Here is a 461,373-nt window from a genome sequence, read left to right as displayed (position 1 = left end):
GAATCATTTTGCCATTCATCGGGACAGGCTTGCCGATCTTTGCTCAAAGCAATAAGGAAAGCAATAAAAGTTGCCTCATCCTGCACCTCATTCACAAGTTCAAATAATGTCTTCTGCACCGCGTTCTGCACCTTCTTTCATGTTGTACTTGTTAATCGATGTCCGCAATGATCCATTTCGCAGTATCACCATCTGCTTTCCATTTCCAAAACACCATGGTGGAGCTGGACTCGATTTCGTCTTCGTCCACTTCCGTAATCATTACAACACCTTGATAGAGCTTTTTTTGTTCCGTAATCGTAATGTCACCCATGGAAGTGATTTTACGAAAAGTATAATTCGGCATGTCGGAGATCGGAGATTCCGGCGCAAAGAGGCTCATATATCCCTTTTCATCCTGTTCATATAAGTAACGCATATGCGTATTCATTAGTTTGACAATTTCCAGCTCATCACCAGAATACTTGCTCTCATCTACATATTCGGGCGGGGCAACTTCATCTTGTGGCGTAGAGACTGCTGATTCATCTCCATCCACGGTTAATTCGTCATTCGTACTTACCGAGACCTCCGGTTGTTGTGTATCCTCAGGCTCTGTTTTACTCTGACAAGCCGTTACAAGCAACAACATAACACCAAGGATCAAAGCTAACCTACGGATCATTCCACTTCACCCCCAGTTCGTTTTCAACCGACAACTTCCTGTCACTGTCAAATTTTCTCCCAGGTACATCATAACCCATAATGTGGGATTTGCGAACACTATGGAAACACATCAACTTCCAGACCACATCCCTCAATCATAAAAAAACACGCTGCCTGCATGGATATCCATGCTATATGCAAGCGCGCTGGTTCAATTATTTAATTTACAAAACTATTTAATATCGCTGTGCCCCTAACTTGAAGCTCCTTCCCCTCCTCATCTTTCAAAAGATATTGGTAAGTTGATAAAATGCCCAACTTTCGTGAGTGTCCATTAACAAACAGTAGCTCCTTCTCACCATCAACAGTTTGCTCTGTGAACCTTCTACCGTCATTCAGATCATATGAAACAAGAATTCCATACTCACTTTCAAGCCAGGCCTCAAAATCTCTTTCATTTGGATTCGTTAGTGCCAAAATGACAACCACCAGAGCCATTACAGCAACGCCAATCTGTAATCTTCTGCTGCTAGTTCTAGTTTTCCTATGCTGCATTACCATCTTTGCTGGCCTCATTTCGTAACTCTTCATATCATGTTAAATGAAAATCAAATACCTCTTTACCTCTTTCTTATCTATTGAGCAACCCTTCATCAAACCATACGTCCTCATAATCCTCGGCAATCAAGAACCTCCATCCCGGAGCAAGTCCGAGATATCGATTAATCTTCTCGTCCCATTCATCAATATGAGCAACATGTAGCGGTACAAAGAAATCATCAGCTGCCGAATATTCCTCGGCCCAAATGTACCAGCCCGTCGTATCGCCTTCTGGCTGAATTCGCATCCCATGGGTAGGCTCGCGTTTCTCCTTTACGTTCCAGGCAATCCCTACCTTCAGATGGGGTTCACTCGGGACGTAATCTGCATTGTATTTCTCACACAGTTGCTTCTGTACGTGTATAGTGCTCTCCTGCTTCACAATCTCCCTCCATCCTTGGCATCAGATGCCGTAATAGCCTCTGTATCCTGATAACCATTCGTCTTTGGAAAAATCCACAAAATCGTACGGCTCGCACTTCTTGAGATAAAGCACCTGATCATGCGCTTGTTCGCCGCCCTTTTTTTCCAGATACACGATTGTTTCTTCAACACCTGCGCCGCAAAGCAGCTGCACATCAATGTAACTACCTGCGTCCTCATTTTTTCGTTTGGCTTGCCAGATCAGTTCAGTGTCCTCTACGTTCCCGATAGCAAACAACATGATGCACAGCAGTTTCAATACCTCATGATCCTCTGCTTCCCGGTTCTCCATCTCTTGTTGCAGCAGCCTACGAATGAATTCCCGCTGTTTCTTGTCAGGCTCCAGTCCGTATACTTGCAAAAGCTCATCTTCATTCATAGCTGTTCACCTGACTTACTTCAGAATGTCGTTTAATTCTTCCGCTTTTTTCCTGCTATCCATTCTAGCATAAAAATAAAACGCAATAACATGCAACACGATTGATAGAAGCCACATTCCCGGGAACCAAGGCGCAATCAACTCAAACATCTCTCTGGAAAACAACCAAATGATGCCCATGCCTCCGGCAATGTTACCTGTAGAAGAAATAACGATGTTCCATATCGGCTTCAACGTAAAATGGTTCCAAAGCGCGCTATACATCACCCCGAACAGCAACGCTGCAATAAGCGAAATGCCTGCCACATTCCACAGAAACGACATTTGGATCGGCTGATCGCGATAGAACATTGTCAGCAGTAGAATTAACCAGAGTGTAGTGACTGTAAATACTTGAAAAAATGAATGTTTAAGCTGTTGGATCATGATAATTTCCTCCTAAAGTTTTGGATATAAAACCGACTGACGGAGTAGCTGGAGCCGTCGCTCAGATTAACCTGAATTCTGGCATGTTCAGCAGCTGAAAAGTTGCTAATATGTGTGGTGTTGATCATCGTCTGATTGTTGATTCGTACGAATGAAGTATCTTGAAAATCTTTTTCCACATATTTTAGACGTTGGTTAAGCAAATATCTCTCTCCTGTGACGACACGCACCCCGCACATGCGGTCTTCCGATTCAATGGCAATGACACTGCTAAGTCTAATCCTCACCTGACGATTGTTTTTCGCCTGGATCACGACCAGTTCCGTCTCGGATTGACCAATTGCTTCCCGAATACGATCCCACTTTGGCTTCTCTGCAGGATGAGTTACTATTTTGGCCTCGTTAGGCTGCATTTCCTGATCCTCTTCAAATATGACTTTCACACGTTGCCCTCCTCTCACCACTCATATTACATATCTGAAAAGACACTTCCCACTAATTTGCGTTTTGTTGCATGAACCCGTAGTTGTGTTGCATTAAAAATAAAAAAACTACTCTTCAGAGTAGTTTTACGATCTTTTGCTCGTTTTTCTATGCCTCTGCCTTAACCTCTAAAACCAAGTCCTGATGCTGCCGTACCCACTCGTTCATCGTTGTGATCGCTTGCTGTGAAGCCTGCCGATATGCTGCGTATAAACGCTCCGTCTGCTGAAGCAACTGAGGGTCATGTTCCAAATCGGTTGGCGATACTTCGTGCCATGTTTCTCCGGATTTTTTTGCATCCGTTATAAGAGCTTCAATCTCGTCCAGTACATCAATCATCTCATTCAAATCAAAAAATTGCATGCCTTTCCTGATCCCGCTCCAGCTACGCAGATCAATCATATTATACGCTGAGAACCAATAAAACTCAGCCAGACTTGTGGTGTGATTGTGATATGAGTAAAACAGGTATAATGCTTGTTGCCCTTCGTTTAGCCGCATGTATACCTCTTTTTTGGCTTCCATACTCTGTCCGCGGACGGAGAGCAGCATCGGTTCAATACACAGCCAGCTTAGTTTTTGGGAATTTAAATCTTCTTTTCTGATCTCAGCCTTCATTATTTACTCCTCTCTACTCACTCTTTACTTGATTTGAACAACTCGGCCAATTCGCTCATAAGCATCCATAGGGAACTCATAACTCCATCGAGTCTTATATTCCTCTAAACCTAAGTCCTTCAACTTACTGAATTCCCGGTAAAATAATTTCGTTAGCTTAACTAAAGTTAATTCCTCTGATATCAACAAAGTCCCTTCTGTGACCACCTGTGAGCTAAAATTGTCATGCATCTCGTACACCATAAACCGTACCCGTGCCTGAGCGATTTTCTTGATTTTAAAACGGTATTCCCCTGGCTCCGTCTGCATCACCATGACAACTTCTTCCGCACCTCTATGTAGGGCAATGAGTTGCCTAGCCATATCCCCCAAGGCATCCGACAACCAGGAAACTGGAATTTCGATTATTGCCTGTGGTTGAGATTCAATCTCTATATCCAGCCAGCCATGTGGTTCGAGCTTCATCTTGATGTCCATCTATGTTGCCTCCCTACCTCATACTGTAGTGCAATATATGCTGAATACCGTGGTTGCCCATTCGGGTCAATCCAAGGTCAAGAAAACCAGATTTTACATACAACTGATATGCAGCCTTGTTTGCCTCATTCACAGCGAGAATGATTTCGTCAATCTCTGGATGAAACTCACGTACCCAATCAGGCAGTTGCTTCATGGCATCCAGTGCATAACCTTTCCCTTGATATTGCTCCGAGATCGACAGCGCACGAATGAGTATTTTGTGATCCGATTCCGCAGGCTCCACGTATTCTGACCCTTTATGTAAAACAAAGAACCCTACAGGCACAGCCTGCTGTAAAATAACAACCGGATCTTTGTCCGGATTGATCATAGCCTCTTCGATCACCTCGGCAGGCAATGCCGTGAAGTGAACTTGTTCATTTTTCAGCGTAAACCGGGTTAAATCCTGATGATATTGTTCTTCATAATGCACCAAACGAATAACTTGCCCCATCCTGTTTCGCCCACTTCCTGTCTGTCTTGCTACGTTTCCAAATGCTCGTATACGTCCCATTCTTTGAACATCGTACTCAAATCCGAAGCAGTCTTCTGGATAAAAGACGATATAGAGTCCATCGTTACTATATGTAAATCATCCTCAGGCTCGTTGTCCCGATTCCTGAAAAATCTAGCTTTTCTCCCCTATACTCGTGCACCTCCTGTACTGTCAGGCCACCAAACTCATATGCCTTTGCTGTATTCAGTTGATCTAACCATGCCGGAGCACCGACATATTCTCGCAGAATTCTGAACTCCAGCTTTTTCACATCATGGGTGTACACACTTCGTCCATTCGGGTCAGCTTCGTATGGTGGATAAATATGATAAGTCCACTCTCGATCAGTGTATATATGGGCGATGTAACCGCATAGATATTGTGAAAATTGAGGGTCTTGCTTCATGCGTTGTCTGTTAGATTCAATCACCTGCTGAAAATCAACATCTGTAGGAAATTCATGTTCAACAGCCATCAGGTGAGTTTTTGCCTTTTCACTTCGTATGTTCGTTCTCACATGAATGGAATCCGGTGCTAAACTCCCCAGCAATAGAGACGGAGATGGATGCGAACTGATTTCGGCTGCAACTGCAAAATGAACCATTGGCCAAGGCAATTTAAGCCCTCCTTTTATCCAAAAAATGTTATGATTTCAATGACGAAGCAGCGTGGCTTCACCTTGCATCAGGTCGATAAATACAGGCTGCTGAACCTTGTTGATGACTGACAAATCGATCTCATCCAGCTGATGAAACACAAGCTGAAGCGATTCTCTTTGTTCATCTTCAAACAAAAGCGTTCTATGATCCGCGGCCATGCGGCCAGCCAACTCTGCAGTAACATTAAACAGAAACATGACAAATACGACTTCATTTCCGTCAGGATATGTATAGTTCATTCTTTCACCCGTGTATATCGCGGCCAATTCGTAAGAAATCACCTCCAAGCCCGTTTCCTCTTTCACTTCCCTGATCATCGTCTCTTCGATCTGCTCACCGGCCTCCATACCGCCCCCAGGTAATCCCCAATTTCCATAATCCGATCTTTGTTGAAGCAAAATTCTCCCCGCATGGTCTCGAATAATAGCGCCGCCTGTTACGATAATGCGTCTAGTCATCGCTTTCCCCTCTTTCAAAGTTCTGTCTTCTTCATGTCTTTCCGCACAAACAAAGAAACAACAAGCGCAACGGAACTTATAAGCGGTAACCAAGCCATCCAGCCCATAATAATGAGTATAGGTGCCAGCATCAGAATGACTCCGAAAAACACCATCAGACGTAGCTTTTTACTAATGCCTTTGGCCGTCCAGATCAGCCCCGTGCAAGAAAGTACGATCAATAAAGCAATGTAGTATCCATCCATCCTGCTTTTCCCCCTTTGAGAATAAAATTAGCATTTTGATGAACAGTAAACTCCGTTTATAACATTCGTTATCCGATCAAGTAATCGACCACCGGGTACGAGATCACATTGCGATCCCTGTATGTGGAGGATATGGCCTCGGGATGTGTGCTAAGAATGCCGTTCTGTAACATCACGGGTCTGAATCCACGCTCCATGGCACCATTGTATGTGAACAGGACACACTCCTCTGCGGCAAATCCGGACACGATGAGCAGTTCAACGCCCAGATCTTTAAGTGTCTGCTCGAGATCGGTTTGCCAGAATGCATTAGAACTCTCTTTGGTGATCGTAATATCTTCCCCATCCACATCAATCTCGGGAATAACCTGATACTGCTCAGGTTCTGCTCCCTCCATGCCTTCCACATCTTGAACATGGACGACCACATGGTCATTGGAGCGAAGCACGTTCGCGACATGATTAATATATTCGCAGGCATGGTCTATGGCCTTCTGATCCATCTTTTGACGCACAATGCTCTCTTGCATATCCACAATTAACAATCCTGTTTTCATCCAATCTCTCCTTCTAATATCCAATCGTTTAATTCGTAGTTCTGCCTGTCGTTATCCAGTTAATCATCCCTAAACAATTCATGCAGCATTCGATCCCGATTCTCCAGAAAGCTGCGAGTGATCTGATAATGATCTGTATCCTCATACCTAATTTCGTGAATATGTCCGTCGTCAAAACTTAAAATATTGGCCCCCGGATACCCGAGCAGAATGGGCGAATGTGTCGCAATGATAAATTGCGAAGTACTCGACAAGTCATGAATAATCCTCAGCAACGAGAGCTGCCGGGCTGGAGACAAAGCAGCCTCTGGCTCGTCAAGCAGATAAATCCCCTTGGAACTGAAGCGGTTGATGAACAAGTTAAGAAAAGACTCCCCGTGCGATTGCTTATGCAACGAACGCCCTCCATAATATCGAAGCGATTCCGGCATCTGATCGACATGTGATGCAAATTGATAGAACGATTCCGATCGCAAGAAGAAACCGTTTGCCATTTTAGGCAACCAGGCCAGTCTTAGATAGTCCCCTAACGAGGACTCTGATGCATGTGTTTCAAACACATTATTTCGTCCGCCTCCGGCGGTATTAAATTCACATTGATGAGCGATGCCTTCAAGCAATGTTGATTTTCCAGATCCATTTTCACCAACAAAAAACGTAACGTTATTGCTAAACGCCAGTCGCCCCATGGAATGAATCGACGGGATACTGAAGGGATATTCCCCAGGTTGCTCAATCTTGTCTGACATTAATTCAACACTTCGAAGATACATGATCTACCTCCTGCCATAGGTTCATTCACGTTAACCCCTATGTCCATCGTACCCTATAATCCAATATTTTGGAAACCGCATCAATTGAAAAAGAGCGAGCCCGCTCGCTCACTCTTTATGTTCCTTTTCCATGTAGCTGTACACACTTGTTCTCGACAAAGCACCGTATTTAAGAACTAAAACAGATGCACACGATCCTGATCCTTAGGCTAATTAAAATACAAATCTTCGCTGTGCCCAGTAGCTGAACACAAAAATTGAAATTTCCGTCAGAATTTTAGCTGCCAATAGCGGAATGATCAGTTGTTCATTATACAAATATAACAAACCGTAGTTTAGTAGTAGCACAAGCACCACAAGCGAGAAATATTTCGGTAACGACTGCCCGATCTTGGAGCCCCTACCTACGGAAAATACATATTTGCGATTCATGGTGTAGTTGAACATGGAGCTACATAGCCTTGCTGTTACGACGGACAAGAATAGATGGTGTGTGAGATACTGCATGATAAATAATAATCCAAAATCAATCAGAGCAGATAGGACAGAAGACGTACTGAACATCAGAATCGGCATGTATATGCGAACCGAGTCTGCCAAAGGACGGAAATGGGATGACGCATTGTGGTCCAGATAAACCGTATCAATGAATTCTTCTGTAATTTCATAACCTTCCTTATGTGCGGTTAGCAGCATGTTCATCTCATACTCAAACCGTTCTCCGGGAATTAGGCACAGCCAGTCCAGCATGGCATATGGAAAACCACGAAGTCCCGTCTGTGTATCATATACCTTACTGCCTGTTGTCAGCGAAAATACAGTACGGGTAACACGGTTACCGAAACGACTTCGGACAGGCACCTTACCTGTAAAGCGACGACTTCCTAATACAATGCCGGGGCTTGTCTGAGCAAGCAGTGTCTCAAAGATGCTGCGAATATCATGCGGCAGATGTTGCCCGTCACTATCTGCGCATACGACTCCGCCTTGCGGTCCATGCTCTCTAATATATTGGAAGCCGGTCTTCAGCGCCCGGCCTTTGCCCCGATTGACCTCATGTGTCAGCACTGTACAACCGTACGCCTCAGCTGTCTCGAAAATTCCACGGTATTCAGCCCCGCTGCCATCATCCACGATCACAATAGGCCCAAGCTTAAATGTCTGCAACTGCATAACCAGATTCAATAAACGAACGTCCGGTTCATAGGATGGAATAAGGATCGTCATATTATTGTGCCTCCGTCAGATACAGAATGTCACTTACGCCACGCTCCTGATTACGTCCCAAAGGAGTGTTCACGACCCTGCCCATAAAATACATAGTGGATGAACCACCGCCGTCCAGGTTATATGCCTCGGTTGTGCCCAGGTCTTTCATCGTCTGGGCAAGTTCAGCCAGCGTCATCCCCCGGCTGTCATCCTGTCTCCCATCGACCACAACGAACACATAGTGGTTTGGAGCGATCATCCCGATCGCTGTTCGTGGATTCGCATCCTGAATGGAGCGATTGCCAAAGTTATTGTCGATTTTCACGCGACTGAAATCACTTGTAATTTCACCATTCTGTACTAGAATCGGCCCAAAGGATAATGTGTTCGTTACTCCTTCTGCCAGGAGTTCAGTAGAAGAAATATCATTTTCGTTGTACGTTCGGATTGTCCCGTCATTAAACAGGGCTAACGCATCCCTCGTCGGGCTATCACGATACAACACACCATTACGGATAATGACACCATCATCACGGAATCCGTAGTAGTCTCCGTTTATCGCAAAGATCGCGTTGTTTGCTTCGGCAATCTCCGATGTGTCCTCCGTGATATTGGTGCCAAAACTATTGTCCGCCAGCGCAGTTCGCAAACTGCTCGCGTCCTTCGCCTGTACATCAGCTACATAATAGGTAATCTGATCCGAGCTGGAGCCTGTCTGCACCTTCTGAATCTGTATCTTTAGATCATCACTGCTGTAACTCCAGTCATCTGACGTTGCATGTACACCCGTTTCAGTCGTTGTAGAATTGGTAGCCGAAACGCCATCAGATGCAGCATCCACACTTGAACGAGTAACTGCCGCGTTATCATCAGCCACAACTATCTGTACATGCCGAATCAAATATCGGTCAGCCAGGCTGTACAGAATGCTACCTATAACAATGACAGCCACAAGGGTAAAGGTAAGCCACCTGCGTTTTTTTCGGGAAACAGAAATGCTATGTTGGTCTTTCCGATTGTGTTTTTCAAAGAGTTTGCTCATGTAACATTCACCTCTCCAGATTCATTTACGTTCTAATGTCATATTAGGACCGGTAACTTAAATGAATCTGAAACGAAAAAGGCCTCCCGTTTCCATTAAAGGAAAGTAGAAGACCTCAAAGTTGAAGTTAGGTATATCTATTAAAACAATGCATCATACGCCGGACAAGGCCGGTTTTTGAGAAAATCCGTTAGTGCAGCGGGCTGCTGCGTATAAATATCCTTCAACGATGTACCACTATAAATGTTTCCAATCACGACCGGATGACACAGCTCACAAATCAGAATGTCCCCGTTACCATGCAAGTGTAATTGTTTGGTACCATCCACACAGTTCGAAAAATACACACCTGGCTGTTCACGCAGATTCAATTGTTCGGCAAACCGATCCATACATGTAAAATAGAGCGTTGTATCCGGCTTTTTATGTTCGATTAACGCCTTGACGGATTGAACCAACGACTCTTTGGAGACAATCTGGCTCCAGTCGGTGTGTGGCATCTTGATGCTGTTCTGAATCTCATGAATACGCACACCCAGATCATAAACTTTATCGCTAATCGCCAGCATCTGGTCCTGATTGCCTTTGAACAGCAACGTTTCCAGTACGGTTTCCAAACCCAGCTCCGTACACAGACGGATATTACGCTCTAATCTCTCGTACATGCTTGGATGCACACGGTAGTAGGTAGCGTAGGACTCCGCATCAGTGTAATTGAAAGAAATATGAATGTTGGACAAGCCAGCATCCCGTAACGCCATGATTCTGTCCTCTGTCAACAGACTGGCATTGGTGTTCAGTTGTGTATCGATACTATGCGCAGCACAGTACGTTACAATGTCCAGACAATCCTGGTATTTCAGCGTCACCTCGCCGCCGGACAGGCGAACCCGCTTGAGGTGCGGAAGATCACGAATAATGTGGATAACCTCTGTACTGCTAATACACTCGCCATCGTCTCGATTATAGGCGCAGCAGTAGTCGCATTTATAATTGCAATTCGAAGTCACTCCTACCTCTAATCCCTCCAGCTCGTATACGCCGGAAGTCTCCAGTTCAAGTGCTTTGTATTTGTTTTTGATTGTCATAACCCTTCCCCCTACTTATCTTTCAGCATTTCAAATCCACGTCCTGATAACCTGAAAATTATAGTGGAAGATATTCCGCAGGGGCTATGACATTATATACGTTCAGGAAGGGTTAGGCCTAAGAAATCATTCTTATATGTTGCCTCTATGAGCCTGTAAAATCAAGGCCACAGCCTATTCCTTTGCCAATGTCCTTCCTGCCAATTATATTGAACGCGTATATGTTTCCGATCAGTATCCCCCTGCCAAAACTCTACCTCCTGTGCATGTACAGCATATAACCGCCAATGAGTCGCAGCGAAATTAGGGTTCTCCTGAAGCCGTATCTTCTGAATTTCAATGGAATCATTCAACTCTTCCTCACTATCCAATAGCTGACTTTGGCGCTCCGTCATGGCTACTGCTTTGGCTCCAGGATTACGTTTCCGGAAGTCCTCTGCCCCTGCTCCGTCTCCTTCATCTTGAGCAATTCCCCTGATTCGAATCTGTCTTCCTAATGAAGGCCAGTAGAAGGTAAGTGCCACCCGTGGATTATCCTTCAGCTGCTTGCCTTTTCGACTGTCCAAGCTGGATGCAAAATAGAAGGTATCCTGAATCATGTTTTTCAAAATTAACACCCTCGCATCCGGATAACCATGTTGATCTACGGTAGAGAGCGTCATGGCATGGGGCTCTTTTACATTATTTTCGATAGCCAGTCTTAACCATTCCAGAAATAACTCTCCCGGCTGATCCGGTAGTTGTTCCATATTCCAAATGGGGAATGGTCCAGATAAAGATGTTAATTGACACAACAGATCTTCTGCTTTACTGCTCATCTGCCTGTCTCCTTCCTTATCGTATTGTCTAGAATTTAGCTGTTTACGATTTCAAATGATAAATTGTATTTGTGTCTACTATACTCCAGCCATCCTTTGTTTTCTCAATTGTATGAATACTCGTGTTGTCGATCGGATAAAAACTGGACGTATTGCTCCATTCCTTGTTAGCAAGCACATAATACAGAATATTGATTACCCCTCCGTGGGTGACGAGGAGAACATTGGATTTCATCTGCTTCGCCTCAATTTGCATACATAGGTTCTCGAACATGTTTCTAATTCTAGTATAAAAATGACTCGGAGTTTCTCCGCCCGCAAAAGCAGTATCCATCTTGAGCGTATTAAAATACACTCCAGGATACTTTTCATCCGCTTCCGCATGGAGCATACCCGCCAATTCACCATTGTTCATCTCACGCCAGTCGGCTGTATAGAGGCCTTGGATACCCAATGACTCTTCAATCGCGGCGCTTGTTTGCACAGCACGAGGGAGATCACTGCTTATCACCGTTTGAATATCATACTGCTCTGCATGTTCATACAGATACATTCCTAATGCTCTGGACTGAATAACACCTGCTTCAGTAAGTCCCCTTTGGCTCCAACCGCCCCGATAACCTTCTTCATCCGCACCATGTCGAACCAGAAAAATCTTCATTGCCTTCTGTCACCTCTCACTGTCTCATCATTTAACGAACAAATGTGTTCTGCACACGTTCAGACTTCCTAAAATACGGAATCCAAATTGCACAAGCAATGACAGAACGTGCAATGTCCCGAATTGAGCTTCCATCTTCGAGTTCTCTTGCTATCGGAATTTGATAGAGCAGCAGATAATCTACAACTCCAACTGCGAGGCTTAGACTGTAAAAAATAATCATCAGACGTGGAAGGATTGCTTTTTTCCGATAGAAAGCAACAATGACGTACACTGTAAATACCAGAAACAAGAGGTTGAAAACAGTTTCAAAAATAATTACCGGAGCCCAAAACGGATGGTACAAGCCTGAGTCCTTAGCAGTTAGAACCTCCCATGTCTCTTTGTTTAATATGGTTAACGTAGATTGGTTGATCTGTACCAGGAGCATAATTACTGTGAACCACAGCCCAATCTGGATAAGGATCAGCCAGCCTCCGAGCCCAGACACACCAAGTGGGCGGTGTTCTCTCATGGATTCTTGTAATGGTTCTTGCTGCATTTCTAACACTTCCTTCTCTCATGTTGTTATAACCGCTGCAATTCGATTCCATATGTATAAATACGCTATAGATTTCCTTCCTATTTCTCGCTCGAAAGCGATCTATCCCTCCCTATAAAAATTGACACAGCTTCCTTATTGTACTACAGGAGAGAAAAGAGGCATACCCATGATTTTCTCAGCTTCCTTTTTCGGAATCGTTATACTTTCACCATGTTCCGTCCAGTCTGCGCATGTCATAATTCAACATAACAACAGCAGCCTGCGATGCTGCTTAGGATTGTTTATAATAATGAAGGAGGTTTTAGCTATGCCTGAACCAAAATTAACGTTACTGCCTTTTGCCGATATTTCCAGTTATACCGAGGGTTTCGATATCGTCTCCGTACAGTGGGGACATGATGGCCTTGCATATATACTACTTATTAATCAAATCCCTGAACGAAAACAAGGTATGTTTGTGCAAACCAAATTAAAGGAGCCCTACACGTATAAAGTGCTGATCGTATCGGATCAATATATCCAGGAAGTCGTCATCGGGGGACAACAATATTACTATCATTACGTACAGCCCTTACAAGAACATCTGCTGCTCGTTGGTGCGCGCTGTACCTATTACGGAAACAATCAATATGATCTGAATGCCAAAGTATGTGATATGGAAGGCACAACGATTCGTGAATTTTTGCTAGGAGATGGGATTCAGAGTGTACAGGTGACGGAGCGTGGAACGATCTGGACCAGTTACTTCGATGAAGGTATTTTTGGTAACTATGGCTGGGATCAGCCTGTTGGAGAGACTGGATTGCTAGCCTGGGACGCATACGGGAATGTACTCTATAAAAATAACAGTGCCGACATTGCCGACTGTTATGCACTTAATGTGGTGAACGAAGAAGAAGTCTGGTTCTACTACTATACTGAATTTACACTTGGCTGTATTTCGGGAGGAGTCCAACCGGAGTCTACTCGAGTGAACTTCCTGAATCCAAATATATCAGGTTCCTCCGGTTTCTGTACGGATGGATATCACTTCCTGTTTGATGGCGGGTACGGGAAGCATGGAACATTTATATTCAAGAAAATGCAGAAGCCTGGTAGCCTTACCAAGGGAACGAAGTTCCAATTGCTGAACGAAAAAAAGCGACCTTTTCAACAGGCACGACAGGATTTTCGTCAGGATCGCCTGCTACTGAGTGAGGGGAACTTGCTGTATCAAGTAAAGATGGAAGAACTATTATCTGTTATAGGGTAGCTTCCAATCAGCTGAGGAATGAGGAAAACGATTAGAAAAAAGCTTAAGGTCATACTTTAAAAGACAATCCCTCTTCCTCCAGCGATTTACGCAATATGGGCATAGATGAAGGCCCGATCCCATGTAGCTTTAGAATCTCCTTCTCCGTATACTCGGCAAGTTTCGGTAAAGTCGTTATTCCTTCTGCTTCAAGTGCACGTCTTACTGGAGCAGACAGTAGACTCATAAATCCCGCTGTCGGTTTCCTTTCCGCCTCACACTTGGGGCAAGTCGAACAATCACTTTTTTTAACAAAAGTATGGCCCTTCTCACATGTTCGCCGTGTTCCTTTATTGGTTGTCATTTGGACTTTCCTCCTCTGTAACCTCTATATCCATGAACTGTTTTAATCTGGGGAGCGTTTTCTCCAAAAACCTTTCTTTATTCCTAATCTGGATATATAGCACCATGCCATCCGGATCTTCCGGTTCCAAACCATGTTCTTCTGTATAGGACAGATAACTATTGAACTGCTCGGGCACAGTGCCTTTACTAACGATAGCACAACTAAACCAGAAATCCGTTAATTCTAGAGCATTAATGATCTCTTTTTTTGTCTCTAATGCATACCATATAACATTTTTCAAATGCTGAGGTATATCAACATGCTTCAGCCACAACTTATTTTGATACCTCACTCTTGGATGAATGAAGTTCTGTACGGTTTCAGGATACTCTGTCAATTCATACTTCGTACACATCTCATATAACAACTCTTGAATTTCATTTAGCAAGCTAACTTCCATGTCGTCTAGTTCCTGCTTGCGAAACTCTTCTATCCATTGTTCATTGGTTAGATTTGCTTCTTTACTAGAGGATTTACGCTGTAATACTTGGACTACACTTGTTGCTAATTTGTGATCTGGGTCCCATAATACATCCGCATGGAAATGTTCTAGATTCATTTTCGAAAAAAATGCTTTATGCGGCTCTTTTGTTTTGTCGTATTCTATGAAATTAAATAATATCTCTTCATCGTCTTCCTTGAACGCTAAGATGAGTTCAGCGATTTCGGCGTTCGGCCCGTAGCCTAATTCATAGCCGATCTCCAGTCTGATGGAGTTCGATTTTAGAAATAGTTTCACTGCTGCACATCCTTCTTTATCCGTTGACATATGGGCTTTCTCCCGCCTTACCTCACTGGATTCCTGGCAGTACTTTATAATGCCATCCATGATGCTACCTTATGTTCAACCATTGAGGAAACGTTATATAGAGTAGAAACAGTCTATTATTCAACCTGAAGGAAGAACTGCATTCCGAACTCTGCAAAAATGGCCGCATACTTTTTCTCAAAGATTGCCCAGCGATTTTCCGCTCCGTATTTGGCCTGCAACTGCTGTAGATATTTCTGAGCAGTCGTCGTATCCCCATTTTGCAGCAGGAAATGAAAGGTTTCTTCGCTTAAATGCAGTGCGGTCTCCGCCATATAATATTCCACAATCTCTCTTGCGCTGGTTATGTTCTTCATGTATTCAACGGCGTCTTCCAGGTCGGACAGTAGTTCTTTTGAAAAGGTGATCGGGTCGGTGTCAGGTGTCAACGAGTAGCGGTCTGGGGCAGATGGGACAATCTCTTCAATCCTGCAGGTCAGATGAGCCTGCTCCCCCATCGTTTTACCGCCTGATGTCATAGACTGCAACTCCGCCAACTCCTTGGAATGAATCATGCAGTTAACATAGAAGCGAACGTGACTGGCCGTATTGCCTTGGGACTTCTGAATGTTGAATCCGTAAATAAGATCTCCCTCGACTCTTCGAAAATTCAGACCTTTTTTGGTATAACCGTGACGGGAAAACAAAGGTTTTACTTCATTTTTGATGATCTCTTTAAACAGCTCCTGCAAAAGAAATCCCTCCTCTATGCCTCGATTTTGTAAAAATACGGCCCGCACATGGATTCATGCGTATGCACATATGTCCATGTGAATGCCTTGTCAAAAATATAGATATCCTGCTGCTCATCAAAATCGGCTGCGGCGACTGTGCTGGCATTTTCGTAGACCTGTATATATGGTGAATGCTGATACATCACATATAAATCAATTTTCTCCTCCGCATCGAAGGCCGCTCGCGCTGCCTCTCCTTCCAAACACTCCTGCTGTTTGTAACTAAACATATGCCATTTGTACTGGCTGTAATGGATCGCTTCTTTTAAAACATCATCGAGGTTATGGGCAAACACCTCATCCCAGCGTTGAACTATCCCCTCCGATTCCTCGCACAACTCGGTCACTTGAACTCCCTTGTCCGCAATCATTTTCTCATACATATATTTGCGGTACACCATTTCAACTCGTGAGTAGACCATGTTGAGTTGCCTTTCCGGCAACACATCCAGCATACGATTAATCTCTTCTCGAACCATGGGTAAACCCTCCCTTTATGTAGATACTTTAAACTTACTTTATAGAAATCCTTATCGTGTACGGAGAAACATATATCTGCTAAGGCAGCAATTTCATTAGAACCGAACGGGGAATCACTCTACATTGCAAAACTGCAACAACACTCTGTGTCTGCATCAGCCTTTTTCTGCTTGTCGCAGCACATAGGCCAGTTCGTACATCTCGGCAATATCATGCCGATTCTGATCCCGGAAGCGCCGTACGGCTTCTTCGATCTCTACGATCTCAACCGCCACCACCTGCTCCCCATCCTCGGGATTAAGCGGCTCACCAACCAACTCCACATCTCCGTAACCAATCACCCTGACAAAATGCGGATGCGGAATATGCGGACGATATGGCTCAACTGCACTGGACGTACAGTGGAATTGTCCAAAAACCTGATAAGAGCGTAGCTCTGCACCTAGTTCTTCCATCAGTTCACGTTTCAATCCGTCCATGTAATGCTCTCCTGCTTCCAACGTTCCTCCGGGCAGTTCCCACAGTCCGTTATCCAGTTGAAACACGACACACTGTTCTCCGACAAACGGAATAATACTCACATTACTCACCAATGTCTCGTCTATTTGCTCGCCTAGCCTAAACTCCGCCTCAATGATTCCCCAGTGGATCGACGTGCTCAGTGCCGGAAATTGTTGTGCATCTATGCTGTTCATTCGCATCCAATCCTCTCCCAATGAAATTCATGATGTACTGTCATCCATTCGTAGCCTGAATCTTTACCTCAACGAACACGCCATTCCCTTCCAATTATAGTCGAAAACACAAAAAGAAGGCCACCTCCTGGCAGGAGCTGTGACCCTCTCATCGCACTGAAACTCACCGTTCAGCTTTATCTCTCATCAACTTATTTCGCCGAAATGTACATTTACAATCCTTTAACGCGCCACCAGCTTTCCCTTTTCCAAAAAAAGAACCCGGCTACAGAGCGGCAAAATCCGCTCATCATGCGTAACCATCACCGCACTCTTGCCCTGCTCCTTCACGAGCCGAGCAATCGTGCCTACAATATCCAGCCCGCGCTCCGCATCGAGGCTGGCCGTCGGTTCATCCGCCAGTAGCACAGCCGGATCATTCATCAGCGCCCGCGCAATGGCAACGCGCTGGCGTTCCCCGCCGGACAGCTTGTCAGTGTATGCTCTGCGCCGGTGAGAAAGGCCCACCGTCTCCAGTAGTTCACCTGCCCGGCGCTCGGCTTTGCTTTTGTCCATACCCGCAAGCTTCGCTACTACTAGTAACTGTTCCTCCACCTTCAGGTACGGAATCAGATTCGCACTTTGAAAAATAAATCCGAGCTGGCGCAGCCTTACATCCGAGATGTCTGTTTTACTTTTGCCCATAATCGAAGTACCGTCTAACAATACCTTGCCATCCGTGGGTTCGAGCAGTGCCCCTGCAATAGACAGAAATGTACTTTTACCGGAACCCGAAGGTCCCATCACCGCGACAAGTTCCCCTTCTGCAACCTGTAAATCAAGCTGATTCAGAATGGTACGCTGGCTGCCACCGTCATCAAATGTCTGTGTGATTCCTTGTAATTCCAGCCGGTTTCTCATGCTGCCGTCCTCCCAATCGCATCAAGCGCATCAATTTTGGTAACCTTCCACACCGAGAACAACGAACCCGCCATCGACATCAGGATGAATAACACACAGGTTAATGCAAGGGTGGAAAATCCTAATTGAAAAGGCATCGATGCAGGCAAAATGGATTCAAACAGCCGCACGAGCAGCACACTGATCATCAGACTGCCCACAGACAGCAGCAGCACTTGCAGCGAAACACTGCCTGCCAGATAAGCGTTTCGGGTTCCAATTGCTTTTAAAATGCCGAATTGACTGGTCTTCTGAATCGTAATAACGTAGAAAAATACCGCAAGCACAAAGGCCGAGATAACATACAGGAAAGCAATCATCATCAATAATGAGCCCTGCTCCTCCTTGTAACCTGGAATGGCGGATACTGCATCCGATTTGGTGATGATCTCTGTCTTAGGCAATGCAGCGCTCAACTTGCTCACTTGATCATCCGTACCTTTGACCGCGATGGCATTGTATACTGGCGCGCTCAGTGAACCAGATGGAGTCGATGTACCGATTGCCGTTGTATTGCTCGTTGCATTTTCATTGCCAGTAGCACCCGTGTCCGCTTTAGTGCTCATGCTTGTTCCAGCACTAGCTTCAATCGTACCTGTTCCCGATTTCGCTTCTACTCCACCTGTTGTAGGAGATGCCTGCACCGTACGTGATCCAGCTTGCAGCGCAAGCCATTCCTGCTCATTCATAAACACCACCGGAGCGTGACTGAACGATTCATTTTGCACAAAACCACTAACGGTCCACTCCGTTCCCGAGGCTTGATCCACCAGAACCGTACCGATCGTGACGCCGGATTTTGCCAGTTTCTGATCGACCACTACCTGCCCTGCGGACTGATCGTTGATTGCTTTACCTTCGGTAACCGTTGGCGCCAGCCAGCTTCCCGGGTTCACCATGAATAGGGGGACATCGATCTTCTTGGTATCGTCCGCTGGACTAACCGTGGTCATTCGGACCCCAAGCGGTTCCACATTATCCTGCCCAACAACAGCACGTGCCTCATCCAGCTCCTGCTGGCCCACCTGTGAACGAGTAAATCGATGATTCGAATCCTGTTCGAGTATAAAATGGGTTGCTGCCATATTTTTAATCGAAGCCGCGTTATCATACGACAGCCCCTGGGCAAGTCCGGTTACAAACAACACCAGAAACGAAACTAGCACCATGATTGTCGCAATCAAGGCGTATCGTCCTTTTGCAAACCTCATTTCCCGTATAGCCAAGTACATATGCTCTGACCTCCCTCTTGATAACCCAAGTATAGGAGGTGAAAATGAACGGAAAATGAATAACACATTACATCTGCGGAAGCGTTACGGTAAAGAGCGTACCTTCAGCTGAACTGGACACCTCGATAGTACCATGATGGAGACGAATAATTTTCTGCACAATCGCAAGGCCCAGGCCAGTCCCACCAGATGAACGTTCACGTGCATGATCCGCCCGGTAGAAACGGTCAAACAGAAACGGCAGATGTTCGGCTGAGATTCCATCTCCAGTATCCTGAATATACACGACACACGCTTTATCCAACTGCTCTGCCCGAACCTCAATGCTACGGCCCTTCGGCAGATGCTGCACTGCATTACCAAGCAAGTTCATCCAAACCTGCATCAGTAACACTTCATTGCCTGTAATCTTTATGGATTCCGGTACAGACATGCGCAGGGATAACTCTTTCTCCTCCAATTGCCATTGCAACACCTGAACCGCCTGACGGAATTGGCCTCTCAGCGCGAAAGTAGTTTGGGTTTGCGTCATATCATCATGACCCTGTTCCAAGGAAGACAGGAGTAACAATTGTTTACTGAGCAACGAGAGATGCCGGCTCTCTTTTTCAATAATGGATGCATAGTGCGCCCGTTCTTGCTCCGGTAGTTCCCGATCCGCCACCAATTGCGCAAATCCCTGAATGGAAGTTAACGGTGACTGGATTTCATGCGATACGTTCGACACAAACTGTTGCCGCGCCTGATCCACCCGTTCCAATTCACGGCTCATCGTCATAAAATGCTGGGCGAGCTGCCCGATCTCGTCACGTCTTGCTGTATTTAATTTCAGATTATAATTGCCTTGCGCAATGCGTTTTGTCGCTTCGGACAGCCGTTCAATCGGATTCACCAGATAACGCGTACTAAATAGGAAGATCAGTACACTGATACCCACCGTTAATGCCCCAATGAGCGCAAAGAAAATCCGTAACTCCCCAAATTGCAAAATAACATCGGGACGCATGAACATAGCATAGCGAGCATCCCCCACCTGTAGCGGAACCCCCACCGTATTGCTTAATTGGTTGTCAAAAAATCCGGTAATAAACGGTTGGCTCGGAAACTCGGCCACGCCATGATACACATCGCCGCCCAGGACCAGACGAACAGCCTGCCTGTCCAACTCCTTTTCGCGGAATTCACGGCCGTAAAACTGATCATCGCCTTGACCATCGGTGACATAGATTTCGTATCCTAATGCCGCTGCATTGTGAAGATATCGCTCTACCGTATCCGGCTCAGGCTGCTCTTCGGCAAACTTTTTCATCTCCATGGCGATACCGACCAACTTCTCATCGTTAAAGTCTTTGAGTTTAGCGTGATAATAGATGTTGGAGAAAAAGAATCCGAACAAACTACTGAAGATAATCACCGCCACCGTAATGAGAAATATGCGAACGTATAATGATCTCAATGCGATTTCACCTCGATTTTGTATCCAATGCCCCGCACCGTCTGAATCACAAAATCATCTGCATACTCGGCAAAGCGGTCACGCAATCGCTTGATATGTACGTCGACCGTTCGGTCATCTCCTTCATAGTCTACGCCCCACACGAGCCGAATCAGCTCATCCCGGGAGAACAAACGCCCCGGAAACTGTGCAAGCTGGGACAACAGTTCAAACTCCTTCATCGGCAAAAATAAAATCGACTGCCCGTCACTCACCTCTACATTGTTGCGGTCAATCACGATCCGGTTCATGCGAATCATATCGCTGGAAGTCCGATGGTATCTACGAAATAACGCTTTGACTCGATACACCAGTTCCTCAGGATCAAACGGCTTGGTCACATATTCATCCGTGCCCCGTAGGTAGCCTTCCTTCTTGTCCGCAAGCTGATCACGTGCGGTCAGCAACATAATAGGAATGTCGTAATGCTGACGAATGTAATCACACAGCTCTAGTCCGTTCATGCCTGGCATCATGACATCAAGGATCGCGAGATCGATCAGTGTCTCCTGTATGATTTTGACCGCCTCCACACCATCCTGTGCTTCATATACCCGGTATCCCTCCTTGGTCATGACATGGCGCAGCAATGCACGAATATTGGCATCATCGTCTGCCAGCAGCAGATGTTTCATCTCGTTGTCCGCCCTTCTATAGTGATCCTGCCCCGATGGTAGCACAAATGCGAAGCCATTAGCCAGTGCAGCTAAGTGGTGCAGTTGACATTACAACTGTCTGTGTGGATGCATGTTTATATTTTCGCAAATCTGGTTGACACTACTATGAGATCGAATTATAATAAGCTCACAACATATGAGTTATTGCTCATATGTTCATGTAAAGAGAAGTGAATCGGATTACAAACATGCTCAGCAACATAATCAGATGTAGCACGTAACGCGATATAATCACGCAACTTACATAACGGAGCAAGACTCCTAAGGAGAGGATTTACAATGTCAGGAAACCAACACAATCATGGACATGACCATGGACACAATCACACGCACGGCACAAATAACAAAAAGGTTTTGCTCTTTTCCTTCATTATCATTACGTTGTACATGATCGTGGAAGCCTTCGGAGGATTTATCACCAATAGTTTGGCACTCATCTCCGATGCGGGTCATATGCTCTCCGACTCCATTGCACTCGGGATTGCTCTGCTGGCATTTACATATGGAGCCAAAGCCGTCAATACGGGAAAAACCTACGGTTACAGACGCTTTGAAATTCTGGCAGCCACACTTAACGGCATCACGTTAATTGCCATTGCGCTTTATATTTTCTACGAAGCGATTGGCCGCTTTATCCACCCGCCTGAAGTGGCAACTATGGGTATGCTGATCATCAGTACGATCGGATTGCTCGTGAACATTCTCGTTGCCTGGATTATGATGCGTGGCAGCGATACCGAGGGCAACCTGAACATGCGCGGGGCTTATCTGCACGTAATCAGTGACATGCTCGGCTCGATCGGTGCCATTGCTGCAGCCCTGCTTATGATGTTCTTCGGCTGGGGCTGGGCTGATCCACTGGCAAGTGTTATTGTTGCGATATTGGTATTACGCAGTGGATTTTATGTCACCAAATCCTCGCTACATATTCTCATGGAAGGCACACCGACCAACGTGAATGTTAACGATCTGGTGCAGACCATCCAGCAGGTCGATGGCGTCAAAGGTGTGCACGATGTGCACGTCTGGTCGATCACCAGCAACCTGAACGCACTGACTGCCCACATCGTGGTAGATGGAACAATGGATGTATATGCATCCGAGGTGCTGGTACAGAAGATCGAACATCTGCTGGAACACAAAGAGATCAAACACGTCACGTTGCAGGTCGAGTCTGAAAAGCATCTTCACGACACCTCCGTCCTCTGCACCGTCAAAGGTGACGCACCTGATGCACATGCGCATCACCATCATTGATTTTAGTGCAGGCTGACCGACACTTGTGGCGATTCGATGAGACAAAACAGGACGATTCCCGTTAAGGGATCGCCCTGTTTTTTGCTGTTATAACTTTAGCATCAGCGCTACGTTGGCACAGTATGCATAGCGTTGGCATTAGTGTTCACTTTGGCGCTAGCACTGGAACAATCATTAGCATCAGCCTCGGCATCGGCATTGGAACTAAACCTTGCTCTGTGCCGTTCGGTTAATGCTACCGTTTATACTGCAATAAATTCCAGAAACTCCAGCCGATTCCCAAAGGGATCATTTAAATAGAAACGCCTTACTCCCTCATCTGCTCTTGCTTCATCATCTACAACTTGGATACCGTGCTTGTGCAGGTGTTCGCGTAACTGCTCCAGCTTCTGTACATGAAAAGCCGGATGGGCTTTGGAAGCGGGTACAAAATCATGTTGCACACCGATATGAACCTGATGCTCGCCACATTGAAACCATACACCGCCGCGTTTCTGCAACAGTGCGGGCTTTGGGATTTCTGTCCAGCCCAGGATTTGATTAAAAAAATCTCTAGCTTCTTTCTCGCAGCCTTCAGGGGCAGACAGCTGAACATGATCAATGCCGTTGAAATGAAAGTCCATGTTATTCCTCCCCCTATCAAGTTTCATTTAGTGAAACTAAGTTTCGTTTTATACTTCCATTTTATAGATATAATTACAATAAGTCCAGAGTGTTTTTCGGCGAACTACATCGTTATGTATGCAAGCCAGTTGTTACCGCCTAAATATCTATTTCATCCCAATTCAGAATTACATATCCTAATTGACACAGCAGAATAACAATATAACTTATATTAATGATCATACTTCTCTTCAAATTTCTACTCTGCTTCTCATGTTCTTCTGAGTCAATTGCTCCGCGTCCCGCCCTCCATCCTATCCTCTGTCTCTGTCTCTGTTTCCGCAACATCACAAATTCCAGCACCCCGAAGGCTCCCCAGACCATTGTAAATAGTAACGACATGGCATTGACCACCGACAGCAGCATGAGTGAACCCATATCCCAACGTTGTTCTATCCCCCATTTGAACATTAAATTCACCATGATTGTCAGAGCAACCAGCCCAAAACCGATGTAGCTTAAATAAGGCGTAGACCAAGTTTCACGCCTGTCTCGCATTTCTCTTTCCCTCCTTAAGTTTCGATGTAAGTTACCTGTAGTACATCAGCTTTTGCGCTTCCATCGTCAGCCCGAATGAAATGAGCCGATCTTTCATCGCTCGATATACATCAGGATCATCGAACCCTTGTGCCTGACTGTCCCGGATTAAACTAAACAGACCCACCTGATCTGCGCTCGATATATAGGACTTCAACTGCTGCTCCTGATCGTGTGGGATCTCTTTCTCATGCCAAGGATGAGGCACTGCTTTCTTAGGATCACTCACTAAATCTTTCCCTAGCGCAACACCAAGTCCATCAAGTGTATCGATAATGACTTGCCCGCGTCTGATCTGCTGTGCTTCCTGAATGTAAGAGTATCCGTCCGGGATCGGCTGAAGATCAAATCGCTGCATAGCCAAATCTCGAACCTTATTTTTTTCAAGGTCCCAACGTTTCCCGTCAAAGTACTCACTTTGACTCACTTCCTCCGTCTGTTCTTTCACAAAGTTCAGGTACTGTTGTTTCGATTCAAATTCATTGAGTAGGAGATCCTCATGACCTGAAAAACTAAGCGCAAAAAAATCCCGGATATTGCTGGCCACAATCCTCGCATAATGTCCAAAAGCCATCGGGTCTACACAAATTATAGGCGCTAAACTCAAATCAGAAACATGTCCAAAATCCGTCAAAAATGAATAATGAATGCCACCCATGCCTGTATTGGCAAATACGATCGCATCCGCAGGAGAACTCAAATAACCCCCATGATCATTAGAATCGAATTGTAGAAAATAATCCGTCGGTGTCTCCAGATAAGATACTTCATGCTTGATTTCCTGCTCCCAATCCATGATGTCTTGCAACAATTCAGGAATCTTATAAGTGCTCGTCATTACACTTCCTCCTCCGTAATACATCATTTACACTTTAGGTTGTTGAATGGGGCGCTTCATTGTATCCTTACTCAACTTAAACGCTAACGATCACCAGAAGCCTTATTTGGCCTGTTTCGCTGCTTTTTATTTTCTAACGATCACCAGAGACGTTATTTCCTTGATTTTGCTTCAATATAGTGTATTTTTCAAGTTTTTGGATGAAATAAGCTCCATGGTGATCGTTAGAATTCTGGCTCCCTCATTTCAGGGAAAATAAGCTTCCTGGAGATCGTTAGAATTCTGACACTCTCATTTCAGAGCAATTGGAGTACTACTTAAGTCGTAGCGATACCCGGTAAACGTGCCTATAGATTCTTTTCATGAAGTATTAATTAAAATGACAAGAGCCCCGGCTTTAAGCCAGAGCCCTCTTATTACATTCATCGAATTATATTCATCGAAACGTTCCCACGATCCCTTTTATTCCACCAGCAATCCAGCCTCCGAAATCCGATCATTGATCAGGGCTTTCAGGGCTTTCAGGGCTTTCAGGGCTTTCAAAAAAAATCACTCATCTCCCGACGACCTTTGCAACGTAAAATAAAATCTGACCCCATTCGGCGTATTCGCTACACCATAGGACTGCTGATGCAGTTGGGTAATCTCCTTCACGATGGATAACCCCAGCCCGGTTCCACCGGCTTGACGACTGCGCGCATCCTCTTCGCGATAGAACCGATCCCATATCCGTGTCAGCTCATGCTCTGCAATGGAAGGCCCTTCATTTTCTACAACAATACACACTTGTTCATGCTCATGATCATGCTGGATATCTATCCGTATGCTACTTCCTTCATCCCCGTTGCGAATCGCATTGCTCACATAATTCAGCAAGACCTGCTGCATCTTCTCAGCATCGGCCCAGACATGCACATCCCGGTCACCTTGCACCTCGAACTTCATCTGCTTAGCCTTGGCGAGTTGTCTCATCTTCTCTACACATTCAGCTACAAGTTGATCCGCCGTAAACGATCCCATACGCAGCTTCACCGCGCCAGCCTCCAGCCGGGTCAACTCCAGCATATCGAGCACCAGCTTTTCCATCCGGTCGGCTTCTCGCAAAATGGTACGAATATAGCGTTCTCGTTTATTTTCGGCGATCTGATCTAGAAGTCCTTCCGCATATCCCTTCACCACACTGATCGGTGTTTTTAATTCATGCGAAGCATCCGACACAAAACGTTTCTGCAACTGCTCCATCCGGCTTTTATATTCCATCTCCAGCACCAGTTTCTCGTTCGTGAGTTGCAGCTCCTTCAGCGTACGATCCAGATTGGAAGAAAGACTGACGAGACTTTCGGACAGACTGCCCAGCTCATCCTTACTCTGAATCGGGGCCATGGCCGTGAAATCCAGCTTTGCCATGCGAGCCGCATCGCGATTCAACTGTAGCAGCGGACGTGAAACGATTTTGGAGAAGAAAAAGGACAGAACGACCATCAGCAATAGCCCCCCGGCAATACTGAAAAAGGCGTAATACACCTCCAGCGCGCCAAATGCCTCCCCAAGCTGCGTCAAGGGCGTTAGAGCAAACAGATACTCCACGACCTTGCCATCACGAACAATCGGTTGCACAAACACCAGATTATGCACACCGCTCACAGGTTCCTTCCATTCGGTATGAAATGCTTCGCCCCGCTCCAACTGCTCCCGCTCTGCTTCCGGCAAAGGAAACCACACGCGCAGCGCAGCCGCCATAATACCTTCCCTGTTATTCCACTGACCCGGCGCAGGCAACAATACCGAGTTTACGGTGCCACTGACCTCAATGACGCCTTCCCGATCGGCATTGTGAGGAAGCACCCCAACCGCGGGTGACCCCTCTTTACGAATGACATAAGGTGAGAACAAAGCGTGTCCCTGCTCCAGATAATAAGCACCTTGCACCGTCACGCGATCACCAGACTGCAAACCATACGAAGTTAAAGCTGAGATATCCGGGAAAAAGGAAACTGCCACAGGTAGTAATTGTCCCTGATCCGTGTTCAGTTGAATTCGAAACGGGTTATCGTAACGAACCTCACCCTCTTTACTTAGAATCGCCATTTGCACATGATTTTGTGTGATGAAACTGCCCATCACCATGGGTGTTTTCTCCGCAGGCCATTTCTGCCGGGCATAATCCATAGCGAAGGATGTTAGCTTTTTCTCCAAATCACTGGCTCGTTCATGCTGATAGAACCGTTCAAAGAACCAGAAATGTCCTGCCACAACCGTTGCAAAGAAGACGATATAAAATACGAGATTGGCAGCAAAAAGCTTAAATACGATCCCTCTCGTTTTCACGATTCAACCTCAAACTTGTATCCGATGCGAAACACCGTACGAATATATCCGGCATCTTCACCTAATTTTTTACGCAGATTTTTGATATGAGTATCCACCACGCGTGGATCGCCAAAATAGTCCACACCCCACACTTGATTTAACAAATGTTCACGCGTCAAAGGGAAGTTCCGATGCCTGAGCAGGTGTAGCAACACATCATATTCCTTATACGACAGCTCAACGGGTTGACCCCCTGACTCCACTACGCGTTTTCTCTCATATACCTTTATATTGCCAAAAGAAATGATCGGATCTTCCTGTCCCACCGTATTGTCCACACGCTTCATTAATGTCTCCGCTCGGGCAACCAGCACTCGCGGGCTGAACGGTTTCGTCACATAATCGTCGGCACCTAACTCAAAGCCCAGCAGCTTATTCTCTTCTTCCGATTTCGCAGTAAGGATAATGATGGGCACGGTAGACTGAGAGCGAATCTGCCGGCACACATTCCAGCCACTCACTTTGGGAATCATCAGATCTACAATCACCAAGTCTGGAGGACAGACATTATATAGTTCGAGTGCTTCCTCCCCGTTAGCTGCTTCAATAACTTGCCAATTGGATTGCGTAAAATAATCCGTGACCAGTTCACGAATGGATTCCTCATCTTCTATTAATAAAACGGAACGTCTCACAATTTTCCTCCTAAACACACATGAATCACACAACTGTTATGTATTATATCAACAATGATAATCATTTTCATTAAAAACGAAAAGGGGATGAACGTAATCCGGCATGTTTCTTTCAATTCATAATCCATCTCGTTCTTCTGCCGCTCGAAAACATTTTGGCCTGTCAAAGCCCGTCTGGATCGGCCTGATATTACTTATCCTGCTCCTGGCAGGCGGATATCTGGCCATGATCTTTCATCTACAACCCAGTCGCAAGGAACCGATCCTGTTCAACTGGTTTGCCTGGACGGACAACGAATCCCTGATTCGCTCGGTAACCTCGATTAGGCTGCCCCGAATTCTCGCTGCGGTACTTGTTGGTGCCGGACTCGGTATTGCGGGATGTCTGCTTCAGTCTTTAACTTCGAATGATCTGGCAGACCCGGAGGTTATGGGCATTAATCAGGGGGCCAATATGGCCATTGCTGCACTGATGGTGCTGATGCAGTTCCAGACATTCCGTTTCTTCACGGTGACAGCCTCCATGTTGGGAACAGCACTCAGCGGCATTCTCATTTATGTGCTCAGTGTGCGAAGCCGCTTTAGTTCTAGCAGTGTAGTGCTCACGGGACTGGTGAACAGTCTGTTTTTCAGTTCAATGACCACCACGCTGATCATATTTCATGATACCGATCTGTATCAACTGCTGCGCTGGATGGCTGGTGATCTGTCGGGCATGTCCTGGGAAGATGTCATGTTCTCGCTAGTCACTCTCGTTCCCATTAGTATCCTTTGTTGCTTGTTTGCATCCCAGTTAAATGTATTGTCTATGGGTGAGGATACAGCGATCTCTGTCGGACAACGGTTAACCATGGTACGGAGCGGAATCATGGTAGCCATTATTGTGCTCGTTGGCGCAGCAACAGCGGTATGCGGCCCCATCGGGTTCATTGGCTTAATGGCAGTACATATTATTCGTACGTTAACAGGTATTGATTATCGGGTAATTGTACCACTCGCTGCTCTGACAGGCAGTGTGCTTCTCGTGTATGCCGATCTGATCGGACGCCTGCTTTTCTATCCGCTGGAAGCACCGGTTGGACTTATTACTGCGTTTATTGGAGCACCATTCTTCATCGTGCTCATGCTCATGCGCGGGAGGAAACGTTCATGATACGTTTAAAAAATCCGTTCTCCCGATCCAACTTGAGCTTTGCTGCACTGATGACCGCAGTCTTATTCTTGATAGCGCTGGTATTTATCCTGTCGCTTCGTTTCGGGGCAACCCCCGTTACGTTCCATGAAATCATCGCCCAGTTTCAAGCGCAATCGGGCACGATTGTTGAGCTTCGGTTGCCTCGTGTTCTCTGCGCCATGCTTGTAGGCATTGCTGCATCTGTCGCAGGTGCCATCCTACAAACCGTCCTCCGTAATCCTTTGGCTTCACCCGATGTCATCGGGGCAACAGCAGGTGGCGGACTGGTGACCGTAGTCATTATTTTACTTGCGCCGTTAACACCCGCAATCTGGCTGCCTTTCTATTCGATGGCAGGTTCTGCAGCGGCAAGTCTGATCATTTTCCTGCTCGCTTATCGTCGTCAGGGCACGTCCATGATCCGTCTCGCCCTTGTTGGTATCGCGGTTAGTTCTGCATTACAAGCCATTATCAAAATGCTTATCGTTAAATATGCCATGAGTTCCAGTCAGGCACTGGTCTGGCTTAAAGGCAGCTTATATGCACGCAGCTTGCAACATGTGGAGATGTTATGGCCATGGACAGCAGCAGGTTTGTTAGCAGCCATGTTGCTCGTAAGGTACTTAAATGTCTTGAAGCTGGATGAAGCCGTGCTGGTGTCCTTAGGCACCCGGGTTCGCATGGTACGAACGCTGCTACTCCTCGTGGCTCTGGCTTTATCGGCAAGCTCAGCCAGCATATCGGGGAATCTCAGCTTTGTTGGACTTATTATTCCACATCTGTCCCATAAGCTGGTCGGAGAGAACTTCATGCGTTCCCTGCCATTTACCGCGGCGCTCGGCGCGCTGCTTGTCATGCTAGGCGATATGATTGGTCGCATTCTGATTCCTCCAATGGAGATTCCCGTTGGCATCATTACATCATTAATCGGCGCGCCTTATTTTGTATACCTCATTATCAAGCAAGGACAGAAAAAATAATTTTAATCTGGAGGGTTCATCCGAATGAAACGAACATCCCTATTTACTGTACTTATATTAACTCTTGTGCTGGTTCTCACCGCATGTGGCGGAGGCACGGCTGGCAACACCGCTGGTGTTACATCGGACAAGGAGTCAGCAGCGGCTTCTGCCAATGGCACAAATAACACGGACAGTAACAGCGCGTCCCCCTCTTCTTCAACCGCCTCATCATCAGAGCAGGGTTCAAACGAAGCCAATACAACAACGGGTCCGTCCATCACATCCAATTCAGATGGTTCATTTGTTGTAAAGAACGCTTGGGGAGAAACCAAACTCCCTGCATCGCCCAAAAAAATCGTTACCCTGCATTTCTCCTTTACGGATGAACTCGTTTCCCTTGGTGTAACGCCAGCAGGGATTGCAGGCTCTTATAAAGCGGAAGTGCTTGGTTATCTGAAAGATCAGGTGAAGGACTACACCTTTGTTGGAAATCACCAGCAGCCTAATCTGGAAGTGATCTCTTCCCTCAAGCCTGATCTGATTATCGCCAATGCCGATGTGCACGGAGCCATTCGTGAGGATCTGGAGAAAATTGCACCGACCATCGCACTCTACACCAATGGTTACGGAGACATGGAGCAAAACTTCGCTATGCTGGGAACCTTGCTTGGCAAAGAAAAAGAACATGATCAGGTCATGACTGAACTTAACCAGAACATTGAACAGACTCACGCTCAAATCCAGGGTACACCTAAAGTTATCGTCGTAAAAGCATTGGAGAAAAACTTTTACATCTGGATGAAAACATCCTATATTGCAACCCTGCTGGAGAAAATCGGCGCGGAATACAGCTTCGATGAGAACAAGTCCAGTCAGCAACAGACGCCAGGCAAGATTGACGTAGCCGATGTAGATCTGGAAACCCTTGTACAAGAGAACCCGGACTATCTGGTCATCTATGGGGCAAAGGCTGACCTGGATAAATGGATGAATAACAGCACCTTCCAATCGATTAAAGCGGTGAAAGATAAACATGTGCTCGTTGTTAATGATGAAATATGGGCACTGGGTAAGGGGCCTCTGTCGGGTGAAGAAATTCTAAAAGAGGCTATTCCATTCTTCACAAAATAATATGGTTTTCCTTAATGCAAAAGTAAAGCCAACCTTCCAAGCGAAGGTTGGCTTTATGTTATATACCGTTTCCACATATTCCACGCTTCGAGATACTCAGGCAAGTCCTGCGGATGATGTTTGTTGCTTAGCCCAATCCGGCAGTATAGATGAACCAGTGCTTCTTCCATCAATCTGAACTTATCCATAGTCACCTGTTCAAGCTTCTCGAATATTTCCCATAACAATGCCGGGTCGAGGTCATCGGGTGAGGAACAAAAAGCATAGAGAAAGTCATAGAGAACCGGGCCGACCATCGGAGATGGGTCAATGACCCCGATCAGTTCTTTTTCCTTGAACACAACATTATGGACACCTGCATCCCCATGCAAAAGAAACCTCGCCGCCTCATCCTTTTCAAACAGACGATTCACTGTAGATTGAACCAGATTGTAATCTTCCGCTGTAAGCACATCACCAAGATTCACTCTCGCCTCATCTATACTAATCTGATTAAATGCCTTCCATGTCTCGCGTGGATACTCCATTCTTCCCCATGGCTTTGTGTCCGGCAAACGCACATATGTATTCAATAGCTCTTTCACCAGCCGGGTTAACCAGGCTTTCTTCGCTCCCCCATGGTTATGAGTCTCGCCTTCCATAAAGCTGTATGCATAATAAGTGTGGTCCGAACTCGTAAAAAGAACCTTCGGCAGCAGCATCACTTCACGGTATTCATCCAGAAAATTACATGTAATACGAATCCCCTCAGGATCATCCCATTTCAAAATGTACCGTTCGCCCGAGTTCGCAAGCAGCCTGAACACCCGACCAGCCGTCGTTCCTGACAACTGCTTTACTTCCACGATGTGTTCGTGAATGTTGTGCTTTTGAAAAAGCTCGTTGATCTCCTTGGTGCTTGGGCTGATGTTCATCATATCTTTCTCCTTTTTCATTTCTCCTGTGTTTCATCTAATTTTCGCAAGCCACTTCTCTATTAATCCTCAAATGGACTATCTGCACTGGTCACTTCCTGTATAATGACGATCGGATCAGAGATCAAACCAAGCTCTTCATCCTTCGGATACGTCACAGCAATGGTAGGCTTAGGTCCCGCAAATGCCATCATCGACTCCATATCCTCCCACATGGTACATAGAAAAAAGTGTGCATACGCACCCTGATCGACGACCTTTAGATAGGCTCCGCGATTTCCCTTGACGGCAAGTGTATCTTTCACACCTGTTTCGTACTCATATTCCAGAAAAGCTTCCTTGTTCTCCAGCGGTACCGCTCCATGCCATGTTCTTGCGATCATCCCATCACTCCCCTTATACACTGAACATTTACTCATTCAAATTGCCAATAACCCAATGCACTGCCTCCAAAATATCAGCTGCAATATAATCCGGCTCAGTCTGAGCCCACTTATCTCTGAACTTGGTTAATGAGGATTCGCCCCAGCCTGTTTTCACCATGATCTTAGTCGCGCCTACAGCGTGTGCAGCAAGCATGTCTGTTTCGCCTACGTCTCCGATAACGATGCACTTGGTCAAATCCAAATCGTGTTGCTCCGCGGCCTGAAGTAACATGCCGGGTTTAGGCTTTCGACAGCCGCATTCTTCTTCATGTGAGCAGATGTAGGCCTGATCAAATCCATATTCCTGAAACTGCTGTTCAAACTCCTGAACCGTTGCTTGTCCGCGTGAAATTCGGTGTTGATTGGTGAGTGCAAATACCTTCATTCCGTTTTGCTTTAAGAGCATAATCGCTTCCTGCGCATTCGGATATAACTCAAAGTCTCTCGGATGAATAAAATGTCCTGTACCTCCGATTGTGCCATCTCTGTCGATAAAAACAGCCTGAACGTTTGGATTCGCAGTCATAAGGTTTGTTCACTCCCGATTTAAGTTATTGTATTAATCACTATTCACTAACTTAAAAGCCCCACCGCTTCACACAACGATTACACTTTTTCATCGATAATATGTTGGCTGTCCTGGCCTTTCGTATGTTGAAGCCCTCTGACTTCTGCTCGCAGATTACGTACTTCCTTCATCAGTAGATCAAGTTTCCTTGATGTTTTGGATGAATCCACAGCATAACGTACAACCGCTGCAATAATGAGCACAAAAATAATGCATACAAATACGGCAATCAACGCTGTAAATAACTCCATAGTCGTGTACATCTCCTTGGTGTCTATGAACTTATGTGCCTGACAAAACATAATTCAATTCATATTATTAATAAATATTCAATTTAATTGTAACATTTTTCAACTCCACCCGTTGTCTTAAATGAAGGAGGATGAAATCTGAAATGAGGAGTGATTTATATGCCGAACTATTCAAACAGTACCAGTCCTCCCTGCATCTATATCTCTACCGCATGTGTGGATCACAAGAAACGGCTGAGGAGTTAGTTCAAGAGACATTTTACAGAGCTATGGTATCCATGAAAGCGAAACATGCAGACTATGCCAGAGCCTGGTTATACAAAGTAGCCAGACATTTGTTTATCGATTGGTACCGGAAGAACCGCGGGGAAATGGAAATGAGCCGGGAACTGGAGAAACGAAGTGTAGAGAATACATATCGTACTCCTGAGGAAGTGCTCGCTGCTCGTGAACGGATAAAACTGATTCAACAGGTCATGAAAAAACTGCCCGAACAGTATCGGACTGTGCTGCTGCTTCGCGAGATGAATGAGCTGTCTTACAAGGAACTTTGCGAGGTTTTGGATATGAATATGAACCAAGTCAAAGTTACTCTGTTTCGTGCCAGAGCCCGATTTAAAGAAGAGATGTTACAGATGAAAGGAGAGAATGAATGATGTCCAAGCCAACGGAACCCGATGATCTGCCTGTACTCCATGCAGATGATTTCGAACCTCAACGCCCGGAATGGAGTCATAAGCAATTTAGACGAATGGTATGGAAAACACGCTGGAAATTTTTCCTGAACGCAGGGGGAGTTCTATTTTTAATATTTATACTCTATCATGTCTATCTTACGGCTCTGCATATGTATTTCGATCAATCCAAAGTGCGTAATGAATTCATGCGTTCCATTATTTCGGTGGTGGAGATGCATGGTGACGGACTGCGCGTCGAAAAAAGTCCCCATCAGACGTTTGAAGTCACTCCCTTTCTGACACAGAAGGCCAATCTGAAAGTATATCGCCTCGTCGGTTCATCGGAAGTGATCACTGGTGAGGTTCAAGCCGAACGAAGTATTACCGGCAAATTCAGTTACAAGATGAATAGCACAGGTGCTTATTTAAATGGTAACGAGCCCGGTCCATTTTACCTTCCGTATGACTTGGTTGACGGCCAACCTTCCCATGAGGACACGGAGGAAAACAGCAGTTCCAAGCGACTTCGTAAAATAGATGACGGACATGTTGCCGAGATGTCGATCTCATTGAAAAATTTAAAATCGCCCGAGCAATTGATGCAGCTGCTCTCTAAATATGATGTCCGAGTAACCGCGATGCCGATCTATTCAGGAGAAATGCAAGAAAAAAATCTTTCCTATTCGAGAGCAGGAATGTTTGACTATATTGTTCCTCATCTGACGCTTAAACCGCTCTATGAAATGGAAGACGGCGGAGGCCGATGGTTTAATTATTTTCCTAGAGACACTAAAGATCAGAATCTGGCCCAGTCAGAAGGAACGATGGAGGAACAAATCCAAGGCATGATGTCTGATCTGGAATGGATGACCAGCAACCTCAGTTATAACGGTGTTGATTGGGATCAACGAAGACTTAACTATCTGAAAAAGAATGGCATACAAGTATATGGAGCTGTTATAACAGGTCCCGTACGTGAATTGCAGCAGATTACCGAGAATCCGGAATTCAAGCATGTTCATCTGAACCGGGTAGAGATATGGAATTGGGATTAGAAATGCAGGGTTATAGTTAAAAAAAGAGATCATGCCTTTGTGCGAACAGGGATGATCTCTTTTTTTACATGCAAGAGTTACAAATAACGCATCCGAAGCAAGAAAGGTACACACTATGCTGATTACACTTCGGATAACCTGGAGGAACAACTGGTTCGTCTTCATCCTCTTCATCTGAAGAGATCCACTCCAGATATGACTGTTCGTCGATATCCTTTGCTGTAAACGCCTGAATCATCGTTAAAAAATGTTGAAGTGTGGTATGAGACCACTCCTCACCAGGTTCATAATCCAAGAGATGCCACCCGCTCTTGTTCATCGCCCCATGAATTACATTGACCATAAACTGTTTCATAAGGGCCACATCCTTCTTTAACCATGGCATCTCATTTAATTCAAATCCGACCGTTCCCCGCCCCACTCTATTCTGATCTCTCTGTGCTAACCAAATCACAAACTCTTTTTCCCGGTTTGTCTGGGCGATATGAGAGCTACTAAGAACCAATATTTCAATAAAAACCGAGGTAGCTGTGTTGGTCATTCGCAGAGATTCAATAGAATGCTCTGCTGATGACGGCAAAGATATCTCATTCATAACATTCCCCCTTCATTCGGTCTCTGCGATGATATCGGTGCAACGTACGATCAATTCAGGCATCGGTTCTCCGTCCAAAAGAACATGAAGTTCGTACCCCTGATCGATTCGGTACAGCTCCTGGTACAGCCAGTGACTGCCAACGATCTCACCTTCTTGCTTAACAATTTCAGGTGCTATCAACGTGAGTTTATTGATGTCAGTGAAGCCACCCCGGTTGTCAAAACTGATAACCAGATTATCGGCGTGCGATAGCTCAGTCACCTTGCAATCATGAAACTGCACCCGGCGGTAAACATCATCTTCAATATTCTGGTTCAACATCGCTTCTCTGTATTCTTGTCCGATACGTTCCATCTCTTGGGTATTCTCTGCACTCTTTTTCTTGAGTTGCCGCAGGACATCGCTTGTACAATACCCCAGTGCAAACACACGGATGTCAGCAATCTGGTTCAAGATCTCAGCAGGTAATTTCTCCGCATGGTATTGGAAGTTCCACTCCATCGCTTCTTTATACTTGTCTTTACATTGTTTCTCATCAAATGCAGGACGGATATCATATTCGGCAATCAGCTTCTCAATATGTGCTCGCTCTTCCGGCGGCATGTGGTACACCATCTGATCTTCTGCCGTGATCTCTTCCCCGCTAAAAGCTTTGTCTACACGGGTCATCACTTGACCATCACTCTCCAGCATGAAACGTGGATCGAAATCATACATCTCATGCTCTTGCTTTACATACTCTTTTTCCTTCCGTTTGTACAGTCGCTGGAAAAGAACCTCATCTAGCAACGCAGCGCCTTTATGTACTCTCAAGCCAAAATGAAGCCCTGTCTGCTGGCACGTTTCGTACCACTCTTTGGTTAAATATTTCATAGGCATCTCTCCTGTTTGTAGAGCTTTTTAATCTCTGATGCGAATTTGGCTGCGCCGGGAATGCGTGTACGCTTGAAAAACGATGTTAATTGTTTCGGATGATTCTTCACCAGATCATACTCAATGACCGTGTTTGCGATAACCGATCTCGTGAATCCCAACACCTCTACCACTTCCGACCGATCCCCTGCATCCAGTTCTTCGCCATCAGCAAATTCTCCGTCCGGATCATCATCCAGCTCTTCACTGAACGTTAACCGGGCTACCACATAAGACATAATCTCTTCCTTGTCTTCGGCGATTTGCTCCATAATCCACTGCACACATTCTTCTTCAGTCGGAGCAGGACCGTAAAAGCCCTCAAGAACATATTTGCGCTCTCTAAAAGTATCCATCAGCATAGATGCCTCATAACTAGCATGTTCGACAAATTTCACCTGAGGTTTAAGCTGAACAAGTTCAGCCGTAAGTTTTTTATACCAATCGCTGGTTAGAAATTGTTCTATGGTTTTCATCGCTACTCCTCCAGATTCTCCAGCCTCAATGTCCTCGAAAAAACCCAGCCGTGCTAGTCTACACCCAAGTTTGAAAAAATTTATGTTTGATTTCTTTGTCGTTCCGCGCCGCCCACTCACGAACAGCTTCAACACCCGCGGCCTCTTGATCTCTCTTAAAATAAAAGCATAAATCCATCGGCACAATCCGTTTGCCATGGCGTTTAAACCCGATTCGTCTGTAATTCATATAAATACACTCAATCTGAGAGGCATCGTATTTCTGTAATTGGGTAGAGATCACATGATCACTTTTCAATGTAATGCTAGGTTTGGTGAAAAATATACGCCATATTCCAAAAATGATGTAGCCGAGAATAAAGACGAATAAAAATATAGCAATGTATTTCATAACACCATTTTCACCGTAAAAAACATTTCTAGAAAACAAAACTACAATCATGAGCATACAAATGAGTTGAAGTATAGCTCTTGGATAAATCGTCTTATACGTCATGCAATATTCCTCCTAATCATTTTCTATATTAATCTGCAACCACTTGGAAGGTGTTTTTCTAGCAAAATGCTTTTCTACAAAACCCAGAATATCATCAATCCCGGGCAATGCCGCGTTGTGTTTGGCTTCGTCAAACGTCATCCATCGGTAATCGCTATGCTCATGATTCAACTGGACAAACTGATCTTCGTGCACATAACCTACAAATACGGGAGCCATATAGATATAACCCTCTGCCTGTGAATAGAACTGTTCGAACTGATTAGACGTGTATAAACGAATATCCGTGATGCCCGTTTCCTCACGAATCTCTCGAATCGCGGCCTCCCATGCCTTTTCCCCTGGCTCAATACCACCGCCGATATAACACCACTCTCCATGCAGCATTCGACCAGCCCGTTTCAGCATCAGCACATGAAATTCATTCAAATATTTTTTCAGAAGTATCACAGCAACCCCTTCACAGCGGATCGGTACAGTTTGTTTGGGTAGATCAGTTAAATCGGTTGAGTTGGCCGGGGTATTCTTGGTGGACTGCTTAGCTTGTGTAGCCCTATTGGCTTGTGTGTTGTGGTCTGAATGACTTAATTGACCCGTTTGGTTCACTCCGCTTACTCCTTGCGCATCCGTTGTATGTTTCACCGATTCTCTCCCCTGCCCTTCACGTTTCCCTGGAATTAAAAATCCTCCAGCACCTTAGACTTATCCCCGTAAACCTTATCCAGATGCTCTTCTCCCCAGTAACACAGAAGATCCAGCGCAGGCTTAAGTCCCAATCCATAAGCTGTCAGCTCATATTCCACTCGTGGCGGGACCTCGGAGTATACCTTACGCTGCACAATCTCGTCCTTTTCCAGTGCTCGGAGCTGTGTTGTCAGCATTTTCTGCGTAATCTCGGGGATTAACCGCTTCAGCTCCGACGTTCTTTTGCAACCTGTAAACAAATGATAAATAATGAGCGGCTTCCACTTGCCACCCATCACTTCCAGCGCCGCTTCAACGCCAACTCTATATTTCTTGGGAGCCTCGTTATTTGTCTTGCCTTGTTCCATCTTGATCTTCCCTCCGATATCTTTCTGAGCCTCATGTCATGGCCTTCATATCATGGTTCTTTATATCAGGGTTCTTAAATCATGACATTTCCATCAAGGTACATTTAAGTTCACGTTCAAATTTCATGTTCCTAGGGTACTTTCATCTCCCTATAGAACATCAAAGTGCGTACTTCCAGATGTTTTCAACTCTGTTTATAATAGCATCAGCAGAGGAGCTATGGCTACCGAACCAGGCTCCAGAAAGGTTGTGATTGATAATGAACGTATTAGTGGTGGTATCTCATTCGCGCAAAGATTCCCTGACCTTTCAGGTCACAGGTCGTTTCGTTCAAGGTCTAACAGAAGCAGGTCATCAAGCCGAAATCGTAGATTTGCACGAGATTGGTTTTGATCCGATCCTGCGAGCAGAAGATGAACCGGACTATACGCAAGATAATCAGCGCTTCTCCCCTCAGATTGAAACGGAGATTACACGGCTCAAGAAACACGATGCTATTGCTTTTGTCTTCCCTCTATGGTGGTGGCATCTGCCAGCGATGCTGAAAGGGTATATTGACCGTGTGATGAACAACAGTTTTGCCTATGGTTCGAACAAGCTGCATCATGAGCAAATGTTGTGGATCGCTCTTGCCGGTGTGACGGAAGAACAGGTGAATAAGCGTAACTACGGTGAATCCATCCAAACCCTGCTCAATGTAGGTATCGCCGATTACTGTGGTGTCTCTAATTCAAAGGTTGAATTCCTGTATGAAACGGTGGATGCCCCACCGGAACACTATGAGGAACTGCTGAATCAGGCGTACGAGTTGGGCGTTAACTATGCCAGCGCATTTGCTGAACAGTCAACAAAATAAATGGTTTAATGGTTAGGGTACATCTGTGGCTTTCACGATATAAAATAAACACCTTACATTCCGCTCCGCCTTTGGTAAAATAAATCACCCTTAGCCGCTTTTCATAAGCGGTTATGGTAAGTAAAACACCCCGGCATTACACATCAAAAAGGGCCACTCAACTGAGCGGCCCTTCCTGTGTTTCGTGCTATTTTAAGATCTGTAATTATGCTGCGGTACGATGCTGCTTGTTTTGTAATATACCAAAATTGTCCGCTGACTGCGCCTTGGTCTTCACGTTGTAGAATCTAAGCTCCTGATGGCGATGACAGAACATGCAGTATCCCTTCTTGTTCGTGGCGGCAAGGCGTCCCTCAATACCAAGGAACTTCCCCTCGTGCGGATACACGATGAACAAACGGCTGGTCGCAATGTCGATCCATCTCAGATACGTGGTGTGTACATAATCGATAGATTCCAGATCAGGCAGTTTGAGCTTCTTCGCCCGCTCAGTATAGAACAGGATCAGAAGGGGTTATTGGCACAGCTTCGGGTGGAGTATTAGGTCAATGAGGCACACAATATATTGCACACAATTACTCAGAGTATGACTACTACAATATACTAAGCTATTATTACAGTTTTTCTGATAAAAGTAGTGGATACATCTAAACCGGGAATTATTAATCATTTACTTCAGTTTAAAAACATCAAACGTAATGTTTGGCGTTTTTTATGGGAATTTCAGCACATTTTTTCTATAATATAGATTATTCATTGATTTTAAATTATAGAAGGAGGTGATCATTATAACAAAAAAAGCATTCTACCTACTTCTTTTTTTCCTTCTTCTTCTCACTGCATGTACTTCAGAAGACTCTGGAAAAAATCTTGAGACTGAAAATGTTCAAAGAAAAGAGTCTGCTCCTATGATCACAAGTATTAAGACTAACTTTCCTGAAAAAGAAGGTTGGGTCGTAGTTCCTGCAAACAGTTCTGATTTGACGGTCACTGTAGAGGCAACTAACGCGGAAACACTTCTGTTCTGGTCCGTTCCAACTGGGACAGAGACGTGGAAAGAAAGAGAACTAATTGGGTACGATACCAGTGAGAGCGATGGTTGGAAAATAATATGGAATATTGCGGGTAAGTCATTACACAATCGTCTAGTCGTTCAAGCATTAGGAAGTGATGGAAAAACGATCACTGATGAAACGATAAATATTACGAATGAGTAAGTCTCACTAGAGTAAAAAAACAGTTCCTCCTGTGACTGGACTTTCACCCGCTAGAAGATGCGTGCTTAACTGGGCATGCCACATCAAAAAGGGCCGCTCAACTGAGCGGCCCTTCCTGTGTTTTGTTCTATTTTACCATCTGTAATTAGGCTACGTTACGATGCTGCTTGTTTTGTAATATATGCTGCACACAACTCTCCGACCTTATTTCATCGTTGCCAGCAAGAATTTCTCCAACATGCTAATGTCCGTGATGCTCTCGTTGCACGCCTGATCATCCATACAAACATACTGACCCACAGACGCAAAGTTGTCCGCCGACTGTGCCTTGGTCTTCACGTTGTAGAATCCAAGCTCCTGATGGCGATGACAGAACATGCAGTATCCCTTCTTGTTCGTGGCGGCAAGGCGTCCCTCAATCCCGAGGAACTTGCCTTCGTGCGGGTACACGATGAACAAGCGGCTGGTTGCAATGTCGATCCATCTCAGATACGTGGTGTGTGTATAATCGATGGATTCCAGATCAGGCAGTTTGAGCTTTTTGGCCTTCGGGAACAGCTTTTGAATCTGCTTAGCTGTGACCTGAGGGTATGGAATCAGATATGCCTTAAGCTGATTCAAATATTGCTGCACGTCATGCGGCGTATTATACGTGGATAGCTGCTCCAGCAGCTGTTTCTGTTCCGGCGTCAGATCCTCGAAGATGCCTACGGCATTCGTACTGACGGTATAGCGGACCGTATCCAATACTTTGGGGTCCACGACCGAGCGCAGCGTTTTCAACAGAAATTCGGCTTGTTTATAGATATAGTTGAACTGATGATTATGAATAAATGGTGTTTGCATGGCCTTCAGCCCCTTATTTATAGTGGTCGAGCAAATAAGGTGCAAAGCCTGCGGGTCGAACCATGATATTGTTGTTGATTTCAGGGCACACGATCTCATGTTGTCGCGCCCTACACAAAGTCCGCCCCTATTCAGGCTTTGCGTAAGGCTTTCTAGCGAACGAGCAATCCGGCATCATCCCTATTGCCACGTCATAACCCCCAATGCAGTCGATATACGGGAATTATAGCAGGAATATAGGGAGAGAGGCAATTACAACGTTAACACTGCCTGCATCTCACCGCAGGACAACTCCTCACCTGTAAGTTGAAAACCAAGAGAGTCATAGATTTTCTTAGCAGGCACATTTTCCGGTTTATACGTTAGTTCTACCACTTTGCCTTCCCCACGCGGGGCTGAACGTGCATACGCAATCGCTTTCTCTACCATTTCTCTGCCGTAACCCTGGCCTTGGTACCGATGGTCAATCATCATTTTGAAAATGCCATAGCTGCTGTACTCGAAATTTCCATCTCCATCGTCATAATACATCGAAATAAATCCGACCATTCGTTCTTCCTTATATACTGCAAATGTAATAATGCTCTGCCCCTCATCCGAGGCTATGTACGCTTCTGCAAGTGCATGCTGATTCGAAGAGATGAATTGTTGCTGATCCGGAGAAACCTTGAGTTCAATACATTCAATAAAATTATCCCAAGTGATTTTTCTGAATTCCATTTCTTTTCCCCCTGCTCGTAGAGTGAATTGTAGATACTCCCCCATACATGCGCTAATATCTGTTCATCTTGTCTTAGTACTTCATCTTAGTACTTCTCTCTAAATCGTTCGGCCCACCAGTCCTTCTTCATTAGATATTCCGTTCTAATCGGCATAATCAAGTAGTCATCTGCGACTTCAATCGGCTCATGAGGACCGTTATAGATTAATTCCACATTCATATGAAAGGGGTGAATAATCCTGCCCGTTTCCACCTCAAACTCCCGAACATACCTTATAACATCCGGTTTACCTTCCCAGTAATACATCGCAGCCTTTCCACCTGCGGGCATGTTCCACCACTGGATGAAGGAGGGCCATTGTGCGATCAAAGCATCCCTCAGTCCCTGATGTTCGATGGCTTCAAATTGGGGTGGGTTAAACACAAAAGGAGATACATAGTTGTGGTTAAGGTGTTTAAACTTTACTTGGGCCTGTGATCGAAAATTGGATACGGCTGTCTGCCGGATCTTTGCTTCCGCTTTTTGTTGAATGCTGCCCATCCAGAAATCTTGCCACTTTGTCTCAAACTCCTGATGTAGCTCATCTGCTAAAACAACCTGCCTGTCAGGCCATGTACTGTGCTCATGGAAATACGTATTACATATGCCATACGCTCTGGCGACATATACCAGAAAGTTCAACTCAACATCGCTTGATATACACACAGACCAGGAATTCGAATCCGTCATCATAACGAGCTTTTCCTCCTCTCATATGTAATTTTCTATTTTTCCCATCGTACCATTTTATTCAAATAAAGGTAACCGGAGAGATTTTAGTTCAGCATGAGAGAAGCTACTTACATAGAACTGGTAGTACTGGTAAAATAAAAAACGGGTACAGTGCCATTAGTATCAATTGGGTTTCAATAGTTGAAGTACATATAGTTCGCGCCAAAAAAGGATGTGATCATTTGAAAAATAAAAAGATAATCATTAGCATTTTTACGCTATGTATCTTACTCCTATTCGGTTTTATGAGATGGGACCATCTTGAATCTGCGTCCAGCGCAGACTTTAAATATAAGTATGATCGATGGACAGGTCAGATATGGGTTGAATTCTATCCACCTCTAGCCTCCTCTCCCAATAGCATGGAGTTTCCACTCATTTACATTGATGAAATACAACCGAACGATATTAATAACTACTTAGCAAAACAAGCTCTTTCTGGAGAACTGGTGAACAAGTGGATTGAGAGAACTCAATATACGGACGGATACTTAGGTCTGCTATTGTTGAATATCATCGTAACTGTGTATAGTTGCTTAAAGATATGGATGAAGAGACGTAATACAAATCAAAACTTGCAAAAATCGTAGCTTAATATTCATGATGATTGCCGCTTCTGCGTGATCACACCATATGGACTCTGTCTGTTAAAAACCACAAAAAAGAAGCCGCCTCCCTGGCCTTCCCCAGTTTGGCAGCTTTCTTTTCACGTTACATTAACATAACTTGAAAACAAACGTTTACACATATTTCACTTCTCAATCCTTATTAACGCCATTCCAATTACAGCCTTAAGTCCCTACTCCTTCACGGCCCCGACCACAATCCCACTTACAAAGTAACGTTGCAGGAATGGATACACGAGCAAGATCGGCAGTGCGCTGATGAAAATTTGTGATGCCCGGATGGTCCGTTGGGACAGGTTCGCAATCGCTTGCGGGTCCATCTTGGTCATGTCGCCTTGCACGATTATCGTCTGCATGAATGTCGCCAGAGGCAACTTCTCCGAATCACGAATGTAGATGATCCCGTCAAAGTACGCATTCCAGTGCCCCACCATCATGAACAGAGACACGGTAGCAATAACCGGCACGGACACGGGCAGATAGATTTTCACAAACGACTGGAAATGACCTGCGCCATCGATAAAGGCGGCCTCCTCCAGATCCTTCGGCACTGTACGGAAGAAATTCAGCAGCAGAATGATGTTGAACACCGCCACAAGACCTGGCAGGATCAGTGCCCACAGCGTGTTCATCAGGCCCAGTTTCAGAATGAGGATATACCCCGGAATCAGACCCCCACTGAATAGCATCGTGATGACAAAATACCACAGGTAGACATTACGCGCGCGGAACACTCGCGTCTCCTTCGACAGCGCATACGCCGCAAGCGTATTGACGATGAGTGCAAGCCCGGTGCCCAGCACCGTCCGCTCCACCGATACCCAGAGCGAGGACAAGAAGTTGGAGTTATCAAACGTCTTGGCGTACGCCTCGAACGTAAATCCAATCGGCCAGAATGTCACAAGCCCTGCATTCGCAGGGGCGGACGAACTGAGGGATACCATCAGTAAGTGATACAGCGGCAGCAAGCAGAGCACCGAAAGGATGGTCAGAAACACATTGTTGAAGATGCTGAAAATGCGATAAGGTAACGTTTTATGATACATGGTTCGTCATCATCCTTTCTTAGAAAATTCGGTATCCGGCAAAACGATACGCCAGTCGGTACGAGATCACGATGAGGATCAGACTGATGACCGATTTGAACAGATTGACCGCCGTTGCAAAGCTGAACTGTCCGCTCAGCAGACCTTCGCGATACACAAACGTATCGATGATATCCGCTTGCTGATAGATTAATGGGCTGTACAAGTTGAAGATTTGGTCAAAGTTGGCGTTCAGCACGTTGCCCAGCGCCAGCGTCGCAATAACGATTCCGATTGGAATGAGTGCAGGAATCGTGATATACATCGTCTGCTTCCAGCGCCCCGCCCCATCCACTTCAGCGGCTTCATACAGAGACGGGTTGATGCCCGCCAGTGCTGCAAGGAAGATAATCGTGTTAAAACCAAACTCTTTCCACACATCACTGATGATGACGGTGAACCTGAACCAGTTGCCATCTCCAAGGAAGAAGATCGGTTTGATGCCAAACACCGACACCAGAAACTGATTCAATATGCCCGTCTGTGCCAGAATGTCGATCAGAATACCGGACAGTGTCACCCAGGACAAGAAGTGCGGCAGATACACTAATGTCTGGATCGTACGTTTCAGCGCCATCTTCCGTACCTCATTGAGCAATAGCGCAAAGATAAACGGAATGATCAAGTTCATGATAATCTTTGAGCAGGCAAAGAATAGGGTGTTCCACGTAATTTGCAGGAAATAATCATTGGTCCACATATACTCGAAATGCTTCAGCCCCACCCACTCTGAACCCGTAAACCCCCGCGCAGGTTTGTAATCCTGAAAGGCCATTAGAATACCTGACATCGGAATATATGAAAATATAAAGACCATAATGGCCGCTGGCAGCACCATGAAGTGCAACACCCACGGCTGTTTGTAGCGTTTTTTCTTCTTTTTTTCCAGCTTGTTGCCGACATTCGCCTGCGGTAGCCGTTGACCCTCTATTTTAGCCTCCATATGAACCTTCTCCTGTTCCCAAAAAAAGTTTTTGTGTGTCTTGGGCTTCTCTGATATAAATAGTATCAAGCCATTCCGAGGTCTGACTATATAACATTGTTAGGGTGGATAGGGTTTTGTTAGTTTGATCTATATTAATGAACTAATCGTATTATTTACACGAGCCACTCCGAGGACAGAATAACCTTTCAATCGCTGTTATCTCCAGATTTTTTTGATTCCCTTCTTAAAGGGAAAATCCGGGGATAAAGGCGACCGCTTCACTTTTCCAGGTTTTTTCTGTCCTCTCCGTTACATGTGTAAATAAAAACGTTCAATAATATAGTTAGATGTGAATGTAGAGGAGACTTTTTATGCATACATGGGAGCGCTTTAACGTTTTTCAAAAAGGAATCCGATCCCGCTTCAGCCTTTTTGCCAAAATCAATCTGTTAATCATCATTTTGTTCATCCCGATTCTGATCATGTATACCTATTCGAACAACGTCACCTACGACGTCGTCAGCAAAGAACTGCAAGTGTCTAACACCAAGCAGCTCACGTTCCTGTCCAGTCAGATCGACTCGCGTATCAATCAGATGATGGATTTCAGTCTTATTCTCTCGCGTGATCCGAATGTGCGAGCCTTCAACGGTCTGAACCTGTGGCAGGATAAGTACGACCAGATGCAGACGAGATACATCATTCAAGAGAAAATGACGCTCCAGACCGGCGTAACCGATCTCTGGCCTACCCGCTACGCGGTGTACTCCCAGCAGAACAAGGAGGTTATTGCGAACTACACCCGCGATACGGGTTATGATGAGGCGTATTTGAAAAAAAATATGAGCGGACAATGGACCTACGGGGATCATTCCACCGATTTGAAAGACGCCATGCAATCTTTCTATTGGTTCTATACCGATTCATTAGCACAACCGGGCATGCTCACGGGCAGCAATCTGGTCATTGAAGCCAGCTTCAGCTACGAGAATATTCAGAATATGCTAGACACGTACAAAGCAGGCGGCCAGGGCGATCCATTCTTTTATCACAAGGGCAATGCCCCTATTCTAAACCGCACCGCAGACAAGCAGTTATCCGGCGAACTGATCCGTTATCTGGACACTCACTCGCTCGAAGATACAACACAGGATGTCGTGGAGTTGGGCGGCAAAAACTATCTTGTCAGCACCGTCAAATCCACGTATCTGGACTGGCATCTGGTGGATGTCGTGCCGTTATATCAGATTTTGGAGCCGATCTCGCTGAGTCAGAATCTGTTTTATGCCTGCATGATTTTGCTGCTCGTTGTGGGTATTTCGGCGTCAATCTTACTCTATCGTAATGTGCAGTACCCGATCCAGAAACTGATCAAAGGTCTGCGCCGCGTGCAACAAGGTGATTACTCCGTGCGTTTGCACAGCAATAACCAGAATGAGTTTTCGTTCCTGTTCCACCGTTTCAACGACATGTCTCACCAGATTCAGGACCTGATCGAAAATGTCTTTCAGGAAAAAATACGAGCCAGAGAAGCGACGCTCAAGCAGCTTCAGGCACAGATTAACCCGCATTTTCTATATAACTGTCTCGGTTATATCATCAACATGGCGCAGATGAAGGACGAGCAAGCTGTGGTATCCATGGCGCATAATCTGAGTGCATACTATCGCTACACCACCAGGATGGAACGGGAAACCTCTTCATTGCAGGAAGAGATCAAGCTGCTCGTTAACTATCTGGATATTCAGAAGCTGCGCAATGGCCGTATTGAATATCACATCGATATTCCGGAGCACATGCTTGCTCAATCGGTACCGCGTTTAATGCTTCAGCCGATGGTGGAGAATTCGGTGATTCATGGTGTCGGGAAGTCGTATACCTCCGGGGAGATTCGTATCACCGGGGAGAGTGTGAATGGCTTTGGCAAAATCTACATTGACGACGACGGCCCCGGTCTCACGCCGGAGCAGTACGAAGCGTTGAACCAAGAAATGCTGGAGCCGTTGCAAGAGGAAGTCGGATGCGGTCTCTGGAATACGTATCAGCGCATGATCCACACCTTTGGCAGTCATTCCTATCTCCTGTTCGGCCCATCACCGCTTGGCGGATTCCGCACCGAAATCGTTTGGGAAATCCCCAGCGAGGATACTGACAAGGAACATGGGAACGACTCAGGCGGATGATTAAAGACAGATTGACCTGATCATCCCTTAAGGGCCTCGCATAACGATTGCACGTACTAAAAAACGCCTTCCAACCGCTCATTGTAGCGGCGGTAAAGGCGTTTTTCTTTCTTATTGGTATCTTCTTGCTTCGTATCTTCTTCGTACCCTCTTTGCTATCTTCTTGCTTTCTTTTTTCCATTTGTGACTACGTCTATACTTTCTTGCTCATCCGCTCATCCAGCCAATTCACAATATCAGCGGTGACCTCGTCCCGATTGGTTTCGTTCAGCATCTCATGCCGCCCGCCCGGATACAGCTTGTAGGTCACGTTGTCGATGCCCTGCTGCTTATAGGCGTTGTACAGCCGGATAATGCCTTTGCCAAAGCTGCCTACCGGGTCCTTGTCTCCAGCGAAGATATGAATCGGCAGGTTTTTGCGCACCAGATTCAGATTGTTTTTGATCCCGAGCTGCTCGAGTCCAGTGAAAAAGTCTGCAAAAAATCCTGTCGTAAACACCGTTCCGCAGAACGGATCACGAATATATTTGTCGACCTCTTCCTCATCCCGGCTAAGCCAGTCGAACTCAGTGCGGACAGGCTTGAACGCATCGTTGTAGCTGCCGAAGGACAACTTGTTCATCCGATGGCTCGGTACACGTCTGCCACGGCGACGAATCTCTTCTTTGGTTAACAGCGCAGCCGCATGAAGAATAAAGCGCACATGCAGTGTAGAACCCGACAAGATAACCCCGTCTAATTCTTCGCCATAGAGCATCAGATAACGTTGCGTAACAAACGAGCCCATACTATGACCCATCAGAAATAGAGGGAGTTCAGGATACTTCTTCTTAATGATGCCCGTCAGTTTATACAGATCATGCACCATCCACTCGAATCCGTCGCGATCTGCCAGATGACCCAGGTTCTCCACAACTTCTGCCGTCTTGCCATGCCCGCGCTGGTCGTGGATGTACACGATGTATCCATTCCGATTCAGTTCCAGCGCAAAACGCTCATATCGAGCCGCCGTCTCCGCCATGCCGTGGCAGATCTGCACCACTCCTTTGACCTGAGTGTCACTCGCAGGTAGCCAGTTATATACATGGATTCGAGTTCCTTCATCCGATGTAAAATTAAAATGATTTGTCGTACTCACAAAATCCCCCCGTAATGATTCGTTTTCTCTTCTTTCTCTTCTTTCTCTTCTTTTTCTTTTTCTTCGTCTTCTTCGTCGTTGTCATCTTTTTCTTTATGTATTTCTGTAGTTCCTCATATACTGCACGGTTTCCACATGCTGAGTGACCAGCTGTACATATTCATCCTACTTCTATAAGGAGGAGTTCAGCAATTGCAGTTTCAACCCTATATATCGGAATACTATTCATAAATATTCAATATTCATTCCTTTTTTTCAAGGACATATGTGCACGGAACTGTTTCCATAGAGAAGCAGATGGTGGTGTGATATACTGCTTGCAACACATGTCAGCTTAGAAGCGTGTAAACCCTCAAGCAAGGAGACAAAGCAACATGCAAATGATCATCGTAGACGATGAAGCACACTGGGTCGACAACCTGTCCATGACCAAACCCTGGCATACGCTCGGGATCGAACAGGTTCACCGGGCATACTCCGCTCGCGAAGCCCTGCAACTCATCGAAACCCATCCGATTGATATCGTAATCTCGGACATTCAGATGCCGGAAATGACAGGCATAGAGCTGATCGAACGCATCCGCATCCGGGACAAAAAAATAAAATGCATCCTCTTATCCGGCTACTCCGAATTCGATTATGCCAAGAAAGCCATCCAGTACGAAGCCGTGGACTACCTGCTCAAACCGCCAACAGATGACGAACTGATCGGCGCCGTGCAGAAAGCCATCGATCAGCTTAACAATGAATGGGCGCTTGTCAGCTCCCTATCGCGAACGCAGTTTACCCTGCGCGAGAATTTGCCGCATCTGCGTGGACGCCTTCTTTTGGAGACATTACAAGGACATCGGTTCTCCGCCAGCGAATGGGAGCGCAAGCTGAACAATTATGACCTACCCTTCCACACCGGAGATGCCGCGCTGATGCTGGTCCGTATGGAGGAGGAGTTCGGCCACTACGACAGCCATGATCAGACCCTGATCGAATATGCCATCATCAACATGGCGGAGGAGATTATGGGTGAGTTTATGCACGTGTGGGGTGTGAAGGAAGAGCACGGGTATGTCGTGTTTTTACTGCAATTGAAGGAACGAAGCGGCGATATTGGAAAAGAAACCATTCTGGAGAAGCTGTCCATCCAGCTTCAATCCAAAGTAAAACAGTTTCTGAAAGGCTCCCTATCCATTGTCATGACCGAGTGGTTCACCTTCCCGGAACAGATCTACGATCGCTTCCGTCAGGCTTCCGCCTATTTCCGCCAGATCGTCGGGGATGAGCGTGAATTCGTCATGCGGGTGACGGATGTCGAAGCACCTGCGGCACAAGGTCCGCTGGATGTGCTGTACACTCCGCCTACCTTCATTCAACTGCTGGAAAGCGGCCAATGGGATGCCGCCGAAGATAAAATCCGTGCCGTCTGCACCGAACTGGACGAGAAATGGTCGGAATCATGGGAACACTGTATGGAGGCGGGTTTTCTCATCACCGCTGCTTTCACGAACCTGGCTCATCGGAACAAGCTCACCCTGGCAGGCTTAATGGGCAGTGAGATCGAGCAACTACAAAGCGGAGAAGTCTTCTCCACCATCGGCAAGCTGCGCAAATGGTCGCTCGGCGTGCTCGTCAAACTCAAGGAAGGCACGTCCAACGAGGTCAAGGATACCCGATCCGAGTACGTGAAGAAGATTCAGGAGTTTACCGATAAAAACCTGCATCTGGATGTTTCTTTGCGTGTACTCGCAGACCATGTGAATCTGCATCCAACACATCTGTCCAAGATTTATAAGATCGAGACTGGCGAGGGTATCAGTGAATATATCGCCCGTCTGCGGATGGATCGGGCCTGCCACAAGCTGGTTACGACCACCAAAAAAGTATATGAGATCAGCCTGGAGATCGGCTATATGGACCCGGCGTATTTTATCAAAGTGTTCAAACGTCAATTCGGCGTGACACCGCAAGAGTACCGCGACCAGCATTAATATGAATACGGTTGTTAAAACTTGCTTTGGAATTACTGGAATTACGTTACGTTTATATAAGTTGATCTATTCATTTACACGTGAACGGAGAGGACAGAAAAAACCTGAAAAAGCGGAGCTAAAAGCTTTCTGAAAGAAAGCTGCATCGGAAGCATAAGCTTCGCCTTTATCACCGGATTTTCCTCTTTAAAAAGGGAATCAAAAAAATCTGGGGATAACAGCGATTGGAAGGTTGTTCTGTAATCGTAGTGGATTGTGTAAATTTTTTAGTTCAACTTATATAGATTGCGATAACCAAAGTTTTTACACTAAGAGAGTCCTATCGAAACTAACAAACTCATATAGATGCCCTCCCGCTCCACTTGGTACAGTTACAGTGTAAAGATCATACATCGTAGGGGGATTGAACAATGATCAAATTCAAAACATGGTGGTCCTTGCTCATGGTCATCGCACTCATCACCATCACTGCATGCGGCAGTGGCGAGTCAGCCAGTGAGAAAGGCACGAATGATACACAAGAGGCTGTCGGCTCTGCGGAAGCGGAAGCGGCGTTTGCCAAAGGAAAATACGACCCGCCCATCGAATTCAGCTCCGTGCTGATGCCGAAAAAATACGCTCATGGCGATACCAAAGAGAACAACGTACATGACCGTTGGATGCTCGAAACGCTGGGCATGAAGCACAAAGATACGTGGTATCCGGCCACTGACGATCAATACAGACAGAAGCTGCAGCTGGCAATTGCGTCTGGCGAGAAGCTGCCTGATTTCGTAACCGTGCCAACGAACGCGGTACTGACGAATCAGCTGATCGACTCCGGTCAATTCATCGCTATTGATGAGCTGTTCGAGAAGTATGCAAGCCCGATTCTGAAAGAGCACGCGGCAGCACATCCTGAGCTGTGGTACCCGTTCACCAAGGACGGCAAAAAGTACAACATGCCCATCATGGAGTACACGGATAACGACGATACCCTGCTCTGGCTTCGTGAGGACTGGATGGAGAAGCTGAACCTGGAAGCGCCAAAAACCATCGCAGACCTTGAAAACATCATGGACAAATTCAAAAACGAGAACCCGGACGGTCTGTCTCCAGACAAAGTATTCCCGCTGGCGATCTCGCTGAAAAACAACACCAACACCTGGATGGGCCAGCTCGACTGGTTGTTCGGTGCATACGGTACAATTGAAGAGCAATGGAACAAAGACGCAAACGGCAATCTGGAGTACGGCTCCGTGAACCCAGGTGCGAAACAAGCCCTTGCCAAGCTGGCTGAATGGATGGAAAAAGGATATATCCACGCCGACTCCGCGCTATGGGACGAAGGTAAATCCGCTGAGAGCTGGACCGCTGGCAAAGCCGGCATTCTGCCTGGCGCAAACTGGGTACCGGACTGGCCTGCTCCAGACCTACTGAAGAACGTACCGGGCGCGAAATACAAAGCTTACCCTGTTCCAGCTGGTCCAGACGGCAAGATCGGTACGAAATGGCAGAACTCTGGCGTCAACGCAAGTATCATGATCAACAAAGACGCGAAGCACCCGGAAGCGATTTTCCTGTACTACAACTACTTGCTGGATAACCTGGCGAATCCGAAAGCGGGAAGCCCGTACGAGTACGGCTTTGCGAAAGGATACGACTGGGATGTCGTAGACGGTAAACCGACCAGTGACAAAGAGAAGATCAAAGACTTCTCCAACGAATTCCCGTTCCTGACCGGCCCGGCGCGTATTCCAGATCTGTACATGAAAACACTCGTGAAACTCGCGAACGGCGAGAAAGCTGAGACACCTTACGAGAAACAAATGGCCGAATTCCGTAAACCGGAAAACTGGTATGCAGGTAAAGTGGTTATGTCCCAGATCGACATCCGCAAACAAAACTATTTCACAGGCGCAGCCACACCAACCATGGTATCCAAGTGGAATCTGCTCCGTCAGTCCGAGCTCGAAACCTTCAACAAAATCATCTACGGCAAACTGCCAATCGATGCATTCGATCAATTCGTAGCTAACTGGAAATCCAACGGCGGCGACCAAATCACCCAAGAGGTGAATGATTGGTTCAAGTCTGTGAGTGGGAAGTAAGGATTTGTTTTTGTGAAAAGTAGAGCACTAAAACCCGAGCCGAAGCGAGTTATTCACGCTTCGGCTCGGGTTTTTAAGTGTAGATCAGGGTCGCTCCCCCATGACTTATGGGTTCGCGTTAGTGGATCAGGCCTTCGTATCATTCTCCTCCGGCATCGACTGACTCAGCAACGATACAGTGAGTCGAATGCCATCTCGTAGCCCCTGCATGTACAACCGTTCATTCTCTATGCCTTTGCTGACAATGTTACGATTCTCCCATTCAATGTATTCAGGTGTTAGCTCAACCTCCTCGCCAGCAAACAAAGCCTCAAACGCTTCATCTGTTTCCCCACGTACCCGATTAAGTTCAGGATCATGCTCGATCTGGGCAGTCACCTCATCCAGCCTTGCCTGAATCGCTCGCTGCATCCACCGCGGAAAATCCATAGCTTCTCCTCCCCCACGCATTTATGTACTTCGCTCATTAACGTACCACTCGGCTATGCTTCGCTTTCATTTCACTCACTTGTGCCACCAGTTCATCCACCCTTCGGCTCTGTTCCTGAACCGCGGGATTGTCCCACAACGGAATCGCTTGCTTCAAGGATGCCTCACCAAGCTGATTAAGCTTGCGCCGTTCCTCTTCCAATACGTCAAGCAACCGGCTCATACATGCACCTCTCTGATGGGTCTAAACTGCGCCATGTCTTGTTAAGACTAGACATAAGCAATCATTTTAATGCGATTATCGGTTTATTTTATTTTAATTCGATATCCGCATTAAAACAACCATTATTTCTCATACAATGTGGTTGAAATGAGAGGTGTACATAATGAAGCATAGACAAGAACCACCTGGCGACAAAAATATCATCGGCTCCAAAGTAGTAGCTATCCGTAAAAGTAAAGGCATCAAACAACGTGAATTCTTAGCCAGGCTACAAACATTGGGTTTGGATATCAGTCAGACCAGTCTTTCACGTTTGGAGGGTCAATATCGTCTCGTTCAAGATTATGAAGTGTTGGTTATTGCCAAGGCATTGGAGGTTTCTGTGGGGTATTTGCTAGGGGAAGGGACAGGGTAAGTTTTAGAGGGATCAACTAATCGCACAAAATCCACCTACACACTTTGTAAACCCTTATGTTAGTAGTTTTTAAACAAAATAGAGACAGAGAAAAACAAACTTGAGGATAATGTTAGCAATAAGTAGTTTGGGTTCGGGATAAGAGCATAAATATCAATAAATCATAATAAATAATTCTCAAAGAATCGCTTTTATTGCTGAAATTTATGTAAAAATATATAAATTTAACAATTTTTAAATCTGGTGGAATATATATCACAAGTTGAAAGTTCAGACGGGGATAAATTTAATAGAAATGTTTTGCCCAACACGTCTTTATTACAGATGTTCGTCTAGAATAATTTAAATAAGCAAAGTAGTGTGGGGCTTGTTGTATAATTTTTAATGCTAAGCTAAAAATACTTGCGGTTTTACAGTTACCCTAAACTTATTTAGGAAATAATTATTCAAAGTCCTTTCACTTCCTCTAAACAAAACCGGAGACTTTTTTTTGATTTCAGTTCATTTTCTACTCTTAATTTATTTTATATAAAAGGAATGTTTAAAACATGAATTTTAAAGCATTTACTAAATACGATATATACACATTTAATGCTTCCCAGTACTCTTCTGTAGTGAACAATGTAAAGAAATCAAAAGGCTTTTTATGTTATGTAGATAGTAAAAACAAGCAAGGCAAGGTAAATACTCGTTTTGAGAATTATTTAAATGAAAAGCGACAGATGTATTTGTTGTTTTATCCTAAAAAGGATAATGCCAACTACGAACATGTTTATCGTTCAATTTTAAGTAATTCAGCTGTATCAAAAAACAGACTAAAAGCTCTTTATGACCAACATGGAATAAGCAACGATTATGAAATGGAAAAACAAATTTCATACCATGAAGAGGGACTTTCAATATCCACAAATCTAATTTACCTAGAAGAAGAAAAAATGCTGGAAGATGCTAAGGTAGTGAGTGAGAGTTTTGAGAAAATTGATAATGCTTACATGAGTGATTTTTTTAACGAATCAGAAAAAACAAGGTTTTTATTGCTTCCCTTTTTGTCGACTTATAGAGGCGAAAAAGTCACACCCCATGTTATTGCTACTGTTTATAAATCAGGTGTTATTACAGTTCAGACTGTGATAACTATGAATGAGGAGGAGCTTCAAGCACCGCAAGAACCTCCTATTACTTTGTATTTTGAAAATGTTGAATTTTATGAAATAAATAAAGAATATACATTAAAGAACCTCTGGTTGAAGAGAAAAAAAGACATTGCTACTATCTACGATATACATGAGCATTACCATTCTTATTTAAGTACTATAACTCAAGTGATATTAACGACTGACAAAAATCATAGTCGTTATTCTTGGGTTATAGCAGATTTAAATTTCAAAAAAAATAAAGGATTCGAAAATTTTTTGAACGATAATAAGCAAACTTTAGTTGGTTATTTAAAAAATACAGTTCCTGAAGTAACGGAACGATATTCAAAGGACAACCTAGAAAGATTTTTCTCAGATACGTTAATTGAACAGACAAATGCCCATGGTTTTTATTGTGCAAAGCAAGGTGCATTATTAATATATGGTACCAATATGTTACTTTCATCCATTAAAAAGCAGTTAGAACCTTATCGCGAACAATTAAAAAAAGAAGGTTTATATGATCAAGAAGTCTTAGAATACGCTCAAACCATAGTTTTTCACAGTATGTTTGAATATTTGCGCTTTTATGAGCTAACTCTCGTGAAAAAATTTTTTGCTAAAACAATATTAGAAGGTTTGTCGAAATCAGTTTATAAAAAAGTTAAAGATTTTTCAAAAATAAAAAATGACTTAAATATGCTTGAAGTAACTTACAATGATAATTTAATTTTTCAAGCAGAAGGGTCGCCAAAAGAAATGTACAAAACATTGTTAGAAAGATCAGGAGCAAATGAAACTGTAGAAGTAATTGAAAAAATTATAAAAAATACTAAAGAAACGATAAGTGAACAAAGAGACTCAAGTATCAAATCTAGTGATTTATATACTACAATATTGACTTCATTTTTAGCTCTTATATTTGGTTTTGCGGGTTTAAAAAGCTTTGTAGATAATGCAATAGCACGTATTCCTGTTGATTTTATCAGCAAATTTGTATCTAATCATCCTTATCGAACTACATTCGGACTGTGGCTGATTCTTTTAATAGTCTTGGGATGGCTAAATGTTAATAAAATCAAATCTTATCAAAAATAAATTCCTCAAAATTTCTAAGAAGAACAAGGTTTGTTTAACAAGCTGAAAAATTGTCGTAGGCTGGCTATACGTTATGATAAGTTGGCGACTTCATTTTTCGCTTTTTCATCGCTGGCTGCGATTTTTTATGGTTAGCTTGGATTTGAAGACAAGCCTTAGCAAAATTGTATATCGAAATTTTGGGATCATATGCTTCTGATCGAAATTCTTGAATGATTGAATTCAACAAGCCTCTTTCTAAAGTAATTTCGCCTAACGTTCCTTTATTCACGGTCCGACGCATGTCGGATTCCGGCGACTGCCGGACAGAGGATGAATGTCCTAATGCGTGAGCATTTGTTATATGCTACCTGTGTTTTTCAAATTCAACATTTTAATTAATGTTGAATGTAAGTTACAATAATTACAAGCTTTGATTGAATCATTGTGAAACTTTCCACTTAAAAGTATTACTAATTTAAGAATCTTTATTTACGTAATTTTCAAGAAAGTCCTCTAATTGTTTTTCTTCCTTATTACGATCTTCTTCGATTAATCTCCTCCATATATTTGGAGAGTCAGATTCATAATGATCCATAAATTCCATCTTATGAATTAATTCATCTAAGAAAACGTATGAATCTACATCCAACTCTTCGCTTACTTGTGACGAAAAATTATCTAAATCATTAAGTATATATTCATGTCTTTTCACTAAATTTTCTGCCTTTTTAAGTAAGTTTTTTTTATCAATACCGAATGCTGAAACAATTAAATCTTTATCTCTAAATGAATAATTAATAGCTATAGAAAACAAACGCATTTGAAGAAGTATACGAACTACTAAAGTGTAAAAATAAGGTTCTTCTAACTCATCTTGAATAGCTTTAGAAAGTGTTTTCAATTGCTTGTTAAGCTTCAAGTACTGTGACAAGAATACTGAAGATAATTCTATACGACTTCTTACAGAATAAATATTTTTCACTAAAGTTGCTTTTTCCTGACCGTAATTAAACTCCTTCCCGTACTTTTTAGCAATCTCAAAACTCATAATCAGGTTTTGGTCAGCATATGTCAGTTTTCCGCTTATATCTGCCAATATATTATTGAATAGATCATTCGTATTCTCTTTTAGCTGTATATTAAGATGATCTAAAACATATATCTCTAGTTCGTCAATAAATTTATTAGGTGTGATAATGGAATTACTGCATTCAATGTCTATATAATCTACGATTTTATAAATTAATGGCGAGTATAGGTTTTGCAAGCTTTCCTTATTTTGTTTTTCTGTATCACGATTACGTGTCAATTTATGTCCTAAATACTGCCCAGCAAATGCAGCACCAAACGCGCCAGATATGGTCAATAAAGGGGTAATATCAGCCATAAAATACTCCTAATGTATTTTTTAGTTTTAGGAAAAAATCAAACTAGCTTACTCTGTATTTTCCTATTCTTTCAGGTTGCATATAACGTTCTTGTATTCACGACCCGACGAATGTCGGGTATCCGGCGACTGCCGGATCAAGGACGAATGTCCGTAGCGTGAATATTTTGTTATAAGATGTCTCTAGCTTCTTTGAAATCACTCAAGTACGGTTTTTCTCAATGTATTTTTTAATCATCAACTTGGAGATATTTTTGCATTTCTCAAGTTCTTCAACTTCAATGATTTTGTTATTACCTCCATGGGCTACAAATTTATTTCTAGAGTTCACTAGTTTCTTTGCTTCCTTACTATAATCATTCAAGCCTAAATCTATTAAAGCTATAACAATTCTCTTCTTAAGTTCAATAAATCCTAAACTATGTATTGCACTACAGATTTTTTTCAATTTATCGAGATCAATTTCTTTATTTTTCACATACTCTTCTAGTTCTTTTGTTAAGGATTTCAGCTCGGCATCACTAGAAATTTCTTTTTCCTTTTTTCCTGCTTCAAGATATGTGTTTGCAATAACTTCTATTGCTTTGAAAAAGTTCAGAAACGCTTCGTTATGCCATTCTCCTACTTCAATCCCTTTCAAATAAGAATGATAGGCTGTAGTGCCGATATCATTAGAATTATTGATTCCCATAAAAATATCATTAATACTTTCTAACTCTGTTTCTGGAAACGGAACTCTTACTGAAACAGAGCTAGCGAAGCTTGAAACACCAACAAACTTAGAATCTCCATCACCTTTTTCTTGTTGGATATCTATAACGTGAAAACTAATTCTCTCGTTTAAAGTGAATTCCATAGCGCTCAAGACATCTTTCAATTTCATTTCTCCTTGCTTTTCGGCTTCTTGAACACCTTGAGCCTCAACTGTCAGTTCAGCATAATTGACAGCACCATCCCGATAAAAGATTATATTCTTGATTGCGACTCGGTTAAAGAAATTCAAATAAGATTCGATTTTATATCTCAATTTCCAAAAATTCATTTTATATTCTCCTTATTTATTAAATGTTTTTAGGGATTTCTTATAACATCTAATTTATGTACTTCTTAAATACTACACATTCTACCTATATCTGAACTACGTATATGATAACCTATGCAGTGATTTTTGCGAAGAAAAATTTGGTGAAAAAGGGAGATATATTCGATACTCATTCCTTCATGTCTATACGATCCAATGGATTTTGAACACGTCGAGTATTTGTAATGTCGAATCAAAAAGGAAGTCTCTTCTTCATCCCATAGGGAGTCAAGCGACCTTCCGATACCTTCTTAATGGTACTGAACTACTAATTACTATTTTCTGATAGAAAATAGTAAACAATTGAACCAGCTACTATTTCATCCGACGAAATCCCTTTCCCCAAACATATCCCAACATTCTTTTTAACCGCAATCGAATGATTGATCTGAAAAGAAACAACATCATATACCTGCTCTTCCCCATCCACTGTTTTAATCATGATCTGATCACCAATCATCTCTTGTATGGTCGAAGGAAGAAGGTCGTCCAACTCTTCGTTTGCCCCCATCACAATTGTTCCGTATTCAGGTGTATCGAAGACCAAACCTACACCAAACAGCATTTTTGTTTCCATTCTCTGACCTCCTTATCTCTGATCTATGAATAGCTCACCTTTGACATCTCGTACTCGAAGATCGGCTTTATGAAGTCTAACGATGGCATCTCTCAATAAAGCATAACGTTCAATAGAATGGAGTTCAGGTGCAAATCTTGCTACTCGAATGCTTTCTTGAGCTTCATCAAGAGCATAGTTTCTTTTCACAACCTCGGGCTTCAGAAAAATCTGCTTTCGTTAATTACTACTGTCATCGATTATAAAAAAACTACAACTCTTTCAACACTTGATTAAAGTTGTAGCTCCTGGTCCTGATATACTTTCTTCGTTATCATCTTAGTATATTTTAATCTCGTGATTTCGATCAGTTCATCTGGCTGCATCATGTTCAGGATATGACTATCTTTTATTAATATTTTACGATGCCCTCGTCCCAATCCTTTAACGATAATAATATTTGTATCCTTTTTCACATCTACGATTTGTCCAATCGTTACGAATTGTTCTTGGTTCTTGAGATCAAGGTAGGTTAGCAGCCCAAGTATACAAAATATAATAAAACCAGAAATGGATAATCCAGTTGTCCATGCAGGGGGATGATTCACGAAGTAGTTTTTGACAACTAATTGCACACCAATGATAAAAATAAAAAGTATGCTGAAGCCAAATTGCATTTTCAATTTCTTTTCAGCTCTTTCGCTCATAGGCCCTTCCCTTCTAAATCTTTTGCTCCATATCCGTTCAATATCCCACTCTCATTAATGGATCTTTGCGGAGATAAATCACAAAGTCTGGATTTGAAGTATGATATACAACGTTACCAGGCTCTACTCTAAAAAACTCTTTATTCGCATCTTGTTCGGATACACTACGAATTGGTCAGGGAAAAGTTCTCTCTTCCATTTCATGCGCTATACCTCCTATTTTTCTTAATGGATCAACTTTCTATCATTTTAACATATACCCTTACTTCATATATCATTCCTGTATTTATAACATCCGACCTAGTCCAATGTATTCTCACTCGAGTATGTAAAATGTACAAAGAAACCGTCTCCTTGGGTATATGGTCGCTCTCGCTTCCATTTACTACGAAACGGTTTCTTTTGTTTTTCCTCATGAAAAACTGCCTCTCAAGTCTAGGTCTATCCTAACACGCCTTGGTTCCGCATCGCTGGAGCTTCAGTCATACCCATGATGTTCAACCTTTTATACCGCTAAATGTAATACCGCTAATAAACGTCTTTTGAAGAAAAAAGAACAACACAATAATAGGCAATGTCATCAAGGTGGATACGGCCATTAATAGACCCCATTCGGAACCCTTTTGACTCTGGAATTGCTGCAATCCAAGCGAAACCGTGTAAGATGGTTCATTGGTTAAATAGAGCAAGGGGCCCATGAAATCAGTCCAGCTCCCCATAAATTGAAACAAAGCCACGGCTAATACGGCGGATTTGGCTAGTGGAAACATGATCTGTAAATATATGCGGAACTCACTAGCACCGTCTAAGCGGGCCGCTTCGCGCAGGGCATCAGGCAGTCCCATGAAAAACTGCCGCAATAGAAAAATGTAAATAGGCACTCCAAAAAATTGGGGTACAATCAGTGGAAGAGCTGTTCCTACCCAACCTAATTTAGTAAACAACAGGAACAGCGGAATCATCGTCACCTGTCCGGGAATCATCATAACAGCGAGGGTTACAAAGAAAAGTAAACCTCTCCCACGGTACTCTAACTTGGCAAAACTATATGCAACCAAGGGACAGGATATGATCACACCAAGCGTACTAGCGATGGTTATAATGGCTGTGTTTTTCAGATATGTCCAAAATGGGATATACTCCACGGCACGGGAATAATTACTCCACAGAATGGGACTCGGAATCCACTCGGGCGGGAATGTAAAGATTTGTGTGAGTGGTTTAAGAGAAGTCGAAAGCAGCCAAATGAACGGAGTAATGAAAAATGCAGAAGCAACAATTAGACATAAATAGGCTAACGCCCGATTGATTCTTTTGATCGCGATAGGACTCATCCCTTACTTCCCCTCCTTATTTCCCTTGATAATGAACCCAGCGTTTAGACGTAATAAAAATAATTCCGGTTAATGCCATAACGATAATAAATAAGATCCAGGCCATGGCGGAGGCATAACCCATTTTGAAATACCTGAATCCGTTCTCATATAAATACATGACGTAAAAAGTCATGGAATTCGCAGGAGTTCCTTGCCCTTTGGTCAACGTATAGGGAAGAGTAAACTGTTGGAATGCACCGATCATCCCCATGACAAGGTTGTAAAAAATAACGGGAGTGAGCAAAGGCAGGGTTACCTTTCTCGTTTTCTGAAACCAGTTAGCTCCATCGATTTGTGCCGCTTCATAGTACTCATCAGGGATATCTCCTAGTCCAGCAAGGTAGATAACAACCGCTTGTCCAATACCCCAAAGCGACATCAGAATGAGCGAAGGCTTGGACCACGACTCACCACCAAGCCAAGAAGGCCCATCGATACCGATATGCGCCAGCATCCCGTTAACCAATCCGAAGTTTGGGTGTAACAGCCACATCCACAGAACAGCCAGAGCCACTTGTGGCACAAGCGTAGGTAAGAAAAAGATCGTTCTGAATACAGCCATACCCTTGACCTTCATATTCAACATCATAGCGAGTGCCACACCGAAGAATATACTTAATGGAACAAAAAATACGGTAAAATAAATCGTGTTGGATATGGATTTCCAAAACAGAGGATCCTGGAAAAGATCTCGATAATTATTCATCCCGACAAATTCACCCGGCTGCAGAATGCTGTAAGTCGTGAAGCTGAAGTAGATGGACATGAGCATCGGAATTGCATAAAAGCACAGCAGCCCTATAGCCCAAGGGGAAGCAAACAGCCACCCAATCACGTTAGTTCTGTGAAGTGCCCGTTTCCTTGCCGATGGAATTGCGCTTACTTGAACGGAATCGGCTGGTTTCGCCATGTGCATTCTCCTTCCAATTGTCATTCATGAATAGGCAAGGAGAAGATTCGCTCCCTGCCTACCGAGCACCCTATTTGTCGTATTTTTCTAAAGCCTTATTAACCGTCTCTGTTACTCGATCCAGGTTCTCTTTCGGAGTACCGTTGCCGCGGGTAGCCTTTTCCGTAGCAGAAGCTAACTCATTCCACAGCAGCTGTCCTTCAGGAATAACCGGGCGGTTGTGTGAATTGGGCAAAATATTAATAAATTCCTTCATGATCGGATCGTCCTTGTAACCGTATTTGTCGTTAACCGAATCGATAACGGAAATTTGAGAGTCGGCGTTTAATAACGTTTGCCCCTCTTCTTTCCCTAAGAATTCGAGGAATTTCCAAGCAGCAGCGACGTTTTTGGCCCCTTTAGGAATAATAGCGGAGCCGCCTCCTGACCATGTCGTGAAATCCGCTCCCGTTGGAGTCGGTATCGGTGCAACGCCGTAATTGAGATCCGGCTTAAATTTTTCGATCCCCTTAACCGTAAAGTTTCCACTGATCTTCATGCTGACTTGACCGGAAATGAAGGGATCCATTTCCTCCGTGCCAGCTGCGCTTGTGAATCCGGCAATATCCTCGACATTGTATTTTTGGCCGAAGTCAGTCATCCATTGCAGCGCTTCAACGACTTTAGGATCATTTGCAGTAATTTTGCCGGTGGCAGCGTCCTGGAATTCTCCTCCAAATGCCCATCCCCAAGTATAAAGCCAGCCTTGCGAATACCACGGGATGAACCCGATCCGTTTGAAACGTTTACCTTCCTTGATGGTTAACTTATCGGCGGCCGCTTCAAGCTCGGCGATCGTTTGCGGTGGTTTGTTGGGATCCAGCCCTACTTCTTTGAAATGATCCTTATTGTAAAATAGCAGGCGAGAATCCGTATCCATCGGTATGGCATAAAGCTTTCCTTGATAACTGGATTCCTCCCAAGCAAATGGATAATACATTTCCTTACGAATTCCGGATTCTGCTGCCATCGAGGATAAGTCAGTCAGCGAACCTTGCGCAGCCCACGTACCGACCTTAAATCGGTCGAAAAGTGCAACATCAGGCGGATTGCCGCCTGCGACCGCAGTCAGCAGCTTCTGATCGGATCCCTCGCTGGATTCCGTGTAAACCAATTTCATTTTGATGGTAGGGTTTTTCTCCTCAAATGCCTTCACGACTTTATTCATATTATCTAAATCAATGGAGGTAAGGCCATGCCACATCGTAACCGTTGTATTCCCCTCTCCGTCCGGACCGCCAGAGCCTGCCTTTGTTGAGCAAGCAGTTAGAAGTAGTAACATAGCCAGAAAGTAAACAAGAATTGGAAATGCGATTTTTTGGATTTCCTCATTCAAAGTCCCCCTTAAGTTAAATGAATTCGTTTAACTTGAATTCCTATAGCATCCACTTCCTTTTCTGATCAATCCACAATTTATGTAAGCGCTAACAAGATTGGTGATATGAACGATTTGAAATCAGAAAATGATGAACGAAGTGAATTGGTTATAAGAATCCTACTAGTTGTTACACTAGATATACTAAGTATATTAATATGACATTACAAATCCTGTCAATTGCAATATTACGACATGAATAGGTATGACGTATGACTATAATTAGTTATCGAAAACCATTGCAAAGAGCTAGAAAATTAAGGAGTTAATGCTCATGACTACTTTTAAAGATTTATTACATAAAGTTGAATTTGATGAAGTGTGGGATCGATATATTTCTTATTATCCTGATTATATTGACCAAAAGAATTATTTAAGATCAATATTTAATGATTTGTTATTAAAAGATACAAGTACCAACGAAGAGAATATGATCATATATATCGATAAACAAGAATCAGAAGATTTTTCTGAATATTCATTTAATGATGAGGTAGAGATTGAAGAATATCGAGTTCATGGAAAGAATAATTCTACAGAGTGGTTAGGTTACTGGGATTTATCAGCTTCCAGGTGGGATGAATGGCTTGGATATTTTATTGACATGAAAGTATTAAATAGATTTAGAAATGAACAAATAGTAGCGTTATGTCTATATGAAATGACTTGGTTTGGATATTCAGAAGTAGATATTGCAAATAAATTGAACAACCTAGGAAATGAAGAAGAATAATTTATCGGGGATAATTCATAGATGACAATGGCATCCGATAACACTATATTCACGCTTGGGGCCATCCGGCCCTTGGTCCGGCAGAGGCATTTCGGGGAAGCTGGAGCAACCGGACAACCTTGCACTGGCTAAGTCCGTCAGACCCGCGCTGCGCGCTTAAGCCAGTGAGGGTTCGTGAATACAACAACGATATGTGAATCGATGTTTCGAGGTTCATGAATCTCCGGTCTCCCAACCTATTCCCTGATGTGAAAAAAGCTTTACCATAAGAAAAACGGCTATCGACATACTTCACAGAAGATAGAAGATGGACGACATCTAGAAGAAGTTTTTCCTGCGATATCAGGTCCGGAAGGTCCAAGCTTTGAAGTTGTTCATATTTCTAATATCAAAAAAAAGTGCCGATAAGCCCCTGAGGACTTCTCGACACATTGAAAAATATCCTTGATTTTGTTGGGTTGCACTGAGCTTGTATTCACCCTATGTGTTATTTTTCACGACCATACGATGTTCAATAATGTTCAGCTCGGGAACGGCTGCTCCATGCAGCTGAGAGATTAGCATATCCACTGCCAATTCACCCATCCGCTTCTCATCCTGCTTAATATGAGTGAAGATGGGTTGGCCCAAGTAATCATTCAGGGAGTCGAAACAAACAATCTCGAATTCCTCCAGAGATTTCCCCATCGAGTGGATGACTTGAGCCAGCATGGTAGCTATTAGAAATTCCGACGCGACAAATGCCTTTACATCAGGGTATTGTTTCAAAAAATGCTTTATTGTTTCTTTATCGCTTTCAATCGCTGTTCCATTGATGTTCATAGGAAGGGTGCCCTTCAGGTTCGTCAATACATAATCTTTGTTCAAATTCATCCCTTCCTGGGTGAAGGCAAACGTATAACCGAGCAGCCTTTCCTCCAATGTTGAAGTGTTCTCTTCCGGCGGAGATAAAAAGGCAATTTTTTTATGGCCTTTGCTAATCAGATGTCGCGTAAGATCCATGGCTGCTTTCTTATTTTCTGTGTATACCGAACAAACCGGAATTCCTTTTAGATATCTATCGGCCAAAACAATCGGAAACCGATCTAATACAAGCCGAAGCAGTTCCGAATTATAGTGTTGACCATGAATGGGGGTTACGATTAATCCCTTGATGCCTAAACCCATAAATAAGTCGATCGCACGTTTTTCCTCATCCCGATCCCCGCAAGTTCGCTTGATAATGAGTTGATAATTGTGCTCAGCGCTCCGCTTTTCCATCGATCTAAGAAGCCGCAGGCCAAACTCGTCAGAAAAATCCGGTATAATAAAACCGATCAACCGCTTATCATCCTCAGGAACCAAGGTCATTTTTACCTCTGAATAGTGCTTCGGTTCTTGTCCTCCAATTATACTATCGGCCACAAATGAACCTTTTCCTTGTATTCGTTTGATAACCCCGGAATCGGCCAATTTCTCCAGAGCCTTTTTAGATGTAATACGACTGACGCCAAATTGTTCAGCCAACTCTTTTTCAGAAGAGACTCGGTCTCCTTCTTTTAATCGACCTTCTTTGATCTCTTGTACAATATAGACATATATCTGCTCGTATAAATGCAATTCCACAAGACCACCCTGACATCATAATATTAATATACTAAGTATATTACACAAGAAGTCATTCGCAAAGTTAATCAGATTACCGCCGAACTTCTGTGGGCAATCTGCCAGTAACCCACATTCCCATTCAACTGAATGGAGATAATTTCTCCGAACTTTCGTGTATCACTTTATAAATTAACAATTAAATGTAATATAATTGTTAATTTTTATATAATTCACCTTTATAAATTTCGTATAGTGACATTTGTATGTAATGCATATGCATCAAACAATCTCAATTTCAAATAACTTTTAGCATTACATAGTGTGAATAAGGCCTACTCTGCCTTATTCGCGTTTAGTTATTGGAGGCGACTATGCGACAAAAGATATAACACTGCTTTTCTTTTTCATGGGTGGGACGTAAAGTTAGTGAAATCATACTATTATAAATGTACAAAAAAAACCGTCTCCTTTGGTATGTTGCTTCCAAACACTTCCACTTTACCAAGGAACGGTCTCTTTTTGTTTTATCATTTTAGATAATGGGGCAATACCTGATCGTTTACGACTTATGGTACAGCCCCCACGAGTTAGACGTTTCTTATCATCATAAAGCTACTCTCAAGCCAACAACGCCTGCTCAACCTGATCCACAATCCCATTAATCCCCATCGGTCCGTAACAGCCAATCCAGGTTGCCGCATCTAACGAATGTACTCGTTGCTCCTCGCCCCCACCAAGCATTTCCAAAACCCGCTGCTCTGTCGCGGATATCCCATCCTGCATAAGTTCATTACTCAGCAAAAAGTAGTGACTTGCCTGCACTGCGGGTAATCTCTCAACCGAAATATGATAGGCCGTGTCGGAGGTGTCTGCAACAAACAATGGCACAGGCAGACCTAGATCACGGTACAGCACCGCACCTGTGCGATGAGCGGCGGAATGCACACGAACGAGAGAATCCAGCGGACGGATCAGTGCCACACTTTTGCCTTCCAATACCGAGGCCAATTCCTCAGACAGCAAAGCCGTTCTACGAAGATAGTCGGCAATAATCTGCTTGGCTTCTGCTCGCTTACCTGTCAGTTCACCGAACAGACTGAGGATCGTTTGCCAGTTTTCATTACGTTTGAACATCACCACTGGAGCAACCCCGCTTAACCGTTCTAGATACTGCTCATGCACCTCGGTGCAGATAATCAGATCCGGTGCAAGTCGTTCTACCGCAGGCAGATCGGGGTATTCATATGTACCTAGTAACTTAGTATGGTGGAGTCCTGCCCGAAGAGATTGGGGGAAAGATAACACGCTACTTCCTAGTCCGACACTTCCTACCGGTGCCAAGCCCAGCGCCAGCAAATGATCAGCATACTGCACATCAAGGACAGCGATACGCTGCGGTGTTTCGGTGACGGTGTACTCCCCTTGCATATGGCAGATTACCGGGCCTTGGGCTGATTCATAGGATGAAGCTGTGCGGTGTTGCAATAAGGCATTCGCATAGTCTGCATCAGTTCTCGAAGCGGCAGCATACCGATAATGTAGCGGTGGAACGCCGTAATACTTTTTAAATGCTCTGCTGAAATAATACATATCCCGATAGCCCAGCTTGTCGGCAATGTCACCAATCGAAGCATCCGTATGACGCAGTATCCGTGAGGCACTTTCCATGCGCAGCTGAATGACGTACTCCATCGGTCCGAGATGCTTTTCTTGTTTGAAACGGCGCTGCAACTGTCTCACACTACAACCTGCAAGGGCAGCCAGCTCTTTCAGCTCCAGGTTCTGACGATAATGCGACGCAATATAAGAAGCGACCACATCCACCATATCGGACTCCGCGCCCCCCTGACCACGTTCATATGCCATGATCAGCTCGTAGACCATGCCCTGGAGCAAAGCATTGGCATAAAATCGTTCCAGCCCTTCGCCGCGGCGCCATTTGGCCACAATTTTCTCCGCGTTTTCGATCCATTCGGCGTGGGCTGCCGAGTTTTGTACAAAGGATCTGCGCAGCGGATGTTTTCGATACGAAGGCATAACAATAGAGGCTCCCTCCATGGAAGAAGCCTTGTATTTGATCACAATATAATGAATGTCTTCTGATCTGGCCGTCAACGTGTAGGATGATCCCTTCACCGTATGACAGGCAAAAGAAGCTCCAATGTGGCAACCTTCGCCATCCATTGCAAGCTCCCCTTCACCTCCGTATGCCAGCAGCAGCACATTAGAAGTTACATTGGTTTCGTGTAAAACGCTGCCTGTCTGCAAAGTACCGCTATATCCGTCAAGCATCTTGATTGCTGTATCACTCCAACCACTTGTCTGTTCTTGCAGCGGCATTTCTCTCATCTCCTGACAATCGCATCGGTATAATCATTGCTTTTGTCATTGTAGTTGAGATTCTTTCTCATTGTCAATTTTCGGACTCGGCACGGCTCTTCGTCACAGAGATCACCTCAAAGAAATGGTTCAGGCACGATGAGAAAAACGAATATACAGTTGTTAGACGAAACTTAAATAATGTTGATTATAATCTTGTTAATCCATAGAAGTATCCAATCATTTAATAGGTTTCATACATTTTTAACTTGTCTGTATAAGAATCACATGTATAATAGTGGTAATTGTAAGAAAGCTAATACATATGGGAAAATTAGAAATTAAAGAATTGATTTCTAATTCAGAGAAACCGGCTAAATTTAATGAATCTTGGTACTGAAAATGGATATGGTATTTATTGTGGTTTTAAGAGAGGAGGAATTCATGCCATGGTTTTAGATATAAGTGGCTATACGTTAAGAATCAAAAATAATCTCTTGCTTGATCACGCACATTTACATTTTCAACCAGGTGGTGTCAATCATATTGTTGGGAAGAACGGTGTGGGGAAATCCAGACTGGCGAAAGATTTTATTCTAAATAAGAGCGGTTTTTTCCCGAAACACTTGTCCTCAAATCTAACAATAATCTCAAGTTATTCTAATATTCCTGAAGATATTTCCGCCAAATTGCTTTTTAAGATATTAATTAAAAGATATGATCGGATGATGTTGGATCAGCTTAGTGATTTATTGAATATTGAAAATATACCCTCCAACATTCTCATTAAAAATCTAAGTGATGGACAGAAACAGAAGCTTAAGCTGGTATCATTTCTTTTAGAAAATAAGGAAATGATCATACTCGACGAGATCACTAATTCTCTAGATAAAACAACAGTCAATGAGATTCACCAATTTCTTAACATTTATAGCAGACAGCATCCAAACAAAATCATATTGAACATCACTCACAATTTATCAGATCTCAAAAACATCGAGGGAAGATACTTCCTCTTTCAAGACAAAAAGCTAGTGCAATACGAAAACAAAGATCAACTAATAAAAATTTATATTGAGGAATAATGACTATGATTGAATTTGCAAAAAGCCTATTTAATAAAGTATTTATGTTTCTAGCACTTATTTTTGTGTTGTCGTTCTTAATCGGTTGGTTCCTTCCTATTGGTCTTGATAAAGTTACATCGCTAAGTTATCGAGAGTATCTCTTCAGTACCTATACTGTCTTTACTCAATTTGGATTTTTAATGTTCTCGTTTATCATTGCTTTCTTCGTGAATAAGGAATATTCGAATAAAACCATTCTGTTCTATAGGCTGTTATCCTATGACAGTCTTAAATTTTTCTTGAATAAATTCGCCGTACTTTTTATTGAATCTCTTATTTTAATCACAATATTCCTTTCCGTTGTATCTATGGTGTATAAGGATTTTAGTCTGTTTTTTCTAATGTTGTTTTTGTTGACGTCTGTAGTCACACAATACATTCTTATCATTGGAACGATCAGTTTGCTTTCATCTAATATCTTGATGAGTATCGGTTTAAGTATTTTATACTGGATATTGAGTGTCGTTTTAGTAGCCAGTTCGGATAAATTAACATATGTTGCTGTTTTCGACGCTTCGAATTCCCTTTATAGACACGTCAACCAAGTGTTTGCACAAGGAAACAATTTCATTTCTTCAAGCAATGTATTAACGGTTATTGTGTATAATCTTATCTTATTTTTAGTGAGTGTTCTGATCGGTAAACTGATGAACAAACGTTGGTTAAAGCTTGGAATTGACTAAAAAGTTGATGTACACGTTGGAATTTGGGGCAATCTGATAGGAACTTTTTTACACAATTATGTGGATTGTCCCCTCTATAACAGGCAAAAGAAGCTCCAATGTGGCAACCCTCGCCATCCATTGCAAGCTCCCCTTCCCCTACGTATGCCAGCAGCAGCACATTAGAAGTTACATTGGTTTCGTGTAAAACGCTGCCTGTCTGCAAAGTACCGCTATATCCGTCCAGCATCTTGATTGCTGTATCACTCCAACCACTTGTCTGTTCTTGCAGCGGCATTTCTCTCATCTCCTGACAATCGCGTAGGTATAATCATTGCTGTTGTCATTGTAGTTGAGATTCTTTCTCATTGTCAATTTTCGGACATTTGAGGCAATATTCCCCTGACATATGGTACCAGAAACAGCAGGTGAGCCGATCACTTTTGGCAACATGCACATCGTTCTTACACTCGGTAAAACGGGTTAACGGATTCTTCCTCTCACCAAACACTTGCCCAGACGCCACCTGCGTCAGATAGGAGAAGTCCTCTCGAATGATCTTTCGTTCCTGCTCCGTCTCGCCTTCATCAGGAGCGAACAGTCGCCCGATCCGTACCATAATATTCTCCCAAAGAATGCTCATCGAAAGGGGTGCAATCGCAGCCAGTGTCTTTAACAGAGGTGTAAGCTGTACCGCGAACATCTCTTGGACTGCCTTTTCCCGCCAAACGTGTCTGTCTCCCGTCAGCTCTTCAGCCCGAAGCTCGTTCACCGCTAGAAAAGGAAATCGTGTACCCTCCTCATGTTCTTCGAGCTTCGGATGATAGAGAAAGCTGTTCTCCAGCTGAAAGGTTACATGCTGATGATGAAATGTCATCGCAGTCACGAGCGGAGTCGTCCATAGATAGCCAAGTCGCTTGGCTAACATGGAAGCGGCAACCTTCATGTCTGGTGCATCGATATAATGTTGAAACCAGCTGATATACTCTCGGCACGCCTCTTCGTCATGCAGCTCACTCAGCGCAATGCTACGGACACTATGTTCAGGCGGCTCGCCAAGCAAAATCGAATGATCCTCCACCGTCTCTTTCCATGCGTCTGTTGAGAGATATCGGCTCATATTAGTTCGATCCTAGCAGGGCTTCCGATGCCTGATCTACAATCAGGTTAATCGCAAGCGGTCCGTAGTATGCGATCCATAGTGTGGAGTTTACATCATACGTGCGGTTATTTTTCACAGCATCCAGAGACTTCCATACCGGATTGTTTACCATCGCCTCTGCTTCTGCGGCAAACAGTTCATCGGACAGTACAAAGTAACGATCTGCTCCAATCTCTGGCACTTTCTCCATCGAAATCTCTACGGAAGTATCATCCTTGATGCCTTCAACAAGTGCTGGCATTTTCAAGCCCAGGTCATTATACAGAATGCCACCTGTACGGTGCTCGATGCCATGAACACGGATACCTTCTTTACGCGGACGAATCAATGCTACCGTCTCATCACCCAGCTTCTCAGCCAGTTTCGTTTTCATTCCTGCCACTTTCTCTTCATACGCTGTGCGCACTTTCTCTGCTTCGTCTTGCTTGTCCGTAATCTTAGCTACTGTAGCTAACGTATCACGCCAGTCTTCGTAGAAATCGAGTACCAGGGTAGGTGCAATTTTACTTACACTCTCATATTGCTTCTCTTGGAAGTCGGTCATGATGATCAGATCCGGGTCAAGTGCAACAATAGCTTCCAGGTTAGGCTCGTCCCGTGTACCCAGCACTTCAACGCCACTTGCCTGGTCTCCCAAATATTCTGGAAAGTCGGTGTTTCCTCCAGCGATAACACTACCTGCCGGCTTCTCGCCAACCGCTAACATTTGATCCAAAAACTTAACATCCAGCACGGCCACTTTCTTCGGTTTTTCGTTTAGAGTGATATCACCCTTCATACCCTTGATCGTTACTGGAAAAGCACCATCGGTCTTCGTCTCTGTACTCGCAGGTGTATCCGAAGGTGTTGCCGCAGATTGTTTACCGCTATCTGTACCTGTTCCGGCACCGCACGCCGTCAGGACTAGAATCAGGGCCAACATCAAACCCATCAGTAATCGTGATTTGTGAGCAATATAGCCTTTGCTTCCGGCTGCTTGCCCGTTTGTTCCTTGTTTCATTTGTAAATCCCCCTTATGTATACTAGTGATAATGATTTTCATTATCGAAACATAAAGAGAGTATAAACGATCTGTATATCGTGTTACCATGTACTTTTGCGACATTTCAGTCGGACTAATGCGACATCGTGATTGATATTTTACCTATCTACTATGCGCCTTTTAATTTCTCAGCAATGTAAGCCTGTAGACGGTAAATGTCTGCAAGAAGTTCTTCTTCCTCCGGCGTATTGCCATACTCCCCCAACCAGCGCGGTGTGAGGAACTGCCAATCCTCTGTCAGGTATTGCTTTTCATCGCGATACTCCCTAATATGTCCCAGGAAATATTCCAGTGAGCCGAAGGATTGTTTCTGATTATCGTTAATGATGGATTGAGTATTCTCAATGATAGTATGTAACATTTGCTCAATATGCTCTTCTGGATTCATAGTGGATCTCCTCCAAAGGAATATTTTTAAGGATTCATATCCAGATTTCGTTCAAGCATTGCTCCTATTCGTTCAGCCATCACGGAAGGTGGGAGAGGTCTTTCATGCATAAACCACCATTCCACGACCCCAATGATCGCTCCCCCCACAAACTGAACCTCCACAATCTGGTCTTTCATTAATTCGGTGTTTATAACAGCTGGATCGCTCTCGTTCCCGTTCTGTAATTCTTGGATAAAAAAGTCCAGAAACTGCTTCCGAAAAAATGAACTGCCTTTACTCGCCAGCAATGCGGAGAAAAATAAAAAATGCTTCTCAAAGTATTCAAACCACATGAATACCATGTTGTTATAACCCGTGTCCATCTCCGTAGATTCACAGATTTCACGCAAATTCTCGATATGCTCTGTGATGAGTTTGTTCAGAAGATCAAATTTATCCGTGTAATGAAGATAGATCGTTCTGCGGCTGATATCCGCTTTGTCAGAAATGTCCTGGATCGTAATATGATCAAAATCTTTGTTCATCATCAGTTCAGTAACCGCCGTTTTGATCGCTTCTTGCGATTTGCGTATCCTTCTATCCACCTTTACCACCTTATATCACCCTTTTTCTTCATTGTTAATACACATTTTCAAACCATCTGTGCACAATTGCACGCAATCCAGCTTTTTAGCCATTGTAAGATTTTTATTTACATATACCATTATACACAGTTGATAAATAATACATTACTGTGCACTAATGCGCAGTAAGAAATGGAGTTTAACCATATGAAAATCGCAGTCATTGGGGCTACTGGAGGAACGGGAAAAAAAGTGATTGAACGCGCCCTTGCATTGGGGCATGAAGTTATTGCCGTTGCTCGTCGTCCCGAAGCCATTGCTCCAACGGAAGGACTTACCGTTAGAAAAGGGGATGTGTTCGATTTACCTGTTATGATTCAGGCCATTTCAGGGGCAGAAGCTGTCATCAGTTGTATAGGCCCTCCCCTCAATGTATCATCCACCTCCGCCAAGAAGGGCTTGGGTAATCTCAGTGCCGGTTTACGTACAATGAAGGCTAATTTCTCACCAGGCACAGTCATGTCTGAAGGAATCCCAAATATCATAACGGCTTGTCAGCGTACAGGAGTTAAACGTATGGTGATGCAGAGCGGCATTAATTTGAGCGATGGTAGAGAACTTTCTTATGTCAGCAGTCTCGCCGTGCGTCTGATGCGCCGTATTTTTTGGAAGGCCATTCAGGATAAGAGCATCGCGGAACAAGCGCTCATCCAAAGTGATCTCGAATGGGTCATCATGCGTGCATCCGTGCTTCAGTATGCGGAAAGGAACTTGGAGTATACGGCTGGTCCACTCGCTCGCATCAATCCAGTTGCTGCACTTCCTTTTGCAGATTGTGCGGATGGGCTGGTACGTGCGGCAGTCAGCCAGCCCGATTGGACCGGGAAAATTGTGAATATAGGGAGATAGGAAGATAGGTCGTTCGAATTGGAGGTTCGTTTAATTTCTTATATACTCTATGTAGGCCTTTGTTTAAAACCAAAGAATCGATGCCCCAATAATGATGGAGACATCGATTCATATCATCTAACTATGAGGTGAATCATGAGTATGCAACTAAATAGGAAGTATATCACTATAGTTTTCACCGTTGTCATTATTGCTTTTCCTATTATCATTGGATTCTTTATGTTAAACAAGGTTGTCGATCCGGAAGAGATTATGGTTACGAAGACTGAAGTTTCTCCTGAACTTATTACGATACAAGGTGGATTTGGAGACAGTATCCGCAAATATCACGGTTACAACATCACACATCATGATCATTCACTATTCATCCAGATCAAAGGTAGCAAGCTTCCCATTGGAGGTCATAAGGACTTCAACATCTCGTTCCCTAATTCTTATGGTAATATTGCTGAAATCTACTTAGTAGGGAATGACAACGCTAAAAGAAAGATTTGGCCCCAGCCCTGACTTTCATCTGAAGCCAAGTTGAGCTAAGCACCTTCTGGTTACTTCCGGGTCACTTCCTATTCAATTCCAATCCTTATCTATCATAAAATCACAGACTTAACGGACTTAGACATAACGGATGCCTGCCTTCCCGTCGCTCTGACCACCGCATTCCCTATCACTGCACCTGCTTTTAGACCCACTCTTGTTTGATTCTGCGAATCTGGCTGAGATGGTTCTGCACATGAGCGACAAAACCCGGAATGATCGCGGCTAGAGATACCGTCTCGCCTTTGAAGTTAATGCCGGTTTTCTCCCATTCTTCGTCGCTCAGCCGCTCTAGTAGTCCTGAATTGTACCGAACCAGACCATTAGCAATCGTAATCAACTGAGAAATCTGCTCTTCGTTTGCTTTTTGTCCCGCAACCCATGCATCCTGGTTAAAACCAGGCAGCGTCGCCTGTGCTCCCGCTAATATTTCACGGATGCGGAAGGATACAACGATACTGTGGTCCACCAAGTGTGCCAGCACTTCGGTAACACTCCAGGAGGATGGAGAAGACTTCCACCTCAACTGCTGCTCGGTCAGATCTGCAATCTCCTGCTCAATCTCTTCATAAGCGTGCACATATGCCGATATGATTGATTCTGTCTTCACTGTTGTGTTCCCCATGATTACCGCTCTCCGATCTATATAAGTTTAACTACAATACGGATGATAGGATTTGCTGTGCTTACACCAGTTCCCCCGTAAATGCTTCTTTCAGCAATTGAAATGAACGTGTCCGTTGTTCAAAATTAGGAATAATTGTTGTAAATACAAAGCTATTCACGTCATATTCCTCCGACAGCTCAAGCAACCGCTTCCGCACCGTTTCCTTGGTACCGCGTGTAATGTCCGCTTCGCGCTCCACCACCGTATACGTTTCTCCCGCCTGTCTTGCGAATTCCGCTGCCTGCTCCAACGTCTGAACATTCACGGTTTTGCCACTCGCCAGCGTTGCACGCACCGTTTTGTGCTGTCCCGCCAGCGCGTTCGCCTCTTCTTCCGTATCTGCTGCAATGACTGACAAGGCTAGAATGGCTTCGGGCTCTCCGCCATGTTCGGTGTTAAACTGCGTTCGGTACGTATCAAGTGCGGTCCGTGCCGTTTCGGGATCGCTGTTGATAAACAGCGCAAACGCATAAGGTAGCCCCTGCTTGGCTGCCAGTTCCGCACTGGAAACACTCGTGCCCAGCATATAAATACGTGCCGGCTGCCCTGGTAACGGATGAGCTGTCAGTCCTGGCTGTGCATGGGTTTCACCTGCCGGAGCGTTCAGAAAGTTTCTCAGTTCCACCAGTTTGTCATCCAGCGTTTCCGGCTCGGCGATTCCCTTTTGCAACGCCTTTGTGGAACGAGGTAAGCCGCCTGGAGCTCGCCCAATCCCTAGTTCAACTCGTCCCGGAGCTAGTGTCGCGAGCACATTGAAACTTTCAGCCACCTTATATGGGCTATAATGCTGGAGCATCACACCACCGGAGCCGATCCGAATCTTTTGAGTCTGAGCAAGCAAGTACGACACGAGCACTTCCGGCGATGATCCGGCAACACCTTCCGAGTCATGGTGCTCCGCTACCCAAAACCGGTCATATCCAAGTGATTCGCCAAGCTTCGCCAGTTCTACGGTATTTTTCAACGCCTCCGCAGCCGACTGGCCCGGAAACACAATGCTCTGATCCAAAATCCCTAATGTAAATGACATATCTCTTCCCCCTTGGATATTCCTTATCATGTTTCTGATCCCGTTTTCTTATATGGAATATGCAGTATCCGGTGTAATGCGTTTGAGAAACTGCTTCGTACGTTCTTCCTTCGGATAGCGGAACAGCTGCTTCGGCTCTCCTTCTTCCACAATGACCCCGCCATCCATAAATACAACATGGTTCGCCACTTCCTGTGCAAAACCCATTTCGTGAGTCACGATGATCATCGTTATGCCTTCCTCCGCAATCTGGCGAATAACCGCCAGCACCTCGCCTACAAGTTCCGGGTCCAGCGCGGAGGTCGGTTCGTCAAACAGAATAACCTCCGGATTCATCGCCAGCGCCCGTGCAATACCGACACGCTGTTGCTGTCCACCTGAAAGCTGACTGGGGTATGAATCGAGCTTGTTTCCGAGACCTACCTTCTCAAGCAAAGCGACACTCCGCGTACGCGCTTCCTCTTTAGCTACTTTACGAACAGCCACAAGTCCTTCCATCACATTTTGCAACGCTGTTTTGTGGCGGAACAGATTGTATTGCTGGAATACCATAGCTGATTTTTGGCGTAAGGCATGGATGTCCTTTTTGGCGTGTTTGCCGTAATCCAAGGTGAAATCACCGAGTGTGATATGCCCGGAGTCTGGTTTTTCCAAATAGTTAATGCAGCGCAGAAGCGTTGTTTTACCTGATCCACTGGGCCCCAGAATCGCAACGACCTCTCCGCGCGCCACCTTCAGATCAATTCCTGACAGCACCTTATTGTCTCCGAAGCTTTTGTGTATTTGCTTGAGTTCAATCATGACACGCCTCCCCGGTTGTACGACCTGAACCGCTTCTCTGCCACTGCGGTCAGTCTTTCAATCATGACGGTCAGACCCCAGAAGATGAGGGCTGCCGCCACATATGCCTCGAAAAATTTCCAGTTGGTCGATGCAACAATTTGCGCCTTGGCATTAATCTCCACGACCGATACTGCAAATGCCAGTGTAGATCCGTGCAACATGCCAATCAGCATGTTAGAAATGTTGGGTAGACTGGCTGCAAAAGCCTGCGGCAACACAATTCTGCGCAGTGCCTTCGTCGCTGTCATACCCAGTGAATACGCCGCTTCGATCTGACCGCGATCCACCGCGAGCAAGCCGGATCTGACAATCTCTGATGCATAAGCACCAGCCGTAATCGAGAACGCTAGATAAGCAAAACCGATCAATGGAATAGAAGAGGAGTTGAACCCCAGTCCGAGTGATGAAGACACGCTGTCAATAATCATCGGCAGTCCGAAATAGATCAGTAGCAGATGTGTAATCATCGGTGTACCGCGAATAAAGGTGACATAGGCCGTCGCCAGCTGGCTCAGTACAGGAATCCGAAACTGACGGAGAAGGGCAACCGCTGTGCCGATGATAAAACCAAGCACCACCGAGACCACCGTGATGGCCAGTGTAATCGGAATGACACCGAGAAGCTGCACGAAAGCGGTCCATACAAAGGAAAGATCAAAGCTCATATCGGAGCAAACCCCCTCTTCTGCACTCTCCGCTCAAGCACACCGAACACCCGCTCCAGCACAAAACTCAAAACAAAATAAATGAGTGCCAGCGAGATATACGCTTCAATAAAATGACGAGAGATCGTTGCCAGCGTAGACGATTTGCCCGTCATCTCCATGATACCCACACTGAATGCAAGGGATGTGTCCTTCAAGCTGCCAATCACCATGTTGGCGAATATAGGCAATGCCGTCACATAGGCCTGCGGCAAAACAATCCGGAAGAACGCTTGCGGGCCAGACATGCCCATGGCATAAGCTGCTTCGACCTGTCCCCGATCCACGGAAGCGACGGAAGCCCGAATCATCTCCACCATAAACGCTCCACTATTGAGCGAGTAAGTCATAATGACAAAGTAGATGGCAGGTGCACGGTTCGCATTAATCCCGAACAGACCCAAAATTTCCGGCACGCCGTAATAGAACAAAAACAGCTGAATCAAAATCGGAGTTCCGCGAAAAAAGGACACATACAGCTTAGACAGCTGTTTCAGCACCGGAATATTGTACATCTGCGGCAGTGCCGCGATGGAGCTGATGATTAGACCAAGCACCATTGCACTAACTACAATGAGAAGCGTAGTACTGATGGTGGGTAGGAGCTTTACAAAGTAGTCGATGACATAACTGAATTCAAATGGTGCACCCATCGTTGCGACCTGCCTTTCCTGTACGTGTTATTTCGTTTCTGATTGCGTAGCATCAAAGCCAAGCCACTGCTCACTCAGTTTCTTCAACGTACCGTCTGCCTTGATTTCCTTGAGTGCTTCATCGATGCGGTCAGCGAGCTTTTGCTCGTCCGGATCATTCTTGCGAAACATAAACAGGGTATCCGATTCACTGAGTGGTGGACCGACCAGTTTCAGCTCGCCGCTCGGATCAATAAGTGGAAGCGTAAAGTCCGCTGCTACAAATGCTGCAACCCGTCCAGCCTTGAGCTGTGCGATGGAATCGTTGGCCACACCGCTTGAATACACAATATCTAGTGCATTGTTATTCTGCTTGTTGTAGTTTTCCAATAAAATGGCCTGGGCACTTGTTGCTGTCGTTAGCACTTTTTTGCCTTTCAGATCATCAATGGAATGAATGGTATTGTCATCTTTGAGAACCGCGATTTTGTTCTTCCAGTGGGAATATGCTTCTTTATTGAATAAATATTTCTGTTCGCGCTCCGGGTTTTTCTCCATCTGATGCGCAACCATGTCAATTTTGTTCGTTTCGAGGCTGAGCAACAAGTTCGTGAACTCCATCGTCTGCAGATCGAACTCGTAATCATCCAAGCGTTTATCAATTTCTCTGACGAGTTCTACATCATATCCCGTCAGTTTGTTATTTTCGTCAATAAAAGCGACATTCGGAAATTGCGTGCCTGTTCCCACAATAATCTTGGTTGGTTCTTTCGCTCCGCCAGCTCCCGATGCTGTCTTCGTGTCTCCCCCGGTACTGCATCCTGTGAGCGCCAATACGATTGCAGTTGTAAGTGTTAGAACAGACCATTTTTTCATGTTTTTCTCCCCCGTTATGTGTGCGATTATTTTAAACCACTAATTCTTACATGTTAACTAGGAATTAATTGATCTAAAAATAGCATTCCAACAGAAACATCGTCAACGGGTTTACTTATAGAACAATTCTATATATAAATAAAATATTCGATGGGTGCGATTACACCTCACCTTAACATTACCGTGAGTGTCCACTTGCAATGATATAGACGACTTCTACATTAAACCTGATTCATTATCGTCATCTAACGGTGATCTCGGAGAAACAAGCAAAAAACCTAACGAAGAATCGTTAGGTTCAACATGTCTAACACTCTTATGAAACTATAACTACCCCTTCTCCTTCACTTATCTTCTATATAAGTTGAACTAAAGATGTTTACACGGAGCACTCCAACGACAGAATAACCTTCCCATCGCTGTTATCCCCGGATTTTTCTATCCTCTCTGTTTCTGTGTAAATAAATAGTTCAACTTATATAGTTATCTTCGACTTAACTTCTTAAATGCCGAGTACTCTTGCCCGGAGCTTATATAACTTAGTATTTTTTCCGCACATGCAGCTGAACTGAGTTCTTCTGTATTCAATTCCAAATCATACTCATCGTAGGCGTATATGTAATCGAACTGGGAATGAGCAAGCCCGATCTCGCGATCTCCCCGGCTCTGCTCCCTTCTGGTAAGTTCTTCTTTGGAGCAATGAACACCAACAAACAATATCGGATAATCCGCAAGCAAGTCATAAAAATCATTGAAAAACTTGTCATCGCTGATGACCGTATCCACAATTACATTCAGGCCGAGCTCCGAAAACAGTTTAATAGTTGAGTAGTACAATGAGCCAATCGGGCCAAATAGGATATCTGACATCACACCCGGCTCCACTTCTCTTGTTGGCTGCATATCTGGATATGTCGTATCGATGAACTGATCGTAGTTCTGAAAAAATTGATCTACGGACAGATGATGCAGCGGCATTTCCCCCTGCTTTTTCATTTCCAGCGCAATGCTTGTCTTGCCTGAACTTGACGTTCCGTTCAAAAAGATAATAAGTCCTCGTTCCATATGGTTCATCCTTATCTATTAAATTGGTGTTGACTAGCTGAGCCCTTCTCCCTTTAAGATATCCTTTGAAAATTGATCTACAGCGAGCCAGGTAGACACATCTTCTTCTACATACTTCTTCCAAGCGATTACAACATGAATTTCACATATTTCATCCGATTCCATCTGTGACATGGGCACATTAATCCCTTTTCCGGAGCTCAGAATGTACCCTTGTGCTTCAACATCAATACCTTCACCATAGGATTTCGGAATCCGATCCCCTTGGTTTCTCCTCATCATTAACAGCGTTCCGTCTTGTGTACCGAGATGTAACTGAACCGTTTGATTTTTATATTCAATCGCTTCGAGTCCTTCTCCAGTATCCGATCCACAGCTTGTCCAGTTATATCCCTCTTTCCACAAGGCTGTGAAGCTGCACTCATCAATCTGGTGATCATTCTTTGGTTTGATTCTGAACACAGCTCCCCAGCATTCTTCTACTGCCTGATCACACGCAAGTTCTACATCCACTCTACAAATCGCGAGTTCGCAGTCCGATGAGTCGTAGTAATACTTATACAACCATCCACCGCTGTTGAGCTTGGCGCAATCTGTTGCAAGATAGGATTGGTTGGAGACCGAAAGTGAGAATTCCACGGTGCCCATAGGTGTACATATAGACGGCATCGCAGGCATCGCCTGTTGAACGATGGTTTCTTTTCCATGAAAAAGCTTCATGTTCTCTCTCCTTTGAATTGTTGCTTCACAGCCATCATTCATTCCAGAATTCAATGATTTTCTGGTTTACCAGATCCGCTTGCTCGTGGTTAATCGCATGACCTGCATCTCGAATGATCTCAAAATTCAACTGGTTGCGCTGTAGCTTATGTATCGCTTTTGGATAGTTAGAGAGGATGTCATGTTCCCCGATCAGAAACTTGGCCTTTCCTACCAGTGTGGCAAGTTCCACATCATCAACAAATTGTATTCGGTGTTTCATCATAGACTTGTTGTTAAAATACTTCAGCAAATAATACCAGTGTCGCATCAATTCTTCATTCTCGGCAAAGACCGCATAGTTAGGGCCACATAATTTTCGAAGCAGCTTCTCACAATTTTTTTCCGAGGGGAACAATGCTTCAGGCATAAAGGCTTTCATCATTTTGACCATCACTTCAAACGTACTCGATGAAATTCCGCCTGCCAGACACATCGCTTTCCTGATTCTGTCAGGTCTTTTTAGTGTGTAAAAATAGGACAGATATGCACCATAAGACACGCCACAAATATATGAATTGTGGAGCTGAAAAGCGTCCATGATGTCATCCATCCATTTCACCTGATCAAACCGTTTGAAATAGTCGGCGTTCGGCTCACTTTTTCCCGATCCTCCAATCGAATCAACGGCTATGACATAGAACTTCTTGGATAGCTCGTTCATGTTGTACAGCCACATCATTGCCGCATTATCCGCAGTTCCATGGAACAGTAACAAGGAAGGGTTTTGCGGATCTCCGGCAGTAATCACATGTGTCTGTCCAAAGCTCGTTTCAATAAATTCCTCTTCAATATGAACATCATACGATTGCAGTAGCTTGTCATACGACTGGTAGATGAGCTGTCTTCCTTGAGGTGATTTATATCTCTCCATTAGGCACCATTTCCCTTCCCTTTACATGGATGCTTCTCTTTCCTTTTTAACATATTGTCTAAAATAATTCCTAAACACATCATAGATTTCCTGCACTTCAAGGATCTCTTCTTGGAACTTTTCCTGTATTTCTATTCTTTGTTTATATTCCAGCTCGATGTTAAATTCCTCGGCTTCATAATGAGTTAATAATTCAAAAAAGTACTCACAAGGCTCCTTCACTGCTTCACAACCGTCAGCATACTGTCCAGCTTCCATCAGAAAGCTGGCCCAGGATAATTCTCTTCTGTCGTATTTTATGTACAAACAAGCAATATACTGATCAAAATGTGTATGATTATAATAAGTACAAAAAGGTTCGGAGTGGATGTATTTGTTAACGATTTCAATAGCCGCACCTTGATATCTAATCGTTGCTAATTCAATGATCCAATACGGCGGCTCCTCGTATTCCATAATAATGTCATCACAAAACGGGTGGAAGTGTTTGTACCAGATTAATTTACTCTGGAGCATAATCCCGAGCTTACAAGCAAACTCTTTGCTAAGTTCAATCTTCATACATATACTCCTTCTGTAAGCTTGAATAGGATTAACGCTTGCCTATGAATAATTTCGTCTGAGTCCAATGAAGATTATAACCATAACGATACAACTCGAAGTATGGATACAGGCAGTTTTCTGCTTCCTGCAGACCTTCATAACGGGGCCATTGCAAGTAATAGGCTACCCAATAATCACAAGCAATAGAATAATAGGCTTCACTGAGGATTTCAATCGCTTCATCGTAGTCACTGCGAGAGCTAAGGAGATCTCCGAGAGCTTCATAAACCGCCTCGCTATCTTCTTCGTCCGTGCCTTGGATGGCTCTTTGCTCTAACTTGCCAAGTTCACCCTGCGGTAACACAACCACTTCCTGCACACAGGCCAGCTCTTGTAATGCTTCCTTAGCGATATCCGCTGATTCGTCATCTTCTGGCACCATAGAGAACAGACTTTTCAAGCCTACAATGAGCTCCAGACCTAGTCTTCGTAACGTTTCATCGGAAGCAACCTCATATCCACCATTGAAATAACCGGGCACATATTCGCCGGTGAAGTCCTCCGGATTCAACATCGCATAGATCGGACGTATTCTGTTCAAGAAAAACTGGCCCTCTGGAATAGGCTCAAATACTCGTTCAACACCTGCACCTGACGGCATAAACCACTGAAAAAATCCATACAGATGGTCTGCTTCAACCTGTTCGCCATCTTCTGGCATAAACTCTTCTCCACCCATTGCTAAACAATAGCGGCCATAATCTTGTTGATCCATACATACCCTCTCCCCTCTTTTTCGGGCAATCCTACCACTCTCTCCATTCTTCCGTAATATCTTCACCCTCCTTGATGTACAAACCAGCCAATCTAGCTGCCTTGTCGATAAAATCAGCCAGTTCATCTCGTTCCATCGTTTCAATAAAATAATCATGGGCTTAACTCGTTTAAAAAGTGATCCAGCACTTGTTCCGACATTTGTATTCTTTCTTCTGTGAACATATCGTCTCCGTATTCGACCATTCTTTTACTCTGAGTTTCGTCGGTTTGTCCTGAAAGAAGTTGGGCAGTGTCATTCGAGCTATTCCCTCCAACCTCAATATTATCTATATTTTACCTATAACCAAGATGACGTACTAACTCTTCTGTCGAATCACTTTTTCCTTATTCTTGCCAGAGCCTTCTCACTTTCTCTAGGGTTAGCCCGTCGAATTGTAATTGGTAGATATCCGGTTTCGTAGTCTGGTTCATAAAATGCAATCCGTAACTTGGATCGAATTCATTCATTATTAACGTCATGACATGTCCGTGTGTGCCGATCGCTATATTTCCCCCCTCATATTCTTCTAAAATCTGCTTCATGACACTCACAGCCCTATGCTGGCAGACTCTGTTCGATTCGCCTCCCGGTAATGCGTAGTCAGGGTCATCAAACATCTGCTGCTCAGCAGATGCAAAATCTTCATCCGCCACAACCCCATCGGAAAAATGTCTTTCTCGCAGATCCTCCATGATCTGTATATCTGTTTTCAACATGGTTGCCAGCCCCTCCAATGTCAAAACAGCCCGGGCATAAGGACTTGAAATGATGGTATGTATTCCTTCTTCCTTTAATATCTCTGTTACTTTAGCTGCATTCTCCCTGCCCTTCAAGGTAAGTCCTCTCGTCCTTTCTGTTCCTTCGTTGTACGGTGACTCAGCATGTCTGACCATATAAATGATCGTTTTCATAGGTTCCTCCTTACATAATCGATCTGGATAGACATCAATGGCCCAATAGGTCTTAACATTTATATATGTCAAGATGCCTCACCTTGTCTATTACAATAATATATAATAGAGTATCTTTAGAGTTTATTTCCATAAAAGGAGAATTAACACCTATGAGAATGAAATTTTTGGTTCTGACTCTACTTATCTTCTTATCCTTATCAGCAGGCTGTTCTAGTATGTCTACCTCACATAAGCAACGTATTGTAGAAACGGCCGCCCCCATAAGTGTTCAATATATAAAAAAGTATTATAATGCGGACTTTATTGTAACCAGTCACGAGATTGATGCTCCTCACATTCATCCACACCTATATCTGTATGGTTATATCAAGGGACATAAAGATGAGAAAGTTACCGTCTACTACGACTATGATAAACAGGAAGTTATCGATGTCGGAGGACCAGGCTGGTTTATTGATAGTCGAAATCTGTAAGAGGAGATACCTTCTTCCTGAGAAAATTCTACGTGAGAGAAGGATTCCATGTTGTTGTTGCTTAGGTATGGCGACCTGAAGCAAACCTCTGTGTCTATTTTCTGTAGTAGTTAGACGTAGTTGATTTGTGAATAATTTATCTATATTCGTTATGTTCATGATTAATCAATTTCTACATACCTCTCTATGCTATACCAGCGGGTTATCTCATAACGTTAATATTAATTAACGAGATTCAATTAAGGGAGAATGAACAACCATGAAAGTAAAACCTGTGGCTCTAATCCTACTTACTCTTTTGTTCTTCATAGCAGGCTGTTCAAGTATGTCTACCTCAGAAAAGAAACGTATCGTAGAAACGGCTACACCCATTAGTGTTCAATATATAAAAAAATACTATTATGCGGACTTTATTGTAACGGGTCACGATATTGATGCTCCTTACATCCATTCACGCCTATACCTATACGGTTACATCAAGGGACATGAGGATGAACATATTACAGTTGCCTACAATTACGATACACAGGAGGTATTCAGTGTAGAAGGACCAGGATGGTTTATGGATAGTCGAAATCCAAAAAAAGATATGCCTTCATCTTAAAAAAATCTGCATAGAAAGGATAATATGATGTCTCTTTTCCAAAAGAAATACATACTCATCTCCATATTAGGTGTGCTCGTTATCTCTATTGCTATCATCGGAATTATAAAGGTTCAATCCAAACCGGATCAAACCGTCTATACCGTAGTCAATCTTCCTGCCAACTCCATTACCTTTAGCGAAGTGGACAAGCTTCATGCGTTTGCTGAATTAATCGTGATTGGATATGCAACAGACCAGTTTGCGGATCGTGAACATGTCATAACTGCATTTGATGACGGAACCATGCAATCCTTCCACACCAACACCACTATTAAGATCAAGCAAGTCCTAAAGAAACCTGAGGATTTCCCTTCAGATCTAACCGAGTTGACAGTCGTTGAACCTGTCAGCCTGGATGGGAATGTCAAGTACACGGCAAATGATTATGTAGAACTACAGAAGGACGAACCAAGTGTGCTATTTTTGCTGAGAAACTCCTATGGTGACTACGGTTTGATTAATGATAACTTGGGAAAATTCAGCTTGGAAGGCGTAAGTCCATATCGCTTACCCGAATCCTCCACATCACAACAATTATCCGATTACCAAATCTTTCGGGATGTCGTTATGAAAAAATACCACCTGGACTAGGATTCAGCCCCAACGTTGGGGCTTTTTCGTTTGAATTTATACTTAAAAGGCTGTCACGGCAAATTTTACAATCGTTTATCCCGATCATACTCCGTCAATTTCTCTTCAATGAACGCCCATGCGCTGTTCAGATCTCGGTGAACCCAATCAATGTCGTCAATAGGCTCGTCACTATATTCTCCCAAAATCAAAGTTCGTATTGCCTCTTCCGATTGTTTGCCTACAACAAGTGCTTCTGGGAAAGGAATTCTCCCAGACTTGGCTTTACCGATATCAAAAACACGCTCGATCAGATCGCCCCATTCGTAGACCAGCTCACTAAAGTCCAAAATCAAACCGTCTGGTTCCCAGGCTTCCACTGCTGCTTCTCCGATGGCACACATATAAATAGCATCTGAATTCCCAGATGAACCAAAACCATACTCACCCATGAATTTCAAGATCATGATGCTACAGTAATTAACGGCTTGGGAATCTCCCATATGCACTTCATATTTCAAATCACTAAGCTCTTCCAGCTTTAATTGCTTGGTTACAATGTCCATAATATCCTCCACATATAACTTTATATTACTCTTCTATCCGAACCAGAAAATCACGCGTACATCTTGAGGCTCTCCTAACACGGAAAGCTTCGGGATCGTTTCATAAATAAAATCGGAACATATCTGTTTAACCTCTCTATATTCCATAAACGCATCACAATAAAAGCGCTCGTCCCAATTGAACTGCATAAGCTCTTCTAACAAGAGCCAGCTGTGGTCATAGAAGTCATCTTTACTCTCTAATGCCACTTGAAGCAGCTCGGGAGAAAGATCAGCCGGAAGACCTCGCGGGGCAGCTATAAACTTAAGATTACGGTCATTTCTGGTATTGGACAAAATACCAAACAGATCGTAGTTTCTAACTCCGCTGTAAAATTGATATGGATTGATCTGTACGAGTTGAGCAGCACACTCTTCCAGGTAGAGATGGTAGTTGGGATTCACCTTCCAGTGATCCTCGCTAACCCAACGGGCTGTGTCCTTCAATTCTTTTTCACTTTTCGGGATTTCGATCAGACTGCCATTCGCCCATTGATACTCTCTTCGGTAGTGTTTTTTCTCTACATAAAACCAAATATCTGTCCCCATAACTCCTCCTGACTTTACTGCGACTTTTTCGAATCATCGACTTCTACCTCTTTAAATACGTTGGTCCAATGCTATGATTTCACCTTTCCAGTTCAAACTTATGATTTCTTTGTCCTTCATTAAACACCAGTCAATGATCTCCCCTATCAGTCGTGGTGTAACTACGCCATCGTTCCATACGGGTGTTCGAACTCTTCGGTGACCCATATAATCTGCAGTCCACCCTTCAAACTCTTTACCGATAATCACTAATATTGGAGCCAAGAGATGATCTCTACTGCACTGTCCCACCTCATAAGTGACGATAAACATTTTATCTTCAGAAATGATATGTAATTTCATGATGCCTTCATCGTCCAGATCCGGCTTTACATACCAATAAAATAATCGATTCGCACGAATAATGCTGCGTTTATATTTCTTCCTTACGCCCATCCATTCACCTCATAGCACGGCGCATCTGATCACTTTACCCAGTTCATGATGAGCTGCTATTTTTTCATATAATTATAAACATTAAAATCATCATATTTCACATAGAATCCTTCCTTGATAAGCTTCTGTTCTTCCTTCTCAATTCCAAAGGAAAAAGCTGCGCCTGGACCAAGTCCTGTCTGACCTACTGCAATCTCTTTCCCATTCTTATCGTACAATTTCACATTAGTGTCCATAGATGTACTAATCCCCTCATCAGTAAAGTATCCATTATATATAAATACTCCCGATGGATCGTGCATATTAAAGATCGTCCTAAACGAAAAATAAATATCGTTACCTCTATTCACCACATCCAGCAGCAGATTGGAGTTGTGGATCTCGGCTGCTTGGATATCTTTTTTCATGGGTTCATCGACGTTAAACGTGATCCATTCCGGTTTCACAAAAATTTCAACAGGAATATGTTCTGATCTCAGCGTGACGGTATACCCATCTTGGTTCAAAACCTTCTCTGCTATTGCCTCGCTTGTGTATTCTGACTTGTAATACTGATATATAAATATCGCAGCCACAATCACAATAACCGTTGAAAGTAATGCCCTTCTTCTATTGTTCATATCTGTTCCTTTCCATTTCGGTGCTTAACTAAGACTACACGCTCATCTCTTCAGCGATTTGAATTAGAGCTGCTGCGGACTGCTGCTGGCCAATCAGTTCATACTGTAGCGCCTTTCCACTGCTTCCAACCTCAATCCAGATCAACCGATCCGTTCCGTGATTCGAAAAATAAAATGCTTCCGCGCCCCGAACGCGTAGCGGTTTCACCTGAGACAGTTCATCCTCTGACAAATAAATTCGGCTTTTGGTTGTCCCATAAATGTGAAGGGTCAGTTCCCCTTCTCCTTGATAACAAATTCGGACACCTACAAGTGTGTTGTTTGGATGCAAATCGCGGATCACAACCTGTTGTCCAGTGGTTCTGCTCTCTTCAGCCATAGCTTCAATCTCATCCGGTGTCAGATTATTGAATCCATAATAGACCTGAATGCTCTCAACCCCCGCACGGGCCGGAAATTGTGGCTGCCACTCCGTCAACTTTTCCTTCAACTGCTCCAGTCCGTGCTCCCATTCAACGGCAGCATAATTCGTCTGCTGAGTGAACTGGTGCTCTCCAGCATTTGCAATGTAAATGGCCTTTCCATCACCGGGTTTCAGATTGCGTATAATTTGATCTACAACGTAATCACTTTCCTGCGATTCCATCTGAATTCTACCAAGAAAATCACCGCTCTGACTCTTCATATCCATTGGTAATCACTCCTCAGATTTGATATGTATCGATTATTCAGATCAATGTACCTGCCACATGTTGAATTACATATTTAGTACAAATCCTGTCTTCTTACCTCTTTCAAACCCTGCTCTCGCATAAAAACGATGTACTTCTTCTCGCTGGGAACCCGTCATTAACATCAATTTATAACAATGATTTTGCTCGGCGATATCCTTGGCCTTCTCAAGTGCCAGTTGACCCAAACCCTGCCTCCTGTAATCTTTATGCGTTATTACATTTTCGATCAATCCATAGGGTCTGGCATTTCTAGTCAGATTTTTAATAATGACTACAATACAAGAAGCAACAAGTACATTCTCATGTTCCACAACAACAATGTGCATGTTCTTGTCCTGCAGCATTTCAGCCCAATGATCAGCCAAACCTTGATCTCTGTTTAGTTCAGGATCATTCGGTTGAAGAAACGTATACAGCAATAACAAATCCTCTAATTCATCTTCACGAATCAAACGAGCTTGAGTCATGCCACCTCACCTTTCTACAGAATCAATCGATCTTTTATACTAAAACCATGACATTTTCTCTCAATCTTGTCAATTCATCATACTATATTGGTTTTGTGCAAGGGTATCTTGTAAAAGGTGAAGCGGGACGCGACTGTGCAATAGCAACCCGCGTAAGGGTGAGGTGCTACACCGGGCTGTAGCACCTCATGAAGAGAGCCCCGCGACCCATAGTCACGAGGCTCATATTTATTGATTTTAGAATTTCAATCCCAATCCATGTATAATTGTATTTCCAACTTAGCCTCCCCACACGCTGGACAGTCCAGTTCCGAGCTCTCCGCATCATCAATAGGAGGTTTTGTCGGCATTTGCGTGCCACATCCGGGACAATCATGCCGATTCGTATAAACGTCATCTCCCGATTTTAATTCTAGAAATATACCGTTTAACAAGTTCTTACACTCTTCACAGACGTATAACCCATAAAAACACTCAAATGTTGTATCCGGTTTGCTCATAAACTCTCTAATGCGTTGTCGTCCTTCTTCCTGCTCATACCACTGCAAAATACTATTCAAATGCATAAAACTAAAACCAAAACCTAAAGAAACATTTTGGCTATAAGAGCAATGTTTGCAGCTTAATGCACCTGCTACGCCCACATTAATAACCCCCACTTATCTTCTTTCAACGCAAATCTTCACCTTCTTGTTATTTAACAAAGTCTAAAAAGGCTATGCCAGAAGGCAGTCATAGAACGTCTCATTAAAAAGGATCTGGTCTTCAATGTAGTTATCGGTATATTTGTTTAACATTCGCACGGCGACGGCTTTTTGTTCAGGCATAATCACACAATGACACCCTGCTGCACCTGTTGCATAGTACCAATTCTTCTTGTAATACCATCCAAAAATTCGATTTCGGTCTGCTGTATCATTTCTAAGTTGCTCTACTAATTGGAAGACTTCAAGAGGTATAACTTGTTTATGATCAACCAGGCCCTGATGCAGATGCAGATTCCCCCAACATGCCAAATCTCTTGCACTCGAATATAAATTTCTTTCATGACCTTCGCTCGATTCAATTCGAATGGATGCATAACCGTCAGCAGCTTGAAAATCACACACTAATTTCTCATGTGGTATTGCTGCCCATTCTGTATTACACAACTCCACTGGTCTAAACACGCGCTCCGTAATCAGTTGTGCAATGGTACACCCAGTCACTTCTTTGATCCATTTACAAGCCACTTCTTCTCGTTCCATTCGGTCCACACCAAAATATTTAGCACCTGATTTCGTAGCTAAATCTCTGATCGTTATACCTTTCAGTTCGCTTGCCGGCATATCTGTAATGATATCCGAAACCTTCGTATCTATTGATAATTTATTCTCGATAACTGCGATTGCCGTCGCAAGTCCAACATACGTTTTTCTTAACGAGTATAAATTAAACATGGAATCTGCTGTAACTTGCAGAGCTCCACTTTTAGAATGATGCTTTCCTGCATACCACTCTGTCGTTATTTTCCCGTCTTGAATAACGATTACTGAAGCAGCAGAAGCACCGTATTTCTTCGCCGCTTCTTGGGTATATGAAATTAATGGCTCTAACTTGTTATTCATAGTAACAGGCATGTCCATAACGTAACCCCCACTTTTAAGTATTAGACGGAATCATGCTTAATTACTTTTTCCATGATTACATTTCCATCGTTATCCTCAATGACTTGGTAATCCAGTTTTTTATATAAATTGTAGGCTGGTTCATTGAATTTAAATACACTAAGTTTTAGTGTACTCATTCCTCTATCTTTGGCATCCTGCTCAATCCATTTCATCGTTTCGAATCCATAACCCTTATTCCTGTAATTTTGCTTAACCAAGAAATCACAAATGAATCCCGATCTATTCTCTTTCTCATACCAGATAAAGCCAATCTCTTCTAAACTATCATTTATCATTACAAATAAGAAATTGTTCTCTGTTGATAGACCCATTGGGAGTATTTCATTAAATTCTTTTTCAGCAGATGTATAAGCATCTTCTTTATCACTACTCATGTTCGATCTGATTAAATCCTCTGCATAGTCATTAACAGACCATGCTTTAAAATTCTCAAATTCACTTTCTGTCATATTCCGAATAGTTATCATGTTCAATCCCCTTTTCGTTTAATTTCTTTAGTGAAACAATAGGATAATCTATCAAATCCTTTAGATTCATAGAATTCATGCGCTTTTGTACGTTGAAATCCGCAATTCAATATCATGTAAGAAAGCCCGTTCTTTGAAGCAAAATTCTCGGCATGGTTAATTAATTTAGTGCCTATTCCTTTTTGTTGAACATCTTTTTGAACAACCAGGCCATTAATTTGTAAGTATCCGATCCCGTATTCCAATGCCATGATTTGCACCATTGAAATACAACCAACTACCTTATTATCTGATACGGCGACTATTATTTTGTAGTTTTCATCTGAATTCAGTCTTTCGACCCGTGCAGATATATTATCAGAAGTAACAGTCGTACTGCCTAAGTCATTGTTCCATAACATGACTACATCAGCATAATCCGTCTCTTGGATTTCTCGAATCACAACATCCATGATTGACCTCCAGTTATATGTTTTTGTTCTTGCTATGCGGTTGCTACTCTTGATCTATATCGTAAATAATTATTTATTAATTGATGTAGTTATGAAATATAATCACATTATTGAAGCTCATCCTTCGGTCGATAAATTCCTTTGAGAGTATCAAAATATATCTTTTTAGCAAATTGTAATTCAGGTATGAGATCCAACCAGGTTACCGTGGAGCCTATAAGTTCATAATTAAAAGGTATGCCTAGCTCGCTCATATCCATCCCAATCCTGCTCCAAATCACCTCTTTATCATACTTAGTAACCTCAGCCACAATTACAGTGCATATCAAATCTGTGTCATCTGGACACATCAAAATAGGCAAAATCGCTTTCTCTTGGTCAGAATAAAACCGATTCATTAATACATCTAGTTCTTCTTTAAAACTAATCCACTCAGTCACTGTCGGGACTAAACCTAGAAAATGATGATCCGGATAGTACTGATCAAGATAGATATCGAGTGGAGTGCCATTGATAACAATTACAGGATGCTTAACATCGACATATTCACTCGTTTGCTCAAAGACTTCAAGTAGATCCATTTAAATCACTTCGCCTTCCATCATAACTATATTTTTTGATTCATATTGTATTCTCCCCAATCCTTCTGTTGGAAGGATTGTTTTAAACGCAGCTGATAGGTATTACCTATCAATTTTATCAATCCCTATTCCTTGTTTTGAAGATTTGTATAACATCGCTACTGCATTAGCAGCTCAGAGAAGAATACTCCTTATCCAACTTAATCAGCTTCCTCAGTTTTTTGAATTAACTCCTGAAGTCCCTGCTTAAGTAGGTTGCTCGAATCTCTTCGAACAAAAACTCCTGTAAAAAGTCATGAGTTGTTCTGGGAAAATGATACGTTCTATGTTTAAGATCTTGCTGTATCAATGAATGTTTGATTTTTGCAATAGGTAACCATTCTATTCCGATCTGCCCTATATCAGCTTGTAAGCCATTTAGGACCTTATTGGAATCAGGGATACATGTATACATAAAATCGATTGCATGCACTTCTTTCATAATTAACGAATACTCATAATTTTTGGATATGTACTCTCTAATGCACACCAATTTGCTATCTATAATATCCAGTCCAAGCTCCTCCAAGCATTCTCTTTTGAGCGACTGTCCTAACGTTTCATCTGGTTCCTGCGCTCCTCCCGGTAATACATAATAAATCCCTATATCCGGACGTTCTTTCTTAATAAAAAGCAACTTATCATCCTCAACAATTAATGCTCTAACTGCGTTTCTGATCATCTTGACCACCTCACAAGATACATGTTATTAGCTATTAAAACGATATTACTTATGTATTTCGTTTAGCCCCCCCTCCCAATCGTACTGTTAAAGTTCTGTATATGCTCTTGTACTTCCCCTTCATTATGAATTCTCCTGAAAACCTAACTTTTCTTTATACTCAGTAAGCAATCGACCTATAATATAGTTCATCATGTATCTTGAAACGCTTAAATCTCATATTGTCATCATCGATAACATTCGTAGCCTCCTTTGAATGGAAAACAATTAAATTGAAATATTCCAATAAGAAATTGAACGTCAATTGATGCAGCGCTTGGATCATAACTTTCGTACATTCCGAATTGCATTTCATATGCAAGTCATATAACTCTACAATACCAAAGGGAGGCATAACATCCTCATAATCAAAATCATTATTCGCTGTATCCGTTACGTAACTATTTTTGATCCAGGTAATCTTTGGTGAATGCTCCTGATATAAATCAATCACTTTACATTGAAAGTATAAGCTTTCATTATATTGAACATGTATGTCTGCAATACTTTCACGTTCTCCTTCTGTGACATTAATATGATGATCGAACACTAGCGCTTTGATTTCTGGAGACAAATATTCTACGTCTTTAAATCTTAAATCTTTTTCTTCGAGAAATGTCTTTACTCGCATAATCCCCCTCCAAACATATGAGCTAATTGATCACAGTACAGGTTATACTAGATGACGCACATTACTCATCCAAGGTAATTAATAACATAATTAACGGCATCTTCGAAATCTTTTGCAATAAAATCTGCTTCAGTATCTGACCATTTATGTCTATATTTATTCAAAGCTTCATTCCCCGCTCCTGTCAAAACTAATACTTTATGGCATCCGGCATGATAACCTGCCAATAGATCAGACCATCTATCTCCAATTACTACACAATTACTTAGATCTAATTGATTCTTCTTAGCTGCCTCAAGTAGCATTCCTGGGTTCGGTTTCCGGCAATCACATCCATCCGTAGGTTGATGCGGACATACAAACACATCATCGAGGCCGAAATCCATCATTTCTCTTACAAATGCGTCTTTTGTTGCTTCACCTCTTGAAATACCAGGCTGATTTGTAAATCCATACAGTCTAATTCCAAGTGCTTTTAGTTTTTCTAGAGATTTTTTTGTGTATGGAAATAATTCAAATTCCCCGGGGTAAAGGATCTCATCTGAACCACCAATTGTTCCATCACGATCAATAAAGACAGCTTCTATTTTATGTGCTCCCATAATCAACCTCCATATTAAAGGGTTTTCAACTATGACTACTAATTAAGTATTTCACTTTCTATTAACTTATATAGTTCATCAAATTCTTTACCGTTATTTAATCCATCGATTAACTTGAGAAGCCCATCTCTACCCACAACTTTGAACCAACGAGTAACTTCGTAGCATGCCAAGTTATAATTCGTCCAAGCCTCTTTCGTTCCATAATTATTAAATGATTCATGTGAGCCTAGTGTACTATAATCAACAGGATTCTCCCCATTATTCGTATTATCTTTCCACACTTCTTCATTGCCTGAATATCTACCATCAACCATTGTTGCTAGACCTTCATCAAACCAGACAGGTACCTTATTCTTATGATTTAATCGTTCTCTCAATTCTCCATGTGTGAACTCATGCGATATTACATTCTCATTTAACCCCTCTGGTCCTATAACAATATAATTCTTCCATGGATAATAATAAGTTTGACCCGTTAAATTTTCTGCATACTTGTTCAATGCATTCTCACTTAGAGCAACTATTAAATATGGAGATGAAACTCTGCTTCCGAATATATCAATCACTTTATCCTCTGATAACGTGACAAACTCCAGGAGTTGAGTTTTCATGTAACTCTCAGCGTCAGCTTCCATGTATATATTTTTTTCCATTTGATCCATATTTGAATAATCTACTAAAACAGCATTTACAGGTTTTGCATAGACTTTTAGAGAAATAGCAACAGTTGACAAAATCAATAATACGACAATCAAAGTAATAATCTTGCTTCTGCTGTTCAATAGCTTCACATGATCCCCACCCTATAGAATTTTCATTTACTTATATTCATGAATAACCGCTGTTACAAATTCAGTTTTTCCTTTGGTATAGCCCTCACGGTTATCTTTATACCTTTTTGCGAGGTCTTTCTTTAGATTTGAGTACGCTTCAATTAATTGAGGCTGTTGTCTTAAGATATCTCTAAAAATAATATGCTTTAATAACGCGTCACTTTCCTTACTACAAACATATAAATGATGCTCTGCTTTTCGATTCATTGCTTTGGTATAGGGAACTTTCTCATCCCTTCTTGCAAATGCCTCTCTGTTCTCAATTCCTAAATTCCCTTCGTGAGTGTAACCTAAATTGTCCAATTTCTTTATGACCTGTGGAATTAATTCCATTGAATCTATGACGATATCAAGATCTATAATCGGCTTTGCTGCAAGGCCCGGAACAGATGTACTCCCAACATGTTCAATAGATAAAGCCAGATCTCCTAAGTGTTCTTTCAATATTTCCTGCAATTCTAAAAACGTTAATGGCCAATCGTTATTATAATTTTCTATAATTACCGGTTTTGAACTCAATGTAGATACCTCCATAAAAGTATGACTTTACGAAGTTTCCAGGCAACCTATTTACGAAACGACCCAGCCTTAGATAGTTTAATCTTTGACTGGGTCGTGTCTGATCGGAGTTTGAGTTTGCTTCTATACGCTTCGATTCAATATGTTAATTACTTCATCTTTACTCTTATTTAATCTATTCATCATCTCGACGATCAGGTCATCAGAAAAAACCACAGTACTATTAATATTACTCAAATATTCTTTATAAGAGGCTACAGCGTCCTCAACAGGGATTGTTTCAAGTAACTTTACTTGACTGACCTCTATATTTAGAAATGTGGAACAGTACACTTTAACGCATTCCTCAATTACAGATATATCTATTCCCTTATTAGGATGCCACATCTCAAAACTTCTTGGTTTTAACCCATTCGCATTTAAAGGCAAATTAATATAAGGTAACTGATACAGATCTTCATCTGCCGGATCATCATAAAAGTAATGGTAATGAATCTGATCATCATTGATATACTCTGTTATTTTATCTGTGAATTCTATCTCATCAGGATCATCTAGTAAATCCTCTACGGCATGACGAAGATAGTCTTTGGTACAAATGCAAGTCGACCCCAGCTCATTTTCTGCCATTGGATCGTTATATATACAAATGTCTTCCCAACCGGTCAAAGAACATATACCATATATACCCCACCATAAATTATATGAGCTTGTCTTTACATAAACTGTTTTTAAGTTCTCCATAAACACTTCTCCTGATAACTTAAATAGTGACACACATGAATTTAAGATTTTTGATAGATTAGGTTCGTGATGTGATCAGAAATATTGTCTACATCGGTGGTTGAAAGATTATTTAAAACGATAACAGTCACTTGGTCATCAAGGTATCTAGTTATTTTGTTTTTGAACCCTACAATTCCACCTCCGTGGAACACACTTTTACGGGAGCTGTTATTAATCAGTTCATCCTTTATAAACCAACCATAACCATAACCAAATCCATAGTCAGAGAATAGACGCTTCATTCCGTCACTTGTAACTAACTTGTTAAAAGACAACGCGTGATCCCATTTATATAAATCTTCTGTGGTCGACAGCAGGTCACCCCCACCTGTTGCAATAGACATATCAATAAAAGCAGAATTAACAACTCCCCTTGAATTATCCAACTCGTAGCCGGACGCTCGTTGTGAAATGATATCGCTGTAATGATCGGGCCCTGTACTATTCATTAATAATGGAATGAATATATTCTTCGCCAGAAAATTTGCATAAGTCTGCCCTGTCACAACTTCAATCAGTTGAGCTAATAGTAGATAGCCCGAATTGGAGTACTTGAATTGAGAGCCGGGCTGAAAATCTAATGGCAGCTTCATGATTAACTCTGTCGTTAGATGTAGTGGGTTAAATTCCGTCATTAATCTCTTAAAATCTTGAAGTTGAGTAATATTAGGGATTCCCGATGTGTGGGTTAACAGATGATGAATCGTTATATTTTCACCAAAGGTATAGTTCGGGAAGTATTTAATTAATTCATCTCTCTCATTCAGAACCTTTTGCTCAAACAGCATCATTATAGCCATTGAGGTGAATTGCTTTGTTATTGAACCAATTCGGAATCTGGTTTCGGGAGTACATTTAATTAAATGCTCTCTATTGGCTAGCCCTACTCCCGCACTGAATATCTTTTCGTTGTTCTTTACTACCAAGACCGAACCACTAAATTTTTCATTCTGGCATTTATTTTCCAAGTAGTTATGTAATGCAGTCGATAGGCTATTCAATAGATCACCGCTTTCGGAAATTGGTCAATTAGATGATGATTAAACTACCTACAGAAATCCATTTCAATATAAGGAATATCATTCTGGATATTGTTCAAATAAAATTTCAGCGCTTCCTTGTCCCACTCACTCCAGTTGTTATAATTAGTAAAATCATAACTTCTATAAATGGCTGAAACTACTCCAAACTGTCTAAGATTGATAAAATCAGGTATTAATTTTAACCATGCATTATCCATGGTATTTTCTTTTACATATCCATCCATGAAATTATAATAATATCTCTTGGTGATCTCTAACCTTTGTTTTTTATCTACTACCCATGGGATCGGAATTTCATAGAATAAAGGAATAGCAATATCACTTACGAACCAACTGTATTCGGCTTCATCAAAATCAATAAAGACTACATCATCGTTTACATTCAGGTAATTTCCATGATTCAAATCTCCATGGATAATCCCATACGAATCCGTATTCTTCGGAAGCTGGCTGAGCTTATTCTTTAGAATTTCGTATTTGTCCATTACATAAGAAAGTTCCGCTGGTAAATACTCTTCCATATGTATAAGGAACTCTTTTTCCTGCCATTGTCTCCTGTTTAAATCAGTGGCTGCATTTAAATTCTTAGAAACTTTATGCATTTTCCCTGCATAATTCCCGACTCTCTGATAGAACAGATTGCTTTCTTCAGCGATTCTAGCCTTTCGTCCACTAGAAAACTCAAAAGAAGTTGCATAAAATTCTCCATCACCTATTTCCTCTACATATTTTCCATCCATAGAGATCACAGCTTTTGAAACAGATACATTATTGTTAGCCAAGTAATGAATAAAATTAATTTCAGATAAAATCTCTTTTTCAGTTCGATGTGATTTATGGGTTACCCGGAGGACAACACTTGTTTCTTTTGACTTTCCAAAATAAACAAAGTTTTGAAATCCTTCTAAATCTTTAAGACTCGATTCAACAATATTAAACTTTTGTGCCGCCTCATGAAGTACTTTCTTAGTAAAAAGTTCTCTAATATGCTTTTCCATAGAGTTTTTCCCTTTCTCTTCGTGATTTGCGCTTGAAGTTTTTACCTGTGTAATTCAAGCCTGCATCCTTTTTTGTCTTTAAATTTTCCAATTTCAAAAACAAAGTCATTCACTTTTTTGAATCCGTTCTTCTCAAGGACCTTTAGTGAGCCTGTATTGCTCTCCAAACAAGCACTTCTGAGAATTTGAAGATCTAATTCATTCCATGCAAATACAATAGCCTTGTGGGCTGCGATTGTTCCTATGCCTTTATTCCAAGCAATCCAGTAATCCAGTTCTGCTGTTTTCTCTTTTAAATCCACAGCATTCAGAGACATAACTCCCGCAAATTGATTGTCAGATAAAATAGTAAATACATAAGATATTCCTTGTTCGCGTCTAGCAATCACCATTTTTGCCCATGATTCTCCCGCTCCTTCCGGATAAGGATATGGAACATTGCTTGTCTCAGAAATTCGAGGGTCACTCGCATATTGCTGTACGAATCCGGCATCGTTAGGTAATACAAATCGAAGCGTAACTTTTATACGAATCATCTCCTAAAGAATGTCCTCTAAGTAAGTAACAAGAAAATTATGACTGTTCCTTAACCGGCCCTCCAATGTATGGAGTCTTCCCGTTCCAATAATCTATTACATGATTCCACCATCTTTTTGATTCTGGTTTTAAACATTTATCAAATTCACTGTACTCCATATTCTCATCCAGTAATTGGTTCTGAAAGGATTCAAGGATACCGACTGTAGCAAATTCTTTAACATATGAATCTCCATTCGTATGAAGCTGTTCAATAACTTCGAATAATGCATCGAATTCATCCGTCTTTTTTCGTTGATAACACTCAACAACATGTTTGACGAAGTCACTTATATCGACATAGATCAATCTCTCTTCTCCAAGTTCATAGTTCTCTTGGATGTACCGTTCGTATCTACTCTTATAAGAGGGCATAGCTATTAATAACCTGTCCATGATCTCTTCTTTTTCAATCATTGTCGTATTCACCTTCAGATTCGTGATCTTTGTTCCTAGTTTTGACGATTTAATCTGACGATCCTGTATTCACAACTCCCACTAACTTACCAACCACTGGAAGTAAACAAGATACAGTTAGTTTGTATGCATGTGTCTATAAATCAAATGCATCTTTAATTAATCTTGCAACTTCATCTGCACTTAAATCTGTATTATTGATTCTCAAATAGTTCTCTCTAGTAATTTCTCCCTCTTTAGAATTGAGTCTATGTTCTTTCATCGTTTTAATTAAGTCCATTTCAGATTTCTCAATATTTCTTTTTGTTGGCTTCTGATCAAGTCTAAACTCCGTTGTATTTCGTTTTAATCTTTCTTCGATCGTTGACTCTAATTCAACAAAATAAACTTCAGCTCCATTCTTTTCAAAGATGTTACATGTTTGCTGGACGAAATCCCAGTCCCCCTGAAGATCAAACCCCCACACGTAAGTAAAAATAAGTCCGTACTGGTTGCTGCCTGCGAATGATTCAAACAGTTCTCTTCTTACGATACTTGATAACCTCCAGGTTTCACTACCAAAACCAAAAAAGGGATGAAACAACTCAATCGACATATGATTGTGAAACAATTTTAATTCCGTTATTTTCGTTAATTCATGACCAACCGTCATCTTCCCAACGGCCTGTGGGCCAAAGATCAGTATGAACTTCATAGTAATCCCCCTATTCTTAAAATCTGCTGAAATCACTCCACTTATCATTTTAGGTTCGCATCTCTCTAACATAGGGTGTGACTGCAAAACAATCTTCCAGATCGCTCTCATCTTGAGCCCAGTAATTAATGGTATGGATATGTAACTCATAGTCTTTACGTAGGATTTGTTTTATTCTATTCCATAGTTTGAGATCATCCGTTCCTTTTCCTTCGGAAAGGTAGTCATCCAATGAAGAGATCATAATGATCATCAGTGTAAATTTCTCATTGTCACTTAATTGATGATTCTCGTAATACGTAATGAATTCATCTAATCTCGATGCATCCGCCGACGTATACTCCCAGTCCTGTGAAAATGGAGTGAGTGGCGGCAGATTTAACTTTTGTATGAGACTTTCCATGGATGCTTGTTCAACATATCTAGGAGTAGCCTCCTTCATCTGTCCCACCTCACATTCATTTTGATTTTCTGGAGGCAGCCATTGTATTTAAGGCATTCTCGAAATAGCGATATACTTCCTCTGCATTTCTCAGAAACTCTTCTACAGGTACATGACTACTATTCAAGTAACAAACATACAGATATTCAACTAAAGCGGGGTCAATCTCGCAATAGTTTAATATCGCATTTTTCATCTTCGTTATGTCGTCTTCCCATACCCCTGTATCTTCTATAATCAATGAGTATAATGCACGAAGTAATCTCTTCGAGTAACCTTTAGTATATCTAGTTTTCATCGCGTCATCACTAGCATTAGAAAGTGAACGGCGTACGTGTTCCACTTCCTTCTTGGTATCTGTATTTAAGTCTAAAATGAACTCTGGAGAGATGATGATCCGGGGTACTTTTTCACCAATGTCCTCCCCATGTATGCAAACACAAATGATCTTAACCCAAAAACCCCAATCATTCGGTCTACGTAATACATCATCCATCGAGCAAATGATCGTATCCATCTTCGTGACAAATGGGTATTCTTCCAAAAGCTTATCCTTGATATTCGACAATTTTTCGTAATCAATATCTTTGGGATTGGCACATACAATCGTAAAGTCTGCATCTGACTTATAAGGTTGAGCCATTCCTTTGGGAATTGAGCCACACATGTAAATGCTATGAATCTTATCTTTGAATTCGTTCAGGATATGCTCTACATACGTATCAACCAAATCCTTATATTCACTTTGTATATTAATTTGATTTATAACTTTTTCTAATATCATGTAGACTCCTCCTAAACGTAAAAACTTCTTTCAGCTATGTGTCCGGTGAATTCCTTGCTCGAAATGCCTCTACTATGGTTTCTTTAAGAATTGAATCATTCCTGCACCATAACCTTCATTGGGTCTCTCAACGAATCCAAATTTCTTATAAAAACCCTCTTTCCCTTTTGCTGACATGAGTCCCACTGAACTTCCTGACGGATAAGTACTTGTGATATACTCCATCAGTTCCGTCATTATTGTATTACCTAAACCTATCCTCTGATAGGAAGGTATCACGATAATGTCTTGTATGTAAAAAGTAAAACCACCGTCGCCTACGATTCTTCCATATCCTATGGTCTGCTCTTCAACCTCTATACAGACGGAATATAAAGTGTTCTTTAATCCAAGTTTAATGGCCTCTATATTTTCAGGATTACCCCAACCCACGATTTCCCTCAGATTCATATAATCTTCTACACTAATTTGTTTTTTGAGTATGTTCACTTCCATTAATATCACCTACGCTAAATTTATGTTGAGATTCCCTGCAATCCTCTACTGCACTTTGAATGCTTTGGATTCACTCGATAAGTTTATTTTCTTTTGTTTGCCATCATTATTCATCAAAAATTCGACATTTGTTTTAACTTTGTAATTGCCTGGCTGCTGGATAACGAATTGATAATATTCCTTACTTCGTTGATCTTGTCCATTATTTCTATATTCTTCACCTGGTCGAAGCTCAACCTGATAGCCAATAGCGTGTTCTAATAGAACATTTCCGTTTCGAAGGATTCTCTCGCCAGCTTCATTATAAATCTCATAACTGAACATGCCTGATCCATGAGATATCTCCACTGACCTATTTGATAAGTTTTTCAAATACCCTACGATTTGAAAAACTTCGTTAACCTTAACATTTTCAATTTCATCTATTCCAACCTGAAAGATTGAGTTAGAAGGATCTTTTTCATTATTGGGCGAACAGGCAGGCAAAAATAAAAATAAGATCAAGATCATTATTTTTACATTTAATTTTATCATTAGATAAATTCACCTCATACAAAGGTATCAGATAACCATTGGTATTCACGAATCCGAAAGCTTAAATGACGTATGCCCCGGCTGCGATGTAATTAGGTTACCAGGGATGTTCACCCTGTTATAGATTTATAAGGCATTCCTCAAGTATTCGTAATGGTTTCAATGAATCCTCATACATGTCACTAGTTATTGCAACAACCACATCCAAACTAGGTATTATACATATATATTGACCACCAAAGCCCAAAGCAAATATCATTTCTGTCCCACTTACTTCTGTATTGTTCATATTAAGGTGTCTTACCCACCAATGGTAAGCATAATGACCAATCGATTCATAAGTAAAATAATAAGGCTGCGTAGATTTTTCCAACCAGTCTGATGAAACAATACGAGTGTTTTTCCATTTCCCTTGTCGCAAACATAACGTACCAATCTTTAACATATCAACCGTGGTCATCGTCAAGCCATCTCCACCCCGGTTAATCCCTTTACTGTCTTCATACCAATGTACATTCGTGATGCCAAGAGGTTTAAACAGATGGAGGTGTGCGAATTCTATAGCTTTCATTCCTGTAGTTTTCTGCAAGATCGCTGTTAACACATGCGAACAACCAGAATTGTAATTCATTTTCTCTCCTATGTTATGTTCAAGCTTTCGTTCAAACACATACTTTATCATGTCTGAACTAAACTGCATTGGAGTGGAATAATTCCATTCACCGAATTCGGGCCATTCAAACCCCGCAGACATCGTAAGTAAATCTTCAATCGTGATGTCTCCTTTTCTAGGATCATCAAGGATATTCATTAATTCCGGAAAAAAACGAATAACTGGTTCTGTAATACTCTTTATGTATCCCTTATCAAGCGCAATGCCAATAAGTATGGATAAAATGCTTTTAGTGCACGAATTGATTTTTTGAGGATTGTTTTCTATTTTACGATTTTTGTAGTATTCAAACACTAATCGATCTTCTCTCATGATTAGGCAGCTTTTGATTTTTGTCTTTTTTATCGCTCGTGCAAATTCATCAAGCGCCTTCGAATTCATCCTATCATCCTTATCTGCATATTATTTTATCTAATGTTGTGTGTTCATGAACTCCAGAGGGGTTTGATATTTCTAGGAGAAAACGGCCACAACTCTGCTTGAATACGTTTTGATCGGATATTCCCGCCTTCGAGATATTTCTATATCTAACGCTTCTGTTCACCTTCTAACCTAAATGCATACACCGGGTAGCTCTCTTTCACTTCGAATCCCAATTTTAATGCCAGATTATGTGAAGGTACATTCTGGTGAGTTGTCTCCCACAATGGAATCATTCTATTCTTTAATAAATGATCGATTAATCGAATTGCAGCTAGAAGTGCGTACCCTCTACCTCTCTGCTTTTCTGCAAATGTATCCACATCAATAAAATACTCATCAAGAAAAACAAATCCATTATTTCTACAGATTGTAATCAATTCATTTCCGCTTCTAAGCTCTACTGCAGGACACGTTTTTGTTTTGAACTTCTGATCAACATAGGATAAATCATGGAGCTTTCTCGGTAGTATTTCATGCTCGCATAAGCTGATCTTTATATCATCCAATGATGAACTAGTAACATTGTTATTTTCAATGTATTTTTCTAAATTCAAGGTATACACTGACTCATAATGCTTATCTACTTTAAGCAAATGAAGCTCTGCTAGAAAGAGAGCATCCCAAGATTCAACATCGGCAGTATAAATCTCAAACCAACTGGTGTTTAATTGTTTACAATCCGCTACTACCACATCACTAATAAAACTGTTCAACTCTACTTGATCTTTATCACTTTTCGTATTTCCCTCGAGATACATCCATCTGCCTGTCGCCCATACAATTGCTATATTAGGTTCATGAATTTGATTAACAAATACCCTGCCTGGAAAGTTCCCATGAATTACAGACAAGGCAGGAATATATTGCTTCTTTTCTGTAAAAAATGATTCAACAAGATAATATTCATTAAGTTTTAATTCGATCATTATATTTTCCTCTTTCATTAGCTTGCTCCGGCACGCCTATGGTAAACTTCCTTGCTCGGAACAAAAATTCAGCAATTTTGATTCTTTCAGTGTTTTCAGATGCACCCTAGTTTATTTGTTATTTCTAAAATAATCATCTACTCGCTTTATATATTCAGCATACATATTTTTGATTTGAGTATTTACTTTTATAAATTCCGGTGAAGTTTGATCTAACAGTTTTTCTTTTTCGTCATCTTTCATATTAACTATATTTTTAGTGATAAGCATGACGGCGTTATTCATCTCGGATATTAATTCTGAAGCTTCTTCTTTATTTAAAGTATCTTGTTCGAATGATAAATCAGCAAACAACGGATCATAAGCAAGTGTCAGAAGATTTTTTAAGTCTTTGGATAGAAGAGTTGAAAAATTGTGAGTTGTTCGATTGACTAATAATCGATACATATTAGCTTCTCGGAAATCATTTTTAATATAGTATTCGTCTATTATTTTAGATAAACGATAGATTTCATCGTATTCAGTCGTCAAATTTTGTACTGCATCTTTCTTTAATTCATCGATCTGCTTGTATAAAAAAACATTATTCACTCCAAGCACAAGCGCTATAATACTCACGAAAATAAATAAAAATACCCATTTTCTATTCCTCTTTTTTTCCATCCATCCCCCTCCAATTCACATAAAATAATAAAAAGATTAATTTGTTTTCTTCCACTACTTACTCTTATTTATAAAATCTCTATAATCCATGGCATTTTTAATTTTTTGTAAGCAAGAAGAGGATAAATCATTATAAGTCTGTTTAATACTTTCGAGTTGTTGGAAAAAATCAGTTAATTGATTATCATTGAAATCTGTTATAATGACTCGCATCCTTCCTAATCTTATGCTTTCCCGGCCCCGACTCATGTCGGGTGTCCAGCGACTGTCAGACCCCGGGCTCATACCTACAGCATGAATTTCATTTTATCTGATGTTAATCGGCTTTAATGAAACAGTTATACTCATCCATTACTTTTTGTAGTTGTACAAGGTGCCGTTTTACATGCTGACATAAAAAATAAATATATTGATACACATCAATCTTACCTAAATTATTTACCGTCATGGTTGTTTTATAAAGTATTCCTTCTCCGTTTTTCATCTCTTGCAAGATTTCTTTACATTCCTGAATTTGATTATCTAGCAAAGTTTTTACTTGTACTAGTTCTTGATCTCCCTTAGGCTCCATATGTTCTGGTCTAATCCAAGGAAATGAATTATGTTCAGCTATGGCGTCGAGCTCGTTTAGATTGATTTGATAAGATTCTAATAATGATTCCAAATCTTTCTTTTGAGATAATTCAATCGCTTTTCGTCTTCCTTTTCGAATTAAGATCAATAAAAAGTGATTGGTTAACGTGACATGCTCTAATATTTGTTCAATACTCCATCCTATCTCAGGCCTAAAAGTAAGTGCTTCAGCATTTAAGTCAAACCAGCCTTGATAGTCACCCAAAGTTTGAGTCAGTTCTTTGTCTATAAAAAGAATCGTTTCGTTTATATTCATGCTTTCTCCCTCTTTCGAGTTGCTGACGAAAATGTTTGAATCGGCCCTTCCCAAGTATCATCTCTTATTTCCAAGTAGTTTCCATTGGTATATCTTTCAATTGTCTTTCTCCAAAATGCCTGAGCTGGCGTATTTGCTTCCATTTGGGCAACTTTCCAATGACCATTGAAGTTATCAAATAATTCATAGGCAACAAACTGCCCGACTTTCATTCTTCTATATTTCTTCATAACAAAAAACTCTGCCATCCAGTATACAGTTTGATCTGATTCATTTGTCCCAATATCTCTTACAAGAGCAAAACCAGCCAATTTATCATCTACTTTAATGAAAAATGGATATCTTCCGTCTTCTGTCCAATAATGATCTAAGTACTTGTACTCATAAAGCCCATTGGGGTTTAAATCATCATCAGGATCAAACTCACTAAAATCATATTTATATAATTCAAGAATATTCCGTAAAATAGATTTTTGCTCGTATTCAACTTTATGTATTGTAATCATCAACGTTTTCTCCTTTTGTAGTCTTTAACGAACCCGAAGGCTATTATCTGTACTTTGTTCTCATTCATTTATATATTCTAACACTTTTGGCAAATACTCTGCGATCGGTTTTGATGAATCTACTACTATATACTTCTCCTCTTCTGGTTTTTTACTGTTTTTTATGGTTCTATAAAATGCCTCATCAGATGATGGTGCTTCAATTTGACTCAAGAGTCTTTCTCGATTTTTCAATCGATTTTGAATTAATTCTATGTCTTCTGTATAACATTCCACATACTTATAACTCTTCCCGTGTTTTTTCGCTAATTCAACTCCGGTTTCTAATAAATTACTATACAAACAAGGGCTGTCCATGATCACGCTATGTCCATTCGATAAATAATAATCCACTAATGACCAATCTACATCATAAGATAATTGTCCTATTATTTTACGTTCTATCTCATAGCCTTGTGATGATAACGATTTCATAATTGCAGTTTTGGAAATGTCATGATCAACTATGACAGCTCCTGTTGTTCGGCTAATCTCCCTTGCTAATGTTGACTTACCTGACCCAGGGAATCCTGACATCTGTAAAAAGAACATACGTACCCCCTCCTTCATTATAGTATCTGCGATTCTTTCGGATAACATTGTTGTATTCATGACGCACCGACTTAAATCACCGCTATGTGTCTATTACGCTTGTTGAGTAGTCGGTGCGGATATGTCTGGCCGATTCAAATTCTTTCAATGGTCAATATAGCTACAAAAATCATCTTCTTTCACATCCATTTCATTAGTTCTCGATGGAGCATGGTTTTCCAACACTTTCAATATTTCTTGAAATGTAGTTTCTACATCACTACTTGAATTTATTATTCTATATTCATTCGGGAGTTTGTTCCTTCCCCTAATGAGAGAGTTCATTTTTATAGAAGTTTCCCAATCCGTGTAACTGTTCCCGTTATCTCTATTTAGGATTCTATATTTAATCACTTCATCTTGATCACTACAAAGTGTCAAAATAATATAGTTATACCCCTCAAATTCTTTAGGAATATCCAACATTCTAATATCATTAAGATCTGTAATAATAATATTTTTAAACCCATGACGATTATAGTTTTTTACGACCAACATCAAATTCTCAAACGCTAATTGTTCTTCTTCTTTTTGAGTAATTTGAACTGAAGGTGCTAGAGAGCGAAATTCTGGAATCCAACCAAATTCAAAATATGGAGTCCTAAAATGTTCATGTAACCTTTGACACAATGTTGTCTTTCCGTTCCCAGGCGAACCATGGAGAATAATAAAATCGATGTTCACAGTCTTCACCCGCTTACTAAAGAATTTTTGTCTTTATGCTCTAACGCTGATCCATTGAATTACTTGCAAGATTCCATTGTTCAATTATCTTTTCGATATCTTGCAAATCCCTTACAAGACCATCATATTCAAATTGATCTGTATAAAATGTGTCTTCCTTCCAGATTCCCTTCATACCAACATATTTACTAGCAGTAATATCATTAATGGGATGATCTCCAACGTAAACACATTCCTCAGGTTGAACACTCATCAAATCAGCTGCTCTAAGAAATATAGCTGGGTCGGGTTTTCTAAGACCTTCTATCTCAGAGATCAGTATTACATCAAAATACTTCTTTATCCCTAACGCGTGAATATTACTTGATTGAAAGTCACCAAATCCATTGGTAATCATCCCAAGTTTGAGGCCTTGTGCTTTGAGCTTTTCGAGCGTTTCCAATGTGTTTGGAAATGATATAGCATGCTTACAAAATCCACGTTTATAATCATCTAATAAGTCATTCCATTCGAGTGGCAGATCAAATTCCTTTATTAATTCCTTATAGACTTTGTCCTTCCATACATACCCGCGATTATCCAGTTCAATAAATCGGCTTACATACCTTTCCATATCTATATTCCTTGCTCCCTTAATCACCCGTTCATATTGATCGACAACGAATTGATACAGAGAAGAGTTACGATCCAACAATGTCCCATCGAGATCAAAAATAATTGATCGAATCATTGGTATCGCCACCTTTCAATTGGTTTTCACAATTCCCGGAAAGCTCCAAACGGACCGAGGAACGGAAGGTCCAGTGCGTGAATTTCATGTTATGTGGTGCTAACTTCATCATGGATTAAACTCAAAATTATGTTCCATTTGTATTCAACAATCATCCGATATATATAATTACTTCTTCCTCTTGAAATGCAACAGTCATCTCTTCTAATAGTTTGTCGACTCTACTAATTAAATGACTGGATTCATTTTCAGTTAGATTTCTCTTTGCCCATTCCTTTAATACAATTAATTCACTCGTTAGTTCAGGAAATTGATTTTCATCCACATCAATACCTGGAGAATAAAAATAGGAAGTGATCTCTAATTCCAACTCTTTTATTCCAGGAATCCAACATCTTTCGAAAAACGCTTCTGTGGACACCGGTACATAAAATCGTTTATCTTCAGGCTTTATGATGATTGCAGCAATTGACATGATAATCCACCTTGTTTTGTTTCATTTCTTTTATTGGTTTAGCATAACACTTTTTTATTCCTGAACCCCAAAAGGGGTATCTGACGAAATGCCTACTCGAAATCTGTCCGCAGACCAAGGCTCTGAAGGAGACGCAGATTGAATACTATAACTGATGCCAGTCTAATTCCCTCACAATTAATTCCTTGTCCATGTTGCCCGCGTATATCCAATTCTCATACCTACTCTTTCCATGTTTCGATGACTTTGCGAGCCATATGAGCACTGACTAACAACGAGATCACAATTTTTGTAGGCATCATGAATTCGTCTAAGTAATAAATTGGTTTGAAATCCTTTATTTCGATATTTCGGTAGTGTTGTCGCAAATGTTAATGAAGCAACCTTGTCCTCTATATACATTACAGCTACTGCAACTGGATCCCCCTGATCCAACCCCAAATAATAGTGCCATTCCAGGACGAGAAAACAGTACTCGATTATTTGCAGCTACGTGTTCTTTCCCATCAAGGGATAATCCTGTGCCTAAACAATGAATCTCTGCATATGTATCGAACTCATCTTCGAGCAATTCACGAATTTCCAGTTTATGATGATCACACGAATTTAGATTCCCAGGTTCACAAAAAAGCGTTGTATGAAATCCTGATTGATAAAAGCCTTTATTGTGGAGTTTTTTCAAGACTTCTTGATTTATCTTACCTGGGATGATTTGAATCTCAAAATTCCTTTCCCTCTGATTATAAAAGTCTAAGATATCGTCAATGACATCTTCAGAAATCATTCCCTTTACATTATTAAAAAGACCCCATGGCATAGTTTTACTATAAAACGCTGTGCTCTTTCCGAATTGTTTAATTTCAATTCCCTCAGGATTTCCTTCTCGCTCTCTGATTGCAGTCATTCGATCAACCATATAATTAATTTCAGATTTTTCTAAAATATCTGCTACTTCCAAATTCAATATCATTTCATCTCTCCCCTTCCTAGATTCGCATACAATAACTTTTGGGTCGCCTAAAGTTCCTGTGATCATGAACCCCATAGGGATTGTCTGCTGACAATCGTAATTCACCTCGCAGACCAAGGCTCTGAAGGAGACGCATCTAGAATGTTATCTTATATAATCCTTCACTACTTCTCCGAATCCGGCCACGGATCTCCTTCTCTTCTACACACCCAGTCGAAATACATCTCAGAATCAAAAGGTTCCTTTGCTATTTCAATGTCATTTTTCATCAATTTCATTCCATTCAGGTTTATTTCATCATTTAGGTAGACCAAAACGTCATGTATACCACCATCTCGTGATTGTTGAATGATTTGTGCCAGTAATTGTTTTTGTTCTTCAGACAGCGAACCAATGAATTCATTAACATTTATATTTTCTTCTGTCTTTGGCCACCCAGAGGTTAATACCCATCTTGATAATACTCCAGGCCGAATTTTGACTAATCCATCAATAAAATCTTTATAGTTCTGAAGACTGCTTGAATGTTTGTCTTCTTTCATATGCTCCTCCGCACTTTTTGAAATTTAGTATAACTTTCTTGCATCAACGAACCCGAAAGGCTTAGTTGAAGCGAATGTGAAACGGATCGCAGACTTAGCCTTGCAAGGTTGGAATGTGAATCCACTTCTCTGCAACTTCTTATCCGTGACCGAGAAGCTGGCGACGATGCGTGAATGCTGTCTTATACATAGGGGTCTTGAGTTACTTTCAATCCCCTAGATCTTTATTAACTTAAATTAGTTTGAAAAATAGACTAATCCCGTTGACTACAATCAAAATATATATATAAAACTTCACTTTTTTTATTCTCTGAACACTGTCTACTTTGATTTTTCCATTAAGAAAATACAATGCTGTTATTGATGCTATTAAACTTATGATACTAAACACCGTTGATAACATCCCCCACATAATAGAGTTCCCTCCTCATAGATAATGTGAAAATTGTTGTGATAATGAATTTTCGCATTATTTCTTTTTATACACTTCGTCCTTTTGTCTAATCTTCTTGAATTCACGACTTTAGGGTTGCCAAATGCCCGGCGAATGCCGGACCAAGGGCGTATGTCCGCAGCATGAATATTTTGTTAGATTATCTTATTTGAATCTCCTCTCATCAGGTCTCAGCTATAAATGTATAAGTCAAAATCGATCTCTGCCCCTAAATCATAAACGAACTTTATGATGTCTTTGTTTAAATACATGGCAGGCTTTAGATTGTTCTCAATATTAATCACAACTTCGAACTTACATTGAAGATTGTTCCGTTTAATTAACTTTACAACTTGATCTTTTTGATCCTGAAGCAAGGCTTTAACCTTATCAATTTGATCATTGATATCCAAAGACTCTTCGTAGTCTGTGGCTATTTCCCAACACGTTTCTTTATGAACTAGATCTCTTCGTATAAGATCCCCTTTAAGCCAAGTTCTTGTAGGAGTAATTAATAGTGTGTTTGTAATCTTATTGGGGTCAAATTGATCTCCGAATATACTGAACTCAACTTTAACATTTGTTCTTTCCATCTTGAAATTCTCCTCAATTTGTATGTCCGACAGGATTTAACCTAACGTTCCCGCTTTCACGAACCGACGCATGGCGGGTGTCCGGCGTATGCCCGCAGCGTGAATATTATGTTATTGGATGCTGGTGACTTCTTGCGTCTTCTTACAAATTAAATTCTAATTTCAGGCTCTTCTATAGTTACAATATCAACAATGTGATTTAATCCTGCTATTCCATAATGTCTATAAGGTCCTGGGTAATCCTCTGTTGCAAAAGTAGACAACTTTATAAAGTCTAAATATCTTGATTTTTTGAAAATTCTAAATATCTCTCCTTCAAATTCCTCGTATTGATCCCACATTGTATAACTTTCATTTCTAATAGAGAATCCAATATAAGATTCAAATTCCACTTCGATTATCGGAAATCTATCATTATCTTGAACTATTGTTGAACTTCCCTTGATATTAACCAGACCTAAATAAGGCTGTTCATTTGTTTCTCTATGAATTCTAAAACGTAGAATAAGCCTTGTACCCGGAGCTTCTTTATAATCAACTAAATCAACATTTATTAGGTCTCTTAATTGATTGTAAGTCATGGTTTTTTTCAGTCCTTTATTGTGCGCCGTTACTGTCTTCGAAGCATCACCTAAAAACCTTTATTCATGATTCCAACTCTATTTTTTACTTTGGTATACAAACTCAACTTCACCATCTAGCAAATATCGATATTCAAATAATTGCATTGTTCTTTCCCTAATTCTCTCCCGTATAACCGCGCCTAGGCTTACCGATCCTTGTGATCCAAGGTAACCATCATTAATAAATGTCTTCTCTACAAATTTTGTTTCCCTTAAGTGATACTGTAACCATTCTTTCTGCGATTCCATTAATGCTTCTCTTGGTTCTCTATCCAACTTAGAAAGAACCTTTTTATATATTTGATTCAACTCTTTATCCCAAATCTCTGTATATTTGCTTTCCAACGCCCCCCATCTCAAGGTTGTAATAATCTCTTTGGAGTTTTGAAATTCATTAAATTCCACTTCATAATCATGATCTATAGGATTTCGAAGCATTTCATCATAAAATTCTCCAGTCAGATCATAGTTACCAATGCTCATAGATAACGATTCTTTATAAGAAGGATTTGATTGACCTTCAGCTATTTCATTCAATTCTGTTCCATTACCTGTACTAATTACATCAGGAGGCATTTCAGATTTCATTATTGATTTAGTTTCGCTGTTCAAGGTAGTAGACTGACTAATATTTTGACAAGATGAAAACACTATCGTTATAAAAAATAAGAAGAGTATATTACCTTTCATAAATTATCTCCTTAAATATTATCTTTAATATTTACTGGCAATTTCTGATAACGTTCTGATATTCACGACATCCATTCCCCTTAAATAGCTCTTATCTCAGGGAAATGAATGTGTCCAGCTGCTTCCTCTTCTTCGAAAAACCTCTGCAGGACCGAGTGGCGAAGGCCACGAAGCGCGAATATATTGTTATCCGATGTTCATGCCTTCGTGAATAGCTTACAAATACTACTTGTTAGATTTCTTTTCTATAACTTTTAATATATTTCCCACACTTCTATCATCCCAAATAATTACATAACACTTTTCTTTATTTGACTTTTGAAGAGCGCCAAGTCGATGATTACCATCCCTCACACTTAGAGAGCCTTCTCTATTTTCAGCAATTAATGGGGACATGTCCCATCCACTTTCTATACGATTAGTGATTTGATTAATGTTATAATTCCACCAATCTTCATCTTCTACATATTCCATGTTTAATTCGGGACCAAGTGCTCTATCTAAATAACTAATATCAATTTCAATTGGCCCTAACCAAAATCGTCTTTTCATTTTTAGTCCTTCTGATAAGCCAACATTGTTTCCTTCGCCATTTAAAAAAAGATGAATCCATGTTTCTATATCATCATTTGCAGCGTACTCCATTGCAGCATCTAATGTGAATCTCGTCATAGCTACTCCCGCCCCTAACTCAAATATTGTCTTCTTAGTTTTTAAAATACCCTGCATGAATTTCGGATAACGTTCTTGTATCCATGAACCCCAACGGGGTTGTCTGCTGAAATGCTTCCACAAATTCGTCCAGCAGACCAAGGCTCCAGAGGAGCCGCAGCGTGAATATTATGTTAGACGGAGTAAAACTGTAGGCTCAGATACTAAGAGCCTCCCTCATAAATTGGTTCGGGAATTTTTTCAGCTTAACTAATGGAGTGCCGTTATTTATTTTATTCAATTCGATGATATTCATTTCTTGTATTGGTAGATAATCTTCAATCATGAATTCAGTCATTTTAACCATATCTGTCATTGATCCCAGGACGCTTCTATCATACGTCTTGATGAACTTCATACTGTTCGCATTACTAATGTAGTTGTTAATTAAGCGTTCAGAGACTCCTTCCGCCTTTAAGTTCTCTATAAGTGCATTGAGAAATATCTCTTTAAAGTTCTTATAGTGCTCCTTCCTTACTCCAAACAAAATAAAGCAATACCTTGTCTTATTATTCATAATAATCAAGTTATTCTTTCTAGCCATTCGAAATACATTGGCATGCCATTTGTAGAGTTCTTCCTCTAATTCATTGTCCTGTTCTTCAATAAAAGAGCTAGAATCAAATAGCTTCTTAGTACATGAGATTGTTATCATATATATTTCCTTTCACAGTCTATTTCAGATAACGTTCCTGTATTCATGAACCCTCACTGGCTTAAGCGCGCTAGCGTGGGTCCGACGGACTTAGCCAGTGCAGGGTTGTCCGGCTGCTTCAATTCCCCGATATGCCTCTGCCCGGACAGAGGACCGATTGGCCCAATGCGTGAACATATTGTTATCTAATGCATCCGTCTTCTTAATATACTTACATTGATTTCACCTGTATTGTCTAGGATCGTTAGGTTTATCGATGGGGTCAGGATATTTAAATTGCCATTCAATTATTTGATCTGTAATTCTGTCATATAAATCATCTTTTAAATATGGATCTTCAAAATCCCTTAGTCTATTTATATCTCTTCGTATTGATTGAATTGATACTTCTTCAAACACGTCTGTGTCGATTAATTTGGATTCAAGAAAGTCACAAAACATCTCAAATCCTTCATCCCAATTAGTATTTCCATTTCTTTGAGCTTCGTCTCTTAACTTCTCTACTGATCTAATCAATTCTCCTTGGACTGTTCTAGATTGACCTTGTTTAGGAACGTAATTAATCCATATATGTTTTGCTTCTTCAAAATATTTCATCACATTTCGCTCCTTGTACTTAACCTATCACGGATGTTTCAGATAACGTTTCTGTATTCACGAACCCCACAGAGGTTGCTGCTGAAATACATCTTCGGAATCCTTCCCGCAGACCCAGGCTCCGAAGGAGCCGCTACTTGAGTATTATGTTATATGATGGAAAAGCCTCTTCGAGATTGCTTACTAATCTACTTTGCACTTCACTTATCTTTTTTTCTTTGATTCATCTTTTCTCATGTGTTATCATATTCTTAAATAAAGACCAAGTGCGTCAACACTTGGTCAGTACAACTGGCTTGGATGGTCTATCCCTTCTTAAGTCATCGGAATAAAACCCACCTTCGGCGGTCAACCATTGGGTGGGTTTTTTACTTTCTCTTGTTGTTATTATTAATGTAAGTTAAAAGTGCAAGAATAAATGTCCCGAATAGTAACATCAGAGTCATAGCATCTTTTACTTCCATGGTCTCACCCCCTTTCGAAGGGAAACCATGCCCACCCAAGATTCAATTGTATCTATATTTTACCTGTGTTTACATCTCCGTACAAGTGTTCTTATCTGCTTTTTTGTATTATTCCTTTCTATCATATAACGTTCCCGTATTCATGAACCCCAAAGGGTTGTCTGGCGAAATTCCTCTCCGAAATCCTTCCCGCAGACCAAGGTTCCGTAAGGAGCCGCTGCTTGAATATATTGTTATAAGATGGTCGGGCCTTCTTTGAGTTTACTCGCACAAAGATGCTTTATTCTCCCTCAACCAATAAACCATAAAATCAAACAACTCTATCGAATGTCTATGAGTACTCTTACAATTTGGTAATTCACTTTTTATCTTTCTTACGTTGGTCTCAATTTCATCTGACTCAATAAAACAAACTAATCCTGGACAAAAATTATCTAGTGCTTGAAAATATCTCTTTTGTGGCTCAATAAATCTTAAATTCTGTTCAAATCCTCTTCTCAATCTAGTCTCATCATTTGATTTCCTTTGTCTCAGATTAGTTTCCTGTGTGTGTAGAATAAAATATTTGTCAGGAAACCCCAGCTTCCTTTGATTCAATAGTGGTCTATAAAAATTTTCAACAAATTCTAATGACTGCCCATCAAATAACGTAAAATCAAAAGCCCAATTGTACCAAAACGGCTGATATAAATCGATATCAATAATCACTAAACCATCTTTTTCTTTCTCGGTCGCAATCTTCCATCGGTCTACCTGCCTCTCAAAAAACCATTCTGGATAAACTAATTCTGGCTTTTCCCACCATGCTGCTACCTCAGGAATATGAAATGATCCATTTTGATTTGCAAGCGTCGCAGATGTTGTAGTTTTCCCCGCAGCACTTGCTCCCTCGATACTAATAATTGTCATTTGTTTAGATTCTCCTTATTTCCTTTTGTCCGACTTTCTTATAACGTTCCTTTATTCAAGACGTCCGACGAAGTCGGATGTGTCTGCTGAAACGCTTCTACAAAATTCATCCAGCAGACCAAGGCTCTTCTAAGAGCCGCTGCTTGAATATTATGTTATACGACGGAATCGCTTCTTGAGTCTGCCCTCGCTTAACTTTCTCAGATATAGAAATGCAAGCAATACTCTGTATATGATATTAGGCGAAGGTTTTCGACTCCATTGTAAATCCTTCAAGGGTTGTGGGAGCAGGGTATCCGTTACGCCATTCTAGCTGAACTACAGGTATTCGATAGAGTTTTGTGAATTTTAAAACATCAGAAATACTATCTTCAGGGAAGTCTTCTCCCAAAACCACACCACAGATAGCTTCTTCAATAGAGAAGTATTCATAAGTTATCGATGCGCTTATAAGCGCCCATCTATATTCTAGTTCTGATTTCCAATCTACTTGTTTCTCAAAGATCAAAGGTTTCAAGTATTTTCTAGTATGATAGTTAAAAAATTCTTGTGCGCCAAGTTTAAGAATTTTGCTGCAATCCAACGAAAAAGCATCAGATTGTCCGACAAAGTCCTTATATTTAATAGAGCCTTGATAAATATCTCCCAAAAAGTTTAATTGACTTAAAATCGAATCATTCAGTTTTTGTTTATCAAAAACCAAGCAAATACCAGTATGGTTTTCTGCATACTGAGCCCACATTCTAGGGCGACAGTATCCTCTGTGTATAATCAAAGAATGCCCTGTTTTAAATTTCTTTGGATCATCTCTAGTAAAGCAAACAACTTTACAGTGTTGTTGCAGTTTATCTTTAAATAAATCAGCTATTGGCGAAAAATCTGCATCTCGATTATTGGAATCGAGTCTGTAATTGAACTCCCAATCTTTTGATTCTTTAGGATCATTCGTATTATTCAATGGGCTAAACCGCAATTCGGCGTTTGCAAGAATGTATTGAAGTGCAGTATTTGAAGTTGTGTAATGATATAAATATTTATTTGGATCACTTATGTTATTTCTAAATGGGGTATAGATTTTAATCACTCCTTCTTAATCTTTTCACCCAAACTTCTCCACAAAATTGAACCTATCAGGAAATTTCGGACGCTTTTAATACTTCTCAAAGGTTGCCATAAAGTGTGGTGTTAAAGTAGATTTATTTCCAATCAATTATTTAAATGATTCTAAATGCTTGTTAAGAAAATTAATGCAACCTCTTATAATTATGTCCCTCATTTGACTGTAAGTAACGGTTACATCATATATTCTTTCTTCAAATACATCGTCTTTAAATTCCTTCAAAACAATTGAATTCATTATTGTTGTGCTAGAACCCTCGCTTTTAAAGTGGAAATTGGAGTAAGAGCCTTCATGAACAAAATCATTTCGGACAAAATAAAAGATATTCGCAATAATATTCATATGTAAATGCTTTGTATAATTCCATCGATAATCAACAATTGAACGAGTAATATGATCCAAAATAAATAACTGATCTTCTCTTAAAATAGATTCATTAAAGAACTTTCTTATAGTAGTAATCTTATCCTTTTTGGGGTTTAATGGCTTAGATATATTGTAAATGGCTTCTACGCATACCATCCAAAAAAATATCTGAATACCATATCTTCCGCCTCTGATTTTCATTTGATCATCTGCAAGTGTTATTAGCCTTGCTATATTATTAACTATTCTTCTTGGCCTAACATCAACCTCAGTGACTTTATAGCACCTTTTTATCAGAAATAGAGCCTGCTCTTCATCACCCAAAAAGCACGAATAAAATTCCAAATAATCATCATTAATATCAAATTCACATTCTTGAATGATTTCCAAGCCCCCTCACAAACAATTTCTTATAATATTTCTTTAGATACTGTAGACTTTTCTGCTGAATAACTTTCCAATACGTGCAACGGCCCCAACTCCTTTAGAGCCGGAGCATGAATATTATTTTTCAGGAAATTTAATTCTTAAATTCAAAATTATTATCTTTCTCAGGTACGTATTCAATTAAATCTGATAATTTGCAGTTAAATGTATCGCATAGCTTGAATAAAGTTTCCAGCTTTGTTGTTTCTATATTCGTTTCCCTATATAACTTGTTGATTGAGTTCCGACTTAAGCCCGATCTCACCATCAATTCTGTTATATCATCTATTCGATGTTCTGCCATGAGTTCTCGTATATTACACTTGATTACGTTCATTTTTTCCCCTCCATAGTTCTATCTTATCGTTCACATTAGTAATCATCAATGAAAAGCGAAGTTTTAACTCTATAAAGTCAAATATTCACCTTGTATTTAACTTTATGAGGTTATATAATAACTCTATAGAGTTAATCAAAGGAGGAATATTATATGATTAATACATTAGATTCACTAACAGAACCGCTTATAAGAATACGTCTAGAATTACTTTATACTGAGCTACTGGAATGTCATACGGAATACAATCAGCTTTCTTCGGAGGCAGATCAATACTTTAGAACACTTCGTGATGCTTTGCCCGATCCACTTCAACATACGGTTTTTCTTTACGAAGACGCTCAAATTTCTCTTCAATCCATCTTAGAAAGAAGTATCTACATACAAGGTTTCAAAGACGCTCTACAACTCTTCAGTGAATTGCAAAACTCTAGCATTTAGAGGATCATACGATCCTCTTTTCTGTTGTTCTTGATTCTGTCGTATAACGTTCCTGTATTCATAAACCCCGAAGGGGTTGTCTGCTGAGTCCGCTTCCCTGAAATTCATCCAACAGACCAAGGCTCCGTAAGGAGCCGCCGCTTGAATACTATGTTATCGGATGTTCCTGTCCTCTTCGAATTAGCTTAATTACTTGGAGTTCTCTATTTTTTCTAATATGATTTTATTGGTATCTCTGACGATCCATATTTTCGATACCTCGTCATAAGTTGCAATATAATTAGGTAAACCAGATCCTGACAACTGGTTTGTTTCACTGGATAGCGATTGTTTGCTCCGTAGCAAAGACATAATATTATCTAGAGCTTCGCGCATTGCTTCATCCGATGATATTCCATTAAATTTAAAGTTGTAATGATCATCATTGATTTTCACTTCAAACCCAAATGTTATTTGCTTCTCTTCCACGCCATTTTTCGTTATCTTGTTATATTTTTTGTTTTTCACTCTTTTAAAAGTCCGTAATATTACGATTTTTATGCTATCCCATGTTGCACTAGCAATAATACCTGAAACCAATCCCATAGCTAATGGAGAACTAACTAAAAATGAAAAAACATTAGAAAATTCATCAATCGAAGCATTAATTTGCCCACTTTTATCTAACGCTATAAATTGAATTCCATTCTCTTTCAAATCAGAGCTTATCAATAAAAGATCGCTTTCTTCAATAGACCCCGACACGTAAAACAAACCTAATTTATGTTCAGGTATAACTGTTTCTTTCATTTTGAGCCCTCCAAATAATATTTAATTACTTCACATGAATTTCCGATAACGTTCCCGTATTCATGAACCCCAAAGGGGTTGTCTGCCGAATTGCCGCTTCGAAATCCTCCCAGCAGACCAAGACTCCGCAAGGAGACACAGCTTGAATATTATGTTATAAGAAGGTCAGATCTTCTTGAAATACTCCCATGTTATATCAATCGTTTAAACAATGATTTTTTAATATATTGATTTCATTATCAATCAAACAGCGAAAATAACTTTTTGGACTCTTTCCAAAATCTACTTTCACTCTATTTGTTCCAGAATTATTGTGAATGACTTCAAGTATTTTCAGAAAATCCTTTTTTGGATATACTGCTTGAATTAATGCTACTACTCCACCATTGTTATAAGTATTAATGAAAATCCTTTTTAGCTGAGTATCGTGAGTCGCAAACATAAATACTTGATCAAGTGAATCTTCAGCATAATGATAACAACTCCAGTTAGATAAATAATTCAAATCCCACGCTTGGTTTTTACAGCCATTTAATATCTTGTGAATATCGCTACTACCTGAGTTTTTGGGAGCTCTAATTCCCTCTTGATTTGTGAATAGCATTGCTACATAAGTTAAAGTATTTTCAGAAATCCGTAAGTTTTTATAGTTCCATTCAAGAAATTCAATCATCTTCTCTACTGGCGAAAGTTCTTGTCGCCGATGTAGATATACTGTATGAATCATCGTCGCAAAGTGCATAAGTAAATGATCATCTTCCTCATTATAATTACTGCTTGTCATAAACGGATCTGCAGGCAAAGGACAAATTGGGATTTCATTCAATCTTCCTTGGGATAAACGTAGCCAAATCATAACCGGATAAAATTCAAAAATGTTATTAAACTCTTTAAGCTCTTTTTTAGGTTCAATATTACTTTTGATATTTGTTCCGTATTCCAACAAAGCCAGTCCTGCATTTGCAGAAACATTATTCATACTGATCCATGTCATAATAAGCCCAATTAGTTGCATTTCCTTTTTCTCTTTCAATGATCCATTACGAGCTAAGTTTAGTAAACCACTCAAAAGATTTCTATCTAGCAATAGCACTACTTGAGTATTCCTTTTTAGTTCTGAAAACTGTTCATAATTTATTATTCCATCTTGTGAGATTCTAGGATGAAATATTATTTGTAGCTTATTTACTGTTTCCCAAATGAGATCGTACTCTTCGCCGTCCATTACTAATAAATTCATACGTTCCCAATCCTTTTATTTAAATTTATCTGACTTTCTTATAACGTTCCTGTATTCGTGAACCCCGAAGGGGTTGTCTGCTGAAATGCCTCCTTGAAATTCTTCCCGCAGACCAAGGCTCCATCGGAGACGCAGCTTGAATATTATGTTATAAGGTGTCGACCGATGTTATCTTTTCAAAAATATCCAAATTAAAAAGCCATATAATATGGCTTTTTATAAGTATAGCCCTATTCAATACATGGACTTGTACTTTTTCTTATCTTCTTTTAATTTTATTTCTAATATTTTTTCTGATATTGCATCTGTAGATAGGGCTAATGCAAGTGCCATAATACCAAGAACGTTATTTACTTTATCAGAAATTGAGTTGAAATATGAATATAAAATTAAACTTGGTAATAAAATAACTACAAGAATCCAAAAAATAATATAGAAATGTTTAGCATGTTTTTTTCGATCTGTAACTAATATATCTGTCGTCGATAAAGTGACTTTATATAAAACCAAAGTTAACATAATCAAAGTGGCTATTAATGAAAACAAATTCACATAATTTAAAAAAGGCAAAGAGCTTTGATCTTTAGTAGATATAACAATAACACTAACCACAAATGACAGAGTCACAATAAACCATTGTATAGGTTGATATTTATCAGAAAAATTATCTTTCATTTACACAAATTTTCTTCATGTTGCATTAAATACAAACTAATTTTGTCGCAAATAAAACCAGCATAAAGTATATAATCTAGTAGCTCCTCAACAAATAGAGATTCTCTCCCAGCAAGAGACACAGAGTTTGTATAAGTAATAGAATTATCACTTTCGTCAAACCCCATATTTCCATATATAACTCTTTCCAAATTTACTATTGAGAGTTCTCGCAAAATACCTGAAATATTAATCTCGTGTTTTATATCATATATATTGTGACAGTAAATGAATAAGTGTTTAGGTTTTTCTTGGATAACTATGTTTACTTCTGCAATGTATGGATCTTCGTTTTCATCTCTTTGTCTGATTAGATTTACTTGAATTACTTTTTCATCTTGTATTGTTACTTCACTATATTTAATAGGAGTATCATTTAAAAGTTCCATAATATCAGATAAAGATAACGAGTTTTTTGTAATCAAAATATTCCCTCCAAATATGTAGTTATCAACTTACAATAAGAGCCTTACGTTCTTCACTTAGGAGATTACTTAGGTCATTTGGTATTGATATACCATCATCAAAATAAATCCCCTTAATTTCTTCCTTAAATTCTTTGTTTATAAACTGTGAAACTAAATTTTTTTGTTCTGAAGAAGATGGATTTTGGGCTGTCTCATAAATTTCAATTTTAAAAAAATCATTGTGATAAATCAACTTAAGTTTATTATCAGAATTAATTGCATAATAAGTATCTTTTGAGAGTTCTTTAAAACTAATCGAAAAATAGTTTTGCATGGATTTAATTGATGAATCAGAAAGTTTATCAGCAATTACTATCATTGAAATCATAATGCTACTCCTTTCTATAAAAACTCTTCTACTTCGCTTAATAAATTTACAAATCGTAAAACTAGTTTTTTGCAATTTTCGTCATGAAAATTTTCATTATAGATATCATTTATTTCGGTATGTATTTCAAGCAGATCATTTAATTTGATCGTAGCACAATTAGCTTGCTTTAATTTATCTAATGTGAATAATCGGACTTCAAAAGTATAATGGTCAGAAAGATGAGTTTTTGTTGCAAGATCAGATCTATTCTTACGCACTCTTGCTTTTACATAGTTCCCTTCATCTTCTATAAGTTGTGCTTCATACTCTAGCGTTCTTTTTATTAACCCTACATCAATCATAAACATATTATCCCCTGTCGAATTAATGATGTCTTTTCAATTCAATTCGATAAACAAAGTAATATTCCTTCTTTTATTTAAATTTTCAGTTCAATGGTTTGTCGATTTCTTATAACGATCCCGTATTCACGACTCGACGCATATCGAGTGTCTGGCGAATGCCGGACCCAGGGCGTATGCCCGCAGCGTGAATATTATGTTAAGTGAAGTTACTGCTTTAATTTCTTCAATTCGATTCTTTGTTTTAAATTCTTTGAGAACTCTCTTGTAGAATTTTGAACATTTCCTGTGTACTTTATCTCTGCTGCTATTTCAAAAATTTCTTTTTCAAAAATCCCTTCCAATTCCTGTGTACTACATGTTATTTCTTCTCCTAATAATTCTTTTATGACTGCTTTTTGTTCACTTTCAAAAACTAAAATCCAAATCTTTCTACACTTCTCTTCTGCTCTATCCAATAAAACTCGTAAGGCATCTTCAGCTTTATTTACTGATTTTATTGCGTTATTTAATTTACTATCTCCTACTCTGCCTTCCTGAGATATTTCTATCCAACTAGCAGGGTAAAAATACTCAATACTTTCATCTAAACTCGAATTCAAATCGGATAATCTCCCCCAGTATTCGCAAAAGTCTACATACTCTGCGGTAATCATTTCAATGGCTTCTATCCAATCTTCTTTTTTATTGAAATCGAATGGGGTACTTCGATGCTTCATTCCAAGGATTTGATTGAGCTGTTTAATTTTTGTTTGTTGATCTTTTGAAATGAACATATGTACTTGCCTCCATGAATAAGACTTTAGTAATTTCACTTAACATCTAATTTATGTACTTCGTAAATACCACACATTCAACGTAATATCTGAACTACGTATATGATAACCTATGGGGCGATATATGCGAAGAAAAATTTGGTGAAAAAGGGAGAACTTTGAGATGCTCAATCTCCTATATCCATCCGATCCAATGGACTTTGAATACGCTGAATATTTTTCGTGCTAACATGCGTATATCGCTCTGTTGTTTGTGCACTTGTATGACCAAGAAGCTCCTGAATATAGCGTAGGTCTGTTCCATTTTCCAACAAATGTGTAGCGAAAGAGTGTCGCAAAGCATGAATGCTGCACTTTTTCACAATACCCGCTCGTTGTCTAGCTTCTTCAAAAACCTTTTGTACACTGCGCTCCGTGAGATTTCGATCCGAAGATTGTCCTGGAAACAACCAACGATCGGTTTTATATTCGGTGATGTACCTCTGTATAATCTCCCAAGCAAGATGGGAGAGAAGAGTTCTTCGATCCTTTTGACCTTTTCCCTGCCTCACAATAATGGTTTGACGCCCAATATCCAAATCGTTATAGCGTAGACGAACGACTTCGCCTACACGAAATCCAGCTGAGTACGTAAGATACAGAATCGTCTTAAGCTTGAAATTAGTCACAGCTTTCAGCAATTGGGTGACTTCTGTTTCGGACATAACATTGGGCAGCTTCACCTGCTTTTTGGGACGTATATATTGAAACTCGGCTGGATGAAGTAACACATGTTTACAATAGAATCGAATCGCACTAATCGTCTGATTCACACTAGAATGGGAAATTCCTCGCTCAAGTAAATCCAAACAATATGTTTGGACATGAGATGCACGGATTTCTGTATTCATCTGAGGAAGACTGGCCACAAATCGTTCAATCTGATTACAGTATGCTTTAATCGTTTTCCGACTGTATCCTCTTAACTTCAAAGCTTGCTGCAATTCCTCCCTCTTCCATTGTGTTTGCTCTCCACTTAACTTCCAGTTCCTTAAAAGCTCACTCTCTACCCACAACTCTGGGGAAATCTCTACATCTAGCGCATCAAAGTGCTTTGTAAACTCCTGAAGAGATGCATCTGAGTAGGGGATGATCCAGCGTTTCATATCAGGCTCCCACCTTCTTCCTGTTACCTGACGAATGGACTGAATATGCACCGTATTATATGGAATTTGCACATACAATGTATCTGTAGAACCTTTGGTTAGCATGATGACATCTTCTGTTTTATTGTTCATAGGACACTCTCCTTCAGCTTAATTGGATTTATTATGAGTTCTATTGAATTTGGAAAATAAAAAAAGGAAGACCATCTTCATCCCGTATGGGAATCCAATGATCTTCCGATGCTTTCGGACATATGGTCGCTGCACCTACATGGCAGCGGCTTCTTCTCCCAGCGGCAGCGTGTAATACTGCGCCTGCTGGTCTTCGTGCTGCTGGTATACGACGACCAGCAGCGTTTGCCCTTTCGCGGCAAGCGGGCTGGCGCCAGCTAGCACACGCTCAAGCCGGAACGGAAGCACGTCCAGTACGGCGTGCTTCTGCAGTTCCTTTTCGCCGAGTCTCAGATCGGCGAAAGCACGGGCACCCATGACCGTCTGTGCGGTCATGGCCGAGGTCATCGGCAACGCACGCGAAGCGTTGCCGTGCCCCGTGTCCGCCGTTCCATCCGCGGCGGACTCCACTGCGTCGCGCGCTGCAAGCGACGCAGCATCCCCGGCATGGCTGCCGATCACACCCGCCGCATCCGCGGCAGTATCCTCTCCGGCAGCCGCCGAAGTTCCGGCAGCGGCCGCTCCACTCGCGCCGCTGCTTTCCAGCCATGCCGAGCCAGAGGCACCGGCAACACGTGGCAATCGAACGTCTTCTGGTCGTTCAGCCAACGTTTTCATATAGCCCGCCCATTGATCTTTCTGGAGCACATCGTCCCACCAGATTTTACGCGGCTTATACTTATGTCCCAGGAAATAATCCAGCTTCATCAGACCAAGCACAATATCCATATGCGGCGTATTCCGCGACTCTAGGAAGCTATGCAGACGAGTAAACAAATCCTCTAGCTGATGCCCAATCTTCTGCCAGCCCTGACCCTCCCAGTAATCGCCAAAGGCCTGGAAGAAATCAAACGGTGAATCAAACTCCTGCTCCATCAGATACTTGAGCGTATGATCCATCCGGTGTGCATTCCAGTATTTCTCCAGCACATCCTCCAGGCGTTTCAGGCGCACGATGTCGCTAAACGGCAACACGTCACTGCCCAAAATCTCATACGGCGCATGATCCATGTACGTATAATTGTACTTCTCTGCATCCAGACGCAGTCCCGTACCGCGAAGCATTTTGAGGAATCCGAGCTGTAGCTCTTCCGGCCCCAAAGCAAACACATCGTTAAACGTCTTGCGGAACGTATTATAATCTTCCTCCGGTAGTCCCGCGATCAAATCCAAATGCTGGTCGATCTTGCCGCTGGCTTTGACCTTATTCACCGTACGGCTAAGCTTCGCAAAGTTCTGACGGCGTTTCACCAGTTCATTCGTCGGATCATTCGTGGACTGAACTCCGATTTCGAAGCGGAACGTACCCGGCGGCGCATTTTCTGCCAAATAGTCGAGCACCTCGGGACGCATGATGTCAGCCGTAATTTCAAACTGAAACACCGTTCCCTGATGATTCTCGATCAAAAACTTAAACATCTCCATCGCATAATCCCGTTTAATGTTAAACGTCCGATCCACAAACTTGATCAGCTTCGCACCCTTCTCGATCAGGTACAGAATGTCCGACTTCGTCCGCTCGATATCGTAATACCGCACGCCAACCTCAATACTGGAAAGACAGAACTGACAACTAAACGGACAGCCCCGGCTGGTTTCAAAATAAACAACCCGCTTCCCGAGTTCCGGGATATCCTCTTCAAATCGATGCGGCGAAGGCAGATCATTCAAGTCTGCTTTCGGGCGTCCTGGCATGAGAATAACCTCTTCCCCTTTGCGATACGCCAGTCCATACACAAAATGAAACTTCTTGCTGCCTTCAAGCTCCGTCAAAAGCTGATGCAACGTCTCTTCCCCTTCACCCATGACGATAAAATCGACATTAGGAATCCGGTTCATCCAATATTCGGTGTCGTAGGACACCTCCGGCCCGCCCAGCAAAATTTTCACGTCAGGCATAACCTTTTTCAAATTATCAATCACCTTGATCGTCTCTTCAATGTTCCAGATGTAACACGAAAACCCAATCACATCCGCCCCTCGCTGGTACAGATCCGACACAATATTCATAACCGGGTCTTTGATCGTATACTCCGCGAGTTCAATATCAAAATCCTTCTCACTGTACGCCTTCAAACACCGCAGCGCCAGCGAGGTATGGATGTACTTTGCATTCAAAGTCGATAAAATTACCTTCATGGTTCACAACCTTCGCCTGGACACCCAGACCATATATTTTTTGGGAAAAGTAAAGCTCCACAGCCATCCTTCCCCGGATGCTGTTCAGACAAACATCTACGCAACTCTAAGCCTTATCTATGGCCACACTTGCACAACTCACACCATTATCCGCGTCAGCACGCCCATAATGCAAATGCATCCGCGTTAGCACGCGCATCACGTGCCAACAAACGCGCAGGACCTATTAACAAAATTTAAAAACAAGATCTAAAAACAAGATCTTAAACAAGATCTACTAGCAAGGTCTACTAACAAGATCTATAAACAAGGTCTACTAACCAGTCCGTATGCCATAACGTCCGCATCTCATAAACAAATCCCCAATTTGTCCTTCAAAGAGTGGACACCTCTTTTAAAAACACATACACTCTCCGGCGGAATAGAAACACAATATATAGATCAGACCGAATAAGAATGACTATATATTGTGCCAGTACTCATTAACAACTTTTAACCTCTATGTCCACCCTTTGAAAGACATTCTCGCCCATTTTGTCTACTCTGCAAGGACACATTTCATGAGATACATTTATTACTTTTTGAGTCCGTTCCTAATCTGAGCTTGGCTCTGATCCTGTTACTGGTTCTAATTCTTGTTGTGTTTCTTGTTGTGTTTCTTGTTGTGTTTCTCGTTCTGTTTCTCGTTCTGTTTCTCGTTCTGTCCTGTTCTTGATCCCGTTGTGCTTCTTCTTGTGTTCCTTCTTCTAATTATGCTTCCGGTTCCGCTTCTGACTAGTTTCAGCTTCTGAACTATATAAGTAGAACTAAAGAACGTACACAATCCACTCCACTATCCTCATCAATTCAGGCTCATTATCAAATATCACCCATCGCCTATGGCTAGTGCAAGTCCGCCACCCTCTACTGCGAATACTCCGAGCGCTAACGATCAGGAGAAGCCTTATTTCGGCATATTCGGGCTTTGGAAAATTCTAACGATCCCCAGAGACGCTATTCTGCTGAAATCAGCTTGATCAGGTTCATTTTTCAGGATTTTGAACAAAATAAGCTTCCTGGAGATCGTTAGATTTCAAATGTCCCCCATTCAGGGCAAATAAGCTCCGTGGTGATCGTTAGCACTCCAGCTTCAAATTGAGCAGCCTGCCAGGGCTGGTAAACTTGCCCGATTACAGCGTTTCTTTAGAGCATGGACAGTTAAACGACATAATGTCGTTTCTTTGGTTCAATTTAAATATTCTCTGTTTCTGTCCATAACTCTATCTGTATCTAATATCTATCTCTTCAACTTTAGTATAATCTCTATCCCCTAGAACTGAATGTAATCTCCTTTAAGTTCTGGTTATAGGTTTAACATTAGTCTTCAGGCATTGCTCTTCAGGCGCAGGTCACTGACCACAGATCAGATATCACTGGTCTCTTGTCATTTATCCTCATTACTCATGACATATTCACTATCATATATCACTAACACATATCACTCATATTCATAAAAAGCGTCATCGTCCGTGTCCACTTCTTCACCCGATTGCTTCTGGAAGAATTCCAGGAACGGGAGTCCATACTTACGGTACTTGACCTCACCGACCCCTTTAATGGTCAGCATGTCACGTTCTGTCTTCGGACATACCACACTCATCTCGCGCAAAGTGGCATCATTGAAGATGATGTAGGATGGTACATGTTCTTTGGCGGCCAGATCACGGCGGATCAGGCGCAGTTGTTCAAACACGGTTTCGTTCACAGCTGAAGGCATTGCATCGCGTCCGCGGCGTCCGCCGTAGTTTGTACCGGAAGCTGTAGCTGCTGTTTTGCGTACGACACGCTGCATGACTTCGCGTTGTCCTTTCAGCACTTCTACCGCCAGCGGTTGCAAACGAACCACTGGATATTGACCCTCGGACAACATCAGGTAACCTTCGGATACCATCACGTTGATAATCTCGGCAATTTCGCGCTCTGTGCGATTGCCCATAACCCCGTATGTTGGCAAAGAATCGAAGCCGTAGTCCAGCACCTTTTTGGCACGAGAGCCTTTGAGTACCGAAGCCACAAGAGATACCCCGTAGCGTTCACGCATGCGGTGAATGCAGCTGAATATTTTTTGCGCATCGATGGTCATATCCACCAGCTCACGGTCGTCTGTACAGGAACTGCAAATACCGCATGGCTTGTCCTCGTGCACCTCACCGAAGTAATCCAGTTGCGCGCTGCGCAAACAACGCGTGGTGTAACAGTAATCGACCATCTGTTGCAGTTTGCGGTAATCATTCGCTTTGCGGTCACCCTCCATCGGGTTCTGCTCGATCAGGAACTTCTGGGTGATGATGTCCTGCGCTCCGAACAGCAAAATGCACTGACTCGGCTCACCGTCACGTCCTGCACGTCCGGCCTCCTGAACGTACGCCTCCATGTTCTTCGGCATGCTGTAGTGAAGCACGTAACGCACGTTGGACTTGTCGATTCCCATTCCGAACGCGTTGGTCGCAACCATCACGCGAATATCATCGTACAAAAACTGCTCCTGGCTCTGTGCACGCTCATCGTCCGTCATGCCTGCGTGATAGCGTCCTGCCGGCAAACCTGCCTGCAACAAACGCTGATGCAGATCGTCCACGTCCTTGCGGGTGGCGGCGTATACAATACCTGGCTCGCTGGCATGCTCGCGCGCGTAGTTCAGGACAAAATCCTTTTTGCTCTCGCCGCGCAGCACGCTAAACGCGAGATTATCTCGCCCAAGTCCGGTCACATACGTCTGCGGGTCCTGCAAACGCAGGAGCCGCAGAATATCGCCCATGACCTCGGGCGTCGCCGTCGCCGTAAAGGCCGCAACGACCGGCCGCTCCGGCAAACTGTCCACAAACGGCGCTACCGCGAGGTAGCTTGTCCGAAAATCATGGCCCCACTGTGACACACAGTGTGCCTCATCCACTGCCACGCAAGAGATTGGCAGTTGCCCCATCTCATCGCGGAACCAGTCCAGCTCCAGTCGCTCCGGCGCGACATAGAGCAGCTTCAGCTCACCGCGCTGCGCCGCGCGGATGCGCTCATTCACTTCTCTGCCGCTTAACGTACTATTAATATAAGCAGCGGCAATGCCCGCGGTCGTCAGCGCATCGACCTGGTCTTTCATCAACGAGATTAACGGGGAGACCACCAGCGTCAACCCCGGGTATAACAAAGCGGGAATCTGGTAACAGATCGACTTCCCGCCCCCGGTTGGCATAATACCCAGCGTATCCTCATATTCGAGCAGGCTGGAAACGATCTTTTTTTGACCCTCACGAAAATCGGGGTAACCATAATATTTTTGCAGAAGACCCTGCGCTTCTTCTAAAGTAGGTGCTTGCACACTCATGTAAAGACTCCTTACTTGTCACCGGTGTTCCTGCACCAGCTTGGTTCTATCCGATTCTGACATCCAAACGCGGCATCAGCGCCGCATCCTTGACAACAAAATGGCGTTCTCATGACTTGTCCGTCAAGCAAAACGCCGCTCCCTTTAGTTTAACGGGCACGGCCCGAATGAGCAACCGCGTTTTCCTGTAAAATAACTGAATCTTCTCGAACACAAATAAAACAACCGTTCATCCCGGGTGGAGACAAACGGTTGCTTTCCTTTTCATAACAAACTTTTTTAGCTGTCATATGCGGTTTTAGCTTTTAAACAGTTTTAGCTTTTAAGCGCTTTGACCTCGGACTCTGTTAAACCGCTGGCCTTGACGATAACCGAAACCTCAATTCCTAGTGAAAGCATGTTTTGGGCAATCTCCAAAGCTTTTTTTTGTTCCCCTTGAGCCATTCCCTTTTCCGTAGCCCATTCAATCATCGAGGCCTCATCATGCAAGTACTTTTGACGCTCCTCATACAATCGACGTGCCTCCCGATCCTGACTTAGAAACTCCAACGTATCCATCGCTTTTTTCAATGTCGGCTCATTCATTTGCACCACCTCCCAATTGGATTTGTCAGCACTCTTTAAGAACAAAAGCCAGTTAATTAACCCTCCTTCTATGGGGACAGATTGACCGTCAAGCTTGGAAAGTTCCATAAAGTGCACTTCTATATCATCACTCAGTTCAAGTCCAGTGTGATCTTCTCTCAAATGTAAGATATTATGATATTGCTCATTGGCAATAAATGAATAATTTAGAATATTAATCGTCACACACTTCTTCAGTTCCTTATAGGACTGTCCTTCCTGCAACTGGCTAGAGTAACGCTTACTCCAATAGTACAGGGTTCTTTTCTCAATATCGTATTTATTAAACAGCTGCATCTCAATGTTTATCAGCTTACCTTCTGCCGTTTTGGCCCAAATATCAAAAATCGACTGTTTGTCTAGAGGAGCATCTTTATTTGTATACGGGTTGAGAAGTACAATCTCCGTCAATGGTGGGTCACCTGATTCCGCAAACGTTCGGTTTAAGAACACAAGCAACACATCTTTGTTTTCCTCACTACCAAAATACGCTTGAAAACAAAATCGTTCCGTGGATCGAGCAAATCAGCTATCTGACCATCAACTCCGTTTCTATACATTATACCACGTCCGGTCTAGTTAATTGCATAATGAACTTAGTATCGCAAGTTACTTCCTTCTTCCAGTCTTACTCTCCCGACGACGCATCCCTGACATTCATGCGATAGTATAAGCCTTTCCGCTCCATCAGCTGCTCATGCGTGCCATCCTCAGCAATTCGTCCTTGATTCATCACTAGAATCCGGGAACATTGACGGGCGAGCTCTATGCGATGAGTTACCAGCAATCCCGTTTTCTCCTGCACCAAACGGCGAAGTTGTTGCATGACAAACTGCTCGGTCCGGTTATCCAGCGATGATGTCGGTTCATCCAAAATATACACATCTGAAGTTCTCATCATAAGCCGGGCAAGGGACAGACGCTGACGCTGTCCACCGGACAGATTCGCTCCTTTTTCTTGCAGGATCGCATCATACCGGCCTTCCTGGGCCTCAATAAATTCATGTAAACCAGCCTGTCCCGCTGAAAGTTTCAATTCATTTAATGTAGCGTCCCTGCCAAGACGTATATTCTCTTCGATCGTGCCTGTAAAAAAAGCCGGTGACTGCGGCATATACGTTAGCCGGGATTGTTGATCCTGAGCCATAATCTGCGCTACATCCTCATTCCCCAGCATTACACGTCCAAAAGTCGGCTTGATCAGCCCCGCACACACTTGGCATAGTGTAGACTTCCCGGCTCCGCTACTGCCTACTACAGCGATCAGTTCACCGGGTACCAATCTAAGCGTAATCCGATCCAGGATAGTTCGACCGCTGCTTTCATCCGCCACCGTGACCTGATCCAGTGTCAGGATAGGCTGTTCATTTTGCGTAAGTTCTCTGTGCCCTGAATTGTATTCTTTTACTTTATTTTGTTCCGCTCGCTGCGCTAGATTCAGCCATGTGGAGATGCGACCAAATGCGCCTATGCTCGCCTGCATTTGGCTCCACTGGCTCGACAACCCCAGTACAGGCCATACCACAAGTTCAAACAGCAAGCTGCTTGCCACAACCATTCCCGGTGACAAAGCGCCCCTCGCTGCAGCTAAAGCAATCAGAAATAATGCTGCCAATTGAGCCAGACCAAATACGGCCATCGCCACATTATCGGATATGCTTAAGGTCATCTGCAGCTTCGCCTGTACTCGGTTAAGTGATTGTTGCTGCATACGCAAGCGTGTGAGAAACCATGGCGAAGAGTTATATGCCTGGATCACAGGAACACCTTCCATGTATTGCTGAATCTGCTGCTGTGACTCACCCTCCATAGATTCCACTTCATCCGACAAGCGCACAATACGCTGGTCATATACCCTGGCCGTAAACCAGATCGCCGCCGCACTGACAAGTGCAATAACTGCAACCCATGCATCTGCACGATACAAGTACCCCAGCGAGAGAACGATAATAAAAACGACTGTTACTCCTTCTGCTATCGCCTCCACCACTTCTGCACCATGTTTCGTATCTTCTTTGATTCGCAGCATCACATCCCCGGATTTCTGTCTACGCGCCCACGGATAAGGCATCTGGTTGAAAAGCTGGAGCAGGTTCATTGACATATCCCTATGCATAGATTCTTTGAGCCGTACTAGCACATAGCGATGCATTGCCAGTAATGCGATAAACCCGATCAACACTGCGATAAAGGTTATCGCCGTAGCATTCAGTTTCTCCTGTCCGCCGTCATGGATTGCATCAACGAAAAATCCCTGCACAAAGGCCAGACCCCAATCGAACACCGCGTCCGCTGCAATAAAAAGAAACATAATGATTACCGCCCATCTATAGGGCTTCATAAAGCGCACAATAATCGGCCAAACCTTTCTCAGAGATGCTGTTTCCTTGGCCTTATTCACATCCTGATCTCCATCCCTGTTATGATGTCCATCTTCATCTATGCGCTTATGTTCCTCTCCATCTATATGCTGATTTCCCTCAACATCATTGTTCTTATAGTGCTCTTCCATCTGTGCTCTTGCCCTCCACCTCTATGCACTCATGTTCATTTTCCTTCGACACTGATGCTTCATGCTTCATGTGCATCTCTTTTGTGGACACGTTTCATTCCCTTCCTGCTTATCTTCGGATTCATCTTTCTGCTTATGTTCAGATTCATATGACATGCTGTTCCCCCAGTTTTACTTATCCTTCTACCTTTACCTTCGCGGGCTACCTCAATCTAATTCTTCACATTTACTTTTAAGAGTACTTCAGCTTTTTTACCCTGTTATTTGTTCAAACGTCTTAATTCTCTATCGATCTGGCTACTCTTTCGATCTGTTTACTCTTTCGATCGGTTTACAACTGTTCCGGCACTTCTCCGTATAATCGTTCTTCTGCATCCTGCTCCGCAAGGTAAGCAAGGTAACCATTCTCACGATTCAGCAGTTCACGGTGAGTGCCGATGTCAACAACCTCTCCATCCTGCATATAAATCACCTGATCTGCACGCTCAATCAAAGATAACCGATGAGTGACAGCTATAATCGTTGTGTCATACTCCGTTGCTAACACCGTAAATAGCTCGTTCAACTGTTGCTCATGCCACGGGTCTTGTGAGGAGGTTGGTTCATCCAGCAATAAAATTTCCGGTTTTCTTAACACTGCTCTGGCGAGACTGATCCGTTGAAGTTCTCCGCCAGACATGTGTCCCCCTTGCGGCTGAAGCTCTGTCTTGTAGCCGTTTGTCTGGTTCATAATGGCATCATGAGCAAGAGTCATACGGGCAGCAAGCTGCACCTCTTCAGCAGACAACCCTTCTGCACCAAATCTAATATTCTCCTCTACGGTTCCTGAGAAAATGAAGGCTTGTTGTGGAACATAAACGTGCTTTATATCCCTTTCTATGTCCTGTGCAGGGTATTTAAGGGCCGCCAATCCCACAGAGTCCTTATAGGCAAACGCTGAATTATTTGAGTGATTTGAATCATTTGGATTATTCATCTGGATTGAACCGCTCGCAGGCGTATTTAAACCAGCTATCACTTTCAGTAAAGTCGTTTTTCCGCATCCGCTAGGGCCTGTAATTACCGTAAGTTTGCCTTTGGCAGCTGTAAAAGAAATGTTCGATAACACTTCTTCATGCTCTGAATATCTGTAGAAAATCCGGTCTACATGAACACCTTCGGTCATAAACTTGTGCTGCGGCTGAGCGGCAGCCGGTTTCTTTTTTTCCAAATCCAACATTTCAAATACACGAGCCGCCTGAGAAGCCGATCCAATCACTTTACTCCATAGCCCTGACAATGCTTCGATCGGACGTGTCAACTGACTGCTTGCGACGAGAAAAGCTGCCAATCCACCCACATCCATATGTCCATGCAGAACTTGTAATCCACCGAGATACAAGATCAGGATCATGCCCCCGTAAGTGGAGACCCGTCCAGCAGCCTCCGTCAAACGCTGTAATACCGAAACAGACATCGTACGCTTAAATACCTGATTCATTCGTCTGCTAAACTGCTGCTGCATATAACCCGAAAGTCCGTAACTGCGGATTTCTACCGGGGCTTGAATGATATCGGTAAGCAATTCATCCCTCGCTGCTGCACTTGCATTTAATCGGTCATGTTCTCGCTGCAGTTTTCTTCCAAGCCCTGCCGTCACCAGAGGATAGATTAATGTGAATGCAATAATGGCGAGAGCAAGTTGCAGGTTCACCCAGCTGAAATAAGCAAAAGCCAGAACCAATTGAATCATATTTTTCGCAAGTTCGGTTCCGTGTTGATTGATGCCTTTCTGAGCCTCCGTAGCTGAAGTCCATACTCTGGATGTGAGATCCCCCGTATGATACTTTGCCAGTTCTTGCGTATCTGTTCGCGCAAGGGAATGTAGCAGCCTGGACTGTAAAAACACCTGGGTCTTCTGTTGGAATAAGGTCTCCGACCATGTTGTGAATAGGCTTACAATGACACGTAGCACAACAATCAAAACGCCGATGATCAACCCTGAATAAATAAGAGAAAACTGTGATTCCGCTGCCCCTTTGACCAATCTGCGAATGGATTCCAGATATCCTACTTCTACCAGTGAGGCGGCCAAAGCTGCAATGAGCAGTGGGATAATGAACATGCGATATTTTCCAGTTAGTGTCCATAACCTTGCCAGTATTTGGATGGGCTTATACGTTCTTTTGTCTGTTATCGTTTGGTCGGCTAACATATGTAATTACTCCAATCTTGTCATCAAATTAAGTATCTGGTTATGATATCATCAGTGATAAGGAAAAAATGAACATTTCTTGCTATCCCCTATAAATCAGGACGAAATAAGGAGTTTCTATATGCAACCAGATCTACTACAGACATTGGATACGTTGTTTGATTACATAGAAGACCATATTCATGAAAAGTTGACACTCGATCATCTTGCATCGATAACCCACATCTCCAAATTCCATCTACATCGCATGTTTAAACATGCCAGCGGGCAGTTACCTGGAGAGTATATTCGTGCTCGCAAATTAGCCCGTAGTCTGGAGCAGTTGGTCGATCTGAACTGGAAAATCATCGATATTAGCGGACATTATTCTTTTGAACATGAGCAGTCTTACATTCGGGCTTTCAAACAGGCCTTTGGCATAACCCCTCTACAATATCGCAAACAGGGTGCTGGTGATTTGCAGTTTACGGCCCGTATGACCTCATCGATGATCACGATCCTTCCGTACGGATATATTTTTCATCCCATTTATGTACGGAAACCTGCGATGAAGCTTATCGGTCAGCAATCCCGGATTCGATATGTGGATAACGAGGAATATTATAAATCCAATTCAGCAGGCAACCTTTTTTACGAAAAGTACTTTCATCTGATCCCTAACGTGCTGCACGATAACGTATATATTGGATTGACCAATGAGATTGAAGAACATTACAGTACCTATCAGCCATCTGTTGAAGTTACGAGTTTGGAAGAGATCCCGGAGGAACTGAACGGCATCGAAGTGCCTGCCAATCAGTATGCCGTGTTCAAGTTTGTCTGTGACTTTCATCCAAGCCTGATTAATATCGATCATCTGGACAGTGTCTGGACGTTTATCGATGAATACTGGCAAAGTCATTCCGGATACAGCAAGAGTGATGCTTATTATTTTGAAAGAATAGACGGCAGTCTCGCCCAGGAGCATTACGGAGAACTGGATATTTATATCCCTGCCAAACAGATTACGCTCTAAAGGAAGGTGTAGAGTTATGAAAAAAGATACGACTATGCGTCCAGATTCATCCATGATCTCTCGCAAATCTTGGGTTCGCAGGCATCCAATCGCTTCGATATGTATTGCCTTGTTTGTGTTGCCTATCTTGGCTTTGACGCTTTTCTTCACGCTTCGTCCCTACCTTTCCACGTTTGATCGTGCCGACCGAGGTGATCTGAGCTATTCCATGCCATCGCCGAATGGGGAATACACAGCCGAACTATACGGTGTTCCCTACGGAGGCGCAGCAGGCGGGGTGACGATCTGGGTAGACGTAAGAAAAACAGCCGATAAAGACGCTTCGAATGCCAAAAGCATCTATCGTGCAGAGTTCCATGGAGGAAATCACCTCGAATGGGAAAGTGACAATACCCTCCGCATCGAAAACTGGAACGAGTATAGCAACGAGACGGTTACCTTAAATATAGATGAAGACATTTATGATGGATGGGGCTGGGCTTGCAGCAGCTTGCGTACAAAAGACCAGTATGTACGATGCTTGGCACCTGAATCGTGATCAACATATGCTGATGCAATATCCTGACATCACGACTTCGCTTGGGAAAATGGATATGGACGATAAGTTCAGTTGTTCTAAACCCCGTTACACTGTTCATACTAAAACAAAGCAACAGCAAACCCCGTTTACCGACTTGCTCGGCTAAACGGGGGTTATTTTTATTAGGCCTCTGTGGAAGACCCGTATTGGATTGCTAATCTGATTGCTATATCTGAAAACCTTTATGATTCCTTCCACCAATGGATCGCTAGCTTCATCCTATGGGATACCTCATCTTCACTTTCCGTTTTTGTTCCTTGTTACATTGTTACATATGTCACCCTTCGCTTTCTTTCCGCTGTTTGCGAATGACGGCTTCGAGCTTCTCCCGATTCCCGATCAGACTTGGATCATCCGGCAGATACTTCCGAGCTTTGGTGTTATGCAAAAGCGCCTGCTCCCAGTTGCCCAGATGAGCATAACACAGCGAGAGCCGTGCATGTGGCAGCCACGTTCGGCAGGCCGCAGGTACGGGGCGCAGACCTGGATCGCGACTGCTCACATCCACCGCCTGCATATACCAGTAGATGGCGGTGATAATCTCCTGCCGCTCATGGAAACAAGCGGCAATGGCGCAGCAGAAATCGGCATGCGGCAAGTCGTATTGGAACGACTGCAGCAATGCGCCCAGCTTACGGCCCGGCTCGCCAAGCCGCTCATAACATTCCGCCAGCCTTGCGCAGGCAATGAGCCGATCTTCGCGGTAACCGCTGGGCTGCTCCAGCAGCTTCGCGTAACCGCGTGCCGCCGCCGCGTAGCGCTGGCGGTCATAACATTCGCCTGCATAGTAGAACAGCAGGCGTCCCTGGGCTATGCCCTCTTCGGCGATCCATTTGCGCAGAATGCGCACGTTTCGCGCCGAATGATTGCCCGCCTCGCGGCGATGGGTTACGGCAATATCTGCCGTAATGACCTCGCCTTGCGGGAAGCGCAGCTGCTCGTGCAGCCGGCCATGCCAGCGGCACCCGGCATCCCGCTTGACCAGGCGAAGCCGGCGGTCCGCCACCAGCGGACTTCCCTCCGGCCCCTCGGCCAGCGTATAGCCCATAATCACACCCGCCGTCTTACCGCCGGACGGCAGCTGCTCCTTCAACATTGCAAGCTTCGCCCGTTCCCCGGGCAACAGCACATCATCCGCATCAAGCCAAAGGATATACTCCTGCGTAGCCTGGGCGAATGACTCATTCCGTGCTGCGGCAAAGTCTTCATTCCATGTATACGTATAGACCCGGTCGGTATACTTTGCAGCGATGTCCATCGTCCGATCCGACGACCCTGTATCCAGAATGATAATCTCATCCATAAGGTCAGCCACCGATTCAAGACACCTTGCCAGTGTGCGTTCTTCGTTCTTCACAATCATACACAAACTGATAGTGACCACGTTTTGAGCCCCTTCCTGCCTCACGCGTACTGATGCAACCCAATCAAAAAAAGATTCTGCAAATCATAAAATTTTAAAGAGTTCTATGCGTTCTATGCGTTTTAAAATTTCTAACGATCACAGATGACGCTATTTAGCTCATTTCAGCGCTTTTGAAAATCTAACGATCACAGATGAGCCTATTTTCGTATTTCAGGCCCGAATTTGTGGAAGATTGCTGATTTTCAAGTAAATAACGTCGCTGGTGATCGTTAGAATTCTGTGAGCTTCGAAATGACCTAAATAAGTCTTCTGGTGATCGTTAGAAAAACTTGCCTCACTATACGCTGCATTCTCTATAGTAATTGGTACTGGTAGTGGGATTGGAATTGGGATTGGTACTGGGAATGGAATTGTTGCTACTGCTGGTGACTGTAGATGTCAGTGGTGTCCATGCTAATGATGCATTCACTGACAGTAATACTTGAGTTAGTTTGGTTAGCGTTTGAGAAGTGTGTGAAGTTAAGGTTAGTGTTCGCGTAACTAGTGTAGTTGGTGTAACTAGTGTAGTTGGTGTAACTAGTGTAGGTCGTGTGCTGGTGACATAACGTTGGTGTAATTACTCGTACTGCTCCTGGTGTCAATGGTCTAAATGCTCGTGGCACTTGAAGATGTTAGTCCCGATTTCGCAGTTAATGTTGACGATAAGAGTGTTGTTTATAGTGTCTGTATTTATTGTGTCGTATTGATGTTAGGGTTTGAGTCAGTTGGTGTTTGCTTAATTAGTGTTCTTGCAGTTAGTGCATGTGCTGGTACCGTACTCTCGCTGTGATTGCGGTTTGGTTACTGGTGTCACGGGTCCACATGCTAATGCTACAGTTGCCCATGTCCGCTCAAGTAAGTGGTGTTGGTGTTGGTGTTGGTGTTGGTGTTGGTGTTGGTGTTGGTGTTGGTGTTGGTGTTGGTGCTGGTACTTTTGTTAGTGTTACTACTCTACGCCGCTTACCCTTCCTCATTCTCCTGACGACGTATGCGTTTCAGCTGATCCACGGCACTGTCCAGCGCTTTTTTACGCTGTTTCATGGAGCGTAGATGTTGCTGCTCCAACTCTTCAAAATGAACATGATCCAGTTTCGTCCAGTCCAGCACCTGGTTCAGAGACGGTTTAACATCGAGCTGTATTTTCTGCCGTTTGCGCGCCACACAACATAGATATTTATGATGAACTTCCAGTTTCAATACTTCAAAAAACGGTAATAAACACATCGCCAGATTACTCGCATAGAACGTCTGTTTATGATCATAGAATGGATGATAGCCATAAGGAACGGTAAGGATGAGTGTACCTTCCTCTCCGAGCAGACGATGAACCTGCGATAGCAATGTCTCGGGATGTGCAAAATGTTCCAGCACTTCTCCAAGCAGAACGGTGTCAAACGTTGTTCTCGCCTTCCATTGCGTGATGTCCAGCATGCGAAAATCGACATGGTTGCGGACGGGCTTGGATTCTTTAGCCAGCTCCTCTTGCGCATAGCGGATACTTTCTTCCTCCAAATCCACACCTGTCACCCGAAACCCTTCACGCCCCAGCAAAATAGATGTAATCCCCTGACTGCATCCCACATCCAGAATGCGTTTGCCTCTGGTCTCCCGACACATCCAGTGCACGCGGGTCCTTGTCGCTTCATGAGAATCTTCGGAGTTGATCTGCCCGTAATAACGTTCGTTCACCCGGTCATGATTCGCCATAGCCATCTCCCGTTTTTCCGTGCATTTTTTTCAAGTCTTCATCCGCCTTTGTAACATCACCGGTTCCATAAGGATGATCTTTATCTGTTTCTTTATCTGTTTCTGTTTCTGTTTCTTTCACTTTCTCTGCATCTTCATCTAAGGTAACACTCTCGCGTTTCGTACTCGGGTATCTTTCACTTTCTCCTTTTACATCCGCCCCTGCGAAATCTCCCTCTCTCGTGACCTGACCGCTGTTACTATGACCTTCCGATCCTGCGACTTCATGTCCTGTATCTTGAGAATCCTCTTTCTCCATCCCTTGCTTTTCATACTCTACATGTTCTGTGTCCACATGTTCAGCATCTTCCACAACTTCTACATAATCCACATATTCCTCATGACCTGCATACTCCACATGTTCGGATTGCGCACCCGTATCCCCTTTAGCAACCTTCTCCTTCCCAAAGCTCTCTGAAATCCTGCTGTCATGTCGTTCCGGTTGACCCAGTACAACGATATGGTCTCCGCGGCATCCGGCCGTGGCGTTGCGTGTATCAAAAATCAGTGGTGCATGATCCGCCATCTCCTGGTAATCAAACGCAGAGTGGTCTGTCGTGATGATCACCAGATCGGCCCATGTCCATAATTCGGGCGAAGCAAGCCGGGACTGGAGCATGGAACCATCATCTTGACGGAATACGGGCACCATCGGATCGGTGAAAACAACGTCGGCACCCGCTACGCTCAGCAGCCGGAAGACGTCGAGCGCAGGGGATTCGCGCAGGTCGTCAATGTCTTTTTTGTACGCCATACCTGCCAGTACAACGCGGGCGCCGCGAATAGAATGGCCACGTTGTTCCAGCAGGGCTGTTGCACGCTGAACTACGTGCTCTGGCATTTGCCTGTTGGTCGCATCTGCAAGCTCGATGAACCGTAGCTCCGATCCCTGGCGATTGGCTGCCCAAGATAGATAGATCGGATCAATCGGAATACAGTGCCCTCCAATACCCGGTCCAGGATAAAACGGCATGTACCCAAACGGCTTCGTTGCCGCTGCCTGTAACACTTCCCAGATATCCACGCCCATCTGCTCACAGGCCGGGGTTAACTCATTAACCAGCGCAATGTTTACGCTGCGGAACGTATTTTCGAACAGTTTCGCTGTCTCGGCGACGGTTGTGGAGCTAACCGGCACGACTTCGTTCAGAAACGAGCCGTAGAATTGTGTTCCATAATTCAGACATGCGGGAGTCGATCCGCCGATGATTTTCGGTGTATTTTTCACACCATAATGCACACTGCCCGGATCAACCCGCTCCGGAGAATAACAGACATAGAAATGTTCACCCGCAGTCCAGCCGCACGCTGCTTCTACGGGCTGTTTCACATGCTCTTCCGTCGTGCCTGGATACGTCGTGCTCTCCAGAATGACAAGGCTGCCCTGCTGAAGATAGGGGGTCATCCCCCCCACTGCTGATGAAATATAGGATATATCCGGCTGATGTTTATCCGTTAACGGAGTCGGTACACAGATGACAATGACATCCGCACCTGCGACTGCTGCATAATCGGTGCCTGCCGTTAACAAATTCGCCTCCAGCAGCGTTTGAAGCACCTTATCTTCAATGCCGATAATATACGAATGGCCCGCACGAAGCTTAGCTACTTTGCCTGCATCGATATCAATGCCGTGCACCTGGTAACCGGACTGTGCCATCTCAACGGCCATCGGCAGTCCCACGTAACCAAGACCGATGACAACAGCCTTCAGGGAGCGGTCATGAATGCATTGAAGCGTGGTCTGCTGTGGCTTCGGGTAGAGTTGCTTCAATCGTTGCTGTTTCCGGCCATGGTGCTCTCCTGGAGTCTGTGCCTGTTTCTCCTTTTCGTCTTTATTTTTCTCTTCGGGATTCAGGCTGTTCTCACTCATCTTTTCCACCTCCAAACGTTCCGCCTCCCTTCCGTTAGTCGATATATCCTCCTGCACGCAAAAACGCAGCAATCGCCGGTTTATTCATCATTTCACTGTCAGAGCGATACTGATCAAACTTCACGCGTGGCAGATGATCATAATGTTTCGTAAGACCTTGATCGGCATGCTCCGGCAAAATGACATAATACTGCGCATCGTACTGGCGAGTACGCGGTGCTTCAAATGGCGAGATCAGCACTTCGTGCAGCTTCTCCCCTGGACGGATGCCTGTCACTTTGTAATCGCCTGACGGGCGACCTGCCTGTTCCAGCATGACAGATGCCAGTTCCGTCATGTTGCAAGCTTTCATTTTCATGACGAAGGTCTCTCCGCCCATCGCCGCTTCCGCTGCTTTGAGTAATAAATGAATTGCTTCGGTACGGGTCAGGAAAAAGCGAGTCATGCCTTCGTCTGTAATGGTCAGGCTTTTGCCTTCGTCAATCTGTCTGCGGAACAAAGGTACAACACTGCCGCTTGTGCCCAGAACATTGCCGCCGCGGATACATACAAACCGGGTCTTCTCGCTCAGCCAGTTGGCACGAATCATCATTTTTTCGCCCAGTGCTTTGGTCATGCCATATACGTTAATCGGATCGACTGCCTTGTCGGTGGATACGTCAATGACTTTCGGAATCCCCATACGGATGGCCGCCCGAATAATATTCTGAGTTCCAATCACATTTGTTTTAAATGCTTCATCCGGCTGATCTTCACAGACCGGAACATGCTTGAGCGCGGCCAGATGAAAGAGCACATCTACGCCTTGGCACGCTTCCTCCACTGCCCGGTAATCTCGAATATCTCCAATGATAAAACGCAGACGCGGATCATGATTAAACTCCCGCTGCATTGCAATCTGGGCATACTCGTTCCGAGATAGCAACCGAATCTCCGCCGGGTTCTGCGCAAGCAGTACCTCCGTTAGCTTCTGACCCCAGGAGCCAGTTCCTCCGGTGACCAGAATCGTTTGTCCTTGAATCATGGATGAATCCCTCCTGTTCAGATCATAAATTCACGTAAAACCTGTGCCATCTCCTCGCGGCTTAAGCGGTCTTTAGGCGGTACTTTTTTGACGGACGTATTGCTGGAATGCACGATATTGACATAGTTCCGCGGAGCAAGCAGTTCATGTGGCAAGTCGATTACGTTCCCATGCGTGCCTCGGCCCGGAAGCTTCACACGATATCCAGAGGCATACTCCGCTGTCTTATAGAGATAGACATAAAATTGAGGGGAGCGGTGAAATGCCGGAGCCATCTCGTTGTTCACACTGTCCCACAGATAACCATTCTGATTAATCAACGCCATCGTTTCTGGCTGAGGCTGCACATCATAGAGCTGTTGCACAAATGTTTTGTGATACAGATCATCCGAATCCAGACGGGCAATATAGATGTTTTCTACGTCTTTAGCAAACTCCAGAATCGCACGTACACTCTCGATATGGGTTCCAAAACGAATATTCGAAGGCAGCGGCTCCTGGCTCGCCAAAATCTCCTGCATCAGTTCCCCGGATTCTTTGGAAAGCTTCACCACTGTCAAGAAATCTTGATTGGTCTGAGCCTTGAGACAATGCAATGTAAATGTGCGAAAAATCGTCATACGACGCTCCAGCCATTCGCGGGTCAGCCGCTGCGGATCTAACCCGTAGTTATTGAAGTTAATCTCAATTACAACTTTCCTGGACATACCCTTCCTCCTCATGAACGCTGTAAGCCTATATGGCGAGTACAGACGTTTTCATAGTTTTTTTAGAATGAAATCTCGTATCTACGAAACTCGTTCCTCGCGCTGATCGCTTACACTTCAATTCTCTTAAATGCCAGCACTGTATAACGTATGAACTCCTGAACATTCCGGCACCGACATATGTACTGATTTTCTTATAAATAGATTGATATACACCCCAAGTTATCTCTTGGAGGTCGAACGCACAGATCACGGTTTCTCTCGCGACATAGAATAGAGGAGCTTGATTTTCAAAGGGGGCAGGCATTCGGTATGAATTCTACTTATCTAGAAATGCAGGACGTGCTGGATCAGCTTGAAGCAGCTTTGCAAGAGAAGCGTCCATTCTCACTGGTGCGTGTGGGGGATGGTGAAAATATCGTGATGTCGCAAGAATCCGTATGGCCTATGGAACAGGTACTCCAAGAGCGCTGGGCGGTCAAAGCCAATCTCGGACAAAAGGGACTGCGGCTTCCCAACCTGAAGATGCGGGACGAAGTCGCTGCTTCGTTGAAAAGAGCCAGCATTGTCGGTGTCCTTCCGCGTGGAGACAGCACCATCAAGGCTCCCGATTATCTCAAGCGGCCGCTAACGGATATGATCTTTGCTCACTACGGCATCGCGCCTGCGCTGACCTGTCATGCTTGTGTGAATCGTGAACTTGTGCAAGTACCGCGGTTCTGGCAGATGCTTGCCGGCAAACGTGTGTTGCTTGTAACGCGTGAACTGGATGAGTTACAGGCCGCACTCGTTAAGGAGCCTTATCACCTCGACATCGTAAGTACGTTAGCGTTTGACAACTATGATCAGATGGATGAGACCTTGCAATGGATTCAAACGCATCCGAATGATTTTGATGTTGCTCTGTTCTCTTGCGGGGTTAACGCCGTCATTCTTGCAGAACGAACAGCGGCACTTACTGGTAAAGTCGCCATCGATTTTGGCAAAGCCAACAATATGATTTTGAAAGGACGCGCCAACTAAGCTCCAGCTATTGTTTTCCGTTTTTTCTTCATACCCATGATCGTCAGCTCTACTTGTATTTCTACTTCTCTCTCCTTGTATCTCAATGTTCTTCGAATCTATCGTTGATATATCCATGCCCTTCAGATCTTGCTTTATCTATAACTCAAAATCCCCGCCTACCAAGGCGGGGATTTTGAGTTATATCTCGATTGGAATGATCTTGATTGCAATGTAGCTGAAACGGGTACGACAAACGTTACTATAAGATTGAATGACATCGAGCATGAATGATATTCATAACGCGGATCGCATGTGACCTAACTTCGCCTATTCGTTCTCTAAAATCTCTCTAAAGTCTCTCTAACATCTCTCTATAGTCTGTCCCGTCTTCCTTTAGTTTGTCGCAGCAATACCGTAGAACATCTCCGGTCCGGTTCGCACAGCTGTGGATACACCGGAGATGAATGACGTATATACATTTTCCAGCGCTGGTGGTGCAGCCAGATCCTGAGCTGTAAACGAATGGAACTCGGCACCGCCATTTTGCCCGACCGTTCCTTCTGCTCGATAGATGATGAAGAACGGATCGTACACAAAACCACGCACGATCTCTACTACAAACGTATCGCCCAGTTCTCCCGTAACACCCACCGTGCCGTTGAAGGTAATGATCGGATTAATGACCCCCTGGGTTTGAAGACCGATTACACCGAAAGGTTCAGGGGATTCAGACAAAGGTAATCCCGGTGCCCCTACGTATCCCGAGTTCTCCGAGGTTCTCATATCGAGAAACACGCCCATGAAGTAACACCTCCAATGCTATGGGATAACATATTCTATGAAACTGACAACTCTTCGGATTGGATGGTTTGCAGATTTGATGAACCTATTTTTAATTCCGCGCGGTTAATGGTATATTGAACTGCATAACGAAATGAACGGATCGTATGTACACAAAGGGTACAAGCTGTTCAGAAGGAGATAGTCATTCATGAATAAACGTAAACGCGCAAGCAACGGTACATCTGCCAAAGGGAAATCATACGGAGGCTCCTCCAAGTCGCGTTCCGGCCATCCTGGCACTTCATCATCCAAACCAAATTCCCCTCGTTCGGGAGAGGATACGAGTAAGGTTTCGGCTTCCCATTCGTCCGTGGCGCCTGCAAAAAACGGTGGCAAAGGAAGCAAACCGGCTAAGGCATCCAAGCGTCCAGGCAATGCACATTATCGCAAGTCCGAACCGCCAAGGCAGTACAAAGTAACGGAGCCGGATGAACTGCTGAATTTCCTACTGAAGCATATAAAGTCAGGACGTAATGCGGTGAAGTCCATTTTGGGACGTGGGCAAGTATCCGTAAATGAGAAAGTTGTGACCAAGTTTAACGAGCCGTTGACACCTGGACAGATCGTGTTCATCAGCAAAGAAGGCGCAGTTGCCGCTCCTTCCCTGACGGGCATCAACATTTTGCATGAAGACGACGACATCATTGTGATTCGCAAGGAAGCTGGACTGCTATCCATCGCGGCTGACAAAAGCGACGATCTGACCGCTTATCGCCAACTTATGACACATGTGCGTCGTACCAATGAACTGAACCGGATTTTCATCGTGCATCGTCTGGATCGGGATACCTCGGGTGTGATGATGTTTGCCAAAAGTGAAGAGGTTCAGCAACAGCTGCAAAATAACTGGAAAGAAAACGTACAAGACCGTGTTTATGTCGCACTGGTTGAAGGCGCAGTAGCTCAGGAAGAAGGCACCATCTCCTCTTGGCTGAAGGAAACCAAAACGCTGAAGATGTACTCCAGTCCCCGTCCAAACGATGGGCAGCATGCAATTACGCACTATAAACGTCTGAAGTCGAACCGTGAGTTCTCCCTGCTGGAGGTTCGTCTGGAAACGGGCCGTAAAAATCAGATTCGTGTGCACATGGAAGACCTGGGGCATCCGATTGCAGGGGATCGTAAATACGGCGCACGCACAAGAGATCTTGGACGTCTGGGACTCCATGCGCGTGTACTGTCATTTATTCATCCAACAACAGGCAAGCTCATGACATTCGAAACGGATATTCCGAAGCCATTCCTGTATCCGTTCCGCGGAGAAGCTACACCTGCACAATAACGTGCTCATACAAAGACGGACGGAATGCTGCAATGCTGTATCACACCGTGACTCCATTCGTCTAAAAGGAGGTGCTCACGTTTGCAAAACCTGTTTATTACCGGTTACCGTGCACATGAACTACAAATTTTTGGCCAGAAACATGAAGGCATTCCCTATATAAAAAAAGCCATCGCCTCCCGCCTTACTCCGCTTGTCGAAGACGGACTGGAATGGGTGCTTACCCCCGGTCAATACGGGGTTGACCTGTGGGCCTGCGAGGTTGTGCTTGAGCTGAAACAGAGCTATCCACATCTGAAACTGTCGATCATTACTGCTTTTCAGAACCCGGAGGAACAATGGAAAGAAGACAAACAGGAATATTACCGCTCCATTCTGGCTGGGGTAGATTATTATGGTGCAATTAGCAAACAACCCTACATCGGGCCGTGGCAGTTCACTGCACGGGACGATCTGCTGCTGCGCAAAAGCGACGGCCTGCTGCTCGTCTATGACGAAGATGCCGGAGAAGGCAGTCCACGTTTTGTGAAGGAAAAAGCAATCAAAAAACAGCAAAACGAGCATTACCCCATCATTACGGTCACTTCCGAGGACATTCAGTCAGTCGCGGAGGAAGAACGCATGAATGATTTTGCTTATGATGGGGATATGCCCTTCTAACTGTACAGCAAATGCTGTGCAGTTTTTTTTGCGATCTTGATGGACTCCGTTCTATTGGACTGGGCCCGGACTGGCCCTGTTATCCGACTGCATTTCGGGATCGGTGAGATGTTATACATCAATCTAAGACAGTGTTCATCGGTGTTTAGGGTGTTTATAGGAAATTGCCCTGCTCGCCCCAAATGGGAAACTCATGTTTTTTTTCGGTCTATGTTGGGTATAAAAAGTATTAAAACTGCGATTTCTATGTCGTATGGGACAAAGGGGAACTGCAACCATGACTTTAACGCCAGAGCAGCGTATCCAGCTGCACGGGTTCAATAACCTGACCAAGTCACTCAGTTTCAATATGTACGATATCTGTTACACCAAGACCAAAGAAGAACGTGAAGCTTACATTGAATATATCGATGAACAATATAACGCAGACCGGCTGACTCATATTTTGAAAAATGTATCGGACATCATCGGCGCACACGTCCTGAATGTCGCACAGCAGGATTATGTGCCGCAGGGCGCGAGTGTTACGATGCTGGTATCGGAAGGCCCGATCGTCGAGATTCCCGAGGAATCCTTCGATGAATCGCCGGGTCCCCTGCCCGATAATGTAGTCATGCAGCTGGACAAAAGCCACATTACCGTTCATACTTATCCCGAATTCCACCCCAGCGAAGGCATCAGCACGTTTCGTGCCGATATCGATGTGTCGACCTGTGGTGAGATTTCACCGCTGAAGGCGTTGAATTACCTGATTCATTCGTTTGATACGGACATTATGATTATGGATTATCGCGTGCGTGGTTTTACAAGGGATACGAGCGGGCGCAAGCTGTTTATTGACCATGAGATCAGTTCGATCCAGAACTATATCCCGGACGAGATCAAAAGCGGTTTTGATATGATTGACGTGAACGTTTATCAGGAAAACATTTTCCACACGAAATGTAAGCTGAAGCAATTCGATCTGGATAATTATCTGTTTGGATACACCAAGGACAAGCTGAGCCAAGCGGAACAACAGGAAATCACCGAGTGGCTGAAGCTGGAGATGGACGAAATTTATTATGGCAAAAATATTAACCGCTCTTCGGAGTAGAATGGAATAGAACAAAACGAGGACTAAAGACAATACAGATGAGTGAGTATCGGCTTCCAGAATAGAAGTTGGCTCTCATATGTTTGTCTTTTTTTTCGTTGCCTGTTAACAAGTTGTTGACCGGATATGATATCCACGGATGCTTAATGCTGATCTTAATCAGCTTGACAGTGTGTGGGCGAATTTCTTAAAATAGAGAGAACTGCATTCCGATGTGGTGAAGGAGGATCGAGGCATGTTCGAAACGAATACGACCAAGCGTAATGAATCCCTTTTGCAAGCTTTAAATGCCAGACACGCAGCCATCACGAACAACATCGCCAACGCAGATACACCCAATTACAAAAAAACAACCGTTGAGTTTCAAGATGAACTTAGACGTATCATCGAGAACGGTAATACCGGACAACTCAGGATGCAACGGACACATGAGAAACATTTTCCAGTCAGCAATCCGAATGCGTCCATCGTTCAGTATCGGGTTATGCAGAACAATGAAACAGCCATGAACAATAACAACAACAATGTAGATATTGACCGTGAGATGGCCATGCTTTCCGAGAATCAACTTATGTATAACTACATGGCTGATCGCGTCAGCGGACATTATAAAAAAATGAAAAATTTATTGAATGATTTAAAATAATGCGTAGCAGCCCTTGCGGCTGTTTTTTTGTGTGAAAATGTCTGTTCCCCGTTCCCTTTGCTCTGAGCCTAACCACCTCTTCGTCGCCAAGCCTTGGTGATCAACGTGTAAGTTCGGTAATATTTTCAACTGTAGTATAATGGTAAAGACGAAGAAACTTATATCCTGTAAAAGAGGTGCAACATGGCTCGTCAATACAATGCTTTTCAAGGCTCTAAGGTTAGACTCGCGCCACCCTGCCCCGAAGATCGTGTTCAGATCGCACATTTCACCGAGAACTATGATTATATGCGTAACATGGATACAGATATTGCGACTCCACAAACATCGGATGAAACAGGAGCGTCTTCGGTTCGCAACGGTCAAGATTTCGAATTTGCACTGCGCACCTTGGAGGATAACCGCTTTATCGGATTTGTCGCCATCTATCGGATTGAATGGAACAATCGCTCTGCACATTTGGCTATTGGTATTGGGGATGAGCGCGATCGTGGTAAGGGTTATGGTAGTGACGCACTCAATCTCATTCTGCGGTATGCATTCCATGAATTGAACCTGAATCGCATCGCTCTGGACGTCATCGAATACAACGAAATCGCAAGGGGAGCGTACTTGAAAGCCGGATTCCGCGAAGAAGGTCGACATCGTGCTGCGGTGCTGCGGGACGGTACACAATACGATCTGATTTCGATGAGTATTTTGGCAGCAGATTGGTCTGCTCAGACCGGGTATCCGGTTTCATTTCAACCAGGTGTTGTAATACAGGACGATTGCACGGCAGACTCTGCCAGTGTCAGCAACACTTCCGATGTTGTTCCCCAAATTGGCGTAGGTGCTGTAATCCTTAATGAACGAAACGAAGTGCTGCTAGTCTGGCGAAATCGTGCCCCGGAGCAGCATACCTGGAGCATTCCCGGTGGAAAAGTCGATGCGTATGAAACACTGGAAACGGCTGTTATACGTGAGATCAAAGAAGAGGTCAATCTACATATTGCCATCGGCGGTCTTCTCTGTACTGCAGAAACCATTCGTCCTGAATTACAGGAACATTGGATCTCCATGATCTACTCTACTAAAGTAATCGACGGGGTGGCTCGCAATCTGGAAGAAGGCGGAGCGATCGGCGAGGTCGGCTGGTTCCCGCTCCATGCGCTACCTTCGCCTCTTGCCAGCTTTGCCATCCCGGCATTGGAGGCAGCGAAGCGGCAATACACACAGAGACATGACACCGATATCTCACAATGAATACCTCTACGGGGAATACATTAACGCAACGCACCGTCCCTTTCATATTGCACGAATCCAGAGCTCGGTTCGACTGGAGAGGTCGAGGAGCTCTTTCATTGAAAACCTTTCGTTACGGAACCTCGTTATATGAAGCGGGCCATGGACATTTTTCCGTAGGACATGATCGATATTTACTCCTGAACGAAGGACAGGAATATCAGTTGCATATTGATTCACCTGTGCCCGTCGAATCTTTCTGCATCTTTTTTCCTCCTGGTATGGTTGAAGAGGTCGGGCGGAATGTCTCAAGCAGTGATCGCTATCTTCTGGATGAGCCTTATGCTCTGTCCTCTGCTGGTTCAATGGATTGGGTGGAACGAACATATTCGATGGAAGATCCATTGGGTACTGTGCTTGCACGGCTGCGTTCGTCCCACGTTTCTGAGCCCCTGGATGCCTGGGGATTGGAGGAGCAGCTTCACCAGCTTGCGTTACATATGCTCGTCTTACATCGTCAGATTCGCTGTGAAATAGACCAGCTTGATATGGTGAGACCTTCTACCAGGAACGAATTATATCGCAGAATCTACATTGCACATGAGTACATGACAGCCTACTATAGTCAGCCTATTACACTTGCAGAGACTGCCTCAGCCGCACAGTTGTCTGTAAATCATTTTCTTCGAAATTATAAGAAGCTTTTTGGCATTTCGCCGCATCAATTTTTGACAGAACGCAGGCTTCAAGCTGCCTGCCAGCTGTTATCAGACTCCGATCTCCCCGTCACGGAGATCTGTTATAGAGTCGGATTTGAGAGCTTAGGCTCGTTTAGCTCCCTTTTCTCCAGACGATTCCATCTCTCCCCTTCGCAGTATCGGATAAAAAGGTGATTATCGATAAGCGCCGCTAATATAAACTGTGTATCATGAAGTTAGCTCTGGATTCGCTTATGAACCAGCAACACAACCTAATATATCTATACGAACGTGGAGGTTATTACAAATGACAGATGAGAAACTGCAAACAGAACAGGTAGATCAGCTATTTCAAGCCGCACAGGATGGTGACGTGGCGAAACTTCAGTCACTGCTTCAAGCACGCCCCGACCTGGCAAACACCAATAATAAGGATGGACTGACACCTCTCGGATATGCCGCACATTTTGGACAAACCGAAAGTGTACATACCCTTATTGAGCATAAGGCTGATGTAAATGCCATCTCCCGCTCTCTTGTTTCTTTCATTCCTTGTAACACAGCCTTGCACGCTGCACTGGCTGGTGAACGTTCGGCGGAAGTAATCCGTCTATTGTTGGAACACGGAGCATCTACGAGCATCCCTGACAGTGATGGACAGCATGCACTGCACACCGCGGCCTTTCATACCGATCAGACCGTGATTATCGACATGTTGCTTGAATATGGAGCCGATCCCAAGGTGACTAATTCTTCTGGCGAAACAGCACAGGACATTGCGGAGCAACGAGGTAACAACTCTGTAGCGGTTCGATTGCAGGAAGTAGTGGCGAAGCTTATCTGAGATAAATAGATAGAGGGATTCAGCAACTTTACCTTGTGACTCCATGCTGCACTCGGGACACGAAACAGTACCAGAAACTAAATTTTAGGGTACGCTTATAACCGTTAGACTCTTTTTGGAGCAGCAATGCCCATAGGAGATCTACCGGTTTTTTGCTGTATAATGCAATATAAACTTTTCTGAAACGCAATAAATTCATATTTTTTCAAAATACAAGAACCGTTTGGCAGCTTTCTCTGTCTAATACGAAACAACATCAGCAAAGGAGGAGCCTTGTGACCCCTACCGAACTTACGCGAGCTGCACAAAAAGGGGATGCTGCAGCGTTTGCAGCCTTAATGGAGATGCATCAGAACCGTTTGTATCGGATCGCCTATGCTTATCTGCAAAATGATGGCGATGCACTGGAAGCGATACAGGAAGCAACCTACCGCGCATACCGCAAACTCAAAAAACTGAAAGAACCTACTTATTTCAGTACATGGCTTATCCGCATCCTTCTGAATTATTGTGCAGATGAGCGCAAACGCAAAATACGTTTCAGTCCCGTCACGGAAATTCGGGAATCCGGCCGCTGGGATCGTCCTGAGGATCCAGATCTTGCCGCTGCAGTAGCTACACTTGAACCGGAATACAAACAAATTATTATTCTAAGTTATTTCGAAGGTTTCTCGCTGACCGAAGTCGCTGACATTCTCGAAATCCCGGCAGGCACGGTCAAATCACGACTGCACCGCGCGCTCGGTAAGCTCCGGGATCAACTTGAACCGAAAGGAGAACAATCATCATGACCGACGAACACAATCCGTTCGAAGCACTGGAGGCACGTCTTCAAGAACGCAAGGCCGAATACGATACGATGCACGTCCCCGATCTGGCAGCATCACAAGCTGTTCAGGCCGGAATACGCCAAGCTTCGCATAAACGAAAAACGAAGCTGCGCTGGTTAACAAGCTCTATTTCGGCAGCTGCCTTGATTTTATTGTTCACAGGCTGTATTCGGGTGTCCCCTGCCTTTGCGTCCTTTGTCGAACAGCTGCCTGGCATGGAAGGTGTCGTCAGCCTGATCCGGCAGGATAAAGGATTAATGATGGCGATCGATCAGTCCCTGTTACAAAAAGTCGGAATCACCGACGAGCATGACGGGGGCTCTGTAACCGTGGAAGGTATTATCACAGACGACTCGCGCATGGTTATTTTTTATAAGATGAAAGGCATGAAAGATACAGAGAAGTTCGACTATGACATCGACTTGCTTGATGGAAATGGTAAACAGCTTCCTGTTGCCTTTAGCTATGCATCACCCAAACAGCCTTCAGAAGGTCAAGATTACGAGGATATTATTGACGTATCGTTTAATGAATCTTTGCCACCCGATCAACTGACGGTTGTGTTTAAGAACCGCGTAGAAAAAACAAATAATACGTGGAAGGTCACCTTCCCGGTCGATCATAATCTAACTAAAAACATGAAAAAGATAGTTCCTGTTAATCAAACTATTACGCTGGACGGGCAACGCTTTACTGTTGAACAGGCCACCTTATATCCGACAAGGCTTGTTCTGGATATAAAGCATGATGCAAATAACACCAAAAAAATCTTCGGAATCAATGATCTTCAATTAGTTGATGAACAAGGCCGTGCTTGGCGAACAGACGGAGCTTCCATAGGGGGCTATGAGACTTCTGTTTTCTTTGAAAGCATGTACTTCTCGATTCCAAAGAAACTAACCTTGCAAGGATCTGGACTTACAGCACTCGATAAGGATAAACTGATGATTAATATTGATCCGTCATCCAAATTAATCGAAGGCGGACCGCGAGACATAACTCTTCTTGACTATAAGACTCAAGGTAATGACACCATCATGCATTTTTCCGTTGCCAATACTGAAAATGGGACCTCAGGACTCTCTTTCACCAATATCAAAGACAGCATCGGAAAAGGTTTTGAAGTAAAAGAAGCGGGATGGAGCCCTTCCTATGAACATCGTGCAGCGGAAGCATGGATTACCATAGCTAATGGAGCTGCGGCAAAAGGAAAACTGAACATGGAAATTTTCTCTTATCCTGTTCAAATCCGTTCCCCGTTCTCCTTAGAGATACCTGTGAACAAATAAGCCATCAACCTGCAAAGAAAGGTGTGTTATAAGATGAACCAGCATTCCATCCGTTATCCGCAACCACTCGTTAAGGGCGACATAATTGGTGTGGCCGCACCGTCCAGTGGTGTAGGCGAGTCTATGCATCGTCATTTGGAAGAAAGCAAACATCATATGGAGCGTCTCGGCTTCAACATTAAGGAAAGTCCTTCCGTGCGTCACAACGACAAATGCGTCAGTGGCCCTAAAGAAACTCGTGCCGCAGAACTGAACGCATTTATGCTTGATCCTGGTATAAATGCAATCATTCCTCCATGGGGCGGACAGTTTCTAATGGATATTCTGCCGCTCTTGGACTGGGAGGCACTGAAAAAATCATCTCCCAAATGGATTTTAGGTTACTCGGATACGAGTACATTCCTGTTCGCTTACACATTGTTGACAGGAACAGCTTCAGCCCATGGTACTAATTTTATAGATCTCCGGTTAAGTGAGCAGTGTGCTGTTACTTCTCGCTGGTTGAATGTATTACAGACCTGTGCTGGTGAAGAGATTACACAAACTTCCTCCACGCATTATCAATCCAAATGGAACATGGCATTACCCGGATTCATTCTGGATACGCCATCCCGTTGGAAGCTACTTGGAGCATCCGAAGGTACGAATGAACTAACTAGCTTTTCCGGACGATTACTTGGAGGTTGCATGGATACCATTACATGCCTGATCGGTACTCCCTTTGCACCGGTAGAAGATTATTTGCATCAGTACTGCGCTGACGAGGGGACGATCTGGTATCTGGAAAGCTGTGAGATGGACGCAAGTGATATCTATCGCCGCCTGTGGCAGATGAGACAAGCCGGCTGGTTTGCCGGTGCAAATGGTTTCCTGTTTGGGCGACCTGACGGTTATTCCGACACAGATGATTTTACGTTTATTGATGCGTTGTCTTCTGCGCTGGGTGATCTGAACGTGCCTATCCTCTATGATGTGGACTTGGGTCACCTTCCGCCTCAGATGACTTTCGTGAATGGTGCATTGGGTCAGGTAAGGTACGAAGATGGCAGCGGAACACTGCACACGACATATGTGTAATCACCTTTTGTAGGCAGATGCATACCTTGAAGTAAGAATGATTTTATTTCGAGGAAGGGTTGTGCATCATGTCTGAATCACCATCCACACCAACCACTCGTGTTGTATACCAAGCCAATCAACCAGTGCTGCAATCCGTTCAAAGCGTGCGGAATATGCTGCATCATACGGTTCGTCAACATGTCGGCCAAAAAGTACAAGTTCAGAACATGGACGGTCAAGTCTGGGAAGGTGTCATTATTAGTGCAGACCGCGGAATTCTTTACCTGCAGGTGACACCAATGCATGGTTACCCTGAACCACGCGCCTTGTTTGGTCCAACGATACTGCCACTGGTGCTGTATGAATTGCTTGTTATCACCCTATTAATGTAGGCCAAAAGGCTTCGTCTCTTTCCTTTCGGGATTTGGGCGAAGCTTTTTATTACATGTCCCAGGATTGCTTGTGAGCGTGTGAAATATGATACAATGGTGTCGGTACCACGCCTTATTTCATATGAAACGGAGTTTGATCCGGTTGGAATACATACGTCATGAACCAACCTCTCCTGTTGAATCCGAACCGGAGATGCGTAACCAAAGTCAACATGCTGTTACTAAACCGTCTGAGCAATCCCAAGTCATCGCCATCTGTTTGCTTGCCGGCAAAATCATGCTGCAAAGTGGTGGGGAAACGTATCGTGTGGAAGATACAATGAAACGGATGGCTGCAGCGCTCGGATTGCCTCACTCACACAGTTATGTCGTGCCTACTGGCATCTTTTTCTCTGTAGATGCCACGGAGCCCGCGAAGCTGATTCGGATCTCTGAGCGTACAACAGATCTCGATAAAGTGTCTGAAGTTAACGCCGTCTCACGTCGCATCGGCCAAGGACAACTGAAGGTTCAAGAAGCCCATGATCTGCTGCTGGAGATTGAACGAAAACCATCAGGTTATTCGTACGCTGTGCAGCTAGGCGCTGCTGCCTTATCCAGTGCCTGCTTTACCATTATGTTTGGCGGAGGCTGGGGAGACTTTCTTCCGGCACTCATCTGCGGCGGAATCGGTTACGCCGCAGTCATCCTTTTTCACCGCTGGGTGCGCGTCAAATTCTTTGCTGAGCTCACGGCCTCCTTTGTCATCGGCATGCTCGCCTTTTTCCTCGTGTATGTTGGTGCAGGCTTTGAGCGGGACAAAATTATTATCGGTTCTGTCATGCCGCTCGTTCCAGGACTGCTCATTACCAATGCTGTACGCGACTTGATGGCTGGGCATCTCGTATCCGGTTTATCTAAGGGTGCCGAAGCTTTTCTGACTGCCTTTGCCATCGGTACCGGCATTGCTGTTGTGTTTTCACTTTTGATGTAAGACGGAGGGTTGCAGGATATGCTGCATTTTATTGGACAAGCCTTAACCAGCTTTGTCGCGTCAGCCGCATTTGGCATTATTTTTAATGCGCCTAGACGTATGCTGCTTCATGGCGGCTTTGTCGGGATGATTGGCTGGATTATCTATATTGTGCTGGAGTATGCAGCAGATGCTGTTCCAGCCACACTTGCCGCAACGATTGCCGTAGGTGTAATCAGTCAGCTGTTCTCCCGCATGTTCCGCGCTCCTGTCATTATTTTTAGTGTAGCAGGCATTATTCCTCTCGTGCCAGGAGGACTGGCGTATAATGCAATGCGCAGTTTTGTACAAAATGACTATAGTGCTGCCATGGGAATGGCGGCCAAAGCACTTATGTTATCGGGTGCTATCGCCGTAGGACTTGTATTATCCGAGGTGTTAAACCAGCTGATTCAAAGCATATCTCGTTCAGCCCGCGTAAAATCAACCACTAAATGACCTCTCCGGGTCCGGTTCAGGATATCACCAAAAAAGCCCATGGCCTGCAAGCCGGATTTTTAATTACACTCCGATCTTGCAGATCATGGGTCTTTTCGTTTTTGCATCAGATCAGAGTAACGAACCTCATCTCCTCTACTTGATAAACGTATTTTTTACGCGTACCGACTTCAGAAAATACGGTATAAAAATACAGCACGTTAGCAGTGAGCGAACAATCAGGTGAAATGCAGGTGTTGCATCCAGCACATGTTCTTCCCTTCCCACCTCGCTCTGAGCGATAAGAATCCAGGTAGCGATACCGATCACCAGATTGACAATGTACTGTACAATCATCAACCGCGGGAAAAGCCGCTTTCTTCGGTATAAAAGAACAAGATTCACAATAACGATGACGAATAGAATAACGCTGCTGATGAAGCCAAACCACAGAAGTGGCCGGATGACTTCCGCATAAAGCTGCGGATCAACACCGCGACTGCCTTCCCAGCGTGCCGGGTCCAAGATCACCGTAACCTGTGAAATATCCGAGAATAGAAAAACCAGCGAGGCCCACAGACTAATCTGGATTAAAATCAACCACCCGCCCAGGCCAGAGATACCTGGAAGTTCAGGCCGGGTGCCGCTTCTGGATGAACCCATCTCCAGTTCATCATCCTGCTTACCATATCGACTATCCATGATATCCTCCTTATAACAATATGAGAACATCTATTATAGCTCGAAAATTGAATTTGTGTTATAAAAAGGATAATATTCCCTGATAGATTGAGCACGATTACAAATTTATTCTTTCTTTTTATTGCTTGCTCCGTTTCATCACCGTCCCGAATAACTCTGCTGCAGTGCCGCTTCCCGAATGTAAGTAATGTTTGGCATCCGTATAATCAAATCCCATCCACACTACCCCCGTCCATTCCCGTGTATAACCAGCGAACCAGATATCCCGATTCGCTCCCTTGGGCGCATTTGTTAATGCCGCCTGTGTCGTGCCCGTTTTGCCAGCTACGTCTTCCTGAGATAGCTGAGCACGTTTTCCTGTTCCTTGAGCAACGACAAGTTGCAGCATACTGGTTATCTCTTGAGCTGTTCGCTTCGTGATGACCTGTTTATTTTCAGAGCTATGCTTATAGATCACTCTTCCTTGAGCATCTGTGATTTCACGGATCAGATGGGCACGATTGAATTTCCCCTCATTAGCAAAAACAGCATAGGCCTGCGCCAGTTTCATCGGCGAAATCCCCTGATGTAGGCCCCCAAGAGCCACGGACAGATTCATATCTTCATTCTGCAACTCAATCCCCAATCGCTGAGCGAACCCTTTAGCCTGTTTCAACCCGATCTCATGCAGTAGCCATACAGCTGGTGCATTAATTGATTTTTGCATTGCCTCGGATAACGACACTGTACCTCTGTATCTTCCTCCCACATTACCCGGCTGATAATCCCCGTAACGCGTGAGTCGATCAGGCAGCATACTTGCTGGCTCGAATTGTCCTGACTCTAACGCAGGCCCATAGACGATGACTGGCTTAAAAACAGATCCAGGCTGTCTTGCATCCATCAATGCCCGATTGATATCACCCTTTGCAGGCGTTCGGCCGCCCATCAGACCCTTCACTTCGCCATTATGTTGATCAAGGATAACCATGCTGGCCTGTACATGTTGATCTTCTCGGTCGTCCGGGAACCAGACACGCTCCGCAAAAGTTTCCTCCATGGCCCGCTGTGCACTTGCATTCAACCCGGTTTTAATCGTCCACCCTGCTGAGCGAATCTCGTTTTCACTCTTGCCGGTGAGACGTGAAGCCTCCTGCATTACGGCATCTATCGCAGATATATAAGAAGGTGAATCGAACCCTCGTGCTGGCCCAGTTAACATGTTCTCCGTACTTGAAACAGGCGGTTTATACTTTACAGCTGCCTCCTTCTTCATCTGCTCGTCTGTAATAATCCCCTGTTCATGCATCAGTGACAGTACCACACTGCGTCGCTCTTGGGAAAGCATTTCATTATCCACCGGATTATAAATAGACGGTCCTTTGGGAATACCAGCAAGCGTAGCGATCTGCCATAGTTTCAATTGATGCAGATCCTGCACACCGAAATAACGCCATGCCGCTGCCTTAACGCCATACTGCTGCCGCCCCATATAAATCTCATTCAGATACATTTCGAGAATTTCATCCTTTGAATACTTTTTCTCTATCTCTATTGCAATGGATAACTCATTTATTTTGCGGGTAACGGTCTTACTACCGTTCAGATACAAATTCCTGGCCAGTTGTTGTGTGATCGAGCTTCCACCTTGACTCCAATTCATATGAATCATATTTTGTACCATGGCTCTGCCCACACCAATAACATCTACACCGGCATGACGGTAGAAACGTCGATCCTCGGTAACTAAAAAGGCCTGTTTCATTATATCCGGCATTTCATGTAGGCTTGCATAGGTTGAATACCCACGGTTTGGTGTGGCTAACCTGGTGATTTCATGTCCAGCCTCATCAAGAATTAACGAAGACGAAACTTGTTGTATTGCCTCCGGTTGGTGACGAATAACGAGCTTCCCATACGAAAACAGATAAACATACAGCAAGATCAATAGAACTGCTGCAACAACAGCAAGATCGTAGAGTCGATACAATTTGCGTTTAATTTTCATACTTAACATGAAGTTTCCTCGGATTCACCCTTGATCGATGAACGATCCTGATTCGTCATGAGAGCAGCGATCGCGTTGATCTGATCACTTAATTGCCTTAGCTCCCCGTTGCTTAAGACCCGAGTTGGTTCAGGTGTCCGCCCCCTTGCAAGTTCATGGGTTACCCGGACAAGGCTTTGAATGTCATCCGTTATTTTCTGAGAGCGAATCCAGAAAAACAAAGCAAACAAACCTCCACCTATAAATAAAATGAGCGGTTTTTTCCCAATATGATTGATCCCCCAATGCACCATATGAGTGAACCACGCTGCCTCGTGATACATTAAGCGATATGCTAATCTCATGATCTGATACATAACAAAAAGAAGCACTGCGCTAAGAAGCGCACTTGCTCCGCAAATATATATGTATTTCATTCGAACTGTATTAAATCTGGAACTCATCTTCGGTACCCTCCCCATACTTCTAACAAAGTGATAGAGGTAGCATACCGAACAGTTCTTAAAGAAGCGTTGTTAACTTCTTATCAAATTCTTAATTTACATATCCAAAGCTTAATATGAGAGGTATGATATGAACATTCTACTCTTCCTACTCTTCCAATGGCGTATGGACGGGTGGTTTTATGGCTGGAAAACGGGTAACAAAATCCGTCCGGCCCTGATCGCTATAAGCGGCAATCTGCCCCTGATGCAGTTCTATCATGGATTTGGCAATGGCAAGTCCCAGTCCTGTGCCTCCTGTATCACGAGAACGTGATTTATCTACCCGATAGAAACGTTCAAACAAATGTGGTAAGTCCTGAGCCGGGATCGGTTCTCCGTAATTGCTGATACGTACCACAGCTTCTCCTTCTTCAAGAGCAAGGCCAATTTCCATTACTTTGCCCGTTGCACCATATCGAATCGCATTGCTGAACAAGTTTTCATAGGCTCTAACGAGTTCTCCCGGAGCAGCCTGAATCCATAATGGATCTTGTCCTCCAACGATCGTATAGGTCATGCCTGCTTCTTCAAGCATTGGAGCAAATTCTTCGGCGAGTTGCATCAGGAACGGGGGCAGATTCAGTGGTTTTAAAGACAACGGCAGACTTCCTCCGCTGACTCGCGTATATTCAAACAAATCATCAATCAGCTTGCGTAACGTTAAAGATTTCTCATACGCGATACTAACGTAATAACGCATTTCCAATTCATCCTGATACCGGTCCTTTTCAATATATTCCAAGAATCCGAGAATCGAGGTTAAGGGTGTCCTCAGATCATGCGAAATGCCTGTAATCAGATCATTTTTGGCCTTAACCGCACTTCGTTCCTCCTCAAGCGATCTCTGCAATTGCTCCGCCATCTGATTGATACTTGCCGCAACCACACCGAACTCATCGGAAGTCCTCACCTCAATCCGATGAGATAGTTCTCCTTTGGCTACCTCCTGAATTCCCGCTGTAATCTCATCCAGCACAACCATTACTTTGCGGGTGAACAGAAAGAAAAACAGCACAAAGCAGATGATTCCTACGGCAATCATCAGCGGAACAGAACCAATATGATTCACTAACCAGCGAACTACTTGTCCGGGGAAAGTGTAATTCGGATAACGCTGGTTTTCCAGAATCGTCTCGCCCACTTTGCCTGCCCCATACAGTATCACCGCAGTCAAAATACCGCTCAACAAAAATGCATAAATAAATTTCCAACGTACCGTATTAATCAGTTTTGAATTCATTGTAGAAACTCCCTGCCTGTAACATTCCACCTGCTCGTAACCTTCAACTTACATCGGTTTCATCATCTTATATCCCACACCCCATACGGTCTGTATAAACTTAGGATGTTTACTGTCTTGTTCAATCTTCTCACGAAGTTTACGAATATGCACCATAACAGTATTGTTGGACTCCATGAAATCTTCTTTCCAGACTTGACGGTAAATCTGCTCCATACTAAGTACTGATCCTTGATGACGAGCGAGCAGTTCTAACACAGCAAACTCACGGGGAGTCAGGTGAACAGGCTTGTCATCGACCCAAACTTCATGTGTATCGGTATTAATAATAAGATCATCAATTACCCACTCGTGCTCCTTGCTCTCCCTGCCCTCGTTAAATGTGTGATACCTGCGAAGTTGGGATTTTGCTCTAGCTACAAGCTCAAGCGGATTGAACGGCTTCGTTAAATAATCATCGGCACCAATACTTAAACCTGTAATTTTATCCATATCTGTGCTCTTCGCGGACAACATGATAATCGGCATTTTCTGCTCTTCACGGATTTTCATACAGGCTTCAATTCCGTCCATATTCGGCATCATGATATCCAAAACAATCAAGTCAACCACTTCTGTCTTCAGCAGTTCCAGCGCCTGCATTCCGTCATTCGCAGTAAAAATCCGGTATCCTTCATTACCAAAATAAATTTCCATCAATTTAATAATATCCTGCTCATCATCGACAAGCAGTATGGATGCTGGTTGTGCCACGGCATTTTTCCTTTCTGCTTCACAAATGCTACATCGGTTTAACCCAACTACTAATGCAATCTATCTGTTCACAGTATACCACCTTGGAATCATACTACGGAAATCATCATGATCATTCCGCACACGTTCAATCTTCATCATCATCTGCTCGGTCTCCTCTGGCTTCACGTTCTGAATCCACACCACGGAAGATATCAGCGCCATGGCCATATACAGAGAGTACATCTTCCAGAAACCCTCATCCGGTTCATGCCCATCAAAATATCCATGTATCTGTCCAATTGAGTATGGAATGCTGATCTCTGTAGCAAATAACCCCAGCTTCAAAAACTCATGCACAGGGTCGCCTTGATCTGCACGGTTAAAATCAATCACTCCTGCCAGTTCACCCTTGTTCACTATCAGATTAGCTGGATGAAAATCATCATGCTGAAAACCATCGGGACGGTCTTTCATCCATTCCAAATGTTCTTCAATAAAATTCAGAATATACTGATCACTGTCCATCACAACAGGGCACGCGTTGTATCGATCCACGTACCGTCGATGCTTCTTACTTTTCCGTATGTACCAGGACTCGGCCTGCTTCTCTATAGCTAACTGATGAATGCGCCCTAACTCTGCACCTGCTTTCAGGCCGATGGAATACTGCTGCTGCTCACTCATCGAAGGCAATATTTCGGAAGCATCTTCTCCCTCAAGATAACTCAAAATCATATATCCACTGTTCTCATCCAACCTGCCAACGCCAAGCGGTGTAGAGCATAGAACCCCCATCTCTCTCAACGCTGCCAAAACATGAGTCTCTTGTCGCTTGTCATCCATATCACGAAAAGGAAAGATTCGCAGCAACATATTTCTTTGATCAGGAACAACGACTTTGAACTTATGATCCAGGGAATATCCTCTGGATATACGTTCTACCTGTAGAGCATTTCGAAGTTCAGGAATCCCTGTCACAATCTCCAGCATGCCGCTCTCACTCGAAGATGAATTCTGGTTATACATAAATTCTACCAACTTAACCCCTCCATTATTAGATGTAAGTCACAAGTCGGCTTATGTCAAAGAATACCTGCATAAATTTACGTACATCCCCTCGTATCCCGGTTAATGCACTTTATACCTTTACCTGATATGTATTGATTATATGTATTCATTTAAGCAAACATTGCCGTTTGGGGTTCTTTTCCCGTCAAGGTTAACATCGTATAGAGTTGCCCCCTATGATGGTACATATGCCCCATCATCTCAAGCAGCCATTCCAAGCGACTATAAGAAGCACCCCAATAAGATGTTGTTACATGAAGCAACTCTTCCGTTGTAAACTGCATATATCGTTGATACAGAAAGTTTCGATTCTCAATAAGTGCCTGCTTGATTTGGTTTACGGAGCACACACGGTTCTCTTGATAAAATTGAGCCATCTCATCCTCTGATGCACCTTCGGATATGTACAAGTCTGCACGGCAGACTAAGGCCAGATGCGAGAGCAACTCTCTTATAGAACGCTTCCCTTCAATCGGAGTCAACTCTAAATCTTCTTCACTTAATTGGCTGCAAATATCAACTAAAGATGCAACCGCCGTATCAATATGTTTGAATGCAGACTGAATCAACATTATCACTTCCTTTTCATTCCATTATACAGAACATATGATCCCATTTCAAGTCATTAACTTCTTCTAACTATATAAACATGCTGGTGCCTCAAATTAACATATACGCACAAAAAAATCCCTCCTCCTCTTATAGACGGAATGCGGGACATTTTGTTACAACTATTGAATAATTATTCGCCTAATTTATGGAATGACAATGGTATAACATTCGAACTCCGTATAAATATGAATTATAACTTAACTGGAATAGATCGAACAACATGTGTGATCAAATTGTTCATCCTCCAGATCAGCGCTTCGAATGAAAAACTGCAGTTCACCGCAATCCAGCCACTGAAAACCTATGGCATCATGCGTATCTATTTTTAACAGCAGAAGTGTATCGGATAATTCCTCCCATGTGCGCTCTTCATCCCCATCATAATGAGCCGTTAACTTCTTCACACATTCCTGCTCGCTGCCGCCGTATACCTCTCCCAGCTCAATATAACTCAAGGCCTGATGTTCTGCATCAGGATGTTGTCCGTCAGGATAGCCAAACATTCCACCCCAATTGAGCGGGCTAGGATGGTTCCAATCCGATTCGAACGCCCGATAACGGTCAAACAAACTTCCTGCCAGCGTCCCCTCTTCATCAGAAGTTATTTCGCTAGCAATCCCCTGTTCATTGAGCGCGGTGGCGTCTATATATGCATATGTAGGAACCTCCAGGTTAGGCAGCACGGTAACCGCATGAGCTACGGTAGGTTCTCCTCCCAGTGCGGTAACCCCATCAGGCTCACGATTTACAAGGTTATGTGTAGAGGGTTCGTAGATCACCCGATGTTCAATTGGATAAGCAGCATCCACACTGCCAATGAAAAAGTATAACATCCCCCGCTCCGGCAACGTTCCGCGCCCGTCATTCGGCGTATACGGAGATAAATCCACCATATTCAGCTGGGCCAGAAAAGTCATCGGAACCCCATCTTCCGTAAGCGGCCAGTCCAGATCATCCGGCAGATCAGGATGTCCACCGACACGCGAATTTCCTGTTCTGCGATACTCATCGGGCGTGGATACATCCAGGCGAATACCCCAGCGCCCAGCATTCAGCACCAGATCGGCAATAGCTCCGAGACCGTATTCTTCTTCGAGGGTTTTACGTGCTTTTCTAGTCAGACGTTCACATTGTTCCGGCTTAATCATATAGATCCTCCCTTTTTGACGTTACACCTATGCTGAGACATATTCACGTTCACACCTGTATATTCTTCCGCCTTGTCTTTTTTCCCTGCTTTCTGTGTAAAAAAGAGGCTGACCTCCGTCAGCCCCTATCTCTTCATATACGATTGTTATCGATTTGAATCAGAAGACTTCTGTTGATAGGCAATCATATGCTCCTCACCATCCAGAAATTCATGTGACTGATGCGCAGCCATCACCCCATGATAACTGATATCCAGACCAAGGTCTTCCTCTTCCTCGGTTGAACGGACAGGAACCACTCTACCTATAAGCTTCAGCCCGAACCAGGTCATGGCGAATCCCCAAACGATCAGTGCGGTTAGACCCAGCACCTGAACGCCAAGCAGCCGCCAGCCGCCGCCCATGAACAAACCTCCGTCTGTAGCAAACAAACCTACAGCAACAGTCCCCCACATTCCCGAGACAGCATGAACCGGAAAAGCACCTACCGGATCATCAATTCGCATACGATCCAGCCAGTTGGTTGCCGCCATCATCAACAGACCGGAGACTGCACCGATAAATATCGCCGCCAGATCACCTACAAATGCACAGCCCGCCGTGATGCCTACCAGTCCTGCAAGTGAACCGTTAATGACGGACGGTGCATCGGAACGATTAAAGCGGAACAAGGTATAGAGCAACGTAGCCGCACCACCCGCAGCTGCGGACAGCATCGTCACAATGGCGATGTGACCGATTCTGACATCTGTGGCACTCAATGTACTTCCCGCATTAAATCCAAACCAGCCAAACCATAACAGGAAGGCGCCCACCGAAGCCAGCGGCAGATTGCTTGGCAACGCAATCGCACTTACGCCAAGCGGTGTGTATTTCCCTTTACGTGGCCCGATAATAATAGCTGCCGCCAGTGCAGAGAAACCGCCCAGTGCGTGAATCACCGCTGAACCGGCAAAATCCTGCATGCCGAGCTGACTGAGCCAGCCGCCACCCCAAGCCCAGTGTCCGCCAATCGGATAAATAACCGCCGTCATCAAGATGATATATAGTAGGTATGCACGGAAATTGATCCGTTCAGCTACGGCACCGGATACGATTGAAATGACCGCAATCGTGAACGCGGCTTGGAATAGCCAAAACGTCTCCAGGGATACCGGAACGTTCAGATGAGAGAGATCACCGTTCAGGAAAAAACCTGTCACTCCTATAAACCCTCCAGCATCTGAACCATACATCAAGCCAAAACCAATCGCGTAAAACAATAATGTGCCAATCGTAATATCAGCAAATACTTTCATGATGATATTCACACTATTTTTATAACGTACAAACCCAGCCTCCAGCAGGGCAAATCCGCCCTCCATCAACAAAATCATCGCTGCGCTGAGAACAACCCAGACCGTGTCGATCCCGGAGCTTAACGTTTCCAAAGTCATGCCTGTACATCCTCCGTTTCACTAAGCTGTCTGATCTCGCGGATAATTTCAGGCGAAAGTTCAATCTCTTCCTGCCGATTATGATTAGCGCTCTGAATACGTTCCATGATCAGATCAAGGTCACGGATGCGCCTGCGAATCTGCTCCATCTTGCGGAATCGTTCCTTCACTTGCACCATATATTCCACCGCTTGGTGATGAGAAGCCGGGCGCCCCGCAAACCATTTGCGAACAGGCGATAACGACTGATAAGCTATTTCCTCAGCTCTTCGCTTTTGTTCAAACTGTTCAATCTTCTGTTTAAGCGTTTCAATCTCATTTTCTTTTTTGACCTTCAACCGTTCGATAAGGTACAATAGATCGGACGATGATATTTGCAATGCTGTATGGTGATACATCTCGTCGATTACTAACATATCATGTCAGGACTCCTTACATATCAAGTTACTTGTACCGATTATAGTTTGCCGGGGTGTGCCCGTCAATCTTTTTTTGGTTTTACGGACGATGATATATACGATTCAGCATATCCCATCCAAGGGTATGTTTTTATTTTCTTCATAAATTCATCTAACAGAGGTGATTGTACGAAAAGTTGGCAATTACACATACTATGTTCTATGCTAAGTAAACAGGATTCGATATGTTCCGTTGGACATATGAAAACAGCAATGTTATTGTAATAAACCTACAGAGAGGATGTTATGAATGTTTGAACGTAATGACGAAATACGAGGCCGAATCTGGGAAGCTATCTCTGGATTAGATGAAACTCAATTGAACCAGAAACCTGCCCCGGAACAATGGAGCATTATGCAAGTGCTGCGGCACTTACATCTGATGGAAAATGTGATCACCAAACAGGCTCGGCTCGCCCTGGAAAAAGAACAAAATGTGTCCGTTGAGAAAAAACCTTATGAAATGTCTCTGGACCGCAGCCGATCTGTCGAAGCCCCTCCTCATGTGCAGCCCAAAGCTGAGCCTGAGACACTTGCTGATATTCGCACCGATCTCGCTGCGTCCCATCAAGCACTGGAACAATTTGCACAGGAGCATGAACTCGACCTGCTGCGCAGCAAGTCTTTCCCTCACCCGGCATTCGGTGAGATGGATCTTGCACAATGGATCGTTTTTACAAGTTATCATGAAGAACGCCATCTGGGACAGATTCAGGAGATCAAACAGCGGCTTGGTTTGTAAAACAGTCTGTAAAATAAATAGAGAAAAACCTCCGCATTCCACTTATTGTGGATACGGAGGTTTTTCTCTATTCAGATCTACGCCTTTTCCAGGCGGTGGTCTTCTTCTATTTTTTTGCCCATAATCACGAGATCCCGGTTGACGCCGTCCAGCACTGCCACCTCAGGATAGAATCCCCACTGTTCGAAGCCATGCTTGCGCAATAAACCCAGACTAGGCTCATTATGACCAAATACAAATCCCAGAATCGTTGTAACTCCCAGCGTAGGACAAGCCTCAAATACCGTATTCAGCAACAGCCCACCGGCCCCAATTCCTCGGCACTGCTGATCGACGTATACGCTGACTTCCACCGTCCCATTGTACGCCGGGCGCCCATAAAACGAACTCAAACTGGCCCATGCGACAACCTGTCCGTCCCGTTTCATTACCCATAGAGGACGACGATCCGGTGTATGCTCATTGAACCATGGCAATCGTTGCTCTACCGTCACCGGTTCCAAATCCGCCGTTACCATGCGGCTCTCAATCGTAGAATTATAGATCTCAACAATTCTATGCAAATCTTCAAGACGTGCGTATTCGATCTGTACCTTTTCCAGTGCCATTCCCTATTCCTCCATTAATCCAGCTCTTATATCATTTCGAAGCCAAGTTCACGGCTCTAATTTATAGAGGTTATTATAATGGAAAAGGGAAGCTGGCGTATAGCATGTAGAATATCCATACCGGGACAACAAGCGTTATCCAATAATAGTTCCGCCTGTCCTGCTTACTCTGGCAGTCCCTGAACGGTATTGCCCCGTGTCAACTCCTGGCTCTGATCGGCCCAGCGAATGTTGAGTGAACGTGAGGTGAACAGGTCTGGACCATCGGATACCTGGAAGTGCAAGTGAGCTTCACTGGAGTTGCCCGAATTACCCAGATCCCCGATGCGATCACCCTGCTTGACTTTATCCCCTTTTTTCACCGCTACACTGCCTTTTTTGATATGCCCCGTGATACTGTATTCTTTATTGCCATGATCGATAACCACATAATTACCCGCCGGCTCTTCCGGATTCATCACGCCAGGCACGTTATCCTCAATATCGTTCTTGATCTCCACTACCGTACCATCAGCAGCAGCATAGAGCGGCTGACCAAAGGCATAATAGTTGGCATTATCCTTGGCATCGCCCTGATAACTCGCCCCGTCTTTTGTCTGAACAATATCGAGTGCATAGCGCTGCGTTTCATGCTCGTAATGATAATTCTCCAGAACAGTATGACCTCCCCAGAAGACATACATCTCTCCTTTCATCGGGAACTGAAACTCAGTCTTGGTCAGCTTGTTATCTGTATCGGGATGCGGTTCCAGTGGAGTAATCCTCAATCCGGCAATCTGATGATCTTCTGTAAAATAGGCGAGAATCCCCTTGGTCCCTGTATCGTCTGTCCACGCATGTTCCGTCAAACCATTCATCTCAGAATCTACCACCTGCTTCCACGACTTCACTCCTTTCAAAAAGCTGTCAGCAGATGCCTTGAAATCTTCCAAGGAAACAGCTTGTTTCATGTCAGGAGTAAACTGATTATAAATTGCATCTTTGGAACCATTCGTTAGTGTATCGACTAGATTGTCTGGTGTTACCTGTGGATCTGTCGAACCAGCATTTGGTTCTTTGCTTGAAGAGTCACCGTTATCCTTTTGATCCTTCACCTGTTCTGCAGCTTGCTTCTCGGCCTGCTCTGCTTCGTCGGAGGTAATTTTGTTACTTGTACAAGCAGAGAGAACAGCACATGCTGTCACGGTTAAAAGGAGTAGTTTCCATTTCCTATTCATTATTCAACACCCTTTCTGTTTATCTTTTCTTTTTCTTTTTCTTTTCCTTTTCCTTACCTACCTCAAATTTACATCATGAGTCTTATGGTTAATCTAACCTTCCCTTACGTCTAGTTAAATTTATCGCCCTACCTAAGCTTTATAATTAAGCTTCTGTTAAGGCAACCTATCTTCCAATTGGTCTCAAGAATGTTATGATGGGCAATATAGCAAGAAGGAGAGTTAAGAGGAGGTTAGCATTACATCATGGATCATGTCTCACTACTGCTTGTTGATGATGAACAAGCGATTTTACATATGCTCAAAACCGTACTGCTCAAAGAACAGTTTCTCGATATTGATACGGTCACTACAGGTGAAGCAGCGCTCGAAGCATGCAACAACAAAACGTATCATTGTATCGTGCTGGATATTATGCTTCCAGGGAAAAGCGGCTTGGAAATCTGTCCTTTTCTAAGGCAGGTCACAGATGCCCCTATCCTGTTTTTAACCGCCAAAACAACGGATTATGACAAACTGACCGGATTTGCCGTTGGCGGTGATGATTATGTCGTCAAACCGTTTAACCCGCTGGAAGTCGTTGCAAGAATCAAATCATTGCTTAATCGCTATTTGCCTTCCAAAACGACAGCGGTTTCGCAACAACCACAAAGCATTTCGCCACACGTAAATACGTCATCAAACAACCTATCGCAAGGTATTTATGATTTTGGACGATTCCAAGTATTCGAACTGGCTGGGGAGCTTCGTGTTGAAGGACAGGCTGTAACCTGCCCGGCACTGGTGTTCCAGTTACTTCTCTTCTTCTGCAAACATCCGAACCGAATCTTCACCAAGTCTGAACTGTATGAACGGGTGTGGGGCTCAGAAGCCATCAGCGACGATAACACCGTTATGGTGCATATTCACCGCATTCGGGAACGCATCGAAGCAGACCCTTCCAATCCGGCGTTTCTCGTCAATGTGCGAGGTTTGGGGTACAAGCTGATCCAGCCTAGCAACTTGTCACGGTCATGAGTATACGCCGCAAGTTATTAACTCGGTTCATCGGTATGCTCACTGGCACCGTGATTCTGATTATTTTGTTAGGATCAATCGCTACCATCTGGGTTTTGCAGAAAGTGAACGAAGTGGATCTGGTCGATGACTTTGCAAACAACGGATTGGATCAACTTATTAATACCGCCGAGATCCTGCCGGATAACACCATACGATACGATCCCGATCTGCTCAAGCAAGTGGATAAAAATCACGGCTGGCTTCAGGTTCTGGATGAAAAAGGCTATGTCATCGACGATTATCACGTCCCGTCCGATGTACCAGACCACTACAAACCAGGAGAATTGATCGCCTACTGGGAAGCTAATAAACCATTTCCCTATCAGCTATCCATGTTGATCCGGGAGAAGGACGGGAAATATTTTACGTTGTTATACGGAGAGCGAAATGCGGCCAAATCCTTACTTGATGAAATCCGTCCAAAGCTTTCGTATGCCAGCGGCAAACTGACTGTGAAACCAGCGGAGCAAGAAACGATTCGCAAAGCAGATGCCTACATCCAGATATTGGACCCTTATGGAAAAGAAATCGACTCTTACAACAAACCGACTGTTGGCGTGCCTAGCCAGTACAGTATTCAGGATCTCGTTCTCCAAGTTCGTTACCCGAATCGTTCAGGCATATCGGTTGCCACATGGTACGATAACCAAAACGAAACGACTTGGATGGCAAGTGTACGGATTGATTCAACTGTTGCTGAGAAACAGAATCCGTACGCTTTTATTCTGGAACCTGCGCTGATCGTCTTGATCTTGTCCATAATTGCGCTGCTGATTTTACTCGCTTTCTGGTACGCTAATCGATTCGGTGCTCCGATGCTGCACATGCTTCAGTGGCTGCAACGTCTGGAGAAAGGGCAGTATGAGGAACCAACTGGAGCATCAGGTATTCCGCGGAGCCAACGTCGCAATGGAAAATGGAAGCGTAAATATCAAGTGTATGGTGACGTACTTCACTCCATGCAAGCTTTGTCCCATACACTTAAGCAGGATGAGGAACTACGGAAACAAACGGATTCGCTTCGAGAGGAATGGATCGCTGGCATCACGCACGACCTCAAGACACCTCTTTCCTCCATTCAGGGATACGCGCATATGCTGGAAACGGACAAGTACAGCTGGACGGCTGAAGAAGTTCGAGAATTCGCAGGCATCATGATCGACAAATCCATGTATATGGACAGGCTTGTGAATGATCTGGCGATGACCTATCGTCTACGGAGTGGAGGGTATCAACCCGAAGCAGCACGAACTGACGTAAATACGCTACTTCATAATCTCGTGCAGCGAGCCGAGCGCAACCCGGCTTATGGCGAAGGACGTATTGTTTTTCAATCTGCAGACGCACCTGTCTATGGGCTAGTGCACGTTCCTTCTTTTGAACGGATTGTAGATAATCTCACGGCTAATGCTCTGCTTCACAACCCGCCCGATTCTATTCTTGTTGTTCGTGTGCATGCTGGAGGGCAAGAAGGCGAATTCACAATTGAGTTTGCTGACAATGGACAAGGCATGAGCCCGGAGACGGTATGGAAGCTATTTGAACGGTATTATCGCGGAACAGATACGGGCACAAGCGATGTAGGATCAGGACTCGGCATGGCGGTCACCAGAGGTTTAATTGAGGCCATGAAAGGTCGAATTGAAGTGTCTTCCACACCTGGAGAAGGAACAACGATTCGGTTGATCTGGATGCAAAATGCAAAAGAAATGGACTAGCCTGTATTTGAATATTCCACTTGACCTTTCCATTTTCAGTCTATATAATCGACTCTCAAGTAACACCTGTTCCAATGATTACATTAAATTCTACACACTACAGGATCAACGGATCTGAAATATGCCTGTATTATTCAGCTCGTTGCATCCTTCATATTTAGCGATGACCAGAGACATGATTTGCATTGCGTGCTGCCCAGAGAGAGAAGGGATTGGTGAAACCTTCTTCAGCGAACGGATCCAAGTTACCCCTCTGTAGCCGTGGTCTCGAACCTCCGACAATGTACAGATATTGCGCAGATTATGTCAATTGATTATTCCAATCAATGATTTCGCAAGATCGTTACATGTACGGTCAGTAGAGCTCACCGCCTAATCCCCGTTAACGGATTCCAATGAGGGTTATGATGATTCTGTTTGCGGCGGCTGGCCGAGAGCAGAATGCAACATAACCAAATTAGGGTGGAACCACGAGCCAAGCGCACTCGTCCCTTCTCCGGGACGGGTGTTTTTTGCGCTTCCATCACAAATATATTGGAGAGTGGTTCACATGAGTCAAGAGAAAAAACCGGATTATGAAAACGAGCATTTATTGCATTTATCCTCGGATGATCAGCACACAGCAGCATCTGAATCGTTAGCAGCGGAATCATCGCTTGAAAAGATTGAAGTCCGGTTGCAAGGCGGTGCTGTACGTAGTTACAAAGCAGGCATCACTGTAGCCGAAGTTGCCTCTTCGATCAGCACAAGTCTTGGCAAACAGGCGATCGGCGGGATCGTGAATGGCCAGAATGTCGATCTGAGCGCAAGGCTGGAGCGTAACTGCGAACTCATCATTGTTACGCTGGATAGCGAGGAAGGTCTGCACCGATATCGTCACAGCACAGCACATGTGCTTGCACAGGCACTGAAACGGTTGTATGGCGCAGACCACGTGAAGCTGGGCATCGGCCCAGTGATTGAAGATGGATTCTACTATGATGTCGATCTGGAGCAGTCCATTTCCATCGGTGATCTTGAAACAATTGAGCGGGAAATGAACAAGATTATTCAGGAAAATTTGCCAATCCGCCGTAAGGTAGTTAGCCGGTCACAAGCTTTGGAGCTATTCGAAGCAAGCGATGATCCATACAAACTCGAGCTTATCCGTGATCTACCAGAAGATGCCGAACTTTCGATTTATGAGCAGGGTGAGTTTTTCGACTTGTGTCGTGGCCCACATCTTCCGTCCACTGGACGGATCAAAGCGTTTAAACTGCTGAATGTCGCTGGCGCCTACTGGCGGGGAAACTCGGACAATAAAATGATGCAACGCATCTATGGCACTGCTTTTCCAAATAAAACACAGCTGCAAGAACATCTTCACATGCTGGAAGAAGCCAAAAAGCGGGATCACCGCAAGCTTGGCAAAGAACTGGAGCTATTTATGTTCTCTGAAGAAGCCCCTGGCATGCCCTTCTATCTATCCAAAGGCATGACAGTTCGTACAGAGCTGGAGCAATTTTCACGGGAACTGCAATTGCAGGAAGGGTACCAGGAGGTTCGCACTCCGCTAATGATGAACAACCGCCTGTGGGAACAATCGGGTCACTGGGAGCACTACAAGGACAACATGTACTTTGCGGACGTGGACGATGCTACATTTGCCTTGAAACCGATGAACTGCCCGGGACATATGCTGATTTTCAAAAATACACTGCATTCCTATCGCGAATTGCCGATTCGCATGATGGAATTCGGTCAGGTTCACCGGCATGAATTCTCAGGAGCCCTGAATGGCATGATGCGGGTACGGACATTCTGTCAGGACGATGCCCATCTCTATGTGATGCCTGAACAGATTGAAGACGAGATTAATCGGGCAATCTCTCTGATTGGACAGATGTACGACATTTTCGGTTTTGATTATAAAATCGAGCTGTCCACGCGCCCCGAAGATTCCATGGGCTCGGAAGAATTATGGGATCAGGCGGAACAGGCGTTACGCAATGTGTTAGACGCCCGCGGTGTGGAATATCGCATTAACGAAGGCGACGGCGCCTTTTACGGGCCGAAGATCGACTTTCACATTCTTGATGCGCTGAAGCGAAGCTGGCAGTGCGGAACAATCCAGCTGGATTTTCAAATGCCGGAAAAATTCGACCTCACTTACATCGGCGAGGATGGCCTGAAACACCGTCCAGTTGTCATTCACCGAGCAATCTATGGCTCCATTGACCGCTTTATTGGCATTCTGACAGAACATTATGCAGGCGCATTTCCGCTCTGGCTGGCTCCTGTACAGGTGAAGCTGATCCCCGTATCGGATCATTATGCGAACTATGCACTTGAGGTGCAGAGCCAGCTACGGGCAGCAGGTATCCGAGTGGAAACAGATCTGCGCAGCGAGAAGCTTGGTTACAAGATTCGTGAAGCCCAGATGGAAAAAGTCCCTTATTCGCTCGTGCTTGGTGAACAAGAGAAAAATGCCTCATCCGCCTCTGTCCGTGCTTACGGCGAGGGAGATCAAGGCATTCAACCTATCGATGCTTTTATCGAGATGATCCAGCAGGCTGTGAAGAGTAAAATTTAATGGATACAGCATGAATGAACTACGCATAACAATTTATAGCCGTTCATCTGGTTGCAAACCAACTTGTTCTTCGCTCCATGTCCATAACTGCTGGGCGGCCGCATCATCCAAAGCATGCTCTTTCAAGCGCTGCTCCTTCTGTTGATAGAAATACCGCCCAGTCACCCCAGTGACATCCGAACTTGTTGCCAAGTAGATCGCTGTCCGGGCCCCTTCCTCTGGCGTCAGGAAAAACGGTAGCTTGGCAGCAAGTGCCATGATGCGAGTTCCAAATCCGGTGTTGCGGTCCACTCCGATGCTGGTTCCTACCGCACCTGGATGTAAACAATTCGCGGTAACGGAAGTTCCTGCGAGCTTACGGGCAAGGGTACGAGTGAAAAATACGTTTGCCAGTTTGGACTGAGCGTAACTTTTGATCGGATTATAGCCTTTGCGCAAATGTGGATCATCAAAATGAATTTTCCCGGCTTTGTACGCTCCAGACGACACGTTTACAATTCGGCCCTGTTTAGCCGCTTTCAGTGGTTCAATCAGGAGCAACGTGAGCAGGAAGTGTCCCAGATGATTGATGCCCATGCTTTGCTCGAAACCTTCTGACGTTTCTTTGCGTTTAACCATCACCACACCCGCATTATTCACTAGTGCGTCCAAGTGATCATAGCGCTCACGATATTGTCTTGCAAACTGACGTATGCTATCCAGCGACCCGAGATCACACAACATCAGCTCGATCTCGGAAGAGCCAGATTGTTGCAAAGCTTGTTGAAGCGCCTCTTGTCCTCTCTTTTCACTACGGCAGGCCATAATGACGTGATATCCTTGTTTTGCAAGTTCAATGGTGGTGGCCAGTCCCATACCGGAGTTGGCTCCTGTAACGATTGCTGTCTGAATGGACATGGTGTCCTTCCCTTCTGAACCGTGGGTTCCGTGAATTATTTTAACTAGGGCATGTAGAATATGCTTTCTTCAGCCTTTTCAGACACACCCTAAAAGCGCTAAGGCATTATGTTCCAGAATATGAGATAATACAGTGATCACCTAACATCATGATCAGATCATGTTCCATTCACATCTCGGTACCCATGGGAGGACAAGTCGTATGCTAACCCAAGAGGATTTCAAACATGTCAAGAAGCTCGCCAAGCTTGAGATTAAATTGCTCGAACAGGAATATCGCGACATTCTGAACCATGACGATTCCTCTTTATATGAAGAATACGAATGGCTGGATGAAGAACATTCATACGAGCTTACCCGCAAACGCAAAAACCGGAGATACGCTTCGCTAACCATGGAGTTATGCTCCGTCCTGGAACAGATGTTATTACAGCTCTACAAACGCACGTACCAGAAAAAGTTTAATTCGACCCAGCTCATGAAAACTCCTGCCTATCGGGCACGCTCCAACATGGAGATGCTGGAGGCTGAACTGGGCAAGCAGCATATTGTTTTGAAGTCTGGCAAAGAATCATGCAGCACAGCGCTTCATCAGGCTTTCCAGACAAGGAACAGATTGATTCACGAGAACTTCTCGTTCGTAGCCATTGTTAAAGATGGCAGCAATGAAGAGGATACGTTTGAAACGATTTTACATGCGGTGAAAAAATATAGAAAACATCTGAACTATGAACGTCCAGATTCAGAATAAAGAGTAAGTAATTACTTGCGCGTTGCATGATGCAGAATGGGTAAATGGAACAAGCTACAAGGTACAAGGTACAAGGTACAAGGTACAAGGTACAAGGTACAAGGTACAAGGTACAAGGTACAAGGTAAGTTTACTGTCCATTATTAAAAATACAACCATATAAGGAGGTGCTCCGGACACATATCCGGATATTTTATGAGCCAACCTATACCATCTATCACGGTGCTGACACTTAACATTCCAACACCTTCGGGCAATAGCCCCATACATCCAGTGCTGCTTCATGACGAAGACGGGTACACACTGGTAGACACAGGCATGATTGGCCAGTTTGCCGAACTACAATCCGCTCTCGAAGAGTTGAACGTCCCTTTATCCGACATCAAGCGTGTAATTATTACCCATCAGGACATCGACCATATTGGCAATCTGGGCGCTCTCCTGGATGCTATTCAAGGGCTTGAGGTATGGGCTCACGCGGATGAAATCCCGTATCTGACGGGTGCAAAACCTTTGATCAAATTCACACCTGAACGCCGCGCTATGCTGCCCGCCCCTGTGCTCGCTTTGGCAGATCAGCTTCTGATGCAGCTACCTGAGATTAACATCGATAGAACACTCGCGGACGGTGACATTCTCCCGCTTCAAGGCGGAATACAGGTCATCCATACCCCCGGGCATACACCAGGTCATCTGTGCCTCTATTTTGGTGAGCAACAGTTCCTGCTTGCTGCTGATGAACTTCGCGTCGTTGACGATGAACTGGTCGGCCCAGCACCGCCAGCCACTCCGGACATGCCGGAAGCACTGCGCAGTTTGAAGAAACTGACGAGTTTGACGGTGGATAAAGTCCTCTGCTACCATGGCGGAGAATATACACAACAGCCTGAGAAACGCATCGCGGAGCTCGCCGAGAAGTCGGAATCTTAGAGTTTTCATGTAATTATCGGGTATTCGGCACGTTGAAACCTAAGCGTCACACTATTGCGTCTTCACACTTTACAGGTTTACATAGACTTTATGGCGTGACGCGTTTATCGCTGCATTTCCTGTAATTCAAAAGCTGTCCTGCGCCTTCATACTGGCATGGACAGCTTTTTCTGAATTTCAACGTATGGACTCAGCCAGTTCTGGCAGAGTCATATCGAGCGAGGATAGCCCTCTCCTTACCCGATGCTACGTATATGCTTTCATATGCCTTCATGCACCTCCATGCACCTTCATACGTCTTCATGCACCTCCATGCACCTTCCATTCAGTTCGCCTGAATTCTAACGATCACCAGAAGCCTTATTTAGCCTGATTCGCTGCCTTTAATTTTCTAACGATCACCAGAAACCTTATTTACTCGAATTACTGATAATTTCGCCCCATTATGCACATTTTCGATGAAATAGCGTCTCTGGAGATCGTTAGAATTCTCATACCCTCAAAAACCTCGAAATAAGCTCTCCTGTGATCGTTAGAATAAAAGGTGGAGCCAGTTAACCAACGTTACGCCAAATCATATCACTTCAATCCACCCAACTACTCTCTTCTTATGACGCTTGCGACGCTTGCGACCGTTGTGACTTTTGTGACCTTATGACTCCTGTGGCCCTTATGACTCCTGTGGCCCTTATGACCTCTTTTAACTCTTTCGACCATTGTGACTCTTGTAACTCCTTAACATCCTAACTCCAAATTAGCCACATCTTTCTCCATTCCCCTCTTACTTCCACTCTCCATTTCTCCATTCATCCATTCTTCCATCCATCCACCCAACTAATCCAACCAATCCAGCCTAATAACTGCTACCCTTCTGGGGTAAGCACAATCAGTTTGTCATCCCCGTCACGCGGCGAGCCTCGTCCATCACGATTGTTGGTCAGCACATACAGTTGACCGTCTTCACCGGCACTAACATTACGTATACGTCCCCACTCATCTTCGAAAAAAGGTACCACCTGCTCGACCTTCGTACCGTCTTCGGACAATACAACTCGCAGCAACTGCTGGCCTCTCAGATTCGCAGCCACCAATGACCCCGTCCATGGGCCTTCTGTGATGAAGGCTACACCCGAAGGCGCCCAGGTATCATTCCCGCTATGCGCTAGCGGAGCCTGATAATTTCCGTTATCATCATCGTCGCCCTCCACTTCGGGCCAGCCGTAATTTTCTCCGGCAACAATCCGGTTAATCTCGTCATGGTTGCGCTGACCGTGCTCGGTCGCATAGAGATACCCGTTATCCGGGTTCCATGCCAGCCCTTGAGCGTTTCGATGTCCCATCGTGTATACAGGGGAATTCGGCCAAGGGTTATCTGAAGGGATCGATCCATCGAGACCTATACGCAGTATTTTTCCACCAAGGCTATCCTGGTTCTGTGCCAGTTCCGGTTCATAACGCTCTCCTGTGGTGATATACAATAGCTGATCCGGGCCGATTTTGATTCGTCCGCCGTTATGGTTCACACCGCCTGGAATGCCCGTCAGCAACTCTTTGTCAATCACCGCTTTCCCACCCGTGACTTTCAAGCGCAACACACGATTCGCAATATCCTGTCCGTCCAGATACGAGTGGTACACATACAAATAACCGTTGCTCTCGAAGTTCGGATCCGCCTCCAGCCCAAGCAACCCACCTTCGCCTTCTTCATTAAAAGGTGCTTTGAATTCGATCAGCGGCTCGGCCTCCAGCTTTCCATCCGTAATGACTCGAATGACTCCCGGCCGCTCCGTCACAAACATCCGTCCATCTGCAACCGTCACGATCTCCCAAGGTACATTCAGTCCCTCCACCAGTACAGAAGCCTGATATGGCACTACTGCACTTTCCTGCTCCTCACTCTTTCCAGTATGCTTCTCATTATTGCCTCCGGTTGCCGCCTGACCTTGACCTGCTCCCTCTCCTTGAGACGACTGTTGCGAACTTGGATTCGGATTGCCGGGTCCGCACGATGTGGTTAACAGAGCCATGCTAAGCAAAGAGGCATACAGCGGCACAGTTAATCGATTGTTCATGACGAATTAAAATCCCCTTTCCGTTTGATTTCATAGGCGTGAGTCTGTGTTCCGATTCTATATTTATCTATATAAGTTGAACTAAAGATTTTACACGGCCCACTCCGATGACAGAATAACCTTCCAATCGCTGTTATCCCCAGATTTTTTCGATTCCCTTTTCCAAAGGGGAAAATCCGGTGATAAAGGCGAACGCTCCGCTTTTTCAGGTTTTTTCTGTCCTCTCCGTTATTGTGTAAAAGAATAGTTCAACTTATCTAGTATATCTATGTCTCTTACTCCACCTGACGCACAAACTGTAAAGCGGTTTCGCCCTGTATTACCCTTGCCACTCTTCGCCTAAACGGTAAAACCACGCATTCCTTGGCTCATAAGCCACTGCCAGTTTAGAATTCTTTCAACATCTTCTATAATAGAAAGAAGAGACGCTAAAATGTTAAAAAAAACGATGTATTTCAAAGAGCGTACATAGGAAAGGTGGACATATCTATCATGAATCAAACTCCTTTATCAAGGCTGGAAGCCGATCTGTCCGGGCAAGGGCTAGATGCTATGCTGATTACAGATCCCAAACATATTTATTATCTGACCGGGTACGCAAGCAATCCGCATGAACGTTTTATGGGCCTGATGCTGGCACGGGGTGAAGACCCTCTATTGATCGTACCTGCTCTGGACGCCGATGCTGCAGCAGCCGCTTCGTCGGTATCCAACATTGCTACACATTCGGACACGGATAATCCTTATGCGTTATTTGATCGATATCAGGGACGTCTAAGCCGTATAGGTTTGGAAAAAGAATACGTCACCGTCTCTCGTTATGAACAGTTAAACTCCGCACTCGGCGGTGCAAATTTTGAAGATATTGGTTCGTTGCTGCGCGCGCTGCGTGTGAACAAAACGCCGGATGAAGTCGCTCGCATTCGCCATGCGATCTATTTAATTGAAGAAACGCTGCGCCAAGGTCTCACCCATGTACGTGCAGGTGTTACAGAAATTGAGCTGGTTGCCGAGATGGAATATCAGATGAAGAAACTCGGTGCGGACGGCCCTTCCTTTGATACCATGGTACTCACCGGGCCCAAAACCGGGCTACCGCATGGTACACCTGGGGATCGCAAGCTGCAACATGGGGATCTGCTTATGTTTGATATGGGTGTGTACGCTGGTGGATATGCATCGGACATTACGCGTACTTTTGCATTTGGGGACATTTCACCGGAACTTCAAACTATTTATAATACCGTACTCGCTGCCAACCAAGCCGCAATACAGGTAGTTAAGCCGGGCATTACCTGCGCAGCGGTTGACTATGCAGCTCGTCAGGTGACGATTGATGCCGGATACGGCGAGCGTTTTATGCACCGCGTTGGGCATGGACTCGGTATTGATGTGCACGAGTATCCTTCCCTGCATGGAGAGAACATGGATCTGCTTCAAGCCGGAACCGTGTTTACCATTGAACCAGGTATTTACACCGCGGCCGGCGGTGTGCGTATCGAAGACGATGTACTGGTAACCGAGACAGGTGTAGAAGTGCTTACCACGTATCCAAAAGAACTGCAAATCCTGACAGACTAAATCGCTTGGGATCTATGCTACAGCAGATGATGCACGCTGATATTCAGTCGAAGGCATTCACATATACTGAGCAAAGATGGACTGAGCTGTATTTTCAAATATCGCAGAACATACGCGTACACAAAAACAATGAACGCCAAAAAATCCCGCATGCCACATGGTCATGGTTTGCGGGATCTTTTATTGCTTGTTTCACATATGCTTGTTTCATATATTACACGTTACTCAATCACATATGGTGTAATCTTGACCTTGTAGATCATACGCCTAACGTGAAATACATGCGATCCGTACATACTACATCATTGCTCATGGTTACATTATTTCATTTCTCATGCTCACTATCCGTTAATCCATTTCATGAGTTATATCCTGCCAGTCCTCCAGCTTTGGAAGCTCCTGTTTCCCCCAGTAATCCAAAAACCACTGAATCACCTTCGTTGTATCTGCCGTGGTGTAGCTGTAATGCCGGAATCCGCTTTCCCCTTCCTGCAAACGGGTTTCTACCACCATGTGCCCCGGTTCCTCAAGCGAAGCTGCCTGCAAATACAGGCTTCCCTCTACCAGCTCTGACGGTTGCAGAACTACAAAATCATGCAATTCCAGATCCGTAATCAAATCTACAAATACCGAGGCATTAAGACTTTCATTCTCGTAAGTTGTGCCATTGCTCTCCAGTTTATAACGCAGTGCGGAATACATCCGTAATCCCCCTTTTATTCTCTATATAAATTATCCCCCTGCGGAGTCCAAATTGCAACTGGCTACGCAGGGGGATGTTAATGGTTAATCCTTGATTAATCCAATTTAAGTCATTACGCCTCATCATTAAACTTAAAGTTACGTGCGGCATACAGAAAGGGCGTTCCAACCGCAGTCAACACAAACTTGATCAGATATGTCGTCAGGAAAATTTCCAGCCACACATCCCATGGATAGATGAATACAAACGCGATTGTACAGAAGACGAGCGTATCCACGAAAGAACTGATAATCGAGCTGCCGTTTGTGCGAATCCACAGCTGATTACGTCCCGGTGCAATTTTACGCAGCCAACTGAACAACCGGACATCGAGAAACTGACTGATAAAATACGCGGACAGACTGCCGAGCGCCAGACGTGGCAACAGACCAAACAATGTTTTCATCGAATCCTGAGCAAAATCCGTCGGTGCCGCTTTAAATAATAACACCATCTGCATCAGAACCGTGGTCATAATCAGCGTAAAAAATCCAAACCACACCGCTTTCCGCGCCTCTTCCGCCCCATACTTCTCATTGAGAAGGTCACTGGTCAGATACATGCTGACATACATCGTGTTCCCCAGCGTCAGGACGATCCCCATAATATCTATCGTTTTGGTCACCTGAATGTTGGCAATCACTGTGGCTACACCAATCCAGGCATACAAGCCTTTTTTGCCAAACAAGCGATAACACAAAAGAAAAAATCCATACGTCACGAGAACGAATACCGCTCCCCAAACCAAATTAAACATGAACTCACACACTGCCTTCCTAGTTTTGATTACGCGGGATGGTTACGAACCGCGGTTTGGCGCAGCGCCAAAACATGAATACTCTATCACATTTCCGCCCCCTTGAACAGCACTAAATCCCTCCAGCATGGCATAACACCGTTAAGCCAACACATTTATCCTCAATCGCTCTGTACCCGCCATCACCCCGATCCCCCTATTTTATTGAAAAAAAACTCCCACCATCCATGCCTATCCTGCACATTCTCGTGTAATCTCACACGCAAAAGCCGCCCTCCGGAATGTCTCCGAAGGACGGCCTAGCATCAACCTCTATTGCAGATCGCTCTGCGCACTCTGCATCACCAAGCACATAAGCTGCGCGGCAAAAAGCTACGCTCCAGCTTACACATGAGCCGGGGAATCCAGTTGACGGCTTTGATCGTTAAACGTATCCCGATCGTTTTCTTTCAAAATTTTGCTTGTCAGCAGTCCGGATGTCATGGAACCATTCACGTTAAGCGCTGTACGACCCATGTCGATCAGCGGCTCAACCGAGATGAGCAATCCAACCAAAGCCACTGGCAGGTTCATTGTGGACAGCACGATCAGGGATGCGAAGGTTGCCCCGCCGCCGACGCCAGCCACACCAAACGAACTGATCATGACCACGAGGATCAACGTTACGATGAAATCCCAGCTCAGCGGGTCGATTCCCACCGTCGGAGCAATCATCACCGCCAGCATGGCCGGATAGATCCCGGCGCAGCCGTTTTGCCCAATTGTCGCACCAAAGCTTGCAGCCAAGTTCGCTATCCCGTCCGATACCCCCAACTTTTTCGTTTGAGTCTCCACATTCAGCGGAATGGCTGCTGCGCTTGAACGGGATGTAAAGGCAAATACCAGCGTTGGCAGTACCTTTTTCAAATACGTAACCGGGTTAAATCCGGACAGGGTGATGATAATCAGGTGAATGATAAACATGACCGCAAGTGCCACGTAAGACGCAATGACGAATTTAATGAGCTTCAAGATCTCTTCCGCATTGGTTGTGGCCGTCACCTTCGTAATAAGTGCAAGAATCCCGTAAGGCGTAAGCCTCAGCACCAGCGTCACAATCCGCATCACAACCGCGTAGACGGCATTCACCATACCGCGGAATGTTTCCGCCTGCTGCGGTTTTTTACGATCCAGTCCCAGTACAGCAACTCCGATAAAGGCTGAGAAAATAACAACAGCGAGTGTAGACGTACGGCGTTCACCTGTCATATCCGCAAATGGATTGGAAGGAATGAACTCGAGCACCTGCTGTGGAATGGTTTGATCCTTCACATCAGCCAAACGTTCCTCCACCTTCTGGATTTGAGCGGTTTCCCGATCTCCTCCTTGAATCTCAATGGAAGTCAGGTTGAAACCGAGACTTGTAACAATACTAACCCCTGCAGCAATGGCTGTCGTGATCAGTAGAATCGCAATAATTGAAAAACTCATTTTACCGAGGTTTTGTTTCCCCTTCAGATTCATGATTGCCGAGATAATCGACACCATGATGAGTGGAATCACGACCATTTGTAACAGACGAACATATCCTGAACCGACCAGATTGAACCAATCGACTGATTTTACAATGACATCGGAACCCGATGTGTAGATCAGTTGCAGTATGACACCATACACAACCCCCATACCGAGACCCGCAAATACACGCTTTGTAAACGAAATATGTTTCTTCTGCATCCAGTAGAGGACACCCAGCAGCGCCAGCATGACCACTACATTCACAATGATTTGAAATGTATTCATTACCTTAGTTCCTCCTCAGACATGTATAACCGGCTTGAACCGATTTTTTCTATTTATATGCTACCTTCAAGTGCGACAATGAACAATATAACACATATCAAACTATTCTGGTAGGTATTAATTGATATTATGTAATAAGCATGTTATAGATTCATGAATCATGAAAATATTTATGCAGTTTTATGAAAATTTTGCTATTCAACCCGCGGTTAATTTTGTAAAATGGGTATATCCGCTTATTCGAGAGTTTCGCAAAACTAAAAAATAGGTCTTTCTTCGTTAGTAAAAAAGGCCATAGAGAACGGAATAAGGGACAATGTTATTGAAGATGACGTGAAAGGGTGATTCTATGTTTCGCAAACGCACCGTTGCTGGCAAGATCAGGGGTACGTTATTCCTAGTGTTGTTGGTCGCCTCCCTGTTGTTCAGTATCAGTTTTTATGCCGTATCCATGAATATTATTCAAAGTTACGTGCTACCTCAGTTCGACAAAGTTCTGAATACGTCCATTCAGGATATTTACAAAAATACATCTTCATCCAAGATTTTGCAGATCCAAAGCGGCGGAGCAGGCGCTGAAGGTGCTGCCATGACGGTAGGTTCCTACCTGGCAGATCAATCCAAAGAACACAGTCTGGATGCTGCATACGTCATTGCTATACAGGATGGTAAAGCGAGCGTTGTTGTAGCTAGCATCAACTCCAAATTTAAAACCGGGGACTCGATTGAAGTAGAACCGTCCATGGTGGAAGCAACCGAGAAGAAGCAAGCAGTCATCAGCCCGGTCTTCTCTGATTCATACGGTGTACATAAAGCAGCTTTTATGCCGATTGCCGGAAGTAACATGCTCATGGCTGTCAGCATGGATGCCAAGTTTATTCAGGATAAAATTGCTCAAATTTTCTGGCTGTGCCTTGGTATTACAGCATTGGTATTTGTCCTTGGCTGGCTCATTTCAACAAGTATGATTAAAAGAGTCACGAAACCGATCGTTAAACTTGTAGAGCATAGTAAACGAATCTCTCAAGGTGATCTTACCGCCGAGTTGCAGATCAAAGGCAAGGATGAGATCGCGCAACTGGCCTTCAGCTTCCAGACAATGACACATAATCTCAAAGAGATGATTAGCCGCGCCCTGTCTACCTCTAATGAAGTCGTAGTGGGTTCCAATGACTTGCTCGAACGTGTGCAATCCATGTCCGGTATGGTCAAGAACTCCAGCCATGCTGCTGAAGAAGCAGGTAAAGGTAGCGTCAGTATCGCTTCCAGTGCATCCGAGAACGCAAGAGCGATGGAAGAGATTACACAAGGTATTATGCATATCGCGACTTCTGCTGCCGAAGTATCCGACCAGATCAATGAAGCTGCAACAGAGGCGCTTAACGGCAATCAGCTTGCACAGAATGCGGTGGAACAGATGGAACGTGTCGGACAGACGGCTAGCGAATCACTGCGTTACATTGAAACGATGAATGAACGTTCGGTAGCCATCGGTACAATCGTCACTTCCATTTTTGAAATTACGAAACAGATTAACATGCTGTCCCTTAACGCTTCCATTGAAGCTGCCCGTGCTGGTGAACACGGACGTGGGTTCGCCGTTGTCGCCGGAGAAGTCCGCAAGCTCGCGGAACAATCCAAGACGGCAACAGAAGAAATTGCCGATTATCTCGGTACCATCCGCGAAGATGCCGAACGCTCTGTAAGTGCGATGAACCGGGTGACGCAAGAGATCGGTTCCGGCAGCGCCGTTGTTCAGCAAGCAGGCTCAGCCTTCCAGCAGCTGAATGAATTGATCCAGAATGTGAATCTCACAATCCAGACGGTCTCTTCGTCTACACAACAAGTTTCTGCGGGTGCAGAAGAAGTCAGCGCTTCGGTCGAAGAGACGGCACAGATTACATCCAAGTCCCGTGAGAGCATGGAACGGATTGCAGATACCGCAGAGATGCAACTCAGCGAGATGGACTCTCATTCGAGCACGGTACGCCATCTGCATGAACAAGCTGTCGAGCTGCAAACAGCGATGAAGAAGTTTAAAATCGACTAATGATTGATTAAGGCTCAATCGAATCATCCATCAATGATGATCAAATATCTATAACCCTGCATTTGCTATATTAAACAACTTGAATCCTCGAATAAGCAAACACCCCCATAATAGCAATTTCGTTCAAATGAACGGGTTGCCCATCATGGGGGTGTTTGTTTTGCCTATGACTCACTCATACTAATTTTGCAGAAAATCTACTTTAATCATTATCGTATGAAGTCTGCTAATCCATTATTCAGGCTGTCTCATACCTGTAATCTCATACACTCGCTTCATATCCAGTGATGAGCGGAGTGACGCAGCCACCCGATCAAATTCCATTTCCTTACGCTCCTGAACGCTGTAGGTTTCCTCCAGCGGTGCAAGTCCTTTGGTCTCGCGCAGACCATTTAACCAGGAACGCCGGAATTGGTCGCTTTCAAACAGACCATGGAGATAAGTCCCCCACACTTTACCGTCTGTCGTCCCCCAACCTTCCAGAAAAGCCGGTCCACCAGCATGAGCAATTTCAAATAAGGCGGTTACCTGTTCAGGTTCGTGACATTCCGTTACCCCCATATGAATTTCATAACCGTTAACTGGTACTACGAAAGACTCAGCATGTTTTCCCCCATGCAGCCGGATCGGATGTTTAGACTGTACGCTCCCGGAGGCCCTGACCGTCTGTTTATGCTGGAGGAACGTTGTCGATAACGGCAGTCTGCCAAGCCCTGTGGCTTCTTGGGCCTGATTTGCCTCAACAGCATGTGGATCAAACAAATGTTGCCCCAGCATCTGATACCCACCACATATACCCACAAGCTGCACATGCTCATGTTTGATATGATTTGTAATTCTTTGTTCCAATCCGGATTCTCGCAGGAATAACAGATCACCGATGGTATCCTTCGTACCTGGCAAAATAATGGCATCTGGACTACCCAATTCCTCCGGTGAAGTCACGTAACGCACATTCACATCCGGTTCGCGGGATAATGCATCAAAATCCGTGAAGTTAGAGATTCGGGGATAACGGATTACGGCGATATCCAGTTCCGTATGTTCCTTTTTGCCATGCCGCAGGGAATCCAGGACCACCGAATCTTCCGCTTCAATCTGAATATCTCTTATGTATGGCAGCACACCAAGGACAGGTATTCCAGTCCGTTCTTCAAGCCAGTCTAACCCTGGCTGCAGCAGAGAGAGATCTCCTCTGAACTTATTGATAATAAACCCTTTTACACGGGCTTTCTCATGTGACTCTAGCAGTTCGAGCGTACCCACAATCGAAGCAAACACACCGCCGCGGTCAATGTCCGAGATCAGAATCACCGGTGCATCGGCCCAGCCCGCCAGATTCATGTTCACAATATCCCGATCTTTCAGATTAATTTCCGCCGGACTGCCTGCACCCTCCATTAGTATGATGTCGTAAGTGTCGCGCAGCCGATTTAAAGCATCCATTACAGTCTGCTTCGCTTCAGGTAAGAAATGCTGACGGTAATCCGCTGCGCTCATCTGGGCAAAAGGTACACCATGTACCACAATCTGTGAATGCATATCTCGCACAGGTTTAATTAGAATCGGATTCATATCGGTCGTTGCCTCAATGCCGCATGCTTCAGCCTGCGCCCCCTGGGCCCGGCCAATCTCCTTACCGTCTTCCGTGACATAGGAATTCAGCGCCATATTCTGTGACTTGAACGGGGCGGGCTTAAAGCCATCTTGCTTGAAAACCCGGCATAGTGCCGTTGTAATGACACTTTTGCCTACGTCAGAAGCCGTGCCTTGCAGCATGAGTACAGCCGCTGGTTGTTTTACCTGATCTTCCACCTTCCTCACTCCTGTCTTTCGTGCAATTCGCTTACTGCGTAACGAAACTATCACACGAGAATTCCCAACAGCCTATCTCTACAACCAAAACAGCCCTTGAAGCACGCTTAATAACATCAATAAAGCCGCCTCCAACAGTTCGTTCATGGCACCATATGTATCTCCAGTTAGACCTCCAAGCCGTGAACTGATCCGCGCAGCGACTAATCGCCCGATAAAATAACAAGCCAAAGGAAGTATGATCACTGCCGTTACAGGATACAACCACCACGGCAGTGATCCAAACCCGCTGACCATAACATCGGCGATCGCTGTATCTGGTTTAAACAGCCACACGGCCACTATGGTAATGAACCCTAGAATCAACGTAAGTCCAATTGCAGCACGACGTGCCCGCTGAACCTCTTTTCTCTCACCAAGACCTTTGAATAAAACGGCAAGTCCATCATCCCCGCGTGGATTCGGCCAAGCTGACATGGCATAGACCATAAACCATCGGCTCCAGATCATGGGTAGAATGAGCAGCGCACCATACACCCAGTTCCCCCGAGCAACGAAGTCTGCGATCAGCGCGGCTTTCATCATAAGCAATAGCACACAGGCAATGACACCCATGGCTCCCACGCGGCTGTCCTTCATAATCTCCAGCATTCGCTCACGGTTGCGATAACTGAGCAGGCCATCCGCTGTATCCATCCATCCGTCGAGATGTAGTCCCCCGGTTAGCCAGACCCACACGGTCAAAGTAAGAACTGCCGCCGGAAAAGCCGGAAGCAAGGCACCGCTCATCGCGCCGACAAGCCAGACGAATAGACCGATTGCAGCGCCGACGAGTGGATAATACACCACACTTTCGCGTAGTAATGGCGGCACAAAATCAAGCTGCATCTTCACAGGAAAACGGGAAAGAAATTGAAAGGCCGCTGCAGCCGCATGTTTCCGCTGCGGAACGACCGCACCCGCTAGGTCATCCTTCATAAGCGATACTCCTTGCTTTTTAATTCAACCGCAATACCGACTGTCACAAGAAAAACTTCACGACAGATCGCCGCAATACGCTGATTGAGCACGCCAGCCAGGTCACGATAAACCCGGCCAAGTTTATATTCCGGCACAATGCCATCCCCTACTTCATTGGTAACCAGCACAAGCAAGCCGGGGTATGTTCTTACCGCTTCCACCAGTGCATCCAGATGACCTTGTAACACATGGCTTTCGTCATGCTCATGGGCTAACAAAACATTGGTCAGCCAAAGCGTCAGGCAATCCACCAGAATCGTCGGTGCGGAAGTCCCGCTATGTCCTTCACCCATTCGGTTGATCAGGGCAGGCAAATCCAGCGGCTCCTCCATCGTGCGCCAGAGGTAACCCGAGTCCTCGCGCTGCTTCTGGTGCAACGCAATGCGTTCACGCATCTCGTCGTCATATGCCTGAGCTGTTGCGACATACCAAGCTTCTGAGGAACGCTGCATGCAGAGACGCTCGGCAAATGAACTTTTACCACTACGTGCCCCGCCAGTAACCAATACACTCATCGGGAGCCATCCCCTTGCACAGGCGACGACGCCGAAATAGCAGTACTCGGATCGGCATCCAAAATCTGATTCGTTCCATCAGAGACACCCGCACTTGCAAAAGTAGCCATCTCATTTAAAATCAGACACGCCGCATCAATCAGATGCAGACTGAGCACTCCGCCTGTTCCCTCACCCAGACGCATGTCCAGATCCAGCATTGGTTTCAAATCAAGCTCACGCAGCAGAGATGCATGTCCATTTTCATGTGAAGTATGGGAAGCAATCATATAAGCTACGGTCAAGGGAGCCAATTTTCTCGCGATCAGCGCTGCGGCTGTAGAGATGAAACCATCGACAACAACCGGACAGCGATGGGCCGCAGCAGCAATAATAACGCCGGTGAGTCCGGCGATCTCAAGTCCGCCCACCTTGCATAGCACATCCAGCGCATCTTCGGGGTCAGGTTTGTTAACGCTCAAAGCCTGACTGATAACAGCAGCCTTGCGAAGCACACCTGCATCATCCAAACCTGTTCCTCGCCCTACAGCAGCCGCGGGCGCAACACCGGTGAGCGCACTCATCACTGCAGCACTTGCCGTGGTATTCCCGATTCCCATCTCTCCGGTGACAAACAGCCGTGTTCCTTTTGCCACTTCTGATGTAACCACGTCCACGCCTACTAAAATAGCCTGAATGGCCTCATCCCGAGTCATCGCTGCGCCTTGGGCCATGTTGGCAGTACCTTTACGAATGTTGCGAGAGAGCAAGCCTGCATGTTCAAGGTCAGCATTCACACCGATATCAACACAAATCACTTCTGCTCTGGCATGACGAGCGAGGACATTGACTGCAGCACCTCCAGCCAGAAAATTCATGACCATCTGTGGCGTAACTTCGGCTGGAAATGCACTTATGCCTTCTGCCACTACGCCGTGATCCGCAGCCATTACGATCACAGCCCTGCGATCAAAACGCGGACGTGCCTGCCCTGTCATCCCTGCCAATCGAATCACAAGGTCTTCCAATTTGCCGAGACTACCCGGTGGCTTTGTGAGTATATCCACATGAGCAGACGTTTCCGCAGCAATGGTTGGGTCAGGAGCAACAATCTTATTTAATACTTGCTCCAACTTCTGTTCTTCTGTCTTCATTCAACCAGCACTTCCTTCATCAAAATAGAGGCTCTCTTCCTCTCGTTTAATCCATGTCCCGCCGCAGCAACAGTTGAGGAACAGCATGATCCGGATGGGATACCATCGCAGGTTTAACGCGAAAGATCTCTTGAATCTGCTCTCCCGTCATCAAGCTGTGAGGTGTCCCTTCTCCGACTACCTTACCTTCCCGTAAAGCCATAATACGATTACAGAACAATGCAGCCAAATTAAGATCATGTAGCACTGCTACAATCGTAATGTTGCTCTTCTTTTGCCATGCAGCTAATAATTCCATAAATTGCAACTGATATTTAATATCGAGAAACGTTGTTGGTTCATCCAGTAGAAGCAGACGCGGTTCCTGTGCCATCACCTTGGCCAGGGCTACTCGTTGCCGTTGTCCACCGCTTAGGGAATCCAGCGGTCGGTCTGCAAGTTCCGTGAGTCCCAATTCTTCAAGCACCCTGTCCACCACATGGGCTCCCTCTCCCGATTCACGACCTAGCCAGTTTTGGTAAGGGTAACGTCCCATCTCGACGACATCCCGAACAGGATAGGAGATCGCGGGCAAGCCATCCTGCTGCAAAACCGCGATCATCCGAGACAGATCCTTACGGCTGTAAGATCCGATATCACGACCAGCAATGCGGATCTGGCCTTCACTTAACGATTCCGTTCCTGCTATAAGCTGGAGTAGTGTGGACTTGCCGCTTCCATTGGGGCCAACGACACCCCACCAATCTCCTTCTGTGATCTGCCAATCTGTAGGATGAAGGGCATGATGATCACCGTATGTTTTGCCCGCCTGGACAACAGATACTAGAGCAGCGGCGGCATAATCTTTCTCGGCACTCACGGCATCATCCCTTTCCTCAGCTTTTTATTCCGATGCAACAGGTAAGCGAAGAACGGCGCACCGACAAAAGCAGTCACGACACCTAGCGGTATCTCAGTCGGTGCCAGCAAGGAGCGAGCTATGGTGTCTGCCCATACCATAAAAATCGCACCACCAATCGCAGACAAAGGTATCAGCAAGCGATAATCCGGCCCCACCAGCAAGCGTAAAATATGCGGAATAACCAAACCAACAAATCCGATGACTCCCGAAACCGAAACAGCTCCTGCCGTTAGCAATGTGCCTACAGCCAGCACAGATAACTTGAGCCTGTCCACACCAACACCGATATGGGCTGCCTGACGTTCACCCAGTGCCAAGACATTCAGCGAACGCGCCCGGCTCCATAGAAAAATTAGTCCAAGCAGAAAATACGGGAAAAGGATGGTCGTATACGACCACCCGCGTAGTGCCAGACTTCCCATCGTCCAGTATATAATTTCATTGATTGTCTGCTTCGACATGGTCGATAGGAAGGAAACGACCGCCCCCAAGAAACTTTGCATGACCACACCTGCCAGAATGAGGCTGTGTGTTGGTATTTTCCGCCCTTCACGAGCCAGAGACAGCACAAACCATAACGTGACTACACCAGTCAAAAAAGCAACCAGCGGCAGTGTCCAAATACCAATTATAGCGTACTGCAAACCAAAGAATATCAGGAATGCCGCCCCCACCGAAGCACCAGAGGAAACCCCCAGTGTGAATGGATCAGCCAGAGGATTGCGTAGCACACCTTGAAAGCCCGCCCCTGCAATTGCTAGTGAAGCACCTACGAGCATCGCAAGTAAGACACGCGGGAAGCGCACTTTCCAGATAATCTGTTCGGCAGCCTTGCTCCAATCAGGTGTAATCCAGTCGCCCACCCATGGCATTTTGTGAAGGAGAATACCAACGATGTCCCGGATGGGCAATGCCACTGAACCGATGCCCGTGCAGATGAGCACGGTAAGCACCAGCAGCGCCATGCCCATCGTTCCGAACAGGATCAGCTTTCTGCTCATTTGAACAGGTCAGGATAGATCGCTTTGGCAACATCTTTCAACCCTTGAGTTATACGTGGGCCCGGACGGCTGAGCAAGTTGGCATCCAGTCCAATCACAGCATTGTTTTTCATCGCCGTAATTTGATCCCAGCCGCTACGTGCTTTGATAATCTGATCCAGCGTTTTGGAATTTTCGTCGACAACATCATTTGTATACAGAATGACATCCGGGTTGGAGGCAATAACATTTTCTTCGTTAATCTGATACCAGCCCTCTTTGTCGGCAGCAACATTAATGCCCCCGGCTACGTTGATCAGTTCGTTCATGAACTCACCTTTACCTACCGTCCAGCCTGGGGAGAACTCGATGTATACTTTTTTCTTATCTTCCGGTTTTACGGCTTTTACCGCTTCGGTTACATCTGTTACATCCTGCTTCATCTGTGTAATCAGCTTCTGTGCCTGCTCTTGATGATCGGTAATTTTACCGAAGGTTTCGATATTGTTCATCACATCGTCGATGGATTTAGGATCCGTTTTGAAAATGGTAATACCCAGATCACGCAGCTTTTTCACTGCATCCTCGCTCAATGAAATCCCTCCGAATACGATATCCGCATCTGCTGCAATAACGGATTCTTCATTCGGCTTGTTAATACCGCCCATTTTTGCTTTTGTTGTTGCCGCTTCCGGGTAATCGTCATAATCGGATACGCCAATAATCTCATTATCCAGTCCGAGGGCAAACAGCGACTCCGTTTCAGCTGGAGATACCGAGACGATTTTGGTTGGTGCTTTTTCAAAAGTGAAAGACTCACCCGTTGCATCTGTAACGGTCAGTGGGTATTGAGTTTTCAGATCCGCTTGCGTTTGTTCCTGAGATTGCTCCTGTGCAGGTTGCTGTGAATTACCCGCTCCTTCTTTTGTTGCGGCATTACCGCATCCAGCCAGCGCCAGTGCCAGCATTGCTGCGCTCAACAGTGATGTGAGTGCTTTCCAGTTCTTAATCATTGATTTAAACTCCCCTTCTCTATCTGTACTATTGTTGTTGCTTTTGTTGTATACACGTGGCCACTCCGATTGCAGTACCATTTTCCGATCGCTGTTACCCCCAGATTTTTTTGATTCCCTTATTTAAAGGAAAATCCGGTGATAAGCATATGCTTTCGATGTAGCTTTCTTTCAGAAAGCTTTCAGGCGAGCACTTCGTTTCTCCAAATTGGTTCTGCACTCTCCGTCATACGTGTATAAAATGACTCCACTACATCGTGTGCAATAAGAAAAATCCCTTATCCTTAAACAAGGAATAGGGATCACGTCTCGCATACGGCTATCTGTACATGTGCAGCAAGGTAGCTGTTCATGCGCACAGAAATAGCCCGAAACGTTGTCCTTTCCTCGAAGGAACATCGGCTTGTACGTCCAGGGCTGGTAATCTGACTTACAGGATGACTCCTGTTTCACAGTGGCGGGACCGTGCCGGATTTGCACCAGCTTCCCCATTTTACCCTTGTGCGTATCATGGCTTGTCCTTGTTCATCATGAACATTGGCTTAGCACGCGGGACCCTTGGTCGTTAAAGATGATTAATTCAGATCAAACATAGTCGCAGTGCTCTTCGCACGAATCACGTCAGTTCAGGCCTCTCAGCCTATCACACCAAATATGTCCGTCCGAGTCACACTTCTGTTGTGATTATAGGGTATATTGCACCACCTTACAACCCGAAGAACGGAAAATCCACTTGTCTGCCACGCCAGTTTTCTCCCTGTTTTTCCATATGAACCTGAATGGCTTGTCCGGGGATTACATGTGTATCCCAGAACCCTAAACCAGGGATGAGCCTGGATAACATATAACGGATGACTCCGCCATGGGTCACAATAAGTGTCCTGTGTGAATTATTGTATGACATTGTATCTGAAGTCTCCCGGGAAGTTTTTTCTGATGCTTCAGGAGTAGACTTACCCACCTCATTTAGAGGTAGCGAAACAGGTGCTTCGAACCAAATATGATCATGCAGAAAAGAATCGATCCGTCCCGTAAATGCTTGCCAATCTTCTCCATCAGGCGGTGTAACTTCCTGTGGATGATCGATCCAGTTTCGATACAACGGATTATTCTTCAGTTGCTCGTATGTCAGACCCTCCCATAGCCCAAAATCATTCTCCCTCAGGCGCGGATCAAAACTCGCCTGTTCAATCATCTGCGGTGTAATGTGTGCCAGCGTCTGTCGACAACGAAGCAGGTCACTGCAATATACCGTGTCCCATCTAAGGTTGTGACACTGCTTACGCAGCGAAGCCAGCTCTTCTTGTGCAGCAGGCAACAGACCCATGTCGGTATGCCCCAGATATTTTTTTTCCACATTCCACAATGTTGTCCCATGACGGATCAGTACAATGCTTCGCTTCGCCGCAGACTGCTTAGATCTATGCTGCTCTAATTCACGTTGCTCTGGTCCATTCTGTTCTGATTCACAATAGTTTGATTCAGCTTGCTCCTGCCCTTCTTTAATTACCACAACAGCATCCCCCCTACTAAAAACACTCCCAAGGATGCTAAGAAACAAAGGCCCACAAAAGCGCCCGCTGACCAGAACATCAACCGGGTCGTTCGCACAATATCCTCCGCCTCCATCGGCCGTGTAGCCTCACCCATATAAGCGCGAAATGAAGCTACGCCGTGATACACGTTATGCCCGCCGAGCCTGATGCCTAGCGCTCCAGCGACTGCCGACTCGGGAAAACCGCTATTCGGACTGGGATGTAACCTCGCATCCCGGGCAACCATACGCGCTGCACCTTTGGCATCCAGTTTTAGCACCCATGCGCCTACAATTAACAGCAGAGCGGTCAAGCGAGCGGGAATCCAGTTCGCCCAATCATCCAGCCGAGCGGAGGCCCAGCCGAGATGCAGATATTTATCATTTTTATATCCAACCATGGAATCAAGCGTATTAACGGCTCGGTAGGCCATGGCAAGCGGAGCACCGCCAATGAGCGCATAAAATAGTGGCGACACAATGGCATCCACAATATTTTCCGCCACCGTCTCCACCGTTCCCCGAACGACCTCAGGCTCGTCCAGATGTGCCGTATCCCGTCCAACAATCATACCGAGTGAACGCCGTGCAGCAGGCCAGTCCTGCTGTTTCAAGTGGCGGTAAACTTCCACGCCTGCATCACGCAGACCTTTGGAAGCAATCGTTGTGGCAATCAGAACAACTTCGGCTACAGCCGCTAAGATCGGATGAATCAGACCCAGCAGAATGAGAAGCCCCCAAGTAACAGCAAAAGAACCTCCTGCAATCAAGATCGGGAATAAAATTCCGGCTCTTTTCAGACCTGCATCGGTGCTCACACGTGCCCGAATAACACGCTCCAGTGCCGAGATGCCTTTCCCCATACCGATAACGGGATGCGGAATCCAGCGCGGGTCTCCGATGCATCGGTCTAATATGTATGCAAGAATAATGATCCAAGCTCCAGACATGCTGATCCAGAACGACGATGTCCATAGATGCTCCAATTCAAATGTCATTACTGTGCCCGTTCCTTTCTTTCCATTGCAATCCGGCCTGAAGGCTTTCTGTCACCGTGTCATAAACCAGTCTGCCGATGGCCGCACCCAAAGCTGTTGCTGTGCCCGCGTAGGTGTGAATCAGCTGGCTATCATCTGCCGTAGTCTGACGTACAGCGAGCACAATCGCATCGGTTGTTGTACCGGTGGCCGGAAGTCCGTTCTCCGAATCGGCAACACCTGCATCGGCAAGCGCTGCGGCTTTCGCCTCTACCGCTGTCTGAACCGCATTGACCATTGCCCCTGAGGTCATCTGTCCATTAAACCACAGCATGATATTAATTGTGCCAGGAATATATGGAGTTCTATTTTGTTTTTCCCCATGGACATCAAACACGGTTCTCTCGGAACCTGCCCGTGCTGCATTGGATACGCCTGCAGTCGTACAGCACAACAGTCCGAACTCCGAACTCGTATACTCCTGAATGGAGGTATGCTCCAATCTGACGGCAGTTAGCAATCCCGCACACTGATCAGCTTGCTCTTGCCATTCATACAGCGCCTCTGCGATATCACGGGGCGGATCATCACACCGGTAGTGTTTGTCCACATAGATGTTAAATACGCGATTTAATTCGAGCATACCACCGCCGTATACTGCGCTGGAAAGTGCTAGAGAAGGTTGCGGACTCCGTGCTTTAACATGCCGTTCATGAGCAAATATGCGTAGACCCGGCCAGGAAGAGGATAAATAGATATTCTCGTCTCTTTTTTCATCTGTAAAATAGTTATAAAACGGGAGTGTCACAACCGCTTCCCTCCCTTTATTTTTTCGGTATGTTGCGTATGATCCTGCCGGCTCTCCTGTTCGGCAGATGCCAGATCAGCTTCCTGATCCTCGCTTCGTTCAAGCACACTTCCGAGCACATCAAGCAACTTGTCGTTGGCTTCAGCGCCTTTAACCGCAAAGCGTACATGTCCTGCATCTAGCCCCGGATACATCGCACAGCTACGAATGAGTATGCCTCGCTGTCCCAATGCCGCCTGCATAGAAGCTGCCGTCCAAGGCTCTGGCACACGCGCCAGAATAAAATTAGCCTCCCCTGGCGTCACGCTAAATCTAAAAGCCTCCAGTACTGTATGCAATCGCACACGCTCACGTGTAATTTGCGATATCGTTTCCTGTTCGAAACGTTCACCGCTGCGAAGACACGCTTCTCCTGCGATAAGTGCCAGTCCGTTGACGCTCCAGGTCACCTGTTTCTCCGTCATCGCCTGTATGTATCTTGCGTTGCCCATGGCGTAACCAAGCCGCAGTCCTGGAATCGCATAAAACTTAGTCATCGAACGAATGATGATCACATGCGAGTACTTATCCAAATCCGGAGCAAGAGACTGTCGCCGAGAAGCTGGAATAAAATCGATAAAGGCTTCATCAATAACGAGCACTGTATCATTTTCTTCGGCTTTACGAGCTAACCTGTGGAGCACCTCCACCGGATACTGCACACCATTGGGATTGTTCGGCTGTCCGAGAAAAAGCAAGTCCACCCTTTCCATTAACTGTTCGATATCTTCGGGTCTTGCCTGCCAATTCAGCTCTACCCGACCTGTAGTATGCATGACCTCCGCACCGAATTGCCGTGCCAAAGCGCGATATTCCGAGAAACCTGGCTCCACTGTTCCAACCTTGCGCGGAGCAAGTGCCAGCAGAATCAATGCCATACTTTCAGCCGCGCCATTGCCTACGGAAATTTGCTCTTGTGTTACTCCCAGACGTTCGCTCAGGAGTGCTTTGAATCCCCGATGACCCGGATCAGGATAACGAAGCACCGAATGCAAACCTTGCTGCAATGCTTCCAGAACCTCTCTGGGCGGTCCCAAAGGGTTGATATTGGCGCTGTAATCCAGAAAAACTGCAGCGTGGCCTCCAAACCGCGAAGCCGCTGTCTCCACATCCCCACCATGTCCGAACACTTCGATATAACCGGTCATTCTTCCGTCATCCTCTCTGTATGTTCTTTTTATTATGGATGGCATGTGTGGGATGGGTCAATCCTGTATTCCTTGTGAATTCATCTGCTGTAAAGAGTTATATCAAAATAAAGGGCATGTACGTCTTTTCTTTGTGTCCCAACAACAATTCGTTTACAATAGAAGAGGAATTTCAGGAGCTTCGGTTTTCTGATTCATGGGTACAAGCATCACTACATAAGGGGCTTCGCGCCTCTCACATACATTAATGGAGGAATGACCATGCTGTTTGTAGATAATCAGGGCATTACAGATCCTTCTGTAAACCTTGCGATTGAGGAGTATATTCTGAAGCATCTGCCGATGGAAGATGATAGCTATCTATTGTTTTACATCAACCGTCCGTCGATCATTATCGGTAAGCATCAAAACACGATTGAAGAGATTAATATCGAGTACGTTCAGGACAACGGTGTGCAAGTGGTACGTCGTCTTTCCGGTGGCGGTGCGGTATATCACGATCTAGGAAACCTGAACTTCAGTTTCATTACGGCGGATGACGGTCAATCCTTCCATAACTTCCGCAAATTCACCCAGCCTGTGGTTGAAGCCTTGCACGAGCTTGGCGTCAATGCCGAGTTGACTGGGCGCAATGATCTGCAAGTCGGCGAAAAGAAAATTTCGGGCAATGCCCAATTTGCTACCCGTGGTCGCATGTTCAGTCACGGCACGCTAATGTTTGATCTGAATCTGGAGCATGTTCAGGCATCCTTGAATGTGAATCCGGAGAAATTCAAATCCAAAAGCACCAAATCGGTACGCAGCCGTGTTGCCAACATTCGTGATCTGATTGACACCAATCTGACGATAGAAGAGTTCCGTGATGAGTTACTACGTCATATTTTCCGTATGGAGCCGCAGGACGTTCCTCAGTACAAGCTGACCGAGAAGGACTGGGATAAGATTAAAGAAATCTCGGCGGAGCGTTATAACAACTGGGACTGGAACTATGGACTGTCACCGGAAAGCAATGTGAAGCATACTCGCAAATTTCCAGTGGGCATTATCGACCTGCGCATGAACATCAAAGATGGACGCATCGAAGATATCAAAATCTTCGGCGATTTCTTCGGGGTTGGCGATGTGGCAGATATCGAAGACATGTTACGCGGCAAGCGTTATGACGAGACTGAGGTGCGCTCTGCACTGGAAGGTCTGGATGTGAAGCATTACTTCGGCAACCTGGAGCTGGAAGACTTTATCGGTCTTGTTTTCCTGGAAGAGTAAATAAGGAAATACGACATTTAGATGGGTATAGATTGTTTGAACGCATTTTTGATTACACATTTAACGGAAAAGACGGAATTCATATGAAGAAGCGAAGTGCTCGCGTCCGGATTTTTACCATCTATTAAGTTGAATCACTCATTTACACAATAACGGAGAAGACAGAACAAACCTGGAGAAGCGAAGCGTTCGCCTTTATCACCGGATTTTCTCCCTTAATAAAAGGGATTCAAAAAAAAATCTGGGGATAACAGCGATCGTAAGGTTATTCTGTCTTTGGAGTGTCCGTGTAAATCATCGGTAGTTCAACTTTTATAAATAAGCACTAATAAAAATCCAGTGATGATTAGAGCGATCATAAGATGAATCTGCATTTGTAGTGACTTGTGTAATCTATTTATTTCGTTCAATGAAATAGAAACAGATAAAAAAGGAGAGAAACATCACATGACTTACAAACTCATTGCTATCGACATCGACGATACCCTCATCAATGACAACAAGGAAGTTACACCCGCTACGCAAACAGCGTTGGAACAAGCCGTTGCACATGGAGTAGTAGTAACCCTCGCGACAGGACGCGCTTACGCTTCCGCACAAGCACTTGCACGCCAAACCAAGCTGAACGTGCCTATTATTACCTATCAAGGTGCTTTGGTGAAAAACTTGCTGGATGAAAAAGTACTCTATGAGCGCTATGTGCCGCAAGAGGCTTCACGTAAATTGTTCGACTACTGCCTGGAGAAAAATCTGCACCTACAAACGTACATCGACGACAAGCTGTACGCTCGTGAAGAAAACCAAAAACTGCTCGACTATGCCAAACTAAACGGTACGCAATATTACATCGAGTCCGACTTCATCAAAGTCATCGAACAACCAACACCAAAACTGCTCATCATCGACGAGCCAGATTACTTGGATCAAGTAGCTGAAGAGCTGCGCGAGTTGCTCGGACCTGAAGTGCACATTACCAAATCCAAGCCGTATTTCCTCGAAATTATGCACAAAGAAGGTACCAAGGGCCATGCTCTAACGTTCCTCGCTGACCATTTCGGTCATCAGCTTAGTGAGTGTATCGCCATCGGTGACTCCTGGAACGATCACGAGATGCTGGAAGTCGCTGGACTGGGTGTAGCGATGGGCAACGCCATCCCTGCGCTGAAAGATCTGGCAGACTACATTACGGCGAGCAACAATGAAGACGGCGTAAAAGAAGTTATTGAGAAGTTTGTACTGAACGCAGAGTAAAACATAAGAAGTTGTGCAAAAACAAGAAAGCCCGGATACCACGATGATTGTGGTTCCGAGCTTTCTTGTTTCTATCCATTTTTTGATGAGTGGATTATGATAGCTTTAAACTATTTCTTGTTAGCCATACGTTCCAGTGCTCGAACTGCTCGTTCCCGCTGGTCTCTCACTTCTGCTCTTCTTTCTACCTTAGCATCTATCCCACCTGCCGAAGCTCCCCACAAATGACCAATGATACTACCAAGTATACTTGGAACTGCCTGTTCAACATAATAGGAATCTACTTCTAGCACAATCCCAAGGTAGAACACTCCTCCCCAAAACAAAAATAGAGTAAAAAATGCTAAAAAACGATGAAAAAATGAGAAAAACAGAAAAATTAAAAATGGAATAATCCCGATTAAATATGAGACAATATGTATCTCTTCTTCCATGAAAGCCTCCAAATAAAGTTAATTTCTGTGACACTCTTTTCTTTCCAATTCTTTCTAATCCATTTTTTAAAATACTGCTAAATCTTATATATCCGGTTTGCTGCTATAATTCTAATAAGATGCTTTCGTTCGCTCTCCCTCCGGATCAAGTTAGTTACATTCAACAACAATATACCATATCCACGTTTGTCCCATATGTCTTTTTTTGCAAACAAAAAAGAACTCTCCAGTATGACATGTTGTTATATCATATCTGAAGAGTTTTTTGATATAGCCTCACATTCCTCTATCTCTCGAATTCTTTTTTCACTTAATGAGAATTTCGATCAAGAGCTAGGTTCACTTCGACTGAAATGGAGATTATCCTAGTTTTCAGTTATTTTTTTAGAACAATACCGAAGTCAAGAATGAATACTAGGATAGAAAGAACCACACTGGCTACGAAATTCAGGAAGATTTTTCTCATCATTTCACACGACTCCTCAAAGTAAGACCTTTCACTATCATATTATAGAGGAGATACCCGATATCCTAGGAACCCTGCACGATCACTTTCGTACGTTTCCCCTTCCACAACCAACCGCTCATCTTCTCATTCATGGCCAGTAAACCAGAGATCACCAGCACTACACCAACCCAAGTAATCCAGCTGACATGCTCTCCGTACACGATCGCACCGAGCCCAACGGCAATCGGTGGCGATATGTATAACCAGGTGGCTGGGAACAGCGGATTGGTGCGCGACATGATCCAGTAGAACAGACTGTGCCCCACCATCGAACCGATGACTGTCAGATAAATCACAGATGATACAGCAGGCAGTACATCCAGTGCCGACATATTCCATGACTCCGTCAGTGCGGACAGGATGAATAACAACGCACCGCCATACATCATCTGCACCGCATTGATCGCTACAGGACTCATCTCGCTAAACTGATGAATGACCTTTTTGGAGTATAAGGTACCTGCTGAATAACAGATTTCTCCTATTAACACAGCGATACATCCCCACAAAAATAGTGAACCCGCGCCGAGCGATACTCCTGGTAATACGACGAGCACCACACCTGTAAAGCCAATCAGGCAGCCCACAATCATACGCGATGATGTTTTCTGCCGTAACACTGCCGTTTGCATTAGCATAATCATGAGCGGCCCTGTAGCCGAAAGAATTGCCCCAACACCTGAGCTGACATGTTGCTCCGCCCAGTATAATGTGGCAAACGTGGCAAACGTTAAACCTGCACCGGTAATCAGCATTTCTTTGCGGAACAGCAGAGACAAATTCACTTTGCCCTTCATCCACATCCATGTAAACATTAAAACTCCCGCGATCAGAAACCGCAGCCCCGCTGATAGAAAAGGCGGCATGCCTGCCTCTACTCCAATTTTAATCGCCAGAAACGTTGTCCCAAAAACGAGACACATTACGGTAAATGCAATCCCCACCATGTCAACCACTCCTTTATCTGTTCTCCATCATAGCTCATGGTCTACAGAACAGAACGAACAAAACAGAACAGTTTTCCTTCATAAGCTGTTACAATGAAGTTCATAAGGAGCGTGAATCGGGTGGGCAAAACGTTAATGATGACAGATAACAGCATGAAACGGTATGAGCAAGTCATCCATTATCTCATGGTACGGATCGAAGCAGGCGAGTGGGCTGAACAGGAAAAACTGCCTTCGGTGCGAAGCCTGTCCGAACTGCTCGGCGTACACCGACTAACTGTGTTCAAAGCGTATCAGGATTTAAAGCAGCGCGGGATTGTCTATGTCAAAGACAAGTCCGGTTATTTCGTCAGTCCGGCGAAACCACTAGCGCTTACCGATCAGGCGGATGATCCATCAGTGTCGGCATGGCTCCATTGGGATACACTTGACCGGGTCCAATCGCTGGAAGCGGAATATCAGTTTTCCAAATCCTTAATCGATCCTGCACTACTACCCAATCGATACTGGGGCGAGTTAATGCGCGATCTGTTAGATCAATATCCTCGTCTACTCGGTACGTATTCAACGATCCAAGGCGATTTAGAGCTTCGTACCAGTCTGGCCAGCCATTTGACGGCCAAAGAACGCTTTTACCTGTCGTCTGACGAAGTGCTGATTACATCCGGTGCTCAACAGGCGATTGATGTTATCTCCCGTGCACTGGTCAAGCCCGGAGACCGGGTACTGATTGAGCGACCTACTTACGGCCCTGCCATGGAAATTTTCCGCAAACAGGGCGCACGGCTTGTTTTTACCGATATCCATCCCGAGGGGTACGATCTGGAGCAGATTGAGCATCTGATGAAAACAGAGAAGCCACGTCTCTTTTATATGACACCGACGTTTCAAAACCCTACGGGCATCAGCATTTCTGTAGAGCAGCGCAAACAGCTGCCGGAACTGGCTGAACAGTATGGCTGTTATCTGGTGGAGGACGACAGCACGTATGATATTTATTTTAAAGAGAAAACGCCAGCGCCTATCTTCACTTACGATACCTCCGGGCATACGTTGTACATTCGCAGCTACAGTAAATATGTTGTTCCGGGATTGCGCATCGCAGCTATTATGTGCCGTCCGCATCTCATGCCAGGGCTACAAGCGATTAAGGCTCTGACCGACAACGGGTCCCCCCTACTGAATCAGAAGTTATTTCTTCGATATTTTCAATCGGAGCGCATGCATCAACATCTGTCCAAACTGCGAACCGCGCTTCAGCTGCGAATGGAAGTGATGGAACAGTGTCTTCTCCAGACGGACTGGACGTGGACACGCCCCGAGGGTGGTCTGAACATCTGGGCCGAGCTACCGGAGGGGATCGACACAGGTAGACTGCTGCACCAAAGCATGGAGCACTCCATTGCTTTTGTACCTGGCACCGTGTTTGATCCCTCGCACGCATCGGGCATCCGCAAGCTACGCCTCTCCTTCTCCTACGCCCGGGAGCAGCAGATCCGGGAAGGCATGGAGAGACTGATCACCTTAGCGGCGAGAAGTTAAAACGAAACTTCGGTTGGGATCGATGACGAGAACTAGTTAGAGCAATAGAGATACGAAGGAGTACGGGAATCCAGGTGAGATACGGAAGTTTGAAGAGTGGATTGAACCTCGGGAAGCCTTAAAAATGTGCAGAATTCTGAATGTACCCACTGACAGTGGGTCAACGAAAGCTCAGAGAGTCAACGAAAATGGGGAAAGGTGTCTAAGGCTTAGGTCAGACAACTTTTTGTCTATCATCAAAATGGCTGTTTCCTCTGTGGGCACATCGATGTCCACTTCATGCCAACGCTAACGATCACCAGAAACCTTATTTAGGCGTTTTTCACAACCTAAAAAATGTAACGATCACCAGTGACCTTATTTCAATGGAAACATGCCATTTTTGCTTATTTTCCATCGAGATAACTAAAATAGCGTCTCCTGAGATCGTTACATTTTTAAATCACCTGAATTGTAGAAATTAGGCTCATCTGTGATCGTTAGCGCCCGACTACCCATGAACACACTTAGATTTATATAAGTAAATAGCTATAGTCATTTCCTTTCAAATCACCGCTCACAGATCTTTTCTCTCAAATAGCCGGATCGTGACGACATACGAAACAAGAAACAAAGCCACTATCGCTATGGCAATCCCCACGATAATGGGGGTTGTGATCAGCCCTTCTTTACCTGCAACATCAAGAATAAACGCGGTCGGTTGAGCAAGAACAATTAAACAAACAAAGAAAACTGTATTGATGATCCCCGCTCCCTTTTTGCTGAGTGCATAGAAAAGTGGCATATAAATAGATACCAGTATAAGTACCAACCCCATAGAAATGAGGATATCTAACAGGGAATAATGAGGTTTGTTGAGTTCAGGATAACTCAGGTTAACAATCTTGTGAATGCCGAAGGATACAAGCACTCCAAACAGGGAGTAGAGAATGGAAGACAGGTACTTTGCTTGCACGATCTGTTTGCGACTGACTGGAAGTGTAACTAAAAAGTTATGATTATGGTTTTTGATATCAATCATCGTAGCTAGCATAATCGAGCCAAAAGCCGTATAAATCCCTACGAGATACATGGACATTTCCATCTTCGGAATAAACGCCCAACTGAAAACCACCACATACACACCCACAATCCACAACGAACTTCTCAGTGCAATAAAGTCTTTGCGAAGCAGATTAAGCATGTTGACGCCCCCCTTTTGCCGTGAAATAAATCAAGTCTTCCAACGCGGGCCTATGCAAAAGAGCCTCACTGCCGAACATACGCTGTGCCTCCACTTTGTTGTCCGATAACGCTTCAAAACCAATCGATGTTTCACGTATGCCAACGAATTGACGCCGGGTATCCGCATCCAGTAGTTCCATATCGCCTTTCACAATGGTGTAGCGCTCAAGTACGTCGTCTTTGGCTTCATTAAAAATCAGCTTGCCTTGATTAACAAAAGCGATATAGTCCGCGATCCGCTCCAGATCCGTCGTAATATGTGTCGAGAAAATGATGGATTTGGACTCGTCCTGAATCATGTCGGCGAGTAGATCAAGCAACTCCCTCCGAAAAATCGGATCAAGACCGGATGTTGGTTCATCCATAACAAGCAGATCGGCATCATGAGACAGAGCAACCGCAAGCGAGAATTTGATCTTCATGCCTTTGGATAAATCCTGGATTTTCTTTTTCGGAGACAATTCGAATTGTTCCAAATAACTCTTGAATAAGGCATGGTCCCAGCGACTATAAAAAGGAGCGATTAAACGTGACATTTCCCGGATGGTCAAATGTTCATAATAAAAGCATTCGTCTGACACAATACCGAGCCGCTGCTTGATAGCCACATCACCGCTCGGATTCTCGCTGCCCAGCGTTCGCACTGTTCCCCGATCAGGATGGATGAGTCCGGTAATCATTCGGATTAATGTACTTTTTCCAGCCCCGTTTGGGCCAATGAGCCCTGTGATAAATCCCTGTTTCACCTCTGTGGATATGTTATCCACCTTAAATAATGGGTATTCTTTCGTAACATTCCGCAATTCTATCGCATTCATCGTGCCTATTCCTCCTCCAACAGCAAAGTAAGATGATGAATCAAATCCTGTGAGTTCATGCCCAGTTCCTTGCTCTCCTGAATAACCTCAAGCATCTTCGCTTCGAATTGCTTCATACGCCTCTCCCGGATAAAATCCTGATTTGCACCGGATACAAAACTCCCCTTGCCAACCACGGAATCAATCAACTGTTCCTTTTCCAGCTCTTCATATACACGTTTCGTTGTAATGACGCTCACTTGCAAGTCCTTCGCAAGTTGACGGATGGAAGGCAGGTGATCCCCTGCTGCCAGTTCTCCGTTAAGAATGCTTTGGCGGATCTGGGATAAAATCTGGATATAGATGGGATCGCTTGATGCATTGGATATCCGTATATTCATGTTCGTTCTTTCACCTCATTGCCATTGTTTCATATCATTAACCAGGTATAGTGTATATATATAATATATACACTATACCTGGTTAAGGTCAATCCTTTTTATCCATTTCTTTCTACCCAACAGAAAAACAAACAAACAAACAAACAAACAAACAAACAAACAAAAAAAAAACGACAGTCTCCTGTCGTCCCAATCTTTACATTCGTTATTTCGCTTGTATTTGGTTTTATGTTCCATTTGCTTCTTCAGTTTCATTTACGGTGACACTTATGCACCTGTAACAACCTTATCCACCAGACCATATTCCATCGCTTCAGTTGCAGTCTGGAAATAATCTCGGTCGGAGTCTTTTTCAATGCGCTCCAGCGGCTGGCCTGTATGGTCTGCAAGTAATTGATTCAGTCGTTGACGGTGCTGAATAATGCGGTTAGCATGAATCAGCATATCCGATGCCTGCCCACGTGTGCCGCCAAGGGGTTGATGGATCATGATCTCACTGTTCGGCAGCGCCATTCGTTTACCTTTTGCTCCACCCACCAGCAATATCGCACCGAAGCTCGCTGCCATCCCTGTACATATAGTCGATACATCTGGCTTAACGAACTGCATCGTATCATAAATCGAGAATCCCGCTGTCACCGATCCCCCCGGACTATTGATATACATCTGGATATCCTTATCCGGGTCCTCGGCACTCAAAAACAATAATTGGGCCACGATGGCATTGGCCATCTGATCCTCAATCTCTCCCGACACCATAATAATGCGGTCTTTCAGTAAACGTGAATAAATATCATAACTCCGCTCACCGCGAGCGGTTTGTTCTACTACGTAAGGTACAACGTTCATATAGGTCGCCTCCTTATATTAGGCAGCCATGGTGACTGTATACCTACCTCCATAGGACATCGAATTTCTGCTTGGAGTGGCAGTATCGTACATCACTGGCTGCATCGCTCGAGACGGCAGAACCTGCTGGAGAATCGTACCCGCCACAGCCATCGGATCATCGGTTCGATTCAGGCACAGATCAATGAGACGTGCAGTATCCCCTTGGCGGAAAGCCATCAGATAACTACGCAGCTGCTCTTGCTCGAGATCGGCGTGCTCTTCCCTCGTCCCTTGTTCCAATGCAGACTCTGTTCCTGCATTCTCCAAATTATGTCTGACCTTGGTTAAAGCTGTGCGGGCACGGCTTAATGCTGCTTTTACGGCACCTTCGGTTGTACACAGCGTCTCAGCAGTTTCTGCCGCCTTATATCCCATGATTTCACGTAATATATAGATCGCTCGCTGCCACGGTGGCAAGGTTTGAACTAAAATTTGCACCGCAGACTCCAGCTCTTCAAATGATCCTTCTTCCGTACATTCGGACATCACAGGTTTCATCTCTGCGAGAATAGATCGAAGCTTCTCCTGCTTACGAATTCCATCAATCCATGTATTGCGTGCAATCCGAATCAGATAAGCCTCCCAATTAAACGACGCGTCTGATCTTTCGGAAGCTTGCACCACCTCTGACGATAATCCCTTAAGACAGGTTTCCTGTACGAGATCCTCTGTCTCTGTCACTGATTTGGTCAATGACAAGCAATATGCATAGAGTGAAGCCATCAAATCAGGCAATATATCGTGCAACATGGGGTGCGAAATACGTTTCCCAACAGCATCCTTTGTACAATCCATATCATATCTCTGATTCGTTGTAGTAATCTGATTTATTGGACTAGCTTGATTCATTTGATTGGTAATTCCGCCAGCTCCAACATGATCCGTCTTGTAATTACGCGTGTTACTCCATTCATGCTCAAGTCTGTTGACTTCGCAATCTGCGGACTTCACAAAGGCCATCTCGGGGGCCCCCCTTTGCTGGTTCCTGATTAATAATATAATTTGAACTAAAAATTTTACACAGGACACTCCGATGACAGAATAACCTTCCAATCGCTGTTATCCCCAGATTTTTGTGATCCCCTTTTCCAAAGGGGAAAATCCGGTGATAAAGGCGAGCGCTTCGCTTTTCCAGGTTTTTTCTGTCCTCTCCGTTATAGTGTAAAAAATAGTTCAACTTATATTAATTAAGTGTTTCATTATGTAAACGAAGAACCTCCTGAAAAGGATACGCTCTTCTGAATTTATTTTTTACAACAAAATCTATTCCTCAATCTCAAATTCTCCAATTTCAATGCCGAATCCTGATTTCGCATCGACATCGAATCTTAGCCCAGCGTCACCGTCATGCCTGTTCGTGCTATGGTAATGCCCTGATCCAGTTTATGGTCCTGCCTTACATCTACATCATGTGACATATGTGTAAAATAAGTGTGTCCCGGCTTCAGCTCTCGCAAAAGCTCCTGCGCCTCCTGCATATCGTACACCGAACGCGTTGAAAACTCCGCCAGCTCATGCACAAAACTTGTGCCCAATACCAGTAGATCCAGTCCATACAACAGTTCCTTCTCGTCTTCCTTCAAATCTATAGCATCCGAACAGTAAGCCCAAGCATACCCCCTACGTTCCAATCGATAAGCGTACGAAAATCCATTGTGTCCGTGACACACTTTCCAGGAGCGAATCGTCCATCCACCGAGTTCAATCCCGTTATCCGTTTCCATAAAATCCATGTGACGAGCGAGCCACGGAAATTGTCCCTGTATCGTAACGATTACCTCACGCGGGGCATACAGCTTACCCTTCACGCCTAGCCAGCGGCACGCATCCGCCCATTCCGGCAGGCCGCCAATATGATCAAAATGCGCATGTGTAATCAGCAACTTATGCACCATACGCATTCCCTGATCTTCCATCTGAGAACGCCAGTCCGGCCCACAGTCGATCATAAACATCCCGTCTTCAGGCTGATCTTCCACGTGACTACCATCATGAATCATGACCGATGAACGTTTTCGTCGATTTTCTCCTGTCTGCCTCGCCTCTGCACATACCTCACAACTACAATACACCCTTGGGACACCCATGGCGTCGCCTGTGCCCAGAAATGTGAGCTGATTCATTCCGCATTCCCCTCTCGCTCCCTGAAGCCGATTCAGCTCAGATGTGATGTCTCTTCCTTCGTTATCAACAAAGTTGTGCCACAAATATTTTATGTAACTTGTAATCCCCTACCTCCGCTTTTGCAAAAAAAAGACTCTCCCACTCACAGCTCATCACAGCTGGCCGGGAAAGTCCGTCGTCTGACCTCGCTGGAAAAGCCCAGCGTCAGACATGATGGTTCCGTATGCGTCCGCTCACACCAGCGCACGCAGTTTCAACGTCAGTTCACGACCAGCAGGAACCTCTAAGGCATCCGTGATGACCCAGTTCCATGCCAGACGTTGCTCTAGCACCTCAGCCTGTTCTGCAGTCAACTGCAAACCGGTGATAACCCCTTCACCCACCGCGAAATCCTTGTCTGCTTGCAGATTAAATGCTTTTTCCAGCCAGATGCCAAGTCCTCCACGCGTATTAAACGTAATTCGATACCCGTTCCGTACAGCCCCTTCCAAGTCCTCACCATGCTCGTCCGCATAGGAGAAAAACGTATCGTACCGATAATGCTCTTCGGATACGCTATCAAATGCCGCTACATCCTTGGCTTGAATCGCTTTTAATATATCCGCTTCTGGCATGCCCTTGCCGCGGGCCTGCTCCAGCCGAATCGCTGTGCTTTGGGACAATTTGATCTCTGTACTCATTACGGTCACACCTCTCTGCAATTACGATTATGCCAACATGTGTATTAGTATACTTCCTATTATAACCTTTTCGTAGTAAAAAACCTCCATCTCGGCATGCCGTAAAATGAAGGTTCACATTCCTGTATAAGTTGAATTAATCTCTCTTACACCGAACACTCCGATGACAGAATAACCTGGAGAGTAGCTGTTATCCCCAGATTTTTTTAGATTCCCTTTTCCAAAGGGGAAAATCCGGTGATAAGCATATGCTTCCGATGTAGCTTTCTTGCAGAAAGCTTTTAGGCGAGCGCTACGCTTTTCCAGGTTTTTTCTGTCCTCTCCGTTATTGTGTAAATAAATAGTTCAACTTATATAGTTCATTGTTCAATGGGCTACAGTCCTGCCAGCACCTGATACCATACGCCGCGTTTGGAATACAGTGTCTTCCGCACCTCATCCCATCCACCCAGATAGTTGATATCAAACAGTCCCGCTGGTGTCGGGAACGATTCTTTCGTCTCGGCAAATACGTCCGGGTCTACCGAGCGGAAGCCGTGTTTCGCAAAAATACGCTGCGCTTCAGGTGTCCGCAAGTATGCGATAAAGGCTTCCGCCAGCTCCCGATTGCCATGTTTGTCAGCGTATTTATCCACCACCACTGCAGGATTTTCAATGAGTATCGTATTTTTCGGCACCACGATATCATAGTCTACACCCTTTGCGATTCGAGCGAGCAATTCATTCTCGTATGTTACGATGACGTCCCCTACACCGTATTCAAATGCCGCCATCGAGGAACGGCCACTCTTGTCAAGGGATTCAACGTTCTGGTGCACCTCTTCCAGAAATGCTTTGGCTGCGGCAGGGTCTTTCTTGCCCTCTTTCTCCTCCGACAGCTTCAATCCTGCACCGTAAATAGCATTAATATCCCACTGTGCACCGCCGGATGTTTTCGGGTTAGGATACAACACCTTCACGCCAGGCTTGGTTAAATCCTGAAAATCTTTAATCCCCAGTGGATTGCCTGCTCGTGTACCTAAAACAACAATCGAACGGGTAATCATGCCCTCATTCGGAGTTTGTTTCCAATCCGTAGTGACCAGCTTGGCCTTCACCAGTTTATCGATGTCACTTTCCATCGCCAGCAAGGCTACATCCGCTTCGAACCCGCCGACGATCGCTCTAGCTTGAGTTCCTGAGGCTTCATAAGACTCTTGAAAATTAATACTCTGTCCCGTTTTGGCTTTCCATTCTGCCTGGAACTTGGGCAACAGTTCACCTACCGCATCTTTCGCTACGCTATATGCACCAATAACCAGTGTGTTCGAAGAATCCCCACTCGAAACCCCGGCTGGCTGCCCTGGCTCCTGCTTGCTGCATCCGGCAGTCACACAGACGAGCACAAGCATCAGGATCACGTATAGAGGTATAAATTTCTTTTTGTTTTGGCTCGTCTGCATGGCCGCTCCTTCTTTCATTTCTGCTTTATTCTTAACATAACAGGCTCTAGATCATGACAGGCATCGGATCTTCTTTCAGTCGGTTCTCAACAACCCAGCTCTCCGAGTCGTTGAACAAATAGGCGCGGTGCACAAGCACACGAATCGTTTGCCCGATCTCCAGTGTCGTTTTCTCCAATGAGCGATAGGTGATGAGCTTATGACCCTCCACCTCAACTTCAACCATCCATTCACTACCGCGGAAGTGAAGATGTTTCACAATGCCTTTTTCCGTTGCAGACAACATCGTGAACTCGTTTTTGAGTCCAATCTCGATATACTCCGGTCTGATCAGCGCACGTGTATTGCCACCTTGCACCGCATGCTCGAAACCTTTCAGCTGAGAGGCATCCTCCACCACCGTGGACTCCCCAATAAAAGTCGCCACGAAAGGGGTCTGCGGATTTTTATAAATATCCCAAGGGGTACCCTTTTGCTCCAAACGGCCTTGGCTGATAATCATAATCTCATCTGCTACTTCAATGGCTTCATCCTGATCGTGAGTAACAAAGATGGACGTGATGCCTACCCGCTCGATCAACTCACGCAGCCATGAACGAAGCTCTTGACGGATCTTTGCATCAATGGCTGCAAACGGTTCGTCCAGAAGCAGTAACTGTGGCTCAGGCGCAAGCGCTCTGGCAAAGGCCACACGTTGACGCTGTCCACCTGACAACTGGTGCGGGTAACGCTGTTCGAAACCTTTCAGCCCAGTCAGCTCAACGAGTTCCATCACGCGATCACGAATCTGGGCTTTGGGTGTCTTTTTCACCTTGAGACCAAACGCAATATTATCAAAAACACTCATATGTTTGAACAACGCATAGTTCTGAAATACAAATCCAATGCCTCGCTCTTGGGGCGGCAGATGATTCACGACTTTTCCGTGGAAGCGGATCTCGCCCGACCCTGGGCTTTCAAGCCCTGCGAGCATACGCAGAATCGACGTTTTCCCGCCTCCGCTGGGGCCGAGCAAACCGATCAGATGTCCTTTGGCAATATCGAACGAGACATCTTTTACCGCATGAAAATCACCAAAGTGTTTGTTCAGATCACGAACTTCTACATGCATCTTAATGCACTTCCTTTCGCTTCTTGGCCCATTCCATCAGGAGCAGCAGTCCTACGGAGAAGGTTACCAGCACCAATGCCACACCGTTTGCGGCTGACACGTTGAAATTCTCTACATCCTGATACACCAGTGTTGTTGCTGTCTGCGTTTTATTCATAATGTTACCGGATACGACCAATACCGCCCCGAATTCTCCCAGTGAACGCGCTACCGTCAGAACTAGACCATAGACCACTGCCCAGCGGATGGAAGGCCAGGTAACACTCCAAAACGTTCTCCAGCCATAGGCTCCAAGTGTGGAAGCCGCCTCTTCCTGCTGCGAACCTAGCTCTTGCAGGACGGGCATAACTTCCCTTACCATCAACGGGAACGTAACGAACAACGTGGCAATAACCATCCCTGGAAAAGCGTACACCACATTAAATCCGATGCCCTCAAAAAATCCTCCCATGATGCTGTTTGGTCCAAGCAACAAAACAATCATCAAACCGCCAATAACCGGCGATACCGCATAAGGTAAATCGACAATGCTGTTAAGCAGTCCTTTCACCCGTTCACTCAGCCATCCTGCGCGGACCAGATAAATCGCCATCATGATGCCAAACAGTGTATTTAACAGGGTAACCACCAGAACGACCAACCCTGTCATCATCAGTGCGTGAAGCGCCTCAGGACGCATAATACCTTTAACAAAGCCGCCTGCACCATCCTCAAACGCGCCAATCAGAATCCGTCCGAGAGGAATGATCAACAGCAATGTGAACACTACAAACGTAAGTCCGATTAAGAGTCTTCTCATCTTCTTCTCCCCCGCATCTGTACGAGATTGATCAGCCAGAGGATCAGGAAGGAGAGTGTTAGAAGCAATACGGATACTGCGGCCGCTCCTGTCGGGTTATCACTTTCAATCTCACCATAGATAAAAACAGAAGCGGTTAGTGTTCTGCCCGGAATATTACCGGCAACCAGTACAACTGCGCCAAATTCAGCAAGCGCCCTGGAAAAAGCCAACATTCCGCCGCTAATCATGCCAGGAGCCATAGATGGAAGAATGACCTGCATGAATGTACGTGCCTTGGAAGCACCCATCGTGTACGAAGCCTCTTCCTCGGAAGGATCGATCTCTTCCAGCAAAGGCTGCACTGCCCGGATGACAAAAGGAAAGGTAACAAAGGTCATCGCAATTACAATTGCAGGCTGATGAAATACAATTTCAAACCCCATGGATTCAGCCAGTTTCCCGACAGCACTGATCGGGCCGAGCAACAGCATAATCATCAGACCGCCTACAGCTGTCGGCAACGCAAAAGGCAAATCGACGAGACTGTTAAGAAAGGATCTGCCAACGAATCGATATCTGGTTAACACCCAGGCAATCATGGTTCCTAAGACCACATTAATTATAGCGGCGACCACGGCCAGACGTACCGTTAATAGCACCGCCTTCCATGCGATCGGGTCCATGATGCTCTCAGCAAAATTGCTCCATCCTTCAGAAAAGGAATTGGCGTACACACCGATGATTGGAAGTACAATGAGCACGATGAAATATAACAATACGGTACTGCGAAAACCCCAAGTCCATCCCTTGTGACGAAGAACGGTGTTCATTACTGTGTTCCCTCCCAGCCTCCGGCTTTAACTCCGGTCGGCAGTCTACCTGATTTCATACGACATTTTCCTAAGTTGGATAAGTTTACTTTATTATTATTCCCATTAGTCTACTTGGTTTTTGCTTATCTGATACTTTACCAGTTTGCAGTGCTGATCGTCAATGCTTTTATTCGAACTATTTGATGCCTTGAATACACAAATTCCCCCATTTTTAATAAACGATTTCAGTACATTACATTGGCGAAATTCCGTTCAATGTAATCAAACATTTGTGTAGCCTTCATCCTTGTATACTTCCTTTTATAAATCGTTTATTTCTACCTGTAGAATCAATGAGGTTTGTTGATCTTCAGGTGGTTAAGTTACTATCTAGGGAGTTAAAATTGAGAAGAGTCATTACAACAATAAGGAGGAAAGACATGTTATACACAAAAAATATATCAACATTTGCAAGAGATGAAATGAAGGATATCACACGGGAAGTCAAACAAGTTGTACAAAGGAGCGGCGTGCAGAATGGCACCGTGCTCATTTATTGTCCACATACAACAGCTGGCATTGCTATTAATGAAAATGCGGACCCCGATGTTAAACATGATGTCTTGTTACGTCTCGATGAGGTGTACCCATGGGAGCACCCTCAGTATCGTCATGCCGAGGGCAATACGGCCTCTCACCTCAAATCAATAACTACCGGTCCATCACAGACTGTCATCCTTCATGAAGGCAGACTGCTTCTCGGACGCTGGCAAGGAATCTATTTTTGCGAATTTGATGGACCGCGTAACCGGGAGTATTTTATTAAAATTATGGAAGGTTAAGTTCCATCTCCAAAAAAGACAAACACAAACAGGCGCTCCACCCTGTACCGGGGTTAGGAACGCCTGTCTTCATCTTCAGCGTATGAAAATAATATCTTTCGCATGATAACGTAATAAAGAGTTAATGTTATGATCAATCACCGCCTTGAAGTGTATGGGCAGGCATAAGCGGCAAATTATTGCACGCCAGGCTGCTGACCCAAGTTACGGCACAATACTTTCACATGAGACAACGCAGAGGATTCGATCTCCGCAAACGTTAAACGGTCTTGAATATGATACGATATGAATCCGTGCATAGCCAAAAACAAAGTACGCGGCACATGCTGAATATCTTCTTCGGCACAGCCCTCTTCCTTCATATACTGCCGAATAATCGACGCAAACAGTTCGAAACAACGTCCTTGCTCCGTACGACAATAGGACAATAACTCCTCGTCCCGAATCATAAACATAATCTCGTATTGATACGGATTCTCCAGACCAAATCGAATAAACTCCATCAGAATATGCTCCACTTTGTTCACGCCGCCTGCAACCGGCCTGACCATGGCTTGCAATAGTAGATGTCCAAGATGGTTGAAATCCTCTACCACGATCGCATAGAATAACTCTGCTTTTTCTTTAAAATGATAATACAGCGACCCATGACTATACCCCAGATGCTGACCGATGCTTCGCATCGAAATGGCGCGGTATCCTTTGGTAATAAAAAGATGCCTCGCCGCCTCCAGTATCCGCTCCCTCGACAACTCCTGTTCGACTGCTCTTCTAGCCATATATTTTATTCCCCTTCAATAAAATAAAGCCGCTGTCCCTCCGTGATCCGGGATTGCCCTTGCGTCAAATCCGTGATCCAGGCAATAAATGCCTCGGTTTCACTATCCGGCGGAAGACAAGTTAACGTAACTTTATCGGTGAAAGCAGTTTCACCTGTACGCACTTCCCGGCTTCTTAACTCATTTTCCACTTTCCCAAGCCACGTATAATCCAGCTCTACAAACACTTCTCGGTGCAACAACTTGGTAATTGCTTCTCCTGCTTCAATCGCCGCTACAGCACCATCCGTATACGCACGGATAAGTCCGCCAGCACCAAGCATGATTCCCCCAAAGTAACGTGTGACCACAATTGCTACATTCTTTAATTGCTGATTCTTGATCACTTCAAGAATGGGTTTCCCTGCTGTACCACTCGGTTCCCCGTCATCAGATTGCTTCTGAATCTCATCCCGCTCGCCAATCATGTACGCCGAGCAGTTATGTGTCGCATTCCAATGTTTTTTCTTGATATCATCAATAAAAGCAATGGCTTCTTCCTCGGTTGTGACAGGCATAATATGACCGATAAACCGTGACTTTTTGATCACGATTTCCAGTTGCCCCGATCCCCGAACCGTTCGATAACGTTCTATCATTTCCAATCCAACTTTCCTTAAATCATCCATTTTACAAGAAAGCAGTTCCCCGCATATTGCGGATGAACTGCCTCGGTTAATTTACATCCGGGAACCGACACCCTGCAAAGGGTCGCATTCCCGAATGGACTTAACTATCCTTATTTAACTATATGAGCAGAGTCCAGAATTATTCGGAAAGTCTCGCTTCAAGCGCTGCTTTCTCTTCTTCAAAGCCTGGTTTGCCCAGCAATGCGAACATGTTTTTCTTGTATGCTTCCACACCCGGTTGGTCAAATGGATTCACACCCAGCAGATATCCGCTGATGCCGCATGCTTTTTCAAAGAAGTATACCAGATATCCGAACGAATATGGAGTCATATCTGGAATGTTCACAATCAGATTCGGAACTTGACCATCTGTATGTGCGAGCAACGTTCCTTGGAATGCTTTTTTGTTGACGAAATCCATCGTTTTTCCTTCTAGGAAGTTCAAACCATCCAAATCGTCCGCATCAGCCTCAATGGAAATGTGTTCGGATACTTCTGCGACTTGAATAACGGTTTCGAAGATGTTCCGGCTACCCTCCTGAATGAATTGGCCCATGGAGTGCAAGTCTGTCGAGAAATCCACGGATGCAGGATAGATCCCCTTGTAGTCTTTACCTTCACTTTCACCAAACAGCTGTTTCCACCACTCGGATACGAAGTGCAAGGACGGCTCGTAGTTCACCAGAATCTCTGTGCCTTTACCTTTACGATATAATGCGTTACGAACGGCTGCATATTGATACGCTTCGTTCTCCGCTACATTCGGGTTACTGTATTCCTTGGAAGCGTCAGCTGCACCTTGCATCATTTCTTCGATGCTGATCCCCGCTGTTGCAATTGGCAACAAACCTACAGCAGTGAGTACGGAATAACGTCCACCAACATCATCCGGGATGATGAAGGATTCATAACCTTCTTCGTTCGCCAGCTTTTTGAGTGCTCCGCGCTCTTTATCTGTTGTTGCGTAGATACGTTTGCGAGCTTCCTCTTTCCCGTATTTTTTCTCCAAAGCTGCACGGAAAATACGGAATGCAATCGCTGGTTCAGTTGTTGTACCGGATTTGGAAATAACATTCACGGAGAAGTCTTTGCCTTCTACCAGATCCAGCAAGTGTGTCACGTACGTGGAGCTAATGTTGTTACCTGCAAAATAAATCTCAGGTGTTTTGCGTTTATCTTTCGGCAAGTTGTTGTAGAAGGAATGTGTCAGCATCTCGATCGCTGCGCGTGCACCCAGGTATGATCCACCGATACCGATCACGATCAGTACTTCGGAATCACTTTGGATTTTGGCAGCCGCTTTTTGAATGCGGGCAAACTCTTCTTTGTCATATGCTGTCGGAAGGTCGATCCAACCGAGATAGTCGGAACCTGTTCCTGTACCGTTATGAAGCTGCTCGTGAGCCAAGCGGATCGGTTCAGCGAAATAGTCTACTTCGTGCTGGTTTACAAATTGCAAAGCTGTACTATAGTCAAATGTCACTTTTTTTGCCATGATCTCAAAAACCTCCTGATATCGGTATAATAATTCCGTTTTCCATGTTAAACAACTTGTCCTAAGGATACTTCAAATCCACCCTGCTGACAAGCTTACGGATGAACTTGGCTGTTAACATTCAAGAAGCAAAAAGGGCAAATCGAATCCGCAGCACTGCGGTTCGAGTTCCCCTTCTTGTGTTATTCCGCCGGGTACGAGCAGACGTAGTCGGTAACGCTGCGTATCTCCAGTTTGAATTTGGATTCAGCAGGCACGTGGAATGTAGCTTGGCCTTGAATCTCTTGCCACTCTTCTTCACCAGGAAGCAATACTCTCAGATCGCCGGATAGAATCTCCATAATTTCACGGGAATCTGTGCCGAACTCATAGTTGCCTGGAAGCATGATGCCTAGCGTCACTTTGCTGCCATCCCCCAAAATAACCGTTCTGCTGGTTACCTGACCATCATAATAAATGTTGGCCTTTTTCACTACACTGACTTGATCGAATTGTGACATGCGTACCCGCTCCCCTGAAGTTAATGAAAACAAAAGGCAACACAGATCAGGGCAGCCATGCCGCCCTTGACTCTGCGGAAATAACAACTGCCATGAGCCAGAAGCGCCGGAAGACGTTCGGCCCATGACAGACGGTTGAAGTATAAAGTTTTAATTACAGCAATGCTTTTACACGGCTAACTACGTTATCCACAGTAAAACCATACTCTTGGATTACACGGTCGCCAGGCGCGGAAGCACCGAATGTGCTGATTCCGAGAATGTCACCTTGATCTCCAACATATTTTTCCCAGCCCATTGGGTAAGCCATTTCGATCGCAAGACGAGCTTTAACATCCGGAAGAAGAACGGATTCTTTGTAAGCTTTGTCTTGTTTCTCGAACAGATCCCAGCTTGGCATGCTGATTACGCGAACTTGAATCCCTTGCTCAGCAAGTGCAGCTTGAGCTTTAACAGCGAGCTGTACTTCAGAACCTGTAGCGATGATCTGTGCTACCGCTTTACCGTCTTTAGCATCGGACACCACATAAGCACCACGTTTAACGTTCTCACGAGCGCCTTCTACAGTCCCTTCGAGGATCGGCAAGTTTTGACGAGTCAATACCAGAGCAACCGGGTTGCTCTTATTCTCGAGCGCGTAAGCCCAAGCTGCAGAAGTTTCGTTACCGTCAGCTGGACGAATTACCGTCAGGTTCGGGATGATACGCAAGGAAGCCAATTGCTCGATCGGCTCGTGCGTAGGACCATCTTCACCAACAGCGATACTGTCGTGAGTCAGAACATACGTTACTGGCAGATTCATCAGTGCAGCCAAACGAACAGCCGGACGCAAGTAGTCGGTAAATACGAAGAACGTACCGCCGAATACTTTCACACCGCTGTGCAGTGCCATACCGTTCATCGCTCCAGCCATACCGAATTCACGGATACCGAAGTAGATGTTACGGCCGGAATAGTCTTCCGGAGTGAAGTTCGCCAGGTTGTTCAAGTGCGTCATTGTGGAGCTTTCCAAGTCAGCGGAACCACCTGTCAGATGAGGCACATTATGTGCAAGACCGTTCAGAGCGTTACCGGAAGCTACACGTGTAGACACTGCTTTGTCTGTTGCCGCATATTTCGGCAGATCACGATCCCAGCCTTCTGGAAGGTCGCCGTTAATTGCTGTTTCGAACTGAGCAGCCAGTTCAGGGTATGCTTTTTTGTACTCCGCAAATTTCGCGTCCCATGCTTTGTTTGCAGCGATACCGTTCTCTTTTACTTGAGCAAAGTGATCGCGAACTTCAGCTGGTACGTGGAAGTTTTCTTCGTACACCCATTTATAATATTCTTTAGTCAGTTTAGCTTCTTCTGCACCCAGTGGAGATCCGTGAGTACCGCCGTGGCCGCCTTTACCTTGTTTGTTCGGGCTACCGTAACCGATAACGGTTTTCACTTCAATCAATGTAGGACGCGCTGTATCTGCTTGACCTTCTTTGATTGCTTTCTCAATTGCAGGAAGATCGTTACCGTCTTCAACACGCAATACTTGCCAGCCGTAAGCATCAAAACGTTTTGCGATGCTTTCGGAAGAAGACAGATCGAGTTTACCATCGAGCGTAATGTCGTTGGAATCGAACAACATGATCAGTTTGCCAAGGCCTAGACGTCCAGCCAGGGAAGCAGATTCATGCGATACGCCTTCCATCAGGTCGCCATCGCCGCAAATTGCATATGTGTAGTGATCAACAACGTTGAATTTGTCTTTGTTGTAGGTTGCGCCCAGTTGAGCTTCAGCCATGGCCATACCAACTGCCATCGCAATACCTTGACCCAGTGGTCCGGTAGTTGCATCAACACCAGCTGTATGTCCGAATTCCGGGTGACCCGGAGTTTTGCTTCCCCATTGACGGAATTGTTTCAATTCTTCCATAGGAAGATCGTAGCCGCTCAGGTGCAGCAAGCTGTACAGCAACATGGAGCCATGTCCTGCGGACAGCACAAAGCGGTCCCGGTTAATCCAAGTCGGGTGGTCCGGGTTATGAGTCATCGTTTTTGCAAAAAGCTGGTACCCCATCGGAGCGGAGCCCATCGGCATACCCGGGTGTCCGGAATTTGCCTTCTCAATTGCATCAATCGCCAAAGTACGTACGGTTGTAATCGACAGGTTGTCAATTGTAGTGTTCTCGTCCTTTTGAATCGCTTCGTTCTTGTCAGTCATGGTTTGTCCTCCTCATGTCTTTAGATAAGTCGGGTGCGCAAGCGAATCCCTCTCATCATACAAGCAAACCGCATAAACAATAAGTGAATCCGCTTGAATGTTTCATTTTGACTTATTCACTTTTGTATTGTATCACTTGGCGTGAAGCTTTTCCATAACCTTCTTTTAGAAAGTTACGGAAAATTCAGGTGATCCTCGCTAATCCATCGGATGAAGTATAACCTTTAACCCGAAAACCATACACATTTTAGAGATTAACGTGAAATTTGCATGTTCTGATTAACAGCTTTCGATTCGAAAGCATGGTGAGCGGTTTATTTTTCAAATATATAGAAATGCTTCATCTCCAAGGAGGGGTTGAGATGTCAGATGCTGTGCGACACCCGTCTCATTCGTTAAAATCATCATTACCCTGGTTATCCGGGATCATAACCGGAATCGTCAGTGGTGTTTTTCTGGGACTGTTTCTGAAAGCTGTTCAGACAATTACTGGTGAAAAGGTATACACCTTGTTGTTAAACATTGATTTTGTGCCAGGGCTCCCTCAGCGTCTGCCGGAATGGATCGAATTTTCCCTGCATCTTCTTGTTTCCGTTGTCATCGGGATTTTCTACATCTGGTGGATCAGACGTTCCGGCCGTCCAGGCCGTAAAGGAATATTTATCGGTGCCGCCTCTTCTCTGCTCTATCTCCCTTTGTCTCCGTTATCCCCACGTGTGCCTGATCTGAATGACGCTGTTGCGATTTCCTATTGGGTAGTTGGTCATCTTCTTTTTGGTGCTTTACTAGGTCTATGTGGAAAATATATGCACGCCAAAAAGCGGCCTCCAGTTCATCATTGAACCGGAGCCGCTTGGCTTATAATGCATCATTCTCTAAGTGATACACATTTAATTCTCTTGCGAGGTTACGGATCAACCTTGCGCAGTATTAAAGTATACACGTAGACTTAAAATACGACTGTTTTATTTTCGTGTACAAGAACACGGTCTTCCACATGCCATTTCACAGCACGCGCAAGTACAACACGTTCAATGGTACGTCCAATGCGTTTCAATTCAGGCACATTATCTCCATGGCTTACCCGCTGTACGTCCTGTTCAATGATCGGGCCACCATCCAGCTCTTCGGTTACATAGTGCGCCGTTGCGCCAATGATTTTAACACCACGGTTATAGGCTTGCGCATACGGCTTACCTCCAACAAAGGCCGGCAAGAACGAGTGATGAATGTTGATAATTCGGTTGCGGTAATGCTCGATAAACATCGGGGAGATAATCTGCATGTAACGGGCTAGAATAATCACATCCACATCGTTGCCGATGACTTCGAGCTGACGTTGCTCCGCTTCTTTTTTCGTATCCGCTGTAACCGGGATGTGGTGATACGGGATGCCAAATGATTCCACATAGTCCTTCATGTCCAGGTGGTTGCTGACTACAAGTGCAATATCAGCGTCGAGATCACCTGCCTGCCATTGCCAGAGCAACTCTACCAGACAATGATCCTCTTTGGATACAAAAATAGCCAGTCTTTTTTTGCGGCTCACCGCGGAAAGAGACCATTCCATCTTGAAGCGTGTGGCAACTTCGGCAAAATCCGTCTCCAGCTTCGCCAGATTGCTCTCCAGTTGCGGAAGATCGAATTCGATCCGCATAAAGAACATTCCGCCTGCCGGGTCCATCGTATACTGGTCAGACTGTACAATGTTCGCACCGTGTTGGTGCAAAAAGTGTGATACCGCTGCTACAATTCCCGGACCATCCGGACAGGAAATGAGCATACGCGCTCGATTGGCGCGGTTTTGATCATCAGGTCTTGTTTGTTTCGCATGAATCTCCATCGGGTTAATCTTCCTCCTTAATTAGAAAAAACATACATGAACTATATCAGGCAAGACTTGCAGGGATTAACCTGCAAGCCAAGCAATCAAGCGATGATTGATTTGTTCTTCATTCAATTGCGGGAACAATGCCGCCTCGGTTACCATGTCATACAAGCGTTCCAGCGGTTCACGCGGATCAGCTTTTTTGGCTTTGGCATCATTTTTGAGCAATGTCCACACATCAAGCACATAAGCACGGGAATCAAGCTCCTTGCCTTTGAAGAAATGCTTCAGCTGCTCTACTTCACTCAGGAACTCCTGACCGAAACGGCCTTCCACGTCTCCTCGTAGCAGTGCAATTTCAATTTCATACATCGGTCGCTGGGTTTTGGCATCTTTACCAATCCACGGCGTTTCCAGAATGAATGGACGATTATTCAGCTTCTCATGGTTTACAATACGGTTGATCGCATCAAAACCAATCCAGCCCGATCCAATCGGTGTATGACGGTCTTTGCGTGCACCGGCAGCATTTTTACTATCGTTAATGTGCATGACAGCAATTCGGTCAAGTCCAACCGTGCGATCAAATTGATCCAGTACACCATCCAGATCGTTGACAATGTCATAACCCGCATCATGAATGTGGCATGTGTCCATACACACCGTCAGACGTTCGTTATGTTTCACTTTCTCAATAATCTGTGCAAGTTCCTCAAAGCTACGTCCCATCTCCGTACCTTTACCAGCCATCGTCTCAAGCGCAATATTTACGTCGGTTTCCTGAATACCATCGAGCACTTCATTTAATCCTTGCGCGATTCGTTCTATTCCGTAATGAGCATCTTTGTCTGTAAATGCACCGGGATGCAATACGATATTTTTCACACCAATGGCATGAGTACGGCGAATTTCCTCCTGAAGGAAGTCCACAGCCAGTCCATATGTGCTGTCCTTGTAAGAGCCCAAATTAATGATATAAGGAGCATGAACAACAATCTCCTCGAATCCGCCTGCCTCCATCGCCAGCTTGCCTTCCTCAATAAACATCGATTCAATAGGCTTACGGCGTGTATTCTGCGGTGCACCCGTATATATCATAAACGAACTGGAACCGTACGAGGACGCTTCCTTCGTTGCACTCAATAATCCCTTGTCCGAAAAGGACACATGGGAGCCAATTTTCAGCATCAATAGATCCCCCTTTTTCTGAATTATCCCTTATCATAACGCGATTATCGAAATAAATCTAGAAATGCGATATAATTCGGATGAGAGGCTATTTTTGACAGCTGATTACGGAACATGGGACGCATTATTATCATGCCGTGAAAATCAATAAACCGAGGTGATTCCGCAATGATTTTTAATACCTACGCCCAGCTTTTAACGAACAGCTCTCCCAGTAACTGGTTTATGAATACGATTGCGTTCTGGACACTTTTGCTGCTTGGCAGCATGTGCATCGGTGGATTTTTCATGATGCGCAAGTTCCTCAAGGTGCTGCCGAAGGCTGACGGAAAATCGAAACTCGATTGGCAGAATCACTGGGTGGAGACAAGCCGTCACTTATGGACAGATGAAGCCAAGGCTTTTCTGGATCAGCTTGTTGAGCCTGTACCCGGCCCTTTTCGCGACATTGCCAAACATTCCATTGCTGCCGAGATTGGTAAAATTGCCGTGGAAGATCATGCCACCGAAGTGTCCAGAGATCATTGCATTAAAGGTTACATCATTGCGACACCAAAGCGGGACAACAAATTTCTAGTCAAATTTCTGGAGAAAAATAAAATTGACTATACACCTTATCGTCATTTGATGAAATAATCACTGGAGTAAATATACAGAGTTGAACAGGTTGAAAAATAAACAGGCCAGTATCGTTAGATATGGCACCGATTTGGTTAAATTAAACACATATTAGCTCCGTTCGGTAAGTCTTCTTAACCTATTAACTTACCCTGCGGGGCTTTTCGACCCCATTAGAGAGGATGTTCCATATGAAAATTGCCATTTGCGGGGGAACCGGATTTGTAGGAGGCGCTCTTGTGGATTACTGGTTACAGGCCGGACATCATGTGAAAGTAATCACTCGTAAGCTGCCTGACATGCATAACCCGAGTAAAAACCTTACATATATATCTTGGGAACAACTTGAAGAAACGCCACAGGAACTGGAAGGTTTTGATGCCCTGGTAAATCTAGCGGGTGAGACATTGAACCAGCGCTGGACAACCAAGGCTAAGCTGGAGATCGTGGAATCTAGGGTTACGACTGTTGCCCGGGTTGCCAGACTGGTAGAATCACTAAAACAAAAGCCGGAAGTCGTTGTCCAGGCTTCGGCCATGGCAATCTACGGAACTTCACCCGATGAAACCTTTGATGAGAACAGTCCGCAAAGGTCGATGAATTTCCCTTCTCGCGTCTCGGAACAATGGGAAGTTGCTGCCGATGCCATCAAGGATGTAAGACTGGTCAAAATCCGGGTCAGCCTCGTTCTGGGGCATAAAAAAGGGGCATTCCCATTGATGAAACTGCCCTATATGCTCGGATTTGGCGGCAAGATCGGCAGCGGCAAGCAGTGGACCAGTTGGATTCATATTATGGATATCGTTCGTTTGATTGACTTTACTATTCATAACAAGGAAATTTCGGGTCCGGTTAACGCTTCTTCTCCCCACCCGGTAACCAATGATGAATTCGGCCGTACCGTAGGAAAAGTCTATCATCGTCCTCACTGGTTCCCTGTACCTGGCTTCCTGATCAAAACATTGGTTGGTGAACTATCTGTCGTCCTGCTTCAAGGGCAACGTGTCATTCCGCAAAAAGCCTTGGATCACGGCTTTAAATTCACCTTCCCTACATTAACCCAGGCTCTGGAGGACTTGAAGCATCGCGGACTGTCTGACTAGACGGGAAAACAGTAAGCTGTAATGTTCATCCTGCCACTCGATAAACATAGACCGATTCGGCCAGGATGAACGTATCCCCATCCGTCAGTGGGTATTCTTTGTAGGGAGCCAGCAAATTCCCCTGAAGCTTCGTTCCATTAACGGAGCCCAAATCTTTGATCACATAACCGGACTGGCTTCGGCTCAACTCAACGTGAGCACGGGATACCCCTGTCGAACTATCTAAACATTGAACCATATCTGCAGCCCTTCCAATGACAAAAGACGCTCCCATCACATCTACACGTTCGCTCCGCTCACCTTTGTTTAAGGTTCGTTCCAGGTAATAAGATGGTACATTAGAACTTTTACTTTCCGTCGCTGAGAGCTCCAATTGCTGGAGGTTGACTGTTGCCTCTACGGCTGGAGCCGTGAATGGGAGCCCTGAAGTAGTGACACTCTCTTCTTTCTGCTCCTCTCTATATAATGATTCAGACAGATCTGGACGAGAAGGTATACGCTCTTCATAAACAGATTCTGCAGGTAGAACATCTATAGAAGGAACCTTTTCTTTTTTGGACTGGTTAACCGCATTCCAGCGCCAGCTCTCCTGATACATTTCCTCTTCGGCTTGGGGTCCCTTATCTTTTTTCCTGCCCAGAACAGATAAAGATAAAAAATTAAAATGATGAATGCCAGATTTATTTCGAGAATTACCCTTTTTCTTCCACAGCCAGCTTGCTATTGCAATTAACCCCAGACTTAGCGATATAGAGAGAATCAATCCATTCTGCCCGGGCTGTTCCATGTATATAAATCTCCATACTAATGCCATGGCGAGCATACAAATTAGCCAGATATATGTTGTACGTGAGGAGTTAGGAGCCGAACTTTGCTCTTCAATCTCCACGTTTTCTTGTTCTGTGGACACCAATAAAGGTGAAGGTGACTCTATGCGAGTAGAATCCTGTCCCTGATGAATACGGGGTGTGTTAACAACAGAAGGTTGTCCCTCTGTTCGCCTGTGTAAAAAAGAATGTGGACGGCGGTGGGTGTCGTCAACATCTAAATCCGGCTGCATGAACTGCTGTTGCTGACGTGGATGAACCTCTGACTGCACTGTATCAGACTTATGATAATCAAAGTTGACCTCGTTTTTCTTTTCTAGCTGCTGAATGTCTCTTGGTCGTACCGAATGGCCTGCACACAATTCCAGTAAAAGCTCACGTAACTGTTGAATATCCCACCGCTCATCATCGCATAGTTGCAACACACGCTGTATGCCCTCTCCTTGCAATTCCTGAACATGTGCCATAAGCCTGATCACCAAATCACGGAATGACTGAGGAGTGTGATCCTTCTGCTGAGCGTTCATCATGGGTACGTAAACTAAACCAAGCTCCCCCTGCTCCATAGATCCTTGGATGAAGATATAGTCCTCCTGAATCCATAAATTTTTCGGCTCCAGCATGTATTGTCTGCACTCTACTAGCGTATCTGCCAACTGAAACAAAAGATGGTACAACACCGGCAAGCCTATCTGCCCTGACTTCAATATCTGGGATAACATCTTGTAACCGGAAATGTCATATTGCAGCGTAACAATTTGATCAATCTCTCGTGTATGTACTGACAGAAAACGGGGAATTCGATTGGAGAATAACATACCGATCTGTACCCTGCTGAGCTCCTCCATCCGCAGTCCGTCTGCTTTTTCCAGAATCATAAATGCTCCACCATTACGTACAAAATCCCTCGTTAATCCATACATGCCGATCCTCTCTTTCATTGTTATTAATAAGTCGAACATATGATTATTCGAACGTTTACTAAGGCGATAGAACAGCCTTGCAAATGCCGTTATCCCCCAGTACTCCATTACTCCTGTGACAGAATATCTATCCAGTCATATAAATCCATGAACTGATGAAACCCGGTAGCACAGCAAGCATAAACGGAAATTTTAATGTTTTTTCGTGACTTACGAGTTGAAGAGAACCCAGTTTAAAGAAACGGATTAGATTAAATGCCATGCTACGTATCCGCTTCGCGGCATCTCTGCGAAATAAAAGAATGACTAAACCGATCACGCCAGCGTACAAGATCGAGTATATGATCACATGTACACCAAATGTAAATCCTGTCCACGCACCTATACCCCCAAACAATTTCACATCTCCTGCTCCGACTGCACCAATGGCGTACATCAAAAACAACATTCCGAAACCGGCGGCAAATCCAGCTAAAGAGAACAACATACCATCCCAACCTCCCCATGCGAGATGTGTCGCCACCCCCGTTACCGTTACGGGCAGAGTCAGCCGATTTGGAATTTTCATAGAGCGTATATCCGTCACGAAGGCAACCAGAAGATATACACAACAGATCATATTAAACCATCCCACCTATATCATCTCTCCTTATTTTCTGGATGCTACCGTGAACGAAGTTTCTGTTTGAGCACCATCCGCTGTCTCTACTATGAAACTCCATGTGCCCTCCGTTGTTCGAGTGCCAACAAACCACGTCCACTCTATGACTCCATTTTCGTTGGCAACGGCCCAGCCAATATGCTTCGCGGAACTCTCGCCAGACTTGTAAAAAATCGTGAGGTTGGCCGGCGATCCAGGCTCGACTTGGACCTTTATCGTTGCATTATTCCCTATAAATGCTGGATCCGGCTTCGATAAAACCGTTGCTGCTCCCGCGTTATTTCCTTTCCCGTCTCCGTTACCAGCCCCCTCTCCTGTATCACCAATCCATATCCGTTCTGCCGCAGCGGCCTGAATACGCAGAGGTTTACCGAGAAAAGGAATCTTCACAGGCAGCTCATAACTTAGCTCAAGCCTGAAATATGGATTCGTTTTATTCTTCAGATCAGGAATGGACACTCCGTTAACATGAATTCGTTCCATATCAAGCAGTGTAGTTTCAACAAAAGGTTGCAACAATGGCTTGACGACAGGGTCAAGTACCACTTCCAGCGCCGACGTTTTAATTCGTTGTAACGGTTCTTCACCATGTTTCGCAGCCGCTCGCACCCAGTCACTTAGAGGTGCAGGTAAAGAGGAGGCGTAATCATCAGCCCATTCTGTCAGGGAAAGCTCCGGCCACTTCCAACTCCCCTTAGAGCTTTCGCCTCCCGAAGAATCGGAAGGGGTGAATACTAGCGAGACGGGATATACCTTTGTTGAAAGCTGTTTTACCGTTTCACCCGCTGTACTTTGAAGAGCAGTTGAGATCAGCGTCATTTGAACTATAAAGATAAGGAACAGAATAAAGAATAAAAAAACAGGCAAAACCAATGAAGCCTCTAACACCATGCTGCCCTGTTCTTTTTGGGATTCAATCATCTGTTTTCTCAGTAACTTCAAGCGCTCCAATCTGCTGATCCGATCGATCCGATGTTGCATCTGCACACTTGTCCTTTCATCCTGAACATGAACCCGTTTATCCATTGCATCTCCATTAACATGTTTCCACCTGTTCAATAGGAATAATCCGCCTTCCGCTCAATGAAAAAACGTCCATCCTGCACTTGATCCCCACTGCCCATAACTGCGCCAATACTTCGCACGACTCCGGGTAAAAACCATAGTTTGATGCTGCTGCGCATCTGTCCGGATGCGTAGGTCTGCTTCTCATCCGGGTTTACACCTGTATTCAACCGGATCAAAGCAAGCATTCTTGACATTTTGCGGTCATTATTGCTGTGTATAAGCAGGAACAATCGCAAATGATCCTTGTACGTCAGGTTCACCTTGATATATTTGGATAATTCAACACTGCCGTCTTTCGCCAGCTTCACCATATCTTCTATAGCGTGCGTAATTCCGTATAGGATCGCAGCAGACAAAACAAGGAGCGGATTACCCAGCTTACTGTTCTCGGCAAGTCCTTCAGCTGTGCGAATGGCTAGACGCATGCCGAAGATTTCCGCATATGCAGACGCGATGTTACCTGAAGGATTATGAAATCCATATATGATATATTCCAGCTCCTGATTCTCCAGCTTGAACACGTCCTTAGCATCTCCGCTGCCTTCCGTCCAAGAGAACAGTTGACCAAAGTCCATGGAGTTAAAATAAGCAAGCGCATATTCATTCTGAAACAACTCATCCCCAAGGCCTTCCAGTAATCCCGACATTCCGCCAAACAGATGATCCATGCCCTTCATCGCGCTTCCACCGGAATCATAAGGATCACTTTCAATCCCCGCCTTTTCCGCTTGCTCGGAGATTCTTTCATTGAACGTAATGTTGGCATCATAAAACTGTTCGAGCTGTTTGAATGCCTGCCTCGAACCGGAACTCCCTTTTTCAATTTGGGTCAATAGTCGTTTCATTTCTTTCAACTTCCCTTTAGACTGCTTGTCATTCTCTTTACGCTGGGCATCCGATCCACGGCCATTTTCAAGTTCCCGTTTGCTCTGTGTAATGAGATTGGAAGGGCCGGTTCTCCCGTAGGCATCCATATATCGTTCTGCAGTCTGACTTGCCTGCCTGACCGCTGGTTTAATGGGGACACCACTCATCCCCGTCACATTACGAAGCTGTGCATTGAGTTCCAGACTATCTTTTCGCACACTGGAGAAGTCTGTATTTTGCGAATGAATACGAGTCTTTAACCTTTCAAACAAAGCATCCTCTCTCACGAGCTCCGAAGCGAGCGAACGAGCACTTTTTGCTTCATCACCTGAGCCTACTGATGGAGGAGTTGTTCCAGGCAAGGCAGAATTCCCTACGTTTTCATAACTGGCACTCTCGGAACGGCTTTCTCCTTCCGCAATCACCCGTTTCATTTCTTCATTAATCTCTTGAGCCTCTTCAATCTTGGTCTGCGCTTCCGCAAGTTTGGACTGATGTGCCTGCTGTGCCGGCTGTATAATCATGCTGATCCCTGTCACGATTTGATTTACCCCTGTTCGATAACGTCCCAATTCCAATATGTACTGCTGTTCATTCAAAGGTAATCCTTCATCTGCCTGTTTCTTGCTTAAGTAATCGGCGTAACGCGCAGCTCCCTCTGCTGCTGTCTCTGGTGCTGCTACAAGCATCTCTTCATAGATGGCCTGGGCAGGCGGTTTCATAATCAGGTCTGGAAGTTTCGTCAGCTTCTCGGCAGATTGCATCTGATTGGCGATAGCTTCATCCAGCAGTTTCTCACGTTTGTCATAGAGCTTTTGCAATTTTTTCAACAGGTCAACCGTATGCGCCGCTTCCTTCATCTCATCCGACATCGGCTTGAATCGATTAATCACTTCAATAGCAAAATCAACCGGAGCTCTATACTTCATATCTTCCTGAATTTGACGATTAAACATATCATACCTGCCCAGTTGACGTTCCATACGGAGCGAAGTCGTGTCCCATTGAATATCCAGAATCGGGAAACGATCTTTCACAGAGGAAGGTTTCACACTATCATTTAAAACTTTAGCCATGATTGCATCCCCACTGCTATCCCCATATGCAAACAATCCATATTCTCGAAGTGAAGTGTCATAAGCTGACATAACCGATCTCATCGCAGCATGTGCCATACGCTCCGTTTGAACTTTGAAAGCTGCAATTCGCGCATAATCAATAAAAATCGCTACAAACATATACACACCAGCCAAGATTAAGATGAGAAATAAAGTTACCGCTCCAGCTTCACCATCTTTTTTTCTGAACAGTGCTTCCCTCCTCCTTTGCTTATTTCTTGCTTTTACCAAAATACTGTACAACTTGTCCTGCTTCTGCAGCCGAAGCAGCCCCCTTCCCGCCTTTACCTTTAAACTTTGCACCGTAATAACGAGCTAAATCCACTGTTCGGATGAACTCAACCGGTTCTACAACTGCAGAGGAACCCTGTGTGAGCACACGATTGCCTGAATTGAATAAGAATGAAGGCAGAGGCAGAGAAATGACCTGCTCAAGCCTGGTTGTAACTTTCCGCTGGATCAGCGTATTTTGATATATCATTGTGCCTTTCATGACTGAAGGCATCTGACCGGTGGCTTGTGTTAATTTCTTTTCCGAAAGATTCCCCTCTTCACCTCCAGGTATAGAAACACTAACCTCATTGTCCGCGCCTGCCCATCCAAACAAAGCGCCCAATAACCGATCATCGGTTAATCGCCAGTACAGATGATCATAATCTCCAGCAGCATATTCACCTGTCAGTGCCTGCTTGTTACTGTTGTCCCAGCTATAGGCAGCTCGTTCCGAAGCCGCATAGGCGTGCTGATTCAAAAATGTTTTCTGATACATGTACATGGTGAAGAAAAGCAGAAGTACAAGGATAAACAATATGATCGGGAAGATCAGGGAAGCTTCGACGGTGAAGCTCCCTTCTTCCTTTTCCAGCTTATTTACCCGGGAAAAATTCATTGCTTTTTGTATCCACTTTGGTAAGCAGACTTGTAATCAATCGTGTAATTTCATTTTTAAAGATCAGCGCAATAATGATAATCACACCAATAATTAGAATCAATTCCAACGTACCCAGCCCGTCCTCTTCTTTCCATATTGCAGCTGCCTTGTTCTTTACCACTTCACTCATCTGGCCTCTCACTCCAATCATCTGACTTTTCACTTTCATCGTTTGCTCCCTACTTCAATCAATTGCTCCTTACTTCAATCGTTTGCTCCCTTACTTCCACCATCTGCTCCCCTACTTTAATCATCCCATTTCCTCCTACATATTCATCATCATAAAAGCAGGCGCACCGATCATGACCACGATTGTAAAAAAGATCAATACCATCGGAAACACCAGTTTCGAAGAGGCCTGCTCTCCCTTGGCCCGGCTAACCGCCTTGCGTTTCTCCCACAAAACATGTGACAGATCTCGCAATGCGAGTACAAAGTCACCTCCCCCACGCCGGAAATTCAGCAGCACCGTCGTTGTAAAAATCGTCGCTTCCTGTACACCGGAGCGGCGGCTGAACTGCTCCAAAGCTTGCTGAAACGAGTAGCCATTGTTCCAGTCTGCTACCGCTTTCCGCAGTTCGTTGTACAATGGATGATCTCGCTCCTTCTGGCTATTCACGCAGTGAATAATTGCACGTTGCACTGTTTCTCCTGCTCCAACCAGGAGCACAATCCGATTAAGCAACTCAGGTAACTCTATGAGGATCTCCTGATCTCTCCGCTTTACTTTCGTATAGAGATCCTTGTACATCGCAAGCGGCAAAGCGATTCCAAGAATACATCCTCCGGCTAATCCTCCCATTCCTGCATCCCCAACGATCCATAACAAACACCCTGCCATCAACATCAGCCATGAGTACGTCAACATTTCAGCACAATAAAGCAACGTCTTTTCACCGCTGTGCTGTATGCCATACATCTTCTGGATGGCGTGCTGCATTCGAAACATAAGTACAGGTAATCTACGGCCGATCTCAAACTTGTCCAGCATAAACAGAAACGGGCCATGCAATTTTTGCAAACGTAACCCTTCCATGGTCAGCTTCCGTAAATGTCTGTAAGCTCGCCCTCGGGTTCGATCAAGCACAACCCAGCCCACGCCAAGTGTTCCTCCAATGATGAGGGGAAGCAGCATCTTCTCAACTCCTCATACTCTGATATCCATAATGCGATGAATCCATAAATAACAGCAGACTAATACAGCAAGTGCTCCCGTGGAGATGAGATATCCTACCCCACTGTAGAGGGGCTCCATAAAATCCTTGGCCGTCAGGTTGAGAAATAATAGAAAAATGAAGGGTGCTGCAAACATTACCTTGGATTCAAATCTTTTCTGAGCGACGGCAACCATTATGTCCTGTTGAATATCCAGCTTTTCTCCAATCACTGCGGAGGTACGGCGTACCACTTCAATCAGATCACCACCCGTTCGTTTGCAAGTAATAAACACGTCTGCAAAATTCGTAATGTCCTCAATCTGCGCCCGTTCTGAGAAATCCTGCAAAGCCTCTTCAATCGGCTGTCCGTATTCCATACGTATTCGTAGTATTGTGAACTCTCGAATCAGGTCTGTATCTGCTTCAGGGTTCAACATCCGCAGATCTTCAACAGACTCCTTGAAACCATTCTCCACTGATTTTCCAGCAGCTAATGCCGAGGATAGGGCGTAGAGAGCTTGCTTGAAATGCAGGCTAAGTGTCATCCTTCTGCGTTCCAGCAGTACCTTTGTCCAAAACCTGGGTACCCATATACAACCTGCAGCCAACATGATCCCGGCCAACCAATGATGGTAAAATAACAAGCCCACGCCGAAAAATAATAAACCACTGACCAGCATGCACATTAAGCGTTGCCTTGAACTGAGCATGTACACGGTGTAATCCGTTAACTTCTGCCTGCCTTGCTCCACATTGCATTCCCTCCCATAATCATGTTTGAATCTCATCCTATTTCTCATTTTATTTTGTTACGCTACTACTGATTTTCTTGTCCGACCTGTTCATTTATCTGCTCTATGTATCCATCAAGCCATTCTCCAAGTCCAGCCATCTGAATTTTATCCACATTCATGAGTCTTCCCGCCCTGACAAGTCCACCGATGATACGTCCCTCCCGTTCCTCCTGTTCCTGAAAACGAAACAGCGGGTTCAGGAGTACTTCACCGTCCTGCATACCTATCACTTCACTGATCTCTGTCACGCGGCGGGAACGGTCTCGAAGGCGGGAAAGATGCACAAATATATCAATGGCAGAACTAATCTGCTGCCTTACAACGGTAATTGGAAGTTCCGCACCACTGAGCACCATCGTTTCAAGCCTGCTGATCATATCCGAGATTGTATTAGCGTGACCAGTCGACAAGCTTCCATCGTGGCCTGTATTCATCGCCTGTAACATATCAAGCGCTTCCGCTCCCCTCACTTCCCCAATGACAATCCGGTTTGGACGCATCCGTAAAGATGATTTAATCAGATCCCGGATGGAAATAAGACCTTTGCCCTCTGTATTGGCATTCCTGGTCTCCAGAGAGACGAGATTGGGTACCGTCACAATCTGTAACTCCGCTGAATCCTCAATCGTAATAATTCGCTCATCGGGAGGAATGAATTGGGACAACGCGTTCAGAAAAGTCGTTTTCCCTGAACCTGTGCCGCCCCCGATAAAAATGTTGTACTTGCTCCGCACTAACTGTTGTAATAACACCGCTGCTTCTTGATGCAAGGCACCCTTCTCAATCAGATCAGTCATCTTCATTGGCTCACTCGGAAACTTCCGGATCGTCATCGTTGGCCCCTTTAGCGCAATAGGCGGAAGCACAATGTTAACCCTCGAACCATCCTTCAGGCGGGCGTCCACAATAGGAGAAGATTCATTGACAATCCGGTTCACACCAGACACGATCATCTGAATAATATCCTCCAGCCGCTCGCTGGACTCAAATTGCAACGGAATCTGCCTGACCTCTCCTTCCTGTTCCACAAAGATCTCTTGATGACTATTGATCATAATCTCCGTGATGTCCGGGTGATCTACCAATGGTTGCAAAATATCTAACCCGCGAAAAGAATCAAACAGTCGCTGCACCAGTGTATGGCGTTCTCCTGAGGTCAAATCCTCCAGGTTCGGATCACCGAGAACTTTCCTCTCAATCCCTCGCCACAATTCCTCGTCCCCCGCAGAGGCAGTCAAATCAAGCGATGCTCGAACCTCACTGCGTATCAACTGAAACTGTTCTTCACGGCCTGGGATGTTCCATGAATGATCCGTCATAACGACCAAGACTCCTGTTGAACCACGCGTCCCGTCTGCCGCCCCTCTTCTTCCTCGCCTTGAATCAGCAATGCACATAATTTCTTCACTTCACGCTGGAAGATCGGTGAGCTAAGCATGACCTCTTCCTGATTCAGCTGCTTCCAGGAAGGCATATAAGGCAATACCGCATCCACATGCAGATCAGGTCTTGGCAAAGGATTCATCACTTGCTCCCGGTATTTGTTGATGACAAAATACGTACGCTCCAGCATACTTCCAAGCACATCCGCCCGGGTACGCTCAGAGTGCTGCAACCATTGCCCCCAGCGATGCATCGCAGCAATATCGTCCTCTACCAGCCATACGCAGGTATCCGCAGCTTCCAGGATTCCACTGCTGCGTTCATCCCAGCCTGAATCTCCATCCAAAATCAACACCTCATACTGCCCACAGTCGGCCAGATAGCGGATCAGATTCGTCGTGTCTGCTTTGGACATCTGCAACATTTCCTTGCGGTTAGCTAACGGCCAAAACACATCCGACTTCAATGGCTCATGTGGAACAACATACTCCATTGCTGCTTGTAAGCCCGGACCTCTTTCCTGTGTAGAACCTGATTCCTTCCTTCGCCCCTGCCCTTGTAACTGGCTACCTGTTACTTCCCTTCGATGAGCCTTTAGATCGTATAACAGCCTTGATAAACCTGTCTCTGCGTCTGTATGTTGCCGCTGACTGCCCTGCCTCAATCCTTTCTCCAAAAAAGGAAACGAGCTGTCCAGTGTCTCCAGATTGAGATACAACACAGCATAACCGGCAAGTCCCAGCTGCTTAGCCATATGCAGAGCCACAGATGTTTTACCGCTCCCGCCCGATGCTGATAAAACAGCGATTGCTAATGTTTCTTGGCCTGGACGTTGATTCCTCTTGCTTCGCGGCTGCCGGCCAGCATTCCTCACGGCTTCCAGTAGAACGGGTAGAGGCTGATACTTCAAGAGCCGCTTCGTCTCGTGTCCTTCGTCAGCCCCTTCACTAAGCATGAGCCAAGATACACCTGAGGCCTCCCCTCCATTCATTAGCCATGGATTCAAAAACTCAGGTTCTGCAATAATCAGATCAGGCATTTCGTGCTCTTCCTGTTCCGTCATATGATTCCTGAATGCCTCCCATTGGGAAAAGGCAGTAAATCGCATGTGCTCCCCTGACGAGCTAGTCTGTACATAATCAAGCCAGGCACGAATATAGTCTTTGTCCCTCGATACCAGTACCGCCTTAAGTACGATCAATTTCTCCTTCCCTCCCTGAAAAAAAGCACAAAAAAACACCGCCCATTACCCGCATAAAGTTGCAGGATATGGACGGTGCTTCCGTCACGTGCTATGAATGTATGGATAATATAACATACAATTTTTGGACGAGCAAGGGATTTATTCTAATCCATTGATCTAGGAACCATATGGCGCCCCAAACTCAATAATATTCCGGTCCGGATCAAGGATAAAAATCTGTGCGAATCCAGCTACGCTATCCGGTCTCGCTTCATATTCAATCCCTTGCTCTTCCAGCCATGCTATCGTCTCCGAATAACTGACCACCCAAAGCGCAAAATGTCCATCCGTTGTATCGATCCCTGCTTCCCGCAACGTATGCCCCTCTGGATGCTGCAGCAGATGAAGCTGCTGACTGCCGATCGCGTACCACGTACCCGTAGAACGAAACGGCGGGCGTTCGATTTCTTGCATACCTAATAAGCCGGAATAGAACTTTTTGGCTATCTCTAGATCTCGAACCGCCAGACTTACGTGATGAATATGTGCATATCTAATCATCTCGGTATCCCCTCCCCAATAGAACAAAGATGCATAAATTTTACTCAGTACAATGGACAACCGAGCGCATTATTAGCTATTATCCATCTTTATAAATAAATCATATATAGATATATTATAGCACTCTAAAGAACTTCCAAAACCCAAAAAAACACCCCTAATCCTTATCCGGTCTACCCATAGGTATTCCGAAGTAAGAATCAGAGGTGTTTCAGGTCTTTACTTATTTTGCGCTGTCCAGAGCCTCTTGCGGGATTTTGATTTCTTCAACTTTGTCATGGTTGGAGAACGAAGTGTCCATTTTCATGTCCATCGTCATTTTCTGATTGTTTTGCTCCATTTCCATCACCATCTCTACATCGATCTTCTCCAGAAGAGATGTCTCTTTGTTAATCAAATATTTCATTTTCATGCTCTTGATATTCATTTGATCAAGCATAGCCTGCATTTGGGCATCTGAACCGTTTTGTTGCATAACGGATTTAGCCAATTCCTTGACATTGTCACCCGATACATCTGCGTTCAGGACATAGTTGTCGCCCTCTTCGGAGATCTTAACATCTTCTTTTACTTTTTTGAATTGATCCAGCTCTTTTTCCGGATTCATACTTGCTTTCATCTGCTCGATGAGTGCCTTGCTTTGATCTTCAGGAATGGATACCCATTGGTCACCCACTTGGGAGTAAATTTTGTCAGAAGTAATATACTGTTTGATATTTTGCTTCTGTCCAGACATATCCATTTCCATCTCTTGATAGATCATCATCGGGTCTTTAATAATATCCATTTTCAAAGACGTTTTCACTTGCTGATCCTGAGATTGCTCACCAGCATCCAGTTTGATCTTCTGATCAATGTTAGCTTCTGTAGTGAAGCTTTTGAGTGCTTTTGTTGCTTCACCAGTTTTGGCAAGCAATTCATCCAATGTAGGAACAGCCGCATTTTGTTCCGCTGTATTGTTACTTTCATTCGTTGTTTCATTTCCTGCTGGCGGAGCTGCAGATTTATCTGTGTCATTTCCACATGCTGCCAAGCTCACTGCCAATAACGCCCCAATAATCATTGTCGTCCACTTCTTCAAGTTGTTATCCTCCCAATAATGTAAAAAATAATGTAACCCACAGTAATTACCCAGTAATTTCCGATATTAATCACCTTACATGAAACTTCTTTCTTATGGAAGCTTATCCTGAAAAACTGATACTTTTATACTTATAAAAATCGATCTTTAGTCTCAGGTGTAGGCAACATACATGCCTCTTCTTTCCCAAACCAGCGATAGCGATTGCGCGCAACCCAGTTGTATACTGCATTGCGAATGAATTTGGGCACCATAATAAACACATAGAGTAGCGGATAAGGAAACTTGAGACCTTTGGCCAACCTTAACGCTGCTGTTGAGCGTGTATAGTATTTTCCATTTTCAATCAATACAAACGTATCCATGCTGTCGGTTCTCAAACCACCCTTCTCCAGCAATCCTTTCGCTACATCCGACTGGAGTGAAGCAAAGTGATATTTCCCTTCCGGGTCACGCTTGATAATCCATTTCGTTATTCCCTGGCAAAAGTTGCATACGCCGTCTACAAGAACAATCGGGTGTCCCTCGTGTTTATCCGTTTGAGTTACTGTCATAGTATAGTGGCCTCCTATAAGGTGCTGTGAGAATACTTACCCGCTTTGAGCCATCTTTCTCACCGGATCGGAACTTTATCTTTCCTTTGTTCACTATGAAAATAGAAAAAAAGCGCAGGCTCAGTGCCTACGCTCATATCTGTCGGCTAATTACTCAGCCAGTGCTTTTTCCATCCACTCGTCATTAATCATTTGCTGATGCAGGTCACCTGACCATTGATCCATACATTTGCAGATGAAGTCTTTGCGACATACAGGACAAGGTGTCTTCTGCAGACGGCTGATCGCAGTCATTTTCCAATCCGGAGATTTGGAGTAGAATACACGACACTGTGTACCATCTACCAGTTTCATCGTAAATTCGTACAATCCGTCTTTTTCGTTTTTGCTGGCTACTTGCAGTTGTGCAATGCTTGGTCTATAAGACATGGATATCACCTGTGAATTCAAATTTGGTTCATGCTAATGACACTGACACTTTCAGTACTAAATCATATTAAAGAAATTTCAGGTCGATGTCAACTCACGCATGTCATCCGCCGAACAGAATATCCAGAATCGTACCGACCTGCCCTTGCTTCTTGCCTTTTAGCACATCCGGGTTAAAGACCTCCACATACCCGCAAGCCGTACAGCCCACAAACAAATAATGATTATGCTGGATATCAAACACCTTGCTGAGTCCCGCTCCTGACATGGAAACCTCCTTAATGCTGCATTCCGTCCCCCGGCATTTGGTACATACAAATTTTCTCTCAATCATCTCTTCAATACTCATGGCCGTTCCCCCTTATGGAATATGTGGCATGAAGTGACTGTACTTTTATGTAAAAGAGTACGCGCTAGGATGAGGAAAATCCTTCCCCATATTTAGATCAGGTTAACTTTGTGTCTAATAATTCGCTTGGAAAACAAAACCCTGCTGATCTGCCAGCAGGGCTTCGAGCTCGAACATAAAGTATTTACTAGATACCATGCTCTTTACTTCAAGCAGTGACTTGCAAAAAAAGAGCTCAAGTTCTGCTATTTACTAAACTACATTCAAAACAACATCAATGTTACCACGTGTTGCTTTGGAATAAGGACAGAAGTCATGCGCCTTGCGAGCAAGATCCTCAGCTTGGCTGTGATCTACTCCCGGCATGCTTACATCGAGACGCACTGCCAGCTTGAATCCGTCGTCTGTAGCATCTTTGCCGATCGATACGTTGCTGGTTACAACGACGTTTTCCAATTTCACACCTGCTTTACGAGCCACGTTAGCCAGAGCGCTCTCGTAACATGCACCGTATCCAGCTGCAAAGAGTTGTTCAGGGTTTGTGCCTTCTCCACCAGCGCCGCCCAGTTCTTTCGGCATTTTCAGATCGTGTTGCAGTACGCCGTCCGAAGAAGCCACCGAACCTGTACGTCCACCTTTTACCGTTGCTGTTGCTGTATATAAAGCTTCCATCAGAATCTCTCCTTCGCTACTAAAGTTTTAAGTGCCTACAATTCATTTTAAACTTCTGGCTCGATTTGAAACGCAAGATTGTCCGCTTTATCAGCTTTTACATTTGGCCGCATTTCATGCAATACCTGTAAAAGTCGTATCTTTTTACGAAATGGGTACGATACAAAGAGGCGCTTGAAAAATAAAAACCTTCGTCCAATTCTTTTTTGTCCGAATACATAAAAGTTGCACTAGACAAAAATTATTGAGGGTGTACAATGTAAATGCGAACATAAAATTTTAGATATATGGAATGTTGTTTCATCACATTCATTTGTCGCAGTATTTGTGCCAGAGCACAGCCTAAATATGATTTTCGTTTCGGCACAAGCCGACCACATCTTAATGTAAAGTCAGGTGATTTATGTATGAGTCAAAAGAATCCGTTCAACTCCGCATCCGGCAAGTTTTCCTCTGCAGCGGCAATGGCTCCTTCGCTGGGTGAAGCACACAGTTCCATGAAAGTGCCCAAGAATGCAGTCTGGTGGAAAAAATTCCTGGCCTTTGTCGGCCCTGGTTATCTGGTCGCTGTCGGTTATATGGACCCGGGGAACTGGGCTACTGGAATCGCAGGCGGCTCCAAATTTGGATATACCCTATTATCTGTCATTCTTATATCAAATATGATGGCCGTGGTGCTGCAAGCCCTCGCAGGCAAACTGGGCATCGTCACCGGGCGAGATTTAGCCCAAGCGTGTCGTGAGCGTTTCAGTGCACCCGTCGTTGTGATGTTATGGCTCTTGTGTGAGCTTGCGATTGCCGCTACCGATCTGGCTGAGGTCATCGGCTCAGCAATTGCACTTAAGCTACTGTTTAATATTCCCGTGTTATATGGGGTAATCATTACCGCAGTGGATGTGTTACTCATTCTTGTACTTCAAAATAAAGGTTTCCGTGCGCTGGAGATACTCGTTATCGTGCTAATGGCAACTATTGCTTTGTGTTTTGGTATCGATTTGTTTTTGGCTAAACCCGATATGGGCGGTGTGCTTCACGGATTCATACCTAGCGCCGAGATTTTGCAGAACCCATCCATGCTGTACGTCGCGATTGCTATTATCGGAGCTACCGTTATGCCGCATAATCTGTATCTGCATTCTTCTATTGTGCAGACCCGCCAGATTGAGCAGACCACTCAGGGTAAAAGAGAAGCTATCCGCTATACTACAGTCGATTCCACCATCGCACTGACACTGGCTTTATTCATCAACGCTGCCATCTTGATCGTATCCGCGGCTGTGTTCCACAGCGCTGGCATGACCCAGGTTGCTGAGATTGCAGATGCATATCATCTGCTGACTCCGTTGCTCGGCACCACCGTTGCCAGTATTCTGTTTGGTGTCGCATTGCTTGCATCAGGCCAGAACTCTACCCTTACAGGCACACTCGCGGGACAGATTGTCATGGAGGGTTTCCTGAATATCCGTATCCCGGCATGGCTGCGCAGACTGGTCACACGTCTGATCGCCATCATCCCAGCCGTCATCGTTACTGCGATTGTGGGTGAACATGGTGCAGAGCAACTGCTGATCTTAAGTCAGGTCGTTCTATCTCTGCAATTACCGTTTGCCATCATTCCGCTTGTTATGTTCACAAGTGACAAAAAACGTATGGGGGCTTTTGTAAACAAACCGTGGCTCAAAATCGTATCTTGGTCTATTGCCGCTATTATCGTAGTGCTGAATGTGTATTTGATTATCCAGACCATTATTCAGTTCTAACTTAGAATGCCATAATATATAAAAAGGCTGATGCACCACGGTATCCTCATACCGGGCGTATCAGCCTTTTTGTGTCTTTACTTTTTAAACAACTCGAAGCATGTATACCTCTAACTCGGGCCGGATCTAACTTCATGCTCATACAGGTCTGCTCGTATCCTCATCAGGTATAAGTAATGGAAGTAGTTCATCCAGAGACGCCACTGTCCAGTCTGCGCGCTCGTCATCCGATAGCTCTGGCTGGAACCTTCCGTACCCTTGCAAAATACGAATCGTGCGTAACCCCAAACTACGCGCTGGCATGATATCATTATCGATTCGATCTCCGACCATCACCGCTTCTTCTGGAGCGCATCCCGCCTGCTTCAAAGCAACCGCATACAACTCCGGATCAGGCTTGGACACCCCTTCTTCTGCCGAACATGCCAGAACATCAACATATTTTCGAAGTCCGTAGCTCTCTAGTCTTGCTTCAGTACCAGGGCTCTGATTGGCAATAATGCCAATACGATAGTGCTGCGAAAGCTGCTCAAGCACCTTGGTTGCGGAAGGGAACGGTCGCTCCAGTTCTTTACGGAATTTTAGCTTGTCCTGAATCTGAATGCGGTGATCTTCATCATGAATGTATGTACGTATGGCAACTTTCATGGGCCATTGTTCATACTTGCGATAACAGATTGCAAACAGCTCTCGCACCGCTTCAATTGTAACTGGATAACCGTAAGCGCCGGCTTCTCGAACAAACTGCCCGATGATATCGTCTACAGGCTCCCATTCGTCCACCAGCGTATCCCCCACATCAAAAAACAACCACTTCAATCCGGCAATATCCGGCACGCCGATTCCTCCTTGTAAGCCGCATTTTACCCTAGCTTGCACGCTGCATCCATAAAAAAAGAAGACCCACGACAAGCATGAGTCTCCTCAAATTCCGTTAGTCCATAGCTGCAATTATAGCAGGCACCTTACATCGAATCAATCACAAGCTGCTGACTTCAGCTTGCGGTTTGTTACAGCTATTGAGAAGAAAGCCGACTTCTCCATTCAATGAATATACGATTTTATCTGCTCCCATACCCCGATAAATCCCTTTAGGATGGCTCTGCTCGGTGATCACACACAAAGACTTTGAAGTCCACGAGCGGCAAATCTGCAGGTAACGGCAGGTCAAATTCAAACTATTTTCAAAAATAAATACATTTCCTACACTACCCTGCGGCAAAAACCATTTTTCAGCCGCTGCCGTATTCATACGAATGACGTGTTCTACCCCAATGCGGCGAAGTTTGCGCTCCTCACCAGCGCTGTTTGTCAGAACGGCAAAAGGCATTTTTTTGTACATCAGCAATTTAACAAATTTACGTCCAGCTTCATTCGGAGCCGTTACCAAAATCATCTCTGTATCCATCATTCGTTCCTCCCTTGGCGTGAAAAGACAACAAAAAAGAAGCGTGGGGACCAAGGCCTCCGGAACGCTTCTTAAATAATCCATGGCAAAAGCGCCATGAACCAGCGTGCGGTTTGTTGCCTCTCCCTTTAACGCTTACGAGGTTAGCTGACGGATTCGGGCGCGAGAGTCGCCCTATTTCCGGCTGTCACCGGAAAATTCACCCCATGGATGTCTGCTGCTGTAACACAGCACACCCTGTTGGTTCCCCCGTTTTCCACCCACTACGAATGGAAACTCAGCGATTAAAACATCGTTCGTAAATCTTAAGTAAAAGATCGATCGATATTATCGTTTGTTTCGTTTTTCATGTACAGTTTAATTAAAATTCAAATTACGATATGAATCATACACCCGTGCCATGATCATGTAAAGTGCACACAGATCACCGAATCGTCAGATTTCCGGCAATATACATTAATAATAACGCTTACAATGAGGTTATACGCCATCCATCTCATCCAAGCTATCTAATTCTCAGCCGCACGAAAATTAATTTGTACATTCCTCACCTATGCGGAACTTCCAATTAGCGAATGAACATAACAACGATAAATCAAAATAAGTTTTGCATTATTTAATTGCTTAAAATATAATAAACATATCAAGAAAAATAGGATGGAGGCAATCCCCATGTCAGTCTATGATTTCAAAGTAAACACCCTACGTGGACAAGAGATTGAGATGTCCCAATATCGAGGCAAAGTGTTGTTAATTGTGAATACCGCGAGTCAATGTGGTCTCACCCCTCAATTCAAAGGCCTGCAGGAACTGCAGGATAAATTCCAGGACGCTCCGTTCGAAGTGCTTGGATTCCCAAGCAACCAATTCGCGCAGGAGAAAGGCTCTTCCGATGATATTGCGGAGTTCTGCCAGATGAATTATGGCGTAAGCTTCCCTATGTTTGAGAAAATTGACGTCAATGGTTCCAGTGCTCACCCACTCTTCCAGCATATTTCTAAAGAAGCCCCAGGCTTGCTCGGCTCCAAAGCTATTAAATGGAATTTCACCAAATTTCTTGTCGATCAAGATGGTAAAGTTGTGAAGCGGTATGCCCCGCAGACTACTCCAGACAAAATTGAAGAAGATATTCAGAAACTGCTCAAATAATTTATTCTAAATATTTCAATAAACAATAAACAGCCATACGAAAGCAAAGAGCAGTCACTCTGCTTAAAGCTATAGGATGGCTGTTTTGCGTCTACCACGAAACACATTGTCTTCCTACGGCTCACGTTGATGTATCCTAACCAAGTCAAACGAACAACGAAAAAGAAGCTCTCCATCACGGAAAGCTTCTTAGTAATTCTTCATATAATGCGGTCGAGAGGACTCGAACCTCCACGGGCATACGCCCACTACCCCCTCAAGATAGCGTGTCTGCCATTCCACCACGACCGCTTGTCGTAAATTATCGGCAACAGAATTGATTATACCGGATTACTACTAAAAAGTAAAGCATTTATTAATTTCTTTATTAAGTAGCTCTCATCCCCTATCAAGTTTACCTTCAATCAGTAACATTTTTTTCTTCCTTTTTAGTCCATCAACCTTAGTCCCTCAACCATTACCCATTTAAACATTCCGTCATATTTCCTCGAAAAATACATATTATTAACCTGTTTCCACAAAAAAGAAGAAAACTTATACGAATAATATCGTGTACAAACATAACACAAACCAAACTATTTAATGTTATATATTATAACATTAATATAAATTAATCATAAATTTTATTTTTTATTTCATAAAACATTGACAAAACACGGACATTTATGTGAATATATATATCATATAATTCGGATTCACACATAAAAAATTAGTAAAATTCTAAAAATGTCATTAAAGTTAACACAACAAACCACAGGAGGCGAAAGATCGTGAACCGTGGGAATAAGTTGCTTGATTACGCCAAACTGCTTGATCCCTCTGTTCAAGTGGGAGGATTCACCCATTTTTTCGGCATAGATGCCCACATCAAGGAAGGCACCATTCGGACAGCCGAAGACCTCGAATCATTTATGCGTTGCCAGCTACACCCCAGTCTCGTGCGACTCGAAGGTATGGCCATCAAGGGTATCTATGCCGCGACAGATCATAAAGATACCTGGAGAATCGCCTTGATCGACAAACTTGTGCACATTCAGCGGACCCCTCCTGAATTGAGAGAGCAAGCAACAACCATAGGCAAACGTTTAATCAAACTTTCTCGAGCTTTGCACCCCTGGATCGATTTTAGCCCACTTGAACAGATCTTCGCCAAATACAACTCTGCTGGCTGCCTCTCCACCGTTCACGCCTGGATCAACCACCACCTCGACATCCCCGTCGAAGAGGCGGTTCTCGGTTACTTGCATTCAGCCATGAATGCATGCGTATCCGAAGCCTGCAAAGTTATACTCTTAAGTGAAAATGCTACTCGGGAACTGCTGGCTCGCCTGACCGCAGACCTCGAAAACGAATGGACTACTGTTAGCACTTCCTCTTCAGATGCACATATGCACTCTAATTCCATGTCTATGAAGTCATTATTCCCCAGCTTCCACATGCTCGGAGCGGGTCTCCACGCTTATAGAGCATAACCCCCATCATTCCCCTGACCTTTCTCCAGAACACACCAAAAACACGCCGCAAATCCTCTTGCTGGCGTGTTTTTTATATTTCATCTATTTAAACAACACGTATTTACGTAATAATAATTCATAAAATACACTTATTTCCGTATTTTTTAATTGTTAGATGACGAATTTACGTATATAATGGAATTCACAGCACGTATTCCTATCTATTTTACATGAAGAATGACCTGCTGAATACTATAAAATCCACTCAGGGGTGAACCCTATTGAACAAGAAAAAGCCAGTTACACCATTCGGATGGGCTATCAAACGACGGCTAACCGAGCTTCAGGTTGACCAGAAAACTTTTTGCGAACAACATGATATACCACCTTACCGTTTATCCAACCTTATTCACGGAACACGAAAAGCAACTCGATTCAGACATCAGGTCGCTGACATTTTAGACATCCCCGAGGATCTACGATAAGTTTTTTTCATCAAAGGAGGACTTCTCTCATGAGACATATTACATGTGACATTGAAAGCCTATCCTTCCAGTCCACCAATCATCAGTTGATCATTATAGATCATCATTGGATGATTCGAAGTTGCAACCAAGCCTGGCAGCACGGACTTCATAAACTTTTCTTACAAGCAGCCAGCCGGCATAATCATTACCTTCATCTGATGGAGGCTTGGGCCGCACAACAGAAAAACCTCTATCCAACCAAATTTGCGCAGTATCTGAGGCATAACGTCGTACCTTTTAACAAGCCCCATACATACGATATCTCTGTTACTACGCCACAAAACGAAGAAAAGTGGTTTCGTGTAGAACTCACTCCTTTACAGGATGAGCCAGATACAGACTCCCACCTCGCCTTAATTGCTCACACGGATATTACAGAGCAGAAAAAGACAGAGTTCCAGTTGCGTCAAGCCTTGACTGAAGCACGTACACTCTATGGGCTACTGCCCATTTGTGCCGTTTGCAAACACATCAAGGACGACTCAGACAAATGGAACAGCGTTGAACGATATTTGGAGAAACACACTTCAGTTGAGTTTACACATGACATCTGCCCAGATTGTATCCGCCAGTTATATCCGAAATACTCCAGCATTCTTGATAATCACAACTAAAAATCCCTCGATTTCTAAATAAAAAAACCTCCCTGCTGTCCGAAAGCATTACATTCGGCACAGATGGAGGTTTTTGATCATCCAAAGACACTTACGTTCCTTCCTGCTCTGACTTATTTCCGTCTTCCGATTCAGGTTGGTAACGATAACTGCCGGCATCTTTACTCTCTTTAAATTTTCGATAACGAGTGAACTCGATATACTCACTAATAAAAGACTGTTCTACAGCCGACAATTCACTCTCTTGGCAATTCAATTGCCGCAACACGTTAAAAAAATAATCTTCCCGCTTTTCCCGCACAATTGCTTCCTTCGATAAACGACCAATCATTAGCCAGTCCAGACTTACATCAAAAAATGAAGCAATTTCGATCAGTTTATTTGTACTTGGGATAGATTTACCACGTTTCCAGTCACCAAGATTGCCCGTGCTTATCTTCAGCTGTTGACAGAAGGCCTTCTTTGTCATCCCTCTTTCGGCAATCAGGTCTTCAATTCGCTCATAGATTGACTGCATGCAAGAACCGCCTTCCAACCGTAATAATCAACACAAATACCATATGATAGAATTATATCACAATATTTCTGAATGCTCAGCTTTTTATATCCAGGAAAGATTCCTCAATTAAGAGTAAAAGGCCTACCATACCCCCTACCAATCCATAAGAAAACAAAACAATTATGCAAGATCAGGTCCATGATTTCACCATCAAAAGAAAAGTGCCATAATAACCCCTCATAACAGCGCAAAACCAAAAGAAAAAACACCCCTAAATTAATTAGGGGTGCTTCACTCTTACATCTGATGCGGTCGAGAGGACTCGAACCTCCACGGGTATACACCCACTACCCCCTCAAGATAGCGTGTCTGCCATTCCACCACGACCGCATATTAAATTATAAAAGTGAGCCATGAAGGGCTCGAACCTTCGACACCCTGATTAAAAGTCAGGTGCTCTACCAACTGAGCTAATGGCTCTCGATCTAACTTCACCTGTTGCTATGCCATGCTTATCGAATGTTACAGAGCAGTGACTTCCAAAGAAATTCTGATTAATAGCGAATCTCTTAAAGGTGAAAAATGAGGTAATACTATGACCCGTAGGGGATTCGAACCCCTGTTACCTCCGTGAAAGGGAGGTGTCTTAACCCCTTGACCAACGGGCCTTATAAACAAGTTGTCTTTCTTGGCGACAAGAATGAGTATATCACAGAAAAATATAATATTGCAACACTTTTTTTATTCCCTTTTACAATCCAAAATTTTGCTTGTATTCAAAGGTCATTTTATCATCCGATCGTTCTAACTCTTTTCTCCTTATCTCGCTTCCTATTTACCTTATCTCGCTCCCCGTTTACCTTAACTCGTTAAATCCAAAATCACATTCGTGTCATAACTGTACTTTAATTTTGTAAATTAACGATCAAAAAACTTATAAAAACTTATTTTCACTTACAATATTGCAGATCACATTATAAATACTTATAATTAAACTATAGTACAACGCACGGTCATCCATGAATATAAGGAGGCTTTACGTTTGTTTCAAGAAGAACGCATGCAACTCATCATTGAGCACCTGCGCAAACATCATCGTATCTCCGCAGAAGAGATTGTATCTTTATTTGATGTTTCAAGAGATACAGCACGCCGGGATCTGATTAAACTCGAAGAGCAGGAAGCCATTATTCGCACACGCGGCGGCGCAATCCTCCCCTCGCCCCCACAAGAATTCAAGTCCTATCAAGACCGGTTGAAATATGTCTCTGAGGAAAAACGGGCCATTGGCAAACTAGCTGCGGCTCTGGTTCGTTCAGGGGAAACGATCATTTTGGATTCCTCCACAACCGTTCAATCCTGCGCTGAGAATTTGAACGGCAAATCCTGTACGGTCATCACCAATTCGATACACTCGGCTGATCTTTTATCTAATCACACCGCAGTTCAGATCCGACTGCTCGGTGGCAGGCTGGATAAGGAACAGCGTTATGTCTATGGAACACCTGTAATTGAAACCCTCTCCCACTACTACGTAGATAAAGCGTTCATTGGCATTGGCGGCCTCACCATGGATGGGTTCAGTGCTTCTGAAGAGGAAGGCAAGATTAAACATCAAATGATGAAATCAGCCAAAAAAGTAATTATCCTTGCCGATCATTCCAAGATGGACAAACGTTATGGTTATCGTTTTGCAGATTGGTCACTGGTGGATGTGTTAATTACAGATCAATGGCCGAATCAGGAATGGCTAGATTTTTTAAACGAACAAAAGGTTGAGATTCTAATCCCCGAACCTACACAAGATAAGGAGTTGTAAAGATATGAAATTATTTGCTACCGATTTAGATGGAACATTGTTGAATCGAGACAGCCAGATTAGCCGCGAGAACGCAGAAGCCATCCAGAAAGCGCAGCAGACTGGCATGAAAGTAACCATCGCAACCGGACGTGTATATTCAGATGTCGTGGCGATTAGCCGCCAAGGCGGGATTAAAACCCCGATTATCGGCTCCAACGGTGCGACCATACATGATGAGAACGGAGAACGCTTATTCCACCTCCCACTGGAACGTGAAACAGCCGCATCTGTCATGCAGTGGCTGGAAGATCAGCATATTTATTATGAAGCTTCAACTCAGATGGGCATCTACGCTGCAATCAGCACTCACGAAACGATGCTCGCTGAGTTGGAACGTGTCCTGGGCTCAAAACCAGGTGAAGATATCGAGCGTATGATTCACTCGATCAAGAAACACTACAACAAAAAAGATTATCATCGCGTAAACAGCCATCTTGAAATTCCAGCAGAAGCCTGTATCTACAATATTATGGCCTTCTCAATGAATCCCGAAAAAGTTCAACTCGGACGTGAATACTTTTCCTCCAGAACCGATGTGGCGATGGTTGTATCCTTTGAGCACAACTTCGAAATGCAACACCCGGATGTATCGAAGGGGAATGCCCTGACCAAACTGGCGGAGCATTTGAACATTTCGATGAAAGACACGGCCGCGATTGGAGATAACTTTAATGATGTTTCCATGCTGCAGATGGCTGGGCTAGGTATCGCGATGGGCAATGCCGAACCGGAAATTCGTGCGTTGGCTAAAACGATCACACTGACCAATGTGGAGCATGGCGTTGCTCATGCGATTCATAGCTTGTTAGAAGGCAAACCTATTGCTCCAGAGGAAACGATTGTCTCGGAAGGCTGATAAAGTACCATTGAAAGGTTAGTAACATTTGTGAAGTGAAAACAAGCACAGCGCTCTCATGACCCGAGCCTGTGCTTGTTTTTTGGATTCTGCAACATACCAGAAGTGTAACTCTCACTCGACCTCTTATTTGGCCGCTTACTCGATCTCTCATCATCCATTTAATTCTATGCCCGAAAATTCTCCCCTTGTCTCTCCCCAAGTCCGTAATAATGCCTGAAATTATAAATCAACGGATGCCATTGCTTCGGATCAATCTTATTGACATCTGAAATCAAATGAGAATGTGCGTGCACCTTCACCGCCTTCACTTCTACAATCGCCATGAATGACGTATGTCCCGGAGTTCGTATATGTTGTACAACCGCTTCAATCTGAAGCGGACATTCGGCTATTTTATCAGGTGCTACTTGAACTGATTGCTGAGATGTCAATCCTGCTATCCTGAACTTATCTTGGCAAAACGTATATCCCATTCGTTCTTTAACTTCTGGCACGGGCGAACTTCCTGTTGTCCGTCCCAGCGCTTCAACGTTTCGCCACATGGAAGCATCCGGCAGATTAATAACACACTCTGGACGATGACACAAATTCTCATAAGCTTTGCCCTGTGTACCTATCCCTAACACCAGACAGTCCCCCAGTGCCCAAGATGAGGATAGCGGAGAAAGATTGGTAAACCCATCTTCGTTTAAAGTACTAAGGATGATCACAGGGGTGCCATAGTATAAAATACTGGGATTAATCGTCTCGTGCTGATTCGCCCGAGCCGATTGGGTCGTTTGTTTTGTGCTATACTGCTGCATATCGTTGCTCACCTTATACCTCTCCTGTTCAAATTATGAATTGAAACCAATTGTAATACAGCATTATTTCAACTATCATCGAAGTATGAATGCATATCCGAATATCACAGTTATTGCTTCACTTATTGCCGATACAAGCCGCTCTATATTTCTCTCCGCTTTGTTGGATGGACGGGCACTACCTGCCGGTGAACTGGCCTATATGGCTGCCGTCAGTCCACAGACTGCAAGTAACCATCTTGCTAAACTTGTAGCAGGAGGACTGTTGGAAGTAGAACAGCAAGGTCGTCATCGGTATTATCGTCTCGCGAGCGAGGACATTGCGGATCTGATTGAAAAAATGGCCAGCATTGCCCCACCGGTTCAGGTTCGCTCATTGAAGCAATCCAATCAACTGCAGCAGTTAAGTTATGCACGTACCTGTTACGGTCATCTGGCCGGGAAACTTGGGATTTCACTTTGTGAAGCTCTGCTTAAGAGGGGTTATCTGGTTGAAGCCAAAGAAGTGCAAAGTAAGGATTATATAATCACGGAGAAAGGATCACAGTGGTTTAGCTCATTTGGAATCAAGCTTCATTCAAAACCGGGATCACGCCGGGCCGTTGCCCGTAAATGTCTGGATTGGAGCGAACGGCGTCATCACCTATCCGGCTTACTTGGTGAACAGCTCGTTCACCGCTTACTTGAACTAAATTGGATTCGTCAAAAAACAGGAAGTCGTTCTGTTGAAGTGACCGAAGCTGGAAAGTTAGGTTTGTATGAGGTTTTGGATATCTCCCTTGAAAAGCAATAGACGCTAAAAAATCAAAAAATCCTCTTCATATGAATGATTGGCACATTCATGTGAAGAGGATTTAACTATTTATTCAGAACGGAGAGAGAGGGATACTCTCACTTCGCTCGAGACTGCGATGTATCGCTATCGAAGTTTATGCTAAGGCGAACCTTTAGGGTTCTCATCCCTGGCATAGAAGTATAATCAAAACGGAGAGAGAGGGATTCGAACCCTCGCACCGCTTACGCAGTCTAACCCCTTAGCAGAGGGTCCCCTTATAGCCACTTGGGTATCTCTCCAAGAAATGGCTCCCCGAACAGGACTCGAACCTGTGACAACTCGATTAACAGTCGAGTGCTCTACCAACTGAGCTATCAGGGAAAATTAACTTGAATAACATTAATTTATCATGATTAATAATTCAAGTCAACCTGCCGCTCACCACTTTCTGCAGCCGAATAATCAGCGTATAGATCAGATGGTTTGAAGTGTAAGTTTTCCAGAACATCGACCGCAGCGATAACGCTTCGGGTCTATTTTTCGTTTACGCAAATATTCCATCCCGCAGCTCTTGCATACCAGTTTGTATCGATACGGCAGCGGTTTTCTGCCCTTGTCTCCGGGAAGAGACTGACAGAACCGTGAACCGCCCACTTTCTGCAAAAGTGCCTTGAATTCCGGGTCTCTATGCTGGTATCCTCTTCCTCGAATATGCAGATGATAGTGACATAGTTCATGTTTGATAATTTTCTCAACCTCGTCCCTGCCATACACTTCAAGCTGATGCGGATTTATTTCAATCCGGTGGCTTTTGAGCATATAGCGTCCACCCGTTGTTGTCAGACGACGGTTAAATATCGCTTCATGGGTAAACGGAACTCCGAAATGTTCCAAAGAAATCTGCTCAATCCATTGTTGCAATTCCTTATTTTCCATCATTCTCCTCTCTCTCCATCCGCTCGAGCACGCTGTTTTTCCCCTATAATACTTGAATTTTAACCGTTTCGTAGGCTACACTGTCAAGTAGAATGTATGAGGGGAGATTAATACTCGTTATGCCTACAATGCGCTATGTCATCCTGCAACAGGAGCGGCAATTACAGTTTGTTGAAATGCCTGCGGATTATGCTTATCAACTTAGTGCGCTTAATCTGCGTCTGCACAAGGAAATTGACAAACTCACGGCAACAGATGTACCCGTCCTGCCATGGGCTATTGCCGAATGTGACAACCTTGACCTGTTAAACGAAAACCTGACGATCATCGGAGGTCTTGACTATATCAATGGCCTTGAAGAGCGTTTTGCTGCTTTGCGTGAAAACAACTATCCTTTGATTTCCCTTCTTACCGAGATTCGGGCACTTCAGGCTCAATTGGAACAATGGTATGAAGAAGAGATGGAATCACTCTGATTCATAGGGAATCACATCTCTCAAAACCTGATGTATGAACATTTACTAATGGCTACACTTTATTCCTTTTATGTGATCAGAAATTCAATACAATACGAAAAGCGCACCTCTCACTGTAGGGTAATGCGCTTTTTTTTCATCCTCACTTTTTTTCATCCCTGCATATATGATGCTTCCTCACTAAGTATAAGATTCGTTTCGGTTCAACAGGTGATGACCTTTTTCGATTGACATGGAGTTATCCCGCACAGTCCAGGCTATAGCCACATATGCTAACGTACAGATGAATTATGCAAAAGGAGGAGATTCCTTTGCCTCAATGGCTCTGCAACCAACTCATGCGGGCGTTCCACAAAAAGGACAGTCGTCAAATCAAGTTACTGAACGAATGCTGGTATTTCTATCGCAACAAACCTGCCAGCAGTTCACAGCGCAACATCGAGAACGAAATCTAAGCCTTGTACACCAAACACCATACTCATCCATACCATTGCACCAAAAAAGATAATACTTAACAGCAAACAGCCTTCCCAATGCGGAAGGCTGTCCCATTATACGTTTACACGCGGATACTTCGACAGACGCAAGCTTTGACATCGGATCATGATGCCAAAACGCGATAATTAATCGTTAATTCGCAGATGCAGGTTTTTTCATCGTAAGACCCACACGACCTTTTTTCGTATCCACATTCATTACCCAGACAGTCACATTATCACCAACGGAAACAACATCCATCGGATGTTTAACATACCCGTTACTCAGTTGAGAGATATGGACAAGCCCATCACTTTTGATACCGATGTCAACGAAGGCACCAAAATCGATTACGTTGCGTACTGTACCTTGCAGTTCCATACCTTCCACCAGATCTTCAATCTTGAGTACATCGGTACGGAAAATCGGCAGCGGCATCTCTTCACGAGGGTCACGGCCCGGACGCTGCAAACTGTCCAGAATATCACGTAATGTAGGCACACCGACATCCAGTTTAACGGCCAACTGTTCTGTCTGCTGTTCAGACAGAAGTACAGACAGTTCTTTGCTTCCGAGTTTGTCCAGCTCGACCTGAAGCTCCTTGAACAGCTGATCAACCACCTTATACGATTCAGGGTGGATTGGCGTACGGTCCAGCGGATTCTCTCCTTCAGAGATACGCATGAAGCCTACGCATTGTTCATATGTTTTTGCACCCAAACGGGGCACTTTCTGTAACTGGCGACGACTTGTGAAACGGCCGTTCTCTTCACGATATTTGACAATGTTTTTGGCAATCGTTGCATTAACACCAGCAACATAAGACAACAAGGAAGGTGAAGCCGTATTAACATCCACGCCAACATGGTTAACTGCGGATTCTACAACAGCCTTCAAGCTCTCTTCCAGAACCTTCTGGGATACATCATGCTGGTATTGGCCGACGCCAATCGCTTTTGGATCAATTTTAACGAGTTCAGCCAGCGGATCTTGTACCCGGCGAGCAATAGAAGCCGCGCTACGCTCGGCAACATCCAGATCCGGAAACTCCTCTTGGGCAAGCTTAGATGCAGAGTACACACTTGCACCAGCCTCGTTCACAATCAGGTAAACCAAGCTCTCGTCGCCGTTCTCCTGAATGATCTCAGCTACAAACTGCTCTGTCTCGCGTGATCCAGTTCCGTTACCGATAACGATCAATCCAATATCATACTGCTTGATCATCCGGTGGAACACTTCTGCTGCTTCACGCTTCTTGTTATGTGGAGGTGTCGGGTAAGTTACAGCGACTTCGAGCAACTTCCCTGTATCATCGACAACCGCCAGTTTACAGCCTGTCCGGTAAGCTGGATCGACACCCAGTACACGTTTACCATGAATCGGAGGCTGTAACAGCAGGTTACGAAGATTCGCGGAGAATACCGAAATCGCCTGATTCTCCCCTTTTTCCGTCAACTCTGCACGCACTTCGCGTTCAATGGACGGAGCAATCAATCGTTTGTACGCATCTTCAATAACGGCACGCAAAATATCTTGCACCGCAGAAGCACCACGAATGATCTGGCTCTCCATATGACGATGAGCAGGCTCGGCTTGCACGTCTAGTCCAACCTTGAGAATCCCCTCACGTTCCCCGCGGTTAATCGCAAGAATACGATGCGGCGGCATTTTTTTAGCCAATTCACGATAACTGTAATAATTCTCGTAAACGGACTCTTGCTCCGTATCCTTCGCTTCTGAGGTCAGCATCCCGTGATCCAGTGTATATCTGCGAATCCAGGCACGAATAGCCGCATCATCGGCAATATTTTCAGCGAGAATGTCCTTTGCTCCTTGAAGAGCCGACTCTGCATCCTCTACCCCGAGTTCTGCATTAATATAACGCGCAGCCTCCTGAAGTGCATCTCCCTGTTTCGGCTGCTCCCAGACCCATACGGCTAGCGGCTCCAGACCTTTTTCCTTAGCGACGCTGGCACGTGTCTTCCGTTTCTGACGGTAAGGACGGTACAGATCCTCTACTTCCTGCAACTTGACAGCTTGTGTAATGGATTTCTGTAACTCTTTGGTCAGCTTGCCCTGTTCCTCTATAATACGGATAACTTCCAGTTTACGGTCTTCCAGATTGCGCAAATACACCAAGCGTTCTTCAATCTGCCGCAGCTGGTTCTCATCCAGTTCTCCAGTCATTTCTTTACGGTAGCGGGCGATAAATGGAATCGTATTGCCTTCGTCCAGAAGCTCCGATGTGGTGCGAATCTGCTTCAAGGACAGTGACAGTTCCTTGGCTACCTGTTTGATGATTCGTTCTTGGCGTTCCGCCTTTAATGTTTCTTCATTGGGTTCCAGAACCGTTCCCTGTTCAGACAAATAAATCCCTCTTTCCTTCCTGAATCGTTCATAATACTCATTTCAGGGCAGCTGTGCTGCATAATAACAGTATGGTCGATCATCCGAAGTTGATCTCAAGCTTTTCAAGCTCTAAATAACACTCTTCTCTATATTATCACAAAATCACGTTGAAATTTCTATCATTCCTATGGCACGTCTGTCATTTGCGTTATTGCACTCCTAACATCCTTCCCCGTTGAACGAAAAAAAAGACCGAGAACGTCATCATGACATCCTCGGGTCTTCTTCAAAATAACCAATTGATCTAAATAAGTTGAACTAGAGATTTTACACAGTCCACTCCGATGACAGAATAACCTTCCATTCGCTGTTATCCCCAGATTTTTTTGATTCCCTTTTCTAAAGGGAAAAATCCGGTGATAAAGGCGAACGCTTCGCTATTCCAGGTTTTTTCTGTCCTCTCCGTTAACGTGTAAAAGAAAATTTAAACTTATTTAGACCCGCTCAAACCGGAACATTTCGCTCAGGTAGTCTCCAGACTCACTACCCACAGCAATACCGCCATACATCAAGGCATCGCCTGTAAACGTCTCTGAGCCGCCTTTCAGGCGGTAATCCGCATTTGGATCAAGCCCTTTCAGCTTCAGACGTTGAAGCGGTGCATTCGGTTCAGAGAGCACACGGAAGTAGAATACAATCACTTCGCTACCATCTGGTGCAATGAACATCCATGCCGTTTCATTGCCTTCAAATGGACTGAGTAGACGACGGAAGGTTCCGTATTGTACCGTACTGCGAATTTCCTTGTATAGTTCGACCTGTGCTTTTACAATCGCATTCTCTTCGTCTGTAAACTTCGTCAGATCCAGCTCATATCCAAAGTTGCCTGACATCGCAACATGACCGCGAATCTCCAGAGAAGTGATCCGGTTCACCTGATGGTTTGGCACAGCCGAAATATGTGAACCCATGGAACTTACAGGATATACAAGGCTTGTACCATATTGAATCCGCAAACGAGAGATCGCATCCGTGTTGTCGCTGGTCCATGCTTGTGGCATGTAATACAGCATGCCCGGATCAAAACGTCCGCCGCCACCGGAGCAGCTTTCAAACAGAATATTCGGGAAGGAGGTAACGATACGCTCCATCACTTCGTACAGTCCAAGCATATAACGGTGAGCCGTTTCGCGCTGTCTGTCCGCCGGGAGCAATGCAGAGCCGACCTCTGTCATGTTCCGGTTCATGTCCCATTTCACATAAGTGATCGGTGCAGAGCCCAGTACATCGGACAACATCCGAACGATCTCGTCACGCACATCCTGACGGGAGAAGTCCAGCACAAGCTGTTGTCTTCCTTCGGTACGGCGGCGATCCGGCACATGCAGACACCAGTCCGGATGCTTACGATACAGTTCACTATCCGGGGAGATCATCTCTGGCTCAAACCACAGTCCAAACTGCATGTCCAGACCTGTGACACGGTTAGCCAAGTCATCCAATCCTTGCGGTAGCTTGTTTTTGTCCACAATCCAGTCGCCCAAAGACGAATTATCGCTGTCCCGATGACCGAACCAGCCGTCATCAAGCACAAACAGCTCAATGCCCAGCTTCTGTCCTGCACGTGCGATCTGCTCAATCTTGTCGGCATTAAAGCCGAAATATGTTGCTTCCCAGTTGTTAACCAGTACAGGACGCTCAGCATTGCGGAATTGTCCACGTGCCAGACGTTCACGGTACAGCTCATGGTAGGACTGAGACATACCATCGAGACCCGTAGCCGAATAAACCATAACTGTCTCAGGAGTCTGGAACGATTCCTGCGGTTCAAGCTTCCAGCTAAATTCAAACGGATTAATACCAACAGATACACGCGTTGTATAGAACTGATCCACTTCTGCCTGTGCAGTAAAGCTACCGCTATATACTAAACTGAATCCATACACCTCACCTTGGTCTTCATCCGTTCCCGGTGTCATCAGGGCAATGAACGGATTTTGCTGGTGACTGCTGGAGCCGCGGCGGCTCTCTATTCCTTGCAATCCGGAAGCGAGCGGACGGCGAACGATGTCACGTTCACGAGTCCAAGCACCTGAGAGCTGCAGCAATTCGTAATCTGCATGTGGCAGGTCTACAGAAGAGCTGAGTGCTCGCAGCACATTCACTACGTTAGCGCTCTCATTCACGATACGCATCGAGCGTGTAATGGCATTAAAGGCAGTAAACGCGGTATACGTTAACTCAATTTTAACACCCGACACCTGATCTTGCATTTCAATAATAAGCGTATCCGCTTCATCTTCGGATTCTACATACGTTGCCGGAAGTCCCGTTAACGCTTCTTTTCCCTTGACCAAACGATGGCCTGTATACGTAAACTCGGATACCGTTGAGCCATTCTCCAACTCTAGCTGAATCGCCGGGTTGCGGAAATCACTTGTGCCATAGACCGGCAACTCTACTGGTAAAGTGTCGAACGAAATCGTACGATCCTCAGGTACCGGGTTCGGGCTGAAGGATGCTCTTTCCGTCCGAACATGAAGCCAGCTCAGGTCGGTATCACGCAGTTTTTTGCCATAATACAAATGCACCAAATACCCCGAAGGCAATACCTGAAATACATAGCTCGCCTCGCGGGTCTGTAAATGAAACTGAAGTTTCTCCTGATTGATGTAAATGCTCATATGTCTCCTCCATCTATCTATATAGGTTTTGCGGGTAAACGGTTTCTCAGGTTCCATTATAACGAAAAGGTCATCAATGTTCTACGCTTTCACCAAGTCTTAACCAAAAGAGCGTACAACACCTTAAAAAGGTATCATACGCTCTTCTGATTACATTCTGAAATTGTGTGTCCCCTTCAGGAACATCCGTTGTCAACGGACAGGCACATCAACGTATAAATACCGTTCTGCCACCCTAAAAATCGATTAAGCCCAGGCTGATCTGCAAGGCTTCGTTGACCAGTTTCATGGTCTCCTCGTCCAAATGCGTAATCTTATCGGTTAGCCTTTGCTTATCAATCGTCCGAATCTGTTCGAGCAAAATCACTGAGTCCCGGTCAAAACCATGCGCTGCTGCATCAATCTCGACATGCGTCGGCAGCTTTGCCTTCTGAATCTGGGCGGTAATGGCCGCCACGATACAGGTTGGACTGAACCGGTTGCCGATATCGTTCTGGATGACCAGAACCGGCCTGACTCCACCTTGCTCAGAACCGACAACGGGAGAAAGATCCGCAAAAAAAACGTCACCACGTTTTACGATCACTGTCTACACCCCGCTAACTAAGCGGTCCAGAGTGCTGTCCGCATCTTCCTCCGCGTGAAAGGCTTCGGATGCCATGGTCAGGTTGATCTTCGCCATCTCCATGTATCCTCGCTGCATTGATTCACGGATGTAACGTTTCTTCCGCTCTGTCAAGTACAGCTTCATTGCTTGCCTAATCAATTCGCTGCGGTTGGAATTCTCCAGCGCTACGATGCCATCCACTTCCTGCAAAAGATAATCAGGCAAACTGATCATAATTCGCTTGGTGTTCTGCAAGTTGGCCACCTTTCTTCCACCCCCACAAACCTTTCGCCATTGTGAACCAGTATTACGCTTTTCCAGAACTTTTATACAAAGGAATATATATGCCCCGCGTATATCAAGTATGCTGTACTCCATTATAAACACGGGAATCAATATTCGTACAGACTAAACATCGCATTTCAGGATTTAATTCCTGACATCGTACATATTTCGAGATGCTGCGACAGTATTCCTTCTGTTCTGAAAAAAACTTTACTGGTAATCGTGTCCAATTTGCGAATTACGTTGTCAAAAGGGGATTGATTCTGGCGACTACCTCTCCTCCCCGGGTATAGACCCGAGGAATGCGATGAGCCATCATGCAGATCACTTCATAGTGAATCGTACCGAGCTGGTCTGCCACCTCACTAGCGGTAATTACACCGCCCGACTGGTGGCCGATGAGAACAACCTCTTCGCCGGCTTGAATTGCTTCCGCTTCTTCTGCGAAAGATTGTAGCGACACCATACACTGATCCATGCAGATCGTACCGACGACAGGAACGCGGCGGCCACGTACAAGCACCTGCGCTTTACCTGTCAGCATTCTTGAGAATCCGTCTGCATAGCCGATAGGCAAGGTCGCTATTCGTTCATTTTCCTGTGTAAAATAACGGGTTCCATAACTGACTCCCCAGTGGGACGGCAGTGTTTTGACCAGAACCGCTCTTGTCTTCAGTGTCAATACCGGGAGCAGCTTCACTACCTGATGATTCACCTCTGCTGAAGGATACAGTCCATACAGACTGATGCCCACACGCACCATATCATAAGATAATTCAGGTGTATCAATAGCAGCCGCGCTGTTCGCCGTATGTATAATCGGGATGACACATCCCTGATCCCGGAGCGTCTCTGCAACGCTCTGGAACCGTTGATACTGTTCCAGTGTATAGCTCTTGTCTTGTTCATCTGCTTTAGCATAGTGAGTAAACATGCCTTCAAGAATCACCTGATCAATTGAGGACACCTCTTGTATAAAATCAATGGCCTCATTGCCAGGCAACAGACCCAATCTGCCCATGCCACTGTCGATTTTGATGTGAACTTTCAAACGATTCACAAATGTGCCTGGCTTCACCTGTCTAATAGCCTCAAGCACTTCTCTGCTAAACAATGTGATCGTCACATCATGCTCCCAAGCTGCAGCGACTCCTTCAGGCGGCGTATACCCTAATACCAGAATCGGACTTGTGATGCCGTGCAGACGCAGTTCAAGAGCTTCGTCAAGAAACGCTACACTTAAATAGTCCACACCCAGTCGTTGCAATTCCCGGGCCGTCTCCACCGCGCCGTGTCCATAGGCATTAGCCTTTACACAAGCGAGGAATCTCGTACTCTGAGGCAAAGCCTCACGAAAAGCCGCCACATTGCTGCGCAGATGATCCAGATTAATCTCCGCCTGGGTCGGCCGATATTGTCCTTGCACGTTAAGTCACCTTCTCTAATCTTGTTAATCCGGCTCACGTCAGACTCCATCGTAATGCTACAGCATGTCACTGTCAAATGAACGAAAGTTTTACTTCTCAGATCTTATGCTGCAAGAGCCTGCAGAGTACCACAATCAAGTACAGAAGAAGGAGAATAAGCGATATTATTCCAGCTCCTCTCGTCAAATACGAATGACCTACGTATGACTGGGTATAACCTGCTTACATCGACTTATTACCCGGTTCACACCGCATAGAAGCGTTTTTTGCTTTTTTGGCTGAACTTGGCACGATCTTCTGTACTATAAAAATAAACAAAGCACCGGAGAAATGAATTCTCCGATGCTCTATAGCATTCCTTGGGACAAGACCGATATGCACTCTCTTTTATTTACCCGACTCTTCCTGCATGGAGGTCGCTATACGTACCATTTCATTCTCAGGCAGATCCGCGCTTGTAATCCGGTATTCCACGCCATCAGAAGTCCAGGTCAGTGTCTGTAAAGCATCTCCGCTAATCATGCCTGCCGTAAATCCTAGATCAACAAGGCGTGAAGGTGCAAGGGATACAGCACGATCCTGAGGTCTTGCTTCAAATATGGTGTAATTATAAGTTCCCTCATAACGAAGCAGGACGGAATAATCCCCGGCTTCCTCCAAAATCTGATCGTCCTTCAACTTGACGCCTTCCGGTGCATATGTCGGCTGAATGACACCAAAGCTGTCTGATTCTTTCGGCTCGGCCAAGGTAGGCTCCTCGCTGCCCTGCTCACTTGCTGCTCCTTCTGAACCTTCTGCTCCTTGTGTTCCTTGTTGATCCGTACCCTCACTTACACCGGTCTGCCCATCAACAGCTCCCTCGGTTCCCTCGGAGCCTGGCGTAGCCTGAGGATTAGCAGGCTGTTGTCCGGTGGCGTCATCGGTTTTCTCGGCTGGAGCAGCACCTGCATCTGTTCCTGCCTTATTCTCTTCTTCTGTTGCAGCCGTCATGTTGCGTTGCATGTCAAAGGCGTCTTTTCCAAACTCGGCCCCGAATTTGAAACTGTCAAACTTCACATCCACAACCACATTGGCATTGGAGTCGGATACCTCCACTTGTTTGGGTGCATAGTCGCTCTTGTTCAGCCAGATTTTCTGTCTTACAAGAGCATGTGTATTGTAGTTTGCAGCAACATCAAACACATAGGTTTCTTTTTCATCTGCAAACTGACGGGTCGTATCCCCTGTAATGCTTCGAATCAACGTTTCATACAAGTAAACTTGACCCTGATTATCTGGCCAGTCACTTTGGAAACGGAAGCTTTTATTCTGACTCGGCGTCAGTACAAACACACCTTCATCATTCCGAAGTACGATTTGCGTAACATCCTTCTTGGCATTGGTTAATGCAATACGGTAATACGAAGGCTTCTGATGCCATACCTCGACCTTGTACTGCTGCGGCGTTTCTCCGGTATGCAGCGTCATGACACCTGCTCCTTGGTAACTTTCCATCTCTCCAACGACTTCGTTCAGATCTTTGACCACAGCTGCCGCATCCTTCTTCCCGCAGGCGGCAAGTAAGGCCGATAAGACCAATACCATGGCAAGCATCCATGATATTCGGCGCATGACATCATCCCCTTTAGCACATGTTTTCACTTCAGGATTGTGCGTACAGCAGAACCCCTACTTGATTAGTACATGTTATGAGGGACTTGTTCGATATATGCGGACTAGTTTGACAAGCTTGGTATGAAACTGTGATAGACCAAAAGACGAGGGGCAAATCAGTCTCGGGGACGATGAAAATATGATCCATAAAAGCGATAATCAAATCAATTACATCGATGTCCGTTAATTGGAAATATTCACCATACTTCTAGATCATTTTACTAAACCGATTACGATCATCTCTGGAATATCAATGCGTTTTGGAGGGGATTTATATGACAAATTTAATTTCAAATCAACTTACAACGACAATGACATCACTTCAGACCAAACTCAAAGGTTTGGACGAATTCATTACCAGTCAACTTGAACAATGGAAGGGCGTAGGTACAGCAATCGCAATCGTTCATAAGGATCAGGTTGTCTGGAGTAAAGGATATGGCTATCGCGATCTGGAAGCAGGACTTGAGGTCACACCAGACACGTTATTCGCCATTGGCTCCAGTACCAAGGCCTTTACCGCGACGGCAGCAGCACAACTTGTGGATGAGGGACTACTTGAATGGGATCAACCGGTCATAAGTTATTTGCAGGATTTCCAGATGTTCGATCCGGTTGCTACAGAGCGCCTTACTATGAGGGATATGTTATGTCACCGTTCAGGTCTGCCAAGACACGAATTGGTCTGGTACAATTCCACTCGTTCCAGAGAAGAACTGGTGCACAGCCTGCGCTACCTTGAACCGAACCAGAACTTCCGCAGTAAATGGCAGTATCAAAACCTGATGTATATGACTGCCGGTTATCTGATTGGCCATCTTAAAAATGCGTCTTGGGAGCAAGTCATACAAAATAATCTGTTTCGCCCGCTTGGAATGAATGCCAGTCTGTTTTCAGTAGAGGAAATGCAGCAACAATCAAATTATGCCTTGCCATACATGGATCAGGAGGGAAAAAACGTGCGTATCCCTTTTCGCGACATTGATGCCATTGGCCCTGCTGGCTCCATCAACAGCAACCTGACAGATATGACGGCATGGCTCCAGTTCCAGATACAGCAGGGCAAATGGCAGGACAAAGCGCTTGTCTCCACAGAACAGATGTCGGAGACTCATCGTCCGCAGATGGTCTCTGATTCTCCATTTCACAGCAAAGAACTGCCTATCAGTACATACGGCCTAGGCTGGATGATAGAGCCTTACCGAGGACATGCCATGATTCATCATGGAGGAGCTATCGACGGCTTCGCTTCACAAGTAGCCTTTTTGCCGGATGAAGAGATCGGGATCGTTGTATTAAGCAACACCAATGGAAGTGTTATTCCATATACAGTTGCCTTCTATATCATGGACTGTCTGCTCGGGCTGGAGCCTACAGACTGGACCTCCACCATTTTGAGACTCATGGGCCAGGGAGAACAAGACGGACAGCAGGAAGCACAGGTAGAGGAAGAAACAAAGCCCGAAGAGACCCCAACCGCCCCTCCCATGAATATCCCAGTCTCTACTTATACTGGAATTTACCAACACCCTGGTTATGGTGAACTGCTCGTGCATGAGACGGATCAAGGATTGCAGACAAGATTGAATAACATTGACATGCCTATGCGATATGTTGGCAAGCATACGTTCTCTGTCTCACTGCTCCTGTTTGGCTTGCACATGGATTTTACATTTGAAGTAAGCGAGGATCAGCTTGCAGCTTCGGTCTCCGCACCATTGGTGCCTGATGCCAATGCCAATGTAATTGTTTTTACCAGAATTTAGTAATCCTCAAGATTGCCCAACGAGATTAGCAAACGAGAAATATAAATACATTACAACGTTTAACGGAGCCTTTTGAAGGCTCCGTTTTTATGCTTAATCAAGCTGTACGTGATCATAAAAAGTAAATAATCATATTCATTTTGTATATTATACTTTACATTCAGTCAATTATCATATACATTGTATTCATGGAGGTGAGTACGTGGAAGAATTACACAATCACGTTAGGGAGTTACGAGCCAGAGACCGATTGTCTCAGGCAGAACTGGCGAAGCTCATTGGAGCATCAAGGCAAACTATTGCTCTGATTGAACGCGGAGATTATTCTCCCTCGGTCGTTCTGGCATTAAAAATAGCTCATGTGTTCGGAGAATCTGTTGAAAAAATATTTGAATTGAAAGGTGGAGAACCACATGAATCAAACCGCTAATACCTCATCCAAAAAAAGAAGAATGCGCCTTCCGCTCTATGCTGCTGGCGGTGCTGTTGTCGGATTTATTTCCTCAGCCGCAATCACCAAGCTTCCCTCTGATCTGAACTGGACGCTGTCCGTTTATTATGATTATGACCTGCTATTTGCTCTTATCGCACTGGTGGTGCTCGTTACGATGATCTGGAATAGCATCAGTCTGGCACGTACGCCTTCTGTCCGTCCCGCGGAAAATGATGATGCAGATGACATGGAAGATAATCACTCCTTGATGTCACCTGCCGAACGTTCGCTGGGAAATGCAATGATGCTCAGTTCGTTCGGTGTCATTGCTTCATTTGCATGGGTCGCTCTTGCCTTGTCGTTATATGCATCGAGCAGAGACCTACCCCAGTCTTCGAATCTGTTTACGCTTGGTAATTTGGTCGCCGCTTGCATCGCTGTAATCATCGTTGTTGTGCTACAGAGCGTGACGATCAAACGTTACAATCGCTACTTCCCTGATCGCGCACTGGACTTGAACTCCCGCAACATGAAAAAAGATCACTTCGAAAAGCTGGATGAAGGCGAGAAATGGATTGTGTATCGCGCAGCCTACCGCTCGTTTCAGATGATGAACCTCCTGCTTGGCGTTGGCATGGCCGTTTCGGTGTTATATTCCATAGTGTATAACTTTGCTGCCTTCCCCATTGTTCTCCTGTCTGTCATCTGGATGATCAACCTCGGCGTTTATTTTCGTGAAACTTATCGTGCTCAGAAGCAGTAATACACTTTGAGCTACCTACTTTGGTAAAAATAACTAAAGGAGTGATGATGTGCATTTATTCAATCGCAATACCCGGTCCAAATGGAGCGCCTTGACCAGCGCATGTATGGCACTTGTTCTTTCTCTCAGCCTCTGGGCTCCCCAGGTTCAGGCTCAGACAGGGGCAACAGCCCCTGATTCTGAAAGCTCCAAACAGCCTGTAACACTGAATGCCGAATCGGCTAATGCTTTTCTGGATAAGTTCTTCGCCTCATCTGAAACCAAACCTCATTATGTTGGTGCATCTGTTATCGTTGTGAAGGATGGTCAAGTTATTGCTGAAAAAGGATACGGCTATGCCGATCTGGACCAAAAAACACCTGTCGATCCGAAAAACACCGCTTTTCGTGTCGCCTCAGTCTCCAAAACCTTCACAGCCGCTGCGGTCATGCAGCTTGTGGAGCAAGGCAAGGTCGACCTGAAGGCTGATTTTCAGACCTATGTGAAGGGTTTGCATTTCGAGAATCCATTCGATGCGCCAGTAACCGTAGAACATCTGCTGACACACACCACCGGGTTTGAAATCCGTGATCCACAGCCAGAAGATATCCACGCAGATCCTGATAAGTACATAACGATGGAGGATTACGCCGAGCAGCACATGCCTCCTGTTGTACGAAAGCCTGGTAGCGCCTACATGTACGATAACTTCTCGTTTTTGCTACTCGGGTTGATTGTCGAAAATGTCAGCGGCGAGCCGTTTGAAACGTACATGCAAGAGCACATCTTTAAGCCTTTAGGCATGAACAACAGCAGTTTTATGCTAGATGAAAAATTCCAGAAACAGCTTGCCACTGGTTATGATCCAGCTCACAAGCCGGTTGACATGTACTTCATTGATCCCAATCCTTTGCCTCAAGGCGGCATGTTGTCTACAGCCGACGACATTGGTAAGTTTATGATTGCCTTTCTGAATGACGGCAAGAAAGACAACCAGCAGATTTTGAAACCAGCAACGGTGAAAAGTATGGAGCAGTATCGCTCTTCCATTCACCCGCTACTGCCGGATAGCACGTACGGATTCGAAGCGCCGTTTCAGCTCCCCGGGGCGGGAAGCAGTTCCAAAGTAATTACCAAAGCAGGCGACCTGTCAGGTTACAGCTCTTATCTATTTTTTATTCCTGAGCAAAACACAGGCGTATTCCTGACCTATAATCAGAATGGAGCTCTTCGTAATCTGCTCTACCAAGCTTTTATTCAGAACTTCTTCCCGCAGTACGCTAAACCGGTACAATTTAAGGAATACACGCCACAATCTGCGGAAGAGTTGCAACGTTTCAACGGTTTTTATGCTGACCTTCGGATCAGTACACTTATCAGCAAGCTCCAAGCTGGCGGTGAAACGTCCAGTGGGTTAAGCATTAGTGATCCGTATCTGGGTGAACGTAAGCTGATTCAAGTGGAAGACAATCTGTTCACGGATGAATTATCAGGACAGTTCACAGCCTTCAAAACCTATGAAGATGGAACAACCTACATGAGAGAGCCGTACCTCAACCCATTCGGATATGCCAAAAAAGGTCAAAAAGCGGCGGGCTTCCTGGATGTTCAGAAGAGCAATCCTTATGCTCAAGCGATCCATAGCTTGCAATCGCTTGGATATTTCGAAAATGAAGCTAACCAGTCTTTCATGCCTAAAACGACTGTAACTCGTGCGGAATTTATCGAGAATATTCTTAAATTAAGTGGTCTCAAACCTAGCAAAACATCACCGCCTACTGACACAGACTGGGCTGGCCATGCCGCAGCTGGCTATATCCAGCTTGGTTATGAAATGGGGATGATCACAGGTGCAGACGAGAAACAGTTTAAACCCGATCAAGCCATTGTTCGGCAAGAAGCCGCAGTTATGATATGGAGAGTATTTCAGCTACAGTATCCAACCGAACTGTTTAAGGACGTTAAACTTGCAGGCCACACAGATGATTGGGCTGTTCCTGCAGTGCAAATGATGGTGAAGCTGGGCCTCTACGGCCCTGAAGTTAAAATCCTGGAGGACGGTTCTGCGGACTTCCTTTCACGCAAACCTCTCATTCGCCAAGAACAGGCTGCTATCATGTATGCGTTAATTACCCAGCCGACCGATCGCATCGTTGCTGAAATGATGGCCGCCCAGCAGCCAGAGCAACCGCAGCAACCAGATCAGTCAGGATCTGAGGAGATCACTAAAGAAGCCTCGACACCAGAGAACAAAACTGAGATTACGCCTAATCAAGCGACAGAAAGTGCTCCTCCAGCAACATCCGTTCAATAATTATGCTATATAAGTAAACAACAAAAAGGCTTGTTCGCAAGGGATTCCCCTTCACGAACAAGCCTTTTAAATTATGCAATTAACGAGGATACATGTGTGTTTCCGTTGCGCTGATCAAACTTGGCTGCCGTAGCTTGGGCATAATCTTCAAAATAATCTGCAAGTTTGAGAAGATCTCCCGGGTCTCCCTCATATGGGAATGAAGCTGGCAGGCGCAAGCGATACCCCTCTGAGTCTTTTTCTTCCGACCAGCGCCGCAATAACGAAGCTGCCTTCGCATAATACATCATTTTGGCATACACATCTTCATGCTCGGCTCCGAGCACCAGTGTTTCTTCGAGGATATCAATCCCTTTGGCCGGATTCGTAAGTGTGAGATACTCCATCTGCTCTGAAAAACTCTGCACGAAATCATTTTCACCTTTGATCAAACGATATCCTTTAACCTGATGTTTATCTGCCTCATCCTTCCGTCCCAGACGATACAGCGGCATCAGAACTTCGGACAAGGTCAGATGTGGGATCTCCGCACAGCTCATGCGTCCTTTGAGAATCGGCTTGGCCACTTCCAGCACTTTCTCGTCGTCTCCTTTTAACATAAAATAACGCAAAATTTCATCCTGCTCACACGCCTCGCAGTCACTCATGAAGTCCCGGTCTAACATTCTGAACTTGTCATAGCTACGTTCCGCTTCTTCCAGCTCTCCAAAATCCATAAAGATGCGGAAACGGTAGTACCAGTAAGAACGCTCGCTGTACCCATAAGACTTGAACCTTGCTCCGAAATCCTCGAGCAATTCCATAATCTTCTCACGGGAAATTTCCGGAAAATCGGGCATTTTGCCAAGAATCCATTTATAAGACCACAATAACGTTTCTTCATCATACAGCTCTGGTTGCTGATCAAACTTGCCTAGTTGCCAGGAAAAAGCGATCAATGCTTTCATCGGATATCCACAGAAGGTGGCGACATCTACAATCTCTGAACGGGCTTCGTACGCTTCCTCAACCATACCGTTGACATCAGCCACCCGCGCTGCTTCCTCTAATAGACCAAGCTTCGCCGCACCATTGGGCAGCTGATAGGCCTCTTCCATCAAATCTTCGAAATCCATCTCTGTCTTCATCAGGCATCTCCCTCATGATTCGTATTTGCGCTTAAACCCCAGTCAATAAACCGAACAATTCCCTGGTTCAATACTTCAAGCTCCTGCTTGTTCATGGGATAATGCCCCATCATCAGTGCGTTAACATATAACATCTCAATAGCAATCGGTGTCATCTGATTATTCGGTGAAGTCAACACCCGTTTAATGATCGGATTGTTCACATTCAGATACAACGTCGAGTACCCTGCCGAATGAATACCCGATGACAACGAACCGAGAACAGAGGAAAATAAGTCTGTGCTCTCTTCGCTCGCTTTTTCCAGTGCACGTAGCGTGGACGATTCCTGCGAAAGGGTGAACAATACCGGCAAGTCAGCGGGCTTGAACCCTTTCACTTCTGCGCGGCAGCGGAAACGTTGTAACGCCGAATCTGCCAGGCGTAGCGCATCATAATACTGGTTACGTTCAGCCGGTGCAACATCCGTGAAAGTCATCGATACTTCATCTGGTTCAATTCGTTCGGTCTCTACATTATTCAGTACTAAAGGTAACATCCCCATCAGTTCTTTGTCGTAGATGTAACCTGCGTTAACGACCAGCATGGACTGTGCGGAAGCCACATGGTGAATCTGGCGGTATTCATCAATAGTGCTGGTGTAGTATAGTGTCTCCCCTTCATCAATCAGTTCACCCAGCTCCCGGTGTCCACGCGTTGTATCAAAAGGCAACCAGCGATGAATCATCGCGTAAAATTGCTGATCCTGAACAGCCAGCGCCTTCATCGAGAGAGCATGCAGACGAATCAGCTTCTGTAAACGTTCAGTCTGCTGTTCAGCCATTTCGGTCAGTCCCAACCGTAGGGCGTCTCCGAGATCGGAGCGCACTTCTTCCAGCTTTTCATTCTCATAAAAATGCTCTCTTGAAGCTGTCGGCTGTAGTTCATCGGTCCAGATCAGACATTTTACAAAGAACGCCCATTCCGGCAAAATGTTCTCGGCTTTCTCCGAAATCAGCATACGCTTCAGATAAACCCGGTGGGAACGCTTGGCATTCAAATTCACGGCGTGTGGCAACACGTACGCAATACCTCCCGTGCGCCCCGAAGCCGTTGTTAGCGGGATGAAATCCTGGAATTTCTCCCCAAGCAGACGTTCACCAAAGGCAAGCACTTCCGCACGGCAGGAACGAGCAAGCTCTGGACGTGTTAACCAGATCGGAGAATCCTGATTAACGATAGATTGCTCCCCGTCATGAATCAACGTGACCGGATAAGGCAATAACGCACCATAATAAAATAAAGCTTCTTTCACATACTCTGCTTCAAAGTAGTGTGCCGCTTCCGGCGTGCAACGCAGATATACTTTCGTTCCGGGAGACAATTGCGTGTCCAGCTGCCTGATCGTATATGTACCATCCGGCTTACCGCGCCACTCCATGGAAGGGCCGCCCTTCACCGATTGAGTCAGCATGACAATCTCATGACTGACCATGAAACAGCTCAGCAGACCAATACCAAAACGTCCAATAAACGATGTCTCGCCATCCAGCAATGCCTGTTGTCCCCGCTTCGAGGATTGTCCAATCATCGCTAGAAATTCATGGATGTCCGCTTCGGTCAAACCAACTCCGTTGTCCTCCACCATCATCGTCAATTGATCTCCGGTTCCTGTTAGCTCAATACGAGCTTCTCCCTGATATCCCGGTTCCACTTCCTTGCGTGCCGTAATCGCATCTGTTGCATTCTGCATAAGCTCACGCAGGAAAACTTTTGGACTGCTGTATAAATGATTCGATAAAATTTGGATCATTCCGCTCAGGTTGACCTGAAAACGATATTCATTCGGTGTACTCATGAATCACTTCACCTTTCCTCTGGGTCTAACACAGCACTCAGGCTGCTTTAATACCTTCACACTGAATAAATGGATGTGTTAGACGAACTCTTATGTATATATCGGCCTATACTCTATTACTCCATTATCTATAGCAATGAAACAGCAATCAAACGGCCTTCATACCTTCTTTTCAAGGATACATTGTACAGCCTCCCAAAAAAACAAACCTTAGACCCGATTTGGTGGAATTGCCCGGGGAAATATGCACTAGGATTTCAGGACTATTGAAGCAAAAATATATTTCTTTAGTCTTAGTTGAACGATCTGACACCACTGGACGTATAATCATCAAACTTAGAAAACGGACGGTGATTTTACATGATTGAAGTACGGGATATATATAAAAATTTCGGAGAGCAGCACGCGTTGCAGGATATCAGCTTCACAATTCAACAAGGCAGCATAACCGGACTCATTGGCCCGAACGGCTCGGGTAAAACAACCCTCATTCGGATCATGAACGGAGTTCTGGGCGCAAACAGCGGACAGGTTACCATCCAAGGCATGGATACGTCACGCGAAACGGAAAAGATACTGGCGATCTGCGGTACACTGACCGAACAAAGCGGTTTGTATGAAAATATGAGTGGGCGGGATAATTTACTCTTTTTCGCTGATGCCTTTGGTCTCAATCATGTAAATGAACGCATCGACGAGTTGGTGAAGCTGCTTGAGATTCAGGATTACCAGCACCGCAAAGTTGGTACCTATAGCACAGGTATGAAAAAACGATTGGGTCTTGCACGGGTACTGCTGCACCGTCCTTCGATTCTGTTTCTGGATGAGCCAACCAATGGTCTTGACCCTGACGGCATCCAGATGGTGCTTCGCATCATTCGTCAATTAAATACGGAGCTGAACTTGACGATTCTCATCTCCTCACACGTGCTTACTCAGCTTTCCGCCGTGTGTGATCATTATATTTTTATGGAAAAGGGTCGTGTTGTTGAGAAAGGGACTGAACAGGAGATCATTCAGCGTTATCAATCCGCACCGCGGCTAGAGGTCGAAGCTGATATGCCAAACGGTTGGGAGACAGGCACCTATTCGCCTGAGACGGTTACCGCGCATACAGCAACGTTTCAATTATCATCTCGTGAGCATATTCCGTTGTTACTTCGGGAGCTGACCGAGCATGGTCAGGTTTATCAGGCACGTATGGAAGGCAATGATCTGGAAAGCATTTATTTTGCGATAAGGGAGGCGAATGCACATGAATAATCGTCAAGCGATACGTGCACTCATTCGTAAAGATATTCGTTCTGTCACATCCAGCGTGCAACTATGGCTGCCTATGCTGATTGTACCGCTAATCATCGGAATCATTGTTCCTTCTGCTATGTTGTGGGTTGCATCCCGCGTGAATCTACATTCGATAAGTAACTTAAATGTGATCATGGAAACATTAGACAAGCTAATCCAAAGTGGTCAGATGCCCTCCATTGCTGCCATGACAACGGACAACCAACGTATTGTTTATTTTCTTGGCTTGTATATGTTCGCTCCATTGTTTCTCATCATTCCAGTGATGGCTTCCAGCATCCTGACTGCCAACAGTTTCGCTGGCGAGAAGGAACGCAAGACACTGGAAGGATTGTTGTTTACACCGATGAGCATGAGTACACTGTTTAGAGGTAAAGTTCTGGCTGCTTTCATTCCGTCAGTGTTGTTGTCCTGGGTGACCTTCATCATCTATGGGATCATTGCCAACATCCTGATGTACCCGATCTTTGGCACATTGATGTTTCCGAATTGGAATTGGATCATTCTGATCCTTTGGGTGGTCCCTACATGCAGTTTAGCCGTTATTCTCCTCAATGTGCTCATCTCGGCTAAAGTACGAGGATTTCAGGAAGCCTACCAGCTTGGCGGACTCGTTGTCCTGCCCCTGATTGCCCTGATTGCTGGTCAGGCCACCGGCATGTTAATGATTGGGCCATGGATGTTGCTGGGCACCGGTGCAGCGATGCTGCTCACGAGCTTTATTTTACTCCGCCTCGTTACCATGTGGAACCGCCGTCAGCAACTTGCGGAGAGTCAGATCTGATTGAGAAATAAACAGACGCGAGTTATGATGTGGAGACATGTACTTTGGGATGATTATAGAGAGGAATGGAACAACAGCATGGAATACAACCTACTCCAGAAATTAAAATATGCTTCACCATTAACGGCACAGGAGAAGCATATTGTGGACTTTATCCTGAACGACCCCGAAGTTGTATTCCATGCTACAGCCCATGAACTGGCTCAACAGACTTATACAAGTGCGTCCACCATTGTTCGCCTATGCAAAAAAATGGGTACCAAAGGGTACCCAGACTTTCAGTTAAAGCTTGCGCTAGAATATCAACAATCTCCTTCTTCCCCATTACGGACGCCGGATCATACAATCACAGAACAAGGCAATGTACTGGCTGCGATCGACTCGGTTCCCTACCTATATCACCAGGCGCTGGATGAGACACGCCGTATGTTGAACGCTCCTCTTTTAGTACGAATCGCGAATTGGGTAAAAGAATCCGCACGTATTGACATCTACGGTAGTGATATGAATTATTATTTGGCACAGCAGGCTTGCGCCAAATGGAACGAGCTTGGCATTGCGGCGGTAGCACACAATGGTCCCAACATGCATTATTTAAATACAATGAATACCAGTCAGTTCATCCTGTCTTTTGTCATATCTCATACGGGAGAGAACTCATCCATGATTGAAGCCGCCAGAGTACTGAAGAATATGCAACGGAAAGTCATCGCCGTGACCGAAGACAATCTTTCAACGCTATCCAGACATTGTGATGAAACGCTGCTAACCTATGGTTATAACGAACAATTGAGGTTGTCCAAAATGTCTTCCATGATCTCGGTACTCTATCTGTTTGATATGTTGTATATGGCGAGCATCAGCGACAACTACTGAGATTTATCATTCATCATTTATCCGCTGTAAATACAATACCCGCATGCCTGCGAGCTTCCGCCAGTACATTCATTACAGAACGGCTGTGTTCGAGCAGTTCATAACACCGGTTATAATCCTTAGCCAGATAAATTTCTCTGAACGCTTCCCACTCATAGTACAGCCAATTGGCTTTGTTCTGCGCATTAAACTCCTCGGCAGTCTCTTTCCCAATCTGAAGCTTGATTTCCCGACAACCGTTCGCTCCTCCTACAACCTGAAGGTACCCCTTTTCTCCTTGAATGAGCACAAAGTTCATGCCGCTCGTGTCCTTAGCCCCAACACATTCTGCAATGAACTCTGGATACTTGAGGACCACAACTCCTGATGTATCAATGCCGTTCTCATGCTGATTCGCCGTGTACGATACTGTATTCGGGCTGCCAAACAAATTCAAGACCAGATGCAGATTATAAATATTGATATCCATCAGCGCTCCACCAGAGAACTCGGGATTAAATACGTTGGGTGTCTGCCCCGCGAGAAGATCATTGTATTTACGCGAGTATTGACTGTAGTTACACTGAATCAGTTTGATCGAACCAAGCTTCGGTAGTTGCTCCTGTATAACTTTAATGTTCGGTAAATGAATGTTGGAGATAGCCTCAAAGAGCAACAGGTTCTTTTCTTTTGCAAGTGCAATCAGCGTTTCTGCTTCCTGAAGCGTGGACGTGAACGGTTTTTCACATACAACATGTTTACCATGTTGAAGTGCCTGATAGGCCTGTTCATAATGCATACTATTGGGCGAAGCAATATAAACGAGATCTACATTTTCATCCAAAAATAAGGATTCTAGGTCTGTATAGATTGTGCTTACCCTATATTTATCCGCAAGCTCTTGTGCCGTCTCCTTTTTGCGGGAGTACATGGCAGTGACTATGACATCATCCAATTCATTGATCGCGGATAAAATGGCATCTACAATGGAGCCTGTACCAATCGTTGCTATATTCATCCTATTGTTTCGCTCCTGTCGTTGATGGTTCAGTCGGTTTCTTCATTCACCTTCATGTTACCACGACCAAACTAGGCATAGAATGCTTTGAGACGAGATTGGTAGCATCATGCGCAAATCGATTTCAGGTTGAACTAAGTATGAAATTCAATTTCATTCTCTTTCTCCAAAAGCGTGCGAGAAGTCAGTGCAGTTGGAACAGACAAGGTGGTAATCATTGATGCGGATCAAAAAGCCTACGCCAAAACCGTTACTGCCAGCAAGGTGAATAAAACGTCTAATCTCAACCTGAGCAATGTAACCTATGTGATGAATCAGTTCGTGAATGATAAACCTGAAGTTGCCTACATCTCCGGCAAAAATGGTCTCTATGCTGTCAATGCATCTCTGAAATTTAGCAAAATAGCTGGGGATGAATGGGACACATTCCACTTGCGTGATGATGTTCCCGGAATCTTTTACAGCCATGCCAAAGATGAATTCCGTTTATACCATTCAGCAGCAAACGGAACAGGACAACAAGCAGTAAGTGACATTTTCCTGGACAACATTCTTTTAATTACAACGAATTAAGTTCGTTCCGGAAACGTTAGATTTCAGGTTTGATTGAGGATGACTCTTCAGCTTTCATGCTGGTTTGTCATCCTTTTTTGCGTTTATTTTCTACTTTCCCATACGCGTTTGTCATTCTTGCGATTTCAGAATTATCAAAACTAATTTTCAAAAACACCTTCCATTTGAGAATGATAATTGTTATCATTAAGAAAATAAGACAAAAGGATGGTCCGCATGAATGAATCGTTTCCCGTATTAACCGAAACCTCTTCTTTACCGCTGCTCTCTTCAATGTGCCGTGTACGTCGCGGGAGAAATTTCCGTATACAAGGCATGACGGTAAGTCGGCCCATACTTTGTCTTATTTTACAAGGCAAAGGCTTGCTGGCTCTGGACAACATCGTACACGAAGCACAAGCTGGAGATCTGTTTATGATCAAACCCGGCATAATTATCGACGCATTAGCTCATTCTGAGGTCGTTGAATTTCTCATGCTAAGCATGGAACAAGTAAGTGTGCAACGAGTAAGAGGACAATGGAAAATGACCGCCACCTCCTCCCTTTCCTTCGACTGGCAGACAGGCAAAATGCGCATCCGGCATGAACAGCAGGCAGCAGAACGAATGGCCAAGTTGTATGATTCCTATCGAGGTGAACAGTCAGACCACTTTGTCAGCATACATAGTCAGTTACATGAGCTATTGCAATTCCTGTCAGAGCATCGACTGGAAGCTAACCTCGAAAAGGTAGATCCCGCACTGGAACGCAGCATTTCATATATGCATCGTTTCATGAGTGAGGGCATCAGCATGGATCATCTGGCTAAAATCGCAGGATTAACACCAAGTTCATATTCCCGCAGCTTCAAAAAGGCAAAAGGCATGTCACCTACCGATTATCTAAACCGGTTAAGAATCGAAGAAGCCAAAAAACAACTGTCGGTGGAGAACTGTGTTCTCAAAGAAGTTGCCGAATCCGTTGGTTATGGGAATGAATATTATTTTAGTCGTAAATTCAAGCAATTGCTTGGAATTGCGCCAAGTATCTATATGAAGAAACATCGGTTACGCGTAGCCACAGTATCCGGCTCTGGCTTTGATGAGCATCTACGCTCTCTGGGACTGCAACCTGTTGGGTCACTGGATCTAAAACATCATTCAAAGAGCGGCACAGCAGAGCAAGAACGTGACCTAACCAACCAGCTGGATCTACTGCGTCAAGGTAAACCTGATCTCATTATTGGTGACGATTCCTGCCAACCTTATTATGATCAATTAAAAGGTATTGCCCCCACCGTCATTCTCGAATTGACCGAGGATTGGAAAGATACCTATAGCCGATTGGCAGAGCTTACCGGGCGTGAGAAGCAAGCACAGCGGTACTTCAAGGAGCTTGCACTTTATCGCTTAGAAACAGCCCCACACCTTGCGACTGATGCCAATCGAGATCGGATGCCAGTCGCATGGACAGATCAAACAAGTACTCGGCGTACAGGAGCACAATCCAGTGCTTCCAAACTCCGAAGACCTGTACAGCGTTTGCAAAAGACAAATTCGCTGAAGTCGATTACAAGTTTAAGTGTAATCGGTCAATAAAAAGTAAAGGGACCCTTCCAGAAGGAATGGGTCCTTTGCTTTGAGCTTATAACTGTTCTTTCATTTCTTCTTTAATCTCTTCTTTAGGAACAAGCTTATAGATTTCTTCATCTTCCATCGCATCAATAAGCCTGTCGAGCCATCGGTAGTACGCTTCGGCTTGCAATACTTTATGCATGTCCTCATGTAGTACTCGCAGAAGATCCGCATCAGCCTGTTCGTCAAGCTGGTTAATCAGCCGATTCATCTCGTCAACGGATTTGCGAAGAATCTGAAGGTTACTCTCCACCGCTTTTCTCCATTTAATAGCAAAATAATCCGTAAACGTCTGATGCCAGTCATACTCCACTTCATATAGATCTTTTCTGGAGCCTTTGCTCCACACCTTATTTACCATTTTCAGATCCAGCAGAGTTCGTACTCCGGTGCTCATGCTTGTTTTGCTCATTTCCATTTCCCGGCCCATATCATCAAGGGTCATCGGTTTTTCTGCGAAAAATAGCAATCCATATAGATGTCCCGTGGACAACGTTACGCCGTATAGATCCATATTTCGTCCAATGGCTTCGATAACGCGTTTACGGATCTTCATCACGGCAGCCTGCTGATCCTCTTGCAAATGGTCCAAGCTCATGCTTGCAACCTCCATTCTGACATTCCAGTCTTGGCAAAAAATCAGCATGTTCAAGCTCAGCTTACATGGGAAAGCATGCAACTGGATATTCTATAAGCTAGAAAACATCTTACACCCAATGGATTATATTGGGAACTTTACCATGCTGCAATTTGCCTACGATGTTCATTTAACCAAAAAAATAAGCTTTAATTCAGCTCATTTTCTATTGTAGGAAAAGCAATAATAAAAGTAAAGATGTCTGATTAGCCAGAAAAAGGAGATAGACAGAGCATATGAGAGGAAAACTTTGTACAGTTTTTACTGTATAAACATTATGTACTGTTTATTCGGTTGCTATACTGGTTAACTATTGTTAGAATACAAACCGTTACCCAGAAAGACGGGAAGCGAAGCAAGAATTACCGGATTTCGTGGCTGGGCACACAAGTGTATGGGCTTGTGACTGCTAAAAGCCGTTCGAAGTGCACAACACATCAGAAGGGGTGAAAACATGACCATACTTGAAGTGAAAAACGTGAGTAAACTGTTTGGCCCCCAAACCGAGCAAGGTCTTGAATTACTGGAGCAAGGTTGGGGGAAAGAAAAGTTGGCCAAAGAGAAACAGATAACGGTTGGTGTCAATCGGGTCAACATGGAAATCAAAGAAGGTGAAATTTTCGTAATTATGGGCCTGTCCGGTAGTGGTAAGTCCACACTGGTTCGGATGTTCAATCGCTTGATTGAACCAACATCCGGAGAAATTCTGGTTCATGGCAAAGATTTGCGAAAAATGAACAAAGAACAATTGCGAGAAGTACGCCGGAAAACAATCAGCATGGTATTCCAGAAATTTGCTTTGTTTCCGCACCGGACTGTTCTTGATAATGTGGAATATGGTTTGGAAGTTCAAAAAGTAGATAAGGAAGTTCGCCGTGAGAAAGCCAAAACCTCACTCGAACTCGTTGGTCTCAAAGGCTGGGAAGATAAAATGCCGGATGAGCTGAGCGGCGGGATGCAACAACGTGTCGGCCTCGCCCGCGCACTTGCTAATGACCCGGAAGTACTGCTGATGGACGAAGCCTTCAGTGCGCTTGATCCATTGATTCGCCGTGATATGCAAGATGAGTTGATTGAGCTTCAGGATAAGATGAAAAAGACGATTATTTTCATTACCCATGACTTGGACGAAGCGCTGCGCATCGGCGATCGGATTGCCCTTATGAAAGACGGCGCTGTTGTGCAGATTGGTACACCGGAGGAAATTATGATTCAACCGGCCAACTCATACGTGGCCCGCTTCGTCGAAGACGTGGACTTGTCCAAGGTCCTCACAGCATCACACGTTATGCGCCGTCCAGAAACAATCACGACCGATCGTGGTCCTCGTGTTGCTCTCGAGTTAATGCGTGAGCGAGGCATCTCGAACCTGTTTGTCATTGATCGCTCCAAAAAACTGCTGGGTGTCATTACAGCAGAAGACGCAACCCGTGCAATGCGCGAAAATAAAGTATTAAACGACATTCTGATTACAGATGGGCCGACCGTGTCGCCTGATACCCTGATTCATGAATTGTTTGAGATTGTAAGTTCAGCCCATGTGCCTCTCGCCGTTGTAAGCGAAACTGGCCGTCTGCAAGGTGTTATCGTTCGCGGTGCCCTGCTCGGTGCACTAAGCGGTGAAGTTGCAGAAAAGGAGGAAGCTCTGAATGATACCCAAAATACCACTAGCATCGTGGATTGAATCCATCGTTGACTGGATGAGCTCCTCGCTCTCCGGATTGTTTAAAGTAATCTCTGTCGTTATTCAGGAAGTCGTTGGATTTTTCTCGGGGCTGTTTATGTTGCCTCATCCACTTCTGTTCATCGCCATACTAGGCGTACTGGCATTTCTGGTAGGCAGATTGCCACTTACCCTGTTTACCGTTATCGGGTTCCTGCTCGTGGATAACTTGGGCTACTGGTCCCAATCGATGGACACACTGGGTCTCGTTATTACGTCAGGATTGATTTCAATTCTGCTCGGTGTGCCTGTCGGTATCTGGCTCGCATACAGTAAAACAGCTGCACGGATTATCACGCCGCTGCTGGACTTCATGCAGACGATGCCTGCATTCGTTTATCTGTTGCCAGCCGTTACGTTCTTTAGTTTAGGCGTTGTTCCCGGCGTTATCGCATCAGTGATCTTCGCCATTCCGCCAACCATTCGTCTGACTCATCTGGGGATCAAACAGGTTTCGAGCGAACTGGTAGAGGCAGCGGATGCTTTCGGCTCCACTTCGGCGCAGAAATTGTTCAAAGTACAGCTTCCACTCGCCTTGCCTACGGTGATGTCCGGTATTAACCAGACGATCATGCTGTCCCTTTCCATGGTTGTTATTGCATCCATGATCGGTGCACAGGGTATCGGTGCAGAAGTGTACCGTGCAGTAACGCAGCTACAGATTGGTAAAGGATTTGAAGCCGGTCTTGCTGTCGTAGTGCTTGCCATCGTGCTTGATCGCTTTACACAAAACCTGTTTATGCCTGGTCGCAAAAAAACTTCCCGTGTCTCCACGAAACAAAAGGCATGGATTACTGCAGCGGCAACACTCCTTGTACTTGTTGCTGGTTTCTCTCAATACTTCACAGGCAGCACAACATCTGCTGGTGGCAACAACGGAGCAGCCAATGCTGTAGGTAAGGAAGTAAACTATCAGATTATTGGTATTGATCCCGGTGCAGGCATTATGAAATCAACTGCCAAAGCCATCGAGGATTATAACTTGTCTGACTGGAATCTGATTGAAGGTTCGGGTGCCGCGATGACGGCTACACTCGACAAAGCCATCAAAAATGAACAACCGATTATCATCACTGGTTGGACTCCTCACTGGATGTTCAATAAGTATGATCTGAAATATTTGGAAGACCCGAAGAAATCGTTTGGTGATGCCGAGGAAATTCATACCATTGCTCGTAAAGGTTTGAAGGAAGATCACCCGGTTGCTTATGAATTCCTGAAGCGCTTCAAATGGACTTCGGATGAAATGGGCGAGATGATGATTGCCATTCAGGATGGTACATCCCCTGAACAGGCTGCCAAAGATTATGCCGAGAAACATGCGGATCAGATTGACGAATGGACAAAAGGTCTGACACCAGTCAATGGTGATGCGTTCAAACTGAGCTATGTTGCCTGGGATTCTGAAATTGCCAGCACCAACTTGCTAAAATATGTGATGGAAAACAAGCTCGGGTACAAAGTCAACGCACTTCAAGTTGAAGCTGGACCCATGTGGACGGGTGTTGCCTCAGGTGACGTAGATGCTTCTCCTGCGGCCTGGTTGCCACTGACACATGCTGACTACTGGGAACGTTACAAAGATCAGGTTGAGGACCTTGGAGCCAATATGACTGGTGTACGCACAGGTCTGGTTGTTCCTAAATATATGACGGACGTTAACTCGATTGAAGATTTGGAAACGGGGGCTTCAACTTCGGGTTCATCCTCTGAACCTGCGGCAAATGCCAACGTTGGAGATGAAGTCAATCACCGGATTATCGGTATTGACCCAGGTGCCGGTATTATGAAATCCACCGCCAGTGCCATTGAAAAGTATGGCCTGACCAACTGGAATTTGGTAGAAGGGTCCGGCGCAGCCATGACGGCTACGCTGGACAAAGCTTACAAGAATAAAGAACCAATTATCATTACAGGTTGGACTCCGCACTGGATGTTCAACCAATATGACCTGAAATATTTGGATGATCCAGATAAAGTCTATGGAGATGCCGAAGAAATTCATACCATCGCTCGTAAAGGTCTGAAAGAAGATCATCCGGTCGCTTATGAATTCTTGTCCCGCTTCAAGTGGACTTCGGATGAGATGGGTGAGATGATGATTGCCATTCAAGACGGTACGTCACCTGAACAGGCTGCCAAAGACTATGCCGAGAAACACAAAGATCAGATTGATGAATGGACGAAAGGTCTGACACCCGTGAACGGTGATACGTTCCGTCTCGGCTATGTTGCTTGGGACTCCGAGATTGCAAGTACAAATCTGCTGAAATATGTGATGGAAAATAAGCTCGGATATAAAGTGAATGCATTGCAAGTTGAAGCCGGACCGATGTGGACGGGTGTTGCATCAGGAGACGTGGATGCATCTCCAGCTGCTTGGCTTCCTCTGACACATGCTGATTATTGGGATAAATACAAAGACCAGATTGATGACCTCGGTGCAAATATGACAGGAGTAAAAACGGGACTTGTCGTGCCGGAGTACATGGATGTCAAATCCATTGCAGACTTAAAAGATAAATAAACACATTAAGTTCGATTATCGTTATATTTTTAATTCGTAACGTCCTTAATACTAGTTTCTTTTCTGTTACTCCTTCAAAAGTAACCACCTTCTACGTATATACATAGAAGGTGGTTTTTTCTTATAAAAAGAAAAGAGGCGAAGGGCTTTTGCCTGCTTCGTCTCTTTCTTATACGATTCACTATCAACAGTTGGAGTGAAGATCCTTACCAACTGATTTATTATTTTCCCGTACCAAGAAATCCTTCTTTGAAAATATTCAATACATATTCCAACGTGGTCGGGTCGCTATACGTCACCGATTTGGTATCCAATTCGATCACATGTTTGTTCTGAACGGCCGGGATTTTACCCCAAATCCCCGATTTCATAATCTCGTTATCCCGGGTCATGTCTCTACTGAGCACGATGAAGTCACCCATATATTCCGGAAGAACTTCAAGTGACAAGGAGTGATAACCTTCTTTTAACGTGTCATTCTTCACTTTTTCCGGCATATTCAGCTTCATCGCTTGATACAGTGCTTCTGTTCCGCGTGCCCAGTGATCTCCCATCGCGAAAACTTCTTTATCCGCGATTTCAATCGTGGATACTGTTACTTTATCACCATACTTGGCTTTAATCTCGTTGCCAATCTCACCGGCTCTTTTGGTGAAATCATCAATCCATGTTTGTGCTTCAGACTCTTTGTTCAGCACTTTGCCAATCTCCAGCTGCTGTTGCAGATAGTCAAGTTTACCCCAAGTGTATACGATGGTTGGGGCAATTTTGGACAGTTGTTCGAGATTTTTCATATGTGAACCCGCAATGATCAAGTCTGGGTTCAAAGCGGAGACACTCTCTGGATCTTCCTCGCTTACGATAGCAACATCTTTTAATTTATCCTTGAACAGCGGATTTTCTGCTGTCCATTTATCTACGCCCACTGGCGTTACATCCATAGAAAGGATATTGGGACCGTTCGTGAGAGCCACGATACGTTGCGGTTTAGCCGGAATCTCCACTGGCCCTGTTTCGGACTGATACGTTATGGTATCCGAAGTATTCGCTGCTTCACTGCTTGTCCCTTCTGTTGCAGATGCCTCTTGTTTTCCGTTATCTGATGCACCGTTTGATGCCCCGTTACCACATGCACTGGCAATGATCGTAAACATCATCAGCACGATGAACGGCAGAATCCATTTCTTTTTCATCTGTATAGTCCCCCCTAATCGTTAATGATAATCATTATCATTTTAATGAACGTGTTGATTATATGATATGAATCTATAGCATGTCAATCATTTATCTTTATTCTTTCGACAACAAAACAGCTTGCAGATCGATCTCCGCAAGCTGAATCATCTCAATGATATATTAGCTCCATACTCGTACAATCCACACGGCTACTGTAACCTGTTCGCTATAAATAGAAGATCCATCCTATCAACCCCCTGCTGCTTGTACTCTCACCATTTAACAGCGTCATCACCTCTGGTAGGATCTTTTCTCCTTACAGTGGTTATTTCTTCACCGTGCTGTTGTACTGATTGATTTTTTCCGTAATCTGTTTTGCAGCTGCATCGAGTGCCTCTTGTGACGATCCTTGTCCATTCAGCACCGTTTCAATCGCTCCTTCGACAATTTGTCTCGCTTCTGGAAAAACACCCATAACTGCGCCGGATGTTGCTGTCGAATCGGCTGAAGCGTGTAATTGGTCGACTGCTGTCTGGAACTGCGGATATTTCGTCATATTATCCTTTAATACTTGCTCATCGTAGGCTGCTGTCGTAATTGGGAAGTATCCGGTCGCTACACTCCAGTTGGCTTGTACTTCAGGTGTAGCCAAGTATTTGATGAATTCCCACGCGGCCTGCTGCTGGGCTTCCGACTTGTTATTCATAATGTACAAGCTTGCGCCACCAACCACGACCCCACCTTCTTTGGCATCCGCCGGACGAGGTAGGAAACCTGTTCCCAGTTCAAACTTGCCGCCTGAACCCTCGACAATTTTGCGTAGTCCTGCCGTGGAATCCAGTGTCATACCAATCTGCTGTGCCGTAAATGCTGCGGTGGTGTCGTCTGTGTTACGTCCCAAGTTGGCGAGGGTTTTCTCGTCAATCATCTTTTTCCACCACGTTAACGTCTTCACACCTGCCTCAGAGTTCAGTAAAGATTCCGTGGCCGCGCCACTTCTTCCGTTTCCATTGTTTACATAATCCGCATTCTGGTTAGCAAAAAATTGTTCCATAAACCAGCCGTAGATCGCCATTGACGCTGCCGGTTTACCATCTTTGGATAAGGCCTTAGCCGCTTGCTCGAACTCTTCATACGTCTTCGGCGGATTCTCCGGGTCAAGCCCTGCAGCTCTGAACATGTCCTTGTTGTAATACAAAATCGGGTTTGACGTATTAAACGGCATCGCGTTCAATTTGCCATCAATCGTGTAATAACGAATAATGTTCGGCTCAAGTTGGGACAGATCAAACTTGTCCTTATCAATGAACTGCTGTACTGGTGTAATCATGCCCGAGTCGATCATAAACTTGCTGCCAATCTCGTAGACCTGAATCAAATCCGGGCCGCTGTCTGAACCCATGGATGCTTTAAGCTTATTCAAGCTCTCATCATATTTCCCTTGGTAGATCGCTTTCACCTGAATCTCTGGATGGCTTGCATTGAAATCGGAAGCAAGTTGGTTAATGGCTTTTTCGCCTGCACCAGACATGGAATGCCACCAAGTCAATTGGGTCGTTTCAGCCGCAGCCGCATCAGCTTGTGCCCCACTCGCCGGGCTACTTGTTTCTGTTTTCGTACCACAAGCCGAAATGACCAACATCAGCGCTGCTAGCATTAGTGCAAAAGTTCCTCTTCTTTTCATGTCGCTCTCCTTTAGATGGCTCGCGTTAAAAAAACATTTGTTGAGACTGCACGTTGTAGCCGTTCCGGTTACGAATCGTTCTTTCGATTGCTGTTATCCCCAGATTTCTTGAACATTCCTATACTTAGGGAGAAATCCGGGGATAAAGGCAAACGCTTCGCTTCTACAGAATCGATTTCGTCCCCTCCACTACTAACGTGTGTGTTATCTCACAAAACCCTTTTATAAAAGGCGAGCCTCATTTTATTCGCTCCTGGCGGTTCATGCGTAATCTTCACAGTGATGCAGGTTTCCTTTATCCCTTAAGCGCTCCGGCTGCCATGCCTCGCACTAGCTGCTTCAGACCAAAGATCAGCAGCAGCAAAGATGGCAGGATCACCATCGCTGTTCCGGCAAACACCAGATTCCACGCCGTCGATTCCTGGAACTCCAGCATGGAAATTCCGATTTGAGCCGTTCTCATCTCGGGTGTATTCGTCACAAGCAGCGGCCAGAGATAAGAGTTGTACATACTAAGGAACGAGTAGATCGCCAGTGTACCAAGTGCCGGACGGGACAAAGGAATTACATGTGAGATGAAATAACGAATGTGTCCGCACCCGTCTATTTTGGCTGCTTCAAACAATTCCTTGGGCAGTTGCATGAAGAACTGTCTTAGCAGAAAGGTGCCAAATGCGGTTGCGAGAAACGGTATCGTTAACCCCTGATAACTATCCAGCCAGCCCCAGCTGCGAATCGTCAGATAGTTAGGGATCATCGTCACTTCCCACGGAATCATCATGGTGGCCACAAATATACTGAAGATGACGTTTTTACCTTTGAATTGCATTTTGGCAAAAGCATATGCAGCCATACTGGCTGTAATCAATTGACCCACCGTGGTCAACCCCGCCACCAGAAAGGTATTCCCGATGAATCGCCCAATCGGCACAATATCGAACACTTCGGCGAAGTTGGACAAATCAATCGCCATCGGGATGATATGGGGTGGATACGCACTCGCATCCTCAGGCGTCATCACTGCCATGAAGAAGGTGTACATCACCGGATACAATATTAGTGCAGCGCAGATCGTCAGCAACATATAGAGCAACGTTTGGTTCCATTTTGCACTCATTGGTAATGTACTTTCCTTTCTACCCATTTGAACTGAAGCAGGGTCAGCAGCATAATGACCGCAAATAGAATTAATGCCTGTGCACTGCCTGTGCCGAAGCGGAAGTTCACGAACGCCTCTTGATAGATGGAATACACAAACACATTTGTACTATCCATCGGGCCGCCTCGAGTCAAAATGTTGATCTGACCGAAGGATTGGAATGCACCAATGATCGATACCACCGTTACAAAAAATAAGGTTGGCGATAGCAAAGGCATGGAGATTTTGCGAAACGTCAGTAATGGTCCTGCTCCATCCATCTTGGCGCTTTCGTAGATCTCATCCGGAATTCCCTGTAAGCCGCTGGATAGAATGATGTAGTTAAAACCAAGATTCATCCAGATCGTCATAATGGAGATCGAAATCAAGGCCCAATCCGGGCTGGTTAACCATGGGATCGGGTCAATGCCTACTTTGCCAAGCAGATAATTCAGCATGCCCAGCGTTGGATGGAAGAGAAACTTCCAGATGACCGCAGACGAACCCACCGATAATACGACAGGCAACGAGAACACAAATTGAAACACCCGCATACCCTTAAAGCGATTATGGGTCAGAGCAGCCAAAATCAGAGCAACCAGCATACCCGTCGGTACAGTAAACAGAACAAACAATAACGTCACTTTCATGCCTTGCATAAATAGACCTGACTGGAACACCGCTTTGAAATTGTCCAGCCCTACATAAGCTGCAATCTGTCCGGTAGGATCAGTAGAATGCAGACTCAGATACACCGACTTAAACATCGGATAAAACAGAAACACGGCAAACAACAACAGCGATGGTGCCAGAAAACCATAGGCCAGCAGGTTCTCCCTCAACCGTTGCAACCGTAGTGAAGCAGTCCGACGATTGCGTGTACTTGAGGTTATGCGCCGTTTGATGGCAGGTAAGCTGATCTGGTTGTCAAGATCACTCATCTGAAGTTTTTCCTCCTTGATTGTACTTCTCGGATTGCACTTCCTAGATTGCCCCTCTCGGGTCACACTCTCTGTATACAAGCTCTGAGGTGACTTAATTCAACTGAACTCAATTGAACTCAATTGAGCTCAACACCACGATATCTAGTCTAATTTTCCAGTGTCATTGCAAAATGGTAAATGTATTAATTTAAAGTTAATCCTCATCCAGCCGTTTTACACAATTAATCATTGAGCAGAATGTGTTTTCAGCTTTCACACATACGCAAAAAACCGCAAGAAACCTCCGATCTGGAGGTCTCCCTGCGATAATATGTGTAAATACTATATTAAAACCTTAACGCTTCATTGATGAACTAGATTTTACATTATTTTTCCATTAACGATTCAGATGAAAAGGAACTGTCGTCACAATCACATCTTTATAATTAATCAGATAAGCCCGAATCATGAAGCTGGTCTGGTTATGCAGTACATTTTGCCACCAGTGCTTCGTAATAAATTGCGGAATCAGGATGGTGATATGATCGGTTTCAGCTGTTTTCCATTCGACGGTATCAATGAATTTCTTCAGTGGCCCCATGATGCTGCGATATCTCGATTTGATCACAACCAGACGCACACCAGGGTTCCATTCTTCCCACTTCTCCTCCATCTTCCTTATAGCCTCATCGTCAAAGCCGATATACAGTGCCACCACATGATCCGACATCGTCTGGGCGTAACTGATGGTATTCATTACCACCCGAGTAATGCCTGCCACCGGAATAACGATTGTATTGCCTTTCTTGGCCGGTTTATCCACCTGAATATCGATACGCAGTTCGTCTGCGATGTTGCAGTAATGGCTGCGAATGCGCATAAATACATAAACGACTAGGGGCAAGAAGATAAAGATAACCCATGTCTGCGTGAACTTGGTGAAAATAAAAATGAGTGTAATCGACAGTGTGGTCAGCATACCGATTGTATTCACCAGCAGTTTTGTCTTCCACCCTGACGGTTTAATTTTAATCCAGCGTATCATCATGCCGAGCTGCGACAGTGTAAAAGGAATGAACACCCCGACCGCATAGAGCGGGATCAAGTTTCCGGTATCCCCTTTAAATCCAACGACCAGAAGTGCCGACATGACGCTGAGAAAAATAATCCCGTTGGAGAAGCCCAGACGGTCTCCTCGCACCATAAACATATGTGGCATATATTTATCCTTCGCCATCATGAAGGACAAGAGCGGGAAGGCCGAGTATGCCGTATTTGCCGCAAGAAACAAAATCAGTGCCGTCACACCCTGGATAATAAAATACATCCATCCTCTGCCAAACGTAGCTTCGGCAATCTGCGAAATGACGGTTGCTTTCGGATCAGGCTTGATGCCGTATCCAAAGGCTAACAGCGTAATGCCGATAAACATGGCACCAAGGATGCATCCCATCAGCAGCAGCGTCCCGGCAGCATTCTTCTCCGCAGGCTGCTTGAAGTTCGGAATGGCGTTACTCACCGCCTCTACCCCGGTCAATGCGGAGCATCCAGAGCTGAACGCTTTAAGCAACAGGAAGATGCTGACATGCGACAGACTTGTTCCAAACTCCGGAGCCGCGGCATGCATGCCGCCAGCCATAAACTTGATACCACCCGAAATAATGAGAATGGCAATCGAAAAGATAAACAGATAAATAGGGATTGCCAGCACGGATGCTGACTCCGTAACCCCCCGCAGATTCATAACGGTCAAAAACACAATCATAATAAGTGCAATAATGATGCTATAGTCATGCAATACAGGAAAAGCAGATGTGATCGCATCGGTACCTGCGGAAGAACTTACAGCCACAGTCAGGATATAATCGACTAGCAATGAACCTCCAGCAATCAAGCTCGGTGTGGTGCCCAGGTTATCCTTGGCTACGATATACGCGCCGCCTCCTGTAGGATAAGCAAATATGGTCTGGCGATACGAAAAAATTAAAATGACGAGCAATCCCAGCACGGCGATGGAAATCGGAACCGAGTACCACAAGGCGGCGAATCCCGCCACAACCAGCACCAGCAAAATCTGTTCCGTACCGTAGGCCACAGATGATAAAGCATCGGAAGACAGGATGGCGAGTGCCTTCCATTTCCCCAATTTTTCTGCATCCAATTCAGCCGACTTCATTGGCTTGCCGATTAAGATTCTCTTCATTTTGCCAAGCATGATCATAACTTCCTTCCATCTCTTGTCTATAAGCTTCTTTGCTTCTCATCTGTAAGACATGGTCTGTTCTTATCTGTGAAGCATTGTTATTATGCAAAATCGCAGAGCCATTGACAATATGTCATTTCACCCGAAAATCGCCAGCGCGTGATAATGCATTCTACGATTCAATATTCGATAACAAAGCCTTTCTTGCTGAGTAAATTGAACGTTTTTGACCCAAAACGACGATTGTTTGCCTGAAAAAAGAAAATGACCTTCGGTTCAAAGAACCGAAGGCCATGATTTCCATATATTATGGTCAGCTTAATATAACAAAATTGTCGTATCTAACTTATTTACACTTCATTTTAAATGATACCTGGACGAGGAGTTACGCCAAATTGTTCTGTAAGTGCACGCAGTTGCTCATCCGTGATCCGCTGGCGGATATCGTGACCTGCAACAAGCATGTACACTTGTGCTGCTTTCTCGATGGTCTCAATCAGACCAAACGCTTCGTCAATCGTTGTACCTGTTCCAAAAATGCCGTGCTGAGGCCAGATCACTGCATGATACTCCTGCATTTTCTCCGCCGTTGCGCGGCCGATTTCATTCGAACCGGGCATCATCCAAGGGATGATCCCAACGCCATCTGGAAATACCACCACACATTCGGTACACATCTGCCAGAGTGTCTTGGTGAACTTGGCCTCATCCAGCTCATGGATGAAGGTCATGGCTAGTACATGTGTCGCGTGGTTGTGCATGACAACCCGGTGATTCGGGTCTCTTTTCAAACGTTCAATATGGCTCATAAAATGGGTTGGCAGTTCACTTGTCGGGTTCGCTCCGCCATTCAGTCCCCATAGCACTTCAAGCTCCCGGCCATCCGCCGATACACGCAGTACACCCAGATTACCTTCCGGGTCTGCCAGCACGTTTTTGAAATATTTGCCCGATGCCGTAACGATAAAATACTGACCTGCCAGCTCCTGCACGGAAAAGGCAGGTGTAATGGTGCGAATCACTTGATGAATATCGATATACGGTGCAACCTCTTCCTCTTTCAACAAATAGCTGACATTACCACCATTACGCTCATCCCACCCATTCTTCCACATATGCTGCGTAATCTCTGCCATCTCGCGTACAAATGGAATGTTGAATCCGGCAGGTTGCTGTCTTTCGGTCTGAAGGGTCACGTTCATGTTTATCCTCTCCCATGTTCAAGTTTAAAATCGGGCTTTCACGATCAAAGTAAGTTCCTTTTTTCACATTTATTATACCTTTGTTTATGTTTGAAAGTCAATGATTTAGACTTGTTTTATCTTTTGTAATACTTTATTTACGTTTGTTTATCTTTGTTGCGGAATCAAAACATGATAACAAGATAGAAATAAAACAAAAAAAATACCCCGCCGTCGCCCGGCAGGGTCAGTCACACATCTATTTAACACGAGAAGGGGTTTACAAGAGTTATCTTATCCCTTTTACCTTAAAAGAAGCTGAAAGCGAAATAAATATAGCATAAAAAAACAGTGGATCATCCCGCATAATGCGAAACTCGTTCAATGACATGACATATGGTGCTGCCTCTAACTAGTTTCCAGCATATTCATTTGGATAACGCCACATGAGGGATGTATTCAGCAGGCTTCATTATTTTTTTGCAACCGATAGAATGGCTGGACCGTATCTGCTGCTTCATCCCGCCGATCCTCCATATGCTCAAATCCCAACTTAATTAAGATATGATATGCCGCTTCATTATCAGGATGATGCTCTGCAACCAGAGCCGAAACTTCTAACTTGTCAAAAGCATAGCGAACAACAGCCTGTGCTGCTTCCTGTGCATATCCTTGTCCCCAGTGATCGCGTGTCAGCAGGAAACCCAGCTCATAGGTATTCTCTTCCGGTGCATAAGGGTACAGACCACAGCAACCGACAAACACGTCAGAATCCTTTTGAAAAAGAGCCCAGTACTGAACCCCCTCCTGCTTCTCACGCTCGATTTCCTGAGTTAGCCTCGCCTCCACCTCCTCTTCACTCAGCACATCGCTGCCGCTGATCCATTTGGTCACCGCATGATCACCCCAGAGCGCAAATGCGAGTGCCTGATCCCGTTCGTCCCATGTCGTAAATACAAGTCGTTCTGTTTCCATTAATTTTGTTCGCTTACGGTTCATTCTATCAACCTCCCGAATCCGAGGCACGATCTCAAGCGTGCGGTCTATACTATTTAATTAATCGTACCGCGTTCGGGATAAACAATTATAGTTTTTTCGCAAGTTTCTCGAATTGCTGGATATAGGGTTTAATCTCTTTTTCTATACTTATGATAAAGGAACGAAACGCTTTGGGATCATACTCATCCCCGACACCAACATTTTTATGTACTTTTCCTTTTTGATACTTAAAAGAGAAGAAATAACCTTCTTTGAGCCTTTTCAAAATTTCTCCTGCCTCACCCATAATTTGAAGTTGTATTTTTGCATCTTTATAAGAAAAGAAATACGGTGGGTCAGCTTCTCCATGGTGACGCACATCATACCCGGCAATCCACTGATCTTTAGCAAAGGTCCCTGTTTGCACTCGTGACTCCAGCATATCTCCAGTCAGACTAATCTCGTTGACACGCAGTACTCCTTTGCCTGCTTTTTGATCGCTTTTCCAGGTTCCTTCATACTGTGTTTCTGAGATTCGATCTGTTTCCTGCGTTGTCATCTTATAAACTCCCTGTCCTGAACGTTTGCCTTCAACCCAACTTCCATTGTAAGTTTTCGATTTCCCCCATGTCATTCTGCCTTCCCCGTGAGGTTTTCCGTTTTTGATCTCACCGTAATATACTGCTCCATTACTGTAATTTAATGTTTGCCTATCTGCTTGAACTAACATGGGCGCTGATAACAGCAAGGTTAAACCTAGACTTGCCCCTAGGATATAACAGAATAATTTTTTAATCATCTTATCTTCCCTTCTCTTCCCTGCAGATTACACTGCTTAATATAGTAACTCAACGCACCTTAGTATAATATCACTTTAAATCCAGATCACACCAGCAAAAAAAGACCCCTGCCGAACATGTCGGACAGAGGACCATAAGTTTCTACCACACCGGATTACGACAAAGCAACTTCAATCGTACCGGAAGCAGCACCTCCCTGGTTCGCCAGCAAAGCGAAGACCAGCACCTGACTTGCGGTAATGCTCAAACTACTGTTCACCGGAACAACATAAGTGACAACTGGAGCATTTACACGAGTGATGACGAGAGATACCGGAAACGGTCCATTGTTGTTCACCGTAACACTTGCATTGGTGCCGCCAGACAGGTTTTCATAGTAGGATTTACCCACACCCGCTGGCAGATTGTAGAACTGTAATGGTAAAAGGATGGCCATCAAAATCACCTCCTTTTTGCTTTGATACGGTATTCTATGTTTTAAATCTAGTAAAGCCACGGTGAATTGACCGTGGTAGAACGTACATTTATAGCTGACATGCAAGTTTAATAGACAGCTGTATATTCGTGAAAAATAAAACAAGCCCCACCGGAAATCGGCGGGGCTGCTTGTCCGAGAATATATTAAGCATACAACATAAAGAAGTTCAATTCGTGTCCCTGTTGTTTGAGATAGTTATAGAGCTGGGAGCGATGGTGGAACACATGAGTCAGCGTTTCGATCTGCCATTGCACCTGCAGATGGCCATGCTCTGCATAAAAAGCTTTGGTTGAGCGATTTAGAAAATCCTCTTCGCTAAGACTTGTGATATATGCTTTGTACGCCTCAAAATTACTCCATAGTTTCTTTTCAAGTTGCTCAAGATCCTGATTGCCGGATAGGCTGTTCTCAACCTGACCTACCTCAGCTTCACCTTTCTCTTGCATAATGAAAAGATCTGAAGCGGTAATCTGGATAAAATGATGCACCAGTTCCACAAGGGAACGCATATTGTCTTGCGGACGATACGCCCAGTCCTCTGGACGAATGAGACGAATTAACGAAGCCCCTGTGCGTACGCCTGTTTCCAGTTCCGTTAACAGATGCTCTCGAATTTGCAATGTTCCATTCATGATTCATTACTCCTTTGTGATAAGTCTATGATTCATAGTATAACGGAAGATACTGCCGCAGCATTGTACTTTTCGGACAACATCTGTTGATGTTCCTGAACAGCAACTAGCGGTGTATCACCGTAAAACTTGCGGAATTGCCTGATCAGATGCGCCTGATCGTAAAATCCATACGTCTGTGCCAGTCCAGCTCCGTCCGTAGCCAGGCCTTTGCGGATGCCATGCAACACCTGATGGAAACGAACAATTTCACTTAAACGCTTGGGACTGATACCCACTTGTTCGGTCATTTTGCGATGCAACTGACGTTCACTAACGGCTTCCCCCTGGGCAAGGTCTTGTATACTCAAGCGACCATTATCCTTGAAGATCCGGTAGAGTACATTACGAAGCAAATCTCGATCAGCATGATGATGAATCGGGTTGCTGCGCAGGGACACTCGACGGAGGTAAGACTCCATCACCTGCACACGCTGGGCAAAATCCCTCGTTTCCTCCATCTTCAACTGCAGCTCGTCCCATCGGTTTGGCCAGCAGTCTTCCAGTGGTACACGACGGTCTGTAAACAAATCCAGTGACTGACCGTGTAGAAAAGGAGCTCCCCCCGGAAAAAAGCGAACCCCAAACGTATAAGCTCCCGCCGGAGGCGCGGAAGGCGATAACGGAAAAGCAAAAGGCTGCATGTAATTGCCGCAATAGCTATACGTATACCTTGCTTGCTCTGGATTATAATCAATCAGGATGTCAGTGCAACCATCTGGTAGTACCCGGGCAGAGGCCGGAAATTTCAACATTAAGTCATTGACCTTAACGCCCATTCCATCTATGCCATACTTGTCATCTTCCATATGTTCCCGGGTTCCCGATTCCCAATAACAGGCTACATAAGGTGTAAGCACAGGGGAAGGACTATTCTCAATATAGTATGTACGGGGGTCCATTCCATTCATCTGTACCGGACGATACAATGCGTGTAGACGAGCGTCCATGCACTTCCCTGCCTTTCCCTTTAATGTGAAAAAAGAGCCTCATCTAATCGGTATTTCTCGGTATCTCTCAGTATCTCTTGGTTCACATTATATTATTATGCTCATTCTTCTCTCTCATCATATCATGAGTATGATCGCTCAGCTAAGCATAAAAAAAGTGCCCTGCTCGGAGGACAATCCGAACAGGGCCAGTCACACATCTATTTAACACGAGAAGGGGTTTACAAGAATAATATTAAGCTCCCAACCTTAAGAGAAACTGAAATCCAGATGAAGATCAGATCAAAAAACGAGCGACAAACAGATCATAAATACGAGACATATATGCTCTTGCTCAGCCTAAACCATGCAGTTTGCGAAATTTCTCGGGACTCATGCCCGTATGTCGTTTGAATATCGTACAGAAATAACTCGCATTTTCATACCCTACCTTATCGGCTACTTCATAGATTCGCAGAGCCCTCTGGCTGAACATCAGCTGTTTGCTGCGATTGATTCGTTCCTGGTTGACGTAAAATACAGGTCTAACATGTAAAGCTTTCTGAAACAACCGACATAGATATTGAGGAGATACAACAGCCACATCCGCCAGTTCCTTCAGCGACAAAGGCTGATCCAAGTGCTCTTTAATGTAACGCAGCACGGGTTTTAGACGTTCCATTTCATCATTATCGTTGTCAGACACAATCAGCAAGGGCTCCAAGTCGAGAAGCAAGGCATACAGATGTTTGGAGCTATCCCGATCATCGACAGCATCCATTGTATCCCCTGTACCTTCTCCATTCACAAGCATCTGCTCCAAACCTTGTAACAATTCGGGTTTTCTGAGCTTATATACTCCTGAGCTGGTGATTCCCGCATAGGCCAGTAGCTGACTTGCCTCCCGTCCCTGAAAGGATACCCACGCCAGTTCCCAGTGATCCGTAATAGGCCTATACTCATGCGGAATATCGGGGTAGGTGATAAACACCTCTCCTGGGCCAACGATATATTCTCCTTCATCCTCTATAATCAGCCTGCCTTGTCCCTGAATGACCTGATGAATCTGGTAATCGGGGAAACCTTCCGGACGCTCCGTTTCAAATTGGTGTTCCCAATACCCAACGGTCGTCATATAGACGGGCAGACGGGCAGCTTCATCTGTTTTGCCAAAAAAGATTCGTGTATTCATGCGGCACACCACTCTCTCCAGCTTTAGTTTCATATTGTGATATATATGGGCAATATTCTTTATTCTCTAAGTACCTGATCAATTCTATACTGTGAATATATTATAACATGATCAAAGGAGCTGCTGATATGCGAAAGAAACTTGTGCACACCCCTCCGGCTAACGGATATCCGGAATGGAACAACAATCCCGAGACGTTTCAGGTGAATCGTCTGCCAGCCCATGCCAATATGGTAGCGTTCCCAACAATAGAAGAAGCCTTGTCCAATGAATTCACTTCGTCCCCTTGGTACCAGACGCTAAATGGTTCATGGAAGTTCAGCTTTGCGGAAACGCCAGAACAGCGCATTACTTCTTTTTACGAAACCAGCTACGATGCCAGCAACTGGGATGACATCACTGTCCCGTCCAACTGGCAGTTGCAGGGCTATGATTACCCTCATTACACAAACATGACGTATCCTTGGGTGGAGCGCGAGCCTGAGTTAAAACCACCTTTTGCACCGGCAACCTATAATCCGGTCGGTTCATATATTCGTACATTTACAGTTCCTGCGGACTGGAAAGATCGTCCGGTTCTGCTGCACTTTGAAGGTGTGGAATCTGCTTTCTATGTATGGGTGAATGGAGAACTTGTTGGTTATAGTGAGGATACCTTCACACCTGCGGAGTTTGATATCACGGCATATTTGACGGACGGTGAGAACAAGCTGGCGGTTGAGGTTTACCGCTGGTGTGATGCAAGCTGGCTGGAAAATCAGGATTTCTGGCGCCTTAGCGGTATTTTCCGCGGCGTATACCTGCACTCGCCTTCACCGGTTCAGATCGCTGATTTCTTCGTTCGGACGGAACTGGATGATGCTTTACAGAATGCAGAACTTCAGTTGGATGTGAAGCTCTTCAATCATAACGCCGGACAACATGTAGACGGCTTGACGGTTCAAGCGCAGCTCTATGATGCGGAGCAGAAGCTTGTTTTGGGTCAGCCGCTCGCGGCAGAGGTTTCTTTTACCAATGAAGAAGAAGTAACGTTATACCTCTCTGCTCCAGTTGTGAACCCGCTCTTGTGGAGTGCCGAAACGCCTAACCTGTATACACTGGTGCTATCCATCCAGAATACGTCAGGCGAAACGGTAGAGGCTGTTCGTACCCGTGTCGGCTTCCGCAGATTTGAGATCAAGGACGGCTTGATGAAAATTAACGGCAAACGCATCGTGTTCAAAGGTGTCAATCGCCATGAATTCTCCCCTGATTCAGGACGTGCTATAGGCCGTGAGGATATGATTCGTGACATCGAGCTGATGAAAGCCTATAACGTTAATGCCGTACGTACATCGCACTATCCGAACCAGACGCTCTGGTATGAGCTGTGTGACGAATACGGACTGTATGTGATTGACGAGACGAATCTGGAGACACATGGTACCTGGTACTATGGACAAAAAGAAATGAACGACGACAACATCCCGGCAAGCAAGCCCGAGTGGCGCGACAACGTCATCGATCGCTGTAATTCGATGTTCCAACGGGACAAAAACTATGCATCCATCATCATCTGGTCGCTAGGTAATGAATCGTTTGGCGGCGATAACTTTATCGCCATGTACGACTATTTGAAACAAGCTGACCCAACAAGGCTCGTTCATTATGAAGGCACATATCACTACCGCCCTTCCGATTCGGCCAGTGATATTGAGTCCACGATGTACATCAGCCCGAATGATATCGAACAGTATGCACGCATGAAAGGGGATAAAAAACCTTATATCATCTGTGAATATAGCCATGCGATGGGCAACTCCTGTGGCGGTCTTCACCTGTACTGGGAAATGTTTGATAAATATGAGATTTTACAAGGGGCATTTATCTGGGACTGGGTGGATCAATCGATCCGTACCAAGACAGCAGACGGTGTAGAATATCTTGCCTACGGCGGAGATTTCGGCGAGTCGCCTCATGACGGTAACTTCTGCGGCAACGGACTGATTTTGGCAGACAAAACGGTTACGCCTAAGCTCGAAGAAGTGAAAAAATGTTATCAGAACGTTCGCATGCAGGCGCTCAATCTGCAAACCGGACTGATTCGCATCACGAATCATTTCCTGTTCACGGATCTGAACGAATATGCACTCGCTTGGACTTTGTCCCATAACGGAGTATCTGTGGAAAAAGGGCATCTGGACATTGCTGCGCAGCCTGGCGAATCCGTTGAAGTTCATATCCCTTACACACCATCTTCAGACCTGTACACAGAAGCCGTTCTTACTGTCTCTCTGGAGACCAAGAAGGCTACGAAGTGGGCAGATGCAGGACATGAGATTGGTTGGGAGCAATTCGTCGTATCTCCTCGTCTGCGTGCAATTCAGCAACCTGCTGCGGGAGCAAGTGATGCTCTTCAAGTGGAGAAACTACAAGATGGCGGATTGAAAGTGAATGCTGGTCAAGTTTCCATAAGCTTTAGTTCGGTTACTGGCGCACTTACTTCCTATCAGATTAATTCACAGGAGCAATTACTGGCACCTGCTCGTGCAAACTTCTGGCGTGCAATGACCGACAACGATTTGGGTAACAAACTGAATGAACGTGCTGCCTTCTGGCGGGATGCTCACGCGACGAACAAGCTGATTCGTTTCGAACATCATACCAATGAGCAAGGCTGTCATGTGACAACAGATTATACGTGGGATGCCAGCCCGGGAAGTACGCTGTCCATCACGTATCATATCAGGCCGAATGGCGAGCTTGAAATCAGTCAAACCCTCGTCTCCGGTGCAGGTCTGCCTGAACTGCCTGAGTTCGGTATGCTGTTTGAATTAAAAGACAGTCTGGATACGATCTCCTGGTATGGTAGAGGGCCGCATGACAACTATATTGACCGTCTGACCAGTGCACGCCTCGGCTATTACACCGGAGCCGTTCGTGATCAGTTCGTGCCTTACCTGAAACCACAGGAGTGTGGTAACAAGACGGATGTACGTTTTGCAGAGATTACTTCGGCTGTAGGCGGAAATAATGCAAAGAACACCATCGGATTGCATTTTGAAGCTAATGCACCGTTTGAAATCAATGCACTGCCATGGTCCCCTGAGGAACTGGAAGCGAACGACCATGTCTACAAATTGCCGGTAAGCTCGCATACCATCGCTCGGATCAATTACGTGCAGATGGGTGTCGGCGGTGACGACAGCTGGAGTGCTCGCACACATCCAGAGTACACACTTCAAGCGAACCGTCCATATCACTTCACGTTTACGGTGAAGCCTGTATAGAGCGAGATCGTGTGAGGAAATGCTGTAAAGGCGAGGTAGTACCAATCAGGCCCTACGAATGGCTTTCACTGTTAGATTGAGTGGCTAGAGGATGATGTGAAGTGCAACGTTTACTGAGCATCGATTAACTTTACTGCTCCACAATTAAATTTACTTTGGATCGATTTAATTTAATTTCATTTTATTTCTTAGGTTCATCCTCGTAGCAAACACAAAAAAATCTCTGTTGGCATAATGCTGACAGGGATTTTTTTCTATGTATACTGATCTTATCTGGTTACGACTTGCTGTCTGTGATCTGTGATCTGTCTGTGATCTGTGGTCTATGGTCTGCGGCTGGTGCTAACTCCTCGCTGCCTAATATCCAATAAATGGATTTTTTATTACCTTCTCTGTCGCTGTCAACTCTCACTCCATACTACTCTAATTTCCTTCTACCTTCGTAACCGTGTGCTCAGAGTACATCAAGCGCTAACGATCATGAGAAACCTTATTCGGGGCAAAAATATCTTTTCTACATTCTAACGATCTCCAGTAACGCTATTTCCTCAAAAAACAGCGTTCCAATCGGAAAATTAGCCCAATTGATCCAAATAGCGTCTCTCATGATCGTTAGATTTTAGAAACACGTAAAAAGCATCAAATAGCGTCTCTGGTGATCGTTAGCGCAAATCTACTTAATAATTGAGAACTGTAGCCCTACCTTTACAAAAATTCAAAACTACTCAAACGTTACACTCTCACTTTTGTCATTCCAGTTAATGTTAAAGGTAACCGGATCTTTGTTATCCACCGGATTCAATGTACCGGACTCGGTAACCGGTGTCTGTTGTTCTGCGGGTGTCCGTCCCTGACGCTCAATGTTTGTGCCTTTGATATTGTAGACGAAATCTTTGACAGTGCTCTCATCTCCTATGTAAGCAATCGCGTATGAACCTGTTGAACGCTGCAAGGATACATCCCAATGCGCACTTTTCTCATGTTTGATCTCATCCGAACCACAGGCAGCCAACATAGAGAACATCAATATCATACCTAACAACAGCGTTAATTTCATTAGTTTCATCTTCATTCTATCCCCTCCTATTTGTAATTTAACCAATATTGGAAGTGGTGATAAAAATATTGAAACCTCTGCGATTTTATCTCGTGTAACGATCTATATCCTCTTTCGCTGACTCGTGCCTTCTTTTGTGATAATCTTCGTGCTGGTGAACGTCATTTTTCAGCTTAGCCAAGAACCCCCAACCTGTAAAAAACATAAGCAGCACGGCAATCAACGCATAAGCAAAGCTAAATAGATTCATATAGAAATTCACAAAGATTGCAACCAGCATCAAACCCAGAATCCACAATACCCATTTTGTACTTTTTCTCACCTTTGTCCCTCCATACTCGGTTGGAATCGTATACTCTATCGCACTCTGTGCATCCTCATACATACGCTGAAAAAGAAACACGGTTGCGCCAAAAAGAAAAAGGCCCCCTTTCGGGAGCCTTTCCTCTATGGGCATAACAAAGGTTTTACAACCTTATTACATCATGCCGCCCATTCCACCCATTCCGCCCATGTCAGGCATTCCAGCACCGGCACTTGCAGGTTCTGGTTTGTCAGCGATAACCGCTTCAGTCGTCAGGAACATTGCAGCTACAGAAGCAGCGTTTTGCAGTGCATAACGCGTTACTTTCGCAGGGTCAACGATACCCGCTTCGATCATGTTAACCCACTCGCCAGTCGCAGCGTTGAATCCTACGCCTGTTTGTTCTTTTTTCAGACGTTCCACGATTACGGAACCTTCTTCGCCAGCGTTAGCTGCGATTGTACGGATTGGTGCTTCCAGAGCTTTCAGGACGATGTTCACACCTGTTTGCTCGTCACCGGACAATGCTACACCAGCAACAGCATGATATACGTTCAGAAGCGCAGTACCACCACCGGATACGATACCTTCTTCAACCGCAGCGCGAGTTGCGTTCAGGGCATCTTCGATACGCAGTTTGCGTTCTTTCAATTCTGTTTCAGTTGCCGCACCGACTTTGATTACGGCTACGCCGCCGGACAATTTAGCCAGACGCTCTTGCAGTTTCTCTTTGTCGAACTCGGAAGTCGTTTCTTCCAATTGTGTACGGATTTGGCTAACACGAGCATCGATATCGGATTTGTTTCCAGCACCGTCAACGATGATTGTGTTTTCTTTAGTTACACGGATTTGACGAGCTGTACCCAGTTGTTCAACAACAGCGGATTTCAGGTCCAGACCCAGTTCTTCCGTGATCAATTGGCCACCAGTGAGGGCAGCGATATCTTGCAGCATTGCTTTACGACGGTCACCGAATCCTGGAGCTTTAACCGCTACAGCATTGAATGTACCACGCAGTTTATTCACAACCAACATCGCCAGTGCTTCGCCTTCGATATCTTCAGCGATCAATACGAGTGGTTTGCCTTGTTGTACGATTTTCTCAAGCAATGGCAAGATGTCTTGTGTGCTGGAGATTTTTTTGTCAGTGATCAAGATGTACGGATTGTCCAGAACAGCTTCCATTTTGTCCGTATCTGTGATCATGTATGGAGAGATGTATCCACGGTCGAATTGCATACCTTCAACCACTTCAAGCTCAGTAGCGAATCCTTTGGATTCTTCAACAGTGATAACACCGTCTTTACCTACTTTTTCCATAGCTTCAGCAATCAGTTCGCCTACTTCTTCGTCAGCTGCAGAGATTGCTGCAACTTGTGCGATGGATTGTTTTGTTTCGATTGGCTTGGAGATGGATTGCAATTCAGCAACCGCAGCTTTAACCGCTTTGTCGATCCCTTTACGGATGCCGATCGGGCTAGCGCCTGCAGTTACGTTTTTCAAACCTTCTGTGATCAGGGCTTGAGCAAGTACTGTTGCAGTTGTTGTACCGTCACCGGCAACATCGTTAGTTTTGGTAGCTACTTCTTTAACCAGTTGAGCACCCATGTTCTCAAATGCATCTTCCAGTTCGATCTCTTTTGCAATCGTTACACCGTCATTTGTGATGAGCGGGCTTCCGAATTTTTTCTCCAGAACCACGTTACGGCCTTTTGGTCCGAGCGTTACTTTCACTGCGTTAGCCAATGCATCCACACCACGAAGCATGGAGCGACGAGCGTCTTCACTGAATTTAATGTCTTTAGCCATTTAAGAAAACCTCCCTAGTATATTGTGTAAAATGGTATTGCTATATGGTTCGGTTAACCGATTAAAATTTGAAATTAGTCGAGAATCGCGTGAATGTCGCTCTCTTTCATAATCAAATATTCTTTACCTTCGAATTTGATTTCTGTACCGGCATATTTGGAGAAAATAACGCGGTCTCCTTCTTTCACTTCCAGAGCTACACGCACGCCGTCTTTCAGCACTCCAGCGCCAACAGCAATTACTTTACCCTCTTGCGGTTTCTCTTTAGCAGAGTCCGGAAGTACGATCCCGAAAGAAGTCGTTTGCTCTTGCTCCAGTGGTTCTACCAATACGCGTTCACCTAAAGGTCTGATCATGAAAAATAGCCTCCTTTTAAAATTATATAGCCTTGCATTTGTAGGTTGCAGCCATATGTATTAGCACTCGACAGTGTTCAGTGCTAACAACCAACTTTATGATACTCAACTTGAAGCATGATTTCAAGTCTTTTTGATGAATTCTTGCGAGAATTTACGTTGAATTTACATCCATACAGCTTGACCACTTATATCCAATAAGCCAAATTACGCCTGGCACAGCTGGATGAATGTTACATTCACGCTTCTATTTTACGAGATTCGTTGCCTTAGATGCAAACTTCGCCCCTCATCCCCTTCTCCATTGTATCCATTGACCGGCATAATATGCCTGCATGTCCACGCCGTTCTTCCTTTCGAACGGAACCAAAAGACCCGGAGCAGACTAAAACGTCATTACCGGGTCCTATACTTATAACGAGTGAACTAGCTCTCCACCTGAACTCACCAACCCTGGACTTTTCTATCCTGCATGTTGGTTGTCCTCTTTCCGCACATAACGGGCTTCAATCTCTTGATCCGCTGCCAGCTGCTTGCGATATACAATTGCGGATAGAAACACACTGATCTCATACAACAGCAACAGCGGAATCATGACGAGCAGATCGGATATTAAATCTGGCGGCGTAATGACCACCGCAATAAAAATCAGCACAAAATATGAAATTTTGCGCATTTTACGCAGACGAATCGGATTGAGAATGCGTAGCCCCGTCAGGAACATGATGAGCAGTGGCAACTCAAACAGCAGTGACACTGGCAACACAATGCCAAACAGGAAACTGAAGTATTGCTGCATACCATATGTCTCGACAAGCCCCATTTTCTCCGTAATCGTGGTTGTGAATGCAAGCGCCATTGGAAAAACAACATAATACGAAAAGGCGACACCCACCAGAAACAGCAGAAATACATAAGGTACATACTTCAGAGACGCCTTACGTTCTTGCGGCCGAAGACCAGGACTAACAAATTTCCAGATCTGGTACACCGTGAAAGGCAACGTAATGATAATCGAAAAGAGTCCAGCAATCTTCATATAGATGCCAATACCGTCCCAGAAGGAGAATGCATGCAGTACAAAGCCTTTGGCCGTCTCCGCCTTGGTCAAATAACGATAGACCGGGTCTGCCACGAAGAATCCAGCGATCAGTCCCAGAATAAAAATGCTCAATACATAGATCAGCCGCTTGCGCAGCTCACTCAGATGTTCGGTAAGCGTCATTTCTTCATTTTGCCGCGTCATGCCTGCCTCCCCTGGAATTCAGCTTTAAAATACAAAACCCTTCCGGCAGGAAGGGGTCTCTCTCATAGCCATAAAACTTATTCCGGCAGGCGTTTATCCACAGGTTTATCAGCAGCCGTTGTATCTGTTGCCACGGGTTTCGCTTTTTCCTGCTCTTTGCGACTGGAAGCATCATCGTCCGAAATAATATCACGTGCGCCTTCCTTGAACTCGCGGAACGTACGCCCGACAGCCCGTCCCAATTCCGGCAACTTGTTAGGCCCAAACAACAGCAATGCAATCACGGCCAGCAAAATAAATCCTGTTGGTCCAATCGAACTTAACATAGATCTTCCTCCTTGTTTCAAGCGTTCAACATGCGCATATCCGAAGCCCTGTTCATCAGATGTCTGAACTGCATTTGGATTTATGCCCATCATACCACAGATGTAACCACTTACATAACCCGTAAAATGTTATAGCTGTGCTTTATTTTCCTTATTGCTTGAATTGGCCTGTTACCATCAAGAGCGCTTCCGGAAGCTGGTCCATAATGGCTGCCAGATGTTCGTGCACACCCTTCGGCGTACCCGGCAAATTCACAATCAGCGTACGGCCGCGAATTCCGCACACCCCGCGGAACAACATCGCTGAGCGATTTTTGCTCATCACACTATATCTCATCGCTTCCGCCATGCCGGGAACTTCACGTTCAATTACTCGTCTGGTCGCTTCAGGCGTTATATCCCGAATGGCCAGCTCCGTTCCACCCGTTGTTAGTACGAGATCGGCGTGAAAATAATCGGTCATCTCGATTAATGCCGCAATAATCTCATCGGGCTCATCCGGAACGATCCGATACTCCACGATCTGACCACCAAGTTCCTCTTCTACAAGTTCCCGTATCACTTGCGCGCTTGTATCCTCACGTTCTCCACGGGCCCCTTTGTCACTGGCTGTCAGGATTGCTGTTCTCCACACCATAAAGATCACCCTTCTCCTCTATGAAAATAAATATCCGTTATCGATTGAAATCACCGTTTTTACCGCCGCTCTTGGACTGCAACATTGTCGGGCCGATGATCATATCCTTTTGCATCGCCTTGCACATGTCATAAACTGTAAGTGCCGCAGCCGAGGCCGCCGTCAGTGCCTCCATTTCGACACCTGTTTTGCCTTCTGTCTTGACGGTTGCTTCGATATGGAGTTCGTCCACGCCGTTATCATGAAAACGAATATCCACACCATTCAGTGCAAGCGGATGACACATCGGAATCCAGTCAGACGTTTTCTTAGCCCCCTGAATACCCGCAATCTGAGCAACCGCCAGCACATCTCCCTTACCAATACGACCCTGACGGATCGCTTCCAGTGTATCCGGGTTCATCGTGACCTTCGTTACAGCGACAGCGGTGCGCACCGTCACGTCCTTACCCGAAATATCCACCATCCGGGCCCGTCCTTGTTCGTTAAAATGAGTCAGCTTCCCACGGGAAGATTGACCATGGTTTACTTCTGAGTTCAATCACATCACAACCCTTTATTCGATATGTAATATACCTTCGGGTGTTATCAACAGATTCAGCCGTAGATCAAGTGGATCCATCGGAATGTCCGCCTCCAATTGGCCAGGTAATACCAAAGCAGCCATGAGGGGTCTTTTGCTTCGTTCAGCACATTGCATCTCAAGCTGCTCTGCAAATCGGTCATAATAACCGCCACCGTATCCGATGCGTCCTCCTTGAAGGTCGTAACCCAGTCCCGGTACGAGCACCAGATCCAGATCAGGCCAGTTCTCAGGGTGCAACACTTCACAAGATGCCTTAGGTTCAGGTATGCCCCAAACGCCTGGTTCAATATCCTCCTGGCTCGTTACTCGCCGCAATTCCATCCGAGGCGGGTCAGCGAGTACTTTGGGCGCTAGCAACACATCCCCCTGTTTCCATCCCTCTTCAAAAAGGAAAGCGGTAGATGCCTCACTCCCATAAGACAGATAACTGAAAATAATCAGCGGCTCACGCATGTGCCTGTTCTTGTTCAACCGCAGGCGATCCAGCTCACGCTTCAGTCCGTCATTCATTCGTGTGCTGGCCTGCTCCCGCATCTGCTCGTCCAATCGATCGCGCAGCTTTCTGAGCCGGGAGCGAAGTCGCTTCTTCTGTTCCGCATGATCCTGCATAATGCTGCCGAACCTCCTGTTGATCTGGAAGGTAAGAAAATATTTCATGCCATTACTTATATGTTAAGACAAGATGTCATCTGGATGATCAGTTTAAATGATTCATTTTCTGCAAAATCCTCATGGTATAACATGTCTTCTTTCAGTTTATCATTGATTGAGCAAAAAGACTACAAGCCGGAGCCGTTCCCAATCGGTGCATTTGCTCTGTATTTCATGTAAACTGGGATGTAAGTGTCTATTTCAGAACTCGATCTATGGAGGAACTTAATTCTATGTTGCTGCAAGTATCCGGAATTATTAAACGTTTTGGTGTCGATCCAATCCTGGACGGCGTGAACTTACAAATATTAGAGCGTGAGCGCATCGGCCTGGTTGGCGTTAACGGTGCAGGTAAATCGACTTTGCTCAAGATCATCGCTGGCGAGATGTCCTATGACGGCGGACAGATCTTCAAATCCAAAGAAACTACGCTGGGTTACCTCGCTCAGAACAGCGGCCTGCAGTCGAGTCGCAGCATCTGGGAAGAAATGATGAATGTCTTCGCGCATCTTACCCAGACCGAAGCAGAACTGAGGCAGATGGAACATGATATCGCCGATCCAGCATTAATGGAAGATGAGAAACGATATGCTGACCTGCTGGAGCGCTATGCAAGACGCTCAGACTGGTTCAAAGATCATGGTGGTTACGAGATGGAAACGCGTATTCGCAGCGTTCTGCACGGTATGGGTTTTGGAGAATTTGCACCTGATACCCCGATTGGTACACTCAGTGGCGGACAGAAGACCAGACTCGCATTAGCTCGCATTCTGTTACAGGCTCCTGATCTGCTCATGCTGGACGAGCCGACGAACTATCTGGACATCGCTACACTTACATGGCTTGAGGATTATCTGAGAGGATACTCAGGCGCACTATTAGTCGTATCCCATGACCGGTACTTCCTAGACAGACTCGTAACTAACATCGTTGAAATTGAACGTCATCGCTCCAAAAAATATACAGGCAATTACAGCCGCTATATGGAGCTGAAGGCAGCCGAGTATGAGATTCAGATGAAACAATACGAGAAACAACAGGATGAAATCTCCAAGATGGAGGACTTTGTTCAAAAAAATATCGTACGCGCTTCGACAACCAAGCGTGCCCAGAGTCGCCGCAAAGCATTGGAGAAGATGGATCGTCTCGACAAACCGCTCGGTGATCTCAAGAAAGCCCACTTTTCCTTCGAAACTGCCGTTATGTCTGGCAAAGAAGTGCTGCGTGTAGAACAGTTATCTGTTGCGTATGAAAAAGGTTCACCTCTGTTCCGCAATGTGTCCTTTGATCTGAGACGCGGCGAAACTGTTGCACTTATTGGGCCGAACGGGATTGGAAAATCGACGTTGCTGAAGTGCCTCACCGGAAGTCTCCGTCCTGTGCAGGGAGATATTCAGTGGGGTACCAAAGTACAGATCGGGTATTATGACCAAGAACAGACTGGGTTGAATCCGTCCAATACCGTGCTGGAAGAATTGTGGAGTGCCTATCCGGGCATGGAAGAGGCTCGCATTCGGACCGTACTGGGCAACTTTTTGTTCAGTGGTGACGATGTGCTCAAAAAAATATCCTCACTCAGTGGCGGAGAGAAGGCTCGTGTGTCCCTATCAAAACTCATGCTGAAAGAAGCCAACGTGCTTATTCTTGATGAGCCGACGAACCATCTCGACCTCTTCGCCAAAGAAGTTCTGGAAGCTGCATTGATGGATTACGAAGGTACACTGCTCTTCATCTCCCACGACCGGTACTTCCTGAACAAAATGGCGGAACGGATCGTTGAGCTTCATCCTGGAGGTGCCGAGCACTACCTCGGCAACTATGATGATTATGTGGAAAAAAAACAGGAACTGGAAGACATTGCACGCGAAGCAGCCGAAGAAAGGCAAGCATCTTCCAAATCTGCTTCTACAGCAACTACAAGTGTAAATCCAGCAGTTTCCGAGAAATCAGGTGCAGCTTCTTTTGAGGCAGATAAACAAGCGAAGCGCGAAGAACGAAACAGACAGCGCAGACAGGAAGCATTGGAACAGCAAATTGCTGAACTGGAGTCCGAGATCACATCGCTGGAAGAACAGATGGCTTTGCCCGAAGTGTATCAGGATTATATGAAGCTGCAGGAATTGCAACAGACATCCGAAGAGCACAAGATACAGCTGGCGAAGGCTTATGAGGAATGGGAAACGCTGGCGATAGGCTAGAGGATGTTTGTTAACAAGGAAAGAGCTGGGATAACTATCGCTATCGTTATTGTTGTGCCTAGGGCATATATGAATAAATTATAAATGTGGCCCCGCGATACGAAGGTAACGCGGAGCCTCTTTGGGTTAACAGGACACCCACAGTATACAGAGAACAGACTGACTTGAATTACCTTTATATTGCGACCCTCAAAAGCTCACTCGAGATAAATAAGTCTTGTTTTCACATTTGTCAACCACACTCGAATTACGCAAAATATTTTTATGAAGATCCACCTCATTTTTATCCACAAGAATGAGCAGCAACTCACGACATTTTTCATGTAATCAAACGTTGGTAGAATAAGCTTTGAATAAAAAAACCATATTTATCCACCGTTTTATCCACATTATCCACAGTGTTGTTGGTAACTCGGATGTATTCTATCCCCTGCAAGCTACTTGTTTCGAAAACACTTGTTGCAGGACCCAACCTCAGTTACCCACAAATTATACTGAATATGTGGATAACTATAGTCACACCTTGACAGATCCGATTATTGCTTTATAGTCCTTGTTCCATCATCTTCTTTTCGGTTCCAACAGAGAAGGGTTCCATTCCCCACATCGTGACGGAAAGGAACCCTTTTCAAGCCTTATTTTGCTATACCATTTTAATATTTCTAAGGCATCTTAATGTACGGACACCTCTTCACTTTCCACAGATTCCGCTTTTAGTCCTGCTGCATTACATGCCGCCACGTACGCCAAACCTGCGGCCATAACGATATCATGGTGCGTTGCCGTTCCTCTGAACTCTCGTCCGGCACGTTCCACCGTAATCACCGCTTCCGCGCTGGCTCCTTCTCCCCCACTCAAGGCATGCATCTCCATGTCTACAAATGTAATGTCATCTGAGATACATTGCCCAATGGCCTGAATTGTAGCATCGACAGGTCCTTTGCCTACAGCAGAATAAGCATGCTCTCCTGCACTCGTACGAATGCGGACCGCAGCCATACGGTCTGTCATGCTGCCTGCCGTCACCTGCAGTTCAAGCAATTCATAGTCCTGTGCCGGAATATTCATCGTTTGGCTGACCATTTGCAGCAACTGGTCATCACTTACCACTTTTTGCTGGTCCGCAGTGACTTTGAACACTTCGTACAACTGTTCCATCTGCTGCTCATCCGGTTCAAATCCGTATTTGCGTACCCGATCCTTCAGAGCATGACGACCGGAGTGTTTACCCAAAATAATCATACTACGCGGAATGCCCAGTGCTTCAGGGTCCATAATCTCATACGTATTGCGGTTCTTCAGCAAACCGTCCTGATGAATGCCCGACTCATGCTGGAAGGCATTGCGTCCAACAACCGGTTTGTTATAAGCAATCGGAAAGTGCATGGCCCGGCTGATTTGGCGAGATGTCTCATATAGCTGGTTCAGCTTGATGTTGGTCGTTGCTCCGATAACATCTCCGCGTGTTTCCAGCGCCATGATCAGTTCCTCTAACGCGCAATTTCCTGTCCGTTCCCCTATTCCGTTAATCGTCACTTCAATCTGAGAAGCACCGTTCGCAATGGCAGCCAGACTGTTCGCCACGGCAAGCCCGAGATCGTTATGGCAGTGCGCACTGTAGCGCACTTTATCGCCGCCTCTTGCTCCCTCACGCACGCGTCGGAACATCTCTCCATACTCATGCGGCAGCGCATAACCAACCGTATCCGGCAGGTTGATAATGCTTGCTCCTGCCTCAATGGCTACTTCGACCATCTCAATCAGATCATCCATCTTGGTACGCGCAGCATCCATCGCCGTGAACTCCACAGTATCCGTAAACTGACGCGCATAGGAAACCATCTCCCGAGCCGTAGCTACCACCTCACTGCGAGGACGGCGAAGCTGATGCTCAATATGAATATCCGATGAGGATATAAACAGGTGGATTCGGCGCCGGGCAGCATCTGCGGTAGCCTTCACCGCAGAATCGATGTCTCCTTTGACTGCACGTGCAAACCCGCAGATTTCAACCTGTTGCAATTGTCTTGAGATCGCCTGAACCGCCGCAAACTCCCCTGGACTGGAGATGGGGAATCCAGGCTCAATGACGTCTATGCCAAGCGCTGCCAGCTGGTGAGCCAGTTCTATTTTTTGTTCAGGATGCAGGCTGGCTCCGGGTGCTTGCTCTCCATCTCGCAGTGTTGTATCAAAAATTTCAATCATACGTTTATTCGGGTTTGTTGTCATTTTCATCAACCTCCATTAAATTTTCGAGATATCGTTTTGCCGGGTTCATAATAAACCTGCCATTGCTGGTAACAGGCGCAAATATGCTTTCGATCTCCATTCCATTCTGCTCTGCTATGTTTGTTTGCTAGAAAAGTTATGTTCAATGGTTGGTTCAAAGTGTACGTCGACTTACACTCTGAATTATTTCCGAGTCGGACTGATGCCCTGTACATCCCATATGGTTGTAGCTTTTGCCCACCCTGCTGCCGGCAGCAATACAAATAACCCGCCATCTCATCAAAGAGACGGCGGGTTATTCTCCCCTCCGCGGTACCACTCTCGCTTGATGGCCCAGCTTGCGCTGACACCATCCACCTCGTGTTCTCATGAAATGTACTGAACTACGCAACAGTCTGCGTTAAGCCAGTCATTGAATTCAAGAGAAACTCCCTGTAACGGGGGTTAGCCGTTGCTATGTACACATGAGCTGCCGCCTTGAAGGTAGCGGTTAAACGTATCCCATGTTTCCAAAGCTCTGTTCCCGGGCGAGATTCAAACGTTTCCAGCCACTGCGTCGCACCACCCCGCAGCTCTCTGAGCGCCATTGTCGTTCTACTGCTCCCGTTCATTACATTTGTTTGATATGTTAATGTTGCTCCAAAATTGAAATCAAAAAAGCCTGCCTTCTCCTGCATAATGCAAGAGACGACAGGCTGTTAACCTTCGCGGTACCACTCTTGTTGACCTCCCATCCCGTTCCAATAACGGTCTGAAAGTCCCCTCAATATTGTCCATCCATTCCCGACACTTACAACTAGCGTAACGGAGGTAACCTCCGTCTCGTTCTAATCCTAAGGTGAATCGATCACAATGGCCCTTTCACGGAGGCAACCCGTAACGATATACTTTATGGCTGGTTCCAGCCTTCGGGCTGTTTCTTGCTAGCCGTGTTCCATCGTTCCGCTTCCAGGTGAGTTTCAGGTTTCCTTCGGCTACGTTGCACCATCCCGCAGCTCTCTAATGACCCGGAGTGACCTTACTGTTCCTGTTCATCGCGTTTTTGATTCAGGAGATAACTCCTGTTTAAATTTGTAACTAATATACATTCTTCACAAACCGCTGTCAACCATTGATTTCAAAAATGAACAATCTCTTCTCCAAACACACCACGTTAAGTAGCGGGCTCCACAAAATTTTACGCTTTGGATTGTACTGACCAGGCTTCCAAAGAAAGACCAGGGTCTGCTTTGGCGTCAAAATCGGTGCCCTCGCCGCGAATCCATTTCAGATGCGCCGCCGCGCCGATCATGGCTGCATTATCCGTGCAGTATTCCATTGGCGGAATGACAAGTTCCAGCCCTTCCTTCGCACAGCGTTCCTGCAGAGCCGTCCGCAAACCACGATTGGCCGCAACCCCGCCGCACAGAAGCAACTGACGTGAACCATATTCACGAACAGCACGCACCGCTTTTTCCACGAGCACTTCAACGACAGCTTCTTGAAAACCGCGCGCTACTGCAGACGGCTCCAATGTTTCCCCGCGCATCTTGGCCTGATTCAGTGCGTTAAGTACAGCCGATTTCAATCCACTGAGACTGAAGTCATATGATCCTGCTTCAAGCCACACCCGCGGCAAAGGAACCACATCCTTAGCTTCCGACGCCATGCGGTCTACATGCGGCCCTCCCGGATAAGGACATCCGAGCGCACGAGCTACTTTATCATATGCTTCACCGACAGCATCATCCCTTGTGCGGCCAATCAGCTTGAATTTGCCCTCAGACTCCAGATGCACAAGCTCTGTATGTCCTCCGGATACGACAAGAGCCATTGCAGGATATTGCAATTCACGCACAAGACGATTCGCATAAATATGACCAGCAATATGATGGGTGCCGATGAGCGGTTTGCCAAGCGCCATCGCCAGCGTTTTGGCTGCGACGATACCCACCAGCAGCGCGCCGACAAGTCCAGGCCCCTGCGTGACTGCAATTGCGCTCAAATCACGCGGACGGATGCCGGACTGCTCAATAGCCTGTTCAAGCATCAACGTGATAACTTCAACATGCTTGCGTGAAGCGACCTCGGGTACGACTCCGCCAAACGCTTTATGCGTCTCGATCTGACTAGAGATCAGATTGGACAGCACCTCACGCCCATCCTTTACAACGGCTACCGATGTTTCGTCACAGCTTGTCTCTACCGCCAGAATATAGGATGGCTTTCCGCCTTGATTATCTATAAGATCGTTCATGAATCCATTACGCTTCCTTCCTCTTCGCCGCTCCGGCCTGCAGGCGGAAGTACCGCCCACATGATCATTGCATCCTCTCCGTTATCGGAGTAGTACCCTTTGCGCAGACCCGCCGATTCAAACCCTTTTTTCTGATACAAATTCTGAGCTACGATATTCGTCACCCTGACCTCCAGCGTCATTCGCTCCATGCCGAGATAAGCAGCCGTTTTCATTAACTCGACAAGCAATTTCTCGCCCAGTTTGCGACCCTGGTAGGCTTTTCTCACCGCAATATTGGTAATGTGTGCCTCGTCCATAATGGTCCACATGCCCGCATACCCAATGGCAGTGCCGTCCAGCTCCATGACCATATATTTAGCAAAATGATTATTCTTCAATTCATTGTGAAAGGCCTCTTCCGTCCAAGGGAGGGTAAATGCCTCATGTTCAATCTCCATCACGTCAGGAATATCTTCCACCGTCATGAGTCTGAACTGAAAATCCGTTTCCTGTCCTTTGTTCACTGCGTTGTCCATCCGCTCTCCCTCTCCCTTCAGCCTTTGCGCAGCAGATTGGCTTCCGCTTCGGAAAGCTGGGTGTAGTTCGGCACCAGGGCATGTACGTCGTCACGCTGACCTGCAAGCAGCGCTTCGGCGCCGAGGCGCCCAATCCAGCGGCCTTCCAGCTCATACGGGACGAGCTGGAGCGCCGTGTCTGCGGGGCAGCGAAGCTCTGCCGCTGCCGCCGCATGCTGGCCCGTCTCGCCGACGATCCAGACGGCAGAGGGCCGCTCTTCCGGCGCCGCCTCCGCCAAGCGGGCGGCGAGCTCTTCCAGCCATCCGTGCATTTCACGGATGGCATCCGGCGCCAGCCGGCGGGGCGCAGCGCTGCCGGCTGAGGCGAACAGCGCGGTATAGGCTTGACCGCGCCGCGCATCTACGAGCGGAACGATCCAGTGGACAGGGACGGCACTCGTGCCGTCCTGGTCCGCGGATGGCGTTCCGCCAGCCCCGGCTGCGGCATCATCTGCCGCAGCTTGCGCCTTGGCGGCGAGGCCGCTGTGCCAGCCGCCCCAGGCGAGGGCCTGCAGGCTGGACACCCCGGCAACGGGGATGTCCCAGGCCCAGGCCAGCGTTTTCGCAGCGGTCACCGCAATGCGGATGCCCGTGTACGAGCCTGGTCCAATACCGACGGCAATCCCGTCCAGCTGGCCCGGCTCTGTGTTACTGGCAGCGAGCAGCTGCTCCATCACGGGCACAACGTGCACCGAGTGATTGCGCTCGGCACGTTCATTGCGCTCTTCCAGCAGCGAGCGTTCTTCCATCACCGCTGCGGCCATTACTGCGGTGGATGTATCCAACACCAAAAACCGCTGACGCGGCTTTTTTTGCAAATCTTCCATCATTTTAAACTCCATTCTGTCTGAACTGTTCGCATATTGAGGCATACGCCTCACCATACCCATCCAGCGTTATCGTTCGATCTTCAAGTCCTGTCGTCTCAATCTGCACATGAAGATGCTCTTGCGGCAGCAACTCGGGAATGATGCTGGACCACTCAACCAAACTAACCCCCGTACCGTAAAAATACTCTTCAAGACCCAGCTCGTCCGCTTCTTCCAGCGAAATGCGATACACATCCATGTGATATAGCGGTAATCGCCCCTCGTATTCCTTGATCAGCGTGAAAGTCGGACTACTCACGACACCCTTCACACCCAAATGCCAAGCAAATTTCTGTGAAAAAGCGGTTTTGCCCGCGCCCAAATCGCCATCCAGTGCAATTACCATTCCGGCATGTGCCTGCGCCGCAAGAGCGGACGCAAGCCTTTCTGTATCTGCAATGCTATGGGACTCATATACCCACTGCTTATGCGTCTGATTCAATATACGCCCCACCTTTGACGGTTCCCCGTCTGAGTTCACTTTTGAACCTTATTATATCGGTCCCTTTCCTTGCCCGCAACATCAAAGGAACATGCTGGAAAGGCTAGGCCTCATAACCATCTTCCGTATAATTCCCTGAAAGAACATAACGAAAACAACCGGCACCATCCGGTACCGGTCGCACTTAACGGTTTTCAATAGATTATCGCTGGTCTTACCCATTATCTCATCCGTTATCCTTCCACGATATTTAGCTATCATATCGCTACATCATCCTGTAGTTATACAGTACTTGTCACATTTGTTATTGTTACTACTCCTCCAGACGATCTACACGTACCGTTTGGGTATTCCCCGGTCTGCTGCCCACCTGTACAGTCGCCATACCGTTGGCCTCATCTACATTTTCTATCCAGACAGGCTCCCCTTCAAGGGTCACAGCAATAGTATCTTTGGCTTCATATATTGCTTTCGCCCGCTTTGCATCCATCATATTATTCGTAGTCTCCTTCCGGGTCTTCGTTATGCTTTTCCTGAACGATCGTATCTGTTGTACTGTCACCAATATAACCATTATCCTCCGTCACCTGACCGCCACCTAATCCCTCATTCACCATACGATCGATATCCAGCATAAATGATTCACGATCCAGCGGCAGCTTCTCGGAAGTCACCGCTTCCCAATTCACATCGGCTGCTGGCGTATAAAACTCTTCTCCACTCTCGGCATCCTCCAGAGGATAGGGTGTAAACGTATGCTTGTGCGCCTCTTCCTCATCTCGCCTGTTCTTCATCTGGCACCTCCCCATCATGTTTCTGTTATCATCCCCGACTCTTGCAGAACCATACAAAATGCCGGAGAGTCATCTGGATATTCCAAACCACCATACAATCCAGATTTTACGACTATCCCTTACAACACCTGCCCATACTATTAACAAAAAGGACTCGAAAGGAGCCGCCCTTATGCATACGGTCTGGAAAGGTGCAATCAGCTTTGGTCTCGTACACGTGCCTGTCAAAATGTTCTCGGCTACAGAGGACAAAGATATCTCCATGCGTTACATTCACAATGTCTGCGGGAGTCCGCTTGCTTATGTACGCCAGTGCCCTTCCTGTGAAGTTGAAGTGAAATGGGAAGAGATAACCAAAGGATATGAGTACGAAAAAGGTAAATTTGTTCTGTTCGAAAAAGAAGAACTCGAAGCATTAAACGAATACAGCAACAAAACCATTACCATTCTGGATTTTGTGGATTTGACTGAGATTGACCCGATCTATTTTCAAAAAACGTATTACCTCTCTCCCGACCAGGCCGGTGGAAATGCCTACCAATTGCTCATGAACGCTATGCGGGATACAGGCAAAATCGGTATTGCCAAAATCTCGATTCGATCCAAAAGTAGTCTGGCGGCCATCCGGGTACTGGAAGATTGTTTGTCAATGGAAACTATCTTTTACCCGGATGAGATTCGTCCGGTGTCTCAGGTTCCCAACCTTCCCGAAATACAGAATGTGAACGAAAAGGAACTTACGATGGCCAAATTGCTGATCGACCAACTATCTACTCCGTTTGAACCTGGAAAATACACGGATGATTATCGAGCCAAACTGCTTGATCTCATTCAACACAAAGTCGCAGGTGAGGAAATCAAGATCGCTCCAGCCAAACCTGAAGCCAATGTAATGGATCTCATGGCTGCCCTTCAAGCAAGTATCGAAGCAGTCAAGCCTATTCCTGCGGACCCTGGATCAACTACGGCCAAGCCCAAAAAGCGCGCTCCCCGGAAAAAAACCGTGCAGGCAGTTGCTGGTGGCGAAACTGATACACCTGCTGCAACGAAACGTAAAAAAGCCCCAACCAAACCTAAAGCGTAATCTACGCATGCTGGTGAAGTAGGACACAATTTACAAAGTTGCATGTTCTGTCGACTCCCTGTTATTTGCTTGCATAGCCAGGTTCTCTGCTCATGTCTAACGAACCGTTATTGGATCATATTAGCCAAAGACGGCTTGCTCCCGGTTCGTTAGTAGTCGGCAGAATCCATTTTATTTATATATATCGATATCCTCTTTTCATCTACTTCACTCACCTCCAGATCACTTACACATCTATGACTATCAACGATCTACATATTTCGGTTAAAGTTATTGACTAAATAAAGTAAATATTTTATATTAACTTATGAAAAGTAACTTATTTATATTTATAAAGTGATGTATACCGATTTTTTAACACTTTGAAGTTATTCACTACTTCTTCATTCATTCCCGATACCAAGTACGCAGAATTAAAATTGATATTTGCAAGATATATCCCTCGTAATTTGCTGAACGTCGAACGTCCAACAACAAGCATTCATTATAAGGAGGAAATAACCATGAGTACCACATATCATATTCCAGCTACAACCCACTTGGGTGAAGTAAGTCTCAAAATCAGTAATCTGGATCGATCCATTCAGTTTTATACGGGCGTTGTCGGCCTCAAACTGCTGACACGCCAGGAGCATATCGCTACAATGACCGCTGACGGAACAAACGTCCTTCTTCGCCTTGAAGAAGTAAAGGACAGCATCACTTTACCTGAGCGATCCCATGCGGGCTTGTACCATTTTGCCATCCTGCTACCTGATCGTACATCGTTAGGACTTGCTATTCGTAATCTTGTCGCATCCGGAATCGATATTGGCCAAGGGGATCATCTGGTGAGTGAAGCTTTCTATATCTCTGACCCCGATCTCAACGGGATTGAAATCTACGCTGATCGTCCTCGCGAAACTTGGAAACGGGATAATGATAATAATTACATCATGGCGAGTGATCCGGTAGATGTGCAAAGTTTATTTGATCTCTCGGCTAATGAAACTTGGACCGGCCTGCCTGCTGGTACCGTTATCGGTCATGTTCACTTTCACGTCCGCAGTCTGGAAGAAGCCCGCAGCTTCTATACAGGCGTGCTCGGATTTGATATCGTGGGCAACTTCGCTAACATGTCAGCCTTGTTTGTTTCTGCTGGCGGTTACCATCACCATCTCGGGCTGAACATCTGGGCTGGTGTCAATGCTCCAGTTAATCCTGCCAATGCTACGGGCATTGACTATTTTACAATTGTGTATGCCGAGCCTGATGAGGTGGAACAAGCCGTTGAACGTTTACGCCAATCGGGCGTTGAAGTGACCCGGGATGCCGAAGCATGGTATGCGGTAGACCCACAAAATATCCGAATTCGCTTGGTTTCAGCAGCATAAAATCTAATTCGTGTTTCTATGAAAAGCCTGACCCTTATTCTCCGAAGCTTCATCAGGAGAGGAAGCGGCTCAGGCTTTTTTATATACCATCTGATAAATTCGGATATATTGGCACATCCTAACCAGAACTAAACCACGCCAAATGAAGGAGTTTTAGAATGATTGAAAAGGGACGATTGACCGTCAGGCAGCTCGCTTCGTTCATGTTCCTTTGCACGATCGGTGAACAGATCCTCGTTTTCCCCTCCATGATTACATCTTACGCTCAGCAGGATGCCTGGATCTCTTCCTTGCTTGGCGTAGCGGGAGGAATGGTAGTACTTCTGATCATGTTCACTGTATATAATCTGAACCCGCGGCTAAATCTGATTGAACATGTACTCCGAGTGCTGGGTCCATGGATCGGCGCTGCTGTCAGCGTGTTCTATCTTTTTTATTTTCTAATTAGTGCATCGACGTTTATCCGTGAAATGGGAGACTTTATGGCAACCGAGATTCTGAGGAACTCACCGCTATGGGTGCTTCATCTGACATTTATCTGTGCGCTGGCATGGGGACTGAGAGCAGGACTCCCTAACATTGGCCGAACTGCTGAAGTCTTGTTACCGCTCGTTGTTCTGTTCTTGATTATTCTCACCTTATGTCTGCTCCCCAAAGCCGAGCTCGACAACATAAAGCCCATTCTGGGTGAGGGTATTCTCGACCCATTCAAAGGTTTTATCGCTGTACTTACTTACCCGTACTGTGAACTATGTATTTTCATGATGTTATTGCCTTATACGGAACAGCGTACTCATCTGAAAAGAGATTTTTTGCTCATGGGTATGATCGGCGGATTAATGCTAACGCTAACACTAGGGATATGTCTGCTTATTATGGGTCCGTTTATGACACAGCATTACTGGTTTACTTCGTTTAATTTGTCACGCTTGATTAATATCGGCAACTTCTTAGAGCGTATAGAAGCGATTATGGCGTCTGTCTGGGTTATCGCTGTATTCTTCAAAAGTGTGCTCTTTTTCTACAGCTTTGTGCTTGGCCTCGCTCATCTATTTCGGTTGTCCAGCTATCGGAGTTTAATCTTTCCAGCTGCACTTCTTATCTTGGCTTGCTCCATCCTGATCGCACCAAATGAAACGTTTTATCTTAAAGTGGTCATTCCGTACTGGATTGACTGGGATTTAACTTGTGGCATTTTCCTTCCGTTGCTACTGATTCTGGTTCATCGTTTTAAATATCGGTTGCAAAAAAATTAACCTTCTCCCCACTTGGTTTAACTCAAATATACTGTGGCTGGCTGAGGGAAAGGAGTAGTACATGTTCAAACCTGTCATTCCCTTTGAACCCATATCCAGGGACACACTACCTGTAGGCTCGCAATGGATTGCACAGATCAAGTGGGATGGTGTACGTATGCTCGCTTATGAGAACGGGGAGGAATTGAGACTGATCAATCGCAGGTTACACGATCGGACGACCCAGTATCCCGAACTTGTGCGACCTCGCAATCTATGTTCTGGTGCCTCTTATATTCTGGACGGCGAGATCATTGCGCTCGATCCAGACACAGGCCGGCCTTCCTTTTATCATGTGCTTCGCCGGGATCGGATGAGCAAGCCGGATAACATTATTCTGGCCACCCATCAGATCCCGATTACATATATGGTATTTGACATTCTTTTTTATGATGGAAATTGGGTCACCAATCAGACATTGTCAGATCGCCAGCAGCTACTCCACCAAGTGCTTCATACCAGCCATCAAGTACAGGAGGTTACCAACGCACCGGATGCAACAGCCCTGCTTCATGTCATGAGGAAACATCACATGGAAGGCATCGTCTGTAAAGACCTCTCCAGCACCTACGGGATCGGAGGAAAGGACTCCCGCTGGCAGAAAGTCAAAATCATGCATGATCTGTATGCCATGATCGGGGGCGTCACATATCGCGATGGAATTGTGAATGCTGTTGCGATCGGCGTATATGACGGGCCCCATTTTATTTATATCGGTCATGTTGGAACAGGGAAGTTAAACATCAACCGCTGGCGAGAACTCACTTCACAGGTACAGCCACTGATTATCAAGGAAAGACCGTTCCATAATGTTCCTGAGCGCAGCGCAGAGACGACTTGGGTAAAACCTGAGATTGGACTTAAGGTGCAGTATATGGAACTGACACATCACCGAACGTTACGGCATCCTAGCATTCAGACTTTCGCAGACGTGACCCCGGAAGACTGTCTGGCAAACCAACTCCAGCAGGAAGATTAAAAAGGAGGTCATCTATGCCACACAAAATCAAAGGCTCCATCATAATCGAAGGTGTAGAACTTACCGTCACGAATCCAGACAAGCTGTTATGGCCTGAAGCTGGTGTAACCAAGGCTATCTACCTGGAAAAGCTGGCGGCGCTGGCCCCGTATCTGTTGACCTACACTCGTAACCGATTACTGACAACCATTCGGTATCCTCATGGCGCCGGAGGCACTTTCTTTTATCAAAAAAATGCGCCAGAGCCATTGCCCGATTTTGTGCACACTCAAGATCATGAAGGCATACGTTACATCGTCATGAACGGACTACCTGAGTTGCTCTGGCTGGGGAATCTTGCAGCGCTTGAATTCCACCCTTCGCTGCATGCCATTAACAGTACGCTGCCGTGTGAATGGATGATTGATCTTGACCCTTCGATGGAGCACGAGCCGAGAATCATGCAGGCCGCCTTAATTGTTGGAGAAACCTTGTCTTCACTTGGATTGCAATCCGTTCCCAAAACTTCTGGGGCTACAGGTGTTCAAATTATTGTACCGATTACTCCTGGCGTAACATTTGATGAACTACGGGACGTCGGGCACTTCGTAGGTAAATATGTTACGCAAAAGCATCCCGAATTGTTTACACTGGAACGGCTCAAAAAAGATCGGGGCGATCGGATTTACTTTGATTATCTGCAACATTATGGCGGCAAAACGCTCGCTGCCCCCTATACACCTCGCGCCAAGCCGGGGGGAACGGTCTCCACACCGCTCACTTGGGATGAGGTGCGCCGTGATGTCTCCATTCAGGATTATCACCTCATGAATATTACGGAACGCCTGAATACCACTGGTGATCTGATTGCAAACGTACCTCCGCAACCTATGGAAGTGATCCTGAAGCATCTCAAGAAAAAATAGCCGATACCCTGTATTCAGGATATCGGCTATTTGCTTACGACATATATGGTGCTGGTATTTTCTATTGTTTGTGCTGTTTGTGTCAAATCGAGAAGAAAGGAACGCTAATGGATGCCTTTTTTCTTGAAACGCCCACCCTTCACATCATGAATGTTACCGATGGCTACAAAAGCTTGCGGGTCCCAATCCTCTACAATGGACTTCAGCTTGGCTTCTTCCAAACGGGTAATGACAACAAAGATAATCTTTTTCTCATCCCCACTGAATCCGCCCTCTCCGTCCAGATACGTTACACCGCGTCCAAGACGATCCGTCAACGCCGATCCAATATCACGATACTTCTCACTGATGATCCAAACGGACTTGGATTGATCCAGCCCTTCATTTACGATATCAATCATCTTCATGGCAATATAATAAGCAATCATGGAGTACAGTGCATTCGGCCAGCCGAACACAAATCCAGCACCCGCGAAAATAAATACATTGATAATCAAAACAATCTGTCCTACAGACAATGGTGACTTCTCACTAAACAGAATAGCAACGATCTCTGTACCGTCCAGTGAACCACCTGAACGAATAACGAGACCTACCCCCACGCCCAGAATCAATCCGCCGAATACTGCCCCCAGAAGTGGTTCACCTGGTGTAAGTGCTGGAACTTTGTGCAGCAACGATGTTCCAATAGACATCACGACGATCCCTAGCAATGTGGACAATGCAAAGGTCTTACCAATCTGCTTGTAACCAAGAATTAGAAAAGGCAGATTGAGCAAAGTCAGGAATATCCCCAGCGGCAGATGTGTAAGCTCTGACACCATAATCGAGATCCCCGTGATACCGCCGTCGATGACGCCGTTTGGCACGAGGAATACTTCAAGCGATACAGCCATGAGCACAGCACCGATCAGGATCATTACAACACGCTGCAGCAACTTCAGCGTAAAGACCGAGCTTTTGACGCCGCGGTCGGCTTGCTTGGCCGTTAGTTCTTTCACCGTTACATTGGACATGGTATCCCCCCCGTAAAATCAGAATGTGAATCCATTTTATATATCCATTAAATTACTCCACGGGGAAGCTCCATGTAGAAATTGAGCAAACTGTATTCTGCATGTACTCTGACCCACCATCAAAACGGGCATCTAAAGGCGATATAAAATAGATTCAAGATGTACTGCTTGCCGGATCACACTTCCAAAAGAGAGCAAAAGGGAGCCTGTTTCCCCAGACTCCCCCTCCTTCATCACGACATGATTTATATAACTATTATATCATAAAAGATCAAATTGGAGCAAAATACTTAGCAAAAAGAAGATAAATTCAAAAAAAGTGAATTTATCCTCAGAAAACTGCCCTAAATCGGCTAAAGAAGCGGAGAAAGCATCCGAGAAAGTATTTCTGCCCCTTTTTGCAGGCGTGAGCGATGCTGGAATGCGAAGGTATCAATTTGGCTACACTCCTCCAGGTCACGTTCAAAATCATGCAGCAAACGATGAATTGCAGAGCTCTCGAACAATACAGCCGTTAATTCAAAATTACAGAAGAAACTTCGCATGTCCATATTGGCTGTGCCTACCGTTGCCAGCAACTCATCTACAATCATCACCTTGGCATGCACAAAACCTTTGCGGTATTGATAAAACTTCACACCTGCACGCAGCAACTCCTCAACATAAGAAAGGGAGGCCAGATGTACCAGCCGCGAATCGGATTGATAGGGAATAAGGATTCGCACGTCCACGCCGCTGACGGCAGCGGTCTTGAGAGCCTCGTAAAGAGCCGGATCTGGTATGAAATACGGTGTAGTTATATATATCCGTTCACAAGCGACTGAAATCGCGCCAAAACACATTTCCTGTATGGCATCCCAATCCTGATCAGGGCCGCTGCCCAAAATTTGAATACGTTCCCCTCCACTGCAAATATGCGACGGAAATAATTCCGCAAGCTGTGGTTCCATAATTCGTTTTCCCGAAGCCAGCTTCCAGTCATTCAGAAACGTGCTCTGGAGAAAATAAACCGCATCACCTTCGATCTGCACGTGAGTATCCCGCCAAAAGCCCACCTCCGGATATTGACCAAGGTAATCATCTCCGACGTTGATACCTCCCACAAAGCCAACCTTCCCATCTACAACTACAATTTTACGGTGGTTTCGGTAATTGACTCTGCGATCAATCGTCGCAATGAGCGGCGGCAGAAAAAAATGAAATTCCACGCCCGCATCCTGAAGCTTACGAATAAAACTCCAGCTGAGGTTATGACTGCCAAGTCCATCACAGATGAACCTGACTTTAACTCCCTCCTGCGCTTTACGGATCATCACCTGCTGAAAGCGAGTACCAATTACATCATCTCTGAAAATATAAAACTCGACATGCAGATGATGCTTCGCCTTTTCCATCTCTCTGAGCATAGCGGCAAAAGCCTCTTCCCCATTGGTAAGCACTTTGCTCCGGTTACAACCTGTAATAGGGCTCTCGGACAGATGGGATAACAGATTAAACAAACGGTGCTGATGGTTATACTTGTCACCTGGCATTTGAGCAATCTCATCTACGATGTGAGCCTGCTTCCAGATCGTTTCACGCATTTCGCGAAAAATTCGTGACCCGCCCTTTCGTAGCTTTTTGCGTTTACTGTAATCTTGGGCCACGAAATAGTACACGACGAATCCAATCAGAGGCACGCAAAATAATATAAACAACCAAGCCACCGCTTTGGCCGGGTTGCGGAACTCCAGCACAAGAATCGTAGCCGCTTGAAAAATAAAAACAAGTAAAATAATGACCAGCCAGAACATGCGGCCTCCTCCTCAACTTCCTACTATCTAATTTGATTATCTCATTTTTCATTATCTTTTTATCTGGCTTCGTATGATTACACTTCTTTCATTCTAACCAGCTTTGACGATATTGTTTCCAGCTAATCATAGATACCCAATGTCGACCCCATTCGTAACGAACACGTAGATAAAACTTTACATAAGCAGCAAAATAACATATTTTGGTGCATAACAGTTCTGACTGCAGCTTGTTATAAATGACTATGTCATCAAAGGTATATGGGCTTAAACAACGATAAAACCTGCTTCCAACATGGTTTCCTAATCATATATCTTCCAGACTCTTCCTCAATTCTTCAGGAGAAGGTGGTCTTCTTACGTAAAATTAGATATAATACTCGTTAAAAACTTATGACTTAAAAGGAGAAGAGTAGTGAATGGACAGTGAGAGGTATGCGATAAATTTGGTTTTAGTTGCAGTTTTGATAGGGCTATCGGCATTTTTTGTGGCAGTGGAGTTCGCTCTGGTACGAGTACGTATGAGCCGGATCGATCAAATGATTGCAGAAGGGAACAAACGGGCGCTTGCTGTGAAACAGGCTGTCGCCAATCTGGACGGATACCTGTCTGCTTGTCAGCTAGGGATCACGATTACGTCTCTCGGACTGGGCTGGCTCGGTGAACCTACGGTAGAGAAAATTCTCCACCCGGTGTTCGAAAGCATGAGTATCCCGGATTCACTCGCTTCATTCTTGTCATTTGTCATTGCCTTTGTAGCGATCACATATCTACACGTTGTTGTGGGTGAGCTTGCACCCAAAACGATAGCGATCCGCAAAGCTGAGACTGTTGCACTGTTGACGTCCGGCCTTATCATCTGGTTTAACCGAGTAATGTATCCTTTTATCTGGCTGTTAAACGGCTCTGCGAACCAGTTGGTTAAATTGTTTGGCATCAAGCCTGCTTCCGAACATGAAGATGCACACTCCGAAGAAGAGTTGCAGATTATTATCAATGAAAGCTTTGAAAGCGGAAAAATCAATCAGGCGGAATTTGGTTATGTGAGCCGAATCTTTGCTTTTGATGAGATGCTGGCCAAAGAGATCATGGTTCCACGGACCGACATGGTCTGCCTTTATCTAAATAAAACGAACGAGGAAAATCTCGAGATCATTCGGGAAGAACAATACACTCGCTTTCCCGTTGTTAACGAGAACAAAGACGATATTATTGGTATCATCAATACGAAACAATTTTTTCTGGAGCTGTATGGCAACGACGAACCTGTGGACCTGTCTTCCCTGATTCAACCCGTGTCTGCCGTTCATGAGACCACTCCGGTTAAGGATCTGCTGAAAAAAATGCAGAAGGATGGCGTGCATATCGCCGTTCTCGTTGATGAGTATGGAGGTACATCGGGGATTGTAACGATTGAGGATGTACTCGAGCAGATCGTCGGCGAGATTCGCGATGAATTTGACGCAGACGAAGAAGAAGAAATCCAGATTGTGAATGAACACTATGTCATTCTGGATGGCAAAGTTTCGTTGTCCAAAGTCAACGATATGTTCATGGCCTCGCTGGATGCGGATGAATGGGATACCATTGGTGGATGGCTCTACAGCCATCGTCCGGAGATGAACGAACAGGATGAGTATGAATATGAGAACCTGACATTTGTCCTGCTGGAAAAAGATAAAAATCGCTTCTATAAAGTTGCGATCGTTCCTAAAGAACCACTGAACATGTCAGACTACACTGATGAAGACGAGAAAGAAACCAGCGTTTAATCAAAACAAAGGTCTGTCCATCGTGATTTACGACGGTGGACAGACCTTTTCATTATGCTGAGTCCGAACCTGAGCCTGACCTCATTGGGCATCTGCTCGATCTTCAACAATCCGGTTCTGGATTTTCTTAAATATAATCTTAAGGATCATATAGAGCGGAATAATAATAATCATACCTAGAATGTTGCCAAGGTCGGCTCCAACGAGTAGCAGGATCACCGTAGTTAACGGATGAATATCGAGCTGTTTGCCATACACATAAGGAGAGATGAGATTATCCTGTATTTGCTGTGCAACGACGATAATGATCAGAGACCATAGAGCCATGGAAGGCGAGTCGATAAAAGCAACAATCACAACAGGAATCGCCGCCAGTAGCGCACCTACATAAGGGATAAAGTTCAGAATAATGGACACAACCGTTAACAATAACGCATAAGGCAACCCGATAAGAAGAAAACCGATAAACATGAGAATGCCCAGCGCCACATTAACGATAACCCGGCCTACGATATAATTGCTCAGAGCCTCATCAATTTCATGCACCGTTTCTTCCCCGTCTTTTCGGTAATGTCTCGGCAATAACAGCGTCAAGTTGGTTCCGAATTTGCTGCCTTCCTTGAGCATGTAATAGAGCATAATCGGAAATGTTGCCAAAATAATGACCAAGTTGGACACGACGGAAAACAGACCAGAGACATAATCCGTAACCTGCGTAATCCCCTGACTTAAATACTCTGACAATCTGGTGAACAAGTCTGAATCCTCAGGCAGGTAACGGGCAAGAAAACGATTGTTTTCCAGCGCTTTAATCTGCTCCACAAGGGAAGAAACAAGCTTAGGTGTATTTTCGATGAAATTCCATAACTGTTCCCGCAGGGAAGGCCACACGAGAACACTAAATCCTGCGATGAAAAGTCCAATAACGACATAAATAATGAGAACAGACAGTGCCCTTTTTATTTTGTGCCGTTCCATGAAGTCCACAAGCGGACGCAAAAGGTAATAGAAAAACCCTGCGATCAAGAGCGGGATAATAATGATATGAATCAGCGAAGTGAGAGGGCGGAAAATAAAGTTGACTTTATCCCCCAGATACACGATCAGCAACAGTAAAATAATTGCTGTGCATATGCGGTAAAATTTGTTGTTAATCAAGAAACATGATCCCTCCATGCGCGCCCTGACAAGGTGACTGCGTCAATAATATGATTCTAACATTACAATACCAGTATGTACCCTGAATAGACAGCTATGCCACATGCAAACAAAAAAAAGAGGCAGGAATTAACCCGCCACATCTCTTTTATTGAACACAACCCAGGATATCACCATAAAGATGACATAATATGCAGCGAGAACTGCCAAGGAGAACCCGAGAGTCATTCCCTCACTTGGACCATTCATTAACCCCATACCTGATGGTGAGTCCATATATTTACTCAGATCCATATTATTGAACAGAACATATTTAGCCCATTCATAACGATCCGGATTAAAGATCAGTGAAAATATATTTTGCGTGAACATAATGAACAAGGATAGACCGATTGCAAGCGCGCCCGAGCGAAATACAGAAGAAACCATGAAAGCAATCGCAAGTGTAATAAACAGGTCGATATACAGATATGCCCATCTCGTAAACGTATCTCCTGCGATTATGTTACTGTCTACCGAAACCTCATGAGAGAAGAGAATATACGAGCTAAGTATGGCCATTCCAATGACCAGTAGTGTGCTTAATAAACTAAAGCCCACTACAGTGAGATATTTGGAAGCCAGGATTTTACTGCGTGACCACGGTCGGATAAGTAACAGTTTGATGGTTCCCCATGTAAACTCACCCGCCACCGTTTCTGCTGCAATGACTACACAGAAGATGGTATTCAGAAAAAATGCGATCTGAACTGTTGTAGCCGCAGGCTGCCAAAACAAGGTATCACTTGTCCCCAACCCCTGCTTCATCAACACGGGCATTAGCAGCGATATCAGAACAAGAATAGCTAACATAACCCAAGTACGCACACGACGGAACACTTTCATATTTTCATTCAGCAGCAGATTGCCGAAACTACCCAATACCGCCACCTCCAGTCACTTGCAAGAATTGATCTTCCAATGTACGAGTCACACTACGAATGCCGTAAACCTGCACACCTTCACGGACCAGCTTGGCATTGACCTCCGGAATCTGTTCCCGTGAGAGATACAACACGACAACCTTACCCTGAATGGCTGCCTCTCCTCCCATGAGTTCGACAGCACGTTCAGCATCATTGACTTCAAATGCAACTTCAATTAAAGCATCTGAACCTTGCTCATCCCGCAGATTTCGAACATCAATCAATTTACCGTTTTGAATAATAGCTACGGTGTCACACATCAATTCCATCTCGGACAACAGATGGCTTGATACAAATACAGTGATTCCCTCTTCATGGGTGAGGAGCCGCAGATAATCCCTCAACTCCCTTATGCCTTGAGGGTCGAGACCGTTCGTTGGCTCATCCAAAACTAACAGCTTGGGTCTATGTAATATAGCCTGTGCGACACCAAGGCGCTGACGCATCCCCAAAGAATAGGTTTTCACCTTGTCGTGAATGCGGGCTGTCAGGCCTACACGTTCAATGGTCTCTGCAATACGTTCTTTAGTAACACCTGGTGACATGCGGGCAAAATGCACCAGATTTTGATATCCAGTCAGAAATTTGTACATCTCCGGATTTTCAACAATTGCCCCCACCTGGGATATCGCCTGTTCAAACTCATTCTTCACACTGTGTCCGGAGATGAAAATATCTCCTTTACTGATGGACATCAAACCTACCATCATTCGAATCGTTGTTGTCTTCCCCGCGCCATTCGGTCCTAAAAAACCAAAAACCTGCCCTGGAGAAATATCCAGAGTCAGGTCGCTGACCAATGATCGGGAGGAAATGATTTTACTGACGCCTTGAAGTCGGACGACCGGCTCCTGCTGCATTCAATCCTCTCCTTCATGGAAGGGCTTTATTTCATGCCCGTTTCTCATATGAGCATAGTGTATCATAATCTTTAGTATATTGTCCTGCAAACTGGGATTTACCTTCTCGTTTTGACTCAACTACACACGCCTCACAGCACCCAAGCGGCATTTCACTCCGGTAAAATCCAGTACGAAATACGTGATTGCCTCCATAGCCCTCTTGCTTCTGGGCAGCGTCTCTAGCGACCGACACAATCATCCCACAACTGACACAGTAAAAGCGGCCCGTTTCATTCAATGGAATACCTTCCCCTCACAGGGAGCCTCTAGTCCCTGTTATTTGTCGTTAGGCGCTGAAAATTGATACATTTTGTATCCTAATTCGTAATTTACTTGACACCGGGACTATTGTCAAGCTTTTTAAGCACCAAAATAGGTTCAAAATTCAAAAAAACGCTATAAACACGACAAAAGTCTCGCATTCATAGCACTTGAATAGGGACTAATGATACAAATCGGCGTGGTCAACCTCCAAATACATTACATTATATGTAATATTCAATATTTCACCTGTCGACGAATTATATAATTCATTACGATGAAGTTTTAGTGTTGTGATTCCTGTCATCTGGATAATACCATAACAGCGTCCACTGCTTGCCATCTTGTACAAGGTAACAAGTCTGCACCAGACTAAACTTCCCAAAGGTCCCGGAATACGTTTGTGTCACTTTGATTTTGTATGCTTCGGGAAAGGGCTTCACGCCCTGAATGATCTCCACATCAAACTCCCGCTCTGGCGGCTCCATCTCCAGTTCAAACGTCTGCACACCAAAATGCTGCATAAAGATGTGTGCTCTGTTCTGCACATAAGCACTCTTTGGGAACCGCTCTTTCATTAAAGGATGAAAAAGCTCCCAGGAGCTTCCGAAGTCACCCGTTTGTTCATATTTGTAAAACTCTTCTGCCACTGCCGCCGCCTCTGTAGGCGCATCCGCACGGAACAAAGCCGGCACACTTCTAATAATCAGCCACAACAAAAGCATTACAAATAAAATAAGCCCACTTTTTTTGAGCAGTGCATTACGGTTTCTTCTTCTTAACATCATTCAGCCCCCTTGTCCTGCCTACCCCATATGTATGATGGTTTGAAAACAAGTAGAAGCTATGCCTGGACTACACACTGCATTTCCTGGGAAATGAATTATTTTCTCCTCACTAGAGTTCGAATTCCTGTGTAAAGTGCAATGCCACAGCTTCCGCCAATCAAGTCTACACCGACATCCCAGATTGAACTCGTACGATTGGGGCTGAACTGTTGGATATACTCGTCAATGGAGGCAATCACTGCAACGAACATCAGCGCCAACGTAATACAAGTTATGCCTCTCACCCGTTTGTAACGCAGACTGCCATAGATTAATACTGCGAGTACAGCGTAGATTAATAGATGCGCAGTCTTGCGAAAGAGGAATTCTACAAAAGCATAAGGCCTTTCTTTTAGTGAATACTCGTGCCCATTATAAAACAGGTGCACATCGGGCAATGTAACCCCGATGTGCACCTGTTTGGTCAAACGTTGAAGCCATGGCTGAATATTTTGTTGTTGATAGGATTGGGAAGACATCAGCCAGATTATCGCAATCCAGACCCCTGCCAGCATTAGCCAGAACAACATTTTATACGAACGATTCTTCCGTTGATATTTCTGTTTTCTTGTTTCTCTTCCCTCCGCATTCAGCAATGTTTTCACCACTTTCCTTGCTGTTTCACGAACGTTGCCCTTACTGTTCTAGGTGCTGCGTCAGTAATCCGTGAATGCGCTCCTTTTCCTCTTGATCTACAATAAAATAATAAATACCGTTGATTTTCTCGCCTTTTCCCTTGATCTCAACTGTATCGATTTCTTCCAGGTCGCTACGATAATCCAGAAGCAGTTCTTTCATCTCATCAAATGTCAGATCTGTTCTGACATGTGTACCCAGCTCATCTAACATATTTTGAAGGTGAAGCACACTGGAGAATTGCATCGTATTTTTGAGCATCTGCTTCAGGACCTCTCGCTGACGATCATTCCTTCCCAAGTCACCCTTCGGATCATCATAACGCATTCTGGAGAACCCGAGAGCAGCGACACCATCCAGATGAATGTTTCCCTGCTCATAACGTTTACCCTCATAGTCAAAGGCAAACGGGTTGTTTACATCCACACCCCCAACAAGATCAATGATTTTGGAGAACCCCTCCATATCTACTTTCATATAATAGTGAATGGGAATTCCCAAAAATTGTTCAACTGTTGCAAGAGACATATCCACGCCCCCAAAGGCGTAAGCATGATTGATTTTGTCTTCGGTGTTGCGTCCTACAATTTCCGTTCGTGTATCTCGCGGAATATTAAACATCAGCACTTTCTTTTTCCCCGGATTCACACTTAGAACAATCATCGTATCTGAACGTCCTCGATCATTCTGGCGTTCATCCACCCCCAGGATCAAGGCATTAAAGGGCTCTTTGCGATTGAGTTCAACCTGGAGTCCGCCCTTCGCATCGGTTACCGAAACAGGCTTTACGGGGTTACGAGGCTCATAAATCTGATCAGCGGTTGATTTAACCGATTGATAGAGATAGATCGCATAACCAAATACAACGATGATCAAAAGGGAAACGATCCAAGCCGTCCATTTCATCCACTTTTTCATGGGGATCTTCCTCACTCATATTGTTGATATTCACTGGCAATTTAGATAATTGCTGTTGCTTTCCCTTCCACCTTCACGAGACCTGGACGTCCGACAGAATAATAGTGGAAGGCAGATGCTTGAATCTGCTCAGCACTATACACATTACGACCATCGATCATCACAGGCTCCTTCATCGTTTGGGCTAAGGTTGTCAGATCAACCTGGGTAAATTCCTTCCATTCTGTCAGCACACATAGCGCATCCGCGTCTTGGGCAGCATGAAGCGGGCTATCCTCCCACGAAATCGAGGCAATGTCGATCTCTTTACGGAAGTTAGCCGTTGCAATCGGATCGTAGGCTCTGACCGATGCTCCAGCATCAATAAGATGTTGAACAATATCAATGGCCGGTGCGTCTCGCACATCATCGGTATCCGGTTTAAACGCCAGTCCCCAGATGGCAATTGTCTTGCCTGCGAGTGACCCCAACGCTTCCTCCAGCTTGTAGATCACTTGCATACGTTGGTCCTGGTTGACCTGCACTACGGATTTCAACAGTCTGAAATCATAATCCACCATGCCTGCAATCTGGATCAGCGCCTGTGTATCTTTAGGAAAACAAGAGCCGCCGTAACCTATACCTGCCTTCAAAAAAGCAGACCCGATGCGTTTATCGTACCCCATGCCTTCTGCAACGCGTGTAACATCGGCCCCAACTTTCTCACAAATATTCGAAATTTCATTAATAAATGATATTTTGGTTGCGAGAAAAGCATTGGATGCGTATTTAATCATCTCCGCTGAGCGGATGTCAGTAATAATCAGATTGCTTGTTAAAGGCCGGTGAAGTTTCTTTAACGTTTGGATCGCTCGGTCACTGCTCGTGCCGATGACAATCCGGTCGGGGTTAAGCGTATCCTTGATGGCGGAACCTTCTCGCAAAAACTCGGGAACAGAAGCCACGTCGAATGGCTGGGAGGATATGCTGCGAATCAGATCGCGGATACGGTCATTGGTACCTACAGGAACCGTGCTTTTAGTCACGATAATTTTGTAGCTTTCGAGATGGGTGCCGATCTCCACAGCCACTTGCTCTACATAACTTAGATTGGCCTCGCCATTTGGTAGAGAAGGTGTGCCTACGGCAATAAAGACAATGTCTGACTGATGTATCGCCTCACCGATGTTTGAAGTAAATGACAGCTTACCTGCTTGCATGTTAGAAATCATCAACTCTTTAAGACCAGGTTCGTAGATCGGAACGACGCCCTCATTCAGCATTTGTACTTTTTCCTCATTGTTGTCTACACAGATCACCCGGTTGCCAATCTCCGAAAAACAAACCCCTGATACCAGACCGACATAACCTGTTCCAATCACCGCAATATTCATCTTGTTTTCCCCCAATTCACGCAATTTTGGATTATATCTTCCCATTCCATCTCAACGCGAACGATGTCCTCTTCCACCAGTTCACTGCCCATCTGTACCTCAATAATTTCGAGTTCAGTCAACGCTTTGACACTGTGTTTTCCCCCTGCCGGAATCACAATGACATCTCCTTGATGAAGCGGTCTGAGCTCGCCGTCCATAATGAATTCACCTTGTCCTGAGACAACGGTCCATATTTCATTTCGTTTGAGATGGTACTGGTACGAAAAGTTTTTATGGGGCTCGATGATGATGCGTTTGGTTAATACTTCTTCGCCTTTTTTATTGCGAGTGTAATCAAGCACTCTGTAACATCCCCAGCGACGTTCTTCATACATGGGGCGCTCAGCGCTGTCTTTCAACAATTCTTTGATCTGAGGACTCGCCTCTTTTTCACTGACCAGAATGCCATCAGGACTTGTTGCCACGATCAGGTTGGATACTCCCAGCACACAGACCGGAATGTTTAATTCATTAATCAGATGTGTATTCACCGTGCTGTTCGTCATGACACCTTTGCCCACGATATTGGTACTCATCTCGTCTGTCAGCGTGTTCCATGTACCCAGGTCCTTCCAATACCCCTCGTAAGGTGTAACCACAATATGCTGAGCTTTCTCTACCACCTGATAATCAAAGCTGATTTTCTGCAGTCTCCCGTACTGTTTCAACATTTCTTCATACTGGATAGGCAGTTCAAGCGAGATGAGCAGATTGATCAGATAATTGAGTTTGAATGCAAAAACCCCGCAATTCCAAAGGGCAGATTGTTCGATCATCTCTGCCGCTTCAGCTTCACGGGGTTTCTCTTGAAAACGGGATACTTTGGCGTAACGTTGTTCTTCTTTAGTTTCAGACCGTTCTGGAATAATGTAACCATACTTTTCCGAAGGATACGTCGGTTTCACGCCAATTAACGCAAGCTCTGCACCGGAGTCATCCAGCACGTCCTCCAGCTCTGTTACTTTATAAAAAAAAGACTCCTCGACATAGGGATCAACGGGAAGCATGGCTACCGTTTCATTTAAGCTGGCTCCCTGCACGGAGTACAAATATACGACCGCCAAGGCGATTGCGGGAAAGGTATCTCTTCGTTCAGGCTCGACCACCAGATCGACTTCATACCCCAACTGACTTCGCAAAATCTCCACCTGCGGTTTGCTCGTTGCAATCGTTGCTTGGCCACTTAACCCCGTATGCTGCAATTGCCTCCATACGCGCTGTACCATCGATTCCGTCTGTCCGTCCTCACCTTCAAGCACCTTCAGGAATTGTTTGGATCTCGTGTCGTTGGACAGAGGCCATAACCGCTTACCTGATCCACCGGAGAGAAGTACGATTCTCAATGCAACCACTCCACTCTATATATTTTAAGATGATACGGGACAGCTTTTCATTTGTTACACGGTTGCCGTTGATTCCATATACTTGGTCACGGGCGGAGCACTCGCTTTGGAAGAGGAGTCCATATTGGCTGTGTTCACTTCATGTGTCCATATCCGGTAATATCCCGAATTCTTCCCATAAGAGTTATCAATTAATAGGTTAGGCTTCGCCATCAGACAAGACAGGATGTGACCATGTAATCTGGATGTGTGAATCATGCGATAATCCGAGAAGCAGCGTACTGCCTTATTCACAAGGTAGTCACTATATTTCATCCATATGAATTGGGAGATGGCTCGCGAAGCAGTTTTCTTTAACCCATTACTGATATAGTAGATTAGCTTTCGCTCATATTTGTTGTACAAGGTGGGCCAATCCAGGTAATCTCCTTGCTGCTCTGTGGAATTCAGAGATTGTTGAGCTGCTGTCTGTTCGATATCTGTTCTAAAAAAATTCAATCTTTCTTTACGAGAGTTACGCTGGATCTCCATCGGCCATAATTGGTGCGCCATATCGGGAACTAAGTTTACCTTAGAGTTGGCGAAATGATCCGAGGCAATTTGAAACGATATCTCATCGCGAACATAGATATGCAAATCTGTATGCTGTGCAAATACAGATGCCGTTCTTTGAAGAATAGCTTGATCCTTATAAAATATCGTCTGAGGCAGAATCACGATTCGATGATGCGGATAATGCTGAACGATGCGTTCTCTTAATGATTGATGTGCTTCGTATAAATCACCGAAATTCCCACCACCATGAAGAACAATGATATGATCGCTTGGAATTTCAACTTGGTCATGAAAGTCATGGACGCTGTATCGTTGAGACACATGAATATGATGGTCTTTGAAAAAAGCCTCTGTTCCTTTCATAATAAGCAGATCACCACAATTGCTGTGAACGGGATAATCAATGTAATAGATCTTCGAATGAGGGGGCACAACTTCAAGGATCGATTCAAGTCGTTTTTTCAACTCATCCATGGGATGAATCTTTTGCACGTTTGACATCTCTTCTGGCTCCTTTAGATAGATTTTTTTCTCTCCATTTTTGCTTGAGGAAGGCCATATCTTCCTTGTTATACAACATTTTGTGCATCGGCATTTTGAAAATAATCGAAACGGATATTAATGACATCAACATACGTACAAAGGAACCCAGCAACAAAGCCAGCCCTAAACCGTATAACCCGAACATCGGCGTAAGCACAAAAAACAACGTAATCGTCACAGCAAGTGCAATGACCTGCCGCAGCACGATAACGCCTGGTCTCCCGAGCGCATTAAAAGCCGAAGCCAGAATCCACGATCCCCCGCCAACAATACACTCCAGAGACAACAGATAAAACACACCGCTTGCCTCCAGAAATTCCGCGCCAAACAACAAGCCAATAAAAAAACGACCAATCAGCATACTCGGTATGATGATGATCGTCATAAGTACCATACTAATGCGAAAAGCTCTGCCAACAAGAGACAACACCTGTTGCTGCTCCATGCCGGCGACCTTTGGAAAAATGACATTGGTGATTGCTGTCTGCACAACATTAAACATACGCGATAGGGCAAACACAACCGAATATAATCCGAAATCTTTGGGCGTCAGTAGAGCCAAAATAATAATTTTGTCAAACTGGCTATACAACGTGCCCAGTAACTCTACCCCATATACACGAAGCCCATAGCTGAATAGATGAATCCCTGTTCGAATCTGAGCCACCAACTTACCGATGGAACTGAATATTTGCTGACGCATCGCAATCATATAACAGGTCAACACCAGTATAGTGCTGGCAAAACTGATGATAATGGCTCTTTCCACGGTTAATACCTGCGCTACCCACAGTAGTACCAATCCTGCAAGATTCAATAAGGGAGCCAGCAAGCGCGACAGATTGTAAATATGGAACTTATCGGTACCTTGTGCGGCTGCCGCAAGTACACCCATGAAAAGCATCACTGGAACCATGGATATGGTATACCACCTTGCAATGGTAATGACAGATTCTGAATATCCGGATAGCCAGATAGGGATACCAAACCAACTGATCACTCCGGCGATGATACTGATCGGAATCTGAACGGCAAAACTCATGCTGATATACACAGGGAGTTGCTGACTATTTTTTTTGACATTGTAAATTAACGAGGTGGGCAGACCAAATGCGGCCAGACCCGAAATGAATGCAGGCCAGAATAAAACGGCTGCGAGCTCTCCCTTCCCCGTTGCTCCGAACATACGGGCTGTAATAATGGAAGTTAGCGTAGTCACAGCCATAATGAGAATATTAGCCATGCTTGTCATGACGATGGTCTGAATAATGCTTCGCTGCCTTGGTTTTCGGGCAATCGCCATGTTCATCAGGTGTTCAGCCCTCTGCCATTTCGGAAAGATCCCACAATCGTGCCGTTCCGATAAGATATTTTGACTAATTGGCTCATGACCTTCTGTACGTTATTCATACATAACAACATCATCAGACCTGCTTGTGCAATTCGAACAATATGTTTGAACACACCCCAGCCGCTCTTGTTGTAACGTGTTGCATCACTGATTCCCTGCCAATACATTCGCCGCAAGAGCCAGCGTTTATTTAATCTACTTTTGGAAATTTTGTGCTGCACTGACCCATATGGCGTATAAAATATGTCGTATTTCTCTCGAATTCTGCTAATGAGTTCGCTCTCTTCGCTCGAAAGCAAATTATTCCCTACGCGCCCCAAGTCTTCGCGAAATGGCTCAATGGAATCAAACACACTTTTTCGAAAAGAAACATTTGCCCCAAAGGGAAAATACGGCGGTTTCATCTCGGTAACCTGATCTGAAAAGTCCATCAACGTATACAGGCCAATAATCTCATCCGGAATCCAATCCGGCTTGCCACCTTCCCAGATCGGATCAATTTTCCCGCCTACACAGCCAATCTTCTCATCCCGTTCGAACACATGAATGACCTCACGAATCCAGGAAGAAGAGGCCAGCGCATCATCGTCCAGAAACATGATAAATTCTCCCCGCGCTTCTCGTATGCCACGGTTCCTGGCATAAGATAGCCCAAGCTTACTCTCAAAGATGTAGCGGACATGATTAGGCCAATCGGCATTCTGAAATAATTCCCTGGTGTTATCTTTGGAGTTATTATCGATAACCAGTACTTCAAATTCAATATCTTGATCCTCTTGAGCCAGCACACTTTGGACAGCTTCAACGGTATCCTTCGCTCTGTTATGTGTACAAATGACTACCGATGCTCTCATAATTCCACCTCAATGCTTTGTTTTCGTTTCATTCTTCCGGCATGGCTTCCACTGTGTTTCAAGTAGTCTTCGTAACTCTCCAAATAGGTGAGAGACATCTTCTTCCAATCATTTCGAAGAGCCACTTCCCTGGATGCCTTGCCCATCTCGTTCAGATAGGATTTATCCTGCATTAACGTGTTAAGAATGACCGCCAGTCCATCTACATCATTGGCATCTTGCAAAATAACACCGGGAGGGATACTTTCATGATCGTTCTTGATCATTTCAGTTACTCCCGACTCCTCCGTAATAACAACAGGAATTCCGGAAGCCAGTGCCTCCAACACGACCAAACTGCAAGCCTCATAACGCGAGGGAAAAATAAATAGATCCACATTGCGCATGAGATACCCCATATCTCTCCGATAGCCCAGAAAATGGACCCGATCTTCAATGTTTAAATCTTTAGCCATTTGAGGATAAATACTTCGATCTGTAGATCCCGCTACAACGAGTTCTAACCCGGGTACAGACACCATCGACTTCAATACCGTATCCAGATTTTTTCTCGGACTGCTAATATCACCTGCAAATAAACCTACGACTCGGCCGGTGTTAATATCCATTCTGCTCTTCTCTTCAACATCACTGGGGTAAAATTCATGCACATCCACTCCATTATGAATGACCTGCACCTTATCGGGATGCGTGCCTAATTGAATCAATTCACGCTTTACTTTCTCGGAAACCGCAATGATTCTACCACTTTTGCGAAAGGCGAATCGTTCCAGATACGCATTCACCAGCGTGTACAGACCGAAATACCATCGTTTCCAGGAGCCGTGTACACGGAAGCTATGTACGGGGGATTTTATCCATGTACTGTGCACAAAGTGAACCGCATTGATGTCCCCTCTAGCCCAGGTGATAAAACCATTGACCATGACAAGATCAACTTGCTTTGTTTTTCTTAATTTGCGAATATGAGCGGCACTGCTCAAGGCAAACATCTGGTATCGTAACAGCTGGGGTAACCCCAGCGAAGGAAAAACTTTAATCCATGTAGCTCCCTCATATTCAAGAAGTTCCGGCTCCACCTCATTGGAAATCATAACAACTTCATGACCTTGTCTTAGGGTTTCAATTGCAATCTCATAATTAACTCTGCCCTGACCCTCCCCTTTGACAACCCTGTGAGTAACGATACATATTTTCATCCTTAATCCTCCCCATTAGGACATGAAGATTGTGGAACCCGTCCATTAGGCCAATTGCTTCAACAACTGTCCGCGATGCGACCACAAACAATAGTTGACCACCCAGTCGTATCCGTTATCCCCCATCGCTCTGGCTAGCCCATCGTCGGTCATTAATTGTTCGATACGCGTAGCAATCTCCTGATCATCAACAGGGTCTACGAGATAACCGGTGATATTGTCCTTCACGGCGTCGGGAATACCGCCACTGTTGCCTGCAATGACAGGCAATCGATAATAGTTGGCTTCCAGGAATACAATCCCGAACCCTTCCACGTCACCCTTCTCCTTGATATCCCGGCTTGGCATAATGAAGAGATCCGCACATTCATATAATTGCTGAAGCTCATCGTCTGTAGTACGTCCTGTAAATACAACAACAGATTCGAGTCCGTACTGAGTTACCAGTCGTTCGAGTTCTCCCTTATACGGCCCATCTCCGCAGATAACATACTTCAGATCAGGAATATGCGTAATAACCTGACTCACGGCTTTCAGTGTGACATCATGACCTTTGCGTTCCACAAGTCGCGAGACGGTGATCATCACTTTTTTGCCATGCAGACCATACTTATCCCGTAAATTCCCCTGGCTCCCTGTATCCGCGTTTAGCTTGTTCACGTTAAGTCCCGGTGGAATAATGACAATCTGAGACTCCGAAATCCCCAGTTCAACCAGCTTCGACTTCGTATATTGGCTATTGGCAATCACCTTGTCCGCACGCTTCAGAATGAACAACAGCAGTGGGAATAAACGGCTATTAACCATCCCCATCACATCCAGGCCGTGAACATAAGGAAAGTATTTTACTCGAAAAAGGAATTTCATGAATGGACCGGCTAAGCCAACCGGAAAGATATTCACAAAATGAATCTCATCTGTTTTTTTGCGCCATTTCAACAGAATCAGTTGCATGACCAGAACAAGCTGCGAGAGAATCATCAGCCATTTATTCGAATCTGAAAAGATCCGTTTCCGAATAATTTCAAAATCATGCTTCTGGTCGAATTGCTCAGACTCTGCGGTATCATTTATTTTATTGGTCAGCACCGTTGTCTCTTCTGCTGGAATCTGTGATATCAGCCCGTAGGCATAATCATGAATCCCTCCCTTTTCAGGCGGGAAATCAATCGCAACAAACACTTTGTTCATAGCTTATCTCCCTCACAAGAATACATTTCGCATGCTTACACCGTGCTCATAATAATGTTTACTGTATCCTTGGCACATTTGTTCCAAGAGAAGAAGGCTGAGTGCTCTTTGCCCTGAATGGACATTCGCTGCCCAAGCTCCGGATCAGACATCATCTCTACCAGACGTGAAGCTGCTTCCTGCGGGTGATGAGGGTCAAAGTATAGCCCTGCTTCTCCGCATACTTCCGGGATCGAACCACGGGAAGACACGATAACCGGACAACCAAGCGCCATCGCCTCTAGTGGCGGTAAGCCAAACCCTTCGTACAAGGATGGGAAAATAAAGCCGGTGGCATGTTCGTAGAGCGCTTTTAACTCCTCATCCGTCACATACCCCACCCAATTCACACCTTCCGAATCGTTCACGGCATGATTGCTGAACACTTTACTGTTCTTGGAGCCCACGATGACAACACTCAAATTCTGTGCTTTCACCTCAGGTAAAATGTCCAAGATCAGCTTGAAGTTTTTGTAAGGATTCATTGTGCTGACGGCCAGTACATAGGGGGAGTTAATCCCATATTTCTCAAGTGTGCCTTGAGCCGCCTGCCTATGATGAATATGATCGATGCCCAGATGTGTCACGGATACTTTCTGCGCGGCAATTTTACAATGTTGGATCAGCTCGCCTTTGGAGAAGTTAGACACGGTAATGACCTTTTTCGATATCTTGCCTAAACGAACCGTTAAAAACTGATACCATGACCGAAACGCGAAGGAAAATGCCTTTGGATAACTGAATACAGAAGCATCATGGATCGTCACGACCTGATTGCGTTTGAATGCCGGGCCTGTGTTACACAGGTTAATCAGCAATCCTTTTTTCGCGTAAAATGGCAACTCAAGCTGTTCCCACACATGTCCTTTCAGCCTGCCAACAATCCGGTGCCGAATATGTTTCAGTTCAAGATGAGTAACCACATTCGCGGGCGAGAGCAGGCAAAACTCTACTTTCGTACCGTCTACTTCTCCAGCGTCAATCAAATTATCGATTTCCTTTACCAGTTCAATGGCATATCGTTGAACCCCGGTAACGGTCTGTGTCAGGAAACGGGCATTGATATAGATTGTATTCATGCTAATCTCCATTTCTCTTAGAAATTTCCAAACGGGAAGCCGGCTGAGCGGTTTGGAAGCTAACTTCTACATTTCTCGCTTCGTAATAGAGACTCACAAACTCCTCATTCATTCGATCCGAGCTGAACTTCTCTTTATACACCTGATGCCCCGCTTCACCCATGGTTGCCAGCGTTTCTTGATCGAGATGCATTAGAATCTCTCTCAACCCTTCGAGTCGTTCGAGTTCAAAGATGTAGCCATTCACGCCATGCGTCACCAGTTCTGGCAACGAGGAGCGATTGCTTGCGATGACAGGTTTGTGGTTCTTCATGGCCTCCAGCGCGACCAACGGTAGCCCTTCCCACCTGGAAGGCATAATTATTGCATCACATTGCTCGTAATAATGATCAATCTCTGCATTATTGACCCAACCTAACCGGATCATATTGTCCGTAAAGGTCCACTCATTTTTCTCCAACACGCTGTCTCCAATGATGTATAACTGAATATGCTGCTGCAGTTCGGGATACTGTCTGAATGCGTCCAGTAACAGATCCAGTCCTTTCTGCCGATCATACCTGCCCACAAAAAGAAGCCGAATCATGCGGGCATCTTCTTCCTCTTCCCCCTTTGTCATAATGGCTTGTCGCTGTTCTTCGTGACTTTGGCGCTTGTGGGACTTGCGGTCACGCAGACCACTGTAAACGAAACGGGATTTGGCAGAAGACATGCCCATACGAATGGACTGCTGCATCTCATATTTTGAAATGTTAACAATATAGTCCGTTTTGAACTCCATTATTTTCTCAATCATGAAATAAGCCTTTTTATGCAGGGGTTTGGTATCCATCAAAAAAGACCAGCCGTGTGAGCAATAAAATATACTCGCTTTGCGCGGTGTGAAAAAAAATAAGCCCCTTGCGAGCATACCCGCAAATGAGCTGTGAACGTGAATAATATCCGGCTCGATCCGCCGAATAGCTCGGTGAATCTGTCTCATGGCTGAGAAGAAGTATTTCGGGTGGCGTTTGTAACGGTAACGAATAATATGTTCTGGCTCCAGATCAAAATCTTTTGCCGAGTTATGATCACTCATCAATACATAAACTTCAAATCGGTCACGCTGGTAGGATACCAGCTCATTTAAATATGTGGCTACACCACCCACCACATATTCTCCGATGTGCAAAATCTTCATTTTCGCTCACCCGCTTTATATGGTATATCACCTGCATTACGATGCTGATATAGTGCCATGCCTATAAACATCCAGAAAAAAACGTTCGCAGGGAACAGCTCAAGAACATTGGTTGTCATACTGGCTGCGGCCACCCCTGCACCGAGGGCTATGGCCACCTGCGGAGGTTTGGAGCCTGCCGGATCAGTCGAGCCATTCATTCGTTTAGCCAGTGTGATCAAAAGCCACATGAATAACATCAAAAAATAGGCGAGCCCGATCCAACCCGTCTGTTCATACAGGGAAAAGTACTGGTTATCCACCGCAAAATTGCTGGAGTTCAGGCCCATCATATGCGTTCGCCGGCTGGCAGCACCAACCGAACCAATTCCGTTACCGATCATGCCATTCATCGTAAATGGCGAGGTCAGGCTGCTTCCCCATGTCTGTAATCGATCAAGCAGAGATGAACTGGAGAGCAGATTTTTGGATTGCAGCAATCTGCCTCCGAAAAATACAACTGCAGGCAGTGTCATAAATACAACTGCCAGAACTAACATATTCTTTTTGCTGTACTTCCGAATCTGAAATAAAAATAGAACAACCTGATATACAAACCAGAGTAACAGTGCCGACCGAATCGTAGATAAGAGCAAAAAGCCGATGGTGAGCAGCTGGATCATCAGGCGAAAACTGCGATGTTTCACTGCCATTCTGGTATGTTCCGCAATGATGCCTGTCATTAACAGCGCATACGCATAACCATCCGGTGAATACGTAATGGAAGATAAACGCGGCACACCTTCAAGGTAGTTTTTGATATTCACTCCGTATACGAATCCCATAGTGATTAACTTTTCTATACCCAGCGCATATTGGGCGCACCATCCTGCAATGAGCATAATAAAAATAACCAGATTGGTTCTGGCAAATGCGTACATACCCCCATGCTCAGCCATAAACATGCCTGTAAACAACATCACCAGCGGTAAAAGTGTAATTTTAATTCCATAGACTAATGTGACCACACTGGAACCCAGAAGGACATTTAACGATCCGAGCACGATGAGGGAGGCCAGTATAAACAGGAATAGATTCAGAAAATGAATCTGCTGGCGATATACCCTGGCAAGTGTATATACCGCAAGCAGCAACATGCCTGCATCCTTTAACGAACGAATCACAATGTTATCCACATAGATCGAAATCAAACCATAGATGGATAGATAGAGAAGTAAGAAGTGAATTAACATCATAATGACTGAAGAAGGCGCTTCAGACCTCGTTTGAACCAACGATGGCGACTTGACGTTCAGAGAAGTCATGTACATCTGCTAGCCTTCACCTCCAATTAACTTCTCGTAAATGATCGCATGCCTGGTGAGAAGATAATCTTCATTAAAGGATAAGCTGTGTTCGCAGCATTGCAGCATTAATTCATTCTTTTCAGCTTCAGATAAGGCATAGTAATGAAGGATTGCGTCACGGATCGCATCGGCACGATGAGCGGTAAAGGAGAAGATGTCCGCATCCAGCAAAATCTCGGGCATGCCTCCAACCTTGGAAGCGTAGACCGGCGTACCTGCTTGATACGATTCAATCACTACTCTGCCAAAAGGTTCATCCCATGTAGAAGGTACAATGGTAAGATCCATCTTTTTCATCTGGGAGGTGATGTCCTTTTTATCGATTTTGCCCACGAACACGATCCGGGGATCAGCCCCTGCAAGTTCTTGTAATGGTTGGAACAACGGGCCGTCCCCATGGATGTAAAGTTTCCCCACGATCTGCTGATCCAGCTCTTTGACCGCTTCGATCAGGTATTGAACACCTTTCACTTCGGTTAATTGTCCAAAATAGCCAATGTGCAAAGGTTGCTGATGACGAATCGTTTTACCCGGTTCTACTTGCTGGACCTGATTATCGCGCTCAACAATGTTATGAATGATATGTTTGGACGCATGCGCAAAAAATCCAAGGTCCGTATGCTTTTTAAGCACATGCTCGGATATGCCAATGACCGAAGAGACCCTGCGACTGTAGTGTTTGGAAATCTGTCTGTAGAACCTGGAATATGCCGTGATGGCAATAGGCTCAATTAATGAAAAATCGCGCAAGGTATGCACAACCGGAATATCCAGTTCAAATGCCGCTTTCCAGATGGCAAGGCTTAGTCCCGGAATATTCTGAGTGTGGATCAGGGCAGGACGTTTCATCATCAGATATTGTTTAATATGCTGGTACTGCTTCACATTAAAAATATCCTGGATACGCCATAACACTTTGTCAGAAGTGCTGGCCTGCCTTGCCGTATCACCGATCCAGTACCGATTGTTAAATGGTAGCCGCGAGATTTCAATCCCGTTCACTGTATCCGTCTGCATCCCGCCCTCTTTGTGTCCACCAACCGTAATGACTTTAACGTCATAACTGGACTCCAGCGTCTGGGCCAGAATTTGTGTCGATATCTCGGCCCCCCCAATAATATGGGGTGGATATAAACTGTGAGCAATCAATATGGTTTGCACGCATCTCAACTCGCTTTATTCAGCATCAGTCTCTTCAATTCAGTGTTATCAAGTTTCCTGTACCTGCAGCATCGATCGATAGTGCTCTATCGTACGTTTCAATCCCTCTTCCAAACCAATTTCGGGCTCCCAGTTTAATATTTCTCGTGCTTTATCAATCACCGGACGCCTAACCTTCGGATCATCTTCAGGTAATGGCAGGAATACAATCTCACTGTTCGATTGTGTAAGTTGTTTCACCAGATGGGCGACCTCAAGGATCGTGTATTCTTTAGGATTGCCGATATTGATAATCTCCCCCTCAGCCCGATCTTCTGCCATGAAGGCTTGTAACCCTCGGATGTTATCATCCACATAACAGAAGGATCGGGTCTGTGAACCATCCCCGTACACCGTAATATCCTGATCCGTCAGCGCCTGCGTTACAAAATTAGATATCACCCTGCCGTCATCATTGCGAAGCCCGGAAGAGTACGTATTAAAAATACGCGCAACTCTCACGGAAACACGTTGTTTCGTGTAGTATTCATAACAAAACACTTCGCCCAGCCGTTTGGCTTCATCATAACAGGCCCTTGGCCCCCACGTATTCACATTGCCTCGGTAACTCTCCGGCTGCGGATGAATCTCCGGATCCCCATAGGCCTCGCTTGTACTGGAATACAGAAACTTGGCTCCTTTGATCCGAGCCAGCTCCAGCATATGATAGGTTCCTTGCGTGTTCACCCAGATCGTACCGATCGCATCTGCTTGATAGAATTTAGGTGAAGCAGGCGAAGCCAGATGATAGACTTCGTGCACCTGCTGATCAACGAAAATATCCATTGTATCGGGACGTGTAACATCTGCTTCATGGAATACAAAGTGAGGGTTCTCCATAACCCCTGCCAGATTGTGAATCACACCTGTTGAAAGATTATCGATCCCTGTAACCCGATGGCCCTGGCCGATCAAAGATTGCACGAGATGAGAGCCCAGAAATCCGGCAGCACCTGTCACTACAACATGTTTCATTACATCACACTCCAAATTATGATCCAATATGGTCAAAAGGTATTGCTTTTAATCATTACGCCGATGGTTCTAAAAATGATGGTGATGTCCATTTTCATAGAGACATTCGAAATATAGTGGAAGTCATATTGCAGGTTATGGTGAATCGGCTCCTTACGAGCCTCGCTTACCTGCCACAATCCTGTAATTCCTGGTTTCACCAGAAAACGTCTGCGTTCCAGATCGGTATAACATTCCTCCACAATACGTTTCATCTCAGGTCTTGGGCCGATAAAACTCATATCGCCTTTGATAATGTTAAGCAGTTGCGGCAGTTCGTCCAGACTCGTCTTGCGCAGTATTCTACCTAGCCTTGTGATTCTTGGATCATTGCTGGTCGTTGGAGAAAGGCCATACTTCGGCGCATCTGTGCGCATCGTTCTGAATTTATAGATGTTAAATTTGACCCCGTTCTTCCCGTACCGTTCCTGCTTAAAGATGACAGGACCTTTGGAATCCAGTTTGATCAAAATAGCCGAAAGTAGCATGACCGGTAATGTGATCAGCAGCAGCAGAATGGCGATAACAAAATCAGCCAATGGCTTCATCACATCCGTATACCCGCCAACACGTTGTGAGTATGGCTGCTCAAGTACTGCGGCATTCCCCTCTTTAACCAAGGTTTCCCCACTCCCAAAGTATTCCGGTCCTGATATCTTCACAGACTATCCCCTCCAGCTACAAGGATTTGATTCATTTGTTCCTTCATTAGAATCTCTTCGATTGCCATCAGCACCGGTACACGCAACTCTTTATTTTTGAGTGCAAAATCTAAAGTGGTAAGGATGTACCCCAGTTTCTCCCCTACATCAAAACGGGAACCTTCAAAGTCATAGGCACTGATTCCTTGATCGATATTCAACTTTTGCAACGCATCTGTAAGCTGAATTTCGCCTCCTGCGCCTACATTTTGCTCTTCCAAATATTCAAAAATTTTCGGAGTCAAAATGTATCGTCCCATAATGGCTAGGTTAGATGGTGCCGAACCTAGTGGGGGCTTTTCAACCATACTCTTAACAGAAGATAAACGTCCTTCTGTGTGCAACGGATCAATAATCCCGTAGCGGGATGTATCACTTGGACTTACCGTTTTCACGCCAAGCACCGATTGCTCTACCTTTTCATACTGCTGGATGAGCTGTTTCAGGCATGGCACTTCCGACACGACAATATCATCGCCAAGCAGCACGGCAAAGGGTTCATTGCCGATGAAATTCCGGGCACACCAGACCGCATGCCCCAGTCCAAGGGCTTCCTTCTGTCTTATGTAATGAATATCCACGTTGGAGGACTTCCGGACTTCTTCCAGTAAACTGAGTTTACCTTTCTCCAGCAGGTTGTGCTCCAGTTCAAATGCACTGTCAAAATGATCTTCAATCGCACGTTTCCCTTTGCCCGTCACGATGATAATATCTTCGATCCCTGAAGCAACCGCCTCTTCAACGATATACTGGATAGTTGGTTTGTCCACAATAGGGAGCATTTCTTTAGGCATTGCCTTTGTAGCAGGTAAAAATCGGGTTCCCAATCCAGCAGCAGGGATAATCGCTTTTCTCACCTTTGTCATAGATATCACCCTATCCATTTAGTTTTTTTATATAAAATCAAAACCATGAAAACATGAAACATATCGTTCATAAATAGGGCATTGAACCCCTCCTCACGTCACACCCTTGACGATACACGTCTAAGGTACACTACCCACAGTGTGACCGAGTGCCTACCTTGATAGAGGTATAGTAGACATGACCTTTAATGATGATCTAAAAATTGAACTTCGACTGTTCAAATTCACTGCCTATCCTTTTTCCCCATAACTGTTATTGCGGCTTTTGGGCACCTGCACATTGTTCAGCACCGCGCCCAGAATACGTGCGTTCACATGTTCAAGATGAGCTTTCGCCTTTTTGACCAGATCCTTCTTCACTTTGCCTGCATTCACCACAAGAATGACACCATCACACAACGAACTGATAATTAAAGCATCTGTCACGGTCAGAACAGGTGGTGTATCGAACAAAATAACATCATATGTTTCCTTCAAATCCTCAAGCAGTGCTGTCATCTTGCGTGAACCGATCATCTCCGAGGGATTAGGAGGAATAGGGCCGGAAGACAAGACATGTAAACCTTCCACCCCGGTTTCTCGGAGCACTTCCGTTACTTGGTATTGACTCGACAATACACTGGTCAACCCCACATGGTTGGGCACGTTAAACATCAGATGTACTGCCGGTTTACGTAAATCCGTATCCATCAGCAGAACCTTTTTCCCTTCTTGCGCATAAGTAACTGCCAAATTGCCTATCGTCGTGGTCTTCCCTTCACCTGATGATGCCGAGGCAATCATGATCGTTTGAATCTGACTGTCTATGGATGAAAACTGAATATTGGTTCTTAGCTTTCGATAAGCTTCCGAGGAAGTAGATCTGGGATTAGCCATCGTTACCAGGCCAACTCGTTCATTGGTTAATCGTGACATACTGTCCATCACCTACCTGTTTTTGAGATATGGATGAATGTTTGGATACACGTGTCTCATCTTTTCTAATCTTGGAGATGACAGCAAGCGCAGGAAGATTTAATTCTTTTTCCAATTCATCTTCCGTTTTCAACGTGTCGTCCAAATATTCCAGCAGGAATACAAAGCCTACTGCCAGCAATAGTCCAACAATAAAACTAATCAAAATATTGATGATGGGATTGACGTTAACAGGTTTAGAGGAATCCGTAGGTTTCGCTTCACTCAGGATTGTTACGTTGTCTACTTTCATAATTACGGGGATTTGGGATTTAAACACTTTCGCAACTGCATTTACGGTTTTCGCTGCTTTTTCGGAAGATAGCCCCGTTGCCGTCAGACTCATAACTTGGGACTCATTTGCAGTAGATACTCGAATGCTCTGCCCTAATTGATTACCGGTCATGCCAAGATCGGGGTATGTGGTTGCTACTTTATCGAGGATTGCAGAAGATTTAATAATCTCCATATAAGAGTTGATTACTTTGATGTTCGTCTGAATGGTACCGATATCCAGGCTCGGAACGCCTTGGGCATTATATGCCTGGTTGACGATTAATTTGGCACTCGCTTCATAGATCGGGACAGTAAAAAAGTAGTTTTTGACACCTGCACCAATACAAGCTACAGCAACGAAGGCAACAATGATCCAGATGCGTTTTCGTAAAATGTGTATATACTCTTTGAGATCCATCCTATATTCCTCCCATTCAAGTCAACCATGATATGTAACCATGTATTCAGTACATCGACTGTCGCTCACCAGAACAAAAAGCTGCGCTTTTTCTTTGCCGGCATTTCAGCCGAAATACGTTGATTATTCCATATGGATCGTGCATTATCTTGAAAATACTGAATATATCCATAACCAAAACGTCTTTCAAGCATCGGGTATACAACGTCCAGCTTGAATGTGCGACGCTGCGTATCATGTGCATCTGATGAAATGAAATGAAACCCGTTTTCTTTGCAAAAATGAAAACACCATTTCTGAACTTTTCGTCCGAAAAGCCCAGTGAATGACCCCGCCGTGAGTTGGCATAGTCCGCCTTGAATCAAATAATCAGACAACAGCAACGGCTTTTTCAAAATAACAAGGTTACGTTCCGGATGAGCGATAATAGGGGTAATTCCCGAGATTCGCAGTTCGTGCAGTATTCCGGGGAACTGTGAGGGAATATGACCAAAGGGCAGCTCCAGCAACATATAACGACTACCGGCAAGTGTGGAGCACTTTCCTGCATACAAGTCTTCAATCAGCCCATCGTGCACTCTGATCTCCTGACCGGGATCAATCTGCAAACGGATGTTTCGTTTGGCAAGCTCGGCACGAAGCATATGAACAGCCTGATTGACTACCTTTGGTTCATTGTTGTAATATCCGTTCAGGTGATGCGGAGTTGCAATAATGGAGGTAATTCCTGAAGCTACTGCCTTCTCAGCCATTGCAACGGACTGCTCCATTTGAACAGGACCATCATCCAGACCGAATAAAATGTGGCAGTGCATTTCAACGATATCCAAACTACCAGAAATAGTATGCTCCTCCTCGCTCCTTTATTCATTGCGTAAATGCTTTTGGTGTTAAAGAACTAATGCATAACGCTACGAAATATAGTAAAATGGCGTTAAGTACATGCTCGTTCAGAGAATATTCAGATTTAACCTAGTTTATATGGTAAAATCAATGTAACGATAAGGCTTTGGCTGAGGAACGGGATCTGTTGTCTTCCCATATGTAGAACGGGAAACTACCTCAAATTCAACTTCAGTAAGCATTCTGTTTAATTGTCCTGTTATATATAGTGTCTGCTCTTTCTGAATATGCAATTTTGAATGATACAATATCAACTCTCCAAAGGGCTGCTTCCATTGCAGCTTGGCATGAAGCCTGACGCACACACGGCTGTCTTCTACATCTAAACCTATTAGCATTTCCGATAATACGGGTAAGTTCAGGTCGCTCAGGAAAGTGATCGCTTGTGTATCCATACCAAGTAACAGGACGGGACGTCTTTTGCGGTCTGCCATTTTCCCATGAAACTCCTGAATGTACATATGGACATTTGGTTTAAGATCGGCCCATTCCTGAACCATTTTTGAGTTCATGCTTTCATTCCTTTAGAATGGATTCGCCATCGCGGTTGACACTCGTTTACTTTTGACAGGTATAACGCTCAATCCACGTGGAAATACTTAAAATACTAATAATGATACATTTTGTAACTCCATACGTTCAATTTACGATACAAAACGTATCATGTCAAGCAGTATTTGGACATGGTTCTTTTGATTTACGACAATATGAGCTGTCCTTAGACAGACCTATTTAAATAGTATCTGAGACGAATGAGGCGTAGTACATTTGCAGGAAAGCTTGCCCTGATCAAAAACTTGGCTCAGGATTGTTTCAATATATATGATGGTGTTCAGGGGGAAATAGCTTATGAGCTACGGAAATCGCATTGCTGAATTAAGAGAACAGCGGGGACTTACTCAAGAAGAACTTGCGACCTCCATTCATATTACCAGAGCGGCTCTCTCCCACTATGAGAAAAACCGGCGCAAACCGGATTTCGAGGTATTAACTCGGCTCGCCGACATCTTTGATGTGTCCATTGATTATTTGATTGGACGTACGAAGCAAAGTGATATGGTTATGGATGAAGACGTGCGTGAATTCGTGGATACGCTTGAATTGTCAGATAAGGAAGTGTTAGAGCGTTTTGATCTGATGATCGACGGTAAACCTCTAACAGAGGAAGAAGCGCGCCGTTTTATCGCTTTTGTACGAATGGAACGCAGTATGGATTAATCAGGCTATACCCGAGAAGAAAACCCAGTTTCCGAGTACTTCCACTCCGGTTTCTGGGCCTTTTTGTGTATCTTGAATTCCCTCCACTCGTTGGTGTGCTCTGAATCAAGAACGCTTGCTGTTGGAGGAAACGAAATGCTTCAAACGCTCCGGGTCGATTCCACATTGCAGTAAAACTTTCATGATGTCCATCTGGGTTGCTTCGACTGGTTTACCTGTCGGCTTAGAATCGCCCATGTTTGGATGCTTCATCTTCATTCCGCTAACCTCTCTTATCGTTATACTTACTCTGCACTCCAAAAACTAAACCTAATTATACGTTAGAACGTTCCTCGATGTTGTCGTCTCATGGCGATAACGTTTTTTGAGCGGGTTCTAATTTTGTCGAAAGCAAAAAGGAGCCGTATGACGCCGCTCTGGCGGCCATATGGCTCCTTTTATTTAATGCTTTTCTTTTATAAAGAGAACGAACGGAATATTAACCTCCGGTACGCGCAAGCTCACGCATATTGGCTTCGAATGCAGCCAGCAAGGCGGCTTCACCTGTCAGACCTGTTGCCTGTACACGCTCGATCTGTTCCGTCATACGTTTGAAATCCTTCGGAATGACACGAACAAATTGATTCAGGGAATCCTGCCATGTATCCAGGATACGCTGACCTGCCTCACTTCCAGTGAGTGCCACATGACGTTGAATCATGCCACGTAGATCTGCACTTTCGGCAGTATCTTCTACACGCTCCAAAAGAACCATTTCCAGATTGCAGCGTTGCAGGAATGTGCCTTTTGGATCGTAAACATAGGCAATTCCTCCTGACATTCCTGCTGCAAAGTTACGACCTGTATCGCCGAGTACTACGACACGCCCGCCTGTCATATATTCACAGCCATGATCGCCTACACCTTCAACAACCACTTTGGCTCCGGAGTTACGTACAGCGAAACGTTCACCGGCAATACCGCGGATATACGCTTCCCCACTAGTCGCCCCATATAAAGCAGTGTTTCCGATAATAATGTTATTCTCCGCTTCAAATGTCGCTTTTGGTGAAGGCATAACAATCAGCTTTCCTCCTGACAACCCTTTACCTACGTAGTCATTAGAGTCGCCTTCAACCGTGAGGGTCATGCCTTTTGGTACAAAAGCACCAAAGCTTTGTCCAGCGGAGCCGACAAATTTAAATTTAACCGTATCCTCAGGCAAACCAGCAAGACCATACTTACGTGTAATCTCACTACCCAGGATGGTACCCACTGCACGGTTCACATTGGTGATTGGCAGAACTGCTTCTACAGGTTGACCGGATTCAATAGCTGGCTGTGCGAGTGGCACGAGTTGTTGCATATCCAGCGTTTCTTCCAGTTGGTGATTCTGATGCTGTGTACGGTAACGTGCAGCGCCTTCTGGCATTTCAGGCACATGTAGCAATACCGACAGATCCACACCTTTTTTCTTCCAGTGATCCACAGCTTCTACCGTTTCGAGGCAATCTGTACGTCCTACCATTTCCTGAATGGTACGGAATCCAAGATCAGCCATAATCTCACGCATGTCTTCAGCGACAAAACGCATGAAGTTCACGACATGTTCAGGGTCTCCCATGTAGTTCTTACGCAGTTCCGGATTTTGTGTTGCCACACCAACTGGACAAGTATCCATTTGGCAGACACGCATCATGATACAGCCCAGTGCAACGAGTGGTGCAGTAGAGAAACCATACTCTTCCGCTCCAAGCAACGCAGCAATCGCCAGGTCACGCCCGTTCAGCATTTTACCATCCGTCTCAAGAACAACACGATCACGCAGATTGTTCAGCATCAACGTTTGATGTGTCTCTGCAAGTCCAAGCTCCCATGGCATACCCGCATGACGGATGGAGCCTTGAGGAGATGCACCCGTACCACCATCATATCCACTAACCAGGATAATGTCCGCACGACCTTTAGCTACACCTGCAGCAATCGTTCCGACACCCACTTCAGATACCAGCTTCACGTTAATTTCGGCACGCGGATTAGCATTTTTCAAGTCATAGATCAACTCAGCCAAGTCCTCAATCGAATAGATATCGTGATGCGGTGGCGGTGAGATCAGACCTACACCTGGTGTAGAACCACGAACTTCGGCTACCCAAGGATATACTTTCCGGCCTGGCAGCTGTCCGCCTTCACCTGGTTTAGCCCCTTGTGCCATTTTGATCTGAATCTCGTCAGCATTGACCAGATAGTTGGAAGTTACACCAAAACGTCCGGATGCCACCTGTTTGATCGCACTACGACGGGAATCACCATTGCTATCTTTTACAAAACGCGCTGGATCTTCTCCACCTTCACCTGTGTTGGATTTCCCCCCCACACGGTTCATGGCAATTGCCATATCTTCGTGAGCTTCTTTGCTGATGGAACCAAAGGACATCGCACCGGTTTTGAATCGACGCATGATGTTTTCTACCGATTCCACTTCTTCCAGCGGAATGGATGCTCCGACCGGTTTCAGCTTCAGCATGGAGCGAATCGTGAGCAATTGATCATTCTCACCCTGTACGAGTTTGGAATACTTTTTGTACAGCTTGTAGTCGCCCGTACGTACAGCATGTTGCAACGTGTGGATTGTTTGCGGGTTGAACAAATGCTCTTCCCCGTCATTACGCCATTGGTATTCACCGCCGGAATCCAGCACTTTATCATTGCCGTCTTTATCCGTGAAGGCACGGTTGTGATGTGTTAACGCTTCTGCTGCTACTTCCTCCAGACCGATACCACCGATTCGTGAAGGTGTCCAAGTGAAGTAACGATCAACGAAGTCTGATTTCAGACCCACTGCTTCGAAAATTTGAGCACCGCGATACGATTGGATCGTCGAGATACCCATTTTGGACAATATTTTAATAACGCCTTTAGTTGCGGCTTTAATGTAGTTTTTAACAGCTTTCTCATGGGAAATGCCGCGCAACAAACCTTGCTGAATCATGTCATCCAACGTTTCAAATGCCAGATAAGGGTTAACTGCACTTACGCCATAACCCAGAAGTAGCGCATAGTGGTGAATATCACGCGGTTCTCCCGATTCAAGCAAAATGCTGACTTTTGTTCTAGTACCCTGACGAATCAGATGGTGATGCAGACCTGCAACAGCCAGCAACGCCGGGATCGCAGCGTTCTCTGCATCCACACCGCGGTCAGACAGGATCAGAATGTTATGTCCTTTGTCAATGACACGGTCAGCCGCTTCAAAGAGCAAGTCCATCGCTTTACGCAACCCTTCCGCTCCTTCCGCAGCAGTGAAGAAGATCGGAATCGTCATGGAGCGGAAGCCCGGACGACGAACGTGGCGGATTTTCGCAAAGTCTTCATTAGACAATACCGGTGTATCCAGACGGATCTGGCGACAGCTCTCCGGTTCAGGGTTAAGCAAGTTACGCTCCGGACCAATCGTTGTCGCTGTCGATGTAACAATCTCTTCACGGATCGCATCAATCGGCGGATTGGTTACCTGTGCAAACATCTGTTTAAAGTAGTTATACAGGCGTTGCGGACGATCGGACAGAACAGCCAGCGGTGCATCATAACCCATGGAACCTGTAGCTTCCATTCCTGTAGATGCCATCGGCTCCAGCACTTTGCGCAATTCTTCAAATGTGTATCCGTAAGCCAGCTGAAGCTGTGTTACATTGTCATGTTTAGGATCTGGAAGTTCCGGTGCTTCCGGCAGCTCGTTCAGATCCATCAAATGCTCCTCAAGCCACTCCTCGTAAGGGTTCTCCGCTGCGATAATCGCTTTGACTTCTTCATCGGAGATAATACGACCCTCTTGAGTATCTACGAGCAACATCCGTCCTGGACGCAAACGATCCTTGTACAGAATGTCTTCCGGGGCGATATCCAGAACACCAACTTCGGAAGAAAGGATGATTCGGTCATCCTTGGTTACGTAATAACGAGCAGGACGCAAACCGTTACGGTCAAGGGTAGCACCGATCTGCAAGCCGTCCGTAAATGCCATTGCAGCCGGACCATCCCACGGCTCCATCATCGTGCTGTGGTATTCATAGAAAGCTTTTTTCGCAGGGTCCATGCCTTCATCTGTGCTCCAAGGCTCCGGAACCATCATCATTGCCACGTGTGGCAGGGAGCGTCCGCTCAGATACAGGAACTCCAGCGTGTTATCAAACATCGCTGTATCCGAACCGTCTGGATTGATTACTGGTTTAACTTTGGCAATATCGTTTCCAAACAGTTCACTTTCGAACAAGGACTGACGCGCGTGCATCCAGTTTACGTTACCACGCATCGTGTTGATCTCACCGTTGTGGATCATGAAACGATACGGGTGAGCACGTTCCCAGCTCGGGAAGGTGTTCGTACTGAAACGGGAGTGTACGAGTGCAATCGCTGATTCAACCAGTTCTTCCTGCAAATCCAGATAGAATTTACCCACCTGCTCGGTTGTCAACATGCCTTTGTAGACCACTTTACGGCAAGACAAGCTCGGCAGGTAGAAGGATTCTCCTTCCGCCTCGTCTGCGGAATAACGGATAGCCAGTTCAGCACGTCTGCGAATAACATACAATTTGCGCTCAAATGCAAGCTCATCTTTCACTTCATCCGCTCTTCCGATAAACACCTGACGTACGTAAGGCTTCGCTGCCAGTGCAGAACGGCCCAGCATCTCATCATACGTAGGTACATCGCGGAAGCCCAGGAAGGTCTGTCCTTCTTCTTCAATAATCTTCTTCAGGCTCTCTTCATGCGCAGTACGAACTGCCGGATCATGAGACAGGAACAACATGCCTACGCCATAGAATCCCTGTTCAGGCAATGCAAAACCGAGTCGGTCTGCTTCACTAGCAAAATAACGATGTGGAATCTGAATCAGGATCCCTGCTCCGTCACCGGAATTCGGTTCACTTCCTTGACCCCCACGGTGCTCCATGTTACTGAGCATGGTCAGTGCCTGACTAACGATATCGTGTGAAGGTACTCCTTTGATGTTGGCAACAAAACCCATACCACATGCATCTTTTTCGAATTGTGGGTCATACAGACCTTGTTTTGGAGGTAATCCGATGTGTCTCATGGAACGCAACCTTTCTATAATGAAGTATTTCGGAAAGATCAAGAACATAACAACAGGCAACATTGAAACGGGAGGAGCTGGCATTTCGCTTGCGATAAGCCTGCCTGCTGAGATGGAGAGATGATAGCTTGAGCCATCTGTTGTAAGCCTGGTATTGCGGTAAAGACCGCGATTATTGCGAAGGACTGAATCCGGTGATCCGGTAACAGCATATATACAACAATATGTAGCCGCTGGCACGACTACTCAAGATGGAGCGACGTTTTTTGATATAGTTCTATTATTTTAACACCGACCTAACATCAGCGCAATTTAAACTTTTTAATACCTCTGATAAGAATTGCTTTGCAGTACAGCTTTAGTGTATTGACGTTTAAAAACATCTCTTTTTCGAATAATTATACACATTTTATAGCAGAGCACAACTGATTTTAATTGCTGATAAAAGAAAATCGTTCCATATCCAGCCTGCGTTTGACCATATTTTCGCAATTTTCATGCTTCAGCTTCCAATCTAACTTTCTATTTTCATACCATTGAATACAAAATGGCCTGCAGCTTATTTTCGCGCCGCAGACCATTTGCACTATTTGACTACTATATTGCATAATTTCGATACATATGCTTTAACTTTTTTTTGCAGAAAGTTGTGTTGATTGTCGTCTTGCTTCATTAATTATACTGTCAAAGGCTGACCGTTCTCTGCTACTTCAGCTTCCTTCTTGGTACGTCGGCCGTTCAGGAGGAAGTATGTCAGCGTCAGCAGCACAGATACAACTGCATAGACGCTCAATATTTCAGCCTGATGCCACATCACATTGAAGTTACCGCTGGAGACAACGGCTCTGAGACCCATAATGCTGTGTGTCATCGGTAGCCACTGACTAATGGATTGCAACCATGAAGGAATTAGTTCTACTGGGAATGTACCCGCACTTCCTGCAAGCTGGAAGACCAATAGCAAGATGATCACATAACGTCCAGGCAAATCTAGCCAAGTAACCAGCGCTTGAACGATCAGCATGAAGGTCAGACCCGTTATAATCGTAAACAGATAAAACAGTCCTGTACTATGTGTCTCTAGTCCGAGACCGTAAAGCATAAAGCTTGCTACAATAACCGACTGGAAGATGCTCACCGAACCAAATATCAGTGTGCGGCTTACGAAACGATTCCAACCTGTTGCTCCAGGTACAGACGTTTCACGCATTTTCAGAACGATGGTAGAAATCAGTGATCCTACAAACAGACCGATAGACAGGAAAAATGGCGTCATACCCGTTCCGTAATTACTTACGTTCTCTGCCTTGTTCTCGGAAGAGCTAACCGGTTCTGCAAACATATTCACAACTTCATCTGTTTTCTTCACTTTGGATGTTTTCTGAGCTGCGTCTTTCAGCTTCGTTGCCAGTTCACCAGAACCGTCTTTCAGTTCTGTAAGGCCATTAGCCAATTTACCAGCTCCGTCACCCAGCTGTTTGGAACCGTCAGCCAGAGATGACACACCACCGCTAAGTTTACCGACACCTGACTGCAATGCAGCCGTACCTGTACCTAGCTGTTTCGCACCAGCTGCCAGTTGTGTACCGCCAGAAGCTGCCTCACCCAATTTACTACTGAATTGTTGTAAGCCATCCGAGAGTTTGGCTCCACCCTGACTAAGCTGTCCAGCACCCGCAAGCAGTTGCTTCTGTCCATCAACAAGTTGAGTGGCGCCTCCGAGCAGTTGTTGTTGACCTCCATGCAGTTCAGTTGCACCCGCGGCCAGTTGTTGATTACCTTGGTGAAGCTGATCCGCACCTTGAGCCAGCTTCTGCTCGCTCTCATGCAGCTGTGCACTTCCGTCAGCAACAGCCTGACTCGCGGCAAGCAGCTTCTGAACATCTGCGCTTGCAGCCAGCTCCGGGTTGCTTGCAGCCAGTTGTTTCAATCCGGCTGCTACACCCTGTGCTCCATCGGCAACTTTACTGCTACCATCCACAGCGGATTGCAGGCCGGTTGCCAATGTTCCACTGCCCTGAACTGCCGATTGCAGACCATCAGACAGCTTCGCACTGCCTTGTTCAGAGGATTGCAGACCTGCTTGTAGCTTGTTTGTGCCATCCAGTGAAGATTGCAGTCCGGAGGCCAGCTTGTCGCTTCCTTCTTTCAACTGGTCAGCTCCACTTTGAAGCTGGCCCGTAGCTGCTTCATGAAGTTGCTGTAAACCCGAAACCAAACTTGTAGTTCCATTTTCAAGTTTCGAAGCTCCATTATGCAGTGCATTAACTCCGTTACTTAATGGAGCTAGTCCATCCTGAAGTTTCAATGTTCCTGACGCAAGTTTAGCAAGGTTATCCTTAAGCTTCACTGCCCCGTCATCAAGTTTTCCAGCCCCAGTCTTCAAATCTCCGGCACCGTTGCCTGCTTCAGCCAAGCCATCCGACACTTCGGAGAACTTATCTAACAGCGTCTCTGCATAAGACTCTGTAACTTTGGCTGAAACTTTAGCCTTCAGATCTTTAATTGCCGTTTTACCGATTTGCGCGCCTACAAAGTTATAATTACCGTTCGGCTCATAGATCAAGTCAGCTGGTGCAGGCTTATCATCCAGCAATGTTGTAGCTTGGGACGAGAAGTTCTCTGGAATCGTAATCTGCATGTAATACTTGTCGTTTTGCATGCCGTCCTTTGCCTGAGTGGCACCCACAAAGTCCCATTTAAAATCTTTATTTTTCTTCAGTTCATCAATAAGGTCTTTACCTACATGAAGTGACTTCCCTTCCAATTCGGCTCCTTTATCAAGGTTAACTACGGCTACCGGAAGTTTATCAACACGACCGTATGGGTCCCAGTAAGCCGCCAAATAAATGCCGCTGTACAGGATCGGTATAAATAATATCGCAATTACAGGGATCAACACCTTCGGGTTTCTCACGGCTGATCCCAAATCCTTGAAAAACACGTTTAATGATTTCATGTCATTTTCTCCCCTTAATCTCTCTGCTATGCAGCAGGAATATCCAATATGAAAACAGAATGAAAATCTCTGGAAATTTTACCGAAATACGTGATGACCATTTCTCTCAAACGGTCACTTCAGGACAAAAAACAAACTTGCCCTCCGACAAGTTTTATTTCCTTATTGCATACCTACTACCGAATGGATCATGTTAGACACCAAGGCTACTCAGTGAATTGGTAATCCTCGAATACTTCAACTCTAGATCCTATTACATACCTTAAACCGGATTGATCGCGGCGATCCCTTCCATTAAGAAAAGACGAAAGTAGTTCTTGATCTCCTCTTTGCTAAGTGGCTCATGATGTTTACTCCAGTCCGAGGTTAAGGCGATATACAATCGAATCATCATAAATGCAACGACTTGTGGATCACAATCACGTATTTCCCCGTTATCTCTTGCCTTCTCCAGTTCACGAGTCAGAAAATCAGAAATGACTTTCTCTACTTTTTCCAGACCTTCTTTGGCCTGCAGCGTTCCAAAATCCTTCAATTCCTGAGACAATTTAACCAGCAACTCATGATCACGGCGAAATTCCAGCAGTGCATCCAGCACGCGAAACAGATTATCAAAAAAGGCACTTTTCTGATGTACTTCACGCTGCGCTATATTTTTCATCTCCTGAATGACTTCCACCAGGATCTCATCAAACAACTCTTCTTTGTTCGTGAAAAAAGTGTAGATCGTGCCTTTGCCCACATTGGCAATCTTGGCCACTTGATCCATTGTGGTCGCTTTGTATCCAAACATGGAAAATGACTGCGCGGCTGCATGAATGACCTGCTGTCTCCTGTCGATCGGAGCCATCTTATCTCCTCCTTACTTCATCTAAAATGTGACGAGTGATTCTATCGCTCTCTTTGGAATGACCAAAAATACAAAACAGTCATTCGGTCAAAAACTACAATATCACCTTAAAAATAAGATTGCAAGCCTAACAATAAAAAAATGTATTAATATTTTTTAACCGAAATGCAGTGGAAACTGTCAGCGTGGTCGTCTATAGTGTAAGATGACTTAAACAATCCGCACATAACTGAAGTTTTGTGTCTCAAAACATGATGTACTGTGTAAATATTTTTGGATGAAACATGATTCGCCGTTTTGGTGTATATTCATGTAATAACAAACCTAGCAGAACTGTCCTTTCAAAAAACGTACGCAAACTGTTTTCATTCAAATTTTAATTTTAACTCAAACTTATGAATAAAGGTGAACTCATGCGAAAACCAAGAGTGCTCTTATTATCAGAAGGATTCGGTACTGGTCACACACAAGCGGCTCATGCCCTTGCACATGGCATCAAAAAAGTCAGTCCCCATGTTCACAGTCGTGTTATCGAACTCGGGAAATTTTTGAATCCGACCGTCGCTCCGCTGATCTTTTCTGCATATCGAAAGACACTATCGGTTCAACCCAAACTTGTCAGCCTGTTGTACCGCACACAGTACAACAAATCTTTAAATGGCTTAACCAAACTGGCGTTGCACCGTATCTTCTATACCCAGACGGCGCAGGTCGTATCCCAGTTGAAGCCGGATATTGTAATCTGTACCCATCCGTTTCCTAATGCGGTTATTTCCAGACTTAAACGTCAGGGACTGAATATTCCGCTCTATACATTGATTACGGATTATGACGTGCATGGAACGTGGATTAACCCTGAGGTAAACAAATATCTCGTATCCACTCCGCAAGTCAAAGCCTTGCTAGAGATTCGCGGGATTCCTTCCTCACAGATTCAGATTACAGGTATTCCTGTGCATCCGGATTTCTGGGAAGCCGGGGATAAAGTCAAGCTCAGGGAAGAGATGGGATTGCAAAACATGCCTACAGCTCTACTTATGGGCGGCGGCTGGGGACTTTCTTTTGACGAGGAACATATGAAAGCTCTCGCATCCTGGGCTGACCGGGTACAGTTAGTCTTCTGTCTCGGAAGCAATCAGAAAATGATAGACAAAATGAAGGAACTCCCTTGCTTTCAACATCCGAATATTCGTATTCTGGGATACACGAAGGAAGTCAGTAAGCTCATGGATGTTTCGGACGTACTGATCACCAAACCAGGAGGCATGACATGCACAGAGGCAATGGCCAAGGGCCTGCCAATGCTGTTTATTCCTCCGCATCCAGGACAGGAAGAGGAGAACTGTGAATATTTTGTACAAGCTGGATATGGACAGATCATTCACTCTGCGGATGTCATAACCAATCGCTTCCGCGAGCTGTCCGAACAGCAGTCGGATCAAGTAAGTCGTACTAAGCACATGAAGTATAAGATCAGGCTTTCTTCGGCGTATGATCCAACCTGCTGCGCTCAGGCTGTACATGATTTATTGTTCCCCGCAACAAAGGAAGTTACAACTACGTCCCTAGAGCGCTTTTCAGCGGGTATTACAGCCAGATCCTTGTCTGGTACCAGACTACCTTTATAATCCCTCTAAGACACCTTAGAATTGGTCTGAGGACGTAATATTCATTACACAATCAATCCGGTGCGCTTAAACTATACAAGAATAATAAAAAGGTTCCTCTTCGCAAAATGAAGAGGAACCTTTTTATATCGTTTTAATTTCAGCGTATGATCTACCAAAAATATGGGTAATTTAAAGATAAAGCTGCTCACAAAAACAGCGAAATAAAACTGCTTTTCAGAATTTTCAGGGCTCATGTGATGCTCACATAGTTAACCACCCTGCCTGTTTGCAGAATTTTAAGGTCTTTTTATTTGTAAAATGTATGATGACCGATCGTTTTTACTTCTTTCTTGGTCCGAGCCACTGTCAGATCGTCAGCGAGCGTCAATGACAAGAAATAATACGTATCATCCGACACTTCTTTCTGTCCGTTCAGGGCGGCATTCACAGCTTTGATGCTGTCTTCATTCGGGGTTACCCGTTTAAGTCGTCCATTTGCCACAGGGCTAAACTGTGATTTCTGATGGATGACCTTATAAATGGTATCGGGAAAATTGGCTGACCGCAGCCGGTTTAAGACAACGTTGGCAACTGCCACTTTGCCTTTGTACGGTTCACCTTCCGCCTCTGCCATGACGATTTTTTGCAGCAGATGCAGCTCTTTATCGGACACACTGTAAGACCAGGTTGCGAGTTTTGCATCTTCCTGATTCAAAAGTTTGGTCCGCGTAAAGTAAAGTTTTTGGGGGGGAGTTGACATAGCAGCTGCCGCCTTGGCATGTTCTAATTTAGCCAATTTTAGAGCAGCTTCCTTTTTTGCTTTCGCTTCAGCTATAGCCTGCGCTTTTTGTTTAGCCGCAGCTACCTTCTGGTCCTGCTCTTCCTGAGCAGCCAAAAGCCAGTCTTTTGCTGGCAACGCATTTGTCCAATTTGCAGATTGCACAGACAGATTGGTAGACAGACTTGTCCCATCTTCCGTCATTCGCCTCTGTTCTTCTGGCAATGATGGGTTATTATGTGCCGAAGCCGCAAGCTCCGTCATCTGTTTACTCTCACTCGCTTCATTCCACTTCCCCGTCGCCTGAACGACGTTTACCCCAACTATACATACAAGCAGCACAGATAACATCGGTGCCACCCAACGATTCTTGCTTATAATTTCCATTCGAAGATTCCTCCTGTCGAAACAATTCCCTAATCTAAGTAACCAAAAAAAAAGAATTTGAATAACGATGGCTAATATTACATAGGGATAAACACAATGTCAATGTGAGTTTATGGTATTAAAAAGTTTTTCAGGAAAATGAAAACGTATCCACTGTCTCATACATTGGCGTTTGTCCAAGCCTTGTCACATAAAGTACAAAACCGTCTACAGTCCATGAATTTCCATGAGAAGCATGTTCTGTAACGATTTCGGAAACCCCATGATGTTCCATACCAGGGAACGATCCGAGATATTTTCTAGCTACTGTAACATGCGCATGATAAGGTCTTAACTCTGCTTCAAAACCTAAGTTTTTCGTTGCATTTACAATTTGCTGCTGTAAATGATGCAAACGTTCTACATCTCCGTTAACACCTCTCCAGAGAACTTTCGGTGTTTTCTCCAGACCAAACGTTCCCCAATCAGAAAGTTGCAGGTCAAACGCATGGAAATGAGTTGCTACGTCGTGCAGAGCTGTGCGAAGATGACCGACTTCGCTCATCAATGTATCTCCCAAAAATTGCAAAGTAATATGATAATCCCTGTGGTCTGTCCATTTGCGAAAATCAAGCTTGTTTCGTATTAGCTGTGCCTGCATATGAAGAAACTGCTGGACAGATTCAGGCAAACGCACAGCAATAAACAGACGTTCCCGTCTGGATGCATGTTCTTGAAGTTTATGGCCACTCATTGCATACACCTCTCTAAAGTTCGCTCTATTATTCCATAACTATGCATATCATTTCAACCTGGGTAAATATAGAGTGACATACAATATGGATTTTGCATATCAGACTTCATTCCTGCATTTTCCATATTCATGCACATCATGCACTGAATCTGATACACTTGACAAGACTAATTCATCGATCTCAGGAGGCACACACATTATGGGCAAAATCCTATGTTTTCCATCATTATCCGAAGAACAGCAGCAACAGATTCTACAAGCTGCACCAGGTTACACCATCAAAGTAGGTAAAGCCAAAGATCTGGATCCGGCTGAATTCCAAGAAGCCGAAATTATACTGGGCTGGTCTCCCCTTGTAACTGAACATGCTCTCCATCAGGACAGCCCATTGAAATGGGTGCAAGTCTGGTCCGCTGGTGTAGATAACCTTCCATTTGCAGAGCTGCAACATAAAACCATTCAGGTTACCAGCGCCAATGGTGTTCATGCCATTCCAATTACGGAGATCATTCTGGGCATGATGTTATCGCACAGCCGCTGGTTGAGACAAGCTATGTTGTACCAGCAACAGGCTGAATGGAAAAATCCTGGAAAAGCGCTGCCAGAGCTGCATGGAAAAACTGCGGTTATCGTTGGAGTCGGCGAGATCGGAACCGAAACAGCCCGTGTACTGAAGGCATTAGGCATGCGCACGGTCGGAGTACGACGCTCTGGAAAAGCCGTCCCTAATGTCGATCATATGTACGATATGTCTGGACTCCATGAAGCTCTAAGCCAAGGCGACTATGTAATTAATATCTTGCCGTTAACCGATGAAACGCGACATATTTATGATCAGGAAACATTTAACCATTTCAAGAACGATGCCTGTTTTGTCAATGTAGGTCGCGGCCCCAGCGTTAACACGGAGGCGCTGATGGATGCCCTGCAAAGCGGTAAAATTGCCTTCGCTGCTCTGGACGTATTTGAAGAGGAACCCCTTCCAGCAAATCACCCGCTATGGGGCATGGACAATGTATTGATTACACCACACATTGCCGGAAGCACAGAACAGTATACGGATCGTGCATTCCATATTTTCATCAAAAATCTGGAAGCTTACGTTGCTGGTAAAGCTCTTCCGCTCAACCTTGTCGATTATAGTCATAAATATTAACACAAACATCCGTTCCCATGCAACATCATGAAATGACGTATGTAACTTTCGAGGCAATCATTAGAACAAAAACACTCCACAAGGAAATCATTCTTCCTTCGTGGAGTGTTTATTATGCACACAAACGTATAATTACATGCATATCCAAATCATCACTTGACCATAACATCAAACACAAACCCAGATATGGCGTACAAATGTGCCTTTACGTACCGTTATATACTGTTCTATCGTCCAGCCCGATTCCAGCAAATGCTCCTGTACCCATTCTGTAGATATGACGACAGCCCGTTTGCATAACTCGCGTAATTTAACGAGCATAGCTCGCTGTTCTTGATCGGGAAGAACAGAACAAAGATTATAGGGCATGTCGAATATTGCCGAATCATATTTTTCTTCCAAATTCCGCATATCACCCAACGTAATCCGGTTTGCATCATATCCGAAATACGGTAAATTAACTCGTGCCCCACGCACAGCAAGTGCATTCAGATCATTGCCTCTTGTATCAATCCCCATTGATAAAGCCTCGATAACAACTGTTCCCATTCCGCAGCATGGATCCAGCAAACGATGATTTTCCACTTCTGGAACAGCGATGTTTACCAGTGCCCTGGCCAAAGTGACACCCAATCCTGTGGAATAGTTTTGCGGCTTCTGCTGATGAACTTGCCACGACTTGTTTGATTCTGTCCACTGACCGAAGATCCATTTTTGTTCTATTTTGATTAGTCCGAAAGTCACTTTAGGTTGCTTCATCTGTGCTGTTCCTTGGATGCACATCCCAATTTCTTTTTCAAACCTCCGTGCCTGAGCATAATCAGGCGGATGATCCCCTGCTTTCAGACAAACCACCTTAAATGTCTCATCTTGCTGCAAACGAATCCTTCGAGCTATAGGAAAAAGTTCAGCAATCGAGTCTGCTTCCCCCAGCACATCCAGTCGTCCATGAATAAACGGGCTTCTCCCCGGCAGGATACGTCGCTCAGACCTAATATAAGAGTCGCTGTCAATGCGCATTTCTGAAGACGGTTTAAACAATGTCATCAGTTCAAGCTGGCATAACTCACGTTCATTTTCATGACAGGCAAAAGTGTATACATATGTAGCCACAGTCATAATCACCCTCATTTCCAGAGTCTTCTATAAATATATCTTTAATTTGGAGTTTGCTTTTCAAACGAGATGAACTTCAGGTAGTTATTGTATCTAATGTTAGGCCGAGAGACAACCATACAGGGATATGATGCTCGTATATTAGGGCGTGTCTATACCCTAGAAAAACAAGAAAAAAAATAAGGGATCCCATTTACGGGATTCCCTTCATCTTGTAATTTTAGCACCTGGTCTTAACTCTATCCCTCTGCTATAATATGACAATTTCAAACAATTGTTTTACCCTGTTTCTACTATTATAAAGAGCGACTTATACATTGAATATAAAGATCGAATTATACTTTTAACTTTTCGATGGATGTGAGCAGATCGTCAGACAGTTCTTTCAATGTTTGAATGTTACTGCTGATGGCCTCCATAGAACCGACTTGTTCCTCAGCCGAAGCAGAGACTTCTTCCACACTAGCCGCCGATTGCTCAGACACCGCCGAAATCTGTTGACTGAAATCGTTCATTAGACCACTACTCTCTTCCATCCCTGAAAGTCCTTCCGACATCGTGGCGATCACCTCAACCATACCTTCAACGGATGTATTGATAGTTTTGAACAACTGACCTGAAGCAAACACACGCTCCTGCCCCAGTTCCGTCTCCTGAACGCCTGTACGCAGCTCATTCACAACCCCGTGTGAATCCTGTTGAATATCCTGAGTAATCGTTGTGATCTCTTCAACTGAAGCCTGAACTGCTTCAGACAGCTTCCGTACCTCGGATGCAACAACCGCAAAGCCGCGACCACTCTCTCCAGCTCGCGCCGCTTCAATCGAAGCATTCAACGCTAGCAAATTAGTTTGACGAGCGATGTCATGAATCACCAGAACCAGTTTGGAAATGTCTTCATTCTTGCGATTCAACTGCTCCATTTTGCTCATTGAGGATGACACTGCGCTGGCAATCTGTTGCATCTGCTGCACGGATTCTTCCATCGCTTTGCGACCGCTCTGTCCTTGCTCTAGCACTTGGTTGGACATCGAACGAAGCTGATTACCTTGCTCCGCGTGTTTTTGAATATGAACATTCAAATCTTCCACGGCACGAGCCGAATCCACAGCAGTTTGAGCCTGACTTTCAGCCGCCTTAGCCGATTCCTCCATTGTAATTGCAATTTGCTGACTGCCGATCTTGACTTCTTCCGAAGCGATGGCGAGTTCGCTACTCTGACGATTCACCGATTCAGCCACACGTCTTACATTCACCACCATGGAAGTCAGGTTTCCTTTCATCTCATTGACCGCTTTGGCCAAGGCACCTACTTCATCTTCATGTTTGGTATGTACATCCTGTACGTTCAATTGACCTTCTGCGATCAATTTAACAGCACTGATGACACGAAGCAGCGGTTTGACCACTTGTGAACGAATGATCGGAATAAATATAGCCGTTATAATAATCATAACAAGCACACCGATGAGCACAGACAACCTGCCATCTTGAACGGAACGAATCGTTTGGGCTGCCGAAGTATCGGATTGCTGCTGATTATAATTAACGAGATAATCCAGATCGACCTGCATCAAATCAAAGGAATTTGATCCTTTGCCTGCTACTTCTTTGGCAAGATCGCGCTGTCCTTCATCACTGATCCGGATTGCTTGAGCATTAATTTTGAGATAGTCTTCCCATTTGCTCTTAAATGCTGTCCAGTGCTCATTCTCTTCTGCAGACTTTTCCTGTTTATCGTAGACTGCAATCGTCTGTGCAGTTTCACGGATATATTTAGTACGCTCTTCGTTCAGCTTGGACTTCTCCCCTGCTTCAGCGTCAAAATAACGATAACTAAGTGACAAAACATGTTCTGTTGAATAATTTAATTGATTAATCTTCTGGATGGATGGCATCCAATTACCTGTAATATCATTTGTGTTGGTCTCGATCGAATTCATCCGGCCAATGATGGTGACGCTCAGAATAATTAAACAGAGGATTAACAAATAAAAGGCGATGCTGATACGCAGACTGATGCTCTTAATTTTAAATTTGCTAAACATATGATTTCCCCCTCATGACAACTTCCTCCACATTTGCAATTTAGTGCTATTTTCACGCTTAAAACCATCTATTGGCCCCTTGCAAAATACACTCATGTATATTATATCTGCATAATCGCCGTAAAGTATTATAGCATTCTTTGGTCAGAAAACGCTGTATTATATAAACTCTTGTTGAAATTTTTCGGAAGAATAGAATAAAAAAATGAGTTGCAACATCTGATACCATTCAGATCTGCAACTCATCGTTTCCTTAGCAGCATCTAACAACCGCTTAGGTCTGTTCCATTCAATTCGCCATTTAACTTGCTCTAATTCTCCCCTTCTCAAAAAGACTATTCAGCTCTTATCACGAATGCCCAGCTAACAAACGATAAGATTCAAGCCTGCGTTCATAATCAGGGCCCGCCGTTACTACGAGTATCCGGTTGGTATTCAGCCTATGTCCAATCTCCCGGATGTACTGCCACACTTGTTCGGGTGTCCCGGCAACATGCCGCTTTACTTCGCTATCTCCTGCATGGGGCGTATTAACCCGAGGCATATCTTTAACGGTTTCTTTGGGGATTGGTTTGGGCTGACTCCAAGCTAACGCATCACTTTCAGTCGCTGCACACATGACACTGATCGCTACCATCACTTCCGGTTCCTTCAACCTGGCACTCGGCACGAATTCCTCCCGATATCGGCGTACAGCCTCTACTCCATCCGAATCACCCATGAACTGTCCAAATACGTAACCCATTCCATACTGAGCGGCATATGCTGCACTCTTGACGTTAGTGCCTAGCATCCATAACGATAATTGCGTTTCCGGGATTGGGCGTGCTGTAACTGCAACATCCTCATACACATAACGATCTTCAAGCAACTCGGTTAGCGAAGCAATTTTGGCCTTAAGATTCGAGACATGCTGCAAATAGTTGCCGCTGAGAGCCATCGTTGCATGAGGCCCTCCACCTGGTGCTCGGCCTAACCCTAGTTCGATCCGGCCCGGATAGAGTGAAGCCAGTAGACGGAATGACTCCGCAACCTTGAGCGGACTATAGTGCGGAAGCAAAACGGCCCCCGACCCAAGCAGAATGGTATCCGTCTTGGCACCAATATGTGACAGTAACACCTCAGGAGAAGCGGAAGCTAGCTCAGCCATATCATGATGCTCCGACGTCCAATACCTTGTATACCCCCATGTTTCAGCTTGTTGAGCCAACAACACCGCTTGCTGAAGGGCCTGTTCAGCGGTCACATCATTCAGTCTAGGGACGAGATCCAGCACCCCAAGACTGAATTTTTTTTCAGAGCCGCCTTTAATCCACTCACCAAAGCGCTCACTAGAGTTTTCACTTAAGTTTGAAGTCATACCTCACAACTCCTTTGATATCTGCCCCTTCTCTTTGATATAAAGATCCTCTCATCGATACACCGTACAGCGTACTTCTTGCTTATACTCTAGTCGAGATCGTAGATGGAACCAACCTTCAGGCCGTAGAGCTCATTATATATTTTCTCGGCAAATGCATCCGTCATGCCTGCAATATAATCAATCACCATATGCTCCCAAGTCCAGATGGGTTGCGCTTTGGCTTGATCCTTCTCATATCGCTGCAGCCAATCGGACGGAATGATGGATTTTGACGTTTCCGGATCGAGGAATGCATCCCAGAGCCGTTTAATCATCCACTCACTACGTTTCTGCAAGCGCTGCACGCGCAGATCCCGGATCATCGTCACCCAGGCGAAGCTCTTAAGCACACTCACGGTGCGCAGCATGTCGAGGTCTTCTACACCTTCACGGACGAAGGTTACCTTTTTCCAATTCCCATCATCAATTACACCGAGGCTGCCCACAAACAAGCTGACCCAATAGGCTTTCACTTCACGTCGAGTACGCGAGTAATCATGCTCGCAGAAAGGCATTTTTTCATTCCAGATGCGCAGGAACGATGCGAGGACTTCTTCCACTTTTTCCGAGATCGCCTCTCTTGTCCAGCCCTTCCAGAACAGATCCTCCAATGTTGTAACTTTGTCTACAATGAGCCGGTTGACATGCTGGTCTTGCAGGAAATGCTCGTGTACTTCAATTTTGCCAGCCTTGATCCCATCCTCCAGGTCATGTGCAGAATACGCAATGTCATCACAGAGATCCATCAGTTGCGCTTCGAGCGTTTTCTTGCCTGCCGGGATGTTCCAGCGTTCCCGAATCTCACGAATGTACTGCCACTCATGTTGGTACATGCCCTTCTTGCTCTCCGTTCCTGGATACGGATACTTGTTAATCCCCAGCAAGACGGCATCCGACAGGTTCAGCCCGTCGATATCTTCGCGTTTTTCCAAATGCATAATGAGGCGGAAGTTATGTGCGTTCCCTTCAAAATGCTCATATTTCCGTTTCAATTCCGCTCGCACGTCGGATTCAGCCTTAGGAGCTTTCGCCGCGCGGCTTTTCTTCATGATTTTCTTTGTCTCGCTGTTAATCAGATCATCCAAAATCCCATCGAGCACTTCTTCACCTTTATGTCCAAAAGGAGGATGACCAAAATCATGTGCAATCGCTGCACATTCTACGACTTCCGAATCAATGATCAGGCCTGGGTTCTCTGCCTGGCTCCAGTCTACCTCCGGGTAATGCCGCAGCAGGCTTCTCGCCGCTTCTCGCGCAATCTGTGCCACCTCAAGGGAATGGGTCAGACGCGTCCGGTAATAATCGCCCGTGCCTGCGCCAAACACTTGCGATTTGCCCTGCAACCGCCGGAAGGTTGGTGAATGAATTAATCTGGAATAGTCACGCTCATATGCTGCACGAGAGCCCTCCAGCTTGGTAAGTTCAGGATATTGTCTATGTTCTCTCAGATCATGCCATTGCATGTAGATCACTCCTAGCCGACTGTCTCTATTTTGAGTGATTATACACAACATCTGCGGTTTCGAAAAGCAAAATCCGTCTGTCATGTCACCTCTTCTTACATCAACTTATGATGCACAGTCTTCTCTATGTATATTATACCCTGCAAAACTAGTGTCTGTGCATAGAATTAAGGATCTCTATCAGAACGGCACAAGGCTCAAGGACACGCAGATATCTCAAACATGCGCGTAAAACTTACCTCTAAAAATAGGATTTCTTCCTCATAAGATAGGAGTTCTTCCTCATAAGATAGGAGATCTACCTCTAAGGCTCTACAGCTCTGCAAGTTCTAAATCTCTACAACTCAACAGTTTTACAAGTTCTACAGTTCTACACCATCCCCGTTCCCCGGCGCTAACGATCCTGAGAGAGCTTAATCGGGCTATCTTCACGCCCTCCGGATTCTAACGATCACCACAGACGCTATTTCACTTAAAAGCTGCCAAAAAAACTAGAAAAGTCAAGCAATTGAGGGAAATAAGGTCCGTACGGATCGTTAGAATAAAAAGTGGACTAAAATGAGCCAAATAGCGCCTCTGGAGATCGTTAGAGCAATGCGGGTTGAGGTAAGGTGGTGACTGACCACCCTTGTCTTGAAGCAGGGCACTTGCATGCTGGGAACTGCACGCAGTGGAGGTTAATCAAGTTGTGCTCCATTAGTTCATTGAGTGAGAGGTACGCTACATATAAAAGAAAACCCGGCAGGCACTTACTCCTGTCGGGTCGACTTCAAATTAAGTTTTAACTTCAGCAGACTTACACCATCACTTTACAGATATCGTTCGTAAACTCCACCGGATCTTGAATTGGCAATCCTTCGATCAGCAGCGCTTGGTGATACAGCAGGCTAGTGTACAGGCTCAGCTTCTCTTTATCCTGCGCAAAGGCATCCTTCAACGATTTGAACACATCATGGTTCACGTTGATCTCCAGCACTTTATCCGCTTGAACATCGCCGCTGTTCGGCATAGCCTTCAGCACTTTCTCCATCTCGATTGTCAGCTCACCCTCGGTGGACAAACAAACCGGGTGGCTGCGAAGGCGTTTGGATGCTTTCACCGCTTTAACTTTGCCTTCCAACTGTGCTTGCATCGCTTCGAACAATTCCTTATTGTCATTGTCCTGCGCTTCTGTTTCTTCTTTATCGGCACTGTCTTCAATACCCAGATCCCCGCTGGAGATGGATTTAAATTCTTTTTCCTTGTAATTCATGATCATCTTGATCGCGAATTCATCGATATCGTCGGTGAAGTAGAGCACTTCGTACCCTTTTTCCAATACACCCTCAATCTGTGGCAGCTTCTCGATCCGGCTGATGGACTCACCTGCAGCATAATAGATGTACTTCTGATCTTCCGGCATTCTGGAGACGTATTCGTCCAGGCTCACCAGTTTGCTCTCTTTGGAAGATGTGAACAGTAGCAGATCCTGCAATGTGTCTTTGTTTGCGCCATAATCGCTGTATACACCATACTTCAGTTGACGACCAAACGCTTGATAGAACTTCTCGTAGTTCTCGCGCTCGTCTTTGAGCAGGCTTTGCAGTTGGCCTTTGATTTTGTTTTTAATATTTTTGGCAATCAGGCTAAGTTGACGGTCATGCTGAAGCATCTCACGGGAAATGTTCAGAGACAGATCCTCGGAATCTACCATACCTTTGACGAAACCAAAGTAATCTGGCAACAAATCGCCACACTTATCCATGATCAATACGCCGTTGGAGTAAAGCTCCAGACCTTTTTCATACTCTTTCGTATAGTAGTCAAACGGTGTATTCTCCGGGATAAACAGGATTGCATTGTACACTACAGCGCCGTCCGCGCTAATGTGCAGGTGTTTGAGCGGTTTGTCAAAACCGTACCGTTTCTCCATATAGAAGTTGGTATAGTCTTCTTCGGTCAGTTCACTTTTATTTTTACGCCAGATCGGCACCATGCTGTTGACCGTTTGTTCTTCCTTGTATTCTTCAAACTCGTTCTCCGCGCCTTCCTTCGGACGCTGGCTGGTCACATCCATTTTGATTGGATAACGAATGAAGTCGGAGTATTTCTTGATGATCGATCTCAGGCGGTACTCTTCCAAAAACTCGTCATACGAGTCTTCTTCGGTATTTTCTTTGATCGTCAGTACGATCTCTGTACCTACCGTATCTTTCTCAGCAGGTGTAATAGTATAACCATCAGCACCTTCGGATTCCCATTTCCATGCTTCGTTGCTGCCCAGCGTTTTACTCGTTACGGTAAGCTTGTCCGCCACCATGAAAGCCGAGTAGAAACCAACCCCGAATTGGCCAATGATGTTATGGCCGTCTTTGGCTTCGTTTTCTTTTTTGAACGCCAGTGAACCACTCTTCGCGATAACGCCCAGGTTGTTCTCCAGTTCTTCCTGCGTCATACCAATCCCGGTATCGGTGATGGTGAGTGTACGGTTTTCCTTGTCGATTGTAAGTTTGATGAAATAGTCTTCTTTGTTGAAGACGAGCATATCGTCGGTTAGAGCTTTGTAATATATTTTGTCGATGGCGTCACTGGAGTTGGAGATCAGCTCTCGGAGGAAAATTTCCTTTTGGGTGTAAATGGAGTTGATCATCATATCCAGCAAACGTTTGGATTCTGCCTGAAATTCTTTTTTAATCGCCATGAATGAAGTGCTCCTTTCGAATTTGGGTATCGAATGATCGGTTGAAAATAAAGGCAAGCTGCGCTGCAAGGTAGACATTCGATTTCCGAATCGTTGCATAGCATAGCCATATGTTCAACAGAACCATTCCATATGTACTGGTGTATATTCGCCACTCTGTTAGCACTCGAATAACCAGAGTGCTAAACCCTTCTTTTTATATAACATATGGGAAAATTGGGTGTCAATACGAAGAGGCTTATTTTAACAAAATGATTGATTTTAATTAGTAAAATGATGCCCCAGCTCCGTCTGGATGACCTTTCGCCTAAACCTATTTCCCAATGCTCATTGCTTGCACTGCTTGACGGCAATCAGCTCGAACCACATGCTCTATCTCAGTGTAACGTACTCGCTGCAGCAACACAAAAAAACCGCCTCGAATTAAAGCTCGTGACGGTGTACAAAAACGAGACGAGTTGATCAACAATCAGAAACGTTCGATACCGCAAGGAGTTGAATAGCAAAATGGTGTGAATAAAAACATCAGTCTAACGGCCGAAGGCGCTAACGATCATGAGAGACGTTAAAGAAGCCTTTTTGAGGTATTTCCCATTCTAACGATCTCCAGGAACGTTATTTAATGATATTCGGCAATATTTTGGGTAATCCTTAAAATTCTCGATACATAAGCTCTATGGTGATCGTTAGCCTGGGAAATATCCGGGAAATCACAAAATAAGGTTCCTCAGGATCGTTATGATTCCCAACGAACACCTAGGGAGGTGTCTAATAAATCCGAGATGTTCTGTTTTACTTTTTCACCATCTTGGGATCAAGGGTGTCGCGCAAGCCATCGCCCATCAGGTTGAAACCAAGCACGGTCAGCATAATGGACAGACCTGGAAAAATAAGCGTCCAAGGCGCTTTTTGGATATACTGGCGGGAGTCCGACAGCATTTTGCCCCACTCTGGGTCCGGGGGTTGCGCACCCATACCTAGAAACCCAAGAGCTGCCGCCTCAATAATCGCTGTACCTATCCCGAGTGTCCCTTGCACGATTAGCGGTGTAAGACTATTCGGTAAAATGTGCCGAAACAAAATGCGCCCGTTCCCCGCTCCCAGTGTGCGCGCGGAAGTAATAAATTCTTCCTGCCTTAAACTGAGCACTCGTGACCGTACCAACCGTCCATACGTTGGAATATTCACGATTGCAATGGCGAGCAACGCATTTTGCAAAGAAGGACCCAGAATCGCAACAATCGCGATCGCCAGCAAAATGCCCGGAAATGCCAGTAAAATATCAAACAGACGTGAAATAAGCATATCAGCCCATTTTCCATAGAACCCGGCAACCAGTCCCAGCAACGCTCCTGCAATAATGGAACCAATCACCGAGAAAAATCCAACCCAGAGCGAAATTCGTGCGCCATGTATCACCCGGGAGAACACATCCCGACCCAGGTCATCCGTTCCGAACCAATGCTCCGTCGAAGGGGCTTGAAGCCGATCCTGCAGCACCTGCTCTTTGTAATCATAGGGAGCGATATAGGGGGCAAGGAAGGCCAGTACGATAAAGAAAACAATAATGATCAAGCCTGCCAAGGCAAGCCGATTCCCCCGAAAAGTCCTCCACGCCTCACGCCAGGTCCCTGAATTGCTTACGTTTACTGTGTCAACGGCTTGCCCGGTATTAGTCGACAATTTGGCCATACAGGTTCTCCTTTGCTGAACATATATAATGAAAGACAAACAGATTGATTCCACAGAAGAATAAACGAGTCACCAGGGCTTCATCGTTGTATCACAGGTTGTTTCGAATTGCTACTCTACTCTATCTTCCCTACATCTTCCCTACATCTTCCCTACATCTTCCCTACATCTTCCCTACATCTTCCCTACTTATAACTGATCCTCGGATCAAACACCGCGTAGAGCAGATCGACAATCAGGTTGATGACCACAAAAAAGAAAGCCACGATCAGGATTCCACTCTGAATCACAGGATAGTCCCTTGAACTAATCGCTTCATATATATAACGCCCTACACCCGGCCAGGCAAAAATCGTTTCCGTCAGCACCGCGCCGCCCAGCAGCGATCCGGTCTGAATACCAATGACGGTCAGCACAGGGATAAATGCATTTTTCAGTGCATGTCCGTATACGACAAAAAACGGCCCCAATCCTTTCGCCTTGGCGGTACGAATATAATCGGAACTCATCACTTCGAGCATGCTGGAACGTGTCATTCGGGCGATTACAGCCATCGGGATGGTTCCCAGCGCCACACTTGGCAGAATCAGATGTTTTGTCACCGTCCACAGCTGATCCCAGCGTCCTGCAAGCATCGTGTCCAGCACATACAAACCTGTAATCGCATCGACGGGATCACGCGCGTTCATCCGTCCAATGGACGGTAACCATTGCAGTTTGTTGGCAAACAACCATTGCTCCATCAAGCCAAGCCAGAAGATCGGCATCGATACACCGACAAGCGCAATCACCATGCAACAGTAGTCAAACCAGGAGTTGTGCTTCCATGCACTGACAATCCCTGCATTGACGCCAATAATGACGGCAAACAACATACTCGCCATCGTGAGTTCAAGTGTCGCTGTCAGATAAGGTACGATTTCCTGGGCAATAGGCACCTTCGTGCGAATTGATGTGCCCAGATCCCCTTTCAGCAAATCGCCTAAATAGGCGAAATATTGCTGGAACCAGGGTTTATCCAGTCCAAGTTGATCCCTTAGAGCCTGCTTGGACTGTTCCGTTGCTTTTTGCCCCAGAATCGTCTCGGCCGGATCGCCGGGTATTGCATGAATGATGGAAAAAACGATCAACGTCATGCCCAGCAGAACGGGCAGCAGTACCAGCACACGTTTGACAATATAGCTGTTCATTTCCAGATCACCTGCCCTAAACGTATCGTGCACATCCATTTCAGATCTTCAGATAAGAGAAAAAGCACCAGCGAACACGTATGCTTTGGATAGTAAATTCCGGATGCAGATTCTGCCAAGCAAGTCATGTCCGCCAGCGCGTTATATTTGCGGTTATATACTTTTGCAGCAACGTTCTCTCACCAATGTTTATTCAAAATAAGCTCCCACATACGATTCGGTTCCCAGCGGAGAAGTGACAAACCCTTTCAGGCTCGCTTTCCCGGCCAGAATCGGTGTCGTATGCACAAGTGGAATCCAAGGTGCGTCTTCCTTGATGATGATCTGAGCCTGCTTGTACAGTTCGGCACGTTTGTCCTGATCCGTCTCTGTCTGTGCTTTCGTAAGCAATGTGTGAAGTTCCTCGTTTACGTAGTAACTACGGTTGTTGCCTGGAATGGCGTCTTTGTCCAAAAGCGTATACAGGAAGTTGTCCGGATCACCGTTGTCCCCTGTCCAGCCGAGCATGTAGAGATCGTCCTTCTCTCCGGCTTTGGAATCTTCCAGATAGGTCGCCCACTCGGGAGATTCAATCGTTGTTTTGACACCAATTTTCTCAAAATCAGCCTGAATCGCTTCGGCTACTTTCTTGCCATCTGGCATGTACGGTCGGGATACCGGCATCGCATAAAATGTTACCGGATCAGGCAATCCGTCAGGGAAGCCGGCTTCGGCCAGCAATGCTTTTGCCTTTTCCAGATCATAGGCGTAATCTTCAATCTCATCATTGTAACCCCACAGCGTTGGTGGCATCGGGTTCACCGCAGGCTTCGCCTGTCCGGCAAAGAACGCATCGATGATGGCTTGTTTGTTCACCGCATGGTTGAGGGCTTGTCTGACTTTCACGTTATCAAACGGCTTTTTCTTGAAATTAAATCCGATATACGCCACGTTGAACGGTGGACGTTCGATCTTCTGCAATTCGCTATTGCTCTCGAGAATGCTCAGATCATCCGGGTTCAGGTCTTCCATAATATCAATCTCGCCATTCTGCAATGCATTGAAACGAGCGGTGTTATCCGGGATGGAGCGCACGATCACCTTGTTTAGCTTCGGGAAACCTTCCCTCCAGTAATCTGCGTTTTTCTCCAGTGTAATCGAGTCGTTCCGCTTCCACTCTTTGAATACAAATGGACCGGTGCCTACAGGCTCACTTTTGAAATTCTCTTTTTTCTCCTGAATCGCTGCCGGGCTTCCTATGCCAAACGGGGTCATCGCAATATTTTGCAGGAAAGGAGCTTGCGGCTTGCTCAGGGTAAACTCGACTGTCGATTCATCGAGCGCCTTCACTTCCTTGATCACCCGACTCCCCTCTGGCCCAAACATGGAATCATAGTAGTCGAAGGAATCGCCTTCGAATTTATATTCACTTGCCGGATCACTCCAGCGATTAAAATTGAACACAACGGCATCCGCATTAAAGTCCGTTCCGTCATGGAACTTCACCCCGGATTTCAGCTTAAACACATACTTCAACCCGTCCGCAGAAATCTCCCAGCTCTCGGCCAGTCCCGGAACAACTTCGGTTTCACCCTCCTTGTAATCGAGCAGCGAATCAAACACCTGATGCCCAATCTTCAGAGATTCCCCATCGGTAACAATTGAAGGATCAAGCGCAACCGAGTCTCCGCCACGTCCCATGATCATCGTATCCTGGGCAGCCGCCTCTGTTGGAGGATCATTTCCTTCCGCAGGTGCTGGCGTATTTTCCCCGCCTTCCTTGCTACTGGAACAACCAGATAACACAAGTACGGTACTCAGTGCCAAAGTCAGTAAACCGGACATCCATTTTTTTCTCATTCGCATACGTACAACACCCTTCCCTGTCTCATAATGTGTGTGATGATTGCGTGAAAAAACGGCAACTCTGGCAGTGTGTGCGATGATGTGGTGGCGATGCTGAAGCTATCTAATTTGAACTAAAATTGATTTACACAGGCACTCCGATGACAGAACAACTTTCAATCGCTGTTATCCCCAGATTTTTTTTGATTCTCTTTGTCCTCAGATGAAATCCGGTGATAAAGGCGAGGCTTATTCTTCCGATGTAGCTTTCTTGCAGAAAGCTTTTAGCTTCACTTCTCCAGTTTTTTCTGTCCTCTCCGTTTTTGTGTAAATGAATCGTTCAACAAATAGCTAGTCATCAGATAATCCCTGGTTGTAATTATTTAAATTTTTGTATCATCTATTAAAGGCTTTATATGCCTGTGATACCTGCTTTATAGTGTTGAGAATGTTTGAAACGAGTGAATTAGAAGAGTGAGATCGTACTGTAAGTATAAAACGATTGAACACAGCCCGGATCAACAGATCGCAGAGCTAGTGAGAACCATGTATTTGAACCAAGGTCAATTCGAAACAGCCAATTTGCCTTTGAATGGGTAGAAGGATAGATCACCAACATTAGCGTTGTACGTTCGTTTCGTGAGTGAGTTAGTTTGTCTTCATGAGGTGTAAGATAGATTTGATCATTTACGGGTAGAAAAAGAATAAGAGAATTGAATAGATCGACGCTACAATAACTTTCTATGTTATGGTTTTGTCATGATGAGGAGGTTTGTGTATTAAATCGTGGTGAAAAACATTTTCGTGTAACTTACTTTACATCACATTTACCAAATAGACAAGGGATTTACAGACATACGTCTTCAACTTTATTACACGCGTCAGTATTAATGACATTATGTACAAAAAAGGAACACAACTCGACAATAATCGTCCGTGTTCCTCGCTGTTTACTCCATACATTTTAGATCAGTTCTATTAAGTTATACGAAAGTTTACTTTTTAAACAAACCTCTACGGTGCATCACGGTGATAAAACGATAAAAATCGTAGCTTGCTCCATTATCAATACTGAAAAGCGGGTTTTTGGAGTCATAGGCCAGTGCGGCATCTACAGCAGCTTTCGCCCAGACAGGTACTTCCATCAACTGACGTGCCTGCAAACGCTCAACCTGTGCTTTGAGCGCATCAAACGCGGCTTTCTCTTCGGCTGTCATCGGTTCGCCCCCTTTCGGTGGTACAGTTGGCGGATTCGGGTTCGAAGGATTCGAAGGTGTGCTCGGGTTCGACGGATTGTTTGGCTCTGTTGGATTCGCAGGATTGTTTGGTACGGTTGGATTCGTCGGATTTGGGGTTGGAGCAGCCGTTGCATATCTGGCTCGGAGCTGTGCCGCACTCCCCTCGAATTCATTCATATCCACATTGCCGCTGATGCCATTCACCTTGCCCGAGTCCGTATATTGCCAGAACGTCCAGCGCTTCCACGCTGGCTGATCATCAGGCACACGCGTATTGCTGTATCGCGCGATCCAGAGATCGTAGGAACCCAACGAAGTATCGAAATTGGCTGCAAACGAGTTGCCTGTATATATGATCGGTTTCACACCTGTCAGACGCTGCAATTCGGTTAAAAAGGCTTTGGCCACCGTATTCATCTGGGCTTTGCTCAGATTGCCGGGATTGTTCTCGTAGTCCATCACCGGTGGCAATTGCAGCGTTTTGGCGCCCCCGATTTGGTCTAGCATATTGGCATAATGCGCCGCTTCCGCCTTCGCAATCTCAACAGACGTTCCGCGGAAAAAATGATAGGTTCCCACCATCATGCCCGCCGCCAGCGCACCATTTACATTTTTCTGAAAATTCGGATCGATATATGTCCGCCCTTCAGTTGCTTTGATAAACACAAACGTCATGCCGCTTGCCTTCACCTTGACCCAGTCGATATTGCCCTGGTATCTGGAGACATCAATACCCTGCGTGTTGCCCGGGGTTCTATTTTGCAAATTTCTCACACCCTTTATGCGGCTAGTTTCTGTTTATATATAGTTAATGCGGACGGGTTAAAAGCTGCTTGTGTGCGTGTCCCTTATTGAAGTTTTTGCGTGCCCCTTATCGAAGTTTTAAGGCATCTTCCCATTATCTTTCGTTGGCTCTGTTTCTGTTTCTGTTTCATTCGATTCGTTACGAGGAAAGGAGTCCTTGGCAGGATCCGGGGAGGTGCCGGGGTATCCCCCAGCCCCTCCCTTCCCCTTCAGCACCTCGATCGCCTGCCGAATGGCCGGCGGAATCGGAGCACCCAGCTTGCCCCCATTTTCAATGATGGACAGCAACTCATTTGCGATATAAAAAAAGGCGACCGCATCCCTGAACAAATGTCCGTCTCCCAGAACACCGTCCACCAGATGAGCCACCGATACCATTGCAAATATAAATACCTTTCGCGCGATCCCAAACATGCCAACATTACTTTCAAGCTTGCCCGTCACCCCTGCTGCCGCGATGCCTGTCAGGTAGTCAAAGATGACGAAGACCAGCAATACACCGAGCACCCCAGACCAACCTCCAAAAAAATAGGAGGCCGAGCTGCTCATGAGTGCAATCCCCCATTTCCATAGGGTATCCCATCGCTCCATGGTTTCACCTCCTTAACAAAATTCGTATATATAGGACTGAAAATCAATATAACTCTCTGGAATTAATAATTCTCTCTAATCTTTTAATTCGTTCTTCGGGTGTTTCTATAATGTAATCACTGACGAAATCAGGCTCATTAATAGGGATCTTATCACCCATTAAATATTCTTTATTTGTCACGATATAGTTTTTGATATCCTCATTTGGGTCAAGGATTACAACTGATTCATTTGCACCTTTAATTTCGTTTGTCGCTACATATTGTATATCACGAATAATAACGATAATTTCCCTTGTTGAATTCTCAAAAAAATATGCATTCATTTAAATTATCCTTTCTATAAAAAATCACTGAAAAACCTGAGCACCGTATGATTTACTGATAGAGGAACTTGTTACAGTGTAGTTATCTAACATTAAAATGGAGGCGTATAATCTGCCACCAAAATTGTTATTAGAACCACTTATATTACTAAACACGGCTATACATCCATCAGACAACTCAAATGGCATTGATTGATTATTGATTTTACAACTACGCATATAAATTGATGGAACTCTAATTGCGTTTAAAAATCCGGCTCCCGAGTTTTTATTTACATTAAATATAGTCAATTTACTGCATATTTGTGCATATATTCCAAAAATATTTGAATTAATTATTTCTAGTGGAACTTGATAATTTCCATTAATTAAAATTTCATTACTACAATCATCAATGTCAAAGTATCCTTCAAGTCTAATTCTAGGATCGAATGAGAAATACAATGGAGCTCCATGGAATTCTTTAACAATAACAACTTCTGCAAATGTTTCATAAGAAGATGGGCTGTTATTCTCTACTTTTATTATTCTAACTCCAGCATTAAACTTCTTAAGAAAGTCCACTGCACCTTGTATAGTCGCAAACTGAGCCGTAGAACTGTTCTTACCAACTCTAACTGTAACTTCACCTCCACGTAAATCCGCATCTCTCGAAACCTCGTTTATCACAAAAGCGCTAATAGAGCTTAAGTAAGTAGCCACATAAACTACGGTCGGATCTAAATAGTTGTTTGGTAAAGTAAAGTTTTTGAAATGCTCCGCTCTAAGTTGATAGTTTGTTCCATTAATTTGCAGATACGTTGCTACATTTGCTAAGGAATTAGTCACATTAAACTGTAATTTAAAAGAAAATCCATTAACAACAGATTGTGTGGAATTAAAAGCGCATACGTAAGTGTTATTGGATGAACGGACAGCTGCAGAAAATAGATTCAATGACTTAGCAACCTGACTAATTTGATTATCAGTATAGGTTTTAGCATTTGTTGTTGCTTGTGAAGTGGATATCACGCTTGCATCCCTTACAGCCTTCTCCGTCGCCGCCACCGTCTCGGACGTGCCGTCCGTCTTGTTGGACAGCTGTACTATCCCCGGTTCAGTCAATGATGCAGGTGGGATGGCTGCATTTTGGAGATCCTCCTGCAGCTGTTGAATTTCATCCCTTGAAGGTACCTTCTTCCACGGCCCCCATCCGACATAGTAGTTCCTTTGAAAAACTTGTAAGTTACTCGGTTCAAAGGTTGTTAGAGTCTGGACCACACCAGCATGTTTTTCTATCGTCAAATGAAAGGCTACGCCTACTGGAGAATTAGCTAAAGTTCCTACTGTGGCATTCGTTGGGCAATAATATTCCCCTTCTGTAATATAGCTATTGAGATCCGATTCCGCAGGTATAAGGATGGATTCACGGGTCGCCACACCTGCATCAATCTTTTCAAAAATTCCGTTAATACTCTCCCGGGTTACATTCTCATTCCCCAAGGGTAGAGGTAGCTTCAGTCGATCAGTTTCTTTTGGCATTACGCCCACACCTCCAGTTCATTCCACGTCAAGGACGCGGCATCGAGTTCATCCCATGTCATCTGTTTGTTGTCTAGGTCGTCCCAAACCAAATAACGGTATTTATATTCCACGGCCATATGGGCCGGTTTTAGTTCATCGATGGCTCGTTTCAGATCATCGATATTGGGCGGAATGCCCATGGTGTCTACAAAACTCACCGTAAAGCTCCACCCTTCCGGCTGGAACTTTACATCCACCTTGCCCCCAGCATAGGCTTCAGCCACGTTTACAACTTGTCTTCCCGAAAACTTGCCTGCCCCGCGCAGCTTCGACTCCACCACGGCACGCCGCTGGTTCACAGGTTTGAGACGATCTGTCTCAATACCAAGCTCCTGCTCCCAGTAATCCATCCCCCAGGTCGCTGTGCGGACAAAAAACTGTTCCAACGTCTCATTCAGAGCCTGATACAGCAGATCCATCTCGCTACCTTTAGCTTGCATATCGGCCTGCATAACACGTGAAGTCTCATAATACTGGGGCAAATACGAGAACAGCTCCCTACCCTTCTCACTCGTCAGTCCAGCATATACTGCAGAAGGAGCACTCATGTCCTGTGTCCTCCTTTCTATTTCCATTCAAGGAAGAGGTAAGCTCACGGGACTGCTGCGCCCGGAAATAACTTAATCCTAGCCCCGGAGCTGCCTCGGCTCTGTCAAGCTTCTCCACCAGGGAACCCATCACATTTACCACTACCTGTCCATCCATCTTGTCGACTGCACCCCTCACACTACTCATGCACATCCACCGTCCCCAGCACAGCCACTTGGCTGGCGGTCATCTCGATATTCTGGTCGCTTACACCGTTCACGGTCAGCTCCGAATAGTCGATAATCGGCGGAATATCGAGCAGGATTGCGGCAATACGCGTGTAACGAACAAGTGGGTCGGCAAAAGCAAGCTGCTTCAAATACGCGGTCACCCCGCGTTCGATTAATGCCCGGACATCCGCCAGCGTGGCATCACTTGCCAAGGTCAGTTTCACCTGAATGTTCATCGGCACTTCCTCTGCGGGCATCACCGTCACCACAGGGCCAGCCGGGGCAACGCCCTCGCCTTGTCCATCCTGCGTTGGATCAACGTACTTTTGCACCGCTGCCACCAGATCAGATCCCGCAGCACGCTTGTCCGTATCCAGCAGATACAGCCCGACCGTTCCCGGCCCCTGCCATAGCGGGATTACTCGCGTTGCCCCGACGCCCGGCACTTCACTGGCCCATTGCACATACTGTGCCTTGTTGCCGCTTGTACCCTGATTGCGGACTTTGGCATAAAAGCGCTCCAGCAGCGCGGTATCCGCTTCGATGTCCGCACCGCCCTTGATAACGTCCGTGTTCACCACAGACGTCACGCCGCTTACTGGTGTAGACAGTACGGTTAACGTGCCTGCGGGTACATTGCTCTCTTTTCCAGCAACAAGCGCACGCACACCTACACTCCCCACACCATTCTCATCCAGCTCCACACGGCCCACCGTTTCATATTCAAGCGATGCTTCACCAGACACTTCGTCTGCGAGCGTAGCTACAACCGTACCTGCTGGCACGACTTTCCCCGGCTCACCCGTAAATTTCACGTTGCCCTGTGCCGCTACCGCCGCCCGGCGTGTAATGCCATGTTCCCCTGCCCGCAAATCCAGCTCCTCCGAACGAAAATTCGGATCACGGCTCGCCGCCGTACTGGCAAATCCGCGCCGCAGCAGCTCCTGCGCCCACAGCGCCGCTTCGGACAGCATAAAAGCTACCGGGGCCTCCGCATCCCACAGAAACGATCCTTCCGATTTATCCAGATCCGCGGGCAGACGATCCAGCATGCGCTGCATAATCTGTTCCTCCGTCTGGTCCTCCAAATAACGCGGAATCTCAGCCATCCCGTCAGATCACCTCACTTTCCAGAATAAACATCTCATCCTGCACACTCATCACCCGGCACGTAAACACACACTGCTCCCGGTCCCAATCAAACGTAAATTGGTCCACCGCATCCGTACGCGAATCAACCAGCAGTGTCTCCGTCACCATTCGGGCAATCTCACTTTCCATCACACCACGGCTATCCCCCTGACCGACCAGATCCTCCAGTTCCGAACCGTAGTCGCGAGAGTAGATCACATGTCTGTACCGCGGGGTTTTTACTGCTTTGATACACCACTGCACCCACGCTTCATGCGCGTCTGCCGTAGCCACTTTGCCACTTGGAGTCAGCACAAAATCACCAGCATTATAATCGAATCGCCAGCTTCGCCCAAAACGCACTTCTTCCGAAGCCGCACCCGACAGGTTCTCCTCATCTCCCCAGACCATACCCGTTTCCGGAAACAAACTAGGCATTCGCACTCACCACCTTACACAGCACCACAATATCGTTACCGCCATTCACCCGCATCGCCAGCACGCGATCTCCGGCTTTCAATCCTTTGCCCAAAGACCAGACCGCTTCTTCCACTTCCCCCTTTTGCAAAAGAAACCGTCCCGTGCCCGTCGTACCGCCGTCTGCCACGTCAGATATCCCGGAAATCGCTCCAGCCTGCTCACGCTCCGGCAATCCTAGCGTGCCTGGTAGCTCGGCCACGAGATAGTCCTGCACTTCGTGCTTGAAATCGTCCAGCTTCACACCGGACGCCGTGATCGTACCCAGCACTGCGCCCATACCGCTCACGGCCTGACGGGAATGTGTGCTCATCGCTCCCCGCATCACATCGGCAAACTGCCCGTACGGATCTTCTTTATTCAAGGTAAAACCTCCTTTTCACCAGCTCCGCCGTGCCCAGCTCCAGCATCATCGTGCCCGGCCCAGCTGACAGATCCCGGCTAACAGACATGACGATCAGCTTCAGGCCTTTCAGCATGACCGCATCTCCTGCGCGAATCGTATTGATATCCGGGGCCGAGATCGTAAACGTCTCCTGAATGCCTGTCAGCTTGCTTTTTGCCAGCTTCTTCGCGGCTGCCGCTGTTTTTACCTGATCGTCCTCGATCAGTTTTTGCAGTGTACCTAGCTGCTCTGTATCCCCCTGCTCAATTGCCAGTACTTTCGAAGGCACCTCTTTGCCATTACCACCGGAGTCAGAAGCTGCCATGACTTTTACTTTCGTAACTGCGCCTTCCAGCGTCCGCATCTGTGTCAGATCGATTAGCCGATCCAGCGCGTGCACCTTTGTATTACTGCCTACCTTGAACAATTGCAGCCCGCCTGGCGTCATGCGCGGATGATACATATCTCCCCCGGACTTGGCCGTTTCCTTCAAATCGGCCAACATCATCGCAAAAATCGTCTGCGACCGATAGACCGCCTTCCCCAGCTTGGTCTTGATCTCCGGCAGAGTAGTCAGGGGGATTTTCCATTCCTTGGCGTACGCTTTGAGCCGCTGTGCTGCCGTCTGATCCTTGGGAAACAGGAATTCATCCTCTGATTTTTCAAGATAAATCATTCGGTCGTAGATCGTGAGGGACAAACGCTTGGTACCGCTATTGGAGCTTTCCGCTTCCCAAATGACCGCTGGATGGAGAAGATGCACCATCGATTTTTCGCCAAAAGGAACCCCGCTGATCCGCACCACCATGCCCGGTGAAATCGCAGGTAAACCCGAAGATGCCGATACGGCTAGCCGGATGTTCGCCTGATAGGCGATCTGGTCGAGCGAATCCTTCAGCGTAATCGTCTCTACCAGCTTGGTAATGTCATGTTTATCATCGACAATGACCTTGTAGGTCATGGCATCACCAGCTTTTGCCCCGGCTTGATCCGGTTCGGATCACTGCCGATGATTTTGGCGTTGAGCTTGTAAATCTCGTTCCATTTGGAACTGTTTCCAAGCTCCAGCTTGGCTATTTTGGATAGGGAATCCCCGGCTTTGACGGTGTACGTCTTGCTACTTTTTTTCAGATCGGTACGAGAACCGGACTTGCTCGCAGCAGCACCCGAACCCACCTTCTCGACTTTGGAATCACGCCACGTTCGCAAGGTCAGGTCAAAATAAATATCGCCCGTCTCCCCGCCGCGAAAGCTCGAATTGAGCGAAATCAGAAACACGGGTACATTCACTCCGGTTCCCGCGATGATGAAACGCAGCGGCTTTTTGGAGATGAGGAAGGTGTTCAGCACATTCATTGCCACGCGTGGATCAGGAATGTCCGTCACCGTACAATAGGACTCGTCATATTCTTTGGGAAAAAAAGAAGAGAAGGTGATCTCCTTCACCTTCTCCCCTTGTGCAAAATCAAACTCGCCATGCTCCAGCATGTTAATCGTTTCGTACCCTTTGGACCTGGAAATGTTGACTTCTTCCGGATTCACGGGGAATTGAAACGAAGTGCTACCGTCTTTCAACGTAAATTCCATTTTCGCTGTATGAACCTCATCTTGAAGTACAGCCATATCTGCGGCCTCCTTTCTGCTTAGGCCATAATCGTTTTGCGATTTTGCATCGCGCGGCGGAACTCACCTGCAATCCGTTGCCCCACCTGTTGAGAAACTACATCATAATCAATAGCGTTCTCACGAACAGTCACCTGTACCGTACCTGGCGCAATATTTACAGCGATCTGGTTCGTCGTTTCCGTTTTGAAATCCTTAAGGTAACCTGCCAGACTGCCCATCTGTTCTTCCGAAATATGCACTGTGAGCGGTGATGATTTACCGCTCTGCTGCCCCGTTTGAGTTAGTGCCATCGCTTGGGATTGCATCAGACTTGTTCCTGCAAGCCCCGCAGCCGTTGATGAACCAAATCGATTGTTCATAAAGGCCTCGGGTCCGGTGATCGATAGAAATTCTGGCCTGTATGGTGGCGGCATCTGCGGTGCCGGAGGTACGGAAGGGGTTGAAGCAACTGTTGCAGCCGGAGTAGTCTGCTCTTCTTTGTTCGAACCAAGACCGAAGAAATTAGAAATTCCCTCCGTGAGACTCTTTGTTTTCTCAGAGACGAAGTCAGCAGCACCCGATAACGCGTTACCTAACCCTTCCGAGGCATTGGATACAAAGTTACCGATATCCTTGGCCTTATCCCCAATCCAGCCTCCTACTTCACCACCAGCCCAACCACCAACTGCACCGCCAATAACCGTACCGATCCCCGGCAAAATAAAACTGCCAATGGCGCTACCAATCGCCGTACCCGCCGTTCCGCCAATCATGTTACCGACAGCACGGCCTCGTTCCTCGGCAGGTGCACTCGCGATATTAGCGACATCTGCCAACATGCTGATTGGACCAAGCAATCTCTTGGCCCCTTTGGCAAAGCCACCACCCAACTTGCCTAACATGCCATCTCCCGAAAAGAGATTCGACATTCCCATTGGTGAGGAGGACATGAGACCGGAGCTAAACTTAGATTTTCCAACACCATTGTTCGTTGCATATTTCGAATCTTTCAAAACTTTTTGAAACATCTGATCCGAAGTGTCAGTAATTAGTTGAGGCTTAGGAGATGAGGAAGAAGTAAGTCTCCCAGCTTCGTTCTTACCGGCTTTTGAATCTCTTAATGCTTGTTTAAAAGCACGGTCGGAGGTATCTGTTAGTATTTTGGGTGTAGGAGTTGCTAATGGTTTATCCTTTAGCTCTATTCGTCTAAATCTTCCAACTGGTTCGCCTGGATTAGCAGCTTTGTTCTTTTTATCTTTTCGACCAGTCCACCAATCTTTCACTTTTATACCCTTATCAAATAAATCACCAGCATTGTTAGCAATATTTAATCCTGTGTCTAACCATTGAAGTCCTTTTTCCCACCATGCCTTATCCTCTTCTTTAGCCACATTATTAATCGTTGTATAGGTATTGTTGCTCCCAATCACAACGGACATGGAAGAGGCACTCGCCGGGATCATTTTCCCCATCGCCACTTCAACCTTCTGCTTTACCTCAACCGACACTGTTCCTGAGGCCTTCACGAGCTGATTACGGAAGCTGTTCAGTTTGATCAATGCACGATCCAAAGCCGGACTTAGCTGATCATCCAATCCGATTCTCGGTGTGATCCGCAAGCGGCTCAGGCGGACAGCGGTACTGTAGATACTTTCCAGTCTGCGACCAGTCATTCTCAGCTCATTGTTTACTTTGATCAATCCTTGATAACGAACCCGGTTCAAGCGATCCGTAGAGCGTTGAATCTGATCAAGGTAACGAAGCGTCGTCTTCATTTGTGTATTGGACTCGGATAACCCAATAATCAACTCTGCCATTTTTTCACCTCCTGCCTGTTGTGTTTATCGATTTATTTGAGCACTTAACGCCGCCATCTCTTCTTCCGAGAAAGCAAGCAACAGCGAGCGCTCCCCGCGTGGCAAAGACCAGAACTCTCCGGGACGGAGATGGTGACGCACCCACATATGATACAGGAACGTGGTCATCCCGCCGGAGTGAATCAGTTTTTTAGGTCTTCGATCTCCACGCCGAAGCCGGATAATTCAAGCACTTTATCACCAACCGCATCCAGTTCACCAGCCAGCAACATCCGTCGTACCGCTTGCTCCCCACCAGACAATTTCATGCGTCCTGTGATGCGGTTGTCTCCCCAACCGGACAGTTCCAGCCCGCGTACACTCATTTTCACCGTGGCCTCGGAGATCAGCAGGGCATTAAACGTTTCGGTATCCACCTTTTCCTCGGTGCGACCTTTTGTCGTTTTGCGAATCGTACAACGCTCGCGAATCTGATCCACTTTGGAGGACGTCAATCCACGCAAGGTGAGCAGCAGATCCAGACGCTGGATACGTACATTTTCTTCTGGCAGACGTTCCGCCGCTTCAAACAACTGATCCAAAATTTGTTCTTCAGACAAATTTTCGTTCATACTCATCGGTTAAAATCTCCTTTGTGTTTTCACATTTATCTTCTTATGTGATACTGCTTCCTCGTATCTGACGAATAGTGCAAGACACCAAAAAGACCGAGAGATTCCCGGCCTCAATCGATGTCCTTATCCGCATTGATTCATGACAATATCATCCCGCTACAAAACTTAGTTCGCTACAATCGGATTCAGCAACTCAAAACCTTCAAACGTAAAACCAGTCTCTTCCGGCACTTCCTCGCCCGCCGTCCAGTTGGCCAGCTGAATCTTATCTACCATACAACCTTTCAGCAGCACACTTTCATGTCCGTATGATTCCGGGTCGTCCAGCTTGGAGATAATCTGAAATTTAGCAAATCCACGCTGGATCATATCGGACGTGACCTTGTATCCCGTCATCGTACCGGTTCCTTTTTTGGCACCATTTTTGTGAACTTTCCAATCGTTGCCGACCAGATTCAGCTCACGCTTCTCAATCTCTACGCTGGCCTCCAACTTGTTAATGTTTGTCTGCCACACTCCGTCCATATGCAGCTGACCGTGAGTACCGAGAATTACTCTTGACGCATCCAACATGTATATTTCCTCCTTATTTTAAAAAGCTTTCTATTGCTACCTGCCCTTTTTCTTTCAGGCCAACTCCTTATTGCACGTAAAACGTACCAAACAACTGCTCCATCACATCCGTCAGCTTCACATTCCATTGCAGGAATACCTGATCCGCCTCCGGTTTCAGCACAGGTGCAGCGCCATAATACGCAGGGTCGAGCACGACATCATATCCTTCGGCTTCGATAACATTACTCTGTGCGAGCAACGCCAAATAGGCCTTCATTACACCAATCAGTGCCTGACGACCTTCTTCGGTATTGTTCACCTTGCCGATGTACGTATCTTCTGCGGAGCGCTGCAAATCCGTATTGATCGCATCCATGACCCGGATTGAACGGATTTTTTTCCATGCATTATTCTGTCCGGCAGCAGGCGTGACAAGCGTATTCACACCACGAAGCGCTTTCACCCGGCGTCCGTCGTGGAAGAAAATAAATACGCCATTCTGTACAGCCTGCTCCTGTTCAGCACGCGTCCAGCGGCGTGTTACATCATCGAACGGGGTTGCCGCATATGTCGTGGATTCATTCAGGCGCTGTCCGGCGATGAGGCCAGCTACATAAGCTGAGGTCTGTGCGGAGCTATAGAACGCATCGCCCAAACGTACGCCCGTACCCACATTAATTACACCTTCATGGTTCAGCGTAAGGGAACGAGCTGACGCTTTCTGAGCTGCCGTTGCAGAAGTATCATCTGCTGCGGAGCCGCCAAAGACAGCCATGACTGGCTTACCTTCATTACGCACCCGTTTCACCCATGCCGCAAAGCTGGCAAGCAACGCTGCATCCGGCGCATGATCCAGAGCGAGAACATCAAACTGTTCCCCTTCCAGCGCGCCCTGCAAAGCAATGTACTCTGCATTCGTCAGGGCATCATTGCCACTTACGCCGCCTTTGAAAGCCGCACCCGATACGTTCGTAACCTCGCCTGTCCCATCTCCAATCGCCTGCGCGGTGATCCAGAGGTTTTGCTCATCGGCATTGATCCCTTTTGCAAGAGCTGCTGCCGTAACATCTGACGTCAAGAGCGCATATAACATCCGATTGCCTTCAAACAGACGCACTTCAAATTTCGTATTATCAATCACACCCGGTTGGATCGTCACATAGAATCCATTGGCGCGGTCACCCGGATACTTCGCATCAAGCTGCAACACATCCGCACCGCCACTATCCTTTAACGTCAACGTAGCTGCTTTGGCTGCCGAACTTGCCACCCGATAAGCGAGCAGCTTCTTCGGTCCGCCGAGCAAAGCCAGCTTCAAAGACGTATAAGCCGTACCGTTGTCCAGTGCGTTCGCCGCAAACGTACGTTCAATCGCTGTTTCACTGCTCACTTCCACAAACGTGCCCACAGGACCCCAGTTTGCCTTCACCGGCACAACAACCGTTCCACGACTGCCTGCCTGAATTGCCGAAGACGCCGCCGCCTGAAAATTCATATACAAACCCGGAAGGACCGGACGATTTGATTGTTCCCAAGTTCCACCTGCCATTATTGGTTCACCTTCGCTTTCAAAAATTGGTTGATTCTTACCTGTACTTCTTCAATGGAAAACGTCTGCTGCGCCATTTCATGCAGCGCACCAGCCAGCACCTCTGCCTTTACAGCAAAGAGGGCTACCGAATGATTCATCAGTTCAGCCCGCGTATATTGCGGGGGAACCGGCACATCTTTTTTCACTGAACTTGCCATCTTTTTCTCACCTCGTTGGTTAACTTCAAAGACATAAAATATAAGTTGAACTAAAGATGTTTTACTGTATTCCTTGGTTATGGTGAATCTCACGCATAAGTGGTGCATTGGAAACGGGACGGCGTATTCGCTGTGTCAGCGTCAGACGAATCTGTCCATTCAGATACGCATCTGCTTGCATATCGGCTGTGGCCTCATCGACTGTGGCATAACGTGTATGTCTTTCGTCGATTGCGCTAGCTTCATTACTTTCGCTCCCCACCTGAGTCATTGGAATTCGCGATTGTAGCGCCAGTTGCTGGACCAGATGGCTTGTCGTCTGATCTGTCAGACCTGTATCCTCGGTGAGAACATGCCCGATCCACTGTTTGCGCACTTCAAGCGCCGATGTTCCTGCTACAGCTGTACTTAAGCCGCTTAAACGCCACAGTACAGACGGCATCTTATACCCGCCTGGCCAGCTATTGACATACACTGACCAGTCCGTGCTTAACTCGTTTGCTGTCCAAAGCTGCAATGCATCAAGCCAAGGATCACGCATGACCGCAACATTCCCGGCGGCACCTTGCGGTGGTTCGGGAACGTATACACCAAAACGCAAACTGCGCGTAACCATACCCGATCCGCTATCCACACGATCATTGTCCGTTGAACCCAGATAGAGACAAGTAAAACCTCCACCTTCCTCATCTTCCAGCCGCACCTGATGCAAGCCTGCAATCAACAGTGCTGACCAGACCTCCACCTGCGCTGCGCCCCCGTCTTCGGATCGGGCATATGGTGAAATCTTGATGATCCGCCGATACCCTGCCCAGGCTGACTTTGGTACTTCTTCAGCAAAAGCAATCACTGCACATGGATCAGACAGCACTTCACCCGAAGCAGGAATATCCTGCACTCGGCCTTCCCAGGCAGGTACAAGAGCTGTGAGCTTCTGCTTTAACGTCTTTTTAATACGTGTGCTCAGCCTAGTCTCTGATACAGCATTGTTAATTTCTTGGCTCTGCGCATTGTTCATTTTATTGCTTGTGTCAGTGTTCATTTCATGTCTCATAGACACATTCCTTTCGCCCCCTTCCGCTGCAAAAGTGATTTCTGCCCCGATGGTGCAGCAACCATGCGACAGGTCGGGACTCCCCCTTTTATCCGCAATTCAGGTGTATACCGGATCAATGCAAGGACAACTTCACCGCATGAAAAAGACCAGCCCGCTTGGCTGGTCTGTACATTAGCGTATGTGCTTTCGGTGCGTCCCTTTGCAATTGATCCGATAATACAATCTTACAGCCTTTTTTTCCTAGCGCGGACGGTGATTCGGTTGACTTGTGCGCGAATAAAGAAGGCACTTGGGCGGAAAAAAGACGACTCCAATCTAGTTCATTCTCACCTGCGGACTCAGCGTAATCTCAAATGCACGTCCCCAGATGAAATCAGGGTTGTTATATTCCAGCAGCGCACCGTTGTAAGTTGAATACGTTAGCTGCCCGTCACAGATCTGCCGGATTGCTGGATTTCCCTGCCCGAAAGCCGGTTTACTTGCGAGTTCAGCGGTATGCGTCTGCATGAGGTCGCGCAGCAAACTTTGCAGATGAACATAATCTTCTTCCGAATTAAACAGCACCATATTCTGATCCGCCAGTGTTGCCACATTGGTATACAGTGCATGTGCACGTGAATAGGTGCGAACATCGGCAATGGCTACTGCTTTGTAGCTGTAGTCCTTCAGGAACCGTTTGAACAGCAGCGAGCCGTGTGCATTCATCGCATCCCGCAACTTATGTTCATGCTTTTCCGTAGTGATCAGCGCAAATCTCGATTGCGCCATACCAACGGCAAGCCCGATTTTGTTCCCAGGTGTATTCCAGGCACTGTAACCAAGCACTCGTCCGGTATAGGGACTATTCAGCAATGCTTCAGCGACATCAACATTCGCGGGTCCTTTACCCACAAAATCAATCAGAATCGAAGGCAGCCCCTGCTCCCCATTCGTTGCCAAACGCTCTACCGCCGCCTGTACCTGATCCAATGCCGTAATGGCGATGATCTCCATATCCACTGCGGAATCTGCTGTATCCTCAATCAAAATACCACCGACAATATCAACGTGATGCACCACATTTTGGTGTACATCCATATATTCATAGGTGTTGATGATCGTCGAGCCGTGGGGCCCGTAATACTTCACACCATATTTCGTTCTCGCTCCACCGCTGAACAGCTGATTCGCCATTCGAGCGACCAAAGCATGTCCCAAACCGTCTGCATCCGGTAAAATGATCGCACGATCCGGATTTTGCCCATCCGTACCGCCCAGCCATTCGTTGATCCGTGCCTCGACATACTTGATCTCATTAATCTGAACCCCCTGGGTATTGGCATCGTCCACACCAACAGCAAGGAAATCAATATATCCCGTACGTGCCAACTGATCCAGAATGTAACGATTGGTTTTGAACTTATGCTGTCTTGTATTGTAGTATTTCTGTTTATCAAAATAAGTGGTTTCTCCATACTGTACTCCATCTGGAGAAACGTTATATCCTTGAATAATATCTTCAAATTCCGTAAAGGTCTGGCGTGGTTGCTGCATCAGAGCCCGGGATTCATTATACGCATCCAGTGCCAAGCCATCTGCAAATGAAGTCGTTGCAAGCCGCATGATGGTATCCATCACAAACAACGGTTTGCGTGGGTACTTTGTTTTGAGACTACGAATGAGATCCAGCAAATGAGTGGTTTGTTCATCATATGCGGGATACGTTCCCCCGCCGTCTTCTCGAAGCTGACGACTGCCGATGAGTCCACCGTAAGCAAGCATATCTGTAGAAATAATGAAGCCGTCTACCTTTGCTGCATGTTTAACAATAAAATCATAAATCTTGGATGAATTCCCGTAAATGGGTGTAGAAGTGCCGAGAAGTGTAGTGCCGTCGGTTGTTTTTTCCGTATCCAACCGGTTCTTGATATCCTTCAGGTTGGGTGTGACGATGTGAAGACCGGCTGCTTTCCCTTGTACAATTACGTCGTCCAGATTCGCCGGACGGTCGTCGAGTGGAACATACAATACTGTTTTCATATCATGTAGCCTCCTGTTTTTGATATTCTTCAATACCCGGACAGAGCAAGGTCACAATCACCGTTTGGAAAAAAACATCTCTTGCTAGCCTGATCCTCCTGGGAGAGCAACTTTCTGTTTTCTATATCCTGCAATCTGCACATTGCTTCCCTTGCTTCTGATCCGATAATATCATCTTACCGTCTTTTCCCCCTCACGCTGACGGTGTTGCGGATGAATTACGCCGATTTAACGCTTGATTTTACGCGAGGAAATGGAAATGACGAAAAAGCACCTGCCGCTTGGACAAGTGCTTGATTTAATGACGCATTGATTCTGAGTAATGGAACATTCATATCGTAAGGTTTACCCGATACATATACATTGTATAGAACGTGACATGTTCGTTATACTTCCTACGCAATAATATAACGGAAATTCTCCCAAATTTCAGGCATAGCCTCTCCATTTTTGGCATGGTGGTAGAAACTGAACGGGAATTTGAACACATGCCCGCCGTACCAGTCACGGCATCGGTGATCTGTCAGCCAGTATTCCAATTCATGTGGCAGCGCACGTGAACGCTCAGCTTGTGTTAATGGAAGCACATCAACAGGGGATTGCAATGTAGCATCCTCCTGCATCCCATCCATATCACGGCCCAGCCGCAAAGCTTTTACCATTATTAGAAAAGGTGGAATGCCTTTATAGAACAGAGCGGCGTAACCCAGCTCATAAAGCATATTTAGCGCATGTCCGTAGGTAAGCATGTGGCCGATCAGATCATGATGTGCCTCCGCCTGATAGATCGTGCGAAAAGCCCCCAACTCCTCCAGAATCAACTGAGACAACTGAATGGGATGCAGAATCTCAGGGAAACCGTCTTTCTCGTCCAGATGCATCCGGCGAATCTCTTTCACGGTTGTATTCACCCAGGATCTCCCCGGAATCGTACGTTCAAACGACTCAATTAATTGAGCAATTTGCTCAATCTCTTCTGCTGTGCCCCATCCTTCCAATTCACGAATGGCTTTGAGGCTAATGGCACCATAGATAGCTTGGTGTCCCACCCAGTGCAATTCACCGATCGTCCGCTCCAGTGCATCTGTAATACGCATCTCGGCTTCTTCCAGCGGCATACGCTCATTTGATGAAGCAGTCTGGTCGTTACGGGTTCCATGCTGGCGAAGCATCGCTTTCGCTTCGGCGGTAACGCTGCCAGCGGCAAGAGCCGTGAGACGATTTTCCCGTACCCAAAAATAAGCTGCAATCGCCCCTGCTCCATAATGGGCATGCCACAAGTCTCCTGTACGTTCCCGACTGGAAGCAATTGTCGCAAGTCCCTCCTCCAACAAACGTCGATCCAAGTCTGCCATCCCCCTTCAACTTATGGAAGCCTCGCTACAAGCCGGACTACCCTGATCTTTCAAAAAATAAAGCGTTTACTTCTATAAAATGATCAAGTGCAGATTGTTATGCCCTTTTGCTCTATATAAGTTCAAGCTGAAGATTTGTCACACAAACTTCGGATGACGGAGTAACCTTTTGCATCGTTTTTATCCCGCTAGAATTGAAGTGTTCCTACCTCGCGAATTGTAGCATCAAACGGAAAGATCTGCGCCTTTTGATCGGAGAAAAACCAGATGCGTTCCTTCCTCACCACAATAAACAAACCGTTACGATCACCTATCGGAGAAAATGTATCACTGCCCTCTCCCCAGCGGACTAGTCCGGCTTCCTCCAATTCCTGCACCGTGGCTGCCACATCTTCCGAAACCAGTCCGATTTCACACACCTGCAATATATCTTCCACCGAAAATGCACGCTCTTGCTCGTTATCTTCCCGGTGGTGGGCAATCAACTCCACAATATTTCCCGCTGGATCTTCAAAATAAAGCGAATGCGAGTCCCAGTTGTTGGAGTACGTTTCGTCCCGCTCCCCATCTGTACTTAAAGTCACCCGTGATGCCGCCCACTGCTTCGCTTCCTGAAACTGATTTTTCGGAATCATCCAGGCAAAGTGATAGAACGGCTCTATGCCTTTTACAACGGTTTCGGATGCTGCGTCCCACTGCTTGAATATCATCCGTGTGCTTCCGGCCTGCAAAGTGAAAGCTTCCTCCAATGGGTCAATGTCGGATACCCTCATGCCGAGCGTATCTCCATAGAAATGGTGCAATTCCTCCAGCTTTACGGTATAAAACAAGACTCGCTCAATGATCATACACTTCTCCCGTGCAGCCTCTCCCATTCACTCCACGGCACCAAGCCAAGCTCAGGCTTCGCCTCGTCTGGAAGCACGGCGATGAATTCAAGCAAATGACCATCCGGGTCGTTAAAATAGACAGCAACAGCTGGCATCCAGCCAAAGACATATAGCTCCCCTATGTCATCATCCTGAAAATTACGGGTAGTTATGCCCTTGTTTTCCAGGTATTCAACGGCATGTTTCATATCTTCCAAGGATACTTGAAAAGCAAAGTGCTGACGTTGCACCTGCGCCGGATCTTTCTCCCACAGACCAAGCATGGCATGGCGTTCGCCGCCAATCCAGTAAAATAAGTATCCGCGTTCCGGGTTTTCACTAGCAAGAGGTAATCCAAGTACCTTCTCGTAGAAATGATGTGATCTTTGAAGATCTGTAACATTCAGATGTGTTTCATATAAACCTTTAATCATGCTGTATCCCCTCCTTCTATTTCGTTAAGATGATGAATGTATGAATTGAAATGATGCCCCACTTGTCAGCCTGGATTACTCTACAGTGCGCTCCTTGCCGCCGTTAACGTCTGAGCCAGATTCAGAAAAGAACCCAGTACACGTTGCACCCGCTCCTCCACATCCTGACTTCCTTCGTATTCCTCGTATCCGTCAAACGTAGCCTCAAATCGTCTGCGCTGTGCACCGCCAATGGAAATCCATTCCGGAGCGTTAATACCATGCAGGTTACGTACCATGGTTTGCATTTGGGTAAGCGAACTTACGCCGACCGCTCCCCCGGCTGAGCTGATCGATAAAACCGGTTTACCGCTGAAATGGGCCTGACTTAGATGGTCCAGCGCATTTTTAAGCACACCGCTTATACTGCCGTGATACTCTGGTGTAGAAAGGATAACGGCATCCGCTGCAAGCATCACCGTATTTAATGCCGCCAGGTTCTCGTCAGTCTCTTGCTTTTCATCCGGAGCATAGAATGGAAGTGGTTTTTCATACAGATTAAATACGCTCGCTTCGTGTCCTTGTCCTTGAATGATCTCTGCGGCATATTCACCCAAACGTGTGCTTGTTGCGTTTTTACGATTGCTGCCTGTCAATATCACAATATTCATTGCTTTCACTCTCCTATGTTTTATTGGTTGAAATTTAATTTGTTCGACTTTGGTTATCCTTATTTTACCTTGATGTGGAGTGTAGATCGTCAGCTAATGGACTTAACTTCAGTACAAAAAAACTCAACCTTTCGGTTGAGTTCATACGACTTTAGTCTGAGTTTGTCTGAATTTGGCGACTACAGTGGTAGCCTGTAACTCATCACAGTTCCCAACCATTTCGAACAGCATGAAGTGCTGCCTGAGTACGGTCAGCAAGCCCTAGTTTATCCAGTAAATGACTGACATGTGTTTTGACTGTTTTCTCCGTAATGACCAGTCGAACCGCAATCTCCTTGTTGCTCAACCCTTGAGCGATCAATCCCAGCACTTCTTGTTCACGACGAGTGAGCATGCTCAACCCTGCATCAGATGAAACAATAGATTTACTCAAATGACCTGATTTATTGGAATGACTGGTTTCATTGGACTTGCTAGATTTATTGTTTTCGCTGGTTTGAATGCCTTGTTCTACAGTCTGCTGATCCAAACGCTGGAAAGATGGCGTGACTTGCCGGATTCGTTCCTCTTGAAGTGCCTCGGACATCACATCCATTGACGCCATAACATGCATGAGTTGACCTGCAGCCGCCGGATGTAATTCGACTTGACCGGAATGCACATTCCGGATCGCAACGGCTAAATCTTCAGGTTCGATATCTTTGAGCAGATAACCTTTGACACCTGCACGAACGGCAGGGACGACATGATCCTGATCCGAGAACGAAGTCAGCACAATGATTCGTGTATTAGGCAGCAAACTACGCAAATGCCTGGCTGTTTCAATGCCGTCCATAACAGGCATATGAAGATCCATTAACACAACATCCGGCCTCAGCTCCAATGCCTGCTCCAGAGCCTCCTGACCGTTCGACGCTTCGCCAACCACCTTCATATCCTGCTGGGTTTTCAGAAAAACGTGTAATCCCCGTCTCACCATGACATGATCGTCGGCAAGTAATATTGTAATCGGCATCGCTATCTGCCTCCTGACTCTATTCCGATTCAAACGGAAGTGGTATGACTGCGGCCACAGTTGTCCCTTTCCGCGAAGAACTCCATAATTCCAGCTTGCCTCCGATTGACTGTGCACGCTCTCTCATAATAGACAATCCGAGTGATTCCGAGGAAGGTTTACGCCGTTTGGCACCGCCCTTCCCCCGGTCTGAAATGGTGAGCTTCGCCTCCGTTTCATTCAATTCAAACAGTATACATGCTGAGGACACGCCTGCATGCTTACGGATATTGTTCAGTGCCTCCTGACCGATACGCCATAACCCTTCTTCAATGAAACGTGGTATCGAACGCATCCCCTTTCGGTCAGCGACAACCTGGAGACCCTGTTTTGCCCCATATTCCTGCAACGCACTTAATAGTCCGGCTTCAAGACCCGCTGGGCGAAGCTGCATAATTAACGCACGCATTTCCTTAAGCGCTTCCTGGGACAATGCTCGTATATCTCTCAGCACTTCTGCCGCCGGGTGCACCGGTTTCGTACCGGAGAGCATGCTTTCTGCACCTTTCGCCGTCAACGATAAGGAGAACAAAATCTGATTCACGGAATCATGCAAATCCCGAGCCAGCCGGTTCCGTTCCTCAAGCCTCGCCAATTCGCGGCGATGATCAGCCAGCTTCAGGCTCTCTCTGGAAGCAATGATATGCTCTGCCAGAGCCTCAAGCACTTCACGGTCTGCCTTAATCAAATCCTCGGATCGTGCTCCTGTACCAATGACGAGTATGCCAGGTTCTTCTGGTGAATGGTATGCAAGCGGTACGCCAATTCCTGATTTCAGCTCACTCGGTATGCGTTTAATCTTGACCTGGCCGAACACTTCTACAAGCTCATCCGCGGACAGCCATGCTGCGCGGTAATGATCCACGATCCGATCCATGAGGCGTGTCCCTTCCAAGGACAGCGATTTTTCCAGATCGAGCCGTACCTCGCCACCTGAATATATCGCCTGTATGTTAAATGTTCCATTGGTTTGTTGTATCAGCGCAGCGAATGGCCAGTCAAAATATTTGCCAAGCAGCCTTGCAACGGTACCAGGCAATGCATCCACCTCAGTACATTCATTGACGGCAAGACTTAATGATGTACCGAAATCCCCCAGCCGTGCATAAAGTTCTGCCCGCCGCTGCTCTGCGCGATACAGTCGCATTCGCTCCATCGCACTGCCAATCTGATAGGCCACTGCTTGCAAAAGCGCAAGCTCCCCATCGCTGAAAACCTCTTTGCCAGGCGCTGCCACGTTAAGAAGTCCTAGCATTCGCTCACCCGAGCGCAGTGGAACTGTCGCATGGTGGGTAATATTCTGTGTGTCTCCCCACTTGAATTCCACGGCATCTTCAAGACGCTTGCAGTTAATGATGTTGACCGCATGTTGCAGCCTGCCGTCCCGGAAACGGTTGACACACCAGCATGTTCCGAGCCGCATCGGCTCTTTATCGTTTCGCATTAAAGCCGGAGGCAAATCGTAGTCTGACACACAAGTATACTCTCCATATTCATCTATGAGAAAAAGCCATCCTGCCGTAAGGCCGGTCAGTTCTAGCAATTTGCCAACAACCGTATCCAGCATCAGGCTAAGGTCATTGGAGGTATTTAACGTTTCCGCTATCGTTTTGAGCGTCATCATTTCCTGCATTCCGACCTCTTCCGCCATGATGCATCCCCCTCCGGTGCTCCATCTGTGATTTTGTCCCAATTATTGTAACCAATCCTTTGGCGATATGAAAGCTTCAACTTTTTGCCGGATGCTCAGCCAAGCTTCTGCCGTTCTTTTCTCTTCGATGATAAAGGCTCCATATTGATCAGTCCCCGATCAGCCAAAGCCAGAGCCATTTTATAAAAAGCACGGGTGCGAATTTTCGTATACGTATCCTTGCTCACAGGCGGATCAAAAACATGATTGTATATTTTATAGTCAAAAACATCATCATCCTTCATATATCGTTCGTTCACCAACAAGCGTTCCTTCTCACTGAGGCGGAGGACGATATGATCTATGGTATCGCAATAAGCCTGACGTGCACGCTGGACATCCACATTAAAGATTGCTGTTCTTGCGGTAGAATCCCCTGTAACATTGGTGGCACCATGCAAACGTTCCGTGTAACTTGCCGTTACCAATACCTCACGTTCTTCAAAAGCAATCGTTTTATAAATTCGATACTTCTCCAATACAGCTTCAACAGCGGCCTGTGTTTTACGGCGGTCCAATTCGGGTAACATCAATTCCATATTTGCCATAGTTGTTCTCCTCCTAATTTTCATTCATTCTCTTTCTCTATCTCATTTCATTTGATCGACTCATGCTGCCTTATTCTCTTCTTCTGTTACCTTTTGGAAACAAGGATCTGTTTACGTTTTGTTCGTATTTTGTTCGTATTTCTACTAGAGGATACCACTTTCTGGAGATTGGAGTAAACCTTCATTTTGGGCCATTTAGACGATAAAATAAAACCATAGCTCTCATTTTCTATACCTTTTGGCATAATTGTTTCATATCTCTTTACCTAATGGTATATATACGATATAGTACAGATAATTACTGAACTCGTATAAGTCATTTGTTTTTTATAATTTAAGATGAGCGTTAATTTGCACGATAACGGAGAGGACAGAACGAACCGAAAGAAGCGGAGCGTTCGCCTTTATCACCGGATTTCTCCCCTTAAGGAGAAAAATATAGGAAATCCGGGGATAACAGCGATCAGTAGGTTGTTCTGTCATCGGAGTCCCTTGTGCAATAGCAATGGCTTAACTTATAATCACAAGCACTTATGACGAGTCGAAGGAGATGCATGAATTGTGGAGCACGCTTTTGGTCCTTATATGAAACAGCTGCGAGAGCAGCAGGGATTCAGCATCAACCAGCTCGCGGAAGCAGCTGGAATAAGCAATTCGCAGATTTCACGGATTGAAAACGGTGTGCGTGGTGTGCCTAAACCAGCAACCATCCGCAAGATTGCTGATGCACTCGCAGTACCCTACTCAGATATGATGAAACAGGCGGGATATATTGAAGCTGGGCATGATATGAACCAACAGAACGTACCGGAATGGGCGACGTACAAAGATCGCCGGGACTTTAAAAAAATGCTGGAGGATGATGATGATCTGATGTTCGATGGCATTCCGCTGGATGAAGAGGACAAGAAACGGATCAAAGACGTGCTGACAGGATTATTCTGGGAAGCCAAACAGATGAACAAACGAAAAAAGCCAGACAAATCGGATCAACGCCCATGAGACCAGAACGCGAGTTCAAACTTATTGAAACTGCAGGTGAAATCATATGGATGACATCGTAACGAAGCTGATTCGAAAACATCGAACCAATTGTCCGTTCAGCATTGCCCGGGCTGTAGGGATACAGATTCGCTTTACCAATCTGGGCAAATCCACCAAAGGGCTGTATTTCCGTAAACTTCGCCGCAGATTTATCGTGATACACAATGAATTACCGCCCGAATGGCAGCGATTTGTATGTGCACATGAACTGGGGCATGACAGACTGCATAAAGGAATTAACCGTTTCTTTCTGGAGGAGCATTCCTACTTTGCCCCAGGCAAACTGGAGAGACAAGCAAACCGTTTTGCCATTCAACTATTGACGGCTGGAATTACACCAGAGCCAGAGGAATCCCTTGAGAAATTTTGCTTACGTACCGGACTGCCGCGTGAAGCGCAGCATTTTTTTTGCAACATTTAAGAACATACGTTCCTTTCATGCATTCCTTTCAATGGGTATGAAACTAGCTTTCCTAACAGATTTACATGTTACTTTCAGGTTACTTATTTTTACTTAAATCACGAGATTTCCTCATCATAGTCTGTTAAAATACTACATGAGCTGTATAAACGCTCTAATAGATTACTATTTTGGGAGGTTTCGGATTGATGAAAAACTGGAAAAACGTTGTTTCACTTCTGCTAACGGTTTGTTTACTGTTTAGTAGTGTAGGTATTGCGGCGGCAGCAACGGATTCCGCTCCAGGCACAGGCAAACACATTACCATCCTACATACCAATGATATGCATGCTCGTGCAGTGGAACAATCTCCTGCCATGGGTTTTGCAAAAGTTGCGGGCATCGTTGACAAATATCGCAGCGAAAATCCTAACACGCTCTTGCTGGATGCAGGCGATGCGGTACACGGTACCACATTTGCTACGCTTGTCAGAGGCGAAAGCATTGCTCAGGTCATGAACGAAATCGGTTATCAGGCAATGGTCCCAGGTAACCATGAATTCAACTACGGCTCCGAACGTCTTATGGAGCTCGCGAAGATGATGAAATTCCCTATGCTCAGTGCAAACGTGAAGAAAAAAGACGGAACTCGTCTCTTCGAACCTTATCTCATCAAAGAAGTTGATGGTGTGAAGATCGGGATCATCGCTTTGACTACACCGGAGACGATGTATAAAACGAACCCGAAAAACGTAGAAGGCCTTCAAATTACAGATCCTTCGGCAGAAGCTAATGTCCTCGTCAATGAAATCCGTAGCAAAGTCGATGTTGTCGTTGTTCTCGGACATCTTGGACAAGATGTTTCCAGTACGGACACAAGCTTCAAAGTCGTTAAAAACGTGCCAGGCATTGATGTATTCATCGATGGACACAGCCATACCGTTTTGAAAGACGGGCTTGTCTCTGATCATGGAACATTGATCGCTAGTGCAGGAGAATATACCAACTATGTAGGTGTCATTGACCTATGGGTAGACGGCGGCAAAGTTTCGAAGAAAACAGCCACATTAGTAGATGAAACCGTGGCCAAAGATATTAAACCAAACGAGAATGTTGCGACACTCGTAAGTTCCATTCAGAAAAAACAAGAACCGATCCTGAAAGAAGAAGTAGCGAATACTGCTGTTCTCTTGGACGGCAAACGTGAACAAGTACGCGCTGGCGAAACCAATCTGGGTGACTTGCTGGCCGATGCAATCCGTGATGTAAGCAAAGCCGATATCGCATTGACTAACGGCGGAGGCATTCGTTCTTCTATTGAAAAAGGTATTGTAACTAAAGGTGATGTCATTACCGTTCTTCCCTTTGGTAATCAAGTTGTAACCCTTGATGTAAAAGGTTCCGATGTACTTGCAGCTCTGGAGAACGGCGTAGGCTCCTATCCGGAACCAAGCGGTGGTTTCCCGCAAGTATCTGGAATCACATTCAAAATTGATGCCGCTGCTGCAAAGGGCAGCCGTGTTCATTCCGTCATGGTTGGTGATAAAGCTCTTGATCCAGCTGCAACCTATACCCTTGCAACCAATGATTTCACAGCTGTCGGCGGTGACGAGTACACCATGTTCTCCAAGTATCCAACAACCGGTATGTACGGTGCACTGGATGAGGCGTTGATCAACTACATGCAAAAGCTCGGCGCAGTCGATATTAAAACCGACGGCCGTATAAGTGAAAGTAAAAAAGCTGCTGTAGAACCAGAAACACCAGATACTGAGGCTCCAGCCCCTGTACCGGCACCAGCACCAACCAAGCCTCAACCAGAGACACCAAAACCGGAAAAACCGGTCAAACCGGCACCGGAGAAACCAGCTCCCGTTCCAGCGAAATTGCATATTGTTAAATCAGGCGAGTCTCTGTACTCGATTTCCAAACAATATGGTACAACATGGCAGACACTGCAAAAACTCAACAAAATCAAAAACCCACACCGGATTTATCCAGGTCAAACCCTGAAATTGCCTGCTGCTTCTTAATCTGCAGTACCTCAACTGTAAAAAAAAAAGGGAGTCCTTACCCAGACAACTGGCTAAGGACTCCTTTCGATTTCATTGCGTTTCCATGTAAAACTCCGCTCGTTAAAGTCTCTTTTAAAAATCATGGATCTCAGCCTTGTACCGGGATTGCAAACAAAATCAAAAATAAATCCCTTGCATGCAGCTTACGGCATAAGGCAGGATGTCCATCCCATGCCGAACTAGGACAAATATGTCCATAATGTCCCTGCTCACGCGATTTATCGTGCAGATCAAGCATACCGGCTTTCACACCAGCTTTGCGTGTTTACACCCGAATGACTTCAAATCTCCGAACCTACAGCAGCTATTATGAGCAAAGGAGCAATTAAATCACTCTCCATACTTCAGCTATAGTCACTTGGTATGATAATTTTCTGTAAATAAACTGTTTTATCCTTCCAGAGTCCCCGTTTTCCTAAGAACATTCGGTTTATTCAGCTACAAGATAAAGATCGACATAATATTCAGTCCTATTATATATACAAATGCTATCTCTCATATCATAAAACCGATTATTATCCTTTTTAATCCAGATCAGGCTTAAACTCTCCGAATATGCTCTGTCACATAACCCACAGCTTCCTGAGCCTTCATACTGATCCGTTTCGTTTCACCTGAAACAGCAAGCATATGAGATCCAAGCTCCACTTGCGCTTCGGCAGCACCTCTGCCCACGACAATGTGTACAGGCAGTCCGATTAACTCGGCATCCTTGAATTTGACACCCGGGCGTTCATCCCGATCATCAACCAGCACTCGGAATCCGTGATCCAGTAGCTGTTGTTCCATCTCAAGAACAAGCTTCTGTTGATGCTCATCCTTCCAGCTTACCGGAATGAGATGTACATCGTAAGGTGCTACAGATACAGGCCACTGGATGCCATCCTCCGTGGCATACTGTTCAGCAATAGCTGCCATCAAACGGGATACCCCTATGCCGTAACATCCCATCACAGGCGCACACTGACGTCCATTACGATCCAGGAAAGCGGCTCCCATCGCATCACTGTACTTCGTACCCAATTTGAAAATGTGCCCCACTTCGATTCCTTTGGTAAATACAAGTGGTTCACCACAGGATACGCAGCGATCCCCTTCAGCCGCAAAGCGGATACACTCCACTTGATCCAGTGCAAAATCAATACCTGGACGCACGCTTGACAGATGCATATCCACCTCATTGGTTCCGGTTATTGCGTGTTTCATAGCGGCGACATCAGCGTCTATCACCATCCGCAGTCCAAGCCCTACAGGGCCAAGATAACCGACAGTAAGACTAGAATGTGCGGCGATAGTTGCATCGTCAGCCAAAATCAAGTCCTCTGCGCCCAGCACCTGTTTGAAGGCAATATCATTCAATTCATGATCACCACGGACAAGTGCCGCAACAAGCTGTCCATCCGCCAGATAGAGCAGTGTTTTGATCATATCCTCTGGCTTCTTACCCAGGAAAGAGCATAACTCTGCGATGGTACGAATGCCTGGTGTCTCCATACGTAACATCCCTGTGCCTTCATTTTCTTCATTTGATTCATTTGATTCATTTGCTTCATTTGCTTCATTTGCTTCATTTGCTTCATTTGCTTCATTTGCTTCATTTGCTTCTTTTACATCTTTTGCATCCTCAAGCACTTCAGAGTCGGCAGGTAAAAATGCAGCTTTCTCCAGGTTCGCAGCGTAACCACAATGTTTACATGTCACAATGGTATCTTCTCCTACATCAGCCAAAGCCATGAACTCATGTGTTTCCCCTTGTCCTCCAATCGTTCCCGCATCCGCCTCAACCCGAATGTACTCCAGACCACAACGTTCCAGAATGCGGCAATACGCTGTATTCATTGCCTGATAGGTTCGATCCAGTTCATTCCAATCCGCTGCAAAAGAATAAGCATCCTTCATGATGAATTCCCGTCCACGCAGTAATCCAAAACGTGGCCTGCGCTCATCCCGGAACTTGGTCCCGATCTGATATAACGTGAATGGCAGCTTACGGTACGAGTTAACCTCATCACGAGCTAATGCCGTGACCACTTCCTCATGGGTCGGACCAAGCGCAAATTCTCTCGCATGCCGATCCTTCAGACGCATTAGCTCTGGACCATACTGTGTATATCTCCCGGATTCCTCCCACAGTTCGGCTGGCTGCATGATTGGCAGTAGCACCTCCTGACAACCAGCACGGTCCATCTCTTCCCGAACAATTCGTTCAACGTTTAGAAGCACACGTCGCCCGAGTGGCAAGTAACTGTAAATCCCCGCGGCCAGTTGACGAATCATACCCGAGCGAAGTAGCCAGCGGTGCCCTGCTGCATCAGCCTCTGCTGGTGCTTCACGTAGTGTCGGAACAAACATTTCACTTAGGCGCATCTTCAATACACTCCTTATTTAATTAGATGTAAATGTCCTGAATACATAGGCTTTTAAACGCAAAAAGACACATTCGTCAAGGGACGAATGTGTCGTGGTACCACCCTTATTTAACTGCATACGGTTTCTTTCATGTCTCGCTCTCGCGTGCTGGTATACAGTCCTACGGGGCATAACGGACCCTTCCGGCGCAGGTTGCAGTCCTGAGTACAAGGACATTCTCTTGCGCAGCTAGCGAGGTAGGAATTGCGCAGCAGCAACAGGAATGTTACACCCATCCATTCCCTCTCTGTTGAAGCATGTTTGCGTAATCATGTCCTCGGTAAACGCTGTTCTTCATTTTTGATCACATTAGAACATTTAAACGCACTTGTCAATAAATACAATCAAAGAATTTGCCAATCAAAATAGTTATGATAAAAGCCTTCGGCGAATTTCACAACTAGGCTGACACAACTCCCTGTTCACTGTAGAATAGAGAAATAACATTTGAAGGATCGAACGTATGAATCCCTGAATGGAAATCTGTATTCTTCATAAAGGAGTTATCTTATGCCATATATTATATATGATCTTGAATTTACTGTAAGTCGCAATACACGTTACTCTTCAGAAATTATTGATATCGGTGCCGTCAAAGTGAGCGAGGACCCCGTTACAGGCCTTACGGTTACAGACACCTTTCATACGTATGTTCGTCCATCCAACAAATCCGTCCTGTCCACTGACACCGTTCAGTTTACTGGCATTACCCAGAAGGACATTGATGCAGCCCCTCTTTTCCCTTCAGCGCTAACTCATTTCATCAACTGGATGGGCAATGAACCTTATTATATGTGCTCATGGGGACCGGATGACCGAAACAAACTCATTTCCCATTGCCGGACACATCAGCTGGGTGTGGCCTGGATTACCAATCACAATGATTTACAACAGCAATGGTCCCGGGCCATGCACAAAGAAGGGAAGTTCCGACAGCTCGGGCTTGCTCAGGCTCTTGAACTATGTGGAATCGAATTTGACGGTACACAACACCGGGCTTTGGATGATGCTATTAATACAGCTAAAGTGTTTATGCACCAGTTCGACAAATTCAAACTGGAAAATAATTGCGCAGCGGATGATGAAGGCATTGCTTCCAAAGTGGTTTACTCCAGTGCTGAGGATGATGAGGAAAAGGAATCACCGTTTGGCAATCTTGCTAATCTCTTTAAATCCAAGGAGTAGATCGATATCCAAACGCCATACTCGCAGTCTGAAGTTCAATTTGGGCTGTACACTTTCCACCAGCGCTCCAAGTGTTCTTTCATCAGGGTACGACAATGTTCGGGTTCCAGAATCTCAGCCTCTGGTCCGTATCTGGATATCCACACAAAAAATCCCTCAGCGTCACTCACTGTAGTTTCAAACAATAGGGTACCTTCAGGCTCTACGGTCAAAACGGGGCGCACAAAGAAGCGTTCCTGCATCACGCGGTCCACAACAAGCGAAGAAAATCGGATCCTAACCGCAATCTCTTCCGCACTTCCTGTCTTGACCCAGGCAGTACGGAAATAAGACTGGATTAAATAATCATTTTTGCGGAAGGTACGTGGAATAATTCGTAATTCATGCAGCCGGTTGACCTGGAATGTTCTTATTCTCTCGGAGAGATGGCAATACGCTAACAGATCAAATTGATATTCCCTAGGAATCAGGCAATATGGATCAAAGCGAATCATCTCCATTTCTCCCTGAGACAGATACTTCCCCTCCATACTGTTTTGTGAAATTCCCGCTTGAAGCAACGTAAGGAGAGAATGACTTGGTTCATCTCCTTCACTATTTTGCCAATACGTAGCTCCCTCTTTAAACATTCCTCTGATCTGTTCAGTCCATTCCACTCGCTCGGTTCGGTTTTTTTGGCTTGAAGCTACTACTTTTTCATAGGCACTCTCGAAGGCAGGCTTTAGTAGCGGACGAATATCTTCCATAACGTCTGCAAGTTGCATAAAGGCTTGCGCTTCTTCGTCAGACCAATTAAGCGGATACATGGCAAAATGGCTGATAAACATGTACCCTCTTCCGTGTCCCATATTAGCGATCGGAATATGCATTGCGCTGAGGGCCTCCATGTCGCGGTATATCGTCCTTTCCGTTGTCTCGCACCGCTCCGCAAGCTCCCTAGCCAGAATACCTGGCTTGGCTTGTACCAGCGTGATAATGCGCATTAATCGGATTAGTCGGTCTGTCATTTTGCCAGGCCCTCCATGATGTTGTTTCAAATAGTATGATACAGCTCCATCCTTGACTGATATAGTATGGATATATACATTCGACTTGTTGTTAATCTTCACCTTCAAAACATATGTAAACTCGTGCTCTCTGTACGGTATTCACTTGACTACCTTCTCATTGATCTAACCATGTTCTTTGACATTCTGGCGATTGGCAGTAAACGTGATACCGTAATGATAACGAAGCTTCTCAACAATCTCGGCTTCTGTTAAATAATCCAGATCCTGTTTGCGTGCAGCTTCGATTAGCAGTGCATCGGCATGACGGCGCAGCATGTCGCTGCCTTCCTGGGTACGGCCTCGTTCATAAGCCCGTAGAGCCTGTTTGAGTAGTGGTACGGTTTCGTTCAATTTAATCGTTTTCTCTACTTTCGGGTCTTCTGGCTGCCTTAGCATGCCGAGATGACTTGTATACTGAATGTAGAGCTGTTCCCTGCGAAGAAGCATACGCTGACTTTGCTTTAACTTGCGGGTGCTCCAATAAGCAGAACATATAGCTGCTTTTCCTGAGAGATGAGGCCCTACGGCGAATTCCAGCAGGATCTGTTTGCTTTCTCCCTTAAGTACATCACCAAGTCGGAGTACAAAGCCAATATCCGTCTCTTTGGATCTGCACCCATAGATGCCTTTAAGCTGAACACCATATTCCGGTTTGAGCAATAGCTCTAAATCTCTCGACATAATTTTGGGTGCTATTTTCCTAAGTCTTTTGGCAGGGGCTCCGTAACGCCATTCTACCATCATATATACGGGATCGGCCCCCCCTGTCGGTATGGCCTCTTTATTCCACGAATAGGATACTTCAAAGACTGAGTTCACTGGTAGTCTCTCCCCCGATTTATGTGTATTATCTTCTAAGTTAGCAGGGTGAATGGACACTATATTGTCACGGAACATATGTTCTCATTACTTTTTTCCATTATATTAGTTTTATTCCCCTTATTCCGCCTAGAAGCGACAATAAACGACGAAAAAGCCTGGCTACTAGCCAAGCTTTTCACACCCTTCTCTATGACAAGTCCTAACTTAAACGGTCTGGTGATTACACTCCATTTTGTGCATGTATTGTGCACTGTCCGTCTCAGCAACAGGCGCATAAGTTACACTGTCAATAATCAGTTTGCGTCCGACTGGCTCACCATTTAAGGTAATCATAATCGTTTTCGTTGATGTGCTCTGGTTTGATGCGTACATGTTATTCTACTCCTTTAGTATTTACGATCTTCTTTCAATCGAAATATATTAATTTTAAGCATTATATTTCATATTTGTGAACATGATTAACCCGGAACGGAAGTAAATCATTCTGTTTGTTCTGCCCGGGGTACTGCTATCCTTGTATTACCCGCTGATTTTTAAAATTAAACATTTGTTTTTTTTCAATCTTTGTTAGCCATCTCGGGTAATAAAACGTAATCCTCTTGAACCCAACACTTGGTTTTTGACGTATAATGTAAGAGCCGTAATTCAACAATTGACGACGAATTTGGCGATGAATCGATCCTACCGAAGAAAGAGGTGTTACTCATGCCAAAATCCATTCAGGGTTATTTCATTCGGGTGTTTGTCACCACATGTATTCTGTTTACTGTCACACTAGCTTCTACTGCAAATGCAGCGAGTGCCAATATATTCTCGGATATTTATAGCGGCTGGGAGCGCGTGTCGGAATTACCTGGCGAAGTGAACGCACTGCAAGAGAGTTACAAGCAGACGCTAGAGCAATTAAACCAAACCTCCGCCCAACTTGGACAAGCCCAGGCGAATGTCGAAGCATTTAAGGCACAAAATGATCAACTCCTGGCTCAGAACCAGAAGCTAACCGAAATGGTCAGCAAACTGCAAAATGATCAGGATGCCAGAACAGCCACCACGCAGCGAATTCAAACGATGGTGATTACTGTCGTTGCTCTCATATTGGGTTACTTCCTTCTGATTCGCGTGATGCGCTGGGGAATGCGCCGCCGATCCAGCCGACTATAAAAGAACAGGAGCCACTGCATGCACATACATCTGAACCATGCTGAAGCTGGTGGAGCCGGACAGGTAGTCACATTTTCACTGATCCAGGATGACCGCCTTCATATTCTGCATCCGCAGCAAATCGTTGCTTTTCGCGGCTCCAGCAGTAGCAGACAAGATAAATTCATGAATATCTCGGGTATGTATCGCAAAAAAAAGCTGATTAAATCGGAGATTACCGGCCCATGCCAATTCGTGGCCGCCCTTCCTCCCGGTTTTACGATGAAAGAAGTACAACTTACAGAACACAGTGATTTGCTTTATGATTTTCGCCATTTGTTCTTCTATTCTGACGGTGTCACAATGCAGACCAAAATTCAGAAAATCAAAAATATGCTGATTACCCGGGATGCGGTGAAGGTGAAGTTTGCGGGCAATGGAACCATTGGATTACTCACGCAGGGCCAGGTATGCCAGCAAGAATTGCACCCCACCGCCCCAATCTATGTAGATGCCGGAAGCATAATCGCCTATCCTGAGAATGCTCATCTGGAATTAACCGTATATGGAAACAACCTGGCCAGTCAGCATATGAACTATCATTGGAAAATGACAGGACAAGGCTCGGTGCTTTTTCAAGCCGGACGAGAAAATTACAGGCTTCAGCAAGACATGAATGACGATGGGCTATTCAAACGCATTTTAAAGGAAGTTATTCCATTCGGTAATATCATTATTAAGTAACTTCGATTAAGAACATCATTATCAAGTAACTTTGATGAAGCAATTTTGGAATCTATTAAAAATAGGCGTTCGGCTGATGATATGGTATACTGTACCCGGACAATTAAAGAAGAAAATCCATGCCTATGGCATGGGAGAGGTTCGCGAACTCCCTCTACAAGACTTGACCCATGAAGGGTCACTACAGTCTTGCGTACAGATTTCCGTGATTACCTGTAGCTTATCCATACTCTAGGCTTAAGTTGTAAAAGGATATGGGCTGACGTAATAAGGTTGTCACGATGTGCGTAAAAAACTAAGGACACTTGCTTATAGCTGCTTTTTTTGATGCGGTTGTTAAGAAGGTGTGTTTTTTGATGGATGCCAGTTCATGAACTTCTCTGTTCTTCCGACATTCTTTGCTACTATGCAAGGGTGATCTCAAGAAGATGGAGAGGTTTTTTTATGTTGAACAAAGAAAAAGCGGTCGTTGTATTCAGCGGCGGCCAAGACAGCACAACGTGTCTGTTCTGGGCCAAAAAACAATTTGCCGAAGTTGAAGTGGTAACGTTTGATTACGGGCAGCGCCACAAGTTGGAGATTGAATGTGCGGCAGCGATTGCCAAGGATTTGGGCGTGCAGCAAACGGTTCTGGATATGAGCTTGCTGAACCAGCTCGCACCGAATGCGCTCACTCGAGATGATGTAGAAATCACCCACGAAGAAGGGGAGCTACCTAGCACATTTGTGGATGGACGGAACTTGCTCTTCCTCAGCTTCGCAGCCATTTTGGCAAAACAAAAAGGCGCTCGCCACTTGGTCACAGGTGTATGCGAGACAGACTTTAGCGGGTATCCCGATTGCCGGGATTCGTTTGTAAAGTCAATGAATGTAACGCTCAATCTGTCGATGGACTACCCATTTGTTATTCATACGCCGTTGATGTGGATGGACAAAGCAGCAACGTGGAAAATGGCCGATGAGCTGGGCGCTTTCGATTATGTGCGTGAACGTACCCTGACTTGTTATAACGGCGTCATCGGTGACGGGTGTGGTGAATGCCCTGCTTGTAAGCTGCGTAAAGCCGGCTTGGATCGTTATGTTCAGGAGCGTACAGTTGCTCATACAAGCACTCCCTCCACTGGAGTGGACACGCGATGAGAGAGCCTGGAACATTTCGAATCGTTGAACGGTTGCAGCGGATTGACCAGGATATCCTGCCCACGCAGTTAAGATATCATCGCAAACGCGTGCTGGTCAGCAAAGAATTTACGTTTGATGCGGCGCATCATCTGCACTGTTATGAAGGCAAGTGCAAAAACTTGCACGGACATACGTATAAAGTGGTTTTTGGCATCAGCGGTTATCCGGGTGAAACCGGGCTGACGGTTGATTTTGGACATATCAAGGACATCTGGAAAAGCCGGATTGAAGGTTATCTGGATCATCAATATCTGAATGAAACTCTTCCTCTCATGAATACGACGGCTGAAAACATGGTCGTTTGGCTGTTCGAGCAGATGGAACATGCTCTGCAGACGGAGCCTTATGCCGGACTTACAGACGGTGCACGCACGGAATTTGTGCGTCTTTTCGAGACCCCGACCAGTTATGCTGAAGCAAGACGGGAGTGGATGATCGATGAGTAAGGATGCACGTATACCTGTCATGGAGGTTTTTGGTCCGACGGTTCAAGGCGAAGGCATGGTTATCGGGCAAAAAACGATGTTTGTGCGCACCGCGGGCTGCGATTATCGCTGCTCCTGGTGCGACTCGGCCTTTACCTGGGACGGCAGCGGCAAGGACCAGATTCGCATGTTGACGCCGGAGGCGGTATGGGATGAATTGCGCCGCCTGGGCGACACGCGTTTCTCCCATGTAACCCTCTCCGGCGGTAACCCCGCCCTGCTGGCTTCGCTGGGCGGGCTGGTTGCCCTGCTGCGGGAGAACGGCGTCCGCACCGCGGTGGAGACGCAGGGCTCGCGCTGGCAGTCCTGGCTGGCGGACATTGACGAAGTCACCGTCTCGCCCAAGCCACCCAGCTCAGGCATGGACACCGACTGGGCTGTTCTGGACGATGTGATCAGCCGCTTGGCTGCTGGCCCGGCGGATCGAGACCATAGTCTGAAAATCGTGATCTTCGATCAGACAGACCTGGACTATGCCCGCCGTGTGCATGCACGGTATCCGGGCACGGCTTTATTTTTACAAACGGGGAACCCGGATGTTTCTTCGGCGGATACGCCGGATCTGGCGGCTTCGTTGCTGGAGCGTTACGAGTGGCTGATTGATCAGGTGAGTGCCTCGGACGATCTGAACAACGTGCGCGTGCTTCCGCAGCTTCATACGCTGGTATGGGGAAATAAACGCGGGGTTTAACCCTTTCCTGTTTCCAAACACAACCGTAACCGTCTAAATTGGAAATTGATTCGGTGCGTTTTGAATGGACGTTATGGGTGGAACGGGCGGCATGATGTATGTTTGTTTTAAATACAGGCTGTTGCACCTGTCACTATATATGCAAAATGATTACGAGGCCTACGGCTTCGACTGAATAAGAGGAGTGTTTATACACGATGAGACAACCTGACGAAATGCAAGATGTGACATTGCTGGGCAACCAGAATGTGAAATATACGTTTGAGTATGATCCGGGTATTCTGGAGAGCTTTGATAACAAGCATCCGTACCGTGATTATTTTGTGAAATTCAACTGCCCGGAGTTCACTAGTCTGTGCCCGATTACGGGTCAACCTGACTTTGCAACGATCTACATCAGCTATATTCCAGATATCAAAATGGTTGAGAGCAAATCACTAAAACTATACCTGTTCAGCTTCCGCAACCATGGTGATTTCCACGAGGACTGTGTGAACATCATCATGAACGACCTGATCAAACTGATGGACCCACGCTTCATTGAAGTTTGGGGCAAATTCACCCCGCGCGGCGGCATCTCTATCGATCCGTACACCAACTACGGCAAACCGGGAACGAAATACGAGCAAATGGCTGAACACCGCATGATGAACCATGATATGAACCCGGAGACAATTGATAATCGCTGATCCAAAATTATAGGATAGATAAAATTGGGACTCTCCCAAACTTGAAGTGGCCCCATTTTCTCACAATTGAAATCATAGAAATGATAGACCTTACCTGTTCTACCCAAATTTCCATTCAGAACAAACTGACAACGGTATGTAAATGGTCAAAAGCCAGATTGGAAATGTGGAGTTTTGGGAAATGTTGTGATAAACTGTAGACAATAAGGATAATATAAAAAAGAGTAAGGATGCGTCAACATCCTCACTCTTTTACAACAGCCGCTTTCAAGGGCGTGGCTGTAACCGGTAACTGAAATAGACCATTACCTTAGTCGGGGCGGTCTATTTCTTTTTGTTTTGATTATTCAATGCAATGACGATCGTTACGACCAGTCCAATCAAGGTTACTGTAAATCCCGCAAAACTGATCATCAGCGTCAGTACATCTTTTATCTCCACAGGCATCACCTCCTCACACAGGAGATTAGCCGACCGCCCATTTCAAGCCATTCTGTTGTTAAAACATATTATACCATATAATCCAACTCATAGTTATCCACTTAAACAAGCCTGAAAGATTGTTTCCTTACAATATTTGATATATAAAATGTGATAATCTGTATATCCAGATTGTTATCTGATTGTACTTTTATAGTTTACACAATTATATTGATTCCGCTACCATTTCCCTCCTGTTCCCCTTGTCGCTTCTTGCAATCTATCCTATTATGTAACAATATGCTTAATTGCATAGAATCTAACATAGGCGCTGATCCCTCGTGACCGCGACCAAAGGAGAACTGAACATGTCTACACAAACCACATTAGCCAAGGACGCCGCTGCGCGTTCAAAAGCCCCACCCGGATTGGATGCCCAAGGCACCGTATACCGGATACTCATTGCCATCAGTCTGGTGCATCTGTTCAACGATTCCATTCAGTCTGTCATTCCGGCAATATTTCCTATCTTAAAAGACTCCATGCATCTAACGTACACTCAGATCGGCTGGATCGCTTTTGCGATCAACTTTACCGCATCGATTATGCAGCCTGTTGTCGGCTGGTTTGCTGATAAAAAACCTACTCCGTCGATCCTGCCCATAGGCATGGGTTTCACGTTCACGGGCATGTTGTTGCTCGCTTTTGCCGACAGTTATATGATGGTGCTCATCTCTGTTATTTTTGTCGGGCTCGGCTCTGCTGCTTTTCATCCCGAAGGCTCCAGGGTATCTCATATGGCTGCAGGTCAGCGCCGGGGACTGGCTCAATCTATTTTTCAGGTAGGTGGTAATGCTGGACAATCCCTTGCACCGCTGCTGACACGCTGGATTTTCATTCCGTTTGGGCTGTTTGGTGCCATCGGTTTTACCGGCATTGCCGCGATGGGCATTGCTGTACAGCTCTACGTCGCACGTTGGTATGGTCAGATGTTGCAATCCGGCGCATATCTGCGTAAACAAGCGGCGGCTCGTCGTGCTCCCAATCCAGCGTTACGTCAAAAAATTGCTGCCGCAATTACGATTCTGATTCTGCTCGTATTTGTTCGTTCCTGGTACGTGGCTTCCATCGGCAGCTTTTACGCCTTTAACTTGAAAGATACGTTCGGTCTGTCCACGGAAGACGCGCAAATCTATATTTTCCTCTTCCTTGCTGCCGGTGCACTAGGTACGTTCTTTGGTGGCCCGCTCGCAGACCGATTCGGCAAACGTAACATGATCTTTCTCTCCATGGCCGGGGCCGCACCGCTGGCGTTGCTGTTACCTTATGCCAACTTGTTCTGGACGGGTGTGCTTCTGACGATTATTGGCTTTATCATGTTATCCAGCTTCTCGGTTACTGTGGTATACGCTCAGATGCTTATTCCAGGCAAAATCGGAACCGTTTCCGGTCTGATTACAGGTCTTGCCTTTGGTATGGGAGGTCTTGGCGCACTCGTGCTCGGCAACTGGATCGATGTCTTCGGTGTATCACCCGTCATGCAGATATGCAGCTTCCTTCCGCTGATCGGTATCTTTACGTTCCTGCTACCATCTGACAAGTTGCTTCATCGCTGGGCACAAGAAAACGGGAGCGAGGAGTAAGTTCGTTAACTGTTCATATTAATGTAGTTGGAGTTATTCTCAGTCAGAGGTGTTGTTAAACTCTTTCAGTTTAATCGGAGGTCCTTCTTATGGCGAGTGGTATCATACTTATCTTTTCACAAATTAGTTTCATCGTAGGCGTATTTCTAGCCACATATGGTGTCAGTAAAGGTTTTAAAGAGAACGCTCCTTTTAATTGGAAAGCTTTAATAAATGGCAGCTCGATCGGCGGACTTTTCCTCATCGCTGTTAGTCTCTACTGGATTTACGCTTTGACTGGCAGATTTCAACTAGGCTAAAGTAGCAGGAAATATATCGTTCCCACGACATACGAGTACGATTCTTCAAAATGTCGGACCGTCATTTATAACTAATCATTTATAAAAAGAGCTCCTGTCCATGTCTGAGTGATCCAGATTGGCAGGAGCTTTTTATAACAGTAAATCCGTGTCTATTAGCGAAAGAGAGATTTATTTCAAACGTTGCAGAATCAGCCGTTTTTTGTACAGCATTTTGCCTGCCTCAGCGACGTCCTGAATTGTATTTTTGTTGCTGACCGAACCAAAGATCATGCCCGCAACAGGTATCAACTGGAATAACTTTTTCCAGCCAAAAGACTCACTATATGAGTTGAACACTTCACGCCAGCCTTGCATTTGCGATATTACCTCGATCTGCTTGTCCGGGTTATCGTAGTCCGCCAGCTCATCAATGATCGCTTTTTTGCCTACAATATCGGCAGAAGAGAACTGCAGACATTTCACGATAAAGACGCGCTCCAGCGGGTCATCGGGATCATAACCGTAACACAGCGCCATCTCCTGCAGCACTTTTAGGGAAAGTCCCATAACGAGCGGAATGTCAGCTGCGATCGTAACAATTCCGCCAAATCCAGTCGCGGCTCCTTGTGCCGCAGCGAATTTGCTTCGACTTTCGGTGATGCTGTCCGCCACACGGTCCAGCACCTCAAGTGGTATTTTTTGCACACTATGAATTTGGGCCGTATTCTCTGTATCCCCATCCTGCTCTAATCGGTAGATGTAATCCGTTGTAATAGGGTAACCCGAGCGCTCGGCTTCATCTCGCAGAAGCTTGGCTACTTTTTTCTTCTGAACAAGAGACTGGCCACCCGTTTGCAAATACTGGCCCACTTCGTTCAGGGCGTCGCCAATCTTCTTTTTGATCGCTTTCGGCATCACTTTATCCAGCATGGCAAATGGCAAACGCCCAATCTTGTCCCATATGAACAGATCCTTCTGTTCCTTTTCCCATTTTAAAATATGCTCCAATTCCCCATCTAATCTCTCACGTGATTCCATATGTAATCCTCCTAACAAGTTGTAGTCATATCTCCACATATTGAACATGACGTTTTTCAGCCTTAGCATAAACGCCTCATAACGAGCAACCGAAATATGTTGAAAACAGTTTAAAATGAAGGTTTTGTGTTTTGTGTTTTGGGTTTTGGGTTTTGGGTTTTGGGTTTTGGGTTTTGGGTTTTAGGTTTAAGGTTTTAGGTTTAAGGTTTTAGCGGTTCGCCCACACTCTGTTTAATCTAGCTATGATGAACGTAAACAAGGATAGCCCCCACATATTGCTGAGCATCGTAGGTTAAAATGGAAAGTGTCAAAACCACCATTTCAGAGCTACACAGCAAAGGAGAGCTATCACTATGCAGTCTACCACAAAATTCATCGGTTTAGATGTGTCCAAAGAAAAAATTTCAGTTGCCATCGCAGACGAAGGGCAAACCAAGCCACGGTATTACGGGGCCATTGCGCATTCGCCTGCCGCTTTACGTAAACTCATTAAAGAGCTTGGGCCTGCAAATCAATTGTCCTTCTGCTATGAGGCCGGTCCGACAGGATACGAAACGCACCGCTGGATTGAATCTATGGGTGCACATTGTGTGGTCATCGCTCCTTCCCTCATCCCCAAACGTGCAGGGGATCGGGTGAAAACCGACCGCCGAGACGCAGAACAACTCGCACGTTTGTTCCGTGCTGGCGAACTCACGCCGATTTACGTGCCTGCCCCGGAGGATGAGGCGCTGCGCGAATTAGTTCGTGCACGCGAAACGGCGAGAGAAGATGTCCACCGCGCTCGTCAGCGTGTGCTCAAGTTTTTACTCCGCCATCAGATTCATCCGCCAGAGCATATCAAACGTCGTTGGACGAAGAGATATCGGACGTGGCTGGGAACAGTCACTTTTCCACACATCTCGATGCAAACGGCATTTACCGAGTACCTTCATACCTTGAATGAGATCGAGCAGCGGATCGGTCGGTTGGAAAAAGCGTTAATGGAAGAAGCGGCTACCCATCCCAAAGCAGAAATGATTCGGATTTTACAGTCTCTTCGCGGCATTGGCTTTCTGACGGCCATTTCATTGGTTTCGGAAATCGGTTCGTTTGCGCGGTTTTCTTCCCCGGCGAAGCTCATGGCCTACTTGGGCCTCGTTCCCCGTGAGCATTCGTCTGGAGCCAGTACTAAACGGGGATCTCTGACCAAAGCAGGGAATGGACGCCTGCGTCGAACGCTGATTGAATCGTCCTGGAGTTACCGTTACCGACCTGCGGTGAAAGGGGACCTCGCCTGCCGTCTGGAAGGCCTGCCCGCCGATGTGCAGGACATTTCATGGAGAGCACAGGTCAGGTTACACAACAAATTTCGGCGTTTGATTTCTAAAAAACACAAGCAACCTAATGTGGGCGATTGCCGCCGTAGCACGAGAATTGACCGGTTTTATCTGGGCGGTTGCGCGAACCGTGGAGCAGCCGAACACAAAGTAAGTTGTTTTTCATGGGTGCGAGACGCTCGTCGCAAGGGGAAAGGGTAAAACCCGGAGCTTTAAGCCCGGGGGTTCATGGAAAGGTTCGGGAGAGAATCCACGAAGATCGTTTGCACCAGGCCCGTTAGCGGCTGGACGTGCGTTTCTAGCTTGTAGAAGCTCTCCTTGACGAAGGCATAACATGTGGTAACCAACCCACGGATAGCAGCGTGCCAACCGTCGCTCGCATATGGACCCCCGCGCTTAGAGCTTAGGGCAAAATCGCAGCATTTTTGTGTGGAGCTTGACTAAAACGTTCATAGCAACGATCACAGATGAGCTTATTTGACCAATATCGGGCTTGCTCCAATTCTAACGATCACCACAAACCTTATTTCGCTGAAAACGCATGATAATTGCCCTTTTTCACATCAAATCCCACAAATAAGCTCTCCTGTGATCGTTAGAATTTCAATCAGTCGAAAAACGGCTAAATAGCGTCTCCTGTGATCGTTAGAAATCTGCACACCACGTCCAAGCCTTTTAAACAAAAAGTAATAAGCAATTCCGTTTATATTTTGTTAATTCATTTTTTTCGATGTAATGGTATACGCTTCTGCCTCTCTTCGGTTGCTTTCACGATCTAAACTTTCTTAATCCAGACTTCGAACTCCCACTGTTTAGATAACCTTTTCCTGAATCATTCATATCAAAAAGAGCCCTTTGTCAGCAAGATCTGCTAACCAAAGACTCTCATCTCTTATTCTATATCCAAAATGAAACTACTTCACCTCTGCCACGGACTGGCCATCGGGGACAGGAATACCAAAGTTCGGCGTTCCATCTTCATTCCATTGAATGACCTGAGCGCGTGCGTGACGGTTCGGATCGTAGAGCGGATCTCCCTCAATCTCTTTGTAGTTGCGCGCATGATAGATCAGAATATCGGTTTTGCCATCTGGCGAAACGGTAAAACTATTATGTCCCGGACCATATTGACCGTTCGCTTCACAAGTCTGGAATACCGGCTTGGGTGACTTCACCCAACTCGCCGGATCAAGCAAATCGGCATCTTCATCCGCCGTAAGCAATCCCATGCAATAATGATGATCAGTTGCACTGGCAGAGTAACTGATAAATAGACGACCATTCCGATGCAGCACAGCTGCACCTTCATTAACTTTATACCCGATGATCTCCCAATCGTATTCAGGTGTCGTAATCATGACCTGTTCCCCGCGGAGTGTCCACGGATTTTCCATCTCGCAAATATAAAGGTTCGAATTGCCGTCAATACTCGGGTCTTTCTGTGCCCAGACCAGATAACGAATGCTTTTGTGTTCAAAGGTCGTGGCATCCAGCGCGAAGCTCTCCCATTTGGTTCGAATCTGACCTTTCTCCTCCCACTTTCCTTCAAGCGGGTTAGCGGAATCGTTCTCCAGCACGTACATGCGATGATCGAACAAACCGTCGTTGGTTTCACTGGTATGCGCTGCCGCGAAATATATGTACCATTTTCCATCGATAAAATGAATTTCGGGTGCCCAGATATTAGCACTCATGGGCCCTGTCTCGCGCTTTGTCCAAGCGGTCACTGCTTCAGCTTCTCTTAAAGCCTCCAGCGTCTCCGCGCGCCGGATTTCAATCCGGTCAAAGGCTGGTACGGAAGCAGAAAAATAATAGTACCCGTCTGTATGACGGTATACCCAGGGATCAGCGCGCTGCTCCAGCATGGGATTGGTAAATGTAATGGAATTGGTCATGGGAATGAACCCCTTTCATATGTGTGTTTATGGCTTGAATCTATGATGTGCTCAGTGTGCTTACAAAAATATGGAGAGCAGGGCTGGAGGGGCACAGCAGTCGTTCGCGGGCGGCAGGGCCTTGGTGCTCTACTTGACCTCCGATTTCTTCCATTCACCGCTCCCGGTGGTGGAAATCGGATGGCAAACTCGCACACGCGGCTCCTTCCTCCCTCTCACTGCTGGTGCCCTCTGCACTGTCGCTCGCGACGTTTTCGCTCGCTGGCACACATCGGGCTTCGAGCCTTTAGGCTGGCTCGATAGCTTGTGGCGTTGACCGCTTTGCAGGGTCAACTTTCCCCGTGACAGTGCTCAAGCACAGCGGACGTTCACGGGTGGTAGGGCCTTGGTGCTCTCCTTGCACTCCGATTTCTTCCATTCAACGCTCCCGGCGGTGGAAATCGGATAGCAAACTCGCACGCGCGGCTCCTTCCTCCCTCTCACTGCTGGTGCCCATGCCGCTTCAGGCACAGCGGGCGTTCACGGGCGTTAGGACCTTGGTGCTCTACTTGACCTCCGATTTCTTTCATTCACCGCTCCCGGCGGTGGAAATCGGATGGCAAACTCGCACACGCGGCTCCTTCCTCCCTCTCACTGCTCGTGCCCCTCTGCACTGTCGCTCGCGATGTTTTCGCTCGCTGGCACACATCGGGCTTCGAGCCTTTAGGCTGGCTCGATAGCTTGTGGCGTTGACCGCTTTGCAAGGTCAATTGTGGCGTTGACCGCTTTGCAAGGTCAACTTTCCCCGTGACAGTGCTCAAGCACAGCAGTCGTTCGCGGGCGGCAGGGCCTTGGTGCTCTACTTGACCTCCGATTTCTTCCATTCACCGCTCCCGGTGGTGGAAATCGGATGGCAAACTCGCACACGCGGCTCCTTCCTCCCTCTCACTGCTGGTGCCCTCTGCACTGTCGCTCGCGACGTTTTCGCTCGCTGGCACACATCGGGCTTCGAGCCTTTAGGCTGGCTCGATAGCTTGTGGCGTTGACCGCTTTGCAGGGTCAACTTTCCCCGTGACAGTGCTCAAGCACAGCGGACGTTCACGGGTGGTAGGGCCTTGGTGCTCTCCTTGACCTCCGATTTCTTCCATTCACCGCTCCCGGCGGTGCGGTGGAAATCGGATGGCAAACTCGCACACGCGGCTCCTTCCTCCCTCTCACTGCTGGTGCCGTCTGCGCTGTCGCTCGCGATGTTTTCGCTCGCTGGCACACATCGGGCTTCGAGCCTTTAGGCTGGCTCGAAGCCCGAGATGGCGTTGACCGCTTTGCCGGGTCAACGCGCCCCTCGCTGACCACCCACCTAGGTCAGCGGTCTATTTCTCAGCTGCGCTGATTTGTTTGCCCCAGACCGCGATGCCGCGGTCGTTAAGGCCGGTGACTACCAGCGCAGGCTGGCTTCGCTCCCAATCCCAGGATGGGAGCAGCTTAAGCTCTTCCGTGGAAGCACCGCCCCATGGGCTTTCCTTCCACGTCAGCGTTAACGTTTGTTTGCCATCAAACGTCCAGGTGCCTGAACCGTTCTCGCTTTCGATTTTACCTTTGCTCGTCAGCGTATATGGCACTGCCTGCACCTGCCCGTTCACAGACGGATCAAGCGCCATGCCCTCCCATGTTCCGGCGATCATCGATTGGGGAATGTCTTGTGCGGTCTCTCCGGCATAACGCTCTGGCGACACGACAGGCCAGCCGTCCTTCGTCCATAGCATTTTGCGAACATGCAGATACGGCCAGTTTTTATCCGTCTCGCCCCGGGCATGATGCACGATGTAATAATCATCGCCATCCTTTAGCACGGAATTATGTCCTGGAGCAACCCAACCCTCGCCCTCGGTGAAGCGGTATCCGCCCAGAATTTTGGTGCCAATTTCATACTGTGGTAGATGTTCCGTATCCAACATCTTGTTGCCATTGATATCCGTATAAGGCCCCGTAATGGAGTCGGCACGAGCCACCCGCACGTTATAGTCTTCGAACAGAGAATCATAGGAAACGAATAAATAGTACTTTTGAAACTCGGGATTATACACAATATATGGCCCCTCTACCGCGCCCTCTTCGGTTGCACGATCCCTGGCTGCGATGCGGGTCCCGTATCCATCTTCCTTAAACTTGCCCGTGTCCGGGTCAAGCGGTGCAATGTAGATCCCGTCGAAAAATGAACCATATACCATCCACGGGTTGCCTAAGGCATCGAGCACCGGATTGGCATCAATGGCATTCAGTCCGTCTTTTTCCTGACCAGCTGTCTTCACAACCAGTCCCTCGTCCTTCCATGGCCCCTCGGGAGATTTGGAGGTCTGTAGCCCAATGGCCGACTGTGTGCTGCCAAAGCTCGAAGCCGAATAATACAGTCGGTACGTATCCCCCGCTTTAATAATATCCGGTGCCCACAGGTTCGTCGCTCCTGTCCAATCGAGTGCTTCCTTCGGAATACCCGGCAGAGCCTGCCCCACCCATTTCCAGTTGATCAAATCATCCGATTTTCGTACCATTACGCCTGGTTTCGGTTCCCCCGCTACTCGAACGTCTGTGGAATAGACATAGTAGCCCTGGTCCGTCTTGATGATCGCAGGATCATGAGCATTGTTCACCGTCCACTTGGATTCATCATCCAGAATCGAAAGATCATACATTTTGGTATCCTGCGGAGCTTCCGGAAAAACCGGAGGTTTCGCCGTATCCCCGCCATCTGCACAGCCCGTCACACCGATAACCATCAGTAACATCAATATCGCAACTCCCTTCCTTGCACGATGTCGCCCCTTTGGCGCTGTCCAATATTGATTAAATTCCCGCGCTTTTCGCCCTTTTCGCTCTTTCATTTCATTTAATTCTTCTTTTCGTCCTTTTTTCCTCTTCGTGTCATTCCACTCTTTTCGCTCTTCCCACGCTCTCCATACTCTCATTAACATCATCCTTTGACCCCTGATATCGCAACCGACTCGATAATCTGCTTCTGGAAGATCAGGAAAATGATCAGAACAGGTAGCAGAGCCACAATGGACGCCGCCATAATGAGCGGATAATCCGTTTGAATGGCATAGGTCGCGTTAAAATTAGCAATGACCAGTTGCAGCGTTTGCTTTTCAGGTGAATTCAGATAAATAATCGGTGCCAGATAATCATTCCAGATCCCCATGAACCAGAGAATCAGCTGTGCAGCCACGGCAGGTTTGATCAGCGGAAATGTAATACTGGAATATAATCGGAAGTAGGAGCTTCCGTCAATCTTCGCCGCCTCAATGATCGCATCCGGTACACTAAGCAGATACTGCCGCAAGAAAAAGATCATAATGACATTCCCGAACAGTCCAGGGACAATGAGCGGCAGCAAAGTGTCCACCCAGCCCAGCTTGGAAAACATCATAAATTGCGGGATCATGACCGTTGGATACGGAATCATCATCGAGGCCAGCAGGGCAAGAAACAGTTTGTTCTTATGTGGAAATCTTAACTTCGCAAAAGCAAATGCCGCAAGACTCGACGTAAATGTCCCAACTACCGTCACACTAAGAGCTACAATGAGACTGTTTTTAATCCCGCTGAGCAGTGGCCCCGCTTCCCAGATCTCTTTATACTTATCGAACCGAAATACTTCCGGAATCCAGACCGGCGGCAGTGCGAATACATCCTGCTTCTCCTTGAGCGAGGTGGATAACATCCAGAGCAAAGGCGCAATCATCGCAATCGCACCGATGGACAGAACGATAAATATAATAGAATTGGTTACTTTTCTTCTTTGACTATAAGACATCTTCCGTTCCACTCCTCTCCTCGCCCATTAATCTCCGTCGTAGGCTGATCTTTCATTAAGTTTGAATTGTACAAGCGTGATCACAAAGATAAAGATCCCCAGAATCATAGCCATCGCTGAAGCGTAACCCATCTGCAGGTTGCTAAAAGCCTTTTGCCAGATATAAAAGACGATCGAAGCCGAAGCATATTCCGGTCCGCCTGTCGGTGTCATAATGTTCATCTCGGTGAAGATTTGCGAACCCCCGATGATATTCGTCACCACGAGGAAAAAAGTTACCGGTTTCACCATTGGCCAGGTGATATTGCGAAAAATCTGAAATCCGTTCGCGCCATCGAGCTCTGCGGCCTCGTAATAGGTACGGGATACACTTTGCAGTGCCGCAAGATATAACAGCATGGTATAACCCAGACCTTTCCAGACAGTCATGATGATCAGCGCCGGTTTTACTGTATCTTTGTTCGCCAGCCAGTTGGGACCTTTAATACCAAACAGATCAAGGAACTGGTTCACCAGACCATAATCTCCGTTGTAGGCCCAGTTCCACATGATGGAGACCGCCGCCAAGGAAGAAATGACCGGTATGTAATAGATCACACGAAATGTGGTTGTACCCGGAATTTTACGATTCAGTCCCATTGCCAATAATAGTGCAAGCAACAGACCAATCGGGATACCAAGCATCAGGTAAAACGTATTAAACATGGCCTTGTAAAAAAGATCATCGGTCAACAAATCCTTAAAATTGGCTAGTCCGATAAAGTTCATCTGCCCCAGTCCGTCCCAATCGGTGAACGAACCATAGAGAGAATAGAGGAACGGGAACAATACAAAGATCAGCAGCCCCAGAATGGGAGGCAAAATAAACAAGTATCCATACATCTTCTCTTTGCGATACAAACTGGATTTCGTATTCACGTGTTCACCCCTGTTTCTAAGATCAGCATGTGGCATACATCGATTGGCCTTTTTGAATCATGGCTTCTGCTCTGTTCCGGTCAATACATGCCACATGCCCGTATGGAATCTGGCGATAAGTTCACTCCGTTACATCATGTAAAAAATCGTTCAATTTGTATCTTCTAACAAGCAAGATGCCAGCAGCATCGGTTCAGGCTGCTGGCATCCCCTTTTTCCTATCTATTTGTTCTGCGATTTTTTCTCCTGCTCCACCGCTTTATCCAGCAGTTTCTGCATCTTCGGTTGTTGTTGCTTCACATAGTCAGCGGCAGTCATCTTGCCATCGAGTACCGGCTGAATGTCGGTGAAGAACATGTCGTACCACTCCGCGTTGTAAGTATAATTACCTGGCAACGCTCGTCCGTAGTCTTTTACGATATCGATGAATTCCTGTTTATTTTCCGGTTTGGTCGAGGTGTCTTTCGCCCACTCATCGGCCATATCAAGCAAGTTCGGAATTTGCACCTTCGCGTCTACCAGTTGTTTCATGCCTTCTTTAGAAGCCGTAAGGTAGTTAACCAGTGCAGCAGCTTCTTCCGGATGTTTGGTTTTGGATGATACGCCGATTCCGAGGGAACCGATCCATGTTGCCGATTTACCTGTTGATCCCGCCGGGAAAGGCAACAGATCATATTCAAACGGAAGCTTTTCAAATGTACTCATGTCCCACGGACCTACAGGGAAGAAAGCCATCTCACCTTTCATCCAGCGCTGATACGTATCCAGTGTTTGTGCCTCTTCAATGGAAGGTGTGATCTTGTATTTGGTCTGCATATCTGCAAAGAACTGTAGCGCTTCCGCAAATTTCGGATCATCAATTGTGACTTTGGTTTTGCTCTCGTCGAGCCAGTCAGCCCCGTTGCTCCATACAAAAGATTGCAGCGCCCACTGTACGTTAAAACCTGTGCCGAATACGTCCGGTTTGCCATCTCCATTGGTATCTTTCGTTGCTTGCTGATTCACTTTGATGAACTCTTCCCACGTATATGGCTTGTCTTTGTCAGGGAAAGGAATGCCTTCTTTTTCAAAAAGGGTCTTGTTATACCCCAGTGCAAACGGCCCGACATCTTTAGGCATACCGTAAAGATCTCCTTGTCCTGCCATCTTGCCATCGTAACGATATAAGTCAACGCCATACTTCCAAATATTATCCAAATTGATATCTTTGTTTTTCTCAATATACGGTGTCAGATTCATGAGCACATTGCTGTTCACATAGGCCTTCATATCACCCGGTGTGAAATAAAAAACGTCCGGCATGCTGTTGCCTGTAATCGCCGCGCGAAGTTTTGTCGCGTATTGATCCGCTGCGGTAACGATGATTTTCACTTTGACGCCTGGATGTTCTTCTTCGAACTTTTTCACGACAGCCTGATACGCCTTCTGCTCATCCGTGCCGCCGCGGAACATAAACGTCAGTTCTTTATCGCCGCTCGAACTTCCGCTTCCCCCTCCGCAACCTGCAAGCACCAGTGCACTGACCAACATTAACAGCATAAACGTGACCCAACTCTTTCTCTTGACCATATGAACCCCTCCTGATCTGGACTTGTAAACGTATTCAATAGCATGAATCAACATTTCTGTTGTTAAATTTATCAAATCCAGATCCATTTAGTCAACACTTTATTAAAACATTTTATATTTATATAAAATAAAAATTAGTATTTCGGCCAACCATTCGTGTCCCATAACAAATCGCTAATGAGCAGTTTTGGATTGCCATTATCCGTTGCATCATAGGCATGGCGTACGATTAGATTGCCGTTAACCACGTCCTGCCCACCTGGGCCCTTCCATCTCACATTGCCTGTATCCAAAATTGTGCCGCCACCGTTCATCATATTTACTCCGTTTTTGTCAACGTAGGGACCTGTAATGCTGGTGGATCGACCGTAAACCATTTTGTAGGTGCTGTTCACACCTTTACAGCAGGAATCGATAGAGGCAAACAAATAATAATATCCGTTGCGGTACGTGATACTTGGTGCTTCAATCGCACCCCCGCTATTCGGACGGGCTGCAATTGAGGAGATGTTACCCGTTGGTTTCATCGTGTTTTTGTCCAGTTTTACAATCTTTAGACCACTCCAGAACGAACCAAAGGCCAGCCAAGGATTACCCGAAGCATCAATAACCAGTTCCGGATCGATCGCGTTGTAGTTATTCGATGTCGTTGATTGTAATACAAGACCCTCATCCTTCCATTGTCCTGCGCCAACGCTGTTTGCAGACGCCAAACCGATAGCAGATCTATTCGAACCAAAGGTCGAAATGGAATAATACAGCCATACTTTGCCGTTATAACGCTGTACGTCTGGTGCCCACACATCCAGGTCTTTCTGCGCAGGAACAGCCGAGTTCCACCAGGACGGTTCACGTAAGAAAATCTGCGGCACACGATACCATGACGTTCCGTTATCGGATTTCAGTACCTGAATACCAGGACCCGTGGAGAAGGTGTACCAGGAATTGCCCTCTTTGATTAGGGTAGGATCATGAACGGCGATATCCCCCGATAGATTCCAAAATGCGGCTAAAGCCCTCGACTGTCCTGCAAGCACCAGCATCAGAACCAACAATGTAGGCAAAGCCCAGCGCCTTGTGGATGAAATCTTCGAGTTTCTCAAACCATTCAAACGACCTGAATCTCTTAAATCCCCTGTGTCCGATGCCACCTTCACCAACTTAGAGTCCTTCCATATCTGCCACCTGGAACTCCTCCAAGTCTTCCACTCCAGCTTCTTCAACTTTCTCCACTCTAAACTCCTCAACTTCTTCCATTCTAAACTCTTCAATTTCCTCCATTCTAAACTCTTCAACTTCTTCCACTCTAAGCTGCTTAACTTCTTCCATGAACTGAACTTTTCCATACCGGAACGCCGCCTCTCCTGATTAAATGGTTGCTTTGGTTCATGAAGTATTAAATCAATTTAAGTATAATAGGATTATAAAAGCGGTTACATCACAATTCAATGGTATATTTCAAATATACATGAATTAATTCAATGTTTTATTTCAAGAGATTCGAACTAAAAATATAAGCATATTTTTAATTTTTTTAATGTATATAAAGGGGATACCTCCCTTTTCTCAGCTCTTTCTTTCCAGCATGTAATGATTTATAATTATCTGAAATAAAACAGTCTAATGTGCAAAAGTCTGCCTACATAGGCTTTGTTCAGAACGGGGAAAGGACATCCACCTATGATTTATATTAAAGATTTGATGTCAGGTGTGAATATTTTCAAAGCACTCAGTTCCGAAATTCGCATCCAGATTATTGAGTTACTGGCCAGAAACCAAAGTCTTAATCTGAATGACCTCGCGACCAAGCTCGGACTTAGTAATGGCGCCATCACAATGCATATTAAAAAGCTGGAGGAGAGCGGATTAATCGAGATTAATACCGCTGTTGGCAAACACGGCATCCAAAAGATTTGTTACCTTAACGAGGAAAAATTAATGGTTGATTTGCGCTCACAGGAGATCCACAACCGGTACGAGGTAGAAATTCAGGTTGGGCATTACAGTGATTATCAGGCAGCACCCACATGCGGGATTGCTACGAAAGACAGCATTATCGGGGAGTTTGATGACCCTCGCTATTTTGCCGACCCGCTTCGGATCGATGCCGAGATGATCTGGCTGGCCGAAGGATATCTGGAATACCGGATTCCCAACTATCTGAAGCCCAACCAAACGTTTAACGAAATTCAACTGTCTATGGAACTAGGGTCGGAAGCACCCGGATTCTGTGACAACTATCCGTCGGATATTTACTTTTATATCAATGGCAAAAAGATCGGCCTCTGGACGAGTCCCGGGGATTTCGGCGATACCCGCGGCACGTTTAATCCGGACTGGTGGCCTCCGCACTTAAATCAATACGGCATGCTAAAGCTGATTCGCATTACGAAGGAAGGCAGTTACATCGACGGATGCAAGATTTCGGACGTTACACTAGACGATATCGAGCTCGATTACAAAAGTGATATTCATTTCCGCATCGCGGTCACCGACGGCCCTGTTAATAAACGCGGATTGACCATTTTCGGCAAAAATTTTGGAAACTACGGTCAAGGCCTGCTCGCGAGAGTGCTTTATAATGTGCAAGAAGACTAGATAGGATCTGGCTGGAGAGTTTGCTTGAAGACGCTCCTTATTTTAGAAGAGTGCGAATCTGCACTCTTTTTTTATGCTTCTGGTGTGATCTTAGCGACCTCAAATTAGACACATGAGTATCAATGGAGAGATATACGCAGTGCATTTCTGCTAATGTGATTAGATAAGCTGCATGCTAGTCCTTGACTTTGCTGTGATATACTTATGGCTGTTTAGGAAAAGTGATGACGGGTGGGGTTCTTTTGAAACTGGAACGGTTAGTCTCGATCATATACAAGTTACTCAATCACGAGGTATTATCTGCCTCTACCCTTGCCGAGGAATATCAGGTATCCCCCAGAACGATCTATCGGGATATTGATGTGATCTGTGCAGCGGGGTTTCCTGTCGTTTCCCATCAAGGAATGAATGGCGGATATGGTATCATGGACGGTTATAAAATGGATAAAAGTCTGCTTGGCTCCTATGATGTGGATGCATTGATTACAGTGCTGACCAGCCTCTCGTCCGTGTTTAACGATGTGCGTGCACAGGGTACAATCGAACGTTTGCAGACAATTGGAGACCAACATGAGAGACCAAACTTAACTGTAGACCTGAATACGTATCGAACTGAGCCTGAGTCGCTTTCGCATCTTCGTGCAGGAATCATGCAATATCATGTCGTTCAGTTTGATTACATTAGTTCCAAAAATGAGCGCACGACCCGAGAAATTGAACCTGTGCGATTGCAGTTTAAATACCGTAGCTGGTATGTGTATGGATATTGCCGAAGCCGGAAGGATTATCGGGAATTCAGACTTTCCCGGATGTTAAACGTGCATCTGACCAACCGTCATTTTGAACCGCATGTTCTCCCCTCGGAAGAGCCGGCCCTCACTCCCCCTGTTACACAGGAGATCATGACAGATGTGGTATTTCGCGTATATCCGGATGCACTCGCGGAGGCGCTCGATCATTTTCAGCAGGCAGATAAACAATTTCATGAGGACGGGAGTATGACGATGCGCGTTCAGGTTCTTAAGCCTCTCCAAGCCACGTGGTTATGGTCGTTCTTGCTGAGTTTGGGAAGTGGCGCAGAGGTTTTGGAACCAGCCGCACTGAGAGACGTTCTAGAGACGCAGTTACGAAATGCTTTAAAACGTTACGACAAACACAATCGTTGAGGTCATACTAGCATTTATAGTGGAGGTACATGTTCGGGTAATGTGTCATTCGGCAAAATGGCCGGATAACTGGTCAAACTACGAGGAGATCGGATCGAGCATGTAAGTTACTGTATAACTCGTAAATGTAATGTTTTTGAGGTCTGGTGGGGCATTGTGATGTGGATGTCTTGTGATGTCTTACGATGTCTTACGATGTCTTACGATGTCTTACGATGTCTTACGATGTCTTACGAGTTCTTATGACGTCTTGTGCAGTCTGTTCACAGTCTTGTTGCAGACTTGTGTAATGGAAGTCTTATAAAGTGAAAAAAGAAGTATGACACGCTGTTGTCATACTTCTTTTTTTATACTCATTACAGCAACAAGGGAGGTACTATGACCATCCCATCATTCGCCAAAATAAAGGAGACGATATTTCATGAACCATCCGGAACAAATGTATCATTATCATGTTTGGGCTTCACAGATCATCATGCAACGTATTCAAGAGTTGCCAGCCGCTGTGCTGCATCAGGAAGTGAACAGTTCCTTCCCTACCCTTGCCCATGCGCTCAGTCATATGTATGCTGTGGATCAGATGTGGTACCTGGTGTTAACCGGAACCAGCATGCCTGAAGCTTTACAATTCTGCATGCCGCGTAACGGGGAGACCTTTGCCACAATAGAAACATATTTCGAGCGTTATGCTGAACTATCCACTCAATACCTGGATTGGTTCAGTCAGCAGACGGATTTGGAGCAGACGCTTCTGCTCAACAATCCCTTTGCAGGCGTGCGTCAAACCAGTTTCGCAGAAATGCTCCTACATCTGGTGAATCACGGAACCTATCACCGAGGCAATATCTCCACCATGTTACGTCAGCTCGGCCATGCTTCTGTCGTGAATGACTATTCTAGATTCTGGTACGAAAACTCCAATACTGCGGAGTAATTATCTCATGCTTAAAGTCCGTTGTGGCTGATAATAGTTTTGGATATGATGCAGTATGAAGGTCTTAAATAACTGTAATATGAAGGTCTTAAATATACTGTAATATGAAGGTGTTAAATACCATGCAACATGAAAGGTCTTGGATATGATGTCATCTGCTCCACTTGAAAAAACACTCCCCTTTACTTCCAGAGAAGAGTTAAGACAATGGTTACAGGAGCATGGGACTATACAGTCCTGTTGCTGGGTTCCTGTGAGTTTGAAGCCGCGCCCGGGTACCCTTTTATATCTGGATGCTGTTGAAGAAGCGTTGTGTTTTGGCTGGATTGATGGAGTCAAAAAGAAAACTTCCGATGACCTGTTGTTACAACGCTTATCTCCTCGTAGTCGCAAGAGCTCATGGACGGAGCTCAATAAGGAGCGCGTGCGCCGATTAGAAAGGCTAGGTCTTATGCAGGATGCGGGTAGAAAAGTTCTACCCGACATGAACCCTGAAGCTTTTGTTGTCGATGCCGAGATTGAGCGGAGGTTAACTGAGGACCGACAAGTGTTGGAACATTTCGCCGCCTTTCCTCTCCTCTATCAACGGGTGCGCATCGACACGATTCAGAGCGTTAAGAAGCAGCCCGCGTTATTTCAAAGCCGGCTCGATAAGTTCATCCAACATACAAAGGCAAATCAACTATATGGTCAGTGGCATGATGACGGAAGATTGCTGCTGGATTAAACTGTGTGTATGACCTGTTAGATAATTGGTGGGATCCATCGTGCATTACTAGACTCAGCCCCACTGGCATATCATGCTTAGCGTCAATGGTATACAAAACGGATCTTCCGCCAGGGAAGATCCTGTTTCTCAGTTTCTCTGTTCTCTTGTTTTACTTATTTCGCTTATTTCGCTTGTTTCTCTGTTCTCTGCTCTTTGTTTCTGATGTATTCGTTTTACTTTTGTTTTATCCGTTTCGCTTCTGATGCATTTATTTTTACTAGTGTATGCCCGCCTCAGAAATATTTTTTACTTCTGCCCTACTTTTTCTGCTTTTATGAAACTGCATACTTCACAATATTAGCGTCCTACTTATTTTAGATCTGTGATGCTCTGTTTTCATCCTTAGCAATCATGCTTCTATTCATTCACCGCACTATCCTACTTCGGCTAACGATCACAGGAGACGCTATTTAGCCATTTTTTGCCCATCTGAAATTCTAACGATCACCAGAAAGCTTATTCTCTGATTTTTAGCTATTTTTCAGGTGAAATTAGCCTAATGTGCTGAAATAGCGTCTCTCAGGATCGTTAGAATTTAAAACACCCTATTTTCACCAAAATAAGCTCTGTGGTGATCGTTAGCGCTTTAGGCGTCTTCAACTCTACTCTCCACGCACACAAAAAAGGCCAGCCAATAACTACTGGCTAGCCTGATTAAACCAAACAACCTGCCCAAAATTTCCTCATAATTTGATACTAACAAGGTCCCTTGACTGGTATCTGACTTGAACCATCTCATAGAGAATACGATCAGTTAACCGTTTTTTTAGGTTTTAGGTTTCGGGTTTTGGTTTTGGTTTTGGTTTTGGTTTTGGTTTTGGTTTTGGTTTTGGTTTTGGTTTTGGTTTTGGTTTTGGTTTTGGTTTTGGTTTGAGTTTTAGGTTTTGGTTTTAGATTTTAGATTTTGGTTTAGGTTTTAGATTTTGATTCTCTTGGTTTTCTGAGTTTCTGTATTTTCTTGGTTCCTGTGTTCTCGTGGTTTCTGGTTTTCCTCAAGCTGGTTTAATCATCCCTAGCAACCTACTGGTGAGGCGACCAAATTTATTTCACTTATTTATTTCACTTATTTATTTCATTTATTTACTACACTGATTTACTTACCAGAAGGCTGTGCTTCTGCGGTGTAGCCTGTTGGAATCTCGGCTTCGGCCGTCACTTTCGTAATGACCATTGGATACATCATGTCCGGGTCAGGTTGCACGATTGAATATTTTACAATAGCTTGTTTATCCTTCTCCAGTTTTACTTCATCGATCTTTAATCCATACCCCGGATGCGGCATCTCGGCCGTCAAGGTTACTTTACTTGTTTTGTCATCCACTTTGCTAATGGTTACCTCAGGTACGATGGCTTGCTGTCCTTCACCAGGATTCGTTGGAGCTGGTTCAGTTGAACCGCTATCACTGTGCTGATCCACAAACTCAAGCGCATTGAAAATCATACTTGCTGCCTCCATACGAGTAAGCGGCTGATCTGGACGGAAGTTTCCGTCTTTGTCCAGTTCAATGATGTTCATATTCAGCAGGTTCTGGACAGCAGATATAGCGTCCTTACTTAATTTATTTTCGTCCTTAACCTCATTATACTTCATAATCACTGGATAATTACCAGTTGTGTTAATGCCCTCATGCAATAAAATAATAAATTGTTCTCTTGTCATTTTGCCTTGCGGATTCACTTCTACCGGAACGGACAGGCCATTCTGAGTGGCTGCCTGCACAGCATCCGCATACCAGGTATTCGGACTGATTTTATTCTGAGCGGAAGCTTCCGCATATGCATTTTTCAATCCAAACGCTTTGACAATCAACTGAACTCCCTGCGGTTCGGACAAAGCAACATCTGGTCGGAACAAGTCTGCCGTTACTCCATTCACAATCCCCTTCGATTTCAATGAATCAACAACGGTCTTCTGACCTTCATCCTTAATGTCGGAAAATGCAAATACCGAAGCACCTCCTGCTGTCAGAGAAACGCAAAGTGCAAGTGTTGCAGCCAATCCTTTTTTATGCTTCATTTCTAGGCACCTCCATTATGATAGTAAAACCTGTTTTTCATCTTTTCATCCCTACAGACGGGACACCCTTGTAAAATGTTTCAGTTCTTTTCGCATTTGGTGAATACAACTTCATAACCGTGCATATGCATTGCCATGTATCGGCAATGTATTTTATGTTATTATTCTCGTCTAAAAACCCCCATGTAGACTGTATACATCGTGCATTTCACCTTTAGATGTTTATTCAAATTTTGGAATGTTACCTTAACATATTTGCTTTCAATTTTTGCCTGTAGATTTGTTGAAAGTGTCTCATCACATTTTCTATAGATCTCATAACAATTGCTTCATTAATCTTCGTCCTACCTTTTGAGGAGCCGGGATCTTATGATTCTGAAGGCATGAATACGGTTAGACTTTAATGGTTTGCGTCCTATACATCAAGGATGAGCAGGTTCATTGACAACAGACCATATTAGCGCGAAAATATAAATAGATTAATTCTTCGGTTACGGATAAATACCAATCAAGTTCGCATAAAGTAAGAGGGCATGACACGCTAATATAAGGTGTCTGCCCTTTTCTTGACTTATTTTGCCCAATGATGATCCTATGCGTTTCAAAGCTCTAACCTAACAAAGGAGAACCCACATCTATGTCCAAAAAAGGTTTGCTGCGCGGTTATGTGTTGTCCAACTGGTCCATCTATCTCCTGGCCGTTCTTCTAATCATTGCGTCTAATGTCGGTCAGGCCTCCTTGCCCCGTATTCTGGGCAGCTTCACGGATCAATTAATGCAAAATACACTCCAGATGCAAACGGTTATTCGTTACAGCTTATCCCTTCTCGCCATTGCGATTGCATACAACCTGTTATTTGGTACCGGCCAGTTCATGATTATGAAGCTGGGCCGGCGATTTGAATTTATAACGCGCGAGCGGATATTCCGCAAGTTTTCCGAGCTGAGCGAGCACTACTTTTCCAAGCAGGGTAACGGCAAACTGCTTAGTTATTTCATGAACGATGTCACTTCCGTCCGTGAAGCCATATCCAACGGGGTTACGATGATGACCAATGCCGTTTTTTTGTTACTGTCCTGCGTGATCATGATGCTGCTTAGTGGAATTCCGCTGACATTAATCCTGATCAGCATTGTACCTCTGCTGGCCATTCCATTCCTGGTTGTGTTTTTCGGTCCTCGGATTCGAAAGCGCTCCCGTGATGTTCAAGAGGCGCTCGCTACCATGACGGAATCAGCGGAGGAGCAGCTTGGCGGTATTCGCGTAATCAAAACATTTGCCACTGAGGATAACTCCCGTTCACGTTTTGGCACAACTGTTGATGATATCAAAAATAAACAACTGCGGTTAGTTCGTCTCTCTTCCCTTTTTCAGGCCACACTTCCTTTGCTCGGTGCAACGTCTCTTGTGATTTCACTGCTGGTTGGCGGCATTCTCACGATACAAAATTCCATTACACTGGGCAGTTTTGTCGCCCTGACCTTGTATCTGCGAATTATCATGGGGCCGCTTCAGCAGATTGGTAACGTCATCAATACGATGCAACGCTCGGGAGCTTCGCTCGAAAGAGTGAATGATCTTCTAGGCGAAGAACCTGACGTACAGGAAGTCCCTGAAGCGGAAACATTGCAAAACATGCAGGAAATTAAGATCAAAAATTTGACGTTCCGTTATCCAGGCAGTTCATCCCCTGCGCTAAAAAATATCCAGCTCCAGATTCACGCCGGGCGCACGGTTGGTATTGTCGGCAAAACGGGTTCAGGCAAAAGCACACTGGTCAAGCTGCTGCTGCGTACATATGAACCTCCGGAAGGCAGTATTTTCATCAACGGCACAGACATTCGGGAACTGTCACTGGACAGCCTCAGGTCTCAAATCGCTTATGTGCCTCAGGACGGCTTTTTATTCAGCACCACGATTCGGGACAACATTGCATTCAGCAACCGTGAAGCACCGATAGATGATGTAGAAGACAGCGCCAAACAAGCGATGATCTATGAAAATATTGTGCGTTTCCCTGATCGTTTCGATACCCTGCTTGGGGAACGCGGACTTACGCTGTCTGGTGGACAGCGGCAGCGCACCAGTCTGGCACGCGGGCTGATCAAGCAGGCCCAATTGCTGATTCTGGATGACAGTATGAGTGCCGTAGATGCCGTTACTGAAACAGGAATTCTTCGCAGTTTGCGCAAGATCGGCAAAGACAAAACTACGTTGATCATCTCTCACCGCATCAGTGCCGTCCGACATGCGGATGACATTCTTGTACTGGATGAAGGACAGATTGTTGAACAGGGAACACATGCGGAGTTGATGGCTGCCAAAGGGCTGTATGCGGCTACCTATCGCTTGCAGGAGGAGGGGTTACATCATGTCTGATGCGGATGCGAATCCTAAACACAATAACCATAATTCTAAAAACCATGATTCTAACCGTACCGATCACTCGGACAATAGCAGTAATTCCGACAATACAGACGTAACATCGGAGTCCTCCACCAAAGAGCATCACAGTAAACGTGCTTCTTTTCAAGAAATGATGGGGTATGCCAAACCGCATCGCTGGGCCTTTGCCGGTATATTCTTATGCTCCCTGCTAGGCATATCGGCCGATTTGCTACAGCCCTACCTGGTGAAGATTGCCATTGATGACCATCTGGCCGTGGGTCAAACCAGCATCGGTTTCCTCATACAGCTTGCAGCCGTTTTTCTGGGGCTGGCGGTGATCAGTTTTATTTTTACCTATATTCAAAATAATCTGTTGCAACATGTCGGACAGAGCATCGTCGCTCGCATTCGCAAGGATTTGTTCAGACATATTTCCAAAATGTCCATGTCCTTCTTCGACCGCTTCCATATCGGCAGTCTGGTGACCAATGTGTCCAGCGATACAGAAACGATCAGCAGTTTCTTCACCCAGGTGCTGCTTAGTCTGATCCGGGATGGCATGATGCTCGTGCTCATTATCTTTTTCATGTTTCAGCTGGATCCCATGCTCGCCAGTTATTCGCTCATCGTTCTCCCGGTCATCGCTGTAGTAGCTGCCCTATTTCGCCGCAGACTGCGGAGTGCCTATCAGAATGCACGCACACGGCTTTCCCGTCTAATCGCGTTTACTGCGGAAAACCTCTCCGGCATGTTCCTGATTCAGGCATTCCATCAGGAGGAAGAGCAAAAAAAACGGTTCAAGGAACAGAACGCAAAGCATCTGGAGGCGAACATTACACAGGCCCGTTCCAATGTGATTTTCAACCGGACGTTTGACATCCTCGGTAACGCGGCGCTGGTCATGATGGTGTGGCTGGGTGGTCGCGCCGTGCTCGGCGAGTCTTTGCAAGTCGGGGTGCTGTATGCGTTTATCAGCTATATTCGTCAGTTTTTTCAACCGATCAACCAGATTACAATGCAATGGAACACCTTTCAGTCCACCACCGTTTCGATGGATCGGATCTGGAACATTTTAAACACAAAGCCTGAAGTACATGATCCGTCCCCTAATCAAGCTTCTCCGCTGGAACCGCAGCATGTGATGGGTCAGATTGATTTTAATGATGTCTCCTTCGGTTACAAGGCAGATCGCCCTATTATTCAACATATGAATCTGCACCTGTATCCCGGGGAGATGGTCGGTATTGTGGGCACAACCGGAGCGGGCAAAAGCACGCTGATCTCCCTGCTCAATCGGTTCTATGACGTTAATCAGGGCAGCATCCAAATTGATGGCACCGACATTCGCCACATTCCACAAGCTGTACTTCACCGGATCGTAGGTCTGATTCAACAGGAACCTTTCCTGTTCTCAGGTACCATTATTGATAACGTGAGAATGTTCAGGGAGGATATTACGCGTGAGCAAGCGATGGATGCTTGCCGATTTGTAGGCGCAGATGCAATGATTCAGCGTTTGCCGCAAGGATATGATACTCGTCTGTCCGAGCGCGGAAGCGGGTTGTCTGCCGGGGAACGACAGTTGATCTCTTTTGCACGAATCGTTGTATTCCAGCCGCGGATTCTTATTCTTGATGAAGCCACCGCCAATCTGGACTCACACACGGAGCAGCTTGTGCAACATGCACTGGAGTCCGTATCTCAAGGCAGAACAACGATTGTGATTGCACATCGCCTGTCTACAGTCATGCATGCTGACCGGATTCTGGTCATGGAACATGGCACCATTGTCGAGGAAGGATCACATCAGGAGCTGGTTGCGAGCCAGGGAGTTTATGCCGATTTGTACCAACATGCTCGCGAAGCAGGGCAGCAATCGAGTAAGTTAGGGTGAATGTCTTCCGCGTTAACTTGGATCGCGACACTTATAGCAGCAGAACATGTGAAATTGGTGTTTTTCGAGATATGATGCGTTTGCTTTAATCACACTGACGTTCCTCTGTTGTTTAATGATGTTCCCATGCATTTTATGAGGTCAAATCGATGGTTTGTTCAAAGTGTAATGAGTTGTTCAAAACTCCCGCATCTAAATGCTGCCCGAAGTCGTAAACTATACTACAGGTGCACACGTCACACAGGCCGTCTGCTGATGCAGACGGCACTTTCCATATGGATTCGCATTAATCGCATTATTCGCATTGAAAGGAGGATAACATGATGGTGTCTGTAACTTCCGAAGTACATCAGCAGGGAGAGATTCGCTATAGCCGCTTCACAGCCATCTGGAAAGCAAGCCTTTGTTTCCTGTTCCTCGCCTTATGTGTACTGCTCTTATGGGTCATCGTTTTCGGGCAGACCGAGAGTGTGGAAAAAATCTACTACCCTATGGCTGCCATTCTCGGCATGTGGATGGTTGGGCCGTTTTTCTTTATGTTTTGGACCCGATCCATTCAGCGCATGGCAATCCTTGTCTCCTGGGATAAACAATCTCTCTACGCGGGTCAGCGCAATATTCCCTGGAACCAGATTCGCAAGATTGAACTTGCTACTCCTGCACAAAGCAAATGGCAATTGTCCGCCTCACCCATGTATGCCTTGTATTTGAAGGACGGGACACGAGTTCATATTCACACCGATCATCTGTTTGGAAAAAAAGAGCTTCATTCCTCTTTGACTATTCTCCAAAAGTCGTTAAAGGAGCATCAAGGACCTGACCCGGATTGACCTTGTGTCATGATATCGGGTCGGGATGTTGAGTAAGGCTTGAATACTCAGGCTTGCAGTAAGCGCATACCTTAAGTTACATAAAGAGTACACCTGAAATTAATATTTTTTTGAATCATCTATGTGTGCCTACTGGTATCGTGATTTCTCTATACCGATAGAGAGGCTTGTTCTGTAATTGCCCAGAGGAAGCAGAGCTTCAAGCAACTCACCCAGTTGCTCCGTTGTGCCTGTCTGCACCTGCATTAGGTAACAACCCTCTCCGCTTACCCGGTGGACTTCAACAATGTCCTCACGTCCTGCCACAAATGCACGAAAGGCGGCATGTTTATCGCCAGAGTTCAGAAATACTGTGACAAATGCCTTCAAGCCAAGGCCAAGGCGGTTCGGGTTCCATTTTACCGTATACCCTTCGATAACTCCCAGATCCTGCAGCTTGCGAATTCTTGCCCCAACCGCTTGTCCTGTAAGATGCACTTCCTCTCCAATCTCCTTGTTTGAACGTTTGGCATCCCGGATCAGAATCCGTAAAATGCGTACATCTGTGGCGTCTATCATTTCGTTCATGAGAGTTCTGCATCCCTTTCACCTTGAAAATAGTTGAGCCGATATGCATTCAGCATGTTATGTACGTCGTCAAGCGGGTTGTATAACATATAGGATAATACTAAGAGAGAACTCAAAGGAGTGCAAATAAAATGAAAATTCAATTGATTCGACATGCCACCCTGTGGCTGCAATACGGTGGTCTAAAGATTCTGGTTGATCCCATGTTAATGGATGCCGAGAGCATGCCCGCTTTTTCAAACACACCCAATGAATTGCGTAATCCTAGAGTCGATCTTCCCGAAACTGAAACGGATTTTCTGAATCCTGATCTGTTGATTGTGACGCACATCCACCCTGACCATTGGGATGAAGCAGCCGCGAGCCAACTGCGTAAGGATATTCCATTGCTGTGCCAGCCGGGGGACGAGCCTATCTTTACAAAAGCTGGATTTACGGATGTAACCCCTGTCGATGCGAAGCATGAGCATTATTCAGTGCGATTCTCCCGTACATCAGGTCAGCACGGTACAGGTGAAATCGGCAAACGAATGGGCAATGTGTCCGGATTTGTACTTGAAGCAGACGAAGAACCTGTCACCTATATTGCCGGAGATACGATTTGGTGTGAAGAGCCCGCGGCGGCCATCGAACATTACCATCCAGAGGTCATTGTCGTCAATGCTGGCGGTGCTCGTTTCATACAGGGTGATCCCATCACCATGGACGGGCCGGACGTTGCCGCTGTGAAACGTGCTGCCCCTTCAGCTCACATGATCGCTGTTCACATGGATGCTATCAATCACTGCATGACCACACGCGCTGACCTCGCCGCCTACCTGGCAAAAGAGCAGTTGGAAGGCGAAGTGCTCATTCCACTGGATGGGGAAAGCTTCGAGTTTTGAATCGCAGCTGTAAGCGAAGGGGCACAGGTGCCGTCTGTAAGGTGGTTAGATAGACCTGACCCTCTGCAATCATCATTCGTATGATGTCACTTGCTCGCTGGTTTTTCTAACGATCACAGCAGACCCTATTTGGGCTGTTTTCGCCACTTTGAGATTCTAACGATCACAGCGGACCCTATTTAAGCGAAATGCCCACTTTCCCCTGAAATTCCACCCCTTTTTAACGAAATAACGTCTCTCACGATCGTTAGAATTAAAATGTGGCATTAAATGCCTAAATAAGGTTTCCTGAGATCGTTAGCGCAGTTGGACAGCGAAAAGGAACTCTACTGGGGAACTCTACTGGGGAACTCTACTGGGGAACTCTACTGGGGAACTCTACTGGGGAACTCTACTGGGGAACTCTACTGGGGAACTCTACTGGGGAACTCTACTGGGGAACTCTACTGGGGAACTTTACTGGGGAACTTTACTGGGGAACTTTACTGGGGAACTTTACTGGGGAACTTTACTGGGGAACTTTACTGGGGAACTTTACTGGGGAACTTTACTGGGGAACTTTACTGGGGAACTTTACTGGGGAACTTTACTGGGGAACTCTACTGGGGAACTTTACTGGGGAACTTTACTGGGGAACTTTACTGGGGAACTTTACTGGGGAACTTTACTGGGGAACTTTACTGGGGAACTTTACTGGGGAACTTTACTGGGGAACTTTACTGGGGAACTTTACTGGGGAACTTTACTGGGGAACAAATAACGGTATGCGAATATTCGCATACCGTTATTTGTTGTACGTTGGCCTTACCTACCAACTTAACAAGACTCACCGCAACTCAGTTTGAGAGTACTTAAATTCTTGTTTTGCTCCAACCTTATCTCACCAAGATTTTACGCTTTCGAAAAAACGCTACAGTGACTTGCATGGCCCCTCAAAGCTACTGCCAGCCTCTTATTGCACCTTCAAACGAATCACATTCCATGATGCTTTCGCCAGACTTGCGGTAATCAGCGTATCAGATATATCGGCTCCTCCGCGATTGTGCGGAACTACATTATTTGGCTGAGCAGCTGTGTTAACCGCTTTGAGGTCATCCGCTTCCAGAACGATGTGCTCAATTAGAGTGCATTTGCCAAAACTGCGTAGATCCACTTCAAGCGGCAGAGACTCTTGCAAGTGGCGGTTAACCGCGAATACAGTGACTTCCCCCTGCTCCTCATTATGCACTGCTATAGCCTCCAAATAGGGAACATCTGTAATTTGTTTTGTATCGTATTTCGGTGACTGAATCAACGGTACCAAAGCTGTACCACGACCATATACAGATGCATGCATGAACGGATAGAAGATCGTCTGTCTCCATGATGCTCCGCCCGTTTCAGTCATAATCGGAGCAATTACGTTAACGAGTTGAGCCAGACAAGCCATTTTCACCCGGTCCGCATGTTTCAGCATACTGATCAGCATACAACCTACCAGCAGTGCATCCTCGTGATTATAGATGTCCTCCAGCTGTGGTGGAGCAATCTGCCAAGGGTCCATTTTGGAGTCATTTTCATGGGAGTGATACCAGACATTCCACTCATCGAAGGACAGATACATCGTCTTTTTGCTGCGTTTCTTCGCTTTGATATAATCACAAGTTGCTTTCACTGTATCAATGAAACGATCCATCTCCAGCGAGCGTGCCAGGAAGGTTGGTGTATCATTATCCGGATTGCCGTAGTACTGATGCAGGGACAGGTACTCTACATGATCGTACGTATGATCCAGCACCGTTGCTTCCCAGTCCGGGAATGACGGCATGCCCAGATTCGAGCTTCCGCAAGCGACGAGTTCAATCGTTGGATCCGTCCATTTCATGACTTTGGCTGCCTCGACGGCTGTCCGTCCGTATTCTTCTGCGGTCTTGTGACCAATCTGCCAAGGACCGTCCATTTCGTTGCCCAGACACCATGTTTTGATTCCATGCGGCTGCTTGTATCCATGTTTAATGCGAAGATCACTGTAATACGAACCTTCCGGATGGTTGCTATATTCCACGATATTGCGAGCAGCATCCGCCCCGCGTGTTCCGAGGTTAACCGCCATCATCACTTCGGAGTTCGCTTGCTTAGCCCAATCCACGAATTCGTTAAAACCAAATTCATTCGTTTCAACTGTTCTCCATGCCAGATCCAGCCTGCGCTTGCGCTCAGATACCGGCCCAACGCTGTCCTCCCAATTGTAACCGGATACAAAGTTACCACCAGGGTAGCGTACAATCGGTACTTGCAGCTCCTTCACCATCTCCAGTACATCTGTACGGAACCCCTGTTCATTAGCCGAAGCATGCCCTGGCTCATAAATTCCACCATACACAGCACGTCCCAGATGCTCAATAAATGATCCATACAAACGCTTATCCACTTCACCAATCGTAAAATCTTTATCTACCGTCATTTTCGCTTTTTCCATGAATGATCTCATCTCCCTAAGATTAATGTAAAAATTAATTGATATTCTATGGATCAACGTTCATATTTATATTAAAATCGATAACAACACATATTTCAACCCGAAATTTAAAAAATATTATTCTTTTCACTGAATTTATGTTTAACTTAATTCTATAGATGAAAAATGGAGGAACACCTGTGATTAGAGCAAATACGGATGCCGAATGGCTTCCCTTATATGAGGCCCTTGCAAGCGAGGTTCGTCTGCAGATTATCCGGCTTGTCGCCGAAACACCGATGAATGTGAAAGATCTTGCAGCATCGCTCGGCCTGAGCAGTGCGATCGTCACCATGCATGTCCGCAAACTTCAGGATGTAGGCATTATTCAATCCAAAATGGTTCGCAAAGACGGTGGCACGCATAAAATGAACAGTTTGGCTGTCGACTGGATTGGCATCTCCATGCCCCAAGAGACGGGAGTATCCCGCAAGTTTCACGAGGTTTCCATCCCTGTCGGGCACTACACGCATTTTGACGTGTATCCTACCTGCGGCTTAGCGACATCTGATCATGTCATTGGCCAGTATGATGATCCCCGTTATTTCCTGGATCCAGACCGCATGCACGCTCATATTCTGTGGATGGGACGGGGATTTGTCGAGTATAAAATCCCAAACTATATGTTGACCGGACAGCAGATTGACGCCATTGAGTTGTCACTGGAGATCGGATCAGAAGCCCCTTCCGTGAATCCAAACTGGCCTTCAGATATTACGTTCACTCTGAACGGCATTCGTTTAGGCGAATGGACCAGTCCGGGTGACTCCGGTAATGGACGCGGCATATTCACGCCTGACTGGTGGAGTGATATCGTTAATCAGTACGGCATGCTTAAAGTGTTACGTATAACCCATGAAGGCACGTTCATCGATGGACAGCATCTGTCGAGTATCACACTCGCTGACATTCCAGTGGAACGCAATCAGTGGACGCTACGTCTCTCTGTAGAGGAAGATGCTCGGCATGTAGGCGGGATGACGCTGTATGGTGAGGGTTTCGGCAACTATAACCAAGACATTTTGTTCCGATTGTTCTATCACGATGGAATAGCAGCAGTATAAAAAGCATAAAAACACCTCTCACTCGCCCTTACTCTTGGCAAATGAGAGGTGTTTTGGTATGTTTCGAAATACTCGATTAAACTCAATTAGACTCAGTCAAACTTAGTTAGTCTGCCGAAGTTGTCCAACTTAGGCACGATCATCCGGTGCTCAACCCGGTGCTTAGTACTCGTGAGCAGTTAGCTACTCCGTTCGTTCCGGACTTGGCCGTTGACTGACAGCCCGGTAGGAAACGAATAAGCTTGTCCTACAAAGCACTGCCGCCAAAGAGGAAGCGGGATTCCCAGTGCTTGCCGGCAATATCACTAATCGTCACACCGCCGCCCGCGTTGGAGTATGTATGCAGTATTTTACCATTACCCAAATAAATACCCGTATGTGTAATCGTCGCTCGCGATTTGTTCACGCCACTGTAGGCAGACGCAGAAGTGCCTTTGTACGACATAAAGTACATCAGATCACCACGTTTCAGGTTTTTCCAATTGGTTGTGACCGTACCTTTCTTCTTCACATAATCTCCTTGTTGGCGTGAGTCTGCGGGAAGCGTAATGCCAAGTCCGTCAATAAAAGCTCGCCTTACAAAGCTGGAACAGTCAAACGTTGCCGTACTGTCGCGATCCGATGCATATTTATAGGGTGTCCCCATGTATTTCATTCCGGCCGCAATAACCTTCTCTACTGCAACACTTCCCTGACTTGTTGAGCCCTGACTAGAACCCGAGCCACTTGAACCGCTAGTCGTGCCCGTATTGCCTGCTGTTGATCCACCACTTATCACTTGTGTGTATTTGGATGAAGACGAGATATAACCTGTCCGATTAAAAGCATCTTTGATTTTATACCAATCCGAGCCGGATTGCTCTAGCACGGTTAACGTTTCTCCTTTGGAAACCATACGAATGACTTTACCAGATGACGCTGGTGAGGTTCGAAGGTTTACACCCCAGATGACTTCTACTTTCGATTGATCTGCCGCTGCTGCGGATACCTGTCCTGTGAGCGCTGCCGTTGTTAGACTTCCCATCAGCATGGCTGCTGTTACACTTGCCGTAACAATGGTATTCTTCCAGTTCATGATGTCGTGTCCCTCCGGATATTACAAAATTTTAACCAAGAAGCTATCTTCCTGGTTTGCCTTATTGTAAACGGGCATTCTCTAACGTTCATCAGCCCAAAGTCCTGCAAGGGTTTAGACAAGTGTGAGCACTAAGGATCAGGGAAAACGTTCTTCGGCTGGAAAAATAGAGCATACCCTACACGGAATGAACGGTTAATTTTTTGTAACTAATTGATACACCTTAGATTTCCACGTTTTGGTCAGGCAGACCTTTGCTACACGCGCATGCAACCTATGCACTAGATTTTAATATTTCATCTCAACCAATTGGAAAACATTACTACGTTTCATTCCGCTTCAATCTGGAATCCCTCTTTCACAAATGAAAATATATGGATTTAAATATCTACACAAGAGAAAAAACCGGGGATTCCGCCCCGGCTTTTCATTGGAAATATAATCAATAGCAGGTTTGAATAAAAGATCAGGCGTTCCGTTCCCGGCCCCAATTCCTGAAACTAACCCGTCCCCTTCATTTCAAGCTCCGCATGCTGATTCAATTATGGCTCCATTCCCCATACCTTCACGCCATCCTGATACGCTGTCACTTTCGTCCAGGCACCGAATGCCGTTTGGGTAGCATCAAAGGAGTAATCGTTCGATTGATCAAAATTCGTCCAATTGTTTTTGGAGGAACGTGTCTGAATGATTCCTGTCTCAGCCCCTGCCGCAAGGCTACCTGCTCCAGCTGTAAAGCTGATCTCCAGATACGTATCTGCGGTACCTTTTGCCGGCTCCACAGCTACAAATTTACCCTGCACATTGGCACTGCCAACCTGCGCATAGTCACACCAGAAGCTCAGATCAGCGGCACTGTCTTTCGTAAAGTAATAACGAAGCTTTACTTTGCTCAGATCGATTGCTGTCGTGCCTGTATTCTTCACATTGAACTGAGGTGTAAGAGAGTTGCCTGAGGCACCCGAGCCTCCATTACGATACTGCACTTCAAGTGCTCCGGTTGAAATTGGTGCAGCCATTGGTGTCAGCACAATCACATTTGAATTCGTCTGTCCATCAGCATTGATGGCAACCACTCTGTAGTTATAAGCCGTGCCATTCACTGCTGTTGCATCGGTATAGGTCAGTGCCGTCAAACCAGTCGCGAGATCGGCATAAGAACCCGTACCCGTCGAACGCTGCACGTTATAGGTTGCCGCTCCGGTTGAAGCCGTCCAGTTCAGCATAGCCGTTGCATCCCCGGCTGTTCCACTCAGAGTAAAGGCTCCTGGTATAGCTACTCCGGCCTGCGGTGTTGCCGTAACCTGCGCAGATGGCGCGGACTCACCAGCACTATTTACAGCGGTAATGACATAATAGTATGCTTTTCCATTCGTCAGTCCGGTGTCTGTAAACGTAGAACCACTAACGCCAGTTGCTACAGAAGTATACGGGCCACCGTTCACTTCGGCACGTTTTACGGTATAGGAAGTTGCTCTCGCTGCAGCATTCCAGTTCAGAACCACTTGTTTGTCACCTCCTGCAGCTGTTACGCCTGCAGGAGCGGCAGGTGCTTCCACGCCTGGTGTTTCGCTGTCACCAAGAAGACGGTCGAACTCTCCATAAGCGGTAGCCATATCAACCTGTGACCAGAAACGGTGGTACGTAAAGGTCGGTGCACCATTTTCCCACTGCTTCGTCGTTGGATTGTAAGATGTTTTGTACTTGTTATCCAGATAAGCCCAAGCCGGATCTTGTTTGATTGCAGGACGCAGATCGGAGTATCCGATGTACACGCCATTCCCGCCTTTTGCCGGATCGGAAGGTATACCTGCGGTGCCTGGAATCGTATTACCTTGACCGAACGTACCCGTCCAGTTCGCCGGGAGATAGATCTCTTTCGCGAAGTAACGGAAGTAATCTTTACGCTCTTCCTCTGTAACGATACCTACACCATCATTGTAATCCCAAGCTGTATCGAGCAACGTCTGAGCCAAGTCTTTGGCTTCCTGACCTTTCACACTGAGCGTACCGTTCTCTGCCTCAGTTCCAGCTGCGAAGAACGTCAATGCTTTGATATAACTTCCCAGTACCCCTGTATCCTGTACTGGATCTTTAGTAATCGCATGGAAGTTTGGATTATTCGTATAGGTGCTGAATCCATTCCATTTATCCGGCTGTCCTTGCCATTCCTGACCACCTGGAATCCAGAACTCGCCTGGAGCCGGAGTGGTTGCTACCTGAACATTTTTTCCACCGAGAATACGCTGTCCTGCAGCATTCAAATAGTAGCCTTGAGCATCCGTTACAGGGCGCTCACCAGCAAACACATAATCTTTGGTCCAGTCCACCCATTTTGTAATGACCTGTTTAGCCATTTTGAAGTTCTCAGAGGTCAAGTCACCGCTCTCTGCCAAAATGTAATACATCTCCGCCACACGCTCCAGCGGCCATGCCTGGAATCCGAACCATGTGTTGGAATCCGGGTCACGATATACTGGTGCTTCCTGATAAGCCATGTCATAGAACGTGCTCACACCTGCCGGATAAGCCGCATATGAACCACCGATGCTGTTCGTTGCCCCGCCGCCGATTGCTCCTTCATGGGATTGCAGCCAAGTATAGAATTCGAGCTGACGTTTTAACGTCGCATTCCAGTCCGCTTTGGCTGTAGGGGATTCTGGAATCAAGCCGCCTGCCGGATCAGACAGGGCATACGCTGCAACCGGGTTTTGATAGGCCTGGTGCGTGTGACTTGCCCCAATGCGCCATGCCCAGTCTCCGCCTTGACCCAATCCACCGCCCCATGACGTATACCACGCCATAAGATACATGTTGGAGTCTTTACCTGTACCCGGCGTTGGTGTACCGTTCTTTGCACTTCCAACCTTCTGGAAATACTTATCATACATACCATACCGCAGATAGTCACCCATCTTCTTCGCTTTATCGAGATACTCCGTGTTGTTGTAGCCCATTTCTTTCGCCCAATACAATACCTGTACCGCACGCGCATCCGCGTCCGTTGCATTTGTATACCGCCACTGTGCCGATGGAGCCTGATTTTCCTTCGTAAAGAGACTCATGAAACCTTCGCCTGCTTTACCGAATGATTTATCATCCTGGGATGGATGAGGAACAGCCTCCCACACGGACTCCTGCTCCCCACGCTGGAACGTATTCACATACGTTGTCGTATGGGAGGGATTCAGCAGATTTCCGTATCCATACCAGTCATCCACGTCGATCAGCCAGTGCATCAGATACGTCTGATTATTCCCGTAGGTTGCCTTAAGCTCAGCATCCAATGGGTCTTTTCCTGCCGCATATTGGCCATTGAGGTTAGACGGATACTGGTCAGGAAATGGCTTTTCCCCCGCATACGTCGCAGGACTGTTCGGATTATAGAAGCTCATTGTCGGCTGCTCTTCCTTGCCGTCCCCTTCATTCACCGGAATAATGTACTTCTCCATGTTATCCCAGGCCGCTTCCAGTTTGCTCCAATCTCCCGTGTAGTGACCGTACATCGTCTCCAGCCATAACCAGTAACTGTACGCCTCCGATGTAGACATATGGCCATAATCCGGAGCTTCACTCAGCAACGTTTCAATGGAATGATAGGGAATGCCTTCTGGAGAAAAATATCCGTTCGCAGGATCTTTCAATTGACCATATAATTGTAGAAAGCGTGCTTCATTCACTCCATCGGCCTGAATCTCAATCGCCTGATCGGCAGCATGTGCCGTTTGAGGGCCAGCCCAGAGTCCCGTGTATCCCGTCAGCATGACGGTTCCTGCCAGCATGGCAGTTAAACTCTTTTTTGCAGCTGTTTTCAACATGAATATATACCTCCCTGGAATAGTGGAAATTTAATATCAATGCTGCTGGTCTGACCATGCTGTTCTTTAGCCGCTAAGACTGATGGCTTAACTTATTTACCTAGCTACCACCCTTGCCTTTTGTCAGTCAAAACTCATTCATTTACGGTTCCAGACCCCATACCTGGGTACTGCCTTGATACGCGGTCACTTTGTTCCATGCAGCAAAAGCAGTCTTGGAACCGTCATAGGAGTAGTCATTGCTCTGATCGAAATTACTCCAGTTGTTTTTTGAAAAACGCCCCTGAATCACGCCCGTTTCTGCTCCGGCTGCCAAACTTCCCGCTCCGGAGGTAAAACTGATCTCCAAATACGTGTCCGCCGTTCCTTTGGCCGGGTTCACGTTCACAAACTTTCCTTGCACATTCGCTGTACCCACCACGGCGTAATCACACCAGAAAGTCAGATCCTCTGTGCCATCTTTGGTAAAGTAGTACCGGATTTTCACCGTGCTCAGATCGATAGGCTGTGTGCCTGTGTTCTTCACATTAAACTGAGGAGTTACCGCATTACTGGAATTCCCGGTTCCTCCGCTTCGATATTGCACTTCAAGCGTACCTGTCGAAACAGGTGGACCTGAAGGTGTCAACACAACCACGTTAGATAACGTTTGCCCACTTGCGTTCACAGCAACCACCTGGTAACTGTAAGAAGTATCATTAAGAGCTGTCGTGTCGGTGTAAGTTAATACCGTCAAACCAGTGGCTACATCCGCAAACGTGCCACTTGGAGCAGCGCGTTGCACCTTATAGCTCATAGCCCCTGATGCTGCTGTCCATGACAGGACATTTTGATTATTGCCAGCGGTTCCACTTAAGGTAAGCGCCCCTGGCACAGTTGAAACTGCCTGCGGTGTCCCTAATACTTGAACAGAAGCTGGTGATTCCCCGGCTGCATTGACAGCGGTCACCACGTAATAATACGTTTGGCCATTCGTCAATCCCGTATTGGTATAAGTCAAACCGCTGACACCCGTTGCAACGGTTGTGTACGGCCCTCCACTAACCTCGGCACGTTTTACTGTATACGATACAGCTCCGGCAGAGGCAGCCCAGCTCAGCGTCATCTGATTATCGCCCGGTGCAGCTTGCACACCCGAAGGTGCAGCTGGGATGGTCACCGGTGTAACACCCGGCTCCTGTCCATATACCTTCACTCCACCGTCATAGACGGGAATGTGTACACTTTTTACCGGAGTACCTGTCGTCAGATTCTGGTAGGAAGGATCATTCGCCGGATTCCATGCCCCTTGCGGTCCGGTAATCCTGAACTGAACTTCCTTGCGATAATTCCCCTCCCCGCCAGGATAGATTTTGGTATTGCTGAAGTTTGCCGTAATCGCATAGATCCGTTTGGCGGCATCGACCACGACAGGCTGGGATACAGTTGCACCTTCAGTAGAGGATACTGTGACTTGAACATCGGATACGGTGCGTCCCGCAGCATACACTTCACTCAAATCCAGGAAATATTTGAAGGAAAGCTGATCTCCCATCCGTGCAGGCCAACCTGAACGGTTATTAAGCAATGCACGGATTTCCGTATAATTGGAACCTGATGACCGAACAGCAGCTTCTACAAAATACTCGTCACCCTTGACTTCAGGAGCAGGGAAATTGGCAAGTGGCTGATGATTCTGTCCATACAGCAGATTCATCTTGGCGAGTGCACCCGTAAAGCCCGCATTGTAATCCGTTGCCACCTCGTTGCTCACATAATCTGAGATATCATCCGTATATTGATCTGATGCATTTGGTCCTCCCACCATAGCGCCGTATAAAATATGACGGTGATTCGCTGGAATATCTTCGTTGTTCATCCATGAGCTATGGGCCGTACGATGATGCGGATGCTGTGGCGGATTTTTTCCATATCCCACAACATAGCTGCTCTGACGAGGATTATCTCCTAAAATGTAATTCATCTGTGAAGTCGCAAAATTTTGATATCTGGATTTTTTCACAGGGTCACTAACCCAATCGGAGTACACGAATGCAATGAATGCTGCGTTCGCCGTATATCGGAGTGAACCCCACTGATCCAGCCAGGCCAATCCGCCCGGGGTGTAAGTCACACGCCCTCCATTCGTACCCACAGTCCAGTAATCGAGATTTCGCTCGGTTGATTGGATGAACTTTGTTGCCTCAGGCATATTCAAACTGGAGGTAATCCGGGCAAGCAGAATCTGGGCACCGTAATGTTTACTATCCCAGCCCTGTGTCCAGGTATAAGGCCAGTTCGCGGAACCGCCGCTTGTAGACCACCGATCTGCAGCTGCAAGCGCCTTGGACAAGTAAGCGTTATCATTTGTGGCTAAATATAGCCATGCTCCGCCCCATGCAAGCTCATCTTCATACCCTGTCCACGAGTTATAAAACGCCGCAGCATCAGTAATACAATCGGTGTATTTCCCCCGATATGTATCTGCAAAGTTGTACAGTTCTTTCGCATGCTGGAGCATCTTCGCGGAATATGCCGGGTCATCATCTGCAAATACGATGGAAGAAGCAGCCAGTGCAGCAGCCGTTTCAGCCGCAAGATCACTTCCCGGACAGGAAGCATCGATCTTGAACGAAGGACGGTTCATCTGCATCACCTCTGCCGGTCCCCACCAGGCATGATCGATGTTCCCCCCTCCGACTTGTCCCCATAATTCGTTTGGCTTCGTATGCGCTTTCATAAAATAGTCGGTTGCCCACCGAATATTGTCCTTGATTTCCTCCAGCTGTCCAGCTTGCTCATAGCCTTCGCTGTATTCCACCACTGACCAGGCCAGCATCGTTGCAGAAGCGGCCATTGGAAAACCAAATTTCACATGATCTCCAGCATCATACCATCCACCGGTCAGATCAACGCCGACATCAGCCCCATCTTGCATTCCCGAGTCACCGCGCCATTCAACTCGATTATTGGCAGGTAACGGGCCAGATCGCTGCGCCTCGTAGAAATAAATAGCCTTTTGAAGTGCTTCAGCATAATTATGATCTCCGGCGGCCGCATCCGCCTGACGTAATCCTGTATTCATAGAAAAGCTCCCTGCGAGAAGTCCTGCCGATAGCGTCACCATAGCAACGCGTCTCCACCAGCGCCCTTTCATAAATCCTGTTCATCTCCTTTTCTCGAAAGTTCCAGATGAATGCTTCCACAATTTCTGAGTGACCTCGCTCCTCTCTATGGTGGTAACTCGATGTAATTTCCACCATTAATTACCATTATAGTCGTTTGTTTGACTTGAAATATCAACATTGGTGACTTCTGGAATAACATTGTTGTGACCTGATCGGCGTGATATGACAAAAAAGCTGTTTCTGCCCCGGATATTCACGGGGAGAAACAGCTCCTTCGTTCTCTATTTTTGAAATCTATACTTTAAATTTGTTTACTTGTCCCTGCAATTCTTCTGCCATCTTGGATAACAAACCGGCAGAGGAAGCAATCTCTTCCATGGAAGCCAATTGCTCTTCGGTTGCAGCAGATACGTTGTGTACAGAACCCGCAGCTTCCGAAGCAATATTGGAGATTTGACCTACGTAACTTACAACCTCATTTGTGCTAGCTGACATCTCCTCAGAACCGGCGGATACTTCTTGAATTTCACCAGCGACCTTGTTGGCAGCATCCGAAATCTGTTCAAATGCCTGTCCAGCTGCAGCAACCAGCTCAATGCCGGCTTCCGTTTCATTGCTGTTTACTTTTACAGCCTCTACAGCATGATTCGTATCCTGCTGAATCAGTTGTACAATCTCTGTGATCTGTTGTGCTGAAGCTGAAGATTCTTCTGCCAGTTTGCGCACCTCTCCCGCAACCACAGCAAAACCTCTGCCATGCTCCCCTGCACGTGCAGCTTCAATTGCAGCATTCAGGGCAAGCAAATTGGTTTGCCGGGCAATGTTGTTGATTACTTCAGTAATCGTGCCAATCTCGGCAGAACGTTCTCCGAGTCCTGTAACCAGTTCTCTTAAGGATGCAATGGAGTTACGAACCGAACCCATCTGATCCACCGCTTGCTGAATAATCTTGTTGCCTTCTGACGACTGATTCGCTGCATCCACAGCAGATACAGATACACTTTGAGCCAGTTCAGCAATCTGTTCGGAGCCTAATGCCATCTCATTCATTGCCTGCGAAGAACGCTTCACGATATCAACCTGATTGGATGTTCCTACAGACAATTCTTCCACCGTTTCGGTGATTTGCTCCGAAGCTTTCGCGTTTTGCTCTGCACTTGCGAGAAGCTCTTCCGATGAAGCCGCAACTTGCTCCGATGTTTCCGATACGGATTGAATCATCGAACGCAGATTTTGACTCATTGTATTGAAGGAGGCTGCCAGAACACCCAGCTCGTCTCTGTTCTTCAATGTAATTGCCTCGCCTGTCAGATCACCGTCAGCAATCGCAGCTGCAGCTTCACTCATCTTTTTAACCGGACGAGAGATCATACTCGCGATGAAGAGTGCAATGAATAAAGATAGAATGGTTGCAACGATCGCTACAGCTAAAATGATTGTAAATGCATTCTCGGCAAGCTTGACAGATCCGGCAGCAATTTCTTTCGCACTGCTGTTCCCAAGATTGATTAACTGAGTAATCCGATCATTGGCTGTATACCACATTGGATAGGCTGCTGTATGTAGCGTGCTAGCCGTAGTATAGTCATTTTTGAGACCATAGTCGATAAACTCCGGCATTTTCTGCAAATAAGTATCGTAATTCGTAGAAAATTGTTCGTACAGCTGCTCTGCTTGAGGATCACCCTTAATGAAGTTAAACAATTGTTTGCGCTCATCCTCAATCTTGGCAAGCAACACTTTCAACGCTTCGTTCATTTTCTCCGTCTCACTCGGATTCTGTTCTACAATGATGCCTAGTGCCAGTCTTTCGACATCCGACACATCACCATTCATGATTCCGAGCAAACTTATGCTTGGCATAGCACTCTGGTCGATCTGTCTGGATTTGTCGGCCATTGCAAACACTTGTGTCAACGTGTACACGCTAACAAAGATCAGTAAAGCCAAAACAATCGAAAAGCCAGCCAATAACTTGCCACGAATCGTAAATTTCATTTTTCCCAATGCGTTCCCCCGCACTTTCCCCATCTTCCCACTCCTCCAACTTTAGCCCAATAAACTAATACATCTGTATAATATATCGACACACATGTTCTTGGAGTGAATATACCCAACCTGAATTTTATTAAATTTCACTTAACAACGAAATGAGAATATAAAAATAAAAATATTCTTTATTGAGAGTATTCCAGAGATGTTTACTGTTTAGAAAGGTATGAAAATCCCGAAATCTCCACAATGTGTGCCAATCCCTCATCGAACAAACAATTCGTAAAATAATGGCGTATTTTTAAGCATTTTCGGAGTTGAGGAGGACATTTTGCTTTCTTTTTGTTAAACTAGTTTGGGTATCTATCAGTTTATACATAGAAAGGTGAAGATTATGCTTAAAAAATGGTTATGGGGGACAGCCCTGACCTTGGCACTTGCTGTAACAGGAGTCATTGTCTACTACGGATATTCGATTGTTCATTTTGCCAATAGCATCTCGACTGCTTCCAGTGCCTCGTCCACTTCGAGCAGTGATTCAAACAACACACCAAACTCCGACACCCCCTCAGTGGTCATTCCGAAGTGGGACGGTCAGGAAAGAGTCAATATTTTGCTGCTTGGAGGTGACTCCAGAGGGGATGACGCTGGGCGTTCAGACTCGGTGATGGTTGCATCTATTGATCCCGTTTCCAAAAAAGCTCATCTGTTCTCCGTGCTTCGTGACACTTACGTTGAGATACCAGGCCATGGAAAAAGTCGCCTTAACGCTGCCTACTCCTTCGGGGGAGCCGAACTAACCAAAGAAACGGTCAGTAACCTGCTGGGTATTCCCATTCAGCACTATGTCTACACGGACTTTACAGGCTTTATGGCTCTCGTTGACGCACTGGACGGTATTGATATTGATGTAGAGAAAGACATGTACTACACAAGTAAAGCTGATAAACATATGTATGATATTGATTTGAAAAAAGGGCTGCAGCATATGGATGGCAAGACCGCCCTCCAGTATGTTCGTTTCCGGCATGATGCGACCTCCGACTTCACACGTACACAGCGTCAGCGTATTTTTATGACCGAACTTGCGAAGAAGATGCAGAGCACCACTTCGCTCTTTAAAATTCCTGATATGCTGGAAGCCATTGCCCCTTATATCAAAACAGATCTGAGTCCAACCCAGATGTTGAAGCTCGCTTCCCTAGGTTTTGATATTCGTGTAAACGAAATCGATCAACAGCAGATTCCGCCGAATAAATTGCTGACGAACGAACGGGCCGGAGCTGCCCAGGTATTAGGTGTAAATGTGCCCAAGCTTCAAGCTTATATTCAGAAGCTATTCAAAGAAGATAACCCACCTTCCGATAGCTCACAATCTGGTGAATCCAACGAGTAACTATCGTATATTAACTAGCAAAAAGGATGGCCTAGGCCATCCTTTTTTAGTTCCTTTTTTCGCCTATTTAATGCGGCGTTAATGTTTGGAGTTTAGTCTTATATGATGACCCTGGCTACCTAAGGGAGGAATGCAAATGAAAAAACCGAAAATAGCCGAATGGACCGAGCTTCGCGGGTTAGCTTTTCTGGCCATCGTTATGCAGCATAACATTGCTGAATACATCTATCGGCCGGACATTGAGCAGCCCGACTCTATCATGCTGACGATGATTTATCATCTGACCAGGTTTGGTACACCTACCTTTGTATTTTTATCGGGTGTGATGTTATTCTACCATCATCGCCATTCAAAACCGGATTATCCCCGCTTTATCGGAAAGCGGTTTGGTGATATCTATATGCCTTTCTTCATATGGACGCTCATCTACTGGTTAGCTGTGCGTGTATTTACTCCTGCTTTCTGGACTTCCGGTATGCCGGATCTAAGGAGCTTTATGGATGAACTGTTCATGCCCCAGACGGGGTATCACCTCTGGTTTGTGCTGATGGTCTTCCAGTTCTATATTCTCTTTCCGTTGTTTCTCGCGGCAGCTCACGCCGTTCGTAAGCGGCTGGAGCAACTCAAGCGTTTGACTCAGAAACAAGTTATGTTAGCGGTCATAGTCGTTGCAGCCGTACTCTATATCGGGCTCATGAAATGGTCATATTACGATATGTATAGCTGGACACAAGTGTTGTCAGAGCCATGGTCAAGCCTGCTGGAATACCGTTCATACTCGTGGGTTATGTATTGGTTTTACTTTTTACTTGGGGCGGTATGCGCCTGGACGGTGGAGAACTGGAGGAACTGGACGGTGAAAGCCCTACCTTGCACCATTGCCGTTTTTATCATGATGTATATCTGGATGGGATACGATGTGCTGCGCGGGTCGGAAGATACAATGAACCTAAATATTTCAACTTACCTAAAACCCAGCACGTTCATCAGTATTATGGCTCAGATGCTGATGTTCTACGGCTTCCTTGTTCTGCTGAATGGTAAAAACCTATGGTTTCAGCGTCTGCTCGCCTGGATTGGGCGCTATTCCTTCGGTGGTTATCTGGTTCACGCCTTGGTCATTTATGCCATCGCATATGTTACCAGACCGTTACATCTTAGCGGATGGCATCTGCCTGTAACGATCATCTCGTTTGCTGTCACCGTAATGACTGCTCTTGGCATTAGCTGGGCATTATCCAAGCTGCCAGGCTCTCGCTTCACGGTTGGGTTGATACGCAGAAAGACACAGGTGTCTAATTCGTTTAGAGCGGCACCCAAGAGCCGAGTTTTTTAAAAACGAATCGATAGAGATGACCCAGCATTTAGCTGTTATTATCAAGTGATACTGACGTCTAATCCCCTTAGAACTCTAAGATCTCTAGTGCACACAGTAACACACAAAGAGCGTTCTCCCTGCGGAGGACGCTCTTGATATTCTTCCTCTTCTGGCTTCGTAAGCTGGTCCATTTGTTCAGTGAAGCGATTATCTCACTTCGTTTGAAGTAGTTCGCCCAGGAACATGCCCCGGATGAGCAGGAACAGTATGGCTCTGCCGCTTTTGATGAACAAATTTTTGCAAATCACCTGTTAACTGATCCTTTAACTGATTCACCAGCTGCGTCTCACTGATCCCCTTAGCTTGCGCAATTTCAGCCAAAGACTTGCCTGCATGCAATTGTTCTTGCAATTGTTCAGGTGTAATTCCGATATATTTCGCTATTGCCCCTTTATCGACCATTGAATGTTTCCCATGGTGTGTGAATTCACGTCGCAATTCGGTAAGCGGTGTGTTCACAACCTTTTTCAACTTCACATCGATATTGGCTTTAGTTGCTGCGGCCTGTTCCTTGGTGAGACAGCCTTCTTTCACTGCATGATCTAAACGCTCTGACAGCGTCGGTTTTAGTTTTTGCAGTAACTGCTCCTCATTGAGTCCTTTGCGTTCCTTTGCAATCTGAGCCAAGGTTTTGCCGCGTTCCATCTCCTGCTTCAAATCACGGAGTCCAATCCCGAGCAGATCAGCGGTTTCACCGATCATAAACAGCCCGTGCCCCGCCTGTATACAAGGCTTTTTATTGCCTCCAGCCGATTCGGACGGATTCCCCTCTTGCGGCTCCACTGGAGCAGCTAAAGCAGTGTGGCCCGGTGCAACGGCGATAATAATAGCAGCTGCCCCGACTGCCAGCCATGATTTCCATTTGATCCTCATTGTTTATCCGCCTTTCCTATGTCAATATCCTCTGCCTTCCTAGTTTGAACCCAAATTACAACTTTTTATGCTATAAAATCCAAAATGTCATCAAATTTCTCTCAAATGATCACAAAAAAACCTATTTTTTTCAAAATATTTGAGTTATACTGTATGTAACTTCTTGATCTTACTGCATATTCCATAATCTAATGCAGGAGGGACGTTTTCATATCATGCAGCGAGAATGGCTAGATCCGTATATGCTTGACGTGAAGGCGGTGTTTGAGTCCGTTGAGGAGAGGCTTCGGCAATACCCTGACTCCCTGGCGGAGCACGCACTTGAACAACTCCGTTTGCTCAATCCCGTCCGGAGAGGCTCGGAACATAGTTCCATCGGTTACATTACTCCTTTATGGATGCAGTACACAGATGGACTCCCGCCAGATCAGGCTCATCAGCTTAGTACAGCTTGTTTGTTACACATGATGTATTTTCTCAATCTGGATGATGTCATGGATGAGCCAACTGAGGATGCGGTGCTGAAGTTATCTTTGGGAAATCTCTGTTACATGGATGCTCTTCAAGTCTATAGTGCATTATTTGGACCCTCATCTCCCTTTTGGAACCATTTCAGACAGGTTCTTCAGGACTGGGCAGTAAGCGTCAATGGCGAATTACATGTGGATTACTTTCAGCAAAATCCACTTCTTATCGCCCAAAAAGCTTCACCGTCACAATTAGGGGCCATCGGTTCCCTGCTTTTACTGGGGCAAACAGATCGAATAACTTCGATCTGTGCTGAATTGAATATCGTACTTATGACTCTTCAGATGACGGATGACTTTACAGACACGAAACAAGATGCTGAACACGGAAACTACAACAGCTACCTCTCTCACATATCCGCAGCACTCCAGCAAAAATATCCGACTCTCCCTCTTAATGAATCTATACATCACAATGTATTTAACTCACAATTCATGAACAGCTATGCAGGAATATCACATCACTTTAACGACATACTCACATCTTCTAACGACGCGTTACCACAATTTTTTTCCCTGAATTCTTATCTGTGCAAATCATTGGTACAAGCTATTCAGGAAATAGAACTGCGTAAAAAAGGACTTTATCAAGGTGGGTTTCACTACTGGATCAGCGAATCACAGTCCGAAATTGCTAATAAAGGGACAAGCTGATTCAGTTTAATCTAAATATGAAGGGAATGTTGACGATGATGGTGTCAGAAAAAACGTTGCATGAGGATATTATTGAGAAAGCTTGGACAGATGAGCACTTCAGACAACAACTACATTCCAATCCTAAGCAAGCATTGCGCGAGGCGTTTGGTATTACGATTCCTGATCATATCAAGATCCGTACAGTCGAGGAGCAGCAAGATGATTATGTTCTTGTCATTCCACCTAACCCTTCCAAAGTCAATTATGACGTCAATTGCGGACCGTGGAGATAGTTTTAGTCTTGCCAAACTAAAAAATCAGGGGTAGAACATTAAACTGGATATCCTTCCCGAGTCCGTCATTTAACGAACTCGGGAAAAGATACAACAGCTTCTGTTCCTACCCCTTTTGTGCTTTTAAAACTGATCTGTCCATTCATCGCTTCCACGATGCGGAAGGTAACCATCATACCTAACCCAGTGCCTTTGATTTTATTGGAGAAATACGGTTCTCCTAATCGGGATAGGGCTTCCTCACTCATCCCTTCGCCATTATCTCTGACATGCACCTTAACTATTCCATCCTGTGAGTATGCCCAGATATCAATCTGGCCTTGTCCAGCCTGAAATGCCTCAATACTATTTTTAATAATGTTGATAAAAGCCTGTTTGAACTTTGAAGAATTGCCACGAATATAAATATTCGGCGGGATATCCGTCGTAATCTTTCCACCCTCCAGATTAGCCATCGGTACAAGTATACCTTCGATGTGATCGAATTCTTCCGAAATATTCAATGAAATAATGTGATCGAATTCGGGTTTTGCAAAGGTCAGGAAATCTGTAATA

Annotated in this window: 455 protein-coding genes, 6 tRNA genes, 5 pseudogenes, 2 riboswitches and 2 other annotated features (2 of these 470 running past the window's edge); of the genes and pseudogenes, 117 read left to right on the top strand and 349 right to left on the bottom strand. The window is 45.3% G+C overall.

Annotated features, from left to right (window positions below):
* From AC1VYS_RS08380 to AC1VYS_RS08280, 21 genes are all read right to left on the bottom strand, one after another.
* Window positions 1-119, bottom strand: the beginning of a protein-coding gene (locus AC1VYS_RS08380) for a DUF7660 family protein (protein WP_482913845.1). 133 nt of this gene lie to the left of the window's left edge; only the first 119 of its 252 coding nucleotides appear in the window; its start codon is at window positions 117-119; the stop codon falls past the left edge of the window.
* A 32-nt stretch (window positions 120-151) separates the two neighbouring features.
* On the bottom strand, window positions 152-664 hold the full coding sequence (locus AC1VYS_RS08375; RefSeq protein ID WP_482913844.1) for a hypothetical protein: 513 nt from the start codon (window positions 662-664) through the stop codon (window positions 152-154).
* 200 nt (window positions 665-864) lie between these two features.
* Window positions 865-1,236: a hypothetical protein gene (locus tag AC1VYS_RS08370; RefSeq protein ID WP_482913843.1), complete on the bottom strand. Its 372-nt coding sequence runs from the start codon at window positions 1,234-1,236 to the stop codon at window positions 865-867.
* Between the two features lie 40 nt (window positions 1,237-1,276).
* Window positions 1,277-1,627, bottom strand: coding sequence for an immunity protein Imm33 domain-containing protein (locus AC1VYS_RS08365; protein WP_482913842.1), 351 nt, complete (start codon window positions 1,625-1,627; stop codon window positions 1,277-1,279).
* A 21-nt stretch (window positions 1,628-1,648) separates the two neighbouring features.
* Window positions 1,649-2,047 (bottom strand): hypothetical protein, encoded by a 399-nt coding sequence (locus AC1VYS_RS08360; protein ID WP_482913841.1) that lies wholly within the window; start codon window positions 2,045-2,047, stop codon window positions 1,649-1,651.
* 15 nt (window positions 2,048-2,062) lie between these two features.
* Complete coding sequence (locus AC1VYS_RS08355; protein WP_482913840.1) at window positions 2,063-2,473, bottom strand: hypothetical protein; 411 nt, start codon at window positions 2,471-2,473, stop codon at window positions 2,063-2,065.
* Window positions 2,470-2,916, bottom strand: a complete 447-nt coding sequence (locus tag AC1VYS_RS08350) for a LytTR family DNA-binding domain-containing protein (protein ID WP_482913839.1) — start codon at window positions 2,914-2,916, stop codon at window positions 2,470-2,472. The genes AC1VYS_RS08355 and AC1VYS_RS08350 overlap by 4 nt, the downstream gene beginning before the upstream one ends.
* 148 nt (window positions 2,917-3,064) lie before the next feature.
* Window positions 3,065-3,574 (bottom strand): hypothetical protein, encoded by a 510-nt coding sequence (locus tag AC1VYS_RS08345; RefSeq protein WP_482913838.1) that lies wholly within the window; start codon window positions 3,572-3,574, stop codon window positions 3,065-3,067.
* A gap of 24 nt (window positions 3,575-3,598) precedes the next feature.
* Window positions 3,599-4,051, bottom strand: coding sequence for a hypothetical protein (locus AC1VYS_RS08340; RefSeq protein WP_482913837.1), 453 nt, complete (start codon window positions 4,049-4,051; stop codon window positions 3,599-3,601).
* A gap of 13 nt (window positions 4,052-4,064) precedes the next feature.
* Window positions 4,065-4,607, bottom strand: coding sequence for a GNAT family N-acetyltransferase (locus tag AC1VYS_RS08335; RefSeq protein ID WP_482913836.1), 543 nt, complete (start codon window positions 4,605-4,607; stop codon window positions 4,065-4,067).
* A gap of 67 nt (window positions 4,608-4,674) precedes the next feature.
* Window positions 4,675-5,205, bottom strand: coding sequence for a hypothetical protein (locus AC1VYS_RS08330; RefSeq protein ID WP_482913835.1), 531 nt, complete (start codon window positions 5,203-5,205; stop codon window positions 4,675-4,677).
* Between the two features lie 36 nt (window positions 5,206-5,241).
* Window positions 5,242-5,706, bottom strand: a complete 465-nt coding sequence (locus tag AC1VYS_RS08325; protein WP_482913834.1) for an NUDIX domain-containing protein — start codon at window positions 5,704-5,706, stop codon at window positions 5,242-5,244.
* Between the two features lie 14 nt (window positions 5,707-5,720).
* The gene (locus AC1VYS_RS08320; protein ID WP_482913833.1) at window positions 5,721-5,951 is read right to left on the bottom strand and encodes a hypothetical protein; all 231 of its coding nucleotides are present in this window, start codon (window positions 5,949-5,951) and stop codon (window positions 5,721-5,723) included.
* 68 nt (window positions 5,952-6,019) lie between these two features.
* Window positions 6,020-6,508, bottom strand: coding sequence for a cysteine hydrolase family protein (locus AC1VYS_RS08315; RefSeq protein WP_482913832.1), 489 nt, complete (start codon window positions 6,506-6,508; stop codon window positions 6,020-6,022).
* Between the two features lie 59 nt (window positions 6,509-6,567).
* Window positions 6,568-7,281 (bottom strand): AAA family ATPase, encoded by a 714-nt coding sequence (locus tag AC1VYS_RS08310; RefSeq protein WP_482913831.1) that lies wholly within the window; start codon window positions 7,279-7,281, stop codon window positions 6,568-6,570.
* A gap of 213 nt (window positions 7,282-7,494) precedes the next feature.
* Window positions 7,495-8,508, bottom strand: coding sequence for a GtrA family protein (locus AC1VYS_RS08305; RefSeq protein WP_482913830.1), 1,014 nt, complete (start codon window positions 8,506-8,508; stop codon window positions 7,495-7,497).
* Window position 8,509: 1 nt separating this feature from the next.
* Window positions 8,510-9,532 (bottom strand): phosphodiester glycosidase family protein, encoded by a 1,023-nt coding sequence (locus AC1VYS_RS08300; protein ID WP_482913829.1) that lies wholly within the window; start codon window positions 9,530-9,532, stop codon window positions 8,510-8,512.
* Between the two features lie 140 nt (window positions 9,533-9,672).
* The gene (locus AC1VYS_RS08295) at window positions 9,673-10,620 is read right to left on the bottom strand and encodes a radical SAM protein (protein ID WP_482913828.1); all 948 of its coding nucleotides are present in this window, start codon (window positions 10,618-10,620) and stop codon (window positions 9,673-9,675) included.
* A gap of 161 nt (window positions 10,621-10,781) precedes the next feature.
* On the bottom strand, window positions 10,782-11,438 hold the full coding sequence (locus AC1VYS_RS08290) for a pyridoxine/pyridoxamine 5'-phosphate oxidase (RefSeq protein ID WP_482913827.1): 657 nt from the start codon (window positions 11,436-11,438) through the stop codon (window positions 10,782-10,784).
* Window positions 11,439-11,481: 43 nt separating this feature from the next.
* Window positions 11,482-12,099: a histidine phosphatase family protein gene (locus AC1VYS_RS08285; protein ID WP_482913826.1), complete on the bottom strand. Its 618-nt coding sequence runs from the start codon at window positions 12,097-12,099 to the stop codon at window positions 11,482-11,484.
* A 31-nt stretch (window positions 12,100-12,130) separates the two neighbouring features.
* On the bottom strand, window positions 12,131-12,640 hold the full coding sequence (locus AC1VYS_RS08280; protein WP_482913825.1) for a DUF2569 domain-containing protein: 510 nt from the start codon (window positions 12,638-12,640) through the stop codon (window positions 12,131-12,133).
* 310 nt (window positions 12,641-12,950) lie between these two features.
* Between AC1VYS_RS08280 and AC1VYS_RS08275 the strand changes: the two genes are divergently transcribed.
* Complete coding sequence (locus AC1VYS_RS08275) at window positions 12,951-13,895, top strand: hypothetical protein (protein WP_482913824.1); 945 nt, start codon at window positions 12,951-12,953, stop codon at window positions 13,893-13,895.
* Between the two features lie 49 nt (window positions 13,896-13,944).
* Here AC1VYS_RS08275 and AC1VYS_RS08270 read toward each other — a convergent pair whose 3' ends face one another.
* The 9 genes from AC1VYS_RS08270 to AC1VYS_RS08230 all read right to left on the bottom strand — a co-directional run bounded on the left by AC1VYS_RS08270 (window position 13,945) and on the right by AC1VYS_RS08230 (window position 21,298).
* The gene (locus tag AC1VYS_RS08270; protein WP_482913823.1) at window positions 13,945-14,238 is read right to left on the bottom strand and encodes an RNA polymerase alpha subunit C-terminal domain-containing protein; all 294 of its coding nucleotides are present in this window, start codon (window positions 14,236-14,238) and stop codon (window positions 13,945-13,947) included.
* Window positions 14,225-15,049, bottom strand: coding sequence for a hypothetical protein (locus AC1VYS_RS08265; RefSeq protein ID WP_482913822.1), 825 nt, complete (start codon window positions 15,047-15,049; stop codon window positions 14,225-14,227). The genes AC1VYS_RS08270 and AC1VYS_RS08265 overlap by 14 nt, the downstream gene beginning before the upstream one ends.
* Before the next feature lie 116 nt (window positions 15,050-15,165).
* Entirely contained in the window at window positions 15,166-15,780 is a 615-nt protein-coding gene (locus tag AC1VYS_RS08260) for a DUF4304 domain-containing protein (RefSeq protein ID WP_482913821.1), read from the bottom strand.
* Window positions 15,781-15,794: 14 nt separating this feature from the next.
* Window positions 15,795-16,301, bottom strand: a complete 507-nt coding sequence (locus tag AC1VYS_RS08255) for a DUF4275 family protein (protein ID WP_482913820.1) — start codon at window positions 16,299-16,301, stop codon at window positions 15,795-15,797.
* Window positions 16,302-16,457: 156 nt separating this feature from the next.
* Window positions 16,458-17,003, bottom strand: coding sequence for an NUDIX hydrolase (locus AC1VYS_RS08250; protein ID WP_482913819.1), 546 nt, complete (start codon window positions 17,001-17,003; stop codon window positions 16,458-16,460).
* A 216-nt stretch (window positions 17,004-17,219) separates the two neighbouring features.
* A complete protein-coding gene (locus tag AC1VYS_RS08245) occupies window positions 17,220-17,897 on the bottom strand; it encodes an ABC transporter ATP-binding protein (protein WP_482913818.1) in 678 nt (225 codons plus the stop codon).
* On the bottom strand, window positions 17,894-19,168 hold the full coding sequence (locus AC1VYS_RS08240; protein WP_482934500.1) for an ABC transporter permease: 1,275 nt from the start codon (window positions 19,166-19,168) through the stop codon (window positions 17,894-17,896). Before AC1VYS_RS08240 ends, AC1VYS_RS08245 begins: the two co-directional genes overlap by 4 nt.
* Before the next feature lie 67 nt (window positions 19,169-19,235).
* Window positions 19,236-20,624, bottom strand: a complete 1,389-nt coding sequence (locus AC1VYS_RS08235) for a sensor histidine kinase (RefSeq protein ID WP_482913816.1) — start codon at window positions 20,622-20,624, stop codon at window positions 19,236-19,238.
* The gene (locus AC1VYS_RS08230) at window positions 20,621-21,298 is read right to left on the bottom strand and encodes a response regulator transcription factor (protein ID WP_482913815.1); all 678 of its coding nucleotides are present in this window, start codon (window positions 21,296-21,298) and stop codon (window positions 20,621-20,623) included. Before AC1VYS_RS08230 ends, AC1VYS_RS08235 begins: the two co-directional genes overlap by 4 nt.
* Window positions 21,299-21,619: 321 nt before the next feature.
* Here AC1VYS_RS08230 and AC1VYS_RS08225 point away from each other — a divergent pair, with 321 nt between their 5' ends.
* On the top strand, window positions 21,620-22,597 hold the full coding sequence (locus AC1VYS_RS08225) for a cation diffusion facilitator family transporter (protein ID WP_482913814.1): 978 nt from the start codon (window positions 21,620-21,622) through the stop codon (window positions 22,595-22,597).
* A 242-nt stretch (window positions 22,598-22,839) separates the two neighbouring features.
* Here the strand turns inward: AC1VYS_RS08225 and AC1VYS_RS08220 are convergent, their stop codons facing one another.
* The 5 genes from AC1VYS_RS08220 to AC1VYS_RS08200 form a co-directional block, all read right to left on the bottom strand.
* Entirely contained in the window at window positions 22,840-23,220 is a 381-nt protein-coding gene (locus tag AC1VYS_RS08220) for a VOC family protein (RefSeq protein WP_482913813.1), read from the bottom strand.
* Window positions 23,221-23,359: 139 nt separating this feature from the next.
* Window positions 23,360-23,758 (bottom strand): hypothetical protein, encoded by a 399-nt coding sequence (locus AC1VYS_RS08215; RefSeq protein ID WP_482913812.1) that lies wholly within the window; start codon window positions 23,756-23,758, stop codon window positions 23,360-23,362.
* A gap of 31 nt (window positions 23,759-23,789) precedes the next feature.
* Entirely contained in the window at window positions 23,790-24,635 is an 846-nt protein-coding gene (locus AC1VYS_RS08210; protein WP_482913811.1) for a hypothetical protein, read from the bottom strand.
* Window positions 24,636-25,184: 549 nt separating this feature from the next.
* Window positions 25,185-26,963: a sensor histidine kinase gene (locus AC1VYS_RS08205; RefSeq protein WP_482913810.1), complete on the bottom strand. Its 1,779-nt coding sequence runs from the start codon at window positions 26,961-26,963 to the stop codon at window positions 25,185-25,187.
* A complete protein-coding gene (locus AC1VYS_RS08200) occupies window positions 26,960-27,640 on the bottom strand; it encodes a response regulator transcription factor (RefSeq protein WP_482913809.1) in 681 nt (226 codons plus the stop codon). Before AC1VYS_RS08200 ends, AC1VYS_RS08205 begins: the two co-directional genes overlap by 4 nt.
* A gap of 103 nt (window positions 27,641-27,743) precedes the next feature.
* Here AC1VYS_RS08200 and AC1VYS_RS08195 point away from each other — a divergent pair, with 103 nt between their 5' ends.
* From AC1VYS_RS08195 to AC1VYS_RS08185, 3 genes are read left to right on the top strand one after another with little or no spacing between them, the layout of a single operon-like run.
* Window positions 27,744-28,793: a FecCD family ABC transporter permease gene (locus AC1VYS_RS08195; protein WP_482913808.1), complete on the top strand. Its 1,050-nt coding sequence runs from the start codon at window positions 27,744-27,746 to the stop codon at window positions 28,791-28,793.
* Window positions 28,790-29,794 carry a FecCD family ABC transporter permease gene (locus AC1VYS_RS08190; RefSeq protein WP_482913807.1) on the top strand — a complete coding sequence of 335 codons (1,005 nt, stop codon included), beginning with the start codon at window positions 28,790-28,792 and terminating at the stop codon, window positions 29,792-29,794. Before AC1VYS_RS08195 ends, AC1VYS_RS08190 begins: the two co-directional genes overlap by 4 nt.
* Before the next feature lie 24 nt (window positions 29,795-29,818).
* Window positions 29,819-30,907 (top strand): ABC transporter substrate-binding protein, encoded by a 1,089-nt coding sequence (locus AC1VYS_RS08185; protein ID WP_482913806.1) that lies wholly within the window; start codon window positions 29,819-29,821, stop codon window positions 30,905-30,907.
* 53 nt (window positions 30,908-30,960) lie between these two features.
* Here the strand turns inward: AC1VYS_RS08185 and AC1VYS_RS08180 are convergent, their stop codons facing one another.
* The 4 genes from AC1VYS_RS08180 to AC1VYS_RS08165 all read right to left on the bottom strand — a co-directional run bounded on the left by AC1VYS_RS08180 (window position 30,961) and on the right by AC1VYS_RS08165 (window position 33,065).
* A complete protein-coding gene (locus tag AC1VYS_RS08180; protein WP_482934499.1) occupies window positions 30,961-31,821 on the bottom strand; it encodes an aminoglycoside phosphotransferase family protein in 861 nt (286 codons plus the stop codon).
* 62 nt (window positions 31,822-31,883) lie between these two features.
* On the bottom strand, window positions 31,884-32,204 hold the full coding sequence (locus AC1VYS_RS08175) for a hypothetical protein (protein WP_482913804.1): 321 nt from the start codon (window positions 32,202-32,204) through the stop codon (window positions 31,884-31,886).
* Between the two features lie 28 nt (window positions 32,205-32,232).
* Window positions 32,233-32,772 (bottom strand): HAD-IIIA family hydrolase, encoded by a 540-nt coding sequence (locus AC1VYS_RS08170; protein WP_482913803.1) that lies wholly within the window; start codon window positions 32,770-32,772, stop codon window positions 32,233-32,235.
* A gap of 80 nt (window positions 32,773-32,852) precedes the next feature.
* Window positions 32,853-33,065, bottom strand: coding sequence for a hypothetical protein (locus tag AC1VYS_RS08165; RefSeq protein WP_482913802.1), 213 nt, complete (start codon window positions 33,063-33,065; stop codon window positions 32,853-32,855).
* 143 nt (window positions 33,066-33,208) lie between these two features.
* On the opposite strand from AC1VYS_RS08165, the gene AC1VYS_RS08160 reads away from it, so the two are divergent.
* On the top strand, window positions 33,209-33,721 hold the full coding sequence (locus AC1VYS_RS08160) for an RNA polymerase sigma factor (RefSeq protein ID WP_482913801.1): 513 nt from the start codon (window positions 33,209-33,211) through the stop codon (window positions 33,719-33,721).
* Complete coding sequence (locus AC1VYS_RS08155; RefSeq protein ID WP_482913800.1) at window positions 33,721-34,797, top strand: anti sigma factor C-terminal domain-containing protein; 1,077 nt, start codon at window positions 33,721-33,723, stop codon at window positions 34,795-34,797. Before AC1VYS_RS08160 ends, AC1VYS_RS08155 begins: the two co-directional genes overlap by 1 nt.
* A gap of 64 nt (window positions 34,798-34,861) precedes the next feature.
* Here the strand turns inward: AC1VYS_RS08155 and AC1VYS_RS08150 are convergent, their stop codons facing one another.
* The 6 genes from AC1VYS_RS08150 to AC1VYS_RS08125 are packed head-to-tail and all read right to left on the bottom strand — an operon-like array spanning window position 34,862 to window position 38,331.
* Window positions 34,862-35,392, bottom strand: a complete 531-nt coding sequence (locus AC1VYS_RS08150) for a hypothetical protein (RefSeq protein ID WP_482913799.1) — start codon at window positions 35,390-35,392, stop codon at window positions 34,862-34,864.
* Window positions 35,393-35,404: 12 nt separating this feature from the next.
* Entirely contained in the window at window positions 35,405-36,268 is an 864-nt protein-coding gene (locus AC1VYS_RS08145) for a DUF4085 family protein (protein ID WP_482913798.1), read from the bottom strand.
* Window positions 36,265-36,783 (bottom strand): hypothetical protein, encoded by a 519-nt coding sequence (locus AC1VYS_RS08140; protein WP_482913797.1) that lies wholly within the window; start codon window positions 36,781-36,783, stop codon window positions 36,265-36,267. Before AC1VYS_RS08140 ends, AC1VYS_RS08145 begins: the two co-directional genes overlap by 4 nt.
* Before the next feature lie 58 nt (window positions 36,784-36,841).
* Window positions 36,842-37,279 (bottom strand): hypothetical protein, encoded by a 438-nt coding sequence (locus AC1VYS_RS08135; RefSeq protein WP_482913796.1) that lies wholly within the window; start codon window positions 37,277-37,279, stop codon window positions 36,842-36,844.
* Window positions 37,280-37,291: 12 nt separating this feature from the next.
* On the bottom strand, window positions 37,292-37,921 hold the full coding sequence (locus tag AC1VYS_RS08130) for an NUDIX hydrolase (RefSeq protein WP_482913795.1): 630 nt from the start codon (window positions 37,919-37,921) through the stop codon (window positions 37,292-37,294).
* Window positions 37,922-37,956: 35 nt separating this feature from the next.
* A complete protein-coding gene (locus AC1VYS_RS08125) occupies window positions 37,957-38,331 on the bottom strand; it encodes a winged helix-turn-helix transcriptional regulator (protein WP_482913794.1) in 375 nt (124 codons plus the stop codon).
* A gap of 260 nt (window positions 38,332-38,591) precedes the next feature.
* On the opposite strand from AC1VYS_RS08125, the gene AC1VYS_RS08120 reads away from it, so the two are divergent.
* Complete coding sequence (locus tag AC1VYS_RS08120; RefSeq protein ID WP_482913793.1) at window positions 38,592-39,188, top strand: NAD(P)H oxidoreductase; 597 nt, start codon at window positions 38,592-38,594, stop codon at window positions 39,186-39,188.
* A 244-nt stretch (window positions 39,189-39,432) separates the two neighbouring features.
* Here AC1VYS_RS08120 and AC1VYS_RS08115 read toward each other — a convergent pair.
* Window positions 39,433-39,669: pseudogene (locus tag AC1VYS_RS08115) on the bottom strand (FusB/FusC family EF-G-binding protein); the annotation flags it as partial.
* A gap of 298 nt (window positions 39,670-39,967) precedes the next feature.
* Between AC1VYS_RS08115 and AC1VYS_RS08110 the strand changes: the two are divergent.
* Window positions 39,968-40,405, top strand: a complete 438-nt coding sequence (locus AC1VYS_RS08110) for a hypothetical protein (RefSeq protein ID WP_482913792.1) — start codon at window positions 39,968-39,970, stop codon at window positions 40,403-40,405.
* 204 nt (window positions 40,406-40,609) lie between these two features.
* On the opposite strand, the gene AC1VYS_RS08105 is transcribed toward AC1VYS_RS08110, so the two are convergent.
* The 5 genes from AC1VYS_RS08105 to AC1VYS_RS08085 all read right to left on the bottom strand — a co-directional run bounded on the left by AC1VYS_RS08105 (window position 40,610) and on the right by AC1VYS_RS08085 (window position 45,293).
* A complete protein-coding gene (locus tag AC1VYS_RS08105; protein ID WP_482913791.1) occupies window positions 40,610-41,251 on the bottom strand; it encodes a FusB/FusC family EF-G-binding protein in 642 nt (213 codons plus the stop codon).
* Window positions 41,252-41,503: 252 nt separating this feature from the next.
* Window positions 41,504-41,971 carry a GNAT family N-acetyltransferase gene (locus AC1VYS_RS08100; protein ID WP_482913790.1) on the bottom strand — a complete coding sequence of 156 codons (468 nt, stop codon included), beginning with the start codon at window positions 41,969-41,971 and terminating at the stop codon, window positions 41,504-41,506.
* Window positions 41,972-42,057: 86 nt separating this feature from the next.
* Window positions 42,058-42,705: a hypothetical protein gene (locus tag AC1VYS_RS08095; RefSeq protein WP_482913789.1), complete on the bottom strand. Its 648-nt coding sequence runs from the start codon at window positions 42,703-42,705 to the stop codon at window positions 42,058-42,060.
* An 838-nt stretch (window positions 42,706-43,543) separates the two neighbouring features.
* Window positions 43,544-44,416, bottom strand: coding sequence for a carbohydrate ABC transporter permease (locus tag AC1VYS_RS08090; protein ID WP_336122096.1), 873 nt, complete (start codon window positions 44,414-44,416; stop codon window positions 43,544-43,546).
* A gap of 19 nt (window positions 44,417-44,435) precedes the next feature.
* Window positions 44,436-45,293, bottom strand: a complete 858-nt coding sequence (locus AC1VYS_RS08085; protein ID WP_253299247.1) for an ABC transporter permease — start codon at window positions 45,291-45,293, stop codon at window positions 44,436-44,438.
* A gap of 458 nt (window positions 45,294-45,751) precedes the next feature.
* Between AC1VYS_RS08085 and AC1VYS_RS08080 the strand changes: the two genes are divergently transcribed.
* Window positions 45,752-47,563 (top strand): sensor histidine kinase, encoded by a 1,812-nt coding sequence (locus AC1VYS_RS08080; RefSeq protein ID WP_482913788.1) that lies wholly within the window; start codon window positions 45,752-45,754, stop codon window positions 47,561-47,563.
* 193 nt (window positions 47,564-47,756) lie between these two features.
* On the opposite strand, the gene AC1VYS_RS08075 is transcribed toward AC1VYS_RS08080, so the two are convergent.
* A complete protein-coding gene (locus AC1VYS_RS08075) occupies window positions 47,757-48,701 on the bottom strand; it encodes a lysophospholipase (RefSeq protein ID WP_482913787.1) in 945 nt (314 codons plus the stop codon).
* Between the two features lie 374 nt (window positions 48,702-49,075).
* Here AC1VYS_RS08075 and AC1VYS_RS08070 point away from each other — a divergent pair, with 374 nt between their 5' ends.
* Both AC1VYS_RS08070 and AC1VYS_RS08065 read left to right on the top strand, forming a co-directional pair.
* A complete protein-coding gene (locus AC1VYS_RS08070; RefSeq protein ID WP_482913786.1) occupies window positions 49,076-50,683 on the top strand; it encodes a response regulator transcription factor in 1,608 nt (535 codons plus the stop codon).
* A gap of 410 nt (window positions 50,684-51,093) precedes the next feature.
* Entirely contained in the window at window positions 51,094-52,773 is a 1,680-nt protein-coding gene (locus tag AC1VYS_RS08065) for a type 2 periplasmic-binding domain-containing protein (protein WP_482913785.1), read from the top strand.
* Between the two features lie 126 nt (window positions 52,774-52,899).
* On the opposite strand, the gene AC1VYS_RS08060 is transcribed toward AC1VYS_RS08065, so the two are convergent.
* Both AC1VYS_RS08060 and AC1VYS_RS08055 read right to left on the bottom strand, forming a co-directional pair.
* Entirely contained in the window at window positions 52,900-53,202 is a 303-nt protein-coding gene (locus AC1VYS_RS08060) for a hypothetical protein (RefSeq protein ID WP_482913784.1), read from the bottom strand.
* Between the two features lie 37 nt (window positions 53,203-53,239).
* Complete coding sequence (locus AC1VYS_RS08055; protein WP_482913783.1) at window positions 53,240-53,425, bottom strand: aspartyl-phosphate phosphatase Spo0E family protein; 186 nt, start codon at window positions 53,423-53,425, stop codon at window positions 53,240-53,242.
* Between the two features lie 163 nt (window positions 53,426-53,588).
* Between AC1VYS_RS08055 and AC1VYS_RS08050 the strand changes: the two genes are divergently transcribed.
* From AC1VYS_RS08050 to AC1VYS_RS08040, 3 genes and pseudogenes are all read left to right on the top strand, one after another.
* A complete protein-coding gene (locus AC1VYS_RS08050) occupies window positions 53,589-53,840 on the top strand; it encodes a helix-turn-helix domain-containing protein (RefSeq protein WP_482913782.1) in 252 nt (83 codons plus the stop codon).
* 548 nt (window positions 53,841-54,388) lie between these two features.
* Window positions 54,389-56,074 (top strand): hypothetical protein, encoded by a 1,686-nt coding sequence (locus tag AC1VYS_RS08045; protein WP_482913781.1) that lies wholly within the window; start codon window positions 54,389-54,391, stop codon window positions 56,072-56,074.
* Between the two features lie 33 nt (window positions 56,075-56,107).
* Window positions 56,108-56,209 (top strand): annotated as a pseudogene (locus tag AC1VYS_RS08040) (IS5/IS1182 family transposase); the annotation flags it as partial.
* A 322-nt stretch (window positions 56,210-56,531) separates the two neighbouring features.
* Here the strand turns inward: AC1VYS_RS08040 and AC1VYS_RS08035 are convergent.
* The 7 genes from AC1VYS_RS08035 to AC1VYS_RS08005 form a co-directional block, all read right to left on the bottom strand.
* On the bottom strand, window positions 56,532-57,443 hold the full coding sequence (locus AC1VYS_RS08035) for a hypothetical protein (protein WP_482913780.1): 912 nt from the start codon (window positions 57,441-57,443) through the stop codon (window positions 56,532-56,534).
* Between the two features lie 202 nt (window positions 57,444-57,645).
* A complete protein-coding gene (locus AC1VYS_RS08030; protein WP_482913779.1) occupies window positions 57,646-58,485 on the bottom strand; it encodes a hypothetical protein in 840 nt (279 codons plus the stop codon).
* A gap of 307 nt (window positions 58,486-58,792) precedes the next feature.
* Complete coding sequence (locus AC1VYS_RS08025) at window positions 58,793-59,101, bottom strand: hypothetical protein (RefSeq protein ID WP_482913778.1); 309 nt, start codon at window positions 59,099-59,101, stop codon at window positions 58,793-58,795.
* 272 nt (window positions 59,102-59,373) lie between these two features.
* Entirely contained in the window at window positions 59,374-59,787 is a 414-nt protein-coding gene (locus tag AC1VYS_RS08020) for a hypothetical protein (protein WP_482913777.1), read from the bottom strand.
* Between the two features lie 497 nt (window positions 59,788-60,284).
* Window positions 60,285-61,121, bottom strand: a complete 837-nt coding sequence (locus AC1VYS_RS08015; protein ID WP_145412161.1) for a carbohydrate ABC transporter permease — start codon at window positions 61,119-61,121, stop codon at window positions 60,285-60,287.
* 16 nt (window positions 61,122-61,137) lie between these two features.
* A complete protein-coding gene (locus tag AC1VYS_RS08010) occupies window positions 61,138-62,073 on the bottom strand; it encodes a carbohydrate ABC transporter permease (RefSeq protein ID WP_482934498.1) in 936 nt (311 codons plus the stop codon).
* A 70-nt stretch (window positions 62,074-62,143) separates the two neighbouring features.
* On the bottom strand, window positions 62,144-63,394 hold the full coding sequence (locus AC1VYS_RS08005) for an ABC transporter substrate-binding protein (RefSeq protein ID WP_482913775.1): 1,251 nt from the start codon (window positions 63,392-63,394) through the stop codon (window positions 62,144-62,146).
* Between the two features lie 367 nt (window positions 63,395-63,761).
* Between AC1VYS_RS08005 and AC1VYS_RS08000 the strand changes: the two genes are divergently transcribed.
* A complete protein-coding gene (locus AC1VYS_RS08000; protein ID WP_482913774.1) occupies window positions 63,762-64,220 on the top strand; it encodes a DUF6557 family protein in 459 nt (152 codons plus the stop codon).
* Between the two features lie 480 nt (window positions 64,221-64,700).
* Here AC1VYS_RS08000 and AC1VYS_RS07995 read toward each other — a convergent pair whose 3' ends face one another.
* Window positions 64,701-65,825, bottom strand: a complete 1,125-nt coding sequence (locus tag AC1VYS_RS07995; protein ID WP_482913773.1) for a GntR family transcriptional regulator — start codon at window positions 65,823-65,825, stop codon at window positions 64,701-64,703.
* Window positions 65,826-66,425: 600 nt separating this feature from the next.
* Window positions 66,426-68,147: a helix-turn-helix domain-containing protein gene (locus AC1VYS_RS07990; RefSeq protein WP_482913772.1), complete on the bottom strand. Its 1,722-nt coding sequence runs from the start codon at window positions 68,145-68,147 to the stop codon at window positions 66,426-66,428.
* 428 nt (window positions 68,148-68,575) lie between these two features.
* Here AC1VYS_RS07990 and AC1VYS_RS07985 point away from each other — a divergent pair, with 428 nt between their 5' ends.
* Window positions 68,576-69,211, top strand: a complete 636-nt coding sequence (locus tag AC1VYS_RS07985) for an ATP-binding cassette domain-containing protein (RefSeq protein ID WP_482914945.1) — start codon at window positions 68,576-68,578, stop codon at window positions 69,209-69,211.
* Window positions 69,212-69,862: 651 nt separating this feature from the next.
* Here the strand turns inward: AC1VYS_RS07985 and AC1VYS_RS07980 are convergent.
* The 5 genes from AC1VYS_RS07980 to AC1VYS_RS07960 form a co-directional block, all read right to left on the bottom strand.
* Complete coding sequence (locus AC1VYS_RS07980) at window positions 69,863-70,213, bottom strand: hypothetical protein (protein WP_482913771.1); 351 nt, start codon at window positions 70,211-70,213, stop codon at window positions 69,863-69,865.
* Window positions 70,214-70,258: 45 nt separating this feature from the next.
* A complete protein-coding gene (locus AC1VYS_RS07975; RefSeq protein WP_482913770.1) occupies window positions 70,259-71,035 on the bottom strand; it encodes a ferric iron reductase in 777 nt (258 codons plus the stop codon).
* Window position 71,036: 1 nt separating this feature from the next.
* Window positions 71,037-72,077 carry an ABC transporter substrate-binding protein gene (locus AC1VYS_RS07970; RefSeq protein ID WP_482913769.1) on the bottom strand — a complete coding sequence of 347 codons (1,041 nt, stop codon included), beginning with the start codon at window positions 72,075-72,077 and terminating at the stop codon, window positions 71,037-71,039.
* A gap of 151 nt (window positions 72,078-72,228) precedes the next feature.
* A complete protein-coding gene (locus AC1VYS_RS07965; protein WP_482913768.1) occupies window positions 72,229-72,507 on the bottom strand; it encodes a hypothetical protein in 279 nt (92 codons plus the stop codon).
* Between the two features lie 26 nt (window positions 72,508-72,533).
* Complete coding sequence (locus AC1VYS_RS07960; protein WP_482913767.1) at window positions 72,534-73,094, bottom strand: TetR/AcrR family transcriptional regulator; 561 nt, start codon at window positions 73,092-73,094, stop codon at window positions 72,534-72,536.
* Window positions 73,095-73,280: 186 nt separating this feature from the next.
* Here AC1VYS_RS07960 and AC1VYS_RS07955 point away from each other — a divergent pair, with 186 nt between their 5' ends.
* Window positions 73,281-73,982, top strand: coding sequence for an NAD(P)-dependent oxidoreductase (locus tag AC1VYS_RS07955; protein ID WP_482913766.1), 702 nt, complete (start codon window positions 73,281-73,283; stop codon window positions 73,980-73,982).
* A gap of 135 nt (window positions 73,983-74,117) precedes the next feature.
* Entirely contained in the window at window positions 74,118-74,489 is a 372-nt protein-coding gene (locus tag AC1VYS_RS07950) for a hypothetical protein (protein ID WP_482913765.1), read from the top strand.
* A 172-nt stretch (window positions 74,490-74,661) separates the two neighbouring features.
* Here AC1VYS_RS07950 and AC1VYS_RS07945 read toward each other — a convergent pair whose 3' ends face one another.
* The 13 genes and pseudogenes from AC1VYS_RS07945 to AC1VYS_RS07885 all read right to left on the bottom strand — a co-directional run bounded on the left by AC1VYS_RS07945 (window position 74,662) and on the right by AC1VYS_RS07885 (window position 84,237).
* Window positions 74,662-75,141: a DinB family protein gene (locus AC1VYS_RS07945; protein ID WP_482913764.1), complete on the bottom strand. Its 480-nt coding sequence runs from the start codon at window positions 75,139-75,141 to the stop codon at window positions 74,662-74,664.
* A 61-nt stretch (window positions 75,142-75,202) separates the two neighbouring features.
* Complete coding sequence (locus tag AC1VYS_RS07940; protein ID WP_482913763.1) at window positions 75,203-76,213, bottom strand: LLM class flavin-dependent oxidoreductase; 1,011 nt, start codon at window positions 76,211-76,213, stop codon at window positions 75,203-75,205.
* Between the two features lie 48 nt (window positions 76,214-76,261).
* On the bottom strand, window positions 76,262-77,014 hold the full coding sequence (locus AC1VYS_RS07935; protein WP_482913762.1) for an amino acid ABC transporter ATP-binding protein: 753 nt from the start codon (window positions 77,012-77,014) through the stop codon (window positions 76,262-76,264).
* Window positions 77,011-77,721, bottom strand: coding sequence for an amino acid ABC transporter permease (locus AC1VYS_RS07930; protein ID WP_482913761.1), 711 nt, complete (start codon window positions 77,719-77,721; stop codon window positions 77,011-77,013). Before AC1VYS_RS07930 ends, AC1VYS_RS07935 begins: the two co-directional genes overlap by 4 nt.
* Complete coding sequence (locus AC1VYS_RS07925; protein WP_482913760.1) at window positions 77,718-78,413, bottom strand: amino acid ABC transporter permease; 696 nt, start codon at window positions 78,411-78,413, stop codon at window positions 77,718-77,720. Before AC1VYS_RS07925 ends, AC1VYS_RS07930 begins: the two co-directional genes overlap by 4 nt.
* A gap of 27 nt (window positions 78,414-78,440) precedes the next feature.
* On the bottom strand, window positions 78,441-79,268 hold the full coding sequence (locus AC1VYS_RS07920) for a transporter substrate-binding domain-containing protein (RefSeq protein ID WP_482913759.1): 828 nt from the start codon (window positions 79,266-79,268) through the stop codon (window positions 78,441-78,443).
* A gap of 483 nt (window positions 79,269-79,751) precedes the next feature.
* Entirely contained in the window at window positions 79,752-80,333 is a 582-nt protein-coding gene (locus AC1VYS_RS07915; RefSeq protein ID WP_482913758.1) for a chloramphenicol phosphotransferase CPT family protein, read from the bottom strand.
* A 33-nt stretch (window positions 80,334-80,366) separates the two neighbouring features.
* Window positions 80,367-81,053, bottom strand: coding sequence for a hypothetical protein (locus AC1VYS_RS07910; protein WP_482913757.1), 687 nt, complete (start codon window positions 81,051-81,053; stop codon window positions 80,367-80,369).
* A gap of 34 nt (window positions 81,054-81,087) precedes the next feature.
* On the bottom strand, window positions 81,088-81,966 hold the full coding sequence (locus AC1VYS_RS07905) for an alpha/beta fold hydrolase (protein ID WP_482913756.1): 879 nt from the start codon (window positions 81,964-81,966) through the stop codon (window positions 81,088-81,090).
* A gap of 21 nt (window positions 81,967-81,987) precedes the next feature.
* Window positions 81,988-82,527 (bottom strand): hypothetical protein, encoded by a 540-nt coding sequence (locus AC1VYS_RS07900; protein ID WP_482913755.1) that lies wholly within the window; start codon window positions 82,525-82,527, stop codon window positions 81,988-81,990.
* Window positions 82,528-82,558: 31 nt separating this feature from the next.
* Complete coding sequence (locus AC1VYS_RS07895) at window positions 82,559-83,284, bottom strand: hypothetical protein (RefSeq protein ID WP_482913754.1); 726 nt, start codon at window positions 83,282-83,284, stop codon at window positions 82,559-82,561.
* 31 nt (window positions 83,285-83,315) lie between these two features.
* Window positions 83,316-83,582, bottom strand: a pseudogene (locus AC1VYS_RS07890) (hypothetical protein).
* 88 nt (window positions 83,583-83,670) lie between these two features.
* The gene (locus AC1VYS_RS07885; RefSeq protein WP_482913753.1) at window positions 83,671-84,237 is read right to left on the bottom strand and encodes a histidine phosphatase family protein; all 567 of its coding nucleotides are present in this window, start codon (window positions 84,235-84,237) and stop codon (window positions 83,671-83,673) included.
* A gap of 218 nt (window positions 84,238-84,455) precedes the next feature.
* Between AC1VYS_RS07885 and AC1VYS_RS07880 the strand changes: the two genes are divergently transcribed.
* The 3 genes from AC1VYS_RS07880 (at window position 84,456) to AC1VYS_RS07870 (ending at window position 85,950) form a co-directional block, all read left to right on the top strand.
* Window positions 84,456-84,713, top strand: coding sequence for a hypothetical protein (locus tag AC1VYS_RS07880; protein ID WP_482913752.1), 258 nt, complete (start codon window positions 84,456-84,458; stop codon window positions 84,711-84,713).
* A 259-nt stretch (window positions 84,714-84,972) separates the two neighbouring features.
* On the top strand, window positions 84,973-85,317 hold the full coding sequence (locus tag AC1VYS_RS07875) for a hypothetical protein (protein ID WP_482913751.1): 345 nt from the start codon (window positions 84,973-84,975) through the stop codon (window positions 85,315-85,317).
* A 27-nt stretch (window positions 85,318-85,344) separates the two neighbouring features.
* On the top strand, window positions 85,345-85,950 hold the full coding sequence (locus tag AC1VYS_RS07870) for a hypothetical protein (RefSeq protein ID WP_482913750.1): 606 nt from the start codon (window positions 85,345-85,347) through the stop codon (window positions 85,948-85,950).
* A gap of 65 nt (window positions 85,951-86,015) precedes the next feature.
* Here the strand turns inward: AC1VYS_RS07870 and AC1VYS_RS07865 are convergent, their stop codons facing one another.
* From AC1VYS_RS07865 to AC1VYS_RS07630, 48 genes are all read right to left on the bottom strand, one after another.
* The gene (locus AC1VYS_RS07865) at window positions 86,016-86,495 is read right to left on the bottom strand and encodes a hypothetical protein (protein WP_482913749.1); all 480 of its coding nucleotides are present in this window, start codon (window positions 86,493-86,495) and stop codon (window positions 86,016-86,018) included.
* A 33-nt stretch (window positions 86,496-86,528) separates the two neighbouring features.
* A complete protein-coding gene (locus AC1VYS_RS07860) occupies window positions 86,529-87,083 on the bottom strand; it encodes a hypothetical protein (RefSeq protein WP_482913748.1) in 555 nt (184 codons plus the stop codon).
* 51 nt (window positions 87,084-87,134) lie between these two features.
* Complete coding sequence (locus tag AC1VYS_RS07855) at window positions 87,135-87,518, bottom strand: hypothetical protein (protein WP_482913747.1); 384 nt, start codon at window positions 87,516-87,518, stop codon at window positions 87,135-87,137.
* A gap of 56 nt (window positions 87,519-87,574) precedes the next feature.
* Window positions 87,575-88,138: a hypothetical protein gene (locus AC1VYS_RS07850; protein WP_482913746.1), complete on the bottom strand. Its 564-nt coding sequence runs from the start codon at window positions 88,136-88,138 to the stop codon at window positions 87,575-87,577.
* 34 nt (window positions 88,139-88,172) lie between these two features.
* Window positions 88,173-88,829, bottom strand: a complete 657-nt coding sequence (locus AC1VYS_RS07845; RefSeq protein WP_482913745.1) for a hypothetical protein — start codon at window positions 88,827-88,829, stop codon at window positions 88,173-88,175.
* 66 nt (window positions 88,830-88,895) lie between these two features.
* Entirely contained in the window at window positions 88,896-89,339 is a 444-nt protein-coding gene (locus tag AC1VYS_RS07840) for a GNAT family N-acetyltransferase (RefSeq protein WP_482913744.1), read from the bottom strand.
* A 245-nt stretch (window positions 89,340-89,584) separates the two neighbouring features.
* The gene (locus AC1VYS_RS07835; RefSeq protein ID WP_482913743.1) at window positions 89,585-89,983 is read right to left on the bottom strand and encodes a hypothetical protein; all 399 of its coding nucleotides are present in this window, start codon (window positions 89,981-89,983) and stop codon (window positions 89,585-89,587) included.
* Between the two features lie 72 nt (window positions 89,984-90,055).
* Entirely contained in the window at window positions 90,056-90,964 is a 909-nt protein-coding gene (locus tag AC1VYS_RS07830) for a serine hydrolase domain-containing protein (protein WP_482913742.1), read from the bottom strand.
* Window positions 90,965-90,987: 23 nt separating this feature from the next.
* Window positions 90,988-91,476 carry a GNAT family N-acetyltransferase gene (locus AC1VYS_RS07825; RefSeq protein WP_482913741.1) on the bottom strand — a complete coding sequence of 163 codons (489 nt, stop codon included), beginning with the start codon at window positions 91,474-91,476 and terminating at the stop codon, window positions 90,988-90,990.
* A 2-nt stretch (window positions 91,477-91,478) separates the two neighbouring features.
* Window positions 91,479-91,928, bottom strand: a complete 450-nt coding sequence (locus AC1VYS_RS07820; protein WP_482913740.1) for a GNAT family N-acetyltransferase — start codon at window positions 91,926-91,928, stop codon at window positions 91,479-91,481.
* Window positions 91,929-92,035: 107 nt separating this feature from the next.
* Window positions 92,036-92,509, bottom strand: a complete 474-nt coding sequence (locus AC1VYS_RS07815; protein WP_482913739.1) for a hypothetical protein — start codon at window positions 92,507-92,509, stop codon at window positions 92,036-92,038.
* Between the two features lie 226 nt (window positions 92,510-92,735).
* Window positions 92,736-93,230, bottom strand: coding sequence for an NUDIX domain-containing protein (locus AC1VYS_RS07810; protein WP_482913738.1), 495 nt, complete (start codon window positions 93,228-93,230; stop codon window positions 92,736-92,738).
* Between the two features lie 160 nt (window positions 93,231-93,390).
* Window positions 93,391-93,900 carry a hypothetical protein gene (locus tag AC1VYS_RS07805; protein WP_482913737.1) on the bottom strand — a complete coding sequence of 170 codons (510 nt, stop codon included), beginning with the start codon at window positions 93,898-93,900 and terminating at the stop codon, window positions 93,391-93,393.
* Between the two features lie 65 nt (window positions 93,901-93,965).
* Entirely contained in the window at window positions 93,966-94,502 is a 537-nt protein-coding gene (locus AC1VYS_RS07800) for an HAD-IIIA family hydrolase (RefSeq protein ID WP_482913736.1), read from the bottom strand.
* Between the two features lie 38 nt (window positions 94,503-94,540).
* Entirely contained in the window at window positions 94,541-95,296 is a 756-nt protein-coding gene (locus tag AC1VYS_RS07795) for a hypothetical protein (RefSeq protein ID WP_482913735.1), read from the bottom strand.
* A 27-nt stretch (window positions 95,297-95,323) separates the two neighbouring features.
* Complete coding sequence (locus AC1VYS_RS07790) at window positions 95,324-95,857, bottom strand: GrpB family protein (RefSeq protein WP_482913734.1); 534 nt, start codon at window positions 95,855-95,857, stop codon at window positions 95,324-95,326.
* 123 nt (window positions 95,858-95,980) lie between these two features.
* A complete protein-coding gene (locus AC1VYS_RS07785) occupies window positions 95,981-96,601 on the bottom strand; it encodes a hypothetical protein (RefSeq protein WP_482913733.1) in 621 nt (206 codons plus the stop codon).
* A gap of 41 nt (window positions 96,602-96,642) precedes the next feature.
* The gene (locus tag AC1VYS_RS07780; RefSeq protein WP_482913732.1) at window positions 96,643-97,569 is read right to left on the bottom strand and encodes a serine hydrolase domain-containing protein; all 927 of its coding nucleotides are present in this window, start codon (window positions 97,567-97,569) and stop codon (window positions 96,643-96,645) included.
* Window positions 97,570-97,688: 119 nt separating this feature from the next.
* Window positions 97,689-98,684, bottom strand: a complete 996-nt coding sequence (locus AC1VYS_RS07775; protein WP_482913731.1) for a phosphotransferase enzyme family protein — start codon at window positions 98,682-98,684, stop codon at window positions 97,689-97,691.
* A 41-nt stretch (window positions 98,685-98,725) separates the two neighbouring features.
* Window positions 98,726-99,220: a GNAT family N-acetyltransferase gene (locus tag AC1VYS_RS07770; RefSeq protein ID WP_482913730.1), complete on the bottom strand. Its 495-nt coding sequence runs from the start codon at window positions 99,218-99,220 to the stop codon at window positions 98,726-98,728.
* A 37-nt stretch (window positions 99,221-99,257) separates the two neighbouring features.
* Entirely contained in the window at window positions 99,258-99,677 is a 420-nt protein-coding gene (locus AC1VYS_RS07765) for a DUF7674 family protein (protein ID WP_482913729.1), read from the bottom strand.
* A 136-nt stretch (window positions 99,678-99,813) separates the two neighbouring features.
* Window positions 99,814-100,371: a DEAD/DEAH box helicase family protein gene (locus tag AC1VYS_RS07760; RefSeq protein ID WP_482914944.1), complete on the bottom strand. Its 558-nt coding sequence runs from the start codon at window positions 100,369-100,371 to the stop codon at window positions 99,814-99,816.
* A 49-nt stretch (window positions 100,372-100,420) separates the two neighbouring features.
* Window positions 100,421-100,774, bottom strand: a complete 354-nt coding sequence (locus AC1VYS_RS07755) for a hypothetical protein (protein WP_482934497.1) — start codon at window positions 100,772-100,774, stop codon at window positions 100,421-100,423.
* A gap of 55 nt (window positions 100,775-100,829) precedes the next feature.
* A complete protein-coding gene (locus AC1VYS_RS07750; RefSeq protein ID WP_482913727.1) occupies window positions 100,830-101,597 on the bottom strand; it encodes a nucleotidyltransferase in 768 nt (255 codons plus the stop codon).
* Between the two features lie 72 nt (window positions 101,598-101,669).
* Window positions 101,670-102,092, bottom strand: a complete 423-nt coding sequence (locus tag AC1VYS_RS07745; protein ID WP_482913726.1) for a GNAT family N-acetyltransferase — start codon at window positions 102,090-102,092, stop codon at window positions 101,670-101,672.
* Between the two features lie 45 nt (window positions 102,093-102,137).
* The gene (locus tag AC1VYS_RS07740) at window positions 102,138-102,626 is read right to left on the bottom strand and encodes a hypothetical protein (RefSeq protein WP_482913725.1); all 489 of its coding nucleotides are present in this window, start codon (window positions 102,624-102,626) and stop codon (window positions 102,138-102,140) included.
* Between the two features lie 118 nt (window positions 102,627-102,744).
* On the bottom strand, window positions 102,745-103,680 hold the full coding sequence (locus AC1VYS_RS07735) for a serine hydrolase domain-containing protein (protein ID WP_482913724.1): 936 nt from the start codon (window positions 103,678-103,680) through the stop codon (window positions 102,745-102,747).
* Window positions 103,681-103,826: 146 nt separating this feature from the next.
* Window positions 103,827-104,666, bottom strand: coding sequence for a GNAT family N-acetyltransferase (locus tag AC1VYS_RS07730; protein ID WP_482913723.1), 840 nt, complete (start codon window positions 104,664-104,666; stop codon window positions 103,827-103,829).
* Window positions 104,667-104,759: 93 nt separating this feature from the next.
* Complete coding sequence (locus tag AC1VYS_RS07725) at window positions 104,760-105,311, bottom strand: hypothetical protein (protein WP_482913722.1); 552 nt, start codon at window positions 105,309-105,311, stop codon at window positions 104,760-104,762.
* Window positions 105,312-105,627: 316 nt separating this feature from the next.
* The gene (locus AC1VYS_RS07720; protein ID WP_482913721.1) at window positions 105,628-106,200 is read right to left on the bottom strand and encodes a DinB family protein; all 573 of its coding nucleotides are present in this window, start codon (window positions 106,198-106,200) and stop codon (window positions 105,628-105,630) included.
* Entirely contained in the window at window positions 106,197-106,706 is a 510-nt protein-coding gene (locus AC1VYS_RS07715) for a GNAT family N-acetyltransferase (RefSeq protein WP_482913720.1), read from the bottom strand. The genes AC1VYS_RS07720 and AC1VYS_RS07715 overlap by 4 nt, the downstream gene beginning before the upstream one ends.
* 60 nt (window positions 106,707-106,766) lie before the next feature.
* Window positions 106,767-107,345, bottom strand: coding sequence for a P-loop nucleotide/nucleoside kinase family protein (locus AC1VYS_RS07710; protein WP_482914943.1), 579 nt, complete (start codon window positions 107,343-107,345; stop codon window positions 106,767-106,769).
* A 96-nt stretch (window positions 107,346-107,441) separates the two neighbouring features.
* Window positions 107,442-108,020 carry a hypothetical protein gene (locus tag AC1VYS_RS07705; protein WP_482913719.1) on the bottom strand — a complete coding sequence of 193 codons (579 nt, stop codon included), beginning with the start codon at window positions 108,018-108,020 and terminating at the stop codon, window positions 107,442-107,444.
* A gap of 40 nt (window positions 108,021-108,060) precedes the next feature.
* A complete protein-coding gene (locus AC1VYS_RS07700; RefSeq protein WP_482913718.1) occupies window positions 108,061-108,750 on the bottom strand; it encodes an HAD family hydrolase in 690 nt (229 codons plus the stop codon).
* A 151-nt stretch (window positions 108,751-108,901) separates the two neighbouring features.
* Window positions 108,902-109,225: a hypothetical protein gene (locus AC1VYS_RS07695; RefSeq protein ID WP_482913717.1), complete on the bottom strand. Its 324-nt coding sequence runs from the start codon at window positions 109,223-109,225 to the stop codon at window positions 108,902-108,904.
* Window positions 109,226-109,562: 337 nt separating this feature from the next.
* Window positions 109,563-110,195: a GNAT family N-acetyltransferase gene (locus AC1VYS_RS07690; RefSeq protein WP_482934496.1), complete on the bottom strand. Its 633-nt coding sequence runs from the start codon at window positions 110,193-110,195 to the stop codon at window positions 109,563-109,565.
* 164 nt (window positions 110,196-110,359) lie between these two features.
* Entirely contained in the window at window positions 110,360-110,737 is a 378-nt protein-coding gene (locus AC1VYS_RS07685; protein ID WP_482913715.1) for a DUF6547 family protein, read from the bottom strand.
* Between the two features lie 624 nt (window positions 110,738-111,361).
* The gene (locus AC1VYS_RS07680; RefSeq protein WP_482913714.1) at window positions 111,362-111,763 is read right to left on the bottom strand and encodes a DUF4279 domain-containing protein; all 402 of its coding nucleotides are present in this window, start codon (window positions 111,761-111,763) and stop codon (window positions 111,362-111,364) included.
* A gap of 149 nt (window positions 111,764-111,912) precedes the next feature.
* Window positions 111,913-112,344 (bottom strand): hypothetical protein, encoded by a 432-nt coding sequence (locus AC1VYS_RS07675; RefSeq protein WP_482913713.1) that lies wholly within the window; start codon window positions 112,342-112,344, stop codon window positions 111,913-111,915.
* A gap of 78 nt (window positions 112,345-112,422) precedes the next feature.
* Window positions 112,423-113,076, bottom strand: coding sequence for a lysozyme inhibitor LprI family protein (locus tag AC1VYS_RS07670; RefSeq protein ID WP_482913712.1), 654 nt, complete (start codon window positions 113,074-113,076; stop codon window positions 112,423-112,425).
* 225 nt (window positions 113,077-113,301) lie between these two features.
* Window positions 113,302-113,805 carry a hypothetical protein gene (locus tag AC1VYS_RS07665; RefSeq protein WP_482913711.1) on the bottom strand — a complete coding sequence of 168 codons (504 nt, stop codon included), beginning with the start codon at window positions 113,803-113,805 and terminating at the stop codon, window positions 113,302-113,304.
* Between the two features lie 139 nt (window positions 113,806-113,944).
* A complete protein-coding gene (locus AC1VYS_RS07660) occupies window positions 113,945-114,442 on the bottom strand; it encodes a DUF6933 domain-containing protein (protein ID WP_482913710.1) in 498 nt (165 codons plus the stop codon).
* Between the two features lie 222 nt (window positions 114,443-114,664).
* Window positions 114,665-115,039: a hypothetical protein gene (locus AC1VYS_RS07655; protein ID WP_482913709.1), complete on the bottom strand. Its 375-nt coding sequence runs from the start codon at window positions 115,037-115,039 to the stop codon at window positions 114,665-114,667.
* A gap of 368 nt (window positions 115,040-115,407) precedes the next feature.
* Window positions 115,408-115,503: a competence inhibitor ComI gene (gene comI / locus AC1VYS_RS07650; RefSeq protein ID WP_482913708.1), complete on the bottom strand. Its 96-nt coding sequence runs from the start codon at window positions 115,501-115,503 to the stop codon at window positions 115,408-115,410.
* 261 nt (window positions 115,504-115,764) lie between these two features.
* Entirely contained in the window at window positions 115,765-116,412 is a 648-nt protein-coding gene (locus tag AC1VYS_RS07645) for an ATP-binding protein (RefSeq protein WP_482913707.1), read from the bottom strand.
* Between the two features lie 238 nt (window positions 116,413-116,650).
* Entirely contained in the window at window positions 116,651-117,496 is an 846-nt protein-coding gene (locus AC1VYS_RS07640; protein WP_482913706.1) for a DUF2971 domain-containing protein, read from the bottom strand.
* A gap of 126 nt (window positions 117,497-117,622) precedes the next feature.
* Window positions 117,623-118,288, bottom strand: coding sequence for a hypothetical protein (locus tag AC1VYS_RS07635; protein ID WP_482913705.1), 666 nt, complete (start codon window positions 118,286-118,288; stop codon window positions 117,623-117,625).
* Window positions 118,289-118,418: 130 nt separating this feature from the next.
* A complete protein-coding gene (locus tag AC1VYS_RS07630; protein ID WP_482913704.1) occupies window positions 118,419-118,661 on the bottom strand; it encodes a helix-turn-helix domain-containing protein in 243 nt (80 codons plus the stop codon).
* A 153-nt stretch (window positions 118,662-118,814) separates the two neighbouring features.
* On the opposite strand from AC1VYS_RS07630, the gene AC1VYS_RS07625 reads away from it, so the two are divergent.
* Window positions 118,815-119,102 (top strand): hypothetical protein, encoded by a 288-nt coding sequence (locus AC1VYS_RS07625; RefSeq protein ID WP_482913703.1) that lies wholly within the window; start codon window positions 118,815-118,817, stop codon window positions 119,100-119,102.
* A gap of 189 nt (window positions 119,103-119,291) precedes the next feature.
* On the opposite strand, the gene AC1VYS_RS07620 is transcribed toward AC1VYS_RS07625, so the two are convergent.
* From AC1VYS_RS07620 to AC1VYS_RS07560, 13 genes and pseudogenes are all read right to left on the bottom strand, one after another.
* Window positions 119,292-119,891 carry a hypothetical protein gene (locus AC1VYS_RS07620; RefSeq protein ID WP_090921008.1) on the bottom strand — a complete coding sequence of 200 codons (600 nt, stop codon included), beginning with the start codon at window positions 119,889-119,891 and terminating at the stop codon, window positions 119,292-119,294.
* A 196-nt stretch (window positions 119,892-120,087) separates the two neighbouring features.
* Window positions 120,088-121,131: a hypothetical protein gene (locus tag AC1VYS_RS07615; protein WP_482913702.1), complete on the bottom strand. Its 1,044-nt coding sequence runs from the start codon at window positions 121,129-121,131 to the stop codon at window positions 120,088-120,090.
* A gap of 234 nt (window positions 121,132-121,365) precedes the next feature.
* A complete protein-coding gene (locus AC1VYS_RS07610) occupies window positions 121,366-121,806 on the bottom strand; it encodes a hypothetical protein (RefSeq protein WP_482913701.1) in 441 nt (146 codons plus the stop codon).
* Window positions 121,803-122,270 carry a hypothetical protein gene (locus AC1VYS_RS07605; RefSeq protein ID WP_482913700.1) on the bottom strand — a complete coding sequence of 156 codons (468 nt, stop codon included), beginning with the start codon at window positions 122,268-122,270 and terminating at the stop codon, window positions 121,803-121,805. Before AC1VYS_RS07605 ends, AC1VYS_RS07610 begins: the two co-directional genes overlap by 4 nt.
* 25 nt (window positions 122,271-122,295) lie before the next feature.
* Complete coding sequence (locus tag AC1VYS_RS07600; RefSeq protein ID WP_482913699.1) at window positions 122,296-122,640, bottom strand: hypothetical protein; 345 nt, start codon at window positions 122,638-122,640, stop codon at window positions 122,296-122,298.
* A gap of 14 nt (window positions 122,641-122,654) precedes the next feature.
* Window positions 122,655-122,984 carry a hypothetical protein gene (locus AC1VYS_RS07595; protein ID WP_482913698.1) on the bottom strand — a complete coding sequence of 110 codons (330 nt, stop codon included), beginning with the start codon at window positions 122,982-122,984 and terminating at the stop codon, window positions 122,655-122,657.
* Between the two features lie 209 nt (window positions 122,985-123,193).
* Window positions 123,194-123,760: a hypothetical protein gene (locus tag AC1VYS_RS07590; RefSeq protein WP_482913697.1), complete on the bottom strand. Its 567-nt coding sequence runs from the start codon at window positions 123,758-123,760 to the stop codon at window positions 123,194-123,196.
* 167 nt (window positions 123,761-123,927) lie between these two features.
* Window positions 123,928-125,037 (bottom strand): tyrosine-type recombinase/integrase, encoded by a 1,110-nt coding sequence (locus AC1VYS_RS07585; RefSeq protein WP_482913696.1) that lies wholly within the window; start codon window positions 125,035-125,037, stop codon window positions 123,928-123,930.
* Between the two features lie 135 nt (window positions 125,038-125,172).
* The gene (locus AC1VYS_RS07580; RefSeq protein WP_482913695.1) at window positions 125,173-127,215 is read right to left on the bottom strand and encodes a B12-binding domain-containing radical SAM protein; all 2,043 of its coding nucleotides are present in this window, start codon (window positions 127,213-127,215) and stop codon (window positions 125,173-125,175) included.
* 1,477 nt (window positions 127,216-128,692) lie between these two features.
* The gene (gene recQ, locus AC1VYS_RS07575) at window positions 128,693-130,573 is read right to left on the bottom strand and encodes a DNA helicase RecQ (RefSeq protein ID WP_090921798.1); all 1,881 of its coding nucleotides are present in this window, start codon (window positions 130,571-130,573) and stop codon (window positions 128,693-128,695) included.
* 315 nt (window positions 130,574-130,888) lie between these two features.
* A pseudogene (locus AC1VYS_RS07570) lies at window positions 130,889-131,730 on the bottom strand (Rpn family recombination-promoting nuclease/putative transposase).
* 95 nt (window positions 131,731-131,825) lie between these two features.
* Window positions 131,826-133,709 (bottom strand): ABC transporter ATP-binding protein, encoded by a 1,884-nt coding sequence (locus tag AC1VYS_RS07565; RefSeq protein ID WP_482913694.1) that lies wholly within the window; start codon window positions 133,707-133,709, stop codon window positions 131,826-131,828.
* Between the two features lie 331 nt (window positions 133,710-134,040).
* Window positions 134,041-135,903 carry an ABC transporter ATP-binding protein gene (locus tag AC1VYS_RS07560; RefSeq protein WP_482913693.1) on the bottom strand — a complete coding sequence of 621 codons (1,863 nt, stop codon included), beginning with the start codon at window positions 135,901-135,903 and terminating at the stop codon, window positions 134,041-134,043.
* A gap of 121 nt (window positions 135,904-136,024) precedes the next feature.
* Between AC1VYS_RS07560 and AC1VYS_RS07555 the strand changes: the two genes are divergently transcribed.
* Entirely contained in the window at window positions 136,025-136,918 is an 894-nt protein-coding gene (locus AC1VYS_RS07555) for an AraC family transcriptional regulator (protein ID WP_482913692.1), read from the top strand.
* Window positions 136,919-136,934: 16 nt separating this feature from the next.
* Window positions 136,935-137,456 (top strand): DUF5412 family protein, encoded by a 522-nt coding sequence (locus AC1VYS_RS07550; RefSeq protein WP_482913691.1) that lies wholly within the window; start codon window positions 136,935-136,937, stop codon window positions 137,454-137,456.
* A gap of 319 nt (window positions 137,457-137,775) precedes the next feature.
* Here the strand turns inward: AC1VYS_RS07550 and AC1VYS_RS07545 are convergent, their stop codons facing one another.
* Window positions 137,776-138,861 (bottom strand): glycosyltransferase family 2 protein, encoded by a 1,086-nt coding sequence (locus AC1VYS_RS07545; protein WP_482913690.1) that lies wholly within the window; start codon window positions 138,859-138,861, stop codon window positions 137,776-137,778.
* 365 nt (window positions 138,862-139,226) lie between these two features.
* Between AC1VYS_RS07545 and AC1VYS_RS07540 the strand changes: the two genes are divergently transcribed.
* Complete coding sequence (locus AC1VYS_RS07540; RefSeq protein WP_482934495.1) at window positions 139,227-139,349, top strand: hypothetical protein; 123 nt, start codon at window positions 139,227-139,229, stop codon at window positions 139,347-139,349.
* A 514-nt stretch (window positions 139,350-139,863) separates the two neighbouring features.
* Here the strand turns inward: AC1VYS_RS07540 and AC1VYS_RS07535 are convergent.
* Genes AC1VYS_RS07535 through AC1VYS_RS07520 form a run of 4 tightly spaced genes read right to left on the bottom strand, consistent with a single transcriptional unit; the run spans window position 139,864 to window position 144,253 of the window.
* Window positions 139,864-140,616, bottom strand: a complete 753-nt coding sequence (locus AC1VYS_RS07535; RefSeq protein ID WP_482934494.1) for a class I SAM-dependent methyltransferase — start codon at window positions 140,614-140,616, stop codon at window positions 139,864-139,866.
* On the bottom strand, window positions 140,597-142,522 hold the full coding sequence (locus AC1VYS_RS07530) for a nucleotide sugar dehydrogenase (protein ID WP_482913688.1): 1,926 nt from the start codon (window positions 142,520-142,522) through the stop codon (window positions 140,597-140,599). The genes AC1VYS_RS07535 and AC1VYS_RS07530 overlap by 20 nt, the downstream gene beginning before the upstream one ends.
* A gap of 34 nt (window positions 142,523-142,556) precedes the next feature.
* Window positions 142,557-143,546, bottom strand: a complete 990-nt coding sequence (locus tag AC1VYS_RS07525) for a polysaccharide biosynthesis protein (RefSeq protein ID WP_482913687.1) — start codon at window positions 143,544-143,546, stop codon at window positions 142,557-142,559.
* 17 nt (window positions 143,547-143,563) lie between these two features.
* Complete coding sequence (locus AC1VYS_RS07520; protein ID WP_482913686.1) at window positions 143,564-144,253, bottom strand: glycosyltransferase; 690 nt, start codon at window positions 144,251-144,253, stop codon at window positions 143,564-143,566.
* A gap of 312 nt (window positions 144,254-144,565) precedes the next feature.
* On the opposite strand from AC1VYS_RS07520, the gene AC1VYS_RS07515 reads away from it, so the two are divergent.
* Window positions 144,566-145,276 (top strand): GT-D fold domain-containing glycosyltransferase, encoded by a 711-nt coding sequence (locus AC1VYS_RS07515; protein WP_482913685.1) that lies wholly within the window; start codon window positions 144,566-144,568, stop codon window positions 145,274-145,276.
* 375 nt (window positions 145,277-145,651) lie between these two features.
* On the opposite strand, the gene AC1VYS_RS07510 is transcribed toward AC1VYS_RS07515, so the two are convergent.
* On the bottom strand, window positions 145,652-146,059 hold the full coding sequence (locus AC1VYS_RS07510; protein WP_482913684.1) for a hypothetical protein: 408 nt from the start codon (window positions 146,057-146,059) through the stop codon (window positions 145,652-145,654).
* Between the two features lie 190 nt (window positions 146,060-146,249).
* Here AC1VYS_RS07510 and AC1VYS_RS07505 point away from each other — a divergent pair, with 190 nt between their 5' ends.
* The 14 genes and pseudogenes from AC1VYS_RS07505 (at window position 146,250) to AC1VYS_RS07440 (ending at window position 157,571) form a co-directional block, all read left to right on the top strand.
* Entirely contained in the window at window positions 146,250-147,383 is a 1,134-nt protein-coding gene (locus AC1VYS_RS07505) for an RluA family pseudouridine synthase (RefSeq protein ID WP_482913683.1), read from the top strand.
* 81 nt (window positions 147,384-147,464) lie between these two features.
* Window positions 147,465-148,043 (top strand): SLOG family protein, encoded by a 579-nt coding sequence (locus tag AC1VYS_RS07500; protein ID WP_482913682.1) that lies wholly within the window; start codon window positions 147,465-147,467, stop codon window positions 148,041-148,043.
* 277 nt (window positions 148,044-148,320) lie between these two features.
* Window positions 148,321-149,139, top strand: coding sequence for an adenosylmethionine decarboxylase (gene speD, locus AC1VYS_RS07495; protein WP_482913681.1), 819 nt, complete (start codon window positions 148,321-148,323; stop codon window positions 149,137-149,139).
* A 235-nt stretch (window positions 149,140-149,374) separates the two neighbouring features.
* Window positions 149,375-149,785, top strand: a complete 411-nt coding sequence (gene flgB, locus AC1VYS_RS07490) for a flagellar basal body rod protein FlgB (RefSeq protein WP_482913680.1) — start codon at window positions 149,375-149,377, stop codon at window positions 149,783-149,785.
* Window positions 149,786-149,968: 183 nt separating this feature from the next.
* Window positions 149,969-150,454: pseudogene (locus AC1VYS_RS07485) on the top strand (GNAT family N-acetyltransferase); the annotation flags it as partial.
* 153 nt (window positions 150,455-150,607) lie between these two features.
* Window positions 150,608-151,030, top strand: coding sequence for an NUDIX domain-containing protein (locus tag AC1VYS_RS07480; RefSeq protein WP_482914942.1), 423 nt, complete (start codon window positions 150,608-150,610; stop codon window positions 151,028-151,030).
* 98 nt (window positions 151,031-151,128) lie between these two features.
* Complete coding sequence (locus tag AC1VYS_RS07475) at window positions 151,129-151,902, top strand: helix-turn-helix domain-containing protein (RefSeq protein ID WP_482913679.1); 774 nt, start codon at window positions 151,129-151,131, stop codon at window positions 151,900-151,902.
* A gap of 112 nt (window positions 151,903-152,014) precedes the next feature.
* The gene (locus AC1VYS_RS07470; RefSeq protein WP_482913678.1) at window positions 152,015-152,551 is read left to right on the top strand and encodes an ankyrin repeat domain-containing protein; all 537 of its coding nucleotides are present in this window, start codon (window positions 152,015-152,017) and stop codon (window positions 152,549-152,551) included.
* A gap of 275 nt (window positions 152,552-152,826) precedes the next feature.
* Window positions 152,827-153,342 carry a sigma-70 family RNA polymerase sigma factor gene (locus AC1VYS_RS07465; RefSeq protein WP_482913677.1) on the top strand — a complete coding sequence of 172 codons (516 nt, stop codon included), beginning with the start codon at window positions 152,827-152,829 and terminating at the stop codon, window positions 153,340-153,342.
* The gene (locus tag AC1VYS_RS07460; RefSeq protein WP_482913676.1) at window positions 153,339-154,670 is read left to right on the top strand and encodes a DUF4179 domain-containing protein; all 1,332 of its coding nucleotides are present in this window, start codon (window positions 153,339-153,341) and stop codon (window positions 154,668-154,670) included. The genes AC1VYS_RS07465 and AC1VYS_RS07460 overlap by 4 nt, the downstream gene beginning before the upstream one ends.
* A gap of 33 nt (window positions 154,671-154,703) precedes the next feature.
* Window positions 154,704-155,747: a S66 family peptidase gene (locus AC1VYS_RS07455; RefSeq protein WP_482913675.1), complete on the top strand. Its 1,044-nt coding sequence runs from the start codon at window positions 154,704-154,706 to the stop codon at window positions 155,745-155,747.
* A gap of 68 nt (window positions 155,748-155,815) precedes the next feature.
* On the top strand, window positions 155,816-156,121 hold the full coding sequence (locus AC1VYS_RS07450; protein ID WP_482913674.1) for a hypothetical protein: 306 nt from the start codon (window positions 155,816-155,818) through the stop codon (window positions 156,119-156,121).
* Window positions 156,122-156,314: 193 nt separating this feature from the next.
* The gene (locus tag AC1VYS_RS07445; protein ID WP_482914941.1) at window positions 156,315-157,094 is read left to right on the top strand and encodes a threonine/serine exporter family protein; all 780 of its coding nucleotides are present in this window, start codon (window positions 156,315-156,317) and stop codon (window positions 157,092-157,094) included.
* Between the two features lie 18 nt (window positions 157,095-157,112).
* Window positions 157,113-157,571 (top strand): threonine/serine exporter family protein, encoded by a 459-nt coding sequence (locus AC1VYS_RS07440; RefSeq protein WP_441931033.1) that lies wholly within the window; start codon window positions 157,113-157,115, stop codon window positions 157,569-157,571.
* Between the two features lie 135 nt (window positions 157,572-157,706).
* Here AC1VYS_RS07440 and AC1VYS_RS07435 read toward each other — a convergent pair whose 3' ends face one another.
* The 10 genes from AC1VYS_RS07435 to AC1VYS_RS07390 all read right to left on the bottom strand — a co-directional run bounded on the left by AC1VYS_RS07435 (window position 157,707) and on the right by AC1VYS_RS07390 (window position 167,379).
* Window positions 157,707-158,252: a DUF2569 domain-containing protein gene (locus tag AC1VYS_RS07435; RefSeq protein ID WP_482913673.1), complete on the bottom strand. Its 546-nt coding sequence runs from the start codon at window positions 158,250-158,252 to the stop codon at window positions 157,707-157,709.
* 118 nt (window positions 158,253-158,370) lie between these two features.
* Window positions 158,371-160,248, bottom strand: a complete 1,878-nt coding sequence (locus AC1VYS_RS07430; RefSeq protein ID WP_482934493.1) for a transglycosylase domain-containing protein — start codon at window positions 160,246-160,248, stop codon at window positions 158,371-158,373.
* Window positions 160,242-160,682, bottom strand: a complete 441-nt coding sequence (locus AC1VYS_RS07425) for a hypothetical protein (protein WP_482913671.1) — start codon at window positions 160,680-160,682, stop codon at window positions 160,242-160,244. The genes AC1VYS_RS07430 and AC1VYS_RS07425 overlap by 7 nt, the downstream gene beginning before the upstream one ends.
* 148 nt (window positions 160,683-160,830) lie before the next feature.
* Window positions 160,831-161,964 carry a sensor histidine kinase gene (locus AC1VYS_RS07420; RefSeq protein WP_482913670.1) on the bottom strand — a complete coding sequence of 378 codons (1,134 nt, stop codon included), beginning with the start codon at window positions 161,962-161,964 and terminating at the stop codon, window positions 160,831-160,833.
* A 48-nt stretch (window positions 161,965-162,012) separates the two neighbouring features.
* Window positions 162,013-162,717, bottom strand: coding sequence for a response regulator transcription factor (locus AC1VYS_RS07415; RefSeq protein ID WP_482913669.1), 705 nt, complete (start codon window positions 162,715-162,717; stop codon window positions 162,013-162,015).
* Window positions 162,718-162,777: 60 nt separating this feature from the next.
* Window positions 162,778-163,737, bottom strand: a complete 960-nt coding sequence (locus AC1VYS_RS07410; protein WP_482913668.1) for an aminoglycoside phosphotransferase family protein — start codon at window positions 163,735-163,737, stop codon at window positions 162,778-162,780.
* Between the two features lie 140 nt (window positions 163,738-163,877).
* A complete protein-coding gene (locus AC1VYS_RS07405; RefSeq protein WP_482913667.1) occupies window positions 163,878-164,336 on the bottom strand; it encodes a DinB family protein in 459 nt (152 codons plus the stop codon).
* Between the two features lie 240 nt (window positions 164,337-164,576).
* Complete coding sequence (locus AC1VYS_RS07400; RefSeq protein WP_482913666.1) at window positions 164,577-165,527, bottom strand: DUF1963 domain-containing protein; 951 nt, start codon at window positions 165,525-165,527, stop codon at window positions 164,577-164,579.
* 146 nt (window positions 165,528-165,673) lie between these two features.
* Window positions 165,674-166,963 carry an ammonium transporter gene (locus AC1VYS_RS07395; protein WP_482913665.1) on the bottom strand — a complete coding sequence of 430 codons (1,290 nt, stop codon included), beginning with the start codon at window positions 166,961-166,963 and terminating at the stop codon, window positions 165,674-165,676.
* The gene (locus AC1VYS_RS07390) at window positions 166,960-167,379 is read right to left on the bottom strand and encodes a hypothetical protein (protein ID WP_482913664.1); all 420 of its coding nucleotides are present in this window, start codon (window positions 167,377-167,379) and stop codon (window positions 166,960-166,962) included. The genes AC1VYS_RS07395 and AC1VYS_RS07390 overlap by 4 nt, the downstream gene beginning before the upstream one ends.
* Window positions 167,380-167,671: 292 nt before the next feature.
* Here AC1VYS_RS07390 and AC1VYS_RS07385 point away from each other — a divergent pair, with 292 nt between their 5' ends.
* Window positions 167,672-168,163 carry a DinB family protein gene (locus tag AC1VYS_RS07385; protein WP_482913663.1) on the top strand — a complete coding sequence of 164 codons (492 nt, stop codon included), beginning with the start codon at window positions 167,672-167,674 and terminating at the stop codon, window positions 168,161-168,163.
* A 77-nt stretch (window positions 168,164-168,240) separates the two neighbouring features.
* Here the strand turns inward: AC1VYS_RS07385 and AC1VYS_RS07380 are convergent, their stop codons facing one another.
* Window positions 168,241-168,771 carry a GNAT family N-acetyltransferase gene (locus AC1VYS_RS07380; protein WP_482913662.1) on the bottom strand — a complete coding sequence of 177 codons (531 nt, stop codon included), beginning with the start codon at window positions 168,769-168,771 and terminating at the stop codon, window positions 168,241-168,243.
* 164 nt (window positions 168,772-168,935) lie between these two features.
* On the bottom strand, window positions 168,936-169,988 hold the full coding sequence (locus tag AC1VYS_RS07375) for a M23 family metallopeptidase (protein ID WP_482913661.1): 1,053 nt from the start codon (window positions 169,986-169,988) through the stop codon (window positions 168,936-168,938).
* Between the two features lie 246 nt (window positions 169,989-170,234).
* Between AC1VYS_RS07375 and AC1VYS_RS07370 the strand changes: the two genes are divergently transcribed.
* The 3 genes from AC1VYS_RS07370 to thrS all read left to right on the top strand — a co-directional run bounded on the left by AC1VYS_RS07370 (window position 170,235) and on the right by thrS (window position 175,337).
* Window positions 170,235-171,005 (top strand): response regulator transcription factor, encoded by a 771-nt coding sequence (locus AC1VYS_RS07370; protein ID WP_482913660.1) that lies wholly within the window; start codon window positions 170,235-170,237, stop codon window positions 171,003-171,005.
* A complete protein-coding gene (locus AC1VYS_RS07365; RefSeq protein ID WP_482913659.1) occupies window positions 171,002-172,765 on the top strand; it encodes a sensor histidine kinase in 1,764 nt (587 codons plus the stop codon). The genes AC1VYS_RS07370 and AC1VYS_RS07365 overlap by 4 nt, the downstream gene beginning before the upstream one ends.
* Window positions 172,766-173,315: 550 nt before the next feature.
* Window positions 173,316-175,337, top strand: coding sequence for a threonine--tRNA ligase (gene thrS, locus AC1VYS_RS07360; RefSeq protein WP_482913658.1), 2,022 nt, complete (start codon window positions 173,316-173,318; stop codon window positions 175,335-175,337).
* Window positions 175,338-175,370: 33 nt separating this feature from the next.
* Here the strand turns inward: thrS and AC1VYS_RS07355 are convergent, their stop codons facing one another.
* On the bottom strand, window positions 175,371-176,234 hold the full coding sequence (locus tag AC1VYS_RS07355; protein ID WP_482913657.1) for an SDR family oxidoreductase: 864 nt from the start codon (window positions 176,232-176,234) through the stop codon (window positions 175,371-175,373).
* Window positions 176,235-176,436: 202 nt separating this feature from the next.
* Here AC1VYS_RS07355 and AC1VYS_RS07350 point away from each other — a divergent pair, with 202 nt between their 5' ends.
* Window positions 176,437-176,985, top strand: a complete 549-nt coding sequence (locus AC1VYS_RS07350) for a hypothetical protein (RefSeq protein WP_482913656.1) — start codon at window positions 176,437-176,439, stop codon at window positions 176,983-176,985.
* Between the two features lie 195 nt (window positions 176,986-177,180).
* Entirely contained in the window at window positions 177,181-177,915 is a 735-nt protein-coding gene (locus AC1VYS_RS07345; RefSeq protein ID WP_482913655.1) for an MBL fold metallo-hydrolase, read from the top strand.
* 863 nt (window positions 177,916-178,778) lie between these two features.
* On the opposite strand, the gene AC1VYS_RS07340 is transcribed toward AC1VYS_RS07345, so the two are convergent.
* Complete coding sequence (locus AC1VYS_RS07340; RefSeq protein WP_482913654.1) at window positions 178,779-179,987, bottom strand: PQQ-dependent sugar dehydrogenase; 1,209 nt, start codon at window positions 179,985-179,987, stop codon at window positions 178,779-178,781.
* A 492-nt stretch (window positions 179,988-180,479) separates the two neighbouring features.
* On the opposite strand from AC1VYS_RS07340, the gene AC1VYS_RS07335 reads away from it, so the two are divergent.
* Window positions 180,480-181,568 (top strand): M24 family metallopeptidase, encoded by a 1,089-nt coding sequence (locus AC1VYS_RS07335; RefSeq protein ID WP_482913653.1) that lies wholly within the window; start codon window positions 180,480-180,482, stop codon window positions 181,566-181,568.
* Between the two features lie 348 nt (window positions 181,569-181,916).
* On the opposite strand, the gene AC1VYS_RS07330 is transcribed toward AC1VYS_RS07335, so the two are convergent.
* The 3 genes from AC1VYS_RS07330 to AC1VYS_RS07320 form a co-directional block, all read right to left on the bottom strand.
* Entirely contained in the window at window positions 181,917-182,270 is a 354-nt protein-coding gene (locus AC1VYS_RS07330; RefSeq protein WP_482913652.1) for a hypothetical protein, read from the bottom strand.
* 113 nt (window positions 182,271-182,383) lie between these two features.
* Complete coding sequence (locus tag AC1VYS_RS07325; RefSeq protein WP_482913651.1) at window positions 182,384-183,067, bottom strand: queuosine precursor transporter; 684 nt, start codon at window positions 183,065-183,067, stop codon at window positions 182,384-182,386.
* Between the two features lie 384 nt (window positions 183,068-183,451).
* Window positions 183,452-184,849: an L-cystine transporter gene (locus AC1VYS_RS07320; protein WP_482913650.1), complete on the bottom strand. Its 1,398-nt coding sequence runs from the start codon at window positions 184,847-184,849 to the stop codon at window positions 183,452-183,454.
* A 349-nt stretch (window positions 184,850-185,198) separates the two neighbouring features.
* Between AC1VYS_RS07320 and AC1VYS_RS07315 the strand changes: the two genes are divergently transcribed.
* Window positions 185,199-186,899 carry a methyl-accepting chemotaxis protein gene (locus tag AC1VYS_RS07315; RefSeq protein ID WP_482913649.1) on the top strand — a complete coding sequence of 567 codons (1,701 nt, stop codon included), beginning with the start codon at window positions 185,199-185,201 and terminating at the stop codon, window positions 186,897-186,899.
* A 234-nt stretch (window positions 186,900-187,133) separates the two neighbouring features.
* On the opposite strand, the gene AC1VYS_RS07310 is transcribed toward AC1VYS_RS07315, so the two are convergent.
* The 11 genes from AC1VYS_RS07310 to cobD all read right to left on the bottom strand — a co-directional run bounded on the left by AC1VYS_RS07310 (window position 187,134) and on the right by cobD (window position 198,782).
* Window positions 187,134-188,678, bottom strand: a complete 1,545-nt coding sequence (locus AC1VYS_RS07310; RefSeq protein WP_482914940.1) for a cobyric acid synthase — start codon at window positions 188,676-188,678, stop codon at window positions 187,134-187,136.
* 114 nt (window positions 188,679-188,792) lie between these two features.
* Window positions 188,793-189,692 carry an adenosylcobinamide-GDP ribazoletransferase gene (gene cobS / locus AC1VYS_RS07305; RefSeq protein WP_482913648.1) on the bottom strand — a complete coding sequence of 300 codons (900 nt, stop codon included), beginning with the start codon at window positions 189,690-189,692 and terminating at the stop codon, window positions 188,793-188,795.
* The gene (gene cobU / locus AC1VYS_RS07300) at window positions 189,689-190,249 is read right to left on the bottom strand and encodes a bifunctional adenosylcobinamide kinase/adenosylcobinamide-phosphate guanylyltransferase (protein ID WP_482913647.1); all 561 of its coding nucleotides are present in this window, start codon (window positions 190,247-190,249) and stop codon (window positions 189,689-189,691) included. Before cobU ends, cobS begins: the two co-directional genes overlap by 4 nt.
* Window positions 190,246-191,382 (bottom strand): nicotinate-nucleotide--dimethylbenzimidazole phosphoribosyltransferase, encoded by a 1,137-nt coding sequence (gene cobT, locus AC1VYS_RS07295; RefSeq protein ID WP_482913646.1) that lies wholly within the window; start codon window positions 191,380-191,382, stop codon window positions 190,246-190,248. Before cobT ends, cobU begins: the two co-directional genes overlap by 4 nt.
* A 46-nt stretch (window positions 191,383-191,428) precedes the next feature.
* On the bottom strand, window positions 191,429-192,241 hold the full coding sequence (locus AC1VYS_RS07290) for an ABC transporter ATP-binding protein (RefSeq protein WP_482913645.1): 813 nt from the start codon (window positions 192,239-192,241) through the stop codon (window positions 191,429-191,431).
* The gene (locus AC1VYS_RS07285) at window positions 192,238-193,284 is read right to left on the bottom strand and encodes a FecCD family ABC transporter permease (protein WP_482913644.1); all 1,047 of its coding nucleotides are present in this window, start codon (window positions 193,282-193,284) and stop codon (window positions 192,238-192,240) included. Before AC1VYS_RS07285 ends, AC1VYS_RS07290 begins: the two co-directional genes overlap by 4 nt.
* Window positions 193,281-194,276, bottom strand: a complete 996-nt coding sequence (locus AC1VYS_RS07280; RefSeq protein WP_482913643.1) for an ABC transporter substrate-binding protein — start codon at window positions 194,274-194,276, stop codon at window positions 193,281-193,283. The genes AC1VYS_RS07285 and AC1VYS_RS07280 overlap by 4 nt, the downstream gene beginning before the upstream one ends.
* Window positions 194,277-194,647: 371 nt before the next feature.
* Window positions 194,648-194,796, bottom strand: a riboswitch (adenosylcobalamin (AdoCbl) riboswitch).
* Window positions 194,797-194,982: 186 nt separating this feature from the next.
* Window positions 194,983-195,789, bottom strand: coding sequence for a histidine phosphatase family protein (locus AC1VYS_RS07275; protein ID WP_482913642.1), 807 nt, complete (start codon window positions 195,787-195,789; stop codon window positions 194,983-194,985).
* Complete coding sequence (gene cbiB / locus AC1VYS_RS07270; RefSeq protein ID WP_482914939.1) at window positions 195,783-196,760, bottom strand: adenosylcobinamide-phosphate synthase CbiB; 978 nt, start codon at window positions 196,758-196,760, stop codon at window positions 195,783-195,785. Before cbiB ends, AC1VYS_RS07275 begins: the two co-directional genes overlap by 7 nt.
* 37 nt (window positions 196,761-196,797) lie before the next feature.
* Entirely contained in the window at window positions 196,798-197,595 is a 798-nt protein-coding gene (locus tag AC1VYS_RS07265) for an adenosylcobinamide amidohydrolase (protein WP_482913641.1), read from the bottom strand.
* A complete protein-coding gene (gene cobD, locus AC1VYS_RS07260) occupies window positions 197,592-198,782 on the bottom strand; it encodes a threonine-phosphate decarboxylase CobD (RefSeq protein ID WP_482913640.1) in 1,191 nt (396 codons plus the stop codon). Before cobD ends, AC1VYS_RS07265 begins: the two co-directional genes overlap by 4 nt.
* A 261-nt stretch (window positions 198,783-199,043) precedes the next feature.
* On the opposite strand from cobD, the gene lplA reads away from it, so the two are divergent.
* Window positions 199,044-200,048 carry a lipoate--protein ligase gene (gene lplA / locus AC1VYS_RS07255; RefSeq protein ID WP_090918025.1) on the top strand — a complete coding sequence of 335 codons (1,005 nt, stop codon included), beginning with the start codon at window positions 199,044-199,046 and terminating at the stop codon, window positions 200,046-200,048.
* Window positions 200,049-200,495: 447 nt separating this feature from the next.
* Window positions 200,496-201,299, top strand: a complete 804-nt coding sequence (locus AC1VYS_RS07250; RefSeq protein WP_482913639.1) for a Cof-type HAD-IIB family hydrolase — start codon at window positions 200,496-200,498, stop codon at window positions 201,297-201,299.
* A 110-nt stretch (window positions 201,300-201,409) separates the two neighbouring features.
* Here AC1VYS_RS07250 and AC1VYS_RS07245 read toward each other — a convergent pair whose 3' ends face one another.
* Together AC1VYS_RS07245 and AC1VYS_RS07240 are read right to left on the bottom strand one after the other, a co-directional pair.
* On the bottom strand, window positions 201,410-201,733 hold the full coding sequence (locus AC1VYS_RS07245; RefSeq protein ID WP_145333444.1) for a hypothetical protein: 324 nt from the start codon (window positions 201,731-201,733) through the stop codon (window positions 201,410-201,412).
* Between the two features lie 531 nt (window positions 201,734-202,264).
* The gene (locus AC1VYS_RS07240; protein ID WP_482913638.1) at window positions 202,265-203,188 is read right to left on the bottom strand and encodes a DMT family transporter; all 924 of its coding nucleotides are present in this window, start codon (window positions 203,186-203,188) and stop codon (window positions 202,265-202,267) included.
* Between the two features lie 120 nt (window positions 203,189-203,308).
* Between AC1VYS_RS07240 and AC1VYS_RS07235 the strand changes: the two genes are divergently transcribed.
* Window positions 203,309-204,730, top strand: a complete 1,422-nt coding sequence (locus AC1VYS_RS07235; RefSeq protein ID WP_482913637.1) for an aminotransferase-like domain-containing protein — start codon at window positions 203,309-203,311, stop codon at window positions 204,728-204,730.
* 556 nt (window positions 204,731-205,286) lie between these two features.
* Here the strand turns inward: AC1VYS_RS07235 and AC1VYS_RS07230 are convergent.
* The 11 genes from AC1VYS_RS07230 to cysT all read right to left on the bottom strand — a co-directional run bounded on the left by AC1VYS_RS07230 (window position 205,287) and on the right by cysT (window position 215,011).
* The gene (locus AC1VYS_RS07230; RefSeq protein ID WP_482913636.1) at window positions 205,287-205,913 is read right to left on the bottom strand and encodes an ABC-2 transporter permease; all 627 of its coding nucleotides are present in this window, start codon (window positions 205,911-205,913) and stop codon (window positions 205,287-205,289) included.
* Entirely contained in the window at window positions 205,906-206,772 is an 867-nt protein-coding gene (locus tag AC1VYS_RS07225; protein ID WP_482913635.1) for an ABC transporter ATP-binding protein, read from the bottom strand. The genes AC1VYS_RS07230 and AC1VYS_RS07225 overlap by 8 nt, the downstream gene beginning before the upstream one ends.
* 5 nt (window positions 206,773-206,777) lie before the next feature.
* Entirely contained in the window at window positions 206,778-207,152 is a 375-nt protein-coding gene (locus AC1VYS_RS07220; RefSeq protein WP_482913634.1) for a GntR family transcriptional regulator, read from the bottom strand.
* Window positions 207,153-207,419: 267 nt separating this feature from the next.
* Window positions 207,420-208,001 (bottom strand): ATP-dependent Clp endopeptidase proteolytic subunit ClpP, encoded by a 582-nt coding sequence (gene clpP, locus AC1VYS_RS07215; RefSeq protein ID WP_482913633.1) that lies wholly within the window; start codon window positions 207,999-208,001, stop codon window positions 207,420-207,422.
* A gap of 18 nt (window positions 208,002-208,019) precedes the next feature.
* Entirely contained in the window at window positions 208,020-209,003 is a 984-nt protein-coding gene (locus AC1VYS_RS07210) for an RNA polymerase sigma factor (RefSeq protein ID WP_482913632.1), read from the bottom strand.
* Between the two features lie 368 nt (window positions 209,004-209,371).
* Window positions 209,372-210,166, bottom strand: coding sequence for an MBL fold metallo-hydrolase (locus AC1VYS_RS07205; RefSeq protein WP_482913631.1), 795 nt, complete (start codon window positions 210,164-210,166; stop codon window positions 209,372-209,374).
* A gap of 234 nt (window positions 210,167-210,400) precedes the next feature.
* A complete protein-coding gene (locus AC1VYS_RS07200) occupies window positions 210,401-210,847 on the bottom strand; it encodes a hypothetical protein (RefSeq protein WP_482913630.1) in 447 nt (148 codons plus the stop codon).
* A gap of 374 nt (window positions 210,848-211,221) precedes the next feature.
* The gene (locus tag AC1VYS_RS07195) at window positions 211,222-212,289 is read right to left on the bottom strand and encodes a sulfate ABC transporter substrate-binding protein (protein ID WP_482913629.1); all 1,068 of its coding nucleotides are present in this window, start codon (window positions 212,287-212,289) and stop codon (window positions 211,222-211,224) included.
* 46 nt (window positions 212,290-212,335) lie between these two features.
* Window positions 212,336-213,400 carry a sulfate/molybdate ABC transporter ATP-binding protein gene (locus AC1VYS_RS07190; RefSeq protein ID WP_090918047.1) on the bottom strand — a complete coding sequence of 355 codons (1,065 nt, stop codon included), beginning with the start codon at window positions 213,398-213,400 and terminating at the stop codon, window positions 212,336-212,338.
* Window position 213,401: 1 nt separating this feature from the next.
* Complete coding sequence (locus AC1VYS_RS07185; RefSeq protein ID WP_154890901.1) at window positions 213,402-214,199, bottom strand: sulfate ABC transporter permease subunit; 798 nt, start codon at window positions 214,197-214,199, stop codon at window positions 213,402-213,404.
* A complete protein-coding gene (cysT, locus tag AC1VYS_RS07180; protein WP_090918051.1) occupies window positions 214,196-215,011 on the bottom strand; it encodes a sulfate ABC transporter permease subunit CysT in 816 nt (271 codons plus the stop codon). Before cysT ends, AC1VYS_RS07185 begins: the two co-directional genes overlap by 4 nt.
* 422 nt (window positions 215,012-215,433) lie before the next feature.
* On the opposite strand from cysT, the gene AC1VYS_RS07175 reads away from it, so the two are divergent.
* Window positions 215,434-215,835: a secondary thiamine-phosphate synthase enzyme YjbQ gene (locus tag AC1VYS_RS07175; protein WP_482913628.1), complete on the top strand. Its 402-nt coding sequence runs from the start codon at window positions 215,434-215,436 to the stop codon at window positions 215,833-215,835.
* A gap of 176 nt (window positions 215,836-216,011) precedes the next feature.
* Here AC1VYS_RS07175 and AC1VYS_RS07170 read toward each other — a convergent pair whose 3' ends face one another.
* From AC1VYS_RS07170 to tkt, 5 genes are all read right to left on the bottom strand, one after another.
* Window positions 216,012-216,614, bottom strand: coding sequence for a TetR/AcrR family transcriptional regulator (locus AC1VYS_RS07170; protein WP_090918057.1), 603 nt, complete (start codon window positions 216,612-216,614; stop codon window positions 216,012-216,014).
* A gap of 5 nt (window positions 216,615-216,619) precedes the next feature.
* Entirely contained in the window at window positions 216,620-217,252 is a 633-nt protein-coding gene (locus AC1VYS_RS07165) for a YigZ family protein (protein ID WP_441926646.1), read from the bottom strand.
* A 169-nt stretch (window positions 217,253-217,421) separates the two neighbouring features.
* Complete coding sequence (locus tag AC1VYS_RS07160; protein WP_441926494.1) at window positions 217,422-218,777, bottom strand: glucose-6-phosphate isomerase; 1,356 nt, start codon at window positions 218,775-218,777, stop codon at window positions 217,422-217,424.
* Window positions 218,778-218,959: 182 nt separating this feature from the next.
* Entirely contained in the window at window positions 218,960-219,277 is a 318-nt protein-coding gene (ppnP, locus tag AC1VYS_RS07155) for a pyrimidine/purine nucleoside phosphorylase (RefSeq protein ID WP_090918062.1), read from the bottom strand.
* Window positions 219,278-219,431: 154 nt separating this feature from the next.
* Complete coding sequence (tkt, locus tag AC1VYS_RS07150; RefSeq protein ID WP_482913627.1) at window positions 219,432-221,474, bottom strand: transketolase; 2,043 nt, start codon at window positions 221,472-221,474, stop codon at window positions 219,432-219,434.
* Between the two features lie 362 nt (window positions 221,475-221,836).
* Between tkt and AC1VYS_RS07145 the strand changes: the two genes are divergently transcribed.
* Window positions 221,837-222,316, top strand: coding sequence for a hypothetical protein (locus tag AC1VYS_RS07145; protein WP_482913626.1), 480 nt, complete (start codon window positions 221,837-221,839; stop codon window positions 222,314-222,316).
* A gap of 107 nt (window positions 222,317-222,423) precedes the next feature.
* Here AC1VYS_RS07145 and purU read toward each other — a convergent pair whose 3' ends face one another.
* Together purU and AC1VYS_RS07135 are read right to left on the bottom strand one after the other, a co-directional pair.
* Window positions 222,424-223,317, bottom strand: coding sequence for a formyltetrahydrofolate deformylase (gene purU, locus AC1VYS_RS07140; protein ID WP_482913625.1), 894 nt, complete (start codon window positions 223,315-223,317; stop codon window positions 222,424-222,426).
* A 66-nt stretch (window positions 223,318-223,383) separates the two neighbouring features.
* Window positions 223,384-224,490 carry a deoxyribonuclease IV gene (locus tag AC1VYS_RS07135; protein ID WP_482913624.1) on the bottom strand — a complete coding sequence of 369 codons (1,107 nt, stop codon included), beginning with the start codon at window positions 224,488-224,490 and terminating at the stop codon, window positions 223,384-223,386.
* Between the two features lie 168 nt (window positions 224,491-224,658).
* On the opposite strand from AC1VYS_RS07135, the gene AC1VYS_RS07130 reads away from it, so the two are divergent.
* Both AC1VYS_RS07130 and AC1VYS_RS07125 read left to right on the top strand, forming a co-directional pair.
* A complete protein-coding gene (locus AC1VYS_RS07130; RefSeq protein ID WP_482913623.1) occupies window positions 224,659-225,126 on the top strand; it encodes a DUF2621 domain-containing protein in 468 nt (155 codons plus the stop codon).
* A 173-nt stretch (window positions 225,127-225,299) separates the two neighbouring features.
* Window positions 225,300-226,211 (top strand): TIGR01777 family oxidoreductase, encoded by a 912-nt coding sequence (locus AC1VYS_RS07125; protein WP_482913622.1) that lies wholly within the window; start codon window positions 225,300-225,302, stop codon window positions 226,209-226,211.
* A gap of 25 nt (window positions 226,212-226,236) precedes the next feature.
* On the opposite strand, the gene AC1VYS_RS07120 is transcribed toward AC1VYS_RS07125, so the two are convergent.
* The 16 genes from AC1VYS_RS07120 to AC1VYS_RS07045 all read right to left on the bottom strand — a co-directional run bounded on the left by AC1VYS_RS07120 (window position 226,237) and on the right by AC1VYS_RS07045 (window position 240,769).
* Window positions 226,237-227,961: a DUF6382 domain-containing protein gene (locus AC1VYS_RS07120; protein ID WP_482913621.1), complete on the bottom strand. Its 1,725-nt coding sequence runs from the start codon at window positions 227,959-227,961 to the stop codon at window positions 226,237-226,239.
* A gap of 127 nt (window positions 227,962-228,088) precedes the next feature.
* Entirely contained in the window at window positions 228,089-228,580 is a 492-nt protein-coding gene (locus AC1VYS_RS07115; protein ID WP_482914938.1) for an A24 family peptidase, read from the bottom strand.
* Between the two features lie 30 nt (window positions 228,581-228,610).
* Window positions 228,611-229,582, bottom strand: a complete 972-nt coding sequence (locus AC1VYS_RS07110; protein ID WP_482914937.1) for a pilus assembly protein — start codon at window positions 229,580-229,582, stop codon at window positions 228,611-228,613.
* A gap of 95 nt (window positions 229,583-229,677) precedes the next feature.
* Window positions 229,678-231,906, bottom strand: coding sequence for a hypothetical protein (locus tag AC1VYS_RS07105; RefSeq protein WP_482934492.1), 2,229 nt, complete (start codon window positions 231,904-231,906; stop codon window positions 229,678-229,680).
* Window positions 231,887-232,564 carry a TadE/TadG family type IV pilus assembly protein gene (locus AC1VYS_RS07100; protein WP_482913619.1) on the bottom strand — a complete coding sequence of 226 codons (678 nt, stop codon included), beginning with the start codon at window positions 232,562-232,564 and terminating at the stop codon, window positions 231,887-231,889. Before AC1VYS_RS07100 ends, AC1VYS_RS07105 begins: the two co-directional genes overlap by 20 nt.
* Complete coding sequence (locus AC1VYS_RS07095; RefSeq protein ID WP_482914936.1) at window positions 232,542-232,736, bottom strand: Flp1 family type IVb pilin; 195 nt, start codon at window positions 232,734-232,736, stop codon at window positions 232,542-232,544. The genes AC1VYS_RS07100 and AC1VYS_RS07095 overlap by 23 nt, the downstream gene beginning before the upstream one ends.
* 135 nt (window positions 232,737-232,871) lie before the next feature.
* Window positions 232,872-233,741 (bottom strand): type II secretion system F family protein, encoded by an 870-nt coding sequence (locus AC1VYS_RS07090; RefSeq protein ID WP_482913618.1) that lies wholly within the window; start codon window positions 233,739-233,741, stop codon window positions 232,872-232,874.
* 12 nt (window positions 233,742-233,753) lie between these two features.
* A complete protein-coding gene (locus AC1VYS_RS07085; RefSeq protein WP_482913617.1) occupies window positions 233,754-234,551 on the bottom strand; it encodes a type II secretion system F family protein in 798 nt (265 codons plus the stop codon).
* Between the two features lie 29 nt (window positions 234,552-234,580).
* A complete protein-coding gene (locus tag AC1VYS_RS07080; RefSeq protein WP_482913616.1) occupies window positions 234,581-235,876 on the bottom strand; it encodes a TadA family conjugal transfer-associated ATPase in 1,296 nt (431 codons plus the stop codon).
* Window positions 235,873-237,141: a P-loop NTPase family protein gene (locus AC1VYS_RS07075; RefSeq protein WP_482913615.1), complete on the bottom strand. Its 1,269-nt coding sequence runs from the start codon at window positions 237,139-237,141 to the stop codon at window positions 235,873-235,875. The genes AC1VYS_RS07080 and AC1VYS_RS07075 overlap by 4 nt, the downstream gene beginning before the upstream one ends.
* 159 nt (window positions 237,142-237,300) lie before the next feature.
* Window positions 237,301-237,684, bottom strand: a complete 384-nt coding sequence (locus AC1VYS_RS07070; RefSeq protein WP_441926465.1) for a VOC family protein — start codon at window positions 237,682-237,684, stop codon at window positions 237,301-237,303.
* Window positions 237,685-237,907: 223 nt separating this feature from the next.
* Entirely contained in the window at window positions 237,908-238,765 is an 858-nt protein-coding gene (locus tag AC1VYS_RS07065; protein ID WP_482913614.1) for a DUF6612 family protein, read from the bottom strand.
* Window positions 238,766-238,896: 131 nt separating this feature from the next.
* Entirely contained in the window at window positions 238,897-239,319 is a 423-nt protein-coding gene (locus tag AC1VYS_RS07060; RefSeq protein WP_482913613.1) for a thiol-disulfide oxidoreductase DCC family protein, read from the bottom strand.
* A gap of 150 nt (window positions 239,320-239,469) precedes the next feature.
* Window positions 239,470-239,748 carry a hypothetical protein gene (locus tag AC1VYS_RS07055; RefSeq protein ID WP_090918103.1) on the bottom strand — a complete coding sequence of 93 codons (279 nt, stop codon included), beginning with the start codon at window positions 239,746-239,748 and terminating at the stop codon, window positions 239,470-239,472.
* Between the two features lie 103 nt (window positions 239,749-239,851).
* Window positions 239,852-240,097 (bottom strand): zinc ribbon domain-containing protein, encoded by a 246-nt coding sequence (locus AC1VYS_RS07050; RefSeq protein WP_123063304.1) that lies wholly within the window; start codon window positions 240,095-240,097, stop codon window positions 239,852-239,854.
* Between the two features lie 252 nt (window positions 240,098-240,349).
* Window positions 240,350-240,769 (bottom strand): organic hydroperoxide resistance protein, encoded by a 420-nt coding sequence (locus tag AC1VYS_RS07045; RefSeq protein WP_441926455.1) that lies wholly within the window; start codon window positions 240,767-240,769, stop codon window positions 240,350-240,352.
* 407 nt (window positions 240,770-241,176) lie between these two features.
* Between AC1VYS_RS07045 and AC1VYS_RS07040 the strand changes: the two genes are divergently transcribed.
* Window positions 241,177-242,529, top strand: coding sequence for an Nramp family divalent metal transporter (locus tag AC1VYS_RS07040; RefSeq protein WP_482913612.1), 1,353 nt, complete (start codon window positions 241,177-241,179; stop codon window positions 242,527-242,529).
* Window positions 242,530-242,667: 138 nt separating this feature from the next.
* Here the strand turns inward: AC1VYS_RS07040 and AC1VYS_RS07035 are convergent, their stop codons facing one another.
* The gene (locus tag AC1VYS_RS07035) at window positions 242,668-243,366 is read right to left on the bottom strand and encodes an HAD family hydrolase (RefSeq protein WP_482913611.1); all 699 of its coding nucleotides are present in this window, start codon (window positions 243,364-243,366) and stop codon (window positions 242,668-242,670) included.
* Window positions 243,367-243,508: 142 nt separating this feature from the next.
* Entirely contained in the window at window positions 243,509-243,937 is a 429-nt protein-coding gene (locus tag AC1VYS_RS07030; RefSeq protein ID WP_482913610.1) for a hypothetical protein, read from the bottom strand.
* 117 nt (window positions 243,938-244,054) lie between these two features.
* Window positions 244,055-244,230: riboswitch (cyclic di-AMP (ydaO/yuaA leader) on the bottom strand.
* A 379-nt stretch (window positions 244,231-244,609) separates the two neighbouring features.
* Between AC1VYS_RS07030 and AC1VYS_RS07025 the strand changes: the two genes are divergently transcribed.
* Entirely contained in the window at window positions 244,610-245,086 is a 477-nt protein-coding gene (locus AC1VYS_RS07025) for a glutathione peroxidase (RefSeq protein ID WP_434752438.1), read from the top strand.
* A gap of 208 nt (window positions 245,087-245,294) precedes the next feature.
* Here AC1VYS_RS07025 and AC1VYS_RS07020 read toward each other — a convergent pair.
* A tRNA-Leu gene (locus AC1VYS_RS07020) sits at window positions 245,295-245,377 on the bottom strand.
* Window positions 245,378-245,856: 479 nt separating this feature from the next.
* Here AC1VYS_RS07020 and AC1VYS_RS07015 point away from each other — a divergent pair.
* The 3 genes from AC1VYS_RS07015 to AC1VYS_RS07005 all read left to right on the top strand — a co-directional run bounded on the left by AC1VYS_RS07015 (window position 245,857) and on the right by AC1VYS_RS07005 (window position 247,681).
* Window positions 245,857-246,558, top strand: a complete 702-nt coding sequence (locus AC1VYS_RS07015; protein WP_482913609.1) for an urease accessory protein UreF — start codon at window positions 245,857-245,859, stop codon at window positions 246,556-246,558.
* A gap of 263 nt (window positions 246,559-246,821) precedes the next feature.
* Window positions 246,822-247,025: an XRE family transcriptional regulator gene (locus tag AC1VYS_RS07010; RefSeq protein WP_441926444.1), complete on the top strand. Its 204-nt coding sequence runs from the start codon at window positions 246,822-246,824 to the stop codon at window positions 247,023-247,025.
* 29 nt (window positions 247,026-247,054) lie between these two features.
* Window positions 247,055-247,681: a hypothetical protein gene (locus AC1VYS_RS07005; RefSeq protein ID WP_482913608.1), complete on the top strand. Its 627-nt coding sequence runs from the start codon at window positions 247,055-247,057 to the stop codon at window positions 247,679-247,681.
* A 91-nt stretch (window positions 247,682-247,772) separates the two neighbouring features.
* On the opposite strand, the gene AC1VYS_RS07000 is transcribed toward AC1VYS_RS07005, so the two are convergent.
* The 4 genes from AC1VYS_RS07000 to AC1VYS_RS06985 all read right to left on the bottom strand — a co-directional run bounded on the left by AC1VYS_RS07000 (window position 247,773) and on the right by AC1VYS_RS06985 (window position 248,848).
* A complete protein-coding gene (locus AC1VYS_RS07000; RefSeq protein ID WP_441926440.1) occupies window positions 247,773-248,198 on the bottom strand; it encodes a helix-turn-helix domain-containing protein in 426 nt (141 codons plus the stop codon).
* 289 nt (window positions 248,199-248,487) lie between these two features.
* A tRNA-Leu gene (locus tag AC1VYS_RS06995) sits at window positions 248,488-248,570 on the bottom strand.
* A gap of 17 nt (window positions 248,571-248,587) precedes the next feature.
* A tRNA-Lys gene (locus tag AC1VYS_RS06990) sits at window positions 248,588-248,660 on the bottom strand.
* 116 nt (window positions 248,661-248,776) lie between these two features.
* Window positions 248,777-248,848: transfer RNA gene (locus tag AC1VYS_RS06985), tRNA-Glu, on the bottom strand.
* A 374-nt stretch (window positions 248,849-249,222) separates the two neighbouring features.
* Here AC1VYS_RS06985 and AC1VYS_RS06980 point away from each other — a divergent pair.
* Both AC1VYS_RS06980 and AC1VYS_RS06975 read left to right on the top strand, forming a co-directional pair.
* Entirely contained in the window at window positions 249,223-249,999 is a 777-nt protein-coding gene (locus AC1VYS_RS06980; protein ID WP_482913607.1) for a DeoR/GlpR family DNA-binding transcription regulator, read from the top strand.
* A 4-nt stretch (window positions 250,000-250,003) separates the two neighbouring features.
* Window positions 250,004-250,897: a Cof-type HAD-IIB family hydrolase gene (locus tag AC1VYS_RS06975; RefSeq protein ID WP_482913606.1), complete on the top strand. Its 894-nt coding sequence runs from the start codon at window positions 250,004-250,006 to the stop codon at window positions 250,895-250,897.
* Window positions 250,898-251,064: 167 nt separating this feature from the next.
* On the opposite strand, the gene AC1VYS_RS06970 is transcribed toward AC1VYS_RS06975, so the two are convergent.
* Window positions 251,065-251,703 carry a flavin reductase family protein gene (locus tag AC1VYS_RS06970; RefSeq protein WP_482914935.1) on the bottom strand — a complete coding sequence of 213 codons (639 nt, stop codon included), beginning with the start codon at window positions 251,701-251,703 and terminating at the stop codon, window positions 251,065-251,067.
* A gap of 85 nt (window positions 251,704-251,788) precedes the next feature.
* On the opposite strand from AC1VYS_RS06970, the gene AC1VYS_RS06965 reads away from it, so the two are divergent.
* Window positions 251,789-252,496, top strand: coding sequence for an ArsR/SmtB family transcription factor (locus AC1VYS_RS06965; protein WP_482913605.1), 708 nt, complete (start codon window positions 251,789-251,791; stop codon window positions 252,494-252,496).
* Between the two features lie 192 nt (window positions 252,497-252,688).
* On the opposite strand, the gene AC1VYS_RS06960 is transcribed toward AC1VYS_RS06965, so the two are convergent.
* The 3 genes from AC1VYS_RS06960 to AC1VYS_RS06950 form a co-directional block, all read right to left on the bottom strand.
* Window positions 252,689-252,777, bottom strand: a tRNA-Ser gene (locus AC1VYS_RS06960).
* 6 nt (window positions 252,778-252,783) lie between these two features.
* Window positions 252,784-252,859, bottom strand: a tRNA-Asn gene (locus tag AC1VYS_RS06955).
* A gap of 93 nt (window positions 252,860-252,952) precedes the next feature.
* On the bottom strand, window positions 252,953-253,414 hold the full coding sequence (locus AC1VYS_RS06950) for a SprT family protein (protein ID WP_482914934.1): 462 nt from the start codon (window positions 253,412-253,414) through the stop codon (window positions 252,953-252,955).
* 119 nt (window positions 253,415-253,533) lie between these two features.
* Here AC1VYS_RS06950 and AC1VYS_RS06945 point away from each other — a divergent pair, with 119 nt between their 5' ends.
* Together AC1VYS_RS06945 and cmpA are read left to right on the top strand one after the other, a co-directional pair.
* On the top strand, window positions 253,534-253,890 hold the full coding sequence (locus AC1VYS_RS06945; protein ID WP_482913604.1) for a hydrolase/acyltransferase: 357 nt from the start codon (window positions 253,534-253,536) through the stop codon (window positions 253,888-253,890).
* 311 nt (window positions 253,891-254,201) lie between these two features.
* Window positions 254,202-254,345 carry a cortex morphogenetic protein CmpA gene (gene cmpA, locus AC1VYS_RS06940; RefSeq protein WP_221787894.1) on the top strand — a complete coding sequence of 48 codons (144 nt, stop codon included), beginning with the start codon at window positions 254,202-254,204 and terminating at the stop codon, window positions 254,343-254,345.
* Window positions 254,346-254,520: 175 nt separating this feature from the next.
* On the opposite strand, the gene AC1VYS_RS06935 is transcribed toward cmpA, so the two are convergent.
* The 6 genes from AC1VYS_RS06935 to AC1VYS_RS06910 form a co-directional block, all read right to left on the bottom strand.
* Window positions 254,521-256,734 (bottom strand): Tex family protein, encoded by a 2,214-nt coding sequence (locus tag AC1VYS_RS06935; protein ID WP_482913603.1) that lies wholly within the window; start codon window positions 256,732-256,734, stop codon window positions 254,521-254,523.
* Window positions 256,735-257,210: 476 nt separating this feature from the next.
* A complete protein-coding gene (locus tag AC1VYS_RS06930; RefSeq protein WP_482913602.1) occupies window positions 257,211-259,400 on the bottom strand; it encodes an alpha-galactosidase in 2,190 nt (729 codons plus the stop codon).
* Window positions 259,401-259,635: 235 nt separating this feature from the next.
* Window positions 259,636-259,986, bottom strand: a complete 351-nt coding sequence (locus AC1VYS_RS06925) for a type II toxin-antitoxin system PemK/MazF family toxin (protein ID WP_024630714.1) — start codon at window positions 259,984-259,986, stop codon at window positions 259,636-259,638.
* A 3-nt stretch (window positions 259,987-259,989) separates the two neighbouring features.
* Window positions 259,990-260,271: a CopG family ribbon-helix-helix protein gene (locus AC1VYS_RS06920; RefSeq protein ID WP_024630715.1), complete on the bottom strand. Its 282-nt coding sequence runs from the start codon at window positions 260,269-260,271 to the stop codon at window positions 259,990-259,992.
* A 259-nt stretch (window positions 260,272-260,530) separates the two neighbouring features.
* Complete coding sequence (alr, locus tag AC1VYS_RS06915; protein ID WP_482913601.1) at window positions 260,531-261,718, bottom strand: alanine racemase; 1,188 nt, start codon at window positions 261,716-261,718, stop codon at window positions 260,531-260,533.
* 388 nt (window positions 261,719-262,106) lie between these two features.
* Complete coding sequence (locus AC1VYS_RS06910) at window positions 262,107-263,330, bottom strand: DUF4367 domain-containing protein (protein WP_482913600.1); 1,224 nt, start codon at window positions 263,328-263,330, stop codon at window positions 262,107-262,109.
* A gap of 317 nt (window positions 263,331-263,647) precedes the next feature.
* On the opposite strand from AC1VYS_RS06910, the gene AC1VYS_RS06905 reads away from it, so the two are divergent.
* The 4 genes from AC1VYS_RS06905 (at window position 263,648) to AC1VYS_RS06890 (ending at window position 268,627) form a co-directional block, all read left to right on the top strand.
* Window positions 263,648-265,138: a serine hydrolase gene (locus tag AC1VYS_RS06905; protein WP_482913599.1), complete on the top strand. Its 1,491-nt coding sequence runs from the start codon at window positions 263,648-263,650 to the stop codon at window positions 265,136-265,138.
* 202 nt (window positions 265,139-265,340) lie between these two features.
* Complete coding sequence (locus AC1VYS_RS06900; RefSeq protein WP_145333403.1) at window positions 265,341-265,568, top strand: helix-turn-helix transcriptional regulator; 228 nt, start codon at window positions 265,341-265,343, stop codon at window positions 265,566-265,568.
* A complete protein-coding gene (locus tag AC1VYS_RS06895; RefSeq protein ID WP_482913598.1) occupies window positions 265,552-266,334 on the top strand; it encodes a DUF3169 family protein in 783 nt (260 codons plus the stop codon). The genes AC1VYS_RS06900 and AC1VYS_RS06895 overlap by 17 nt, the downstream gene beginning before the upstream one ends.
* A 49-nt stretch (window positions 266,335-266,383) precedes the next feature.
* Entirely contained in the window at window positions 266,384-268,627 is a 2,244-nt protein-coding gene (locus AC1VYS_RS06890; protein ID WP_482913597.1) for a serine hydrolase domain-containing protein, read from the top strand.
* 71 nt (window positions 268,628-268,698) lie between these two features.
* Here the strand turns inward: AC1VYS_RS06890 and AC1VYS_RS06885 are convergent, their stop codons facing one another.
* Both AC1VYS_RS06885 and AC1VYS_RS06880 read right to left on the bottom strand, forming a co-directional pair.
* Window positions 268,699-269,754, bottom strand: coding sequence for a hypothetical protein (locus tag AC1VYS_RS06885; protein ID WP_482913596.1), 1,056 nt, complete (start codon window positions 269,752-269,754; stop codon window positions 268,699-268,701).
* Window positions 269,754-271,589, bottom strand: a complete 1,836-nt coding sequence (locus tag AC1VYS_RS06880; RefSeq protein ID WP_482913595.1) for an HSP90 family protein — start codon at window positions 271,587-271,589, stop codon at window positions 269,754-269,756. The genes AC1VYS_RS06885 and AC1VYS_RS06880 overlap by 1 nt, the downstream gene beginning before the upstream one ends.
* A gap of 360 nt (window positions 271,590-271,949) precedes the next feature.
* Between AC1VYS_RS06880 and AC1VYS_RS06875 the strand changes: the two genes are divergently transcribed.
* From AC1VYS_RS06875 to AC1VYS_RS06865, 3 genes are read left to right on the top strand one after another with little or no spacing between them, the layout of a single operon-like run.
* Window positions 271,950-272,852 carry an ABC transporter ATP-binding protein gene (locus tag AC1VYS_RS06875; protein WP_482913594.1) on the top strand — a complete coding sequence of 301 codons (903 nt, stop codon included), beginning with the start codon at window positions 271,950-271,952 and terminating at the stop codon, window positions 272,850-272,852.
* Window positions 272,845-273,678 carry an ABC transporter permease subunit gene (locus tag AC1VYS_RS06870; RefSeq protein WP_482913593.1) on the top strand — a complete coding sequence of 278 codons (834 nt, stop codon included), beginning with the start codon at window positions 272,845-272,847 and terminating at the stop codon, window positions 273,676-273,678. The genes AC1VYS_RS06875 and AC1VYS_RS06870 overlap by 8 nt, the downstream gene beginning before the upstream one ends.
* Before the next feature lie 24 nt (window positions 273,679-273,702).
* Window positions 273,703-274,554, top strand: a complete 852-nt coding sequence (locus AC1VYS_RS06865; RefSeq protein ID WP_482934491.1) for a MurR/RpiR family transcriptional regulator — start codon at window positions 273,703-273,705, stop codon at window positions 274,552-274,554.
* 13 nt (window positions 274,555-274,567) lie between these two features.
* On the opposite strand, the gene AC1VYS_RS06860 is transcribed toward AC1VYS_RS06865, so the two are convergent.
* The gene (locus tag AC1VYS_RS06860) at window positions 274,568-275,551 is read right to left on the bottom strand and encodes a Gfo/Idh/MocA family protein (protein WP_482913591.1); all 984 of its coding nucleotides are present in this window, start codon (window positions 275,549-275,551) and stop codon (window positions 274,568-274,570) included.
* Window positions 275,552-275,725: 174 nt separating this feature from the next.
* On the opposite strand from AC1VYS_RS06860, the gene AC1VYS_RS06855 reads away from it, so the two are divergent.
* Both AC1VYS_RS06855 and AC1VYS_RS06850 read left to right on the top strand, forming a co-directional pair.
* Entirely contained in the window at window positions 275,726-276,124 is a 399-nt protein-coding gene (locus AC1VYS_RS06855; protein ID WP_482913590.1) for a hypothetical protein, read from the top strand.
* Window positions 276,125-276,340: 216 nt separating this feature from the next.
* On the top strand, window positions 276,341-277,702 hold the full coding sequence (locus tag AC1VYS_RS06850) for a helix-turn-helix domain-containing protein (protein WP_482913589.1): 1,362 nt from the start codon (window positions 276,341-276,343) through the stop codon (window positions 277,700-277,702).
* Between the two features lie 46 nt (window positions 277,703-277,748).
* Here AC1VYS_RS06850 and AC1VYS_RS06845 read toward each other — a convergent pair whose 3' ends face one another.
* Window positions 277,749-278,336: a GbsR/MarR family transcriptional regulator gene (locus AC1VYS_RS06845; protein ID WP_482913588.1), complete on the bottom strand. Its 588-nt coding sequence runs from the start codon at window positions 278,334-278,336 to the stop codon at window positions 277,749-277,751.
* Window positions 278,337-278,829: 493 nt separating this feature from the next.
* On the opposite strand from AC1VYS_RS06845, the gene AC1VYS_RS06840 reads away from it, so the two are divergent.
* Together AC1VYS_RS06840 and AC1VYS_RS06835 are read left to right on the top strand one after the other, a co-directional pair.
* Window positions 278,830-280,059, top strand: a complete 1,230-nt coding sequence (locus tag AC1VYS_RS06840; protein WP_482913587.1) for a quaternary amine ABC transporter ATP-binding protein — start codon at window positions 278,830-278,832, stop codon at window positions 280,057-280,059.
* Window positions 280,025-282,625, top strand: a complete 2,601-nt coding sequence (locus AC1VYS_RS06835) for a glycine betaine ABC transporter substrate-binding protein (RefSeq protein ID WP_482913586.1) — start codon at window positions 280,025-280,027, stop codon at window positions 282,623-282,625. The genes AC1VYS_RS06840 and AC1VYS_RS06835 overlap by 35 nt, the downstream gene beginning before the upstream one ends.
* Window positions 282,626-282,846: 221 nt before the next feature.
* Here AC1VYS_RS06835 and AC1VYS_RS06830 read toward each other — a convergent pair whose 3' ends face one another.
* The 12 genes from AC1VYS_RS06830 to AC1VYS_RS06775 all read right to left on the bottom strand — a co-directional run bounded on the left by AC1VYS_RS06830 (window position 282,847) and on the right by AC1VYS_RS06775 (window position 296,011).
* Entirely contained in the window at window positions 282,847-283,818 is a 972-nt protein-coding gene (locus AC1VYS_RS06830) for an ABC transporter substrate-binding protein (protein ID WP_482913585.1), read from the bottom strand.
* 308 nt (window positions 283,819-284,126) lie between these two features.
* Window positions 284,127-285,485: an ABC transporter substrate-binding protein gene (locus tag AC1VYS_RS06825; RefSeq protein ID WP_482913584.1), complete on the bottom strand. Its 1,359-nt coding sequence runs from the start codon at window positions 285,483-285,485 to the stop codon at window positions 284,127-284,129.
* Between the two features lie 295 nt (window positions 285,486-285,780).
* Window positions 285,781-286,602, bottom strand: coding sequence for a carbohydrate ABC transporter permease (locus AC1VYS_RS06820; protein WP_482913583.1), 822 nt, complete (start codon window positions 286,600-286,602; stop codon window positions 285,781-285,783).
* Window positions 286,599-287,564 (bottom strand): carbohydrate ABC transporter permease, encoded by a 966-nt coding sequence (locus AC1VYS_RS06815; RefSeq protein ID WP_482913582.1) that lies wholly within the window; start codon window positions 287,562-287,564, stop codon window positions 286,599-286,601. The genes AC1VYS_RS06820 and AC1VYS_RS06815 overlap by 4 nt, the downstream gene beginning before the upstream one ends.
* A 379-nt stretch (window positions 287,565-287,943) precedes the next feature.
* A complete protein-coding gene (locus tag AC1VYS_RS06810; protein ID WP_482913581.1) occupies window positions 287,944-289,761 on the bottom strand; it encodes an APC family permease in 1,818 nt (605 codons plus the stop codon).
* Between the two features lie 350 nt (window positions 289,762-290,111).
* Window positions 290,112-290,951 (bottom strand): rhamnulose-1-phosphate aldolase, encoded by an 840-nt coding sequence (gene rhaD / locus AC1VYS_RS06805; RefSeq protein ID WP_482913580.1) that lies wholly within the window; start codon window positions 290,949-290,951, stop codon window positions 290,112-290,114.
* 438 nt (window positions 290,952-291,389) lie between these two features.
* Window positions 291,390-291,929, bottom strand: coding sequence for a GNAT family N-acetyltransferase (locus AC1VYS_RS06800; protein ID WP_441926383.1), 540 nt, complete (start codon window positions 291,927-291,929; stop codon window positions 291,390-291,392).
* Window positions 291,930-292,014: 85 nt separating this feature from the next.
* A complete protein-coding gene (locus tag AC1VYS_RS06795) occupies window positions 292,015-292,707 on the bottom strand; it encodes a hypothetical protein (protein ID WP_482913579.1) in 693 nt (230 codons plus the stop codon).
* 155 nt (window positions 292,708-292,862) lie between these two features.
* The gene (locus AC1VYS_RS06790; RefSeq protein WP_342554679.1) at window positions 292,863-293,144 is read right to left on the bottom strand and encodes a hypothetical protein; all 282 of its coding nucleotides are present in this window, start codon (window positions 293,142-293,144) and stop codon (window positions 292,863-292,865) included.
* A gap of 185 nt (window positions 293,145-293,329) precedes the next feature.
* Complete coding sequence (locus AC1VYS_RS06785; RefSeq protein ID WP_482913578.1) at window positions 293,330-293,818, bottom strand: DinB family protein; 489 nt, start codon at window positions 293,816-293,818, stop codon at window positions 293,330-293,332.
* A 32-nt stretch (window positions 293,819-293,850) separates the two neighbouring features.
* Window positions 293,851-294,807 carry a DUF6597 domain-containing transcriptional factor gene (locus AC1VYS_RS06780; RefSeq protein ID WP_482913577.1) on the bottom strand — a complete coding sequence of 319 codons (957 nt, stop codon included), beginning with the start codon at window positions 294,805-294,807 and terminating at the stop codon, window positions 293,851-293,853.
* Window positions 294,808-295,141: 334 nt separating this feature from the next.
* Entirely contained in the window at window positions 295,142-296,011 is an 870-nt protein-coding gene (locus tag AC1VYS_RS06775) for an AraC family transcriptional regulator (RefSeq protein WP_482913576.1), read from the bottom strand.
* Window positions 296,012-296,106: 95 nt separating this feature from the next.
* Between AC1VYS_RS06775 and lacZ the strand changes: the two genes are divergently transcribed.
* Entirely contained in the window at window positions 296,107-299,247 is a 3,141-nt protein-coding gene (lacZ, locus tag AC1VYS_RS06770) for a beta-galactosidase, LacZ type (protein ID WP_482913575.1), read from the top strand.
* Between the two features lie 721 nt (window positions 299,248-299,968).
* Here the strand turns inward: lacZ and AC1VYS_RS06765 are convergent.
* From AC1VYS_RS06765 to AC1VYS_RS06725, 9 genes are all read right to left on the bottom strand, one after another.
* Window positions 299,969-300,319 (bottom strand): hypothetical protein, encoded by a 351-nt coding sequence (locus AC1VYS_RS06765; RefSeq protein ID WP_482913574.1) that lies wholly within the window; start codon window positions 300,317-300,319, stop codon window positions 299,969-299,971.
* Between the two features lie 70 nt (window positions 300,320-300,389).
* Complete coding sequence (locus tag AC1VYS_RS06760) at window positions 300,390-300,626, bottom strand: hypothetical protein (protein WP_482934490.1); 237 nt, start codon at window positions 300,624-300,626, stop codon at window positions 300,390-300,392.
* Between the two features lie 156 nt (window positions 300,627-300,782).
* Complete coding sequence (gene groL, locus AC1VYS_RS06755; protein WP_482913572.1) at window positions 300,783-302,417, bottom strand: chaperonin GroEL; 1,635 nt, start codon at window positions 302,415-302,417, stop codon at window positions 300,783-300,785.
* A 74-nt stretch (window positions 302,418-302,491) separates the two neighbouring features.
* Window positions 302,492-302,773, bottom strand: a complete 282-nt coding sequence (gene groES, locus AC1VYS_RS06750; protein WP_056694371.1) for a co-chaperone GroES — start codon at window positions 302,771-302,773, stop codon at window positions 302,492-302,494.
* Between the two features lie 463 nt (window positions 302,774-303,236).
* A complete protein-coding gene (tatC, locus tag AC1VYS_RS06745) occupies window positions 303,237-304,019 on the bottom strand; it encodes a twin-arginine translocase subunit TatC (RefSeq protein WP_482913571.1) in 783 nt (260 codons plus the stop codon).
* Between the two features lie 77 nt (window positions 304,020-304,096).
* The gene (gene tatA / locus AC1VYS_RS06740; RefSeq protein ID WP_441926360.1) at window positions 304,097-304,345 is read right to left on the bottom strand and encodes a twin-arginine translocase TatA/TatE family subunit; all 249 of its coding nucleotides are present in this window, start codon (window positions 304,343-304,345) and stop codon (window positions 304,097-304,099) included.
* A 151-nt stretch (window positions 304,346-304,496) separates the two neighbouring features.
* On the bottom strand, window positions 304,497-304,982 hold the full coding sequence (locus AC1VYS_RS06735; RefSeq protein ID WP_017690080.1) for a MogA/MoaB family molybdenum cofactor biosynthesis protein: 486 nt from the start codon (window positions 304,980-304,982) through the stop codon (window positions 304,497-304,499).
* Window positions 304,983-305,019: 37 nt separating this feature from the next.
* A complete protein-coding gene (gene moaC / locus AC1VYS_RS06730) occupies window positions 305,020-305,523 on the bottom strand; it encodes a cyclic pyranopterin monophosphate synthase MoaC (protein WP_482913570.1) in 504 nt (167 codons plus the stop codon).
* Between the two features lie 15 nt (window positions 305,524-305,538).
* Complete coding sequence (locus AC1VYS_RS06725) at window positions 305,539-306,177, bottom strand: 5-formyltetrahydrofolate cyclo-ligase (protein ID WP_482913569.1); 639 nt, start codon at window positions 306,175-306,177, stop codon at window positions 305,539-305,541.
* Between AC1VYS_RS06725 and AC1VYS_RS06720 the strand changes: the two genes are divergently transcribed.
* Both AC1VYS_RS06720 and AC1VYS_RS06715 read left to right on the top strand, forming a co-directional pair.
* Entirely contained in the window at window positions 306,166-306,399 is a 234-nt protein-coding gene (locus AC1VYS_RS06720) for a hypothetical protein (protein ID WP_482913568.1), read from the top strand. The two genes, AC1VYS_RS06725 and AC1VYS_RS06720, sit on opposite strands and share 12 nt — an antisense overlap.
* 53 nt (window positions 306,400-306,452) lie before the next feature.
* Complete coding sequence (locus AC1VYS_RS06715; protein WP_482914933.1) at window positions 306,453-308,417, top strand: ABC-F family ATP-binding cassette domain-containing protein; 1,965 nt, start codon at window positions 306,453-306,455, stop codon at window positions 308,415-308,417.
* 672 nt (window positions 308,418-309,089) lie between these two features.
* On the opposite strand, the gene AC1VYS_RS06710 is transcribed toward AC1VYS_RS06715, so the two are convergent.
* From AC1VYS_RS06710 to AC1VYS_RS06680, 7 genes are all read right to left on the bottom strand, one after another.
* The gene (locus tag AC1VYS_RS06710; RefSeq protein WP_482913567.1) at window positions 309,090-310,646 is read right to left on the bottom strand and encodes a 2-isopropylmalate synthase; all 1,557 of its coding nucleotides are present in this window, start codon (window positions 310,644-310,646) and stop codon (window positions 309,090-309,092) included.
* Between the two features lie 280 nt (window positions 310,647-310,926).
* Window positions 310,927-311,266 (bottom strand) — a binding site (T-box leader).
* A 60-nt stretch (window positions 311,267-311,326) separates the two neighbouring features.
* Window positions 311,327-311,690, bottom strand: a binding site (T-box leader).
* Between the two features lie 133 nt (window positions 311,691-311,823).
* On the bottom strand, window positions 311,824-312,882 hold the full coding sequence (tsaD, locus tag AC1VYS_RS06705) for a tRNA (adenosine(37)-N6)-threonylcarbamoyltransferase complex transferase subunit TsaD (protein ID WP_482913566.1): 1,059 nt from the start codon (window positions 312,880-312,882) through the stop codon (window positions 311,824-311,826).
* The gene (rimI, locus tag AC1VYS_RS06700) at window positions 312,879-313,400 is read right to left on the bottom strand and encodes a ribosomal protein S18-alanine N-acetyltransferase (RefSeq protein ID WP_482913565.1); all 522 of its coding nucleotides are present in this window, start codon (window positions 313,398-313,400) and stop codon (window positions 312,879-312,881) included. The genes tsaD and rimI overlap by 4 nt, the downstream gene beginning before the upstream one ends.
* 17 nt (window positions 313,401-313,417) lie before the next feature.
* Window positions 313,418-314,266 (bottom strand): tRNA (adenosine(37)-N6)-threonylcarbamoyltransferase complex dimerization subunit type 1 TsaB, encoded by an 849-nt coding sequence (gene tsaB, locus AC1VYS_RS06695; protein WP_482913564.1) that lies wholly within the window; start codon window positions 314,264-314,266, stop codon window positions 313,418-313,420.
* Window positions 314,267-314,270: 4 nt separating this feature from the next.
* Window positions 314,271-314,750, bottom strand: a complete 480-nt coding sequence (gene tsaE, locus AC1VYS_RS06690) for a tRNA (adenosine(37)-N6)-threonylcarbamoyltransferase complex ATPase subunit type 1 TsaE (RefSeq protein WP_482913563.1) — start codon at window positions 314,748-314,750, stop codon at window positions 314,271-314,273.
* A 313-nt stretch (window positions 314,751-315,063) separates the two neighbouring features.
* Entirely contained in the window at window positions 315,064-315,240 is a 177-nt protein-coding gene (locus tag AC1VYS_RS06685) for an H-type small acid-soluble spore protein (protein ID WP_482914932.1), read from the bottom strand.
* Between the two features lie 4 nt (window positions 315,241-315,244).
* On the bottom strand, window positions 315,245-315,544 hold the full coding sequence (locus AC1VYS_RS06680) for a hypothetical protein (RefSeq protein ID WP_482913562.1): 300 nt from the start codon (window positions 315,542-315,544) through the stop codon (window positions 315,245-315,247).
* Window positions 315,545-315,716: 172 nt separating this feature from the next.
* Between AC1VYS_RS06680 and ku the strand changes: the two genes are divergently transcribed.
* The 5 genes from ku to ligD all read left to right on the top strand — a co-directional run bounded on the left by ku (window position 315,717) and on the right by ligD (window position 321,180).
* On the top strand, window positions 315,717-316,628 hold the full coding sequence (gene ku / locus AC1VYS_RS06675; RefSeq protein ID WP_482913561.1) for a non-homologous end joining protein Ku: 912 nt from the start codon (window positions 315,717-315,719) through the stop codon (window positions 316,626-316,628).
* 503 nt (window positions 316,629-317,131) lie between these two features.
* Window positions 317,132-318,001 (top strand): VOC family protein, encoded by an 870-nt coding sequence (locus tag AC1VYS_RS06670; protein ID WP_482913560.1) that lies wholly within the window; start codon window positions 317,132-317,134, stop codon window positions 317,999-318,001.
* Between the two features lie 158 nt (window positions 318,002-318,159).
* Entirely contained in the window at window positions 318,160-319,257 is a 1,098-nt protein-coding gene (locus AC1VYS_RS06665; RefSeq protein ID WP_482913559.1) for a GerAB/ArcD/ProY family transporter, read from the top strand.
* Window positions 319,258-319,318: 61 nt separating this feature from the next.
* Complete coding sequence (locus AC1VYS_RS06660; RefSeq protein ID WP_482913558.1) at window positions 319,319-320,275, top strand: ATP-dependent DNA ligase; 957 nt, start codon at window positions 319,319-319,321, stop codon at window positions 320,273-320,275.
* A gap of 14 nt (window positions 320,276-320,289) precedes the next feature.
* Window positions 320,290-321,180, top strand: coding sequence for a non-homologous end-joining DNA ligase (ligD, locus tag AC1VYS_RS06655; protein ID WP_482913557.1), 891 nt, complete (start codon window positions 320,290-320,292; stop codon window positions 321,178-321,180).
* Between the two features lie 104 nt (window positions 321,181-321,284).
* Here ligD and AC1VYS_RS06650 read toward each other — a convergent pair whose 3' ends face one another.
* Together AC1VYS_RS06650 and cls are read right to left on the bottom strand one after the other, a co-directional pair.
* Window positions 321,285-322,196 carry a YitT family protein gene (locus AC1VYS_RS06650; RefSeq protein ID WP_482913556.1) on the bottom strand — a complete coding sequence of 304 codons (912 nt, stop codon included), beginning with the start codon at window positions 322,194-322,196 and terminating at the stop codon, window positions 321,285-321,287.
* 353 nt (window positions 322,197-322,549) lie between these two features.
* A complete protein-coding gene (gene cls, locus AC1VYS_RS06645) occupies window positions 322,550-323,989 on the bottom strand; it encodes a cardiolipin synthase (protein ID WP_482913555.1) in 1,440 nt (479 codons plus the stop codon).
* Between the two features lie 419 nt (window positions 323,990-324,408).
* On the opposite strand from cls, the gene AC1VYS_RS06640 reads away from it, so the two are divergent.
* The gene (locus AC1VYS_RS06640; protein ID WP_482913554.1) at window positions 324,409-325,761 is read left to right on the top strand and encodes a hemolysin family protein; all 1,353 of its coding nucleotides are present in this window, start codon (window positions 324,409-324,411) and stop codon (window positions 325,759-325,761) included.
* Between the two features lie 81 nt (window positions 325,762-325,842).
* On the opposite strand, the gene AC1VYS_RS06635 is transcribed toward AC1VYS_RS06640, so the two are convergent.
* The 24 genes from AC1VYS_RS06635 to AC1VYS_RS06520 form a co-directional block, all read right to left on the bottom strand.
* Window positions 325,843-326,919 (bottom strand): AI-2E family transporter, encoded by a 1,077-nt coding sequence (locus AC1VYS_RS06635; RefSeq protein WP_482913553.1) that lies wholly within the window; start codon window positions 326,917-326,919, stop codon window positions 325,843-325,845.
* 129 nt (window positions 326,920-327,048) lie between these two features.
* Window positions 327,049-327,840, bottom strand: a complete 792-nt coding sequence (locus AC1VYS_RS06630; protein ID WP_482913552.1) for an ABC transporter permease — start codon at window positions 327,838-327,840, stop codon at window positions 327,049-327,051.
* Window positions 327,833-328,744: an ABC transporter ATP-binding protein gene (locus AC1VYS_RS06625; protein WP_482913551.1), complete on the bottom strand. Its 912-nt coding sequence runs from the start codon at window positions 328,742-328,744 to the stop codon at window positions 327,833-327,835. The genes AC1VYS_RS06630 and AC1VYS_RS06625 overlap by 8 nt, the downstream gene beginning before the upstream one ends.
* 575 nt (window positions 328,745-329,319) lie before the next feature.
* The gene (locus AC1VYS_RS06620; protein ID WP_482913550.1) at window positions 329,320-329,832 is read right to left on the bottom strand and encodes a hypothetical protein; all 513 of its coding nucleotides are present in this window, start codon (window positions 329,830-329,832) and stop codon (window positions 329,320-329,322) included.
* A gap of 98 nt (window positions 329,833-329,930) precedes the next feature.
* The gene (locus tag AC1VYS_RS06615; RefSeq protein WP_482913549.1) at window positions 329,931-330,479 is read right to left on the bottom strand and encodes a VanZ family protein; all 549 of its coding nucleotides are present in this window, start codon (window positions 330,477-330,479) and stop codon (window positions 329,931-329,933) included.
* Between the two features lie 31 nt (window positions 330,480-330,510).
* Entirely contained in the window at window positions 330,511-331,428 is a 918-nt protein-coding gene (locus AC1VYS_RS06610) for an LCP family glycopolymer transferase (protein WP_145333268.1), read from the bottom strand.
* Window positions 331,429-331,469: 41 nt separating this feature from the next.
* Window positions 331,470-332,801: a UDP-glucose dehydrogenase family protein gene (locus AC1VYS_RS06605; RefSeq protein ID WP_482913548.1), complete on the bottom strand. Its 1,332-nt coding sequence runs from the start codon at window positions 332,799-332,801 to the stop codon at window positions 331,470-331,472.
* On the bottom strand, window positions 332,798-334,186 hold the full coding sequence (locus AC1VYS_RS06600; RefSeq protein ID WP_482914931.1) for a sugar phosphate nucleotidyltransferase: 1,389 nt from the start codon (window positions 334,184-334,186) through the stop codon (window positions 332,798-332,800). The genes AC1VYS_RS06605 and AC1VYS_RS06600 overlap by 4 nt, the downstream gene beginning before the upstream one ends.
* A gap of 54 nt (window positions 334,187-334,240) precedes the next feature.
* On the bottom strand, window positions 334,241-335,242 hold the full coding sequence (locus AC1VYS_RS06595) for a polysaccharide pyruvyl transferase family protein (RefSeq protein WP_482913547.1): 1,002 nt from the start codon (window positions 335,240-335,242) through the stop codon (window positions 334,241-334,243).
* On the bottom strand, window positions 335,208-336,593 hold the full coding sequence (locus AC1VYS_RS06590; protein WP_482913546.1) for a lipopolysaccharide biosynthesis protein: 1,386 nt from the start codon (window positions 336,591-336,593) through the stop codon (window positions 335,208-335,210). The genes AC1VYS_RS06595 and AC1VYS_RS06590 overlap by 35 nt, the downstream gene beginning before the upstream one ends.
* Window positions 336,593-337,489, bottom strand: a complete 897-nt coding sequence (locus AC1VYS_RS06585; protein WP_482913545.1) for a glycosyltransferase — start codon at window positions 337,487-337,489, stop codon at window positions 336,593-336,595. The genes AC1VYS_RS06590 and AC1VYS_RS06585 overlap by 1 nt, the downstream gene beginning before the upstream one ends.
* Entirely contained in the window at window positions 337,486-338,688 is a 1,203-nt protein-coding gene (locus AC1VYS_RS06580; protein WP_482913544.1) for a glycosyltransferase family 4 protein, read from the bottom strand. Before AC1VYS_RS06580 ends, AC1VYS_RS06585 begins: the two co-directional genes overlap by 4 nt.
* Window positions 338,689-338,733: 45 nt before the next feature.
* The gene (locus AC1VYS_RS06575) at window positions 338,734-339,879 is read right to left on the bottom strand and encodes a glycosyltransferase family 4 protein (RefSeq protein ID WP_482913543.1); all 1,146 of its coding nucleotides are present in this window, start codon (window positions 339,877-339,879) and stop codon (window positions 338,734-338,736) included.
* A 35-nt stretch (window positions 339,880-339,914) separates the two neighbouring features.
* Entirely contained in the window at window positions 339,915-340,997 is a 1,083-nt protein-coding gene (locus AC1VYS_RS06570) for a glycosyltransferase family 4 protein (RefSeq protein WP_482913542.1), read from the bottom strand.
* 1 nt (window position 340,998) lies between these two features.
* Window positions 340,999-342,177, bottom strand: a complete 1,179-nt coding sequence (locus AC1VYS_RS06565; protein ID WP_482913541.1) for a glycosyltransferase — start codon at window positions 342,175-342,177, stop codon at window positions 340,999-341,001.
* Window positions 342,174-343,481 carry a hypothetical protein gene (locus AC1VYS_RS06560; RefSeq protein WP_482913540.1) on the bottom strand — a complete coding sequence of 436 codons (1,308 nt, stop codon included), beginning with the start codon at window positions 343,479-343,481 and terminating at the stop codon, window positions 342,174-342,176. Before AC1VYS_RS06560 ends, AC1VYS_RS06565 begins: the two co-directional genes overlap by 4 nt.
* Window positions 343,482-343,490: 9 nt before the next feature.
* Window positions 343,491-344,684, bottom strand: coding sequence for a glycosyltransferase (locus AC1VYS_RS06555; protein WP_482913539.1), 1,194 nt, complete (start codon window positions 344,682-344,684; stop codon window positions 343,491-343,493).
* A gap of 48 nt (window positions 344,685-344,732) precedes the next feature.
* Entirely contained in the window at window positions 344,733-345,698 is a 966-nt protein-coding gene (locus AC1VYS_RS06550) for a UDP-glucuronic acid decarboxylase family protein (RefSeq protein WP_482913538.1), read from the bottom strand.
* A gap of 32 nt (window positions 345,699-345,730) precedes the next feature.
* Window positions 345,731-346,399, bottom strand: coding sequence for a sugar transferase (locus AC1VYS_RS06545; RefSeq protein WP_482913537.1), 669 nt, complete (start codon window positions 346,397-346,399; stop codon window positions 345,731-345,733).
* Window positions 346,396-347,304: a UTP--glucose-1-phosphate uridylyltransferase GalU gene (galU, locus tag AC1VYS_RS06540; RefSeq protein ID WP_482913536.1), complete on the bottom strand. Its 909-nt coding sequence runs from the start codon at window positions 347,302-347,304 to the stop codon at window positions 346,396-346,398. The genes AC1VYS_RS06545 and galU overlap by 4 nt, the downstream gene beginning before the upstream one ends.
* A 231-nt stretch (window positions 347,305-347,535) precedes the next feature.
* Window positions 347,536-348,219, bottom strand: a complete 684-nt coding sequence (locus AC1VYS_RS06535) for a CpsD/CapB family tyrosine-protein kinase (RefSeq protein ID WP_482913535.1) — start codon at window positions 348,217-348,219, stop codon at window positions 347,536-347,538.
* Entirely contained in the window at window positions 348,200-348,952 is a 753-nt protein-coding gene (locus AC1VYS_RS06530) for a YveK family protein (protein WP_482913534.1), read from the bottom strand. Before AC1VYS_RS06530 ends, AC1VYS_RS06535 begins: the two co-directional genes overlap by 20 nt.
* 65 nt (window positions 348,953-349,017) lie before the next feature.
* The gene (locus tag AC1VYS_RS06525) at window positions 349,018-349,782 is read right to left on the bottom strand and encodes a tyrosine-protein phosphatase (protein WP_482913533.1); all 765 of its coding nucleotides are present in this window, start codon (window positions 349,780-349,782) and stop codon (window positions 349,018-349,020) included.
* Between the two features lie 147 nt (window positions 349,783-349,929).
* Window positions 349,930-350,367 carry a hypothetical protein gene (locus AC1VYS_RS06520; RefSeq protein WP_482913532.1) on the bottom strand — a complete coding sequence of 146 codons (438 nt, stop codon included), beginning with the start codon at window positions 350,365-350,367 and terminating at the stop codon, window positions 349,930-349,932.
* Between the two features lie 337 nt (window positions 350,368-350,704).
* Here AC1VYS_RS06520 and AC1VYS_RS06515 point away from each other — a divergent pair, with 337 nt between their 5' ends.
* On the top strand, window positions 350,705-351,073 hold the full coding sequence (locus AC1VYS_RS06515) for a helix-turn-helix domain-containing protein (RefSeq protein WP_482913531.1): 369 nt from the start codon (window positions 350,705-350,707) through the stop codon (window positions 351,071-351,073).
* A 105-nt stretch (window positions 351,074-351,178) separates the two neighbouring features.
* Here the strand turns inward: AC1VYS_RS06515 and AC1VYS_RS06510 are convergent, their stop codons facing one another.
* The 4 genes from AC1VYS_RS06510 to AC1VYS_RS06495 form a co-directional block, all read right to left on the bottom strand.
* Complete coding sequence (locus tag AC1VYS_RS06510) at window positions 351,179-351,310, bottom strand: hypothetical protein (protein ID WP_482934489.1); 132 nt, start codon at window positions 351,308-351,310, stop codon at window positions 351,179-351,181.
* A gap of 241 nt (window positions 351,311-351,551) precedes the next feature.
* Complete coding sequence (gene gltB, locus AC1VYS_RS06505; protein ID WP_482913529.1) at window positions 351,552-356,150, bottom strand: glutamate synthase large subunit; 4,599 nt, start codon at window positions 356,148-356,150, stop codon at window positions 351,552-351,554.
* Between the two features lie 676 nt (window positions 356,151-356,826).
* Complete coding sequence (locus AC1VYS_RS06500) at window positions 356,827-359,109, bottom strand: YhgE/Pip family protein (protein WP_482913528.1); 2,283 nt, start codon at window positions 359,107-359,109, stop codon at window positions 356,827-356,829.
* Window positions 359,110-359,371: 262 nt separating this feature from the next.
* Window positions 359,372-359,959, bottom strand: coding sequence for a TetR/AcrR family transcriptional regulator (locus AC1VYS_RS06495; protein ID WP_482913527.1), 588 nt, complete (start codon window positions 359,957-359,959; stop codon window positions 359,372-359,374).
* 413 nt (window positions 359,960-360,372) lie between these two features.
* Here AC1VYS_RS06495 and AC1VYS_RS06490 point away from each other — a divergent pair, with 413 nt between their 5' ends.
* Complete coding sequence (locus AC1VYS_RS06490; RefSeq protein WP_482913526.1) at window positions 360,373-361,587, top strand: MGDG synthase family glycosyltransferase; 1,215 nt, start codon at window positions 360,373-360,375, stop codon at window positions 361,585-361,587.
* Window positions 361,588-361,876: 289 nt separating this feature from the next.
* On the opposite strand, the gene AC1VYS_RS06485 is transcribed toward AC1VYS_RS06490, so the two are convergent.
* Window positions 361,877-362,734 carry a cell wall hydrolase gene (locus AC1VYS_RS06485; RefSeq protein ID WP_482913525.1) on the bottom strand — a complete coding sequence of 286 codons (858 nt, stop codon included), beginning with the start codon at window positions 362,732-362,734 and terminating at the stop codon, window positions 361,877-361,879.
* Between the two features lie 130 nt (window positions 362,735-362,864).
* Window positions 362,865-363,467 carry an RNA 2',3'-cyclic phosphodiesterase gene (gene thpR / locus AC1VYS_RS06480; protein ID WP_482913524.1) on the bottom strand — a complete coding sequence of 201 codons (603 nt, stop codon included), beginning with the start codon at window positions 363,465-363,467 and terminating at the stop codon, window positions 362,865-362,867.
* 199 nt (window positions 363,468-363,666) lie between these two features.
* Between thpR and AC1VYS_RS06475 the strand changes: the two genes are divergently transcribed.
* Window positions 363,667-364,623, top strand: a complete 957-nt coding sequence (locus tag AC1VYS_RS06475; protein ID WP_482913523.1) for a D-2-hydroxyacid dehydrogenase — start codon at window positions 363,667-363,669, stop codon at window positions 364,621-364,623.
* Window positions 364,624-364,791: 168 nt separating this feature from the next.
* Here AC1VYS_RS06475 and AC1VYS_RS06470 read toward each other — a convergent pair whose 3' ends face one another.
* The 5 genes from AC1VYS_RS06470 to htpG form a co-directional block, all read right to left on the bottom strand.
* On the bottom strand, window positions 364,792-365,742 hold the full coding sequence (locus AC1VYS_RS06470) for a TRM11 family SAM-dependent methyltransferase (protein ID WP_482913522.1): 951 nt from the start codon (window positions 365,740-365,742) through the stop codon (window positions 364,792-364,794).
* 332 nt (window positions 365,743-366,074) lie between these two features.
* Complete coding sequence (locus AC1VYS_RS06465) at window positions 366,075-367,787, bottom strand: methyl-accepting chemotaxis protein (protein WP_482913521.1); 1,713 nt, start codon at window positions 367,785-367,787, stop codon at window positions 366,075-366,077.
* Window positions 367,788-368,136: 349 nt separating this feature from the next.
* Window positions 368,137-369,147 (bottom strand): MsnO8 family LLM class oxidoreductase, encoded by a 1,011-nt coding sequence (locus tag AC1VYS_RS06460; RefSeq protein ID WP_482913520.1) that lies wholly within the window; start codon window positions 369,145-369,147, stop codon window positions 368,137-368,139.
* A gap of 89 nt (window positions 369,148-369,236) precedes the next feature.
* The gene (locus AC1VYS_RS06455; protein WP_482913519.1) at window positions 369,237-370,652 is read right to left on the bottom strand and encodes a deoxyguanosinetriphosphate triphosphohydrolase family protein; all 1,416 of its coding nucleotides are present in this window, start codon (window positions 370,650-370,652) and stop codon (window positions 369,237-369,239) included.
* Between the two features lie 796 nt (window positions 370,653-371,448).
* The gene (gene htpG / locus AC1VYS_RS06450) at window positions 371,449-373,332 is read right to left on the bottom strand and encodes a molecular chaperone HtpG (RefSeq protein WP_482913518.1); all 1,884 of its coding nucleotides are present in this window, start codon (window positions 373,330-373,332) and stop codon (window positions 371,449-371,451) included.
* Between the two features lie 273 nt (window positions 373,333-373,605).
* Here htpG and AC1VYS_RS06445 point away from each other — a divergent pair, with 273 nt between their 5' ends.
* Window positions 373,606-373,794, top strand: a complete 189-nt coding sequence (locus AC1VYS_RS06445) for a hypothetical protein (protein WP_482934488.1) — start codon at window positions 373,606-373,608, stop codon at window positions 373,792-373,794.
* Window positions 373,795-374,124: 330 nt separating this feature from the next.
* Here the strand turns inward: AC1VYS_RS06445 and nikC are convergent, their stop codons facing one another.
* The 29 genes from nikC to AC1VYS_RS06300 all read right to left on the bottom strand — a co-directional run bounded on the left by nikC (window position 374,125) and on the right by AC1VYS_RS06300 (window position 401,317).
* Window positions 374,125-375,024 carry a nickel transporter permease gene (gene nikC, locus AC1VYS_RS06440; protein WP_482913517.1) on the bottom strand — a complete coding sequence of 300 codons (900 nt, stop codon included), beginning with the start codon at window positions 375,022-375,024 and terminating at the stop codon, window positions 374,125-374,127.
* A 185-nt stretch (window positions 375,025-375,209) separates the two neighbouring features.
* Window positions 375,210-376,214, bottom strand: a complete 1,005-nt coding sequence (locus AC1VYS_RS06435; protein WP_482913516.1) for an ABC transporter permease — start codon at window positions 376,212-376,214, stop codon at window positions 375,210-375,212.
* Window positions 376,215-376,403: 189 nt separating this feature from the next.
* Window positions 376,404-378,053, bottom strand: a complete 1,650-nt coding sequence (locus AC1VYS_RS06430; protein WP_482913515.1) for an ABC transporter substrate-binding protein — start codon at window positions 378,051-378,053, stop codon at window positions 376,404-376,406.
* Between the two features lie 980 nt (window positions 378,054-379,033).
* Window positions 379,034-380,041: a glycoside hydrolase family 25 protein gene (locus AC1VYS_RS06425; protein ID WP_482913514.1), complete on the bottom strand. Its 1,008-nt coding sequence runs from the start codon at window positions 380,039-380,041 to the stop codon at window positions 379,034-379,036.
* 117 nt (window positions 380,042-380,158) lie between these two features.
* On the bottom strand, window positions 380,159-380,671 hold the full coding sequence (locus AC1VYS_RS06420; protein ID WP_482913513.1) for a phage holin family protein: 513 nt from the start codon (window positions 380,669-380,671) through the stop codon (window positions 380,159-380,161).
* A gap of 43 nt (window positions 380,672-380,714) precedes the next feature.
* On the bottom strand, window positions 380,715-380,996 hold the full coding sequence (locus AC1VYS_RS06415) for a hypothetical protein (protein WP_482913512.1): 282 nt from the start codon (window positions 380,994-380,996) through the stop codon (window positions 380,715-380,717).
* 24 nt (window positions 380,997-381,020) lie between these two features.
* Complete coding sequence (locus tag AC1VYS_RS06410; RefSeq protein ID WP_482913511.1) at window positions 381,021-382,517, bottom strand: tail fiber protein; 1,497 nt, start codon at window positions 382,515-382,517, stop codon at window positions 381,021-381,023.
* The gene (locus AC1VYS_RS06405) at window positions 382,517-383,107 is read right to left on the bottom strand and encodes a YmfQ family protein (protein WP_482913510.1); all 591 of its coding nucleotides are present in this window, start codon (window positions 383,105-383,107) and stop codon (window positions 382,517-382,519) included. Before AC1VYS_RS06405 ends, AC1VYS_RS06410 begins: the two co-directional genes overlap by 1 nt.
* Complete coding sequence (locus tag AC1VYS_RS06400; protein WP_482913509.1) at window positions 383,067-383,294, bottom strand: hypothetical protein; 228 nt, start codon at window positions 383,292-383,294, stop codon at window positions 383,067-383,069. Before AC1VYS_RS06400 ends, AC1VYS_RS06405 begins: the two co-directional genes overlap by 41 nt.
* Window positions 383,287-384,426 carry a baseplate J/gp47 family protein gene (locus AC1VYS_RS06395; protein WP_482913508.1) on the bottom strand — a complete coding sequence of 380 codons (1,140 nt, stop codon included), beginning with the start codon at window positions 384,424-384,426 and terminating at the stop codon, window positions 383,287-383,289. Before AC1VYS_RS06395 ends, AC1VYS_RS06400 begins: the two co-directional genes overlap by 8 nt.
* 4 nt (window positions 384,427-384,430) lie before the next feature.
* Window positions 384,431-384,886, bottom strand: coding sequence for a DUF2634 domain-containing protein (locus AC1VYS_RS06390; RefSeq protein WP_482913507.1), 456 nt, complete (start codon window positions 384,884-384,886; stop codon window positions 384,431-384,433).
* A complete protein-coding gene (locus AC1VYS_RS06385; RefSeq protein ID WP_482913506.1) occupies window positions 384,879-385,289 on the bottom strand; it encodes a hypothetical protein in 411 nt (136 codons plus the stop codon). Before AC1VYS_RS06385 ends, AC1VYS_RS06390 begins: the two co-directional genes overlap by 8 nt.
* The gene (locus AC1VYS_RS06380; RefSeq protein ID WP_482913505.1) at window positions 385,282-386,271 is read right to left on the bottom strand and encodes an XkdQ/YqbQ family protein; all 990 of its coding nucleotides are present in this window, start codon (window positions 386,269-386,271) and stop codon (window positions 385,282-385,284) included. The genes AC1VYS_RS06385 and AC1VYS_RS06380 overlap by 8 nt, the downstream gene beginning before the upstream one ends.
* On the bottom strand, window positions 386,268-386,897 hold the full coding sequence (locus AC1VYS_RS06375; RefSeq protein WP_482914930.1) for a LysM peptidoglycan-binding domain-containing protein: 630 nt from the start codon (window positions 386,895-386,897) through the stop codon (window positions 386,268-386,270). The genes AC1VYS_RS06380 and AC1VYS_RS06375 overlap by 4 nt, the downstream gene beginning before the upstream one ends.
* A 56-nt stretch (window positions 386,898-386,953) precedes the next feature.
* Window positions 386,954-388,732: a hypothetical protein gene (locus tag AC1VYS_RS06370; protein ID WP_482913504.1), complete on the bottom strand. Its 1,779-nt coding sequence runs from the start codon at window positions 388,730-388,732 to the stop codon at window positions 386,954-386,956.
* Between the two features lie 24 nt (window positions 388,733-388,756).
* Window positions 388,757-388,900, bottom strand: a complete 144-nt coding sequence (locus tag AC1VYS_RS06365; protein WP_482913503.1) for a hypothetical protein — start codon at window positions 388,898-388,900, stop codon at window positions 388,757-388,759.
* Window positions 388,901-388,914: 14 nt separating this feature from the next.
* The gene (locus AC1VYS_RS06360) at window positions 388,915-389,349 is read right to left on the bottom strand and encodes a phage tail assembly chaperone (protein ID WP_090918338.1); all 435 of its coding nucleotides are present in this window, start codon (window positions 389,347-389,349) and stop codon (window positions 388,915-388,917) included.
* A gap of 162 nt (window positions 389,350-389,511) precedes the next feature.
* Window positions 389,512-389,919 carry a phage tail tube protein gene (locus tag AC1VYS_RS06355; RefSeq protein ID WP_482913502.1) on the bottom strand — a complete coding sequence of 136 codons (408 nt, stop codon included), beginning with the start codon at window positions 389,917-389,919 and terminating at the stop codon, window positions 389,512-389,514.
* 67 nt (window positions 389,920-389,986) lie between these two features.
* Window positions 389,987-391,450 carry a phage tail sheath subtilisin-like domain-containing protein gene (locus AC1VYS_RS06350; protein ID WP_482913501.1) on the bottom strand — a complete coding sequence of 488 codons (1,464 nt, stop codon included), beginning with the start codon at window positions 391,448-391,450 and terminating at the stop codon, window positions 389,987-389,989.
* Window positions 391,450-391,650, bottom strand: coding sequence for a YqzN/YkzM domain-containing protein (locus AC1VYS_RS06345; protein ID WP_482913500.1), 201 nt, complete (start codon window positions 391,648-391,650; stop codon window positions 391,450-391,452). The genes AC1VYS_RS06350 and AC1VYS_RS06345 overlap by 1 nt, the downstream gene beginning before the upstream one ends.
* Before the next feature lie 61 nt (window positions 391,651-391,711).
* Window positions 391,712-392,692 (bottom strand): hypothetical protein, encoded by a 981-nt coding sequence (locus AC1VYS_RS06340; RefSeq protein ID WP_482913499.1) that lies wholly within the window; start codon window positions 392,690-392,692, stop codon window positions 391,712-391,714.
* A gap of 330 nt (window positions 392,693-393,022) precedes the next feature.
* Window positions 393,023-394,726, bottom strand: coding sequence for a DUF4127 family protein (locus AC1VYS_RS06335; protein ID WP_482913498.1), 1,704 nt, complete (start codon window positions 394,724-394,726; stop codon window positions 393,023-393,025).
* A 395-nt stretch (window positions 394,727-395,121) separates the two neighbouring features.
* Entirely contained in the window at window positions 395,122-396,081 is a 960-nt protein-coding gene (locus tag AC1VYS_RS06330) for a hypothetical protein (protein WP_482913497.1), read from the bottom strand.
* Between the two features lie 188 nt (window positions 396,082-396,269).
* A complete protein-coding gene (locus AC1VYS_RS06325; protein ID WP_482913496.1) occupies window positions 396,270-396,929 on the bottom strand; it encodes a VOC family protein in 660 nt (219 codons plus the stop codon).
* A complete protein-coding gene (locus AC1VYS_RS06320) occupies window positions 396,926-397,384 on the bottom strand; it encodes a VOC family protein (RefSeq protein ID WP_482913495.1) in 459 nt (152 codons plus the stop codon). Before AC1VYS_RS06320 ends, AC1VYS_RS06325 begins: the two co-directional genes overlap by 4 nt.
* Window positions 397,385-397,464: 80 nt before the next feature.
* Complete coding sequence (locus AC1VYS_RS06315) at window positions 397,465-398,034, bottom strand: NADPH-dependent FMN reductase (protein WP_482913494.1); 570 nt, start codon at window positions 398,032-398,034, stop codon at window positions 397,465-397,467.
* 202 nt (window positions 398,035-398,236) lie between these two features.
* Complete coding sequence (locus AC1VYS_RS06310) at window positions 398,237-399,049, bottom strand: response regulator (protein WP_482913493.1); 813 nt, start codon at window positions 399,047-399,049, stop codon at window positions 398,237-398,239.
* 19 nt (window positions 399,050-399,068) lie between these two features.
* A complete protein-coding gene (locus AC1VYS_RS06305; RefSeq protein ID WP_482913492.1) occupies window positions 399,069-400,739 on the bottom strand; it encodes a GAF domain-containing sensor histidine kinase in 1,671 nt (556 codons plus the stop codon).
* A gap of 95 nt (window positions 400,740-400,834) precedes the next feature.
* Window positions 400,835-401,317: an ArpU family phage packaging/lysis transcriptional regulator gene (locus AC1VYS_RS06300; RefSeq protein WP_482914929.1), complete on the bottom strand. Its 483-nt coding sequence runs from the start codon at window positions 401,315-401,317 to the stop codon at window positions 400,835-400,837.
* A 567-nt stretch (window positions 401,318-401,884) separates the two neighbouring features.
* On the opposite strand from AC1VYS_RS06300, the gene AC1VYS_RS06295 reads away from it, so the two are divergent.
* The 3 genes from AC1VYS_RS06295 to AC1VYS_RS06285 all read left to right on the top strand — a co-directional run bounded on the left by AC1VYS_RS06295 (window position 401,885) and on the right by AC1VYS_RS06285 (window position 404,803).
* Window positions 401,885-402,328 (top strand): helix-turn-helix domain-containing protein, encoded by a 444-nt coding sequence (locus AC1VYS_RS06295; RefSeq protein WP_441926622.1) that lies wholly within the window; start codon window positions 401,885-401,887, stop codon window positions 402,326-402,328.
* A 46-nt stretch (window positions 402,329-402,374) separates the two neighbouring features.
* On the top strand, window positions 402,375-402,791 hold the full coding sequence (locus AC1VYS_RS06290) for an ImmA/IrrE family metallo-endopeptidase (RefSeq protein ID WP_441926200.1): 417 nt from the start codon (window positions 402,375-402,377) through the stop codon (window positions 402,789-402,791).
* Between the two features lie 188 nt (window positions 402,792-402,979).
* Complete coding sequence (locus tag AC1VYS_RS06285) at window positions 402,980-404,803, top strand: 5'-nucleotidase C-terminal domain-containing protein (protein ID WP_482913491.1); 1,824 nt, start codon at window positions 402,980-402,982, stop codon at window positions 404,801-404,803.
* A gap of 582 nt (window positions 404,804-405,385) precedes the next feature.
* On the opposite strand, the gene AC1VYS_RS06280 is transcribed toward AC1VYS_RS06285, so the two are convergent.
* Complete coding sequence (locus AC1VYS_RS06280) at window positions 405,386-407,212, bottom strand: proline--tRNA ligase (protein WP_482913489.1); 1,827 nt, start codon at window positions 407,210-407,212, stop codon at window positions 405,386-405,388.
* Window positions 407,213-407,764: 552 nt separating this feature from the next.
* Between AC1VYS_RS06280 and AC1VYS_RS06275 the strand changes: the two genes are divergently transcribed.
* The gene (locus AC1VYS_RS06275) at window positions 407,765-408,439 is read left to right on the top strand and encodes a 3'-5' exonuclease (protein WP_482913488.1); all 675 of its coding nucleotides are present in this window, start codon (window positions 407,765-407,767) and stop codon (window positions 408,437-408,439) included.
* A gap of 35 nt (window positions 408,440-408,474) precedes the next feature.
* Here the strand turns inward: AC1VYS_RS06275 and AC1VYS_RS06270 are convergent, their stop codons facing one another.
* The 3 genes from AC1VYS_RS06270 to AC1VYS_RS06260 all read right to left on the bottom strand — a co-directional run bounded on the left by AC1VYS_RS06270 (window position 408,475) and on the right by AC1VYS_RS06260 (window position 410,682).
* Window positions 408,475-409,446, bottom strand: coding sequence for a helix-turn-helix transcriptional regulator (locus AC1VYS_RS06270; protein WP_482913487.1), 972 nt, complete (start codon window positions 409,444-409,446; stop codon window positions 408,475-408,477).
* A 165-nt stretch (window positions 409,447-409,611) separates the two neighbouring features.
* Window positions 409,612-410,307 carry a hypothetical protein gene (locus AC1VYS_RS06265; protein ID WP_482913486.1) on the bottom strand — a complete coding sequence of 232 codons (696 nt, stop codon included), beginning with the start codon at window positions 410,305-410,307 and terminating at the stop codon, window positions 409,612-409,614.
* A gap of 207 nt (window positions 410,308-410,514) precedes the next feature.
* Window positions 410,515-410,682: a hypothetical protein gene (locus AC1VYS_RS06260; protein ID WP_482913485.1), complete on the bottom strand. Its 168-nt coding sequence runs from the start codon at window positions 410,680-410,682 to the stop codon at window positions 410,515-410,517.
* A 333-nt stretch (window positions 410,683-411,015) separates the two neighbouring features.
* On the opposite strand from AC1VYS_RS06260, the gene AC1VYS_RS06255 reads away from it, so the two are divergent.
* From AC1VYS_RS06255 to queF, 6 genes are all read left to right on the top strand, one after another.
* Complete coding sequence (locus AC1VYS_RS06255) at window positions 411,016-411,471, top strand: hypothetical protein (RefSeq protein ID WP_482913484.1); 456 nt, start codon at window positions 411,016-411,018, stop codon at window positions 411,469-411,471.
* A gap of 18 nt (window positions 411,472-411,489) precedes the next feature.
* Window positions 411,490-412,194: an AIM24 family protein gene (locus AC1VYS_RS06250; protein ID WP_482913483.1), complete on the top strand. Its 705-nt coding sequence runs from the start codon at window positions 411,490-411,492 to the stop codon at window positions 412,192-412,194.
* Between the two features lie 447 nt (window positions 412,195-412,641).
* Entirely contained in the window at window positions 412,642-413,334 is a 693-nt protein-coding gene (gene queC, locus AC1VYS_RS06245) for a 7-cyano-7-deazaguanine synthase QueC (protein WP_482914928.1), read from the top strand.
* The gene (gene queD, locus AC1VYS_RS06240) at window positions 413,331-413,822 is read left to right on the top strand and encodes a 6-carboxytetrahydropterin synthase QueD (protein ID WP_090918382.1); all 492 of its coding nucleotides are present in this window, start codon (window positions 413,331-413,333) and stop codon (window positions 413,820-413,822) included. Before queC ends, queD begins: the two co-directional genes overlap by 4 nt.
* Window positions 413,815-414,552 carry a 7-carboxy-7-deazaguanine synthase QueE gene (queE, locus tag AC1VYS_RS06235; RefSeq protein WP_482913482.1) on the top strand — a complete coding sequence of 246 codons (738 nt, stop codon included), beginning with the start codon at window positions 413,815-413,817 and terminating at the stop codon, window positions 414,550-414,552. Before queD ends, queE begins: the two co-directional genes overlap by 8 nt.
* A 197-nt stretch (window positions 414,553-414,749) precedes the next feature.
* Window positions 414,750-415,241, top strand: a complete 492-nt coding sequence (gene queF, locus AC1VYS_RS06230) for a preQ(1) synthase (protein WP_110897191.1) — start codon at window positions 414,750-414,752, stop codon at window positions 415,239-415,241.
* 324 nt (window positions 415,242-415,565) lie between these two features.
* Here the strand turns inward: queF and AC1VYS_RS06225 are convergent, their stop codons facing one another.
* On the bottom strand, window positions 415,566-415,682 hold the full coding sequence (locus AC1VYS_RS06225) for a putative holin-like toxin (protein WP_222125695.1): 117 nt from the start codon (window positions 415,680-415,682) through the stop codon (window positions 415,566-415,568).
* A 347-nt stretch (window positions 415,683-416,029) separates the two neighbouring features.
* Between AC1VYS_RS06225 and AC1VYS_RS06220 the strand changes: the two genes are divergently transcribed.
* Together AC1VYS_RS06220 and AC1VYS_RS06215 are read left to right on the top strand one after the other, a co-directional pair.
* Window positions 416,030-417,304, top strand: a complete 1,275-nt coding sequence (locus AC1VYS_RS06220) for an MFS transporter (protein WP_482913481.1) — start codon at window positions 416,030-416,032, stop codon at window positions 417,302-417,304.
* An 89-nt stretch (window positions 417,305-417,393) separates the two neighbouring features.
* Complete coding sequence (locus AC1VYS_RS06215; protein WP_482913480.1) at window positions 417,394-417,603, top strand: hypothetical protein; 210 nt, start codon at window positions 417,394-417,396, stop codon at window positions 417,601-417,603.
* Window positions 417,604-417,774: 171 nt separating this feature from the next.
* Here AC1VYS_RS06215 and AC1VYS_RS06210 read toward each other — a convergent pair whose 3' ends face one another.
* Window positions 417,775-418,623, bottom strand: coding sequence for an EcsC family protein (locus AC1VYS_RS06210; protein WP_482913479.1), 849 nt, complete (start codon window positions 418,621-418,623; stop codon window positions 417,775-417,777).
* Between the two features lie 353 nt (window positions 418,624-418,976).
* Here AC1VYS_RS06210 and AC1VYS_RS06205 point away from each other — a divergent pair, with 353 nt between their 5' ends.
* Window positions 418,977-420,143 (top strand): IS110 family RNA-guided transposase, encoded by a 1,167-nt coding sequence (locus tag AC1VYS_RS06205; protein ID WP_482913478.1) that lies wholly within the window; start codon window positions 418,977-418,979, stop codon window positions 420,141-420,143.
* 713 nt (window positions 420,144-420,856) lie between these two features.
* On the opposite strand, the gene AC1VYS_RS06200 is transcribed toward AC1VYS_RS06205, so the two are convergent.
* From AC1VYS_RS06200 to AC1VYS_RS06170, 7 genes are all read right to left on the bottom strand, one after another.
* Window positions 420,857-421,837: a glycoside hydrolase family 43 protein gene (locus AC1VYS_RS06200; protein WP_482913477.1), complete on the bottom strand. Its 981-nt coding sequence runs from the start codon at window positions 421,835-421,837 to the stop codon at window positions 420,857-420,859.
* Between the two features lie 1,349 nt (window positions 421,838-423,186).
* The gene (locus AC1VYS_RS06195) at window positions 423,187-424,602 is read right to left on the bottom strand and encodes a family 43 glycosylhydrolase (protein WP_482914927.1); all 1,416 of its coding nucleotides are present in this window, start codon (window positions 424,600-424,602) and stop codon (window positions 423,187-423,189) included.
* A 182-nt stretch (window positions 424,603-424,784) separates the two neighbouring features.
* Window positions 424,785-425,627, bottom strand: coding sequence for a carbohydrate ABC transporter permease (locus AC1VYS_RS06190; protein WP_482913476.1), 843 nt, complete (start codon window positions 425,625-425,627; stop codon window positions 424,785-424,787).
* Window positions 425,628-425,654: 27 nt separating this feature from the next.
* Entirely contained in the window at window positions 425,655-426,545 is an 891-nt protein-coding gene (locus tag AC1VYS_RS06185) for a carbohydrate ABC transporter permease (protein ID WP_482913475.1), read from the bottom strand.
* Between the two features lie 222 nt (window positions 426,546-426,767).
* Window positions 426,768-428,114 (bottom strand): ABC transporter substrate-binding protein, encoded by a 1,347-nt coding sequence (locus AC1VYS_RS06180; RefSeq protein WP_482913474.1) that lies wholly within the window; start codon window positions 428,112-428,114, stop codon window positions 426,768-426,770.
* Window positions 428,115-428,248: 134 nt separating this feature from the next.
* Complete coding sequence (gene abnA / locus AC1VYS_RS06175) at window positions 428,249-429,178, bottom strand: arabinan endo-1,5-alpha-L-arabinosidase AbnA (protein ID WP_482914926.1); 930 nt, start codon at window positions 429,176-429,178, stop codon at window positions 428,249-428,251.
* Between the two features lie 97 nt (window positions 429,179-429,275).
* A complete protein-coding gene (locus tag AC1VYS_RS06170) occupies window positions 429,276-429,443 on the bottom strand; it encodes a hypothetical protein (RefSeq protein ID WP_482913473.1) in 168 nt (55 codons plus the stop codon).
* Window positions 429,444-429,794: 351 nt separating this feature from the next.
* Between AC1VYS_RS06170 and AC1VYS_RS06165 the strand changes: the two genes are divergently transcribed.
* The 4 genes from AC1VYS_RS06165 (at window position 429,795) to AC1VYS_RS06150 (ending at window position 433,539) form a co-directional block, all read left to right on the top strand.
* Window positions 429,795-430,712 (top strand): ArsR/SmtB family transcription factor, encoded by a 918-nt coding sequence (locus AC1VYS_RS06165; RefSeq protein ID WP_482913472.1) that lies wholly within the window; start codon window positions 429,795-429,797, stop codon window positions 430,710-430,712.
* A gap of 242 nt (window positions 430,713-430,954) precedes the next feature.
* On the top strand, window positions 430,955-431,878 hold the full coding sequence (locus AC1VYS_RS06160; protein WP_482913471.1) for a helix-turn-helix transcriptional regulator: 924 nt from the start codon (window positions 430,955-430,957) through the stop codon (window positions 431,876-431,878).
* Window positions 431,879-432,299: 421 nt separating this feature from the next.
* Complete coding sequence (locus AC1VYS_RS06155) at window positions 432,300-432,812, top strand: DinB family protein (protein ID WP_482913470.1); 513 nt, start codon at window positions 432,300-432,302, stop codon at window positions 432,810-432,812.
* A 148-nt stretch (window positions 432,813-432,960) separates the two neighbouring features.
* A complete protein-coding gene (locus tag AC1VYS_RS06150) occupies window positions 432,961-433,539 on the top strand; it encodes a YdeI/OmpD-associated family protein (protein ID WP_482914925.1) in 579 nt (192 codons plus the stop codon).
* A 1,135-nt stretch (window positions 433,540-434,674) separates the two neighbouring features.
* Here the strand turns inward: AC1VYS_RS06150 and AC1VYS_RS06145 are convergent.
* Window positions 434,675-435,598: an S-layer homology domain-containing protein gene (locus AC1VYS_RS06145; RefSeq protein WP_482913469.1), complete on the bottom strand. Its 924-nt coding sequence runs from the start codon at window positions 435,596-435,598 to the stop codon at window positions 434,675-434,677.
* A 637-nt stretch (window positions 435,599-436,235) separates the two neighbouring features.
* Here AC1VYS_RS06145 and AC1VYS_RS06140 point away from each other — a divergent pair.
* From AC1VYS_RS06140 to AC1VYS_RS06130, 3 genes are all read left to right on the top strand, one after another.
* Complete coding sequence (locus tag AC1VYS_RS06140) at window positions 436,236-437,978, top strand: ABC transporter ATP-binding protein (protein ID WP_482913468.1); 1,743 nt, start codon at window positions 436,236-436,238, stop codon at window positions 437,976-437,978.
* Entirely contained in the window at window positions 437,971-439,881 is a 1,911-nt protein-coding gene (locus tag AC1VYS_RS06135) for an ABC transporter ATP-binding protein (RefSeq protein WP_482913467.1), read from the top strand. Before AC1VYS_RS06140 ends, AC1VYS_RS06135 begins: the two co-directional genes overlap by 8 nt.
* 323 nt (window positions 439,882-440,204) lie before the next feature.
* The gene (locus tag AC1VYS_RS06130) at window positions 440,205-440,711 is read left to right on the top strand and encodes a hypothetical protein (protein ID WP_482913466.1); all 507 of its coding nucleotides are present in this window, start codon (window positions 440,205-440,207) and stop codon (window positions 440,709-440,711) included.
* A 129-nt stretch (window positions 440,712-440,840) separates the two neighbouring features.
* Here the strand turns inward: AC1VYS_RS06130 and AC1VYS_RS06125 are convergent, their stop codons facing one another.
* A complete protein-coding gene (locus tag AC1VYS_RS06125; RefSeq protein WP_482913465.1) occupies window positions 440,841-441,278 on the bottom strand; it encodes an Lrp/AsnC family transcriptional regulator in 438 nt (145 codons plus the stop codon).
* Between the two features lie 131 nt (window positions 441,279-441,409).
* Here AC1VYS_RS06125 and AC1VYS_RS06120 point away from each other — a divergent pair, with 131 nt between their 5' ends.
* Together AC1VYS_RS06120 and AC1VYS_RS06115 are read left to right on the top strand one after the other, a co-directional pair.
* Window positions 441,410-442,162, top strand: coding sequence for an MBL fold metallo-hydrolase (locus AC1VYS_RS06120; RefSeq protein ID WP_482913464.1), 753 nt, complete (start codon window positions 441,410-441,412; stop codon window positions 442,160-442,162).
* A 306-nt stretch (window positions 442,163-442,468) separates the two neighbouring features.
* The gene (locus AC1VYS_RS06115; protein WP_482913463.1) at window positions 442,469-443,017 is read left to right on the top strand and encodes a hypothetical protein; all 549 of its coding nucleotides are present in this window, start codon (window positions 442,469-442,471) and stop codon (window positions 443,015-443,017) included.
* Window positions 443,018-443,114: 97 nt separating this feature from the next.
* Here the strand turns inward: AC1VYS_RS06115 and arfA are convergent, their stop codons facing one another.
* Window positions 443,115-444,620 carry an arabinosylfuranosidase ArfA gene (gene arfA, locus AC1VYS_RS06110; RefSeq protein ID WP_482913462.1) on the bottom strand — a complete coding sequence of 502 codons (1,506 nt, stop codon included), beginning with the start codon at window positions 444,618-444,620 and terminating at the stop codon, window positions 443,115-443,117.
* Between the two features lie 182 nt (window positions 444,621-444,802).
* On the opposite strand from arfA, the gene AC1VYS_RS06105 reads away from it, so the two are divergent.
* The gene (locus tag AC1VYS_RS06105; RefSeq protein WP_482914924.1) at window positions 444,803-445,723 is read left to right on the top strand and encodes an ArsR/SmtB family transcription factor; all 921 of its coding nucleotides are present in this window, start codon (window positions 444,803-444,805) and stop codon (window positions 445,721-445,723) included.
* A 247-nt stretch (window positions 445,724-445,970) separates the two neighbouring features.
* Here AC1VYS_RS06105 and AC1VYS_RS06100 read toward each other — a convergent pair whose 3' ends face one another.
* The 4 genes from AC1VYS_RS06100 to AC1VYS_RS06085 all read right to left on the bottom strand — a co-directional run bounded on the left by AC1VYS_RS06100 (window position 445,971) and on the right by AC1VYS_RS06085 (window position 455,721).
* Complete coding sequence (locus AC1VYS_RS06100; protein WP_482913461.1) at window positions 445,971-446,798, bottom strand: C40 family peptidase; 828 nt, start codon at window positions 446,796-446,798, stop codon at window positions 445,971-445,973.
* Between the two features lie 542 nt (window positions 446,799-447,340).
* Window positions 447,341-450,616 (bottom strand): glycoside hydrolase family 48 protein, encoded by a 3,276-nt coding sequence (locus AC1VYS_RS06095; RefSeq protein WP_482913460.1) that lies wholly within the window; start codon window positions 450,614-450,616, stop codon window positions 447,341-447,343.
* A gap of 142 nt (window positions 450,617-450,758) precedes the next feature.
* Entirely contained in the window at window positions 450,759-453,680 is a 2,922-nt protein-coding gene (locus AC1VYS_RS06090) for a glycoside hydrolase family 9 protein (RefSeq protein ID WP_482913459.1), read from the bottom strand.
* Window positions 453,681-454,017: 337 nt separating this feature from the next.
* A complete protein-coding gene (locus tag AC1VYS_RS06085) occupies window positions 454,018-455,721 on the bottom strand; it encodes a methyl-accepting chemotaxis protein (protein WP_482914923.1) in 1,704 nt (567 codons plus the stop codon).
* Between the two features lie 388 nt (window positions 455,722-456,109).
* Between AC1VYS_RS06085 and AC1VYS_RS06080 the strand changes: the two genes are divergently transcribed.
* Both AC1VYS_RS06080 and AC1VYS_RS06075 read left to right on the top strand, forming a co-directional pair.
* A complete protein-coding gene (locus AC1VYS_RS06080) occupies window positions 456,110-457,111 on the top strand; it encodes an LCP family protein (RefSeq protein ID WP_482913458.1) in 1,002 nt (333 codons plus the stop codon).
* Between the two features lie 136 nt (window positions 457,112-457,247).
* Window positions 457,248-458,447, top strand: a complete 1,200-nt coding sequence (locus tag AC1VYS_RS06075) for an acyltransferase (RefSeq protein WP_482913457.1) — start codon at window positions 457,248-457,250, stop codon at window positions 458,445-458,447.
* A 189-nt stretch (window positions 458,448-458,636) separates the two neighbouring features.
* Here AC1VYS_RS06075 and AC1VYS_RS06070 read toward each other — a convergent pair whose 3' ends face one another.
* A complete protein-coding gene (locus AC1VYS_RS06070) occupies window positions 458,637-459,362 on the bottom strand; it encodes a hypothetical protein (RefSeq protein ID WP_482913456.1) in 726 nt (241 codons plus the stop codon).
* Window positions 459,363-459,577: 215 nt separating this feature from the next.
* Here AC1VYS_RS06070 and AC1VYS_RS06065 point away from each other — a divergent pair, with 215 nt between their 5' ends.
* Both AC1VYS_RS06065 and AC1VYS_RS06060 read left to right on the top strand, forming a co-directional pair.
* On the top strand, window positions 459,578-460,543 hold the full coding sequence (locus AC1VYS_RS06065) for a hypothetical protein (RefSeq protein WP_482913455.1): 966 nt from the start codon (window positions 459,578-459,580) through the stop codon (window positions 460,541-460,543).
* Between the two features lie 17 nt (window positions 460,544-460,560).
* Complete coding sequence (locus AC1VYS_RS06060; RefSeq protein ID WP_482934487.1) at window positions 460,561-460,818, top strand: NHLP leader peptide family RiPP precursor; 258 nt, start codon at window positions 460,561-460,563, stop codon at window positions 460,816-460,818.
* 65 nt (window positions 460,819-460,883) lie between these two features.
* Here the strand turns inward: AC1VYS_RS06060 and AC1VYS_RS06055 are convergent, their stop codons facing one another.
* On the bottom strand, window positions 460,884-461,373 hold the end of the coding sequence (locus AC1VYS_RS06055) for an ATP-binding protein (RefSeq protein ID WP_482913453.1). It continues 1,412 nt past the right edge of the window; 490 of the gene's 1,902 nt are visible here — the last part of the coding sequence; its start codon lies off the right edge, out of view; the stop codon is at window positions 460,884-460,886.

It is taken from the genome of Paenibacillus sp. G34, from assembly GCF_056856875.1.
This window is presented reverse-complemented; position numbering and strand designations above follow the sequence as displayed.

Excerpts from the sequence above, each read along its gene's own strand:
- AC1VYS_RS08375 (WP_482913844.1), bottom strand. The coding sequence starts at position 664 with ATGATCCGTAGGTTAGCTTTGATCCTTGGTGTTATGTTGTTGCTTGTA.
- AC1VYS_RS08370 (WP_482913843.1), bottom strand. The coding sequence starts at position 1,236 with ATGAAGAGTTACGAAATGAGGCCAGCAAAGATGGTAATGCAGCATAGG.
- AC1VYS_RS08360 (WP_482913841.1), bottom strand. The coding sequence starts at position 2,047 with ATGAATGAAGATGAGCTTTTGCAAGTATACGGACTGGAGCCTGACAAG.
- AC1VYS_RS08355 (WP_482913840.1), bottom strand. The coding sequence starts at position 2,473 with ATGATCCAACAGCTTAAACATTCATTTTTTCAAGTATTTACAGTCACT.
- AC1VYS_RS08345 (WP_482913838.1), bottom strand. The coding sequence starts at position 3,574 with ATGAAGGCTGAGATCAGAAAAGAAGATTTAAATTCCCAAAAACTAAGC.
- AC1VYS_RS08340 (WP_482913837.1), bottom strand. The coding sequence starts at position 4,051 with ATGGACATCAAGATGAAGCTCGAACCACATGGCTGGCTGGATATAGAG.
- AC1VYS_RS08335 (WP_482913836.1), bottom strand. The coding sequence starts at position 4,607 with ATGGGACGTATACGAGCATTTGGAAACGTAGCAAGACAGACAGGAAGT.
- AC1VYS_RS08325 (WP_482913834.1), bottom strand. The coding sequence starts at position 5,706 with ATGACTAGACGCATTATCGTAACAGGCGGCGCTATTATTCGAGACCAT.
- AC1VYS_RS08320 (WP_482913833.1), bottom strand. The coding sequence starts at position 5,951 with ATGGATGGATACTACATTGCTTTATTGATCGTACTTTCTTGCACGGGG.
- AC1VYS_RS08315 (WP_482913832.1), bottom strand. The coding sequence starts at position 6,508 with ATGAAAACAGGATTGTTAATTGTGGATATGCAAGAGAGCATTGTGCGT.
- AC1VYS_RS08310 (WP_482913831.1), bottom strand. The coding sequence starts at position 7,281 with ATGTATCTTCGAAGTGTTGAATTAATGTCAGACAAGATTGAGCAACCT.
- AC1VYS_RS08305 (WP_482913830.1), bottom strand. The coding sequence starts at position 8,508 with ATGACGATCCTTATTCCATCCTATGAACCGGACGTTCGTTTATTGAAT.
- AC1VYS_RS08300 (WP_482913829.1), bottom strand. The coding sequence starts at position 9,532 with ATGAGCAAACTCTTTGAAAAACACAATCGGAAAGACCAACATAGCATT.
- AC1VYS_RS08295 (WP_482913828.1), bottom strand. The coding sequence starts at position 10,620 with ATGACAATCAAAAACAAATACAAAGCACTTGAACTGGAGACTTCCGGC.
- AC1VYS_RS08290 (WP_482913827.1), bottom strand. The coding sequence starts at position 11,438 with ATGAGCAGTAAAGCAGAAGATCTGTTGTGTCAATTAACATCTTTATCT.
- AC1VYS_RS08285 (WP_482913826.1), bottom strand. The coding sequence starts at position 12,099 with ATGAAGATTTTTCTGGTTCGACATGGTGCGGATGAAGAAGGTTATCGG.
- AC1VYS_RS08280 (WP_482913825.1), bottom strand. The coding sequence starts at position 12,640 with ATGCAGCAAGAACCATTACAAGAATCCATGAGAGAACACCGCCCACTT.
- AC1VYS_RS08275 (WP_482913824.1), top strand. The coding sequence starts at position 12,951 with ATGCCTGAACCAAAATTAACGTTACTGCCTTTTGCCGATATTTCCAGT.
- AC1VYS_RS08270 (WP_482913823.1), bottom strand. The coding sequence starts at position 14,238 with ATGACAACCAATAAAGGAACACGGCGAACATGTGAGAAGGGCCATACT.
- AC1VYS_RS08265 (WP_482913822.1), bottom strand. The coding sequence starts at position 15,049 with ATGTCAACGGATAAAGAAGGATGTGCAGCAGTGAAACTATTTCTAAAA.
- AC1VYS_RS08255 (WP_482913820.1), bottom strand. The coding sequence starts at position 16,301 with ATGGTTCGAGAAGAGATTAATCGTATGCTGGATGTGTTGCCGGAAAGG.
- AC1VYS_RS08250 (WP_482913819.1), bottom strand. The coding sequence starts at position 17,003 with ATGCGAATGAACAGCATAGATGCACAACAATTTCCGGCACTGAGCACG.
- AC1VYS_RS08245 (WP_482913818.1), bottom strand. The coding sequence starts at position 17,897 with ATGAGAAACCGGCTGGAATTACAAGGAATCACACAGACATTTGATGAC.
- AC1VYS_RS08240 (WP_482934500.1), bottom strand. The coding sequence starts at position 19,168 with ATGTACTTGGCTATACGGGAAATGAGGTTTGCAAAAGGACGATACGCC.
- AC1VYS_RS08230 (WP_482913815.1), bottom strand. The coding sequence starts at position 21,298 with ATGAAACATCTGCTGCTGGCAGACGATGATGCCAATATTCGTGCATTG.
- AC1VYS_RS08225 (WP_482913814.1), top strand. The coding sequence starts at position 21,620 with ATGTCAGGAAACCAACACAATCATGGACATGACCATGGACACAATCAC.
- AC1VYS_RS08220 (WP_482913813.1), bottom strand. The coding sequence starts at position 23,220 with ATGGACTTTCATTTCAACGGCATTGATCATGTTCAGCTGTCTGCCCCT.
- AC1VYS_RS08215 (WP_482913812.1), bottom strand. The coding sequence starts at position 23,758 with ATGCGAGACAGGCGTGAAACTTGGTCTACGCCTTATTTAAGCTACATC.
- AC1VYS_RS08210 (WP_482913811.1), bottom strand. The coding sequence starts at position 24,635 with ATGACGAGCACTTATAAGATTCCTGAATTGTTGCAAGACATCATGGAT.
- AC1VYS_RS08195 (WP_482913808.1), top strand. The coding sequence starts at position 27,744 with ATGTTTCTTTCAATTCATAATCCATCTCGTTCTTCTGCCGCTCGAAAA.
- AC1VYS_RS08190 (WP_482913807.1), top strand. The coding sequence starts at position 28,790 with ATGATACGTTTAAAAAATCCGTTCTCCCGATCCAACTTGAGCTTTGCT.
- AC1VYS_RS08185 (WP_482913806.1), top strand. The coding sequence starts at position 29,819 with ATGAAACGAACATCCCTATTTACTGTACTTATATTAACTCTTGTGCTG.
- AC1VYS_RS08180 (WP_482934499.1), bottom strand. The coding sequence starts at position 31,821 with ATGAACATCAGCCCAAGCACCAAGGAGATCAACGAGCTTTTTCAAAAG.
- AC1VYS_RS08175 (WP_482913804.1), bottom strand. The coding sequence starts at position 32,204 with ATGATCGCAAGAACATGGCATGGAGCGGTACCGCTGGAGAACAAGGAA.
- AC1VYS_RS08170 (WP_482913803.1), bottom strand. The coding sequence starts at position 32,772 with ATGACTGCGAATCCAAACGTTCAGGCTGTTTTTATCGACAGAGATGGC.
- AC1VYS_RS08165 (WP_482913802.1), bottom strand. The coding sequence starts at position 33,065 with ATGGAGTTATTTACAGCGTTGATTGCCGTATTTGTATGCATTATTTTT.
- AC1VYS_RS08160 (WP_482913801.1), top strand. The coding sequence starts at position 33,209 with ATGAGGAGTGATTTATATGCCGAACTATTCAAACAGTACCAGTCCTCC.
- AC1VYS_RS08155 (WP_482913800.1), top strand. The coding sequence starts at position 33,721 with ATGTCCAAGCCAACGGAACCCGATGATCTGCCTGTACTCCATGCAGAT.
- AC1VYS_RS08150 (WP_482913799.1), bottom strand. The coding sequence starts at position 35,392 with ATGAATGAGATATCTTTGCCGTCATCAGCAGAGCATTCTATTGAATCT.
- AC1VYS_RS08145 (WP_482913798.1), bottom strand. The coding sequence starts at position 36,268 with ATGAAATATTTAACCAAAGAGTGGTACGAAACGTGCCAGCAGACAGGG.
- AC1VYS_RS08140 (WP_482913797.1), bottom strand. The coding sequence starts at position 36,783 with ATGAAAACCATAGAACAATTTCTAACCAGCGATTGGTATAAAAAACTT.
- AC1VYS_RS08135 (WP_482913796.1), bottom strand. The coding sequence starts at position 37,279 with ATGACGTATAAGACGATTTATCCAAGAGCTATACTTCAACTCATTTGT.
- AC1VYS_RS08125 (WP_482913794.1), bottom strand. The coding sequence starts at position 38,331 with ATGGAACAAGGCAAGACAAATAACGAGGCTCCCAAGAAATATAGAGTT.
- AC1VYS_RS08120 (WP_482913793.1), top strand. The coding sequence starts at position 38,592 with ATGAACGTATTAGTGGTGGTATCTCATTCGCGCAAAGATTCCCTGACC.
- AC1VYS_RS08105 (WP_482913791.1), bottom strand. The coding sequence starts at position 41,251 with ATGCAAACACCATTTATTCATAATCATCAGTTCAACTATATCTATAAA.
- AC1VYS_RS08100 (WP_482913790.1), bottom strand. The coding sequence starts at position 41,971 with ATGGAATTCAGAAAAATCACTTGGGATAATTTTATTGAATGTATTGAA.
- AC1VYS_RS08095 (WP_482913789.1), bottom strand. The coding sequence starts at position 42,705 with ATGATGACGGATTCGAATTCCTGGTCTGTGTGTATATCAAGCGATGTT.
- AC1VYS_RS08090 (WP_336122096.1), bottom strand. The coding sequence starts at position 44,416 with ATGTATCATAAAACGTTACCTTATCGCATTTTCAGCATCTTCAACAAT.
- AC1VYS_RS08085 (WP_253299247.1), bottom strand. The coding sequence starts at position 45,293 with ATGGTGCTGCCAGCGGCCATTATGGTCTTTATATTTTCATATATTCCG.
- AC1VYS_RS08080 (WP_482913788.1), top strand. The coding sequence starts at position 45,752 with ATGCATACATGGGAGCGCTTTAACGTTTTTCAAAAAGGAATCCGATCC.
- AC1VYS_RS08070 (WP_482913786.1), top strand. The coding sequence starts at position 49,076 with ATGCAAATGATCATCGTAGACGATGAAGCACACTGGGTCGACAACCTG.
- AC1VYS_RS08065 (WP_482913785.1), top strand. The coding sequence starts at position 51,094 with ATGATCAAATTCAAAACATGGTGGTCCTTGCTCATGGTCATCGCACTC.
- AC1VYS_RS08060 (WP_482913784.1), bottom strand. The coding sequence starts at position 53,202 with ATGGATTTTCCGCGGTGGATGCAGCGAGCGATTCAGGCAAGGCTGGAT.
- AC1VYS_RS08055 (WP_482913783.1), bottom strand. The coding sequence starts at position 53,425 with ATGAGCCGGTTGCTTGACGTATTGGAAGAGGAACGGCGCAAGCTTAAT.
- AC1VYS_RS08050 (WP_482913782.1), top strand. The coding sequence starts at position 53,589 with ATGAAGCATAGACAAGAACCACCTGGCGACAAAAATATCATCGGCTCC.
- AC1VYS_RS08045 (WP_482913781.1), top strand. The coding sequence starts at position 54,389 with ATGAATTTTAAAGCATTTACTAAATACGATATATACACATTTAATGCT.
- AC1VYS_RS08035 (WP_482913780.1), bottom strand. The coding sequence starts at position 57,443 with ATGGCTGATATTACCCCTTTATTGACCATATCTGGCGCGTTTGGTGCT.
- AC1VYS_RS08030 (WP_482913779.1), bottom strand. The coding sequence starts at position 58,485 with ATGAATTTTTGGAAATTGAGATATAAAATCGAATCTTATTTGAATTTC.
- AC1VYS_RS08025 (WP_482913778.1), bottom strand. The coding sequence starts at position 59,101 with ATGGAAACAAAAATGCTGTTTGGTGTAGGTTTGGTCTTCGATACACCT.
- AC1VYS_RS08020 (WP_482913777.1), bottom strand. The coding sequence starts at position 59,787 with ATGAGCGAAAGAGCTGAAAAGAAATTGAAAATGCAATTTGGCTTCAGC.
- AC1VYS_RS08015 (WP_145412161.1), bottom strand. The coding sequence starts at position 61,121 with ATGAGTCCTATCGCGATCAAAAGAATCAATCGGGCGTTAGCCTATTTA.
- AC1VYS_RS08010 (WP_482934498.1), bottom strand. The coding sequence starts at position 62,073 with ATGGCGAAACCAGCCGATTCCGTTCAAGTAAGCGCAATTCCATCGGCA.
- AC1VYS_RS08005 (WP_482913775.1), bottom strand. The coding sequence starts at position 63,394 with ATGTTACTACTTCTAACTGCTTGCTCAACAAAGGCAGGCTCTGGCGGT.
- AC1VYS_RS08000 (WP_482913774.1), top strand. The coding sequence starts at position 63,762 with ATGACTACTTTTAAAGATTTATTACATAAAGTTGAATTTGATGAAGTG.
- AC1VYS_RS07990 (WP_482913772.1), bottom strand. The coding sequence starts at position 68,147 with ATGCCGCTGCAAGAACAGACAAGTGGTTGGAGTGATACAGCAATCAAG.
- AC1VYS_RS07985 (WP_482914945.1), top strand. The coding sequence starts at position 68,576 with ATGGTTTTAGATATAAGTGGCTATACGTTAAGAATCAAAAATAATCTC.
- AC1VYS_RS07980 (WP_482913771.1), bottom strand. The coding sequence starts at position 70,213 with ATGCCGCTGCAAGAACAGACAAGTGGTTGGAGTGATACAGCAATCAAG.
- AC1VYS_RS07975 (WP_482913770.1), bottom strand. The coding sequence starts at position 71,035 with ATGAGCCGATATCTCTCAACAGACGCATGGAAAGAGACGGTGGAGGAT.
- AC1VYS_RS07970 (WP_482913769.1), bottom strand. The coding sequence starts at position 72,077 with ATGAAACAAGGAACAAACGGGCAAGCAGCCGGAAGCAAAGGCTATATT.
- AC1VYS_RS07965 (WP_482913768.1), bottom strand. The coding sequence starts at position 72,507 with ATGAATCCAGAAGAGCATATTGAGCAAATGTTACATACTATCATTGAG.
- AC1VYS_RS07955 (WP_482913766.1), top strand. The coding sequence starts at position 73,281 with ATGAAAATCGCAGTCATTGGGGCTACTGGAGGAACGGGAAAAAAAGTG.
- AC1VYS_RS07950 (WP_482913765.1), top strand. The coding sequence starts at position 74,118 with ATGAGTATGCAACTAAATAGGAAGTATATCACTATAGTTTTCACCGTT.
- AC1VYS_RS07945 (WP_482913764.1), bottom strand. The coding sequence starts at position 75,141 with ATGGGGAACACAACAGTGAAGACAGAATCAATCATATCGGCATATGTG.
- AC1VYS_RS07940 (WP_482913763.1), bottom strand. The coding sequence starts at position 76,213 with ATGTCATTTACATTAGGGATTTTGGATCAGAGCATTGTGTTTCCGGGC.
- AC1VYS_RS07935 (WP_482913762.1), bottom strand. The coding sequence starts at position 77,014 with ATGATTGAACTCAAGCAAATACACAAAAGCTTCGGAGACAATAAGGTG.
- AC1VYS_RS07930 (WP_482913761.1), bottom strand. The coding sequence starts at position 77,721 with ATGAGCTTTGATCTTTCCTTTGTATGGACCGCTTTCGTGCAGCTTCTC.
- AC1VYS_RS07925 (WP_482913760.1), bottom strand. The coding sequence starts at position 78,413 with ATGGGTGCACCATTTGAATTCAGTTATGTCATCGACTACTTTGTAAAG.
- AC1VYS_RS07920 (WP_482913759.1), bottom strand. The coding sequence starts at position 79,268 with ATGAAAAAATGGTCTGTTCTAACACTTACAACTGCAATCGTATTGGCG.
- AC1VYS_RS07915 (WP_482913758.1), bottom strand. The coding sequence starts at position 80,333 with ATGGAACGAGGACTTATTATCTTTTTGAACGGAACGTCAAGTTCAGGC.
- AC1VYS_RS07910 (WP_482913757.1), bottom strand. The coding sequence starts at position 81,053 with ATGAAGCTTTTTCATGGAAAAGAAACCATCGTTCAACAGGCGATGCCT.
- AC1VYS_RS07905 (WP_482913756.1), bottom strand. The coding sequence starts at position 81,966 with ATGGAGAGATATAAATCACCTCAAGGAAGACAGCTCATCTACCAGTCG.
- AC1VYS_RS07900 (WP_482913755.1), bottom strand. The coding sequence starts at position 82,527 with ATGAAGATTGAACTTAGCAAAGAGTTTGCTTGTAAGCTCGGGATTATG.
- AC1VYS_RS07895 (WP_482913754.1), bottom strand. The coding sequence starts at position 83,284 with ATGGATCAACAAGATTATGGCCGCTATTGTTTAGCAATGGGTGGAGAA.
- AC1VYS_RS07885 (WP_482913753.1), bottom strand. The coding sequence starts at position 84,237 with ATGAAAACGATCATTTATATGGTCAGACATGCTGAGTCACCGTACAAC.
- AC1VYS_RS07880 (WP_482913752.1), top strand. The coding sequence starts at position 84,456 with ATGTCTACCTCACATAAGCAACGTATTGTAGAAACGGCCGCCCCCATA.
- AC1VYS_RS07875 (WP_482913751.1), top strand. The coding sequence starts at position 84,973 with ATGAAAGTAAAACCTGTGGCTCTAATCCTACTTACTCTTTTGTTCTTC.
- AC1VYS_RS07870 (WP_482913750.1), top strand. The coding sequence starts at position 85,345 with ATGTCTCTTTTCCAAAAGAAATACATACTCATCTCCATATTAGGTGTG.
- AC1VYS_RS07865 (WP_482913749.1), bottom strand. The coding sequence starts at position 86,495 with ATGGACATTGTAACCAAGCAATTAAAGCTGGAAGAGCTTAGTGATTTG.
- AC1VYS_RS07860 (WP_482913748.1), bottom strand. The coding sequence starts at position 87,083 with ATGGGGACAGATATTTGGTTTTATGTAGAGAAAAAACACTACCGAAGA.
- AC1VYS_RS07855 (WP_482913747.1), bottom strand. The coding sequence starts at position 87,518 with ATGGGCGTAAGGAAGAAATATAAACGCAGCATTATTCGTGCGAATCGA.
- AC1VYS_RS07850 (WP_482913746.1), bottom strand. The coding sequence starts at position 88,138 with ATGAACAATAGAAGAAGGGCATTACTTTCAACGGTTATTGTGATTGTG.
- AC1VYS_RS07845 (WP_482913745.1), bottom strand. The coding sequence starts at position 88,829 with ATGGATATGAAGAGTCAGAGCGGTGATTTTCTTGGTAGAATTCAGATG.
- AC1VYS_RS07840 (WP_482913744.1), bottom strand. The coding sequence starts at position 89,339 with ATGACTCAAGCTCGTTTGATTCGTGAAGATGAATTAGAGGATTTGTTA.
- AC1VYS_RS07830 (WP_482913742.1), bottom strand. The coding sequence starts at position 90,964 with ATGGACATGCCTGTTACTATGAATAACAAGTTAGAGCCATTAATTTCA.
- AC1VYS_RS07825 (WP_482913741.1), bottom strand. The coding sequence starts at position 91,476 with ATGATAACTATTCGGAATATGACAGAAAGTGAATTTGAGAATTTTAAA.
- AC1VYS_RS07820 (WP_482913740.1), bottom strand. The coding sequence starts at position 91,928 with ATGGATGTTGTGATTCGAGAAATCCAAGAGACGGATTATGCTGATGTA.
- AC1VYS_RS07815 (WP_482913739.1), bottom strand. The coding sequence starts at position 92,509 with ATGGATCTACTTGAAGTCTTTGAGCAAACGAGTGAATATGTCGATGTT.
- AC1VYS_RS07810 (WP_482913738.1), bottom strand. The coding sequence starts at position 93,230 with ATGATCAGAAACGCAGTTAGAGCATTAATTGTTGAGGATGATAAGTTG.
- AC1VYS_RS07805 (WP_482913737.1), bottom strand. The coding sequence starts at position 93,900 with ATGCGAGTAAAGACATTTCTCGAAGAAAAAGATTTAAGATTTAAAGAC.
- AC1VYS_RS07800 (WP_482913736.1), bottom strand. The coding sequence starts at position 94,502 with ATGGGAGCACATAAAATAGAAGCTGTCTTTATTGATCGTGATGGAACA.
- AC1VYS_RS07785 (WP_482913733.1), bottom strand. The coding sequence starts at position 96,601 with ATGGAGAACTTAAAAACAGTTTATGTAAAGACAAGCTCATATAATTTA.
- AC1VYS_RS07775 (WP_482913731.1), bottom strand. The coding sequence starts at position 98,684 with ATGGAAAAGCATATTAGAGAACTTTTTACTAAGAAAGTACTTCATGAG.
- AC1VYS_RS07770 (WP_482913730.1), bottom strand. The coding sequence starts at position 99,220 with ATGATTCGTATAAAAGTTACGCTTCGATTTGTATTACCTAACGATGCC.
- AC1VYS_RS07765 (WP_482913729.1), bottom strand. The coding sequence starts at position 99,677 with ATGATTGAAAAAGAAGAGATCATGGACAGGTTATTAATAGCTATGCCC.
- AC1VYS_RS07760 (WP_482914944.1), bottom strand. The coding sequence starts at position 100,371 with ATGAAGTTCATACTGATCTTTGGCCCACAGGCCGTTGGGAAGATGACG.
- AC1VYS_RS07755 (WP_482934497.1), bottom strand. The coding sequence starts at position 100,774 with ATGGAAAGTCTCATACAAAAGTTAAATCTGCCGCCACTCACTCCATTT.
- AC1VYS_RS07750 (WP_482913727.1), bottom strand. The coding sequence starts at position 101,597 with ATGATATTAGAAAAAGTTATAAATCAAATTAATATACAAAGTGAATAT.
- AC1VYS_RS07745 (WP_482913726.1), bottom strand. The coding sequence starts at position 102,092 with ATGGAAGTGAACATACTCAAAAAACAAATTAGTGTAGAAGATTATATG.
- AC1VYS_RS07740 (WP_482913725.1), bottom strand. The coding sequence starts at position 102,626 with ATGATAAAATTAAATGTAAAAATAATGATCTTGATCTTATTTTTATTT.
- AC1VYS_RS07735 (WP_482913724.1), bottom strand. The coding sequence starts at position 103,680 with ATGAATTCGAAGGCGCTTGATGAATTTGCACGAGCGATAAAAAAGACA.
- AC1VYS_RS07730 (WP_482913723.1), bottom strand. The coding sequence starts at position 104,666 with ATGAAAGAGGAAAATATAATGATCGAATTAAAACTTAATGAATATTAT.
- AC1VYS_RS07725 (WP_482913722.1), bottom strand. The coding sequence starts at position 105,311 with ATGGAAAAAAAGAGGAATAGAAAATGGGTATTTTTATTTATTTTCGTG.
- AC1VYS_RS07720 (WP_482913721.1), bottom strand. The coding sequence starts at position 106,200 with ATGAATATAAACGAAACGATTCTTTTTATAGACAAAGAACTGACTCAA.
- AC1VYS_RS07715 (WP_482913720.1), bottom strand. The coding sequence starts at position 106,706 with ATGATTACAATACATAAAGTTGAATACGAGCAAAAATCTATTTTACGG.
- AC1VYS_RS07710 (WP_482914943.1), bottom strand. The coding sequence starts at position 107,345 with ATGTTATCCGAAAGAATCGCAGATACTATAATGAAGGAGGGGGTACGT.
- AC1VYS_RS07700 (WP_482913718.1), bottom strand. The coding sequence starts at position 108,750 with ATGATTCGATCAATTATTTTTGATCTCGATGGGACATTGTTGGATCGT.
- AC1VYS_RS07695 (WP_482913717.1), bottom strand. The coding sequence starts at position 109,225 with ATGTCAATTGCTGCAATCATCATAAAGCCTGAAGATAAACGATTTTAT.
- AC1VYS_RS07690 (WP_482934496.1), bottom strand. The coding sequence starts at position 110,195 with ATGATATTGAATTTGGAAGTAGCAGATATTTTAGAAAAATCTGAAATT.
- AC1VYS_RS07685 (WP_482913715.1), bottom strand. The coding sequence starts at position 110,737 with ATGAAAGAAGACAAACATTCAAGCAGTCTTCAGAACTATAAAGATTTT.
- AC1VYS_RS07680 (WP_482913714.1), bottom strand. The coding sequence starts at position 111,763 with ATGGAAAGAACAAATGTTAAAGTTGAGTTCAGTATATTCGGAGATCAA.
- AC1VYS_RS07675 (WP_482913713.1), bottom strand. The coding sequence starts at position 112,344 with ATGACTTACAATCAATTAAGAGACCTAATAAATGTTGATTTAGTTGAT.
- AC1VYS_RS07670 (WP_482913712.1), bottom strand. The coding sequence starts at position 113,076 with ATGAAAGGTAATATACTCTTCTTATTTTTTATAACGATAGTGTTTTCA.
- AC1VYS_RS07665 (WP_482913711.1), bottom strand. The coding sequence starts at position 113,805 with ATGCAGGGTATTTTAAAAACTAAGAAGACAATATTTGAGTTAGGGGCG.
- AC1VYS_RS07660 (WP_482913710.1), bottom strand. The coding sequence starts at position 114,442 with ATGATAACAATCTCATGTACTAAGAAGCTATTTGATTCTAGCTCTTTT.
- AC1VYS_RS07655 (WP_482913709.1), bottom strand. The coding sequence starts at position 115,039 with ATGAAATATTTTGAAGAAGCAAAACATATATGGATTAATTACGTTCCT.
- comI (WP_482913708.1), bottom strand. The coding sequence starts at position 115,503 with ATGGAAGTAAAAGATGCTATGACTCTGATGTTACTATTCGGGACATTT.
- AC1VYS_RS07645 (WP_482913707.1), bottom strand. The coding sequence starts at position 116,412 with ATGACAATTATTAGTATCGAGGGAGCAAGTGCTGCGGGGAAAACTACA.
- AC1VYS_RS07630 (WP_482913704.1), bottom strand. The coding sequence starts at position 118,661 with ATGAACGTAATCAAGTGTAATATACGAGAACTCATGGCAGAACATCGA.
- AC1VYS_RS07625 (WP_482913703.1), top strand. The coding sequence starts at position 118,815 with ATGATTAATACATTAGATTCACTAACAGAACCGCTTATAAGAATACGT.
- AC1VYS_RS07620 (WP_090921008.1), bottom strand. The coding sequence starts at position 119,891 with ATGAAAGAAACAGTTATACCTGAACATAAATTAGGTTTGTTTTACGTG.
- AC1VYS_RS07615 (WP_482913702.1), bottom strand. The coding sequence starts at position 121,131 with ATGAATTTATTAGTAATGGACGGCGAAGAGTACGATCTCATTTGGGAA.
- AC1VYS_RS07610 (WP_482913701.1), bottom strand. The coding sequence starts at position 121,806 with ATGAAAGATAATTTTTCTGATAAATATCAACCTATACAATGGTTTATT.
- AC1VYS_RS07600 (WP_482913699.1), bottom strand. The coding sequence starts at position 122,640 with ATGATTTCAATGATAGTAATTGCTGATAAACTTTCTGATTCATCAATT.
- AC1VYS_RS07595 (WP_482913698.1), bottom strand. The coding sequence starts at position 122,984 with ATGATTGATGTAGGGTTAATAAAAAGAACGCTAGAGTATGAAGCACAA.
- AC1VYS_RS07590 (WP_482913697.1), bottom strand. The coding sequence starts at position 123,760 with ATGTTCATTTCAAAAGATCAACAAACAAAAATTAAACAGCTCAATCAA.
- AC1VYS_RS07585 (WP_482913696.1), bottom strand. The coding sequence starts at position 125,037 with ATGAACAATAAAACAGAAGATGTCATCATGCTAACCAAAGGTTCTACA.
- AC1VYS_RS07580 (WP_482913695.1), bottom strand. The coding sequence starts at position 127,215 with ATGAAGGTAATTTTATCGACTTTGAATGCAAAGTACATCCATACCTCG.
- recQ (WP_090921798.1), bottom strand. The coding sequence starts at position 130,573 with ATGAGTGTGCAAGCACCTACTTTAGAAGAAGCGCAGGGTCTTCTGCAA.
- AC1VYS_RS07565 (WP_482913694.1), bottom strand. The coding sequence starts at position 133,709 with ATGGAAGAGCACTATAAGAACAATGATGTTGAGGGAAATCAGCATATA.
- AC1VYS_RS07560 (WP_482913693.1), bottom strand. The coding sequence starts at position 135,903 with ATGTTAGCCGACCAAACGATAACAGACAAAAGAACGTATAAGCCCATC.
- AC1VYS_RS07555 (WP_482913692.1), top strand. The coding sequence starts at position 136,025 with ATGCAACCAGATCTACTACAGACATTGGATACGTTGTTTGATTACATA.
- AC1VYS_RS07550 (WP_482913691.1), top strand. The coding sequence starts at position 136,935 with ATGAAAAAAGATACGACTATGCGTCCAGATTCATCCATGATCTCTCGC.
- AC1VYS_RS07545 (WP_482913690.1), bottom strand. The coding sequence starts at position 138,861 with ATGATTGTGAAGAACGAAGAACGCACACTGGCAAGGTGTCTTGAATCG.
- AC1VYS_RS07535 (WP_482934494.1), bottom strand. The coding sequence starts at position 140,616 with ATGGCTATGGCGAATCATGACCGGGTGAACGAACGTTATTACGGGCAG.
- AC1VYS_RS07530 (WP_482913688.1), bottom strand. The coding sequence starts at position 142,522 with ATGAGTGAGAACAGCCTGAATCCCGAAGAGAAAAATAAAGACGAAAAG.
- AC1VYS_RS07525 (WP_482913687.1), bottom strand. The coding sequence starts at position 143,546 with ATGATTCAAGGACAAACGATTCTGGTCACCGGAGGAACTGGCTCCTGG.
- AC1VYS_RS07520 (WP_482913686.1), bottom strand. The coding sequence starts at position 144,253 with ATGTCCAGGAAAGTTGTAATTGAGATTAACTTCAATAACTACGGGTTA.
- AC1VYS_RS07515 (WP_482913685.1), top strand. The coding sequence starts at position 144,566 with ATGAATTCTACTTATCTAGAAATGCAGGACGTGCTGGATCAGCTTGAA.
- AC1VYS_RS07510 (WP_482913684.1), bottom strand. The coding sequence starts at position 146,059 with ATGGGCGTGTTTCTCGATATGAGAACCTCGGAGAACTCGGGATACGTA.
- AC1VYS_RS07505 (WP_482913683.1), top strand. The coding sequence starts at position 146,250 with ATGAATAAACGTAAACGCGCAAGCAACGGTACATCTGCCAAAGGGAAA.
- speD (WP_482913681.1), top strand. The coding sequence starts at position 148,321 with ATGACTTTAACGCCAGAGCAGCGTATCCAGCTGCACGGGTTCAATAAC.
- flgB (WP_482913680.1), top strand. The coding sequence starts at position 149,375 with ATGTTCGAAACGAATACGACCAAGCGTAATGAATCCCTTTTGCAAGCT.
- AC1VYS_RS07470 (WP_482913678.1), top strand. The coding sequence starts at position 152,015 with ATGACAGATGAGAAACTGCAAACAGAACAGGTAGATCAGCTATTTCAA.
- AC1VYS_RS07460 (WP_482913676.1), top strand. The coding sequence starts at position 153,339 with ATGACCGACGAACACAATCCGTTCGAAGCACTGGAGGCACGTCTTCAA.
- AC1VYS_RS07455 (WP_482913675.1), top strand. The coding sequence starts at position 154,704 with ATGAACCAGCATTCCATCCGTTATCCGCAACCACTCGTTAAGGGCGAC.
- AC1VYS_RS07450 (WP_482913674.1), top strand. The coding sequence starts at position 155,816 with ATGTCTGAATCACCATCCACACCAACCACTCGTGTTGTATACCAAGCC.
- AC1VYS_RS07445 (WP_482914941.1), top strand. The coding sequence starts at position 156,315 with ATGCGTAACCAAAGTCAACATGCTGTTACTAAACCGTCTGAGCAATCC.
- AC1VYS_RS07440 (WP_441931033.1), top strand. The coding sequence starts at position 157,113 with ATGCTGCATTTTATTGGACAAGCCTTAACCAGCTTTGTCGCGTCAGCC.
- AC1VYS_RS07435 (WP_482913673.1), bottom strand. The coding sequence starts at position 158,252 with ATGGATAGTCGATATGGTAAGCAGGATGATGAACTGGAGATGGGTTCA.
- AC1VYS_RS07430 (WP_482934493.1), bottom strand. The coding sequence starts at position 160,248 with ATGTTAAGTATGAAAATTAAACGCAAATTGTATCGACTCTACGATCTT.
- AC1VYS_RS07425 (WP_482913671.1), bottom strand. The coding sequence starts at position 160,682 with ATGAGTTCCAGATTTAATACAGTTCGAATGAAATACATATATATTTGC.
- AC1VYS_RS07420 (WP_482913670.1), bottom strand. The coding sequence starts at position 161,964 with ATGAATTCAAAACTGATTAATACGGTACGTTGGAAATTTATTTATGCA.
- AC1VYS_RS07400 (WP_482913666.1), bottom strand. The coding sequence starts at position 165,527 with ATGATTAAGCCGGAACAATGTGAACGTCTGACTAGAAAAGCACGTAAA.
- AC1VYS_RS07395 (WP_482913665.1), bottom strand. The coding sequence starts at position 166,963 with ATGACTTTGGAAACGTTAAGCTCCGGGATCGACACGGTCTGGGTTGTT.
- AC1VYS_RS07390 (WP_482913664.1), bottom strand. The coding sequence starts at position 167,379 with ATGTTAGTAATCGACGAGATGTATCACCATACAGCATTGCAAATATCA.
- AC1VYS_RS07385 (WP_482913663.1), top strand. The coding sequence starts at position 167,672 with ATGTTTGAACGTAATGACGAAATACGAGGCCGAATCTGGGAAGCTATC.
- AC1VYS_RS07380 (WP_482913662.1), bottom strand. The coding sequence starts at position 168,771 with ATGGCACTGGAAAAGGTACAGATCGAATACGCACGTCTTGAAGATTTG.
- AC1VYS_RS07375 (WP_482913661.1), bottom strand. The coding sequence starts at position 169,988 with ATGAATAGGAAATGGAAACTACTCCTTTTAACCGTGACAGCATGTGCT.
- AC1VYS_RS07370 (WP_482913660.1), top strand. The coding sequence starts at position 170,235 with ATGGATCATGTCTCACTACTGCTTGTTGATGATGAACAAGCGATTTTA.
- AC1VYS_RS07365 (WP_482913659.1), top strand. The coding sequence starts at position 171,002 with ATGAGTATACGCCGCAAGTTATTAACTCGGTTCATCGGTATGCTCACT.
- thrS (WP_482913658.1), top strand. The coding sequence starts at position 173,316 with ATGAGTCAAGAGAAAAAACCGGATTATGAAAACGAGCATTTATTGCAT.
- AC1VYS_RS07355 (WP_482913657.1), bottom strand. The coding sequence starts at position 176,234 with ATGTCCATTCAGACAGCAATCGTTACAGGAGCCAACTCCGGTATGGGA.
- AC1VYS_RS07350 (WP_482913656.1), top strand. The coding sequence starts at position 176,437 with ATGCTAACCCAAGAGGATTTCAAACATGTCAAGAAGCTCGCCAAGCTT.
- AC1VYS_RS07345 (WP_482913655.1), top strand. The coding sequence starts at position 177,181 with ATGAGCCAACCTATACCATCTATCACGGTGCTGACACTTAACATTCCA.
- AC1VYS_RS07340 (WP_482913654.1), bottom strand. The coding sequence starts at position 179,987 with ATGAACAATCGATTAACTGTGCCGCTGTATGCCTCTTTGCTTAGCATG.
- AC1VYS_RS07335 (WP_482913653.1), top strand. The coding sequence starts at position 180,480 with ATGAATCAAACTCCTTTATCAAGGCTGGAAGCCGATCTGTCCGGGCAA.
- AC1VYS_RS07330 (WP_482913652.1), bottom strand. The coding sequence starts at position 182,270 with ATGTATTCCGCACTGCGTTATAAACTGGAGAGCAATGGCACAACTTAC.
- AC1VYS_RS07325 (WP_482913651.1), bottom strand. The coding sequence starts at position 183,067 with ATGTTTAATTTGGTTTGGGGAGCGGTATTCGTTCTCGTGACGTATGGA.
- AC1VYS_RS07320 (WP_482913650.1), bottom strand. The coding sequence starts at position 184,849 with ATGAATACATTTCAAATCATTGTGAATGTAGTGGTCATGCTGGCGCTG.
- AC1VYS_RS07315 (WP_482913649.1), top strand. The coding sequence starts at position 185,199 with ATGTTTCGCAAACGCACCGTTGCTGGCAAGATCAGGGGTACGTTATTC.
- AC1VYS_RS07310 (WP_482914940.1), bottom strand. The coding sequence starts at position 188,678 with ATGCTGCAAGGCACGGCTTCTGACGTAGGCAAAAGTGTCATTACAACG.
- cobS (WP_482913648.1), bottom strand. The coding sequence starts at position 189,692 with ATGAAGGATGACCTAGCGGGTGCGGTCGTTCCGCAGCGGAAACATGCG.
- cobU (WP_482913647.1), bottom strand. The coding sequence starts at position 190,249 with ATGAGTGTATTGGTTACTGGCGGGGCACGTAGTGGTAAAAGTTCATTT.
- cobT (WP_482913646.1), bottom strand. The coding sequence starts at position 191,382 with ATGAAGACAGAAGAACAGAAGTTGGAGCAAGTATTAAATAAGATTGTT.
- AC1VYS_RS07285 (WP_482913644.1), bottom strand. The coding sequence starts at position 193,284 with ATGAGCAGAAAGCTGATCCTGTTCGGAACGATGGGCATGGCGCTGCTG.
- AC1VYS_RS07280 (WP_482913643.1), bottom strand. The coding sequence starts at position 194,276 with ATGATTAAGAACTGGAAAGCACTCACATCACTGTTGAGCGCAGCAATG.
- cbiB (WP_482914939.1), bottom strand. The coding sequence starts at position 196,760 with ATGTCTGGAGCTTGGATCATTATTCTTGCATACATATTAGACCGATGC.
- cobD (WP_482913640.1), bottom strand. The coding sequence starts at position 198,782 with ATGACCGGTTATATCGAAGTGTTCGGACATGGTGGGGATGTGGAGACA.
- lplA (WP_090918025.1), top strand. The coding sequence starts at position 199,044 with ATGCTGTTTGTAGATAATCAGGGCATTACAGATCCTTCTGTAAACCTT.
- AC1VYS_RS07250 (WP_482913639.1), top strand. The coding sequence starts at position 200,496 with ATGACTTACAAACTCATTGCTATCGACATCGACGATACCCTCATCAAT.
- AC1VYS_RS07245 (WP_145333444.1), bottom strand. The coding sequence starts at position 201,733 with ATGGAAGAAGAGATACATATTGTCTCATATTTAATCGGGATTATTCCA.
- AC1VYS_RS07240 (WP_482913638.1), bottom strand. The coding sequence starts at position 203,188 with ATGGTGGGGATTGCATTTACCGTAATGTGTCTCGTTTTTGGGACAACG.
- AC1VYS_RS07230 (WP_482913636.1), bottom strand. The coding sequence starts at position 205,913 with ATGCTTAATCTGCTTCGCAAAGACTTTATTGCACTGAGAAGTTCGTTG.
- AC1VYS_RS07225 (WP_482913635.1), bottom strand. The coding sequence starts at position 206,772 with ATGAATGCGATAGAATTGCGGAATGTTACGAAAGAATACCCATTATTT.
- AC1VYS_RS07220 (WP_482913634.1), bottom strand. The coding sequence starts at position 207,152 with ATGAATATACGGATATCCAATGCATCAAGCGATCCCATCTATATCCAG.
- clpP (WP_482913633.1), bottom strand. The coding sequence starts at position 208,001 with ATGAACGTTGTACCTTACGTAGTAGAACAAACCGCTCGCGGTGAGCGG.
- AC1VYS_RS07210 (WP_482913632.1), bottom strand. The coding sequence starts at position 209,003 with ATGGCCTTTGTGAAGTCCGCAGATTGCGAAGTCAACAGACTTGAGCAT.
- AC1VYS_RS07205 (WP_482913631.1), bottom strand. The coding sequence starts at position 210,166 with ATGAATCAGCTCACATTTCTGGGCACAGGCGACGCCATGGGTGTCCCA.
- AC1VYS_RS07200 (WP_482913630.1), bottom strand. The coding sequence starts at position 210,847 with ATGAGTACAGAGATCAAATTGTCCCAAAGCACAGCGATTCGGCTGGAG.
- AC1VYS_RS07195 (WP_482913629.1), bottom strand. The coding sequence starts at position 212,289 with ATGCAGACGAGCCAAAACAAAAAGAAATTTATACCTCTATACGTGATC.
- AC1VYS_RS07190 (WP_090918047.1), bottom strand. The coding sequence starts at position 213,400 with ATGCATGTAGAAGTTCGTGATCTGAACAAACACTTTGGTGATTTTCAT.
- AC1VYS_RS07185 (WP_154890901.1), bottom strand. The coding sequence starts at position 214,199 with ATGAGAAGACTCTTAATCGGACTTACGTTTGTAGTGTTCACATTGCTG.
- cysT (WP_090918051.1), bottom strand. The coding sequence starts at position 215,011 with ATGAACACCGTTCTTCGTCACAAGGGATGGACTTGGGGTTTTCGCAGT.
- AC1VYS_RS07175 (WP_482913628.1), top strand. The coding sequence starts at position 215,434 with ATGTTATACACAAAAAATATATCAACATTTGCAAGAGATGAAATGAAG.
- AC1VYS_RS07170 (WP_090918057.1), bottom strand. The coding sequence starts at position 216,614 with ATGGCTAGAAGAGCAGTCGAACAGGAGTTGTCGAGGGAGCGGATACTG.
- AC1VYS_RS07165 (WP_441926646.1), bottom strand. The coding sequence starts at position 217,252 with ATGATAGAACGTTATCGAACGGTTCGGGGATCGGGGCAACTGGAAATC.
- AC1VYS_RS07160 (WP_441926494.1), bottom strand. The coding sequence starts at position 218,777 with ATGGCAAAAAAAGTGACATTTGACTATAGTACAGCTTTGCAATTTGTA.
- ppnP (WP_090918062.1), bottom strand. The coding sequence starts at position 219,277 with ATGTCACAATTCGATCAAGTCAGTGTAGTGAAAAAGGCCAACATTTAT.
- tkt (WP_482913627.1), bottom strand. The coding sequence starts at position 221,474 with ATGACTGACAAGAACGAAGCGATTCAAAAGGACGAGAACACTACAATT.
- AC1VYS_RS07145 (WP_482913626.1), top strand. The coding sequence starts at position 221,837 with ATGTCAGATGCTGTGCGACACCCGTCTCATTCGTTAAAATCATCATTA.
- purU (WP_482913625.1), bottom strand. The coding sequence starts at position 223,317 with ATGGAGATTCATGCGAAACAAACAAGACCTGATGATCAAAACCGCGCC.
- AC1VYS_RS07135 (WP_482913624.1), bottom strand. The coding sequence starts at position 224,490 with ATGCTGAAAATTGGCTCCCATGTGTCCTTTTCGGACAAGGGATTATTG.
- AC1VYS_RS07130 (WP_482913623.1), top strand. The coding sequence starts at position 224,659 with ATGATTTTTAATACCTACGCCCAGCTTTTAACGAACAGCTCTCCCAGT.
- AC1VYS_RS07125 (WP_482913622.1), top strand. The coding sequence starts at position 225,300 with ATGAAAATTGCCATTTGCGGGGGAACCGGATTTGTAGGAGGCGCTCTT.
- AC1VYS_RS07120 (WP_482913621.1), bottom strand. The coding sequence starts at position 227,961 with ATGTATGGATTAACGAGGGATTTTGTACGTAATGGTGGAGCATTTATG.
- AC1VYS_RS07115 (WP_482914938.1), bottom strand. The coding sequence starts at position 228,580 with ATGATCTGTTGTGTATATCTTCTGGTTGCCTTCGTGACGGATATACGC.
- AC1VYS_RS07100 (WP_482913619.1), bottom strand. The coding sequence starts at position 232,564 with ATGAATTTTTCCCGGGTAAATAAGCTGGAAAAGGAAGAAGGGAGCTTC.
- AC1VYS_RS07095 (WP_482914936.1), bottom strand. The coding sequence starts at position 232,736 with ATGAGTGAAGTGGTAAAGAACAAGGCAGCTGCAATATGGAAAGAAGAG.
- AC1VYS_RS07090 (WP_482913618.1), bottom strand. The coding sequence starts at position 233,741 with ATGCTGCTTCCCCTCATCATTGGAGGAACACTTGGCGTGGGCTGGGTT.
- AC1VYS_RS07085 (WP_482913617.1), bottom strand. The coding sequence starts at position 234,551 with ATGAGATTCAAACATGATTATGGGAGGGAATGCAATGTGGAGCAAGGC.
- AC1VYS_RS07080 (WP_482913616.1), bottom strand. The coding sequence starts at position 235,876 with ATGACGGATCATTCATGGAACATCCCAGGCCGTGAAGAACAGTTTCAG.
- AC1VYS_RS07070 (WP_441926465.1), bottom strand. The coding sequence starts at position 237,684 with ATGATTAGATATGCACATATTCATCACGTAAGTCTGGCGGTTCGAGAT.
- AC1VYS_RS07060 (WP_482913613.1), bottom strand. The coding sequence starts at position 239,319 with ATGACAGTAACTCAAACGGATAAACACGAGGGACACCCGATTGTTCTT.
- AC1VYS_RS07055 (WP_090918103.1), bottom strand. The coding sequence starts at position 239,748 with ATGTCTTATAGACCAAGCATTGCACAACTGCAAGTAGCCAGCAAAAAC.
- AC1VYS_RS07050 (WP_123063304.1), bottom strand. The coding sequence starts at position 240,097 with ATGAGTATTGAAGAGATGATTGAGAGAAAATTTGTATGTACCAAATGC.
- AC1VYS_RS07045 (WP_441926455.1), bottom strand. The coding sequence starts at position 240,769 with ATGGAAGCTTTATATACAGCAACAGCAACGGTAAAAGGTGGACGTACA.
- AC1VYS_RS07040 (WP_482913612.1), top strand. The coding sequence starts at position 241,177 with ATGAGTCAAAAGAATCCGTTCAACTCCGCATCCGGCAAGTTTTCCTCT.
- AC1VYS_RS07030 (WP_482913610.1), bottom strand. The coding sequence starts at position 243,937 with ATGGATACAGAGATGATTTTGGTAACGGCTCCGAATGAAGCTGGACGT.
- AC1VYS_RS07025 (WP_434752438.1), top strand. The coding sequence starts at position 244,610 with ATGTCAGTCTATGATTTCAAAGTAAACACCCTACGTGGACAAGAGATT.
- AC1VYS_RS07005 (WP_482913608.1), top strand. The coding sequence starts at position 247,055 with ATGAGACATATTACATGTGACATTGAAAGCCTATCCTTCCAGTCCACC.
- AC1VYS_RS07000 (WP_441926440.1), bottom strand. The coding sequence starts at position 248,198 with ATGCAGTCAATCTATGAGCGAATTGAAGACCTGATTGCCGAAAGAGGG.
- AC1VYS_RS06975 (WP_482913606.1), top strand. The coding sequence starts at position 250,004 with ATGAAATTATTTGCTACCGATTTAGATGGAACATTGTTGAATCGAGAC.
- AC1VYS_RS06970 (WP_482914935.1), bottom strand. The coding sequence starts at position 251,703 with ATGCAGCAGTATAGCACAAAACAAACGACCCAATCGGCTCGGGCGAAT.
- AC1VYS_RS06965 (WP_482913605.1), top strand. The coding sequence starts at position 251,789 with ATGAATGCATATCCGAATATCACAGTTATTGCTTCACTTATTGCCGAT.
- AC1VYS_RS06950 (WP_482914934.1), bottom strand. The coding sequence starts at position 253,414 with ATGGAAAATAAGGAATTGCAACAATGGATTGAGCAGATTTCTTTGGAA.
- AC1VYS_RS06945 (WP_482913604.1), top strand. The coding sequence starts at position 253,534 with ATGCCTACAATGCGCTATGTCATCCTGCAACAGGAGCGGCAATTACAG.
- AC1VYS_RS06930 (WP_482913602.1), bottom strand. The coding sequence starts at position 259,400 with ATGAGCATTTACATCAATCAGGAGAAACTTCAGTTTCATTTACAGACC.
- AC1VYS_RS06910 (WP_482913600.1), bottom strand. The coding sequence starts at position 263,330 with ATGCGCCGAATATCATGGATGCTTGCCATGGTATTGGTCTTATCGGCC.
- AC1VYS_RS06905 (WP_482913599.1), top strand. The coding sequence starts at position 263,648 with ATGACAAATTTAATTTCAAATCAACTTACAACGACAATGACATCACTT.
- AC1VYS_RS06895 (WP_482913598.1), top strand. The coding sequence starts at position 265,552 with ATGAATCAAACCGCTAATACCTCATCCAAAAAAAGAAGAATGCGCCTT.
- AC1VYS_RS06885 (WP_482913596.1), bottom strand. The coding sequence starts at position 269,754 with ATGAAGACAGAGATGGATTTCGAAGATTTGATGGAAGAGGCCTATCAG.
- AC1VYS_RS06880 (WP_482913595.1), bottom strand. The coding sequence starts at position 271,589 with ATGAGTACACCGAATGAATATCGTTTTCAGGTCAACCTGAGCGGAATG.
- AC1VYS_RS06875 (WP_482913594.1), top strand. The coding sequence starts at position 271,950 with ATGATTGAAGTACGGGATATATATAAAAATTTCGGAGAGCAGCACGCG.
- AC1VYS_RS06870 (WP_482913593.1), top strand. The coding sequence starts at position 272,845 with ATGAATAATCGTCAAGCGATACGTGCACTCATTCGTAAAGATATTCGT.
- AC1VYS_RS06865 (WP_482934491.1), top strand. The coding sequence starts at position 273,703 with ATGATGTGGAGACATGTACTTTGGGATGATTATAGAGAGGAATGGAAC.
- AC1VYS_RS06860 (WP_482913591.1), bottom strand. The coding sequence starts at position 275,551 with ATGAATATAGCAACGATTGGTACAGGCTCCATTGTAGATGCCATTTTA.
- AC1VYS_RS06850 (WP_482913589.1), top strand. The coding sequence starts at position 276,341 with ATGAATGAATCGTTTCCCGTATTAACCGAAACCTCTTCTTTACCGCTG.
- AC1VYS_RS06845 (WP_482913588.1), bottom strand. The coding sequence starts at position 278,336 with ATGAGCTTGGACCATTTGCAAGAGGATCAGCAGGCTGCCGTGATGAAG.
- AC1VYS_RS06840 (WP_482913587.1), top strand. The coding sequence starts at position 278,830 with ATGACCATACTTGAAGTGAAAAACGTGAGTAAACTGTTTGGCCCCCAA.
- AC1VYS_RS06835 (WP_482913586.1), top strand. The coding sequence starts at position 280,025 with ATGATACCCAAAATACCACTAGCATCGTGGATTGAATCCATCGTTGAC.
- AC1VYS_RS06830 (WP_482913585.1), bottom strand. The coding sequence starts at position 283,818 with ATGAAAAAGAAATGGATTCTGCCGTTCATCGTGCTGATGATGTTTACG.
- AC1VYS_RS06825 (WP_482913584.1), bottom strand. The coding sequence starts at position 285,485 with ATGAAAAGAAGAGGAACTTTTGCACTAATGCTAGCAGCGCTGATGTTG.
- AC1VYS_RS06820 (WP_482913583.1), bottom strand. The coding sequence starts at position 286,602 with ATGAGTGCAAAATGGAACCAAACGTTGCTCTATATGTTGCTGACGATC.
- AC1VYS_RS06815 (WP_482913582.1), bottom strand. The coding sequence starts at position 287,564 with ATGAGTGATCTTGACAACCAGATCAGCTTACCTGCCATCAAACGGCGC.
- AC1VYS_RS06810 (WP_482913581.1), bottom strand. The coding sequence starts at position 289,761 with ATGCTTGGCAAAATGAAGAGAATCTTAATCGGCAAGCCAATGAAGTCG.
- rhaD (WP_482913580.1), bottom strand. The coding sequence starts at position 290,951 with ATGAACGTGACCCTTCAGACCGAAAGACAGCAACCTGCCGGATTCAAC.
- AC1VYS_RS06800 (WP_441926383.1), bottom strand. The coding sequence starts at position 291,929 with ATGAACCGTAAGCGAACAAAATTAATGGAAACAGAACGACTTGTATTT.
- AC1VYS_RS06795 (WP_482913579.1), bottom strand. The coding sequence starts at position 292,707 with ATGATTAAAAAATTATTCTGTTATATCCTAGGGGCAAGTCTAGGTTTA.
- AC1VYS_RS06790 (WP_342554679.1), bottom strand. The coding sequence starts at position 293,144 with ATGGCCATCCTTTTACCATTACAGTTCTACAATCTGCCAGCGGGTGTG.
- AC1VYS_RS06785 (WP_482913578.1), bottom strand. The coding sequence starts at position 293,818 with ATGAATGGAACATTGCAAATTCGAGAGCATCTGTTAACGGAACTGGAA.
- AC1VYS_RS06780 (WP_482913577.1), bottom strand. The coding sequence starts at position 294,807 with ATGGACGCTCGTCTACACGCATTGTATCGTCCGGTACAGATGAATGGA.
- AC1VYS_RS06775 (WP_482913576.1), bottom strand. The coding sequence starts at position 296,011 with ATGAAACTAAAGCTGGAGAGAGTGGTGTGCCGCATGAATACACGAATC.
- lacZ (WP_482913575.1), top strand. The coding sequence starts at position 296,107 with ATGCGAAAGAAACTTGTGCACACCCCTCCGGCTAACGGATATCCGGAA.
- AC1VYS_RS06765 (WP_482913574.1), bottom strand. The coding sequence starts at position 300,319 with ATGAAGATGAAACTAATGAAATTAACGCTGTTGTTAGGTATGATATTG.
- groL (WP_482913572.1), bottom strand. The coding sequence starts at position 302,417 with ATGGCTAAAGACATTAAATTCAGTGAAGACGCTCGTCGCTCCATGCTT.
- groES (WP_056694371.1), bottom strand. The coding sequence starts at position 302,773 with ATGATCAGACCTTTAGGTGAACGCGTATTGGTAGAACCACTGGAGCAA.
- tatC (WP_482913571.1), bottom strand. The coding sequence starts at position 304,019 with ATGACGCGGCAAAATGAAGAAATGACGCTTACCGAACATCTGAGTGAG.
- tatA (WP_441926360.1), bottom strand. The coding sequence starts at position 304,345 with ATGTTAAGTTCGATTGGACCAACAGGATTTATTTTGCTGGCCGTGATT.
- AC1VYS_RS06735 (WP_017690080.1), bottom strand. The coding sequence starts at position 304,982 with ATGGTGTGGAGAACAGCAATCCTGACAGCCAGTGACAAAGGGGCCCGT.
- AC1VYS_RS06720 (WP_482913568.1), top strand. The coding sequence starts at position 306,166 with ATGATCCTGCATAATGCTGCCGAACCTCCTGTTGATCTGGAAGGTAAG.
- AC1VYS_RS06725 (WP_482913569.1), bottom strand. The coding sequence starts at position 306,177 with ATGCAGGATCATGCGGAACAGAAGAAGCGACTTCGCTCCCGGCTCAGA.
- AC1VYS_RS06715 (WP_482914933.1), top strand. The coding sequence starts at position 306,453 with ATGTTGCTGCAAGTATCCGGAATTATTAAACGTTTTGGTGTCGATCCA.
- AC1VYS_RS06710 (WP_482913567.1), bottom strand. The coding sequence starts at position 310,646 with ATGACAACAAACCCGAATAAACGTATGATTGAAATTTTTGATACAACA.
- tsaD (WP_482913566.1), bottom strand. The coding sequence starts at position 312,882 with ATGAACGATCTTATAGATAATCAAGGCGGAAAGCCATCCTATATTCTG.
- rimI (WP_482913565.1), bottom strand. The coding sequence starts at position 313,400 with ATGGACAACGCAGTGAACAAAGGACAGGAAACGGATTTTCAGTTCAGA.
- tsaB (WP_482913564.1), bottom strand. The coding sequence starts at position 314,266 with ATGGAAGATTTGCAAAAAAAGCCGCGTCAGCGGTTTTTGGTGTTGGAT.
- AC1VYS_RS06685 (WP_482914932.1), bottom strand. The coding sequence starts at position 315,240 with ATGGATGCAAAGCGGGCGAAAGCAATATATGAAGCCAAAGATACTATT.
- AC1VYS_RS06680 (WP_482913562.1), bottom strand. The coding sequence starts at position 315,544 with ATGAAGAACAGGCGAGATGAGGAAGAGGCGCACAAGCATACGTTTACA.
- ku (WP_482913561.1), top strand. The coding sequence starts at position 315,717 with ATGCATACGGTCTGGAAAGGTGCAATCAGCTTTGGTCTCGTACACGTG.
- AC1VYS_RS06670 (WP_482913560.1), top strand. The coding sequence starts at position 317,132 with ATGAGTACCACATATCATATTCCAGCTACAACCCACTTGGGTGAAGTA.
- AC1VYS_RS06665 (WP_482913559.1), top strand. The coding sequence starts at position 318,160 with ATGATTGAAAAGGGACGATTGACCGTCAGGCAGCTCGCTTCGTTCATG.
- AC1VYS_RS06660 (WP_482913558.1), top strand. The coding sequence starts at position 319,319 with ATGTTCAAACCTGTCATTCCCTTTGAACCCATATCCAGGGACACACTA.
- ligD (WP_482913557.1), top strand. The coding sequence starts at position 320,290 with ATGCCACACAAAATCAAAGGCTCCATCATAATCGAAGGTGTAGAACTT.
- AC1VYS_RS06650 (WP_482913556.1), bottom strand. The coding sequence starts at position 322,196 with ATGTCCAATGTAACGGTGAAAGAACTAACGGCCAAGCAAGCCGACCGC.
- cls (WP_482913555.1), bottom strand. The coding sequence starts at position 323,989 with ATGTTCTGGCTGGTCATTATTTTACTTGTTTTTATTTTTCAAGCGGCT.
- AC1VYS_RS06640 (WP_482913554.1), top strand. The coding sequence starts at position 324,409 with ATGGACAGTGAGAGGTATGCGATAAATTTGGTTTTAGTTGCAGTTTTG.
- AC1VYS_RS06625 (WP_482913551.1), bottom strand. The coding sequence starts at position 328,744 with ATGCAGCAGGAGCCGGTCGTCCGACTTCAAGGCGTCAGTAAAATCATT.
- AC1VYS_RS06620 (WP_482913550.1), bottom strand. The coding sequence starts at position 329,832 with ATGTTAAGAAGAAGAAACCGTAATGCACTGCTCAAAAAAAGTGGGCTT.
- AC1VYS_RS06610 (WP_145333268.1), bottom strand. The coding sequence starts at position 331,428 with ATGAAAAAGTGGATGAAATGGACGGCTTGGATCGTTTCCCTTTTGATC.
- AC1VYS_RS06605 (WP_482913548.1), bottom strand. The coding sequence starts at position 332,801 with ATGAATATTGCGGTGATTGGAACAGGTTATGTCGGTCTGGTATCAGGG.
- AC1VYS_RS06595 (WP_482913547.1), bottom strand. The coding sequence starts at position 335,242 with ATGTCAAACGTGCAAAAGATTCATCCCATGGATGAGTTGAAAAAACGA.
- AC1VYS_RS06590 (WP_482913546.1), bottom strand. The coding sequence starts at position 336,593 with ATGAACATGGCGATTGCCCGAAAACCAAGGCAGCGAAGCATTATTCAG.
- AC1VYS_RS06585 (WP_482913545.1), bottom strand. The coding sequence starts at position 337,489 with ATGAGAGCATCGGTAGTCATTTGTACACATAACAGAGCGAAGGATACC.
- AC1VYS_RS06580 (WP_482913544.1), bottom strand. The coding sequence starts at position 338,688 with ATGAAAATATGTATCGTTACTCACAGGGTTGTCAAAGGGGAGGGTCAG.
- AC1VYS_RS06575 (WP_482913543.1), bottom strand. The coding sequence starts at position 339,879 with ATGAACAAAGTGTTTGTTGCGATTGATTTCCCGCCTGAAAAGGGAGGG.
- AC1VYS_RS06570 (WP_482913542.1), bottom strand. The coding sequence starts at position 340,997 with ATGAATACAATCTATATCAATGCCCGTTTCCTGACACAGACCGTTACC.
- AC1VYS_RS06565 (WP_482913541.1), bottom strand. The coding sequence starts at position 342,177 with ATGAAGATTTTGCACATCGGAGAATATGTGGTGGGTGGTGTAGCCACA.
- AC1VYS_RS06560 (WP_482913540.1), bottom strand. The coding sequence starts at position 343,481 with ATGACTTCTCTGAACGTCAAGTCGCCATCGTTGGTTCAAACGAGGTCT.
- AC1VYS_RS06550 (WP_482913538.1), bottom strand. The coding sequence starts at position 345,698 with ATGAAACATGTTGTAGTGACAGGTGCTGCCGGATTTCTGGGCTCTCAT.
- galU (WP_482913536.1), bottom strand. The coding sequence starts at position 347,304 with ATGACAAAGGTGAGAAAAGCGATTATCCCTGCTGCTGGATTGGGAACC.
- AC1VYS_RS06535 (WP_482913535.1), bottom strand. The coding sequence starts at position 348,219 with ATGTCACGATTAACCAATGAACGAGTTGGCCTGGTAACGATGGCTAAT.
- AC1VYS_RS06530 (WP_482913534.1), bottom strand. The coding sequence starts at position 348,952 with ATGGATCTCAAAGAGTATATACACATTTTACGAAAACGCATCTGGATC.
- AC1VYS_RS06520 (WP_482913532.1), bottom strand. The coding sequence starts at position 350,367 with ATGAACTCAAAAATGGTTCAGGAATGGGCCGATCTTAAACCAAATGTC.
- AC1VYS_RS06515 (WP_482913531.1), top strand. The coding sequence starts at position 350,705 with ATGAGCTACGGAAATCGCATTGCTGAATTAAGAGAACAGCGGGGACTT.
- AC1VYS_RS06510 (WP_482934489.1), bottom strand. The coding sequence starts at position 351,310 with ATGGGCGATTCTAAGCCGACAGGTAAACCAGTCGAAGCAACCCAGATG.
- gltB (WP_482913529.1), bottom strand. The coding sequence starts at position 356,150 with ATGAGACACATCGGATTACCTCCAAAACAAGGTCTGTATGACCCACAA.
- AC1VYS_RS06500 (WP_482913528.1), bottom strand. The coding sequence starts at position 359,109 with ATGAAATCATTAAACGTGTTTTTCAAGGATTTGGGATCAGCCGTGAGA.
- AC1VYS_RS06495 (WP_482913527.1), bottom strand. The coding sequence starts at position 359,959 with ATGGCTCCGATCGACAGGAGACAGCAGGTCATTCATGCAGCCGCGCAG.
- AC1VYS_RS06490 (WP_482913526.1), top strand. The coding sequence starts at position 360,373 with ATGCGAAAACCAAGAGTGCTCTTATTATCAGAAGGATTCGGTACTGGT.
- AC1VYS_RS06485 (WP_482913525.1), bottom strand. The coding sequence starts at position 362,734 with ATGGAAATTATAAGCAAGAATCGTTGGGTGGCACCGATGTTATCTGTG.
- thpR (WP_482913524.1), bottom strand. The coding sequence starts at position 363,467 with ATGAGTGGCCATAAACTTCAAGAACATGCATCCAGACGGGAACGTCTG.
- AC1VYS_RS06475 (WP_482913523.1), top strand. The coding sequence starts at position 363,667 with ATGGGCAAAATCCTATGTTTTCCATCATTATCCGAAGAACAGCAGCAA.
- AC1VYS_RS06470 (WP_482913522.1), bottom strand. The coding sequence starts at position 365,742 with ATGACTGTGGCTACATATGTATACACTTTTGCCTGTCATGAAAATGAA.
- AC1VYS_RS06465 (WP_482913521.1), bottom strand. The coding sequence starts at position 367,787 with ATGTTTAGCAAATTTAAAATTAAGAGCATCAGTCTGCGTATCAGCATC.
- AC1VYS_RS06460 (WP_482913520.1), bottom strand. The coding sequence starts at position 369,147 with ATGACTTCAAACTTAAGTGAAAACTCTAGTGAGCGCTTTGGTGAGTGG.
- AC1VYS_RS06455 (WP_482913519.1), bottom strand. The coding sequence starts at position 370,652 with ATGCAATGGCATGATCTGAGAGAACATAGACAATATCCTGAACTTACC.
- htpG (WP_482913518.1), bottom strand. The coding sequence starts at position 373,332 with ATGGCGATTAAAAAAGAATTTCAGGCAGAATCCAAACGTTTGCTGGAT.
- AC1VYS_RS06445 (WP_482934488.1), top strand. The coding sequence starts at position 373,606 with ATGATGCCCCAGCTCCGTCTGGATGACCTTTCGCCTAAACCTATTTCC.
- nikC (WP_482913517.1), bottom strand. The coding sequence starts at position 375,024 with ATGGCCAAATTGTCGACTAATACCGGGCAAGCCGTTGACACAGTAAAC.
- AC1VYS_RS06435 (WP_482913516.1), bottom strand. The coding sequence starts at position 376,214 with ATGAACAGCTATATTGTCAAACGTGTGCTGGTACTGCTGCCCGTTCTG.
- AC1VYS_RS06430 (WP_482913515.1), bottom strand. The coding sequence starts at position 378,053 with ATGAGAAAAAAATGGATGTCCGGTTTACTGACTTTGGCACTGAGTACC.
- AC1VYS_RS06420 (WP_482913513.1), bottom strand. The coding sequence starts at position 380,671 with ATGGAGCGATGGGATACCCTATGGAAATGGGGGATTGCACTCATGAGC.
- AC1VYS_RS06415 (WP_482913512.1), bottom strand. The coding sequence starts at position 380,996 with ATGAATGCATATTTTTTTGAGAATTCAACAAGGGAAATTATCGTTATT.
- AC1VYS_RS06410 (WP_482913511.1), bottom strand. The coding sequence starts at position 382,517 with ATGCCAAAAGAAACTGATCGACTGAAGCTACCTCTACCCTTGGGGAAT.
- AC1VYS_RS06405 (WP_482913510.1), bottom strand. The coding sequence starts at position 383,107 with ATGAGTGCTCCTTCTGCAGTATATGCTGGACTGACGAGTGAGAAGGGT.
- AC1VYS_RS06400 (WP_482913509.1), bottom strand. The coding sequence starts at position 383,294 with ATGAGTAGTGTGAGGGGTGCAGTCGACAAGATGGATGGACAGGTAGTG.
- AC1VYS_RS06395 (WP_482913508.1), bottom strand. The coding sequence starts at position 384,426 with ATGGCTGAGATTCCGCGTTATTTGGAGGACCAGACGGAGGAACAGATT.
- AC1VYS_RS06390 (WP_482913507.1), bottom strand. The coding sequence starts at position 384,886 with ATGCCTAGTTTGTTTCCGGAAACGGGTATGGTCTGGGGAGATGAGGAG.
- AC1VYS_RS06380 (WP_482913505.1), bottom strand. The coding sequence starts at position 386,271 with ATGACCTACAAGGTCATTGTCGATGATAAACATGACATTACCAAGCTG.
- AC1VYS_RS06375 (WP_482914930.1), bottom strand. The coding sequence starts at position 386,897 with ATGGAATTTACGTTGAAAGACGGTAGCACTTCGTTTCAATTCCCCGTG.
- AC1VYS_RS06370 (WP_482913504.1), bottom strand. The coding sequence starts at position 388,732 with ATGGCAGAGTTGATTATTGGGTTATCCGAGTCCAATACACAAATGAAG.
- AC1VYS_RS06365 (WP_482913503.1), bottom strand. The coding sequence starts at position 388,900 with ATGACCACGTTCCTGTATCATATGTGGGTGCGTCACCATCTCCGTCCC.
- AC1VYS_RS06360 (WP_090918338.1), bottom strand. The coding sequence starts at position 389,349 with ATGAGTATGAACGAAAATTTGTCTGAAGAACAAATTTTGGATCAGTTG.
- AC1VYS_RS06355 (WP_482913502.1), bottom strand. The coding sequence starts at position 389,919 with ATGTTGGATGCGTCAAGAGTAATTCTCGGTACTCACGGTCAGCTGCAT.
- AC1VYS_RS06350 (WP_482913501.1), bottom strand. The coding sequence starts at position 391,450 with ATGGCAGGTGGAACTTGGGAACAATCAAATCGTCCGGTCCTTCCGGGT.
- AC1VYS_RS06345 (WP_482913500.1), bottom strand. The coding sequence starts at position 391,650 with ATGGCAAGTTCAGTGAAAAAAGATGTGCCGGTTCCCCCGCAATATACG.
- AC1VYS_RS06340 (WP_482913499.1), bottom strand. The coding sequence starts at position 392,692 with ATGAACACTGACACAAGCAATAAAATGAACAATGCGCAGAGCCAAGAA.
- AC1VYS_RS06335 (WP_482913498.1), bottom strand. The coding sequence starts at position 394,726 with ATGAAAACAGTATTGTATGTTCCACTCGACGACCGTCCGGCGAATCTG.
- AC1VYS_RS06330 (WP_482913497.1), bottom strand. The coding sequence starts at position 396,081 with ATGGCAGACTTGGATCGACGTTTGTTGGAGGAGGGACTTGCGACAATT.
- AC1VYS_RS06325 (WP_482913496.1), bottom strand. The coding sequence starts at position 396,929 with ATGATCATTGAGCGAGTCTTGTTTTATACCGTAAAGCTGGAGGAATTG.
- AC1VYS_RS06320 (WP_482913495.1), bottom strand. The coding sequence starts at position 397,384 with ATGATTAAAGGTTTATATGAAACACATCTGAATGTTACAGATCTTCAA.
- AC1VYS_RS06315 (WP_482913494.1), bottom strand. The coding sequence starts at position 398,034 with ATGAATATTGTGATATTGACAGGCAGCAATCGTAAAAACGCAACAAGC.
- AC1VYS_RS06310 (WP_482913493.1), bottom strand. The coding sequence starts at position 399,049 with ATGCCGATTACAATATTACTTGCCGACGATCATGTCATGGTGAGACGG.
- AC1VYS_RS06305 (WP_482913492.1), bottom strand. The coding sequence starts at position 400,739 with ATGGCGGAAGAGGTCGGAATGCAGGAAATGATGACGCTCAAAACGATA.
- AC1VYS_RS06300 (WP_482914929.1), bottom strand. The coding sequence starts at position 401,317 with ATGGAATTGATGTTACCCGAATTGGACCGCCGTAAAACACAGGCCGCT.
- AC1VYS_RS06290 (WP_441926200.1), top strand. The coding sequence starts at position 402,375 with ATGGATGACATCGTAACGAAGCTGATTCGAAAACATCGAACCAATTGT.
- AC1VYS_RS06285 (WP_482913491.1), top strand. The coding sequence starts at position 402,980 with ATGAAAAACTGGAAAAACGTTGTTTCACTTCTGCTAACGGTTTGTTTA.
- AC1VYS_RS06280 (WP_482913489.1), bottom strand. The coding sequence starts at position 407,212 with ATGCGCCTAAGTGAAATGTTTGTTCCGACACTACGTGAAGCACCAGCA.
- AC1VYS_RS06275 (WP_482913488.1), top strand. The coding sequence starts at position 407,765 with ATGCCATATATTATATATGATCTTGAATTTACTGTAAGTCGCAATACA.
- AC1VYS_RS06270 (WP_482913487.1), bottom strand. The coding sequence starts at position 409,446 with ATGACAGACCGACTAATCCGATTAATGCGCATTATCACGCTGGTACAA.
- AC1VYS_RS06260 (WP_482913485.1), bottom strand. The coding sequence starts at position 410,682 with ATGTACGCATCAAACCAGAGCACATCAACGAAAACGATTATGATTACC.
- AC1VYS_RS06255 (WP_482913484.1), top strand. The coding sequence starts at position 411,016 with ATGCCAAAATCCATTCAGGGTTATTTCATTCGGGTGTTTGTCACCACA.
- AC1VYS_RS06250 (WP_482913483.1), top strand. The coding sequence starts at position 411,490 with ATGCACATACATCTGAACCATGCTGAAGCTGGTGGAGCCGGACAGGTA.
- queD (WP_090918382.1), top strand. The coding sequence starts at position 413,331 with ATGAGAGAGCCTGGAACATTTCGAATCGTTGAACGGTTGCAGCGGATT.
- queE (WP_482913482.1), top strand. The coding sequence starts at position 413,815 with ATGAGTAAGGATGCACGTATACCTGTCATGGAGGTTTTTGGTCCGACG.
- queF (WP_110897191.1), top strand. The coding sequence starts at position 414,750 with ATGAGACAACCTGACGAAATGCAAGATGTGACATTGCTGGGCAACCAG.
- AC1VYS_RS06220 (WP_482913481.1), top strand. The coding sequence starts at position 416,030 with ATGTCTACACAAACCACATTAGCCAAGGACGCCGCTGCGCGTTCAAAA.
- AC1VYS_RS06215 (WP_482913480.1), top strand. The coding sequence starts at position 417,394 with ATGGCGAGTGGTATCATACTTATCTTTTCACAAATTAGTTTCATCGTA.
- AC1VYS_RS06210 (WP_482913479.1), bottom strand. The coding sequence starts at position 418,623 with ATGGAATCACGTGAGAGATTAGATGGGGAATTGGAGCATATTTTAAAA.
- AC1VYS_RS06205 (WP_482913478.1), top strand. The coding sequence starts at position 418,977 with ATGCAGTCTACCACAAAATTCATCGGTTTAGATGTGTCCAAAGAAAAA.
- AC1VYS_RS06200 (WP_482913477.1), bottom strand. The coding sequence starts at position 421,837 with ATGACCAATTCCATTACATTTACCAATCCCATGCTGGAGCAGCGCGCT.
- AC1VYS_RS06190 (WP_482913476.1), bottom strand. The coding sequence starts at position 425,627 with ATGTCTTATAGTCAAAGAAGAAAAGTAACCAATTCTATTATATTTATC.
- AC1VYS_RS06180 (WP_482913474.1), bottom strand. The coding sequence starts at position 428,114 with ATGGTCAAGAGAAAGAGTTGGGTCACGTTTATGCTGTTAATGTTGGTC.
- AC1VYS_RS06170 (WP_482913473.1), bottom strand. The coding sequence starts at position 429,443 with ATGGAAGAAGTTAAGCAGCTTAGAGTGGAAGAAGTTGAAGAGTTTAGA.
- AC1VYS_RS06165 (WP_482913472.1), top strand. The coding sequence starts at position 429,795 with ATGATTTATATTAAAGATTTGATGTCAGGTGTGAATATTTTCAAAGCA.
- AC1VYS_RS06155 (WP_482913470.1), top strand. The coding sequence starts at position 432,300 with ATGAACCATCCGGAACAAATGTATCATTATCATGTTTGGGCTTCACAG.
- AC1VYS_RS06150 (WP_482914925.1), top strand. The coding sequence starts at position 432,961 with ATGTCATCTGCTCCACTTGAAAAAACACTCCCCTTTACTTCCAGAGAA.
- AC1VYS_RS06145 (WP_482913469.1), bottom strand. The coding sequence starts at position 435,598 with ATGAAGCATAAAAAAGGATTGGCTGCAACACTTGCACTTTGCGTTTCT.
- AC1VYS_RS06140 (WP_482913468.1), top strand. The coding sequence starts at position 436,236 with ATGTCCAAAAAAGGTTTGCTGCGCGGTTATGTGTTGTCCAACTGGTCC.
- AC1VYS_RS06135 (WP_482913467.1), top strand. The coding sequence starts at position 437,971 with ATGTCTGATGCGGATGCGAATCCTAAACACAATAACCATAATTCTAAA.
- AC1VYS_RS06130 (WP_482913466.1), top strand. The coding sequence starts at position 440,205 with ATGGTGTCTGTAACTTCCGAAGTACATCAGCAGGGAGAGATTCGCTAT.
- AC1VYS_RS06125 (WP_482913465.1), bottom strand. The coding sequence starts at position 441,278 with ATGAACGAAATGATAGACGCCACAGATGTACGCATTTTACGGATTCTG.
- AC1VYS_RS06120 (WP_482913464.1), top strand. The coding sequence starts at position 441,410 with ATGAAAATTCAATTGATTCGACATGCCACCCTGTGGCTGCAATACGGT.
- arfA (WP_482913462.1), bottom strand. The coding sequence starts at position 444,620 with ATGGAAAAAGCGAAAATGACGGTAGATAAAGATTTTACGATTGGTGAA.
- AC1VYS_RS06100 (WP_482913461.1), bottom strand. The coding sequence starts at position 446,798 with ATGAACTGGAAGAATACCATTGTTACGGCAAGTGTAACAGCAGCCATG.
- AC1VYS_RS06095 (WP_482913460.1), bottom strand. The coding sequence starts at position 450,616 with ATGTTGAAAACAGCTGCAAAAAAGAGTTTAACTGCCATGCTGGCAGGA.
- AC1VYS_RS06090 (WP_482913459.1), bottom strand. The coding sequence starts at position 453,680 with ATGAATACAGGATTACGTCAGGCGGATGCGGCCGCCGGAGATCATAAT.
- AC1VYS_RS06085 (WP_482914923.1), bottom strand. The coding sequence starts at position 455,721 with ATGAAATTTACGATTCGTGGCAAGTTATTGGCTGGCTTTTCGATTGTT.
- AC1VYS_RS06080 (WP_482913458.1), top strand. The coding sequence starts at position 456,110 with ATGCTTAAAAAATGGTTATGGGGGACAGCCCTGACCTTGGCACTTGCT.
- AC1VYS_RS06075 (WP_482913457.1), top strand. The coding sequence starts at position 457,248 with ATGAAAAAACCGAAAATAGCCGAATGGACCGAGCTTCGCGGGTTAGCT.
- AC1VYS_RS06070 (WP_482913456.1), bottom strand. The coding sequence starts at position 459,362 with ATGAGGATCAAATGGAAATCATGGCTGGCAGTCGGGGCAGCTGCTATT.
- AC1VYS_RS06065 (WP_482913455.1), top strand. The coding sequence starts at position 459,578 with ATGCAGCGAGAATGGCTAGATCCGTATATGCTTGACGTGAAGGCGGTG.
- AC1VYS_RS06060 (WP_482934487.1), top strand. The coding sequence starts at position 460,561 with ATGAAGGGAATGTTGACGATGATGGTGTCAGAAAAAACGTTGCATGAG.